This window comes from Agarivorans sp. 1_MG-2023 (assembly GCF_030548385.1).
GTDB lineage: Bacteria > Pseudomonadota > Gammaproteobacteria > Enterobacterales > Celerinatantimonadaceae > Agarivorans.
Map to the genome: position 1 here is coordinate 1 of NZ_JAUOSJ010000003.1, position 438,956 is coordinate 438,956.

General features: G+C 44.2%; 401 protein-coding genes, 6 tRNA genes and 2 rRNA genes. 239 read left to right on the forward strand and 170 right to left on the reverse strand.

The annotated features are described in order from the left end of the window. The first annotated feature begins 20 nt into the window (after positions 1 to 20). Both Q4592_RS04355 and rrf read left to right on the forward strand, forming a co-directional pair. Positions 21 to 2,908: ribosomal RNA gene (locus tag Q4592_RS04355) — 23S ribosomal RNA — on the forward strand. Between the two features lie 118 nt (positions 2,909 to 3,026). Further along, positions 3,027 to 3,142, forward strand: a 5S ribosomal RNA gene (gene rrf / locus Q4592_RS04360). A gap of 90 nt (positions 3,143 to 3,232) precedes the next feature. On the opposite strand, the gene Q4592_RS04365 is transcribed toward rrf, so the two are convergent. From Q4592_RS04365 to Q4592_RS04375, 3 genes are all read right to left on the reverse strand, one after another. Next, entirely contained in the window at positions 3,233 to 4,963 is a 1,731-nt protein-coding gene (locus Q4592_RS04365; RefSeq protein ID WP_303510262.1) for a GGDEF domain-containing protein, read from the reverse strand. A gap of 113 nt (positions 4,964 to 5,076) precedes the next feature. Then, positions 5,077 to 6,048 carry an aldo/keto reductase gene (locus Q4592_RS04370; RefSeq protein WP_303510264.1) on the reverse strand — a complete coding sequence of 324 codons (972 nt, stop codon included), beginning with the start codon at positions 6,046 to 6,048 and terminating at the stop codon, positions 5,077 to 5,079. Positions 6,049 to 6,078: 30 nt separating this feature from the next. Further along, on the reverse strand, positions 6,079 to 7,056 hold the full coding sequence (locus tag Q4592_RS04375) for an aldo/keto reductase (RefSeq protein ID WP_303510266.1): 978 nt from the start codon (positions 7,054 to 7,056) through the stop codon (positions 6,079 to 6,081). A gap of 104 nt (positions 7,057 to 7,160) precedes the next feature. On the opposite strand from Q4592_RS04375, the gene Q4592_RS04380 reads away from it, so the two are divergent. Further along, on the forward strand, positions 7,161 to 8,039 hold the full coding sequence (locus tag Q4592_RS04380; protein WP_303510269.1) for a LysR family transcriptional regulator: 879 nt from the start codon (positions 7,161 to 7,163) through the stop codon (positions 8,037 to 8,039). Positions 8,040 to 8,102: 63 nt separating this feature from the next. On the opposite strand, the gene Q4592_RS04385 is transcribed toward Q4592_RS04380, so the two are convergent. Then, positions 8,103 to 8,861, reverse strand: coding sequence for a hypothetical protein (locus Q4592_RS04385; RefSeq protein ID WP_303510271.1), 759 nt, complete (start codon positions 8,859 to 8,861; stop codon positions 8,103 to 8,105). Between the two features lie 253 nt (positions 8,862 to 9,114). On the opposite strand from Q4592_RS04385, the gene Q4592_RS04390 reads away from it, so the two are divergent. Further along, on the forward strand, positions 9,115 to 9,681 hold the full coding sequence (locus tag Q4592_RS04390) for a DUF1415 domain-containing protein (protein ID WP_303510273.1): 567 nt from the start codon (positions 9,115 to 9,117) through the stop codon (positions 9,679 to 9,681). Between the two features lie 84 nt (positions 9,682 to 9,765). Beyond that, positions 9,766 to 10,608 carry an HDOD domain-containing protein gene (locus tag Q4592_RS04395; RefSeq protein WP_303510274.1) on the forward strand — a complete coding sequence of 281 codons (843 nt, stop codon included), beginning with the start codon at positions 9,766 to 9,768 and terminating at the stop codon, positions 10,606 to 10,608. Positions 10,609 to 10,667: 59 nt separating this feature from the next. Here Q4592_RS04395 and Q4592_RS04400 read toward each other — a convergent pair whose 3' ends face one another. Continuing rightward, entirely contained in the window at positions 10,668 to 12,821 is a 2,154-nt protein-coding gene (locus Q4592_RS04400) for a TonB-dependent hemoglobin/transferrin/lactoferrin family receptor (RefSeq protein ID WP_303510275.1), read from the reverse strand. A 338-nt stretch (positions 12,822 to 13,159) separates the two neighbouring features. Here Q4592_RS04400 and Q4592_RS04405 point away from each other — a divergent pair, with 338 nt between their 5' ends. After that, positions 13,160 to 13,636, forward strand: coding sequence for a hypothetical protein (locus tag Q4592_RS04405; RefSeq protein WP_303510276.1), 477 nt, complete (start codon positions 13,160 to 13,162; stop codon positions 13,634 to 13,636). Between the two features lie 74 nt (positions 13,637 to 13,710). Here the strand turns inward: Q4592_RS04405 and Q4592_RS04410 are convergent, their stop codons facing one another. The 5 genes from Q4592_RS04410 to Q4592_RS04430 form a co-directional block, all read right to left on the reverse strand. Beyond that, positions 13,711 to 14,733, reverse strand: a complete 1,023-nt coding sequence (locus Q4592_RS04410) for an SMP-30/gluconolactonase/LRE family protein (RefSeq protein WP_303510277.1) — start codon at positions 14,731 to 14,733, stop codon at positions 13,711 to 13,713. Between the two features lie 268 nt (positions 14,734 to 15,001). Continuing rightward, positions 15,002 to 15,742: a PEP-CTERM sorting domain-containing protein gene (locus Q4592_RS04415; protein WP_303510278.1), complete on the reverse strand. Its 741-nt coding sequence runs from the start codon at positions 15,740 to 15,742 to the stop codon at positions 15,002 to 15,004. Positions 15,743 to 16,025: 283 nt separating this feature from the next. Further along, positions 16,026 to 16,502: a PaaI family thioesterase gene (locus Q4592_RS04420; RefSeq protein WP_137671911.1), complete on the reverse strand. Its 477-nt coding sequence runs from the start codon at positions 16,500 to 16,502 to the stop codon at positions 16,026 to 16,028. A gap of 75 nt (positions 16,503 to 16,577) precedes the next feature. Next, complete coding sequence (locus Q4592_RS04425) at positions 16,578 to 17,738, reverse strand: glyceraldehyde-3-phosphate dehydrogenase (RefSeq protein ID WP_303510279.1); 1,161 nt, start codon at positions 17,736 to 17,738, stop codon at positions 16,578 to 16,580. 147 nt (positions 17,739 to 17,885) lie between these two features. Continuing rightward, positions 17,886 to 17,961 (reverse strand) — tRNA-Phe (locus tag Q4592_RS04430). Positions 17,962 to 18,391: 430 nt separating this feature from the next. Here Q4592_RS04430 and Q4592_RS04435 point away from each other — a divergent pair. Beyond that, positions 18,392 to 18,865, forward strand: coding sequence for an Lrp/AsnC family transcriptional regulator (locus tag Q4592_RS04435; RefSeq protein ID WP_303510280.1), 474 nt, complete (start codon positions 18,392 to 18,394; stop codon positions 18,863 to 18,865). Between the two features lie 34 nt (positions 18,866 to 18,899). On the opposite strand, the gene Q4592_RS04440 is transcribed toward Q4592_RS04435, so the two are convergent. Then, the gene (locus Q4592_RS04440) at positions 18,900 to 19,616 is read right to left on the reverse strand and encodes a DUF3581 family protein (protein ID WP_303510281.1); all 717 of its coding nucleotides are present in this window, start codon (positions 19,614 to 19,616) and stop codon (positions 18,900 to 18,902) included. A gap of 335 nt (positions 19,617 to 19,951) precedes the next feature. On the opposite strand from Q4592_RS04440, the gene Q4592_RS04445 reads away from it, so the two are divergent. Then, a complete protein-coding gene (locus tag Q4592_RS04445) occupies positions 19,952 to 20,446 on the forward strand; it encodes a hypothetical protein (protein WP_303510282.1) in 495 nt (164 codons plus the stop codon). On the opposite strand, the gene yvcK is transcribed toward Q4592_RS04445, so the two are convergent. Further along, positions 20,427 to 21,464 (reverse strand): gluconeogenesis factor YvcK family protein, encoded by a 1,038-nt coding sequence (gene yvcK / locus Q4592_RS04450; RefSeq protein ID WP_161985075.1) that lies wholly within the window; start codon positions 21,462 to 21,464, stop codon positions 20,427 to 20,429. The two genes, Q4592_RS04445 and yvcK, sit on opposite strands and share 20 nt — an antisense overlap. 185 nt (positions 21,465 to 21,649) lie before the next feature. Between yvcK and Q4592_RS04455 the strand changes: the two genes are divergently transcribed. The 3 genes from Q4592_RS04455 (at position 21,650) to Q4592_RS04465 (ending at position 23,247) form a co-directional block, all read left to right on the forward strand. After that, positions 21,650 to 22,471, forward strand: a complete 822-nt coding sequence (locus tag Q4592_RS04455; protein WP_303510285.1) for a UDP-2,3-diacylglucosamine diphosphatase — start codon at positions 21,650 to 21,652, stop codon at positions 22,469 to 22,471. 124 nt (positions 22,472 to 22,595) lie between these two features. Continuing rightward, a tRNA-Thr gene (locus Q4592_RS04460) sits at positions 22,596 to 22,671 on the forward strand. A gap of 135 nt (positions 22,672 to 22,806) precedes the next feature. Then, positions 22,807 to 23,247 carry a TerB family tellurite resistance protein gene (locus Q4592_RS04465; RefSeq protein ID WP_303510287.1) on the forward strand — a complete coding sequence of 147 codons (441 nt, stop codon included), beginning with the start codon at positions 22,807 to 22,809 and terminating at the stop codon, positions 23,245 to 23,247. 1 nt (position 23,248) lies between these two features. Here Q4592_RS04465 and Q4592_RS04470 read toward each other — a convergent pair whose 3' ends face one another. Continuing rightward, a complete protein-coding gene (locus Q4592_RS04470; protein WP_303510289.1) occupies positions 23,249 to 24,706 on the reverse strand; it encodes a methyl-accepting chemotaxis protein in 1,458 nt (485 codons plus the stop codon). Positions 24,707 to 24,976: 270 nt separating this feature from the next. Between Q4592_RS04470 and Q4592_RS04475 the strand changes: the two genes are divergently transcribed. After that, positions 24,977 to 25,052, forward strand: a tRNA-Trp gene (locus Q4592_RS04475). Positions 25,053 to 25,513: 461 nt separating this feature from the next. After that, positions 25,514 to 27,568, forward strand: coding sequence for a glycoside hydrolase family 16 protein (locus tag Q4592_RS04480; RefSeq protein ID WP_303510291.1), 2,055 nt, complete (start codon positions 25,514 to 25,516; stop codon positions 27,566 to 27,568). Positions 27,569 to 27,634: 66 nt separating this feature from the next. Here the strand turns inward: Q4592_RS04480 and Q4592_RS04485 are convergent, their stop codons facing one another. Then, a complete protein-coding gene (locus tag Q4592_RS04485) occupies positions 27,635 to 29,227 on the reverse strand; it encodes a glycoside hydrolase family 16 protein (protein ID WP_303510293.1) in 1,593 nt (530 codons plus the stop codon). A gap of 537 nt (positions 29,228 to 29,764) precedes the next feature. On the opposite strand from Q4592_RS04485, the gene Q4592_RS04490 reads away from it, so the two are divergent. Further along, on the forward strand, positions 29,765 to 30,778 hold the full coding sequence (locus tag Q4592_RS04490; protein WP_303510295.1) for a LacI family DNA-binding transcriptional regulator: 1,014 nt from the start codon (positions 29,765 to 29,767) through the stop codon (positions 30,776 to 30,778). 34 nt (positions 30,779 to 30,812) lie between these two features. Here the strand turns inward: Q4592_RS04490 and Q4592_RS04495 are convergent, their stop codons facing one another. The 8 genes from Q4592_RS04495 to Q4592_RS04530 form a co-directional block, all read right to left on the reverse strand. Further along, on the reverse strand, positions 30,813 to 33,347 hold the full coding sequence (locus Q4592_RS04495) for a glycoside hydrolase family 3 protein (protein WP_303510297.1): 2,535 nt from the start codon (positions 33,345 to 33,347) through the stop codon (positions 30,813 to 30,815). Positions 33,348 to 33,356: 9 nt separating this feature from the next. Continuing rightward, on the reverse strand, positions 33,357 to 33,785 hold the full coding sequence (locus Q4592_RS04500; protein ID WP_303510299.1) for a hypothetical protein: 429 nt from the start codon (positions 33,783 to 33,785) through the stop codon (positions 33,357 to 33,359). Positions 33,786 to 33,801: 16 nt separating this feature from the next. Beyond that, positions 33,802 to 37,230 carry a hypothetical protein gene (locus Q4592_RS04505; protein ID WP_303510301.1) on the reverse strand — a complete coding sequence of 1,143 codons (3,429 nt, stop codon included), beginning with the start codon at positions 37,228 to 37,230 and terminating at the stop codon, positions 33,802 to 33,804. 65 nt (positions 37,231 to 37,295) lie between these two features. Then, on the reverse strand, positions 37,296 to 38,279 hold the full coding sequence (locus Q4592_RS04510) for an ABC transporter ATP-binding protein (protein ID WP_303510303.1): 984 nt from the start codon (positions 38,277 to 38,279) through the stop codon (positions 37,296 to 37,298). Then, entirely contained in the window at positions 38,276 to 39,244 is a 969-nt protein-coding gene (locus Q4592_RS04515; protein WP_303510305.1) for an ABC transporter ATP-binding protein, read from the reverse strand. Before Q4592_RS04515 ends, Q4592_RS04510 begins: the two co-directional genes overlap by 4 nt. Continuing rightward, positions 39,241 to 40,179 carry an ABC transporter permease gene (locus tag Q4592_RS04520; RefSeq protein WP_303510307.1) on the reverse strand — a complete coding sequence of 313 codons (939 nt, stop codon included), beginning with the start codon at positions 40,177 to 40,179 and terminating at the stop codon, positions 39,241 to 39,243. The genes Q4592_RS04515 and Q4592_RS04520 overlap by 4 nt, the downstream gene beginning before the upstream one ends. Positions 40,180 to 40,187: 8 nt before the next feature. Then, positions 40,188 to 41,162 (reverse strand): ABC transporter permease, encoded by a 975-nt coding sequence (locus tag Q4592_RS04525; RefSeq protein ID WP_303510309.1) that lies wholly within the window; start codon positions 41,160 to 41,162, stop codon positions 40,188 to 40,190. A gap of 48 nt (positions 41,163 to 41,210) precedes the next feature. Beyond that, a complete protein-coding gene (locus tag Q4592_RS04530) occupies positions 41,211 to 42,848 on the reverse strand; it encodes an ABC transporter substrate-binding protein (RefSeq protein ID WP_303510312.1) in 1,638 nt (545 codons plus the stop codon). 555 nt (positions 42,849 to 43,403) lie between these two features. Here Q4592_RS04530 and Q4592_RS04535 point away from each other — a divergent pair. The 4 genes from Q4592_RS04535 to Q4592_RS04550 all read left to right on the forward strand — a co-directional run bounded on the left by Q4592_RS04535 (position 43,404) and on the right by Q4592_RS04550 (position 51,482). Continuing rightward, on the forward strand, positions 43,404 to 45,734 hold the full coding sequence (locus Q4592_RS04535) for a hypothetical protein (protein WP_303510314.1): 2,331 nt from the start codon (positions 43,404 to 43,406) through the stop codon (positions 45,732 to 45,734). Between the two features lie 126 nt (positions 45,735 to 45,860). Next, positions 45,861 to 47,753, forward strand: a complete 1,893-nt coding sequence (locus Q4592_RS04540) for a hypothetical protein (protein WP_303510317.1) — start codon at positions 45,861 to 45,863, stop codon at positions 47,751 to 47,753. 162 nt (positions 47,754 to 47,915) lie between these two features. After that, positions 47,916 to 49,247, forward strand: a complete 1,332-nt coding sequence (locus Q4592_RS04545) for a glycoside hydrolase family 16 protein (protein WP_303510319.1) — start codon at positions 47,916 to 47,918, stop codon at positions 49,245 to 49,247. Positions 49,248 to 49,382: 135 nt separating this feature from the next. Next, a complete protein-coding gene (locus Q4592_RS04550; RefSeq protein WP_368509296.1) occupies positions 49,383 to 51,482 on the forward strand; it encodes a carboxypeptidase regulatory-like domain-containing protein in 2,100 nt (699 codons plus the stop codon). A gap of 186 nt (positions 51,483 to 51,668) precedes the next feature. Here Q4592_RS04550 and Q4592_RS04555 read toward each other — a convergent pair whose 3' ends face one another. After that, complete coding sequence (locus Q4592_RS04555; RefSeq protein WP_303510324.1) at positions 51,669 to 52,958, reverse strand: GGDEF domain-containing protein; 1,290 nt, start codon at positions 52,956 to 52,958, stop codon at positions 51,669 to 51,671. 293 nt (positions 52,959 to 53,251) lie between these two features. Between Q4592_RS04555 and Q4592_RS04560 the strand changes: the two genes are divergently transcribed. From Q4592_RS04560 to Q4592_RS04590, 7 genes are all read left to right on the forward strand, one after another. Then, entirely contained in the window at positions 53,252 to 54,220 is a 969-nt protein-coding gene (locus Q4592_RS04560; protein WP_303510327.1) for a MalM family protein, read from the forward strand. A gap of 397 nt (positions 54,221 to 54,617) precedes the next feature. Next, positions 54,618 to 55,970 (forward strand): carbohydrate porin, encoded by a 1,353-nt coding sequence (locus Q4592_RS04565; RefSeq protein ID WP_303510330.1) that lies wholly within the window; start codon positions 54,618 to 54,620, stop codon positions 55,968 to 55,970. 337 nt (positions 55,971 to 56,307) lie between these two features. Beyond that, positions 56,308 to 58,329, forward strand: coding sequence for a methyl-accepting chemotaxis protein (locus Q4592_RS04570; protein ID WP_303510333.1), 2,022 nt, complete (start codon positions 56,308 to 56,310; stop codon positions 58,327 to 58,329). 118 nt (positions 58,330 to 58,447) lie between these two features. Next, on the forward strand, positions 58,448 to 58,960 hold the full coding sequence (locus Q4592_RS04575; protein WP_303510335.1) for a hypothetical protein: 513 nt from the start codon (positions 58,448 to 58,450) through the stop codon (positions 58,958 to 58,960). A gap of 152 nt (positions 58,961 to 59,112) precedes the next feature. Continuing rightward, a complete protein-coding gene (locus tag Q4592_RS04580) occupies positions 59,113 to 60,570 on the forward strand; it encodes an FAD-dependent oxidoreductase (RefSeq protein WP_368509293.1) in 1,458 nt (485 codons plus the stop codon). A gap of 59 nt (positions 60,571 to 60,629) precedes the next feature. Next, the gene (locus Q4592_RS04585) at positions 60,630 to 60,977 is read left to right on the forward strand and encodes a RidA family protein (protein ID WP_303510338.1); all 348 of its coding nucleotides are present in this window, start codon (positions 60,630 to 60,632) and stop codon (positions 60,975 to 60,977) included. Positions 60,978 to 61,054: 77 nt separating this feature from the next. After that, positions 61,055 to 61,540, forward strand: a complete 486-nt coding sequence (locus Q4592_RS04590; protein ID WP_303510341.1) for a GNAT family N-acetyltransferase — start codon at positions 61,055 to 61,057, stop codon at positions 61,538 to 61,540. A gap of 163 nt (positions 61,541 to 61,703) precedes the next feature. On the opposite strand, the gene Q4592_RS04595 is transcribed toward Q4592_RS04590, so the two are convergent. After that, entirely contained in the window at positions 61,704 to 61,871 is a 168-nt protein-coding gene (locus Q4592_RS04595; protein WP_303510343.1) for a hypothetical protein, read from the reverse strand. 295 nt (positions 61,872 to 62,166) lie between these two features. Here Q4592_RS04595 and Q4592_RS04600 point away from each other — a divergent pair, with 295 nt between their 5' ends. The 4 genes from Q4592_RS04600 (at position 62,167) to Q4592_RS04615 (ending at position 66,971) form a co-directional block, all read left to right on the forward strand. Then, positions 62,167 to 63,408 (forward strand): imelysin family protein, encoded by a 1,242-nt coding sequence (locus Q4592_RS04600; RefSeq protein ID WP_303510346.1) that lies wholly within the window; start codon positions 62,167 to 62,169, stop codon positions 63,406 to 63,408. A gap of 79 nt (positions 63,409 to 63,487) precedes the next feature. Next, the gene (locus tag Q4592_RS04605; RefSeq protein ID WP_303510349.1) at positions 63,488 to 64,885 is read left to right on the forward strand and encodes a di-heme oxidoredictase family protein; all 1,398 of its coding nucleotides are present in this window, start codon (positions 63,488 to 63,490) and stop codon (positions 64,883 to 64,885) included. 9 nt (positions 64,886 to 64,894) lie between these two features. Next, complete coding sequence (locus Q4592_RS04610) at positions 64,895 to 65,872, forward strand: imelysin family protein (protein ID WP_303510351.1); 978 nt, start codon at positions 64,895 to 64,897, stop codon at positions 65,870 to 65,872. Beyond that, entirely contained in the window at positions 65,862 to 66,971 is a 1,110-nt protein-coding gene (locus Q4592_RS04615) for a DUF1513 domain-containing protein (RefSeq protein ID WP_303510353.1), read from the forward strand. The genes Q4592_RS04610 and Q4592_RS04615 overlap by 11 nt, the downstream gene beginning before the upstream one ends. Before the next feature lie 34 nt (positions 66,972 to 67,005). On the opposite strand, the gene Q4592_RS04620 is transcribed toward Q4592_RS04615, so the two are convergent. After that, entirely contained in the window at positions 67,006 to 67,959 is a 954-nt protein-coding gene (locus Q4592_RS04620) for a LysR family transcriptional regulator (RefSeq protein WP_303510355.1), read from the reverse strand. A gap of 334 nt (positions 67,960 to 68,293) precedes the next feature. Here Q4592_RS04620 and Q4592_RS04625 point away from each other — a divergent pair, with 334 nt between their 5' ends. From Q4592_RS04625 to Q4592_RS04650, 6 genes are all read left to right on the forward strand, one after another. Beyond that, the gene (locus Q4592_RS04625) at positions 68,294 to 69,037 is read left to right on the forward strand and encodes a DUF4437 domain-containing protein (protein WP_303511289.1); all 744 of its coding nucleotides are present in this window, start codon (positions 68,294 to 68,296) and stop codon (positions 69,035 to 69,037) included. 227 nt (positions 69,038 to 69,264) lie between these two features. Beyond that, positions 69,265 to 70,653, forward strand: a complete 1,389-nt coding sequence (locus Q4592_RS04630; RefSeq protein ID WP_303510357.1) for a TolC family protein — start codon at positions 69,265 to 69,267, stop codon at positions 70,651 to 70,653. Beyond that, positions 70,650 to 71,837 (forward strand): efflux RND transporter periplasmic adaptor subunit, encoded by a 1,188-nt coding sequence (locus Q4592_RS04635; protein WP_303510359.1) that lies wholly within the window; start codon positions 70,650 to 70,652, stop codon positions 71,835 to 71,837. Before Q4592_RS04630 ends, Q4592_RS04635 begins: the two co-directional genes overlap by 4 nt. A 15-nt stretch (positions 71,838 to 71,852) precedes the next feature. Continuing rightward, on the forward strand, positions 71,853 to 75,008 hold the full coding sequence (locus Q4592_RS04640; protein ID WP_303510362.1) for an efflux RND transporter permease subunit: 3,156 nt from the start codon (positions 71,853 to 71,855) through the stop codon (positions 75,006 to 75,008). Between the two features lie 35 nt (positions 75,009 to 75,043). Next, positions 75,044 to 75,733 (forward strand): response regulator transcription factor, encoded by a 690-nt coding sequence (locus Q4592_RS04645; RefSeq protein WP_303510364.1) that lies wholly within the window; start codon positions 75,044 to 75,046, stop codon positions 75,731 to 75,733. Then, entirely contained in the window at positions 75,730 to 76,998 is a 1,269-nt protein-coding gene (locus tag Q4592_RS04650; protein ID WP_303510366.1) for a HAMP domain-containing sensor histidine kinase, read from the forward strand. Before Q4592_RS04645 ends, Q4592_RS04650 begins: the two co-directional genes overlap by 4 nt. A gap of 76 nt (positions 76,999 to 77,074) precedes the next feature. On the opposite strand, the gene Q4592_RS04655 is transcribed toward Q4592_RS04650, so the two are convergent. From Q4592_RS04655 to Q4592_RS04685, 7 genes are all read right to left on the reverse strand, one after another. Next, positions 77,075 to 79,123, reverse strand: a complete 2,049-nt coding sequence (locus Q4592_RS04655; RefSeq protein WP_303510367.1) for a methyl-accepting chemotaxis protein — start codon at positions 79,121 to 79,123, stop codon at positions 77,075 to 77,077. Positions 79,124 to 79,271: 148 nt separating this feature from the next. Beyond that, positions 79,272 to 80,180 carry a DMT family transporter gene (locus Q4592_RS04660; protein ID WP_303510368.1) on the reverse strand — a complete coding sequence of 303 codons (909 nt, stop codon included), beginning with the start codon at positions 80,178 to 80,180 and terminating at the stop codon, positions 79,272 to 79,274. 132 nt (positions 80,181 to 80,312) lie between these two features. Next, on the reverse strand, positions 80,313 to 80,948 hold the full coding sequence (gene ribA, locus Q4592_RS04665; RefSeq protein ID WP_303510369.1) for a GTP cyclohydrolase II: 636 nt from the start codon (positions 80,946 to 80,948) through the stop codon (positions 80,313 to 80,315). Positions 80,949 to 81,057: 109 nt separating this feature from the next. Continuing rightward, complete coding sequence (locus Q4592_RS04670) at positions 81,058 to 82,221, reverse strand: BamA/TamA family outer membrane protein (RefSeq protein WP_303510372.1); 1,164 nt, start codon at positions 82,219 to 82,221, stop codon at positions 81,058 to 81,060. Further along, positions 82,222 to 83,523 carry a DUF4056 domain-containing protein gene (locus tag Q4592_RS04675; protein WP_303510374.1) on the reverse strand — a complete coding sequence of 434 codons (1,302 nt, stop codon included), beginning with the start codon at positions 83,521 to 83,523 and terminating at the stop codon, positions 82,222 to 82,224. Further along, the gene (locus Q4592_RS04680; RefSeq protein ID WP_303510376.1) at positions 83,523 to 84,452 is read right to left on the reverse strand and encodes an alpha/beta fold hydrolase; all 930 of its coding nucleotides are present in this window, start codon (positions 84,450 to 84,452) and stop codon (positions 83,523 to 83,525) included. Before Q4592_RS04680 ends, Q4592_RS04675 begins: the two co-directional genes overlap by 1 nt. Beyond that, entirely contained in the window at positions 84,452 to 85,327 is an 876-nt protein-coding gene (locus tag Q4592_RS04685; RefSeq protein WP_303510378.1) for a virulence protein, read from the reverse strand. The genes Q4592_RS04680 and Q4592_RS04685 overlap by 1 nt, the downstream gene beginning before the upstream one ends. 292 nt (positions 85,328 to 85,619) lie before the next feature. Here Q4592_RS04685 and Q4592_RS04690 point away from each other — a divergent pair, with 292 nt between their 5' ends. After that, on the forward strand, positions 85,620 to 86,528 hold the full coding sequence (locus tag Q4592_RS04690) for a helix-turn-helix domain-containing protein (RefSeq protein ID WP_303510380.1): 909 nt from the start codon (positions 85,620 to 85,622) through the stop codon (positions 86,526 to 86,528). Between the two features lie 6 nt (positions 86,529 to 86,534). Here Q4592_RS04690 and Q4592_RS04695 read toward each other — a convergent pair whose 3' ends face one another. From Q4592_RS04695 to Q4592_RS04720, 6 genes are all read right to left on the reverse strand, one after another. Continuing rightward, positions 86,535 to 87,314, reverse strand: a complete 780-nt coding sequence (locus Q4592_RS04695; protein WP_137671889.1) for a heme ABC transporter ATP-binding protein — start codon at positions 87,312 to 87,314, stop codon at positions 86,535 to 86,537. An 8-nt stretch (positions 87,315 to 87,322) separates the two neighbouring features. Beyond that, entirely contained in the window at positions 87,323 to 88,333 is a 1,011-nt protein-coding gene (locus Q4592_RS04700) for an iron ABC transporter permease (RefSeq protein WP_303511291.1), read from the reverse strand. Positions 88,334 to 88,475: 142 nt separating this feature from the next. Next, positions 88,476 to 89,330, reverse strand: coding sequence for a hemin ABC transporter substrate-binding protein (locus Q4592_RS04705; RefSeq protein ID WP_303510386.1), 855 nt, complete (start codon positions 89,328 to 89,330; stop codon positions 88,476 to 88,478). Continuing rightward, on the reverse strand, positions 89,327 to 89,746 hold the full coding sequence (locus tag Q4592_RS04710; RefSeq protein WP_303510388.1) for a biopolymer transporter ExbD: 420 nt from the start codon (positions 89,744 to 89,746) through the stop codon (positions 89,327 to 89,329). The genes Q4592_RS04705 and Q4592_RS04710 overlap by 4 nt, the downstream gene beginning before the upstream one ends. Next, complete coding sequence (locus Q4592_RS04715) at positions 89,743 to 90,483, reverse strand: MotA/TolQ/ExbB proton channel family protein (RefSeq protein WP_137671885.1); 741 nt, start codon at positions 90,481 to 90,483, stop codon at positions 89,743 to 89,745. Before Q4592_RS04715 ends, Q4592_RS04710 begins: the two co-directional genes overlap by 4 nt. Positions 90,484 to 90,487: 4 nt before the next feature. Then, complete coding sequence (locus tag Q4592_RS04720) at positions 90,488 to 91,312, reverse strand: energy transducer TonB (protein WP_303510392.1); 825 nt, start codon at positions 91,310 to 91,312, stop codon at positions 90,488 to 90,490. Positions 91,313 to 91,495: 183 nt separating this feature from the next. Between Q4592_RS04720 and hutX the strand changes: the two genes are divergently transcribed. Then, a complete protein-coding gene (hutX, locus tag Q4592_RS04725; RefSeq protein WP_303510395.1) occupies positions 91,496 to 92,011 on the forward strand; it encodes a heme utilization cystosolic carrier protein HutX in 516 nt (171 codons plus the stop codon). After that, the gene (locus Q4592_RS04730) at positions 92,011 to 92,523 is read left to right on the forward strand and encodes a pyridoxamine 5'-phosphate oxidase family protein (RefSeq protein WP_137671883.1); all 513 of its coding nucleotides are present in this window, start codon (positions 92,011 to 92,013) and stop codon (positions 92,521 to 92,523) included. The genes hutX and Q4592_RS04730 overlap by 1 nt, the downstream gene beginning before the upstream one ends. A 363-nt stretch (positions 92,524 to 92,886) precedes the next feature. On the opposite strand, the gene Q4592_RS04735 is transcribed toward Q4592_RS04730, so the two are convergent. The 3 genes from Q4592_RS04735 to Q4592_RS04745 form a co-directional block, all read right to left on the reverse strand. Next, positions 92,887 to 93,297, reverse strand: coding sequence for a hypothetical protein (locus Q4592_RS04735; RefSeq protein WP_303510407.1), 411 nt, complete (start codon positions 93,295 to 93,297; stop codon positions 92,887 to 92,889). Positions 93,298 to 93,324: 27 nt separating this feature from the next. Further along, entirely contained in the window at positions 93,325 to 94,137 is an 813-nt protein-coding gene (locus tag Q4592_RS04740; RefSeq protein ID WP_303510412.1) for a hypothetical protein, read from the reverse strand. Positions 94,138 to 94,373: 236 nt separating this feature from the next. Beyond that, positions 94,374 to 94,775 (reverse strand): hypothetical protein, encoded by a 402-nt coding sequence (locus tag Q4592_RS04745; RefSeq protein ID WP_303510414.1) that lies wholly within the window; start codon positions 94,773 to 94,775, stop codon positions 94,374 to 94,376. Positions 94,776 to 94,968: 193 nt separating this feature from the next. On the opposite strand from Q4592_RS04745, the gene Q4592_RS04750 reads away from it, so the two are divergent. After that, positions 94,969 to 95,286 carry a heavy metal-binding domain-containing protein gene (locus tag Q4592_RS04750; protein ID WP_137671879.1) on the forward strand — a complete coding sequence of 106 codons (318 nt, stop codon included), beginning with the start codon at positions 94,969 to 94,971 and terminating at the stop codon, positions 95,284 to 95,286. A 38-nt stretch (positions 95,287 to 95,324) separates the two neighbouring features. Here the strand turns inward: Q4592_RS04750 and Q4592_RS04755 are convergent, their stop codons facing one another. Then, positions 95,325 to 98,429, reverse strand: coding sequence for an efflux RND transporter permease subunit (locus Q4592_RS04755; protein WP_303510419.1), 3,105 nt, complete (start codon positions 98,427 to 98,429; stop codon positions 95,325 to 95,327). Next, on the reverse strand, positions 98,426 to 99,550 hold the full coding sequence (locus tag Q4592_RS04760) for an efflux RND transporter periplasmic adaptor subunit (protein ID WP_303510422.1): 1,125 nt from the start codon (positions 99,548 to 99,550) through the stop codon (positions 98,426 to 98,428). Before Q4592_RS04760 ends, Q4592_RS04755 begins: the two co-directional genes overlap by 4 nt. A 236-nt stretch (positions 99,551 to 99,786) precedes the next feature. On the opposite strand from Q4592_RS04760, the gene Q4592_RS04765 reads away from it, so the two are divergent. Both Q4592_RS04765 and Q4592_RS04770 read left to right on the forward strand, forming a co-directional pair. Next, positions 99,787 to 100,437 carry a hypothetical protein gene (locus Q4592_RS04765; RefSeq protein WP_303510425.1) on the forward strand — a complete coding sequence of 217 codons (651 nt, stop codon included), beginning with the start codon at positions 99,787 to 99,789 and terminating at the stop codon, positions 100,435 to 100,437. 139 nt (positions 100,438 to 100,576) lie between these two features. Continuing rightward, positions 100,577 to 101,524, forward strand: a complete 948-nt coding sequence (locus tag Q4592_RS04770; RefSeq protein ID WP_303510427.1) for a LysR family transcriptional regulator — start codon at positions 100,577 to 100,579, stop codon at positions 101,522 to 101,524. Positions 101,525 to 101,594: 70 nt separating this feature from the next. Here Q4592_RS04770 and Q4592_RS04775 read toward each other — a convergent pair whose 3' ends face one another. The 4 genes from Q4592_RS04775 to Q4592_RS04790 all read right to left on the reverse strand — a co-directional run bounded on the left by Q4592_RS04775 (position 101,595) and on the right by Q4592_RS04790 (position 106,367). Further along, entirely contained in the window at positions 101,595 to 102,602 is a 1,008-nt protein-coding gene (locus tag Q4592_RS04775; protein WP_303510429.1) for a zinc-binding alcohol dehydrogenase family protein, read from the reverse strand. A gap of 271 nt (positions 102,603 to 102,873) precedes the next feature. Continuing rightward, positions 102,874 to 104,505: a methyl-accepting chemotaxis protein gene (locus Q4592_RS04780; protein WP_303510432.1), complete on the reverse strand. Its 1,632-nt coding sequence runs from the start codon at positions 104,503 to 104,505 to the stop codon at positions 102,874 to 102,876. A gap of 273 nt (positions 104,506 to 104,778) precedes the next feature. Further along, on the reverse strand, positions 104,779 to 105,144 hold the full coding sequence (locus tag Q4592_RS04785) for a hypothetical protein (protein ID WP_303510433.1): 366 nt from the start codon (positions 105,142 to 105,144) through the stop codon (positions 104,779 to 104,781). 188 nt (positions 105,145 to 105,332) lie between these two features. Beyond that, positions 105,333 to 106,367 carry a DUF2157 domain-containing protein gene (locus tag Q4592_RS04790; RefSeq protein ID WP_303510435.1) on the reverse strand — a complete coding sequence of 345 codons (1,035 nt, stop codon included), beginning with the start codon at positions 106,365 to 106,367 and terminating at the stop codon, positions 105,333 to 105,335. Positions 106,368 to 106,539: 172 nt separating this feature from the next. On the opposite strand from Q4592_RS04790, the gene Q4592_RS04795 reads away from it, so the two are divergent. Together Q4592_RS04795 and Q4592_RS04800 are read left to right on the forward strand one after the other, a co-directional pair. After that, complete coding sequence (locus Q4592_RS04795) at positions 106,540 to 107,307, forward strand: ABC transporter substrate-binding protein (RefSeq protein WP_303510437.1); 768 nt, start codon at positions 106,540 to 106,542, stop codon at positions 107,305 to 107,307. A gap of 165 nt (positions 107,308 to 107,472) precedes the next feature. Then, positions 107,473 to 108,204 (forward strand): hypothetical protein, encoded by a 732-nt coding sequence (locus Q4592_RS04800; RefSeq protein ID WP_303510439.1) that lies wholly within the window; start codon positions 107,473 to 107,475, stop codon positions 108,202 to 108,204. A 2-nt stretch (positions 108,205 to 108,206) separates the two neighbouring features. On the opposite strand, the gene Q4592_RS04805 is transcribed toward Q4592_RS04800, so the two are convergent. Further along, complete coding sequence (locus tag Q4592_RS04805; RefSeq protein ID WP_137671869.1) at positions 108,207 to 109,139, reverse strand: pyridoxal-phosphate dependent enzyme; 933 nt, start codon at positions 109,137 to 109,139, stop codon at positions 108,207 to 108,209. A 1,071-nt stretch (positions 109,140 to 110,210) separates the two neighbouring features. Between Q4592_RS04805 and Q4592_RS04810 the strand changes: the two genes are divergently transcribed. The 3 genes from Q4592_RS04810 to Q4592_RS04820 all read left to right on the forward strand — a co-directional run bounded on the left by Q4592_RS04810 (position 110,211) and on the right by Q4592_RS04820 (position 114,099). Then, positions 110,211 to 110,762 carry a hypothetical protein gene (locus Q4592_RS04810; protein WP_303510443.1) on the forward strand — a complete coding sequence of 184 codons (552 nt, stop codon included), beginning with the start codon at positions 110,211 to 110,213 and terminating at the stop codon, positions 110,760 to 110,762. Between the two features lie 5 nt (positions 110,763 to 110,767). Next, positions 110,768 to 111,238, forward strand: a complete 471-nt coding sequence (locus Q4592_RS04815; protein WP_303510447.1) for an isoprenylcysteine carboxylmethyltransferase family protein — start codon at positions 110,768 to 110,770, stop codon at positions 111,236 to 111,238. Between the two features lie 197 nt (positions 111,239 to 111,435). Next, complete coding sequence (locus Q4592_RS04820) at positions 111,436 to 114,099, forward strand: family 14 glycosylhydrolase (RefSeq protein WP_303510453.1); 2,664 nt, start codon at positions 111,436 to 111,438, stop codon at positions 114,097 to 114,099. 19 nt (positions 114,100 to 114,118) lie between these two features. Here the strand turns inward: Q4592_RS04820 and Q4592_RS04825 are convergent, their stop codons facing one another. Beyond that, entirely contained in the window at positions 114,119 to 114,613 is a 495-nt protein-coding gene (locus Q4592_RS04825) for a GNAT family N-acetyltransferase (protein ID WP_303510456.1), read from the reverse strand. Between the two features lie 238 nt (positions 114,614 to 114,851). Between Q4592_RS04825 and Q4592_RS04830 the strand changes: the two genes are divergently transcribed. Next, positions 114,852 to 116,153 carry an anaerobic C4-dicarboxylate transporter gene (locus Q4592_RS04830; RefSeq protein ID WP_303510462.1) on the forward strand — a complete coding sequence of 434 codons (1,302 nt, stop codon included), beginning with the start codon at positions 114,852 to 114,854 and terminating at the stop codon, positions 116,151 to 116,153. 90 nt (positions 116,154 to 116,243) lie between these two features. On the opposite strand, the gene Q4592_RS04835 is transcribed toward Q4592_RS04830, so the two are convergent. Beyond that, complete coding sequence (locus Q4592_RS04835; RefSeq protein WP_303510464.1) at positions 116,244 to 116,744, reverse strand: GNAT family N-acetyltransferase; 501 nt, start codon at positions 116,742 to 116,744, stop codon at positions 116,244 to 116,246. 40 nt (positions 116,745 to 116,784) lie between these two features. After that, entirely contained in the window at positions 116,785 to 117,294 is a 510-nt protein-coding gene (locus Q4592_RS04840; protein WP_303510469.1) for a GNAT family N-acetyltransferase, read from the reverse strand. Between the two features lie 319 nt (positions 117,295 to 117,613). Between Q4592_RS04840 and Q4592_RS04845 the strand changes: the two genes are divergently transcribed. Beyond that, entirely contained in the window at positions 117,614 to 119,503 is a 1,890-nt protein-coding gene (locus Q4592_RS04845) for a DUF294 nucleotidyltransferase-like domain-containing protein (RefSeq protein WP_303510472.1), read from the forward strand. Continuing rightward, positions 119,503 to 120,219 carry a 3'-5' exonuclease gene (locus Q4592_RS04850; RefSeq protein WP_303510474.1) on the forward strand — a complete coding sequence of 239 codons (717 nt, stop codon included), beginning with the start codon at positions 119,503 to 119,505 and terminating at the stop codon, positions 120,217 to 120,219. Before Q4592_RS04845 ends, Q4592_RS04850 begins: the two co-directional genes overlap by 1 nt. 80 nt (positions 120,220 to 120,299) lie before the next feature. On the opposite strand, the gene Q4592_RS04855 is transcribed toward Q4592_RS04850, so the two are convergent. Both Q4592_RS04855 and Q4592_RS04860 read right to left on the reverse strand, forming a co-directional pair. Then, complete coding sequence (locus tag Q4592_RS04855) at positions 120,300 to 121,877, reverse strand: BCCT family transporter (protein WP_303510476.1); 1,578 nt, start codon at positions 121,875 to 121,877, stop codon at positions 120,300 to 120,302. Between the two features lie 329 nt (positions 121,878 to 122,206). Then, on the reverse strand, positions 122,207 to 122,482 hold the full coding sequence (locus Q4592_RS04860; protein WP_137671860.1) for a DUF6471 domain-containing protein: 276 nt from the start codon (positions 122,480 to 122,482) through the stop codon (positions 122,207 to 122,209). A 113-nt stretch (positions 122,483 to 122,595) separates the two neighbouring features. On the opposite strand from Q4592_RS04860, the gene Q4592_RS04865 reads away from it, so the two are divergent. The 7 genes from Q4592_RS04865 (at position 122,596) to Q4592_RS04895 (ending at position 127,588) form a co-directional block, all read left to right on the forward strand. Continuing rightward, positions 122,596 to 122,985 (forward strand): DUF2170 family protein, encoded by a 390-nt coding sequence (locus Q4592_RS04865; protein WP_137671859.1) that lies wholly within the window; start codon positions 122,596 to 122,598, stop codon positions 122,983 to 122,985. Positions 122,986 to 122,996: 11 nt separating this feature from the next. Beyond that, positions 122,997 to 123,692: a PspA/IM30 family protein gene (locus tag Q4592_RS04870; RefSeq protein ID WP_137671858.1), complete on the forward strand. Its 696-nt coding sequence runs from the start codon at positions 122,997 to 122,999 to the stop codon at positions 123,690 to 123,692. Positions 123,693 to 123,779: 87 nt separating this feature from the next. Continuing rightward, positions 123,780 to 124,733: an ion channel gene (locus Q4592_RS04875; RefSeq protein ID WP_303510481.1), complete on the forward strand. Its 954-nt coding sequence runs from the start codon at positions 123,780 to 123,782 to the stop codon at positions 124,731 to 124,733. Positions 124,734 to 124,738: 5 nt separating this feature from the next. Beyond that, positions 124,739 to 125,386, forward strand: a complete 648-nt coding sequence (locus Q4592_RS04880) for a YjfK family protein (RefSeq protein WP_137671856.1) — start codon at positions 124,739 to 124,741, stop codon at positions 125,384 to 125,386. Positions 125,387 to 125,397: 11 nt separating this feature from the next. Further along, positions 125,398 to 125,811 carry a DUF350 domain-containing protein gene (locus Q4592_RS04885; protein WP_137671855.1) on the forward strand — a complete coding sequence of 138 codons (414 nt, stop codon included), beginning with the start codon at positions 125,398 to 125,400 and terminating at the stop codon, positions 125,809 to 125,811. 8 nt (positions 125,812 to 125,819) lie between these two features. After that, positions 125,820 to 126,419: a DUF1190 domain-containing protein gene (locus Q4592_RS04890; RefSeq protein WP_303510485.1), complete on the forward strand. Its 600-nt coding sequence runs from the start codon at positions 125,820 to 125,822 to the stop codon at positions 126,417 to 126,419. A gap of 2 nt (positions 126,420 to 126,421) precedes the next feature. Continuing rightward, entirely contained in the window at positions 126,422 to 127,588 is a 1,167-nt protein-coding gene (locus Q4592_RS04895; RefSeq protein WP_303510487.1) for a glutathionylspermidine synthase family protein, read from the forward strand. A 208-nt stretch (positions 127,589 to 127,796) separates the two neighbouring features. Here Q4592_RS04895 and Q4592_RS04900 read toward each other — a convergent pair whose 3' ends face one another. From Q4592_RS04900 to Q4592_RS04915, 4 genes are all read right to left on the reverse strand, one after another. Further along, a complete protein-coding gene (locus tag Q4592_RS04900) occupies positions 127,797 to 128,054 on the reverse strand; it encodes a hypothetical protein (RefSeq protein ID WP_303510491.1) in 258 nt (85 codons plus the stop codon). Positions 128,055 to 128,183: 129 nt separating this feature from the next. Further along, positions 128,184 to 128,654, reverse strand: a complete 471-nt coding sequence (locus tag Q4592_RS04905; protein ID WP_303510494.1) for a GNAT family N-acetyltransferase — start codon at positions 128,652 to 128,654, stop codon at positions 128,184 to 128,186. A gap of 34 nt (positions 128,655 to 128,688) precedes the next feature. Then, positions 128,689 to 129,330: a hypothetical protein gene (locus Q4592_RS04910; RefSeq protein ID WP_303510497.1), complete on the reverse strand. Its 642-nt coding sequence runs from the start codon at positions 129,328 to 129,330 to the stop codon at positions 128,689 to 128,691. A 30-nt stretch (positions 129,331 to 129,360) separates the two neighbouring features. Then, positions 129,361 to 130,098, reverse strand: a complete 738-nt coding sequence (locus Q4592_RS04915) for a hypothetical protein (RefSeq protein WP_303510500.1) — start codon at positions 130,096 to 130,098, stop codon at positions 129,361 to 129,363. A gap of 1,081 nt (positions 130,099 to 131,179) precedes the next feature. Here Q4592_RS04915 and Q4592_RS04920 point away from each other — a divergent pair. Next, entirely contained in the window at positions 131,180 to 131,944 is a 765-nt protein-coding gene (locus Q4592_RS04920) for an exodeoxyribonuclease III (protein WP_303510503.1), read from the forward strand. A gap of 188 nt (positions 131,945 to 132,132) precedes the next feature. Here Q4592_RS04920 and Q4592_RS04925 read toward each other — a convergent pair whose 3' ends face one another. From Q4592_RS04925 to Q4592_RS04935, 3 genes are all read right to left on the reverse strand, one after another. After that, the gene (locus tag Q4592_RS04925; protein WP_303510505.1) at positions 132,133 to 132,888 is read right to left on the reverse strand and encodes a hypothetical protein; all 756 of its coding nucleotides are present in this window, start codon (positions 132,886 to 132,888) and stop codon (positions 132,133 to 132,135) included. Between the two features lie 209 nt (positions 132,889 to 133,097). Then, complete coding sequence (locus tag Q4592_RS04930; RefSeq protein WP_303510507.1) at positions 133,098 to 133,667, reverse strand: hypothetical protein; 570 nt, start codon at positions 133,665 to 133,667, stop codon at positions 133,098 to 133,100. Between the two features lie 107 nt (positions 133,668 to 133,774). Beyond that, entirely contained in the window at positions 133,775 to 134,524 is a 750-nt protein-coding gene (locus tag Q4592_RS04935; protein WP_303510509.1) for a hypothetical protein, read from the reverse strand. Between the two features lie 220 nt (positions 134,525 to 134,744). Between Q4592_RS04935 and Q4592_RS04940 the strand changes: the two genes are divergently transcribed. Together Q4592_RS04940 and Q4592_RS04945 are read left to right on the forward strand one after the other, a co-directional pair. Next, the gene (locus tag Q4592_RS04940; RefSeq protein WP_303510511.1) at positions 134,745 to 135,740 is read left to right on the forward strand and encodes a lipase family protein; all 996 of its coding nucleotides are present in this window, start codon (positions 134,745 to 134,747) and stop codon (positions 135,738 to 135,740) included. 502 nt (positions 135,741 to 136,242) lie between these two features. Next, positions 136,243 to 136,899: a methyltransferase gene (locus Q4592_RS04945; RefSeq protein WP_303510514.1), complete on the forward strand. Its 657-nt coding sequence runs from the start codon at positions 136,243 to 136,245 to the stop codon at positions 136,897 to 136,899. Between the two features lie 65 nt (positions 136,900 to 136,964). Here Q4592_RS04945 and Q4592_RS04950 read toward each other — a convergent pair whose 3' ends face one another. After that, positions 136,965 to 138,155, reverse strand: a complete 1,191-nt coding sequence (locus Q4592_RS04950) for a class I SAM-dependent methyltransferase (RefSeq protein WP_303510517.1) — start codon at positions 138,153 to 138,155, stop codon at positions 136,965 to 136,967. A gap of 172 nt (positions 138,156 to 138,327) precedes the next feature. Next, positions 138,328 to 138,960 (reverse strand): glutathione S-transferase family protein, encoded by a 633-nt coding sequence (locus Q4592_RS04955; RefSeq protein WP_303510519.1) that lies wholly within the window; start codon positions 138,958 to 138,960, stop codon positions 138,328 to 138,330. Positions 138,961 to 139,158: 198 nt separating this feature from the next. Here Q4592_RS04955 and Q4592_RS04960 point away from each other — a divergent pair, with 198 nt between their 5' ends. The 5 genes from Q4592_RS04960 to edd all read left to right on the forward strand — a co-directional run bounded on the left by Q4592_RS04960 (position 139,159) and on the right by edd (position 146,204). Next, positions 139,159 to 140,187 carry a cation diffusion facilitator family transporter gene (locus tag Q4592_RS04960; RefSeq protein WP_303510521.1) on the forward strand — a complete coding sequence of 343 codons (1,029 nt, stop codon included), beginning with the start codon at positions 139,159 to 139,161 and terminating at the stop codon, positions 140,185 to 140,187. A gap of 194 nt (positions 140,188 to 140,381) precedes the next feature. Continuing rightward, entirely contained in the window at positions 140,382 to 141,377 is a 996-nt protein-coding gene (locus tag Q4592_RS04965) for a LacI family DNA-binding transcriptional regulator (protein ID WP_303510522.1), read from the forward strand. Positions 141,378 to 141,410: 33 nt separating this feature from the next. Next, a complete protein-coding gene (locus tag Q4592_RS04970; RefSeq protein WP_303510524.1) occupies positions 141,411 to 143,876 on the forward strand; it encodes an amylo-alpha-1,6-glucosidase in 2,466 nt (821 codons plus the stop codon). Continuing rightward, on the forward strand, positions 143,863 to 144,402 hold the full coding sequence (locus Q4592_RS04975) for a gluconokinase (protein ID WP_303510526.1): 540 nt from the start codon (positions 143,863 to 143,865) through the stop codon (positions 144,400 to 144,402). Before Q4592_RS04970 ends, Q4592_RS04975 begins: the two co-directional genes overlap by 14 nt. Further along, positions 144,399 to 146,204: a phosphogluconate dehydratase gene (edd, locus tag Q4592_RS04980; RefSeq protein ID WP_303510528.1), complete on the forward strand. Its 1,806-nt coding sequence runs from the start codon at positions 144,399 to 144,401 to the stop codon at positions 146,202 to 146,204. Before Q4592_RS04975 ends, edd begins: the two co-directional genes overlap by 4 nt. A gap of 72 nt (positions 146,205 to 146,276) precedes the next feature. On the opposite strand, the gene Q4592_RS04985 is transcribed toward edd, so the two are convergent. Further along, entirely contained in the window at positions 146,277 to 146,405 is a 129-nt protein-coding gene (locus Q4592_RS04985; protein WP_303510529.1) for a hypothetical protein, read from the reverse strand. 292 nt (positions 146,406 to 146,697) lie between these two features. Between Q4592_RS04985 and Q4592_RS04990 the strand changes: the two genes are divergently transcribed. Both Q4592_RS04990 and Q4592_RS04995 read left to right on the forward strand, forming a co-directional pair. Beyond that, complete coding sequence (locus Q4592_RS04990) at positions 146,698 to 147,051, forward strand: glycine zipper family protein (RefSeq protein ID WP_303510530.1); 354 nt, start codon at positions 146,698 to 146,700, stop codon at positions 147,049 to 147,051. A gap of 57 nt (positions 147,052 to 147,108) precedes the next feature. Next, on the forward strand, positions 147,109 to 148,194 hold the full coding sequence (locus Q4592_RS04995) for a BamA/TamA family outer membrane protein (RefSeq protein WP_303510533.1): 1,086 nt from the start codon (positions 147,109 to 147,111) through the stop codon (positions 148,192 to 148,194). Positions 148,195 to 148,272: 78 nt separating this feature from the next. On the opposite strand, the gene Q4592_RS05000 is transcribed toward Q4592_RS04995, so the two are convergent. From Q4592_RS05000 to Q4592_RS05010, 3 genes are all read right to left on the reverse strand, one after another. Beyond that, the gene (locus Q4592_RS05000; RefSeq protein WP_303510535.1) at positions 148,273 to 149,718 is read right to left on the reverse strand and encodes a peptidoglycan DD-metalloendopeptidase family protein; all 1,446 of its coding nucleotides are present in this window, start codon (positions 149,716 to 149,718) and stop codon (positions 148,273 to 148,275) included. 87 nt (positions 149,719 to 149,805) lie between these two features. Further along, complete coding sequence (locus tag Q4592_RS05005; RefSeq protein WP_303510538.1) at positions 149,806 to 150,255, reverse strand: Fur family transcriptional regulator; 450 nt, start codon at positions 150,253 to 150,255, stop codon at positions 149,806 to 149,808. Between the two features lie 179 nt (positions 150,256 to 150,434). After that, on the reverse strand, positions 150,435 to 151,802 hold the full coding sequence (locus Q4592_RS05010) for an L-serine ammonia-lyase (protein ID WP_303510542.1): 1,368 nt from the start codon (positions 151,800 to 151,802) through the stop codon (positions 150,435 to 150,437). A gap of 342 nt (positions 151,803 to 152,144) precedes the next feature. On the opposite strand from Q4592_RS05010, the gene Q4592_RS05015 reads away from it, so the two are divergent. Then, positions 152,145 to 152,220, forward strand: a tRNA-Phe gene (locus tag Q4592_RS05015). 64 nt (positions 152,221 to 152,284) lie between these two features. Here Q4592_RS05015 and Q4592_RS05020 read toward each other — a convergent pair. Continuing rightward, positions 152,285 to 152,854: a helix-turn-helix domain-containing protein gene (locus Q4592_RS05020; RefSeq protein ID WP_303510546.1), complete on the reverse strand. Its 570-nt coding sequence runs from the start codon at positions 152,852 to 152,854 to the stop codon at positions 152,285 to 152,287. A 117-nt stretch (positions 152,855 to 152,971) separates the two neighbouring features. Here Q4592_RS05020 and Q4592_RS05025 point away from each other — a divergent pair, with 117 nt between their 5' ends. From Q4592_RS05025 to bfr (Q4592_RS05040), 4 genes are all read left to right on the forward strand, one after another. After that, entirely contained in the window at positions 152,972 to 154,168 is a 1,197-nt protein-coding gene (locus Q4592_RS05025) for a benzoate/H(+) symporter BenE family transporter (protein WP_303510549.1), read from the forward strand. 54 nt (positions 154,169 to 154,222) lie between these two features. After that, a complete protein-coding gene (gene mtgA, locus Q4592_RS05030; protein WP_303510552.1) occupies positions 154,223 to 154,912 on the forward strand; it encodes a monofunctional biosynthetic peptidoglycan transglycosylase in 690 nt (229 codons plus the stop codon). 442 nt (positions 154,913 to 155,354) lie between these two features. Further along, entirely contained in the window at positions 155,355 to 155,834 is a 480-nt protein-coding gene (gene bfr, locus Q4592_RS05035) for a bacterioferritin (RefSeq protein WP_137671833.1), read from the forward strand. After that, positions 155,834 to 156,301, forward strand: a complete 468-nt coding sequence (gene bfr, locus Q4592_RS05040) for a bacterioferritin (RefSeq protein WP_137671832.1) — start codon at positions 155,834 to 155,836, stop codon at positions 156,299 to 156,301. The genes bfr (Q4592_RS05035) and bfr (Q4592_RS05040) overlap by 1 nt, the downstream gene beginning before the upstream one ends. 62 nt (positions 156,302 to 156,363) lie before the next feature. On the opposite strand, the gene Q4592_RS05045 is transcribed toward bfr (Q4592_RS05040), so the two are convergent. Together Q4592_RS05045 and Q4592_RS05050 are read right to left on the reverse strand one after the other, a co-directional pair. Continuing rightward, complete coding sequence (locus tag Q4592_RS05045) at positions 156,364 to 157,029, reverse strand: HAD family phosphatase (protein WP_303510558.1); 666 nt, start codon at positions 157,027 to 157,029, stop codon at positions 156,364 to 156,366. Positions 157,030 to 157,147: 118 nt separating this feature from the next. Then, positions 157,148 to 158,515 carry a pullulanase-associated domain-containing protein gene (locus Q4592_RS05050; RefSeq protein ID WP_303510560.1) on the reverse strand — a complete coding sequence of 456 codons (1,368 nt, stop codon included), beginning with the start codon at positions 158,513 to 158,515 and terminating at the stop codon, positions 157,148 to 157,150. A gap of 212 nt (positions 158,516 to 158,727) precedes the next feature. On the opposite strand from Q4592_RS05050, the gene Q4592_RS05055 reads away from it, so the two are divergent. Then, positions 158,728 to 159,771, forward strand: coding sequence for an NADP(H)-dependent aldo-keto reductase (locus Q4592_RS05055; RefSeq protein ID WP_303510563.1), 1,044 nt, complete (start codon positions 158,728 to 158,730; stop codon positions 159,769 to 159,771). Between the two features lie 13 nt (positions 159,772 to 159,784). Continuing rightward, positions 159,785 to 160,384, forward strand: a complete 600-nt coding sequence (locus Q4592_RS05060; RefSeq protein WP_303510566.1) for a uracil-DNA glycosylase family protein — start codon at positions 159,785 to 159,787, stop codon at positions 160,382 to 160,384. Here the strand turns inward: Q4592_RS05060 and Q4592_RS05065 are convergent. Beyond that, on the reverse strand, positions 160,377 to 161,216 hold the full coding sequence (locus Q4592_RS05065) for an AraC family transcriptional regulator (RefSeq protein WP_303510569.1): 840 nt from the start codon (positions 161,214 to 161,216) through the stop codon (positions 160,377 to 160,379). The two genes, Q4592_RS05060 and Q4592_RS05065, sit on opposite strands and share 8 nt — an antisense overlap. Before the next feature lie 114 nt (positions 161,217 to 161,330). Here Q4592_RS05065 and Q4592_RS05070 point away from each other — a divergent pair, with 114 nt between their 5' ends. Next, the gene (locus tag Q4592_RS05070; RefSeq protein ID WP_137671826.1) at positions 161,331 to 161,804 is read left to right on the forward strand and encodes a YHS domain-containing (seleno)protein; all 474 of its coding nucleotides are present in this window, start codon (positions 161,331 to 161,333) and stop codon (positions 161,802 to 161,804) included. A gap of 36 nt (positions 161,805 to 161,840) precedes the next feature. Here Q4592_RS05070 and Q4592_RS05075 read toward each other — a convergent pair whose 3' ends face one another. Then, positions 161,841 to 162,140 (reverse strand): 4a-hydroxytetrahydrobiopterin dehydratase, encoded by a 300-nt coding sequence (locus tag Q4592_RS05075; protein WP_303510575.1) that lies wholly within the window; start codon positions 162,138 to 162,140, stop codon positions 161,841 to 161,843. Between the two features lie 40 nt (positions 162,141 to 162,180). Beyond that, on the reverse strand, positions 162,181 to 163,098 hold the full coding sequence (locus Q4592_RS05080) for a hypothetical protein (RefSeq protein ID WP_303510578.1): 918 nt from the start codon (positions 163,096 to 163,098) through the stop codon (positions 162,181 to 162,183). A 295-nt stretch (positions 163,099 to 163,393) separates the two neighbouring features. Between Q4592_RS05080 and Q4592_RS05085 the strand changes: the two genes are divergently transcribed. Both Q4592_RS05085 and Q4592_RS05090 read left to right on the forward strand, forming a co-directional pair. Then, positions 163,394 to 165,592, forward strand: a complete 2,199-nt coding sequence (locus Q4592_RS05085) for a malate synthase G (protein WP_303510579.1) — start codon at positions 163,394 to 163,396, stop codon at positions 165,590 to 165,592. Between the two features lie 217 nt (positions 165,593 to 165,809). After that, entirely contained in the window at positions 165,810 to 166,538 is a 729-nt protein-coding gene (locus Q4592_RS05090; RefSeq protein WP_303510581.1) for a hypothetical protein, read from the forward strand. Positions 166,539 to 166,578: 40 nt separating this feature from the next. On the opposite strand, the gene Q4592_RS05095 is transcribed toward Q4592_RS05090, so the two are convergent. Both Q4592_RS05095 and Q4592_RS05100 read right to left on the reverse strand, forming a co-directional pair. Continuing rightward, the gene (locus Q4592_RS05095) at positions 166,579 to 167,700 is read right to left on the reverse strand and encodes a DUF481 domain-containing protein (protein ID WP_303510583.1); all 1,122 of its coding nucleotides are present in this window, start codon (positions 167,698 to 167,700) and stop codon (positions 166,579 to 166,581) included. Between the two features lie 153 nt (positions 167,701 to 167,853). Next, the gene (locus Q4592_RS05100; protein WP_303510586.1) at positions 167,854 to 168,324 is read right to left on the reverse strand and encodes a WbuC family cupin fold metalloprotein; all 471 of its coding nucleotides are present in this window, start codon (positions 168,322 to 168,324) and stop codon (positions 167,854 to 167,856) included. Between the two features lie 155 nt (positions 168,325 to 168,479). Between Q4592_RS05100 and Q4592_RS05105 the strand changes: the two genes are divergently transcribed. Next, the gene (locus tag Q4592_RS05105; RefSeq protein WP_303510589.1) at positions 168,480 to 168,887 is read left to right on the forward strand and encodes a GFA family protein; all 408 of its coding nucleotides are present in this window, start codon (positions 168,480 to 168,482) and stop codon (positions 168,885 to 168,887) included. 90 nt (positions 168,888 to 168,977) lie between these two features. Here Q4592_RS05105 and Q4592_RS05110 read toward each other — a convergent pair whose 3' ends face one another. After that, entirely contained in the window at positions 168,978 to 169,991 is a 1,014-nt protein-coding gene (locus tag Q4592_RS05110; RefSeq protein WP_303510592.1) for an AraC family transcriptional regulator, read from the reverse strand. 255 nt (positions 169,992 to 170,246) lie between these two features. Here Q4592_RS05110 and Q4592_RS05115 point away from each other — a divergent pair, with 255 nt between their 5' ends. Together Q4592_RS05115 and Q4592_RS05120 are read left to right on the forward strand one after the other, a co-directional pair. Then, entirely contained in the window at positions 170,247 to 171,119 is an 873-nt protein-coding gene (locus Q4592_RS05115; RefSeq protein ID WP_303510595.1) for an EamA family transporter, read from the forward strand. 74 nt (positions 171,120 to 171,193) lie between these two features. Then, on the forward strand, positions 171,194 to 171,409 hold the full coding sequence (locus Q4592_RS05120; RefSeq protein WP_235836139.1) for a hypothetical protein: 216 nt from the start codon (positions 171,194 to 171,196) through the stop codon (positions 171,407 to 171,409). Position 171,410: 1 nt separating this feature from the next. Here Q4592_RS05120 and Q4592_RS05125 read toward each other — a convergent pair whose 3' ends face one another. From Q4592_RS05125 to rsmC, 4 genes are all read right to left on the reverse strand, one after another. Next, the gene (locus Q4592_RS05125) at positions 171,411 to 171,689 is read right to left on the reverse strand and encodes a late competence development ComFB family protein (RefSeq protein ID WP_137671816.1); all 279 of its coding nucleotides are present in this window, start codon (positions 171,687 to 171,689) and stop codon (positions 171,411 to 171,413) included. Between the two features lie 77 nt (positions 171,690 to 171,766). Beyond that, positions 171,767 to 173,245, reverse strand: coding sequence for a glycogen synthase GlgA (gene glgA / locus Q4592_RS05130; protein ID WP_137671815.1), 1,479 nt, complete (start codon positions 173,243 to 173,245; stop codon positions 171,767 to 171,769). A 92-nt stretch (positions 173,246 to 173,337) separates the two neighbouring features. After that, positions 173,338 to 174,558 (reverse strand): glucose-1-phosphate adenylyltransferase, encoded by a 1,221-nt coding sequence (gene glgC / locus Q4592_RS05135; protein WP_137671814.1) that lies wholly within the window; start codon positions 174,556 to 174,558, stop codon positions 173,338 to 173,340. A gap of 140 nt (positions 174,559 to 174,698) precedes the next feature. Further along, positions 174,699 to 175,730: a 16S rRNA (guanine(1207)-N(2))-methyltransferase RsmC gene (gene rsmC / locus Q4592_RS05140; RefSeq protein WP_303510601.1), complete on the reverse strand. Its 1,032-nt coding sequence runs from the start codon at positions 175,728 to 175,730 to the stop codon at positions 174,699 to 174,701. Between the two features lie 317 nt (positions 175,731 to 176,047). Between rsmC and dapA the strand changes: the two genes are divergently transcribed. Next, entirely contained in the window at positions 176,048 to 176,920 is an 873-nt protein-coding gene (gene dapA / locus Q4592_RS05145) for a 4-hydroxy-tetrahydrodipicolinate synthase (protein ID WP_137671812.1), read from the forward strand. Positions 176,921 to 177,064: 144 nt separating this feature from the next. Continuing rightward, positions 177,065 to 177,838 (forward strand): diguanylate cyclase, encoded by a 774-nt coding sequence (locus Q4592_RS05150; protein WP_303510605.1) that lies wholly within the window; start codon positions 177,065 to 177,067, stop codon positions 177,836 to 177,838. A gap of 80 nt (positions 177,839 to 177,918) precedes the next feature. On the opposite strand, the gene Q4592_RS05155 is transcribed toward Q4592_RS05150, so the two are convergent. After that, complete coding sequence (locus tag Q4592_RS05155) at positions 177,919 to 179,418, reverse strand: hypothetical protein (RefSeq protein ID WP_303510608.1); 1,500 nt, start codon at positions 179,416 to 179,418, stop codon at positions 177,919 to 177,921. A gap of 265 nt (positions 179,419 to 179,683) precedes the next feature. Between Q4592_RS05155 and Q4592_RS05160 the strand changes: the two genes are divergently transcribed. Continuing rightward, the gene (locus Q4592_RS05160) at positions 179,684 to 180,442 is read left to right on the forward strand and encodes a transporter substrate-binding domain-containing protein (RefSeq protein WP_303510611.1); all 759 of its coding nucleotides are present in this window, start codon (positions 179,684 to 179,686) and stop codon (positions 180,440 to 180,442) included. Positions 180,443 to 180,446: 4 nt separating this feature from the next. Here the strand turns inward: Q4592_RS05160 and Q4592_RS05165 are convergent, their stop codons facing one another. The 4 genes from Q4592_RS05165 to thiB form a co-directional block, all read right to left on the reverse strand. Continuing rightward, the gene (locus tag Q4592_RS05165) at positions 180,447 to 180,785 is read right to left on the reverse strand and encodes a hypothetical protein (RefSeq protein WP_137671808.1); all 339 of its coding nucleotides are present in this window, start codon (positions 180,783 to 180,785) and stop codon (positions 180,447 to 180,449) included. A gap of 65 nt (positions 180,786 to 180,850) precedes the next feature. Next, positions 180,851 to 181,552, reverse strand: a complete 702-nt coding sequence (gene thiQ / locus Q4592_RS05170) for a thiamine ABC transporter ATP-binding protein (protein WP_303510616.1) — start codon at positions 181,550 to 181,552, stop codon at positions 180,851 to 180,853. After that, positions 181,536 to 183,107: an ABC transporter permease subunit gene (locus tag Q4592_RS05175; protein ID WP_303510618.1), complete on the reverse strand. Its 1,572-nt coding sequence runs from the start codon at positions 183,105 to 183,107 to the stop codon at positions 181,536 to 181,538. The genes thiQ and Q4592_RS05175 overlap by 17 nt, the downstream gene beginning before the upstream one ends. A 7-nt stretch (positions 183,108 to 183,114) precedes the next feature. Further along, complete coding sequence (gene thiB / locus Q4592_RS05180) at positions 183,115 to 184,098, reverse strand: thiamine ABC transporter substrate binding subunit (protein ID WP_303510621.1); 984 nt, start codon at positions 184,096 to 184,098, stop codon at positions 183,115 to 183,117. A 34-nt stretch (positions 184,099 to 184,132) separates the two neighbouring features. On the opposite strand from thiB, the gene Q4592_RS05185 reads away from it, so the two are divergent. Then, positions 184,133 to 184,972 carry a phosphotransferase gene (locus Q4592_RS05185; protein WP_303510623.1) on the forward strand — a complete coding sequence of 280 codons (840 nt, stop codon included), beginning with the start codon at positions 184,133 to 184,135 and terminating at the stop codon, positions 184,970 to 184,972. Positions 184,973 to 184,981: 9 nt separating this feature from the next. Here the strand turns inward: Q4592_RS05185 and Q4592_RS05190 are convergent, their stop codons facing one another. The 5 genes from Q4592_RS05190 to Q4592_RS05210 all read right to left on the reverse strand — a co-directional run bounded on the left by Q4592_RS05190 (position 184,982) and on the right by Q4592_RS05210 (position 190,084). Continuing rightward, complete coding sequence (locus Q4592_RS05190) at positions 184,982 to 185,824, reverse strand: 23S rRNA (adenine(2030)-N(6))-methyltransferase RlmJ (protein WP_303510625.1); 843 nt, start codon at positions 185,822 to 185,824, stop codon at positions 184,982 to 184,984. A gap of 210 nt (positions 185,825 to 186,034) precedes the next feature. Continuing rightward, positions 186,035 to 186,844, reverse strand: a complete 810-nt coding sequence (locus Q4592_RS05195) for a PhzF family phenazine biosynthesis protein (protein WP_303510628.1) — start codon at positions 186,842 to 186,844, stop codon at positions 186,035 to 186,037. A 48-nt stretch (positions 186,845 to 186,892) separates the two neighbouring features. Next, entirely contained in the window at positions 186,893 to 187,426 is a 534-nt protein-coding gene (locus tag Q4592_RS05200) for a hypothetical protein (protein WP_303510629.1), read from the reverse strand. A gap of 430 nt (positions 187,427 to 187,856) precedes the next feature. Next, entirely contained in the window at positions 187,857 to 188,492 is a 636-nt protein-coding gene (locus Q4592_RS05205) for a nucleotidyltransferase domain-containing protein (protein ID WP_303510632.1), read from the reverse strand. Between the two features lie 206 nt (positions 188,493 to 188,698). After that, positions 188,699 to 190,084 (reverse strand): PLP-dependent aminotransferase family protein, encoded by a 1,386-nt coding sequence (locus tag Q4592_RS05210; protein ID WP_303510635.1) that lies wholly within the window; start codon positions 190,082 to 190,084, stop codon positions 188,699 to 188,701. Positions 190,085 to 190,201: 117 nt separating this feature from the next. Between Q4592_RS05210 and Q4592_RS05215 the strand changes: the two genes are divergently transcribed. The 3 genes from Q4592_RS05215 to Q4592_RS05225 all read left to right on the forward strand — a co-directional run bounded on the left by Q4592_RS05215 (position 190,202) and on the right by Q4592_RS05225 (position 192,509). Beyond that, positions 190,202 to 190,795: a LysE family translocator gene (locus Q4592_RS05215; RefSeq protein WP_303510636.1), complete on the forward strand. Its 594-nt coding sequence runs from the start codon at positions 190,202 to 190,204 to the stop codon at positions 190,793 to 190,795. Between the two features lie 185 nt (positions 190,796 to 190,980). Then, positions 190,981 to 191,664: a hypothetical protein gene (locus tag Q4592_RS05220; RefSeq protein ID WP_303510639.1), complete on the forward strand. Its 684-nt coding sequence runs from the start codon at positions 190,981 to 190,983 to the stop codon at positions 191,662 to 191,664. Positions 191,665 to 191,711: 47 nt separating this feature from the next. Next, entirely contained in the window at positions 191,712 to 192,509 is a 798-nt protein-coding gene (locus tag Q4592_RS05225; protein ID WP_303510642.1) for a phosphotransferase, read from the forward strand. 3 nt (positions 192,510 to 192,512) lie between these two features. Here the strand turns inward: Q4592_RS05225 and Q4592_RS05230 are convergent, their stop codons facing one another. Next, on the reverse strand, positions 192,513 to 193,433 hold the full coding sequence (locus tag Q4592_RS05230; RefSeq protein WP_303510644.1) for a LysR family transcriptional regulator: 921 nt from the start codon (positions 193,431 to 193,433) through the stop codon (positions 192,513 to 192,515). A 220-nt stretch (positions 193,434 to 193,653) separates the two neighbouring features. Between Q4592_RS05230 and Q4592_RS05235 the strand changes: the two genes are divergently transcribed. Then, complete coding sequence (locus Q4592_RS05235; RefSeq protein ID WP_303510647.1) at positions 193,654 to 195,546, forward strand: DUF1800 family protein; 1,893 nt, start codon at positions 193,654 to 193,656, stop codon at positions 195,544 to 195,546. Between the two features lie 9 nt (positions 195,547 to 195,555). Next, positions 195,556 to 196,902 (forward strand): DUF1501 domain-containing protein, encoded by a 1,347-nt coding sequence (locus Q4592_RS05240; RefSeq protein ID WP_303510650.1) that lies wholly within the window; start codon positions 195,556 to 195,558, stop codon positions 196,900 to 196,902. Between the two features lie 62 nt (positions 196,903 to 196,964). Here the strand turns inward: Q4592_RS05240 and Q4592_RS05245 are convergent, their stop codons facing one another. Beyond that, entirely contained in the window at positions 196,965 to 198,185 is a 1,221-nt protein-coding gene (locus Q4592_RS05245) for a uracil-xanthine permease family protein (RefSeq protein ID WP_137671794.1), read from the reverse strand. A 172-nt stretch (positions 198,186 to 198,357) separates the two neighbouring features. Here Q4592_RS05245 and Q4592_RS05250 point away from each other — a divergent pair, with 172 nt between their 5' ends. Both Q4592_RS05250 and Q4592_RS05255 read left to right on the forward strand, forming a co-directional pair. Continuing rightward, entirely contained in the window at positions 198,358 to 198,702 is a 345-nt protein-coding gene (locus Q4592_RS05250) for a DUF2956 domain-containing protein (protein WP_303510656.1), read from the forward strand. Between the two features lie 6 nt (positions 198,703 to 198,708). Then, positions 198,709 to 199,254 carry a GNAT family N-acetyltransferase gene (locus Q4592_RS05255; protein ID WP_303510659.1) on the forward strand — a complete coding sequence of 182 codons (546 nt, stop codon included), beginning with the start codon at positions 198,709 to 198,711 and terminating at the stop codon, positions 199,252 to 199,254. A 1-nt stretch (position 199,255) separates the two neighbouring features. Here Q4592_RS05255 and Q4592_RS05260 read toward each other — a convergent pair whose 3' ends face one another. The 3 genes from Q4592_RS05260 to Q4592_RS05270 form a co-directional block, all read right to left on the reverse strand. After that, complete coding sequence (locus tag Q4592_RS05260) at positions 199,256 to 199,759, reverse strand: hypothetical protein (protein ID WP_303510661.1); 504 nt, start codon at positions 199,757 to 199,759, stop codon at positions 199,256 to 199,258. A 29-nt stretch (positions 199,760 to 199,788) separates the two neighbouring features. After that, on the reverse strand, positions 199,789 to 200,514 hold the full coding sequence (locus Q4592_RS05265; protein ID WP_303510663.1) for a glycerophosphodiester phosphodiesterase family protein: 726 nt from the start codon (positions 200,512 to 200,514) through the stop codon (positions 199,789 to 199,791). An 82-nt stretch (positions 200,515 to 200,596) separates the two neighbouring features. Continuing rightward, positions 200,597 to 201,430, reverse strand: a complete 834-nt coding sequence (locus Q4592_RS05270) for an ion transporter (protein WP_303510665.1) — start codon at positions 201,428 to 201,430, stop codon at positions 200,597 to 200,599. Between the two features lie 197 nt (positions 201,431 to 201,627). Here Q4592_RS05270 and Q4592_RS05275 point away from each other — a divergent pair, with 197 nt between their 5' ends. Next, positions 201,628 to 202,218 carry an FMN-dependent NADH-azoreductase gene (locus tag Q4592_RS05275; RefSeq protein WP_303510669.1) on the forward strand — a complete coding sequence of 197 codons (591 nt, stop codon included), beginning with the start codon at positions 201,628 to 201,630 and terminating at the stop codon, positions 202,216 to 202,218. Here Q4592_RS05275 and Q4592_RS05280 read toward each other — a convergent pair. Next, positions 202,201 to 203,088, reverse strand: coding sequence for a LysR family transcriptional regulator (locus tag Q4592_RS05280; RefSeq protein ID WP_303510672.1), 888 nt, complete (start codon positions 203,086 to 203,088; stop codon positions 202,201 to 202,203). The genes Q4592_RS05275 and Q4592_RS05280 overlap by 18 nt on opposite strands. Positions 203,089 to 203,209: 121 nt before the next feature. Between Q4592_RS05280 and Q4592_RS05285 the strand changes: the two genes are divergently transcribed. Then, positions 203,210 to 204,421, forward strand: coding sequence for an MFS transporter (locus Q4592_RS05285; protein WP_303510675.1), 1,212 nt, complete (start codon positions 203,210 to 203,212; stop codon positions 204,419 to 204,421). A gap of 255 nt (positions 204,422 to 204,676) precedes the next feature. Then, on the forward strand, positions 204,677 to 207,661 hold the full coding sequence (locus Q4592_RS05290; protein WP_303510682.1) for an ExeM/NucH family extracellular endonuclease: 2,985 nt from the start codon (positions 204,677 to 204,679) through the stop codon (positions 207,659 to 207,661). Between the two features lie 69 nt (positions 207,662 to 207,730). Here the strand turns inward: Q4592_RS05290 and Q4592_RS05295 are convergent, their stop codons facing one another. After that, positions 207,731 to 208,501, reverse strand: a complete 771-nt coding sequence (locus tag Q4592_RS05295; RefSeq protein WP_303510685.1) for a class I SAM-dependent methyltransferase — start codon at positions 208,499 to 208,501, stop codon at positions 207,731 to 207,733. Between the two features lie 184 nt (positions 208,502 to 208,685). Here Q4592_RS05295 and Q4592_RS05300 point away from each other — a divergent pair, with 184 nt between their 5' ends. The 6 genes from Q4592_RS05300 to Q4592_RS05325 all read left to right on the forward strand — a co-directional run bounded on the left by Q4592_RS05300 (position 208,686) and on the right by Q4592_RS05325 (position 214,274). Beyond that, positions 208,686 to 209,702 (forward strand): linear amide C-N hydrolase, encoded by a 1,017-nt coding sequence (locus tag Q4592_RS05300; RefSeq protein WP_303510688.1) that lies wholly within the window; start codon positions 208,686 to 208,688, stop codon positions 209,700 to 209,702. 66 nt (positions 209,703 to 209,768) lie between these two features. After that, positions 209,769 to 210,428 carry an isoprenylcysteine carboxylmethyltransferase family protein gene (locus tag Q4592_RS05305; RefSeq protein ID WP_303510691.1) on the forward strand — a complete coding sequence of 220 codons (660 nt, stop codon included), beginning with the start codon at positions 209,769 to 209,771 and terminating at the stop codon, positions 210,426 to 210,428. A 172-nt stretch (positions 210,429 to 210,600) separates the two neighbouring features. Beyond that, on the forward strand, positions 210,601 to 211,866 hold the full coding sequence (locus Q4592_RS05310; protein ID WP_303510694.1) for a DEAD/DEAH box helicase: 1,266 nt from the start codon (positions 210,601 to 210,603) through the stop codon (positions 211,864 to 211,866). 246 nt (positions 211,867 to 212,112) lie between these two features. Next, complete coding sequence (locus Q4592_RS05315) at positions 212,113 to 212,826, forward strand: hypothetical protein (RefSeq protein ID WP_303510699.1); 714 nt, start codon at positions 212,113 to 212,115, stop codon at positions 212,824 to 212,826. A 135-nt stretch (positions 212,827 to 212,961) separates the two neighbouring features. Further along, positions 212,962 to 213,339 (forward strand): GFA family protein, encoded by a 378-nt coding sequence (locus tag Q4592_RS05320; RefSeq protein ID WP_303510702.1) that lies wholly within the window; start codon positions 212,962 to 212,964, stop codon positions 213,337 to 213,339. 377 nt (positions 213,340 to 213,716) lie between these two features. Continuing rightward, on the forward strand, positions 213,717 to 214,274 hold the full coding sequence (locus Q4592_RS05325; protein ID WP_303510704.1) for a zf-TFIIB domain-containing protein: 558 nt from the start codon (positions 213,717 to 213,719) through the stop codon (positions 214,272 to 214,274). 96 nt (positions 214,275 to 214,370) lie between these two features. Here the strand turns inward: Q4592_RS05325 and Q4592_RS05330 are convergent, their stop codons facing one another. The 7 genes from Q4592_RS05330 to Q4592_RS05360 form a co-directional block, all read right to left on the reverse strand. Continuing rightward, a complete protein-coding gene (locus Q4592_RS05330) occupies positions 214,371 to 214,736 on the reverse strand; it encodes an MmcQ/YjbR family DNA-binding protein (RefSeq protein ID WP_303510707.1) in 366 nt (121 codons plus the stop codon). Positions 214,737 to 214,784: 48 nt separating this feature from the next. After that, a complete protein-coding gene (gene arsJ, locus Q4592_RS05335; RefSeq protein ID WP_303510710.1) occupies positions 214,785 to 216,005 on the reverse strand; it encodes an organoarsenical effux MFS transporter ArsJ in 1,221 nt (406 codons plus the stop codon). A gap of 6 nt (positions 216,006 to 216,011) precedes the next feature. Continuing rightward, the gene (locus Q4592_RS05340) at positions 216,012 to 217,022 is read right to left on the reverse strand and encodes an ArsJ-associated glyceraldehyde-3-phosphate dehydrogenase (protein ID WP_303510712.1); all 1,011 of its coding nucleotides are present in this window, start codon (positions 217,020 to 217,022) and stop codon (positions 216,012 to 216,014) included. Positions 217,023 to 217,033: 11 nt separating this feature from the next. Next, positions 217,034 to 217,528, reverse strand: a complete 495-nt coding sequence (locus Q4592_RS05345; RefSeq protein ID WP_303510714.1) for a protein-tyrosine phosphatase family protein — start codon at positions 217,526 to 217,528, stop codon at positions 217,034 to 217,036. 9 nt (positions 217,529 to 217,537) lie between these two features. Continuing rightward, positions 217,538 to 218,332: a metalloregulator ArsR/SmtB family transcription factor gene (locus tag Q4592_RS05350; protein ID WP_303510717.1), complete on the reverse strand. Its 795-nt coding sequence runs from the start codon at positions 218,330 to 218,332 to the stop codon at positions 217,538 to 217,540. 493 nt (positions 218,333 to 218,825) lie between these two features. Further along, the gene (locus Q4592_RS05355; RefSeq protein WP_303510720.1) at positions 218,826 to 219,857 is read right to left on the reverse strand and encodes an IS110 family transposase; all 1,032 of its coding nucleotides are present in this window, start codon (positions 219,855 to 219,857) and stop codon (positions 218,826 to 218,828) included. Positions 219,858 to 220,267: 410 nt separating this feature from the next. Further along, on the reverse strand, positions 220,268 to 220,498 hold the full coding sequence (locus tag Q4592_RS05360; protein ID WP_303510722.1) for a DUF2188 domain-containing protein: 231 nt from the start codon (positions 220,496 to 220,498) through the stop codon (positions 220,268 to 220,270). Positions 220,499 to 221,330: 832 nt separating this feature from the next. Here Q4592_RS05360 and Q4592_RS05365 point away from each other — a divergent pair. Further along, positions 221,331 to 221,876 carry a type III toxin-antitoxin system ToxN/AbiQ family toxin gene (locus Q4592_RS05365; protein WP_303510724.1) on the forward strand — a complete coding sequence of 182 codons (546 nt, stop codon included), beginning with the start codon at positions 221,331 to 221,333 and terminating at the stop codon, positions 221,874 to 221,876. Positions 221,877 to 222,137: 261 nt separating this feature from the next. On the opposite strand, the gene herA is transcribed toward Q4592_RS05365, so the two are convergent. Both herA and Q4592_RS05375 read right to left on the reverse strand, forming a co-directional pair. Then, positions 222,138 to 223,970, reverse strand: coding sequence for an anti-phage-associated helicase HerA (herA, locus tag Q4592_RS05370; protein ID WP_303510726.1), 1,833 nt, complete (start codon positions 223,968 to 223,970; stop codon positions 222,138 to 222,140). Next, the gene (locus Q4592_RS05375) at positions 223,967 to 225,232 is read right to left on the reverse strand and encodes an SIR2 family anti-phage-associated protein (protein ID WP_303510728.1); all 1,266 of its coding nucleotides are present in this window, start codon (positions 225,230 to 225,232) and stop codon (positions 223,967 to 223,969) included. The genes herA and Q4592_RS05375 overlap by 4 nt, the downstream gene beginning before the upstream one ends. Before the next feature lie 502 nt (positions 225,233 to 225,734). Between Q4592_RS05375 and Q4592_RS05380 the strand changes: the two genes are divergently transcribed. Beyond that, the gene (locus tag Q4592_RS05380; RefSeq protein WP_303510730.1) at positions 225,735 to 226,295 is read left to right on the forward strand and encodes a super-infection exclusion protein B; all 561 of its coding nucleotides are present in this window, start codon (positions 225,735 to 225,737) and stop codon (positions 226,293 to 226,295) included. 215 nt (positions 226,296 to 226,510) lie between these two features. On the opposite strand, the gene Q4592_RS05385 is transcribed toward Q4592_RS05380, so the two are convergent. Beyond that, on the reverse strand, positions 226,511 to 227,248 hold the full coding sequence (locus tag Q4592_RS05385) for a DNA/RNA non-specific endonuclease (protein ID WP_303510732.1): 738 nt from the start codon (positions 227,246 to 227,248) through the stop codon (positions 226,511 to 226,513). A 253-nt stretch (positions 227,249 to 227,501) separates the two neighbouring features. Between Q4592_RS05385 and Q4592_RS05390 the strand changes: the two genes are divergently transcribed. Together Q4592_RS05390 and Q4592_RS05395 are read left to right on the forward strand one after the other, a co-directional pair. Next, the gene (locus Q4592_RS05390; RefSeq protein WP_248715039.1) at positions 227,502 to 227,909 is read left to right on the forward strand and encodes a LexA family transcriptional regulator; all 408 of its coding nucleotides are present in this window, start codon (positions 227,502 to 227,504) and stop codon (positions 227,907 to 227,909) included. Beyond that, entirely contained in the window at positions 227,909 to 229,171 is a 1,263-nt protein-coding gene (locus tag Q4592_RS05395; RefSeq protein ID WP_303510743.1) for a Y-family DNA polymerase, read from the forward strand. Before Q4592_RS05390 ends, Q4592_RS05395 begins: the two co-directional genes overlap by 1 nt. Before the next feature lie 331 nt (positions 229,172 to 229,502). On the opposite strand, the gene Q4592_RS05400 is transcribed toward Q4592_RS05395, so the two are convergent. The 6 genes from Q4592_RS05400 to Q4592_RS05425 form a co-directional block, all read right to left on the reverse strand. Beyond that, complete coding sequence (locus Q4592_RS05400) at positions 229,503 to 230,972, reverse strand: hypothetical protein (RefSeq protein ID WP_303510746.1); 1,470 nt, start codon at positions 230,970 to 230,972, stop codon at positions 229,503 to 229,505. A 29-nt stretch (positions 230,973 to 231,001) separates the two neighbouring features. Then, entirely contained in the window at positions 231,002 to 231,469 is a 468-nt protein-coding gene (locus Q4592_RS05405; RefSeq protein WP_303510749.1) for a DUF4019 domain-containing protein, read from the reverse strand. 26 nt (positions 231,470 to 231,495) lie between these two features. Then, positions 231,496 to 232,479: a hypothetical protein gene (locus tag Q4592_RS05410; RefSeq protein ID WP_303510751.1), complete on the reverse strand. Its 984-nt coding sequence runs from the start codon at positions 232,477 to 232,479 to the stop codon at positions 231,496 to 231,498. Continuing rightward, on the reverse strand, positions 232,463 to 233,518 hold the full coding sequence (locus tag Q4592_RS05415; RefSeq protein ID WP_303510753.1) for a hypothetical protein: 1,056 nt from the start codon (positions 233,516 to 233,518) through the stop codon (positions 232,463 to 232,465). The genes Q4592_RS05410 and Q4592_RS05415 overlap by 17 nt, the downstream gene beginning before the upstream one ends. 479 nt (positions 233,519 to 233,997) lie before the next feature. Beyond that, entirely contained in the window at positions 233,998 to 235,620 is a 1,623-nt protein-coding gene (locus Q4592_RS05420) for a patatin-like phospholipase family protein (protein ID WP_303510755.1), read from the reverse strand. A 346-nt stretch (positions 235,621 to 235,966) separates the two neighbouring features. Beyond that, positions 235,967 to 236,746, reverse strand: coding sequence for a metallophosphoesterase (locus Q4592_RS05425; protein WP_303510758.1), 780 nt, complete (start codon positions 236,744 to 236,746; stop codon positions 235,967 to 235,969). Between the two features lie 504 nt (positions 236,747 to 237,250). Here Q4592_RS05425 and Q4592_RS05430 point away from each other — a divergent pair. From Q4592_RS05430 to Q4592_RS05440, 3 genes are all read left to right on the forward strand, one after another. Then, positions 237,251 to 238,207 carry a hypothetical protein gene (locus Q4592_RS05430; RefSeq protein WP_303510761.1) on the forward strand — a complete coding sequence of 319 codons (957 nt, stop codon included), beginning with the start codon at positions 237,251 to 237,253 and terminating at the stop codon, positions 238,205 to 238,207. A gap of 262 nt (positions 238,208 to 238,469) precedes the next feature. Then, positions 238,470 to 241,184, forward strand: coding sequence for an NB-ARC domain-containing protein (locus Q4592_RS05435; RefSeq protein WP_303510764.1), 2,715 nt, complete (start codon positions 238,470 to 238,472; stop codon positions 241,182 to 241,184). A gap of 290 nt (positions 241,185 to 241,474) precedes the next feature. Continuing rightward, a complete protein-coding gene (locus tag Q4592_RS05440; RefSeq protein WP_303510767.1) occupies positions 241,475 to 242,017 on the forward strand; it encodes a VOC family protein in 543 nt (180 codons plus the stop codon). A 284-nt stretch (positions 242,018 to 242,301) separates the two neighbouring features. On the opposite strand, the gene Q4592_RS05445 is transcribed toward Q4592_RS05440, so the two are convergent. After that, complete coding sequence (locus Q4592_RS05445; protein ID WP_303510770.1) at positions 242,302 to 242,472, reverse strand: hypothetical protein; 171 nt, start codon at positions 242,470 to 242,472, stop codon at positions 242,302 to 242,304. A 347-nt stretch (positions 242,473 to 242,819) separates the two neighbouring features. Then, complete coding sequence (locus Q4592_RS05450) at positions 242,820 to 243,836, reverse strand: linear amide C-N hydrolase (RefSeq protein WP_303510773.1); 1,017 nt, start codon at positions 243,834 to 243,836, stop codon at positions 242,820 to 242,822. Between the two features lie 172 nt (positions 243,837 to 244,008). Here Q4592_RS05450 and Q4592_RS05455 point away from each other — a divergent pair, with 172 nt between their 5' ends. Continuing rightward, on the forward strand, positions 244,009 to 244,884 hold the full coding sequence (locus Q4592_RS05455) for a LysR family transcriptional regulator (RefSeq protein ID WP_303510776.1): 876 nt from the start codon (positions 244,009 to 244,011) through the stop codon (positions 244,882 to 244,884). Positions 244,885 to 244,890: 6 nt separating this feature from the next. Here the strand turns inward: Q4592_RS05455 and Q4592_RS05460 are convergent, their stop codons facing one another. After that, positions 244,891 to 245,769, reverse strand: coding sequence for a LysR family transcriptional regulator (locus Q4592_RS05460; protein WP_303510779.1), 879 nt, complete (start codon positions 245,767 to 245,769; stop codon positions 244,891 to 244,893). Between the two features lie 146 nt (positions 245,770 to 245,915). Here Q4592_RS05460 and Q4592_RS05465 point away from each other — a divergent pair, with 146 nt between their 5' ends. From Q4592_RS05465 to Q4592_RS05475, 3 genes are all read left to right on the forward strand, one after another. Continuing rightward, positions 245,916 to 246,926 carry a linear amide C-N hydrolase gene (locus tag Q4592_RS05465; RefSeq protein WP_303510782.1) on the forward strand — a complete coding sequence of 337 codons (1,011 nt, stop codon included), beginning with the start codon at positions 245,916 to 245,918 and terminating at the stop codon, positions 246,924 to 246,926. Positions 246,927 to 247,253: 327 nt separating this feature from the next. Next, the gene (locus Q4592_RS05470) at positions 247,254 to 248,060 is read left to right on the forward strand and encodes an SDR family NAD(P)-dependent oxidoreductase (RefSeq protein WP_303510785.1); all 807 of its coding nucleotides are present in this window, start codon (positions 247,254 to 247,256) and stop codon (positions 248,058 to 248,060) included. 92 nt (positions 248,061 to 248,152) lie between these two features. Next, positions 248,153 to 248,392 (forward strand): YdcH family protein, encoded by a 240-nt coding sequence (locus Q4592_RS05475; RefSeq protein WP_303510788.1) that lies wholly within the window; start codon positions 248,153 to 248,155, stop codon positions 248,390 to 248,392. A 107-nt stretch (positions 248,393 to 248,499) separates the two neighbouring features. On the opposite strand, the gene Q4592_RS05480 is transcribed toward Q4592_RS05475, so the two are convergent. Then, on the reverse strand, positions 248,500 to 249,852 hold the full coding sequence (locus Q4592_RS05480) for a diguanylate cyclase (RefSeq protein WP_303510791.1): 1,353 nt from the start codon (positions 249,850 to 249,852) through the stop codon (positions 248,500 to 248,502). Positions 249,853 to 250,096: 244 nt separating this feature from the next. On the opposite strand from Q4592_RS05480, the gene Q4592_RS05485 reads away from it, so the two are divergent. Together Q4592_RS05485 and Q4592_RS05490 are read left to right on the forward strand one after the other, a co-directional pair. Next, the gene (locus Q4592_RS05485) at positions 250,097 to 250,867 is read left to right on the forward strand and encodes a ribonuclease H family protein (protein ID WP_303510793.1); all 771 of its coding nucleotides are present in this window, start codon (positions 250,097 to 250,099) and stop codon (positions 250,865 to 250,867) included. Positions 250,868 to 250,871: 4 nt separating this feature from the next. Then, complete coding sequence (locus Q4592_RS05490; protein ID WP_303510795.1) at positions 250,872 to 251,231, forward strand: hypothetical protein; 360 nt, start codon at positions 250,872 to 250,874, stop codon at positions 251,229 to 251,231. Between the two features lie 70 nt (positions 251,232 to 251,301). On the opposite strand, the gene Q4592_RS05495 is transcribed toward Q4592_RS05490, so the two are convergent. Then, the gene (locus Q4592_RS05495) at positions 251,302 to 252,717 is read right to left on the reverse strand and encodes a PepSY domain-containing protein (RefSeq protein ID WP_303510797.1); all 1,416 of its coding nucleotides are present in this window, start codon (positions 252,715 to 252,717) and stop codon (positions 251,302 to 251,304) included. A 110-nt stretch (positions 252,718 to 252,827) separates the two neighbouring features. After that, a complete protein-coding gene (locus tag Q4592_RS05500; RefSeq protein WP_303510800.1) occupies positions 252,828 to 253,145 on the reverse strand; it encodes a hypothetical protein in 318 nt (105 codons plus the stop codon). A gap of 525 nt (positions 253,146 to 253,670) precedes the next feature. On the opposite strand from Q4592_RS05500, the gene Q4592_RS05505 reads away from it, so the two are divergent. After that, on the forward strand, positions 253,671 to 256,352 hold the full coding sequence (locus Q4592_RS05505) for a nitrate reductase (protein ID WP_303510803.1): 2,682 nt from the start codon (positions 253,671 to 253,673) through the stop codon (positions 256,350 to 256,352). Between the two features lie 94 nt (positions 256,353 to 256,446). Beyond that, positions 256,447 to 257,691 (forward strand): EAL domain-containing protein, encoded by a 1,245-nt coding sequence (locus tag Q4592_RS05510; RefSeq protein WP_303510807.1) that lies wholly within the window; start codon positions 256,447 to 256,449, stop codon positions 257,689 to 257,691. A gap of 41 nt (positions 257,692 to 257,732) precedes the next feature. Here Q4592_RS05510 and glgC (Q4592_RS05515) read toward each other — a convergent pair whose 3' ends face one another. The 6 genes from glgC (Q4592_RS05515) to Q4592_RS05540 form a co-directional block, all read right to left on the reverse strand. Further along, positions 257,733 to 258,986 carry a glucose-1-phosphate adenylyltransferase gene (gene glgC, locus Q4592_RS05515; protein WP_303510809.1) on the reverse strand — a complete coding sequence of 418 codons (1,254 nt, stop codon included), beginning with the start codon at positions 258,984 to 258,986 and terminating at the stop codon, positions 257,733 to 257,735. Positions 258,987 to 259,322: 336 nt separating this feature from the next. Then, complete coding sequence (locus Q4592_RS05520; protein ID WP_303510815.1) at positions 259,323 to 260,045, reverse strand: transporter substrate-binding domain-containing protein; 723 nt, start codon at positions 260,043 to 260,045, stop codon at positions 259,323 to 259,325. 81 nt (positions 260,046 to 260,126) lie between these two features. Then, positions 260,127 to 260,669 carry an acyl-CoA thioesterase gene (locus Q4592_RS05525; RefSeq protein ID WP_303510818.1) on the reverse strand — a complete coding sequence of 181 codons (543 nt, stop codon included), beginning with the start codon at positions 260,667 to 260,669 and terminating at the stop codon, positions 260,127 to 260,129. 121 nt (positions 260,670 to 260,790) lie between these two features. Next, complete coding sequence (locus tag Q4592_RS05530) at positions 260,791 to 261,357, reverse strand: NapC/NirT family cytochrome c (RefSeq protein ID WP_137671762.1); 567 nt, start codon at positions 261,355 to 261,357, stop codon at positions 260,791 to 260,793. A 49-nt stretch (positions 261,358 to 261,406) separates the two neighbouring features. Continuing rightward, positions 261,407 to 262,873 carry a multiheme c-type cytochrome gene (locus tag Q4592_RS05535; protein ID WP_137671761.1) on the reverse strand — a complete coding sequence of 489 codons (1,467 nt, stop codon included), beginning with the start codon at positions 262,871 to 262,873 and terminating at the stop codon, positions 261,407 to 261,409. 127 nt (positions 262,874 to 263,000) lie between these two features. Then, entirely contained in the window at positions 263,001 to 263,528 is a 528-nt protein-coding gene (locus Q4592_RS05540; RefSeq protein ID WP_303510823.1) for an NUDIX domain-containing protein, read from the reverse strand. Positions 263,529 to 263,820: 292 nt separating this feature from the next. On the opposite strand from Q4592_RS05540, the gene Q4592_RS05545 reads away from it, so the two are divergent. Beyond that, positions 263,821 to 264,936, forward strand: coding sequence for a phosphoserine transaminase (locus tag Q4592_RS05545; RefSeq protein ID WP_303510826.1), 1,116 nt, complete (start codon positions 263,821 to 263,823; stop codon positions 264,934 to 264,936). An 81-nt stretch (positions 264,937 to 265,017) separates the two neighbouring features. Continuing rightward, complete coding sequence (locus Q4592_RS05550) at positions 265,018 to 266,196, forward strand: 3-phosphoglycerate dehydrogenase family protein (protein WP_137671758.1); 1,179 nt, start codon at positions 265,018 to 265,020, stop codon at positions 266,194 to 266,196. On the opposite strand, the gene Q4592_RS05555 is transcribed toward Q4592_RS05550, so the two are convergent. Together Q4592_RS05555 and Q4592_RS05560 are read right to left on the reverse strand one after the other, a co-directional pair. Continuing rightward, complete coding sequence (locus Q4592_RS05555; protein WP_303510836.1) at positions 266,193 to 266,858, reverse strand: trimeric intracellular cation channel family protein; 666 nt, start codon at positions 266,856 to 266,858, stop codon at positions 266,193 to 266,195. The two genes, Q4592_RS05550 and Q4592_RS05555, sit on opposite strands and share 4 nt — an antisense overlap. A 139-nt stretch (positions 266,859 to 266,997) precedes the next feature. Continuing rightward, positions 266,998 to 267,702 (reverse strand): autoinducer binding domain-containing protein, encoded by a 705-nt coding sequence (locus Q4592_RS05560; protein ID WP_303510839.1) that lies wholly within the window; start codon positions 267,700 to 267,702, stop codon positions 266,998 to 267,000. A 154-nt stretch (positions 267,703 to 267,856) separates the two neighbouring features. On the opposite strand from Q4592_RS05560, the gene Q4592_RS05565 reads away from it, so the two are divergent. Continuing rightward, entirely contained in the window at positions 267,857 to 268,303 is a 447-nt protein-coding gene (locus Q4592_RS05565) for a DUF4902 domain-containing protein (protein WP_137671755.1), read from the forward strand. Here the strand turns inward: Q4592_RS05565 and Q4592_RS05570 are convergent. Both Q4592_RS05570 and Q4592_RS05575 read right to left on the reverse strand, forming a co-directional pair. Then, positions 268,300 to 268,851: an acyl-homoserine-lactone synthase gene (locus Q4592_RS05570; protein WP_303510841.1), complete on the reverse strand. Its 552-nt coding sequence runs from the start codon at positions 268,849 to 268,851 to the stop codon at positions 268,300 to 268,302. The two genes, Q4592_RS05565 and Q4592_RS05570, sit on opposite strands and share 4 nt — an antisense overlap. Before the next feature lie 191 nt (positions 268,852 to 269,042). Further along, positions 269,043 to 269,504 carry a hypothetical protein gene (locus tag Q4592_RS05575; protein WP_303510842.1) on the reverse strand — a complete coding sequence of 154 codons (462 nt, stop codon included), beginning with the start codon at positions 269,502 to 269,504 and terminating at the stop codon, positions 269,043 to 269,045. Positions 269,505 to 269,644: 140 nt separating this feature from the next. Between Q4592_RS05575 and Q4592_RS05580 the strand changes: the two genes are divergently transcribed. After that, a complete protein-coding gene (locus Q4592_RS05580; protein ID WP_303510844.1) occupies positions 269,645 to 271,369 on the forward strand; it encodes a lysophospholipid acyltransferase family protein in 1,725 nt (574 codons plus the stop codon). Between the two features lie 47 nt (positions 271,370 to 271,416). Here the strand turns inward: Q4592_RS05580 and Q4592_RS05585 are convergent, their stop codons facing one another. Then, a complete protein-coding gene (locus tag Q4592_RS05585) occupies positions 271,417 to 272,724 on the reverse strand; it encodes a Na+/H+ antiporter NhaC family protein (protein ID WP_303510847.1) in 1,308 nt (435 codons plus the stop codon). Positions 272,725 to 272,841: 117 nt separating this feature from the next. Then, positions 272,842 to 274,002 (reverse strand): PLP-dependent aminotransferase family protein, encoded by a 1,161-nt coding sequence (locus tag Q4592_RS05590; RefSeq protein WP_303510850.1) that lies wholly within the window; start codon positions 274,000 to 274,002, stop codon positions 272,842 to 272,844. Between the two features lie 149 nt (positions 274,003 to 274,151). On the opposite strand from Q4592_RS05590, the gene Q4592_RS05595 reads away from it, so the two are divergent. The 3 genes from Q4592_RS05595 (at position 274,152) to Q4592_RS05605 (ending at position 278,070) form a co-directional block, all read left to right on the forward strand. Then, positions 274,152 to 275,045, forward strand: a complete 894-nt coding sequence (locus tag Q4592_RS05595; protein ID WP_303510853.1) for a GyrI-like domain-containing protein — start codon at positions 274,152 to 274,154, stop codon at positions 275,043 to 275,045. Between the two features lie 182 nt (positions 275,046 to 275,227). Beyond that, positions 275,228 to 277,144, forward strand: a complete 1,917-nt coding sequence (locus Q4592_RS05600; protein ID WP_303510856.1) for a methyl-accepting chemotaxis protein — start codon at positions 275,228 to 275,230, stop codon at positions 277,142 to 277,144. 89 nt (positions 277,145 to 277,233) lie between these two features. After that, complete coding sequence (locus Q4592_RS05605) at positions 277,234 to 278,070, forward strand: S1 RNA-binding domain-containing protein (RefSeq protein ID WP_303510858.1); 837 nt, start codon at positions 277,234 to 277,236, stop codon at positions 278,068 to 278,070. Positions 278,071 to 278,129: 59 nt separating this feature from the next. Here the strand turns inward: Q4592_RS05605 and Q4592_RS05610 are convergent, their stop codons facing one another. The 6 genes from Q4592_RS05610 to lhgO all read right to left on the reverse strand — a co-directional run bounded on the left by Q4592_RS05610 (position 278,130) and on the right by lhgO (position 284,473). After that, entirely contained in the window at positions 278,130 to 279,110 is a 981-nt protein-coding gene (locus tag Q4592_RS05610) for a DUF4382 domain-containing protein (protein WP_303510860.1), read from the reverse strand. A gap of 203 nt (positions 279,111 to 279,313) precedes the next feature. Further along, complete coding sequence (locus Q4592_RS05615; RefSeq protein WP_137671744.1) at positions 279,314 to 280,270, reverse strand: DUF523 and DUF1722 domain-containing protein; 957 nt, start codon at positions 280,268 to 280,270, stop codon at positions 279,314 to 279,316. 75 nt (positions 280,271 to 280,345) lie between these two features. Continuing rightward, positions 280,346 to 281,107, reverse strand: a complete 762-nt coding sequence (locus tag Q4592_RS05620) for a S1/P1 nuclease (RefSeq protein ID WP_303510870.1) — start codon at positions 281,105 to 281,107, stop codon at positions 280,346 to 280,348. 48 nt (positions 281,108 to 281,155) lie between these two features. Further along, complete coding sequence (locus Q4592_RS05625; RefSeq protein ID WP_303510873.1) at positions 281,156 to 281,629, reverse strand: peroxiredoxin; 474 nt, start codon at positions 281,627 to 281,629, stop codon at positions 281,156 to 281,158. Between the two features lie 102 nt (positions 281,630 to 281,731). Next, positions 281,732 to 282,745: a GTP-binding protein gene (locus Q4592_RS05630; RefSeq protein WP_303510875.1), complete on the reverse strand. Its 1,014-nt coding sequence runs from the start codon at positions 282,743 to 282,745 to the stop codon at positions 281,732 to 281,734. Positions 282,746 to 283,267: 522 nt separating this feature from the next. After that, on the reverse strand, positions 283,268 to 284,473 hold the full coding sequence (gene lhgO / locus Q4592_RS05635; RefSeq protein WP_303510879.1) for an L-2-hydroxyglutarate oxidase: 1,206 nt from the start codon (positions 284,471 to 284,473) through the stop codon (positions 283,268 to 283,270). A 152-nt stretch (positions 284,474 to 284,625) separates the two neighbouring features. On the opposite strand from lhgO, the gene Q4592_RS05640 reads away from it, so the two are divergent. The 5 genes from Q4592_RS05640 to Q4592_RS05660 all read left to right on the forward strand — a co-directional run bounded on the left by Q4592_RS05640 (position 284,626) and on the right by Q4592_RS05660 (position 290,631). After that, on the forward strand, positions 284,626 to 285,384 hold the full coding sequence (locus Q4592_RS05640; protein WP_303510881.1) for a sulfite exporter TauE/SafE family protein: 759 nt from the start codon (positions 284,626 to 284,628) through the stop codon (positions 285,382 to 285,384). Between the two features lie 16 nt (positions 285,385 to 285,400). After that, positions 285,401 to 285,940 carry a lipocalin family protein gene (locus tag Q4592_RS05645; protein ID WP_303510884.1) on the forward strand — a complete coding sequence of 180 codons (540 nt, stop codon included), beginning with the start codon at positions 285,401 to 285,403 and terminating at the stop codon, positions 285,938 to 285,940. Positions 285,941 to 285,966: 26 nt separating this feature from the next. Beyond that, positions 285,967 to 286,704 (forward strand): ferredoxin--NADP reductase, encoded by a 738-nt coding sequence (locus Q4592_RS05650; RefSeq protein ID WP_303510886.1) that lies wholly within the window; start codon positions 285,967 to 285,969, stop codon positions 286,702 to 286,704. 245 nt (positions 286,705 to 286,949) lie between these two features. Further along, the gene (gene xdp1, locus Q4592_RS05655) at positions 286,950 to 287,693 is read left to right on the forward strand and encodes an exosortase-dependent surface protein XDP1 (RefSeq protein ID WP_137671736.1); all 744 of its coding nucleotides are present in this window, start codon (positions 286,950 to 286,952) and stop codon (positions 287,691 to 287,693) included. Between the two features lie 145 nt (positions 287,694 to 287,838). Beyond that, positions 287,839 to 290,631, forward strand: coding sequence for a tetratricopeptide repeat protein (locus Q4592_RS05660; protein ID WP_303510890.1), 2,793 nt, complete (start codon positions 287,839 to 287,841; stop codon positions 290,629 to 290,631). A 54-nt stretch (positions 290,632 to 290,685) separates the two neighbouring features. Here the strand turns inward: Q4592_RS05660 and ettA are convergent, their stop codons facing one another. Further along, on the reverse strand, positions 290,686 to 292,350 hold the full coding sequence (gene ettA, locus Q4592_RS05665; RefSeq protein ID WP_303510892.1) for an energy-dependent translational throttle protein EttA: 1,665 nt from the start codon (positions 292,348 to 292,350) through the stop codon (positions 290,686 to 290,688). A gap of 16 nt (positions 292,351 to 292,366) precedes the next feature. On the opposite strand from ettA, the gene Q4592_RS05670 reads away from it, so the two are divergent. Continuing rightward, positions 292,367 to 292,633 carry a hypothetical protein gene (locus tag Q4592_RS05670; protein WP_303510895.1) on the forward strand — a complete coding sequence of 89 codons (267 nt, stop codon included), beginning with the start codon at positions 292,367 to 292,369 and terminating at the stop codon, positions 292,631 to 292,633. After that, a complete protein-coding gene (locus Q4592_RS05675; protein WP_303510896.1) occupies positions 292,633 to 293,544 on the forward strand; it encodes a L,D-transpeptidase family protein in 912 nt (303 codons plus the stop codon). Before Q4592_RS05670 ends, Q4592_RS05675 begins: the two co-directional genes overlap by 1 nt. Before the next feature lie 45 nt (positions 293,545 to 293,589). Here Q4592_RS05675 and Q4592_RS05680 read toward each other — a convergent pair whose 3' ends face one another. Both Q4592_RS05680 and Q4592_RS05685 read right to left on the reverse strand, forming a co-directional pair. Beyond that, positions 293,590 to 293,856, reverse strand: a complete 267-nt coding sequence (locus tag Q4592_RS05680; RefSeq protein WP_016402681.1) for an Lpp/OprI family alanine-zipper lipoprotein — start codon at positions 293,854 to 293,856, stop codon at positions 293,590 to 293,592. A 250-nt stretch (positions 293,857 to 294,106) separates the two neighbouring features. Continuing rightward, complete coding sequence (locus Q4592_RS05685) at positions 294,107 to 295,105, reverse strand: ChaN family lipoprotein (RefSeq protein WP_303510937.1); 999 nt, start codon at positions 295,103 to 295,105, stop codon at positions 294,107 to 294,109. 306 nt (positions 295,106 to 295,411) lie between these two features. Here Q4592_RS05685 and glyA point away from each other — a divergent pair, with 306 nt between their 5' ends. After that, positions 295,412 to 296,665 (forward strand): serine hydroxymethyltransferase, encoded by a 1,254-nt coding sequence (gene glyA / locus Q4592_RS05690; RefSeq protein ID WP_303510939.1) that lies wholly within the window; start codon positions 295,412 to 295,414, stop codon positions 296,663 to 296,665. Between the two features lie 351 nt (positions 296,666 to 297,016). Here glyA and Q4592_RS05695 read toward each other — a convergent pair whose 3' ends face one another. Beyond that, positions 297,017 to 297,346: a ribbon-helix-helix domain-containing protein gene (locus tag Q4592_RS05695; RefSeq protein WP_303510941.1), complete on the reverse strand. Its 330-nt coding sequence runs from the start codon at positions 297,344 to 297,346 to the stop codon at positions 297,017 to 297,019. A 72-nt stretch (positions 297,347 to 297,418) separates the two neighbouring features. After that, positions 297,419 to 297,979: a DJ-1/PfpI family protein gene (locus Q4592_RS05700; RefSeq protein ID WP_303510943.1), complete on the reverse strand. Its 561-nt coding sequence runs from the start codon at positions 297,977 to 297,979 to the stop codon at positions 297,419 to 297,421. Positions 297,980 to 298,333: 354 nt separating this feature from the next. Between Q4592_RS05700 and nrdR the strand changes: the two genes are divergently transcribed. The 14 genes from nrdR (at position 298,334) to Q4592_RS05770 (ending at position 311,871) form a co-directional block, all read left to right on the forward strand. Then, positions 298,334 to 298,783 (forward strand): transcriptional regulator NrdR, encoded by a 450-nt coding sequence (gene nrdR / locus Q4592_RS05705; RefSeq protein ID WP_137671727.1) that lies wholly within the window; start codon positions 298,334 to 298,336, stop codon positions 298,781 to 298,783. Further along, complete coding sequence (gene ribD, locus Q4592_RS05710; RefSeq protein ID WP_303510947.1) at positions 298,784 to 299,917, forward strand: bifunctional diaminohydroxyphosphoribosylaminopyrimidine deaminase/5-amino-6-(5-phosphoribosylamino)uracil reductase RibD; 1,134 nt, start codon at positions 298,784 to 298,786, stop codon at positions 299,915 to 299,917. Next, positions 299,917 to 300,573: a riboflavin synthase gene (locus tag Q4592_RS05715; protein ID WP_303510949.1), complete on the forward strand. Its 657-nt coding sequence runs from the start codon at positions 299,917 to 299,919 to the stop codon at positions 300,571 to 300,573. The genes ribD and Q4592_RS05715 overlap by 1 nt, the downstream gene beginning before the upstream one ends. Before the next feature lie 66 nt (positions 300,574 to 300,639). Then, positions 300,640 to 301,752 (forward strand): bifunctional 3,4-dihydroxy-2-butanone-4-phosphate synthase/GTP cyclohydrolase II, encoded by a 1,113-nt coding sequence (gene ribBA, locus Q4592_RS05720; protein WP_303510952.1) that lies wholly within the window; start codon positions 300,640 to 300,642, stop codon positions 301,750 to 301,752. 104 nt (positions 301,753 to 301,856) lie between these two features. Continuing rightward, positions 301,857 to 302,327, forward strand: a complete 471-nt coding sequence (gene ribE / locus Q4592_RS05725) for a 6,7-dimethyl-8-ribityllumazine synthase (RefSeq protein ID WP_137671724.1) — start codon at positions 301,857 to 301,859, stop codon at positions 302,325 to 302,327. Between the two features lie 15 nt (positions 302,328 to 302,342). Beyond that, positions 302,343 to 302,759, forward strand: a complete 417-nt coding sequence (gene nusB, locus Q4592_RS05730) for a transcription antitermination factor NusB (protein WP_137671723.1) — start codon at positions 302,343 to 302,345, stop codon at positions 302,757 to 302,759. 3 nt (positions 302,760 to 302,762) lie between these two features. Then, positions 302,763 to 303,740, forward strand: a complete 978-nt coding sequence (thiL, locus tag Q4592_RS05735; RefSeq protein ID WP_303510958.1) for a thiamine-phosphate kinase — start codon at positions 302,763 to 302,765, stop codon at positions 303,738 to 303,740. A gap of 24 nt (positions 303,741 to 303,764) precedes the next feature. Further along, on the forward strand, positions 303,765 to 304,244 hold the full coding sequence (locus Q4592_RS05740) for a phosphatidylglycerophosphatase A (protein WP_303510963.1): 480 nt from the start codon (positions 303,765 to 303,767) through the stop codon (positions 304,242 to 304,244). A 390-nt stretch (positions 304,245 to 304,634) separates the two neighbouring features. Further along, positions 304,635 to 306,230, forward strand: coding sequence for an ABC transporter substrate-binding protein (locus Q4592_RS05745; RefSeq protein ID WP_137671720.1), 1,596 nt, complete (start codon positions 304,635 to 304,637; stop codon positions 306,228 to 306,230). 58 nt (positions 306,231 to 306,288) lie between these two features. Continuing rightward, a complete protein-coding gene (locus Q4592_RS05750; RefSeq protein WP_137671719.1) occupies positions 306,289 to 307,299 on the forward strand; it encodes an ABC transporter permease subunit in 1,011 nt (336 codons plus the stop codon). A 14-nt stretch (positions 307,300 to 307,313) separates the two neighbouring features. Further along, positions 307,314 to 308,216: a dipeptide ABC transporter permease DppC gene (gene dppC, locus Q4592_RS05755; RefSeq protein ID WP_303510970.1), complete on the forward strand. Its 903-nt coding sequence runs from the start codon at positions 307,314 to 307,316 to the stop codon at positions 308,214 to 308,216. Between the two features lie 10 nt (positions 308,217 to 308,226). Continuing rightward, positions 308,227 to 309,207, forward strand: coding sequence for a dipeptide ABC transporter ATP-binding protein (gene dppD / locus Q4592_RS05760; protein ID WP_137671717.1), 981 nt, complete (start codon positions 308,227 to 308,229; stop codon positions 309,205 to 309,207). Next, entirely contained in the window at positions 309,204 to 310,238 is a 1,035-nt protein-coding gene (locus Q4592_RS05765) for a peptide ABC transporter ATP-binding protein (RefSeq protein ID WP_174235917.1), read from the forward strand. Before dppD ends, Q4592_RS05765 begins: the two co-directional genes overlap by 4 nt. 97 nt (positions 310,239 to 310,335) lie before the next feature. Next, a complete protein-coding gene (locus Q4592_RS05770; protein ID WP_303510977.1) occupies positions 310,336 to 311,871 on the forward strand; it encodes an ABC transporter substrate-binding protein in 1,536 nt (511 codons plus the stop codon). Here the strand turns inward: Q4592_RS05770 and dxs are convergent. Genes dxs through Q4592_RS05785 form a run of 3 tightly spaced genes read right to left on the reverse strand, consistent with a single transcriptional unit; the run spans position 311,868 to position 314,885 of the window. Further along, on the reverse strand, positions 311,868 to 313,745 hold the full coding sequence (dxs, locus tag Q4592_RS05775) for a 1-deoxy-D-xylulose-5-phosphate synthase (RefSeq protein WP_303510981.1): 1,878 nt from the start codon (positions 313,743 to 313,745) through the stop codon (positions 311,868 to 311,870). The two genes, Q4592_RS05770 and dxs, sit on opposite strands and share 4 nt — an antisense overlap. Before the next feature lie 34 nt (positions 313,746 to 313,779). Next, positions 313,780 to 314,667 (reverse strand): (2E,6E)-farnesyl diphosphate synthase, encoded by an 888-nt coding sequence (ispA, locus tag Q4592_RS05780; protein WP_303510988.1) that lies wholly within the window; start codon positions 314,665 to 314,667, stop codon positions 313,780 to 313,782. Continuing rightward, a complete protein-coding gene (locus Q4592_RS05785; protein WP_303511292.1) occupies positions 314,664 to 314,885 on the reverse strand; it encodes an exodeoxyribonuclease VII small subunit in 222 nt (73 codons plus the stop codon). Before Q4592_RS05785 ends, ispA begins: the two co-directional genes overlap by 4 nt. Positions 314,886 to 315,133: 248 nt before the next feature. On the opposite strand from Q4592_RS05785, the gene pomA reads away from it, so the two are divergent. The 4 genes from pomA to Q4592_RS05805 all read left to right on the forward strand — a co-directional run bounded on the left by pomA (position 315,134) and on the right by Q4592_RS05805 (position 319,180). Beyond that, the gene (gene pomA / locus Q4592_RS05790) at positions 315,134 to 315,898 is read left to right on the forward strand and encodes a flagellar motor protein PomA (RefSeq protein ID WP_137671712.1); all 765 of its coding nucleotides are present in this window, start codon (positions 315,134 to 315,136) and stop codon (positions 315,896 to 315,898) included. A gap of 11 nt (positions 315,899 to 315,909) precedes the next feature. Continuing rightward, on the forward strand, positions 315,910 to 316,827 hold the full coding sequence (locus Q4592_RS05795) for a flagellar motor protein MotB (protein WP_303510990.1): 918 nt from the start codon (positions 315,910 to 315,912) through the stop codon (positions 316,825 to 316,827). A 176-nt stretch (positions 316,828 to 317,003) separates the two neighbouring features. After that, positions 317,004 to 318,464 (forward strand): tRNA uracil 4-sulfurtransferase ThiI, encoded by a 1,461-nt coding sequence (gene thiI, locus Q4592_RS05800; RefSeq protein WP_303510991.1) that lies wholly within the window; start codon positions 317,004 to 317,006, stop codon positions 318,462 to 318,464. 212 nt (positions 318,465 to 318,676) lie between these two features. Next, positions 318,677 to 319,180 (forward strand): glycine cleavage system protein R, encoded by a 504-nt coding sequence (locus Q4592_RS05805; RefSeq protein ID WP_303510992.1) that lies wholly within the window; start codon positions 318,677 to 318,679, stop codon positions 319,178 to 319,180. Positions 319,181 to 319,239: 59 nt separating this feature from the next. Here the strand turns inward: Q4592_RS05805 and Q4592_RS05810 are convergent, their stop codons facing one another. Beyond that, positions 319,240 to 319,644: a CBS domain-containing protein gene (locus Q4592_RS05810; RefSeq protein WP_137671708.1), complete on the reverse strand. Its 405-nt coding sequence runs from the start codon at positions 319,642 to 319,644 to the stop codon at positions 319,240 to 319,242. 318 nt (positions 319,645 to 319,962) lie between these two features. Between Q4592_RS05810 and Q4592_RS05815 the strand changes: the two genes are divergently transcribed. Beyond that, on the forward strand, positions 319,963 to 322,659 hold the full coding sequence (locus Q4592_RS05815) for a bifunctional acetate--CoA ligase family protein/GNAT family N-acetyltransferase (RefSeq protein ID WP_303510997.1): 2,697 nt from the start codon (positions 319,963 to 319,965) through the stop codon (positions 322,657 to 322,659). A gap of 49 nt (positions 322,660 to 322,708) precedes the next feature. Here Q4592_RS05815 and Q4592_RS05820 read toward each other — a convergent pair whose 3' ends face one another. From Q4592_RS05820 to Q4592_RS05835, 4 genes are all read right to left on the reverse strand, one after another. Continuing rightward, complete coding sequence (locus Q4592_RS05820; protein ID WP_303511000.1) at positions 322,709 to 323,059, reverse strand: hypothetical protein; 351 nt, start codon at positions 323,057 to 323,059, stop codon at positions 322,709 to 322,711. Between the two features lie 90 nt (positions 323,060 to 323,149). Then, on the reverse strand, positions 323,150 to 323,962 hold the full coding sequence (locus Q4592_RS05825) for a M14 family metallocarboxypeptidase (protein ID WP_303511003.1): 813 nt from the start codon (positions 323,960 to 323,962) through the stop codon (positions 323,150 to 323,152). A 203-nt stretch (positions 323,963 to 324,165) separates the two neighbouring features. Further along, positions 324,166 to 324,858 (reverse strand): hypothetical protein, encoded by a 693-nt coding sequence (locus Q4592_RS05830; protein WP_303511005.1) that lies wholly within the window; start codon positions 324,856 to 324,858, stop codon positions 324,166 to 324,168. 94 nt (positions 324,859 to 324,952) lie between these two features. Further along, positions 324,953 to 325,855 carry a LysR family transcriptional regulator gene (locus Q4592_RS05835; RefSeq protein WP_137671704.1) on the reverse strand — a complete coding sequence of 301 codons (903 nt, stop codon included), beginning with the start codon at positions 325,853 to 325,855 and terminating at the stop codon, positions 324,953 to 324,955. A gap of 233 nt (positions 325,856 to 326,088) precedes the next feature. Here Q4592_RS05835 and Q4592_RS05840 point away from each other — a divergent pair, with 233 nt between their 5' ends. From Q4592_RS05840 to Q4592_RS05865, 6 genes are all read left to right on the forward strand, one after another. Further along, the gene (locus tag Q4592_RS05840) at positions 326,089 to 326,856 is read left to right on the forward strand and encodes a (Fe-S)-binding protein (protein ID WP_303511008.1); all 768 of its coding nucleotides are present in this window, start codon (positions 326,089 to 326,091) and stop codon (positions 326,854 to 326,856) included. Continuing rightward, on the forward strand, positions 326,853 to 328,295 hold the full coding sequence (locus Q4592_RS05845) for a LutB/LldF family L-lactate oxidation iron-sulfur protein (protein ID WP_303511011.1): 1,443 nt from the start codon (positions 326,853 to 326,855) through the stop codon (positions 328,293 to 328,295). Before Q4592_RS05840 ends, Q4592_RS05845 begins: the two co-directional genes overlap by 4 nt. Further along, the gene (locus tag Q4592_RS05850) at positions 328,292 to 328,960 is read left to right on the forward strand and encodes a lactate utilization protein C (RefSeq protein WP_303511014.1); all 669 of its coding nucleotides are present in this window, start codon (positions 328,292 to 328,294) and stop codon (positions 328,958 to 328,960) included. Before Q4592_RS05845 ends, Q4592_RS05850 begins: the two co-directional genes overlap by 4 nt. A 56-nt stretch (positions 328,961 to 329,016) precedes the next feature. After that, positions 329,017 to 331,848: an FAD-binding and (Fe-S)-binding domain-containing protein gene (locus Q4592_RS05855; RefSeq protein ID WP_303511017.1), complete on the forward strand. Its 2,832-nt coding sequence runs from the start codon at positions 329,017 to 329,019 to the stop codon at positions 331,846 to 331,848. Positions 331,849 to 331,948: 100 nt separating this feature from the next. Next, positions 331,949 to 332,794, forward strand: coding sequence for a DUF2726 domain-containing protein (locus tag Q4592_RS05860; RefSeq protein WP_303511019.1), 846 nt, complete (start codon positions 331,949 to 331,951; stop codon positions 332,792 to 332,794). Between the two features lie 189 nt (positions 332,795 to 332,983). Further along, a complete protein-coding gene (locus Q4592_RS05865) occupies positions 332,984 to 333,757 on the forward strand; it encodes a fumarylacetoacetate hydrolase family protein (RefSeq protein ID WP_303511021.1) in 774 nt (257 codons plus the stop codon). Positions 333,758 to 334,023: 266 nt separating this feature from the next. Here Q4592_RS05865 and Q4592_RS05870 read toward each other — a convergent pair whose 3' ends face one another. From Q4592_RS05870 to Q4592_RS05880, 3 genes are all read right to left on the reverse strand, one after another. Continuing rightward, positions 334,024 to 334,581: a phaC PHA synthase gene (locus tag Q4592_RS05870; RefSeq protein ID WP_303511023.1), complete on the reverse strand. Its 558-nt coding sequence runs from the start codon at positions 334,579 to 334,581 to the stop codon at positions 334,024 to 334,026. A gap of 149 nt (positions 334,582 to 334,730) precedes the next feature. Further along, a complete protein-coding gene (locus tag Q4592_RS05875; protein ID WP_303511026.1) occupies positions 334,731 to 335,975 on the reverse strand; it encodes a cytochrome-c peroxidase in 1,245 nt (414 codons plus the stop codon). A 154-nt stretch (positions 335,976 to 336,129) separates the two neighbouring features. Further along, entirely contained in the window at positions 336,130 to 337,086 is a 957-nt protein-coding gene (locus Q4592_RS05880) for an AraC family transcriptional regulator (RefSeq protein WP_303511028.1), read from the reverse strand. A 130-nt stretch (positions 337,087 to 337,216) separates the two neighbouring features. Here Q4592_RS05880 and Q4592_RS05885 point away from each other — a divergent pair, with 130 nt between their 5' ends. The 3 genes from Q4592_RS05885 (at position 337,217) to Q4592_RS05895 (ending at position 340,275) form a co-directional block, all read left to right on the forward strand. Continuing rightward, complete coding sequence (locus tag Q4592_RS05885) at positions 337,217 to 338,038, forward strand: SDR family oxidoreductase (RefSeq protein WP_303511032.1); 822 nt, start codon at positions 337,217 to 337,219, stop codon at positions 338,036 to 338,038. A gap of 159 nt (positions 338,039 to 338,197) precedes the next feature. Then, positions 338,198 to 338,779: a hypothetical protein gene (locus Q4592_RS05890; RefSeq protein ID WP_303511035.1), complete on the forward strand. Its 582-nt coding sequence runs from the start codon at positions 338,198 to 338,200 to the stop codon at positions 338,777 to 338,779. After that, the gene (locus Q4592_RS05895) at positions 338,776 to 340,275 is read left to right on the forward strand and encodes a methyl-accepting chemotaxis protein (RefSeq protein WP_303511038.1); all 1,500 of its coding nucleotides are present in this window, start codon (positions 338,776 to 338,778) and stop codon (positions 340,273 to 340,275) included. Before Q4592_RS05890 ends, Q4592_RS05895 begins: the two co-directional genes overlap by 4 nt. Positions 340,276 to 340,321: 46 nt before the next feature. Here Q4592_RS05895 and Q4592_RS05900 read toward each other — a convergent pair whose 3' ends face one another. Further along, positions 340,322 to 340,807 (reverse strand): hypothetical protein, encoded by a 486-nt coding sequence (locus tag Q4592_RS05900; protein ID WP_303511040.1) that lies wholly within the window; start codon positions 340,805 to 340,807, stop codon positions 340,322 to 340,324. A gap of 269 nt (positions 340,808 to 341,076) precedes the next feature. Here Q4592_RS05900 and Q4592_RS05905 point away from each other — a divergent pair, with 269 nt between their 5' ends. Continuing rightward, positions 341,077 to 341,484 (forward strand): GFA family protein, encoded by a 408-nt coding sequence (locus tag Q4592_RS05905; protein WP_303511043.1) that lies wholly within the window; start codon positions 341,077 to 341,079, stop codon positions 341,482 to 341,484. A gap of 19 nt (positions 341,485 to 341,503) precedes the next feature. On the opposite strand, the gene Q4592_RS05910 is transcribed toward Q4592_RS05905, so the two are convergent. Beyond that, positions 341,504 to 342,391: a LysR family transcriptional regulator gene (locus Q4592_RS05910; RefSeq protein ID WP_303511045.1), complete on the reverse strand. Its 888-nt coding sequence runs from the start codon at positions 342,389 to 342,391 to the stop codon at positions 341,504 to 341,506. A gap of 101 nt (positions 342,392 to 342,492) precedes the next feature. On the opposite strand from Q4592_RS05910, the gene Q4592_RS05915 reads away from it, so the two are divergent. From Q4592_RS05915 to Q4592_RS05930, 4 genes are all read left to right on the forward strand, one after another. After that, positions 342,493 to 343,863 (forward strand): MATE family efflux transporter, encoded by a 1,371-nt coding sequence (locus tag Q4592_RS05915; protein WP_303511048.1) that lies wholly within the window; start codon positions 342,493 to 342,495, stop codon positions 343,861 to 343,863. Positions 343,864 to 343,960: 97 nt separating this feature from the next. Continuing rightward, positions 343,961 to 344,206 carry a peptidase gene (locus Q4592_RS05920; protein WP_137671691.1) on the forward strand — a complete coding sequence of 82 codons (246 nt, stop codon included), beginning with the start codon at positions 343,961 to 343,963 and terminating at the stop codon, positions 344,204 to 344,206. A gap of 72 nt (positions 344,207 to 344,278) precedes the next feature. Further along, positions 344,279 to 344,596, forward strand: coding sequence for a hypothetical protein (locus Q4592_RS05925; protein WP_303511051.1), 318 nt, complete (start codon positions 344,279 to 344,281; stop codon positions 344,594 to 344,596). Between the two features lie 139 nt (positions 344,597 to 344,735). Continuing rightward, on the forward strand, positions 344,736 to 344,906 hold the full coding sequence (locus Q4592_RS05930) for a hypothetical protein (RefSeq protein WP_303511054.1): 171 nt from the start codon (positions 344,736 to 344,738) through the stop codon (positions 344,904 to 344,906). Here Q4592_RS05930 and Q4592_RS05935 read toward each other — a convergent pair. Continuing rightward, positions 344,903 to 345,784, reverse strand: coding sequence for a LysR family transcriptional regulator (locus Q4592_RS05935; RefSeq protein ID WP_303511057.1), 882 nt, complete (start codon positions 345,782 to 345,784; stop codon positions 344,903 to 344,905). The genes Q4592_RS05930 and Q4592_RS05935 overlap by 4 nt on opposite strands. 108 nt (positions 345,785 to 345,892) lie before the next feature. Between Q4592_RS05935 and Q4592_RS05940 the strand changes: the two genes are divergently transcribed. From Q4592_RS05940 to Q4592_RS05965, 6 genes are all read left to right on the forward strand, one after another. Continuing rightward, positions 345,893 to 346,267, forward strand: coding sequence for a nuclear transport factor 2 family protein (locus tag Q4592_RS05940; protein ID WP_303511060.1), 375 nt, complete (start codon positions 345,893 to 345,895; stop codon positions 346,265 to 346,267). Positions 346,268 to 346,279: 12 nt separating this feature from the next. Next, entirely contained in the window at positions 346,280 to 347,152 is an 873-nt protein-coding gene (locus tag Q4592_RS05945; RefSeq protein WP_303511063.1) for a VOC family protein, read from the forward strand. Between the two features lie 83 nt (positions 347,153 to 347,235). Next, complete coding sequence (locus Q4592_RS05950; protein ID WP_303511065.1) at positions 347,236 to 347,739, forward strand: TetR/AcrR family transcriptional regulator; 504 nt, start codon at positions 347,236 to 347,238, stop codon at positions 347,737 to 347,739. A gap of 2 nt (positions 347,740 to 347,741) precedes the next feature. Beyond that, a complete protein-coding gene (locus Q4592_RS05955) occupies positions 347,742 to 348,785 on the forward strand; it encodes an alcohol dehydrogenase family protein (protein ID WP_303511068.1) in 1,044 nt (347 codons plus the stop codon). 535 nt (positions 348,786 to 349,320) lie between these two features. Further along, the gene (locus tag Q4592_RS05960) at positions 349,321 to 350,808 is read left to right on the forward strand and encodes an L-fucose/L-arabinose isomerase family protein (protein WP_303511071.1); all 1,488 of its coding nucleotides are present in this window, start codon (positions 349,321 to 349,323) and stop codon (positions 350,806 to 350,808) included. A 160-nt stretch (positions 350,809 to 350,968) separates the two neighbouring features. After that, on the forward strand, positions 350,969 to 352,129 hold the full coding sequence (locus tag Q4592_RS05965; RefSeq protein ID WP_303511074.1) for a PQQ-dependent sugar dehydrogenase: 1,161 nt from the start codon (positions 350,969 to 350,971) through the stop codon (positions 352,127 to 352,129). Between the two features lie 19 nt (positions 352,130 to 352,148). Here the strand turns inward: Q4592_RS05965 and Q4592_RS05970 are convergent, their stop codons facing one another. Next, a complete protein-coding gene (locus Q4592_RS05970; protein ID WP_303511077.1) occupies positions 352,149 to 352,733 on the reverse strand; it encodes a TetR/AcrR family transcriptional regulator in 585 nt (194 codons plus the stop codon). 283 nt (positions 352,734 to 353,016) lie between these two features. Between Q4592_RS05970 and Q4592_RS05975 the strand changes: the two genes are divergently transcribed. The 11 genes from Q4592_RS05975 to Q4592_RS06025 all read left to right on the forward strand — a co-directional run bounded on the left by Q4592_RS05975 (position 353,017) and on the right by Q4592_RS06025 (position 364,338). Then, entirely contained in the window at positions 353,017 to 353,628 is a 612-nt protein-coding gene (locus tag Q4592_RS05975; RefSeq protein WP_303511080.1) for a glutathione S-transferase family protein, read from the forward strand. 35 nt (positions 353,629 to 353,663) lie between these two features. Then, the gene (locus Q4592_RS05980) at positions 353,664 to 354,131 is read left to right on the forward strand and encodes a nuclear transport factor 2 family protein (protein ID WP_303511294.1); all 468 of its coding nucleotides are present in this window, start codon (positions 353,664 to 353,666) and stop codon (positions 354,129 to 354,131) included. Positions 354,132 to 354,148: 17 nt separating this feature from the next. Further along, positions 354,149 to 355,096 carry a pyridoxamine 5'-phosphate oxidase family protein gene (locus Q4592_RS05985; protein ID WP_303511083.1) on the forward strand — a complete coding sequence of 316 codons (948 nt, stop codon included), beginning with the start codon at positions 354,149 to 354,151 and terminating at the stop codon, positions 355,094 to 355,096. 229 nt (positions 355,097 to 355,325) lie between these two features. Beyond that, positions 355,326 to 356,009, forward strand: coding sequence for a hypothetical protein (locus Q4592_RS05990; RefSeq protein ID WP_303511086.1), 684 nt, complete (start codon positions 355,326 to 355,328; stop codon positions 356,007 to 356,009). 230 nt (positions 356,010 to 356,239) lie between these two features. Then, the gene (locus Q4592_RS05995; RefSeq protein ID WP_303511090.1) at positions 356,240 to 356,578 is read left to right on the forward strand and encodes a hypothetical protein; all 339 of its coding nucleotides are present in this window, start codon (positions 356,240 to 356,242) and stop codon (positions 356,576 to 356,578) included. 463 nt (positions 356,579 to 357,041) lie between these two features. Further along, positions 357,042 to 358,037: a branched-chain amino acid aminotransferase gene (locus Q4592_RS06000; protein ID WP_303511093.1), complete on the forward strand. Its 996-nt coding sequence runs from the start codon at positions 357,042 to 357,044 to the stop codon at positions 358,035 to 358,037. A 188-nt stretch (positions 358,038 to 358,225) separates the two neighbouring features. Further along, positions 358,226 to 360,055, forward strand: a complete 1,830-nt coding sequence (locus Q4592_RS06005) for a VWA domain-containing protein (RefSeq protein ID WP_303511096.1) — start codon at positions 358,226 to 358,228, stop codon at positions 360,053 to 360,055. Continuing rightward, on the forward strand, positions 360,039 to 360,611 hold the full coding sequence (locus tag Q4592_RS06010) for an RNA polymerase sigma factor (protein WP_303511098.1): 573 nt from the start codon (positions 360,039 to 360,041) through the stop codon (positions 360,609 to 360,611). Before Q4592_RS06005 ends, Q4592_RS06010 begins: the two co-directional genes overlap by 17 nt. Then, the gene (locus tag Q4592_RS06015) at positions 360,604 to 361,416 is read left to right on the forward strand and encodes a hypothetical protein (protein ID WP_303511101.1); all 813 of its coding nucleotides are present in this window, start codon (positions 360,604 to 360,606) and stop codon (positions 361,414 to 361,416) included. Before Q4592_RS06010 ends, Q4592_RS06015 begins: the two co-directional genes overlap by 8 nt. A gap of 110 nt (positions 361,417 to 361,526) precedes the next feature. Further along, positions 361,527 to 361,994 (forward strand): DUF302 domain-containing protein, encoded by a 468-nt coding sequence (locus Q4592_RS06020; protein WP_303511104.1) that lies wholly within the window; start codon positions 361,527 to 361,529, stop codon positions 361,992 to 361,994. 307 nt (positions 361,995 to 362,301) lie between these two features. Continuing rightward, a complete protein-coding gene (locus Q4592_RS06025) occupies positions 362,302 to 364,338 on the forward strand; it encodes a methyl-accepting chemotaxis protein (RefSeq protein WP_303511109.1) in 2,037 nt (678 codons plus the stop codon). 43 nt (positions 364,339 to 364,381) lie between these two features. Here Q4592_RS06025 and Q4592_RS06030 read toward each other — a convergent pair whose 3' ends face one another. Continuing rightward, complete coding sequence (locus tag Q4592_RS06030; RefSeq protein WP_303511112.1) at positions 364,382 to 365,323, reverse strand: GlxA family transcriptional regulator; 942 nt, start codon at positions 365,321 to 365,323, stop codon at positions 364,382 to 364,384. Between the two features lie 216 nt (positions 365,324 to 365,539). Here Q4592_RS06030 and Q4592_RS06035 point away from each other — a divergent pair, with 216 nt between their 5' ends. The 4 genes from Q4592_RS06035 to Q4592_RS06050 are packed head-to-tail and all read left to right on the forward strand — an operon-like array spanning position 365,540 to position 369,304. Next, positions 365,540 to 365,887, forward strand: coding sequence for a hypothetical protein (locus Q4592_RS06035; RefSeq protein WP_303511115.1), 348 nt, complete (start codon positions 365,540 to 365,542; stop codon positions 365,885 to 365,887). A gap of 49 nt (positions 365,888 to 365,936) precedes the next feature. Continuing rightward, positions 365,937 to 368,006, forward strand: a complete 2,070-nt coding sequence (locus Q4592_RS06040) for a protein-disulfide reductase DsbD family protein (RefSeq protein WP_368509294.1) — start codon at positions 365,937 to 365,939, stop codon at positions 368,004 to 368,006. A 4-nt stretch (positions 368,007 to 368,010) separates the two neighbouring features. Then, complete coding sequence (locus Q4592_RS06045) at positions 368,011 to 368,817, forward strand: DsbA family protein (protein ID WP_303511117.1); 807 nt, start codon at positions 368,011 to 368,013, stop codon at positions 368,815 to 368,817. Continuing rightward, entirely contained in the window at positions 368,807 to 369,304 is a 498-nt protein-coding gene (locus Q4592_RS06050) for a protein disulfide oxidoreductase (RefSeq protein ID WP_303511120.1), read from the forward strand. Before Q4592_RS06045 ends, Q4592_RS06050 begins: the two co-directional genes overlap by 11 nt. A 46-nt stretch (positions 369,305 to 369,350) precedes the next feature. Here the strand turns inward: Q4592_RS06050 and Q4592_RS06055 are convergent, their stop codons facing one another. Further along, positions 369,351 to 370,133 (reverse strand): ABC transporter substrate-binding protein, encoded by a 783-nt coding sequence (locus Q4592_RS06055; protein WP_303511123.1) that lies wholly within the window; start codon positions 370,131 to 370,133, stop codon positions 369,351 to 369,353. Between the two features lie 137 nt (positions 370,134 to 370,270). Next, complete coding sequence (locus Q4592_RS06060) at positions 370,271 to 370,804, reverse strand: dihydrofolate reductase family protein (RefSeq protein ID WP_303511126.1); 534 nt, start codon at positions 370,802 to 370,804, stop codon at positions 370,271 to 370,273. A gap of 113 nt (positions 370,805 to 370,917) precedes the next feature. On the opposite strand from Q4592_RS06060, the gene Q4592_RS06065 reads away from it, so the two are divergent. Next, positions 370,918 to 371,514: a TetR/AcrR family transcriptional regulator gene (locus tag Q4592_RS06065; protein WP_303511129.1), complete on the forward strand. Its 597-nt coding sequence runs from the start codon at positions 370,918 to 370,920 to the stop codon at positions 371,512 to 371,514. 21 nt (positions 371,515 to 371,535) lie between these two features. Here the strand turns inward: Q4592_RS06065 and Q4592_RS06070 are convergent, their stop codons facing one another. Continuing rightward, positions 371,536 to 372,168 carry a glutathione S-transferase gene (locus tag Q4592_RS06070; protein WP_303511131.1) on the reverse strand — a complete coding sequence of 211 codons (633 nt, stop codon included), beginning with the start codon at positions 372,166 to 372,168 and terminating at the stop codon, positions 371,536 to 371,538. Positions 372,169 to 372,516: 348 nt separating this feature from the next. Between Q4592_RS06070 and Q4592_RS06075 the strand changes: the two genes are divergently transcribed. After that, positions 372,517 to 372,846, forward strand: a complete 330-nt coding sequence (locus tag Q4592_RS06075; RefSeq protein WP_303511133.1) for a hypothetical protein — start codon at positions 372,517 to 372,519, stop codon at positions 372,844 to 372,846. A 69-nt stretch (positions 372,847 to 372,915) separates the two neighbouring features. Here the strand turns inward: Q4592_RS06075 and Q4592_RS06080 are convergent, their stop codons facing one another. From Q4592_RS06080 to Q4592_RS06095, 4 genes are all read right to left on the reverse strand, one after another. Then, entirely contained in the window at positions 372,916 to 375,840 is a 2,925-nt protein-coding gene (locus Q4592_RS06080) for a glycoside hydrolase family 48 protein (RefSeq protein WP_303511134.1), read from the reverse strand. A gap of 484 nt (positions 375,841 to 376,324) precedes the next feature. Beyond that, the gene (locus Q4592_RS06085; protein ID WP_303511136.1) at positions 376,325 to 379,537 is read right to left on the reverse strand and encodes a glycoside hydrolase family 48 protein; all 3,213 of its coding nucleotides are present in this window, start codon (positions 379,535 to 379,537) and stop codon (positions 376,325 to 376,327) included. A gap of 870 nt (positions 379,538 to 380,407) precedes the next feature. Then, complete coding sequence (gene yjeH, locus Q4592_RS06090; protein WP_303511139.1) at positions 380,408 to 381,673, reverse strand: L-methionine/branched-chain amino acid transporter; 1,266 nt, start codon at positions 381,671 to 381,673, stop codon at positions 380,408 to 380,410. Positions 381,674 to 381,741: 68 nt separating this feature from the next. Continuing rightward, on the reverse strand, positions 381,742 to 382,617 hold the full coding sequence (locus Q4592_RS06095; protein WP_303511143.1) for a LysR family transcriptional regulator: 876 nt from the start codon (positions 382,615 to 382,617) through the stop codon (positions 381,742 to 381,744). A gap of 138 nt (positions 382,618 to 382,755) precedes the next feature. Here Q4592_RS06095 and Q4592_RS06100 point away from each other — a divergent pair, with 138 nt between their 5' ends. The 8 genes from Q4592_RS06100 to Q4592_RS06135 all read left to right on the forward strand — a co-directional run bounded on the left by Q4592_RS06100 (position 382,756) and on the right by Q4592_RS06135 (position 386,958). After that, positions 382,756 to 382,953, forward strand: a complete 198-nt coding sequence (locus Q4592_RS06100; protein ID WP_303511145.1) for a DoxX family membrane protein — start codon at positions 382,756 to 382,758, stop codon at positions 382,951 to 382,953. Then, positions 382,938 to 383,183 (forward strand): DoxX family protein, encoded by a 246-nt coding sequence (locus Q4592_RS06105; RefSeq protein WP_303511147.1) that lies wholly within the window; start codon positions 382,938 to 382,940, stop codon positions 383,181 to 383,183. Before Q4592_RS06100 ends, Q4592_RS06105 begins: the two co-directional genes overlap by 16 nt. Before the next feature lie 46 nt (positions 383,184 to 383,229). After that, positions 383,230 to 384,219 carry a glutathione S-transferase family protein gene (locus Q4592_RS06110; RefSeq protein WP_303511150.1) on the forward strand — a complete coding sequence of 330 codons (990 nt, stop codon included), beginning with the start codon at positions 383,230 to 383,232 and terminating at the stop codon, positions 384,217 to 384,219. Continuing rightward, positions 384,216 to 384,986, forward strand: coding sequence for a class III extradiol ring-cleavage dioxygenase (locus Q4592_RS06115; protein ID WP_303511153.1), 771 nt, complete (start codon positions 384,216 to 384,218; stop codon positions 384,984 to 384,986). The genes Q4592_RS06110 and Q4592_RS06115 overlap by 4 nt, the downstream gene beginning before the upstream one ends. Continuing rightward, positions 384,979 to 385,407: a heme-binding protein gene (locus Q4592_RS06120; protein WP_303511156.1), complete on the forward strand. Its 429-nt coding sequence runs from the start codon at positions 384,979 to 384,981 to the stop codon at positions 385,405 to 385,407. Before Q4592_RS06115 ends, Q4592_RS06120 begins: the two co-directional genes overlap by 8 nt. Before the next feature lie 203 nt (positions 385,408 to 385,610). Beyond that, positions 385,611 to 386,006, forward strand: a complete 396-nt coding sequence (locus Q4592_RS06125) for a DUF3465 domain-containing protein (RefSeq protein WP_303511159.1) — start codon at positions 385,611 to 385,613, stop codon at positions 386,004 to 386,006. A 2-nt stretch (positions 386,007 to 386,008) separates the two neighbouring features. Beyond that, complete coding sequence (locus Q4592_RS06130) at positions 386,009 to 386,506, forward strand: transglutaminase-like domain-containing protein (protein ID WP_368509295.1); 498 nt, start codon at positions 386,009 to 386,011, stop codon at positions 386,504 to 386,506. Between the two features lie 53 nt (positions 386,507 to 386,559). Beyond that, entirely contained in the window at positions 386,560 to 386,958 is a 399-nt protein-coding gene (locus tag Q4592_RS06135) for a GFA family protein (protein WP_303511164.1), read from the forward strand. A 218-nt stretch (positions 386,959 to 387,176) separates the two neighbouring features. On the opposite strand, the gene Q4592_RS06140 is transcribed toward Q4592_RS06135, so the two are convergent. Then, positions 387,177 to 389,165: a methyl-accepting chemotaxis protein gene (locus Q4592_RS06140; RefSeq protein ID WP_303511168.1), complete on the reverse strand. Its 1,989-nt coding sequence runs from the start codon at positions 389,163 to 389,165 to the stop codon at positions 387,177 to 387,179. Positions 389,166 to 389,709: 544 nt separating this feature from the next. Here Q4592_RS06140 and Q4592_RS06145 point away from each other — a divergent pair. The 11 genes from Q4592_RS06145 (at position 389,710) to pstB (ending at position 399,762) form a co-directional block, all read left to right on the forward strand. Further along, positions 389,710 to 390,174, forward strand: coding sequence for a hypothetical protein (locus Q4592_RS06145; protein ID WP_303511171.1), 465 nt, complete (start codon positions 389,710 to 389,712; stop codon positions 390,172 to 390,174). 246 nt (positions 390,175 to 390,420) lie between these two features. Continuing rightward, on the forward strand, positions 390,421 to 391,704 hold the full coding sequence (locus Q4592_RS06150) for an ABC transporter substrate-binding protein (protein WP_303511175.1): 1,284 nt from the start codon (positions 390,421 to 390,423) through the stop codon (positions 391,702 to 391,704). Positions 391,705 to 391,812: 108 nt separating this feature from the next. Next, positions 391,813 to 392,436, forward strand: a complete 624-nt coding sequence (locus Q4592_RS06155) for a metalloregulator ArsR/SmtB family transcription factor (protein ID WP_303511177.1) — start codon at positions 391,813 to 391,815, stop codon at positions 392,434 to 392,436. Then, positions 392,433 to 392,873, forward strand: coding sequence for a hypothetical protein (locus Q4592_RS06160; protein WP_303511180.1), 441 nt, complete (start codon positions 392,433 to 392,435; stop codon positions 392,871 to 392,873). The genes Q4592_RS06155 and Q4592_RS06160 overlap by 4 nt, the downstream gene beginning before the upstream one ends. A 21-nt stretch (positions 392,874 to 392,894) precedes the next feature. Continuing rightward, on the forward strand, positions 392,895 to 393,434 hold the full coding sequence (locus Q4592_RS06165; protein WP_303511183.1) for a DUF924 family protein: 540 nt from the start codon (positions 392,895 to 392,897) through the stop codon (positions 393,432 to 393,434). A gap of 109 nt (positions 393,435 to 393,543) precedes the next feature. Continuing rightward, positions 393,544 to 395,289 (forward strand): murein L,D-transpeptidase, encoded by a 1,746-nt coding sequence (locus Q4592_RS06170; protein WP_303511187.1) that lies wholly within the window; start codon positions 393,544 to 393,546, stop codon positions 395,287 to 395,289. 153 nt (positions 395,290 to 395,442) lie between these two features. Further along, positions 395,443 to 396,009, forward strand: coding sequence for a DUF882 domain-containing protein (locus Q4592_RS06175; RefSeq protein WP_303511190.1), 567 nt, complete (start codon positions 395,443 to 395,445; stop codon positions 396,007 to 396,009). A 323-nt stretch (positions 396,010 to 396,332) separates the two neighbouring features. Further along, positions 396,333 to 397,148, forward strand: coding sequence for a phosphate ABC transporter substrate-binding protein (locus Q4592_RS06180; RefSeq protein WP_137671635.1), 816 nt, complete (start codon positions 396,333 to 396,335; stop codon positions 397,146 to 397,148). 77 nt (positions 397,149 to 397,225) lie between these two features. Then, the gene (gene pstC, locus Q4592_RS06185; protein WP_303511198.1) at positions 397,226 to 398,161 is read left to right on the forward strand and encodes a phosphate ABC transporter permease subunit PstC; all 936 of its coding nucleotides are present in this window, start codon (positions 397,226 to 397,228) and stop codon (positions 398,159 to 398,161) included. After that, positions 398,161 to 399,003 carry a phosphate ABC transporter permease PstA gene (gene pstA / locus Q4592_RS06190; protein ID WP_303511201.1) on the forward strand — a complete coding sequence of 281 codons (843 nt, stop codon included), beginning with the start codon at positions 398,161 to 398,163 and terminating at the stop codon, positions 399,001 to 399,003. The genes pstC and pstA overlap by 1 nt, the downstream gene beginning before the upstream one ends. 9 nt (positions 399,004 to 399,012) lie before the next feature. Further along, positions 399,013 to 399,762 (forward strand): phosphate ABC transporter ATP-binding protein PstB, encoded by a 750-nt coding sequence (pstB, locus tag Q4592_RS06195; protein ID WP_137671632.1) that lies wholly within the window; start codon positions 399,013 to 399,015, stop codon positions 399,760 to 399,762. A 51-nt stretch (positions 399,763 to 399,813) separates the two neighbouring features. Here the strand turns inward: pstB and Q4592_RS06200 are convergent, their stop codons facing one another. Together Q4592_RS06200 and ygfZ are read right to left on the reverse strand one after the other, a co-directional pair. Continuing rightward, positions 399,814 to 400,026 (reverse strand): DUF1289 domain-containing protein, encoded by a 213-nt coding sequence (locus Q4592_RS06200; RefSeq protein WP_303511204.1) that lies wholly within the window; start codon positions 400,024 to 400,026, stop codon positions 399,814 to 399,816. A 29-nt stretch (positions 400,027 to 400,055) separates the two neighbouring features. Continuing rightward, positions 400,056 to 401,000 (reverse strand): tRNA-modifying protein YgfZ, encoded by a 945-nt coding sequence (ygfZ, locus tag Q4592_RS06205; RefSeq protein ID WP_303511206.1) that lies wholly within the window; start codon positions 400,998 to 401,000, stop codon positions 400,056 to 400,058. Positions 401,001 to 401,154: 154 nt separating this feature from the next. Here ygfZ and Q4592_RS06210 point away from each other — a divergent pair, with 154 nt between their 5' ends. Both Q4592_RS06210 and Q4592_RS06215 read left to right on the forward strand, forming a co-directional pair. Continuing rightward, positions 401,155 to 401,400 carry a succinate dehydrogenase assembly factor 2 gene (locus Q4592_RS06210; protein ID WP_137671629.1) on the forward strand — a complete coding sequence of 82 codons (246 nt, stop codon included), beginning with the start codon at positions 401,155 to 401,157 and terminating at the stop codon, positions 401,398 to 401,400. Next, positions 401,372 to 401,776, forward strand: coding sequence for a protein YgfX (locus Q4592_RS06215; RefSeq protein WP_303511210.1), 405 nt, complete (start codon positions 401,372 to 401,374; stop codon positions 401,774 to 401,776). The genes Q4592_RS06210 and Q4592_RS06215 overlap by 29 nt, the downstream gene beginning before the upstream one ends. A 68-nt stretch (positions 401,777 to 401,844) precedes the next feature. Here Q4592_RS06215 and nadB read toward each other — a convergent pair whose 3' ends face one another. After that, entirely contained in the window at positions 401,845 to 403,458 is a 1,614-nt protein-coding gene (nadB, locus tag Q4592_RS06220) for an L-aspartate oxidase (RefSeq protein WP_303511213.1), read from the reverse strand. 200 nt (positions 403,459 to 403,658) lie between these two features. Here nadB and rpoE point away from each other — a divergent pair, with 200 nt between their 5' ends. The 12 genes from rpoE to Q4592_RS06280 all read left to right on the forward strand — a co-directional run bounded on the left by rpoE (position 403,659) and on the right by Q4592_RS06280 (position 412,972). Continuing rightward, a complete protein-coding gene (rpoE, locus tag Q4592_RS06225; RefSeq protein WP_137671626.1) occupies positions 403,659 to 404,237 on the forward strand; it encodes an RNA polymerase sigma factor RpoE in 579 nt (192 codons plus the stop codon). A gap of 21 nt (positions 404,238 to 404,258) precedes the next feature. After that, positions 404,259 to 404,795 carry a sigma-E factor negative regulatory protein gene (locus tag Q4592_RS06230; protein WP_137671625.1) on the forward strand — a complete coding sequence of 179 codons (537 nt, stop codon included), beginning with the start codon at positions 404,259 to 404,261 and terminating at the stop codon, positions 404,793 to 404,795. An 11-nt stretch (positions 404,796 to 404,806) separates the two neighbouring features. Next, positions 404,807 to 405,847, forward strand: coding sequence for a MucB/RseB C-terminal domain-containing protein (locus Q4592_RS06235; RefSeq protein WP_303511218.1), 1,041 nt, complete (start codon positions 404,807 to 404,809; stop codon positions 405,845 to 405,847). Next, a complete protein-coding gene (locus Q4592_RS06240; protein ID WP_303511221.1) occupies positions 405,831 to 406,298 on the forward strand; it encodes a SoxR reducing system RseC family protein in 468 nt (155 codons plus the stop codon). The genes Q4592_RS06235 and Q4592_RS06240 overlap by 17 nt, the downstream gene beginning before the upstream one ends. 196 nt (positions 406,299 to 406,494) lie before the next feature. Then, a complete protein-coding gene (lepA, locus tag Q4592_RS06245; RefSeq protein ID WP_201798667.1) occupies positions 406,495 to 408,294 on the forward strand; it encodes a translation elongation factor 4 in 1,800 nt (599 codons plus the stop codon). A 1-nt stretch (position 408,295) separates the two neighbouring features. Next, the gene (lepB, locus tag Q4592_RS06250) at positions 408,296 to 409,210 is read left to right on the forward strand and encodes a signal peptidase I (RefSeq protein WP_137671622.1); all 915 of its coding nucleotides are present in this window, start codon (positions 408,296 to 408,298) and stop codon (positions 409,208 to 409,210) included. Between the two features lie 10 nt (positions 409,211 to 409,220). Beyond that, positions 409,221 to 409,895 (forward strand): ribonuclease III, encoded by a 675-nt coding sequence (gene rnc, locus Q4592_RS06255; RefSeq protein WP_303511297.1) that lies wholly within the window; start codon positions 409,221 to 409,223, stop codon positions 409,893 to 409,895. Beyond that, complete coding sequence (gene era, locus Q4592_RS06260; RefSeq protein ID WP_137671621.1) at positions 409,892 to 410,791, forward strand: GTPase Era; 900 nt, start codon at positions 409,892 to 409,894, stop codon at positions 410,789 to 410,791. The genes rnc and era overlap by 4 nt, the downstream gene beginning before the upstream one ends. Positions 410,792 to 410,793: 2 nt before the next feature. Continuing rightward, positions 410,794 to 411,501, forward strand: a complete 708-nt coding sequence (gene recO, locus Q4592_RS06265; protein WP_161985065.1) for a DNA repair protein RecO — start codon at positions 410,794 to 410,796, stop codon at positions 411,499 to 411,501. 25 nt (positions 411,502 to 411,526) lie between these two features. After that, a complete protein-coding gene (gene pdxJ, locus Q4592_RS06270) occupies positions 411,527 to 412,267 on the forward strand; it encodes a pyridoxine 5'-phosphate synthase (RefSeq protein WP_303511231.1) in 741 nt (246 codons plus the stop codon). A gap of 3 nt (positions 412,268 to 412,270) precedes the next feature. Next, on the forward strand, positions 412,271 to 412,648 hold the full coding sequence (gene acpS, locus Q4592_RS06275) for a holo-ACP synthase (RefSeq protein WP_137671618.1): 378 nt from the start codon (positions 412,271 to 412,273) through the stop codon (positions 412,646 to 412,648). Between the two features lie 12 nt (positions 412,649 to 412,660). After that, positions 412,661 to 412,972, forward strand: coding sequence for a hypothetical protein (locus Q4592_RS06280; RefSeq protein WP_137671617.1), 312 nt, complete (start codon positions 412,661 to 412,663; stop codon positions 412,970 to 412,972). Positions 412,973 to 413,023: 51 nt separating this feature from the next. Here the strand turns inward: Q4592_RS06280 and barA are convergent, their stop codons facing one another. Further along, positions 413,024 to 415,801, reverse strand: a complete 2,778-nt coding sequence (gene barA, locus Q4592_RS06285; protein ID WP_303511236.1) for a two-component sensor histidine kinase BarA — start codon at positions 415,799 to 415,801, stop codon at positions 413,024 to 413,026. A gap of 94 nt (positions 415,802 to 415,895) precedes the next feature. Between barA and rlmD the strand changes: the two genes are divergently transcribed. From rlmD to rpoS, 14 genes are all read left to right on the forward strand, one after another. After that, complete coding sequence (rlmD, locus tag Q4592_RS06290) at positions 415,896 to 417,203, forward strand: 23S rRNA (uracil(1939)-C(5))-methyltransferase RlmD (RefSeq protein ID WP_303511239.1); 1,308 nt, start codon at positions 415,896 to 415,898, stop codon at positions 417,201 to 417,203. Between the two features lie 53 nt (positions 417,204 to 417,256). After that, complete coding sequence (gene relA / locus Q4592_RS06295) at positions 417,257 to 419,482, forward strand: GTP diphosphokinase (RefSeq protein WP_303511242.1); 2,226 nt, start codon at positions 417,257 to 417,259, stop codon at positions 419,480 to 419,482. Between the two features lie 21 nt (positions 419,483 to 419,503). Next, a complete protein-coding gene (mazG, locus tag Q4592_RS06300; RefSeq protein WP_303511244.1) occupies positions 419,504 to 420,316 on the forward strand; it encodes a nucleoside triphosphate pyrophosphohydrolase in 813 nt (270 codons plus the stop codon). Between the two features lie 134 nt (positions 420,317 to 420,450). Continuing rightward, entirely contained in the window at positions 420,451 to 422,082 is a 1,632-nt protein-coding gene (locus tag Q4592_RS06305; RefSeq protein ID WP_137671612.1) for a CTP synthase, read from the forward strand. Between the two features lie 63 nt (positions 422,083 to 422,145). Then, entirely contained in the window at positions 422,146 to 423,444 is a 1,299-nt protein-coding gene (eno, locus tag Q4592_RS06310) for a phosphopyruvate hydratase (protein ID WP_137671611.1), read from the forward strand. 138 nt (positions 423,445 to 423,582) lie between these two features. After that, positions 423,583 to 423,867 carry a cell division protein FtsB gene (gene ftsB / locus Q4592_RS06315; RefSeq protein WP_137671610.1) on the forward strand — a complete coding sequence of 95 codons (285 nt, stop codon included), beginning with the start codon at positions 423,583 to 423,585 and terminating at the stop codon, positions 423,865 to 423,867. Positions 423,868 to 423,893: 26 nt separating this feature from the next. Further along, positions 423,894 to 424,601: a 2-C-methyl-D-erythritol 4-phosphate cytidylyltransferase gene (ispD, locus tag Q4592_RS06320; RefSeq protein WP_303511250.1), complete on the forward strand. Its 708-nt coding sequence runs from the start codon at positions 423,894 to 423,896 to the stop codon at positions 424,599 to 424,601. Between the two features lie 2 nt (positions 424,602 to 424,603). Beyond that, positions 424,604 to 425,077, forward strand: a complete 474-nt coding sequence (gene ispF, locus Q4592_RS06325) for a 2-C-methyl-D-erythritol 2,4-cyclodiphosphate synthase (protein WP_235836147.1) — start codon at positions 424,604 to 424,606, stop codon at positions 425,075 to 425,077. Beyond that, positions 425,078 to 426,133 (forward strand): tRNA pseudouridine(13) synthase TruD, encoded by a 1,056-nt coding sequence (gene truD, locus Q4592_RS06330; RefSeq protein ID WP_303511253.1) that lies wholly within the window; start codon positions 425,078 to 425,080, stop codon positions 426,131 to 426,133. Next, positions 426,114 to 426,869, forward strand: a complete 756-nt coding sequence (gene surE / locus Q4592_RS06335) for a 5'/3'-nucleotidase SurE (RefSeq protein WP_303511256.1) — start codon at positions 426,114 to 426,116, stop codon at positions 426,867 to 426,869. The genes truD and surE overlap by 20 nt, the downstream gene beginning before the upstream one ends. Beyond that, positions 426,869 to 427,510, forward strand: a complete 642-nt coding sequence (locus Q4592_RS06340; protein WP_201798666.1) for a protein-L-isoaspartate(D-aspartate) O-methyltransferase — start codon at positions 426,869 to 426,871, stop codon at positions 427,508 to 427,510. Before surE ends, Q4592_RS06340 begins: the two co-directional genes overlap by 1 nt. Beyond that, positions 427,507 to 428,085, forward strand: a complete 579-nt coding sequence (locus tag Q4592_RS06345; protein ID WP_303511260.1) for a YqaA family protein — start codon at positions 427,507 to 427,509, stop codon at positions 428,083 to 428,085. Before Q4592_RS06340 ends, Q4592_RS06345 begins: the two co-directional genes overlap by 4 nt. 100 nt (positions 428,086 to 428,185) lie before the next feature. Next, positions 428,186 to 428,893 carry a peptidoglycan DD-metalloendopeptidase family protein gene (locus Q4592_RS06350; protein ID WP_303511263.1) on the forward strand — a complete coding sequence of 236 codons (708 nt, stop codon included), beginning with the start codon at positions 428,186 to 428,188 and terminating at the stop codon, positions 428,891 to 428,893. Between the two features lie 55 nt (positions 428,894 to 428,948). Further along, positions 428,949 to 429,899, forward strand: coding sequence for an RNA polymerase sigma factor RpoS (gene rpoS, locus Q4592_RS06355; RefSeq protein ID WP_303511265.1), 951 nt, complete (start codon positions 428,949 to 428,951; stop codon positions 429,897 to 429,899). A gap of 60 nt (positions 429,900 to 429,959) precedes the next feature. Here rpoS and mutS read toward each other — a convergent pair whose 3' ends face one another. After that, positions 429,960 to 432,536, reverse strand: coding sequence for a DNA mismatch repair protein MutS (mutS, locus tag Q4592_RS06360; RefSeq protein ID WP_303511268.1), 2,577 nt, complete (start codon positions 432,534 to 432,536; stop codon positions 429,960 to 429,962). Between the two features lie 169 nt (positions 432,537 to 432,705). On the opposite strand from mutS, the gene recA reads away from it, so the two are divergent. The 7 genes from recA (at position 432,706) to Q4592_RS06395 (ending at position 438,956) form a co-directional block, all read left to right on the forward strand. Continuing rightward, entirely contained in the window at positions 432,706 to 433,749 is a 1,044-nt protein-coding gene (recA, locus tag Q4592_RS06365) for a recombinase RecA (protein WP_137671600.1), read from the forward strand. Between the two features lie 32 nt (positions 433,750 to 433,781). Further along, positions 433,782 to 434,231 (forward strand): regulatory protein RecX, encoded by a 450-nt coding sequence (locus Q4592_RS06370; RefSeq protein ID WP_303511271.1) that lies wholly within the window; start codon positions 433,782 to 433,784, stop codon positions 434,229 to 434,231. A 142-nt stretch (positions 434,232 to 434,373) separates the two neighbouring features. Next, positions 434,374 to 436,998, forward strand: coding sequence for an alanine--tRNA ligase (alaS, locus tag Q4592_RS06375; protein WP_303511274.1), 2,625 nt, complete (start codon positions 434,374 to 434,376; stop codon positions 436,996 to 436,998). Between the two features lie 38 nt (positions 436,999 to 437,036). Further along, positions 437,037 to 438,251, forward strand: a complete 1,215-nt coding sequence (locus Q4592_RS06380) for an aspartate kinase (protein WP_303511277.1) — start codon at positions 437,037 to 437,039, stop codon at positions 438,249 to 438,251. 106 nt (positions 438,252 to 438,357) lie between these two features. Then, positions 438,358 to 438,537, forward strand: a complete 180-nt coding sequence (gene csrA, locus Q4592_RS06385) for a carbon storage regulator CsrA (protein WP_137671596.1) — start codon at positions 438,358 to 438,360, stop codon at positions 438,535 to 438,537. A gap of 242 nt (positions 438,538 to 438,779) precedes the next feature. Continuing rightward, positions 438,780 to 438,872 (forward strand) — tRNA-Ser (locus Q4592_RS06390). A gap of 11 nt (positions 438,873 to 438,883) precedes the next feature. Next, positions 438,884 to 438,956 (forward strand) — tRNA-Arg (locus Q4592_RS06395).

Sequence of the window (438,956 nt, forward strand, 5' to 3'; positions counted from 1 at the left end):
ACAACATTTAGGTGTTGTATGGTTAAGTGACTAAGCGTATACGGTGGATGCCTTGGCAGTCAGAGGCGATGAAGGACGTGTTAATCTGCGATAAGCCATGTTAAGTCGATAAAAGACGTTATAGACATGGATTTCCGAATGGGGAAACCCACTGCATTTTATGCAGTATCGCAACGTGAATACATAGCGTTGCGAGGCGAACCCGGGGAACTGAAACATCTAAGTACCCGGAGGAAAAGAAATCAACCGAGATTCTGGTAGTAGCGGCGAGCGAACCCGGATTAGCCCTTAAGCTTTTATGTGATTAGTGGAATGTTCTGGAAAGGACAGCGATACAGGGTGATAGCCCCGTACATGAAAATCTACTTTAAGTGAAATCGAGTAGGACGGCACACGTGATATGTTGTCTGAATATGGGGGGACCATCCTCCAAGGCTAAATACTCCTGACTGACCGATAGTGAACCAGTACCGTGAGGGAAAGGCGAAAAGAACCCCTGTGAGGGGAGTGAAATAGAACCTGAAACCGTATACGTACAAGCAGTGGGAGCCCCCTTGTGGGGTGACTGCGTACCTTTTGTATAATGGGTCAACGACTTAATTTCAGTAGCAAGGTTAAGCGAATAGCGGAGCCGTAGGGAAACCGAGTGTTAACTGCGCGCATAGTTGCTGGGATTAGACCCGAAACCCGGTGATCTAGCCATGGGCAGGTTGAAGATTGGGTAACACCAATTGGAGGACCGAACCGACTAATGTTGAAAAATTAGCGGATGACTTGTGGCTGGGGGTGAAAGGCCAATCAAACCGGGAGATAGCTGGTTCTCCTCGAAAGCTATTTAGGTAGCGCCTCGGACGAATACTAGTGGGGGTAGAGCACTGTTAAGGCTAGGGGGTCATCCCGACTTACCAACCCTTTGCAAACTCCGAATACCACTAAGTAATATCCGGGAGACACACGGCGGGTGCTAACGTCCGTCGTGGAAAGGGAAACAACCCAGACCGTCAGCTAAGGTCCCAAAGTCATAGCTAAGTGGGAAACGATGTGGGAAGGCTTAGACAGCCAGGATGTTGGCTTAGAAGCAGCCATCATTTAAAGAAAGCGTAATAGCTCACTGGTCGAGTCGGCCTGCGCGGAAGATGTAACGGGGCTAAGCTATGCACCGAAGCTACGGATGCTAATTTATTAGCATGGTAGAGGAGCGTTCTGTAAGCCGTTGAAGGTGAATCGTAAGGTTTGCTGGAGGTATCAGAAGTGCGAATGTTGACATGAGTAACGATAAAGGGGGTGAAAAGCCCCCTCGCCGAAAGACCAAGGTTTCCTGTTCAATGTTAATCAGAGCAGGGTGAGTCGGCCCCTAAGGCGAGACTGAAAAGTGTAGTCGATGGGAAACAGGTTAATATTCCTGTACTTCGTATAATTGCGATGGGAGGACGGAGAAGGCTAGGCCAGCATGGTGATGGTTATCCATGTTTAAGGTTGTAGGCTGGACACTTAGGAAAATCCGGGTGTCTAAGGCTGAGAATTGATGACGAGTGTCTACGGACATGAAGTGGTTGATGCCCTGCTTCCAGGAAAAGTCTCTAAGCTTCAGATTATACGAAACCGTACCCCAAACCGACACAGGTGGTTGGGTAGAGAATACCAAGGCGCTTGAGAGAACTCGGGTGAAGGAACTAGGCAAAATGGTACCGTAACTTCGGGAGAAGGTACGCTCTTGATGGTGATGGGATTTACTCCCTAAGCTGCTGAGAGTCGCAGATACCAGTTGGCTGCAACTGTTTATTAAAAACACAGCACTGTGCTAAATCGAAAGATGACGTATACGGTGTGACGCCTGCCCGGTGCCGGAAGGTTAATTGATGTGGTTAGTCTTCGGACGAAGCTATTGATCGAAGCCCCGGTAAACGGCGGCCGTAACTATAACGGTCCTAAGGTAGCGAAATTCCTTGTCGGGTAAGTTCCGACCTGCACGAATGGCGTAATGATGGCCAAGCTGTCTCCACCCGAGACTCAGTGAAATTGAAATTGCCGTGAAGATGCGGTGTACCCGCGGCTAGACGGAAAGACCCCGTGAACCTTTACTACAGCTTGACACTGAACATTGACCCTACATGTGTAGGATAGGTGGGAGGCTTTGAAGCGTTGTCGCTAGATGATGTGGAGCCGACCTTGAAATACCACCCTTGTAGTGTTGATGTTCTAACGTTGGTCCCTTATCGGGATTGCGGACAGTGTCTGGTGGGTAGTTTGACTGGGGCGGTCTCCTCCCAAAGAGTAACGGAGGAGCACGAAGGTTGGCTAAGTACGGTCGGACATCGTACGGTTAGTGCAATGGCATAAGCCAGCTTAACTGCGAGACAGACACGTCGAGCAGGTACGAAAGTAGGTCATAGTGATCCGGTGGTTCTGTATGGAAGGGCCATCGCTCAACGGATAAAAGGTACTCCGGGGATAACAGGCTGATACCGCCCAAGAGTTCATATCGACGGCGGTGTTTGGCACCTCGATGTCGGCTCATCACATCCTGGGGCTGAAGTCGGTCCCAAGGGTATGGCTGTTCGCCATTTAAAGTGGTACGCGAGCTGGGTTTAGAACGTCGTGAGACAGTTCGGTCCCTATCTGCCGTGGGCGTTTGAGAATTGAAGGGAGCTGCTCCTAGTACGAGAGGACCGGAGTGGACGAACCGCTGGTGTTTGGGTTGTTATGCCAATAGCATTGCCCAGTAGCTACGTTCGGAACTGATAACCGCTGAAAGCATCTAAGCGGGAAGCAGGCCTTGAGATTAATTCTCACTGGGACTTTAAGTCCCCTGAAGGGCCGTTGGAGACTACAACGTTGATAGGCAAGGTGTGTAAGTGCTGTGAGGCATTGAGCTAACTTGTACTAATTACCCGTGAGGCTTAACCATACAACACCTAAGTGGTGTGTATGTTTGACGAAGATTATCTTATTTTAGAAACCAAGAGTGCTTGTTAGACTCGTGGGATGTTTCAGCTTTTTCGAATGTTAAAGACAACAAGTTTTTGCCTGGTGGCAATAGCGTTGTGGACCCACCTGAACCCATGCCGAACTCAGAAGTGAAACGCAACTGCGCCGATGATAGTGTGGGGTTTCCCCATGTGAAAGTAGGTCACCGCCAGGCGCCAATTACTAAGCCCGCTCAATGAGCGGGCTTTTTTATTGCCTGCGATTTATCACGTTTGGCAATTTACTCTGCGTTTTTACAAGAGCTTTATTCTACCCTTTCCCGCTTATCACTCTCTTGAACATACAAGGTAGACCAATGGTTTTTTTTGGCTTGCTTCTTAGCAAGGCTGGCGCGTTCACTTAACTCTTGGATACTGAGTTGAGTTGCGCTTGTCCAGCGGGTGACTCCTACAGCTAAACCGGTTAAGTGAAAGAAACGCTGCTGGCCTTCGCGGTCTTTAGCGACAATTCCGCCAGCATCTAAGTCTTTTTGGCGATAAAGTGGTTCTCGCCGAGAATCAAACTGATTGAGCAATTGCAGTACCGACGGTTGCCAGCCTTGTCGGGTAAAAATCACTATAAAGTCATCGCCACCGAGGTGCCCAATAAAATGTGCATGCCGGCATAAGTGTAACCTTAATAATTCTGCGACAAGTTTGATCATACGGTCGCCTCGTTCATAACCACAAATATCATTAAACGGTTTGAAGTTATTGAGATCAAAGTAGGCAAGATCAAAGCTTTGATTAGCGGCGATTAAGTTATTTAGACTACGTTGTAAGGGGACATTACCGGGTAAAGCTGTTAGTGGGTTTGCATAGCGTGCTAGTTGTAGTTTGTAGTCTGATAACTTGCGCATCACATCTACGGCTAAACCTATACCGTAATAGTGATTATCTTGGGTCACAATGAAAGAGGCATCTAAACCGCTAACAGTATGCTGACTAAGTTTACGACCGATCTCGCTCAAACTGGTATTAACATCAACAATAAGAGGCTTGGTATCCATAAGATCGGCCACGGTTTTTCGTTGATTGAGCGAGTGTCCGTAAGGCCCTGAATACCTAGACAGTAGCTCTTCACGCTTAAGTAAACCTAAGACTTGCTGATGCTTATTTACCACCGGCAGTGAGTGAATAGACTTGTCTTCTAGCATTGTTTTTAGCAGTTCTTTTGAGGACAGTTCTGGCACAACAGTGCTAGCTATAGTTGCTAAAGAAAGTGCTGTATAGGGTTCGCTGTTAATCGGGGTGGCAGGGGCTGTTTCGCGTTGCTTTGGCTTAGAGGTAGGGCGGGCAATATGAAAGCCTTGTAAGTAGGGGATATCTAGGTTTACTAACTGCTGGTATTGTTCGGCATTTTCAATGCACTCTACGATGACTTGGCTGCCAATTTGTTCGGCTAGGTTAACCATCGCTGTAATCGCTGTACCGACTTTGCCATTCTCAAGCAACTGTTCGCAAAAAAAGCAATCGAGCTTTAGATATTCGGGGCTGAGTTGTAACCAAGTCTTTATGCCTGCGTAACCTGCGCCAAAATCGTCTAACGCAAATGAAATCGTCAGTTTACGTAAATCTGATACGCATTCCAGAAGAGCTTCATCTACACAGATGGGAAGGTGCTCGGTGAGCTCAATGACTAACTGACCATTGGCTGGAATGAGTTGCTTAAAGTAGAGATCGCCTTTCTGCTGGTAAATATACAGTAAAGTATCGGGCGAAAAGTTTATGAATAAATGACCCCGTATATTCTGCTTATCGAAGCGTTGGCTAGCGAGTTGAGCGCAGAGAAGTTCCAGCTCATGTTGTTGACTCGATTGACGAGCAAACTCAAAAAGCGCTAGAGGCGAGTGAAAGTAGCTATTTGTTGGTCCGCGCGACAGGGCTTCATAACCTAAGGCTTGGTTGTTGTTATGATCCCAAATTGTTTGGAAAGCAGTATTAATGCTTTGTTGTCTAATTAGATCGTTAAACTCCAACTGTAACTGAGCTCGCATCCTGCCGCTTCCTATATTCATTGTTTAAATATGTTTAGCAGTTGTTATTTACAGAAATATGACCGATAGATGAATATTGATTTTTTCTTAAAATTTAGGTGTTTAGCTCTATTTTAGTTGAGTAGTTGCTTAATTTCCTGCATTTGAGCGGTACTTAGAGCTCCATGTTCCATCGCTTTTGCGTTGCTAACAACTTGTTCGACTGTTCTAAATCCAGGTATGGGGAGAGTGTTACTTGAAGAACCCCATATCCATGCGAGCGCGCCTTGAATAAGCGTTCTTCCATTGCTTGTGAGAATAGATTGTATGCCCTCAAGTTTGCTTAAAAGCGCGGGAGAAGCTTTGCCATTGTTGAAGTACTTAAGCCATTCCGGATTGATGTTACGAATATCCTTAGGATCTAAAATAGCTTGCCTATGATATTTTCCAGATAAAAGACCCATAGCTAAGGGACCACGGTTAATTGCCGCCAATTTATGCTCAAAACAGAAGTGAGTAAGCCTCGTGTTTTGGTCTAGTACGTTATTTTGGAACTGTATGGCGGCGCAGTGCTTACCTTGGCTAAACGCTTCAGCACGGTCTAGATGATCTGTGCTCCAGCCATAACGACGAATCTTCCCCGTTTCTACCAGTTTTTCTAGGCTGAGTAGCACCTCATCTACATGGCTTAAAGGCAAATCATTGAGGTGTAATTGATACACATCGATGTAGTCAGTATTGAGCCGTTTTAAGCTAGCTTCACAGTGCTTGATGATGTTTGATTGTTCATGAAAACTGCCAGTGATTGACTTGCTTGTGGTGTCAAAGTCAACGCCAAATTTTGTGGCTAACACTATCTTTTCGCGCTTACCTTCTAAGGCTTGGCCTAATACTTTCTCGCTATGTCCTGCACCGTAAACGGCAGCGGTATCAAAGAAGTTTATTCCCGCATCAATACCTGCATGAATAGCTTTTATTGATACTTTGTCGTCTACTTCGCCCCAGCCGCAGGGTTTGTTGTCGAGATCATAAAACGGCCCGCCAATTGCCCAGCATCCTAAGCCCATTGGGCTGACTTGCCATGGTCCTAACTGTCGCATTTCCATCGTCGCTTCCTTTTACTCAGTGAACTAATGTTATCGATTACCACGCACCCAAGGGCTAACGTGCTGTCGGTAAAAGTTGGCTAAACATGTGTGTAGCTCGTTACTTAGCGGTGCTTGCTGAGCGTATGTAACATTTTGTTTAATCTGTTGTGGTTTACTGGCTCCAGTTATAACACTGGTAATTTGAGGTTGGTCGAGCAACCAGCGAATGGCGCACTCGGCCATAGGGCGGTTGTCTGGCAACAGAGCCGTAAGCTGTTCTACCAAGCTGAGGGCTTTTTCAAGCGGTAGACCTGCAAAGGTTTCACCTACATGAAAGGCGGCACCATTTTGGTTGTAATTTCGGTGGTCGCTGTCGGCAAAAGTTCGTTGTGCGGTAACTGAGCCGCTCAACAAGCCGCTGGCATAAGGTAAACGCGCAATAACTCCGACATTTTTCTGCTCCGCTAGATTAAGCACTTCGCTTAGTGCATCTTGCCTAAAGATATTAATGATCAGTTGCAAGCTGGTAAGCTGAGGATCCTTCAAGCACAGCTTCGCTTCATCCATCGACTCGACACTGACCCCGTAATGTTGGATTAAGCCTTGTTGTTTAAAATCTTGTAGCCAAGTAAATACTTCACCATCTTGCATTACTGGGTAAGGAATACAATGTAGTTGAATCAAATCAATTGAATCGCCACCTAGCCGTTTTAAGCTTGATTCTATGCCCTGTTGTAATCCTTGCTTAGTATATTTGTCTGGAAATAAACTGGCATCGCGGCCTACCTTGGTCGCAATGCAAATATCGTTATGCTGTTGGTAGAACTTTCCAAGTACTTGCTCACTTAAGCCAGCACCATATACATCGGCGGTATCGTAAAAGCGCACACCACTTTGGTAGGCTTGATCTAAAATCGCCAACGAGTCTGCCTCGCTAATCGGGCCAAAATCGCCGCCTAACTGCCAACACCCTAATCCTAGCTCGGTGAGCGCTAAGCCGCTTTTGCCTAATAGTCGGTTTTGCATAGTGGTATTCCATTTGAATAAAAAGCATTGGGATAGTGTACGTATTTTATTTAGTTTGATAATTCACTATTATTGAAATTAATTGTTCAGAAAATTGGATTAATATGTTTAACGGCGTACTCGATTTTGTCACGGTAGTGGAAGAGGGAAGCTTTACCGCTGCGGCTGAAAAATTGGTCAGCTCTAAGGCTAGTATTAGTCAGCGAGTGAGTGATTTAGAAACACGCTTAGGTGTACAGCTCTTATACCGCTCTACCCGTAAACTACGTTTAACCGAAGCGGGCGAACGCTACTATCAAAGCTGCCAGCAAGGTTTAGAGTTGTTAGAGGATGGCGCGTTAGCTGCTCAGCAGTTACAGCATCACTTGCAAGGTAAAGTCGTGATTAATTCGTTAGGGGGAATATTTGCCGAGCAGTGGTTGGCGCCTGCTTTAATGGCGTTTCGCCAAGAACACCCGAATATTGATATAGAGCTGGACTTGTCTTCACAACGGGAAGATTTGCTGTCTTCTCCTTTTGATATCGTGTTTAGAATGGGGGCGCTGCCAAATTCCAATTTACAGGTGCGAATACTAAGCCAGATGAATACCTATGTGGTGGCCAGTCCAAGCTATTTTGAGCGTTATGGCAAGCCGAAGCACCCAGATGAACTAAAGCAGCATCAGTGCGTGTGTGGCACGGTTTCTCAGTGGCCCTTTGTGCAAAGGGAACAAAAACTAATGACTACGGTGAGCGGGCCTTTTTCATGTCCTAATGGTCATGTTCTTAAACAAGCGGCTTTACAAGGTTTAGGCCTTATTCGTACTCACGAGATGTATTTGCGTGAGGCCTTAGCTGAGGGGAGTTTAGAAGCGGTGCTGCAGGATTGGCAAGAGCTTAGCCAACCATTGTGGATGGTGTTTCCTCCTGCTCGTTTTCGTTCCAAACGAGTGAGTATGCTCGCCGACTGGTTAGTGGCTTACGCAGTTGCTCACCCTATTTAGTGAGCGTTAGCGGTCGAGAATACTCCCTGCTAGCTATGCTTATTTACCCTGTTTGTTATTAGCTTATTGGTTAAATATGTCTAAGTTATTGAGTTGGCATTTCCCCTCAGGTAGAAACGTTACTAGCCACTCGGTGTCTGCCCAGTTTGTCGTGCCGTCGCCATCTGAATCTGTACCTAGCTCGCAGCGATCAAGCTCAATGCCGTTGCGTGTTAAGCTCAGCATGATTGATTGCTGCGAAGGCGATAACAGAAGTTTTGAGGATAGTTTGCGTACTGGCACATTGTCGGCTTCAAGTGAGCCATCAACTAAGATGTTGTAGCTTTCCACCTGCTCCATATCTCGCGCATTAACAACGTATACCGGTACTTTTTCTGTGGTGTAGTCTTTTTCTGGAGCATTTTCTGCAGAAAATTGGTAAAGGTTTTTGCTGGTATCGCCAAAGGCAAACACTAGTTTTTTTGCAGCGTCTGAAGCAATGATAGTGTCGGAGGCTAGCACCATTTGGCTATTGCTATCGATTAAGCTCATATCTACCGTATAGCTGCTATTTGGATTAGCTATAACATTGATGGGTGACAGCGACGACCCGCCAAATAAGGGGCCATCGTAAATGGTTTTGTTCACCACGCCTTCTACTGCGCTATCGTATTGGGCTTTTATTTCTATTGAAGACAGATCTGAATCACTTTTTACGAAGTCGTAGCTGGAGATTTGAAATGAGTCTAATAGAACGACTTGTGAAGGTGAATCACTGCCTCCTCCACAGCTACTTAACATGGCAATTAACGCAGAAGAAACACAGAGTTTAGAAAACTGCATTATCTAATCCCTCTATAAAATTAATGTGAAATTAATCTACGCCTCATAAATGGCTAACGCAAATACAGTTTTGTAATACAATTATGATTTATGTAACTTGATTGAAATATTAAACTTCTACAGGGAGGCGATAGCCATTAGTGATGGGTTGAAAACTATTTAGTTGCCAGATTGGTTTACAGCTGCAGCCGTCACAGATTAAGATCGTGAATACCTTGATATTGCAAGACTCAATGATTCTACAGGAAACTAGATGACAGACTCACCCAGCACGGCTCAGTTAAGCGACGAGCACTATCAGCAGCATACAAAACAGTGGGTCACAAATTTTGTGGTTGAGTACAACATTTGCCCTTTTGCTAAGCGTGAAGTAGAGCGGGGAAGTATCCGGTATGCAGTAAATGGCAGCGATGATGTTGAAAACCTGCTGCAGCAATTGATTACAGAATGCCAACTGCTTGATGAGCAAGCAGACATTGAAACCACCATGTTTATTGTGCCAGCGCTGCAAGACTTTCATGACTATTTGGATATGCTCAACTGGGCAGAACAGCTCGTTAGCAAGCAGGGTTATGATGGGGTATATCAACTAGCGAGTTTTCATCCTGATTATTGCTTTGCAGGTGAACCAGCAAATGAGCCCAGTAATTATACTAACCGCTCGCCGTATGCCACTTTGCACCTGATTCGTGAGAAAACTATCAGTAGGTTAACTAAACTTCATCCAGACCCTGAAGGGATCCCTGATCGAAATATTCAAGTCACCGAGGATTTGGGGAGTGCAGCGCTTAAACAGTTGTTAGCGAGCTGCAAAAACTGATTTAGAATAAAAACTCTTGTATATCTTTTTGATATTACTGGGTAAATTATCTATTCTGTGCCGAATAATTTTACAGGAGGTGATATGTCCTTAACTATAACGGCGGCCGAAAAAGCAATTTTGGCGGATTTAACCATTCCACCGCGCCCTCAAGTGTTATTAACTATCACTCAAGAGACCAAAAAAGCTGAGCCAGATGTATCGGTAATTGCCGAAGCTATTGCCAGTGATGTAGGGATCTCTGGTGCAGTATTACAAATTGTTAACTCTGCGGCTTTTCGTCGCCTAAACGAGATTAAATCGATTCACCAAGCGGTGATGACCTTAGGGATTAATCGTGTATTTCCTATTGTTAAGGCAGTGGCCTTAAAGGGAGCTATGCCGGCATCTAAGGTGTTGGACGCATTTTGGTTAGAAGCCAATCTGTTAGCCAGTTGCGCAGCTGCTACAGCAGAAGAACTGGGGTTTGAATCAGCCAAAGATAACGCCTACATGTTAGGGTTGTTCCATCAAGCAGGCGTGCCCGCATTGCTTCAGTCTTTTCCTGAATACGAAAGAATGCTAGCGGAAGCCAATGACATGGGCTGGGGAAAACTGGCGGAACAAGAGCGAATTAGATATGGGACTACCCATGCCACCGTTGCTGCTCTAATTGCCCAGCAATGGAGCTTACCTAAGGTAATGATAGAGGCGATTTATTATCAGCATGATAGTGATGGTTTATTTGGTTCGCAAGAGCTGACTAAGTCGTCTTTATTGATGTTAGCGATTCTAAAAATTGCCCGTATTGTGGCTTACCGTAAGTTAGGTGTGAACAGTGAAGAAGAAGCCTGGCAAGAGAGTTATGACGGTTTATTGGCTTTTTTGAATATGGAAGACCAGCAGTTAGAAGATGTGTTGAATGCAGTGGCTGATACCCAAGCTTAAGCGCTAAAAGCTAAACAAAAAGGCTAGCCTAGTGGCTAGCCTTTTTTAGTTAGTATTGCCTAGAATTTGTAGGCTACATCTACTCCCCAGTTTCTGCCGGGTTGGGTGTAACGGTCTAAACCTTGATAGTCAGAGTCTTTGCCATCTAAATCGGTGTAACTCCAGTACTTTTGGTCGAGAGCGTTAAACAAACCTGCGCGCAGCACTAAGTCATTTACTGGCTGATAATAAGCCGTTAAATCAAGTAACGCGTAACCAGGTGCGTGGGCATTATCTTCTGCCGCCCAATCACCGTCTTTTTTGGCGGCTACCATGGTAAGGTTTAAGGTGCTTCCCCAAAGATCGTCACTGTGATCGTAACCTAATCCCCACACTGCAGTGAGCGGTGCGACTGAATCAAGCGAGCTGCCGTCTTCTTTGTTTTTACCTTGTGCGTAAGCCACGCTTAAGCGGCTATAGGTGCCTTTAGGCGCGCCAAAGGCATCGTCTAACCAATAGTGACCTTTAAACTCCACTCCGTAAATCTCAGCTTCGCCAATATTTTCGTTGATGGTGATACCAGCTGGGTAGCTTGGATCGCTGTAATCGGTTACCGATTGTATAAAATTAGTGTAGTCGTTGAAGAAACCCACCAGTTCCATGCTAGACGCATCGGTATTTGCCCGTAAACCTAACTCGTAACTTTGGCTCTCTTCTGGCTTAAGGTTGGGGTTAGATAGCGTGGCGTAACCATGACCGCTGTTATCAAATGCGTAATAAGGCTCTTGTAAGGTAGGGGCTCTAAAACCTTCACTGTATTGCGCAAAGGTACTGAACTGCTGGTTCCAATGGTAAACCGCGCCTAAACGTTTGGTAAGTGCATCACTGTTATGTTGCTCAAAGCCGCTGCTCGCATCTGGAGTTGCTTGGTAGTCGTCATAACGCAGACCTGCGGTTACCACTAAGCGCTCATCTAGCAAGTACATATGATCTTGAATAAATATTCCGCGCTTTTCGGAATCTGCTGCTGGCACCTCTGGGGCTCCTGGGTCAACCGTTCCTGTATCAAAGTAGTGGGTGCGGTAATCTAGCTCAAAGTCACTATTAATAGCACTTAAACCATAGCTTAGCTCATGGCTACCGTGAGCAAATTCGAGTAATTTATTAAATTGTGCATCAAACTGCAGACTGCTGTCTTCGCCATTACGCTCGCGGTTGCGACTGCCGTAAAAACCGGTGGTGTCGTAGTTATTGTGCTCAGACTTGCTTTGTTGATGACTTAGCTGCCAAAACACGTCATCAAAGGCGAGATTATTGGCTGTCCAGGTATGATTTAATCCTACGCGGCTGCGGCTATCTTCGTCTTCACTGTTAGCATTGGTATAGGTAAAGCCTGGTGCAATGGTGTAGCCTTCATTACTCAGTATTTGCCCTTTAGATTGGCGTTGGAACAACTCGGCAACTACACCAAATGTATGCGCTTCATTTAGCTGGTAATTGGCTTTTAATAGCAAGTTATGCGAGTCAAAGTCATAAGGATCGGCTTGACCACGATCTCGGCCATTGATGTCCGCACCAGAAGAGTGGGCTTGGGTTTCGCTGCCATCACGATACGTATAAATAGCTAAGCCTTCCCAGTTTTGGTAACGCTTGGCCAGCTCTAGGGTTGTTTTGTAAGCTTCGTTCGAGCTGTTATAGCCAGCCTTTATCGCTACGTGATTAGCATCGCCTTCGTCTAATACATCTTCAGGATTTTTAGTGCGTAGCAGTACCGCACCACCTAAGGCGTCACTACCATACAAACTAGAGGCCGGGCCTTTGTTAATTTCTACAGCACTTAAGGTATCAATCTCATAGGAGTTTGGTCCCTTGTTCATTACGTCGCCGCCTGGGTTGTAGGCTGTTGGTTGCTCAATACCGTCAACCATCAGTTTGATACGGCTACCATCAAGGCCCCGAATGTTAAACCCGCTAGTGCCGTATCTACCTTGGCCTGTTGTGGTAACGCCTGGCTCATAACGTACTACATCGTTTAAATCGTTAGCCATTTGCTTCTCTAGTTGCTCTGAGCTAACAGAACTTACGCTAGATGAAACATCTTTAAGATTTTGCTCAGTACGGGTTGCCGACACGACCACTTCATCAAACATGGTGCTGTTGGAATTAGCCATGGCGACTGGGCTTAAGCTGAGTATTATTGCGTTGGCAATGAGTGTGCGATTGAGTGTTTTCATAAAAACCAGGCTTTGTCCTTATCCTGTAAAGTGTAATTAAAGCGCACTATACATAATACGAATGAGAATTAAAATCATTTGCATTTAATTATAGTTTTATGAATAGGAACTTTGGCTATTTACAGAAAACCACATTGCAATAGTGGTTTAGCGGCCGATTGGGCAATAAATGGTTTTATTAAATGTGTTTAAAGGTGATGGGTTAACTCGTCAATCGCATTGATAGCAATTGTGCTACTTTAAATCTGAGTAGTATTGAGTTGTTAGTGACGTTAAGGAGTGTTTATTTGTTGCTTGGCGGCGCATTGGCGTTTAAACCCAAATAAGGAAGTAAAGTGGTGAACAATAAAAATAGTCTAAGCATACTAATGATTGGCTTAGTGGTTTTACTGCTGAGTGGCTGTAAATCAGTTGGAGTGGGCTCTGGCTTTGAAGAGCGCTTAGTGAGTGTGATAGAAATGCCAACTCGTAGCCTAAGTTTTACTGATGCAGTTGTGTGTTTAGACAGTGCTCAACAAGGAAAGCGTGGGGTACGTTTTTTACAAGGTGAGTATGCGCTGGAAGCAGAAGATGATGATTACTGGTATTTCCATGCCCCGTCAGTGATTGAAATGGGCGTATTGGAAGGCGGCAATGTAGTGGCGGGGAAACGCATGGCGGGAGGGCTAATGTTAGCTAAAAATCCGCAAGCTACGGTTGCTGCGGGCGCTTATCTGGACAGTGAGGCCGAGCGTAAAATTATGGTGTTGAAAATAGGCCGAGATTTTTTAGATTTAAAAGGTAATAAGTGGCTGCTAAGTAATTCTACTGAGTAAATAGCGGGACCGCTAATATCAGCATTCAACGGAGCAACATACTTTCGAGATTGCTCCGCTAATGCAGCCTCAGCTTATAACAGTGGCACAGACAATAAGGTATCGTGAGCGGTGATAAACAGTGTTTTTTCATCCGCTGAAAGGGTGCAATTGGCGGTTAACCTACCGGTGCGAATTTTTGCTAGTACCTCTCCTTTAGGGCTAAACAGCCACACGCCACCAGGGCCAGAAGCAAAAATATTACCACTTGAATGCACTACCATGCCATCTGGCAGGCCTTGCTCTCCTTCTACACCAATCAGCGCTTTAGCGTTATAGAACATACGCTTATTTTCAATGCTTCCATCAGCGTTAAGATCGTAGGCTAACCAGCGAGGGTGGGCATCATCAGACACCGCAACATATAAAGTCGTTTCGTCTAAGGACAATGCAATACCGTTTGGAAAATTCACGCTCTTATCCAATAGGCTTACTTCACCATCGCTGCTTAAGCGGTAAATACCTTGGTAGTCAATCTCCTTACGTTGATCATCCATACCGGCATTTAAGCCGTAAGGTGGATCGGTAAAATACAAACTACCGTCACTATGGTAAACCGCGTCATTAGGGCTATTTAGGCGCTTTTTTTGATAGTGGCTGGCCAAAGTAATAAATTCGCTTTTTGGTGATGTAAGAGGAGCATCCATTATCGCTACTCGGCGATCCCCCTGCTGCAGGAGGACGAGTTGGCCATCATCGTTAAGCAATAAACCATTAGCGCCCTGACCATAATCACCCTCATATAAACCGCTCGCACCAGACTGCGCCAAATAAACAGAAGTCCCCTGATTCGGCTGGTATTTTATTACCGTGTTGTTGGGGATATCAGAAAACAGTAAATAGTTTTGTTCGGCAATCCAAACAGGGCCTTCTGTCCAGCGATACCCTTTTCCTCGAATACTAATTTTGGCATCTTCGGCGAGGTAACTAAGTGCTTGTTGATTGATGATCTCTATCGAGCCGGTTGTTTCTAATGCATCTTCAAGTTGAGTATTTTGCTGAGTTGTAGCGCAAGCGCTGACGGTGAGAGTAGCGGCGAGAATAAACGCAGTTCGCATGTTTAGTCCTTTAATCACAGTGAATATCGTTGTTTTTCTACAGGTTATCCAATTATTTAAATTGGTTGTCCATTTTGTAGCCGAGAGTTAAATATATCAAGCTGTAATGTTATTTTACTTTTATTAATGAGGCGTTAATTGATTCTATTTGGTTGAACAATTTTTAAGAAGATAGCGTTAAACGTGCTGAAGATGGGAGGAGGCTTGGTTAAGCGGATGCTCTAAGCGAGTTAAGTAGTTGCTTAGAGCAGTGTCAGTTACCGTTAAGTTAAGCTTTTCTGTTTCGCTTTACTCGACTGAACACTAACAATACCAATCCTAAGCTGACTAGCCACCATGTGTTTGGTTCAGGCACTGTCACTGGCGACAATGAACGTCCAGTGATGGTTTGCAGCTGCAAGCTCGCGCTGTGATTGTCGGTTTCGAAATTACGGCCAAAAAATTGAATAGACGTAATTTTGTCGGCTTCGCTTTCTGCAAATAGGTTCACATAGCCGTATGGTTCGCGTTTGTTGCCGCTTACGCTGGTTGGACTACCGTAATGTTCGGGTTCTAATACTGCCGCATCTAAAATTTGGTTAGTAACAAAACTTAAGCTTTCAGATTGAGTAGTAATACTGAGTTGATTCCCGCTATCTCCTGCGCTCCACCAAAATCCAAAGTATCCCATGGCTTGGTTAAAATCTAAGGTCACTGAACTTTTATTGGGAATAAATAAGTACTTACCTTCACCATAAGCGCCACCATACACACCGAAGTTAACCACTTTTGCAGTACCTTTATCGACGGAGTAATCGCCAAAATCGGTTTGATGACCGTTGTTCAGGCCAATTTTAGCTAAGCTGTCAAAGGTTTCGGTTTGCAAGGTCCCGCCCACCTGCGAGCTCTGAATCCCTGGTGCTTCAATAGTATAAATAATACCTGCGTGGCTGGAGAAGCTAAGCACTGCGGCAATAACAACAAAGCCGATAGTTAACTGGTTTAGTTTGCGACTTTTTGCTGATTTCATGGTGTACCTCGGTAGCTTACTAATGGCCTAAATAGGTCTTGTTGAGTAAGTTATATCCAGTTTCGTGCCATGTTTTTTATCTCTAAATTATTCAGTGTGTTAGAAGGTGTACATGAGCTTTCTAAGCGGAGGCATTAGCAGCATTTGCACTTTGCAAAAGGGCGTTTTTAAAGGTCGTTTTTAAAGGGGGGAGCTGGGAGGTAGAATGAACCGCGTCTGATTATTAAGCTAGGCTCTAAATAGTTATGAATGCGACACTTAACCGATAAGTATCGCGATGAATTTATTGAACCGCTTTAAGTGACAAAGTGAGTGAGAAGGTCGCTACAATGTCGTCACCACTAATGCTTGGGCAAGTGGCATCGATAGTAACAGCTTGGTTTACACGTTCGCCACTGGCCATGGTTTTCTCAAGCATTTGATCAATCAGTAAACCGTCGGTGCAGGTAAAAATCACATCGGCTTCAGGGCGTTTTAAAAATTTCCCCTCTACTGCTTTAAAAGCCAAAGACACCTTTTTGCCATGTTGTTCAGCTTTTGCAATGGCTAAAAAGCCACCGGCTACATCTGCTCCCACAGCTAAGGTGCCAAAGTACATGCTGTTTAAGTGATTTTTAGTACGGCGCTTAAGTGGGATCTTTACCACTACTTTTTGTTCGTCCATGGCTAAAATCTTGGGGCGGCAGTACCAAATTAACGGAACCTTAAACATGCCAAACAAGCTGAGCATTAGGTTGGCCTTGCGAATACTGGGAAGCATAACTATTCCTTAGTTAAGAGGTCTTACCAGTAGAGCTTGTTGTTAACAAAAAGTCAACATTTGGTGCTTTTTAGTTTAAAAATCAGACCAACCTGCGCCAACTATAAAGTGAACGGTAGTGTCTTCTGGGCCGCGAGCGACATCAATACCCGTGCGTAAGTTAAAACGTCTTGCCATTAAGTAACGAAAGCCAATGCCTTTGGCATAGCGGTTGGGGGTATCTCCTAAGTGTTGATCAGCATTAAAGGCTTGGCCTAGACCGCCAAATACTACCCCAGACCAGCGCGCATCAAAGTCGTAGCGCAGCTCTCCCTGTAAGGTTGCCATGCGCTCTCCTTGATAGCGCATGGCTGGAATACCGCGCATTTCAATAAAGGGCAGGGCATAATACGGTGTATCACCATGGGCACTCGATGCCGAAAGCCTCGCTGAACCTTGAAATTTGCCACCTAAATAGCTAAAGCCAGAAAACTCGCCAGAGGCAATCGCGTAGTCTTTATCTCCACCAAAGTAATCGGCATGCTTGGCGTAACTCACGTTGCCATATAAGCCTTGGTTGGGGCTAAAAGAGTTGTCGCGTGTATCATAGTTAAGCAATAAGGCTAAGCCGCCATCTTTCATGCTTAACTGTGGTTTTAAGTAATCAGGTAAGTCACCGATAGAGAATTCACTATCACTGTCTAAATACGAGTATTTTGCACCCGCAAACCAAGGGCTATCACCTAAACGAAAACGGATTTGTTGAAGTAAATAAGTGCCTTTAAGGTTCACTCTAATCGGTATATCGCCAATAATCCCATCACTCGGTAAGCGAAAACTGTCGATATTGGCATCGACTCCAGCGATAGCGCCAATGTAACGAATAGTGTCTTGTTTCCAAATACCCATGTGAAAAGCGCCAGCGCCGCGTGTGCCGTTCTCTGTGGCTAAGCCAAGTAAACCTGAAACGCTGGGGGTTAGTTTGAGGGGGGCATTGGGATCTTCATCTTCAACGAGATTGTTTTGGCGCTCTTCATTCTCATGGAAAAATGCCAAAACCAAGCCGCCACCGTAACCCACTGCGGGGTCGGTAATAATGATAGGTACCGGTAAAAAGCCCACAGCATTGTCCATTAACCATTGGCTGGCATCCATTCTTCCGTCGGTGGGATCAACAAACTGCTCGAAAAAATCGGCGTGAGCGTTGCCCATTGAGAACAACAAGGGGACTGAGCTAAGTATTGCGGGTAGGCGCATATTTCATTCCTTGAAATAGTGAGCGTTTCACTGAAAACAGTTAGGTAGAGTGTAGCGAGATGAAAGCTAAAGCGATAGCGTAAATTAATGCTAGGGTTTGCAGGCCTGAAACGAAAAAAGCCTGCATAAATGCAGGCTTTTTAAAGGTGGTGCCCGGAGGCGGAATCGAACCACCGACACGAGGATTTTCAATCCTCTGCTCTACCGACTGAGCTATCCGGGCGACGGGCGCTATTAAACGAATTTTACCGGTTTAAGTCAACCGAAAATGGTAAAAAAAATGAAATAATCGGGCATCGGCTAAATGCCGTACAACAACTGCTAAAAGATTAAACAAAAAGGCGGCCTAGGCCGCCTTTGTTTAGTTTGGATACGTAAGTGATGGGTAATCACTGCTCTCTTAGCGGACATTGGGTAAATGCCTTTTAGAGTGGGCTTAACATGCTGAGTGAGCGTGTTAGTCACAAGCAAGCGGGTAAGCTTGCTGTTGTTCCCTTGTATTTTTCACTGTGATTAGTGTAATTAAATATAGGGGGCGAGTGTTTGCTAAGATTGTTGGTATACAACCTTATTGAGCAACAACTGTTGTTTATTTTCCGATAATGAGGTGAAATAAACCTCAAGTTTAATGGAAGTTAATGATGAGGTGTTAAATGCGCTTAGATCGCACCGACAAAAAGATTTTGGACCTGATGCAAAAAAACGGTCGGATTAGTAATCTTGAATTGGCGGAGCAAATAGGTTTATCACCTTCGCCTTGTTCAAGGCGAGTAAAAGCCCTTGAAGATGCTGGGCTTATAGCCAAGCATGTTACTCTGCTCAATGAAAAGAAACTTAATTTAAACCTTACTGCCTATATTCATATCTCTATGGATAGGCATACACCAGAGCGCTTCGAAAATTTTCAAAAGATCATCAGCGCTTACGAAGAAGTGATGGAGTGTGTATTGGTTACCGGCACTGATGCAGATTATCAGCTAAAAGTTGTGGTGCCGGATATGGATCATTACCAAGCCTTTTTACTGGGTAAACTGACTCGTATAGACGGAGTAACAGGGGTGCGTTCAAGCTTTGTATTACAGCAAGTCTTAAACAATACCGCATTGCCTTTATCGCACATAAAATAAAAGCGCCATAAGCGCTTTTATATTTTTGTTTAGCTTAGCCTTGTTGGCGTTTTAGAAAGGCTTGGCGGCAGCCATCATAGTTGGCGATGAGAATATCGCTCTCAGCTTTTTCATAAGGCAGTAAGCTGCCTAGTACCATGCGTTTTTGACCCGTGCCAATGGTTTCGCCCGCTTCACTAATCACAAACTTAAGTATAGCAACACCGCGTTTACCATTAGGGATAAACTCACCGCCAGCAAATTCAAGCTGAGGGGAACAAGTGGGTAAGCGTTCAAAATGTAAACTCATGTTCTCGTATATGACTAAAGGGCGTTTACGGTTGAGCATTAGACCTTGTTCTTCCAGTAGAGGCACCAGAATATGCGGGAAATTTTGGCCAGAAAAGCGCACGTAATCTTTAATTAAGTCACCAATAATGGCTTGGTCTTTTAAGTTGTCCCCGCTGCGGGTGAGCTGTAGGTATTCTTTATCGTTCTGGTCGACGAGCTGACAAGCATTTTGTTGTTGCTTGATGCTTAGTGGAACACCATCTGTCACCATCCCTGCAAAGGTAAACTGCATATCTTGGTTAAGACCTAGTTCACTTAGCATAACTGAAAACAATAAGTCGCCCGGCACACAAAAGCGTGACGAGTCTGCATCGTGAATGGCGTTGAAGTCGTTCGCGACTCCTTTGGCGAAGTCACAGGCTTGTTGTCGACTAAAAACAAACTGTTGATCTTCACGGCTAAAATATTGGCTTAAATTCATATTCGATTCACTTGCTTAACTCGGCGACCGGCGATTTTAGCAAAATTTACTCATAGGGTGGTCATATCAGTATAAAAGTTTTTTTTTATTTTTTTCATCGCTGAATATTCTGCACCAATTTTTAGCACTTTTAGTAAGCAGTTCTTTTCATTCATTTAATTAAATTTATCCACAAGGAGATAAAATTATAAATTGAGTCTTTTGTCAAAAAAAGGCTTTTCAAGACCCTCTTTCTGCCCTACCTTTACACAGTAACCACATTAAAAGGGTGGTGTTCGGGGGCGTTTTTACCTCGATGATAATTTCAAACTATCAGGGAAGAGAGCGAGCAAGGTATGGCAAAGAAGTCACGCTATTGGGGAACGCTAGTATTGGGTGCAGTTATTGTATTGGTCAGTGGGGCTACTACCTGGGTGGCACTATTTGATAAAAATGCGCCTGCTTTCCAATTAAGTTTCGTGTTTCATCGCCCTGATGGCAGCACTACGCTTAATGTTGATTGCGAGAACCTCCGTTATTCGCTACGCCAAACCTTTAACGACCAAATTGCTACCAGTGAATCAGTACAGCAGCTTTCTATGTTGGTCTGTTCTGACATTTATGCGCTATTAACTCAAGTTCCCAAGCAAATTGCTTCTCCTAATTGGGGTGAGCAGGGCAACGAAAAGCTGATTCAATGGACTCAAGGGCATGATGTGTGGATGTGGCGCTGGCAAGGTAAGTATGAGCCTGCTTTACGCCCAGTATTCACCGAGCTAGATGGTTTAATACAGCGAATGCCTGATTCGGCTTTTGCGGGAGGTACCAGCCTTAGCCCTCAGTTCCGCTAGCTTTAACTAAGGATAAGGTATTGTCTTTTAAGCCATTTAAATACGGTAATAACGCACAGGCTAGCTTAGCAGAATCGTGACGCACTATGTCACTGTCTTCATCAATTAAATCTGCGTAAATCACTTGATACTTCTGTTGAAGAGTACTCAAATCTTCAACGTCTACTACTTGGGCGCGTTCTAAATTGTAGCTAGCGATCATCTCATCGCTGGGAATGTGGTTGTTTACTACGATAGCGTCAAGTGAGCGGCCAAGGTAATGCTCTAAGTCAGAGATAAAGTGCTCTAAATTATAGCCATCGGTTTCGCCAAACTTAGTCATGATATTACTCACGTACACCAGCTTTGCTTTGCTGTTTACAATGGCTTGTTTTACTCCGGGTACTAATAAATTAGGGATAATGCTGGTAAATAAATCGCCCGGGCCTAATACAATTGCTTCAACCGTATTGATGCGCTCAATAACCGGAGGATATACGCGAACTTGTTCCGCGTGATGGGGCACTAAAAATACATTGGCGATTTTTTCGCGCTGGTCACCGCGGGGTAAATCGATAGCGCTTTCACCAAAAATACGCTCGCCGCTCGTTAGCTCTGCGACCAACGTGGATTTATCAATGGTAACGGGCAGAATTTCGCCTTCAACATCTAGCATTTGGGCTAAACCTTGAATGCCTTCAGAAAACGAACCACTGTATTGAGACAACATGGTTAACAACATATTGCCAGCACTGTGGCCTGATAAGCGTTTACCTTTGGTAAAGCGTTTTAAAAGGAGTTTACGGGCGAGCTCTCGGTAAGGAGAAAGTGCTAATACGCACTTAAGAATATCGCCTGGAGGCAGTATGCCTAGCTCATCGCGTAAGCGCCCTGTGCTGCCACCGCTATCGGTCATTGATACTATGGCGCTAATCGCCAGGTGATCTGCATCTCTTAGTGCCGACAGCAGTACAAAGTGGCCACTGCCGCCGCCAATAGTGGCAATGGACAAAGGGCGATGTGGAAAATTAGGTGTCACTATCTACTCCGAGATCTTGGGCGCAATCCAATTTGCTACTAGGTAGCCTAATTGAGTTTAGTACACTAAACAAAGGCGTTTAACTTGGCAATGATATTTCTGTCATAGTCTTGCAATCAAAGCGTCACTTTTTGGTCAAATATCCCTCTTAGATTAGCCTTAACAAGGATAGTTTGGCGAATCGTATGGCTACTAAACAGATCTATCAAAGCTTATGGCTTTCAGATATTCACCTTGGTTGTAAAGACTGCAAAGCAGAAATGCTGCTTCAACTGTTACAACAAACTAAAGCGAAACGTATCTTCTTAGTGGGAGATATTGTGGATGTTTGGGCGCTTAAGCGCAGAGTTTATTGGCCTGAATCTCACAATCAAGTGTTGCAGCACTTAATGAACTTAGCCAAAAGCGCGTGTGAAGTGGTGTATATCCCCGGTAATCATGATCAATTATTTAAGGCATACGACGGTATGGATCTCGCCGACGTGACGGTGAGCAAGCAGTATTTGTACACCAGCATCACGGGTAAGCAGATATTGATGGTGCACGGTGACCAATTTGATGAAGAAGTATGCTTCGGTCGCTTTTACGCTAAGTTAGGCGATCATCTCTACGATTTCTTATTGTTCCTTAATCGCTCTTCGAGCAAAATTCGTCACGCCATGGGGTATCCCTACTGGTCGTTAGCCGGTTACATCAAAAGCAAAATTGCTAAAGCCACTGAAGCTATCGCTCGTTACCGCGATGCCGTGGTGAATGAGGCCGTTAAGCAAGGCGTAGACGTGGTAATTTGCGGCCATATTCATCACCCTGAGTTAAGCCTTCAAAAGGGTGTGGTATACGCCAACGACGGCGATTGGATAGAAAACTGCACCCTGTTATGTGAAACCATGGATGGTCAGTTACAGTTACGCCGTTGGGACGACCGATTAAAAACTACTGTGGAGTTGGTGGCTGTTGCCTTAGCTGAGCCGCAAGCACAAACCTTAAGTGCTGAAAAAGTGGCTTAATTGATTATTTAATTGGCAGTTGAGCGCTTTGTGCAATTTTTTTTGCTTTGAGCGTTGACAAGCACCATGAAAATCCGTTTAATAGCGCTCGCTCGATACAGCGTATCAGCAGTACCAACAGTGTGCCGATTTAGCTCAGTTGGTAGAGCAACTGACTTGTAATCAGTAGGTCGCCAGTTCGACTCCGGCAATCGGCACCATCCATTTAAAGCCTCGTCTTATGACGAGGCTTTTTCGTTTCTGGCGCTTTAGTTTTGATCTTCACTTAGTCATTTGGCATTTGTTAAGCGGTGGTTTATGCTCGCAAGACTTGATGATGGTTAATAGGAAGCCCAATGCTAAAGGCGCTTAAAGAATTGCTGCAAGCCACAATTGATGGCTCTGCGGACGAAAATGCCCCCAATGTAGAGTTAGCTGCTACCATTTTGTTGGTGCAACTAAGCCAAAGTGATAATCAACAAAGCAATAGTGAATCTGCGGTGATTATGCGCAAGATAAAGCGCTTGTTTGAGTTAACAGACAAAGAAGCGGAGAACTTGTTTATTCAAGCGCAGACCCAAGCTACTCAGGCCATTTCGGTTTTCGACTTTACCCGCCACGTTAAAGAGCTCGATTACCAACAGCGCTATTTGTTTACCGAAGCACTGTGGAAAGTCGCATACGCCGATGGGGTGATTGATCCTCAAGAAGAAGCGCTCATCCGCCAAGTGTCAGATTTAATCTACTTAAGCCACAGTGACTATCTCAAAGCTAAAATGTCGGCTCAGCCCTCTTAATTTAGCGCTGGTGGCTGGCTACAGTTTGGTGTAGTTGGCTGGCCATATCCTGTAATTGGTTGGCGATGCCAGTGAGCTGTTCGGTATTGTCCAGCAGCGCAGAGCTGCTTTTGGAGTTGTGCTGACTAAAATCTGATACCTGCGAACTCACATTAATAATTTCTGCCACTGTTACCGCTTGCTGCTGCATCACTTGAGCCATTTGACCTACGCCTTCTGAAATATCTTTTACCAGGGTAATAATGTTATGCAGAATTTGGCCGCTTTGTTCCACTACTTGGTGACCTTGTTGCACATCAGCGGAACAGGTTTCTAATAAACTGCGGATTTGCTGAGTTGACTGGCTACTGCGCTGGCTTAGCTCTCTTACTTGGTCGGCTACCACCGAAAACCCACGCCCTTGCTCGCCAGCTCGGGCTGCTTCTATCGCAGCGTTTAACGCCAATAGGTTGGTTTGATTGGCAATGTCGCTAATAATGTCGGTTACGCTGTTTATTTGTTGATTACTACTGAGGATTTTTTGCATCGAATGCTCGGTTTGGCTAATCGCTTGAGCGCTTTCCTCAGCGTTCCCAGATGCTTGCTGAGAAAGCCCTAATAACTGCTCGGTCGCTTGATTAGCTTGCGCTAATACTTTTTCCATTTGAGACAGGTTTTGGTTTATCTGGCTAATAGATTGATGTTGATCAGCTGAACTTTGGGCGATTTGAGCGGCTTTATTGTTCATTTCCTGCACTGTACTCGACATATCCGTAGCCGAACTTACTAACTGGGTCGAGCTATCGCTGGCGTGTTCCACCACTTGTTGTAATTGGTGCTTAGAATGTTCAGAGGCTTGGGCGATATTCTGGTTGGTCAGCTGGGCTTGTTTGGCTTGTTGATAGGCCTGATCGCGCAAACGTAATGCATAGTTTTGGCCTATCCACAGTAATAACAGCGGTAATAGAAAGCCTGAGAATAACTCAATGGTCATCGCCTTTTCAGGCAATTGCATCTGCGGAAAGCTCGCCCCGTTAAAATGAGCAAGCAACATCGCCAAACCTAAACAGAATAATATGGCTGTCCATACATTGCCCCATAAGCGGTTCGTGGCAAGGTAGCTCAGTAGAGATAGGGTGGGTAGCCAATACAAGTGGGGAGAGTCAAGTAAACCACCCGATTGATAGATGATATTCATGGCATGCAATACCATCCCACTTAAGGCCAAATTTCCTACCAGTAAATAGTGCCAGCCTGCGCGCAATAAACCACTTGCCACAAGGGCGATAACAATCAACGCCAAAGAGCTAAACACCAGCGCTTGGTGCTCATATTTCTGCCATTTAAAGGCGCTGTAAATACCGACCAATAAACCAAAAAATAAGTAAAACAACAGAGTCTTAATCGCTTGCTGTTGATCCTCGGCAATAGCGCTGCGCGGTTTAAAGATATGTCCGTATATCTCAACTGGGTTTAGCATAATTGGGCTCTTAGTGTAGTGAGTGAGGTAAACAGGTCTGTCCACTTAGCGATACTGGAAGTGCATTAACAAAAACGCAACATGTATAGAGGTGAAGTGTGCGTGAGTTAAAAAATAAACAGCTAGCCTACTGTTTGAATTTTTTTGACTGAATTTTCAGCATTTTCACTGATTTCGAACAGAAAGTGTTGCTTCTTTGTCCACTTAAACAAAAGCACGAGATAAGCCCTTTACCTTTAAACTGGCTTATGTATAATTCGTTTCCGTTGCAGGGGCGTAGTTCCAATGGCAGAACGTCGGATTCCAAATCCGAATGTTGGGAGTTCGAATCTCTCCGCCCCTGCCAAATTTTAAAGGCCAGCTTATTAGCTGGCCTTTTTCATATCTGCTATTCGCTGCTTTTTCTGATCTGTTTGCTTATTGTGTTTAGGGGGCTCAGGTTGCTTAAGCATAAAGTCTAACTATTCCCTGCATACTCTCCATCGTACTGGTTGATTTATCTATGGCTTAGCTGCCGCTGTTATGCGGATAGGTGTTTACCTTATACCCCCTGTAAATCATGCTTATTTTAGCTGGGGTTCCTATACATTCTTTCATTTAGTAAGCGCTTTCAAAATAACTTGTGTTTTATTTGTATTATATGAACTTTTTTAAGTTTGTTATTAGTTATAGATCAAATCTTAATCCCTTGTTTTATGTGGTTTTGATCGCATAAGTGTGGATGTTTTATAGAGAAGGTTTTAAGTGAATTTCAACAATGCTATAAAGAAAGCGCTTTCAAAATAATCAAGACAAGGATGACATAAAATGGGAGTTAAGCATTGTTTTAAAACAGGCCTAGTACCGCTTTCGTTGTTATTGGTTGCTTGCGGCGCTACAGAGCAACCAAAACAAATAATAGGTTTAGATAAGCTCGACCCAACAGGCAGACCATCAGCGTATTGGCAGTTGGTATGGAATGATGAGTTTAATGCCAGTGTTATTGATAAACGTAAGTGGAATATAGAACAGCATTGCGGCGCAGGAGAAGACGCCGAGCAGCAATGTTATACCAAGCGTAAAGCTAACCTGCAGCTTATCGATGGTCGCTTAATTTTGTTTGCCAAAAGTGGCAGTTTTACCGGAACAAGCCAGCCAGATGGAGACAAGCGAATAACCAAAACGCTACCTTATACTTCTGCAAAGTTGCACAGTAAGGGTAAGGGTGACTGGCGGTATGGAAGAATAGAAGTAAGAGCGCGGCTTCCACAAGGGCAAGGTATATTCCCAGCAATTTCAATGCTTCCAAGCGATGCAAAATACGGTAAGTGGCCGGCATCTGGGGAGATAAATATTGTTGAAGCGGTAAACCTAAAAGCGACTAGTGATGCTGAGGGAGCAAAGCCAAAGCAAGCTGAAACTCGCGTATATGGGCATTTGCAGTATGGGCGAGCATTACCAGAGAATCTTCGCTCGGGTACAGCTTATGAGTTACCTCGCTCGTTAAACCCAGCCGACGGTTTTCATACTTATGCGATTGAATGGGAAGAGGGCGAAATACGTTGGTATGTTGATAATGTTCACTACGCTACTCAGCGTCAAAATCAATGGTATAGCCAGTATCGTGACAATGGCGGACTGGTAAACGCCGAAGGTGCTGCCCCGTTTGATCACGCTTTTCACCTGGTATTGGACTTAGCTGTTGGTGGGCCTTGGGCCGAAAACGCTAACGATACAGGGGTTGATAATAAAGTATTTCCACAGGCTCTAGCCATAGATTACGTGCGGGTTTACCAATGCACGGTAGAGCGCGCCAGTGGTAAAGGCTGCGCTACGGTTTCTAAAGACGCAAAGTTGGTTGATGGGTATACCGCTCCTGCAATAACCGTAGCTGATGGTCAGTTCGCCTTAGGGCCTCGCTTTGTGCTGTTTGATGGAGGTTTAGATGAATACCTCAATGCCAATAGTTACGACCCCAAAAACCGTATGCGTCATCAGTTAGTGAAGGATGAGCTGCGCGGACAGGTTATGCAAATTAGCAAAACCGGTAAAACGGGTAATGTCTTTTTAACTGCTCCAGCAACGAATATGAGTCATTGGCAGGAAAGCGGTGAGTTAGTGTTTGATCTAAAGCTCTTAAGTAAACAAAAGGGCGCAAAGTTATTGGTTAAAATGGATAGTGGTTGGCCTAATACCAGTGATATTGAAGTAAGCCTGCCAAACTTAAATGAGTGGTCTGAAGTACGTATTAAGGTGGCCGATTTGGTCGCGAACGGTAATAGCTTTGTTTCTGGTAAATACGTAGATCTCACCCAGGTGGTTAATCTATTAGTGATTGAGCCAAGCAATAAAATGACCTTGCAGCTAGACAAGCTGCGCTTTGAGTACCCCGCAGCTAATATGCCGGTGAAATTTAACCAGCGAGGAACCGCTTATTACTTTTCTGATTTTGGTGGCAATAGTACTCGGCTAACCAGCGACCCAGCAGGGCAACGTGGCCGAGTTGCGCTCACAATCAAATCAGAGATAGCTGCCAGTTGGGCCGGCACCAGCTTAGGAGACAAGGGAGGGTTTGATAAACCGATTACCTTGGGTCCCAAGAAACCTATCGTAAGTGTATGGGTATATTCTCCTGAAAAAGCCTCGCCTATAAGGCTGAAAATGACAGATACAACAAAACCTGACAGCTTTGCTGAGGTAGAGGTAATGACCAAAAGCGCCGAGCAATGGGAGCAGTTACTCTTTGATTTTAGTAAGGCTCAGCCTAGCTGGAACAGTAAAAGTTCTTATAACAAGCTAACCTTATTTTTCAACTTTGGTGAGCGTGGTGCGGAGGCTGGTGAGCAACACTATTATTGGGACCAATTAGAAGTAGCGAAATAGATTCTGGTTTAAAACGGAAATTAAAAAGGGTTAAGCTATTGCTTAACCCTTTTTAGTGCTTGTTACTTATTGGGCTTTTTCGAAACGAATATTGTCCAGTTTAAAAGTCATCTTATCGCTTGGTTCAAAGACTAGTAGGTTACTAATCGCTGCAATGTCAGCTTTCTTGCCTGCTGCATGGCTATTACCGCCAGCTAGTATGTCTTTAATGTTCAAACGTACTTCTTTCCATTCGCCGCTTGCTGGTAAGTCAACTTTTACGTCACTGGTATGAGGCCAGCCACTATCTATTTTAACTAGCAATTTTGCATTGGCGGCTTGCTCTTCGATTTTGAGGTCAAAGATCAGTTGGCCACTTTCAAGCCAGTGAGTTAGGTCTGTTAGTGGCGCACGGAAGTAGATATTGCCAGCGCCGCTACTTTTACTCACTTCAATAACTTTACCTCGGCTAGCTTCATCTACTTCTGAATATTTGACTGTGTCTACCGGGTTGTAGCTTTCAAAGGCCAGTGATGAGTTAAGGCTATCGGTATAGATATCCAGTAAGGGGCCATCAGCATAAGCATCATCTACCGCTAGTATCGCTGGTGGCGTAACACCAGCAACCATTACCGCATCGTCTGATTTAGCCGCACAACCTTTACCTTTCCAGCGATCTACCGAGCAACGGTAAACTTTAACTGAATCAACCGATAAGGTTTGTGGGAAAATGGATTCATCAATACCGCCTTCGTTGGCTTTTGCAGCCCAATTGCCACCTACGGCTAAGTTAAGTAGTAAGTGGAATTTTTGATTAAATGGAGCTTCAGATTCCGCGTTTACTAGTACGCCATCTTTTTCATATTGGCTGTACCAACCCTCATGGCGCTGGGTCGCATAGTGGTAATTATCGATATACCAGCGAATTTCGCCTTCTTCCCATTCTATTGCATAGGTATGGTAATCATCAGCTGGGTTAAGCCCGTCGGGGAGCTTTACACCTTGGCCTGTATGCGCGTTGTCGGGCCATTTTTTACCAAAGTGAAGGGTGCCATGAATACGCGATTCTGGCTGCCCAATAGATTCAATTTCGTCGGATTTAGTTTTAAGGTTTACCGCCTCCATGATGTCAATCTCGCCAGATGCCGCCCAGCCACCATACACCCAATCCGAAGGTAACATCCAAATTGCTGGCCAAGTACCCTGGCCATGCGGCAGTTTTGCTTTAATTTCAAAGCGCCCGTATTTCCAGTCCTTTTTGTTTAGAGTACGTAAACGAGCCGATGTGTAGGGCAGGGTTTTGTTTAATCCTTTTTTGCCGTCTGGATTGTCTGGGCCAGTGAAGTTACCTTTCTTCGCAACGATGTTAAGTTTGCCGTCTTCAACGAAAGCGTTCACTTTGCGGTCGGTGTAACACTGCTGCTCATTGTTACCACCTCCCCAACAGTTCTCTTCAAAGCCCCATTTGCGGCTATCAATTTCATCGCCTTCAAATTCATCACTCCAAATTAGCTTCCATTTGTCACTTGGGGTAATGGGCGCGCCGCTGAGTTGCATAGCTTCTTTGGTTTGAACTAAACCGCCGTCACTATCTGACGACGAAGTCGATCCACAAGCGGTCAATGATGAAACAAGTGCTAGTGCGGTAAATTTTCCAACAGAACTCGAGCTAATCTTCATTCTTTTTCTTCCTTGCTAAGCTAGATATATTTTGTAAGCGCTTTCTTTATAGCATTTGTGGTAACTGCTTTAAATATACGCGATTCTGTAAATGCTATTTGGTGGGTATATTTGCGGAATCCTTCACAGAATCCAGTTATATAAAGGGGTTTGTCTTAAATTTTAGTGTTGGTGAAATGATAGGGAAAACCGAAGATTTAGTGATTTCGCAGTGATTTTTATCGACGAATTTAGGAAGCGCTTTCTTTTTGTGGGGCTTGCTATATAGTGCGGTGAGATTTATTTGATGCAGGTAAAGTAAAGCTAGCACTAGATACCTACTGGTATTTGGCGTGATTTAGCGATTAGACACTTTAAACTGTGTGGTAATATTGGTGAATTGAACATCGCTTTTATTTTGTTAGCGTTTACTTTGTCGACTTCATCCCTGTTTTGTCGCTTATTAGTAGCAAGCAAGCCAGATATTTAGTAAAAGTAGATGCACAGGCAGAGCAGGCCAATGATAAAAGCAAGTAATAGAACTTTAAGGTTAAACAGTTGATTACAATTAAGGAAGTCTCGGAGCTCGCAAAAGTCTCTCAAGCTACAGTCTCAAGAGCGATTAACGGGCATTCTTCGGTAAAGGAAAAAAACCGCGTTAAAGTGTTTAATGCGATTGAGCAATTGGGCTATAAACCCAATACCTTTGCACAAGCCTTAGCGTCCAACCGTTCTAACAGCATCGGTATGTTAGTGGGGAGCTTAGATGGCCCGTACTTTGGTCCTCTGATGCACAATACTGAAAACTTGATTCGTGAAGAGCGCCTGCATTTAATTGTGACGAGTGGTCAGGAATCTAAAACCAAAGAAATGGACTCCATTGAGTTCTTAGCCTCAAAAAAAGTCGATGGTCTTATTATTCACTCCGATAAGCTCTCCGACAACGAACTGCTCAAAATTGCCGAAGATACTCCTGCCTCAATTATCTTGAACCGTAATATTCCTGAGCTGGAAGGGCGCTGTATTTGGATTGATAACGAGTTGGGCGGGTATTTAGCTACCAAGCACTTACTCGATTATGGGCATACAAAGGTTGCCTGTATTACCGGACAAATGAGCAAAATTGAAAGCCGCGACCGCCTGCAAGGTTACCGCAATGCTTTGGCTGAAGCGGGAATAGAATACGATGCAAACTTGGTGATTGAAGGGCGCTTTGACCATGAAGGTAATCACGAGACTGTGCAACGTTTAATGTCGAGAAATAAAGGCTTTACCGCTATTTTTTGTCAAAACGATAATATTGCCTTGGCGGTTTACAATGTATGTAGTGACGCCAAGTTAACCATTGGTGAAGATATTTCGATAGTCGGTTTTGATAATGATACCTATAGTCAGCATATTCGCCCAAGATTAACTACCGTAAGTTTTCCTATCGAACAGTTAAGCTACGAAGCGGCAAAAGGTGTTATTGCCCTCATCAATGATAAAACCCATGATGTTACTGCTAAATTAGCCCCTGAGTTAATTGTACGAAATTCAGTAAAGCAGCTATCGAGTGTGGAGCCAGAATAAATGACTTAGCCAAGCAGGCTAAGTCATTACCCGTTTATTTCAGTACTCCTGAGATTGCGCCTAAATCTACCTCCATTTGACCTTGCAAAGACACCGTAAGTACTAATTCGTCCGCTTTGCTACTTATGGAATCTTGTTTAAGTGGTACATTCAGGTTCTTCCATTGTCCCACAGGGGAGTATTGCCACGCCTTAAGCAGGCTTGCCTCTGCGTGGTCTGGCACTAGCTCAATAGTGGCATCTCTAGTAATGTGATGGACACAAAGCTCTAACTCAAAACTGGCCACATTCTTTAGGTTTAAGTCTTTAGCTTCGTCTAACAATATGCGCAGATGTAGCGATTGCCCTTGCTCCAACTTGATGCGGCGAGCATCTTGTTGATGCTGATAATTGATGGGGGTTATCACGACCTTATCAAGTGCAGTCGTGGAGTTATTAGAGACTTTCTGTTGAGCTAATTCATTTACTTGAGCGAATAACTCACATTCGATATCTTTATGCACGCCGAACAGGTTTACTCTTCCTTTGTTCGCGGGTTTAACTGGCTGCGCTTTGTCTAATACTAAGCTGTTGTTGCTAAGTGCCGGGTCAACGGGGTGAGAATGTTGGTAAGACAGACCATAACCGTACTCAAACAAGGGTTTGTTATCGGTTTGGTTGTCTTGTTCCAGCGTATGCACATTCAGCTTGCTGGCATGCGCCAGCGTGCGATGACAATTTTTTGCATACTTTTTATTTGGCCAGCTAAAGCTTAATTTGCCATTAAAGTCATAAGCGATTTGTTCGTTATTGTCTTTAAAGAGTACGTCGGTAATGCCCTCGGCCTCGGAGCCTGGCAGCCACGCGGCTATAAACGCATCAGAGTGATTAATTTCATTATTTACGTAGAGTGGGCGACCTGAGTAAAACAGGGTCACTACTTTGTAACCCATCTTTTTTAGGCGGATCACTGTATCGTGATCTTGTTGGTAACTGTGTTTTAGCGAGGCAAATTCTAACGACTGCCAGTGTTTTAAATCGCCGACCATTTCTGCATAAGGTGACTCACCGATAACCACGATAGCCACATCAATATCACCGTTTTTTTGTTGATGTTGTTCATCAAAATCAATCACCTGCTGCTGGCCTAGTTGATTTATCAAGGCGTCTTTTAAGGTAGCAGCGTTGGGGAAGTCTTGTTTACTGGTTTCATCACCTTGCCAAGTAATGCTCCAGCCTCCGGTTTGTTTTTGAATATCATCCACAGCGCTGCCGGCGATGAGTACTTTTTGCTTGCGTGACAGCGGCAGCAATTGCTGGTTGTTCTTAAGCAATACCAATGATTTTCTTACCGCCTCGCGTGCTACCGCTTGGTGACTTTGTTGGCCTAACAAGGTTTGCTTACCGGCGAGTGTTCGTTGGGCTGGGCTAGCTTTTTCCCATAAACCCGCACGCTGTTTTACTCTCAATATACGTTGTACCGCATCGTTTATTCGATGCTCGCTCACCCGCTGTTGTTTAACAGCAATAATCAGATTTTGATACACCGCTTGCCAGTCTTCCCGCTCTGGTATCATCAACATGTCGATACCGGCGTTGACTGCGTAATCTGCATTGTCGCAGGCACAGGCTGATATTTCGGCATGGCCACTCCAATCAGAAACTATCAGTCCGTCAAAGCCCATTTTTTGTTTCAGCACATCATTAAGCAAGTAACGGCTGCCATGGATTTTGTAGTTGTAGGGTGTGCTTGCGTTGGCTAAGTCATGGTCATAATTTGCCTCGTTGTGCCAACTGTTAAAGGAAGCCATAACGGTTTGCGCCCCTGCTTCTATGGCACTGTAATAACCTGGGCCATGTAGGTTGATTAACGCCAATTCCGAGTAATGATTTTCTCCACGGTCAACGCCGTCTTGAGTACCGCCATCACCGATCCAGTGTTTGGCAGTGGCTAAAACTTTGCCATCTCCCATCAATTGCTGAGCACTGCCTTGTAAGCCTTCAACGACTTTACTGGCGTATTGGTGCACAAGTTCTGGATCTTCGGAATAACCCTCATAGACTCTCCCCCAGTTGTAGTGGCGTGGAGTGGCTACGGTGGGAGCAAAGGTCCAGTCTAGGCCGGTTACCGCAATTTCGGTGGCGGTAATCTCCGCTATTCTCTTTATTAGTTCTGGGTCGTGGGCTGCGCCCAAACCAATGTTATGCGGGAAGATGGTTGCCTGAACCACATTGTTGTGGCCATGCACGGCATCGGTGGCCCACAAAAAGGGAATGCGAAATGGACGATCAGTAAAGGTTTTCTCACAAGCCTGCCAACAGTTTTCAGCAAGTTCTGACCAGGTTTTACTGGTGGCATAACGGTCTCCACTAGGCCAAGCCCCACCGCCGTTCAGTAACGACCCTAATTTGTACTTTTGAATTTCTTCTAAACTAACATTGCGAATATCAGGCTGGATCATTTGGCCGATTTTTTCTTCTAAGGTCATCTGTTGCAAGATGTCCTCGATGTCTTTTTCAATTTGTTGATCTAAAGGAATCGCCGACGTTAGTGTTGGCCAATCTGAGTAAAAAGGAAGTTGTTCAGTCATCAGCGTTCTCTATTGGGGTGACCACAGCTGAGCTTTTAGTGAGGTAAGCTCATCTTGAATGTCTTTTGAAATGGATATTTTGGGAGAGTTGTTATCACAGGTATCACGGTTCTCAACTATTAACACTTTGGCGTCGAGGCTGAGAGTATGGGTATGATAAACACCTTGTTTGATGTTATAGATTTTGCCCGCTTGCATATCTTGGGCAACGATCTTACCTAAGCGATTTTTAGAGGTCTCGGCGCAAAATAATATGCAGCGACCTGCTAACAATACAAATACTTCGTCGGTGTCTAAGTGGCACTGAAAGTTGTTAATGAGCGGGGTCTCCAGCTCATCAATGTAGTTGAGAATGGCTACACGCCAAGTCTGAAAATCAACGACGGGAGAGTATCCCGCCGATTGGTATTCAGACACCTCAATTAGGTGGCTGTTCAATTTAGGTCCCTTTCAGTTAGCTGAGCAGCATGTTGCTGGGCAGGCTTACAAAGACATGAGCGATTTGCTGTTTACGTTCAAACACCGATTGACTCAATTCTTCACTCAATACTAAATCCTCATTTGAGTATTGTTCGCCATTTGTAAGGCTCACTGTCAATTGAGCCTGTTCGGAGTCACTTTGTTGGTATACAAACGGCACCTGGCAGTAAGTAAAAGCAAGTTGCTTCGCTGCTAGCGCTAAGGTTTGTGTTTGGCTGTTTTGGTCAATGTATTGATAGTCATCTTCAGCGCTTAAAAACTCGTTGCTTTTTAACAGTGAAGGCTGGATTTTTATCTGACCATGTTCAACCCGTAAACCTAGCTCACCAAAGCGGGTTAGAATTTCTTCTTTCACTTGCCCGGTCATGCCTGGTTGCTGAGCCCCCGCTTGTTTTGGAGTGTGTGAATATGGGTCGGTTGGGAAAGCCCCATATACCTCGGGTGTCTTGTTAAAGCCAATGCCAGCACGTACTCGGTAGTAGTATTCTGCCAGTTGCTGAGTTGCTAAAGAGTGCGGGTCACTGTTATAAGACGCAAAGTAGTTCTCTTGTACCGCAAGCAGTAGCTTAGACACCATATGCCAGTAGATAGAACCTAAACCTTCGTAACCAAACATGGTACCTGAGCGACCAGTGAAGGCTTGGTGATTAAACACTTCTTCGTAGCTGGCTCGAATGTCTTGCCAAGTAGCTGCGTCGGCTTGAGGGTAATCACTGCTAAGTGAACTGATAGCCTCATTTAAGGCTCCCACATTGTCGAAGTGTGCGTTGAAATGATAATGACCCTGATTATCTTGTTCAATAATTCGACGGTCGGTTTGTTTTATCATTTGTTGCAAAACGGGGTTGGCTACAACCCGTTTTTCACTGATTCGGTTTTTAGCTTTAAAACCAACTAAGTCGCGATCTGGGTAAAGCATGAAAGTGTTTTGGTCTTCGCGGAACATCGCACTGTTGTATAGCTTATCGAGTAACTGTACCGCTTCATCGGGGTTTAAAACACCTGAAGATAACACCGCAACTTGGCCTTCAAGCATCGGGTATAGATAGTCTACTGCGACTTCATCTTGAGTGTAATTAATGATGTTGTAAGCATTGTATAACCCATCTTGGCGATAGTTACTGGCAATGCTTTTATCCATAATACGCAGGCTTGGCGATAATAATGCTTGGATTTGAGCAGTGCTGACGGTTTGTTTACCTGAAAAGCCATGCTGATAAACTTTGGAACGATAATCTGCTGCTACCTTAGCTAAGCTACGCAGGACTTGGCTGCGCTGAGCATCGCTAGCTGATGACGCGTTGAGCAACTGAACGGCCTGTTCTAAAGTTTCTGAGCTGGCACGTAACCATTCTGCTAACTCATTCGAAATAGCATAGCTTTTGTCGTCTACGAATAAGTCTTGTAGAAACGCCACGTAACGACGCATGTAATAAAGGGTAACCATGGATAAACCAGTACCTACAATAGCGTTGTTTGCATCGTTCCATTCTGGTCGTTGGGTATTTAGCCATATACCGCCGTCTAGCACCAAGTTACCTAGTTTTGCGAGTAGTGGTACCAGTAGCTTCTCGGCTAAATTGGCTAAATACACTTCTTGGTTTTTATCTAACAATAAGCGCGCATCGCTGCCCATTAAGCTTTCGCGGCTTTCGATGACTTTTTGTTTGTTCTCGTTAAACTCAACGGTATTTTTTGCATCAGCAAAGATGGTATCTGCTGGCGAAATCTCGTAGGGCACGTTGGCGTAACTAAAAATTTCAGTATCCAGCAGCGTTTTAAGCTCTGCCGGTTGGTACTTATCTGACTGCTCTAAAAACTTAAGCAAATAGATAATTTGGTGATCGCCCCAATATCCAATATTACTCCAAGGGTCGTCTGCTTCTAACAGTTCCCAATCAACTCCTGCTTTAGTAATGCGATAAGGGTTGTATCCATCAATGGTAGATGCATTCACAAACTTGGCAATAAAGCTTTTTATAAAGCTTGGGTAGCTAAGACCTAGGGCTTCCCAGTTTTGGAATATGTCACGCCAGTTACCTTGATAAGACAATAATCTATTACCGTGATTGTCTTTTAGTTTTATCTCAAAGTGGTTCCATGGGCGACTAGGGTCGCCGTGTCGTCGACCAAAGGTTAGCGGTAGGTATTCGTGGCATAAACGCAGTAGCTGTGGGTTACTTTGCTTGGCCGCTAACGACAATAATTCATCGTAGTTAATTTTTTCTGGCAAGCTGTTTAAAAAGCTAGCTTGGTCGATAGCTACTTGGGTATTGGCATTTTTTAAGGTGCTAATGAAATCAGCACTTTCTACCCAATACTGATCAACCACTACGCCACCACGCATGTTGTTAAATAATACGTTGGCATAGTGGTGCACACTGGTTTCGTCTTCAGCTGTTTTTTGGTAAGCGTCACTGCCCGCCATTAACTTAAGCAGTTCTTGATGATTTTGTTCAACTGAGTCAGCCAGTATTTGTGGCAATTGCTGGTTTGCGATGATTTCCTGCAGCTCCGCCAGGTCTGAATGCGATTGATCGATGTCGGCCACAATGCTCCAGTTATCTTGCTGTGCTGGCGCTAAGGAAAGCTTTTTATGAATAAAGTAGGCACCGCGCACGCCTCGGGTGAGTTGCTCGTCTTCTATGCTGCCACCGCGACGAAATGCTGCTAACTGTTGGCTAGAAAGTAATATAGATTGGCAATCTTTGACGATTGAAAACACGCTGGTGGCGAGTAAAGATTCGGCTGGCTCTGCGCAGTCACTTAACTTGGCGTACAAACTGTAGGTGGCAAGGCTAGCTTTGGCTTCACGCTCGTTCCATTTATAGGCATCGAGTAGGGCGCTGCTGCCTTGCATAATTGAAAATGGCGTATTAGAAGGTAATAAATTTTGGATGCCGTCAATTAACTCAATTTCACGTGTTTGGTGCGTGGTATTGGTAAGCGTGGCTGTTCGAACAAAACCAAACTTTTCGCTGGTGCTCCATTGGTATTTAAAGCTTAATCCAAGGTCAAAGTTTAACTCTTCAAAAATAATCTTATCGCCCGCAATATTTTTGTAAACATTGCGGCGCAGTTTATACAAACTATCATGCTGTTGGTTAAACGGTTCCCATTGCTGAATGCCATTTTCACCCTGGATTTTTAGAATAGTTTTACTGCCAGTGTTTTCGGCACTTTCGTGAATGTAATCTACCGACTTGTAAGGAAACAAGGCGTTTTCTGGGCGAATTCGACCGGCCGATAAACAGCCAGTGGAGGAGATGAATAACCAGTGATCGCTGGCCGAAACCACGCTGATAAAAAACGGGTTCATCTGGTCTACGTTTTTAATTTGGTAGTACTTGTCTCCGTCTATCGAAACAAACTTACCTGTTACGTCTTTAGTTAAAGTGTCCATATTCTCTACTTTGATTATCTTAAAACTGGTGTAAGCGCTTACTTAAGGCAGCGCGAAAAATCGCTTTAAAGGTTAAAACAGCGAACAAAGTGATCGTCAGCCAGTTGAGTTACCTCTGGGAATGCGTCGCTACATTTATCTAAGGCGTTGGGGCAACGAGCTGCAAATGGGCAACCAACTGACGACGGGTGCCACATTGGAATATCCCCTTTTTTAGCGCCTAGCTCTCGGCGGCCGCTTTTGCTGGCTTCGGGTACCGCTGACAGCAATAGTTTGGTGTAAGGGTGCTGCGGCGTTTGAGTGACTTTATCGCTGTTTCCCCACTCCACCATGTGGCCGACATACATCACTGCAGTTTTCTCTGCAAAGTAGCGGGCCGTAGCGATGTCGTGGGTGATGTACATGAATGAGATACCGCGTTTGTCTTTTAAATCGGCCATGAGGTTCAAGATCCCTAATCGCACCGATACGTCGAGCATTGAGATGGGCTCATCAGCCAGAATGACTTCGGGGTCTACGGCAAGGGCACGTGCGATGGCTACCCGTTGGCGCTGGCCACCACTCAGTTCATGTGGATACTTTTCGGCGGTTTCTACCACCGGCGATAAACCCACTAAATCTAGCAGCTCGTAGACTTTGTCACGCAGCTCTTGTTTGTTGGCGCGCTTATGAATAAGCAAAGGGCGCGCAATGTGGTGATAAATAGAATGCACCGGATTTAGCGAGCCAAAAGGGTCTTGGAAAATCATTTGTACTTGGCGAGCGTATTCTAAAGACCCATGTTGTTTAACAAACTCATCTAAGGGCAAACCTTTAAAATGAATATCGCCGCCATTTTTTTCGTAAATGCGGGTTAATACTCGCGCTCCGGTGCTTTTACCCGAACCAGACTCACCAACAATCGCTAGAGCTTCGCCCTTGTTCAGGTTGAAGGTCACGTCATTAACCGCACGCATTAAATTGTTGGGGTTAGACGATAAACCAATCGGAAAGTCTTTAATTAGGTTTTTTACAGCTAATACGGTTTTGCTGGTAGTGTTTACGTTCATTGTTGAACCTCCAAAACATGACATGCCGCCTGAACCCCAGAAGCTTGCGCTCGTAGGATGGGTTCGTTGCTGGTGCAGCGTTCAACACAGTCGTTACAGCGGGCTTGGAAATTACAACCGCTAGGTAATTTAAGCAGATTTACAGGGTCACCAGGGATCCCATATAAGCGCTCTTTAGGGCCATGAATAGTGGGGAAAGATGAGACTAAACCTTTGGTGTAGGGATGAGTAGGGTGGTTGAATACGGTTTTTGCCTCCCCTATTTCAATCAGGTTTCCGGCATACATCACACCTATTCGGTCGGCTATTTCACCCATCAAACTTAGGTCGTGGCTAATGAATAAAATTGAGAAGCCAAACTTTTCTTTTAAGTCGTAAAGCTCATTCAGGATCTCTCGCTCTACCACTACATCTAAAGCAGTGGTGGGTTCATCCATAATGATAAGCTTTGGTTCTAAGGCCAATGCAATGGCGATCACGACTCGTTGACGCATACCGCCGCTAAGTTGGTGAGGGAAGCTTTTTAAGCGGTCACCGTGAATACCCACAATAGACAGCAACTCTTTAGCTTTAGAGGTTGCCTGTTTAAGGCTAACTTTTTTGTGAGCCAAAATTACATCGGTAAGTTGCTCTCCAATGCTAATGACCGGGTTCAGCGAGTTCATGGCACTTTGGAACACCACCGAAGTGTCATTCCAGCGAAAAGCACGCAGTTGTTTGTCGTTCATTTTTAGCACATCTTCACCCTTATAAAGGATCTCTCCTTCGGGGATCAGTGCTGGTGCTTTGTGCAGGCGTGAAATAGCAAAAGCTAAAGTACTTTTGCCGCAACCGGATTCACCGGCCAAGCCTAGTGTTTCGCCTGGAGCAATGCTCAAGCTTACATTGTTTACTGCGCGGGCAATGCCGTTAGGAGACACGTAATCAACACTTAGATTGTTTATTTCGAGTAATGCTTGGCTCATGCTAAACCTCTACGTTGATCTGCTGCTTTTTGTAGTTTTTTCCACACTTTAAGGTGAGGGCCGGTTTTAAGTTTTGGATTGCTCACTTGGTCAATCGACATATTGATGAGTGCTAATGCACCGCCAGTAATGGCTAGGGCGAGTGCTGGAACTAGCATTTCCCACCACGCACCGGTGTATAGTGACGAAGAAACTTGTGCCCAATACAGCATCGAACCCCAACTCACTTCGGTTGCATCACCCAAACCAAGAATGCCTAAGCCTGCTTCAGACCCCATGGCGTAAATAACCGTTCCCAAGAAGCCACCAAATACAATTGATACCAAGTTAGGAAGAATTTCCACCAAGATGATGCGGATTTTTGATTCTCCCATCACTTCTGCTGAAATGATGAATTCTTTGTTTCTTATGGCCATGGTTTGCGCCCTAATGACTCGCGCCCCCCACGGCCAGGATGTGACCCCGAGTAATACTGTTATCACTAAGGAGCCCACTTGCCCCAAGAACGCTGCCAGTACAATTAGTAGTGGCAGTTGTGGGAATACCAAAAATACGTTGGTGACAAAGTTTAACCACTCGTCAATTTTGCCGCCGAAGTACCCCGAGCTAACACCTACCGCAACGGCAATGCTCATAGCAATAATTCCAGCAGTAATCGCGACGGTTAATGACTTACGAGCACCAAAGAGTACTTGGCTAAATACGTCACGACCGTTGCGGGTGGTTCCCATTATGTATTCAGCGCTAGGCGCTTGGTGAGGCCGCGATACGCGTTTTTGTGGATCATGAGTGGCAATAAGTGGCGCAAACAACGCGCCGATTAAAATAATTGTGGCTAATAATCCGCCAATAATCGCCGGAGGATTGCCATGAAAGAAGGCTAATGATTTGGTCAGAAACTGACGCCATTTAGCTGAGTGTTGAATGTTTTCCATAGTAAGGCCTACTTCGAAATACGGGGATCAAGCCAAACATATAAAAGGTCGGCAATGAAATTGGCGGTAAGCACCGCAGTAACTAGGATTAGCAGAATGGCTTGGATAAGTGGGTAATCTCGCGCCACAATGCCCTTAAGTAAAATATTGCCCAAGCCTTGGTAGTTAAAAACCACCTCGGTCATAATTGAACCAGCAAACGAGAAACCAATGGCCATGGCAATGGCGGTAGCTACGGGCAAAATGGCATTTCGTCCAGCGTAGCGATACATCACTCTAAAGCTAGACAAGCCTTTGGCCTCAGCCATGGTCACGTAATCCTCGCCAAGTACGTTAATCATGGCGTTACGCATGTTAAATACCCAGGTTGCAATGCCTACCATCACCATAGAGCCCATAGGTAAAATGGCATGTTTAAGAACGCTGCTAATAAACTCCCAGCTAAACGCAGGATCTAGGGTTGGGTCATAGGTATAAGCGAGAGGTAAAAGCTCCAGTTGCAAACCAAAGAAGTAGAACAGCAATAATGCGGTTACGATGTAAGGGAAGTTACTAATAAAGGCGAGTACAGGCGGAAATACCTGACCAAAAAAGCCTTCGCGACGGTAAGACGCATAGGTGCCAATAGATACCCCGATAATCAATGCCACTATCAGTGAGCCTAAGGCTAAAAACATCGTCCATGGCAAAGCCATTCCAATGACTTCGGTAACGCTCACTGGAAACATCAGTACCGAAGGGCCTAAATCTAAAGTGAACACACTTTTAATGTAAGCAATGTATTGTTCAAAAACCGAACCATCCATAAAGCCATACATTTCGCGCACTGCGTCCATTTGCGCGGGATCCATTCGGCCTTGAGCTGCTGCAAATAATGCGTCAACTGGATCGCCAGGCATTAACCGAGGTAACAAAAAGTTAAATGAGATGGCGATCAAGAAGGCTGTAAAGTAAAAGCCCAGTCGGCGTAATAAAAAACTCATAATATTTTCCAAAGCTTAGAGAGCCACAATGTGGCTCTCTGCGGTGTACTACTTAAGGTGAAGATTGTTAATTATTAATACGCGCTTGCCGCCGTCGTACCATACTGGTTGTACATATGGGTTTTCGGCATTTGGCCAACCAACAATTTTAGAGCTGTTGTATTGGAACCAAGTAGGGTTAGAGAACAGTGGAATAAACGGTAAGTTCTCAGCTGAAAATACTTGCAGTTGCTTGATGATATCGGCTTGCTCGGCGCTGTCGTTGGTTTGACCAAAGCTTTCAATTAGTGCATCAATTTCTGGTGTGTGAACACCATGACCACCATGCCAAGTTTTACCAACGCGAGAGCTAGAGTAGTAATCTTGATAAGCCAAAATAGGGTGGGTAGCCACTAACGACCAGTTAATCGCCATTTTGTAAGTGCTGTCTTTTAGAGAAGAGTCGTAAACTGCCCAATCTACGGTTTTAACATTGGCTTTAATGCCAACTTCTTCGTAATACTCGGTGACCATTTGAACCACTTGGATCCAATCGGTCCAACCGTTCACTACCTCAATATCAAACTCAATGCGCTTACCATCTTTGGTTTGGCGGAAGCCATCATTGTTTTTGTCTACGTACCCAGCAGCGTCAAGCATTTGATTCGCTTTCTCTGGATTGTAGGTGGTTAAGTCTTTGTACTTAGCGGTTACGTCGGCATCAATATAGGTGCTATATAACTCACCAATACCACCTGCATTAAAGTTAACTGTTGGGTAGCCGTAGGCGGCGATATCAACAATGGACTCTCTATCAAGGGCAATAGACAAGGCTTTACGTAATTCTAAATCACTAAATGGAGCTTCTTTGGTATTTACATACAAATGAATGGCATCATTTGCTGGATACCAGTAGTGATGATTTTCCGGGCTGGCGGCAACAAAAGTATTGTCGATATCGGCAATAAAGTTAGAGCCCCAGTCAATTTCCCCTTTCATTAAGGCCGGTTGAATCTGAGAGTTGTCGTTGTATGAGCGGTAGGTAATACAATCTAGATGAGGTAATCCGTCTAAGTAATAGTGAGGGTTGCGGCACAGTTCCATTTGTTGTGTTTTTACATATTTCACTTCGGTCATTGGACCGCTGCCAATTGGGTTAGGGTTAGTGAACGTTGTCAGGTTACTGGCTTTGCTCCACACTTTTTCTGGAATGATATGGTACTTTTCCAAATTCCAGATAAAGGTTGAATCTGCTTCGGTGAGTTTAAACACAACAGTGCTGTCGTCTGTTGCTTCAATGCTAATAAGGTTACCATCTGTCCAGATACCACGTTGGTCAAAGGCGCCATTTTCTTTCGTCATGGTAAAGCTGTAGGCAACATCTTTTGCAGTAAGTGGACTACCGTCAGACCACTTCAAGCCCTTACGAAGTTTCAGCTCAATTGATGTTAGGTCATCGGAGTAAGTCGCTGATTCAGCTAAACGCCACTCGGTTTTACCTGTCATATTGTTGAACACCATGAGCGGTTCAAACATCACTCCGTGTAACAAGTCTTTAGATGTATAGGGGTTGTAGTTCTCTACAAAACCAGTACCAATAATAGGTACTGTAAGAGTTCCCCCTTGTTTAATGTCGCTGGCTAAAACACTTGCTGATGACAACATTAAGCCGCAAATAATTGAAGATAAAACCGTTTTGCTCTGCATTAGATAATCCTTTTTTATCGGCACTCTAGTAATAGGCGCTGCAAATTTAGAAGGTTTACGATGGCCTATTGGCTATAAACCTCAAAAAGAAAGCGCTTTCTTTTCACTGACTCTATTTCAGAATTGAAATAGAGGCAATGGAACGGCGCGTAATTTTCTACATTGGTCACATTTGGTTGGGTTTTATGGTCTTTTTGGTTCTTTTTACGTAGTTCCACGAGGTTTTTTGTGTCTTTGTCATTCAATGCTTTTTATCTTGTTAGTCTATTTGTTGTGTTTTTTAGAGTTTGTTTTGAAAACGCTTACTTTTCGTGACGCGCTTCTATTTTTTGTATTGAGCCTAGCAGTAAATCTGTACAGCTCAGCGTGTTTATTGTTTATTCGTAGCTGTGATGGCGGTGTAGCATTACGGATATAACAATGCTTTGGTGAAAAAAAGATGACTGAAAAGTCTTTTTTTAACCTCTTAAAAGTAAGCGCTTTCTTTTTTGGGAGGCAAAAATAATCCGTTTTTTAGTTAAAACATGACGTTAATAACTATCAAGGACACATGGAATGACTGTGACAAACAACAAATTCAAATTGGCTAATGCAGTGCTAGCTGCTGCTTTGGCTCTCGCTTTAAGTGGTTGCGCTGATGAAGTGGCGAATGATGAAACTCCAGCAAATCCCGTAGAGCCAACTGATCCTGTTGAACCTACTGATCCCGTAGGCAATGACCTAATTGTATTTAATAACGCGGTAAACCCTTTTTGGCCTGCATGGGACTGTTGTGGTGGTACCACGCCAACTAACCCCATTGAACTTAGTGACTACGGCATGGTGACCGAGTTTGCTATTAATGCTCAGCCTGCGGTTTTAGGTTTTGTACGTGATAGTGAACGTGGTGCTCTAGATGTGAGTGCGATGGAAAGCGCTGGTACTTTGGAGTTCGACTTTAAAATGACAGCCAGTCCAGGCGATGTTAACTGGGCATTTAAATTAGAAAGTAATGGCGGCATTCAAAATGATGCTGGCGGTGAAGAAGTTGAAGTAATGATCACCGCCCCAGTGTTAGATACTTGGCAACACGTTAGTGTAAACCTAGCCGATTTAGCGACCCAAGGCTTAGACCTAAGTAACATTGATAACATCTTAATCTACCCAGCTTGGAGTGAAGGTGAGGGTGCAGTTTACCGCGTAGACAATGTAGAGTTTGTGGCAGACGGTAATACTACTGATCCGCTAGACCCAGCCGAGCCAACGAATCCAGATGCTGACAGCGGTACTAAGCTATCGCTTGATTTACCTATGACTGACTTTGGCGGTGCGATTACTGAGCTATCGGCTACCAACCCTGCATTAAGTGACATTACGGCATTTAGCACTAGCGCTACCGTAATTAAAACCACCAAAGCAGCAGCAGCTGAAGATTGGGCTGGTACCACGTTAGGCGATACCTCAACCCTGGCAATCACTCAAGACCGCAGCATTATTAGCGTTTGGGTGTACTCACCGGAATCGGGCGTGCCAGTGCTACTGAAAGTAGAAAATGCCGACGACGACACGCAAACTGCTGAGGTTCGCGTTTATACCACGGTGGCTGATGCGTGGGAAAAACTGAGTTTTGACTTTACCAATGTAGCCGAAGGTACTCAGCAACTTAACCCCGAGTTTACCTTTAATAAAAAGTCTATTTTCTTCGACTTTTTGGTGGATGCCAGTGAAGACAAAGTTTTTTATTGGGATGACGTGACCTTTGTTGAACAAGAATCCACTACTGACCCAGTAGACCCAGTAGACCCAGTAGACCCAGTAGACCCAGTAGACCCAGTAGACCCAGTAGACCCAGTAGACCCACCAGCAGGTGAGTCTGTGGTTATCTTTAATGATGTGGCTAACCCAAGCTGGCTAGCGTGGGATTGCTGCGGTGGAACTACTCCTCCTGTTGTTACCGATAGTGATGCCAATTATGGAGCCGCCACCGAGTTTGAGGTAGTGGGTGAGCAGGTCAATGGCTTTAGTAGTCGTGCCGACCACGGTGCTACCGACGGATCACCTATTGATGCGAGTGCTTGGTCAAATGGGGGATCTATATCCTTTGATCTGAAATTGACCGCCGAGGGTGGAGCTAGCGATTGGAAATTTAAAGTTGAATCAAACGGTGGTACTAGTTTTGCCGAACTTAGCCTTGCTGAGCTGCCAGAACTAGATACTTGGAAGCATTACAGTGTTGATTTAGCGGCCTTACAAACAGCAGGTGTAGATCTTAGTGCGATTGATGTAGTGATGATCTTCCCTGCATGGGGAACCGGCATTGGTTCTAAATACTTGGTCGATAATGTTCAAGTTTCTTCCACCGGTGGCACCGAAGCACCGATTGCTGGCGATGACACTATGGTTACCATCGATGAAGGCATTGATTTTGAGACCAAAACCTTAAGTTGGGAAGTTTTTGAGAATGACGACAACCCAGTGATGGAGTTTGTTGCTAATCCCGATACGTCGGGCGTAAACAGCTCTGCTACGGTGGCTAAAATCACCGCTCGTGCAGCTGGCGCACCTTGGGCTGGCGCAGTGACTAAATCTGTAGAAGGTTTTGAGCTTAACGCCAGCAACAGCACCGTGAAGATGATGGTTTATAAAGACAAAATCAGTGCGGTACGTCTTAAGTTAGCCGCGGCTAATCAATGGGGAGCCGAAATTATTGCTAGCAACACTAAGGTAGGCGAATGGGAAGAGCTGACCTTTGATTTCAGTCAGCACCCAGAGTTTGCCGCAGCTGCTGCCCAGGGAAACATGATTGAAGTGGTTGTATTCCCCGACTTTGATGACCCTATCGTAGAAGTTCGCCCTGCTGACGCAGTGATGTACTTCGACAACATCAGCTTTAGTGCTCAACCGTAACTTTTCGTTGAGGAGCCGCTTTGCAAAGTGGCTCCTTCTTAAACTGTCACCGAGAATGCGCTAAACGGATTCTCATTTTCAAGGAAAAATCAGGTTAATTGTTTCAATTTAACTGGTGGAAAAAAGATGAAAATATGTAGTTTAAAATCAATTTTGCTGGCCGCCATGTCGGTGTTAATGGTGGCGTGTGCCGATGAACCTCTTGGGGAATCGGGTGATCCTGGCACTGGACCGGGAACGGGCACCGAGCTTGCTCCTCAACCTAGCCCTGGCGATGCGTATCCAAGCGCGCTAAATGGCGATGTAATATTAGGTAATCCTGATTACTTAGCTATTTCTTATGGTGCTTGGCGTTCAACAGTGAGAGAAAGTGGTGCTAATGTCCCCACGGTTGATATGCATAAAGAAGACATGCAAATATTATCGGCCATGGGCATTAAAATGCTTCGCACCTACAACACTCAAGGCTTTATTGGTCTTGATGGTAAAAGTAATACCGAGAACTTATTGCAAGCCATATCAGAGCTGATGGCCGACGATGAGTCTTTTGAAATGTATGTGCAGTTAGGAGTATGGGTTGATGCCTTAAACTCTTGGACTGATCAACAAGTCATTCATGACCAAGAAAATCCAGAAAACGCCTTAGAAATGGCCAAAGCTAAAGCCCTTGCGCTAGCGTACCCAGAGATCATTAAGGTGATTGCTGTAGGTAATGAAGCAATGGTTAACTGGGCTGAATACCATGTAGTACCGGGCATTATTCTTGGCCACGTTAACGATTTACAGCAATGGAAATCTGAGAATCCATCGGTGGCCAATATTTGGATTACCAGTTCTGATAACCACGCTGTTTGGGCAGGGATCGACGACAGTGCCAATATTGGTGAGCAAGCTGATCTTATCGCACTTATTGAAGCGGTGGATTATGTGTCTTTGCATACCTATGCGCACCACGACACCCTATACGACCCTACTTTTTCAGCTGATTGGAAAGTACCTGCCAACGAACAAGACTTAAGCGTGCAAGAGCAAGTTGATTCAGCAATGGAAAAAGCTTACCAGCATACTTTGTCGCAAATTAAAGTGGCACAAGACTTCATCAATGGCATTGATTCAAGCAAGCAAATTCACATTGGTGAAACCGGTTGGTCTACGGTTTCAAATGAGAACTTTGGTGCGGGTGGCACACAAGCGGCTGATGAATATAAGCAAAAAGCCTTTTACGATGCGATGCGTACCTTTACCAATGAATTTGGTGCATCGCTGTTTTTCTTCCAAGCGTTTGATGAGCCGTGGAAAGGTGATGAAAGTAACCCTAATCATTCAGAGAAACACTTTGGTTTAATTGATATTGACGGCAACGTTAAGTATTTAGCCTGGGATAAAGTCGCGGCGTTAAATAGCGCGGGTTTAACCCGTGGTGATGTATCGTCGTTTACTGCGAGTTTTGGTGGCGATTTCGCTACTTTAATGGCCACCATTTTACCTCCTCCTTACGCTCCTGTTGTTACCCCTCCTGAAGAGGGTGAGTTTGTTGTGCTGAGCACTGCTCTGTATGAGGGAGCTGTTGCCTATGGTTGGGACAGCCCAGCTACCGCATGGGCGGGTGTTGATGACGCCACCGGCGTACTTACTATTGCTTCAGATCCTGCAACTGCCAAAGATTGGGGCTGGGGCGCTGGGGTAGGTATTCCAGGAGAAACTACAAACCTTTCAAGTTCTACGCAGGTTACGTTTGAAATTAAAGGCGATGCCGCTTATGGCTTCTACCTTGGGTTCCAAACCACTGCGTCGGGCGGCACTAACCATTGGGTACGTTTTAACGAAGGCCAAGGTTATACCCTAACTGACCAGTGGGTTGAGCATACTATTGATTTAAGTAGCTTCTCTAATTTTGCTGCTGCCGATCTAAGTGTGGTTAATTCACCGTTCACGATTGCGGATCTTTATGCTGAATCAGGTGGCAGTGCGCCAACCCTAAGCAATATAGAGATTCGTAACATCTCTTGGTTAGAGTAAAGCGCCTCTAACCATTAGCTAGCGTACCAGTCGTTAGCGCGTAAGCCAGAGGCGATGATTAAACCTGTTTTATCATCGCCTTTTTTATATCTCACCGTTTCGCCCAGTAGTGTTCAGCTACGCAGCGGATCGGGTCAGCTTAAATCAAGGATAGTGAGCAAGATGTTTACTCAAGCACATGCAATTAACGGCCTTACTGTAACTAAGAAAACAGCAATGATGGCTGGTTTGTTTTTTGCCCTTACGCAGTCAGCCTCAGCTGGCTGGGAAGTACAGTGGATAGATTCTTTTGAGGGAAGCCGAGTTGATTGGAGTAATTGGACTGCCCAAACGCAGGCCAATTATAACAACGAAGTGCAATGTTATACCGATGATGATTATTCCGCTGCGCGTAACTATGAGGTATCGGACGGTACCTTAAAAATCATCGCCCGCAAACAAACGCAAAATTGTGCCACCTTAGGTGGGCAACAAAAAACCTGGACATCTGGGCGTTTAAACTCAAAAGATAAGCAAGAGTTTCTTTATGGCCGTGTTGAATCAAGGATCCGTTTCCACAACCTAGAAGCGGGTACTTGGCCAGCATTTTGGATGCTAGAAAACCGCATTTCTGAGCAACCCCTTAAAGGTGATGGTGATAATGTAAATTGGCCCAATGTAGGCGCAGGTGAAATTGATGTATGGGAATGGTTCTCTAACGAGCCTAATACCTATATTACTAACTTTTTTAATGTGTCCAGTTGTGGTGAAGAGCACCGTTACAGTTATCCAAATGGTGGTTCTGATGTTCTTAATTGGCATAAATACGCCATGGAGTGGACTCAAGATAAGATTGATTTTTATGTAGATGAAATCTTAGTGGTTAGCCAAGATATTAGTGGCTGTAGCCAATACCAAGAGCCTATGTTTGTATTGCTTAATCTGGCCATGGGGGGCAACTTAGGCGGCTTTATTGACCCTAACTTGCAGCTGGCCACCATGGAAGTTGACTATATTGCCCATTGCCAATTGAGTGATAGTAGTGATGCTAGCTACTGTGATGAAAATGCACCGAGAGCAAATGATTCCGAACCCAATGATAGCTTAGCCAGTGTTGAACTTAGCTTAACTCAAGGCGGTGTTGATACGCGCTTGGTTAATCCCGCAGGTGGCCTGGTTACAGTAACCGCAAGCATAGAGCAAGGTGAAGAACCTTTAGACAACTACAGTTTATATTGGCAAGCCGATGAACTGCCTAGTCCGCAGATGCAAGGCACTACTTTGCAGTTTGAACCCGCCTCTATGCTTGATGGCAGCTACTCCCTGCAAGTGAGTTTAGAGCACAACTCCAACAACCAATTGATAACTCGCGATGGCTTAGATTTTACCGTACAAGCCACTACTGAGCCGTCGGATCCTCAATCAGACGGTGACTCGGGCGGCGGTAGCTTCGGTTTGATAAGCCTGTTTAGTTTGGTCAGCTTGCTGTTTATCCGTAGAAAACACCTCAAATAAGCGCTGATTAAAGCGCAATTCCACTTTGTTGGTTAAGTCCTAAGGGCTTAACCAAGCTTTTTTTCGCCTTGTTGTCCCCAACCGGGTAGGCACTTTTGTACCTGAAATTTGTTAAAATTAATAAGGATATTAGTGATGATTGAAATGCTTAAGACGTATATTTTGGCAGCGTGTTTCGCCCTAGTAGTAGGGTGTGGAGGCAGTAACAGCGACAATGCTTCAGACCCTGGCGCAGAGCCACAAGAGAGTTATCAAATTACCGTTACCGTGTTAGATGCCAATAGCCAGTTACCATTAGCTGATGCTCAGGTTAGCATTGCAGAGCAAGCTCAAGCGAGTGACCAGCAAGGATACTCTAGCTTTGAACTGGCTGTTGGCAGCTATTCCTTAAGCGTGAGCTTGGCGGGTTATCAAGCTCACCAGCAAGCCATTGAGATTGGCGAGCAAGATGTAAGCTTAACTCTTAGCTTAGAGGCGTTGCCTACTGTGAGTGGACCTTTATACGTTTTTCATTCCGATAACGATAGCTCTTACAGCATTGAACATTGGGGCGATAATTGGGGCTCTGGCAGTGTAATAAGCGATGTGACGGACCCAAATATAGGCAAAGCCCTTAATATTACGAGCGGTACCGTTTGGGGAAACAAGGCGGCTATTGCTTGGGGTAACGAACCCGAAAACGCGGTAGCGATTGATGCTTATACTCACCTCAAATTTAAAGTAAAAGCTAACTCATTTACCGCCGTAGAAGTGGTATTGCAGGGGCCGAGTAACCCAGAGTCGAAAATCGCTTACGCCTTAAGTACTGGCGCGCCATTAGATGATGGGTGGCTAGAAATGGAAGTTCCTCTACCTTATGGCTTTAGTCAGCTCACTTGGCTTGGATTGATTTTTGATAGCAGCATTAGTGACAGCTTGGGTCTAAGCGACGTTTATTTGTTAAGCCAAGAAATGATCACTAGCCAGCCAAGCGCTGCGGCCCCCCAACCACCTGCGTTAGCAGATAACGAAGCAGTGGTTATTTTTAGCGATAGTTTACCTCAAGATCATTATGTATCGGTATGGAATGCTAATTGGTGGAGTGCGCCATTTTACTCTCCTGGGGCAATAGATGATAACGATTACGCCCGTTATGAGATTGCTGGTTTAGGTGTTGAAGGCGGTGTAACTGGGATTGAATTTGGCATTGAAAATGGCAGTGTTGACGCCTCTTCTCACGTGAATATGAACTTAGATGTGTATCTAGAGACGGGCATTAGTCGTATGGAGATCCATCTAGTCTCTAATGATGGTTCAGCCTTATATACCGTAGCCTCGCCGCAAACCGAGCAATGGGTGTCTTATCAAATTCCTTTTGCCGCTATGCAAGACGCTGACGGGGACGGCGATGGGGTGCTCAATCCTGCAAGTTTAACAATGGCTGGAATTAAGTTGTGGGGAGAGCAGGGCAAAGCCGTATTCTTGGACAACCTCTATTTTTCAGGCCAATCAAATGTCTTTGAATTAGCAGTAACAGTATTGAACCCGTCTGCTCAAGCTATCTCTGGTGCGCTGGTTACGGTGGGAGAGCAAACTGCAACAACCAACACCAGTGGTGTAGCTTATCTCACGCTTGCAGAAGGCGAGCATAAGGTTAAAGCGGATGCCAGCGGCTTTGGCGCAGCACAACAGAACCAACAACTATTGGGCGGAGACGCCACTCTAGAGATAGTACTAACAGCAGAAAATCCGGCTCCAAGTGTTGCCGCAGATAATCCAAGTGTGAGTGATGAGGATGTATTGGTTTTGTACAGCGATAGCTTGTTGGTAGATAAGCCGATCTCTTATTGGTCTGATAACTGGTGGAATGCGCCAAGCTATAGCGAAATACAATTAGCGGGCAATAATGTTGCGCGTTTGCAGATAATTCCTGATGGGGTGGAAGGTGGAGTTACAGGTATTCAATTTGGTATTCAAGATGGAGTGCTTGATGCTTCAGCGATGACCGGTTTACGTTTTGATATGTATGCCACCCGTGGTGTTAGCCAAGCAGTATTTCAAGTGGTTTCGGCGACAGGACCAGTCATTCATACCATGTTGCCGGTGGTCACCGAGCAATGGGTCAGTGTTGAATTGGTATTTACTGACATGGTTCAACCAGGATCATTTGATGCCGCTAGTCTGTCGCAATTAGGTGTGCAGTTATGGGGAACCACTAGCGACAGTGTGTATTTAGACAACATTTACTTCTACTAAATACTGAGGCTGAATTGGATAAAAGGAAGCCTATGCTTCCTTTTTCACTGCTTGATATGGTGAGTCAAATGATAAGAGTGCTGAGCCAGATAAAAGAGTTTGGTGTTATTTCATTGGGCTCTTTCTACACATTCATTTAGCGCTACATTATCTTGAGCGGCTCAGAAAAACATTAACAAGGGAGGCTTAACTTAACTCAACTCGGTTTCGTCCAGCTGTTTTCGCTTTGTATAAGGCTTCGTCGGCCCGCTTAAACCAAGTATCTATGTTTGCAGAGTTCAACTGTGCCACACCAAAGGAGCTGGTAACCTGGCCTTGGTGTATGAGCTGACTATTCGCTATTTGGGCTCTTACATTCTCGGCTAATACACAGGCTCCTTGTAATTGGGTATTGGGGCAAACAATCACAAACTCTTCGCCACCCCAACGGGCAAATACGTCTTGATCTCTAATCATCTCAGATACTTTTTGGCTGATAGATATCAATACTTGGTCTCCAGTATCGTGGCCATGCTGGTCATTTATCAGTTTGAAGTGGTCAATATCAAACATGATTAAACTGGCTGCTTGAGAAGAATGAGAAAACTCGCTCATTAATTTAGATAGTGACCCACTTAAGCCAGCTCGATTAAGCAACTTGGTTAATGGATCATGCTTGGCCATCGTTTTGTATTTATCGCGCTCAATACTTAGAAAGCTATTGATTTTATTAAGCTCTTCAGCTTTGCTTTTAGATGTGATGTATTTGCTATGCATTTTACCGGCAAGGTAAATGGCGTGTACTACGATGCTTGCTATCCACAGTGAAAGCAGTAAAAAGTACAAGTCTTTAGCATTGATCCATTTACCACTAAAGCTAAAAGCATGTAGGGCTATCTCAAGGTCTTTGAGTGAGCGGCTGTCACCAGTGGCTATTTGTAAATATTCTACGTTGTCTAGTTTGGCTGCAGTGTCTATGTTGAAGGGTTTAGCAAATACCCACCACGAAGGCACATAAAACTGATTTAGCGCTAAGCGATATTGAGCGCGGCCAATCGTAGGGTTAATAGCTTGAATATTGGCGCGAGTATGACTGATTTTATCGACGCCGTTGGGTAAATTCTGCTCATGATTGAGCAAGTAAATCAGCACTGTATCGCGCTTTAAATCAACGGTGGTTAAGTCTATGTTTAAGGTGTCGAACTTAGAGAGGTCTGCATATTGGCTTTGTTTTGAGGCCAGTGGTATCAGCATGCTACAAAAAGGGAAGGTATTGGAACTGACTGTTTTGCAGCGCAGGCTTAGGCTGTCGTTTTGAGTAGAAATAGTGCCAATGGATGCTCCGCCGTTTATGTCATCGTTAAGCAGTGTTGCATCAACGTGCTGATTAACCGGGTAGGTGAGAGTGATATCCATACCAAATTGTTGCCATAACATAAGGCTTATGGTGAATATCACCAACAAAGGGTAGTAGATCTCTTGTCGACAAACCTTCATTACAGTGATGCCTCATGGTTTTGTGTGGAGCATATTGGCGTGAGTGTGACCTTGTAGGTAGCTCACAAAATGTGCTTTTGGTTCATATTTGCCTTGTATTTACCTGCAGAATTATTACATTGATAAAAAGAAAGCGCTTACTTTGCTGTGTCGAACGTGAACTCTGTCGGTATTTTTACTAAGAAATGCCAAGTTGCACACATTAAAAAGCAATAAGCAGCGAGGGTGTATTGGGCTTTGAAGTCCCATATAGCTTACGCTGGCGGGTATTGCTAGAAACAAAGGGAATAGTTATGAAAACCATTTTGGCCGCGAGTATGATGTTAGCGTTAGCTGCCTGTAGCAATCAAAACATGGTGGTGGACTATGGCACCGACGATACTCAAGAGATTCAAAAGGTGTCTCCAGAGGAGGGCTATGCAGCCTTAGCACGGGCACCGATCTGCTGTGACTCCTTAACGCAGTTCGATTACCAGTTAGTGACAGCACCAGGTAAGTTAGACTTCACTATTACCGCGAGTGACCCGGTATTTAGCTTTAGCTCTGGCCGCTCATTTGTTAAGGCCTTTGAGCTGCCAAACGCGGTGGGGGCCATAAATATTGATGTATCAGCGCCTATTGTAAATAGTGTGTTTGTGCCTTCTATCTTAGTGCTTGATGAAGAGCATCAACCTTTACAATTATTTGATAGCAATACCATTAAATATGACTCCAGCTCAATTGTTACGGTAGATCGCTACTATGGCAATATTCTGTTGCCAAGCCATTACGGCAACCAGCAAAAGGCCAAGTATCTATTGGTTTTTACCACTACCGAAGCAATGCAGCAGCAAACTAAGTTGACCCCACCAGACAGTAAGGCGGCTGAAACTGGCAGAGTTGATGTGAACATGAAAATTCATATGAACAAGCCAATACCGCATACGGCTATTGGCGCGGCTCGCCTCGCTTTTGATTATATTCCTGCAGGGCAGCAATCTGCTGAGGCCGTTGCAGCGGCGGCGGTGGTAGCTACCAGTACTCGTGCCGTAACCATTGAGCCTAGCCAATCGAGTGTTGATAGCATTTCCGCCAATTCTGCGACGATCAATACGCAGATCTCTACCATAGAGCCAGAAGTGGCGGCAATATTTGAGCAACTGATTCAGCAAGCAGTGGCCGATGGAAACTATGATAAAGCTTTAAAAATTGTTAAAGACGCTGAACAAGCAGGTTTGATCAATGCCAATGAGGTTTTTGTTAAGGCTGTAAAGGCACAGTAAAGCGCAGTTAATCCCAATCTCCACACTCTAGTTAACCGCTTTCGACAGTTAACTAGAGTGTGGAAATACTACAAAGCTCTCAACTTATCTCTTTTAATTACTCATCTAAATCACCCTAAGTCATTGTTTTAATTTTATTAATGTTCATTTAAATATAAATAGTAAGCGCTTTCTTTTTGTGTGGAAGGGGTCACATTATGTTTTTTACTAAGTATTTATACTAAAAATGAAAGTTTTTTAATGTGTTTTTACTGGTCTTTGCCTCAATGAGCCCTCTTAAGGCGGCTTTGTGAGCTTAGTGCATTGGAGATTTTCATTTTTTTGGCCATAAAAAGAAAGCGCTTACTTTTTTGATGGTTGTTTTATATGGAAAATACTGACTTTTAATGGAGTTAAAATGAAATTGTCTAAACTATCGCTTGCATGCTTAGCCGCAGTGTCTAGCTTGTCTCTCTCTGGTGGTGCCAATGCGTCTACCGAAGGTTTTGAGTTTCATGGTTACTTTCGTGCTGGGCTGCTAACAAGTGCTGAGAACGATTTTAAAAAAGCCAACTTTGCTGGCCAAAAAGAAACGCTTGGCCGTTTAGGTTTAGAAGCAGATAACGATGCTAGCCTTAACTTTGCGAATACCTGGGCCTTTGACGACGGACGCTCGGTAAAAGTAAATGTGGGTTTAGGGGATTATGGCCAAGAGAGTTCATTAAGCGCCAGTGCTGATGCCTTCCAAATGGGTTTTGGCCAGTTGTTTATTGAGTTTGATGGAATGTCTTCTAGCGGCGTATTCTGGGGTGGTAAACGCGAATACGGTAAAGATAACTATATCTTTATGACTGATTTTTTCTACTCAGATATGTCGGGTACAGGGGTAGGTATTACCGGCTATGAAGTGGGCGACGCTTTACTTGATTTTGCATATATTGCCAGTGACCGCGTTGATCCAGATATCGACCGTTGGGCAACCGATGATGCCGGTAACTTAGAAAACCTAAACAACATAATGCATGCCTTTCAGTTTGCCGTGACTTATGGGTCTTTAGAGCTGTCTGCAATGTATAAAACCATGCCGGACAACTGGGATTACGATGGTAAAGAGTGGGCCGAGACGGGTTACGATTTAACCGCGATTTATACGTTAAATAGTTTCTTTGGTATTCCAGGCAATGGCTTTTCTAAAATTATTGCACAAGCTGGTAAAGGTTTAGGTTCAGGCAACTTACTTGCGGGAACAATTACCTCATATAACGCCTACCACCCTGGTTCGCAGTTTCAAGGTGAGCATCCAGACTGGACGTGGAGCAACGCTTCAGGCGGCGGTGATGCTAATCGACTGTTGACCATGGTTGATGAAAAAGATACTTCTGCACGTTTGTTGTTATGGGGTGGCTATACCTTAGATAACGGTATTGGTTTCTTCCCATCTATCCAAGCTCAGTACAACGACCACCATGAAAATGACTTAGGTGATTACGATTACTGGATCTCGGCGATGGTTCGTCCAACCTTCCCTGTTAGTGACCATTTTTATGTGCAAGGTGAGTTAGGTTACGTACATAACAACTGGAGTGGCGCAACGTCTAATCAATCGAAAATTACTGTAGCACCAACCTTTATTCTCCCTACAGGTATGGGGCCTGCACCAGAAGTTCGCTTCTTAGCTACCTACTTACCTAAATCTTGGACTCACACTAATGAGTCCGGTGAATCTGATAGTGATTTCATTGTTGGTTTCCAAGCGGATGTTTGGTGGTAATCGCGTAAACATGGCCTACTGGTTTTTGTAGTAGGCCGCTAGCAATTCATAACGTTTCCTTTCGTTCTTTACCTTTTTCATGGGGTGTAGGCGGGGATACAACTTGGTGAGTTCTTTTTAGTCGCGGCAGAGAGCTGAACAAGCCGCGACTAAAAGACGTCACTGCTAAACACTGTAAGTTGCAAGGGTGTGTTTAGTGTTGTTCCTCGTCCCTTTTTTACTCAAATTATCCAAGAAGAGGTGAGCCTAGTGATTTGGATTGGTGTGTTCTTATTAGTGGTTATTGCTGGTGTCGCGATATTGGACATAGTGAATATAGTTAACTCTTGGTGATGTAATGATTAGAGTGTTCTCAAAGAAAAAATCGGCTAGTACCTCTGTAGTTAGGCGAATGTACATAGGTTTTGCAGTGATGGTATCACTGTTTATTGTCACGGTAGTGTTGATGTTAAATGGCACAAGCAGGGTTCATCAACAGTTGTTATTGGTCAATTCTGATGCCCTACCTTTGGTGACGTACTCCAACCTTACCAGTGTTAATTTATTGATTGCCGATAAAACTTTTAAAGACTTCCTCACGAGTGAAGACAGCGAGCGCCAGCAATTATTTGCCAATAAATTTGAGCAAAACCATCAAGATTTCATCGCAGCTTTAGATAAACTCAAACATGCTACGCAGCAAGGCTCAGCCTTGGCTCAACAGCTAAGCGCCTTGTTAGCGCTAGAACAGCGTTATTTTGCTGAGTCCAAGTTAGCAATGAACAACTACCGCAATCAGCTTGCTGCTCAACAAGAGCGTCGAATTACTGCTCGCCGATTCCAAAAACTACAAACCGAGTTGCGCCTTGGTATGAGCGAGTTTGTAAATAGCCAGCAAGATCTCGCGGTAAAGCTTATGGCTAAAAGTTACTTCGAGAAACTTAAACAAACCGAAACCACCACCTCGGATGCCTTAGCGAGCGACGACATAAAAACCATTGCTAAGGCAATGAAAGATAATAAACGTAGCGTGACTCAGTTAAATTTTTCCTACCAAGGTCTGGTGACTCAGTTACCTGAACTTAAGCAGCATTTCGACCAAGCGACGACGCAGTTTATTCAAGATGTCGGCAAAAAAGGCGGAGTGCTTGATCAGCACTATCGCTCGGTTCAGTCGCGCAACATGCTTTATCAAAACATTGCCGTTTTAGCCGAGGAAGTGGATATAGCGTTGGCGATTTTAGGTGAATTTAGACATGAAGCTGAAGTTCTCAAAGACAGCGCAATAGATAGTGCTGAACACATTTATCAAGACAGCTACCAACACGCCTTACTTATTGGTGGTGCGGTGAGTGCTTTCTTGCTGTTTTTGGCGTGGTTGTTAGCACAAAATGTGCGTAAGCCATTACAAAGAATGCTGACTACTTTGGAGGCGCTAACCGATGGGGATATGCGCCAACGGGTAGACGATAATAAGTTTATTGAATTTGAACAGCTCGGCTCACATATCAATACTCTGGCTAGCCACTTGCAGAGCATTTTGCAAAAGCTGGGTTTAACCTCCACCAATCTGGCGGAAGTGTCAGCACAAAATCAGTCAGCAATGTCAGACTCCACAACGCGACTAGGCGAGCAGCGCCAGCAAACTGCTAGCGTAGCAACGGCGATGACGGAAATGGAACATTCTGTTAAAGACGTAGAAACCAGTGCTAGAAGCTCCATGGCAAAAGTAGGGGATGTGGAAACAGCGGTGCACACCGGTAGTTTGGTGATGAGTAACAATACCACCACTATCAATTTGCTGTCTGGGCAACTGAACGAGTCGGTAGAAGCGGTATCTGCGGTTAAACAAATGAGTGTAGATATTGGCTCTATTTTGGACGTGATTCAGCAAATTGCCATGCAAACCAACTTACTTGCCTTAAACGCCGCTATTGAGGCTGCACGTGCGGGCGAGCAGGGCAGAGGGTTCTCTGTTGTGGCTGATGAAGTAAGGGTATTAGCCAAGCGCACTACCGATGCAACCAGCGAAATTGAAGACATGATTCAAAACTTACAAACTAAGTCAGAAGACGCCAACGAAGTCATACAGCGCTGCGTGGCCGAAATGAAAAACAGTGTAGAGCACTCCGCGCAAGCCAACAAAGCAATGACGGATATTCAAACCAGCATCGCCGAAATTAGCCAAATGAGTTACCAAATTGCACATGCTGCCGAAGAACAAACCACCACTGCAAATATGATTGCACGCAGCTTAGAAGATATTAACCATGTTGCAGATTCAAACTCTCACTCAATGAACTTAGTGGCGAAGGTTAGCAATAAATTGGATGAGCTTGCTCATCAACAAAACGAACTGGTATTGGGTTTTAAAGTGTAAGGCGGGTCGGTGCTGGCATAAGGATGTGCCAGTTTCTTCGGTAATACGCGTGAAACAGCTAGGTGTTCTCATATCAAACAGGCTGTTATCGCCATAACAAAGCAACAAGGAGGAGTTTTTGAAATCGTTAATTTACTTAAGCTTAGTGGTATTAGTTTGTTCTCCTAAGTTACAGGCTTACAACAGCTTTAGGGTGAAAAACCAACCCAATGAAGTGATAAGTAATCATGCTCAAATTAGTTATAAAGAGTTATTTACTAGCGCGGGCAGTCTTAAAACCAATATTCATGCTTTAGTAGGCTTGGTGGATCACTACGGTATTTTTAAACTTAGTTGTGCTACCGATGGCGGGGTAAAAGTTGATCACAACATTTTGACCATCGCGACTAAAACGATGTACCTAGACGGACGCTTAGTGTCACTTGAACAAAATAGTGAAGTATCCAGCCAACTGGTTAAAAGCTTAAAAAACACCGAAGTACTCAGTTTTGAGCAGCCAGTGACCAACTTTGCTGGAGAAGGGATCCCTGCTAAGCAAGTTATTTCACTTGAGGGGTTTGCTGCTTCTTACAATAGAGTAACTGACTTATGTAATGAGCAGAAAAAGGTTACTGCCTCACTACGTTTATAAGTTATGTCGTTTATTGGGTAGGGCTATTTGGTCTTTCTCCTACGTTTTCTTCTACTTAGTGCTAAACCAAATGTGCTAATTGTATTTCAATGTCACTGATCGGCAGTTAGAATAATCACGTTATAGTTTTTTTCACTTGCGGATGAAATTTAGTGATACAAGCTCACCCTGTGACGGCGAATAATTCAACTTCGCCTCAAGTCGCCGTAGTAGGTGGTGGAATCGCCGGTTCAGCAGCAGCGCTTAAGCTGGCTGAGTTGGGCGCCAATGTTAGTCTGTTTGAAGCAGGTCCCAGCTTAGTGAATGGGCCTCCGGCTTGCCATTTACATGCTGGCGGTAACCTTTACCGAGAAATTTCCGACGAGCAATGCCTTAAGCTGCTTGAGCAATCAATTAATACCTTGCGGGTGTTTCCGCATGCGGTCAATCTTCGCCCCACGGTGATTAGTGTGCCGAGCAACGACCCTGGTGAGCCAGAGGCGCTATTGCCACGTTTACGTAAGGTGCAAGCTCACTATGCGCAGCTTATTAAAAGCGATCCGCAAAACCAAAAGCTTGGCCCCGCTGAAGACTACTACCGTTTATACAATAAACAGCAGCTTGAAGAGCTAGCCACACGAGACACGCCGCAGCAGCCACAGTCAATGGATGAATGGATGATCCCAGTGGCTAAACATCTCGATTTATCGGCATTTAAGTTTCCTTTTGTACAAGTACAGGAATACGGTTTAAGTTTGTTGCGCGTAGCAGCCATGGTAAAACTGGCGACCGAGCAACTGCCCAATTGCCAGGTTTATACCCAATCAAAAGTAACGCACATCGAACAGCTCAAAGGAGATAAACCACGCTGGCGAGTGGATTACCAAAGCGAGCAGGGCAACCACAGTATAGAAGTAGATTACCTGATTAATGCTTGTGGTTACCGCAGTGGCAGCATCGATGATATGGCCAAACTTAGCCGCAGTCGCATGGTCGAATTTAAGGCCGCTTATTTAGCTAATTGGCCCAGCCAACAAGGCCGTTGGCCAGAGCTAATTGTGCACGGCGAGCGTGGCACACCTAACGGCATGGCACAGTTAACACCTTACCCAGATGGTTTATTTCAGCTACATGGTATGACCGACACCATCACTTTATTTAAAGGTGGTTTGGTAAAGTCTAGCGAGAGTAGTGCTCAGCCAGAGTTAAGCCCAATGCTTACTCGTAAGTTAACCCAAGGCTGGCAAACTGAAGAAGTAGAACAGCGCACCGCCGAGGCGGTAAAACATATGTCGCGTTACTTGCCGAGTTTTAGTGATGCAAGTGTGGCTGGGCGGCCACTATTTGGCGCACAACAAATACCGGGTAGTGATCCAAGCCTGCGTGCTGCTAGTGTATCTTTTGATAAAACCCACTATGCGCGTACCGAAATTGTTAAGTTTTCTTCAGCCCTAAGCGCCGCCGAGCAAATTATCGACAACATCCGTGATTTGGGATTACTTGGTGATAAACTTGCGCAGTCAGCCTTAAATGAATTAAACAGCACCCAAGGCTTGGCCTATAGCCAAGTTTTAGCGCTAGCCGAGCAATTGGCAGCACAACGCAATTACCCGCTGTCTTTAGCTCGCTAAAGCAGTGAATCAGATAAACAAAGGCTAGCACTGCTAGCCTTTTTAATAAGGAGCTAACCATGTCTATTCAACACTTCGAGAGTAAAGCCCGCATGAGCCGTGCGGTAGTGCACAACAACACCGTGTATTTGTGTGGCCAAGTGGCTAAAGACACCAGCCATGGCATTGCCGAACAAACGCGAACCACTATAGAAAAAGTAGAAGAGCTGTTAGCCACAGTGGGTTCCGACAAATCTAAATTGCTTAGCGTGACTATTTACGTGCGAACCATGGACGATTTTGCGGAAATGAACAAAGTATGGGATGCATGGGTCGCCGATGTTACACCGCCAGCACGCGCCTGTGTGCAAGCCCATATGGCCCGCGAAGAAATATTGGTAGAGATGTCGGTAACCGCAGCGGTATAGCCTTCATTCAGTGGTCCATTGGCTTAATGGGCTGAATGACTTGGTTTATTAATAATAGTTTTGTAAATTAAGGCTTGTTGTCACTCAAGCACAAGGAAGCGCTTATCTTTACTCTTAAACTTGATGATTTATCTGGTGCACAAATTATTGCGCTGCTGCAAGAGCACCTTAATGATATGCACGCTACCTCGCCACCAGAAAGTGTGCATGCCCTAGATTTATCCGGCTTAAAACACCCAAGTGTGCAGTTTTGGACAATATGGGACGGTGACAAACTGGCTGGTTGCGGGGCCACTAAACAGCTTGATGAACAGCATGCTGAGATTAAGTCTATGCGAACGTCTGCCGCTTATAAGAACCAGGGAGTGGCGTCTGCTGTGCTACTGCACCTTATTGAGCAAGCTAAAACCAGCGGCGTTAAGCGACTCAGTCTTGAAACCGGTTCTATGGACTTCTTTGTACCAGCCCATGGTTTGTACTTGAAACATGGCTTTGAGTTTTGTGGGCCCTTTGCTGATTACAGTGAAGATCCTAACAGCAAATTTATGTGTTTGAACTTATAGTTTTTAAGGCTGGCATAGTACTTATTTAACAGGGGCTTAGTCGGTTTATAACATTGCCTAGCAATGCTATAAACCCGTATCTTAAGGCGTTTACATATACTTATTGCATGTTGTTCTGCGCCGAGCTTAAGGCTCTAGCGTTATCAACAACACTAGGTGAGACCTAAGCAAATCGTTCTAACACTAGAGCAAATTTCTCTGGAATATGATTGCGCTCTTTCAAGTTATATACACTGTTTAACGAACAATTGGCTTTCATCGCAAAAACAGAAGGTGGTATGCCTTTTTTGCGTAATGCTTTCCAAAACTGCTTTCCATTAAGCGTGCTCATACTATCTCAATTACCCTCAAGTAAGTTGTTGAACTAATTAATAAGAACGGGCGTTAAGGCAAAAATGTTCACTGGCCTTAGTCTTTTTCGCTCGTTTATTGCTAGCAAATTAACTGTGCGCGGGTATTTAACGAGAATTATATGACAACTTAATTACATCATTATGGTGTTTTTGCGGCGTGTTATCTGGATCAGTGTTTAACTAATTTTCACAAATATGCATTTTTTTGTTTACTTTTATTTAATGGTAAACATAATGATAACGATTCTCATATGCATTTTGAAAAGGAAGACAATGCGCCTATTTAAACTTGTACTCGGTTCTTCAGTATTGCTAGCAAATATTGCTTACGCTGAGATAAAACAAAATGATGTTGTAGAGCACTATGCTGAATTAGCCCACGCGGTATACAGCGATTCACTCAGCAGTGCAGTAACACTGCAAACAGCTACTCAGCAGCTAATTAACGCCCCGTCAGAACAGTCTTTAAATGCTACTAAGCAAGCTTGGTTAGATGCTCGTCGTTTTTACCAACAAAGCGAAGTATTTCGTTTTGGTAACCCAGTCGTTGACGAATGGGAAGGGCAACTTAATGCATGGCCGCTAGACGAAGGCTTAATCGACTATGTAGCAACAGACTACCAATATGAGTTGGGCAACCCTGGCGCCACCGCCAACATTGTGGCAAACACTAGCTTGCAAGTGGGCGAAGACACCGTTGATTTAACAAATATTACTCCAGAGCTATTGGCCTCTCTAAACGAACTGGCTGGGTCTGAAGCAAACGTAGCCACTGGTTACCATGCGGTTGAGTTTTTACTTTGGGGCCAAGATTTACATGGCACTAAAGCAGGAGCGGGTGAGCGTGCTTACACCGATTACGCTAAAGGCGACACTTGTACCAATGGCCATTGTGAACGCCGTGCGGCTTACTTAGCGGCAGTGACTCAACTGCTAATTGATGACTTAAGCTGGATGAGCAAGCAGTGGCAAAAAGGCGGTGATTACCAAACTAAATTGATCGCTGAACCTAGCGAGCAAGCGCTACGCCGTATGATGTTTGGTATGGGCAGTTTGTCTTTGGGCGAGCTAGCGGGCGAGCGCATGAAAGTTGCACTAGAAGCCAACTCAACCGAAGATGAGCACGATTGCTTTAGCGACAATACTCACAACTCGCACTACTACAATAACCAAGGTATTAGTAATGTTTACTTTGGTCAGTTCAAACGTTTAGACGGCTCTACCTTAAGTGGCCCAAGTTTGAACGATTTGGTAAAACAAAAAGACTCGGCTGTTGCAGCCAGCAATACCAAAATGTTTAATCAGTCTATGGCAGAAACAGCCAAGTTAGTGGCTAGCGCCGAACAAAGCGGTGTTTACTTTGATCAATTGATCGCCACCAGCAATACTGATGGTCACGCCTTAATTAATGGCACCATCTTAGCGTTAGTGGAGCAAACACGCGCCATTGAAGCCAGTGCAAAAGTATTAGGCATTGAGAACCTGAATCCTGATACCGCAGACCACGAATTCTAAAAAATAGCATTCAATAACATTAGGGAGCATAAGCTCCCTTTCGTGGTTTTTGTTCCACCATTCTTGGGAGAGAGTGAGCGTGAAAAATATTTTATTAACAACTGGCTTAGTGTTGCTAGCAACCAGCTTTAGCAGCATTGCCAATCCTAAAAAGCCCGGTGGTGATACCACTACTACTCGCATCGACGAAAATGCCTTCTCCTTGCCCGCCGCCAACTTAGACTTTGAAGGTAGGCTTAACTTTAGTACTGGCAATAGCTTCTTTCGTAACCCTTGGGTAGTCGCGCCTGCCACTACTATTGCGCGTGATGGCTTAGGCCCGCTGTTTAATACTAATGGTTGCCAGAATTGTCACCTTAAAGACGGCCGCGGTCACCCAGCTCCGGTTGGCGCTACCAACGCGGTATCGATGTTAGTGCGCATTAGCATTCCCGCAGTAAGCGACGAGCAAAAAGCCACAGAGGCACAAAACGGAGTGGTGCCAGAGCCAACTTATGGCGGACAAATTCAAGACCAAGCCAACCCTGGGATTAAGCCAGAAGCACGAGTACGTTTTGCCTATACCGACAAACCGTTTAGCTTTGCCGATGGCAGCAGCATTACCTTACGTGACCCTGAGTTGATAGTGGATCAGCTGGGTTATGGTGAGATGCACCCCGATACCATGTTCTCGCCACGTATTGCCTCCCCAATGATCGGTTTGGGTTTGCTAGAAAGCATTAGTGAGCAAGACATACTGGCCAACGCCGATCCAGATGACAGTAACAACGATGGCATTCGAGGCCTTGCCAACCGAGTGTGGGATGCGCAGCAGCAACAATTCACCCTTGGTCGTTTTGGTTGGAAGGCCGGCCAACCGAACTTGATGCAGCAAAACGCCGCGGCATTTAATGGTGACATAGGCATTACGAGTTTGTTGTTCAGCAAAGATCATTGTACTGCTGCTCAAATCGATTGTTTGACGGCGACCTCGGGCGTAGATCCCGATGGCTCAGAGGTGAGCGACAAGCTACTGGGTTTTGTTGAGTTTTATACTCAGCATTTAGCCGTACCTAAACGCCGTATTGAAGATGCCGAGCAAGTGGCGTTGGGTGATACCTTATTTAGCCAAGTCAGTTGCGATAGTTGTCATAAACGCAGTTTTACTACCGCCAAGCGTGATAACTTACCTGCATTAAGCGAGCAGATTATCTACCCCTATACCGATATGTTGTTGCATGATATGGGACCAGAGTTAGCCGACGGCCGTGGCGAGTACCTTGCCAACGGGCAGCAGTGGCGCACCCCTCCTTTATGGGGGGTGGGGCTTACCGAAACGGTAAATGGCCACAGCCAATTACTGCATGACGGGCGTGCTCGCAATGTTACCGAAGCGATTGTTTGGCATGACGGAGAAGCTGAACCGGCCAAGCAAGCCTTTGCCAAGTTAGACAAAACCCAGCGCGAGGCGCTAGTGGCGTTTGTTAATTCACTCTAAGGATTGACCATGAATAAGCAGTTTTTACGCGGCCTTACCCTAGGCGTATTAGGGGTACTGGGGCTTAGTTGTGCCAGCGCGTATGCTAAAACATCACAAACAGAATGGCTGCAGCAGGAGCAAATAAGCATTGCTAAAGCCAGTGCTAACTTGCTTCAGCAAGCGCACAGCTATCAACAACAAGTTGAACGTTACTGCGCCGAGCCAAGCGTGCAAGGTTTGCTAAATACCCAGCAAATGTGGAAGCAAAATTATTTAGCGTACTTGCCGTTACAATCAAGCGCGTTAGGCCCGTTGGTCGACCTAAAGTTAAACTGGGCAATCAGTTACTGGCCAGACAAAAAAGATACTACAGGGCGCAAAGTAAAAGCGGCTTTGTCTAATGCGCCAGCGCCGCTAAGCGATACTCACAGTAATCTTAGAGTTCATGAGTATTTGTTGTTTGAAGCAATTAGCGACCACCAACGTTGCTCGTTATTACCGGGCACAATAAGCCGCTATGTTAGTGCGATAGAGCAGGTGCACGGTGGCCTGCAAAGTAGCGAATTAGCAGCCTTAGAAATAGCTCAACTGCGCAGCGATGTACTCAATAGTTACCGGCTACAAACTAGCGTGATGTTACGTAAGTATCGCGCTATGTACTCGGCCAAACACCAGCGTCTGCGCCCTTATCAAGGCGAAGCGTGGCGCGCCGACATTAGTGCTCAATTATTGGCCGAGCAATTAGTATTGCTGCATAACAGATACGAGCAAGACTTAGCGCTGTACTTAAGCAGTGTTGACGCAAAGTTGGCTAAACAAGTGAGTGGGCAATTTAACGACTTAGTCCCGTTAATGCCAAGCCAAGAACCCAGCGGTGACAATGCATCGCTAGAGGCGTGGCAATTGGCCGAGCCTAAGCTCGCCAAGTTAGATAGCTTGTTTGCTAATCAAATACCGCAGGCTTTAGAGATAGAGTTAGGGTTTAATAATAACGATGGCGACTAAACTTAGCCGCCGTAGCTTGTTGCAACAGATGTTGAGCTTAGCTGCGGGAGCCAGTTTATTTAGTCCTGCAGGCATTGCTTATGCTTTAACGCGTGAGGGCGCGCAGGCCGAAGAATACCTATTGTTAGGCTGCACCAAGCAACACGGTAAACACCAACTCAGCGCAATGGCTAGCAATGGCGATTTGCGTTATCAGCTAGATTTGCCTGCACGTGGTCATTATGTGGCGGTAGCGAATACTCCTCAGCCCGTTGCCGCGTGTATCGCGCGTCGTCCCGGCCACTACATCGCAATGTTTAACCCTCATACTGGCCAGCCAGTCCATGAACTTACGCCGCCAGCTAAGATGCATTTTTACGGCCATGCGGTGTTCTCTGAAGATGCAAACAAGCTTTACGTTACCGCAGGTTATACCGCTAATAGCCAAGGGGCTATATTGGTATATCTACAACAGGATAATACGTGGCAACTAAGCCAAACATGGCCACTCGCTGGTTTAGGCCCCCACCAATTATTACTCCTGCCGAGCAAACGTTTGGTGGTGGCTGTCGGCGGTATTCATACTCAAGGTAGAGACAAACTTAATCTTGATGATATGCAGCCTGCGTTAGTGTATTTAAACAGTGAATCGGGTGAGCAATTGCTTAGCCGTAGCCTAGATAACTCACAGTTAAGTATTCGTCATCTTAGTTATTCGCCGCAAACAGATACTGTGTGGTTGGCATGCCAAGGGCAAAACCCTAAACAAACAGTTCGCTCGCTAATCTACTCCCACAAAGGCGAACAAGCCTGCCAAGCCTTAGATCCTGATGCGGATTATTGGTCTTTGTTTGAACACTATATTGGCAGTGTGGTGTGCAGTAATGGCACGGTGTTAGCGAGCTCCCCGCGAGGTGCTAAACTAGCGGCCTGGTCTGAAGCTGACAGAGAGCTTCAACAACTAATACATGTTGATGATGTATGTGGTTTAGCGACACATGAAAAGGGCTGGTTGGCCTCAACCGGTCAAGGGCAGCTGCTTCATACATCGAACAAGTTAAAACGCCAACACACGACGCTGCAATGGGATAACCACCTTAGCGTAATGCCTATTCAATAAAGGCTTCTAGGTGTGAGGGCTAACAATGGGAGTGTTAATGGTGCTCTGGCCACTCATGTTCATCGAACAGATTGTGTTTGATAAGCTCTAGGCGTAAAGCATTAATCTTTTGCTTAAGTTCGTCTCGTATTAGCCTAATTGCTGGCGAAATCATCTGACGGCTGGGTAATACTAACCAAAGTTCAGTCACCGGTATGCGGTAGTCGCTCATAAAGCGTTGCAGGCGACCGGCCATTAAGTCTTCAGCGACATCAATAGCAGATTTTTTAGCAATGCCGACGCCGTCAATGCACCATCGACGCACCAAGTCACCGTCATTAGCCGCACGGTTACTGACCATTTTTACTTTGTATTCTTCATCGTCTTTAATCAGCAGCCAATTATCGTGTACTACTTTATACAGCTTGTATAGCAGGGCATTGTGCTCAGCTAAGTCTTTAGGCGATGAAGGGGTTCCATGCTTGGCTAAGTAGTCTGGAGAGGCACACAATAGGTGAGGGATATTACAAATCTTAAATCCGTAAAAATTAGTCTCTTTTGCTGCGCCGGTAATCATCGCCCGTAGTGCCACATCTACCCCGTCGCGATAGAAATCAACCTGGCTGTCACTAACATGCAAACGCAAGGTTAAATCGTGATGCTGTTCCATCACTTGATTGAGCAAGTTGCGCATAAGGTTTCGTCCCATCTCTGATGATAGGGCCATGCGTACTTCACCATTGATGGCTTGCTTCTCTTCATTAATTGCCATTTGACCTTGCTGTAACAGGTCTAGCGCTTGCTGGCACAAGGGAAGGTAGCGCTCACCTTCTGCAGACAACCTTATCTGTCTAGTGGTTCGCACAAATAGTTGAGTTCCTAGCGCGTTTTCAATGCGCTTTAAGGCAATGCTCGCCGCCGAAGAACTCATGTCTAGTTGGTTGGCCGCTTCAGTGATGGATTGAAGTTCAGCAATTTTTAATACTACCTGTAAATCAGCAACTTTCATGGGACCCCCTTTGGTGACAGGCAAAAGATTGGATTAGTGAGTTGACTCTACATTTCGATTATCCACGATTTCGCGAAAGTATATTTAAAATTGGCCCGTTTATCGAATTAATCTTCACTCGTAGAATGCGTAGCAAGACTTCGCAGTAAGCAAGTTTGGCGCTTTAGAGCGCTAACAGGACGTCAGTGAATCAAGCCTAAATATTCACTGAAATGTCATGCTGAATTGCGGCGTAAACAATTTTTTAACTTACTAATACTACGGAATGCTAACCATGAATAAACTAAAACTAACAGCCCTTGCTACCCTATTGAGTGCTACTGTTTTACCTGTAATGGCTGATGATCATACAGTGATTTCTACTGATAACATTAACTGGGGAATGCTTAATCCAGCACGAGGTGAGGCGAGCCCTAAAGCCGCCGATTTGTGGGGGGATCGTACTAAAGATATGGCCACTGGCATGTTAGTGAAGTTCCAAAAGGGCTTTTCTTCGCCTCCGCATATTCACAACATCACTTACCGCGGCGTTGTTATTGAAGGTCTTATGCATAACGACGACCCGAGTGCTGAAAAGATGTGGTTACCAAGTGGCTCATTTTGGATTCAGCCTGCTGGCGAAAGTCATATCACTGCGGCCAATGGCGAAGAGAATTTAATTTACCTTGAAATTGATAGCGGCCCCTACTTGGTTGAACCTGAAGATCACGCCTTTGATAACGGTGAGCGGCCGATCAACATGGCAGAAAACAATATTTTCTGGCTGAATGTGAATGACGCCACTTGGTTGGAATCAGGAAATGCTCAAATTAGTTACCTTTGGGGCGCACCAGAAACGGCTAATGGCAGCTTTGTTAAGTTACCTGCGGGCTTCTCGGGGAGCATTGAGAGTGACAAAGACTTAAAAGCCGTTGTAGTAAAAGGCAGTGCAAGCTACCAATGGAACAATCAACCTGCAACAACGGCGTTATCGCCAAGCAGCTTCTTTAGCTCAGAAGTAAAAGGTAAGCACCTTATTGAAGCCGACACTGAAGTTGTACTGTATGTTAAATCAACCGGTCGATTCACGGTTAAATAACCGGTAATTACATAGCTAGCGGCAAGTTTGCCGCTAGTTGTTCTTCAAGCCTACTGAATATCTTGCGCTTTCAACTGCTTTCAACTGCTTTCAACTGCTTTCAACTGTTTTGAACGTTCCTACAGCGAAGACTTAAATACTCACTTCCAGACATTTTTGTTGGCCCCTTAACCCTGCCTTAACCTCCACTTTGTTACCTTGCTAGCATCTTTGCAGGGGATAACAAAATGTTTAGATATTCCATTATTACTTTAATACTCACTGGCGTGCTGGGTTGCGCTTCAACCAGTGACCTTGATTATGCAGCTCAAGCCAATGCTAGCAGTAACATTGCCATAGAACAGCTTGTAGAGCAGGTGATTGCCGAGCGTGAAGTAAGGGCGAACCAACAAAACGGTGAAACGGGCAATTACCTTACCGACTTAGTGAGTATTCCAGCGCTGTCGCAGTACTTAGATATTGCGTTGGAAAACAATCCAAACCTGCAGCAAAGCATTGTCGCGCTTAAGATTGCTTATGCACAGCAGGGTGTTACCGGGGCGGATAGAATGCCTACGGTGGATGCCTCGTTTGGTGCTGAAAATACTCAAAACACCGATCCAAGTTACAACGCAGACGTCACGGTAACCTGGGAGGTAGACCTATGGCAGAAGCTTGCCGACAGCAATAATGCTGCGATAAAAGATATTGCCGCCACTCAAGCCAGCCTAGATGCAACGCGAGACCTGCTTGCTGCAAACATTATGCGCGCTTGGTTAGATATTAGTGTTGACCAGCAACTATTACAGATTGAACAGCGTCGCTTAAGCATATTAGAAAACAACGAAACCCTAGTGCTAGATCGCTACCAAGTTGGTCTTGGCAGTTTAGAGGAGCTTGATAGCGCCAAAGCTAACACTGCTTCTACGCGCGCCACTGTGGCTCAGTATCAAGAAAATCTCGCCCAAAGTAAGCGCAGTTTATTACTGCAAACTGGTCAGTGGGATGTGGTGGCAAGCTCGCCGGAGGTGTCGAGTACTTTTCCTTCAGTATTAAATCCTTTAGATAATTTGTCAGTACAAGATATGTCTGGCAGACCCGATTTACGCCAAGCCTTTTTTAATATTGAAGCCGACAGCTATCGCACTGATGCTGCCTATAAAGCGATGTTGCCGTCATTTAGTTTGTCGGCCAGTTTGAGCGATATTGCCGATTCGCCCAGCGACGCATTGTTCACTAACCCCGTGTGGGCGGTGTTAGGGCAGGTATCTGCACCTTTGTTTCAAAGTGGGAAGCTAAAATCACAAGCTGAAATAGCCGAGTTAAGCACCGAGCAAAGTTATTGGAACTACCAACAAACCTTACTGACCGCTGTGAACGAAGTTGAGAATGCCAGCGGCCAAGAATATGCCTTAGCTCAGCAACAAACACATCTTAATAGCTCTCTTACTAGCGCCAAACGCAGTATCGAAAGTTACCAGCAAAAGTATCGCGAAGGCTTGGTCGACATTCTCGATCTGCTGATTGTTCAGCAACAAGCTTACGATATTGAGGCGCAACTGGTTAGCACCACTCATCAACGATTAATTAACCGAATTGATTTAGGCCTAGCACTGGGCTTGGGAGTTTCCTCATGAAAAAAAATGCCATTACTTTAGCCATTACCTTAGCTGCGGCTGGCGCAATATTTGTGGTCGTGGGATACAACGGCAGCCAAATGGCACAAGCCAAGGGCATGCCGGGAAAACCCGCGCCGGCTCAAGAACATGTGGTTGAAGTTGGCGCACCGGCTAGCGTAATCAATCTACCAGCGGTGTCAGTACAAGCCACGGGCACGGGAAGTTATCAAGCTGAAGTGATTGCATACGGTGAAACCAAATCACGTTTTGAGCTTGAATTTACCAGTGAAGTGAGTGGTCGAGTTGTGTGGCTAGCCGACAATTTTGAAACTGGCGAGGTGATAAAACAAGGCGCAGTGGTAGCTCAATTAGATGATAGCGCATACCAACAGGCGCTTACTCAAGCTAAAGCCGATGTCGCTGATGCGCGTTTAGCCTTGCTGGAAGAGCAAAGACAAGGTGAGCAAGCTGAATCAGAGTGGCTGCGTTCGGGGCTGTCTGGCGAACCCGCTTCTCCCCTAGTGTTACGTAAACCACAACTGACCAGCGCTAAGGCTCAGCTGGTTAATGCTCAGCAAGCGTTGGCAAGCGCCGAGAAAGATCTCGATGATACCAAGATCAAAGCGCCTTTTGATGCTCTGGTAGTGGTTCGAAATATTCAGCCTGGCAGTTACCTAACTGCTGGCAGCAATGTGGCTACGTTTTATAGCGTGGACCGGATTGAGGTAGAAGTGCCCTTGTCAGAGTCCCAGTGGGAAAACTTACCCAGCAATCAAGATTTTAGCCAATGGAATGTTGAGTTAAGTGATAGCAGTAGCTCACAAACTTGGGCTGCCACAGTAGTGCGCGCTTACCAACATTTAGACCACAATACTCGGCAGCGGTCTTTGATTGTTGCGGTAGATAAACCTTTAGAGCAAAACACTCCCTTGTTTGCCGGTACTTTTGTGCAAGCAACATTAAGTGGTTCAAGCCTTGGCGGCTTATGGGAGTTGCCCGCATCGGCTATCTCCCAGCAAGGAGACATTTGGCTGGTGGATGAACAAAACTTGCTGCAAAAAGCCACCGCCAAACCTGTCTTTGAGCGTCAAAACAAAGTCTATGTTAAGCCCTTGACCGATAAGGCCGTCGCGCAGGTGGTGATGCGACCACTGAGTAATTTCAATGTGGGTATGAAAGTTACCCCTTCAGAAGATAGCTAAGGTAGGGCAGTTTAGATGAGTAGTCATTCTCAACAACAAGGCGTTATTGCGTGGTTTGCCCGTAACTCTGTAGCAGCCAATCTGTTAATGATTGGCGTTATTTTAGTGGGTTTGTTTTCCATTAACTCGCTTCGCAAAGAGGCATTTCCTAGTTTGGAACCTGACGTTGTTTCGGTGTCGGTAACCTATGACAGTGGTGACCCTGTTCAGGCAGAAGAGGGGATTGCAATTAAAATCGAGGAGGCCTTAGAAACGGTATCAGGAATTAAACGCATTACCTCTACCTCCAGCGCTTCGGGTAGCCATGTATCGATTGAGAAACAGACAAATTATGACCTAGATGTATTGCTCAATGATGTGAAAACCAAAGTTGATGCGATTAATAATCTCCCCACCGAAGCGGATAACCCGGTGATTGATAAGGCGCGCAGGCAAGATCATGCTATTTGGATCCAGCTCTATGGTGATGCCGACCGAGCAACCCTGCAAAACTTGGCGGAACAGCTTAAATCAGACTTGTTAAGCCAAAGCGCTATTAGCGATTTAGAGATTAAAGCCAAGCTTGACCCCATGGTATCGGTGGAAGTGAATGAAGCCATGTTACAGGCTTATGGCTTAACCCTTAGCGATGTATCAAATGCAATTAATGAAGAATCATCGAGTGCTATTTCTACTAGCTTACGCAACGGCGAAAAAACGGTTCGATTAAGTGTTTCTCAGCAAGCTTATGAATTAGCCGATTTTAAAGCGATCCCTATCTTAACCACCGCCAATGGCAGCCAGATTACCTTAGGTGATATTGCTACTTTGTCAGATACCTTTGAAGAAGATACTTTTAGCCTGTCTCGCTTCGACCAGCAAAATGCTATGGGTATTCAAGTGGTGATGGACGAACACAGCGACGTTGTAAACATTGTAGAGCAAGCGACTCAGGTGGTTGAACAATGGCGCAGTAGTAACTTATTGCCAGAGAATGTGGACATTGAATCGTGGTACGACAAAAGCACTCTCATTACAGAGCGCCTGTCGTTACTGGGCAAAAATGCATTAACTGGCATTGCAATGGTGTTTATTGTGCTGGCGCTATTTTTGAACTTTCGAGTGGCGTTTTGGGTGGCGGCCAGCTTACCGTTTGTATTTTTCGGTACTTTGTTTTTTATGACCGACACCTTTATGGGGTTGACCATCAATGAGATGACCACCTTTGGGTTTATTATGGCTTTAGGCATTGTAGTAGATGATGCAGTGGTTGTAGGAGAGAGTATTTATTCCACCCGCCGCGAACATGGCGACACCATCAACAATACTATTATCGGCACTAAGAAAGTGGCTGCGCCCACTATTTTTGGAGTGTTGACCACAGTGGTTGCGTTTTTGTCTATTGCCGCGGTGGATGGGAAAATGGGCCAAGTTTATGCCCAGTTTGCCATGGTGGTCAGCATTTGTTTGCTACTGTCGTTGGTTGAATCTAAATGGATTCTTCCTAGCCATTTGGCTCATGTTAAAACCCAAGATACACCAAAGAAAAACCTGTGGTCTACCTTGCAAGGGGGCGCCGCTAATGGTTTGGAGTGGTTTAACCAACATGTTTACAGAAAAGTAATTACCCAAGCGCTTAATTTCCGCTATGCGGTGGTACTTGGTTTTATTGCATTGTTTATATTGGTGATTGGTATGCCAATGACCGGCGCGGTGCGAGTGGCATTTTTCCCTGATATTACTGGCGATACAGTAAGCGCAGAAGTGCGAATGTATAACGATGCCAGTTTTGGTCAAACTCAAACAAATCTATTGGCCTTAGAAAAACACGCGGTAACCGTGGATGAGTTGCTTAGTGCCCAACATTTACACAGTGAAGCGCCAGACACATATATTTCTAGCATTCAGGTGATCGCTGATGCTGATAAGTCGGGCACAGTGACCGTGGAACTGGCTACTGACGTCCCCTACAACGCTAATGAGTTTGCCGATTTATGGTTGGAAAAAGCCGGACAATTAGAGGGCACAAAAAAACTCAAGGTATTGTCTGCAAAAGAGATGGTAGACAACTTTAAAGTTGAGTTAAAAGCCAGTGATGAAGCGGTTTTGTTGGCGGCGGGTAAGGACTTTAAACAAGCCTTAACAGGCATAGAAGGCGTGAGCGGAATTGACGATAACCTAGATCTAGGTGAGCCCCAGTATCGCTTTGAGTTAAGTGAGCAAGGTCGAGCATTGGGTATGGATACTGCCAGTTTATCGAAGCAGGTCCTGCAATCTTTTGGTGGCGATATTGTACAGCGTTTCCAACGGGGTAAAGATGAAGTGAAAGTGCGTGTTCGCTACCCTGAAGAACAGCGACAAACCTTGGCTGATATTAAGCAGTCTAGCGTTCGCACTGCCGATGGTGCAGTTGTACCATTAGTGAGCGTAGCAAATGTGTATTCCGATTATCAGCAGTCAGAGATTACGCGTATTGATAATTTACGCGCGGTATATATTACTGCCGTGGTAGATAAAGAGGTGATTTCATCTAATGAATTGGTGAACAGTTTAGAGCGTAGTTTGGCGCAGGACTTACAAGCAAACTACCCCACACTTAAAATTGATTTTACTGGTGAAGCAGAGCAACAAAAAGAATCTACCGACTCTATGCAACATACCTTTGTATTAGCGTTGGTCGCTATATTTGCGCTACTGGCGATACCTTTAAAGTCTTATGTTCAGCCACTGATTATTATGGTGGTGATCCCCTTTGGTATTGTGGGTGCTATTCTTGGGCATTGGTTGAATGACCTAACAATCAGTATCTTATCTTTGAATGGTATTCTAGCCTTGAGTGGCGTAGTGGTGAACGACAGTTTGCTATTGGTATCGCGCTTTAATGAGTTGCTTAGCCAAGGAAAATTGTCGGTACGCGAAGCCATTAGCCAAGCCTGTAGTGGGCGCTTACGCGCGGTATTGCTGACCTCTATTACTACTTTTGCTGGTTTAGCTCCACTGTTAAGCGAAACGTCGATGCAGGCTCAGTTCTTAATACCAGCCGCCGCTGCCTTGGGTTACGGTATCTTGTTTGCTACGGTAATAACCTTGATACTTACGCCTTCTATGTTGTTGATTCAACATGATGCTAATCAAGGCCTTGCTAAGCTTAAGGGGCTGGTGTTTAAGCAGGCTTTAGTGCCAGCCAATTAGTGGCTTAGGTAAAATGTTTTCGAGGAAGAGGGGCGATGAGTAAAATCAATTTGCAGTTTTTACTAGTGGAAGATGATCTAGATTTAGCCACGGCTGTTATTGATTATCTTGAACTCGAAGACATTTTATGTGACCACGCTTCAAATGGCTTGTTGGGATTGAATCTGATTCATCAACATCATTACGATGTGGTTATTTTGGATCTGAACCTTCCCAAGATGGATGGCTTAGAAGTGTGTGAAAAGCTTCGAAATCAAGGCCTTGATGTGCCTATTCTGATGTTAACCGCTCGAGATAGACTCGACGACAAGTTAAAAGGCTTTTCAACTGGGGCTGATGACTACTTAGTTAAACCTTTTGCCATGGAAGAGCTAATAGCACGGGCGCAAGTATTGTCTCGGCGTCGCAGCGGAGAGGCGCACAAGCTAGTGGTAGCCGATTTGGAGTTGGATGTAAAAGCGCAAACAGCCGTTCGCAATCAACAGCTGTTGAAGCTCTCCCCAACCGGTATTAAATTACTAACAGTACTGATGCGTGAAAGCCCTAATCTAGTCACTCGAGAGCGCTTGATACAAAGTGTATGGGGCGATGAACAACCAGACAGTAATAGCTTAAAAGTACATATGTTTAATCTACGGAAGGCGGTAGATAGCCAGGCTGAGATTAAACTCATCCATACAATATCTGGTCAGGGATTTGCGCTAAAACAGGAACAACCGCAGTGAAAATAAATACCAGCATACGGCTCTACGTTATTGGAGCGATGTTTGTCACTGGCTCGTTAGTTATTATTGCCATGTCGGGCGTGGCAGTAAGCTACTTTTTTTCTGGTATGGATGTGGCCATGACGGAGTTAATTCGCTCACAAGCTTTTGAGCATGAAGTGAGTGATAACCACCCCGTTAACATGCAAGAACTTAGCATTGCCACGCGTTGGCAAGATCTCCCAGAAGACATTCAAAGCAGAATTGACCCCAGCGAAATCGAGCTTGGTCAGTTAAGTAAATTTATCGACGGCGTACCATTAATTTCGCCACCTAAAGTAGGCTATTTTGTTCTCAAGCTAGAGCGAGAGGGGGAAACCCGCTTCGCCTCGATAGTGTTGACCGAAGCCAGGCCTAGGCATCATGGAGAGCGCAAGTTACCCAATTTTTTCTACATTATATTCTATGCGCTGGCGGCGATTGTAATATTTGCAGGGATACTGATTATTCTCGCTTATCGTGTGTCTACACCAATACGATCGTTACGAGATTGGGCTAAGGGGCTTAACCAAGAGCAACTCAAACAGCCATTGCCTAGCTTTACCTACAGTGAGCTAGATGCTTTAGCTCAGATTATTCAGTCTAGCTTGAGTTCAGTGCAAGACAGTTTAGATAGAGAGCAGCGCTTTTTGGGTTACGCTAGTCATGAATTACGCACCCCTATTGCGGTAACGCGCAGTAACGCTGAGCTATTAGGCAAGATGATCGAACGTGATATTGACCCCAGTAAGCAGCAAGAGGTGCTGCGAAGAATAGAGCGGGCGGCGTTAACCATGACTAATTTAACCGACACTTTGTTGTGGTTAAATCGCCAAGAAGATAAAGCGCTACCGCAAGATGAAGTGCTACTAGGTGAATTGATAGAGCAAATAAATGGGGAGTTGAGTTATTTGCTGGTGGGTAAAGAGGTGAGCGTACACTTAGCGATAGATGCTACGCCAATCTCCTTGCCAATGGGCTTATGTAGAATTGTCATTAGCAACCTTATTCGTAATGCATTTCAACATACTTATTCAGGAGAAGTTAAGATTGAACAGCAGCAAGAAAAGCTGGTGATCATCAACCACAACTTGTCTGATGATACGCATAATGATGATTTGGGTTTTGGGCTGGGCTTAGAGCTAACCGAGCGCTTGATGAAGCAATATGGTTGGTACTATTTAAATCACGCTACAACTAATGGGCGAAGAGTTGAAGTGCACTTTAGTTCTTCTTCATGCTGCTAGTTTAGGTGTTGGCTCGTTTATAAACAAAACCCGCTAATTAGCGGGTTTTGTTGCTTGTTGATGGGCAATAAATAGATTATGAGCTGTATTGCACTGCGTTGGTATGTGGGTCTACATAACTGTCTTTAGCCGCAGTCAATTCAAAGTTACTCTTACGGCCGTGCTCTTCAAATATTTCTTCTAAGGCGAGTTTCTGTTGGGCATTGGTTTGCTCAAATCGTATATGCAGTTGTAGTTTCTGCTGCCCTTTTGTGGTTTTCTTCTCGATAATTTGACCGGCAATATCAAACTGTTTATTGCGGCCTTTGTGCAGATACGACAGGTTTAACACCAAGGGCTGATTGCTTTGTATTGGCAAATTACTTGGCACAATAACGCTTACACCTCCTAGGCTGATGTCTTGGGTTAAGCCTTGCGCCCGTTCTCGGCCTTGAGTCATTGTAAAATGCAAGCCAGTAGGTACTCGGGGGTGGCTGCGTTTCTCGTCTTGCTGTTTAGTTTCAGCTTTTAAATTGGTATCTAACGAGAAGCGTTGCAGTAAATCGGTAACGTTGTTCGCCACTTTGGCTAGTTGACCAGCTACCAAGGCAGACGTTTCTGACTTGTTGTGGCTTTCTTCGATGATTTCCTGCAGATCACTTTGAGTCTGCTTAAGAATACCTAATTGCTGGTTTTGGTTCTCAACTTGTTCATCAATGTTTTGCTGAGCCTCGGCCACCAATTGAATCTTCTCTGTCACCTCAATAATGCCTTGCTCGGTTTGTTGAGAGGTTTCGCGGCTCTGTTCCACCTTGCTGGTCACTTCACCCATGCTATTAACCACTTGCTTAACACCCTCTGTAAGCTGGGTAATAAGCTTAGAAATTTCATTGGTAGAGCTGCCTGTTCGCGCGGCTAAATTGCGTACTTCGTCAGCCACAACCGCAAAGCCGCGGCCTTGTTCGCCAGCACGTGCTGCCTCAATGGCGGCATTTAAAGCCAGTAAGTTAGTTTGGTCTGCAATGCCTCGAATAGAATCTACAATACCGTACACTTCTTCAGCGGTGCCACTTAGCTCTTGAATAAAACTACTGGCTCGCGTGGTTTCTTCAGAAGTGGTGGTCATCATCGAGATGTTTTGTCCCACGAGTGCAGAGGCGTTAGTGGACAGCTGATTACACTGAGTGACCATGGTTAGGGTTTCGGCGGCAATTTCACTGAGGCGTGATGTTGATTCTTCAAGCGTTTGCGAATTTTCATACATGTTACTAAAGCGCTGTTGTTCGTTTCTATTCGCTTGGCTTATTTGGGTAGATAGCTCTGATACTTGGTTAGATGACAAATTAATATTGCTAGAGGCTTGTTGAATTTCACCTAGCGCTTCTTGCAGTGACTGGCGCATCAACTCAATGTGATGGGCTAACATTCCAAGCTCATTTTTGCTGATGATATTGTTGAGCTCAGGATCAGATTTTAAGTCACCGCGGCTAATTTTTCGACTAATAGCAACTAAGGAGTTTACCGGAACGGTGGTATCTCTAATCACTACCCACGCCACTATTGAACTTAATAACACCATGACTAGCGCCAGACCAATGCTGTTGTTCACTAGACTATTGAGTTTGTGTTCAGCGTAATCGGCGTAAATCAATACGGCTTTGTTCATTGCAGCCATGCTTTTATGGTTGGCTGCAAGAAAGGCTTCGGCATTTTGCGTTGAGGGGTTTTGTTGCAAGCTGGCGGCAGCACTAAGCTGCGTTTTCCATAAAGAATCAACTTGGCGTAGCTGGTCAACAAACGGCTGGTGGTTAGGCCGAGGCAGCTCTATTGCGTTTGTCATGCCTATATCGGAGAAGGTTCGGCCACCTTGTTGCAAGGCTTTAAGTGATTGTTGATAAAGGGCCACGGTTTTGTCTGCGGCCAATAAACCGGGTAACTGTTGGTCTTTTTGAGTGCTTCTAAACAACTCTTCAGCAGAGAATTTTTTGGTTAGCATTCGCTGGCGACCAGCAACATTCACTATTAAGGCGTCCGCGTGATTTTGTTTTAGTGAACTGGTTACTAGAATCACTTCACCTAACATGGCTGCAGCGAGTAGCACTGGCAATACAAATAATTTCTTGCGAATCGAGATCGAGCTAAGCATAGTTGCTATCCCTGCAAATTAATAACTTAGTCATTATAGTGCATCTTATTCATAATATTAATAATACTATCGGATAGCATGACCTTACTCACTGCGCTGCTTGGCAACCGCTCAGTTTAACGCCATGCAAAGGGTGCGGATTCGTCGGTTAGCTCGCTTTTGCTTGTTTGGCTCGTAATAGGTGCAAGGGATTGCCTTTAGTGAAGACCAACAAGTTACCCAGCAGCACAGTAGCCACACCCATTAGCGCAAGCGGTGTCCATTGGTAGCCTTCAAACAGGGTGGATAAACCCAAGGCAACCACTGGAAACAAAACCGTAGCATAGGCGGCTTTTTGTGGCCCTAGGCGGCCCACTAGCACTAAATAAAAGCTAAAACCAAGTACTGATCCTACAATGGCGAGATATAGCAAACTACCTAGGTACAAGGGCTCGGTGCTAAAAGCAAAATCTTCACCACTGAACAAACCCCATAACAGCAACAACATTGCACCGTAAGCCATGCCATAACCATTCACCGACAATACCGACAGGCCTTGTTTTTGTTGCTTAGCCGACAGCATATTGCCTAAGGAGAAACAGTAAGTGCCCGCTAGTGCCATTAATAAGCCCATGAGCTGTTGGCTGGCGGTATCACTTTGGCGCATATCTGGGTAGAACAGCAATACAATGCCGCTAATGCCTAGTACCCCGCCACTGATTAAACGTAAGCTGGGCTTTTGGCCATGAAATAGCCAGCTATTGGCCATGTTCATAATGGTCGCAATAGAGAAAATAATGGAGATGAGCCCACTAGGGATGTATTGAGCTGCGTGGTAAAACAACATGAAGTTACAGCTAAACAAGCATAAACCTAGCAGTAAACAGCTTAGGTGCTGTTTAAGGTTAAGTGTTTGTAAGCGGCGGCTTAATACTAGAAACACCATTAATACCAACGCGGCAATGGCAAAACGGTACATAATGGAGTTTGCGATGGGAACATCGCCAATTTGATAGGCAATGGCTAACCAAGTGGTGCCCCAAATAAACACTGTGGCGATGTAGATAAACGCAATCATGCCAACACTCCTTGTTCACTCGTTAAACGAGAATGACTAAAAGTGTAGTGTCTCAAGCTTAGGCTGAGAAGTATTACAAACGCTTGCTATGAATGGCGCTTTTTATAGATTCTTGCGGTTTACTTAGAAACGTTAAGAAGACAAGATGTCTTTGGTTAGCTTTAAGCGGTGTTTGCCACGGCTAGCTTTGGTTTCTAGGTAGTAGTGGTTGTCTACTTTACGGTAAACACCAGTGCTTTCTAGCTCGGTAACCTTAATGCCATTTTCTTCAAGCGCGGTTTGTTTACGCGGATTGTTACTCAACAACTTAAGCTGCGATACGCCCATTGCTTTAAGCATTTGTGCGGCTTCGCTAAAGTCACGTAAGTCGTCGTCAAAACCCAGTTGGTTATTGGCTGAGTAGGTGTCTATACCTTTGATTTGCAACTGGTAAGCGTCCAGCTTGTTGTATAAACCAATGCCGCGGCCTTCTTGGCGCATATATAAAATAATGCCGCCTTGTTCAGCCATTTTCTCAATGGCTTCATTGAGCTGTTCACCACAATCACACCGTGATGAACCAAATACATCACCGGTTAAACACTCTGAATGAATGCGTACTAAAGGTGTGGTTTGTTGGCTATCGGCATTTTTGAATACCAAGGCTACGTGTTCTTTGTCGCTATTAAGTGCGGTAAATGACAGCATTTCAGCAGGAATATCACTACGTCGGCCCACCTGAAAGGGGACTCGAGTGCGAATACTGCTAGGGTTTTCTGATTGCTTCATTTATGCGCTCCATTACAACTGCCTATGGCGAGGGCGAAGTGTATAAATTCATTATACCAAATGCAAAGCATTCCTAAGTGGAAAACTCCTCGCCCTAATTTAAGTTGATTTAAAATGCCTCGTCTACGTTGAAATAGAAGCCTCTTTCACCGTCGCCAAAGCCCATATCTAAGCGCAAGTTAACGCGGCTTTTTACTTCAAAGCGATACCCAAAACCTGCGTTTGGTAAGATTTCTTGGGAGCTGAATTGTTCAACCTCTGGCGCTACTGCGCCTGCACCTAGCCAAAATACCATGCCATGTCGGCCGGGCAGGTCCCAACGGTATTCGGCTTGGCTCATGAGCATTTGTTTGTCGCGATAGCGGCCAGTGGCATAGCCGCGCAGGGCTGAACCGCCACCCACAGTAGACAACATATGCCAGGGCACGTCACCGTTGGTGAAGCTGCTTTTAAATTGCCAAGCAAATACGCTATCCCTTGGGCCCATCTGTAGGTATTCGCTGTAGTTAAGGTTTAAGGTGCGAAAACTTTCACTGCTGCCAAAAGAAGGGTGGTAAAAGCCAGCATCTAGTTCTATCAAACGCCCGTTGTAAGGATTCCTCACCACGTCGCGCGTATCGTAGTTGCCTTTAAAGGTTAATCCCACCGCAGTGGAACTTTCATCAAGTATCGAGCTATCAACCAAGCTATCGTTGGTCTCAATGTTATTGGCCTTGGCGTAACTAAAATCAAAACCGCCACCAATAAATGACGAATCCGCCACCCGTTTTAACAAGGTGGGGCGCACTGAAAACTGACGATGATTGAAGTCGACCTTGTTATCACTTTGGTGATTTTCTTGATAACCCACACCATAAAACACGTCGGGAGCGTCGGCGATTTCTGCATCAACATAGAGCCGCCATTGGTCTTCTTTTAAGAAGCTGCGATTATCAATCACCACGCCGATAGAACCGTTTATTGAGGCAAAGCCGTTAATCACCAATGACGAGGTTTGGCTAACCTGATCATCTTTATCGACTTGATATAAACCAATTGCCGATATCCCCACACCCAAAGACATTTCTGGGTTGTAAAAGGGACCTGGCAACACGCTAAAGTCGATGGGTTTAGTGTCGTCATAACCGCCATCTGCGCCAAGTTTATCCAATATATTGTCTACCCAGCTAGGCTCGCTATTCTCTTGTTCGCTGGGTTCCAGCATGTCTGATGCGCTTACCACACCAGTAAAGCCGAATAAGACAATTAGCGTTAGATTACGCAATGGCTTCATTTAGTTGACGGTTCCTTGGTCGAAGTGAGCTTGTAGCTCTATTTCATCCTGTAGCTGATTAAAATGACTAATCGCTAAAAATTTACGGTTACTAAAGCCACTTTGCCAAAGGTGTTTAGGAATATGGCTAAAGCTGCCTTGGAATTTGGGTGCCACTGTTAGCCACTGCTGAGCAACCCCGGCTAGATCAATACCATAAACTGTGGCTGGCAGTGAAAGAGGTAAGGGGCTTAGGCGCTTAGCGTAAAGAGGCGCTAATAGTGGCCAGCTTTCATCCGCTTGGGCTAAGGCCTGTGGCACGATGTAAGGCGCTTGTTGCTTGCCCAATTGGTAGTGACGTTTTAACAGCATAAATTTACTGGGTAGGGCGATATTTGAGTCCCACCAATGTCCATCTATAGCATCAAAAAAGGCATTGGTTTGCGCTTTAGAAACCGGGTGTAACTGGGTAATAGAGGCCGATAGCCATTGTGTCATGTGCTGGTTGTATAGCTCGCGACTCATGACTAGGTTGTTCATTATCAAGGCCAAACCTATTTTTGCGCCAAGCATATTCGAATAAAGATCTTCGGGTGAGTAGGCAGACACCGTTTCAGACCACGGTTTCCAGCTGCGATAGCCATGCCATTGAGCAATTTCATGGGCCTCCGCCATTGAGTAAGCCATACGAGCCGCCAGCTGTGCCGCTAGCTCTAGGCGTTGCTGTGGACTTAGCTGGTCGATTGAAAAAGCCTGGAAACGTAACTCACGAGGGCCAATCTCAGGCGGCAGCTCAATACTAAAAGCTTGGCCAAGCTGCGGGTAAATGCGTTGGAACAGCGCCACGGTGTTGTCGGCGGTATCTCGCACGTGCGCTAAGTCAATAAAACCGCCGCGTAGGGTATAGATTTGGCCGTTGTTTTCACCGTGTCTGCGGCCGTTAGGCTCGCCACGTTGCAAGCTCCAAGTACCGGCCTCGTATGCGTGTGGGCCTATTTCATCCAGCGATAAAGTATTAGCGTAGCGAAACATAGGCACTTGTATACTGCCTACTTTCACTTTGTGGTTGTTGCCAAATGCGCAGCAGGGGCGCACGTCTTCAGGCATTCTCGCTAAGCTAAATTGCAGAGGCGTTTGCTGGCTAAGTACCACCATATCTGGCTGTTCAGTTAAGGCTGCAGCTACGGCATCATCACTAGGGTGGTTGCGGCTTTGCCAGTCACTAGACGAGCAAGCGCTAAGCGTACTCAACAGGAGCAAAGTAATCAGCGTTGTAAGGCGCTGCTGGGCTGCGATGGCAAGCCTATTAATAAAGTTTGGCATTATTGAATAAATAACTCGATAGCTTGGCTAACTGTGGCAGGGTGCTCATTGCTAATGTTATGAGGCGCTTCAGGAATCACCACCATGGGGGCATCCAAATAGCGGGATAATTGCTTGCCTTGCTCCAGCGGAAATACGCGGTCATTTTCACCCCAAACTAATAGGGTGGGTGGCATTAATTTGGGATCGACTTGCGGCGCGAGCTGATCGCGATAGCTGGGTAAGCTATCAATCAGTTGGCGCTTTTGCTCTTGCCAAAGGGCGAAATAGCGTTGATAGATTTGCTCATCAATGGCGTGTGGCAATGGAGGGAAACGGGTGAATACGCCTTCGAATAAGTGGCGCATTTGTTGGCGGTTTTCCGGCACAAAAATGTCTGCTGGTTGCTCGCGGTCAAAACGTTGGCTTAACTCTGCTAAGTTTTGGTCACTAATAAAAGTGCCAGGGCTGGCAAGTATCACCGCCTTCTCAATACCTTGTTGGTTTGCCATCATGTCGTAAGCCACTAAGCCGCCGTAGGAAATGCCTACCAAGCAGTAGTGTTCAACCCGCAGCTGGCTGAGCAGTTGATTTACTGCTGCGCGCTGGGTGGTGATGTTAGCGGTGCCTTGGCTGAATGAGTCACCAAACCATGCTAAATCGGGAGCAATAATGGTGTAGTGCTGGCTAAGCTCTAGCATCATGGGTAGCCAAGTGGTAGTAGCGGTGCCGCCAAAACCATGCAGCATCACTAAGGGTTTACCCTGACCACCTACCCAGTAACGCAGTTCTCCGCCTTCGGCTAGGTGCAGCTCACTTTGGGTGAACCCCGCCTTGTTAAGCTGTGAGTTATCAAGTTGTTCTTTCACTGACAAAGCCGAGCAGCCGCTCAAGCTCACTGCCAGCAATACAGTGAGTAACCAGGGTTTTAGCTGAGCTAAGTATGTCACTAGAAACGGTATCCTAAGCCCAGCATAAAGCTACTGCGCTTGCCAAAACCGACTTCGAGTAAGGCATCAACATGTTCTGTGAGTGACATTTGCCCACCAATCAGTGCATTCCAACGCTCTTCTAAGTGCTGGGTTACGGTAAACTTACCGCCAGAGGGCAGTGGCGGTGGCAGGTTAATGCCTATGTCATCTAAGTTACCGCTAAAGGTTTGCTCTACGTTTTGATACATTGCGCCACCCCAAACCTGGATGTCGCGGCCGCCTGTTTCCCAGCGGTATCCCACTCGTGGAGTCACTACAATAGTGCTAATCTCACCGTCAAGTATGTCTAAATCGGTATTGGTGTAGTTCACATCGAGTAAGGCAAACCAATTGTCTATACCACCAACCAAGGTGGTACCTGCGCCATAGGTAATACCACTAAACTCAAGATTAAAATCAAAGGCCGGGCCGATAGGATTTCCTGCCAGATTCACCTGTACGTTGGCAACACTGCTGCCTTTGGTTTGGCCTAATAGCCCATATACATTGAGGAATGGCAGTACCCAAACATCACCACGTAGGGTGAGCGTTTCCGATTCTTGAATAGCGTGGCTACCATCAACGCCCACTAAGTTATCAATAACATCACCTAAACCAGAAAACGCTACGCTATCTACTATTAGTGGCTGCGACATGCTCATGTAATTAATGCTAAAGCCATAAGGCTTTGGCAATTTATGACCTAAATCGATGGCTTCTTGCGCCCAAATAGGAAAGTAAGCATCGTATTGCTCGGCTTCAGGAGTGGGTTCTAACACGCTTTCCGCAACGCTTAGTAATGGGGATAGCAAGGCCGCAGCAATAAGGCTGCGCAACAAGTTGAGCATTTTCATTTACAAGTGAGTCTCAAATAACACGTTAATAAAACTAAGCAGCGATCGCCAAAGTCACCTTGCGAGCAAAGTGTTTACGTCCGTGTTGTTTGGAGGGTGGTGCGTTGATAGGTTCGCGCACAACAGATCCTGAAAGGCTTACAGGTTCTTTGCTTAAAAATAAGTCGGCAAATGGTATTTAAGTTCAAATCCGATTGCAAGTAATTACTCTAATTGTTGGTTTTGCATTCTTGGCGTTAAAGATTATGATGGATATCACATTAATATGCGGCGCTAACCATAAGGAGATGGGATGCCAAACCACAAGACCCACCATCAACTTATTCAACATAGTCACGTATTTGAACGTTTAAATAATGCTCGAGCGGTACTGCACAATAGCGTTAATTTAGGTGAGCAGCTGGGTTTTGCTCGTTGGTCGAACTGTGACGACCGTACCTCTTACCTAAAGCCTGAGCATCATACCTTGAGTGTTTACTTATCTGGCGGTTACCGCACTAAACGGGTGTTCGGTAAACAACAGCTAGCTGGTGGGGCACCTGGAAAACTGTGCTTAATGCCTGCAGGGCACGAGTCTCACTGGCAAGTTGACGGCGAGTTGGGCTTTGTTCATCTGTATTTTAGTGACCTTGATCTAAGCCGCAGTGTGGAGCAAGTGTGGAATAAAGGAGCCAGCCAAATACAGCTGCAAGATAAAACCTTTATCGACGACCCCGCAGTAAACAGCCTAATTCAGCAATGGGCCTTAAACCTTAATTGGCAAGATAGCGGCGATCGGCTTGCTTTGGACCAAGTGAGCCAATTGCTGCTTGGTCATATTGTTAAACATTACGTTGATAAAGCACTGCCAAGTTTGGTCATCAAAGGTGGATTAGCGCCTTTTCAATTACAGCGCTGTAAAGACTATATAGAAGCCCACCTAGCCGAAAACATAAGCCTTAATCACCTGGCGCAGTTAGTGGATCTCAGTGACTACCATTTTGCGCGAATGTTTAAACAAAGTAGCGGGCTTAGCCCACATCAATATTTAAGTACACGCCGAGTAGCAAGGGCTAAGCGCTTATTGTTAAATGAAGAGTTGAGTTTGGCTGAGATTGCCTATCAAGTGGGGTTTTCTTCGCAGGCGCATTTTAGCGCCCGCTTTAAGCAGCTTACCGGCCTTAGTCCAAAGGCATATCGACTATCCAGACTTGGTAAGTAGCTAGGTTTAAATAATGACCGGAAAGTCTTGTTCTGGATGGCGTAAAATCTGTGCTTGGTAATCAAATACTTGATGAATATTTGCTTGGGTGAGTACTTTTTCTGGCTCGCCATCGGCACACATTTCACCGTGTTTTAGCAACAAAATTCGTTGGCAGTAGCGCGACGCTAAGTTGAGATCGTGCACCACACTAATTACCGTTGCCCCTTGTTGACTCAATTTTGAAGCATGCTCCATAAGCACTTGCTGGTGGCTTAAATCTAAGGCACTGGTGGGCTCATCGAGCAGCAATATTTGTTGCTCCACTGGGGTAGTCGCCAGCTGCGCGGTGACTCGCGCATAGTGAACTCGCTGTTTCTCGCCTCCAGAAAGCTGCGGGTAGGGCGTATCGCGGTAATGCCAAATATCCATCAGTTCTAATTGCTGCTTAACCACCACTTGCTGCTGTTGATAGCTAAGCTTGCTGTTCAGTAAACCTAGCGCCACTACTTCACTCACGCTAAATGCAAAGCTGAGTTCAGAGCTTTGCGGTAGCACTGCCAAGTGGCGGCTTAGTTCGGGTTTATCCCAGGCTTCACGCTGTTGGCCAAGAATATTTATCTCGCCGCCGTGTTGTTTTCTATCACCACAAATCAATTTAAGTAGCGAGCTTTTACCAGCGCCGTTTGCGCCTAACAACGCCGTATGTTGGCCGGCATGAAAGTTCACCGACAAATCACTAAATAGCTGCTTTGAACCTAAAGATAACTGAATATTACTGAGTTGAATGCTGTTTGAATTGCTCATACTGTTTCCTAGGCTATCCGTTGGCGTTGCTGCAATAGCAAGAAGATGAAAAACGGTGCGCCAACTAGCGCGGTAACAATGCCTACTGGCAATTCGGCTGGGCTTATCACTAAGCGTGAAATCAGGTCAGCCAGCAATAGCAAGGCAGCGCCCAATAAGGCACTAAAAGGAATTAAACGTTGATGGTTCGGCCCCATTAACATGCGAACCAAATGCGGCACCACTAAGCCAACAAAGCCGATTAAACCCGAAACAGAAACGGCTATGCCCACCCCTAAAGCAGTGAAAAAGATCAATTGGCTTTTTAACTGCTGCACTTTAATGCCTAAATGGCCTGCTTCGGCTTCGCCCAGTAGTAACGCATTCAAAGCCTTGGCTTTGCGCATAAACACCACACACAAAATAACTAGCGTGACAGAAGCCAGCGCAATGTTGCTCCAGGTTGCGCCGGCTAACGATCCCATTTGCCATAGGCTTAAATCTCTTAGCATTTGGTCGTTAGCCAAATAGCTGAGTAGGCCAATACCGGCACCGCTTAAGGCGCCAATGGCAATACCTGCTAATAACATCATTACCACCGAGGTTCCGTTAGGCGTGGTGCCTAAACGGTAAACTAAAATGGTGGTCACAAAGCCGCCGATAAAGGCAAAGAGGGGGATGGCTAGGGCGCTAACAAATTCAGGTAATTGCCAATCTAGCAAACCAATTAACACAATGGCCACCGCCGCGCCTGCTGCGCTGCCACTTGATACACCAATAATGCCGGGGTCAGCTAAAGGGTTACGAAATAAGCCCTGCATTACCGCGCCACACATGGCTAATATTGCGCCAACAGCAATGCATAATAAGGTGCGCGGCAAACGAATACCGGTCACCACTAATTGGTAATGCGCAGGGGCGTCGCTAGCAAACTCAAAAGGTAATAGCGCCACTAAGGCATCGCTCACGGGAATGCTCATTGGCCCTTGGGTAACCGATAGTAAAGCTGTGGCGAGTAACAGCAATAAAGCCGCGGGCATTAGCCAACCGGAAAACACTGAGCCATTGGCTGATTGTGGAGAAAACAAAGACATTAACAAAACCTATTAAAGCACCAGTAGCGGTTAAGCTGCTGGTTAAAATCACTTTTAATTCAAGCTAGCGCTTAAACGAGAAATCTAATTATTGTAAGCGCTGAGTGAGTCGCACCGCTTCATCTATGCTTGCCAAGCCTAAGCCACCCACCAAAGCATGTCCATCAATAGCAAAAATCGCTTTATTTTTTCCGGCTGGTGTCGCGGCTAGAACGGGGAAGCTGCTTAACACACCATCTACGCCACCTAGCATCTCCAAGCTTCGTTGGCTAAATAACAATAGCTCTGGTTGCATCGATAAAATCGCCTCATCAGACAAAGGTTTATAGCTGTTGATATGTGGTTTGGCTAAGTTTACCGCACCGGCCAGTTCCATAATGCTATTGGCGGTGGTCTCGCTGCCTGCCGCAACTAGCTTTTTGGCGTCATGGCTTAAAAAGAATAAAGTATTAGCAGCTTTAGCTGTTTGAGCTTGCTGTTCTAGCTGGTTTAACTGGCTGTTTAACTGAGCTTGTAAGTCCTCACCTTGTTGTGGGTGTCCCATTAATTCCGCCAATTGTTTAATGCGCAGTTGTAGGCTCTCAATGGTAGATTGGCTATTGAGCTTATGCACCGCAATACCGGCTTGTTGCAGCTGAGCAATACTGCTATCTGGGCCCATTTCGTCACTACCAATAATGCTGTCTGGTGATAGTGCTAATAGCCCTTCGGCGCTTAATCGGCGGTGATAGCCCACTACCGGCAGCGCCATATCGCCTGGTAATTCACTGGTAGAATCTACTGCAATTAGCTGCTGCTGGGCGTTTAAGGCCACAATGATCTCAGTAATATTGGCACCAGCACTGACCACTCGCTGCAGCGGCTCTGCTTGCACGCTAGGGCTGATAAGCAAATTAAGGCCAACAAAGGCAGAAGCTAAAAACGAGGCGTGGCGCTTAATCATGATTCTTTATCCATTAAAATTTGAGTGGTCTCAATGTTCTGTTGCTGTAATAGCTCCAGCATTTTTAATAAGTGCTCTACTGGCACTTGGCGCTCGCTGGCCAAGCTAACAGTGGGTTTATCTTGGTCATTAGTTTGCAGCAGCAGGGCAGATTCAAACTCATTAAAGTGTTGATAGCGTTGCTCGCCCAACCCCCAAATAGGATTGCTTTGAAACAAACTTAACTGAATGCTTGCAGGCTCGGTGGCTAGGCTTGTTTGGCCTTGCTCGGTAGTCGGCAAATCCATATCCATTTGATACACCCGCGAGTTGGCAGTGAGTAGCAAAAACACCAATACAATAAAAATGATATCTAACAAGGCGGTTAAGTCGGGCACCATGCTAAAGCTGTTGTGCTGTTCTTCTACGCGGATCATGCAGGCGCTTGCTCTAGCTTAGGTTCAGCCGCTGTAGGGTGAAATGCTGATAAAGTACGTGCATCATCGGCTAGGGTATTCACCCCTTCAATCATCAGGTTTGCTTGGTTAATAATGGTTTCTAGCTCATGAATAATTCGCTCTTTCCACAAACTTAAGCCGTGGGCAAAGGCTAGCGCTGGCACGGTCACTAATAAACCGGCAGCGGTGGTATACATGGCGGTTCCCAAACCTTGCGACAAGGTAGCGGGGTTAACTGCTTGCTCGCTAGTCGCCAAGGCATCAAACATTTCGATTAAACCCAGCACGGTACCGAGCAGGCCAAGTAGTGGGCTAATTAAGGCCAAAATGTGTAAGGCTTTTAAGCCTCGTGCTAGCTTTTGTTGCTGTTGGCGTAACCATACGGCGGCTATTTCTTCGCGCAGGGCTTTGTTTTGATTTTTGTGCACTAGCAATAAGCAAATAGCCTTTCGGGCTAAGCTATTAGAGCTAGAGAAACATTGTTTGTTGTCTTTCTTGCAGCTGCCTTTCTCGCTAGTTAACAAGTGTGTTGCTTGTTTTAACCAGTCTCGTTTGTGGTTGCTTATGTGGGTATAAGCAAGACTTACGATTCGCTCAATAATAATGGCGCAGGCCAGCACCGAACAAAATACAATCGGCCAGCGTAAGTCGCCTAGCTGCTCGGCGGTAATAATATTGCTAACAGCGCTTAGCTGGTCGTTAGAGAGGTTTTGCATAGGGTTAACTCAACTTAAATCGAATAGGAATAAGGGCGCGAGAGGCCTGTGCTTGGCCGTCTACCATTAGCGCTTTAAAGCGCCACTTTTTTACCGCTTTAAGGGCGGCTTTATCTAAGCTTTTCACCCCAGAGCTGGCGTTAATTTCTCGTTTGGTTTGTTGGCCTTTAGGGTCAAGCCATACTTCAACCATTACTGTACCTTCTAAACCGCGCTTTTTAGCGAGGCGAGGATATACCGGTGCGGTAGGCGGTTTAGCAAAGCGCGGTTGGCTGTTTAAGCGAGGCTGCTGAGCCAAACCAGAATCCACTTCAACCTTACTGTTTACTTGGCTAGCGGCGGCAGGCGCAGGGTTTAGCTTTTCAGTAACAGGCTCGAGCTTATCATCTGGCTTTGCTGCGAGCTCAAGGGGTTTTGCCAACGTCTTTTCAACTTGTTCCTGTTGCGTCGGTTGGGTTGGAGAGGGCGCTGGTTTAGGGCTTGATTTGGCAATTTGGCTTTCACGTTTACTGTCCTTGGCAACAGGAGGCGCTATTGGTTGTTTTACAGGCGCAGGCTTAAGTGGTTGGGTGTTTACGGTTTCCACTGGCGCTACGGTAGGCTCTGGTTGTACTGCTGGCGCAGGTTCAATAGGAGCCGGTTCTGGCACTAGCTCTTTTGGCTCTGCGGCAGGTGCAGCAACAGCGGTACTAATAGCCACAATACTCAAACTTGGCGCAGCGTTTTGCCCGCCTGCACTTAAGCTTATTTCTCTAGGTTCGGGCTGCTTGTAGATAAAGTAGCCATGAATAGCCGCCGAAATAAGCACGGCCAAACTAAGCTTCCCCATTTTTTGCCCTTACACGGTTAATTCTTAAAAACTGCGCTTAGAATAATGGCAAATAAAAAATAAGTAAATACAAATGATAATGATTTGCATTTGATTTGAGGCTGAGTTAAGGTAATTTCATCTTTAGTTCTTCAGCTTTACGCTGGTGAAGACGCAAGTAGTAACGGTAGATAGGAGAGTTAAATGGCATTAACGCTAGCCGAAGTGGTAGAGCAACATAGCGAAATGAGTGTGGCTCAATTGGCAGAAAAAGCGCAATGCAGTGAAGCCGAAGTGGTAGAGCAACTTCCCCAAGAATGGGCGTGTTGGTTACCTAACGAACAGCTTCAATGGCTAATGTACGACTTACCCAGTTGGGGGCCATTAACCACCATTATTCAAGTGGCAGGCTCGGTATTTGAAATAAAGGATAATTTTCCAAGTGGTAAGCCTGGTCATGGTTATTACAATTTAATGGATAAACAAAGCCACCTACATGGCCACTTAAAGCTTGAAAATATTGCTAGCATTGCCTTAGTGAGCAAGCCTTTGCGCGGTGTAGAAAGCTACTGTTTCCAGTTTTTTGATGATAATGGCGCCACAATATTCAAGATTTACCTAGGCCGAGATCGCAAACGCGTTTTATTGCCGCAGCAGGTAGAGCGTTTTGAATTATTGAAACAGAAAATGGCACTAACGGAACTAGAGAACCAACAGTAATGATTGATAAAAAAGAACGCTTGGCATCACGCCTTGGCCCAGAAATCGCCGAATTTATTGCTAAGCAGCAGAGCATATTAATTGCGTCTATGGGTGAAGATGGTTTTCCACACAGCTCATACTCGCCGTTTATTAGCTACCAAGGCGCGTTTTACATATTGATTAGCGATATATCTAAACATGCTGATTACCTGCGCGCCCATAACAAAGCGGCAGTAATGCTTATTGCCGACGAAGCCGATACCAAGCAAATTTATGCGCGCAAACGCTTAAGTTACGACGTAATAGCTAAGCAAGTCGAAGACGAACCACGTGAGCAAGTATTGGATTTACTTGAGCAGCGCCATGGCGAAATAGTGGGCAACTTACGCCAACTCGCCGATTTTAAATTATTCGCATTAACGCCAGTAAAAGGGCGTTATGTAAAAGGATTTGGTCAAGCCTTTGATATTCAAGGTCTTGATGATGTCGATTTTGTGCACTTGAAGGAAGGGCATAAAAAGCGAGCTTAAGGGCTCGTGGGTTTACACCCGTTGGGACTTAGCTGTCCTTGTACGTAAGTACTCTCTCCACACTCAGCGCAAGCTGAAACCTTGGGTCTTATTTGACTGTAGCTGCACTAGTATTGGTGCAGCTTTTTTTATGCCTTTGAAACAAGAGTTTATCGATGAATTGCACTAATTAAGCAGACCGCTCACTCAGCTTTTGACTGGTGTGAGCTAAAAATCTCGCTTGGTAGAAGGTATGCTGAATGCGATCGAAAATGGCTATATTAGAGTTAACGCCCCAATTTGTGCGACGGAGTGGAATGGCGGCTTTTTTGCGTGTTTTTACAAACAAAGTGACAGCTCAAGGAGTTCCATAAAGTTACTTGGTTATACGCTCTCATTGAAGAACAACTCCGTTAACTCATTAAGCGCAACGCTCTGAAAGTCTTTTAGGTCTGAACGCTCAATGTTATCAAGAAAACTTTTAGATTCAGTAAAGTCCTCATCTGTCACAAAGAAATCTTTTTCATGTAATAAGTCTAGGGCAATCGCACTAGCTTCGAAGTTACCGCCAATAGCAATTCGTATCAGTGGTAGAAATAGCTCTCGACAATCCATTACCTCTAAGGCATATAGCATTGTACCGATAGATTTTGAGTTATCTGGATTAATAATTGCACTGATAAGCGGACCAACAGCGCGTTGGTCACCCAAATCTCTCAAGGCAAGAGCTGCTTTGTTTCTGATTTTTGGATCTTTAGACTTCAAATCATTAAGTGCGTTTTTAAATGTATTCATCGAACCCTTTTAGCGTATAACGCTTTGTTATGCCTGTTTAATACGCATATGCTTCATCGTCTTGGTTTCAAGGTGTTTGAACTGACCGTGTGCACCTTTTATCTCTCTAATAGAATTAGCCAAACTATTTTCAGTTAAATAGACATCTACATAAGGTAGAGCTGAACTAATTAGAATATCCGACAAGTCGGATGATTCTCCCTTGCGAGTTGGATGAGCGAATTTGTAGTGGTAGATGTAGCTCTTACTAACCTGTGAAGGGAATTTATTAACATTCAAAGCAGTGTTGCTAGTTTGGAGATCCTTACAGAATGTTGGTGCTGCTTTGGCAATGAACTCGAAGGCTGCAAGTTCAACACTGCTTCTGATTGCTTTTTTGTCCGATATTGTTTGACCGCAAAGATAACCAATTTTTTTGCTATTTTTGATTTCAGAGAAAGCGTATTTTTCATTAGCCTTATACCTCTTGCTCGATACCTTGCTAACATAGCTTTTAATTAAAGCTTTAAGACTGCGCGCAGAAAAACTCGATAGTGGAACCGACACGTCCTCTAGAGATGTGAGAGCATCAGAGTAATAGTTTTGAGCCTCTTTAGTTATGATTTCCTCCTCACTTGAAAGCAATAGTGAAGGCAAAGTAGAAAAAGTGGCAATAAAGTCGTCAAAGCAATCGTCTTGGGATATCTCCCATATACTCACAGGGGAGAAAACAAACAGGCCATCAGATAGCACCATATTAATTAGATTAGATCCAAATGACTCTCTTTCTTTAAACATCTGGATAATAAAGTTGGAATCTATTAAGTAGCACTTATAGTTTTGATTTTTTACTCTGATCACTAACGTATCTTATATCAGTCATAACAATTATATTTTGCGACCTTGCAAGTTAGCCTACCTGCCAAAGTAGGAGGTGGTCATGTATCGGCACACTAGCAAGTATCAAATAAGTGTTTAACAATCATACAGTAAGCAGACTCAAAATAAATCAGAGCTAGATCAAGCTCACTACTGGTATAAGTCACTCACTGAGATGCGTCGATTTATCGAGCTTCCTTGCCTTTGATAATTGCTCGTTATGCGAATGCCGCCTTCAGTATTTTCGCTTGTTGCTCAAATAACGCATAGTCAGATTTAGAGTAAGAACTGGCAACATTTATCCACTGAACTCCTGTTTCATCTATATGACGAAACTCAATTTGTAATGCATATTTTGAACAACGATACAGACCAAACACCAAACCTATAATTGTTAAGGAGATGACTAAAACTTTTAACCAAATTGGTGAACTCTCTAGGCTTGGAATGGCAAGCCAAACGGCTCCAGAGAAAATAAATAGCCAAAAGGTGATTTGCCCCAAATTATCGAGCAAGCCTAGTTTTTTAACTCTCACATTATTTATTTTTGATAAAGGATATGAGTCTATTTTAAAGCTAAACTCTTCTTGGCTCCGTTGAAAATCTGCTTCCTTGTACATAACTCCCTCTTTAGTTAACGCCTTACAAAAAATAGATTACCATTTTTACTTATTTAAATCAGTCGCCTAACGTTAAAAATAACCTAATAGTCAATAGTGATTGCGTCTGTCGAACACTGGCTGGAAGTAAGGCATTTTGTTTTTGGGTTATCATGCCAATGAGTAAACAACTAACTCCACTTAAGGTATCAAGATGATCTTTTCAACAACAGACAGCATAGCCGGTAAACCTACCCGTGAAGTATTGGGCGTAGTCACTGGCAGTGTGGTGCAGTCTAAACATATTGGTCGCGACATAATGGCGGGGTTTAAAAGCATTGTGGGCGGCGAAATTCGTGGCTATACCGAGATGCTGAGTGAAGCGAGAGACGTGGCGATTCAACGAATGGTTGAAAGCGCTAAAGAGAAAGGTGCTGATGCGGTGGTGGGTATTCGTTTTACCACCAGTGCGATTATGGATGGGTCTTCTGAAATTATGGTGTTTGGTACAGCGGTTAAGCTAGCAGTGTAAGCGCAGTTGGCCGAGCGTACTCGGCCAGACCGATTTTCTTACGAGTTAAACACCACGGTTTTAGGTGGCTGGGCTAACTGCTCTTTACGGGTGAATACCGCCAGCAATACTGGAATAATCACCAAGGTGACGCCAGTAGCAAACAGCTCGCCAAAGACTAAAGATACCGCAGCAGGCTTTAAGTATTGTGCCTGTTCTGAGCTTTCTAGTAGTAAAGGTAATAAGCCACATACAGTGGTGATAGTGGTAAGGAAAATAGCTCGTAAGCGGCTGGTGCCTGCTTCAATTAGCGCTTGTTTTAGTGGCATACCCCCTCGGTAAAACTGGTTGAAGCGTGTAATTAATACCAAGGAGTCGTTAACCACAATGCCGGTCATGGCCATCATGCCAAACATAGACAAAATGCTAAGTGGCAGGTTCATCATGCCGTGGCCAAATATAGCGCCTGCAAATCCAAAAGGGATGACCATCATTATTATTAATGGTTGCCAGTAGGATTTAAGTGGCACCGCTAGCAATATGTAGATGGCCAACAAGGTCATAATCATGGCAGATTTAAAGCCGGCTTGTACTTCCGCTAATGCTTCGAATTCTCCACTGGGCTTAATTTTTACACCGGGAAAACGCTGTTCTATTTCGCTAAAACTGGGCGCTATTTTAGCTAGCACTTCTTCGGGTGATTGCACACTGCGGTCTTGTCGCCAGCGTAAATTAACCACTTGTTCACGATTAAGTCGGTATAGGCTGTCGGGTTGTTGTTGATAATGAAAGCTAGCCACATCGGCCAGCATCACTGACTCGCCACTGTCTAAAAATATGTCGGTTTGCAGTAATTGTTGCGGGGTGGTTTTGTGTGCCTCGGCATAACGCACCACCACTTTGGTTTCTTGGCCGTGTTGCAGTAAACGATGAATTTCACGCTCGCCAAAAGCACCTCCGGCAAACAGGGCTAACTTGCGTTGGGTTAAACCAAGTTGCTGACCAAATTCGTTTAGCTGTAAACGAAGTTGTTGACTGCCACCTCGACCGTCGTCGGAGATGTCTTGTACTCCAGCAATCTTAATGAGTTCTTCACGCAAAGCCTTGCTGGCCATTATCGCCAATTCACGATCACTCGCGCTAATGGCTAGATAAACCCCGCCTTCGGGCTCTTCGTCAGCGACAAATTCGGTGGCGTAAGCGCCTTCAATCTCGCCGCTTAGTTCACGCCAAAGGTTAAGCAATTCGTTGTTGGGCAGTTGGGTAAGAGCTTGTTGGCTTAGCTGAATGGTCGCCTCAATGGTGCCATAGCCGTCAGACCAAATGAGCAAGTTTTGTATTGGCGCTTGGCTTAATTGATAGTCGTCTTGCAGCTCTTGATTAAGCTGTAAGCCGGTTTTTTCCAATTGGGACAGTGCCTTTTGCTGCAGCGGAAGGGGAGCTCCCTCTTCTAAACTAACCTTAGCACTAATATAGCGGCCTGGAATATCGGGAAACGCCGAGCTACGAATTACCCCAGTAGACCAAAAGCCATAGGCTAAAATCACTAACGACAAAAAGCCGATGAGGGTGGCGGTTTTATGGTTAATGGCACTACGCAGTGCGGGTGCATAAAGTTTAGCATTAAAGGTAGTTAAACTTGCCTGCGCGGCGTGTTGTAGCTTTGCAAACCAAGAGGTTTTAGCGTTTTTTCGGGTACTGCTTGGGTAGCGAATAGCCGCCAAATGAGCGGGCAAAATCAGCTTACTTTCGATAAGTGAAAACATTAGCGCAAAAATCACCACCGCAGAGAAGCTGGCGAGCAATTTAGCCAGTTCGTTATCTATCCATAACATTGGCGAAAATGCCGCCATGGTGGTGAGAGCGCCAAATACGGTGGCTACTGATACCGACTCTAATCCTCGCCACGCCGCTTTTAGTGGGTTGTTGAGCTTGTCTCGTTGCTGGTGAATGCTTTCGCCTACTACTACCGCGTCGTCCACTAAAATGCCTAAGACTAAAATAATGCCAAATAAGGTGATGTCGTTAATGCTGTAGTTCATCACTCCCATGGCGGCGAAGGTGCCGAGCAGCGCAACGGGTATGCCTACCGCTACCCAAAAGGCGACTTTTAGCTCTAAAAAAATGCCTAGCAATACCAGTACTATTAGCAAACCTTGCCAAGCATTGTGGCTTAGCCGACCTAGCTGGTCTTCAATATAGGGCGCCATATCGGCCATGGTAGATAGCGATATATCGCTGGGTAGTAAGGCTTGCTGCTCGGCCAATACCTCGCCAATTGCTTCACTAACCGCTAATAAATTATCTTGCTGGCTGGTGCTTACTAACAGCGCAATAGCCGTTTCTCCGTTGTTACGCACAATCGATCCGCTAGATTCATAGTCTCGATAAATGTTGGCTACGTCGGCTAAGTTTACGCTGCCCTGTGGCGTAGACAGTATTTCTAGCCGCTTGAGCTGACTGACGTTTTCGGCATACCCGTCACCACGTAAGGTAATGCGACCTGCTGCGCTTTTTAGCTCGCCGCTGCGGGTTTCAATAGACATTGCTTCAATGCGGTTCGACAGTGCTTCAATGCTTAAACCATAGTTTTTAAGTTGGCTTAATTTGGGCTCAATCACTAGCAAAGGTGTGCGGCTGCCCCAGTTGCTCACCTTGGCAATGTTAGGGTGTTTTTTTAGGGCTAATTCAACCTGGCGAGCAATAGGCTGTAATTGCTTATCTGGTCGGGGCCCGGAAATAATGATGAACGAGGCTAAGTTGGTAAATTCGTCACGAGTGATTTGCGGGCGTTCGGCTTGGACAGGAAAGTTAGCAATTGCGTTCACTCGATTACGTACATCTTCAACTAAGCGGTTTAGATCGGTTTCCGAGGTTTTACGAATACGTACTTGAGATACGCCCGCCGACGATTCGCTAACGATTTGTTTAATGCCGCTTAAATCGCTAACCGCTTGTTCTATTCGCTGGGTGACGCTTTGATCAATTTGCTGAGCGGTGCCGCCGGGGTAAACCACGGTAACCGCTAAACTCGAAGGGGCAATTTGCGGGAAGGATTCCACCCGTAAGTGTTTTAGTGATAACAGCCCACCCACCACAATTGCCAGCATCAACAAATTGGCGGCAACGGGGTTATGTAAAAACCAACGACTAAGCCATCTCATTGCGCTGTCTCCTGCTCAAATTGCGGGGTAACCCGTAAGCCTTGCAGCATGGATTGCAATGGAAATAATGCAATGTTCCGCGCTTGTTTGGGCTGCTGAGTAAACTGCAGCCAAACTTGGTTGCCGCTCTCATTCACAATGTTTACTTGCTCTAGCGCGAGTTCGTTATCGGCATTAATACTCCATACTTGGCCGTCTTTAGTAAGGGCGCTAATGGGCAGTTTCACTACGTTCTCTTGAGCCGATAAGGTGACTTCTATATTCACTTGTTGCTCGGGCAATAAACGTGGTGGGTGTTGATAGGGGTTCGCCACACTGAGTACCACTTGGCGTTGGCGAGTAACGGGATCTACCTGCGGTGCAATATAACGCACCGTGGCCGGCCAGCGCTGATTTTGCCGATCTACCACGGTTATTTGCGGCGCGCTTAAACTGGCTTGCAAGCGGCGCCAATGTAAATCTGACACCGGCAGCTTTATGTCTATGCTTTCGCTGGACGCGAGATCAAACAGTAACTCTCCTTGTTCAATATGCTGATTAGGGCTGACGTAAGAATGCATAATAATGGCGTTAAATGGCGCGTTTACTTGGCTATCACGTAAACGTTGTTGAGTACTTTTGTAGGCTAACTGGGCTCGCGCTAACTCGGCTTTCGCGGCGGCCAGTTGCGGCTCTTTGCGCGCAAAAGCTGAGCGGTTGCTTTTATTGAGCATATTTACGGCCACGGTTTGCTCGTGTTTTTGTTGCAGATAGTTAAGCTCGGCCTGCTTTATTTGGCTGTTAGCACTGCTTAACTCTGATTGTAAGTGAATCGGATCTAGCTTGAGCAGCTCTTGCTGGTTTGCCACTAAACTGCCAGGTTGAATACGCTTATCTAAACTCACTATTTGGCCGCTAGTTTGCGCTTTAAGTTGGCTAAACCAACGCGCTTGGCTAATCCCGGTAAACACCAAAGTGGGCGAATACTCCTCAGGCGTAACCTTAAGCGCACTTAGCTGCAAATATTGGGCGGGCTTTTCAACATCGGGCACCGCCGCTGGCTCCATCAATACAACGGTGGTTAACGACAGCAGCAATAAGGCTAGCGCTATTAAAATGGGTTTAGCAGCCGATGTTTTCATGAAGTGTCCTTGGCAATAACAGTAAATTTAAAAAGCGAGTGAGTTAACAGATGCTGTCATTATATTGCTGAGAGGCTGTTCAAAAATGTCGCAACTTAGCTGAGGTTTTGTCTTGGCTAAGCTGACAAGTACTGACATAAAGGAGTATGGTGCAGTACAAAGTGGTTTGAATGAGTTGATCAAGCTGCTTATCGCTTAAGACTATGTAAATACTATATAAAATTAAGGAATACACAGTGGATGTGACAAATGCGCTTGGTTGTGTGCTTACTTCAACACTGGGTGAGCTAGAAATAGTGAAGTTTCTTGGTAAGGGGAAGTCTGGCTATTCTTATCTTGCTCAAGGTGGTGAGCAGCAATACGTGGTAAAACTTATGCACAGTGAACCATGTGCCTATTACTCATTTGGTGATGCCAATAAGGTTGAGCTTGAAGTGGCCGCCTACCAAAAACTGGCGAGTGCGGGCATTGCCATTCCTAAGCTTCTTGATGTGAACCTTGAAGGCAATTACTTGGTTAAAGGCTACATTGATGGCGATCTTGTCACCGATTTAGTGATTAACGATGCTTTACCAACACGATGTGTAAAGCAGGTGTGCGATATGTTTAACGCCCTAAAGCCACAGGCATTAAACATCGACTATTTCCCCGATAACTTTGTAATGAGCGATGGCACGCTTTATTACGTAGATTACGAACACAACCCTTATGAAGAACAGTGGGATTTAGTTAACTGGGGTTTGTATTACTGGGCAAACCCAAAAGGGATGAAGGCATTTAAAGACACTAAAGATTCGAGCCATATTAATGTGAGTGCCGATTCAGGCCAGCCACTAAAAAAAGGGTTTACGACCAAGGTAACTACTTGGGTTGATGCTTATTGTTAGGGGCTTAAATAGAGTCTAAATGTTTAAAGAATAATGGCGATAGCGATAAGCCACTTAGGTTAAAAATGATGTTTGGGTTTAAGCTCTAACTCGCTATGCTTTGTTACACTTGAACCCTTAGCTTTACCAAGGAAAACTAATGTCGATCACTCACCAGCTTTCTTTATTTGTAGATGTGGTGCAGCAGGGCTCTTTTGCTAAGGCTGCTGCATTACATGATATGGATAACTCGTTGTTGTCGAAGCAGATTAAGCGGCTAGAAACTGAATTAGGGGTACAATTATTAAACCGTTCTACTCGCTCTTTTTCTCTTACTTCTGCGGGTGAAGAAATTCTTGAAAAAGCTCACTTGATGATAGACACCTTGAGCGATATTCAAAATATTGCGGATTCATACCAGTCCCAACCGAAAGGGATTTTGCGGATTGCTGGGCCAATATTTTTTGGTCAGCAGTACTTGCAGCCCGTAGTCTCGCGTTTTATGAAGCAGTATCCTGAGGTAAAAATAAGCCTATCTTTGGAAGACCGCCGTTCAGATATTATTGCCGATCACTTTGATGTGGCATTTCGAATCGGTAAGTTAAGTTCGTCTAACTTAATTGCCAAAAAAATCGCCAGCACTCATTTTGCTATTGTGGCTTCGCAAGGGTTTATTGAGCAATATGGTTGCCCAGAAACACCTGAGCAATTAGTGGAGTTACCCGCCGTAATTTATAGCAATGGCGAAAGAAGCTTAGATCAGTTTAGAGTGAGTGAAGTGCCTCATGGCGAGCAGTTTAAGTCTTACCGTATGCGCGGTAATTACAAAGTGAGTGATGTTCGAACCATGATCGATGCGGTGCGCGATGGTTTAGGTTATTCGGTGATAGATTTGTTTAATTTAGAAAGCCCCATTGCGCAGCTTAAGTTACAGCCTTTGCTCACGAACTATAAAATATCCACCATGGATACCGGTATTTATGTGGTCTATCCGCACCGTAAGCAAACCTTGCTGGTTCGCGAGTTTATTAGTGCGGTACAACAGTACATTGGTACGCCGCCATTTTGGGTAGACCACTTGCCAAATTACAAGTCACTTTACCAATAAAAGCTAAGTAACAAGCCGCTATTCCCAAGGGTATAGCGGCTTTGTTTTCAAGGCTAGCGCTACATAGGCCTTAAAAATCCTCTAGAACAATTTTTCCTTTGGCTTTTTGACTCTCTAATAGCTGATGGGCTCGGCGTAAATTCTCCGCGTTTATTTTGCCAAAATGCTCGCCCACTGTTGTTTTTATGCTGCCTTGGTCAATCATTGCCGATACCTGATTAAGCAAGTCGTGCTGGGCTTGCATATCGCTGGTGGAAAATAATGAACGGGTAAACATAAGCTCCCAGTGCACCGATATACTTTTGGTTTTAAATGGCACAATGTTGAGTGACTCTGGGTCGTCGATTAAACCAAATTGCCCTTGTGGTTTTAGCACTTTTTCAATTTCTAAGAGGTGCTGTTCGGTATTGTTTAGGCTAACAACGTAGTCCACTTCGTTTAAGTCGAACTGGCTAAACTCTTGGCTTAAAGGATTGCGATGGTTAATCACATGGTCGGCACCAAGATCTTCTAACCATGAAATGGTCTCGGGTCGCGAAGCGGTAGCGATGAGCTGCAATTGTGTAAGCTGTTTAATGAGTTGCACCATGATTGAGCCAACGCCACCGGCCGCACCAATCACTAGTATGCTTTTACTGCTGTCATCCTTCGCGACTTTTAAGCGATCAAATAACATCTCCCATGCGGTGATCGTGGTAAGTGGTAGGGCAGCTGCTTCTCCATAAGATAGCGAGTTTGGCATACGGCCAACAATGCGTTCGTCTACCAATTGTTGTTCGGCGTTACTGCCTTGGCGCATTAAATCGCCGGCGTACCATACTTTGTCGCCTGGCTTGAATAAGCTCACTTGCTCGCCCACCGCTTTAACAATTCCTGTAGCGTCCCAGCCCAATACTTTCCATTGGTTTGCTTCGGCAGGCATATTCAGGCGGATCTTGTAATCAGCAGGGTTTACTGAGATAGCTTTTACCTCAACCAGTAGGTCGTGACCTTGGGCAACTGGCACAGGTAATTCGATGTCTTGCAGAGAGTGAGTATCGTTGATGCTTAGGTTGTGTTGGTAGCCAATTGCTTTCATATTCAAGCCTCGTTGTGATTGGCGATGAGCAAGTGAGGCTATTATGCGCAGTAGCCTTAAGGGGAAAAAGAGCCAACAAGACCAATCATTATGGAGTGTAACGTCCACAATGGTTTTACACTGCAACGCTAGGTTTACCAATATTGAGATAAAGCGTGGTTTGCTACTTTAAAACACACACTCTGCGCCAGCTAAGTTCGTTCTAAAAAATGTGGGATCTTAGGGAATAAAAAAGGCCACCTAACGGCAGCCCTGATTAGTGAAGTAGCAATTAACTGGATATTTTGAAGCGATTAAGCTGCTGATTGAGTGACTCAGCTTGTTGCAGCGCTACTTTGGCATCGGCTAAAGATTCGGAGGAGTTCTCCAAGTTGATTTTAGTCTTGTCTGCGAGTTCATTCAGGTTGCGGTCTATGTCTTCGGTAACGTGAGTTTGTTGCTCTGTAGAGGTGGCAGTAGCAACTGATACATCGGCCACTTTAGAGGTTGATTCTAAGATCTGGTTTAGCGCCTCTAGCGTTTGATTGGCCAAATCTACAGTACCCTCGGCTACCGAGGTGCCTTTGTTAATCGCTTCTACTGCTTGCATTACGCCGTTTTGCAGGGCTTCAATCATCTTTTGAATATCTTCAGTAGATTGTTGGGTTTTACTGGCTAAGTTTCTCACTTCGTCAGCCACAACCGCAAAGCCGCGTCCTTGTTCGCCAGCACGAGCGGCTTCAATAGCGGCGTTAAGTGCTAACAAATTGGTTTGCTCGGCAATGCCTCTAATTACGTCTAATACTGACGCAATGCGGTCTGAATCTTGAGATAGGCTTTCCACGACATTGGAGGCTTCTTGTACGGTGTTTGAAAGTAGGGTGATGTGCTCAACCGATTGTTTAGTAATGGTTTGCCCTTGTTCGGTTTGGGCATTTACCGAGTTTACTTCTTCGGCAGCTTGGTTGGCATTGTTAGCTACTTCGCGAATGGCTGCGGCCATTTGTGTTACTGCTGCAGCAATCATCTCTACAGATTGGTTTTGCTCTTTACTTACTTCGGTGGTTTGCTCTGATTTTTGGCTAATGCCCTCTATTGATGAGCTTAGTTCTTTAGAGTATTGGTTTACGTTGCCAATCAGCCCTTCTAGCAGGTCTACAAATTGATTGAAGCTGCTGGCTAGTTCGCCAATTTCGTCTTTGCGTTGAATCTCTAAGCGCTGGCTTAAATCACCGTCGCCCTGCGAAATATCGTTTATTCGGTCGGTAATGCGAGTGATTGATTCGGTCAGAATTTTCGGTCCAAAGTAGGCCAGTAGGATGGATAAAACAACCGCAATAGAGGCCACAATGGTTAAGGCGCTGAGTTGTGAATCAACCGCCTCGTTTGATTCATCTTCAATTAACTCGGCTAAGGCTTCAGCCGCTTCGGTGGCGTGATCATATAGGCCTCGTAGGTCTTCAAAGCTATGCAGGCTTTGATCTTTACTCAGAGCAATAGCTTGTTTTTTATTATTGGCTTTGAGTAAGGTAAAGACTTGAGTGCTGTCTTTCATCCAACGGTTAAAGCGTTGTGTAAAGCTTTCTAAGCCTTGGGTAGAGTCGGGATAATCGCTTAATAGTTCGTTAAACTTTTGCATTCTATCTTTCGCTTGTTGGGCGTTTTCTTGGTAGTTTTCAAACAAGCTTTGGTAGTCTTTTTCATCGGCTTCTAACGCTTCTAGTTCAGCGACTCTTGCTTGGTAAAGATCTCGGTCAGCATTTAACACCGCCGCTAATGCCGGTAATATTTTCTCTTCAACTGTTAGCAAATTGTGTGAAGTGCTCTTACCTACGTTAAACCCGATCAGTGAAACGAGTATTAGCAGTAGGGCGTTAACGGCAAAAATTACCGAGTACCTAAACCTCAAGCTTGTAAAATTCATTTATACCTTCCGACAAAATAGACACTTAATAAAAACTGTTAAATCAAGGTTGTATCAACACAAGACGCTATAAAGTTTAGTTAAGATTTATTAAAATGAGATGTTAGGTAAGGTTTTTTCTAAAAAATAGTTTATTGTTCGATTTGTTATTAGTGGCTTTGAGGTGATTTGCAGCAGTTGGTGGCAAGTATACAAAGCTAAAAGCTGGTCTCGGGCTAACTGATGAATAGCTAGTCAGTTGCCCGAAATAAATGAAGGCTTACGAGGCGGTAGTTAATCGTAATACAGCTCATCGTCTAAGATGTCTTGCTCTACGATGTCTTCTTCAATCAACTGTTCTTCAATCAACTGTTCTTCAATGATGTCTTGTTCTATAACTTCTTCTTCAACAATGAGGTTTTCTGTTTCACAGGCATCATCCAAGTATTCGCCATCTATTGAGCCGCTAACGACACCGGCCCCTCCGCCAATAGCAGCACCAGTGGCGGCTCCCTCTTTTCCACCGACAATTCCGCCAATCACTGCTCCATCTATCGCGCCATCTACCCCTTGCACAATGGTTTGATCGGTTTCGTAGTCGCAGTAAGCAAAACTAACTGAAGAAAAAACGAAGCCGAAAAGCAAAATATACTTGTTCATAAGTGTTACCGCGTAGCTGAATGTGCCGCTAGATTAAACGCGGATAAGCCGCCAAAACAGTAACATACGGTATCTATGGAGTTGCTAAATTAAACGAATCGATGGCAAGGGAGATTACCCGAGCTAAGCGGCTCGGGTGTTATGAAAGGCTTGAAGGTTACGGGCTTCTGCCTTAGCCAAAACGGCGTTTAATGCAGCTTATTGGCCAGCAATTCTTGTAAAGCGTTAGGCAGATAACTACGTAGCTGACGACTTAAGCGTTGCTGATGTTTTTGCCACAGGATCCCTAAATAGATAATGGCTAGGCCAACCAATGTAAGAGAGATAGGGAATAGCCAGCTGTCTTGGAAAACATTGTCTGCCAAATGATAGAAGTAGGCAAAGCAGCCAAAAGCACCAAATACCACAAACACTCTGCGCGCTAAAATGACTCCGCATAACATCATTGTTAGGTTAATTGAGAAGTACGCCAGCTTCGCGAGCTCGCTGTCTGAATGTTGCAGGCTTAAGCCGCACCAAAAGGTAAGTACACCAAATAAGTAAATCCAAAATGCGAAGTCTTTAGAGTGACGACTGCGAATGTCTATCCAAAACGCCAGCAGTGTCATGGCTAAACCAAAGTAGAGTGATACAAGGGATCTAAACTCCCAATTGGGACGACTGCCAGTTAGCATGGCGCATATGTCCATACTCATGTACCACAGTGTTACGGCAACAGGCAGCAGCATAAACGGGTAGCGATAACGCCAGCTGAGAATTAAGCCAACCACTAAGGTAGCGAGCTCCATGTATATCCAGTGCCAATGAACATATCGGTGGTAGTCTTGATACTGATCAGAGCTTGGCCACCATCCCATGGCATGCTGAAAACCATAGGTTGCTAGCGGAGTTAAGCAAATGACAAAGGTTGCGCAAATGCCCGCAGGAATGGCATAACCTTGATGTTTAAAGCGTTGGCAGAGCATTAAGCCTAAAACTGCATACACAATGCTTATGCCTAATAAACCCCAGCCTCCAAAACCTTCCCAAGCTAAATTCATGAACAAGGTCATTGCGCCAATAGCGATCAATCCGCCAAAGTAATACAGCAAATGAGTAAGATTAAAGCTAGGTGTATCTGCTTCTTGCTGCTCCAAAAACTCAAGTAGCTGGGTGGCTTGTTGGGGGCTAATAATGCCTTGTTGTGCTGCTTGCTGTAATGATTGCAGAGAAACTCTAGCCATAGCCTGTTACATCCTTTTGCTATTCAGCCTTAAGCTTGCCACTGTTTATAAAAGAATTCTTAGAGTTTTGTCAAAACTGTTGATGGCTTTAAAAATAGTGTAATGATTTGACAGCTAAGTCCTTAGGCAACTTTACTTAAAGAGTTTGCTTAATCTAGAAAGGAGTGCTGCATTGTTTAACAAGTTAAAAGCTGGGGTCATCGCTTCACTGGTATATGCAGCTTGTATAATACCTGCTATGGCACTTGATTTTACTTTTTATGCCATTAACTCAAGCCCGGCTGGTTATACCCAAAATGAACAGCAGCAAGGCTACTACGTAGAAATACTGCATCGAGTGGCCAAGCGTTTAGACCTTGTAGACCCAAAGGTTGTTATTGCGCCGTACCCACGAATAGTGAATGCATTAATTCGCAATCAAGATGGCGTGGTGGTTACCTGTTTATTCCCCAATGAAAGCTTTACTGAAAATATTTACCAACCCCGAAAGGTGGCCAGTTTTCAAACTTCAATTGTCAGCCTGCCTGATGCGCCGATTAATTGGGACAATTTAGCAGGTAAAAAGATTGGTACCTTGCGTGGCGCGAGTAAAGTATATGGCGAAATCTTTCATCAAGCAGTCGAAGATGAACAACTAAAACTGGTAGCAATGTCTAGCTATTCTCAAGCCTTAAAGATGCTTGAAGCCAAGCGTATTGATGGTTTTGCTGGAAGTTTAGGGGTGATTTTAAGCTTGGCAGATCAGCAGCAGCTAGCCTTGGCTGCGCCAGCAAACATTACTAAACGCGATTCCATGATTACCATCTCGGTATCTCCCTCGGTAAAAAATGGTAATGAGGTGGTGGCGCAAGTAGATGAAATAATTCAACAAATGATAGCCAGTGGAGAGATTCAAGATATTGTAGAGCGTTATCTTCCTGATGAAATTCAACAGCGTTAATCGACGTCATGTTCAGGGCGAAGGCCTAGTTAGCTACTCCAGCGGCAAAGCTTAAGCTAAGCCATATTGGCCTTTTATCTATCCAGCTCTACTACACTTAGGTGACGTTTTGATGATTGCTGGCTAACGGAGCGGCTGATGATACGACGCTGTTTTTGGATGATAATGAGTGTTGGATGGCTGAGCATTGCCAGTGCTTTTGCGTCTGATTTATGGGTGGGCAAGGTGTGTCCTGTCACTTACCAACAAAATACGCTCGGTATTTTGGTGTTCTCTGAAGCTTGGTTCCACAGTGGTCGCCAACAAGCCTCATACATTGCTCGAGACAATGCTACTGGGGTTGGCCTCGAGATCCATCTATTTGCTAACCGCTTGGGGGAGGTAGAGCTGGAGAATCAGGCGCAATGTACTCAATATCGCATGTTGCAAATTCGCACCACCAATCGGCGTTTGCTTGATGATGAACGCCAAGCCCAAATAGACGCACCATTACATTTTGTTGAGCCATTTTACGATGCATCGCCGCTTGAGCATGGCGCTGGCATGCATAACACCCCCAGTGATACCAGTGATAAACCTTGGAATTTGCCGCCAAAACGGGCGTCCACTTTGGCTATCTACGATACGCCATTTGTCTCAGATGCCTTGGGTAAAGAAGGCGAAGACATTCAAGTGGAGTTTGAAACCTGCGTTGTGTGCCAACGAGATAGCGGATTTGACAGTATTCTCTCTTGCGGGCGTTGGGGTTATAGCCGCGAATATATGGACGAAAATACCGGCTGGGCCGAACCTGAGTTTCATGGCACAGAATGTTTAAATAGCCCAAGTCGCCATTACCAAGAAACAGTGAGTTTATCGGAAGAGTTTCCCTACAGTTATTGGTTAGATTGGCGTTAGTGTTAGCTATCTATATGCGGATACTTACGCCGATAACGCGCTAACATGCTTTGATTGCCTAGTAAGCCGCCTTGATGGATATACAAGGTAGGAATACTACTGTTTTGCTCACTCAAAAAGTTATCTAGGCATTGCCAACCAATAGGGTCATACAGTAACTCAAACTCAATCTGTGTTTGTTGTTTGAGCGTAAGCCAGGTTTGATAGTGTTCTTTATACAGCTTGCCAAAATGGTACTTTTTAGGTCGCGGTAAGATATGTGGGTGGGTATTGGTATTGCTGTTCAATTGGGTAAACTGCAAACGTAAGTAGTCTTCATCACCTACACAAGCACAGCTAAATACTTCGATGCAGGGATTCATTTGACTAAAGTACTCACTTAAAAATAAGGCTGTGGTACCGGTACCTGCTGGTAACATGACATTTAACGGACCAATGTTTTGCTCGTGCTGCCATTGTTCAATTTCTTCTGCCAGCATCACTACGCCTTCTCTGGCGTATTCGCAACGTCCGCCTTCGGGAACCAGTAATTGCTGAGGAGACAAACTGGGTCGAACAATGCGCTGCATAAAATCATCTAAGTTGGCTTGTTGCTGTCCTTGCAGGGCACTCACCTCAATAATTCTTGCGCCTAAGTCAATCGCTGCTTGATAGTTACCGCATGGGTTTTGTTGTAACCAACTAGGAATATGATCGACATAAAATTCACACTTCCAGTCATTTAGTTGTGCTAGCGCGGCTAAAGAGTATAAAGAGTTTGCCTGTGCGGAACCGCTGCCTACAAGGGTGCTAATACCTTCTTGTGGGTGTTTGAGAAAGTGATAAAACTTGCGGGCTTTGTTACCCGAAAATTGCGGGTGCAACAAATCGTCGCGCTTAACAAATACCGAGTGTTGGTTAAACGTAACGGCTTGCACAGGAGAAGGTTTAAACAAACAAGTACCTGAACTGTAACAACGTTAGTTTTTAGTTTACGTTGAGGATTTTAAACTGAAAAGTAAAAACTAAGTTTGCGCTTGTTTGAGGCGTAAAAATTAGCGTTTTGTCATTATTACATCAAAGTGTGAAGATTTGGTGACAAAAATACCCCTGTTAAATGATCCTCTTAAAATATTGGCGATCATATCGCGATCACCACTGCAGCCCAGCAATGGCGGGAAAAGTTAGATTTATGTGGATGATGACTAAAAGCTAACAAATAAAAATAGGAGCCTTTGTTGAATTTTCACTTGTCAATGAGAGTAACAACTGCCTATTTGAATCAGCGCGATATAATTCACTGAATTAGGTGGATTATTCCAAACAGCTTTTCCCACAAAAACAGTGCACAAAGCTGTGGATAAAATTCTCTATCCAGTGAACTCAGTGGCTTGCAGCGGATCCGATTTTAGCGTCAATATTGTCACCTAAAATTAGTAAAAAATTCTTTTTTGCTGCTTCTTCGTTAAGGTCCGTTGACATTTTTCTGTTAGTTAAAATAAATACAAAAATAGAACGATTGGAGCGCTCAAATTTTCTCTTATAACAAATGAAACAACATCATCAAAAAGCACGAATATGCTAAGTGTGGATTTAAGTTATTGATATTAATGGCGCTTATTTGTAGCCGAAAAACGGTCTTAAGTGCCCAAAGCCTGCTTAGTATCTAGCTGATTGAGCGCCGCAATGTGAATCGGCTACTGTAAACCGATGAGTTAGGCCAGCTAAACTACCAAGTTTTAACAAGTTTATTGTTCAATTTGTTGATTACGCTGTTTTCTATTTTCTAGATGAATTGGTTGCACAGACTCAGTAAATGTTAACAACTTGCGCTTTTGTGAATAAGTTTACGAGAATAGTGGGGGATTATCCCAAGGTATTGAAATTTGTTTGGCCTAAACAACCCCCTGTCTGTAAATCATTGGTTTATAGGATCCGGTTTGCTGATTACGCTTATTGGCATTTGTGAGCAACAAGACTGTGGTTAAGCAAAGGAGTCGGGTAAAGTAGCCCTTTACGGAGGTGCAATGAAACAAATACATCAACTACTGGCAGATGGCCAAACCAAACAACAAGTTTATGAATATGCTGAACAGCAGCAATGGAATTTACGTAAGGTTACTAAAATATTGGCCAGTGAGCCTGAACCTGGTTCATTAAAGCTTTACGCAAAACCTAAAGCGCTGTTGTTAGCAGTGCTGCAGTTTATGGTGTTAAGCAAGTTAGTTTTTGGTTTTATGGTTGCTGAGCAGGTCAGTGGTCAATTATTGTTGGCGCTGCTAATGCCAGCACTTGTGCCATTGCTGATTATTTTTATGATTTATAAAAACGCGCCAAATGGCTATTTATTGCTTATGGTGTTTGCGGGTTTTTCTGTCTACCAAAGCTTGCCCTACATCTTTCAGGTAGAAGGCATGATTAATGTGGTGTTAAGCGCAGTGTTTGCCGGCTTTACGTTCTACCTAAAAAAACGACTCTTTCCTTTTCAAAATTTGTTTCATACAGCAATTACTGGCCGAGGCCACTATATTTACCAACAAGCGCCTATAGTGGATACAAACGATGATGAAAAAGAGTAACCAGCTTGCTTAAGCGTTTACAATTGCTGATTCCACCGCCGGTATGGTTACTGTTGTCGGTGGGTTTAGCCTATTTGTTAGCTACCTTTAGCCAAGGCGGGTTTGTTCCTGTAATGCCGAGTTGGCTGGTCAACCTGCAGTGGCCGTTAGTGATACTGGCCAGTTTGATTGCTGTGATGAGTGTGTGGGGTTTTGCTAAAAAACACACTACCATTAATCCTCATCATCCTGAACGCAGTAAGCACCTGGTGATTAATGGTTTATACCGTTATAGCCGTAATCCCATGTATTTGAGTTTGTTGCTGTTGCTGATTGCGTGGTGTTTACACCTACAAGCTTGGTTAAGTTTACTAAGCTGTATTATGTTCATTGGCATCATCAATCAGCTGCAGATAAAACCTGAAGAAAAAGCGCTTAAACAGCATTTTTCCGAACAATACCTACAATATTGCCGCAAAGTTAGGCGCTGGTTGTAATAAAACTCGGCTAATTTAGGTTTTATTAGCAGTGAGTTATGCCAGATCAACTTGGTAATTTCCGCCCTTACGTTACACTACAGCAATCATATAATGTGATGTTGATCTCCTTTTGTTCAGCTGAAAAGCTTTGCAGCCTTGCTGTTATGCGGCGGACTAGGGATAACTAGCACAGATTTTTTAGAGTAAGCTAAAACATGGCTAATCCAATTTCAGCGCGCAAAGCTTGGGTGAAGGGATCTTTACCTCTCGCCGAATACGCCGCTTCTTGTACCGAAGCTCAACTACAGGGCTTATCTCCACAACTGCGTAACTTGCGTCAAAATGGCGTAGACGCGTTAGTTGTACCGGTTCATTGGCGCTATATTGCGCCATTTAGTGCAGAGCAATTAAGCCAAGCGAGCTGCTGGTCGTCACTGCAGCGTTTATCTGCACATTTGGTGTCTCATGGCTTTAAGCTGCAGTACCAACTGTTTTTCTCGTCTGATACTCAGCAAGGTGTAGAGCAACGCCTACCAGATTGGTTTTGGGGTTCTATGCTGGCCAAGTTGCCTGCAACGCACTCTGCCGATGCGATTAAGTATGTAAACCAATATGGCCGCGACAATACTCAAAGCCCGAGCCTATGGGCTGAAGCTGGTTTAATCGACATGTTTAGCCAATGGATGAGCAGCTTTGCTGAGCATATGGCTGAGTTTGCCCCTCGTTGCGACGCCATTTTGTTAGGCCTTGGCCCAAATGGTGATGCTTGCCTCCCTTGGGGAGAGCGCGATGGCCAACCGATTTACCAAAGTTTTAGCCCTACTGCGTTAGCGGCGTTAGCAACAGATATGAAGTTGCAATATGGCTCGCAAGACGCATGGCTAAGCCTTTGGGAATTAAACGGCGAAGCGCCTTGGCAAGAGCAGTTGGTAGACAATTTACAGCGCTGCTATCAGGCTAAAACTACCAACACCTGTTTTAAAGAATTTAATACTTGGTATGCCGAAAACTGGCAAGGCTATGTGGGTAAAATGCTGGCTCAAGCAAATACTCGCTTCACTAAAGCATGGGCGCATAGTCAGTTATGTTTGAATATTCCGTTCCCAGAGTTAACGGCGAGTGAGCACCCGTGGTTAGGTTGTTTAACCGGTCTTAATCCTCAGCCCTGGTTGGAGCGTACACAGTTACTTGATTACCAAATTGAGCAACTGGAATGTTGGCATAAAAAAGCTGATGGCCGCCTATTAGTGGTTGCTACTGGGGCAGAATCTAGCCATGCCACCCGAGTTAACCAAGCCTTAATCACGGCGATGCGAAAGCTAAAAATTCCGGCATTGGTGCAAAACTCTCAGCCGCAAGCGTTGTCTAGCCACCCCGGCTGGGATCAGCTGTATCATTCGGTGCTGCATGGCAGTGCTTTTGATGGTTGGATATTTAACGACATGTCGCAGCTTAATGAGCAAGCGATAGTGAAAGGGCGTTTATCGCAGCTTAATAAGTTTAAGTACCAAATTACTGAAACCAAGCAATTGGGTAAAAAGCAGTTTCGCGTAATGGGGCCGCTACACCTTAAAGTGGCTAACCAAAAGCAAATGCTTGATGAGGAAAACTGGAAGCTGTTTGAAGCACAGTTGCGCCAGTTGCGCAGTATTGGTGTTACCGCTATTTCTACCGACATTTGGTGGGGTTTGGTTGAAGGTGACAAACCGGGCAAGTTTGATTGGAGTTATTACGATCGCGTAGTGGCATTGCTAAAACGCTTAGGTTTACAGTGGGTGCCGATTTTGTCGTTCCACCAAGCTGGTGGCAACGTAAACGACGACTTCATGCAGGCTATTCCACTATGGCTTTGGGGCCGTTTGCTAGAAAGTAACGACCAGCTTAATTCGGTACAAGATCTGCAATACGTATCTGAAACCGGCGATGCTTCCATGGAGTATGTCTCGCTGTGGGCCGACGAGTTTGTGATGCCTTATTACCAGCGATTTATGGAAGCCTTCAAACAGCATTTCATTAACCAAGCCGGTTTAATGGATGAGATCAATGTCAGTTTGGGTCCTGCCGGTGAGTTGCGTTATCCAAGCTACAACTCTCATGACTGGGGTAATTACCCTAACCGCGGCACCTTGCAGTGTTACAGCCGTTTAGCTAAACAAGATTGGCTAAACTACCTTAAGCAGAAATACCATAGTATTGCCGCGCTTAATGGCAGTTTTGGTTTTACTTGGGAAAGCTTTGAAGAAGCCGAAATTCCAGATGCTGAGTGGCTATTTAGCCACAAGCGTTATATTCACAATGCTTGGGCTCGCGAGTTTTTAACTTGGTATCACAAAGCCTTGGTGGCTCACGGTAGACGGATATTTGAAAACGCCTTAAGTGTGTTTGACGATGACGCTTTTGGACAGGTACCGATTGGTATTAAGATCCCGGGTATTCACTGGGTGGTGAGCGACCCTGAGTTGCCGCGTGCAGCTGAAATAACCGCTGGCTTAATTGCGGTGCACCCCACCTTGAGCAGCACTAACCAACAAGAGTACTTAGGTTTACTTAAAGCCTTGTTACCAGAAGGTAAGCAGTCTCGTGCTGCGATTCACTTCACCTGTTTAGAGATGATAAACAAGGATTACGAAGGTTATTCACGCGCTGCTGATTTGGTGGATTGGATGGCCGATGCCGCCGACGAATGCCAAGTATCGCTAATGGGCGAGAATGCCTTAGCGGGTGAGCTTTACGGCGAACAAGGTTGGAAGCAAATGGCGCGCGCCTTAACCCGCGCACCGGGCTACGACGGTTTAACTCTGTTAAGGATGCAAAACTTCTTTGACGACGAGCCGACGCCAATGCGAGAGCTTAAAAAGCTGATTAACCGCATTTCCTAAGGTTTGGTTCGCTAACTGATTAAGCGCAGTAACTTAACTGCGCTTTTTTTATGGCTGATGGCTGCTGAACGTCGGCAGTCAATTTAGCAAAGCTTAAGTAGTGTTGGTGGTCGACATAGGGGCCAAAAGGCGCAATAGCATGGTAACCATGTTTGAGATAAAACTGCACCGCGTGAGTATTGGCTTGGCGAGTGGCTAAATTTATTTGTTGGTAGCCAAAGGCCAAGGCTGTTTGTTCTAACTCCTGCAATACCAGTTTGCCAGCTCCCCGCTGGTGAGAGTAGACCCGCTTTATCTCACAAACACCGGGTTGTAAGTAACGAAACCCGCCACAAGCAATGGCTACACCATTGCGTTTAGCTAACAAGAATACTGCTTTGTCATCGTAAAACTCGCCTTCATCAAAGCGCTCAAAAGCGGGGTTTCCAGTTAATTTAAGTAAAGAAGCTGACAGCGCATCGATTAATTCTCTACTTTGAAAACTGTTGGGATCTGCACGACAAATTTCTATCATTGTTTTATCAAAAATTTAATCATTACATACAATTAATTAATGCTAGTCTTACTAACGAATGTTGCAGCTTGGTTAAAACTAAATGATCTTTTCCTTACTTATTTAGTGGTTAATTGGGCTGCGATATTGTGTTTTGTTGGGTTTTTAATCTGTTAATGGTGGTTTGTTTGATTTAATCATCCATTTGTTTGCTTCTGTTTGCAGTAAAGTGCGTCGCAATTAAAGCTTGGGAGGATTTATGATAACAATTGAGTTGCTGGTGGTATTAGCGGCCATATTTTTAGGTGCACGTTTAGGCGGCATTGGTATTGGTTTTGCGGGTGGCTTAGGGGTATTGGTATTAACCCTAGGTTTAGGCATGACCCCGGGCACCATTCCTATTGAAGTGATCCTCATTATCATGTCGGTGATTGCGGCAATTGCAGCAATGCAGGTAGCCGGTGGTTTACAGTTTTTAGTGAATATTGCCGAACGGGTATTACGAAGTAATCCAAAACAAGTGACCTTTTTAGCGCCAATAGTGACCTATGTAATGACCTTGTTTGCCGGAACGGGACATACTGCATTCTCTACTTTACCTGTGATTGCCGAAGTGGCTAAAGAGCAGGGTATTCGCCCGTCTCGCCCTTTAAGTATTGCGGTAGTCGCCTCGCAAATTGCGATTACTGCTTCGCCTATTTCGGCGGCAGTAGTATTAATGAGCGGTATGCTTGAAGACAAAGGTGTAGGTTATATAAGCCTGCTAATGATTTGTATCCCTGCCACGTTTATGGCTTGTATGGTAGGCGCTTTTGTTGCCCAGTTTATGGGAAAAGAACTGAAAGATGATCCTATCTATCAAGAGCGCTTAGCCCATGGTTTGGTGAGCAAACGTGAGAAAACAGCCGAGCAATTACCGGCAAGTGCTAAGCGTTCGGTTATGATTTTCTTAGTGGCGATTGTTGCAGTTGTGTTTTACGCCACCGCGATTAGTGATGCTGTAGGCTTAATTGAAAACCCTACTTTGCCGCGTAACGAAGCAATTATGGTATTCATGCTAACTGCTGCGACTGCTATTGCGATGTTCTGTAAAGTAGATACTGGCGAAGTGGTTAACGCTGCTACTTTTAAATCGGGTATGAGTGCCTGTGTATGTGTGCTGGGTGTAGCTTGGTTGGGCGATACTTTTGTTTCTGGTCATTTAGAAGAGATTAAAGCCTTATCGGGTGGTTTGTTAGAAGAACACCCTTGGATGCTGGCGCTTATTTTGTTCTTTGCTAGCATGCTTTTGTATTCTCAAGCCGCTACCACAGCAGCCTTAATGCCGTCGGCCTTTATGTTAGGGGTAAGCCCAGAAGCGGCAATTGCCTCTTTTGCAGCAGTTAGCGCACTGTTTGTATTGCCAACTTATCCAACCCTATTGGCGGCGGTAGAAATGGATGATACTGGTTCTACTCGTATTGGTAAGTGGGTATTTAACCATCCTTTCTTTGTTCCTGGCGTGGCCACTATTACTAGCTCGGTTATCCTTGGCTTTATATTGGCTGGTATTATTTTATAAGCGCTTGGCTGTTTCCTAAGCAAGGCTTAGTAGAATGAACAATAACGCTCAATATGGTCTGACTATATTGGGCGTTTTGCTTTAAGGCGATTAGATGCTTATTCGTTGAATGGTGGTGTTTCTTGAACCCGAGCTACGTTTATTGGGGTCATAAAAGGTTTCTACTATCTCAAACCCTGCCTTTCTCATCATGCCGCCAGAGGCGAGGTTTTCTTCATGGCGCTCTATATATACTTTGCTACATTGTTGTAAACCCGCGAGGCGAACCGCCTCTCTAAGCAGTTGGCTACCGAGGCCTTTCCCGCTTTGGCTCGCCGCAATGACCACATCGTTTATATAAGCAATGTTTGATAAGTCATCATATTGGTTTAGTTTTTCAGGACACGCCTGTTTAAAAATCAGAATCGCAAAACCGACAATTGCCTTATCTTCCAATAGAACAGCCACAGCATCTCCATTAGCGATAAGCGTAAATTGTTGGTTAATGCTTTCTTCAGTGATGTAATTCCACGGGTTCGGCCCTTCGGTGAGCAATAGTTCTTTCATGGATTGAAAGTCGGTGTTCAGTAGCTCTCGAGAGCGAATGTTCAAATGGTGGTACTCCTTATAAAGCGCGGCTTATGCTGAAACATCATCGCCCAGAGGTGTCCCAAAAAATAGGCTGCATCATTGGCTGAGCAGCGAGGGTATCTCCGGTAACCTTAGCCATAGACCCTTTGTTGATTTCCCTTATTCTCCAAGCCTCTGGCATGGTGAGTAAATCAGGGTAAGGAGTGAGAAGGTTGGTGGTGATAAAACCTCTTGATGCGTAATAAGCAGGATACCCAAGTACCAGTACCGCATCTACAGAAAGTGTTTCTAAGTGGGCTATCCCTGACTCAATAAGCTCTTTGCCAATACCTTGATTATGGTATTCAGGCACTACACCAATAGGGGCTAACAAATAGCACTTTTTATCAGGATGCTCCTTAAATATAAACTGAGAGAATAAGATGTTACCCACAATCTTGTTGTCACGTTCAATATTGAATGAAATTGTTTCTGAAAGGCAAAGAAGTTCTTCCGCTAGTGTGGCGATTTGTTCCCCCTCAGATTCTCCAAATGCTCGTCGATGAAGGTTTATGATGGTTTCGTTTGTCATTTCGGTGTTCTCTATAGTCAGCAGCTTGGTTAATCTGCGCAGGTTAGGGGGATTATACGCGAACATTTAGCTTAATTAAGGATAGTGTTTTACAGCTTAAACTGCCTTGGTTATTTGTGAATCAATAGGGTATTTGTGAAGGATAAAGCCGGAAGGATGTAAGCCATGGAGTAGTGTGCGTGAAAATGGCTGAGTCACCTTTTTTTGTTGCTGTTAGCTAATAATTCCGTTTAGATATTATCGGGCTCACTGCAACTACTTAGCAGATACCATATACTATTAAGCAACTATTCAAACTACCTTCTTTATTGAGTGAATAATGGAAGTCGAGCTACTCGAAATTCGAAACTTTATCAGCCAATACCCGCCCTTTGATGAGTTGCCCGAAGAAGCCCTCATAGAAGTGTCTAAAAGTGTTGAAATCTCTTACTACCGCGCTGGCAGTATGATCATTGAGTTTGGTGACAAAATTCATGATTTGTTCATGATCCGTAGTGGGGTGGTGGAGATTTATCGTCGTAATGGCGAGCTGTATAACCGGCTTGATCAAGGCGGTGTTTTTGGCCAAATGGGGCTGTTAACTAGCAATAAGGTTCGTTTTCCTGCCAAGGCAATTAAAGACACGCTGCTGTATTGTATTCCAGAAAACATTTTTGAAGACTTTTGCGAGCGTTACGATGTATTTGCCGACTTTGTGGAAGTAGAAGGCACTATTCGTTTACAGCAAGCGGTAGAAGAAAATAGTGATGACGCGAACTCCTTAACCACCTCAAAGGTTAAAACCATTCTCAGTGGCGAGCCTGTGATGCTAGCGTCCACTACGACTATTCAAGACGTTGCCACCACAATGGCCGAAGAGAATGTTTCTGCGGCGCTGATTCATGATCCAACTCTTACCGATGAAGGCGGTGATAGTTTTGTTGGCATTATTACCCAGCGCGACTTATGTGCCAAAGTGATAGCGCAAGGTTTAGACGTTGAAACCCAAGTGGTAGAGGTGATGTCTACCGAGCTAATATCTTTGGATCACAACGCCTATATTTTTGAAGCAATGTTATTAATGCTTCGCTATAACGTGCACCACTTACCGATCTTAAAAAATAAGCAACCAATTGGTTTAATTGAAGTTAGCGATATTATTCGTTACGAATCTCAAAACAGTTTATTGATTGTAAGCAGCATTTTTCAGCAAAATAGCATCGAAGATTTGGTGTTATTGTCGCACCAGCTAAAAGACTGTTTTGTACGAATGATTAACGAAGATGCCAACTCCCATATGGTGGGGCGGGCGATGTCGGAAATTGGCCGAAGCTTTAAACAACGCTTGCTAGAGCTCGCAGAAGAAAAGCTAGGGCCACCACCCATTCCCTATTGTTTCTTAGCATTAGGCTCTATGGCGCGAGATGAACAGCTGATTGTTACCGACCAAGACAACGCGATTATTCTCGACAATGAGTATCAAGAAGCTGAGCACGGCCAATATTTTGAAGAGCTTGCCAAGTATGTATGTGACGGCCTAGCCGCTTGTGGTTATACCTATTGCACCGGCGACATTATGGCCACTAATCCAGAGTATCGAAAAACCCAAAGCCAATGGGAAGAGTGTTTTGCAGATTGGATTGATAACCCTAATCCTCAAGCCTTGCTGAACTGCTCTATCTTCTTTGATCTTAACGGGGTGTATGGCAGGCCTAAATGGGCTGAGCAGCTCAATGCGTTTATTTTAAGAAAAGCCAAAAAGAATAACCGTTTCTTAGCGTGTTTGGCCAGAAACGCCCTAAATCGAACTCCACCGCTCGGCTTCTTTAAAGACTTTGTGATGGAGAAAGATGGACGGCACAGAAACTCAATAAACTTAAAACGACGTGGTACTGCGCCTTTAGCCGATCTTATTCGAGTGCACGGATTGGCGATTGGCTCTCAATCTCAGAACTCGTTTGACCGCTTGGAAGATATTATTGAAGCGGGGATTTTGCCGCCTTCAAAGGGTAAAGACCTACAGCATGCTATGGAGTTTATTTCTTTGGTGCGTATTCGACATCAAGCCTTAGATATAGAGTCTGACCAAGAGCCTGATAACAATATTGAGCCAGAGAACATGTCTGATTTTGAAAGGCGGAATCTAAAAGATGCCTTTTTGGTATTAAGCAGTGCGCAAAACTTTTTGAAGTTTCGCTACACCGCCAACAGCATGCAGCAGGGTAAATAATGCCCAATATTAACAATCAAGAAATCTTAAACTGGCAGGCCTTTTTAAAGATTAAGGCCGCGGAAAGCAAAGATAAGCGCTTAATTCATTTTTATAATGCCAGTACTTACGATGCAGAAACCAAAGTTAAAGATATTGATTTTGTTGCTCTAGATTTTGAAACCACCGGTCTAGACGCCAAAAAGAATAGCATTATTAGTATTGGTTTAGTGCCATTTACCTTGCAGCGCATTGCTTGCCGAGAGGCTAAGCATTGGTTTGTAACGCCAGAAGATAAACTTCAAGAAGACTCGATTGTGATTCATGGCATTACCCACTCCGACTTAAAAGGTGCGCCTAGCTTGTTGCGTATTTTGGAGCAATTATTGGATGAGTTGGCCGGCAAAGTGGTGGTGGTGCATTACCGACGTATTGAGCGTGATTTTTTACACGCCACGCTGCGCGGATTAATTAACGAAGGGATTATTTTTCCCTTGGTGGACACCATGCAAATTGAAGCTGACATTCAAGCGGCTCGGCCTAAAAAGGTGATTGACTGGTTTAAGAAGTCGCAAGCGGTGTCTATTCGTTTAGGTAGCAGTAGAACACGTTATAATCTGCCTACTTATCCTCCGCACGACGCATTAACCGACGCTATTGCCACGGCTGAGTTACTGCAAGCGCAAATTCACCATCATTTCAGCCCAGATACGCCCATCAACAAATTGTGGTTATAAAATCTGCTCTACCAAAGCTAGGCAATAAAAAAGCCGAGTGACCTAAGTCATTCGGCTTTTTTGTTTTCAATGGTTAATGATTAACCAAGGCGTTTCTCGGTGCGTAAACCCATTAACAAGCTGATACACATCACCAATAAAATAATGGTGAATGGCAAGGCCGTTGAAATGGCGCCGGCTTGTAAGGCTTGAATAGCTTCTGTGCCACCTACCCAGACTAGAGCGGCAGCAATAGCGCCTTCAATAGTGGCCCAAAATACACGCTGAGGAACAGGCGCATCTACTTTACCACCAGAGGTAATGCTATCGATGACCAGTGAACCCGAGTCAGACGAGGTAACAAAGAATACCAATACCAGTACCACGGCAAGCAGAGATAAAATGCTGCCCATTGGTAATGCATCAAACATTTGGAACATAGCCAGTGGTACTTCGGTTAGGCCATCAGCGCCTAGGGTACCTACTTTATTAACGATTTGATCAATCGCAACACCACCAAATACAGACATCCATAAAGTGGTTACTACTGTTGGAACGATAAGCACTGCAGTAACAAATTCACGAATTGTACGACCACGTGAGATACGTGCGATGAACATACCAACAAATGGGGACCATGAAATCCACCATGCCCAATAGAACACTGTCCAGCCGTGCATCCACGCTGAATCTTCACGACCAATTGGGTTACTCAGTGGAATAATGTTTTCTAGGTATCCCATTACCGTAGTAGGTACGGTGCCCATAGATACTGCAAATGTTACCAGAGCAACAAATACCACCAAGGCAAGTGCTAACACCATGTTGATGTTACTAATGACTTTAACGCCGCCGTCAATCCCACGAACAACCGATACTACCGCTAATAAGGTCACCAAGAAGATGATACCAATTTGCATCAGCAAGCCGTTGTCTAGGCCAAATACGTGGTGGAAGCCACTGGCTGCTTGTTGAGCGCCAAGCCCTAGCGAGGTGGCTAAACCAAACAATGTGGCAAGCACTGCTAATATGTCAACTACGTGCCCAGGCCAGCCCCACGTGCGGTCGCCCAAGATTGGGTAAAATACTGAGCGCATAGAAAGCGGCAAGCCTTTGTTGTAAGCAAAAAAGGCTAACGACAGTGATACCACGCCATAAATGGCCCATGGGTGAAGTCCCCAGTGGAACATGGTGGCACCCAGTGCTAACTTTGCAGCTTCTGGCGTGTTGGCAGTCACATTAAGAGGGGTTTCGTACCAACCTGTAAAGTAGGCAACGGGTTCAGCAACTCCCCAAAACATTAGGCCAATGCCCATGCCTGCAGCAAATAGCATGGCTATCCACGACAGCATTGAGTAATCCGTTTTAGCTTCATCACCACCGAGGCGAATTTTACCAAACGGAGAGACAATCATAGCCAAACAAAAAATGACAAAAATATTAGCAGACCACATAAATAGGCCGTCAAATGCGCCAATAATTTTCCACTTAATTCCGTCTAATGCGGCTTTGGATACTTCTGGGTCAACCAGTAATATAGCGATTAAAAATACGCCGATTAAAGAGGCGCTAATCCCAAAAACAGGGTTATGTACATCAAACCCCCATTTCTGAACATTATCCTGTCCTACGGTGTAATCAGTATTATCAATACTGTATTTATCTTTATTGGTATTCATTAATCCTCGTTTAGCACAACTTCCATGCGATTTTGTAAACGTAGTTTACTGTATTGAACGGCAATTTTCCGCTTATTCTGAAGACAATAAGAGCCGATATTACTGTCTAGATCATAGACAAGAAATTCTTGAGGGTAGGTTTTAATCAGGTATTAGAGCATCCAGTTCGGCTATTTCGTTAGAGAAATGGCCTGTAAAGGCGCGATACTCATCGCTTGCCTAAGCCTGAACATTTAGCCTAAGTAGGCTTTGTGAAGGTTTAATGAAGTTTAATTGGAGTAATAGACTGCTAGGCTAATTGCTTAGGATAACCACAAAAGGCCTTAAGCTTATTTATCCTTATTGGCGATAATATCGCTAAGAGCATGTTCTGGCATATCTAATATCTCTACCAAAATAATAAATAGATCTGTGGGGAGGGTGCCTGCATACACCTTACTGCGCAGGTTACCTTCTTTCATTTCTATATCGCGTTTGGCCAGTTCGTCTGATAAATATTTATACTGAACCCCTTTTAATTGCATCGCCGAACGAATATATCGCTTAATACTGTCTTTATAAGGCTGCAAGGCTTGTCGATTTCTAATACTCTGTTCTGGGTTCATTGCTCTTCGGGCGCTTATAATTTTTGATAACTTGCAACGAATGTTAGTAAACGTTGACACAAGAGTCAAACTTGCTATATTTGTTAGCTATAACTAACACATAAGGAAACGTTATGTCGTGGAATTCAGCATCACTTGAATTACTTGCTAAGGCTCATCCTGATTGGACAGTAGATAATGACGGTGGCTGTTTGTGTATCACCAATGATGAAGGCATTGATGCCTTTGCTTACATTGGCGAGCAACAAATGCTTATTGAAGTTGTGCTATTTGGCTGCGATGTCGTTACAGACAGTGCCAAACTGAATGCCTTGATTTTACGCTCTCATCACTTATTACCGTTATCGGCCATTGGCATTAAGCATATTGGTGATCAAGATTACTACATCGCATTTGGCGCCTTATCAACTAAGAGCCTAGATGAAGTAGTAATAGAAGAGATAGAAACGCTTTATTCAAATGTTAGTGAATTTGTCGAATTGTACAGCGAGTTTACCCAGTAGGAGAGAACAGTATGAGCTTGAAACGAATTTGGAACGCACTTCGAGGCGCAACCAATGAAGGCTTGGAAGCAGTGGCAGACAGCCAATCTATGCGTATCTTAGATCAAGAAATGCGCGATGCTAAATCAGAGCTTGAAGCCTGTGATCGCAACCTAACCACTATTATGGCTAAACGTAAGTTAGCGCAAACTAAAGTTGAAAGCTTAACGTCAGACATTGACACTTACACCAATCATGCGGTTGCGGCGAGTGAGAAGAATGACGAAGCTTTAGCCTTAGAATGTGCAGAGCGAGTCGCTAACTTAGAAGTGCAATTAGCCACTGAGCAAGAGATTTACAACAGTTACCTAAATACCGAAACTTCGCTTAAAGCGAATATTGCGACCGCTAAAGCTAGCGTTAAGCGTTTAGGTATTCAAATTGACCAAGTAAAGGCCACTGAGTCTTTACAAAAAGCTCAAGTTGCCGGTTCTTCGCACCATGTAGGCGCTAACTCTAAAGTGAAAACGGCTTTAGATAGCCTAGAGCGAATTAAAGAAAAACAAGCGCTACGCAGCGCTGAATTGTCGGCAGCGGAAGAATTAGCAGCTGAAGATAGCGGTAGCAGTTTAGACGCAAAATTGAAGCAAGCGGGCATTGAGTCTGGCGGTCAATCTTCAGGTAGTGATAAGCTTAAGCAGATACTGGCCCAAAAACAGGCAAAATAAGTGCTGCTTTATAAAGTGCGCCGAATATTTTCGGCGCTTTTTTTTCGTGCTAATGGCACCGCAATAGCCCTCTCGGTGCTATTTTATGTGCTAATTTCCTACTTCAGTTTAATGCTGGTAGGCGAGCATGACCTCATCAACAGTGAAACCTTTCTTTATTGGATGGTCGTTACCGCTTCTACAGTAGGTTACGGCGATTTTGGCCCGTCAACTCCCTTAGGGCGACTTATTGTTAGCTTGTGGGTAATCCCCATTGGCATCAGTATTTTTGCCATTGTGGTGACTAAAGCCGGATTTATCATCAACGACATCTACACCAAAGGAGCGCGAGGCCATCGCATGCTGAAACTATCAAATCATACCGTTATTATTGGTTGGAATGGCAATAGAACACTGCGTTTAATTGAGTTGCTTAAGGCGTCTACCAATGGCTCTTCAGACTCAATTCTATTGTGTGTAGATAGCGAGATAGAAAACCCCTTACCCGGGCAAATAGAGTTTGCTCAGGTTGATTCATATTCTCATGCAGAAACAATGGCGCGGACTAATTTGGCGGAAGCCAGCCGAATTATTATCGATACCGACCAAGACGATGTCACGCTAACCTGTGCATTGTATTGCGCCAAACTTAACCCTAGTTGCCACAAAACCGCGTATCTGCAAGACCAAACCGTTGCCGATTTATTGCGCAGTCATTGCCCTAAAGTAGAAGTTATTCCATCGGTAACGGTTGAGATGCTGGCCCGTTCGGCAATGGATCCCGGCTCTGCGCAAGTTCATCAGCAGTTATTGGATACCACTCACGGTATGACCCAATATTCAGTGCAGTATTCAGGCTCTGCCTCAATTGAGTTTGCCGCTGTATTTCGTCACTTTAAAGAAGATTTACAAGCCACGATTATCGGTTTTAAAGCTGCCGGAGATAGCCAGCTACAGTTAAATCCCAGTTTAGATACTCAGCTACATCAGGCCGACTCGTTGTATTATATTGCCGAGCGGCGCTTAAGTGACGCTGAGTGTTTTAACTTCAACAATGGATAAACATCATGTTTAAGTCTTTGTTTAAAAGAAATAAACCCGAAACAGATAAGTATGCGGGAACACCCAATGTGATGGGGCTTAAGTTAGGCGGAAGTTTTGAGCTAGACGCTTTAGCGCTTAGGTTAGTGATGGCTGATATGGTAGTGAGCAAAGTAGCCGCTACCCAAATTATTCAGGCTGCCGGCATTGTTGATTTAGACGGTACCACCTTGTACCGTTTCTACACCGACGACGAAGGTTTCTTGCAGGTAGTGGCAAATGGTAGCGGCGAAGAAGACGTAGTTGATGTAAAAATGTTCCATTACTACGATACCTTAGACATTGCTAATCAAGCTGAGTGGGACCAGTTGCTAAACAGCAAAATAGGCGCCAGTAGTTACCAGCTAGAAGGGCATACCTACCACCGCGTATGGACATCTACCACTGAGTACCACAACCCGGTACACATGGAAGAGAAAACCTACCAAGACAACACGGATTTTTCTACTACCGACCAATTCACCATGCTGTTTGAGCGAGAGCTAGACAATGGTGAAATGGAATCGTTATTTTTGTCTGCCGAAGAAGTGGTGAATAACAATGCGCTAGAGCGCTGTTTAGTTATTAGCACTGGCATGACCGTATCATCAACCCAAATTACTATTCACGGATAAAGGACCAGAAAATGGAACAGTCTGAATTACTTATGGCCGTTGCAAACTTTGCAATTTACTTTGCCGCATCAATTGTTTTTTTAATGCTATTTAAAGTGATTTACGTGCGAGTGACGCCACATGATGAGTGGGAGTTAATTAAAGAAGGCAAAAATACCAGTGCGGCGATTGCCTTTGGTGGCGCAGTATTGGGCTTTGCATTGGCATTAGCTGGCGCAGCCAGTAACTCCATCTCATTTGTTGATTTCACTTTATGGGGCGCAATTGCCTTAATCGCGCAAATTGCCGCGTTTGTCATTGTTCGTTTTGTCTTTATCCCTGGCATTGTGTCGCGCATTGAAGCCAACGAAGTGAGCGCCGGTATTATGCTAGCCGCTACCAGTGTGTCGGTAGGTATGTTAAATGCAGCCTGCATGACTTACTAGGAGGCCTTATGAAACGTTCTAAGTTTATAAACTTAGCCGCAATGCGTAAGCTGCCCGCGGCTAGGCCTTCGTTTATTGTTAAACCTTTAGTGATTGCGGTATCTACCGCCATACTGAGCGCTTGTTCAGAGCCTCAAGATGACGCCATAGTGATCGAGTCGGTAGACGACTGTGTCACTAAAACCACACTCAACGAACAGCAGTGTGTAGCGGTTTATCAAAATGCTGAGGCCGAAGCGGCTCGCACCGCGCCTAAATACAATAGCCGTCAAGACTGTGAAGAAGCCTTTGGTTATGAAGGTTGTCGTGCCAGCAGCAGCGGCATTTTTACACCTATTATGTACGGCTACTTGTTTGGCCGAATGATGGATACCAACCGTCCTTCGTCGGTATATAAATACAATCAACGTGGTTCTTCGTACCGTGATTCTATTATCACGGCCGATGGTTCGGTGATTGGTAAAGCCGGGCAGCGCAACTACAAAGTTAGTCAGTCGGCTTACAAACCTAAAGCTACAGTAAGCCGCACAGTATCGCGTGGCGGCTTTGGCGCTAAGGCTTCTGCCAAGTCATCTTGGGGCGGCTCTAAATCTAGCTGGGGCGGTTAAACGTGCTACGAGTACCGATAAAAGAACGACTCAATTGGCAAGAGCAAGCCAAAGAATATGGCTTTAATTATCACACCATGTACGGCGACAAGTACTGGGATGAGTCGGCCTATTATCAGTTTAGTTTGGAACAAATTGAAAACGGCATCGAAGCACCCACCGAAGAAATCCACCAAATGTGTTTAGAAGTGGTGGATAAAGTGGTGCGTGACGAACAGCTAATGCGCCGTTTTTGTATTCCAGAAAAACACTGGGATTTTGTGCGTCAGTCATGGCTGAACGGTGAACCTTGTTTATATTCGCGTTTAGACTTTTGCTACGACGGCAAGGGCGACGCTAAGTTATATGAGAATAATGCCGACACGCCTACCTCGGTATACGAAAGTGGCTTTTGGCAGTGGTTATGGCTAAAAGACAATGTAGACCAAGGCGTGCTTAACCCCGCCAGTGATCAGTTTAATAGCTTGCAAGAAAAGCTGGTTAATCGCTTTAGTGATTTGCAGTACCTTACCCCCGGCAGAGAGTTACATTTTGCCTGCTGTAAAGATACCGACGAAGATCGCGGCACCGTACAATACATGGAAGATTGCGCCATTGCCGCCGGGCTAGACACCAAGTTTGTATTTGTTGAAGACATTGGTATCGACGCTGAACAACGCTTTACCAACTTAAACGACGAAGTCATTACCTGGATGTTTAAGCTTTATCCATGGGAGTTTATGTTTGATGAAGAGTTTGGCGAGAGCTTAGGCCAGCAAAATATTCGCTGGTTAGAGCCCGCTTGGAAAAGCATTATTTCTAACAAAGCCTTGCTGCCAATGCTGTGGAAGATGTTTCCTAATCATCCCAACTTATTGCCATCATTTTTTGAAGACCAACTTTCGCAAGCCAACTTTAGTGCTGGCATTGTAAAGAAACCAATATTCTCGCGAGAAGGTGCCAATATCTCGATATTGCGCGGCGAAGAAAAAATAGCCAATACCCACGGCCCTTACGGTGAAGAAGGCTACATATACCAAGCCCTGCATGAGCTACCACGCTATGGCGATAACTTTACCCTAATTGGCAGTTGGCTGGTGGACGACCAAGCAGCAGGGATATCGATTCGTGAAGACAGTAGCTTGGTAACCCAAGATATGAGCCGATATCTACCGCATATTATTTTGTGAACAAGTAAGGTTACTGCTGATGATAAGAACCGAGCTCTTGATTGTAATGTAATCTTGAGTTCGTTCTATCTACACACCGACCAGACATAGTATGGAAGCCTCCATATCTCCTGTTTTGCACAATAAAGTCTATAACGGCTGAGTCATTCGCAAAGATGATGACGTTATGGCCATCACTGCTTAATACGTTTGTGTATTCAGTGATGCGTCAATTAAACCCTAAGGCTTTTGATGAGTTTTCATTGTAAGGTCCTAGAAAGCACACTCTCGTCCAATCCCCAGCAGCAACTTTGGTAAAGTCTACTTCTTGGTCTCCGCTATCAACTTCGCGCAACAGTGCATAACTGTATTCGGGTATTTGGTTCAGGGTTACGCTAGCCCTTAAACTCCAGCCAATCGCAGCGCCTATTACACCACATGTTATAAACAATAAAGTGGCTAGGCAGAAAACGATAGCTTTCTTCATGGTGATAATTTGTACCTTTGAATATTAGTTCTTATGTATAAGCCAACGTTAAGCGATGAGCAATACTGGCCACTACTTCTACACTATTGCCCGTGGCTGTTTAAGCCGAGCCAGCGTTGGTTATTCGCCTTAATGGCTTTGTTCTATGGTTTTTTTAAGCTGTAGGTAAAGTCTCAACATGTCTTTGTGTTGAATACCATTTTCAAAAATTGGGGCGGAGTAATTCAACAAGAAATGATCTTTGATTATAGCGTCAACACGAAAGCCTAGACGTTGATAGTAAATCAGTTGATAGCCAAACGTGCCAGTACCAAGTTCAACCCTTTTTACACCTTTGTTAGGTAGCTGAGATAGCACAAACTCCAATAGCTTAGTGCCTATACCTTTCCCTTGATGAGATGGAGAAACCGCTACATTATAGATCTCAGCTAAAGCAAACCGTTGAGGTTTTACGACACATACACCAAAGACTTGCCCTTTATCTAAAGCAGCAAAACACCAAGAATCAGATAAGTACGACGAAATACTAGCCTCTGAAGGATCAGCTTCAAGCAATAAATCGAGAGGAATCTGACTACTTTCAACTTCGAGATTTATCATTTATCCTCCAAGCACATCACGCCATGGCTTCTCGTTAGTTATTTTCGCCCACAGTTGCTGCCCAAAATGTATGCAGATATTCATCACTAGCTGTAAATGAACTTCGAATTAATTTGGCAACTTTTGGCAATGTTGCTTTAGCTAATTCTTTCTTAATTTCTCCATTATCAACGTGGTATGGGCGTCTTAGTATCGAATACTCTTTAGCTGTGTTGTGTTCAAGGAACTGATCTGGTTGAAAGTGAGTGGCTTTATGCCTAGCTAGAAATGTATCCGAAGGCTCTTTATAGCCCATCCTGAAGATATCAAAAGCATCATGGTGTTTTGCGTGATAGCTCAGTGCTTTCCAACCATTTTTGATTTGATAACCCAACTCGAGTGTAGAAGATGCAAATGTTTCCTCGACATCAATTCTCCAAAACTCATAAGCCAATGAGCCATCAACCTCAGGGGAGGATAGTTCTTGAAGAGCCAATTTAGCCATATGGGCTTGTACCTCAAATCTCATTAATACGGTTTCTAATAGATCGATTTGATGTACGAAATTTACAACTCTACATAGGTCATTTACATCGCTGTATCTCTCAGGATGATTGAAATTCATAAACCAATGTCGTATTTGATTAGAAACAGTTGCTACTCTGTCTAGCGCTTCAATATTAATGTTTGAGTTCATTATTATCCATGATAGCTAACGCCGGGTTAATTATACGTATGATATAGCACCGATTTTCACTAGCCCTTCCTTGATTAACTCTTTGTTTAGTTTGTTGTAATGGTAGCAAGGGTGTGGGGAGCCTATAACAAAAACCTCCTCGCCATGTATATCCAATGAACAAAACTTATAGCTAGTTGATTTGATTGGAACAATCACAGTTTCTTTCAACTTAGGATAATAACCTCTCAAATACTTCCACGCAGAATGCCCTTGCTCGGCATTACCATAAGCGAAGATTATTTTAGGGTTAGAATTTTTGGCTACAAAGTCATCAAAGAAACCCATTGAAGCATTGAGTAAACCTTTAAAATTAGTGAATTTGTTGGTTTCATTTCTTAATATCTCGAACTGATTTTTGATATCACCTACACCATTGGATGCCAATAGAAGACCATTCGTTAGAATCATTTTTGATACTGAAAACGTCGAACTTTCAAAGCATTCATTAAGTAGATTAGGAAGCTTAGTTAGCTCTTTTTGCAAAGGCGACACTCCCCAATCACCAGATAGAAGGTGGCTGTATTTCGTGTTATCAGCTCTTTCTCTAACCCACTCAGCATTGGTTTTTATCGCATCAGTCATATTCCCATTGGTGCCTAACAAGATGAGATTGATATCTTCTTTTTTATTATTAAAGACTTCAAAAGCGTTATCAAAAGGACTACCTAATATGTGTGAAAGCCCATATTTTTCTAATGATTTCTCTATCGCTTCTAATTTGTTCATATTCTTAATTTCCCACTAAAACGAGGATACATATAACGCATCATTCAGGCGCACATTTTGTGTCGTGTTTTGTGCAAAAATTTGGAGCTTTCGACACCAGCACAAAAACCGTGTAATAAAATGGGTCGCTTGAGGTGACCTGTTTAGTACGCTTACTCAAAATACTGCACATACTTTTCATTCGCTAAAGTTAGTAGCTCCATTAAGAATTCAAAATTAGTATCAGAAAGCTGAACACCATTAGGATTTTTTCCATCATGATTTCTGGCTCATTGACACAATCGCAACCCGCAATTATTGAAAGGGCAATGATAATATGACAAATCATGAACTCTCTTTCATGGTTAATCTCATAAGTATGTTGTCTTAACTCAATGACTTCATAGGGAAACCAATTTTGATCATTATCAACAACTCCATGCTGTTCAAATATTAGTTTTTTAAGTTCAGCTTTATGCTTATCAAAATCCTGCCCATAATCAGCTTTAGCAGTATAATTAATTTCGTCATCCGTAATTGTTCGAATGAATTCAACTGCCGAACTAGTTAACTTCCCCAGCAGACTTCCCTGCGTACTAAGAGCTTATTAAGTGATAAAATGCTTTTTAAACAAGGCGCTTTCCTCTTGCCATGCATTTGATAAAATACACACTATCACTTTTCCTGTTCCTCATCAGCCATCTAGCTCATAAATTATCGCAAGAGTCAGCACGAAATAATGCACATGCCTGGGGAAAGAAGGAATCGTCATTTCTTGTCTATAAACAAAGTTTTTTACCCATACAAAGAGAGAGGTTTAGGAACTGAGTGTTTCAGGCATGTCTTTTGGGGCTGCCATGATGATAACGGATAAACTGTGTTGTGCTACTCTTTAAACGTGTTCCAGCTGATGTATTCCAGCATAGTTATTAGCCTTTATTAAGACCACTGCTACAGATTTAGCCGCTCCTTCAATTCCTCATAACTTTAAGGTTTTTTAGCCTGCTTCAAGCCTGCTACAATACTTGCCTTATTTGATTCAGTGCGCCGTTGTTTGGCGACAATTGAACCTCACTTTTTTTACTTTCTGAAGGAAGGGCGAATGCGTTTAGTATCATGGAATGTGAATGGCATTAGGGCGGTGATGAAGAAGGAATTCTTGGCATCGCTTGAGTCTATGCAAACCGATGTATTGTGTTTACAAGAAACCAAAGCTCAGGATGACCAAGTGCTAGAAGCGTTAGCAGCACTTGAGGGTTACCACATCTACAGTAATTCAGCGGTAAAAAAGGGCTACTCTGGCACAGCCATTCTTACTAAAGAAAAGCCTTTGAGTGTTGAGTACGATATGGGCATTGAAGAGCACGACCAAGAAGGTCGTGTGATTGCCGCAGAATACGAGCAGTTTATTTTAGTTACTGTATACACGCCTAACTCTGGCAGTGAGTTAAAACGTTTAGAGTATCGCCAACAGTGGGATGCAGACTTCTTGGTTTACTTGAAAGGTTTAGAAGCACGTAAGTCGGTATTTGTGTGCGGAGATTTAAACGTAGCCCATAAAGATATTGATTTGGCTCGACCAAAACCGAACTACAACAAAAGTGCTGGTTATACTCAGGCCGAGATAGATGGCATTGATAACTTAACGGCAGCAGGCTTTGTAGATACCTTCCGTTTGAAGAAACAAGATGAAGTTAAATACAGCTGGTGGAGTTACCGAGCGGGTGCGCGTGGGCGTAACATTGGCTGGAGAATTGATTACTTCTTGGTGAGTGAAGCTTTTGCCGACAAAGTGAGCGATGCAGACATTCTTAATGATGTAATGGGTTCAGATCACTGTCCAGTGCAGGTGGATGTAGCGCTTTAAGCTAAGCGAGATATTTACTAAAGGCTGCTCAAGCACATTGAGCAGCTTTTTTTGTGGCTGAATAAACGGTGTTCGCCAGTTTTTAGCTGGGTATTTGGCCCGCGATCAAGGTGAGCAAGCTCTGGTTGGTTTTACTGAGTCAATTATTTACTTAAAGCAGCCCAGGTTTTTGCATGCTCAGTTCTTGTTCATTTTGTATTATTCTCATTGTCATGTTTACTCAGTGATTTATTGCTGAGCGCGCTGTCTATTTGCTTAAAGTACTCATTGCCTGCTTTCATATCATCGTAGTTGGGTAGGCCGTGCCTGTCTCTCCAATCACAGCTGCGCTTTACTTGTGCTAACCATAATCGAGTTTGCTGATATTGGTCGTCTACATATGTTTGCTCTTGGGCTGACAGCGCCGAGCGCTGCGTAAAGTGCTGCTCTAAAGCACTGTTTACAGCCAAAGAGCGACGCAATTGGGTAAGCCAAGAAAAATTGCAGCGGTGAAGCGCGCTGGGGGCGGAGTCTCCTAGTAACGGCTCACCCTTTAACTCGCTTTCAACAATTATGCTGCTTAACGTGAGCGTTTCTAAATGGTGCATTTTTACCGATGCTTCTGCCAATAACTGATAGCGTAAAGCCCCTTTTTCTATAAACACGGGGTAGTAATTAAAGGCGTGACCGGCCATTAGCCAGCTAGCCTCTACTTGGCTAATGGCTGCTAGGGTAAACTGCCCATTGGTATCCGATTCAACCGCTTTTTCAGGATACTTGCGGTGATAAATGTTGCTCTTTGCTAAGGGGAAGAATTGCGCGCTTGCTCCAGTCTTTAGCACCACCACCTGTCCCTTTACCTCTGGAGTAAGGTAAACCGTTTGCACGGTAGGAGCACAGCCGGTTAATAAAGCCATGATTGCTAAGGTAGCAAACATAAAGATTTTAGGCCTGATTAGCGACACGAGTACTCTCCAAATATTGATAGTGTTGTCTAGTGTAAAGTATTTATTGGCTTAGGAATCTACTTGCACGATTTATGGTTAAGTTTACAAGTGGATGTGATAAAGCGTAATGGCTGAAGGTGGTTTGTTGTAGCACTCACGTTATTTTGAGTTTAAAAGCAGCAGGGGATTAGCCTGCTGTTGTCATACACTATCTGCTTAGCATAGTGCTATTTAGTTACTTTAGTCACGTTACAGTTTGTATCGCCAGTGCCTGTACCAGACGTGGTTACTCTAAAGCCGGTTTCTGCTGAAATACTACAGCCATAACCAGAGCTTCGGTAACTCCACGGGTAAGCAATTTGCTTGGTTGCTACTACACCGTAATTAGCACAGGTAAAATGTTTAAAGTCGTAACCATAATGGCTTGTGGTATCTACCCATGTGCAGCTGTTACCTGGGTATACTTGAACAACGCTTACCACTTCTTTTTTATAAACCTGTCGGTAGCAACCACTTCCGCTAGGTTTATAGTCACTATTGGATACCGTTAGACTGCAAGAGTTATACGCTAAGTTTTGAAATGCACGCGCTACTGTACTTCCATTACAGCTTAGTACGCGTTCGCGACCCATTGTCATATACGCCCAGTTGTTCCACGAGCATCCAGAAGCTGCAGATGCGGTAGTGCCATCTATTGCTATGCTTGCGGTCCATGTATCGGCGGCTTGTACGGATGTAGATAAGCTAGCAGCGGCTACTATGGTTAAGGCGCCGGCTATGTTTGAAAAACCTTTCATTCTTCCTCCAATTATCATTGTTATATCCCTGCAAATTAATCCAATCCGTGGGCTAATTTGATCCTGTGGTGTACTGGCGCAATCCATTGCACCTAAACCTCAATGGTCTAAAGGCTGTTTTCTACGAGATCGATATGCGTGAACAAAATGCTTATTTCACCAAATTCGTTTTCTGGTTGAACAATTAGCGAATGGGTCTTTGTATAGAGTTGCTTGGCTGATAATTCTTGATAAAAAGACGCGGTTATTTGATTAATGTCTGTCGCGTCTGAAGGGTAAACGGAAATGAGACATTGTCTCGATTTACATTCTATTTTGCTAAGGTCTGAATTTGACAAGACTTCGTTCTCAGCCCAAATATCTTGTAACGAGAGCTCTTGGGAAGAGGCCCACTGCAGGTCTACTTCTTCCAAATTAAATTGCTTGGCTAACTGGCTGTGCATTTGCCCTTGCGGCCTTGTGGCCATTTTCTCTAGCACCTGTTTGTCTCGAATTAACGATTCAACGATTTTGTTTAAGTTTGTTTGCGGCTTGGTAACTTTTGTGGTGATTGTTAAGTCACTCTGGGATTCATTAGGTAATTCTGAACGGGAGGGCTGAAGTGGCAGGGGATCGCTAGCAACCGAGTGCACAGCGGGGGAAGCAAAAATAGTATCTAAGGTTTGCACTAGTGATGAAGCGTTATTTTGTGATTCCAGTAAGTCTGCTTGGTGATTTAACTGCTGAGACAATTGATTAATTTGATCTTGTTTAAGGTCTACTAACTGGGAATAGTGGAAATGCTGAGCGGCTAAAAGTGCTGCCGCTAAAACTAATGAACAGCGTAAAAAGCCAAGCTTACTAACCCAGTGCATCATCACAAATCCATATGTAAAGTTAATGTTATAAAAAAGTAATCTTGTTAACGCTAACATCACTTAGTGATAAATAACACAAAAATATTATTGTTATTTAGAAACTGCTTATAGGCTTGAGTTGCATGCAAATCATTCGATGTTTCAATTGAGAATGCGCTTAGCGTTGAGGTACTGGATTAAGCAATAAGGTAAGCTGCTACTTTAGTTAAAAAGTGTTGAAGTGAAGACATTGATAAAGCCCATTCCTGACCCGAAAAACTACGATATAGTGCCGCCCGACATGGACTATCGCTACTTTAATGATGCGGCTTCGCACCCCTTTGAGGCCAGTAATACTGAATTTTCAAAGGTTAATGCTTGGTGGTTGGCCGATTGCTCGTTGTTGGCCTATACCCACCCAGGTTTTGCGCGAATGGCTTATCAATTGGCAGGCTTTAATCAGTTTAGTTTTTTCCAAGGTAAGGGCACAGAGTGCATGGTGGCGGGTAACCAACAGGCACTGATTATTAGTTTTCGCGGTACTGAATTGAAGTCGCTATCGGCATTATATGAACTGCGAACCGATTTAGATGCGCTACCTAGCCAATTTAGCGAAGGCGGCCGAGTACATAAGGGTTTTCAAAAAGCCTTAGACGAGATATGGGAAGGCGAGCAGGGTTTAGCTGCGTATATTCAACAGCAAATAACAGAGCATCCAGAGCGACCTATTTGGATAACAGGCCATAGTTTGGGCGGCGCTTTGGCGACCTTGTGTTTTGCCAAGATAAAACACGCCACTGGTTTGTATATTTACGGCGCGCCGCGAGTAGGAGACAGCAACTTTACCCACTTACTTAAGCAGCGACCGGTGTGGCGAGTAGAGCATGCGCGTGATCCTATTCCTATGTTGCCGCCTAATTTACCTGCTATTAAGTTTTGTTTTGAAGATACTGGCGAGCTGGTTTATATACATAGTGATCTACGCATTGATTACCAGCGGCCAGAGATGAGTTCGGAACAATATAAAGAACTGGTTGTGAATACTTTTCAGGCTCAAGAAGCGCGCCGTAAGAGCCTGAATATCGACCTAGCAGAAATAAACCAACACCTCTTGGATTCTTTTAAAGAATGGCGCGACAACCTCAAGCGTTTGCATGGTGATACCTCTATAAGCTTTACCGATCATATGCCGATTTATTACTGCGTTAAGTTATGGAATAGCTTGCAAGAAGTGTGATATAGGGAGGAGGGTACTTGATGAAGGCTATTTTTCAGCGCTGTATTTATTGACTTAAGTCAGCGTGTTCTAGGATTGTGTGTGCGAGTGTAATTATCTAAAGTAATTAAATGAGGAGTTTCCATGAGCAGCTTATTTGCTTTAGCTATGTTCTTTATCGGCTTAGGTGTATTTTCCGCAGAAATAGGCGTTTTAATGAGGGGGCTAGCTCAATACGAAGGTGTCAAAAAGTCGAAATCGTGAATGTTTTTCTTCAATAAATAAGCTAGTTCACTGAGCAAACTCATTACGCGCTACCAGTACCTTATTGTATGGAAGCGCGCTGATTCTTGAGGTGTTGACTGTTATTGTTCCAATATTCATAACAATAGGTTCTATCGCTAGCGTCTAATGAAGTTTCCCCATGTAATATAATCCTGTCTTATCAAGGTAAGCCATACCTGCTCACTCCACGAGGTATGGAATTTAGCTAACTTTTATCCCCTAGATATTCGAGAATACGATGAAACAAGATGATGCACCGATTGGCTTTTGGTTCGGACAGTTAAAACACTTAGTTTTTGCCAGCATACTGCTGGCGATGACGTGCTTGCTATGGGCCTATTTAGGCGCTCCTTATCCAGCGGTCTTTTGGGCCGCGGTAATAGTGCCAATTGCTCACCAAGTTTTTGTTTGGCTTTCATGGCGTATAGCACTTCGTGTTTCTGATGAGCGAAAGTCAGCTTTTTTTAAACCCTACATAGCAGGGTTCTTCTTGTTATTTTCTGGGCGTTTTATGTCTTTATTTGTGTTGGCTTATTTAGACCGCGGAAGCCTGAATTTATCTACTGGGCTTGCGGCTACACTTGCTGGTGCTTGTTTAGTGTTAGGAGTTTACGCTATGTATAGCGTTAGGCGATATTTTGGCATGCGCCGCGCAGCTGGCGCCGATCATTTCGAATCTCGATTTAGGCAAATGCCATTTGTTAAACAAGGCATATTTCGCTTCACTAGCAATGCCATGTATGTGTACGCCTTCTTATTATTCTGGGCCATCGCGTTAAGCTTTAACTCCGCAGCGGCTCTGGTAGTGGCGGCATTTAGTCACTTATATATTTGGGTGCATTATTTCTGCACCGAGAAGCCTGACATGGACTTTATTTACGGCAGTAATAATTAGTCTCTTAAACAACAAAACCGCAGGCTAAGCTGCGGTTTTAGTTTAAATGGCCTTAAGCAAATTGCTTACTTAACTCGGCACAAAAAGCCTTTTAGGTAGTGGCCTTCTGGGTAGGGGCCGCCAACGGGGTGATCTTCCGCTTGTTCTAGGGTTTTCAAAAACTGCATTTCACGTTTTGCATCAATTGCTGCATCGGCCACAATTTTTTGAAACAAGCTGGTAGGCATAAGGCCTGAGCACGAGTACGTGAGTAATATGCCACCCGGACGAAGCATTTGCATGGCCAGCATGTTGATGTCTTTGTAGCCACGGCTGGCGCGAGTTAGGCTGGCTTTACTGTCGACAAATTTAGGTGGGTCTAACACTATCATGTCGAACTGCTCGTCACAGTCGCGGTAAGCGCGTAGCTGCTTAAATACATCAGCATTTAACTGAGTAATCTTGTTTGCATTTAAACCATTTAGCTCAACATTTTGATTGGCAATCTCTAAGGCCGCATCAGACACGTCAATGTTTACTACTTTTTTCGCGCCGCCAGCTAAGGCATAGGTGCCAAAACCACCGGTGTAACAAAAGCAGTTGAGGATCTTTTTGCCCTTGGCCAGTTGGCCAACTAGTTTGCGGTTATTACGCTGATCAAGGTAGTAACCGGTTTTGTGGCCAGTTTCTACGTTAATTAACAAACGTAGGCCGTTTTCTTCTATTTCCATCGGTTGAGCTGGAAGCTCACCATGAATGAGACCTTGGGTTTGTTCTAGGCCTTCTTTTTTGCGCACAGCTACATCTGAACGTTCGTAAATAACATCGTCTGGGAAGCAGTGTTTTAGGGCCTCTACTAAGTTAGCGCGTTGAAACTCTGCGCCAGCACTTAATAGCTGCAAAACCAATACATTGGCATAGCGGTCAATAGTAATACCCGGTAAGCCATCGTTTTCGCCTGCGACTAAGCGATAAGCATTGGTATCGGCAAATTCTGGCAAAATGCTACGAGCAGCATTGGCATCTTGTAAGCGCTGAATAAAGTACTGCTTATCAATTTGTTGCTGTTGATCAAAGCTCCATACTCGTGCGCGAATTTGAGAATCAGGCGAGTAAGCGGCGGTGGCTAAGTATTTCCCCTCAGCACTATATACTTCAACCGTTTCACCGGAGAGCGGCTTGCCCGACACTTTATGAATGCCGTTAGAGAAAATCCACGGATGGCGACGCAACAATGCTTTGTCGCGTTTGGCTTTAAGGGTAATGATGCCGCTCATGTTTTGCTTCCTAATTGGTAATGCCGCGCATTATAAGCGTCTTGCTTGGCAAAACCCAAGTATAGTCTGGCTTTATTCAGCAAAAGCAGGTGTTTTTGGTGGCTTAAGCCGAAATCGAAAAAGCCAAGCTTTTCGGCTTGGCTTTATTGACTACTTACTAAGATGAAGCGGCTTACAAATTGCTCATGGCCTTGCCGTTCATTTCTTTTTCAAGGCCGGTATTTAAGGCCGAGCGCTGGCTGGTGCGTTTACGGTATGCCATTAACTTGGGTGGAAGTTGTTGTTGAAAGCTCATTGCCCAATTTAGGGTGTGACAGAGTAAAACATCTGCCACGGTAAACTGCTCGCCGCATAGGTAGCCTTCTTCTGGCACCCAAAGCTCGGCAATGGCGGCTGCTTTATCAAATTCCCAGGTGGCGGTTTCTTGCATTTCGGGCAGGCGATGCTCTTCTGGCAGAGCAAAGCGATGTTTGCCCATGCTCCAAAGTGCTTGCTCTAATTCGCAAATAGTAAAGCTTACCCAGCGATGATGTAGAGCGGATTGATCACTGCCCGGAGTGGGCAAAAATTGTGGGCCGTATTTCTCGGCCAGATATAGGCATATGGCGGCCGACTCGTTAAACACTAACTCGCCATCTTTAAGGGCGGGTACCTTTCCACATGGGTTTAGGCTTAAATATTCTTCGCTGCGGTGTTCGGCGTTTTGAAAATTAATGTAGTGGTAGTTCCACTCTAGGCCTAGCTCTTCCAGCATCCAAGATACACGCAATGAACGTGAGCGTGGAGAACCGTATAAAGTAATCATTGAGGCAATCCTTTTTAGCTACAACAAGGGCAAATTCAGCTATAGCATAGAAGCAAGTGGAGCCTATCGCTATAGTTTAGTGGCTTTAATTGATTAAAAAGCTATCAGTGGCTAAGTGCAGATAGTTAAGCGCTTCAAGCGTTTATCTTATCTCTGTTCTCTTGAATCTAAATGATATTTATTTTCAATCACTTGAGAATGAAAGATGTCGGTGGCCTAGGCTCGTTTTCTGGGTCTGAACTGGGTAGACTATGTGCTCATTTTTTAGTGGTAGACGGACTCATCATGCAACAGCAAGTGGTTAAAACTGTTCGCAAAGCAACATGGATTGGCTCTATTGCCAATGTGTTTTTGGCGATTCTTAAAATTGGTGTAGGCAAGCTTACTGGTAGCCAAGCGCTGGTCGCCGATGGAGTACACAGTTTTTCTGATTTAGTCACCGATGCCGCCATTTTAATAGGCTCTCGTTATTGGGCTGCCCCTGCCGATAAAGAACACCCCTATGGCCATGGCCGTTTTGAAACGCTCACTAATATTTTTATTGGTGCATTGTTAATATTGGTCGGCGTTGGCATTGCTTGGGATTCGATAAACTCCTTAACCGCCAATGAAACCAGTAACCCTGGGGCATTAGCCTTAGCGGCTGCATTGGTGTCGATAGTTGTAAAAGAAGTGTTATACCGCTGGACACTAATTCAAGCCAAACGTGTTAACAGCCGCGCTTTGCACGCCAACGCTTGGCACCACCGCAGTGATGCCCTAAGTTCGTTACCGGTTGCAGTAGCGGTATTGGCCAACTACTTCTTTCCGCATTTACATTATTTGGATCAAATTGCTGCTTTATTGGTTACTGCGATGATTCTAAAGGCCGCCTGGGAAATTATATGGCCAGCTATGCAAGAGATTACTGAAAAAGAAGCGGATGAAAAGTTAGAGCAGAAAATTCAGCATCATGCGGTTAGCAATGATGAGATAAAAGAAGTTCATGCGATTCGCAATCGCCGCGTGGGCAGTGCCATTTTGGTAGACTTTCACTTATTGGTTGACCCAGACATGAGTGTAGATAAAGCACATACCATTAGTGAAGAGTTTAAAGATCATTTGATGCAAGAGTTAGATGAAGTGGTGGATGTGATTATTCACATTGAGCCGTTCAATTGTGCCGAACGAGTCTTAAACCCCTGCTGTGACAGTTGTGATGATGAGCTCGCCAGCGAACAGACATAGTTAACTTAAGCTAGCAGCAAAAAAGAGCGCCAACCAGCGCTCTTTTTTATTGTCTTGATGAAATTATTCTAAGCACTTGCTATTTGTTTCATAAATATATGGAATCGGTTCCATTTTGCGCTTTTGATGCTTGAGGCTAGCCTGGCTGGTGCTCATGCTGGTGGTAACAGCAATGAGCAAAGCAGAGCGAGCAAATGGCGACCATTAAAGATGTGGCAAAACTAGCCGAGGTTGGCGTAGGCACGGTATCGCGTTCATTGTCGGGAAATGGTGGAGTATCGGCTAAAGCACAACAGCGAATTAGCCAAGCCATGCTCCAACTAAATTATCGGCCTAATAGCTTTGCTCGCGCCTTATCAACACAGCGTTCCAATATTATTGGCGTGTGGTTACCTTCTTTATCAGGTTCTTTTTACCAGCATATATTGCACGCCATTGAGTTAGAGCTGCGGCGTCACGATAAACACCTCATTTTGGCCAATGCCGAAGGTGCTGGCAGTAATGAAGCTTGCTTACAACACCTTGATTACTTAATTCGTCGCGACTGTGATGGGGTATTAATGGTATGTCCAGAAATGGCTGTATCCGACTTGCTCAGCGCACAAGCCAGTTACCCGCCGTTAGTCTTTATTAATCATTCGGTGGATTTACTGTCTGCAGAGTCTTTTAGTGTTGATCATTACTTAGGGGGCAAATTAGCTGCCGCCGCCTTACTTGAACAGGGCCACCAAAACATTGCCTGTATCACTGGGCGATTAAGCGCCCAAGATGCTCAGCAGCGCCAGCAGGGCTTTGTGAATGAGTTAGCCAGACAAGACCGGCCAATTAATCCCAAGTTGGTTATTGAAGGTAGCTTTGATTTTGAAGAGTGCCGAGCAGCCATTCATCAATTGTTAAGCAGTGGCCTCGCGTTTGACGCATTGTTTTGTGGTAACGACAAGGTGGCGTTAGTGGCGTTATCAATGCTGCAAAGTGCTGGCATCAAGGTGCCTCAACAAGTGGCGGTATTGGGTTACGACAATGTCGACTTTGCTGCTTATGCTTCTCCGCCCTTAAGCACCATTAGCATTCCTATAGAGCAAATGGCCAGTGCCGCCTGTCGGCGAGTACTCAACATGGCTTACGATTTGCAGTTAACAATTCCTAAAGTGGAATCACCTCGTTTTATTGCACGTGCTAGTACACCTTAGAGTCCTTTGATGATCACAAACAAGAGTTAAAACATGGCTAAGTTTATTGAAGACGGAACGCGTTATCAGCTTGACGACCCATGCATAGCGCCGAATAGCGCCGCCTATTTGTGGAACAAAAAAATGATGCTGCACATGAACTGTCGTGGTTATGCAGTGAGTCAATATATGGATCCTGAACCACGAAAGTACACCCATGTACCTAACTTAGCTGCGCAAAGCTTTATGCAGCCCGAGCAGCCTTATTTTAGTCATCACCCGGGGCGCTTTTTTTATTTAAGAGATAACCAAACGGGCGAGATGTTCTCGGCACCTTACGAGCCGATGCGGGTAAGTTTAGATGCTTATGCATTTGAACCTGGCTTGGCAGATATTCGCTGGAAAATTGAAAAACTGGATATCGAGCTCACTATCACGCTTAGTTTGGCAGCGAATGATGTACTAGAACTCTGGCAAATACGCGTGGTTAATCTAAGTAACCACGCTAGAGACATTTCGCTTATACCTTATTTCCCCGTGGGTTATGCCTCGTGGATGAATATGGGAGGGCAATACAACACTGAGCTAAATGCGATTGTATGTAGCAGCGTAACCCCTTACCAGAAAGTAGATGATTACTTCAAAAATCAACACCTAAAAGATCTGACGTTTTTGTCTGCTAGTCGAATTCCTGATTATTATGAAGTGTCGCAAGCTGCCTTTGAAGGCGAAGGAGGCTTACATAACCCTAGTAGCCTGCAACATGGCGGTAACCTTGCTAATGGTGAGGCCCATTATGAATTGCCTGCGGCTATTATGCAGTTTCAATATTTGTTAGCGCCTAAAGCTAGCGACAGTTTGCGTTTATGTTTTGGGCCCGCTAAAGATAAGGCTGAGATTCAACAACTTAATCAACGCTATTTGCAGAGTGATGAGCAGCAAATAAAAGCGGAATCTGAAGATTATTTCTCGCAGGCGGAAGGCTGCATTAAGGTGAACACACCCGATCAGCAGTTTAATCACTTTGTGAATAATTGGTTGCCTAGACAGGTGTTTTATCATGGCGATAGCAATCGCCTTACTACCGACCCACAAACACGTAACTACTTGCAAGACGCCATGGGCATGGTGTATCTCAACCCCCAAGCTTGTAAACAGGCCATAATCACCGCGCTTCAACAACAGCAATTTAGTGGTGAAATGCCCGATGGTATTTTGCTTAGTGAGCAAGCAGAGCTGAAATACATCAATCAGGTGCCGCATACCGACCACCCCGTTTGGCTGGCTATTGTATTAAATGCCTATCTTCAAGAAACCAATGATTACAGTCTGTTGGAGCAGCCTTTAGCGTGGGCAGACCAAGCAACGCAGAGCAGTGTATTTGACCATGTTTCTAAGGCGATGCAGTTTTTATGTGAGGCTAATGATGAGCGAGGTTTACCGTATATTGATCAGGGTGATTGGTGCGACCCAATGAATATGGTGGGTTACCAAGGTAAAGGGGTGTCGGGTTGGTTAGCTGAAGCCATTTCTTATGCCTTACAGTTGTGGGTGCCTGTTTGCCAGAAGCTTAAGCAAACTCAGTTAGCAAACCAATTTGAGCAACATGCCACACAACTTAATCAGCGTATTAATCAGTATTTTTGGGACGGGCAGTGGTATGGCCGAGGGATAACCGATAACGGCGTATTATTTGGCGTAAGTAAGGATGTTGAAGGGCGTATTTTTCTTAATGCTCAAAGCTGGGCCTTATTATGTGGAGCCGCTAATCAGCAGCAAAGCCAACAAATGTTGGCAGCGATTGACGAGCAGCTCGACACGCCTTATGGGGTAATGATGAGCGCGCCTGCTTTTACCCAAATGCGCGATGATGTTGGCCGAGTGACCCAAAAATGGCCCGGCAGCGCAGAGAATGGTTCGGTGTATAACCATGCGGCGGCGTTTTATGCCGCATCGCTGTATGCCAATGGTTTGGGTGAACGAGCTTTTAAGGTATTGCGAAAAATGATCCCCTCCAATGAGGATGACGATTTAAGTATTCGTGGTCAGCTTCCGGTGTATTTGCCAAATTATTATCGTGGCGCTTACTACCAATACCCGCGTACTGCTGGTCGCTCTAGTAACTTGTTTAATACGGGAACCAGTGCTTGGTTTTATCAATTACTGGTTGAACAATTATTTGGCATGCGCGGTTGCAGCGAAGGCTTGCTGGTAAGCCCCCAGTTACCCAAAGAATGGTTGCATGCCTCGGCTCATCGCGAGTTTCGCGGCGCGACATTTGATATTGAGTTTGTGCAACAAGCTCTGCCAGAAAACGCTATACAGAAGTGTATTTCAGTAAGTGCTAACGTTTCGCAAAGTACTACACTTACCCTCTCGAATAAAAGCACCAATACACTGCTAATCAGTGGATTCACGCCAGGTGAGCATTACTCGCTAACGGTAACACTAAGCGGTGTAGAGACAGAACTTTTGGCTCAAACAACACGCGCGAAAAAGGTTGAATATGACGAACATTAAGCCCCCCATTATTTATATTATTATGGGCGTATCCGGCTCTGGAAAGTCTAGTGTTGGTAAAGCACTGGCGGAATGTTTGGGTTTTCAGTTTGTAGATGCAGACGATTTACACCCCACCAGTAATATTGAAAAAATGCAAAGCGGCCAGCCACTTAATGATCAAGACCGCTGGCCTTGGTTAGAACAAGTGACCCTATCTGCTGCTTCGTTTAGCCAGCGTGGGCAAAGCGTTGTGATTGTATGCTCAGCCTTAAAAAAAGCCTATCGCGATAAATTGAGAGAAATGTCTGGCACAGTGGGCTTTATTCATTTAGTCGGCACGCAAGCCTTAATTGAAACCCGCTTGCGACAACGAGAGCAGCATTTTATGCCCAGTGATTTGTTAAGCAGTCAATTCCAAGACTTAGAGTTACCTACAGCTGCGGAGCACGATGTAGTGAGTGTTTCGATAACCGGGCGTTTTGATATGGTTATGCAGCGTTGTATTCATGCCGCGAGTCATCTCGCTGAGGCGAACAAACCATGAACTCGATTATTGAGCAAGTGACTCAAACCATTCGCCAGCGCAGCAAAACCTTACGTGATGATTATGTGCAACGAATGCAGCAGCAAGCCGCAAAAGGCAGCTCCAGAGCGCGTTTAAGTTGCGGTAATTTAGCACATGCTGTGGCTGCCTGTAGTGAGCAGCAAAAAGGGCGCTTGCTAGATTTTACACGGGTAAATATTGCGATTATTAGTGCTTATAACGACATGTTAAGCGCACATCAACCGTATGCGGTATACCCGCAAAAGATTCAGCATTACTTGGCGAGCTTGGGCCACAGTGCTCAAGTGGCGGGTGGCGTGCCGGCAATGTGTGATGGGGTTACCCAAGGTCAAGAAGGCATGGATTTGTCTTTATATTCGCGTGATCTAATTGCTCAAAGTACCGCTATTGGATTAAGTCACCAAGGCTTTGATGGGTGCTTGCTGTTAGGCGTATGTGACAAAATAGCGCCTGGCCAACTAATAGGCGCTTTGTCTTTTGGTCATTTACCTACGGCTTTTGTGCCGAGTGGACCAATGCCTAGCGGGATCTCAAACGAGCAAAAAGTGGCTATTCGTCAGCAATACGCAGCGGGCGAACTGGATAAATCGGCCTTACAAGAGACCGAAAATAAGGCTTACCACGCACCCGGCACTTGTACCTTTTATGGCACTGCGAATACTAACCAATTGGTATTTGAAGCCATGGGATTAATGCTACCGGGCAGCGCCTTTGTTGAAGTGAATTCACCTCTTCGAGAAAAACTCACCGAGCAGCTTGCTAAACACATGGTAAAAATTGCCATGGGCAGCCCCAATTATCAGCCTTTGTATCGAGTGCTTGATGAAAAGGCTTTGGTGAATGGTTTGGTTGCGCTAATGGCATCGGGCGGCAGCACTAATCACACCCTGCATATGATAGCGATAGCCCGTGCTGCAGGGCTGATATTAACCTGGGATGATTTTGCGCAACTGGCTAAAGCAGTGCCGCAGCTCTCGAGTATGTACCCTAATGGCCCAGCCGATATTAATGCCTTTGAGCATGCGGGCGGGGTACCTTGCTTATTGCGTTTGTTAGCGCAACGCGGTTTGTTGCATATGGATGCGAATACCATTTATGGCCAGCTTAGCGATTACTTACAATCTCCTTATTTGGAGAATGGCGAGCTATGCTGGCGTAGTGCAAGTGAAAGCCTAAATAGCAGCGTGATTGCCGCCGATAAGCATCAGTTTGCCGACAACGGTGGCTTACAATTACTCAGCGGTAACCTAGGCAGGGCAGTGATTAAAACCAGCGCGGTAGCCGTGAGCCAGCAAGTAATTACAGCGCCCGCTAAAATCTTTGATTGCCAGCATCAAGTGGTAGAGGCTTACCAAAAAGGTTTATTGAATCAAGATGTGGTGGTCGTGGTTCGTTATAACGGGCCTGCAGCCAATGGCATGCCAGAACTACACAAGTTGATGCCGATACTGGGTAACCTTCAGAAACAAGGTTTTAAAGTGGCCTTGGTAACAGATGGTCGCTTATCGGGTGCTTCAGGCAAAATACCCTCTGCTTTACATCTAAGTCCTGAAACTGCTAAAGGTGGCATATTAGCTAAGTTACGCGATGGAGATTTGATTCAGCTCGATGCAATAAGTGGCACGCTTAACTGCCAACTAGATGTGCAGCAGTTAAGTGCGAGAGAGATTGAGCAAGACAGCAAAACTCAACAGCACTTTGGTACCGGCAGAGAGCTATTTCAACCATTCCGCCGCTTAATTGGCAGTGCCGAAAATGGCGCTAGTGTATTGTTCGATTAGTTAATATTAGTAAGAAGGTGAAACGGCTTAGCCAACACCATTGTTTGGCTTGTGTCGGCACGCTGTGCGAGGTTAAGCGTTAGCTTGACTCTGCACAACTAACGGCGAGTTTAGCGAAATTCCATGACTCACTTTAATACCTACCGCAATGCTCAAGGCTATTGGGATCAATAACAATATAGTAAGAGTAATTCTGTTCATAAAGGCGACCTCTTGCTACCTACATTACATTAGACCGCATAAACGGCAATTTCATTCATAATTTAACGTCAACAAGTCCCGCTTAGCCCACTCAAGGCTGTTTTATTTGCTGATTTTGGGTTCTTCGTAATCCTTTTCTTATCGTTTCTTTGGTGCTTCAGCTATCTGTGCTCTGTTATTGAAGTAACAAAATATTCCTTCCTATAAGCTCAGCTTAAACCTGCTCATTTTCCATTTCTCTTACTTATCGCCACACTTGTGCGATAAAAATCAATTGCTTAAGAGAAGTCTCATGAGAAAGAGTAACAAACAGCGTAAACAGCCATCTTCACAGCGTGCATTTGTGGCGGCCGCTTTAGTGTTCGGTGTGTTTAATACTGCCTTAGTTAGCGCTAATCCCTGTGATGGTAATGTGATTACTGATGCGGTTGATGGCGCGATTATTGGTGGTGTAGCAGGGGCTATTGTAGGCAATGCTGGCAATGGTGCGGCCATAGGCGCAGGGGCTGGAGTGATTGCTGGCGCTTACGATGAAGAAGAGTGTGCCCGTTATGAGCGCGAGTTTGTTGAAGATGCAATGGTTGAAGATATCTACCAGCAGCATTTAGATGATGAGATTGACGCGGAGCTTATTTACGGTGAGTAAGCCAATGATTAGCCTTTTTAAGGCTGGCGTCCAATGCCTCTCTTTGAGTGTATCCGCATGTTAAAAAAATATGTTTGGAGCTTAGCCCTGCTCGCGGGAACGGTTAGCGCTAAATCAACCTGGGATCAATTTCGCGACCCTGTAGATGGTAAGCTAGATGTCTCTGAATGGGCCTTAGAGAATGCCCACGGATTTTTGCTGTTTCCTGCGCTAATTACCGATCCTGCTATTGGTAATGGCGGGCTATTAGGTGCCATTTTTTTCCACGAAACTGAAGAGCAAAAAGAGGAACGCCGACGAACGAATACTGCAACAACTATCTCGCCGAGCGTTTCTGGCATTGTGGGTGGCGGTACCAACAATGGTACCCAGTTCTTTGGAGCCTTCCACTCCGGTAACTGGCTCAACGATGGCATTCGTTATGAAGGGGGCATATTCCAAGGCTTAATCAACATTGATTTTTACGGCGCGGGAGATCCGGTAAAAATGACCGCCGATGGATTTCTTACTCAGCATGACCTAGATATTCGTATCGCCAACAGTAACTGGTTTGTGAATGGGGGCTACAAGCTGAGTGGTGGTGATTTAAACTTTGAAGGTGTGGGTAAAACTGAGTCTAGAGATGCGGCTTTTTCTTATGGCTTGCTGTATGAATCCTTAGACAACCAGTTTTCGCCAAACAACGGTATTAAGGCTCGTGTAAAAGTGTCTGAACACGGCAGCTATGCTGGGGGCGACCACGATTTTACTCGATTTAACTCGTACATTAATGCTTATCAAACGTTGTCGGATAAGTGGCGAGTCTCTGGCCGTGTGGTTGCTACCGCAGTTAGTGAGGGGGCGCCTGCTTGGGAGCTTCCTTTTATTGATATTCGCGGTATCCCGGCGATGCGCTATCAAGGTGAGCAGGTAGCGTCTGCTGAAGTAGAACTTGCCTACGCGCTAAATAAGCGCTGGGAATTGATTGGTTTTACGGGCGCAGGCTCAGCTTATAATCAAGGCCAAGATAGCGAGTTACAAACCATTTATGGTGGTGGGTTCAGACACTTAATCGCTCGCCAATTAGGTTTGAAATGGGGCATTGATATTGCGCAGCATAAAAACGACACCGCTGTGTATTTGCAGTTTGGCTCAGCATGGTAGCGTTTAAATGTATGGTAAATCTGAAATAAAAAACGGAGCACTACGCTCCGTTTTAAGTTTATTGTTCAGCTAGCTTATTTAGCCGGTTTTAATTAACTGATTCATGTCTTTCACCAGCTTATTAAAGGCTGTTAGCTCTTGTTTATCAATCGCCGATGCCAGCGGGATTTTAGCCGTCATCGCGTTTACCGCACGGCCATTTATGTGGAATTCATAATGTAGGTGAGGGCCAGTAGAACGTCCGGTGTTACCTGACTCTGCTATGACTTGACCACGTGTGACTCGCTGACCTTTTCGTACTTTAAATTTGTTTAAGTGCAGGTAGCGCGAGCGATATTTACCGCCGTGTTGAATCACTAAGTATTTACCGGCATAAGGATGGTTTTCTATTCGAGTCACCACACCATCGCCTGCTGCGAGTACCGGGGTGCCAATGGCTACTGGGAAATCAGTACCGTTGTGCGGGGATATTCGCCCTGTTACCGGGTGCTTGCGACGAGGGTTAAACCCGGAGCTAACTCGTTGGGCACGTTTTAATGGTACCCGCATAAAGGCTCGTGCAAGGCTTTCGCCATCTTTATCGTAGTAGTTGCCGTTACTAAATAGGTAAGCGCTATATTCATTGCCACGATTAAACATGCGCACCGCGCTAATTTCGCTCTGACCGGTTAACTCATCATCAATGTATTGGCGGTTTCTTACCACTTGGAATACATCACCCGCTCGAAAATCACGTGAAAAACGAATTTTGTCTTTGAACATGGTGGCCACTTGTTCAACTTCACTTGGACTTAATCCGGCTTTACGGGCAGATACGTAAAAGCTGCCTTCAATGGTGCCGCTAATGGCTTGTTTTTGCCATTGGCCTTCAATGCTAACGGTTTCGTATTCAAAGGTCGTGGGATCGACACGCTTAAAGACAATTTGTTGAGCTGGGTTAAAAGCAAGTTGCAGAGCTTGTAGCTCCTGTTTGTCATGATCGATAGTAAAGGTAAGTTCATGCCCTGGGCTTAGAGTATCAAGTGCCAACACCGAGATGTCAGCTTCTAATACTTGATACATTGTGGTTTGCGTTATCTCGAAACGGGTGAAAATCTTACCTAAAGTATCACCATCTTTGATGGTGTACTGGTAACTGCGTACGCCGCCAACTAGTGGCTCGCTGTTTGACGCGGTAGTGGACTCTGGTGATTGAACAGCTGAGTCTGCTTGTGGCTTGCTAGTGTTTACTGCTGGCTGTTTAAACTGCGCTGAACTGGGCTCTGGGCGAGGTTTTTGTTTCACTAAATCAATAGCTTCACGTGAGCTACTGCTTAAGTCGAAAACTAAACCATCGTTTTGCTTAGTGAAGCTGTTTTGTGGCAGCTCGATCAGTTGGCGAGAACCCGCACTTGATGAGGTGGTTTTTGACGAGGGCCAAAAGCTTGCGATAGTAATAACGGCACCGCAGGCCAAAATAAGTTGCCAATGTTTGTTGGGCAGCCTGCTCGGGCGGCCAAACAGTTGGGCTTTACTGTTAAACATAGTGTCTTTTACCTATTAAACGCTGTCTTAACGCAGCTGTTGTTATAGTGTTTTCAGTGGCGATGTTCGCCATTATCAGTGCTATATTCATGCGCTCTGCCTAGGTTGGCAGCTGGCGCATAAGCCTTGAAATTCGTAACTTTGAGGATGCAGGCTAAACCCTTGTTGCCCTGCAAAATGATCTAACTCTAGCTTTAGCTCACTGGATAAATTCATTTGAGTCACACTTTTACAATCGGTACATATAAGTAAGGGGTGCGGTGCAAAGCTCTCTTGCTGCTGGCTTACTAAGTAACGACTTGTAGATTCAATATGCTGAATGAAGTGATGCTGAATTAAAAATTCTAGAGCTCGATAAACCGTTGGCGGTTTGGTTTTAGGCTGCTGCTGTTGCAGCTCTGCGAGTACGTCGTAGGCGCTAAGTGGTGCATTTTGTTTATGTAAAATGGCTAACACGGCGGCACGATTAGGAGTGAGCTTGAGTTTCTGCTGATGACAGTAATCACTTACGCGTTGTATATAATTAGCAGTAATCATGAAATACCGAGTAAAAACAAGGGTTAGCAAGGGGAGCTGTGAACACCCTCAAAATTTGAGCGTTACATTATAACATTGGTCGTGGTTTGGCAAGCTACAAGCCCTATTGAAAGGGCTGTTTGTGATTGTTAGCTCAGTATTTAAGTCTTTGTAAAGGCTGGATTAAAAACCGTCGTTGTTTAGCTACATGTCATCGCCACTTTAATCGCTAAACCGCCTTGTGAAGTTTCGCGGTATTTGGCGTTCATGTCTTTACCGGTGGCATACATGGTTTCGATGACTCTATCGAGGGATACGCGAGACTCATTGGTTCGCCTCAACGCCATGCGGCTTGAGTTAATCGCTTTTACTGCGGCAATCGCGTTACGCTCAATACACGGCACTTGTACTTGGCCAGCAACTGGATCGCAGGTTAGGCCCAAATTGTGTTCCATACCAATTTCCGCCGCTTCACAGACTTGCATAGGGCTACCGCCAAGTAGCTCTGCTAAACCCGCAGCAGCCATGGAGCAGGCAACACCCACTTCGCCTTGGCAACCAACTTCTGCACCCGATACCGACGCATTGGTTTTATACAAAATGCCAATCGCACCTGAACACATCAAAAAACGTTGAACGGTTTCTTCATTTAAGGGTTCAATGAACTTGTTATAGTAAGCCAAAACCGCGGGGATTATACCCGCTGCGCCATTGGTGGGGGCGGTTACCACTCGGCCGCCAGCGGCGTTTTCTTCACTAACCGCTAAAGCAAACAAATTCACCCAATCGATAATGTCCATAGGGTCTTTGCTCATTGAACCGCGCCCTTTTAGTTGGCGTAGCAAAGAAGCTGCTCGCCGTGGCACGCGTAACGGACCTGCCAGTATGCCTTCGGTTTTGCAACCTCGGTCGATGGCTTGTGACATGGTTTGCCAAAGTGTGCTGGTTTGTTGGTTGATGATGGTTTGAGAGTTAAATGCTCGTTCATTGGCACGAACTAAGCCACTTATCGACATTCCGTTTTTGCGGCATTGCTCCAACAAGGAAGCTGCTGAATTATAAGGAAAAGGCACGCTAATTGTTTGCGTGTTTGTTTGGCCAAAGTGTTGTTCTTCTACTACAAAGCCACCGCCAGTAGAGTAGTAGGTTATCGATTTGATGTTCAGGTTGCCTTGCCAAGCATGAATCACCATGCCGTTTTCGTGTAACGGCAAACAAGTGGAATGAAAAGTTAATGCCTTAGCAGGAAACGCCACTTGGTGTTGGTTGTTGGCTACCTTAAGTATTGCGGTTTGTTCTAAGTGTTGTACAAAGCCTGCAATAGCATCGATATCTACATTGTGGGGTAGGTTTCCTGCTAATCCCATAATAATGGCTGTGTCAGTGTGGTGGCCTTTGCCTGTTAACGACAAGGATCCATATACATCAACGGTAATGCTATCTACTTGTTTAAGTATCTGGGCTTGGGTTAACTGTTGAATAAAGTTATGAGCGGCAATCATCGGCCCAACGGTGTGTGAGCTAGATGGGCCTATACCCACCTTAAACACATCAAAAATACTAAGCATCAATTCTCTCGAATAAAAAAGGCAGAAGCACGTGACTTCTGCCCTAAAAATTAGCTGATAAATCTATAGGATTAGGCGGTTTTAAGCCTTAAAGGGTAAAACGGCTGGTGGCTACAATTTATGGCTAGTGAATAGCGGCGCCTAGGGTAATGAGAAAGCGTGATTCGGTAAACTGATTTTTGAGGGTTTTACGCTAAACAGACTTAGAATGTGTAAATATTTAATAAAGGTGGCTTAGATTGGTGGATTTTTAGAAGCTTTGCTCGCTTTGTGGTCACTCAACACTAATTTTGGAAAAAGCGGTTGACTTGTTTAGGCTAAAAACGTTTAATAGCCGCCGTTGCCCGGATAGCTCAGTCGGTAGAGCAGAGGATTGAAAATCCTCGTGTCGGTGGTTCGATTCCGCCTCCGGGCACCACCTTTTAAAAGCCTGCTTTTTAGCAGGCTTTTTTCATTTCCGTCCCCTAGAAAATAATGACACCTTAGTTACCTGTATTTGGATAATGAATGATGTCGTGAAATACCGCTGTTTGCGGGTGCAAATTTCTATAACCATGTTCTTGATCCGCTGCAAAGCGAAGCGCTTGGCCTTTTTGCAAGCTTAGCCATTGCCTGTTAACCAGTACTTCCATTTCTCCGCTTATTACAATGATATGCTCGCTCACACCCGGTTCGTGAGGCTCGGATACGCGTTGATAACCCGTTAATAGGGTGAGCTCGTACATCTCAAAGCCGTATTTTTCTTCATAGGGAAATAGAGTCGCTACTAGCATGTTGTCGCTGGCAGGTTGTTGACGAAGCTGGTCAGCTGTTCTTATTTGTAGCGAACTTTGTTCACTGATACTGGGCTCTAAAAAGGTAGACAGTGAAGTAGAAAAGCCTCCCGCTATTTTCCACAAGGTGGCAATAGTAGGGCTAGATTCCCCACGCTCTATTTGGCCTAGCATGGCTTTACTCACGCCAGTTTGTTTGGCTGCGGTGTCTAAGCTCCACTTTTTTTGTTGACGTTGTGTTTTTAAGGCTTGAGCGAGGTATTGGTTGAGCGCGTGCAATTAGCCACCTAATGAATTCAAAAAATAATTTGTACGTTATAACGCACAAGTGCTAGGCTTGTCCACACTGTGCGCTATAGCGCACACAAGGTTAACTAGCAAAAGGAGTGCTTAACAATGCGTGACTGGTTTGTTGCTTCCCGTGTTTCAGCGGGTTTTATTGTGGTGTTGGTTGGCTATACCAGCTCGGCGGTGATTGTGTTTCAAGCTGCTGCTGCGGCAGGAGCCAGTGAGCAGCAAATAAGCTCTTGGTTATGGGCCTTGGGAGTGGGCATGGGGCTGAGCAGCATTGGCTTATCTTGGTATAGCAAAAAGCCAATTCTTACTGCCTGGTCGACGCCGGGAGCGGCCTTGCTGGTAACTAGTTTACAAGGTTTGTCGATTAACGAAGCGATTGGCGCATTTTTGTTTAGTTCTTTGCTGATCACTCTGAGCGGATTGAGCGGCTTTATCGATAAGTTGATTCGCTGGATCCCCCAGTCTTTAGCTTCGGCCATGCTAGCCGGGGTATTACTGCAGTTTAGTTTGCAATTGTTTAGTGCTTTAGAGAGCCAGTTAATCTTGGTAGTGGCTATGATTGCGTGTTATCTCATTGGTCGCCATATTGCTCCGCGTTATGTCATGTTGCTAACTTTGTTGGTGGGATGCGGCGTAGCTTATCAACTAGGTTTGTTAGATTTATCGTCAGTGAGTTTTCAGCTTGCTAAGCCCGAATGGGTAAACCCATATTTTTCTTGGCAGGCGCTGATTGGCGTTGGTTTACCTTTGTTTGTTGTGACCATGGCTTCACAAAATATGCCGGGAATAGCCGCTTTGCACGGTAATGGCTATCGCCCTGCCATTTCACCTATCATCACTTGGACTGGCGTTACTGGCTTGGTTCTAGCGCCCTTTGGAGGTTTCGCGTTTAACCTTTCAGCCATTACTGCGTCTATTTGCATGGGTAAGGAGGCCGATAGTGATCCAAGTAAGCGTTACCTAGCGTCTATTTGGGCTGGTATTTTCTATATCGCTATTGGCTTGTTAGGAGCAACGGTGGTGAGTTTATTTGCGGCATTTCCTCAAGAGCTCGTAGCAGCAGTAGCTGGTTTAGCGCTATTAAGCACTATTGCCAATAGTTTGGCTGGTGCACTGGCTGATGTAGAGGGTAGGGAAGCGGCGATATGCACCTTTTTATTAACTGCTTCTTCGGTGAGTTTCTTTGGTATTGGCAGCGCATTTTGGGGGTTAAGCTTAGGCATGTTGGTGCATTATTTCACGCAAGCTGTTAGTAAGAAAAAGCAGTTAATGAAGACTGAAACAGGTGGAACCTAAGACCATTTAGGTATACTAAGGTGATGAGTTGACTCAAGACTATATGTAAACAATATGCTGATAAAAATAGCGGCTAAGATTGGCTACGGTTTGCTTATATTCATGGTGACTGCTGAACTAATGGTATTGAGCTTACGCTGGATCGATCCCCCGATGTGGTCTTGGCGATTGCATAGAAGCGTATACCCACCCAGCAGTTATCCGGAGGATGTTGCTCATCAATGGCGAAATCTGAATGCGATTTCGCCGAGTATGGTGTTAGCTGTGGTGGCGGCAGAGGATCAGCGTTTCCCCCAGCATTGGGGTGTGGATTATTCTGCTATCATGACGGCGTTTAAGAATAATCAGCAAGGTGGCAAGTTGCGTGGCGCGAGTACCATAACCCAACAAACCGCTAAGAACCTTTGGTTGTGGCCTGCTCAGAGCTATTGGCGAAAAGCTTTTGAAGCTGGCTTTAGTCTGCTGCTTGAGTTGAATTTACCCAAACAACGAATACTTGAAATTTATCTCAATGTGGCCGAGTTTGGACCTGGTATCTACGGAGTAGAAGCTGCCAGCAAGCATTATTTTAAGCAGCCTGCTGCCAGTTTAAGCCATTATCAATCTGCTAGTTTGGCAGCCTTATTACCTAGCCCCTATCGTTACAGTTTGTGGCCAAAAACGCCATACATGCAAAAGCGAGTTATCTGGATTCAACAGCAAATGCGCCAACTCGGTGGCGCATACCTCAGTTTTATAAAGTAACGTTATAAGGCTGCCTGGTACAAACCTATAGCGAACTGCGACGACAACTTAAGCGCCAGCAAAATTAAGAAAATCGATAAAGAAATGAGAGTAGCTTTAGACAGCGTTTTTAGGAATCCGATGAACATAATGACCTCACTTGTGTTTAGCCATCCTTGGAAATAATTCACTAATAATTATACTCAAGCGCCAGTGAATACTGAACTTATCAACTTGTCTTAGATCAATTTTCTTTGCTGTTTTTTTGTACGATTAATAACACTGTGATCGTTAACTCATAAGGGGTTAAATGCGACACGATTACTTATTGTGATTTAAATCTAAATGATAACGCTTGTTATTACTTTTATCGTAAGTTAATGAAATGTAAATATAATATGCGAAATTATTTGGATAGGTGTATACTTTTTCGATAGCTTAAATGGCAGTATGGAGTGAAGAAATGAAAGCCGATCCGAGCATAATAGCCTTACTAAATAAGGTGTTAACTACCGAACTCACATCAATTAATCAGTACTTTTTACACGCCAGAATGTACCGCAATTGGGGCTTAGAAGCGCTCAATGAGAAGAACTATAAAAAGTCGATTAAAGATATGAAACAAGCCGACAAAATTATGGAACGCATATTGTTCCTAGAAGGCTTACCTCATGCTCATATGTTGGGTACATTGCGGATTGGTGAATCAACGGAAGAGATGTTGCAATGCGATATGGACTTTCAGCTTGAGCAGCTTCCGGTACTAAAAGATGCTATTGCCAGTTGTGAAGCTGCCAAAGATTTTGTAAGTCGTGATTTATTAGAAGAAATTCTAGATTACGAAGAAGACCATGTTGATTGGATTGAAACTCAGCAATATCAAATTGATAAGATGGGCATTGAAAATTACTTAGCTGCTCAAATTACTGAAGGAGACGACTAATGAAGGGTAATAGTGAAGTAATTGACGCGTTAAATCGCCTGTTAATGAATGAACTAACAGCAATGGATCAATACTTTATCCACTCTCGTATGTACGAAGATTGGGGACTAAATAAACTTTATGAGCGAATCGACCATGAGTTTGATGATGAGAAAGGTCATGCTTCGTTGTTGATCCAGAGAATTTTGTTTTTGGAAGGTACTCCTGATTTAAGTCAGCGTGAGCCTTTACGCATTGGTAAAGACGTACCAAGTATGCTGGAGAACGACCTTAAAGTTGAATATGAGGTTGATGCCTTGCTGAAAGAAACGATGGCCTTGTGCGAAACCAAACAAGACTATGTAACGCGTAACATGTTGCAAACCTTAATTGACGATACTGAAATGGACCATGCTTACTGGCTGGAACAACAGCTTGGTTTAATTAACAAGATTGGATTACAAAATTATATGCAAAGCCAGCTGTAAAATTACTGGTTTTATTTAGAAGCCGAAAGCAGATGCTTTCGGCTTTTTTGTATGTTTCACTACTATGTTTTCTGTAGCTTCCAACTCAACATTGACCACGGTTTCTCCATAGCAAGTTGTTTTAGTTTAGGGCAGGGGTTTACCACATAGGCCTTGTCTACATGTTCCAATAACGCTCGGTCGTTAATAGAATCAGAATAAAAGTAGCTACGCTGGTAAGCTTGTTGCTTGCTTTGCTGCCATTCGAGTAAACGAATTACCTTACCTTCTCTAAAGCTGGCTACACCTTCAATATGTTCACTATAGCTGCCATTTTTGAGCTTTAAATCTACCCCTAGAAAGTCTTTTACGCCTAGCTGCTTGGCGACTTTTTTGACAATAAAGCTTACCGTTGCAGAGATAATAAGCACCTGATGTTGCTGGTAAAGGAGATCATGGATTAGCTTTTGACCTTCAGGGTAAATAATCTGTCGAATGTGTTGCTGTACAAAGTCTTCGACTAACCGATCTATTTGACTACAGCTAAGTGATTGAATAGGACTGAGGCTAAAACGGATGTACTCTTCAAGTGCCAGCTCTCCCTGGGCGTACTGCTCCATCATGGCGGCATCCTGCGCTAAGAAACCAGCTTGAGTGACAATACCTTGTTCTACTAGGTACTGATGCCACAACACTCCACTATCACCCGCTATAAGGGTATCGTCTAAATCAAATATATGTAGGTCCACTCAAACGTCTTCCATTTTCAAGGCTGCTAATTGCCATGCTAGATAAATTGTTGGGGGAGATTCAATGATATTGGGTGAAGCAGATAAAGAAAAGGCCAGCTAAGCTGGCCTTGATTGATTATGCAGAGTCCTTCTTGAGATTCTCTGGCAAGCTGTCGGGTAACGGTGACCAACTGCGTTGCTGAGCTTCTCCATGCAATACCTTACGAAGTTTTTCGTTCGCGGCTGCTGCGTAGATTTTCTCTGTTTTAATTTCTTCTTCTTTACGTTTTAACGCATCTTCCATATCTAACTGAAGATCTTTATGGCGTTTGCTTGTGGCAAAGAATACTAAACCTATAAGTGCTACCAATACCGCAACCACAGCTCCAAATAACCACCAAGCAATGCCTGATTGTTCTGGTTGACCTGCATCTTCGGTACGTTGCACCAACTCAACAATATGAGCACTTAGCTTATTGTTTTGGTCACGTAACTCGTCACGCTGAGTCTGCATTTGGTTGAATTGGTCTTGTAACTGTTTCTGTTGCTCTGAACTACCAGTATTCTCAGAAATTGTTTTTTGAAGACCTAATATTTGCTCGTTTACACCAGCCAGTTGATTCTCTAGCTGTTGGTTACGCTCAAGTAGTTGAGCTTCAGCATTACTGCTACCAGCTTGCTCTACTTGGCTGTACAAACTTTGGTTAGATGCAGTTAAAGTACGGTTCTCATTACTGATCTTATCGTTAAGCTGTAACAACGCTTGGTAATCAATTAGTTTGCTATTTAAGTCATTCTGCAAACGTTGGTTGATTTTTTGAGTATCGTTAAGTGCCGATTGCAACTTATTAATACTACGATTCTTTTTCGTTAAATCGTCTTTTAATACCGCTAACGTACGCTTCATCTCAGGGCTTGGACCAGAACTCTTAGCTACTGATTTTGCTTTCGGTTTCGGTTTTGGCGCTACTTTAGCTTTAGCGGTAGTGGTTGTTGCTTTTACTTTAGGTACCGGTGGCGGCAATACAGTTTTAGCTTTAGGTGGGGTAGTGGTCTTTTTTGCTGTCGCTGTTTTAGCACTATTAGCGAATTGTCTAGGAAGACCCGTGTAGATTTTTGGATCTTTTTCTACAATCCAAATATCCATACCGTGTTTACTTTTAATCCACTTCCACTCTTCAACTTTCATATGGTGAAGTTCACCGTTAGTTAAAGTGTAAGAAAACTGCTTCGCATCAGGGCGAACAGGAATAGTAAATGCCACACCGAAGTCGTCAAACTTGCTTGGCATTAGTGGATCCGCAGGGGTTGTACCTTTACGCAAGCGAAAATCGGTTCTGGCACCTACTTCTTTGCCATTAACCATTTCTTCGCCAGCCCAGATGTGAAGACCCCAACCATCATAGTTGTTAGTGATACTTTTATAATGCACTGTGACGTTGGCCGCAGTGGCAACTGTACTCACACACCAGAAAAGTAATATAAATATTGATGCTCTTTGCACAATTACTCCATTAACTTGTTAAGTCGCATAACGCCATAGTAACTAAAAAAACAGTAAAGAAGTAGCAACTAGATCACCAATATGGTGTTAAATTTTAAAGAAAAATTGACCTAGCTCCAATTGCAGTAGATTTTTGTACAAAAAAAAGACAGTTTTTGCTGTTGATAAAAATTGCAAGAAAGCAATGGGTAAGATCTTTAGAGGAACAAACTATGAAATATCGTCAACTCGGCGACTCAAATTTAAATGTGAGTGAAATATGCCTAGGAACCATGACTTGGGGTGAGCAAAACTCCCAAGCTGATGCCTTTGCTCAGTTGGATTACGCCTTAGCAAATGGTGTCAACTTTATCGATACTGCTGAGATGTATCCGGTTCCTCCGCAGCAAAGCACTCAAGGTGCTACGGAAACCATGATTGGCAACTACTTCGCTCAACGGGATTGCCGAGATGAGGTTATTTTGGCATCTAAAGTAGCTGCACCCTCTCAGAGTGACCGTGGCGGCTACATTCGCAACGATATGAGCTTAACTTGGAATGGTATTCACCAAGCAGTAGAAGATTCATTGAATCGACTACAGACTGATTACTTAGATCTATATCAGGTGCATTGGCCAGATCGAGCGACTAACTTTTTTGGTCAACTGAATTATCAACACCAAGAAGACGCCGCTCAAACACCTATCATCGAAACCTTAGAGGCTTTGGCTGATCTCGTTAAGACCGGTAAGGTAAGATATTTGGGGATCTCAAACGAAACGCCTTGGGGGGCAATGCGATATGTTCAGCTAGCTGAGAAGCATAACTTGCCTAAGATCGTGTCGATCCAGAACCCTTATAATTTGCTAAATCGTAGTTTCGAAATCAACTTGGCTGAAGTCTCTCACCGTGAAAACTTGCCCTTGTTGGCTTATTCGCCATTAGCATTTGGTGCACTAAGCGGTAAATATTTAAATAATCAATGGCCAGAGGGGGCGCGTTTAACTATTTATAAACGTTTTGCCCGTTACGGAAGCGATATCGCCGAAGGGGCAATTCAGCGTTATGTAGATGTGGCACGAGAGTTTGATTTAAGCCCTGTTCAACTCGCACTGGCATTTGTTAATCAGCGTAGCTTTGTTGGTTCTAATATTATTGGTGCTACTTCTTTAGCGCAGTTAAAAGAAAACTTATCGAGTACTCAAGTGGTGATCTCTGATGAACTCGAGCGGCGTCTTCAGGAAATTGGCGACGAGTTTCGTATTCCTTGTCCTTAAATAGGTGAGTGAGATGATCAGCGCTGATCGAAAAAATAACTTGGTACCTTTACTTGAACAAGTAAGGGCGTGCACCTTGTGTAAAGCTCAGCTTGATCCTCGACCTGTTATTCAAGCGAGTCCTGAAGCTCGTTTGTTGATCATTGGTCAGGCACCGGGCAGTAAGGTTCATAAAAGTGGCATACCTTGGGATGATGTGAGTGGTGATCGACTACGCCAGTGGCTTAACCTAGATAAAGAGATATTCTACAACCCCCAAAAGGTGGCTATTGTGCCGGCTGCATTTTGTTATCCAGGGAAAGGAAAACAAGGTGATTTACCGCCACCTAAACTGTGTTTTGACACGTGGCATAAACGGGTATTGGCAGAGCTGCCTAATATAGAACTTACCTTATTAATTGGCCAATATGCGCAAGCCTTGTATTTGAACACGCCCAATAAAACGTCGTTAACCGAAAATGTCGCTAATTTTGCATATTACAGTGAGCAGGCCTTATGGCCTTTGCCCCATCCTTCACCACGCAACCGCTATTGGATTGCGAACAACCCTTGGTTTGAGCAGTCTTTAGTTCCGCAGTTACAAAATGCACTAGCAAAGCTGGCGCTTAGCTAGCAGCATGCTTGAGATTTTGGCCGTCTAACCATTGTTTAGGTGACATTTGGGTTTTACTGCGAAAAGCTCGGTTAAATCCCGATAGGCTTTGGTAGCCAACAGACGATGCTACCCACGCTATGCTTTTACCTTGTTTTAGTAGTTGTTGGGCGTGGTGAATCTTCCAATCTACCAGGTAATCCCCCGGTGAGCTGCCAATTACTTTAGTAAAGGTTTCAATGAAGCTAGTGCGAGACATGGCTGCTGCGTGGGCTAGAGTCTCTAAGGGGTACGTTTTACTTGGGTCTTCATGTAATAAAGCCAATGCTAGGCTGAGCTTAGGATGTATTAACCCGGCTAATAGGCCAGTATCAAGGTTTTGCTTATTAACGCTGTAGCGCAGCAATAAGCTAATTAGCACCTCTACTAAGCGGTCCATAATCACCAATGAGCCATCGGCAGGCTGAAAGGCTTCACTAAATAGTAAATCGATAGTTTTTGAAAACTGTGGGTGCTCAGCTAGCGGCAATACTATTTGCTTTGGGAGGGCGTTGGCTAAAGGGCTACTGTTAGCATTCCCATATCTTATGGTTGCGCACACTAGTTCTGCGGGTTGTTCTGAATCAACCACTAAACGATGTGCAAGCGGTTTAGGAAAAAAAACCAAACTGGGCTGAGTCACTTCGATTTTTTTATTGGCTTGCAGAATGCTTAATTTACCTTGGTTCAACACATGAATATGACCCACTAAGTCATCACCGGTTTCCACATCAGATAAGCCACATAATTGACCTGAATAAAAAACACCAGCAGTAACAGAGAACTGCCTTAGCAAGCCAGATAATTGGTCCATCAATAACACTCCGTACTTTTCGCACCAACAAGCGGACGATTGTATCCCAACAGACCGGACTAAGCGGTTAAATTTTCACTATCGCAGTTAGCGGTTAATTTATGGAGAAATAAAATGAACAGTTTGAAAGCCCTAATCAGAAATACCACCTTAGTAACAGCATTGGCATTTAGTGGCGTGAGCGCAGCTGCAGATATTGGAATGAGCGTAGATAGCAACGACTTAGCGATACAAGGTTACGACCCCGTTGCATACTTTGTTAGTGGCCAACCAACTCAAGGTTCTGGTGATTTTACTGCGAGTCATAACAACGCTATTTACCATTTTGCTAGTGCTAGCAATCGTGATGCATTTAAAGAAGACCCCGCTAAGTTCGCGCCTCAGTATGGTGGTTACTGTGCCTTTGGTGTAGCCATGGAGAAAAAGTTTGAAACTGACCCTACGGCCTGGAAAATTGTTGATGGAAAGCTTTATCTAAACTTAGATAAAAAAGTGCAACAACGTTGGTTAGAAAACACTAACGAGCTGATTGTGGATGCTAATCAACATTGGCCAGAGATTAAGCCGATTGATGCTGCCAAACTATAATCTTTTTGAGCCATTGAAGCCCAACACTTCGATGGCTCAATAATATTTTTGGTAAAGCTCTTCGATCAATGTGGCCAATTTAAAATCTCGCTCGCTTACTCCGCCTAACTCATGAGTGGTGAGTGCGATATTGACGCGGTTATAGCAATTACTCCAATCCGGATGATGGTTTTGTTGTTCTGCGTAGTCAGCGACATGGCCCATAAACTCAAATGCTTGTACAAAATCTTTAAAACGGTAGCTGTTTTCAATGCTATTGTTGCTAAATTGCCAGTCAGGTAAATGTTTTAATGCCATTTGAATAGCCGATGGACTTAAGGCTTGTTCATCACTCATCGTATCTTCCTAAATCAATCATACTTCTATTTAGCCTAGGTTAGCTGGGGCGAACTGCCAGTTTCACCAGCATTGGCAAAAGATAAATGGGCAATTGAATTGCGCCCATATATATCATGTATTCTAAGCCTAAAAAGCTGCCAGTAATGCTGTAGGTTAGCAATACATTGCGGTTGGTTGCGGTAATGGCGCTGATAATCGCCAGGTTTTTACCTTGTCGGTAATACAGCAAAAAACTACTGATAAACAATACCAGGCACACCCCGCTGGCAATGAGCAAATATTCCAGTGCTTTACTGGGAGTTTCATCGAATATTTCTCTAAAAGCTCCCATTAAACCTAAAGGAAAGAAAAACACTAACACGATGGTAAACGGGCGAATTTGCTTTAAAGCTTGTTCAATCAAGCTTTGTTTTAGTAGCTTGTGGACTAACAAACTGATCATGATGGGTAAAACAATAAAGATAGCTAAACGCAGACTATAGGTTTGCATATCAAGCTGTAACTGCTCATTGCCGTTAAAGCGACTAAATAGCCAGCCGTTGAGTAGCAATACCAAAGGCATCAGCAAGGTTGAGGCAATGGTCATGGCCATACAGCGCTGCGCATCTAACCCTAAGGAACGCACAATAGCCGGGCTGGCAAATAAGGAACCGGTTGCGCAAGTGGCGGCAATGGCGAGGTAGAGTTTGCTATCAATATTAAGTAACCACGCTAACGTCATGATCAAAATAGTAACGCCAAACGTATGCCAAACAGCGTACAACCAAACAGAGGCTTGAGCTAAGTCGGTTACCAGAGTTTTAATGTTGAGGCTAACTATGGTGAGCAGCATCAGAAAAAACAATACCGCGGGTAATAAGGGTAATAAAGCATTTGAAAAGTTAGGTAGGGCAAAACCTACTAATACGCAGCTAGCCAGTAACTGTGTTGAGAATCGAGAAATAAATGCCAGCAAATCCTTGCCTCTTGAATGGGTAAACTAAGCCCTGTTTACTCTGGTTTACATTATTAAAGTGTAATTGGTAACTCATTTCAAACAAGTGTTTGAAAAATACTATCAAAGAGTTGTATGATTGCAAATGCTACGTTTGGCCAATTGTTTATCTAGGGCCTTATATGGGATGCTAATCTGACAATTATTGTAGGTCGAGCTTCGAACCTGCTGCAAGAAACTAAGGGTAACATGAATTAAAGCGCGAGGTTGAATCCATCGTGCAACACATAATAACTATAAAATAAGGGACAATTGGATGACTAAACCGACCACTGCGGCATCAAGCTACCACAAGCTGGAACACTTCCAAGTATCTAACTTGCTGTACCAGTTTATTAACCAGGACGTACTGCCAGAAACCGGTGTTGACCAAGCCTCGTTTTGGTCAAGTTTAGAAAGCTATCTGCAACACTTCATACCTAAAAACAAGTCTTTGCTGGTTAAGCGTGAACAGCTACAAGCCCAAATAGACCAATGGCACCAACAGCATCCATCCCCGTTTGATGCCAACCTTTATCAACAGTTTTTAATCGATATAGCCTATTTAGTTGATGCTCCTGAAAATGTGACCCTAAGCACCTCAAAAGTCGACCGAGAATTAGCCTTGTTAGCTGGCCCACAATTAGTGGTGCCAGTTATGAATGCGCGTTATGCCCTTAATGCAGCCAATGCCCGTTGGGGGAGTTTATACGACGCACTGTACGGCACAGACGCTATTGACCAAAGCGGACAGTTGGCACCTGGTAGCAGTTATAACCCACAACGCGGCGCCGCCGTTATTGCTTATGGTCGCGCTTTGCTCGACCAACATTGTCCGCTTGCTCATGGCAGCCATGCCGACGCCACGCGCTACAGTGTATTATCTGGCGGCTTGTTAGTGAGCCTAAAAGATGGCTCTAACACTACCTTAGCTGAAGCGTCTCATTTAGCGGGTTTTCAGGGAGATGCTGAGCAGCCAAGTGTTATTTTGTTGCAACATCATGGCCTTCATATTGAGATTCAATTTGATGCAGAGCATCAAATTGGTGAGCAAGATAGCGCCAATGTTAAAGATATCGTTTTAGAATCCGCGCTAACCACTATTATGGACTGTGAAGATTCTATCGCGGCGGTTGATGCTGAAGATAAAGTCGAAGTATATAAAAACTGGCTAGGATTAATGCGTGGCAGTTTACGTGAATCCCTGAGTAAAAATGGCCAAACCATCACTCGAGAGCTAGAGCCAAATCGCCACTATGTTAACAGCCAAGGCCACGGTTTTAGCTTAAGTGGCCGCTCACTTATGTTTGTGCGCAATGTTGGCCACTTAATGAATAGTGATTTACTGCTCGACGCCGATGGTAATGAAGTGCCAGAAGGGCTGCTTGATGCCGTATTTACTAGCTTAATTGGTAAACATGATTTGCTTGGTAATAGCCCTTATCGCAACTCGCGCGAAGGCTCTATTTATATTGTAAAACCTAAAATGCATGGCCCTGAAGAAGTCGCATTTAGTAATCAGGTATTTGGCGCGGTTGAGGAGTTTTTAGGTTTAGCGACTAATACCATCAAACTTGGCATTATGGATGAAGAGCGCCGCACCAGCGTAAACTTACAGGCATGTATTGCCGAGGCAAACCAACGGGTGGTATTTATTAATACCGGTTTCCTAGATAGAACCGGTGATGAAATTCATACCAGCATGCACGCAGCAGCGATGGTGCCAAAAGGTGAGATTAAAGAAAGCGCCTGGATTAAAGCTTACGAGTTAAACAACGTAGAAGCAGGTTTAGCATGCGGTTTACAAGGTAAAGCGCAAATAGGTAAAGGTATGTGGGCGATGCCTGAAATGATGGCCGCAATGATGCAAGCTAAGCAAGCTCACCCACAAAGTGGTGCTAGCACCGCCTGGGTACCGTCGCCTACTGCAGCAACTTTACATGCGATTCACTATCATCAGGTGGATGTGTTTTCTGTTCAGCAGCAACTTGCCCAGCATCTAGAACAACACAGTACTCAGCGCCTAGCTGATTTACTGACTCCGCCATTGGCCGAGCAAACAGATTGGTCTGAACAACAGCTTATTGCAGAACTAGATAACAATATCCAAGGTATTTTGGGTTATGTGGTTCGCTGGGTTGAGCAAGGTGTAGGGTGCTCAAAAGTGCCAGACATTAACGGTGTGGGCCTAATGGAAGACCGAGCCACCTTGCGTATCTCTAGCCAGCATGTGGCTAACTGGTTAAAGCATGGGGTGGTGAGTGAAAGTTTAGTTAAGCAGCGTTTTGAAGTTATTGCTAACTTGGTTGACCAGCAAAATGCAGGTGATCCGCTGTATTTAAATATGGCTGGTAAGGCGGAGAGTAGTTTTGCTTATCAAGCAGCTTTAGATTTGGTGTTTAAAGGGTGTGAGCAACCTAGCGGTTATACCGAACCTTTGTTACATGCCTGGCGACGCAAGTTTAAAGCTAGCTAAATTAGAACTTGGCAATAAAAAGCACCTAAGGGTGCTTTTTTTATATTTAATCGGTTTACTCTGCATTTAATCTATTGATTCTTATCAATATAAGATAAATAGAATACTAGACTCAAAAACAAATAATGGTATCGTAGCGGCGCTATTTAACCAGTAATAGCTCACATCAACGATTAGGCATGGATATGCCGTAATGTAGAAAGAGTAAAGGATTAACATGTTGTTTATAAGGCTATTATTTGTATTAGTCGCGGCCTCGCTTAGCGCTTGTTCAAGTATTAAAACAGATCAGCTTGAAGCCAGTGAGTCGTTATCGCTGGCCGATAAAACCCTGGTATATACTCGTTATGAGTCACTTCCTGATTTTGCCGCTCAAACTGCCGCTGGTGTTCAGTTTGGTTTGTTAGGTTTAGCCACGGCTATATCTAACGGTAACGCGATGATTGTAGATAACAAAGTAGAAGACCCCGCGCTAGATATTGCTCGAGAGTTAGCCAGTGGTTTAAGCAATAGTTATAAGGTTAAGGTGGTTGATGATACATCAAAAAGCCTAACCAGCCCGGAGATTCCACACATCATTCAATTATACAGTGACTATGACTATATTTTGGATGTTCGAACTCTAGGCTGGGGATCAATCTATTACACTAGCGATTGGGATAACTACCGAGTGAGCTATCAAGTGCATGCCCGTTTAATTGATAGAGACAAAGGCAGTGTTATTGCCGAAGAAGCTTGCGGAAATTTGCCTGAATATGCAGATACTGAGTTGGCTCCATCTTATATCGATCTTCAAAATGGTGATGGGTTGAAACAGGAGCTGGCACGTTCGGTTGAGTTTTGTGTCGCGCATATTCGTAATATGGCTAAGCTAAATGATGATACCAATGCAAGTAGCATAAAAGCTAAACAACTGCAGAGCGAAGCTGATTCTACAACCTTGTAATACCTCTACAGCCTCTTAACTCTAAGAGGCTTTTTTGTGACTAAAAATCGAGGCCTATGCCAATCACGACCCGATAGTCATTTTTTTCTGGCGTAATGTCATCTGCATCCGGCGTGGGGGAGGCGGTGTAATCCCAGATGAAATCGATATCTAAATCTAAATCGTCGGTAATATCTATCGCAAAATTGAGGAGGTTATGGTGTTGATAACCACCTGTTTTGGTTTGTGATAAGGTCATTTGATAATCATGATTGAGCTCAATATCTTTCGTTATATCGATTTCAAAGTTGGAACCAAAAGATAAACCTAAACTGCTTTCTTTATTAGAGGTGCCAGCGGTCACTTCTTCAAAACGGGTTTGTTGCCATGACGGACCCGCCGATAACTCCCACTTTTTGTCATCATCCTCAACGGCAATGTAACCCACTTGAGAAGCGAGTTGGCTTTGTAACTTAATGTTTTTAAGGGGAGCGTGATAAAAGTCGGCTAATACCGGGCGAAAGAACCAATCTTGGTGCTTGTATAAATCGTGAGATAACGTAACGCGGTGATTGCGTGCCGTAGTTTCATCGTTGGATTCCGACACAACGCCTAGGTAAGTAATAATGGTACGACTTAGGGCGGTTTTGCGTTCGCTGTTTAATTTTCCGTTAATCTCGAGGGTATTGGTATTGCCGCTGGCAATGTTTGCACTCAGTGTGGCTTTGTTTTCCCATCGGTCAGCTTCGCTTTCTGCCACTTGATAGACCGAGATAACGTCGTAACGTGAGGCAAAGTGGGTATCTTTACCTACTATGGTGACTTTTTCTTCATCTACCATTAAGCGGCCTCGAACCACGCCTAATCCTCGTAGATTTACTTGAAACCATTTAGCTGTGCGCAGTCGCTGAATATCTTCAATGTCGATGGATAAGTCATCTAGCTCGTCACTGTCGAATAAGGCTTTTTTCTGATAAAGCTCTTCGAGTTCACCTTGAATCACTTCACCAGAGTCTAACTGGATCCAGTCTTTGTCCTCATCTAAGTCCAAAGCACTAAAATAGTCCTGTTGAAACTGCTCGCTCACTGAGGGAATATCTTCAGGTGGGGCTGCCGGCTCATCTTCTGCTCTTAAATAAGAGCTAAATATAAGACTACAGGCAAGTAAAACAAGCAGACGCATCAATTTTGCAAGTGCTCCATTAAGCAAAATGAGAATAGTGCTTTGATATTAGCGGCTTTTTACTCATTACGAAATAAACTCTTTAAGGACAGCGTGTTTTGTTTAAAAACGTTAAGTGATAGTGGCCCTTAACGTTTTTAACAGCGCTTAGCTCTATTTTACTTCGGCGTGACGCATCCATTCGCGATACTGATCTGCCCCTTCTTCACCTTCTGCCGGAGACCAAGGCGCAAAGTCGTCGCTTGGTGTTGGTACGTAAGCACCTTCTTTTATCTCCAAGCCAACGGTTCCTGGTTGCATGCAGGCGTAACCATGCCAAGTATTGGGTGGAATTTCGATAGCACGGTTAGTGTCGGGCGAAAGGCTATGGCGCTGGGTTAGCTCGCCTTCATCATTAAAAATAAGTAAATCTAATTGCCCTTGTAATACCAAAAAAAGCTCCCATTTATGTGCTTCACTGTGGCGGTGAGGGCGCATATAGGTATTTGGCTCAGTAGCAATAAACAAGCGCTGTACGTTGGCATCGAGAGTCTCGTGGAGGTTGTGGTGGCTGCGCTGGCGCGGCGCGGCTTTGGCATTATCACTAAAGTTTGCAAAGTCCTTAGTACTGATGATTTTCAACATCGAAAATAGTCCTATTTATTATGGTGTCTGTGCGGTATTCAGCACGAGCAAATAATTGGCAATATGGTGGCACAATTACCTTCACTCAACAAATGCTTGTTTTGGGTGTAGGGTGTATAGATGTGCAGCGTTAGCATTAGCGAAGAGGAATTAACATGGATGGATACACTGGACAGTGTTTATGTGGTCAAATCTGTTACCGAGTAGATCACTTAGAGCCTAGAATGGGGCATTGCCATTGCAGTATGTGCAGAAAATTTCATGGTGCTGCTTTTGCCACTTATGGCGAAGCGAAAGCTGAAAATTTTCATTGGTTAAGTGGTCAAAGTAAATTGCAGCAATACCAAGCCGAAAACGGTACGGTGAGACAGTTTTGTGGACATTGCGGTTCAAGCTTAACCTTTGCGCCAGCGAATGATAGTGGCGAGTTTATTGAATTTAGCTTAGCAAGCTTAGACAGCGAGGTTACGCTAAAACCCGACGCGCATATTTTTGTGGAATACAAAGCCTGTTGGCACGACATTACCGATCACTTGCCTCAGTTTAAAGAGGGCAGAGAGTAAACGCCGTTAGCTTTTTTACAGGTGTTGGTTGCGCCTAATGCCACGGAGGCGTTTGTTTTGAGTAGAGAAAACGCTCAGTGGCTTACTTCCTTAGCCTTTATTATTTAGCTTTTGTAGGTATTGGTTCGGGGTAATACCTCGCAGCCGTTTAAAGGCTCGCGAGAAGCTTTGCTCATTGCTGTAAGCCAAAAGCTCTGCAATGGCACTAATGGAGTAACCTTTAAACATATATTGAATGGCTTCATTACTCAGCACATAGCTGGTCATAGAGGAAAAATTCCAGCCGTGAACCAATAAACGACGCTGTAATTGTTGTCGTGACATACCCAAGCAATCGGCTAAAAAATCCACTGTAGGTCGACCGTAATATCGAGAAAAATTCACCAATGAATAAAGAGATTTGGCAATATCATGGGGTTGAGGGATATTGATTAAGTCGTCTAGCTGAGCATCGTTAAGTCGCAAAGGAGATTGTTTTTTCCATTGATTATTATCACTGGGTTCTACTACTGAGGCGTTAATCCACACCTCGGTTTGCGCGCTGGAGACATTCACCTTACAACCAAAAAACGCCTCTAGCTTGGCTTGGTTGCTACTCGGGCCAGTAAGGTTGATTTGCAAGGGGACATAGTTATCTCCGTGGTAATAAGTCAGCATGTTTACCATCATCAATGCGATACGAATACTGTCGTGCAGCCGTCCCTGTTTGTTCAAGTATGGGTTGTTGTAACACCACTTAATAATGTGACCCGATTGTAAACCGTGGAAGGTGGAACCCGATTGTAAGCAAGAGGTGCCGTAATTCACTCGGCGAAAGGTAATGGCCAGATCTGGAGTGAAGTAGACCCAATTACTAAAGTACTGAATGTTTTCAAAGCGTAAATAATCAGCCAGTTTGAGCATAAATAAAGGGTCGTTAGTGAGTTGCTCAGCTCTTTCTAACCAGCGGTTCAAAATGGTGACAGGAACGATTGATAGAGGCTCTTCTAAAAGCTTATTAGGAATGCCTAAATCTTGGCTAGTAATAGCGAACTCGGCTTGCAAGCCATCAATAATAGGCTTGATAAAATTCAGTCGTATAAACGAAATGTTAATGTCTTTCATCAAGCCCTGCTCTTTTTATCGTTAATGTAAGTACACTTTAAATCAATATTTTATAGATATGTACTCAAAGTGTACTTTATACGGGCATTTTCAACTCTCGGCAAGCCTTGTGCGCAGAGATAGTTAAATGTAAAAATCGAGAGGATGAGTCTAGTCATATTTTTTGCTCTAATGGCTATGAAGGCAGTGCTTTGACCACGGGTTTTACTCAGGGTAGGCTGGTTACAAGTAAGTTGGTTCACCATCAAGGACTGTATGAAACCGCTAGACATCGTGTTTGCTCTGCTTGTTGCCAGTATTTGGGGCGTAAATTTCTCGGTGATAAAGCTTGGCTTGTTAGATCTTCCGCCGGTGCTGTTTTCCGCATTACGTTTTGCCATTGTTGCTATTCCGGCTGTTTTGCTAGTGCCTTTTCCCAAAACAGCTTGGCGTAATGTTCTAGCGGTGGGCTTTTTCCTCGGCGTCATTAAATTTAGTTTGTTGTTTGTCGCGATGAAAGTGGGAGCGTCAGCCGGGCTTTCTTCACTGCTGCTGCAAGCTCAAGTCATGTTTACTATTGTGCTTAGCGCTATTTGGTTCAAAGAGAAGGTGACTAAATATCAGCTTATCGGGATCCTCATTGCTTGTACGGGGTTCTTGCTGTTTTTTACGGCTAGCTCAGAAAACTTAAGTTTAACTGCCTTGTTATTACTGCTGCTGGCGGGGTTATCTTGGGCAGTGTCTAACCTATTTATGAAGCAAGCGGGCGGAGTAAATGTATTGCACTTTATGGTGTGGGTGAGTTTAATTCCACCTCTGCCTTTGTTGCTGTTTTCTTACCATTTTGAAAATGACCAGCCGCTACAATTACTGCTGAATGCAAGCGGGACTACTTGGCTGGCATTAGCCTATGTAGGCTTTATCTCTACTTTGTTGGCTTTCGCATGGTGGGGGCGTTTACTGGCCAAGTACAGCGCAGCCACGGTTACTCCTTTTGCTTTGTTAGTGCCCGTGGTGGGAATGTTTACCGCAAGTTTGGCTTTTGAAGAACGTTTAACAGGGAGCGAATGGGCGGGAACTAGCTTGGTATTATTAGGATTAATATGCTGTGTATTTGGCGCAAAATTACGCGCTCGTTTAGCGCGATGAGTTGTTGCGCTAAATAGCAATTGAAAGCGAGGGCGCTAGGCTCTAAAGTGGCGCTATTGTTACCAAGAGATTTTATGATGTCTGGATTTAAAGAGCTGAATAAACGCAGTGCTAACTCTTATCAGCAGCAACGCCAATTGATTAAGCAAGTATTGGCAGGGAAACCAAAACAGTGTGAAAGCTGTAAGCAAGCCTTGTTTGTGGTTTTGCCTGGGCAAGAAAAAGCCCCTGGTGTTTATTGCACCAAGGGCTGTACCGCTATTGAATTAGAAATATCTTTACCTAAGTAAGCTAGTTGCGAGGTCCTTGGCGGCGGTCTTGCTCTAGAAACTGTAAACACTCTTCAATAGCGACTTTAGTTTTCTCTACTAGTTGCTCACGTTCGGCGTCGCTAATAGCACTGAGCACGTCTACATCGTGTCTTATGTAACGTGGCGGCAAGCGGTTAAGCACCAAGCAGCATAAATCCTGTAGAGTATCTAAATCACAGCGCTTGTGAATTCCTAAAGCATGCAGTTGTTCACCCACTAGGAACTCAGTAAAGTTATGAATTTCCTCTGATAAGCGCATGTAATATCCCTCAAATAAATGTATACATTCAGGTTATATAAGAATAGCCAGAGTCGCCACTCTCTGGGCCATTATTGTTATTGTTGTTGAACCGGATTCACATTTAAGGCGTCATTGTATAAAGCTTCGTATTGCCAAACCGATTGTTGCCAGTGAAATCTAGATTGCATGGCGCGACGACGCATGGCTTGAAATTCCTCTGGGTGCTCTAGATACAGCAACAGCGCTCGGCGCAAAATATTCAGTAAATCGCTGGGTTCAGGATCATAAAAAATATGGCCAGTGGCTTGGCTAGGATCTTCATCATAATCTGAAACCGTATCTCGTAACCCACCCACGCCGCGCACAATAGGTAAAGTGGCATAAGCTAGGCTGTACATCTGGTTTAAGCCGCAAGGCTCAAACAATGATGGCATTAAGAAAAAGTCTGCCCCTGCTTCTACTAAGTGAGCAAGCTCGTTGCTGTAGGCGTGAATAAAGCGCAGTTTGTCTGGCCATTGCTGTTGTAAGGCTTCTAGTTCGGTAACAATACCGCTGTCGCCAGTACCTACAATCACAACTTGTACGTTGTGACGCAAAAACTGTTGCAGTGCCGGTAGTAAAAGATAAAACCCTTTCTGCTCGGTTAAGCGACATACCATGCCAAAAATTGGCACATCAATTTGCGCCAGTTGAGTCTCTAATTGCAGAGCTTGCCGACAAACGGTTTTTCCGCTTAAGTCACTACTTGAGTAGTTGGCAGGAATTAGCTTGTCGGTTTCGGGATCCCAATCTGCATATTCACAGCCATTTAAGATCCCCACTAAATCAGAGCGTCGCTGTTCAAAGTAGTCACACAAGCCGTGAGAACCTAAACGGGTGAGCAACTCCTGGGCGTAATTAGGGCTTACCGCGTTAATTTTGTCGGCAAATCGAATCCCTGCTTTCAGCAGGTTGATGCAGTTATAGCCATCTAGAATTTGATCTACTAAGCCATCAGCTAAACCTTCGAGTAACTGGAATTGATGTTTCTCAAAAATGCCTTGGAAGGCCGCATTGTGAATAGTAAGAACTGATTTACTGTTGCAAAAAAATGGATGATGGGCGTATTTTTGCTTGAGTAAGTAAGGCACTAAAGCGGTGTGCCAATCGTTACAGTGGAATACGTCAGGTCTGAAGTCTAAAGCTTCAGCGACTTGAAATACAACGCGAGAAAAAAAGGTGAAGCGTTCGCCATTATCATCATAAGCAAACTCGCCTTCACTGTAGAGTTGGTCGCGCTCGAAATAGTCATTATGCTGAATCAGGTAAACGGGCACATCTTCCAGCATTAGGCGGTAAACCGCATAATCTATATCGGCACAGCCTTCTGCTGTAGGTAAGCGTAAATCGAGAATCTTCTCGGCTTCGTCGTGGCGTTTTATGGTTTTATAAAACGGCATAATAATTCTTACGTCTTGTCCGTGTTCCTTTAGGGCAAGCGGTAAGGCTTTAGCTACGTCGGCTAAGCCGCCAGTTTTTGCTAGGCTTTCAACTTCTGAGGCTAAAAACAATATCCTGACAGGATGGGCTGTCACAGAGAACTCCTTAACGATTAAGGCACCAAAGGGTGCCTTATATGGTTCAATATTAGAGTAATTGCTTATGTGTTATCAAGGCAATTTAATGCCTAGAAACCAACCTTGGCGTTTTTCGGTATCACTACAATTCCTTCTGGAGATACCGTAAAGCGCTTGCGATCTTCTTCCAAGTTTTCACCAATGATGGTGCCTGGAGCAATTTCAGCGTTTTTATCAATGATGGTGCGGCGAATCTGACAGCCTTCACCAATTCTACAGTTGCCAATTAATACCGACTCACTGACGACTGAGCCTGGGCGTACGTGACTTCTGAAACCCAATACACTGCGATTCACTTCTGAGCCTAAAATAAAGCTCCCTGCAGAAATCAATGATTGGCTCACACTCACTTTTTTGTCGCCAACATCTTTAAAGGTGGCTGGCGGAAGTGGTGGGTAATGGGTGTGTAATGGAAACTTAGGGTTGTATAACGAGAACGCTGGTTCTTCGTCTAACAAATCCATATGAGCGGCCCAGTAAGCATCTAGCGTACCTACATCGCGCCAATAGCCACTGGCAGTTTCTCCTGGAATATTGTTTTGAGTGAAGTCATAAGCGAACACTTTACCTTTGGGATAAAGCTTAGGAATAATGTCGTTACCAAAATCGTGGCTAGAATCATCTTCTTTGGCATCGTCGTGCAGCGCGTCCAGCAGGACTTTTCGTTCAAATACGTAGTTACCCATAGAGGCGAGTACGTGGTCTGGATCACCGGGAATAGTTTTTGGGTTTACCTTAGGCTTTTCTTCAAAGCCTATCATTCGGCCTTCGGTATCAACTTCGATAATACCAAACTGATCGGCTTGGTCTTTAGGCACTTTAATCGCAGCAACGGTGAGGTCAGCTTCGTTATGTTTATGGTTATCAACCATCTGGCGCACATCCATTTTGTAGATGTGGTCACTACCAAAAATACAAACATGGTCAGGTTCGTTAATCTCAATGAACCGAGCGTTTTGATAAATCGCATCAGCCGTACCGTCGTACCAGCGTTTACCTACGCGCATTTGTGCCGGTACTGCATCAATAAAGCGGTCGGTAATGCCGGATAAATGCCAAGCTTGGCGAAGGTGAATGTTGAGTGATTGCGACTTAAATTGGGTAAGTACATAAATCTTAAGAAAATCTGAGTTCACAAAGTTGTTTAAGGCAAAGTCGATTAGCCTATAACTGCCTCCAAATGGAACCGCGGGCTTAGTACGGCTGTCGGTAAGTGGATAAAGGCGTGTGCCTTCACCACCGGCGAGAATCATCGTTAATATACCTGCCATGGGACTTTGTACCTCTAATAATTATGTCAGTTTCGTGAAATCGTTTTCAAAGTGGCTTGGCTTAGTTTCCAGATATTTACCTTAATGTAAATAGCAGAAACTAGGGTTTTATTAAATCCACAATAAAAATAATGTTCTTACTAAACACAACAACGCAAAATTTTAAATTTTTTGTTGTCGAGTATGCTTTCGTAGCGCGCGAAGTGTTGCTTTATTAGTGCTTCGTACTGCAGGAAGCTATTGGCAACCAACCATAATTCGCCTTGGGCATTTAAGTGCTGTTTGGCTTGGGCAAGAAACGTTTCAGTGGTTTCGTACTGAGTATCTATTCCAGCATGAAATGGTGGATTACTCACGATGAAATCAAAGCGTTGGTTTACTTCGCTTAATCCATCAGAAGCAATTACTGTTCCATTCAACTGGTTTTGTTTTAGCGTGGCTTTAGTGCTAGTCACGGCGTATGCACTTACATCGAGCAGAGTAATGTCTACTTTGTGTAATAAGGCTTGGCTTGCACCAATAATGCCCGCGCCACACCCAAAGTCGAGCACGCTACCGTGCAAGGCAGGCAAATTATCTAATAGCAGTTGACTTCCGTCGTCTAGTTTACCGTGGTTAAACACTCCTGGCAGTGACATCACTTGCAAGCGAGTATTTGGCAGAGCGACTTCAAATTGGCTTAACCATTGTTCTGGCTGAAAGGCGGGAGCCGCTTTAGTGAGAGAGCCAAAATATAAACCACAGCGTCGAGCACTGTCGATTTTGTTCATTTTAATGCCAAACTCCGCGAGCAGTTTTTCGCAGCTTTTAACTCCACCACGGTTTTCTCCCACCACAAATATGTCGGCATCATCACTGAGTTGCGGCAATATGCTGGCAAACAAGTAGGCGGCTTCTTGCTTTGCTTTAGGCATAAAAAACAGCAGCGCATTGCTGTTTTTGGCTAATTGAGGTTCAACTGAAAACTGACAAGAGAGTTTGTCATCATCCGTTTTCTTAAAGTGCGTAAAGTGACCGTAATGACTACAGCAAATTTGCAACGACGCGACTTGCTCAAGCAGGTTAAGCGGGTAGTTGTCGGCGAGTTGGCCAGCTACCACTAAATGCCGATCGGCAAACAGTTGGTCGTGGCGGGCGAGTACTTGGCTGGTAGCGTGTAGCGAGGTGTTCATAATAGGGCTTTATCGCGGTCATAATTGGCTGCAATAATAGAAAGTTTTCGTTGAAAAGGCTATCTCATCGCCGCTTCTAAGTATTTATTTTTAAGGTTACTTGACTTTTAGTGCGTGCTAAGGAAACTAGCTAGCAAGAATTTCGTTTGTTAAGGACACATCTGTGATGTCGATTTCTTTAAAGTTAAAGAAATATAAACGGCCCGAATTAAAACGCGGGTGGTTAACGGCTGGGTGCAACTAAATCGAAATAGTATTTTTGAACCCGGCCACTGTGACCGGGTTTTTTTATTTTAGAAGTAAGTGATGGAGCGGGCATGTTTAAAGGATCGATAGTAGCGTTGGTTACTCCCTTTATTGAAGGTGAGGTTGATTATGCGGCGATTCGCGAGTTAGTTGAATGGCACATTGGCCAAGGGACTCATGGCATTGTGCCAGTGGGGACTACTGGCGAAAGCCCAACCCTAACTCACGATGAGCATATTGCTGTAGTGAAAACGGTAGTAGAGCAAGCTAAAGGGCGTGTGCCTGTTATCGCGGGTGCTGGCTCAAACAACCCTATTGAAGCTATCGAGTACACTAAGGCTGCCCAACAAGTGGGTGCCGATGCAACTTTGCATGTAGCGGGTTATTACAACCGCCCTAATCAAGATGGTTTATTTCAACACTTTAAGATGCTGCACGACGCCACCGATATTCCGATTGTGCTTTACAACATTCCACCACGCGCGGTGGTAGATTTAAGCCCAGTAACCATTGCTAAACTGGCGCAATTACCGCGTATTGTTGGTGTGAAGGACGCTACTGGCGATTTGTCACGCCCACTATTTGAACGCCAATTGATTGAGCAAGATTTCTGCTGGTTAAGTGGGGAAGACGCCACCGCGGTTTCTTACAATATTAGCGGCGGCCAAGGTTGTATTTCAGTAACGGCGAACGTAGCCCCTAAACTGTGTGCGCAAATGCAACAAGCCACTTTAGACGGTGACTACGCTAAAGCTAGCGAGATTCAAGATAAGTTGATTCCTCTGCACCAAGCAATGTTTGCTGAGCCAAGCCCAGCTGGCGCTAAATATGCGATGTCTTTACTGAACAAGTGTCGAGCAGAATGTCGCTTGCCAGTTACCGAATTGTCGGACTCTACCAAAACGCGTATTCGCAATGTTATGCAGAGTTTAGAGCTAATCTAATATTATTGTTTTTGTTTATAAGGCCGAGCTTGCTCGGCCTTTTTATTAACTTAGCTTTTTCCCGCATGCTGCTTGGCTGACTTAAGCTAAGCCTATGATTTAACTTTGCTATAGTTAAGTTTACGCAAACTAAAGGGACGTGTTGTGGCAGAGCTAGATCTAGTCAGTTTTTTCCATGGAATTGTTGAGGCCGATAGCGGCTATTGGTTATTACAGCCAGAAAATGGCAAAGTCTCGGTGCGCTACCCTTGGCAAGACCAACAGTCGGAACACCTTGATTTAGAGCAGTGGTTAGAGCGTATTGATTCCCGCTGTCGAGCTGCCTTTCAGCAAGCCATGCACGCAAGTTTAGCTAATAAGCAAGCGTTTTTTTGCCACTACTGCCACAGCGAAGATGAATGGTTGCGGATCCATGGTATGCCGGTTGAAATCCAACAACAGCAATACTTGTTGGCCAGTGTGCTTCCACTCACCATGCCGGTGATTAACGACGAAACTAACCTTCGCGATCCAGAAAGCGGTTTGCTGTCGGCGCCATTGTTTAGAGAGTTGTTGATTCAAGCAATGCGCTTAAGTAAGCGAAATCACGAACCCTTTGCGATTCTCACCTTACATTACGGCAGCCATGACTCGTCCTTGGTCTGCGCAATCGTCGCCCAAGTACTTCAGCAACAGTTACGTCGTTCAGACAGTATTGCTCAGTTTAGTGAGGGTGAGTTAATTGCTTTGTTATACGGAGCGAGTCGCACGGCGGCTGATAACGTTGCTAAAAAGCTTACGGGCGAATTACAACGGCAGTTAGAGGGCGTGGCCTTAGATAGCCTTAAAATTGGTTGGGCTTATTACCCAGAGCACGGTGATAACGTAGACACCTTGTTAGCGCACCGTTTAGACGCGGTTCAGCAATTATCGCCTTAATCACATTTGCTTGGCTGTTGTTAAACAAAGAACGCTAAACAGTGTTTAGCGTTTTTTGTGATAAACCTAATTAATAAGGCTTACTTCGCGTTCTGAACAATAGTGGCGCTGTCTTTCAACATTTCTAAGTACAAGTCTTCATACTCAGTTGGGTTTAAAATGAGACCATTCGCATCGCTATACTGAGTCACCGTTCCGGTTTCTGCAATACTGCGACTGTCGATGAAGTTAGCCATAAAATAATTTTGCTGATCTGCAGAAAGCTCGCTGTCGATTAAGGCGATTTCAATACTGTCGATTTGGCTTGTGGCTAGCTCTAGGGCACTACTTTGCATTAAGGCTTGTTGAGCTTTAGGCGCTGCATAAATTGATTGATAAAAGGTGCGGCTATTGTTGTGTGAACGCAATCTTACTTGGCTGCGTTGTAAGGCAAAGTCGCTGCTGTTAAAGCTGTTAGCATTATCGATACAATGATTAGCGTGGCTAAGCTCAACCGAGCAGTTCTCTATCAAATCTAAGTTATCAATGCTGTTTAACTCTGCAAGTTCTAGGTCTAAGGCCGCGTTATCAGCGTTAATAGCCATTACGCTATTAAACTGCCAATTACTGTCGTTGGTGGTACCTGAAAACAAGCCTACCCAATGGCTTACTTGGTCATAATTAGGGGCAATGGTGAACTGGTCTACATCTTTGTATAAGGTTTGCCACTGGTAACTATTGTTATTGTGAATGGCTAGTACAGAGCTACCATCGTCTACGGCTAAGTTGCTAGCCACTTGCCAATACATTGGCTCTAGGTCAGCGTTACTTAGGCTAGCGGCTACGATGTCGTTATTTTCATCGGTATCGTAAACGTAGCTAGGTTCTAGAAAACCGAAGTAGGCTAAATCGGTATGTTGGCCGTTTTGGCTTGAATAAAAGGCGGTTACTAGGGTGTCTTTTACTGCTGGTAGGGGAGAGCGTACAGGGATGTGAGCGGATAGATCATGGCCGCTAACCAAATCAGCGGAGTAACTGGTTTGATAGTAGCTAACGCCACTTTCTTGCAGTACCGATAATGCTGCGGTATCACTAAAATCGGTGACCGAACGGTAGTCTTTACCCGCATAACAATTGCTACCAGTTTGTGATGAGCGAACATTTAGTACTTTGTTACCTAAATACTGTTTCTGCACGCTATACATATATACATCGGGCTCGCCGCTTAAGTTACGATCTACTTCTTCTAGAGAAACATAGCCTTCATCGGGTACCCATCCGCTATCAAAATTCACGATACCGTTGCTTGGTACATCGGCAGCTTGAATGGTGTGTTCTTCAATAATTGAACCGTCAGCATTGTGGAATAAAACGTTATAACCAGTATTCGCTATCGACGCGGTAATCACTCGGCTGTTGTCGGTCTCAGAGGTTCCGTAGATGACACAGCCCGATTTAACATCGCTTTCTTTTAGTGTTTGTAACTGAATGATCTGCCAGTTGTAACGTGGAGTTGAAGGACCAGGTGATGAGCTATCGCTACCCCCACATCCGCTTAACAAAAAAGTGGCGACTAAACTGGGTAATATGGCTTTTTTCACTACTGCTTCCTCAAACTACGAGTCAAAATATTGTTGTTGTCGCTTTATTAGCAATATTCGCACCGTTTCTTGCTCATTCATTTCCTTTGAATATGTATTTTATTTTTATTTTATATTTTGCTTGCTGTTAATTTGGTGTTTGGCTTTGCTTTGTTACAAGATTGTTAGCTAAAACTGTGCCTTGGCAAGCATTTGTTGTGTTAATTGGTTTTTCGGGTTTGATGTTTATTTTATATTACCTCTGTGTAGAGCAAAGGAACCTGAAATGCTGCGATGGGCTAGAAAAGGATGGTGTTTGTGTTTACTAATGTGGCCAATAGGTCTTTTTGCCGCGCCCATTGAAATAAAAGTTGGCGGTTATGACTTCCCTCCCTATGTCAGTCACAACGTTTCAACTAACCGCTACAGCGGGGTGAGTTTAGATATACTTCGCGCGCTTAATCATCTTCAAGACAAGTTTACCTTTCGATTTGTGTCGACTTCTCGGCATAACCGCCATGCCGCTTTTACTCGTAAACGTTTTGACCTGATTTTGTTTGAAAACCTAGAGTGGGGCTGGCAGAGCCTCAATGTTCAGCAAAGCCTTCCATTAGTCTTAGACAAAAATCTGTTGCTCACTCATCAGCAAAACGTTAGTGGGCAAGACCAGTTGTTTGCACCAGGACACAATTATACTGTGGTGCTGTTTGACGCGGCCTATCAAAGCCAGCATTTATCTGATGAAGGGTTTGCGGTAAACAGCTGCTCCCATGTCATGAACTGTATTAAGTTAGTGGTAAAGCGGCGGGCTGATTTCACCATGGTAAACGAGAGTTTTTATTTACCCCTTACTCGGCAAAAACCGAGTTTACTTCAATCACTAAAAAGCATTGCGCATTTTAGTCCGGTGCATAGCTTACATGCTCTACAACGGGCAGATTCTTCGTTAAGTGTTGAGCAGTTAAATTTCTTCTTTAAGCAGTTGAGTTTATCTGGAGAGTTGCAAGCCATATTGAGTCAGTATGACTTAGCAATTGCAGAATAAGCTTTTAGGCTCTTGCTAATAGCTGTGGGCCGCGAGTGCCTTTTTCTTCCATATACTGAAAATACAAACGAATATGGGTCGCTGATTGATCTACGCTGCGTCCCATTGCTTCGCGAATAGCTTTGCGATTGGCTTGTTTAGCATCATCACTATCACGTAATTGAGTGGCGCTTAAACCTGGCTGAACGTCGTTATTGCCAAATACTGCCGTACCGGGGTTGGTCATTTGGCGTTGCGCGGTATATTCAGTGATGGTTTGCCGTGGTGCGCTGTTTTCTATGCGTTGGCGAGCGGCATAAGTTGATTCGAGTGATGCAGCTTGAAGGTTGTTATTCACCTGCATAAATCTTCTCTCCTTAAGTTAAAAAACACAGCCTTACGTGTTTATCGGCCAGCATTATTTAATCTTTAACTACAGGCTAAGTATCGTGCAATGTGGGCATTGCTTGGTGAGGTTAATAGCTCTGCTGGGCTGGCAAATTGACGAGTGGTTCCGGCTTCAATAAATGCCACTCGCTCGGCCACACGCTGGGCATCTTGCCATTGATGAGTGACCATTATTACCGCCAGTTGCCACTCTTCGGCCAATTGCTTAACCAGCTCTAAGCACTCTAAACGTAACATGGGATCTAATGCGCTAAAGGGTTCGTCTAGCAACAAAATAGGCTGCTGACGCACCAAACAACGGGCCAACGCAGCACGCTGCTGTTGACCGCCAGAGACTTGGTCGGGGCGTTTATTTAGTAAGCCAGCAATGCCTAAGTTGTTGGCAATTTGGCTAAGCTGCTCTCGCTGTTGCGCGTTAAGTTTCAAGGACGGTGAAAGCCCCAGCGCAATGTTTTGCTCAATGCTTAAGTGGTGAAACAAATTGTGCTGTTGAAACAAGCTGGTAACGGGGCGTTGCTTAATCGGTAAGCCTAATAAATCTTCACCTAACCACGACAAGCTGCCACCGCTGGCAGGAACAAAGCCAGCAATAAGCTCTAACAGGGTGCTTTTACCGCAGCCACTGGCGCCTAACAATGCCACCACTTCACCGGGGTTCACCTCCAGTTGGTAATGAAACTGCTGTTGCTGGCGAACACAGCATAGCTTAGAGATGCTTAACATGGTGGCGTCCTAGGGTAAGTTCGAGCAAATAAAATATTACCGTGCAGAGCAGCAGCATAATTAATCCGGTAGCGCTGGCTAAAGCATATTGGTAGGTGCTTAGTTGTTGGTACAGCAGCAACGGCAAGGTTACCACGTCTACACTGCCAATCAGCGCTATTACGCCCATGTCACCTAAAGACAAGACCATACATAAACTTATGGCTAGTGCTAATGGCCGACGAATAAGCGGCCAATAAATTAAATGCAATTGGCTGAATGCCGGTAAATCTAAACTTTGGTTTAGCTTAGCGTATTGTTTAATGGCATCACTTAAGGCGGGTTTTAAGCTGCGAATAAAAAACGGCAGGCTCATTAGTGCGTTAATTAGTGCCACCAAAGGTGCTGTGTAGGCATTGATGTCGGCTCGGCTGATCAGCAAGAAAAACAAGCCGGTGGTGATGACCATCGCGGGCGCTAACAACATAATAGAGGCCAATAGCTCTTGGCCTCTGCCGGCTAACATGCGCCGTTGTTTGACAATATTGCTACTGTATTGCCATAAAATAGCCCCGCCCAATATCACTACCCACAAGGTGCTTTGTAAGGCAATGAGCAATGACCAGCCAATGCCGTTAAACCATTTATCCCAAGGTAGTTGCTGCCAATTAAGTTGGCTAAGTGGGCTTAATATGCCAAGTAAAATGGAGCCTATAAACAGGTAGTAACCCATTACCATTACTTGATGAAGTCGTCGCTGAGTTTTACTGAGTTGGTGTTGAACAAGAATGTTCTGTTGAATGCGCTTTGCTTCTTGTTGTTCGCGGCCCAGTAACAACCAACCTAGGCTAACTGCAATCAGCAGTTGTAACACCGCACATTGCAGTGCAAATAGTGGGTCGAAGTCGTAGCGTAGGGCTTGATAAATGGCCACTTCAAGGGTGGTGCTTTTAGGCCCGCCACCCAGCGCTAATACAATGGTAAAACTGCCAAAACACAACAAAAATACTAAGCCAAAGAGTCCGGCTAAACGTGAGCGCAACATGGGCCATTCTATTATCTGCCAACTACGCCATTGGCTAAAACCAAGTTGCTTGGCTTGGCGCCAGTAGCTGGCGGGAATATCGTTATATTGCAAGTAACAATATCGTGCAATAAGTGGCATATTTAAAAAACAGTGGGCAATTAAAATACCGGGTAAACCGTATATCTTCCATGAAAAGGGGCTTATTTGCTGCCAAAAACCGTTAATACCAAAGCTACCTACGCAGCCCAGCACCACCAAGATTACTGGGCTTACAAAACATAAATTGGCCAAACGCAGCTGCCAAATTATCGATTTAGGCTGTAAGTAAAACCAAGCTCTCGCAATGGCCACGCCACCTATACACGCAAGGCTTGCCGATAATAACGCCTGCCAAATACTAAAGCGCAATACGCGCCACAGGTAAGGGTCGTTAAACGCCGACCAGCTTAGCTCTTGAGCTTGTTCAGCCAAGCCCCAAAACGCTGCCGCTACCACTAGCGCTATAAATACGCTGGCGCAGTAACCGACTATTGAGGCAGGCTTAATCATTGAGTCGTTACTGGCTTACCGCGTTACGCCACTCTTTAGTCCATTGCTGGCGCTGTTGGCTAACGGTGTGTTGCTCAATACTTAATGGCTTAGGTTGCACTAGCGTAGAAAATGCTTCTGGTAGTTCGGCATCAGGATTAACCGGTAGCATCCAGTTTGTTGTGGCAATAATTTTCTGCGCCGGAGCGCTCACTAAAAAGCTGAGGAATTGCTGAGCAAGTTCTACTTGTTGGCTGGTGGCACTAATCGCGGCCACCTCTACTTGGCTCATGTGGCCTTCGCTAAATTCAGCAGCTTGGTAACGGTTTTCTTGCTCGGCCACCATGTGGTAAGCCGGAGATGTTGTGTAGCTTAGTACCAAATCAGCCTCGCCTTTTAGGAACATGCCGTAGGCTTCGCTCCAGCCTTTAGTTACGGTGACTGTTTTATCTTTTAGTTTGCTCCAAGCTTGGCTTGAATCATCACCATAAAGGGCTTTAACCCACAACATTAAACCTTGGCCGGGCGTGCTGGTGCGTGGATCTTGATACAAAATGCTGCCGTTAAATTCCTCTACAAGCTGCTTCATAGAGCTTGGCGGGTTTTTGAGTTTTTCGGTGTTATAAATAAATGCAAAGTAGCCATAATCAAAGGGTACAAAATTTTTGTCTTGCCAGGCAATGACGAGCTTTGGAAGGGGAAGCTGATGGGCTTGAACCGCGTTAATCGCTTCAGTCTCTGGAATGAGGTTAGTATCTAAGCCCAAAATTACGTCGGCTTTGTTGCGTTTACCTTCTAATTTTAGGCGATTCAAAATGGCTACGCCGTCGTCTAAACCTACCCAATTTATGGTGCAGTTACATTGTTGCTCAAAGCTTTTAGTTAAGGCTGGGCCCGGGCCCCAATCGGATACAAAACTCTGGTAGGTGTACACCGTTAACTCGCTGTTCGCTTGGCTGTTAAAGCCCACAACACTCATCGCACAGCATGCTAGCCATAGCAAATTTTTCATCTTACACTCCTTGATAATAGATTTATGACCGTTGATGGAATCACTCGCTTTGCCTACTTCCGCACTAGAAAAAAAACTACTTAGCTACCTTGAGCGGCACCTAGGATGCATCTTAAAGGTAGACCGTTTAGCGGGAGGGCATCAGCATTCTTGGTTGCTAGAAACCAATACAGAACGTTTGGTATTACGCTTAAATCAACAACAGCCCTGTTATGGCTTGGATTATCAACGCGAAAGAGAAGTATTACAACAGCTTAACCACTTGCCTTGGGTAATTAATATGCATCCATTGAGCTTAAACGGTGAGTTTTTGCTGTATCAGTTTCAAGAGGGTGAAGTAGTAAGCCTTACACAATGGCAACAACCCACGCTTTGGCCGCAATTATTAAAGGTATTGCAGCAACTTCCCTCAGCCGGTAAGGGCTTACCGCATTTTGATATGCTCAAGTACCTACAACGTTATGTAAATGACATTCGTGCCTGCGAGGCTGCAAGCTTTCGACGCCAAGCCTTGCAGTGGATTAAGCAGCAAAATTGGCCGCAGCAACAGGCGTTTAATCATCACGACTTACATCTTGATAATCTACTGCTGAGTAGCGAGCAAAAGTTGTTGGTGTTGGATTGGGAGTATGCCGCAACGTCTATGCAAGGCTGGGATGCCGCCAGTGTTGCGCAAAGGTGCCCGATAACGGCTGAGCAGCGCGCAGATTTAATCGCAATATCGGGCTTAAACAGTGGGCAATTTGAGCTACTAGTTGTTGCGGTAGCCTTATTAGATTTAGCTTGGTATTGGCAATATCAGCCACACTGGCAGGGTTTACAATTGCGCACTCAGCAATGGCTGAATGCGCAAGGTTTAGCTAACTCAATTTAGCGGCTTAGCTTATTCTTCAGCTAAGATTTCGGCGCGCCAGTTACCTTCACCGTTTTCACCTAACGTTTCTGCTAAGTAAGGCAGCACTTCCTGCATCTCTTTCATTAGTGTCCACGGCGGGTTAATCACAATCATACCGCTGGCAGTCATACCAAATTCGTCACTGTCGTGTTGAATACCTAACTCGAACAGTTGAATGTTACTAATGCCGCTGCGGATCAGAGCTTTTTCAAGTTTGTCGATACGGAAGCGTTCAACAACCGGGTACCACAATGCATAAGTGCCAGACGCAAAGCGCTTATGCGATTCAACCAGCGTTTTTACTACTGTTTGGTACTCGTCTTTTACTTCGTAAGAAGGATCAATTAACACCAAACCGCGGCGTTCTTTTGGTGGCAGCAAGGCTACACAACTTTGGTGGCCATTCTCTTGGCGAATTTTGCAACGGCGGTCGCGTTGAAACAAACTGGCAAGCGGAGCTTGTTCGCTTGGGTGTAATTCGTGCAAGAACAAACGGTCGTCGCGGCGTAGCATCATTTTGGCTATCCACGGTGAACCAGGGTAATGCTGGCGGGTTTTCTCAGGATGAATTTGATTCACCAGCTTGAGATAGTTCTTTAATATAGGAGGTAAATCATCGGCGTCCCACAGCTTACCAATACCGTTTTCGTACTCACTTTTCTTTTTCGCTTCTGGGCTATTTAGGCTGTAAGCACCTGCTCCAGCATGGGTATCGATATAGCAAAGCGGCTTATCTTTTTGGGTTAGGTAAGAAATGATCCGTTGTTGTACTAGGTGTTTAAGTACATCGGCGAAATTACCCGCATGGTAGGAGTGGCGATAGCTTAGCAAAGTGTTATCTCGATATTGGTAGAAAAGGGCGCACAGCAGTGGCTGACGATATTGCGCTAGTCTAGGTAGAGACTAGCGCAGATGCAAGTTTAACCGCATAAAGCAGCGGCTTAGATGATCTGCTAACGAGATCGCAAAGCGTTTTTGACAACTAGGCAATGGCAGCGAAGCGAAAACGGCAAGCGTTGCGAATCACTCTTAAGTGCTTTGTTATACGACGGGTACCTGCAGAGTTCCTTTAATTACTGTCACTGCTGAGCCTATTAACTTCGTACGCCCATTAGATAAAAGTTCGGTAGTAACATAACCACCTCGTTCAGATGCCTGATAGCCTTGTAGTTTTAACTTACCCAGCTTTCCTGACCAATAAACAGTTAAAGCACAATGCGCTGAACCTGTAACCGGGTCTTCATTTACACCTACCCAAGGTGCAAAGTACCTTGAAACAAAATCTAACTCGTTACTATTTGAACTTGTAGTAACCAGAACTCCACGCCCCTTGGTTTGTTTCATTGCCTGAAAGTTTGGCTGGAGGTTTAGTAATGTTTCCTCACTATCAACTTCAATGAAAACCTTCGAATCAAAGCTACCAAAGGAAACTATTTCACATACCTCTACGCCTAAATTATCCAAGAGCACCTGACAGGGAGTAATGTCGAATTGAAGGGTTGGTGACGGAAAATCCAGTTCAATTGTCGATTCGTTAACCAGTGCAGTTAAGGTACCAGACAAGGTTTCAAAATTAACGGTATCGTGCGTACTTAGTTGCCCCCTTTCTTTAAGGACATGAGCAACAGCAAGAGTTCCGTGACCACATAGCATTACCTCCGATTTCGGAGTAAACCACTTCAGCGTCATATCATAAAGCGATAAAAAAGCCGTTTCGGACACAGCCATTTCTTCAGCAATTGATAGCATTAAGCTGTCACTTAAGCCATTGTTTGTTATACAGACTCCAGCTGGATTACCTTTGAATGCTTCACTTGTAAATGAATCAACCTGATAGATATCTAAGTCCATTTAGTACTCCTAATTCAATAAAGTCGTATAACGCCGCATTATGTAGAATTAGTTGATGATTATCGACTCCATCATTTTTTCCCCTCGCGCCAACCAATCTGGAGCTTTTTCTACCGTTGCATTAAAAGACATTAATAAGAAACGCTCATCTACTGACGTTGCATAAATTATATTATGAATCTGTGTGTCTAAAGCTGGAGTCACTAGCTCAAATACAATAAATGGATGCCCATTTTGTTTGATTACTTCATCGCGCATCCACTCAGCTGATGGATAAAGGTTATGAAACATCTTCGACATCCCTTTGTGCGCTTTGATAAGCTCCTTTTTTGACATTTTGTTATTCGTGTGATTAAAAGCTAAAGTTACTTGTGTCGTTTCATCAGTTAACACATCTGTCGGTCTACGCGAACTAGGATACTTTATTTCTACTAATTCTTGAGGCATTGGAGTAAAGTCCTCTGGAGTAGAAATTGTCACCTTACCATCTAGCATTTTTATTGGCACAAGATCATTTGCTTGAACCATGACACTACAAATAACCCCGATTAAAACCATTGAAGTTTTTACTATATATTTCACTAAAGTCTCCTTTTTACATAACGCTAAGTAGGCCGCACGTGCGGCCTATCCCATTCAATGAGCGCGCGGCCTATTACAAAAAATATGACATTCATCAATTAATGATTTGATATTAACCCATTGTCTACCTTAGTTTTTTACTCGGCATCAATCAATCGTCGAGCCTTTCATTCATTGATTGCTTTGACAAATGACGCAAACGAAACCAGAAATACTGTGCACACACGGTTAAAAAGTGCGCAAGCCTTGGAAGCTAAACTAATTCAAAATTTTCTCGTTACCTACTCGCAAAGTCTAGATTCAAAACCATTAGTTTTGGTATGGAAAGAGTCGAGTTTTACTGCGTTTGCCGTAAGAAGACGTAACTCGTTTTGTGGCAGCTCCGTTTTACGATGACCCGCTATGAAAATCGAAGATGAACATTTACTTGTTACATCTTTGAATGTGCATACTCTATGTTCGTTGTATACAGAGTTAGCTTTTTTAAAGCATCATAATCTTGAGGGGCTTGGTAAACTTTTTCAAAGAGTGCGAACGCAACCTGATCGTTCTCTTGTAACCAAGATAGGCTGCTCTTTGCTCCAAAGAACCACTTATCTCTCAAAATGAAATATGTTTCTAGCAAGGTGTACTGAAGGTATGCTCTTCTATGATTTCCCTCTACGTCATTATTACTAATCCGCTTCAGATTTTTTATTCTTAACTCAATAATGTTGCGTTTTTGTTTATTCGTTAATGGGATTGGGCCAGCTTCGATCCTATCTTCAATTTTCTGTAGTAGCAGTTCCCCATACCCAAATTTATCAACAGCACAAAATGCCTTGCCCATTTGAACAAAATCATCTGTATTTTTCATGGATTTAGTAGGATATATCCATGCATCAAGGAATATACCGTCAAAGTTCCTGAAGTCTTCCGTGACAGACGGCGCATCAAGAAAGCAGGCCATATCTACATCGCTTTCGTTTGTTGCATCACCTCTCGCTCTCGACCCATATACAATTACTGTATGCGGATCGTACCTATCAACAACCTCTTTTATCGCTTTTTCGGTAACTTCATCCATATAAAATGCCACATTTAAGATCAAACAATGAATATTACCATTTCTCCGCATATTACTCTTAAGTAATAATAACGTCAGATACAATATTTAGCATTAGCAAGCGTAGGCCAATTGAGATGCTCAGTATTGATTTGTTAAATTTCTCGTTGACACGAAAGGGGCATAAACGTCTTAAGAGTCTGCAAAAACAGTTCACCTTGGATAGCCTAAATAATCTGCTGGCTGGGTTGCGGCGCTGTTTTTAGCAACTTAGCTAAAATGGCTAAACCTTGGTCGAGTTGTTGATTCGATTCGGCTTGTCCTAGCGAGATCCTTACCGCATTAGGGCTGGCTTGATTGTCTACCACAAAGTGTTCGGCGGAAGCCACTTCAACCCCTTGCTGTTGCGCTGCTTCTACAAACTGTGCGCAACGCCAACTGGCAGGTAAACGCAGCCAGCAATGCAAGCCACCTTCTTGGTAGGTGTAATCTAAACCCGCCATGTAGTGATGCAGCAATTGGGCACGTTGGCCTACTAATCTGCGCTGTTCAAGCAGGGCTTTATCGGCTAATCCGGCTTGAATCCATTGAATGGCTACGTCAACCAGTAGTGGGCTAATGTTCCATGTGCTGCCTCTAATTGCGCTGTTTATGGCAACTTGAAGGTGCTGCGGGGCGTGTAAGTAGGCAAAACGTAAACCTTTAAAAGCACCTTTGGAAAAGCTGTTTAGGTAAATCACTTGCTCTGGTGCTAGTTCTACAAAAGCTTTAGGGCGTTGGTCGGGCAGTAAACCACATACATCGTCTTCAATAATAATTACTTGGTGTTGTTGGCAAATATCAATAATTTGCTGGCGGCGTTGCTGCGACATAATGGCTGTGGTGGGGTTTTGCAGCGTAGGGGTGAGATACAAGGCTTTAGGGTGGTATTTTTCAATGTGATTAAGCAGGCTGTTGGGGCAAATGCCGTCATCATCTAAGGTTACACCTTTTAGCTCTATTTTTAGCTGTTTAGCTAAGGTAATTAAGCCGGGGTAACACAAGGCCTCACACAGTAGCCGCTCGCCTACTAACTCCATGGCGATTAAACATAGATTTAAACCGTGTTGAGCGCCGTAGCTAAAAAACAGTTGCTCAGGCTTAAAGTGGCCGCCTTGCTGGTTTAGCCATTGGCAAACTGCTTCTCGTTGGCTGGGCAAGTTTTGGCTGTGGTCATTATCTAACAGTGTATCGAGCTGATCGCCCGCGAGGCTGTAGCTTTGCAGCAAGGGTGTTAAGTGTTGAGCGCGTGATTGAGTAAACGCAGTATTTTGCCATAACTCAATATGTTGGCTATTGCCCTTTAAGCTTCCCCATTGTTGTTGATAATTGGTGGGACTTTTTACGTAACTGCCGCTACCAGTTTTTGATTCAATTAAACCCTGTTGCTCTGCCTGAGCATAGGCTCGGCTAATAGTGCCTACGGTGACCGCTAAGTGCTCGGCGAGATGCCGCTGTGGCGGAAGTTTATCGCCAGCCTGTAGGTGTTGCTGCTCAACCAGTGTTCTGATTTGCTCCACAATTTGAGCGGCTTTGTTGCCTTCGCTTTCTAATACTTGCCAAATTGTCATCATGACAATAAACCTTTTGATCTCTTCTACACAGTATATTAGCGTGAATATTGTGAGTTGTAGACGGTTTTTTGCGTTTTTTGCTATTTTGTATCGATACAATTGTTTGGAGGAGTAGATATGGATATTGCGTTGTTTTCATCAATGATTTTGTTTGGGGTGGTAATGGCTGGTACTCCTGGGCCTAACAACATGCTACTAACTTTTTCTGGTGCCAACTTTGGTTATAAGCGTTCGGTGCCTCAGATGGCGGGGATCCCAACAGGAATTGCCACCATGATATTGTTGATGGGATTAGGCTTAAGTTGGGTTTTTCAGCAATACCCCAGCGTGCATTTAGCTTTAAAAATCTTGGGCAGCGCCTATTTGCTTTATCTTGCCTTACGTATTTTGCGTCAAAGCAAACTGGCTAAACAAGAAATGGCGAAACCGCTGAGCTTTTTCGAATCATTGGGCTTTCAGTATTTAAATCCTAAAGCGTGGATGATGACATCTTCTGCAGTCGCCAGTTTTGCAATTCCGGGCGAGGCTTATTGGGAATCAATTTGGGCCTTAGTATTAACTTTCTTTTTAGTGAATCCGGTTACGGGCTCAATATGGGTAAGTTTTGGTAAGTTCATCTCTCGCTGGTTAAGCGCGCCTATTGCTAGGCAGCGATTTAACTTCACCATGTCTTTTCTTACAGCCGGCTGCGTAGTGCTGTTGTGGGTGTAGCTCTCACACTAACCATTTAGCTCAGCCTTAGTGTCTATTGGCGTAAATTCACTAAGGCTAAGTTTCCCACTTAAGTCCTGTCTTATTGATCTTCCTTAATAATAATTATGTAAATAGTTGATAGAGTTTTTACTTTAGCTGGCCTATGGCTAAGCAAAACAATTATTTACTACAAGGATTGTGTAATGAGAAAGATACTGGGATTGTTACTATTTGTTGTTATAGGGTCGGCAAATGCTGGGGTGTTGCACTATGACGAAGCGTTAGATGGTCATTTTAATAGGCAGCAGTTAAGCACTTTACAGCTAGGGCAAGGGGTAAATGTAGTTACGGGGACATTTGCTACTTCAGCGATAACTAAGTTGGATGCTGAATACGATGCTTACTTGGAGTCGATTGGCTATGGGCGTTTACGTCCCGAAGGCTTTGATTATTCCTCATTGGCTTATGACGATGGCGATATCTTCGATGTACTATTCGAGCTTGAAAGTGATTACAAAATCAGCAGCATAAACTTTAGTATTTTGTCCCAAGAAGCCCTAGTGCAAGGAGGCCATAGTTACCTTGTTACTCAATACTCCTTCGCTGATTTTAACAGTGAAATATATGGGCCTAGGGATCGTACGCACTCAGGTCTAGATTTAGGCGTATCTGACCAACGTTTGTTTCGCTTTCAAGCAACAGGCAGGTCGGCTGATATTTTTCCCGGCTGGGCTGAGTACGTTGGCCAAGAACGAGTGAGTTACCAGTTATCATTAAACGTAGTTAAGGTTACAGAGCCGGTGAGTGCTGCACTGTTTGGTTTATGTATGTTGGGGATTGCGTCAAAGCGTAAAAAATTCACCGTTACTTCTTCAATAAAAGCCTAGGGTTTGGTGAACGGTTTTAGTGAAAGTTTAATGTGATTAGAGGCAGATTGATCAACTTAAATACATTGAGCCGAATTGCCACTGGGAATACGGCCGAAGTATTTGCCTTTGAAGATAGCAAGGTGCTGAAAGTGTATTTTTCGGGGTATCCGGAAGATGAAGCCGAGAATGAGGCGGCGAAAGCACTGTTTGCTTATCAGCAAGGCCTGCCTACGCCAAAGGTGATTGATGTACTGGAGGTGGAATCTCGCCAAGCGCTGATATTTGAAAGGTGTTTAGGACCAAGCTTAGATAGCTACTTGCTCAAGCACCCTAATGACATTGTGCCTATGGGAGAGCTATTTGCTGGTTTGCATGCAGATGTTCATCGCTGTCAGGCTCAGCCTTTGGACACCACAGCACAGCGTTTGGCTTTAAAGATTCAGCGGTCTAATATCGCAGAGCCTCTTAAGCTAAAGGCGATTAACCAGCTTAACCTGCAAGTCTTGGATAGCCGCTTATGTCATGGCGATTTTCATCCTGCCAATGTACTGCTGTCGAGCAATGGCCCGGTGATTATTGATTGGGTAGACGCAACTCAGGGGCAGCCAATTAGCGACGTAGCGCGAACTGTGTTGTTGATTTCCACTAGCCAAATAGCCGGTAGCCACGCTGAGCAGCAAGCCTACCAATTGAAGAAACAACAATTTTTAGCGGCTTACCAGCAGCATTATCATCAATTGTGTTCCACCAATAACCATCAACTCAGCACTTGGACGCCAATAGTGGCTGCAGGAAGGCTGTCTGAAAAGTTACCTGATGCCAGTGCAACGCAAACTTTAGAGATTGCCCAACAACTTGTTTAGGCTTCATTGCGGTGAGTTAGCCGATGAAAAACAGCTTTTCACTACTTTTTCTAACCACAAATATTTTGCGCTACGATGCTGGTTGTTACTGAAGTTCAGCGAAATATCTAAGTTTAAGCGCTGCTCAGGATCTTCAAAGTGAATAAAGGCATAGTCATCTTTAGCTAGGCCTTCCATAGTGGTGTGCGGCGCTACACATACTGCATTGGTTTGTGAGGTATATTTCAAAATATTACTTAATTGCTGGCTTCGGAATTTGGGCTGCAGTTTTACGCCCTCGGTAAACAACTGCTGGATTTGCATAAACTGGTTGTTGTATCCGGGTAAAATCATCCCTGCTAATGGATAATCAAGTAACTGGTTGAGCTTAATGGTGCTACCTGCTAGTTGGTGGCTGGCATTACATATTCCGCCAACAATGGCTTTGGCAACCGGGATCTGGCGCAGCTCTTTTGAGACTTCAATGGGGTAAAAGCTAATTCCCGCATCTAACTCTTGGTTGATCAGTTGGCTTTCTGTGGCCGGGCTGTAGCTATATAACTCAAATTCAATGTTAGGCGCATCTTGCATGATCGCCAGAGCAATTTTAAGCCCATGGCTTTCAGACAAATAGCTATTTATCGCTAAACGAAAGCGTCCGGTGAGTGTCGCAGGGTTAAACTCATCGCCTTGTAAAGTAGCCTCTAACAAACCCAATATCTTAGGGAGCTGCTGTTCTAGTTCAACGGCTTTATCGGTGAGTTTTAAGCCTCGCGCTTGGCGCACAAATAAGGGGTCGTCAAAACTACCGCGTATTTTTGCTAGTGCTCGGCTAACTGCTGCTTGGCTTACACCTAAGCGTTCAGCGGCTTTACGGGTGTTTTTTTCTTGTAGTAATACCAACAAGGTCTTCAAAAGGTTTAAATCGAAGTCGGCGAGATTCATGGCTTTCCTTAACGAAGAGTGTGCGCCTCAATACCTAAATGTACCGCATTTTGTTAGCGTGTTGTTAACTTGTCCTCTGAGCACATTTATTAAGAGGCAAATCTGCTAGTGTAAAGCTTGGCTAACAGGGGCAAGGAAACCATATGTTAGCAAGTTGTTGATTTGTATGAGTCAAATCAAGAGAATCTACTTTTTTGTCAATTAGAACATGGACGTATTAATGCGAAATCTAGTTACTATCGCTTTATTTCTGTCGCTGTTTGCTTGTGGTGGAGGTGGGGGAGATGAGTCAAACCCAAGCCAGCCGCAAAATCCCAGTGTTGAAGTAGAGCTAAGCCAAACCGCACGTAAAGGCCAACCAGTTACTTTGCGCGCTAAAGCTTCTGGCGTAGGTACCATTAACAAAATTGAATGGCGCCAAGTTGCTGGGCCTATCATTAGTTTTGAGCAAACCGACAGATTAGAGTTGCCTATTACACCTGCCAGCAACGCCGAGTTAGCGGCCGATAGTTACACTTTTGAAGTTGCTATTACTAACGACCAACAACAGGTGACTCGCCAGCAATTAAGCTTTGAAGTTAAACGGGCGATGAGCTCGGCACAAGCGGCGCGTTTGCTGCATCAAGCCACGCTTGGGCCAAAAGGTAGCGAAATAACTCACGCTACAGGAGTCAGTGAGGAAGAATGGTTAAGCGAGCAAATGCAGCTGCCAATCACCGAGCATTTACCCTTAGTTCAAAACTATCCCGATAGAGACGAACCAAACCAAATCAATCGCATTGACGCATGGTGGAAAGCATCGCTGAATGCCCCGGACCAATTGCGCCAGCGAGTGGCATTTGCCTTGAGTGAAATTTTGGTGGTGTCTGACAGCAACAATGCCTTGCGCGGCGAGCCTGAAGGCATGGCGCAGTACCAAGACATATTGTTAAAACATGCTTTTGGTAATTACCGAGAACTACTAGAAGAAGTAACGCTATCGCCAGTAATGGGGACGTATTTAAGCCATTTAGGGAATGAGAAAGCCGATGAAGCTTTAAACATTCGCCCAGATGAAAACTACGCCCGTGAAGTGATGCAGTTGTTCACCATTGGTTTAGCTGAGCTGAACCAAGATGGTAGCCCTAAACTTGACGGTGAAGGCAACACCATTGCCACTTACGGCCAAGATCAAATTGAAGGTTTTGCCCGAGTATTTACTGGCTGGACCTTTGGCGCGAGTGCCCGCTGGAAGCGACCAAGCCGTAACTTCACCATTCCCATGGAAGCCTATTCTGATTACCACTCAGAAAAAGAAAAGGTCTTGTTAAATGGAGAAGTATTAGCTGGTGGTCAATCCGCTGAGGATGATCTTAGCGCGGCATTAGACAATTTGTTTAACCACGCTAATGTTGGTCCATTTATTGGTAAGCAATTAATCCAACGCTTGGTCACTTCTAACCCAACGCCACAATACGTAGAGCGTATTGCCAATGTTTTTGACGACAACGGCAGTGGTGTACGAGGCGATTTAGGAGCCGTTGTTAGCGCGATACTACTGGATGAAGAAGCAAGGCAAACTTCTGGAGTATTAAACTATTACGGCAAAGTGCGCGAGCCTTTGTTGCGTACTGTACAGTTTTGGCGTGAGCTAGATGCCAACAGCCCTGCCAATTTGTACTTTACCTGGTCGTTAAACGACAGTCATGGTCAAACACCTCTTGGTTCTCCTTCGGTATTTAACTTCTTTAGGCCTGATTATCAGCCTGCTGACTTGTTGGAATTAGGAATAGTGGCACCAGAGTTACAAATTGCTAACGATGCCGCGTTAATTGGCCAGTTTAATAACCAATACAGCAACTTCTTATGGAATATTAAAGAGGTGATTACTGAGCCAAGTGATAAACGCATTTTGCTTAGTATGCAAAATCATGCAGATATACTGGAACTACAAGGTTTAGAAGCCTTACTCGACTATTACGATACCCTGTTTTATAGCGGAGCCATGAGTACGGCACAGCGACAAACCTTGCGTGAAGTACAAGATATTTATGCTGATTGGGGTTTATACCACCAAGTGGCGCTTTTGTTATTTACCGTGTCGGTTTCACCCGACTACGTCATTCAGCTATAGGAGCCTGAGATGAATTATAAAAACAGGCGAGAGTTTCTGTCGCTGTGCCTAAAAGGCGGCGTATCAATGGCTGCGCTTACCAGCATGCAGCTAAAAGCAATGACTAGCCTGGCAACGCCAGCCGCTAGCGCAGGCGACTTTAAAGCGTTGGTGTGTATTTTTCTCAAAGGAGGCAATGACTCCTTTAATATGCTGATCCCTCAAAGTGGTGACCCGCTCGATGCCTATTTAAATAGTCGTCAAAACTTAGCGGTAAGTGACGCTATTGCGATTAACCCGACTACCGCGGTAGACGGTGGAATAGGCCTTAACCCCGCACTTTCGCCAATAGCGCCGCTATTTAATGCGCAAAACTTGGCGGTGGTTTCTGGGGTGGGTAGCTTAGTGGCCCCGATCACTTTGGATCAATACAAAGCAAAAAGTGCGGCTATTCCTAATAACTTGTTCTCGCATAATGACCAGCAATCAACGTGGATGCAGGGGCGCGAGAAAGAGAGTATTAACTACGGTTGGGGCGGACGTATTTTAGAGCTACTTAATCAAAATAATAATTTTGGTTCTAACATCTCGTTGTCGGGTAATAACCTGTGGCAAACCGGCCCTAACGCGATTCCTTTTGCTATGAATAAATCAGGTATTACACGCGTTAATGCCTACAACAGTAGCTCTCAGCGTACCCAAGCGCTGCGCCAGCAACTTGAGCAAATGTTTAGCCAAGCCAGTCATCCTTTAGCCAAAAGCTACAGTGACAAATTGGATACCTCAATTGGCAATACCGAGCAGCTCAATACTGCGTTAGAAAGTGCCACAGAATTTACTGATGTATTCAGCGATAGCAACCTGTCTAAGCAACTATTAGCGGTAGCGAAGACCTTGTCGGTGCAATCGCAGTTTGGCGTAGGCCGACAAGTATTCTTTGTTGGCATGGGCGGCTTTGATACTCACGACGACCAAAATGTGAATCACCCGAACTTATTAATGCAGCTTTCACAAGCCATGGCTGAGTTTGATGGCGCTATGAGCACCTTAGGTTTATCAAACCAAGTGACAACCTTTACCATGTCGGACTTTGGCCGAACCTTGAGTTCAAATGGTGATGGTACTGACCATGGCTGGGCCGGTAACCAATTGGTGATGGGCGGCGCAGTCAACGGTGGCGAAATCTACGGTTCGGTTATCGAGCAGGCTTTAGACAGTGCTTACGATGTAGGTGGTGGCAGAATGATCCCACAAGTGGCCAACGAGCAATATTTTGCCAGTTTGGCTCGCTGGTTTGGTTTGAGTGATAGTGAAGTATTGGACTTGTTCCCAAGCTTAAGTAACTTTAATCAAACTCATCTCTCGATGTTTAGCTAATACCTTACATTAGTAATAAAAAAGGCCAGCAAGTTGCTGGCCTTTTTAGTACTGAATAAAGTCTATTTGGCTTTAGCCGCTTTATCTTCGTGAGGCAATACCAAGTTAAGAATAATGGCTACAATGCCACACAGGCCAACACCTTTAAGAGTGAATTCACCTAGGCCAACGGCCATGCCACCAATACCAAATACCAAGGTAACTGACACAATCACAAGATTGCGTGGAATAGACAAATCCACTTGCTTGTTAATCAGGGTATTTAAGCCAATTGCTGCAATCGCACCAAATAGCAGACACATAATGCCGCCCATTACTGGCACCGGAATAGACAATAACAAGGCACCTGTTTTGCCGATAAATGCTAAACCAATGGCAAATACTGCTGCCCAAGTCATGATGATAGGGTTGTAGGTTTTAAGCAGGCTTACCGCACCGGTTACTTCGCCGTAACTTACTACTGGTGGCGCGCCAAAGCTGGCGGCTGTCATGGTGGCTAAACCGTCGCCTAATAATGAGCGGTGAATCCCCGGGTTTTCCACAAAGTTTTTGCCTGTCACATTAGAAATAGCCAGTATGTCGCCAAAGTGTTCAATGGTGACAATTAAGCCGATAGGCGCGATAAACAAAATGGCCTGCCAGTTGAATTCAGGCGTAACAAATTCTGGTATCGCAAACCATGCGGCGCTAGCTACTGCACTAAAGTCAACTAAACCAAAGAACAAACTCAGTACGTAGCCAACTGCTACACCACTGATAATAGGCATTAATTTGAGCATGCCTTTAGCAAAGATAGATACCACAATGGTGGTAAACAACGATGCTAAAGAAATCAGCAAGGCGATGTCTTGCTCTACTAATACTGCCGAGCCATCGCCAGTTTTACCTAAGGCCATATTTACAGCAACCGGGGCTAAGCCTAAACCAATGACCATTATCACTGGGCCAACCACTACCGGCGGTAAAAAGCGCTCAATAACCTTAACACCGCGTACTTTTACAATGGCACTAATAATAATGAACATAAGGCCTGCAGCCATCAGGCCGCTTAAGGTCGCAGGTAAACCAAACTGCTGAATACCTAAAATAATTGGTCCGATAAAGGCGAATGAGCTGCCCAGAAAAATAGGAATTTGGCGACGCGTACAAAACTGAAAGATTAGCGTACCGATACCTGCACCCAATAAGGCGAGGTTAGGGCTAATGCCTGTTAGTAGTGGTACCAAGGTAGTAGCACCAAATGCAACCAGTAGCATTTGCGCACCAAGTAGTGGGGTGTTCATCCGTTTTGTCTCCCTGAACAAAAAAATTCATCTAGTGTAAGCCGAAGGGCGTGATAAAAAAATGATCAAGGTGCTTAGTCTAGAAAAAAGTCTTTGTTTTATTATAGTTGCGCGATCTTTTAGACTTATGTAGCGGTTTGGTTCAAAGTAATCGAAAACCTTAGGAGGTAATGTGGCTAAAGCAAACAAGAATAAAGTCTCTGATGAAGTGGTAGCAACGGCAGACGCCTTAACCAAGGCGAACCAACGTCCTGGCCAAACTAAAGAGCAAAACAAATTAATCTCGGCGGGTATTCAAAAAGGCATTGAGCAGTATAAAAAGCAACACAAAGCCAAAATGCGCGAAGCCGACAAACAGCGTAAAAAGCAATCTAGTAAAAACGCGGAGCAAGGCGCTGGTGCTGATCAGTTAGCCGTAGCTAAAGATAATACTAAGCCATCCTTGTTGCCTTGGGTGTTACTGGGCTTGTCATGGTTAGGTTTTGCTGCCTATGTTTATAGTTATTCGCCAAGCTAGGAGAACATGATGCGTGGCCAGCAAATACTGATTAGACCTTATCTACCAGAAGATGCCATTGCTCATGCCGAGGCCGTGCGTGAAACCGCTGCTGGCGGGTACCGCTGGTTAGATTGGATGGAAGAAGATTACCCTGAAGAAGAGAGTCGATCTTGGCTAGCACTAAGCCAAGCGGCGATAGCTAAAAACATTGCTTTTGATATGGGGATTTTTGCCAATCAAGGTGGACAGTTTTTAGGTGCTATTGCTATTAACCGTATAGAGTGGAATTACCGCGCAGCTAATTTGGGCTATTGGGTAAGAGACAGTGCCAGTGGCAAAGGTATTGCTACCGAAGCGGTGCGTTTAATGGCCGATTACGCCTTTAATGGCTTGCAGCTTAATCGCTTAGAGTTAGTGATTGCCGAGCAAAACTTTGCCAGTCGTCGGGTGGCTGAAAAAGCCGGGGCACATTACGAAAGCTTAGCCAGGTCACGAGTTATTGATTTTGGCCAACCCTGCCACGCAGCGATTTATTCATTGATCGCCGATGACTTGGCCGCGCCGCAATAAGCTAAGTGTCGATACTTTTTAAGGTGCTGCTACTGCGGCTGCGTTGGTTAATAAACTTCAGCATCGATTTGCCCAATAGCCAAGGTAAGTCTTGGTTTACCGCTTGGTAACCTAAGTGACTAGCAACATGGTTGGTAAATTGGCTCCAACCTACATTGGCTAAGCGCCAGGCAACGCTTTTTTGCTGCGAAGCATCAATAAACAAATGCACAATGGCGCGAAACCGAGGGGACTCTAAACTGTCGAGCCAAGTCAGCCGCAAACTCTCGCGTGAGCTTAAATCCAAATGCTGGATAAAGTTTTGAGTTAAACGGCTATTTACCGCAGAGGTAATAGATTGCAGGGTAGGGAAGCACTCATTGAGTTCTGCTTGGCTAATGCCACACTGCCTAGCAATGTTGCCCATTTCTATTTGTTGCCAATCGCCTTCTAGCAAAAATGCCAATACCTGATCAAGGATCCGTTCCTTAAGTTGTTGCTGTGGCGACAAGCTGACTGGGGACATGATTCGCTTCCTGCGAAAGAGCCCAAGTGTTAGCTTGTGCTCATGGGCTCGTTAAATCGCTCAGGAAAGTCACTGATAACCATATCTAGCCATGGTAACAATGCGGTGATTTCGGTGGGCTCATTTACAGTGTATGTAGACAAACGATAACCCGCCAGTTTGATTTGTTTGGCCTGGGCAACGCTCAAGGCCTTATAGTCGCAATGGCAGGCTAGCGCATTAATGTCTTGAAGTTGTTGCTGCCAATTCTCGGGGATTTCTTCATAGAGCTGGGCTAAGTCAAATTGGCTAGCGTGGCGGTGCATAAACAGTAACAATTGGTGATCGAAGCTAGAAATAAGCAAACGGTCGAGTGGGAAATCACAATGGGCTATTTCGGCGACTACAGCCTCAACCAATTGTTGGCGCGGTTGGTTGTGATACTTCATCTCTAAGTTGAGCTTTAAGCCCAGCTTTTTGGCATGGATGAGGTACTGACGTAAGCTGGGTAAGGCTTGGCCGGCAAACGAAGGAGCAAACCAAGCGCCAGCGTCTAGCGAATGTAATTGCGCTAAGGTGTATTCGGTGGCTTTGCCGCTACCATTTGTGCAACGTTCTAAATGCTCGTCGTGAAATACAATGGGCTGGTGGTCTTTGGTTAAAAAGGTATCAAACTCGACCCATTCTAGGCCTAACTCTACGGCGCGGTCTAAGCCCGCTAGGGTGTTTTCCGGGGAGCTGCCTGCTACGCCACGGTGTCCTGCAATAACTGCCATGCTAATTCCTCTTTGGTTCTCAGGCGCATGCCATCAATCATTTTAGTGTAGCTGGGTAATGTAAGCAGGCAGTTATACATTTTTATGACACATTTAACAAATCGGCTCCACAATGTTTACAGTAATCAGCGTCGTGGTCGTGACCAGCGCGTTCACAGTGCACACAACGGTGTTCACTTTGCTCACGGCGCATCTCATTAACTAGCTCTGCACCTACAATGCCGGTAGGCACGGTAATAATCGAAAAACCGGTAATCATGACCAAGGCTGCCAGTGCTTGGCCTAGAGGTGTAGCTGGAGAAATATCGCCATAACCTACCGTGGTAATGGTGACAATGGCCCAATAAATACTGCGAGGAATGCTAGTGAAGCCATTTTCTGGTCCTTCAATGGCATACATTAAGGCACCATAAATAGTGGTGGTTAAACAAATACAAAATAAGAATACTAAAATCTTACGACGAGCCAGCATCAGTGCTCGCAGTAGCACGTTGGCTTCACTCATATAACGCACTAGTTTTAATACGCGAAGTATCCGTAGGATCCGCAATAAGCGGAATAGCAGCATTACCTGTGCCGCTGGGTAGAGCAGGGCTAAATAAGTGGGCAAAATTGCCAGTAAATCGACCACACCATAAAAACTCTTGGCATATTCTTTAGGTTGCGGCGAGCAGTATAAACGGGCGATATACTCGAGGGTGAAAAACACCGTAAATACTACTTCAATGGCGATAAACCAGGTGTGGTAGAGCTGTTCAAACTCACTCACTGAATCGAGAATTACCACGATGACACTGCTGATAATGGCGCTTACTAACAGTAAATCAAAGCGTTTTCCGGCTGGGGTATTGTAGCCAAAAATTATATCGTAAAGCCGTTTTTGCATAGGGCTTTGGGTAGTGGGTTCACTAGACACAGAGTTCATCCTTGAAGGTTTTAATAGGCTAAGTATATCGATAAATGTCTGAATTTGAAGTGAGTCGCTAAACACCCGCTAAATATCAATCCTGTCTATTTAGTCGAATGCTTGTGGCTAATATTTGTGTTTTTTGTTCCATTTTTATATTGATACAGTAGCTCATCTAAAATTATGGCATCAAGTGAGACACAACTATGACATCAGTATTAACGCTTAAATCAAGTATTTTGGGAGAGCACTCAAGCTCATCGGCACTGATTGACCAACTGAGTAATCGTTACATTGCGCAACATGCAAAGGTGGTGAGTCGAGATTTAGCCGCAGAGCCTCTGCCGGTGTTGAGTGCTGAAGTCATCTTGGCACTGCAAGGCGGGGATGAGCTAAGCGAACAACAGCGGAAAGTATTCGCTTTATCAAACCGTTTAGTGGATGAGCTTAAAGCCGCCAATGTGGTGGTTATTGCTGCGCCAATGTATAACTTTTCGATTCCTACACAGTTAAAAAATTGGCTAGATTTAGTGGTGCGTGCAGGGCTTACTTTTAAATATAGCGAACAAGGCCCGGTTGGTTTGATAAAGGATACGAAAGCGATTGTGGTCACCACTCGAGGCGGGATTCATAAACACGCAGCTACCGACACTCAAATTCCTCATTTAATGGTGGTTCTTGGGTTTTTAGGCATCACTGATGTTGAAGTGGTTTATGCCGAAGCCTTGAGCATGGGTGATGAAACCGCCAAGCAGCAAATGGATGCCGCACAAGAGCAACTAGCTGCCCTCGTTTAGAGTGCAATTCTCCAACACAAAATCCTTAAACCTCTGATTGGCGCGCGACATATACGCATCGCGTCGCCAAGCTAGCCCTAGCTCTAGGTGAAACGGTGGATCAAAGCTTAGCGAATGCAGAGAGTCACCCGGTTGAACTACCATGCTAAGTAGGGTAGTTATGCCAAAATCTCTGGCAACAATCGACTTAATGAGCGGGATCAGGTTGGTTTGAAAAGAGACTTGTGGCACCTGTTGCTGTTCACGACTGATCTGTTCAATCACCTTATGGTGAAAGTACCCCTCGCGAAACAGCACCAATTCATGGTTTAGAAATTCGCGATGGCTAATGCTGCTTTGTGCGCTAAGTGGATTATCTTGGCTGCAACAAGCCAGTAGTTCACCTTTGTAAATAGGTTCGCAGTGCAGTTCTGGCGGCACATCTTGGGTGACAACAATGCCTAAATCGAGTTCACCACTAAGCAATTTTTTCCTAACCAGCTCGGTACCTGCATCAATCACAGAAAGGTTGAGTTGTGGGTAGAGACTTTTAAAACCCATGAGCAAGGGCGGAAAGAAATAAGAGCCCATCATGCTAGGGATCCCAATGGTTACGGTACCGCTGTCCAGCCCCTTTAGAGACTGCATCGCTTGCTCGGCGTCTTCGGCTTGTTTAAGCAGTTGAATGGCGTGTTGGTATAGTACTTTTCCTTCGGTACTTAAGCTGACATTTCGCTCGTTACGTTGTAGCAGTTGTATTGATAGTTGTTGCTCGAGTTTTTTGATTGTGGCGCTAATCGCTGGCTGAGCAACGCCCAACTGTTTAGCCGCTGCAGTAAAGCTACCCAGTTGCACCACACTGACAAACTGGCGTAATTGTCTTAATTCCACAATCGCTACTCATAAGTAAAAGTTATAGCTTCGATAATACTAATATATTTTATTTATTCAAAGCGGAGGCATAGCATTAGTACATCAGAGCGTGAAGAACGTGCTATTTAAGAGTGTGCTAATGAAGTATCAGCAAAACAGTAAAGGTTTTTGGCAAGTTACCGCTGCGGTGTCTACGGCCTCTTTAGTTACCTTCTTCAATCTTTACCTTGTTCAGCCTCTATTGCCTATTTTTGCTCAGAACTACGCTATCTCACCTTTAGCCGCTAGCGCCATGTTGTCGGCCGCTATGTTGGGTATGGCCTTGGGGTTGTTATTCTTGGCCTCACTGTCTGATGCAGTAGGCCGACGCAAAATTCTATTGGTATCGATTGCTGTCGTGCCGTGTTTAAGCCTGTTTATTGGCTTGGCTCATCCCCAGTCTTTTTATGCCATTATTGCGCTACGTTTTTTACAGGGCGTATGCTTAGCTGGTGTTCCTGCGGTAGCAATTGCTTACTTAGCCGAACAGTTAGACTCACGCGCGTTGATTAAAGCGGTGGGTATTTTTATTGCGGCTAACTCATTAGGCGGCATTGGCGGGCGCTTGTTGGGCGGCTGGAGTGCCGACCTACTCGGTTCATGGCAAATGGCCTTTATCGTGGTGGCGCTACTGAGTTTATTAATGGCGGTGTTGGTATTTGTATTGCTGCCTCAAGAGTCGGCCCATACTCGCCAAACTTGGCGCTTATGTAGCAGCCTGGCGAACTATAAACGTCACCTAAAGAATCCCCAGTTAGTATGTGCTTACTTAGTGGGGGGGGTTGCCTTTGGCGTATTCATTAATCAGTTTTCTTACCTGACTTTTATTTTGGCCGACGCGCCGTATTCGCTACCTGCAAGCTTAACTTCTTTATTATTTTTAAGTTATTTAGGCGGTACATTTACCGCATCTTCAGCTGGGCGAATTGCTCAGCGTTACGGCAGCAAGTTATGTATTTTGCTGGGCTTGTTAGTGATGGCCGTTGCTAGTGCATTGAGTTTATTTGAGCCACTTTGGATGATCTTGCTGGCAATGGTGGTGTCTTCTATGGGCTTTTTCTTTAGCCATGCACAGGCCAGCGCTTGGGTGAATCAACACGCCACTAAAGCCAAGGCCAGCGCGTCGGCTTTATATACGATTAGCTATTATGTGGGGGCCGCTGGTGGTGGTGTGTTAATGCAACCATTTTATAGCGCTTGGGGCTGGCAGGGTATTGTTGCGTTTAATGTTAGTGCGTTGCTTGGTGTAACATTATTAGCTTATTTCTTCTTAGAAAAACCGACAGACCAGCTTCATCCAGTTAATCCATAAGTCATGTTTATGGCTGGTAATTTGGCTAAAATACGCCGCCTAATCACACTGCTACCTGCTCAACAATAAGGCTATTTAACTCCTCACTAAATGGCTTTTTCTTGCTTATCTCTTTGTATTTATTGTTTTTTGTCAACAAATTGTCACATTTTGTTCGCAGTTATTGTGTTTTTCTGTCATCAATTCTCGTCAGGCTAGACCAGTTAATGGCGCCACTTCGTTGTGGCATTTTTTGTTTTCTCAGGGACGAGTATTATGAACCCCAATAAAATAATGTTAGTAGGGCTATGTGCGCTAAGTGCTAGCTCACAAGCCGATGTATTGATTAGTGAATACGTTGAAGGAAGTAGTTTTAACAAAGCGATTGAAATTGCCAACTACGGCGACCAAGCGGTGGATTTAGCCAGCGCTAATTACCAGCTTCGTTTGTTCTCAAATGGTGCCACTAGTGCTACCAATACCCAAGATTTAAGCGGTGTTTTAGCACCTGGCGACACCTTGGTATACGTGAATAGCAATGCAGTTATTGGTAACAATGACAATGCCTTAATTCCTGTAGGCGTAGGCATTGAATCAAGCGTGGTTAACTTTAATGGCGACGATGCGCTTGGTTTGTATGCCAATGATGTATTAGTAGATCGTGTTGGCCAAATTGGTGTGCGTGAAACTTGGGGGGATGGTGGTGCGTCTACTAAAGACCAAACCTTACGCCGTTTAGCCGAAAGCACGCCCGATAACGACAACAACCAAGAGTTTGTGATCTCCTCACGTTGGTTTAACTACGCTAAAGATACCGTAGATGGTTTAGGCTGTATTGGCCAACAAGCTTGTGACGACACCGGTGGCCCAATTGACCCGCCTGTAACGGATATCGGCCAATGTGGTGACCCCAGTACGGCTATTCACAGCATTCGTACTGGCAACATATTAGGTCAAGAGATTGTTGTAGAAGCGGTGGTGGTGGGTGATTTTCAAGGGAATGGAACGGATAACCAATTGTCTGGTTTTTTTGTTCAACACGCCGATGCTAACTGGGATGCTGACGCTCAAACCTCAGAAGGTATTTTTGTATACCACTTTAATGATCCCGTTACCGTGGGTCAACGCGTTAGAGTACAAGCTACCGTGGCTGAGTATAGCGGTGGCAATCAGCTTAAAGATGTGGCGGCTTTATTGGTGTGTGGCAATGAGGATTTGCCTAGTGCAACAACACTAACGCTACCCCTAGTAGACCAAGATTTATATCATTTAGAAGGCATGCGTGTCAGCCTGCCGCAAACCTTACACGTTACCCCTGCTTACACCTTTAACCGTTATGGTGAGTCGGTGTTGTCGTTAGGTAAACGCTTTAAATCAACACAAGTATACCCAGCCAATACGCCTGAAGCGGCAGCCTTGGCTGACGCTAACATGCTTAACCGCTTGGTATTAGATGATGGTTTAAGCTCGCAAAATCCAGATGAGATCAGCTACTTTCCTAACTTCTCTGCTTTGAACAGCTTACGAGCAGGCTCACAGATGACGGGCGTAGAAGGGGTGATTAATTACAGTTTTGGTCAGTTCCGTGTGCAGCCAACAGCGCTTCCGACTGTGATTGATGCTAACCCAAGAACGGCGGCTCCAGAACTTGATGAACTCGGTAACCTTAGTGTTGCCAGCTTTAACGTGCTTAACTTCTTCACCGATTTGGACATTGATAATGCGACGGATTTTCGTGGTGCAGATACCGCAGAAGAGTTCGAGCGTCAGCGCGCTAAAATAGTGTCGGCCATGGTTGCCATGAATGCCAACGTTGTGGGTTTGATGGAAATTCAAAACAATGGCTTTGCAGCAGACAGTGCGATTCAAAACCTGATTGATGCAGTGAATGCGCAACTGCCAGAAGCTCAGCATTATGTTGCGGTAAAGCCCCTAGTTGATCGTATCGGTAACGATATGATTGCCGTGGGCATTATTTACCAACCAGAAGCGGTGCAAGCCAATGGCGATGCAGAGCTAATTCGCGCTTACCCGTTTGATGCCGATACCGCTAAACACCGCGTTCCATTGGTACAACAATTTAGCATGGTAGACGGCGGCGAAAGCTTTTACGTTGCGGTAAACCACTTCAAATCTAAAGGCAGCAATTGTAACGCTTTAGGTGACCCAGACATGGGCGATGGCCAAGGCAACTGTAACGGCCAACGTACCCTAGCTGCACAAACTTTGAGCCAGTTCTTTAGCGAAAAACAAAATGTACTGTTGTTAGGTGACTTTAACGCCTACGCCAAAGAAGACCCAATGTTAGCCTTTGAGGCTGCGGGCTTTAACAACCTAGTGCCAATGTTTGAAGCTAACAGCTATTCATACTATTACGATGAAGAAGCTGGCAGCTTAGACCATGCATTAGCCGATGCCGCCTTAACGGCGCGGGTATTAGATGCCACCGATTGGCACATTAATGCCGACGAACCTACAGGCCTAGATTACAACACTGAATACAAATCTGACGCGCAACTGGCTAATTTTTACGCCCCAAATGCTTACCGCGCATCAGACCATGATCCTGTGGTGATTAGCCTAGATATGCGTAGCGCAGGCGCCATTAGTGTTGCGGCTCAAGCCAACTTGGTTGAAGGAACCGCAAGTTCATTAGTATTTGAGCGCCTAGAGGGTGATTTTGGTGAGGTAGTGGTGAAATACCAAGTAGTTACAGGCAGTGCCGATGCTAGCGATTTAGCGCTAGAAAGTGGTGAGCTGGTTTGGGGCGCAAACGACATGAGCAGCCAAACACTTAGCCTTGCTGCCTTTGTCGATGAATTGGCAGAGGGCCAAGAAACGGCCTACCTAACGCTAAGTATTGAACAGGGCACCGCTAAATTGGCCGTGCCACAAGTAGAGCTGCTGATTGACGACGCTACCGCGTTAACAGTGTCTATGGCGCAAGCGCAAATAGAAGTAGACGAAGCCGCTGGCAGCATTAATATTCCAGTAGTGCTTAATGGTGAAGCCACTAGCAAAACCAGTGCTTGGGTATTAGTCCTGCCGTCTTCAGCTAGCTGGCGTGATTACCGCGCTCCGTTTATTCAACGCCTTACTTGGAATGAAGGTGAAAGTGGTGCTAAAAACGTAAGTGCTCGCATCGTTGATGATCGCCGCCGCGAAGCTGACGAGCGCTTTAAGGTACTGTTATTCGGTGCTTACCCAACGGCACTTGGCAATATTACTAGTACCTGGGTAACCATTAAAGATAACGATTAAACGCTAGATGTAGCCAATAAAAAGGCGAGCTAATTAGCTCGCCTTTTGTTTGAATTGCTTTAACAAGGCCTAGCGTTTGCTGGCAACAATGCTATAAACCAAGGGTGATTCATAATGCTCGTGTTCATAAATAAACTCACCGCTTTGGCGTTCTTTTAAACCCTCAAAACAGTTATAAGGGCTGTAATCGTATTCCTTGAGTTGCTCAATCACCAAGCCCGCTTTTATCAAAGCATTTACCACATCAGACAAGGGGTGACCCCAGTTAAGCATTTGGCTTGTCTCACCATCATCGTTCTCGGTATAAGTGCCTTCTTCGTCTATGTCTGCCTCTTCACGATGAAAGTAGCCGTAGCCACTCATCAAGTCATGCACTGGGTGAAACTCGGCTAAACATAACTTGCCGCCAGCCTTTAAACTATCAGCAACCACTTGTGCCCAGCGATTAATATCAGGCAACCAACATAAGGCGCCATAAGAAACAAAAACCCAATCATGAATTGGCTGAGTGAGCTCTCCATAATGGTACACATCATCACAGATAAACTCGGCATCTAAGCCGGTCTTTGCCGCCAGCTCTTCGGCGCGTTTAATTGCTTCACTCGACAGATCTACAGCGGTGACTTGTGCGCCTAAACGCGCCCAAGAAAGACTGTCTAAGCCAAAGTGACATTGCAAGTGCAATAGCTTCTTGTCGCTTACGTCGCCCATTAAATCTAGTTCAATAGATTTAAGAGAGCTTTTGCCAGCAATAAAACTAGGTACATCGTAAAATTCAGAGTCTACATGCAGCGCGGTACGTTTATCCCAAGCTGCTTTGTTCAAGGCTAAATAATCCATCGCAGTTACTCGTTAGGTCAATAATTTGCTCAGTCTACTGCAGAGTAAGTAGAAGTAAATTGCTAATTAATAGCGCCTAAAAGCTATAAGTTTAACTATTAGGTGTTGATTTAAGCTATCAACTTTCTTCGGATAATCTACACCCATCAACTAAACACTGGCTTATCCAACCAAGGGTGAAATGATGAACAAAACACTTATTGTACTAACCATTGCGGCTTCAACCTTTGGCACCATGCAAACTGCCAACGCGTGTACTACTGCTGCTTATCACAATGGTGAAGCGCAGATCACCATGCGCACCATGGATTGGAACGGCTACGACAATGCCACCGTAGTTGGTGAAGGGCGTGGCATGTTAAACCGTTACAGTGAAACTGATGGAGTGAGTACAAAAGCTAAATACGCTGCAATTAAAATCGAATCATTTGGTGACGCTACTGTCGCCGAAGGCATTAATGAAAAGGGCTTAGAAGCCCGTATTTTGTATTTAGGTACCGATGCAGGTACTGAGTTTCAAGCAGATACAGTCGATGTACCCAACGTAGATGCTGGGCAAGTGCCTAACTTTGTATTAGATAACTTTGCTACTGTGACTGAAGCGCTAGAAGGCTTAAAAGCAGTAGATGTGATTCCTACTGGCATTACTGGTATTCCGGGCCATAAAGATGAAGCCTTATACCCGCCAGTGCATTACCAACTGGTTGATGCTTCTGGTAACGTAGCAGTGGTGGAGTACATTGGCGGCGAAATGAAAGTGTATACCGAGCATGGTGCTAGTTATATGAGCAACGATCCTGCCTTTGATTACCATTTAAACTTAGACAAAGAGCAAGTTGAGCCTAATGCGACTATTCGCGCCGCCGACCGTCGTTTACGTGCCAAGCGAGTAACCGAAGAGCTTTACCAGCGAGGCGTGACCAACAGCCACCAAGCGCTCATTTCTATGAAGGCTACTCAAGCCACCAGTTTATCGGGATATAACCAACAAGACCCGTACTTAGATAATGCTACCTTCCCTACTTTATGGACAGTATTTACCGACCGTGCCAACAAAACCTTGCTCTTAGATCGTGCTCATACCTTTACGGTAGAGAGTTACAGCTTTGAGATGTTTGATGGTGGCGAGTCTGCCAGAGTCGTGCTCGGTGAGAACCCAACGCCCAATGCCAATTTTACGCAAGCGCTCACTACTCACTAAGCAAAGTTTTGCTCATGCACAGTGGCTTAGGCCACTGTTTGCGTACATCTATTTAAGGTTTAGTTTATGAATAATGAAATAGAGACGGTAACTCCAATTGCAACGCCCAATACTCAAGTGAGGCACTTTATTAATGCTCACAAAATAGCCACACCCTTTGTAGTGTTGGCCTTAATGATTGCCTATGATTTTTGGGGGGTGCTGGCTTGGGTATATTTAGCGCTGCATGGTACCTATTGCGGCTTATGGATGATTAAAGAAGCCTGTTTTCGCGATAAGCGCTTCGAGCAAGCTATTCACCCAGTTGCGGGCAGTATATTTGTGTTTGGAGCCTTAGCCGCATACTGGATAGCGCCTTACATTATTATCTCTAAGCAACTTAGCGCACCGGCGTGGCTTATCGCGTTAGCGGTAGTCATTACAATGCTAGGCGTATTCTTTCATTTTGTTAGTGATGCGCATAAACATGCGATATTAAGTGTGAAAAAAGGGCTAATTACCAATGGCTTGTTTAGCCGCACACGTAATCCAAACTATTTGGGCGAAATGCTCATTTATGCTGGTTTTGCCATACTGGCTCAGCATTGGGCTCCAGTATTAGCGTTGGCCTATTGGTGGGCATTCTTTATTCGCAATATGCTGCAAAAAGACAAATCTATGTCTCGCTATCCAGAGTTTGCCAAATGGAAAAAACGCACAGGGCTATTGCTGCCTAGGTTGTATTAGCAATCTATAGGGCCATAACTATCACTATGCAAAGTGGCGAAGGCTACTTTGCTGGTTTGCATTTTCTCACTCTAATTGGCCACTATATCAAGCTGCCAATAAAAGAATAAATCCAAGTGAGCCGATAGCGGGTATCATAGCGGCGTATTTGTAATTATTGGAATGTGTATTTATGTCATTTGGCGCTTTGGGTTTGTGTGATGAACTATTAAAAGCGGTGGCCAAGCTCGGTTATAGCCAACCATCACCGATTCAAACCGCAGCCATTCCTGCGGCGCTTAAGCAACAAGATATTATGGCAATAGCGTCGACAGGCACCGGTAAAACGGCGGGTTTTACATTGCCAGTAGTACAGCTGTTGGCAGGCGGTGTTCAACCGCAGCCTAAGCATGTACGCGCCTTAATACTAACGCCGACGCGCGAGCTAGCAGCTCAAGTCGCTGAAAGTGTGAAAAACTACAGCCAATACATGAATCTTAGCGCCGCTGCCGTATTTGGCGGTGTGAGAATAGAGCCGCAAAAAGCCCAATTACAAGAAGGGGCCGACGTACTGGTTGCCACACCTGGGCGCTTAATCGACCTTTATAATCAACAAGCCGTGAGCTTTGACCAGTTAGAAATATTGGTGCTAGACGAAGCCGACCGAATGTTAGCTCTAGGCTTTAGCGATGAAATGAGCCACATTCAAACATTGCTACCTAGCAAACGCCAAACCTTACTATTCTCTGCCACCTTTTCTAAACCGATTAAGTCACTCGGCAAAGGCATGTTAAGTAATCCGCAGTTGATAGAAGTAGCTAATGAACAAAGCACCATTGATAACATTAAACAAACACTGCACCCGGTAGATAAAGCCCGTAAAAGTGAGTTGTTAATCCACCTGATTAGAAAGAATAAGTGGCGACAAATCTTGGTTTTTAGCCGCACCAAAGTGGGTGCCGATGTATTGGTTACTCAGCTAGAAAAAGCGCGGATAAGCGCTGCCTCTATTCACGCAAACCGGACTCAACATGCTCGAACCCAAGTATTGGAGGGGTTTAAAAGCGGCAGTATAAAAGTGCTGGTGGCTACCGATATCGCGTCTCGCGGTATTGATGTAAACCAACTGCCTTGTGTGGTGAATTTCGATCTCCCTTACGAGGCAGAAGACTACATACACCGCATTGGTCGCACCGGTCGTGCTGGCAACTCGGGATTGGCCATTTCACTGTTTAGTGAAGAAGAGGCGAAGCGTTTACACGCCATTGAAACCTTGATTGGCCGTAAGCTAGCAGGCGAAATTGTTAAAGGTTTTGCCCCTAAGCCTAAAGCCATCGCACATTCAGCAGATGACGAATATGGCAACTTTGAACCCGACCCAGAGCCGCAAGGCAAGGGCAAAGGGCGCGGTGGCCGAAGTGGTAAGTCATCGAATAAAAAGGGTAATAAGCGAAGGTAGAGCCTACTTTAGTTCATCCTCTAAATGAGCTATAGAGCATGCGAACTATAGCCTGACCAATTCTTTTTATTTTTTTAGCGGGGCTCTTATCTAGCTTTAGGATATAGCACTTTTACTGCTTTTTTATACCTGAATTGACATGAACTCTTTCATGTTGAGTTTATTGTTACTTCTTGGTTTAGGTCTCTGATGGTACGAGTTATAAGTGATAACCTTATAAACAAGTTTTAATTTTGGAGGTTCTTGATGAGGATTAATCATATTTGTCCGTATTGCATGCAAGAAGCATTTGATAACAGTGGTATGCAGACTCTCAGCTTTAGACTCACGCCTCACATGATCCATGATAGTGGAGTACATGAGATAACGTGCCCTAGGGGTCACGACTATTCAGTTGTATTAAGCGCTGCAAAGTATGAAATATTATTTGACGTGGGTATGAATGCCTTAGGAGATGGCTACACTCGAGAATCTGTTTCATCTTTTGCTAGTTCATTAGAGCGTTTCTACGAATTTTTCATTAAATTCCAGATAGACAATAACGGTATATCCCCAACGTTGGCTGAGCAAGCGTGGAAAATTGTTTCAAATCAATCTGAGAGGCAACTTGGTGCTTTTACTTATCTGTACATATGTTCACTAGATAAAATTCCACCTGAACTAAGTACTAAAGACCGGGGATTTCGAAATAAAGTAATACACAAAGGCTATATTCCAGATGTAGATGAAGCATTGGGTTTTGGAAAGATTGTTTACAATCATATAACGACTGTTATATCTGAGCTGGAAGTAAAGTACGGACATCGAAAGCTATATAAATTTTATTCAAATCAACTGCCTAGAGGAGCGGCTGATTGGGTGGTGGATGAATCAGCCAAGTCTATGAACCTCTCTCGAACGTCAGAGGGAACTTCCGTGATTGACTTTGATACTATGCTGAAAGGGTTTAATCGAAAGTGAATTTCTGGCATTCAGCTTATCGGGTGGCTATTGATTGTTAGTACTCTTAGTTAAAACTGATAATTAGTGTGTTTTTGATGGCCAAATGTTCCCATCAAAAGGTCATAATTTTAGGTACTTATTGGAGCTTTCGAGATGGATATTCAGTCAACCCACAAAGCTTCATGTCATTGTGGTTCAGTACAGTTTGAATTGTCTCTACCAAACGGCTTAGTTGATCCTCGGAGATGTGATTGTTCTATGTGTCGAAGGCGTGGAGCTATTGTTGCGTCAGTTCCTCTTGATGGTATAAAAATCACTAAGGGCTCCAACTTTCTGAGCCTATATCAATTCAATACGAAGACGGCTAAACATTACTTTTGTTCTAAATGTGGTATTTACACTCATCATCAAAGACGTTCAAACCCCAATCAATATGGCTTTAATATTGCCTGTTTAGACGGTGTAAATCCTTTAGAGTTAGATGACATTCCAACTTATGATGGTGTTAATCATCCAGCAGATCGAGCTTGAAACCTGTCTAATTACCGCTGACCTTAAAACCACTACTATCCACTAACTCTAGTGAGTTCTAGAGTTTAATTCGTGACTGAATCGCTGATTTCTATTCAATACCCAACTCCACGCGTTTCTTCTTGAACAGTCTCGATGCAACAATCCGATAAGACTCCGATAAGCCGTACTAAAGCTATTCGTCTAACTCACTGGAGCATTGATATAGCACTTCTCAATTTTCTTTCCACAAACACCTGCTTTCTTCTTGAGTTTATTGTCATTTATAGGCGTAGGTAGCTGATGATGTGAGGAAAAAATGATAATCTCATTTCCTCTTAATAAACAGTTATGTAGTTATCAAAATTCCGATTAGATATTAAGGTTTAAGGAAAGTTATGAATTGTACAAGTTGTAATAATGGAGCTTTGTTTCCTAGTTTTATTGATGGCCAGTTTCGAGCCCATACGTGTTCAAATTGTGGTGGAAACTGGGTTTTAATTGAAGATTATGTTTCTTGGAAAGAAAGGAACGAAGACTACAATTTTTCTGAAAACATCTCGATTGAAGAATCAGAAATTACAGATACCAAAAAAGCAATTCTGTGTCCGTCTTCAGGAACAATAATGCAAAAATTCAGAGTATCTTCGGAAAATGAACATAAAATTGATTACAGTTCTGTTGTTGGTGGGTTGTGGTTAGATAAAGGTGAATGGGAGTTATTAAAGAGTGAGGGATTAGCTGGTTGCTTAAATGCCGTAGTTACACAAAACTGGCAGCGCAATATTCGTAAAGACAGTGCAAAACAAAACTTCTCTGATATTTATGAAGCTAAATTTGGTAATGAAACATACGCTAAGCTGAAAGAAATGCGTTCTTGGTTAAAGTCTCAAGATCATAAAGCAGATTTGAGAGCGTATCTTTTAGCTGAAGATCCTTATTCAGCAGAAAAGTAGTTAAACAACAAAACAAGAGACTATGGCATCAATAGCTACTAAGGATTAGTTGTTGTCGATGTTTAAATCAAAGCCATAGTCATCAAATCTGGTCGTCTACTTTTTCTCAATACCCAACTCAGCGCGTTTCTTCTTAGTTAAGCCTGAGGCAACAATCCGATAAGACTCCGATAAGTAGTATTCAAGCTCTTCGTCTAACTCACTGGACGTATCGGTTTGTTGGATCCATTTCATGCCCCTGCTGGCAAAGTAGGGGGCAGGGCGGTGGCCTTCTGATTCTGATAGATAGTCGAAGTTAAGGTCAGACGTTTTAAAGGTAAACGCTGGCTTATCTCCTTTTAAAGTAAAGCCAATAGCGAACACTTTGCCGCCCACTTTCCATACATGCGCACCTCCCCATTGCACCACGTAGGTGGTGGCGACCAAAGCTCTACAAAACTGATTAAATTGCTGATGATCCATTGGTGCTCCTTGCGATGAGTGTTTGTATAGCTAAGTAAACGGGGCAGGTTATGTTGCTTGCTCATTATGGCTTTTTGGTAAGGCTAAACTAATCACGCTAGTTATTACCAGCATGCCAAAGCTCACCCATAAACAGGCAGCTAAACCGGCCATTTGAAACACTACGCCAGACAAAATTGTGCCAAGTAAACGGCCCATCGCATTAGCCATGTAGTAAAAACCTACATCCATAGATACGCCGTCTTCGCTGGCATAACTGACCACTAGGTAGGAGTGCAGTGATGAGTTAATCGCGAACACTAAACCAAAGATTAACAAACCAACAATAATCGTTATTTGTGGCTGCCAGCCTAGTTGAATGAGGTAAGCGAGTACACCTGTGACTGCACTGAGTATTAGCGCCCAACTAAGAGCCGAAGAGCGACCTGGCACTTTACCTGATTTACTGCCTGTAATTCGTGGCGAAAAACCTTGTACCACGCCATAGGCCACTACCCAGCAAGCCATAAAACTGCCTGTTTGTAGGTGAGACCAACCTAAGCTTGTGCTTAAAAATACCGGTAGGGCAATTACAAACCATACGTCGCGCGCAGCAAATAAAAACAAACGTGCTGCAGCTAGTATGTTTATTTGTGGGCTTTTAGAAAATATTTGCGAAAACTTAGGTTTGTTTTTAGCCTTGCCTAAGTCTTTTTCGAGCAGTTTTAGGCTTAATAGCAGCACTATAAATAACACCGCAGCCATGGCTAGCATTGAGAGCTGAAAGCCAATTGCACTAAGCAGGGCACCACCCAAGAAAAAACCAAAGCCTTTTAAGGCGTTTTTTGAGCCAGTAAGAATCGCTACCCACTTGTACAGGCTATGTTGTTGGTCGCCACTTACTAAACCTTTAATCGAGCTTTTGGCGCTCATTTTATTTAAGTCTTTAGCAATACCCGACAACGCTTGCGCTGCCATTACCAAGGGAATCGACAAATACTCAGAGGGCAAACCCAGCGCTAGCAAGGCCACAATTTGCATGGCCAAACCAATATTCATGGTGTGGTTTAGGCCAATGCGTGCGCCTAACCAGCCACCAATCAAGTTAGTCACTACCCCAAAAAACTCGTAAAACAAAAACAGCATGGCAATGGCAATGGCCGAGTAACCAAGCTGATAGAAATACAGCACCACCAACATACGCAATGCGCCGTCGGTAATGGTGAAATTCCAGTAGTTAAAGGTAACTAGCAAGTATTGTTTAAGCTGTTGGGGCAGTGCTTTTATCATGCTTGTTTAGCCTTTATCTGCTAAACCAACGGTGCGCACTAACTCGCTGGTGCGAGTGGCGTAGCCCATTTCGTTGTCGTACCAGGCGTACACTTTAAGCATACGTTTGCCAACCATCATGGTTGATTTAGCGTCTACAATGCTTGAGCGTTGGTCGCCTTTGTAATCAATAGACACTAGCGGCTTTTCTTCGTAACCAAGAATGCCTTTTAGTTCACCTTCGGCAGCTTGTTTAAATAAGCTGTTTACTTCTTCGGCGGTGGTATCGCGCTCAAGAGTAAATACCATATCGGTAAGCGACGCGTTGGCTAATGGTACACGCACCGCGTGGCCGTTTAATTTTCCGTCTAGCTCTGGGAAAATATCGCAAATTGCTTTAGCGCTGCCAGTAGTGGTAGGAATTAGCGACATGCCACAGGCGCGGGCACGGCGTAAATCTTTGTGCGGCGCGTCTAGTATGGTTTGGGTATTGGTAAGATCGTGAATGGTAGTCATGCAGCCTGACTCAATGCCTAAATGCTCTTGAATCACCTTAATCACCGGTGCTAAACAGTTAGTGGTACAAGAAGCAGCCGTAACAATTTGGTGCTGGCTGGCATCAAAAATCTCGTCGTTCACACCAACAACAATATTGGCTACGCCGTCTTCTTTAACAGGCGCTGATACCACAACGCGCTTAACACCTTGAGCAAGGTAGGGCGCTAATAATGCTTTTGAACGGTGAACGCCAGTAGACTCTAATACAACGTCACAACCCGACCAATCAACCTTGCTTAGGTCTTTTTCTTGGAAGCACTTAATGGTTTTGTTGTTAATCACAATGCCTTCGGCGTTGTGTTCAACTGCGTGGTTCCAGCGGCCTTGCACTGAATCAAACTCGAGTAAATGGCCTAGCGTTTCGGCATTGCCCGCAACATCGTTAATCATTACAAACTCAAGTTCTGGCCAGTCGTATGCGGCGCGTAGCGCTAAGCGACCAATGCGGCCAAAGCCGTTAATTCCTACTTTAATCGTCATTTTAGGTGGTCCTATTTGGCGAATTGCTGAATGTAGCTAAGTTGTGCAGGCACCGTGAAGGCGTTAGGGCGTTGCGCCTTAATTTTTGCAATGGCGTCGTCTAGTTCGAAACCCATGGCTAACATAATGCGCGCGGCTAACATGCCAGTGCGGCCGCTGCCGCCTTTACAATGAATGGTAAGGTTCATGCCATTGTTTAGCAGTTGTACAAAGCGCGGCAGCAAGGTTTGAAGCTGCTCTTCCCAGGCTGCATCGGGAACGGTGTCGTCGGCCAGTGGTAAATGAAACCACTGCATATCGTAAGTAACGGCATGCTTTGGTAAATCATCTAAGTTGTTATCTGCCAGCTCTTGCTTGGTCATCATCGTGATAAGTGCAGGGCTATTTTTATAGCAAAGTTGCTGTAGTGAAGTAGACAAATCTACACCTTTAGTACCCGGGCAAGGGGTTAACAATAATTGAGCGCTATCGCTAACATCAACGGCAAAAACAGGATGTGAAGACATAAACGTACCTTAATCTTGATTAACAAATGGGGTGGTTAAATTGGGATTAGCCAACTCTCTAATTCGAGTAATTGGCTGGTTGATATAACTGGGGTTTGCCACGCGAGTGGTAGACAACGTTTGTGCTACCCACTCTGGTAGCAGTGGATTTAAATGGTAAAAAACCTGTTGGCCTTGGCGAGTGGTAGACAGCAATTTGCAGTCTCTTAGCAGCGCCAAATGGCGTGAAATCTTAGGTTGGCTTTCTTCTAGAGCCACACATAGCTGATTAACGCTAAGGCGTTGTTCATCTTCAATCAGCATTAAAATTTGTAGCCGAGTATTGTCACTAAACTGCTTAAATACATCGATAGGGGCTATTTGTAAGGCAGCTGCTGGGTTGTGGTTAAAACGCACAAACTCGGCAAGGCGCAACTCTAACTCAGCAAAGACTTGCTCAAATAAGGCATCGCCATTTTCTGCGGCAGGATCAGGTAAATTCCAGTGCAAAATAGCCGCACCATTAGGCAGTAGGGCGCATTCTTGTTTGGCGCTATCACACAACGTGATAATGAAGTTAAACAGCGCTGGTTGGCCTTGTTGCTGCTGCAGTTGTTGTTCAAGCTGTTGAATGGTTTTACTGTTTAAGGCTTCGCTGCTCAAGCCTTGTTGCGATAGCTGTTTAAGGGTGCGAGGGTCAATCCCTTTGGGGTGTGTACCGGCGCTGTAAGCCATAAAATGCTCAGCGTAACGCTGATTCACAATAGCTTCTGCTAACTGAGAGCGAGCAGCATTTGCAGTACACAAAAACAATACAGACAACATGAATAAGACCAAATATATGAAAAAACATATATATGATATTTCGTATGTGTTGTCATGGCAAGACGTTTTGCTCACTTAATTGAATAGTTTGTAGGTTTTACTTACAGTGTAATTTTTTACAATCGGATGTAATTCTTATAGATCAAGAGTTTATCTATTTACGATGGCTTGTCGCCATAATGGTGGGATTTTATAACTAGTTTTATTACTTTGAAGTTGGTGTGCATACAAAGTGCGCAACCTAACTCATCTTTGCCCCAATTCGTATATGGGATCCACGTTTTTACAAAGTGACAATTTCAATAAAAGTTAAGATGCGTACGTATATTCGGCTTCTTGTTGAAGGCGCTACCTTCTAGCCTTTGATGTTTGCGCACCTACCGTCCTCATCGAGTTAACAGCTTTAAAAGCATTACAGAATGGCCAGGTTTTCAGTAGGTTGGTCTTACCTTTTATGCTTCATCATTTTGTAAAACTAGGAATTATTTTTGTTTCAAGCCGTCAGTAAAATGGATTTGTATTCTGTTTCATACCTAAGCATGGCCCATGCAGTCCGAACAACTTTGTTTGCCAGAGCAATACAGGCTTTCTTAAAACCAATCCTCTCTATTATTTGGTGTAACCAAGCATCTTTTTGTGTTTTTGGTTTTTCGGGCAGTCGGCCTACATAAGACATTGCACCAAGATAAAGAAGGGAACGCAGCTCTTTCACTCCACCGCACTTATCTATTCCAATCATAAAGACTTTACCTCCAGAGCTATGCTGTTTAGGTGTGAGACCAATGAAAGCTGAAGCTTGCCTACCATTTTTAAACTGCTTACCGTCACCAAGAGTTGTATAGAGCATCGCAGCCGTTGTTTCTCCAACACCTTCGATTTCCATTAATCGTTGGCATGGTTCAATTTGACGAGTTAAGGCGTTCTTTTCTTTTTCGAATGCAATTAACTTCGCTTTGAGCTGTTTGTATTGTTCCCACAGCATAGACATTACGGAAACAACATTTTCAGGCATTGATGTTTCCCCATCCAGCACCGTTTGAACTGAGGCTTTTAGGCCTTTTTCACCTTTGGGGTTTGCAATACCATAGCCTAAAATTGTCCCTCGAATATGCTGTCCTAGAGAGACCACACTGCGTGAAAGAAATCGGCGACTACTTTCTAAAGAATACATAGATTGTTGCTCTAGTGATTTTGGCCGACTGTATTTAATTCCAATTTGAATTGCCGCATTAGCGATGGCAAGAGCGTCATTATGGTCAGTTTTATGGCCCTCTAAATACCCTTTTACTTTCTTAGGGTTAATGATCCTTACTTCGTGGCCAAACTTTTCGGCTAATTGGCCCCAATAATGACAACCACAGCAACCTTCCATGGCGACAATGGATGGCTTGGCCTTTGCTAGAAACTCTTTCATCTTTTGTCGGCTTAAAGGCTTGTTTGAAAGCAGTTCGCCATGAGTACTAATATGGCAAGCTTGAAGAACATTTTTGGCTAGGTCGATAGCGATAACATTAATGGTCAGCATATTGGAATCCTCGTATTTTCTCGTTCTCCTAAGTCTAGATTGGCAAAGGAGGGAGTGGATCCCATACATCAATTTAGATTTAGATTTGTTTTTCTAAACACTTCTGAACTCTGTTAATCGAACAGATATTACTAATGCTTGTATAGTACTTTAACTTTCTAGGCTTTGTTGTGAGTACATATGTAGCCACACCAATAATCGCCGCTCCCTATCCAATCGTCACAGCTAAATCAATTAAAATAGTACTTCTATAACCATTTTTGTTTCTATAACTAATATAAATTCTCGCTACATTCATAGTGACAAGTGATTTCTGAAAATGGTACTGTTCGACTCGAGGAAAAAGACAAGGGCTGCAACCCTTGCCTCAAATTACTTAACATAAAGCAGTGAACTTAGTTCGCTGTTTTTTACTTTTTGTCTCTTGGTGGGAATGGATCGCCGCCATGACTATCAGCGCGTTGTATCTTCCCGTTTTGCCCATGAATAATAAATTCACTGTTTGATTTTCGGCTGATCTCTCGTCCAAGAGATTCTGCCTCTGCTTTTGTCGAAGTCACAACAGATGCTCTCTGTCCTCCCCCTTTTTTTACTTGCCACCCATTTGCATGTGGTGTTACGTGCGTTGTTTTACGAGTCATAATAATCCTCCAATTGTAGTTAAGCACTAGATGTAGTGCTTTTTTGAAACTACACCCACAAGATAGTGAGGTTCTTTGTAGATTTCAAGGCACAATAAATTGAACAATATGTGAATAACTCTTCAAATTAATAACCAGTTGGTGAGCCCTAACCATAAGCGGCTGAAAGCCAAACCACTACACGAAAATCAAGGTATAATTACAGTTATTTTTGTAGCGAATAAAAATATATTGTTCGGTAAATTCTTTCAAAACAATAGGAAATACCGCCACAATTGAGACCTAAAACGGCAGTAGGGTTTGAGTATAAAAAGCTTGAAATTGGACGGTGTTTATTTTTTCCCGGTGAAGAATAACAAAGTAATTAGCTACGTTCCGCTAGGCTCTATAACGATAGCTAATATTTTTTTGACTGCTTAGAAGGCGTTAAATCAAAATCTCTATTACTTAAGCCAATTCGGAAACCATTGCATAGTTGAATGCTATACCACGTTTCTGCCCCATTCCTGCTTAGAGTAATTACTTATTCGTATTCTGTTAATGCCAGTTTGCCTTACCATAAGTTATCCGTTGCATTGTAATCCTCCCTCTTCTAGTGGCAGTCTAAATGAGGGGGTTGGCGTTTATTGAGGGTAAAGTAGTTGACAGCTACGTCAAACAAGGTTCATAATAACCACATCAATTGAGCGGCTTGTTCGTGATTTTGATATCTCGGAGAGTCACTACCGTTAAGTGTGAAACTAAAATCTCGGAGAGTCACTACCGTTAAGTGTGAAACTAAAATCTAAACCTCGCTTCGGCGGGGTTTTTCGATATATGGACTGTTATAATAATGAAAATATACACAATAAGCGACTCCTACTTGGATCACTTGAGAAGCGTCGATTCTAAAGTACCTAGTAATGACTACAAGAACGATAAGCCATATATTGGTGTTCTTCTAGAAGTTAATAACTGCAAATATTTAGCGCCATTGACATCTCAGAAGCCATCTATTGATGCTATCCCTGCTAATAGACCAACAATCTTTAAACTGCATGCCGATGATGATGAAACTGATAAGCTTGGAGCGATTCAGGTTCTTTACATGATTCCTGTGGTTGAATCTGAGATTACGGAGCTAGATATTGACTCAATCACAGATGAGTTCTACAAAGGGCTTCTAAATAAGCAAGTTCAATTTATCCGTAAAAACTCAGAATCTATCCAGAAGAAAGCTAAGAAGCTCTACAACTTAGTTATTAATAATCGCGGTAACTTCGCCAAGAACTCATGTGACTTCTTAGCTCTTGAGAAAGCTAAGAGTGAATATACTAAACCTGAAAAAAAAGCAGTATCCGAAAATAAATTAGCTGAGTTAGCCAAAAAATTTAAGTAAATCGCGTATTTTAAGCCCTTTCTGGGCATTCTCCGCACATGTTTGAATGTTTGTGACTGGTAAGGACTTGGCCTGGTCAACTGAATTCGGACACCCTGGTTATATTTCCTAAATCATTTCTGCCCCAAAACGTTTTAGAGCAATATCACTGCTCAGCCGTTCTTAGCTTCAAATTGCCATACAAAAGCTAATTGATTTTTCACTTTTTTTAAAGCTAAATTTGTTTTTTGGGTTCGATAACTGCCCAATTAAGATACTTCATTATGACCATATTGAAGCAAATGCAGCATCTGAAGACTGAGGGCTAGGCTCCGCTTTATCAATCGTAAATCTAACAGGAATATTGAATGCCGAGCCGAAACCGATAGCGTCACCTCTAGGTAAACCAGATATTTCGCTGAGTGTATGTTCATTACCATTTTCTATCGCATGTCTTAATGCATTGATGTCTCGTTCATTAGTTAAGCGCAATGAGATCCAATTCGAACACATGGCTAGAACCGTCGACGATAGCTCTGATGGACGTTGAGTACTCACAAGTAAAGAGCAATTAAATTTACGCCCTTCTTTTGCAAGCCTTTCGTATGCCTTAAGCTGAGTTCCTTCTTCTGCGAAAGGATCTCTAAGGTAGTGATGTGCTTCCTCTAAAAGAAGCATGGTTGGAAAATTTTTATCTTGGCCTCTTTTAAATAACACATCAGAGTACATCTCTAAAAGTGAACCTAAAATCATTGGGGTATGATCGTCAGCTATATTTTTTAAATTAATGATATGAACATCCCAATCTTGTGGTTCCCCAGATTGTTTACCAAAAATATAATCAACCTCACTTTCAACTTCTTCATTCCACATAGTCATCGGGTTATTAATTGCTTGCCCTCCAGATAAGTTAACTACATTTCTGAAGCGTGGATCATCTACGAGTTGTTGAATTATTTTGACTAATGGCAATACGTTCCCATAACTGAAAGCATCTCTCTTACTGTTTCCATTAGGTGCGAATGCTTGGCAACCGAACTCTGCGACAAGATTAGCCAATGCTTTAAAAGGAGGCCAGATTGGGAAGTATCCCAGTGAATTGTTTCTCAATTTTTTTAACCATTGACCTAAATTTTCTTGTCCATCTTGTCGACAATCATCAACAAATTCGAACCAACTTGTAGGTGTAGTCGAAGGTGGTATTGTTTCAGAAGTCGATATATTTCCATTCACATCTGAATAAACCATATGAAGTGACTTCAAAGCGTTACGTAATGCTGGCAATTGTGTTTTGTCGCTTGGTCTTAATAACTTGATTAATCCGGCGTAGCCAAATGCTTGATAAGGTATTTGATGGTATGTAGGGTATTTACCATTAAAAATAATAGGGGGCGTTACAGGCTCGAATACTATTGGTTTAATTGAGGAAGGGGGCGGGCTACCCAAAATGGTTTCTTTAACGCGTTTTTGACCAATAAATGCATCAGCATATTCACCATTTATATCAAAAATTACGATCCTAGAGTTTGTAAATTTTTCACGTATTCTTTGTGATAATAAGGCATTGAAATTTGATTTCCCATAACCTGTACTTCCAAGAACAGCCAAATGTCTTGAAAGTAGAGAATTGAGGCCGGCGTTGATCCTCGTCGTTTTAGTTCTAGAGTCTCTTCCTAGTTCAATTGTTGAGTCTTTTTCATTTTCATTTACACCATAAATGGTTTCTAAATAGTCGCTCGATAGAGGAATTGCTTTTGCTCCTAATGTTGGTAATTTCCAACTCTCGGAAATAAACTTTTGAGTTTCATCATCTTGAAATACAAAGCCAACAGAATATGCAATGAGTTGCCTTAGAGGGGTGTCTGTTACATTCATAGTACCGACATTGGAAGAGTGAGCTTTGTCTGGATCAACAAATGCCATGTCAGTGACTCTTGCAATAACGAGGCTAGTACCAGCATCTAATCCAATTAAATCTCCAGGCTGAGAGACTGAACTGATTCCTCGTCTATGAGAGGCTAGCTGTCCTTTATGTCCTTCAAGCAAGTTAACCCGAATTTTCGTTCCTTCTAAAGCAACAACATATCCAATAGAATCGACAGTTTCTATGCTCATATCTGATTTTCACTTTGAACTAAATCATTAATAGCGGCTACAAGATCTTGTGTGGAAGTATCTCTAGGGAATAACACGGGCTTTGGGAGGTATTTAACGAATGAATTGAAGTAAGCCTTGTCATATCCGCCAACAATTGTAATTTGGTTTAATGACAGAGATCTAAGTTTTTTGATGCATTTTTGTGCTTCGTTCAAATTAGCTGTATCTGACAATATTGTATCGAGTTCAGGATAGAAAATAACAATATGTAGTGAAGGATTGAGCAGAGCCCCAAGAATTATTCGATTGATGTGATAGTCACCAAAGCCATATCCATTTACAAAAATGGCTGTTTGAGGTTTTGATAAAAACTCACTAAACCGACGAAACATCTCTCCGTATACAAAACCGATTGTATGGTGATACTTGTTGGCACCAGGATAAATTAAGAATTGCTTATCATATATTGCTTCACCCTCTAGCAATGGATCAATATAACGACTTTTCGCTAAAGCTGAAGGGATTTCCTTGATATCACTTTCTTGTTCCTGAATCCAAGAAAGAGAGCCATGTAGTTTATGCAAATAGGCATGATAATGCCCAAATCTGGCTTCACCTTTTGCATTGACGTTTCTAAAGCTCAAGTCAAAATTTTGAGGCTGGAAAGTTCTTGTGTGTAGCCCTGAGAAGCCATTAACAAGTTGAATGCCTATTTCTTCAGCAGCCCACTCTAATGAGAGATCATAGTTGGTGGTAAATAGCATTGGTGCAGCCTGACCTGGCTGGCGATTTGAAATTAATTTTTCAAGCAACTCTCGGTGATATTTGAATTGTTCTTGAGATCCTAAGTTTTCATTTCCAAAATTATTTTGCTCTACCAGCAGCGCAGCCTTAGTTACAGATTGATATAAGCATAGAAGAGTTTTTTGAAGCCGCGTAACTGGGTGAGTCTCTAGATCTGAGTCATCATTTAAGGGCGAGGTGTTTTTGAAAACCGATAAATATTGAGTTACTTGATCTAAAAGTTGCTCCACATTTACATCGTTGTTCATGATGTTTTCTTGAGTAATGAGTTTAAAGTCGAGTAATTCAATAATTATGTTTGGATCAGTGGTGATTGCATCAAGCCACACATCTTTCATTGTCATACCACCACACCCTACAGATGCACCAGCACCAAGAAGGACACCTATGTTTTCTAACTGGCATAAAGAGCCTAAGTGACTTTTAAAGTCATCCTCAGAAATCTTAGTAGCACCTTGGTAGATAAACTCACTCATTCTATTTTTCTTACATCAAAATATGCGTATAGAGAGTGTGCTATTTTTTTGTGGGAGATACAATTGGTAAGACCTGAGAATCCTGGACACCTTCTAGGTCCTTATAATACGGTTCATCCGTAACTCATAAATGTCCAGAGGTGGGTTGGGACGTACTGACTCGTTTGTGCCTCAAAGTAAGGTACACTTTCGGGTTGACTAAAAAACCATCAATGACTTGCCCGCATTTATACTAATCGTTTCTTGGACAAAAAAGATGTGGAAATTGATAATCTCGAGCATTCTCATTTTGCGTGGCCTTGATGGTTTCGATTGTTCCATTTGTCGTAGTATTCAATGGGAAACAACTTATGCCTTACATAGGCCAATCCGAAATATACTTACATAAGTGACCTCCCTAACTGGCTCCTGTGGTGATATCTTTGTCGCTTTCTGGATAGGTGGCTGATGCATCATTGAAAAGGTGATAATCTGGATCTTAATATACTGTTAAGTAGAAATTATGATCGAAGCATTCAGCGGGCTTTTAGGCTCGATAAAACAAACAAGCCCAGTAATTTTTACAGGCTTGGCAATTGCCAGCGGAGTTATCTTATTCGGTAGTGGTGAACTTATCACGACAATTGGTCTCACCGAATTTAGAGAAGCCAACAAACCCTACATTGGTGGCTGTTTCGTTCTATCTTTATCTATTGTTTTTTCACAGGCCGTTGCCGGCATATTTGGTTTAATGAAATATGCATTTCAAAAATGGAAAAATGAAAAAGATAGAAAGTTATTAATCAAAGCTAAACAGAAAGAGTTAGCAAAGCTAACACCTGATGAAAAGGCATACCTTGCACCATATGTTTTGGGCCAGAAAACTACACAGTACTTCCTCAAGGAAGACGGTATTAAGGGGAGCTTAGAGACAAAGGGTATATTGTATAGGGCTAGCAATATGGGTGATATGGTCGATGGGTGGGCATATAACATTCAACCATGGGCCAAAGAATATTTGGAAACCAATCAGCAACTACTTGAAGGCTTTACTCCTAATTTACATAGGAACAGCCGATGGTGATACATTTACATAAGCAAAGGCAGCATCGCCCTTTGGGCTGGAAGCGCTAACGCGCTTCGTCTCATTAGCCGTTAATTTGATTCTTCCATATTTGTACTAATCCGAAATTCCTTCGAATAAGTGAATGCTCTAACAAGTTTTTGTCCAAAGACGAGCTAGAGCGTCTTATCCAGAGGTTGGTTGAGCAAGCTACCCCCTAAATATTTGGATTACATTCAGCACCCTAGTCGTGCAAAAATTTCATTACTGTCAGCTAAGCCTCCGGGAATGGCATATGGCACGATAGCCCTTAATTCAGAGATTGTTTTCTTTGTCGTGCAGTAGTCTGTATTCCTGGTTGTTTGTTGGCTCATGAGAAACGCGGCAGAGTTGCCTTTATCATCATATATAATCTTGTAGTAATCAGATGGTATTGCATGGGCTTCATCGGCTTTTGGTAAGCCTTCCATTTCGTTACGGTAGAGCGGGCCTGTAATAACATATAGATTTTCACGAAACCCAACAGCATCTCTAACCGCTTCTTCTAGGTTTTTCCATGGACCCTGGTTTAAACCTTTAGCTTGAGGCGTAATATTGGATAAATAGTTAAGGGTAGGCCAGTAGCGACTTCCCACAAAACTTGCTAGTGGAGCTTGGTGTCCACGGTCAATATCGAGCTTACTTGACGCTCCACTATAGTCATCTTTTTCCAGTCGCTCATTTTCATCGAGTAAAGGATTGTTTTTCCACGTTCTGTTGGTTGTTGTGCCAAAGTTTAGTACATCAACTTCATAAGCCACCCAATCGGCAAACTGCGTTTTCTTACTTTGGGAGAGTGTGTATAGCCGTTCAAAGATGACTATATTTCCCTCAATATCAAGACTTGGGCAGCCAATTGGGCAGTTTGGTGTGCGAAATTCAGAAGCGTTCACGTACCCCGAGACTAATAGCGGAATTGCTATCCATGCTTTCATTATAAATCCTTTAGATAGGGTGTAGTCCAAATCTAACATAACTATCAATATGGTTGTAAGTTGATAATTACTCACTTGAGCGTAATTGCATGCCTGACAGGTAGGCTTTGTAAAAACACGAACAGACATCCGCGAATCATTTGAAGTCTATGCGGGGACTGGCTCAAGTGACTCCTTATTACAGCAATTACTAGTTTCTCTTTTTGTATAACGTATCTATAATGACTGTATGTATATACAGTTGTTGGTTTGAATGAAAGTAATCCCTATTTCCGCGAGTGCTGGTCTCACCGGTTTTGAGTCCCCCGCGACAGAATATTCACAACTCCCACTGAGTTTAGATGACCTGCTTATTGAGCATCCATCTGCCACATTTATCGGTCTAGCGTCCGGAGACTCAATGTTGGGTAGCGGTATACACGATGGAGATGTATTGATTGTTGACCGTCACGTCCATGTTGAGAGTGGCGATGTAATTGTCGCGAATATCAATGGTGAGTTTGTGTGTAAGATTATCGATAAATCAAGACGAATGCTGCTATCAGCCAACGAACACTATAGTCCTGTGGCAGTTAGTAGCTGTGATAGGTTCACTGTAGAGGGCGTCGTTATCCGCTCTATACGCTGTCATCGTCCCTCTCGTTTATTGAAACTGCTTTAATGTTTGCGCTTGTTGATGCCAATAGCTTTTATTGTTCAGCAGAAGCGGTGTTTCGCCCTGATTGGCGCAACAAACCAATCATAGTATTGAGCAACAACGATGGTTGTGTGGTCGCTGTAAATCGTTTGGCCAAAGCTATTGGTATTGAGCGCTTTAAGCCGTTTTTCCAGATTAAATCATTGTGTGAAAAGCATCGTGTCATTGTGTGCTCGTCAAACTATGAATTGTATGCAGACTTATCGATGCATATGATGCAAATCATTGGCGCATTTGCTCCAAAGCAACATGTATACAGTATTGATGAAACCTTTATAGATGTATCAAATTCCCGTGAGGCACTTCCCCCGTTTGATATTCTCGGAAAGCAAATACGACGAGCTGTCTGGAAAGAAGTGCGTTTACCCGTTTGTGTGGGATTTGGAAAAACGCTGACGCTGTGTAAGGTCGCTAATCATGCCGCTAAACGTCTACCAGGATTCGATGGAGTGTGTGTGATTGAGAGCAATGAACAAAGAGACCGGATTTTATCTAAAATGTGTGTGTCCGATGTTTGGGGGGTTGGACGAAAGCTAAGTGTACGCCTCAAAGACATGGGAATAACAACTGCGCTCAAACTTGCAAAGATGCCACCGAAACTTGCCAAGCAGTATTTCAGTGTGGAAATGGAGAGAACAATTCTCGAACTTAACGGGGTATCCACAAAATCATGGGATGAAGTGCGAGCGAACAAGCAGCAGATTTTTTCAACGAGAAGTACTGGCCAACGAATACTGGAGCTACACTCGTTGATGCAAGCATTCTCTCTACATGTAAGTAGTGCATGTTTAAAAGCAAGAGAGCAAGGTAGCGTAGCTGGTGCGATTCTAATCTTTGCACATAATTCGCCGTTTGATGATGGTATCAGTCGTGGTTTTAAACAGGTATTACGGCCCGCTTGTGCAACTAACGATAGCATTGTGATGAGTCAGCTGGTGTCACAAGCAATTCCCCAACTATTTATTCCAGGTATCAAATACTACAAAGTCGGCGTAGGCCTTATGGACTTAACTGACGAACAACATCAGCAACTGGATATGTTTACGGCAAAGCCGGGCCGACCAGAATTGATGAAGGCGGTTGACGCACTAAATAAACGCTACGGCAGTGACACATTGTTTTTAGGCTCTCAAGGTATCTGCCCCAAGTGGCATATGCGAAGGGATATGCTTACACCTCAATACACGACGGATTGGCATCACATTCCGCGTATTTGCTGCAAATGATTAGCTGCTAGGCTGCCTGTTGCATTCTTGCCTTATTATGAGCTTCATCGACGTATCAGAGCTAGGAAAAAACCTCTAAGCAGGAGGCCATATTCACAATGCCACTACATGGTTTATATGGCGACGCTAGTAAGTAGGCCGTAGGAATAGTGAAGAGACAGTATTTAATGTCTCTTCATGACTTAAGATAGCTAAGGTCAGCTTACAACTATTGGACCGTTACAAGCTTAGTGCATGCGACTTTGGTAAAACAGCGACCATTCGTGATAACTCATTTATACAGCGTCGTTGCCTAAATAATATTGTTCTTTCTTGCCCTTCGACTCTCTATTTAGGGAGTAATCGATTTGACATAATTTATAACAGAGTCTAAAAGTGGATGATTTATAGATTTCTGCTTTGATGATGGCATTAAAAATATATGTGACAAACTTGGAACTGATACAAGTTCACGTTCACATGATTTAGGAATATTTTGAGGATTAGCCAGTTCTTCCCAGTCTCTATCAAATAACTGCTTGTCCTTTTCTCCTCGAACAATCAGTACTTTTTTTGTGAAGTTATTCAAACTCCGTTTGGGATCTATTTCAAGTACAGCCGGCAGCCACGCGAGACCTTTTCCAAATTCTTTTTCAACGGTATTTGGATACTCTCTAATACGCTCAAAAGACGACTTATCTTTGTTTAATTGAGCTTCTATATCTTCTGTTGAGTACCCCAGTTTGGATAGTGCCTCTCTTTTTTGGTCTACTACTACCTCATCTAAGGTTCTCCCTGGGACGTTAACCAAAACAACACCGTCAATTAGACCAAGTGTGACTTTAGAGTCTAGAATCAAAGAGCCTCCTAGAGAGTGCCCTATAAGAACAATCGGACCTTGTACCTGTTGCTTTAGAAATACCACTATTGAGTGAATTGCGTTTTGAATGTTAGAACGAGCTACCTGTCCATTTTCAATTTGTCGACTTAACAGAGGTAATAAACTCTCAAGACGGAGAGTCAACATCCCTTCTTGGGCTAAATGCTCACAAAGCTTTTTATAACCGAGGTCACTTTGCCCGTTCACCCCATCAACATTGTAGTCCCCGGAGCCTCCTACTAACAAAACCGAAGCTATCGGGCGTTTGCATATTTTAGGTGGGGTTAACACGCCCAATATTGAACAATTCGTACCTGTAAGTAAAATAGATACATGGGACTCAGTTTGATTTAGGTTGGAACCTGACTGGACTACTGGGGTAAAAACATCTTCTCTCCAAGAAGGGGGAGGAGAGCTTTCAGGTTTTGCTATTAGATTATTACTTGGGCTAGTATAGCCAATTGGCGAATCGTTTGAATCAAGTTCAATAATATCTCCACTTGACATAATTAACTTATGTCCATTTCGAGTAAGTGACATGGATGTCTCTTTTAGTGAATTTATGTCAAGGACAGAAATTTTTTCTTTTCTTTTGAAGGAAATGGCGGCTAAATATAATGAGAAAACTGAAGAACTAATGATGAAATCCGATGAAGTTTCCCCTTTATACGATCCTCCAGAAGGGAGCAGTAGTGAGTACTTACAATCATCTACAGAAATTTTTGTTACTCCATCAGAAGTGAAGAATTCACCCTTGGTTAATCGGAAGTTGTTATCCATCTGGATTTTTCCAAATACTCTACTTTCTCCATTAGAGGTAAAATACTGACTCCAAACCTCATACGAGTATAATTTATTGCTAAGCTCCTTCACTAAGGAAACCCACGATGAAGAGTGTTTTTTATCATTAATGTAAACTGTAAGGGATAAGTATTTTAACATCGCTTCTCCGTACTACTTATATGGGGTGGTTATTGATCTTTAATGTGCAATTTCCCAATCGATTGCTTGGTTATATAATACCCAGCCATTATCCACTTATCGTTAGAGCCTGAGTTTCTTTCAAGGGTTAATGTTTCTTTATATCCGCTTTTATCATTTTTGAAACTTGTGAAAAAGTTAACTGAAATTAACTCTTGGTAAGAGTTGTCGCTAGAAACTATGTTGTGACTTAAGTATTTTCTTTTTAGCTTTTCACCTAGTATTCCCCGAGATTTATGTATTGAGTAGCTGAACTTATCTTCACTGATTGTTGTGGTTATTCTATCTGATGAATTTATATATATGTCATAAAAGTCATTGTTACTTGTAACACCTTGATCTATTTTATTTAATATCTCTGATGCGGTTGAAATTTTTTCATTTTCTGTGAGTTCTTCAGCATGTGAAAAGAAAAAAATTTGCATTATTAAAAATATTGATAGTAGTGTAATTTTCATTTTTTATTCCATTTATTGGTGGTTTTTTAAGAAATTCCAATCATAGCTATTCTCTTTAATACTTTTTCCATAGCTTCTTTCTTGTTAGCATCTAGTTTAAGTTTAGATTTATCAATGAAATAATCCATATACGTGGTTGCTATGGAATTGATAGCTTTTTGAGCTTCTTCATACTCTAGTTCAACGTTTTCTCGGAATTTTTTGTCATTTAGGGCCAAGGCTATATCAGACGAGTAATTTAAGTCAAAAAAGAGCGAGTTAATATGGCATGATGAACATGAACCGCCGCCGCCGCCGCCATGTCCTAAAACTCCAACGCTAACAGCAACAGCCACATTTGCTATAGCTACAATGTCCACCATAACCAATGCAGCTGGATCTGCTGCTATATACAATTCATCTGCAAAACTACCTCGGATAAAATCTTCGCTCAGATTCTGAGACAAGAGCGCGCCAAGTTCAAGATCAATAGCCTCGTCAATAAGTCTCTTAACTATATGTGAATTCCTTTTAAGAAGATTTCCTATTTCAGTTTTATAATCTCTAGTCTGTAGTTTGTTCAACAAACCATTTTTGATAAGTTTTTCTATTAATAAATCATATCGAGAACCCTTAACTAATTCTCTGGTGTTTTCTGAATAATAAATCCCCAATAATGTTATTTGATTTTCTGAGAATATTTTGTTGATATCTATGTTGTATTTTTTAAAGAATCCTTGCGGGTTGTTTATAAATGAAATTCTTTTTTCTTTGTTGTTCTCTAAAGTAATCCAAATATCATTTAATTCTTCAATATTTTTTGTGTCTATGTCTAAAATGTCTAGATTTTCAAATGAATAGGGGTTTCCATTGGTTTTCCTTTTTGTATATTCTTCCCTAGAGTAGTTTCCTCCTAGTATACTGCTGGGTTTACCGTAGACTAGTTCAAGACCTAACTCTGATGAAGCTTCAACATCACTGCAACTTATCACGGCAACAGGTATTACTAATGATTTAATTACTTTTTTCATTGAGTATTCCGGATGATTTCGTTTTTTGATTTATAACAAATGAATTTATTATCATGTTTTTGAAGTTTGCATTTTTAATTTTTTCTAGAAACCTCCCTTTGCTTTTTTCTTCTCTACTGAATAAAAGGCAAACTTCGCATAGGTGATTACTGTTACTTAATTTTTTAATGAATTCTTTGTTGTCGCCATATACCATTTTCGATAATTCATAAGGTCCTATCGAACTTATGGCCATTTTTAGTAAGTCGGTGCTTTGACTTCTATATATATCTTTAATTTTTTCGGTGTCTAAGTTTCCTATAATCATCTCTGGCTGGTATTCAAAAGTTAATCCACAACATGAGGAAACAAGCCTATGAGGGGTCACAACAATATTTTTGTACAGCTGATCGCATTTTTGCTTTATGTTGTCTTTGTTTTCCAGGCTGCCTCTATCTAACGGACTATCAGTGAAAGCCATCCAAGAATTTGATTTGGCTTCAAAGTTTGGATTAAATTCAATATCTATGTATTTAGGGTTACGCCTAAATGCTTTGGTGAAGTTTGAACCTTTAACGTCTTTTTCTATCGTAACAACGACAAAAATATTTTCTTCCACTAGAGCCATAGAAGCATTCAAAACAGTATCAATGCTTATCCATTCTGAATGTTCTACTCCAGTGCTAATGTTGATTTCACTTATGCCTGCATGTTTCAGCTTTGATGCGACCTGTTTTGCCTTCGCTTCATTTTTCCCCCAATAAGCATTTGTAACGCATCGTGTAGATAAACCTAAGTCCGACGCAAGAGCTATACACTCAAAGAGATCATCCTTTAACAGAAAACATTCGCCGCCGCTAAAAACAACAAGTTGTAACGAGGGAAAAGAAGCTTTTGTTGAGCGGATCGTTTCCAGTATGACTTCCTTTGGAATCCTATCTTTCAACTCCGGAGATGAGCAGAAACAGCATTCCTTGCATCGAGCTGTGCATTTATACGTAGGCAGTAGAGTCAAAATGTTAGGTTTAGTGATGTCATCCAATAACGAATTAAGTTCCATTTTCATCAACCAAAATAATCATGTGGTTAAAATCTAAATGATTCAAAGATCAAAAGCAAATGAAAATCATTATCATTAGGTGTTGTTGGTGGAAAGGATATCCGCTCAACAGCTTGCTGTTGTGTTTTTAGCGATATGGTTAATTAATTTCATTAAATTAGTTGGTAGAAGCTATTTGTTATCGGTAAGAATTGCGGCGGACTTTCATTCCAATTGGTAAGGCCTGATAATCCTAAACACTTCCTAGGCTCTCAAAATACGATTTGCCGGTAACTTGAAATTGTCCAAAGACGTGTTTGCGCGAATATCACTCACACGTGTATGCCCCGTCTTGAGTTTTGTCGATTGGGTAGGTAATGACGTTGATTTACGCACCAAAAAACCACCTTGACGGCCATTCATCTACTGATATTCTGATTGCGCTTATTCCAGAGGAAAGTTATTAAAAAGCAAGGAGATAGATGCCTCATTTTTCTTTGTTAAACCTCATCTAGGGCTTTCTTTGCCACCCAATAAGAAAGGTTAGTCAAAAGATTTGTCTGCACCTTAGTGAGCTCTACCACTCCCCTAATGTTTTCAAAGAATGTGCCGTAGTGAGGGAAATCTTCTAGCCCTTTCTGATTGCCAATCAAGCGCTTCTTCTTCGATATCAACTTAGCAAGGTCTTTGTCTTTTAGTTTTCGCTCCCAAGCAGAGCTTCGGCAGTTATATACCCAGGTGATTTCGACCTCATGGCCGGCTTTTAATCCATAGTGCTCATTGTTCGTGGTTACTAGCTTGGTTTTTGCAAACAAGGCAGTTTTGGCAATATATTCTTCACTACTGGATTCCTTTTTCACCAGTTGACTGAACTGCTCTATAAGCTTTATCAGCTCTTCCTCACCATTGTTAAATACCACATTAGTGGAAAAGTCTTCTTTTTTAAATAGGTTATCGATTGGCACGAACAAGGCTCGCACCGATTTGTTAAACCCACTATCCAAAGGTTTTTCCATATTTGGAGAGAACGGCTTTTTGGTATTCACAAAAACCACAATCTTGGTCATTTTGCGCGCCAGCAATGGTATGATACCAAGGTTCTCTAGATGGCCACCATCGGAGTGCGGATATTCCTCAGATACTGAATTATCCTCTTCTTCTGGATTCAATGGCATGTGATTAAACTCAGGGAAACCAAGTGCTCCTAATCCTAAATTGCTTGTTATTTCTTGAGGTGCTGCACCAGTACTGGCAATGATGTCAGTTAGAGAAAAGGCTTTTTCATTTGTAATATCGAAGCTAAGTACGGGAGCCTGCTTCACCAGGAGCTGTTCGCGTCCATCCAAGTCTCGCTTGCTGTAGGGACCCATACAGTCGTAACCGCAGCTCGTAATATAGCCACCTCCAAAATAGTCATTGCTACTCCAGAAGTCTTTATCTACATGACCAACCCTCACTCCTGAATAATAGGGAGTGTATTCCACGTGGTATTTTTTGTCTGAAGCTAAGCCATCTTCGTTAAGAAGAGTAGCCCCAAGGATTAGATAGGGCGCCCCTTTGCGTACATGATAAAAATCCAACTTAGTACTAGAAGGAAAGCCTTGGCGAGTTAAGACTTCGCTCTCTTGATCGAAAGTAAAATAACGACTCGGGTCATGTAGCCCATAGGGTTTTAAAAACACCTCACCAAGCGAGTAAGCAAAGCTCTCATCTCCTTTTAACTTTAGTCCACCAGCGATAAGGTTGCTAACGAGCGGAGAGTCTGAAATGGCACTTTGCAATGATTTAGGATGTACAAACTTGCTGTTGGAAAAGGTGATATTTTCAGGATCTCTAATCTCACCAAAGTACAGCTCAGTTTCTTTGGTATAGGTAAATGGCGTCGCTGCCCACCCCCCCCCAGATACTGCCGAGATATATTTGACCCTCGGCAATAAACCTAATTCATCTAATGCCTTAAGTTGTCCCAAGGTACATGCCGCTGAGCGAGTACCTCCACCGGAAAAAGCGACACCCAAATCTCTACGGGCATAGTGTTGCTGAAAGCTTTCCAATTCAGCCTCTGGAAAATGATTCTCATCGATCCACTCACGAGACCAATAGTCTACATAGAACTTACTCATCGTTATGCACTCCCCTGTGTTTCGACCTAACCATGGACATGAATAAAGTTAGTTGAGTCCAGTGACATAGGCAATTAAGTGGGTCAAAAAACAGGGTGCATTAGGATACGGAGTCCGGTTTCCTAACCTGTAGTTGATAAGGAAATTTAACCAGGAACGTTTTGGGTGGCCATACGGCTTCAGTACTAGAAGTAATCCGAAGAGTCAGAATGTTCCAAAGGTCATAACACAGAAGTGTGTCTTCCGTGCAGTTCGAAAAGCAATATAGTGAGAAACAGTTAAGTGTCTAGAAAGCTAAGGCCTTACCTCTTTACGAATTAGTGCTGCAAAGCGTAAGGTTTGCTTGTTAGGCATTAGCTGAGGTAACTAGATACAATCTTTTGTCGACATTGAGCACTTGGTTTTTACCAAGCTCGATAAACGGTTTGCGCCAATGGCGATGGCCGAAAACAACGATTCCTATGTCTTTTGACAATAAGTGGTTTGTGATTTTGGGGTCGCCTTCCTGACAATTTGCAGTATCTTCAGGGCCTTGATGTAGAAGTATGAGATCGTTCTTAACACTTGTAACCTTTGCTAAAGCATTCATAAATTCCGGCTGTGATTTTCTTTGATTTCTGTTACTGCTTCCGATAATGCCTGAAACACCGCCGATGCGAATTCCCAAACAATTTTTACTATTACCGTCCAGTACTATCGCATTCGATGCAAGGTGCGACTCCGCTACGATATCGTGGTTTCCAAGCACCCCAACCACAATTGGAAACTCTTTAGCAAATGCATTCCAAACACCTGCAACGTCGCCAGTGCCGCCAACTTTGTGGAGTTGCGGATGATCATAAAAATCGCCCGCTAACGCGACAAAGCTAATGGAAGGTATTTCACCCATATCTGATAACAAACTTAACTCTTCCGCTACTAGCTCTCCAACAAGTCGATTTGTTTTTTGATTTTGTTCACGGCCTTGGAGGTCAGAAGTTAAAACAAAAGACGAAATTCCTTGTGGTAACTCATCAACTATCGCTTTATAGAAGGGAAGTACAACATTACGAACTTCTCCTCCTCGCCCTGACGACCTATATTTTATTTCATAAAATGGGGCTTCCGATATGGCTAAAAACTTCATGCTCTCTCTCATTGATGTCTAACAGGCTGTTGAGAAAATAGGAATACCGACTCCCTATTTGATTTAAGTATATTTTGTGAGTTATCTATAGTCGAATTTAGCTCGAATTACTCGTAATGGTAAGGTCTGAGAATCCCAGATACTTTTAGACTCTCAAAATACGGGTCACCCGTAACTCAGTTTTGCCCCAAAACGTGTTTAGATTAAGGTTAGTTACATTTTTGCCATAAAAAGTGTCGGGTGTTCTCAGGCCTTACCAAATTCAGGGAGTTACTTGGTTACATTTAGGAGATATACAGCGCTTTACCCCACAGAGCAAACATGTAGGGTTGAAATAAAAAGAAGCTAGAAGTTTAAAACAACACGAATGAGTATGGCCACAGGCAGCTTTGAGAGCATCCGTCGAGGATGTTAATTGATATAAACTCACACATTATCGAGCTGTAATATAATAAGTTATTAGTAGTATCAATCATACGGCAATAAATAATTGGAGACTACTTAATGAAAGCTAGAGCAAAAAAAATAATTGGCTACGGAATTGGTATTATTGGCTTAGTTTCGTCTCTAATTGGTATCTGGTCCTATGCTTATAAGCCAACACCAGATAACGAATTGAAAGTTGTTCCCGATAGCTTTGCGAGTATCGACATCAGTAACCAGTCAGATATAGTCAACTTAAAAAATCCACTAAGAGCTAATGTTTTCACTGTAACAGGAATCAAATTGACACTTCCGCCAGGACAAATGGTAATAGCAAACAAAATATCACTTGTTAACGGAGCTGAGATTTCCGGCGATTCAATTTTTTTAATTGCTACGCAAATCGAAGGGGGGCGCATAACAAGTAATAGAGTACGAGAAGGGATGCATGGTGGAGACTTGGTTGTTGCAGTAGCTATGATTAATGGTACTGCGATTGAAGCGAACGGTGCTTCAGGGCGCAATGGTATTGACGGTGAAGACGGTACAAATGGAGCTTACGGGGCTAATGGTCGTAACGGTAAATGTACAGGCTTTGGTGGATGGAGGGCTGCCCATGCTGGTCAAGCGGGTGGAAATGGAAGAAATGGTGAAGATGGCAAGAATGGTGAAAGAGGCGGGGATGCCGGTAATATTTTAATTCTCACTTCATATGAACCGACAATTCGGCCTATTTCTCTGGGAGGTAAAGGCGGAAATGGAGGCCGCCCCGGTGCGGCAGGACGAGGAGGGCCCGGTGGGAGTGGCGGTTCTGGATGTACAGACTTAGGGGGCTCCCAAGATGGCAAGGCAGATGGCGCAGATGGTATTGATGGTGCATCTGGCAAGGCTGGTTTAGATGGCGCATCTGGACAAACTAAGACACCCAATATAAAAATGGTCAACTTTTCTGATGTCCAAAAAGCAGTCGAAGATGTCGACGCTGAAATAAATACAACCCTGACTTTGATTAGGTCTGTCCGCCCAAAAAGTCACTAACTAGGCAAAAAGGACTCTACTTGAAATCAGATGAAGCGAGCGCAGTTTATATTGTGATCGCTTTTTTTTGGTAACTCGTTTCTGCCCCTTTGAGTGTTGGAGCAAATACTCGCAACATTCCCACAAATTCTTCATTGACTTAGATTATCTAATACTTCGAGTGTAAAACACTACACTTATCCCTTGGTAACGATTCACTGCTTGAAAAACTAACGAGTGAGCATATCATAGTTAAAAATCAGTTAGTTGGGTCAATATATATATGCAAGAAGATGATATAACCAGAATCAAGACATCTATGCTTGTCTTTGCACTTGAAAAAGCGTTAGGTAATTTTGTTCTCGACAAGGAGCACTTAGGTGATCAGCTCTCGGCTGGAACTGTTGATAGTATTATTGAGCGTTCAGAGAAAAAAGGTTCGTTAGTTGAAAAAGACCAGGTAGCTTTGATCTTACAGGCAAGTTACCTGGGTGAAGTGTTTGACTTTGCTTTGAGTGTCGCCAAGGGAACCATATGTGAGGAGTATCTAGTATCGCTCAAGACCTTAGCAAACCAACTAAATATTTTTGATATTCGGAATGCAGTTTGTCACCCTAATAATCCTTTCCCTGACTGCTATTGGTATCGTGCAGCGACGATAGTTAGCGATCCCCTTATCGAGAAGCTAGGTCTGCAAAATGTGACCGAAGCATTAGCGTCTGCGGTGGCGGGGCAATTAAATGAACCACCTCAAAACTGGTTCTCAGATGTAAAGTGGGCAATTCCGAATAACCTCCCTAAAACGTTCCCTCATGAAATAACGGGATTACTAGGTAGAGACAAAGAGTTTAAGGAGCTTAACAGGCTTTTGCTGCTACCGCGTGAAAACCTCATTACAATCGTCGCCCCAGGAGGTATAGGCAAAACCGCTCTCGCACTTCAATTATTAAAAGATCTTAGTTTAACTCCTTCATTCTCCAAGCATGTTGATCTCATTATATTTTGTTCGTTAAAGAATGAGGAGTTAACGGCGGATGGACTCAGAAGAATTGATGCTGTAAGAGATATAGATTCAATAAAAAATCATATACTCAGTGAGTTAGCTGAGTTATATCCTGAACGCTCACTCTCTTCGTTTGAAGACGTATGTACTGAGCTTCAGGATGAAAAAATTCTTCTTTGTATTGATAACTTAGAAACGTTACTTATCGAGTCCCAAAGCGAATTTCAACAGTTTAACCAAGAGTTACCTGTTAGATGGAAAGTACTCGTAACTAGTCGTGTTTCATTGGGAGCTGGTACATCAGTTCCATTGGAAGCTCTCAAAGAAAAACACTCCGTCGCTCTAGCACGAAACTATTTTAGAAAGCGCGGAGTTATGAACATTCAACAAAAAACTTTACAACACATAGCTAAAGCAGCAAACCATAATCCGTTAGCTATTCGATTAACAGTAGATCTATATTTGAAAGGCAATGATATACCCGAGTCTATTCAAAAATCTCAAAAAGATATTGCATCTTTCTCATATAAGAACCTAATCGATGCACTAGATGAAACTGCTGTATCTATCTTGGAAGCGATTTTTGCCCAGCAAGTTTCTAATAGGCATGAATTATCGGAGCTTCTTGAACTAAGTTATGAATCAGTCGTTGAAGCTGTTAATGAACTAACTAAAACAACTCTGATCACTCGGGAACCAACTTCAGAAGATTTTGATAGCTACAAATTAGCTGATTCTATTCGAGAGTTATTGATTTCTAACCCCCGTAACATAGACATACGGAAAAAAGTATCTGAGGAAATTAGAAAACGTAAGATTGTAATTCGAGAGCTAAGTAACAGACAGAGACAGCTAGAAATTGATGAGTTTTCAGATGATTATATCGCTCCTAAAACTGCTGATATTCTTACGATATTGGTGAATGATACCAATAAAGAGCTTAAGAATGGTGTTAACAGTACTAATCTAAGAATGTTAAAAGACAGGTACACCGACCTCTCTAACCAATTCAGTACAAACGAGGCATTTTGCTTTAACTATTCTCGAATCCTTCACCAACTCGGAGATGTGGATAGGGCTAAATCATGCATACATTCAAAATCTGCAAGATGTCGTATGCAATTAGCTTGGGTTTATTTTAGTGACAGCGACTACGAGACTGCGGCAAAACTATACCGTGAGTTGTTTACTGAAGGCTACGGAGACAATAATCAGTCTAATCCTAAATTTGCCTACCGTATAAATCGCAATTGTTTAGCATCCTTACTCTACAGCCAACAATCAGATGAAGTAATTGAAATCACAAAAGATTGGGAATCTCATAAACATTATAGAGACCTTTTTGGATCCATGAGAGCTTCTGCATTTAAGCGTTCAGTTGAGCACAAAGTTAATCAAGATGCGGAAAGTACTGAAACGGCACTTCATGAAGCAATACAGACACTTAAGAAATTGTTTAACCTTGAGCACTACTCATATACGAGTAGTGTAGAAGCGTATAGAATTTTCAAAGAAATTAGATATATAGTTGCAAGACCAAATTCGTACAGCAAAGGCTTCATTAGGGGCTCGTTGCAGTTTATTGCCGACCATTTCTTTGACGTATGTGAACGAGCAAAAGTGCCAGAGAAAGAACAAGTGAAAGTGATTCAAGACTTAGACTTAGTCACTATTGATAGTAATCCTATCCATTCAATGTCGTGGTTTAAACGGAAAGAAGGAACTCAAGATAGTTCAACTATACAATCATATGAAAAACAAGGATATACGATTGTTAAAGTGACCAATATTCCCGACAATGTAGAAGGCGTCTCTCCCTATATTTTTGCTAAGGATAATAGCGGGATAACATACTACCTTAATGCTAAATGTCTAGTCGGAGGCTCTTGGTTGGAATGGGCTAGCTACGAACTAGGTGACAAACTTGCGATTAAGTATGGTAGGAGTAAGAACAATGGAAAAACCTACCCAGCAACTGAGATTATAGAAATATAACTTCAGGTAAACTTAATACCAATTTTTGCCTTGATGACATGGATCGAAGCATTTTATATTTATCAATTAATCTTCCTAATTCAACAGAAACGTTCTAGAGCATTAGATCTAACGCGTTTCTGTCCAATAGCGTGTTAGCGACCGTGGCCTAACTCATTCCTGCCCTCCATTGATAAAGTTGTGGGAGCCTACTAATCTAGCTTATTGATCTTATAAAGGCTTAGGCGATGAATCTTAGGCCGAGCATGTATGATCTAGTGAGTAAAAACAGTTAAAGGCTTAGTTGAACCATGAAAAAAGCACCAACACTTGCAAATATTGCCTTGAGTCATTTTGAGATTTACGTAAACAATCTCTCACTGATGCAAGATTTTTTTACTCAATGCCTTGGCTTGGTGGTTACTGACAAAGGTGAAGGGCAAGACGGCATGGTGTTTTTAAGTAATAGCCCTCAAGAGCACCATCAACTGGTTTTAAACCCTCGAAAGTCACAGTCCCAAATCAATAGTCCCATGGATCATATTGCTTTTCGGGTTGCTTCGATGACCCATTTAAGGCTGTTTCATGAGGTGCTGAAAGACTATTCGGCAAGGTTTCAAACGGTTTCTCACGGTACTACGTGGTCGATTTATTTTCAGGACCCTGAAAACAACAGGTTTGAGTTATTCACTGATACGCCATGGCACGTAAATCAACCCTGTAGATTTGACGTTGATTTTGCTTTATCAGACGAAGAACTTTTTCTCTATACCAAGAAAAAAATAGAGCGTTTACCTGGCTTTACCGAAGCGAGTAGCTGGAAGGCCTTACATAGTAAACATCTGAGTAAGTGAGCATATGCAAAGCAGATACATTATTTGCTGGGTTTACTCATTGGCTGTTGTAGCTAAGGGTTAACCCATACATTCTCATACCGCTAGAGCGAGTTCGAAGCAGCTTCGCACAAGTGAATGTTTACACTTGCTTTGTTTATATTTTGTTTTTTGGCCTTAGGTTTATCTTCTGTTTAATGGTCTATTTCTATTTTCATATCTAAATTCCTACACCTCTAAATTCAGTTGCTTAGACACAAAAAAAGGCGCCCTTTCGGTTGCCTTGTTCGTTGCTAAAAACAAACTTACTGTGGAACTGTAACTAGGTGCTCACCCATGAAATCTGGCGCTTCCATTGAACGTGCAACGTAAGCGTTACCGTCCATTTCGAAAGTTGCGTATGAACATGCGTTGGCTACTTGAATTGTACCAAACGTTGCGGCTGCCATGGTTAGTGCTAATAGTGTCTTTTTCATAATAATACCCTTAGATAGTCAATAACCAACGCGTGTATTTCTGTTGGTTCGCTTTAGATGGTTCCATTATGAATTTAAATTTATTACCAACAAGCTCACATAATGCACCCTTTTGTTGTTTATGAAATAAGTCACTTTTAGCGGCTGATTGAATGTCGCGATTGAATATAGAAATTGAATGTAGCGGTTAGCGATAGAATTGAGGTAGTGATTGAACCCTGGGAACAGAGAACAAACAGAACACCAAGCTAAGAATGCCAGTGGAGTCATGGGATGTGCTTTGTTTTCGAAAACAAAAAAGCGACCCTAAGGTCGCTTTCGAATCAAACTAAGTTAGCTAGAAAAGCTTACTCAGATAAAGATACTGTTATCTCAGTGTATTGAGCAGGCTCAGAGTAGATGTCAGTCTGAGAATACTTAACTTTGCTGAAGTCAATCGAGTCAACGTCAACTTTACGGATTGTTGGGTTATCGATTGTGCGGTAGTAGTAGTCGTTGTTCTCTAGGTCAACAACGTTGCCGTAACCAACCATTTGTGGGTCAGGGCTAACGAATTCCCAGTACATAGAGCCAGTTACGATTTCCATGTCATTCAGGATAGAGAATGCACGAGCTAGACCGTCTTCGCGTGAATCGCCAGCTTTAGGGTTACGCCTGAACTCACTGTTAAGTACAGCGATACGAGAGAAGCGACCAGTAGGGCTTGAATCAAGCTTGTCGAAAGTTTCAAGGTCTACAGCAAGGCGAGTGCCTGCATCTTTGATAGCTTTGTTAGCAGCTTCTAGTTGAACAGGGTAGCTTGGGTCATTTGTCATAACACCTAGCTCGTTCTCGTAGAAAGTTGGTTTGCCATCGCCAGTTGTGTATTCAACCACTACAGCACGGTCAGTATCACGAAGTGCAAAGTGCATCGGGATATCCATGTCGTGCGCTACAGCGATTGTAGTGTGTGAAACTAGAGTACCTTCAAGAAGTTTAACAGCTTCATCAACTGTCTTAGCGTTAGCAAGTACGTGGCTTACCACTTCAAGGTAGTTCACATCGCCTTCGCCTTCTGGAAGAAGCGTAGATTCACCAAGAGCAAGTGCTTCAACGTTCAAGCCGTGTTCGTTAAGACCAGAAGAAATCCACTCTGTATCACCGTGTTGCATACCAACGAAACCGTAGTCACCAGACTTGCCGTTGATTACGTGGTTTTGTGGGAACACTGTGAAGCGTTCTTGCATGAAGTCAGGAGCTTCCATTGAACGAGAAACGAATGCTTTACCGTCTACTTCGAATGTTGCGTAAGAACACGCGTTGGCTACTTGAATTGTACCAAACGTTGCGGCTGCCATGGTTAGAGCTAATAGTGTCTTTTTCATAATGATACCCTTAGATAGTCAACAACCAACGCGTTTTACTACCGTTGGTTCGTTTTAGATGGTGCTATTATGTATGCATTTTTTTAATGACTAAACTTGCATAGTGCACCTTTTGGTTGTCTATGGCATGATGTGATGAGTATTCGGTGATGCTGTTTATAAGGTAGCCATAATGAATTTTTCGCTCGCACAATTAGAGGCTTTTGCTGCTACCTATGAATGCGGCAGCTTTAAAGTGGCTGCTGAACGAATAAACAAGCGACGCCAAGTGATCACTAAACTGGTTTGTGCCATGGAAGAAAGCTGTGATGTCGAGCTGTTCGAACGTAAAACACGCCACTTACAACCCACCGATGCCGCCCATAAGCTATTCCCTTTTGTAAATAGAGCACTAGTGGATAGTGGCAAGATACGCAGTACCATTCGGCGCTTTGAGTTAAAACCTGCTAAGAAACTGAGTTTGGGTATTGATAGCATGCTAATTTGCCCAGAATTGATTGACTGTTTCCAAGGCTTATTAGATGAGTTCCCTGAACTGGAACTTGATATTCATACTGGCAGTACGACTGAAGTATTTGATTGGTTAGCTGAAAAGAAAGTGGAGTTAGCATTACGCTTTTATCCTTTCTTTGATGAAGCCGAAGTCATTAAAGTGATGGCGTTTAACTTTGAGATGGTCAATGTTGCTTCTGCGAAATTGATTAATGACGGTGCGGTGCTATCAGAAGATGAACTGGCGCATATGACACAAATCGTCCCTAAATTTGTTTACCACTATCATCACCAAAAGCAGCATGTTTTCAGTGATAAAACCATCCAATCTAATAATTTGCAGCAGACTATCTCTATGATTGAAGCTGGCATGGGCTGGACAGTTGTGCCCAAGTTTATGGTGCAAAAGCAGCTAGAGGATGGCAGCTTTTCTAGCTTGATGATTGAAGGCTCTTCACCGATATTTTGGGCTGCAGAGTTGATTTATCTTAGTGAGGACGACTTGAGTTTTGCTGGCGATTCATTCATCCAGCAAGTGCAAGAAATTCAAATGTAGCACCGCTTAGAACGGTTCAATCTGTTGAATTTGCTGTATAAAAATATCGCCCGCTAAGCTTAGATTGTCGTCGTTTGAATAAATAATTTCGGCAGTCCACACCACAGGAACAGAGCCTTCGATGGAGAATTCAACTAAAGATTGATTCGCTAATTGTGTATGAATATTAAATTCAGGCACTACCGCCCAGCCCATTCCTGCCTCAACCATGGCTAAGGTGTTTTGCAAATTGTTAGAGGTGATCACTTTATCACTGATCACGTGCCCGTCTGCCAGACCATATTCATAAACAAACTTAGGCACAATCTGTATTAGTCTTGATAAGTCGGACTTATTCATCACCGAACCAGAAGACAGCACATTTGGGCTAGCAACGGATAGGGTTTTGAAATTGAACGCGCTCACTACCGTTAACTCATCTTCACTATTAAATGGCGATGCACGTAGCCCCATGTCAGCGGTTCCGTCTTTTACCCATTGAGCAACTTGGTCGGTATTGCCAGTTAATAAGGCTAAATCTAGCGTGGGGATCTCGTCCAACACTGCTTTATAGCTTTTAGTCACCACGTCACTAATCAGTAAACTGTCGATGGCTAGCGTTAAGCTCGAGGGTAAATCTTCATCAAAACTACTCAACATGGTGGAGATTTGGTCGGAATCGAGCAACACCCTTTTAGATAACTTATAAAGCTTTTTGGCCTCGTCGGTAACCTCTAAGCGCCGAACGTGTCTCTCGAACAACAATACATCACAGCTTTCTTCTAGGGTGGCAACAAGCTTGGCAATGGCTTGGCTGCGCTTACCCGCTTTAATTGCAGCGGATTTAAAGCTGCCTGTTTCGTAGGTAAGTACAAAGGCCTGTAATTGCGCTAAGGAGAAGTCCATCGAAGAGTCCCTCGGTTTTTCTTCAAAGTATAAACCACTTTTAGTTGTTTAATGGCGTTTTATAGATTGTTTTTTAGAGTTCATTATGTACTTAACAAAGCAACACTGAATTCTAAAATCCAAATTATTTAGTCCAGGAGTCATCCATGAAAAAATCAATTATCGCTTTAGCACTTGCTGCAACGTCAGTTGTCGGTTTATCAACTACTGCAGAAGCATGTTCATACTCAACCATCACTGACTCTACTGGCAGCCTTTTCGTTAGTCGTACTAACGAACTGCCAATGGAAACAGAAGAAAACTTAATCATTGTTCCACGAGGCCATGAATTCCGTGATTCAACATCACAGTACGGTTTCGTTGGTATGCGTCACGGTGACACTGAAATGATTTCATCTGGCCTAAACGAACACGGTGTAAGCATTGAAGCACTAGGTTACTGGGGTGCTGAATACACTGAAGATGAGAAAGCTGCAAAATCAACGTCTCTATCTATCATGTCAACGCTGCTTGGCAACGCGAAAACCACTGAAGAAGCGATTGATCTCGCTAAAAATACCCCAATCGTATACGAAGGCATGAAGCAGTTTGACGGCGTAACCGTTGCATTCCACTACGCTATTACTGATGGTAAGCATTCTGTTGTCATCGAGCACGTTGCGGGTGAAGCTGTTGTTTACGAAAACACTTTAGGTGTAATGACTAACGACCCAAGCTACCCAGAGCAAGAAGCAATGGCGAAAGAAGCTATCGCAAAAGTGAATGGCCGTGTTGATGACGATATGGCTGTATTCCCAGGGTTTAGCACCAGCTCAGAAGATCGTTTCTCACGTATCGCGGCACTTAATGCCGCATATAAAGCCAACAAACCTGCCAATGATGCTCGTGACTTAGGTCTTAACCGCGCATTCTCACTACTAAACAATATGGAGCTAGTTTCTGGTTCTATGTACTGGGAATTCATCTCACCTAAGCCACAATTAATTGCTTACGGTAACGTGGTTGATATCGAAGATAAAGCGTACTACTTCCGCACCTACGATAACCCTACGATTCGTAAAATCGATTTAGACAGTATTAACTTCTATACCGTGTCTTATTCAGCCAAACCAATTTATGGCATTGAAGCAAGCTATGTGGAGGTGGCTGTTAACTAAACGCTGCTAATCTTGCATCATCTTTGATAAGCCAGCGTCTGCTGGCTTTTTTCATCATGTACACTTTGTCATATCCAACATATTGCTTTGTTTTTCTGTGTAGGTTTAACCATGGCTTCTGTTCCACATGTCGCCTCAAACTCGGGGCAAGGCTTAAGCCAACATTATCAGCGTTTTACCAAAAGGCTTGAGCGGTGGAGAAAGACATTATTAAGTATTTCTATAAACTGTTTAATGTAATCGCCTGATTATCAATTTCTCATACTGCTGCTAATCTTTAGCGCATTGAAGCAATATTGCTCCCAGCCTTATTTTAGGAATGTATCCATGCAAAAAACGATATTGATTACTGGCTCTACCGACGGCATTGGTTTTGAAACTGCAAAAATGTTATTGGCTCAGGGGCATCAAGTTTTATTACATGGGCGCAATGCCACTAAATTGCAGCAAGTGGAGCAAAATTTGGCCGCTTCGGTAGAGGGTGCCAAGGTACAAGGTTACGTTGCCGATTTGTCTAACTTACCGGCTGTTAAGCAACTGGCTGAAGCGATTAGTCATGATCACCCCAAGTTGGATGTGTTAATTAATAATGCGGGTGTATTTAATGTTCCCAATGCCATTACCAAAGAGGGTTTAGATCTGCGTTTTGTGGTGAATACTTTTGCGCCATATTTGCTCACAACATTGTTGTTGCCCTTAATGAATGCGAGTGGGCGAGTGGTTAACTTATCGTCGGCGGCACAAGCCACGGTAAACCTTAATGCTTTAGCGGGTGAGGGTAAGTTGTCTGATGGTGAAGCTTATGCGCAAAGTAAGCTGGCGCTCACTATGTGGTCTCGCTTGATGGGACTGGCGCAAAAATCGCGGGGCCCAATGGTGGTATCGGTTAACCCTAAATCACTATTAGGCAGCAAAATGGTGAAAGATGCTTACGGTATCGCGGGTGGCAGTTTAAGCATTGGTGCAGATATTCTTTGCCGCGCCGCTTTAAGCGAAGAGTTTAACCATGCTCATGGCCAGTATTTTGATAATGACCTAGGCCAGTTCGCCTCACCTCATGCAGATGCCTTAAACGAGCAAAAATCTGAGGCCGTATTGGCGGCCATTGAAGCGCAAATTGCCAAGCTGGTGTAAGGCTTAACAACTTATATCTTCGCTAGTTGTTCGATTCTTACGCTTTAAGCTAAGCTTTTAGTTTCTGTGGCTTTAATTTGAAAGGAGTTTTTATGTTAGGTGAAGATCATTCCTTAGTGAACGAGTTCCCTGAGTTTTTAGATACCATTACTGCTTTGGTAAAAAGTGACGCTGGTTTTGCTAAAGATACTAAGCATTACAATACTTTAGATAAAGAAATTAGAGTGCTTGAGCTGCAAGGTGGGCCGATTGATGATGAAGCGATGCATAAGCTAAAACATGACCGGTCAGTATTAAAAGATGCGCTCTACCAACGCTTGAAAAGTGCCTGAGTAGCTAACATTGGGTCGATGGTATCTTTAATAACTTGATAGATGGTTATGCCTAAAATACTGTCGGTCCTTGGCCTATTTGCTGTGATAAACATTCCCACCTAGGTTTATTCTTTCAACCCTCTTTTTTGTTGATACATGCTTTTGTCAGCGTCTGATAGCAGTTGTTTTACATTGGTTTCTTGGCCTTGATACAAGGTAAAGCCAACGCTTAAAGACGGTGAAATACGCTGTTCGTACCAAAGCAAGTCACTGGCTTCTACTGCTTGTTGAATTTTGCTGATGATCTTCTTCGCGCTGGAGTCATTGGTTATGCCACGTAGTACAACTACAAACTCATCTCCGCCAAATCGTGCAACGGTATCCGAGCCGCGAACGTTTGCAATAAGTTGTGCAGATACATGCTTTAACAGTTCGTCACCCGCTTCGTGGCCAATACTGTCGTTTACTCGCTTAAACCCATTTAGATCTATGTTGAGTAGGGCAAAGTTGTTGCGCACCATGCTTTTTGTAGTGAGCTCGTCCAGTAAGTTGAGCACGTAACGCCGATTCGGCAGTTGGGTGAGTTCGTCTACCAAAGAGGCTTTATGAACTTGTTTATAATGCAAAAAGTGCAACACCAGCATTAAGTAAACCAGCAGTGTGGCAATGCCGCCAATAGCGTTGGATAAATCTTTGGTTTCTTGAATGTGTTTAAGCTCATCAATATTGAATTTGGCGGCCATTAACCAACTGCCCGAGGGTAAGCGAATGATGTGCTCTACATCTGCTTGTGAGAAGGTTGACTCTTCACCATAAAAAACCTCGCCTGCTGCGCCGTCGATGGTGTGTTTTCTCAGTGAAATACTGGCGCCGTCAAAGGTGTCTAAGCCGGTATCACTGATCATTTTTTGGTAATCCATCACTACACTCACGCCTCCCCAGTATTGTTTGTTTACTGGGTAATCCGAAAAAATAGGATAGCGCGCAATTAAGCCAATTCCTCCCTGTACTAAGGGCAGGGGACCTGCGATATAAACCTGCTTCATTTGTTTGGCTTTTAATACGCTTTTTAGTTGTTCTGGCTTGGTTCTAAAATCAAGCCCAATGGCGCCTTCGTTGCCTTCAAGTGGGTAAACCATAGAGATAATATTGTTAGGAGCAATGCCTACATTTCTTACAAAGTTGGCTTTGCTGAGTAACTTTTGGGCAATGGTTTTCCAGTGATTGGTGGCTAGGTTAGGGTCTATGGTAACTACAGTGGCAAGGCTGTCGGCTAAATAGGTATCTTGAAAGATGTTGGCTTCAAACTTTGAACGAACAAGCGCTAAGTTTTTGCTGAGCACCGCCTCTACTTTTTCAGCTTCATGAGCCACAAAATATTGAGTGGCGAATTGGGTGCCCGCAATGGCTGCGCTAAAAAATAAAATAGACGATAAAATAAAGACTAAATTAGCTTTCTTTTGTAAGCCTACAAACACTGCATGTTGCTCTATGGGTTGCTTAAGATGTTTATACTTTAGCCTAAGGAAACTGCTTGTTTCTAAACGAGCTTAAGTAAATATTGAGTTTGTGATGTTTAACTCTAAGCAGATCACTTTGTTGCTCAAATTAGCAGCATAGTGAGCTAAATAGCGCAATGCAGAGCGGTGTATTGTCACTTAATCATTTCCTGCGCTGCGTTTGCTCGGTATATTAGCCAGCAAATAATCAAAAGAGTTCGTCATGGCTAAAAAGTATTACGTAGTGTGGCAGGGTCGCGAAACCGGCATATTTACCGATTGGCCTACCTGTAAACGACAAATCGATAAGTTTGCAGGCGCGAGATATAAATCCTTTCCTACACAAGCTGAAGCAGAAGCGGCGTTTGGCGGCAAAGCCAGTACTAGTGGTAGCTCTGGAGCTGCTGCGCCAGCAAGAAAACGTAGAGCCGGGCAAACTGTTAAAACTTATACCGCTGCCGAGATAGATAAACTGGCGGCAGAAGTGAAAATATTTACTGATGGCGGCTGTGAGCCTAACCCGGGTAAAGCGGGATCGGGCATTGCTTTGTATCGAAACAATAAAGTGGCTGAGCTGTGGTACGGTTTATACAACCCTATGGGTACCAATAATACTGCTGAGCTAAATGCCTTAAACCAAGCGTTAATTATGGCCAAACAAGAATTGGCCAATGGTAACCGAGTGGCTATTTTATGTGATTCTAAATATTCGATTCAGTGCGTCACCCAATGGGCGGCAGGCTGGAAGAAGAAGGGGTGGATAAAAGCTTCTGGTGAAATTAAGAACTTAGCACTTATTCAAGAAATGTTTGAACGCCACCAAGAGCTAAAAGACAAGATTCAGGTGTTACATGTTAATGGTCACGTGGGGGTTGAAGGGAATGAGTTGGCCGACCGTATGTCAATTCATGCTATCGCCGAGAAAGACCCGCAGTTTTGTGCTTACCCTCAGCCAATTGATTTAAAAGCTATTTTAGCTTTGCGCGCGGGGTGATGTAATGGAAAACACGCAAGCAAAATCGCTCAGCGAGCAACGTTTAGTCAGTCTTTCTGATGTGGCTAACTTGGCGCATTTTCGTATTCAGCAAGATTTTAAAGATATTGACCCGGTGATTGGCATAAGCCGTAACATGCGAAAAAGTGGCGTGCCAGCAGATATTATGACCATTGATTGCTTAAAATCAGGCAAGCGAATTATTGTGGTCTTGCATGACCAAGATCCCGAGCAAGTGTCTTATCAGTTCTCGTATAAAGACCAAGACCCTGCTGGTGAGTTTTTAAGTTTGGCTAACGCAGATTTGTCTGAAGCGGTTTTTTATGAATGGATAAAAACTTACTTCACTCCTGCTAATGAGTGAGTGATACATGAGAGCTTAAAGGCCAGAGCGAACAACGGTTCACTCTGGCTTTTTTATGTCTTTAATTTACCTAATCTGTTAACCGTTTCAGCACTGGTACACGAGAAAGTAAGATAAAATCTAACAGTAGTACGCTAAGCAAACTGAGGCCTGCTAGAGGGAACATGAGCGATACAGCAATCATTACTAGGCTGGCAGATTTCCACAATGGCAGGTTTTGTGGCAGCGGTGGCGCAGCAAGATTCAGTGCTCCTTTGGGCCTACGTAACCACCACATCACCACCCCCGATACCGCAATAAAAATAAAGGCTACACATAGTAAAGTGTTGGCAATAACATTTGCTAGTCCCATATCACCTTGGTGAAGCGCAATGCCTGCAGCCATAAATTTAGCCATTAGGCTGTAGTCTGGCCAGGCGGCTTCAGCCAGAACTTCACCGCTGTATTGGTCTATATGGGTGGTTCTATCTTGGGTGGCGTCGCTAATATCACCACTCATGGTATTGGCCGAAACGGTAAAAACACCTGTCTCAGAGCTAGGAAAGTTAACTCTGAATCGGCTAAACCCATTGGCTAAAGCAAAGTTTACCACCTGATCGATATTCAATGATTTAGCTGCATGTAGCGTATTGAGCTGCGCCTTCGAGTTGGGCATTGGGGTTTGCTCTAAGTTCCAAGCTACCTCTTTGCTTTGGCTGTGGTTCATGCTGCTGTGGTCTACTTCAGATAGCGGTACATTGTCCCACTTTTCTGCAGGAAAACTGTTCCACGGTTGTACGAATTTGCCGCCCCAAATACCGGCCCAAGATAAGCCAGACACCAAAAATAGCAGCAAAAATAAACCTGTAATAACACCGATGTTGGCATGTAAATCACGCCACAATAGCCTTTTCCCGCTATTGAAACGAATTATTAGAAAGCCCGCTTTACTGGCTTTGTCTCTTGGCCACCAAAGATATAAACCGGTGATTAGCAATACAATGCTTAGGCTGGCAGCTATTTCAATTAGCCTGTCTCCTGTATCACCAATGAGTAAAGTGCCATGAATATCGTTAGCTAGGCTGTACCAGCTTTCATCTCGATTTATTTCGCCTAATACCTCTGCGGTATAGGGATTAACGGTGATAAATAAAGCCGCATCACTTTGGTTGGAAATGGCAAAACGGCTGGCTTTATCTGCGGCCGGTGGAGTGAGGTATTGTTTTACTTCTGCATTGGGATATTGCGCTGTTACTGCAGCCAATTGTACCGAAGGGGCCAGCGGTGTTGTTTGAGGTTCTATATTTATAATTTGCGAGTATTCAGCTTGTTCAATGGCATCGTCGTAAAGCATGACTAACCCAGTTAGCGATAGCATAATTAGAAATGGCACCACAAATAGGCCGGCGTAAAAATGCCAGCGCCAGGCCACAAAATAAAATAACTTTGGGTTTTTAGTTGTTGTTTTTAGCGGTGTTTCAGTCTGTATAGCAGGTTTGCTTAACATGACATTTATCCTTTACATAGCAGCTAAATAGCCTGCTTACACCTTCGATTTGTTATAAACAAAGGCGCAAATACACACTATTCAGATTACTTATTAGTGACTAAATTGGTTTAGAAAAAAGTATCAGTAAAGAATGTTGTGGGAGGTGAGCGTGGGCTTTGCACTAGGTAACGTGTATTACTGGTTTCCAGCCAATAGCTTGGGGTAATGGCCACTAAAGCAAGCAGTTGATACAGCGAATGGGTAAACGTCGAATGACCAACAGTGCTGAACTGACTTAAAGAACAATGATTGCCTTTTGAGGAATGCGGTGAGTTGTCGCTGGCACCTTCTACTTGAACCAGTTTAAAGCCACCTAAAGTACAAATAGACTGCCAAACGCCAGCACTAGAGCTGTGGGCGTTAATCACTGGCATAAGGGTAATCAACAGCCAACTGCATAACCAGGCTGATAGTACCCAATGTTTAATATTTGTGCGTTTTATGTTGGCTCATCCCTGAGATGTAGCAAATTCAGTACTTGCTGAAATACCACTGTTAACTTAGTTGGTGATCTTATTTAACATTTGTTTATTTGCAAGCAGATGTCGCAATAAAATTGTCAAAAAGGTGAATAGAAGTCACTAAGGGGCAAGCAGCAAGAGTATGGCTGTGGTGTGCAAGAAAGCCGAGCAACGTAAATGTAGGCCTATATTGCAGAGCTTTAGTTGGTAAAGCAGGTTTGCTAACACATTCAAGAAGGCTCAAATTCGGGATGTTTCGCACCAATCGAGTGCAGGGTTTATCTCAGACTGTTTTTTTGAGGGGGTTTTAGCACCAATATCTGCTTTTTCTACTCCTTAAGTAATAGGTTTTTTAGCGCTTTTTGTTGGTTCATCTCTTGCTATGTATTCCTTATAAAACGCGGGCGAAGAGCATCGACTCGCGAATGAATACGGTGAGGAGTATACAGCGTGTCTCAACAGCAATCTCAACAATGGATTAAAACCACCTGCCCATATTGTGGTACCGGGTGTGGCGTAGAAGCGAAAGTAGCGAGTAACGGAACGGTTGAAGTGAGAGGCGACCAAGCCCACCCTGCAAACAGTGGTTTGCTTTGTTCAAAAGGCTCGGCTTTAGGCGAAACAGTGATTAAAGAAGGGCGCTTGCAAAGCGCTTACATTAAAGGTCATAAAGAGTCCCTAGATAAGGCGCTAAGTTATGTGGCCTCTCGCCTAAGCCAAACTCTTGCCGAACATGGTCCTGAATCTGTGGCCTTTTATGTATCCGGTCAATTGTTAACCGAAGACTACTATGTTGCCAATAAGCTAATTAAAGGCTTTATCGGTAGCTCAAATATCGATTCTAACTCGCGTTTATGTATGTCTTCAGCGGTGGCTGGCCACAAACGTGCTTTTGGTGAAGACATTGTTCCTGGAAGTTATGAAGACTTAGAACATGCTGAACTAGTGACCTTAGTGGGGTCTAACCTTGCTTGGTGTCATCCCATCGTTTATCAGCGTTTAAAGCGCGCTAAGCAAGCAAATCCCAACTTAAAGGTGGTGGTGATCGATCCGCGTCGTACCGACAGTTGTGACATTGCCGATTTACATCTTCCCTTAAATGGCGGCACCGATGTCGCTTTGTTTAATGGTTTGCTCGCATATTTGAGTGAGCACGGAAAACTGGACGCCGAATACATTGGCCAGTTTACCGAGGGTTTTGAAAGCGCAGTGGCGAGTGCCGTAGAAGATGCAGGTGATTTACCCGCGCTAGCCAAAACGTGCGGTGTTGAGCCCGAAGCTCTGCTGCGTTTTTTCCAGTTGTTTGCCGACAACCAACGCTGTGTAACGGTATTTAGCCAAGGGGTGAATCAAAGTAGCCAAGGCGTAGATAAAGTTAACGCGATTATTAACAACCACTTAGCAACCGGAAAAATAGGCAAGTTGGGTGCTAGTGCATTCTCTATTACGGGCCAGCCTAATGCCATGGGAGGGCGCGAAGTTGGAGCGCTATCTAATTTATTAGCAGGGCATTTAGATTATGTGCCAGAGCATTTGGCGGCGTTATCGCAGTTTTGGAAAACCGATACTCTTAGCCAAAAGCCAGGTCATAAAGCGATAGACCTCTTTGAAAAAGTGGGCAGTGGTGAGATTAAAGCAATATGGATTATGGGGACTAACCCAGCAGTAAGCTTGCCTGAATCGACAAAGGTGAGAGAAGCCTTACTCAATTGTCCCTTAGTTGTCGTGTCAGATTGTATTGCTGAAACAGATACCACCCGTTACGCCGATGTTCTTTTACCTGCAGCAGGTTGGGGGGAGCGTGATGGCACGGTAACCAATTCTGAGCGAATGATTTCTCGCCAGCGTGCGTTTGTTAAAGCTGAGGGTGATACTAAGCCCGATTGGTATTTGCTGAGCCAAGTGGCTAAAAAAATGGGCTTTGCTCAAGCCTTTGATTTCCAAAGTTCTGCTGACATTTTTAGTGAGCATGCAGCCTTATCGGGGGTATTAGCCGATGACAGTAAACGAAAATTCAATATCAGTGGTTTGAGTGGTAAAGATCAACAGGCCTTTGATGAAATAGAGCCACAACGTTGGCCTATTACCGCTGACAAAAAAGCCGCTAATCTTAGTTTATTTAGCGACGGCCGCTTCTCGACCGCTTCTGGCAAAGCGCAACTTATTGCGGTAACTAACCAAACTACTCAGCAGCCATTGAGCCAAGCGTTCCCGCTGGTACTCAATACCGGTCGTGTGCGCGACCAATGGCATACCATGACACGCACAGGTTTGGCGCCGCAGTTAAGCAGTCACGCTTCAGAACCGTTGTTAGAGGTTCACCCACAAGATGCTGCTAACCAAGGTTTATGTGATGGTGACGTAGTGAGCCTAACCAGCCAAGTAGGGGCGCTTAAAGTACGTTTAAGTATTAGTGAAGGGCAAAAACCTAGGCACTTATTCATGCCTATTCATTGGAACGCACAATACTCCAGTGATGGCTTAGTTAGCCAAGTGGTTGATAGCTCAGTTGACCCCATTTCTGGTCAGCCCGAGTCGAAACATACGCCCGTAAAATTAAGCTCGTGGGACTATGTCAGTGAAGCGGTATTACTAACGGCAACTCCATTAACAAAGCAGCAATGCCAAGATTTACCCGTAGACTATTGGGTAAAACAAGGCTTGGGCGATGGGTATTTATACCGTATTGCCGATACTAGCCAAGCGGTGGAGTTAGCCAGTAAATTGAAGCAGTTTTTGCTCATCAATAGCAAGCTGCAAAGCCTCGACTTTGCTGATACCGAGCAACAACGTTACCGTTCAGCCTTAGTGATTGAAGGTGAGCTGTTCTCAAGTTTTAGTGTTACTGCCAAAGGCCAGCTAAATGCCAGTTCTTGGTTAGAATCATTACTACAACAACCTATGTCGGACAATATTCGCCGAGGCGTATTAGCGGGCACTAGCCCAGCTCCTGATTTGGGTAAAATAGTTTGTTCTTGTCATCAAGTGCGTGAGCAAACTATTGCCAATGTGATTACCGAACATGCTTGCGAGAGCGCCGACCAGGTGGGTAGCCATTGCAAGGCGGGTACTAATTGTGGATCATGTGTCCCAGAAATCAAACGTATGATAAAAACAGTTACCGTGGAGTAGCGACTAAGCTATTCATAAATAAGCGCAAATTGTCGCTACGGTTTGCGCTTATTTTTTGCGATAGCTTTTTCTCAACACTTCAAGGATGAGGGTATTGGACAATATTAGTCACAAGGTTGTGAGTATCAAATCGGCGATAAAAGCCGAAGACCGTCCGCTGTTAAATCCGCACCATTACTATCCGCATTTTCAGCCGATTGTGTTTTTGCCTACCGGTAAAATTGCCGGCTACGAAGCGCTAGCCAGAACACATAATAAAAATGGCAAGGTAGTGAGTGCCGGTGAGATTTTTATTAACAGCCAGTATTCCTTGAGTAATCGCCGAGATCTTGACCGCTCCATTCGAAAAAATGCCTTAGAGCAATTTGCTAACTCGGTGCAGGATGGTTTCCTCACCATTAACATTGTGCCCGACTGGGTTGATATGCTGAGTAGCAAACTGTGCACCCCCACCATTTCAATGATAGATGAAATAGGTATTGACCCTGCTCGCGTAGTGATAGAAATTACTGAAGCTAGCGGTAACGTGGATAATTTAAAGCGAGTAGTGAAGGCTTATCATCAAGCGGGCTTGAAAGTGGCCATTGATGACTTTGGTGCCGGTGCGTCACAGTTAGATCGTATTATTGCTTTAGAACCAGACATTATTAAATTAGACATGCGTTTGTTTAAAAATGCCACTCGAGGAGGCTTGCCTGCCGACGTGGTATTGTCGGTTTCTGATTTGGCGCAGCGCGCTGGATGTGAGCTAATTTGTGAAGGCGTAGAAACTGAGCAAGAGTTTCACTTTGGCGTAGAGTGTGGCGCTAAATACATGCAAGGTTGGTTGTTCCACAAAGCTGATCTTAATTTTCTAGCCCCGGATCTTAGCCAAGACAAAGTAAAAGACTTACTCGGGAGTTATTTAGACCGAAAGAGTCTGAAAACGCTGGAAACCGTTAGGCACAATGCCGAAGTAAAAACCAGTGTGCTAGCCTTGAAACACTCCCTGCAACAATTGCAATCTACGGTAAGCTTAGCTGCACAATTGATGCAAGCAGGCATCCTTAGATACTTTCTTTGTAAAACCGACGGCACCCAAATTTCGCCTAACTTCGATGTCAATCAGCAAGGCATTACTGAAGATGAGCAATTTGTGGGTTTTAATTGGAGCTTCAGGCCTTACTTTCATGCTTTGGTGGCGTTGGATGCGGTAAAACCTCAGCAGTTAATATTGTCGAAGATTTACCGAGACTCAAGCAGCCATATAATGTGTAAAACCTTTAGCACTTACTTAAGTAATGACGTGGTGCTGTTGGTGGACTGTAAGGTCGAAGACGACACTTTATTTGTTGAATAAACAGCACTAGCAAACCGAATGGTTTGCTAGTGCTGAATAATCTATTTTAGCATTTCACAAGCAACGAGTATTACCCCGCCCTTAGATACGGTGAAACGGCGGCGGTCTTCTTCTTCGTTGTAACCAATCACAGTGCCGTCTGGCACTTCGCAGTCTTCAGCAATAATTGCTTTGCGAATTTTGCAGTTTTTACCAATGCTACAACCATTGAGTGCGATCACTTGGTCAAGTTCGGTATGTTCTTCCACTCGCACGTCTAGCGAGAGCAATGAACGATTTACCTTAGCTCCAGAAACAATGGTACCCGCCGATAATAGCGAATCTGTAGCGTAGCCACGACGGTCGTCTTCGTTAAATACAAACTTTGCACCCGGACGCTGTTTTTGATCGGTGATGATTGGCCAGTCGCGGTCGTATAAATCAAGCTCTGGATCAGGGTCGACTAAATCCATATTTGCAGCAAAGTATTCGTCGATATCACCTACATCACGCCAGTAAGCGGTGCGGCCTGGGTGGCCTTTATCTGCAAATACATAACCATAAACTTTACGGTTCTTAATCATGTTTGGAATAACGTTGTGACCAAAATCATGAGAGTAGCCAGGGGTTAGCAAGCCCTGACGCAGTTCATCGTCTAATACGTCCATGTTGAAGATATAAACGCCCATAGACACTAGCGCCAGTTCAGGATTGTGAGGGTCTGATTTGGGATTTTCAGGCTTTTCCTCAAAATCAACAATTTGTCCTTCGCTATCTAAACCCATTACGCCAAATGAAGAAGCTTGAGAAAGTGGCTTGCGAATACAGGCTACCGTTACATCTGCGCCGTTTTCAGCATGAAAGTTAATCATGCGTGAGTAGTCCATTTTGTAGATATGGTCGCCACCTAGAATCAATACTCGGTCATAGTGCTCATGGTCAATAATGTCGAGGTTTTGATATACCGCATCGGCGGTGCCGCGATACCAGTTTTCGCCGGTACGCTGCTGAGCAGGAATAATGGATACGCGCTCATTAAGTGCAGGATTGAGAATTTGCCAACCAGATTGAAGATGCATGATCAAGTCGTGAGCCATATATTGAGTGAGTACTCCAATATTTCGTACTCCCGAGTTGATGCAGTTAGATAAGGTGAAATCAATAATGCGGTACTTGCCGCCAAAAGATACAGCTGGCTTGGCAACTTTGTTGGTGAGTTCTTTTAAACGAGTGCCTTTACCTCCAGCAAGAACCAAAGCAACAGAACGTCGAACTAAGCGGTTACTAGAAGTATGGGAATAGCGGTTTTCGGACATATCGAAAATTTCCTCATGGGCGTGATTGAATTACTATGATAGCGTTTTCATGCTGAATGTAACTGTCATTTATGACAGTTTTGACCCTTTTCTTTTATTAGTTAACTAAATTAAAGATGATATTTCTATAAAGTGATCTGATACATGTCTTTAAGCCTTAATAACACAGACGGTGTTGCTAGTTTAAGCTTGTGTGATTAATAAACTGTTAATTTTTTGTTATGCGCAATAAGGCTGAAAATTAGCAAGTAAACTGTAAAAAATAAGCGCTTTTTTTTAATTGTAATACCAAAGCGATATTTTCACTGGTTTAGCCAGTTTAGCTATTGCTATCGCTCACTCGGAGTCTTTAACTCGCTGATCATTGAGTCGCTTTAAACCAAGATTAAACTGGTCGCGTAACGCAGCTTGATGAAAACCTAATAAGCGAGGCGAGGGTTCAAAAATAGTATGAAAGCTAACCTTTTTAACGGGTTTTTTTTGCTTTAATCGTTGCTTGTTTAAGTAAGAGAATATGCGTTTATCCATAATGATTACATCAACTTGACCGCGATATAAACGTTCTAGTTGAGCATGTTGATTAGCTACTTCTGTATAGGACTTAGCGTGGGAAACAGCGTTAGCATATTGCTCACCTAAGTACTTTTTCGCATTTTGAAAAGCCAGTAGTTTGTACTTAGTGAGCTGACTAATCTGTTGTAAATCTACATCTTGCTTACTCAGGCTAATTGCTACGTTGTGATAAAAGATGACGGGGTCGGAGAGAAAACTATGTTGAACAGTATTGGGGGCATTAACAATGGCATCAACCGCTTGTTGTTTAAGCATCTTTTCGGCGCGAATATTTGAGGTGAAAATAACCTGATCGACCTGATGTCCGACTAACTCAAAAGCCTGCTTGATGATGTCTAGCTGAATGCCTGATTGGCTATTTTTAATGATGTAAGGTGGGATCGACTTGCTAGTGGCGAGAGTAATCGTTTTAGCTTGTAAAGTGCCACTCAGTAGGCCGCTGCTGAGAATGAACGCTAAGGTGAGAATGATATTGAGTGGCAACATAGCAAATCCAAAAAACGATCCCTTCTCAAGTATGGCAGAAAGGATGGTTTTTTCATTTGACTCTGTGTGTCGCAGAACCTCTTAGGCTAAAGCGGGTGACTCTTGTTTTTTAGTCGAGAGCAGCTGCTTCCAGTGAATCACGCGCAAAGGCAGCTCTGGAGATGCCTCGGTATAGTCAACCAAGCCGAGTAATTCACTCATTGGCACTGGCTTTTTACCTTTTAAAAATACTCCGCGCACCAGTATGCTGGCATATAAGGTTTTATTGGCAATAAAGCGATGTTCAAAATACCAATATTTCTCATCCCAACCTAATAATTTGCTATGAAGTTCAATTTTGCTCATGGGTTTAATTGGGCGAATATAGGTGACCGATTGCGCGTTGACCACGCCTAGCCAACGTTTTTGTAGGGCGACTGATCCCAATTTGGTTTTGAGCATCATGTCGATGCGACCTAAGTCCCCAAAACTAAAGTAGCGAGAGTTAGTGAGGTGCATATTTGCATCACAGTCTAAGGGCAATGCACGTAGCGAAATAACAAAGTCGTCGGTAGGATCTTGATGGGTTTTGCTGCCAAGCCAATGGCGGATAAACATGCTTAACAAGCGAAAATAGTGATTCATTGGATACTTAGTTTACTTTTTACAAATTTTTAACACACGAGGTCGGATGAGTAAAGGGGAGAAAGAAAAGTCTTCCAAGCTGATGCTCGGAAGACTTAAGTATAATGAGCTAGTTATAGCGTTATTCTATAACGATACGCTTATGGGTTAAGCCTTGATGGCAGTCTACGCAGGTTTCTCCACGTGCCGCAATTTGCTGGTGGTTTAAGCGAGCACGTTGTGGCTGAGTAGATAGATCAAAATTATCCCCTTGGTGGCAATGTCTGCAGTTGGCTGAGTCATTAGCTTGAAAATCTCGCCATACTGTCTCAGCAAGTGCCGGTCTATGCTCCTCAAAGTTTTCCTTGGTAATGGTGCCTACCATCATGTGGTAAATGTCGGCGGTGGCGGCAATTTTAACTTTGAGCATCTCAAAATAAGGGTGGGGTACATGGCAATCTGCACAAGTAGCGGCGATATTGCTGCCGTCTCCATAATGACTTGATGCTTTGTACTCCTGCACTATCGTATCCATTTTTAAATGGCAGCTAAAACAAAACTCATTAGTGCTAGATAATACCAAGCTGCCTTGCACTGAAGCCAAGCCCAGCACCAACACAAATACACCAATGGGTATGCCTATAATGAGTGGTTTTTTGAGCCAAGCCCAAAGCCGTTGCCACCGAGTTGCCTGCTGTTTATTTGTCATATCAGCATCCTCTTTAATAAGGCGGGAGCATTGCTGCTCCCCCTAGTGGCTATTTGCTTTCACTCAAGTAGCGAGCTTTAAAGGATGCTTGCGCTTCTTTACGCGCTTTTTTCACCTCTTCGGGCTCATTGCCGCTAAACCAAGCGTGCTCTGGTCGGTCGAGAATTTCTGCCAGTATTGCACGGGCTTTTTCTGCACCTTCGGTGTTGCCTGCGTGCTCTGCTTTTTCTACTGTTTCTAGGAACTGAGGAACCAGTTCAATATAGAAACGCTCTGCGACTTCAAACATACCGTGCCATTGAACGTAGTCGGGTGCTTGCATCGCTGCGCCGTGGCGAGCGCGGCGACCTTCGTGGTGCCATAGGTAGAACCACGTCCACTCTATCTCTTCATCAAAGGCTGTTTCGGTAAGCATTTTTTCGCTCTTCAGTATGTCCATCAACTCTTTACCGGGGCGAGCGAATTTGTCGTTATATAAGTTAACTAATGAGTCGAACTGCTGGTAGAAATTATCAACCATCGACTTGGTATGGCAAGATTCACATACATTCATCATGTCGCCACGACGAGCTTCCCAAGATTTAACTTCCTTGCCTTGAGCTTTCGCTTTGGCGTCAATCTTCTCAGAAATGGCTGGGCGTAGTGTCCAAGATATTCTATCTCCTACATCGTGAGTTACTGGAAGCTCACGGGTTGCCGACATATGACAAGTGGCACAGGTTGGCGCTGCGTCGTAGTCTTCACCCACTATCCATTTGGCTGAATCTAAGTTCATTCGATTTACATTGGCGTAGAAGTTAATACCGTGTTTCGATTCTTCATAGATTTCTTTTTGTGGATGATCTGGGCCTAAGTGACATTTACCACAGGCTTCTGGTCGGCGAGCTTGCTCCATGGAAAATTCGTGGCGTTGGTGACATGCCGTACAAGCCCCTAAAGAGCCATCTGGGTTAATTCGACCAATCCCTGTATTTGGCCAAGTAGTAGGGTCTAAGTCGCCGTTTTCTAATACTTTTACTTCTGAACCATGACACTGCCAGCAGCCATTTACTGCAGCAGGTGATTGGCCGTTAAAGGTGAGTGCGCCTTCTACCACTTCTGCGAGGAAGTTATCTAAAGAGCCGATAATTTGAGCTGCCTTAGCGTGATGACTTTTGGCAAATTCATCCACTTCTTGATTGTGGCAAGTAGAGCAATCTTTAGGTGAGACAATAACAGCAATAGTTTGGCCTTCGTGGGTAATGGCGTCTTTATCTTCAGGGCTCGCTTGGTGGCATTCATAACAGCCAACATTAGCACCATAGTGTTTAGACCGCCCCCACTGGGCGTAAATGGAAGGATTTTTCTCTTTATGGCAAGCGGCACATTCGGCGCTTTCCGTACTGAGTTGTTTAAATGGTTTAAGCACTAAGGCTTTAGGTTCTGCGCTAGTGGCAAATGACATTACCAAGCACAAGGCTGCTGCCAAAGTAAGAATGGCAGTGATAAAACTAGAACTACGGGGATGGTTGTCCATATTTGTACCCTCTGTGGCTTCCTGCTAGAAGTTCTTGTTGTTTGCTTTTTAAGCAAATTAACCTTAGTAGATATATGGATAAAGGAGGGCGATCTAAATCAATTTAATGTGAATTATTTGTAAACTGTTACGGACGATTTTTAACTAAATCATTAAGTCCTTGATTAACAGAACTAAAAGCAATGTTGTTAAAAGGCAGCTTTTTAAGAGGGTGCCATTGCAAACTGGCCACATCGTCTTTGGCGTGTAGATTAGGTTTGTGGCTTAACTGGCAAATAAAGAAAGCATCGCAGGTATGATACAGCACCTCGTTATAGCGATATTGATTGGCATAAGAGCCAAAGTACTGCAGTTGTTGGCTTGTAATGAGTAAATCTAGCTCTTCTTCTAGCTCTCTTTGTAGACCTTGCTCTAGGCTTTCATGGTATTCAACAAAACCGCCCGGTAAATCCCAACATCCCTTTTTAGGATTAATCGCCCGTTCTACCAGTAATAGCTCTTGCTCAACAATGATCAATGCTCCCGCGGTGGAAGCCATATTATGAAAATAGCTAAATTGACACTGCTGACAAGCCCACTGTTTAGCATCTCGCTGTTTTAAGCTAGTTTGGCCACACTGAGGGCAAAAACGAGGAGTAGGCAGGTGAATACTCACTTTCTAAGACAATTTGATTGATAGTAGCGAGCTTTATTAGCGATGAAAAGCCCTGTCTATTTGATAAGTTTTATCTGGTGAATTTTACGTTTAAAACAGTGAGAAGGTTTATGAGATGAAGGTTTTCACCGTTTAACTTTCTGATTTTCGCTTGGTTTTCCATTGATTGTATTGAAGTTTTTGACGGACAGGAAAACTGGTGCTAGGTCATTTTCTAGCCGTGAACTCTGGCATATACTGCCTTTAGCTTATTTTCATTATTGCCACTGGCATTCACCTACAAGGATAGTCAATGAAACCGCAGTTAAAACCCAATTGCCCAAATTTTTCATCTGGGCCTTGTGCTAAACGACCCGGCTACCAGCTCGATCAATTAAACATCGATGCTTTGGGGCGTTCACACCGCAGTAAGATTGGTAAGGCTCAATTGGCTCAAGCCATTGAGTTAACTCATCAATTATTAGACCTTCCAGAAGGTTACCGTGTAGGCATCGTACCCGGTTCTGATACTGGCGCAATGGAAATGGTGATGTGGTCACTGTTGGGCGAGAAAGCGGTAGATTTGTTTTCCTGGGAATCGTTTGGCAAAGGTTGGTTTACCGACGTGACCAAGCAACTTAAATTGGATCAGGTTAATCACTACAGCAGTGATTATGGTCAGTTACCAGATATGAGCCAAGCGAATCCTGACAATGATTGCATTTTTACATGGAATGGCACCACCTCGGGTGTGGCTGTGCCTAATGGCGATTGGATCAGTTCGCAGCGTAGTGGCTTAACCATTTGTGATGCTACTTCAGCGGTATTTGCTATGCCATTGCCATGGGAAAAGTTAGATGTAGTCACTTATAGCTGGCAAAAAGCCTTAGGCGGAGAGGGGGCTCACGGAGTGATTATTCTCAGCCCTAGGGCGGTTGAGCGTTTAGAAAGTTATCAACCTACTTGGCCAATGCCAAAAGTATTTCGATTAACCCAGGGAGGGAAACTCATTGAAGGTATATTCAAAGGCGAAACGATTAACACGCCGTCGATGTTATGTGTGGCGGACTATGTCGATGCCCTCCAGTGGGTGGAATCGCTCGGCGGAGTCAGTGCCAGCATCAAAAAATCCCAACAAAACCTCGAAGTCATAAAGCAGTTTGTAGCCGAAAATGACTGGATTAGCTTTTTAGCTCAACAACCCGAAATCTTATCTAATACCAGTGTATGTCTAACCTTGGAGGCGAGTAGCGACCAAGTGAAAAGCATTATTGCTTTACTCGACCAAGAGCAGGTGGCGTTTGATATAGGGGCATATCGCGATGCGCCAGCGGGCTTGCGTATTTGGTGTGGCGCTACGGTAGAGCAAGAAGATTTAAGTCGCTTTATGCCATGGCTAGCGTGGGCTTATCGGCAGGTGTGCTTATAAGCGTAATGTAAAACATTAATACATTTTCGTGCTGCAGTTTGTCACGGAAAACACAAGATTTGTTGTTTAGGGAGAAACTGTATGCCGAATATTCGGACCATTAATAATATTCACCAACAAGGGTTGGCGTGTTTTACTGAGCGCTACCAAGTGGCCGAGGGCCAAGCTGCGCCAGACGCTATTATGCTGCGCAGCGCTAATTTACATGACTATGACTTTCCAACAGAAGTTAAAGCCTTAGCGCGCTGTGGCGCGGGCGTTAACAATATTCCTATTCAGCGTTGCTCCGAACAGGGCATCGTTGTTTTTAATACCCCTGGTGCTAATGCTAACGCTGTTAAAGAGTTGGTGTTGGGTGGCATGTTATTAAGTGCTAGAAATATTGCATCGGGCCTTAGTTTTATCAATAGCCTTGATAGCGAATTAGATGCCAGTGCCTTGCAACTGACTGTTGAAGGTGAAAAGAAGCGTTTTGTGGGCTCTGAGCTAACCGGGAAAACCCTCGGTGTCATTGGCCTAGGGGCTATTGGCGCTGAAGTTGCGCATGCTGCTTTAGCTTTAGGGATGAAGGTCGTTGGCTTTGATCCGGCACTTAGTGTTCAAGCTGCTTGGCGTTTGTCATCAGATGTTGAGTGTGCTGATGAATTAAAAGATTTATTAGCGCTGAGCGATTACGTCACTATTCATGTACCTGCAAACAAAAATACAACAGGGCTAATTAATAGTGATAACTTAGCGTCGCTAAAGCGTGGCGCAGTGTTACTTAATTTTGCTCGCGGTAGCATTGTGGATGAAGACGCCTTATTAACCGCTTTGTCGCAACAGCAGTTAGCGCAGTATGTAACGGACTTCCCAAGCCTTGCTTTGTTGAATCATCCGCAAGTACTTATGCTGCCGCACTTAGGTGCTAGTACCAACGAAGCAGAACAAAACTGCGCGGTGATGGCGGCTAGGCAGCTTATTGATTTCCTAGAGAATGGCAACATTCACAACTCTGTAAACTTTCCTAATATCAAGCTCAGCCGCACTGAGGGCTTCCGTATCGCTTTTGCTAACGATAATGTACCCAAAGTACTCAGCAATGTATTAGCTTTGCTCTCAGACATGGATATTAACGTTATCGATATGTTGAACAAAAGCCGCAACGATATTGCTTATACCTTGATGGATATTGCCACGCCTGCCACCCAAAGCTTGTTAGACGCCATTGCCGGCGTAGAGCATGTATTCCATGTGAATGCGATTGGAGAGCACGCTTAAGGCTTGTGCTGTTGTTTACGAATTTCTCGGTTTTGCAGCTTCGATAGTGTAAAACTGGGAAACCTTAAGTCCAGTTCAATAGCTAGAATGCGCAACAAAAAGGCTGCTCCACTCGATAGCAATATATTGGTTAACTCTGGTACTTCAAAATACCCCAGCACAACATAACTAACACTGCCTAACAGGCAGGCTGTTACATAAATTTCCGGTTCAAATATCACTAGCTTGGTCTGTAGCATTAAGTCTCGAATGGCCGAGCCTAGGGTTGAGCTAATCACTCCCATCAATATCGCTACCAAAGGCGCAACCTCATAACTTAAGGCTTTACTGGTGCCCAACACCGCGAACAAAGCAATGCCTGCACCGTCCATCCACAGCAAGATGCGGTCAATTTTGATTACCCAATGAGCAAAGAAGTAAGTCATTACCGAGGCAACAATGCAAACGGTTAAGTAGCTTGGATCGGCTATCCAAAAAATGTGGTCTGTACGCAGCAGTAAGTCACGAATCGTGCCGCCACCAATGCCGGTGACGATACCAACAAATACAAAGGCTAATATATCTAGCTCGCGCTTGGCAGCGGCTAAAGCCCCCGTTAAAGCAAATACAAAAACCGCAATTAAGCCAAATTGATACAGTGTGGAGTGAAAATCTAAAGTCATTATGAAATCGTAAGCCAGTTAAAAACCGCTAAAGTATAGTGAGCTAATGCCAACTAGGCTTTGATTTTTAACAATTGAAGCTTAGCTGTTTTGAGCATATTAGATTAGAGCTGATGACTCTCTAGGTTTAGCCATTCTCTTAAATCATGCCCATTAAGGCGGCTTTTACTGTTGCAGCGGTTTTATTTACTACATCGAGCTTTCGCATAGCCTGACTAATATGAAAATTAACAGTGCGAGCCGTGATATTAAGAATGGTGGCAATTTCTTCGGCGGTTTTACCGTCGGCAGTCCATTTCAGCATTTCCAACTCGCGCATGCTTAAATCAGGCATGTCTATTTTCTCAGTGGTAATTCGTGAAGAAAGACCATGGTGGGCAACCTGAGTTAACCATAATAACTGATAGCGGTAACGTTCTAGTTCTGCGGGGGTAAGCATGTCTGCGGAGCGAGCTAATGTGAGCATTCCAACGGTTCCGTTGGCTTGGCGAGAGGACTGAGCCCAACCATACTCCAATCCAAAAGCGCGAGCATCTTCCATTAATTCAGGCGCTTGAGAAAACACTTGGTCGCTCCATACAATCGGCAACTGTGAGCTCATGCCATGATGAACCGTAGGATCTACCGTTAAATAATTTTTGGCCTGGTAGGTCTGCTGCCAGACGGTGGGGTAGTTATTGAGCATTTCTGTACGAGGGGCAGATAGGGGATAAGGAACTCGCAAGCCGTACGCACAAAAATCAAAACCTAAAGCATTGGTAATTTTTGATAACTCTTTAAAAAAGGCATCGCTAGAACCTTGAGTCTCTAACAAGCAGAATTGTTCTTCTAACCAAGCTTCCATGAGCGGGCTATCATCTCCTAGTTATGCATATATTGAGCATAATCATTTTGTTGTAGAGTAACCAGTATAGCGCAACTGTTAATGTTGACAATTGAAGCCTTGCCGTCAGAATGCTTTGATGAGGGAGAGTTCAAACAAATAAACAAAAAATATTATGAAAACACAGGCAAGTGTACAGAATGTAATCGATTCTGAAAGATATCAGGTTGTTCCTTCTGACGACGGATTAGTCAGAATTACGATTGAACAACTCAGCGTACTAAATTTTAGCCATATCATCTCTGGCTTAGATAACATTAGCGCTGATGATTTTAATAGTGAACATGCAAAGTTTACCGGCTATACCGAATGGTTATTCGAAAGCGTTAGCGCTATTACCATCGGTTGGGACTGGCATTGGGTGTGGAAGAATGGCGCAATGAAATGCTGCTTAAAAGATCTTCCGCGCAGTAATTTACAGCTTCAAGAAAGCGGCTTTGACGTTAGCCCAAGGCGTAATGATCAATTATTAAAGCAGGCGATTGAACAGTTTTCATGGCAGGCAACAACTGCAGCAGCGATCAGAAATCGCTACCGCGAGTCACCTATGAACAACTATTAAGTGATATCGATGTAGCAGGCAAATAGCGCGTAACCGTTTATTATTTTTGGTGGTCCTGCTCGGTGATAGCGAAATCCTGCATTGCGCAGCATTCGCTCAATACCTAAAGGCGAAACCGAAATTAAGCGTTTTGCTCCGTGTTTCTTAGCGCATTCAATTGATGCGGTGAGTAACGCTAAAGCGTCGCTCGACATGAGTTGAGTGGGTGCTTGGCTGTGATTGTCAAAATCGACAGCCGCAAAACGAGACAGCTCCCAAGTGTCATTATCTTTGGGGCATGCAAGGCCATTAAGCAATTCTGGAAACACTTCCTCAAGCAAGTAAGGTTGAGTGGTGGGTAATAATCTTGCACAGCCACTAATATGCTGTTGGTCGTTTTGAGCGATGACATATACCGTGTCTTCACGGTCAAATTGATCTTGTTCTATGCCTTCTGGGGTATCAAGTTCCCAGCCGAGCATTTCTACAAATACTTGATGACGGTAGTGATTTAGGTGTTGGAATGTTGAGGGTGTAAGTTGTTCTGCAACGCCGTTAACAAAGTCCATTAGCATCTCTCCCTTGGTGATGATGCTATGAGTACAATCCAGCTTGCTCACATTTTAAACTGTCAAACCTAACAGCTAGCTAAGCGCTTTAAATTCAGCTATGGCTTTGTTTTTGTTGAATTTATCAATTGAAGCGACCTCGTTTTATTTCTCATTCCGTTAAAAAATTAAACTTATTGGAATTCAATTAGCTAGCGTAGCACCTCACCATTTTGGTGAAGTGCAGTTCTACATTCTTCGATTAAAATATTAGGGAATTGACGGTAATCAGGGTAGGGAGTGAGATAAATATTGGGCGGTAAAAAAAGCCATGTTTTTTGACTTAATTCACCTTTGTTAGCGTTCAAATGATCAAACCTACACCAGTTATTTTTGCCTGCAATGATGTGTGTTGATGCTTCTTTAACCAAATTAGCATCAAAGTGAATCTGGTTTTCGCTCAATAACTTAGTGTGTAAATGGTTTCGCCAATCTTCATTTGGCGCCGTTAATTTTGCGTAAATGGTGAGTATTTTTCGCCAATTATTATTATTGTTTTGCAAAATCTCTAGGCTTAGTTGAGATGGCGCTAATTGTTGATAGTTAAGCGGCAGCTGAGGGGGCTGACAATTCAAATATAAAACGGCCTTGGGGCGTTCACTGCCTATCATCACGTAAATTCCTTTTTAGTGTTTAGCTTTTAGCATATTTGTCTCTAGCTTTACGCTGATTCCCTGTCATACAACTGCCATAAAATTGTTGCTTCTTTGTCACGTTCTACTTCTAGCCTAACGGCGAATAGAGGGAGAGAGCAATGATTTCAGCGCAGCAGGTACTTAATCAACATTACCCCAGTTTGTCACAGCATCCGCGACGTTATTCACTTGCCAAGTGGTTTTTTTCAAAAGTGTTATTTGAAGATGAGTTTCAATCATTTGGGGAAAAACATCCACACCTCAAAGGGGTTGCTTTTATCGACCAGGTGTTTACCGAGCTCAATATAAGCTATCGAGTAAGCCAAAATGAGCGTGAGCGGATCCCAAGTGAAGGGCGCGTAGTGATAGTGGCTAATCACCCTATTGGTTCCATTGATGGCCTCGCATTGCTGCACCTAGTTAGCCAAGTGCGTAAAGATGTAAAAATTGTTGCTAATGAAATCCTTTCCGCAATTAAACCCTTAGATGACTTATTACTGCCAGTAGATAATATGCGTCGCAATAGCCAACGTAAGCAGCTTAATGCGATTAAAGACTTATTAGATGAAGAAGGCGCGGTAATTATTTTCCCGGCTGGTGAAGTGTCTCGTTTAAAGGGTGTTAAGGTTCAAGACGGCAAATGGACCAAAGGTTTTGTCAGCATCGCTAAAAAAACCAATACGCCTTTACTGCCCATTTGTGTAAAGGCCAAAAATAGTCACCTGTTTTATTTGAGTTCTTTTATCTACCGTCCTTTGTCGACTCTGTTGTTGGTGAAAGAACTATTTTTTCACCGCAACAAAGTGTTCTCAATGGTGGTTGGCGAGCAAATACCGGTTAAAAGCTTTGGCTTAAGTGGTCTCGATCGCTCCACTCAGGCGCAGTTAATCAAAAAGCATTTGTATCGCATTGGTAATAACAAAAAAGGCCTGTTTCAAACTGAAGCCGCTATTGCTCATCCTGAGCAACGCTTAGCGTTAAAAAAAGCCATAAAGCAGCTAGAGAAGATTGGCGAAACGCCAGACGGGAAACAAATTTGTATTTGTTATGGAAATTCCCAACCGTTGATTTTGTCAGAACTAGGGCGCTTGCGTGAGTTAGCTTTTAGAGCGGTTGGCGAAGGAACTGGGCGACGCACCGACACCGACAAATACGACGCTAACTATTTACATCTGATTTTGTGGGATGCTGAACAACTCGAGATAGCTGGTGCTTATCGCTTTGCAGATACCAAGCGTTTAATTGAAGAACAAGGCATTAATGCTCTTTATAGCCATTCCTTGTTTGAATATGATGTAGACGCTAGTCACTTTCTTGAATCAGGAATAGAGCTAGGCCGCAGCTTTGTTCAACCTAAGTATTGGGGAAAGCGCAGCTTAGACTATTTGTGGCTAGGTATTGGTGCGTTTCTCGCACGGAATCCGCAGTACCGTTATCTATTTGGCCCGGTAAGCATTAGTGCCGCGATGCCAGAAGCAGGACGAGATTTACTGATTCATTTTTATCAGACCTACTTCCCCGCAACTAACAATTACGCTAGGTCTCGCCAGCCTTACCAATTGGCTAAGCAAATCAAAAACAGTATTAACATGTCGTTTAGTGGTGACGACTACAAAGCAGATTTTGCCCAGCTTAAAAGCGCGTTAGCCAGCATGGGCACAGCCGTACCTACCTTGTATAAACAATATACGGAACTATGCCAACGTGGCGGCGTTCAGTTTATTGATTTTAACGTAGACCCCGATTTCAATCAGTGTATTGATGGCTTGGTATTGGTAGATTTACACCAACTTAAAGAAAAGAAAAAAGCCCGTTATATTGATGCCCACTTAGAAGACGCCTAGAAAGAAGGCGGCATTAAGCCGCCTTTATGAATCAACTATAGTGAGCGTTATTTACGGCGAAGCATCACCAAAACAGCTACCGCGGCCAAGATCATTGGGTACCAAGCCGCACTTACCACCACTATTGGGCTTAACGAGAATAACGAACCTATTAACAGTGCTTGCGCGCCATAGGGAATTAAGCCTTGAATGACACAAGCAAAAATATCCATTAGGCTGGCGCTTCGCGCCGCTTCAATCTCGTTTTCTTTGGCTAATTGTTTAGTCAAATCGCCGGCCACTAATATGGCTACAGTGTTGTTAGCTACTGCTAAGTTGGTGAGCGCAGTAATCAAAGCAATGCCGTTTTGTGCGGCAAAAGAACGCGACTTGGCTTTGTTTACTCGTTTCCCAACCCATTGTTGAATGAAGCGTAAGCCACCCTGTTCGCGCATTAGCGCACTTAAACCGCCAATGAACAATGACAGTAAAAAGATTTCCTGCATGCCACTAAAGCCCGCATAAATGTCTTTACCAAAGGTTAATAGTGGGTAATCACCCGACAGCATGGCTGTACCGCCAGCTAGCACAATACCACTGAACAAGACCACAAATACGTTCACCCCAAAAACTGCCATTAGCAAGATCACGAGATAAGGCAAAGCACTTAAAGGGTTGTTTATTGGCAGGCTTTCTAATTTTGCACTGTCATTTAACACAAACAATAGAACGATGGTTAGCAAGGCTGCAGGTAAAGCTATCCCTAGGTTTTGCCTAAATTTATCCTTCATCGCACAACCTTGGGTGCGAGTAGCAGCAATAGTGGTGTCAGAGATAATCGATAAATTGTCACCAAACATAGCGCCGCCTAATACGGCACCGGCCATGTAAACTGGGTCAATTCCAGCGGTTTGGGCAATGCCTAAGGCGATAGGGGCAACTGCTGCTATGGTGCCCATAGAGGTGCCCATGGCAGTGGCAATAAGCCCAGCTACAACGAATATACCTGGTAGTAAAAACCAACTAGGTACGCCATTTAAAGCAAGGTTTACCACTGCTTCTGCGCCACCACTGGCTTTTGCTACCGCACTGAATGCGCCCGCTAATAAGTAAATCAAACACATGGTGATAATATTGTGGTTAGACATGCCCCCCACAAACTGTTCTATGGCTTGGTTGATATTGTGCTTGCTAAGTATTATCGCCAATACAATGGCTGGAATAATCGCAATAGGCGCGGGCAGTTGATAAAAAGCAAACTCAACCCCTTGCCAATGCAAATAGCTGCCTACACCAATAAATAGGCATAAGAACAACATAATTGGCAGTAAGGCGCGCGCTGAAGTAGGGGCTTCTTGGGAATTTGAAGGTAACATTAGAACAACACTCTGAAATAGTAAGAGTGTTTAGTGTAATGAATTACAGAGCTCTGTCAATCTAGATGGCTAAACGTCTTTACCTCTTTTTGAAAGAACTAAAGACGTTTAGTTTGTTTAGCCGCTAGTTTGGCTTTGTTGCATTACCGTGGCTAAACGAATGACCGCTTGTTCTAAGTCCTTACTGTCTAAAGCAGTAAAGTTCAAACGAATGGCTTGGTCGTTTACTGTTGAGCGAGCCGGCCAAAACTCATCACCAGGGACTATAGCCACCTTAGCTTTTAGAGCCGCCGTTGCAATGTGATGGGCTTGGTGTTGCTTTAAACGACACCAAACAAACATGCCTCCTTGCGGTACTGCAAAATCTACATAGTCGCTTAAGTGTTTTTGTAAGGTGCTTACTAGCGCATCGCGGCGGCTGCAGTAATGGGATTTAAGTTGTTCAAGGTGCAGGCCAAAGTCTGGGTGACTAATGGTTGATAGCAACATTTTTTGCATGGGCAGTGCCGAGTGAAGGTCACTGGCCTGTTTTACTTTTATGAGTGGAGCCAGCAGAGGTTTAGATGCCATAGCGTAACCAACACGCATACCTGGGGTCGCTATTTTTGAAAATGAGCCTAAGTAAAAAGCATCGCCTTTACACAATTCGGTCACTGTAGCTAAGGGTTCTCCTTCGTAACGCAGTTCACGATAGGGCGCGTCTTCCACAAACGCGACCTTGTATTTTGCCAGTAAATCCGCCACAGCTTGTCGTTTACCTAGGCTCCAACAACGACTGCTGGGATTCTGAAAATCAGGCACTGCGTAAAAGAATTTAACGTTGTTGGCTGCAAGTACTTGTTCGAGGTGGGCTAAATTCGGCCCATCTTTTTCGCTATCAACAGTTAATGTTTCTGCTTCCGCTAAGTCAAAAATCTGCAGCGCTCCCAAATAGCTTGGCGTTTCACACAATACTTGGTCGCCGGGGTTTAGATAACAGCGAGCAATTAAATCTAAGGCTTGTTGAGAACCGCTGGTAATTATGACCTCTTCGGCGAAGGGTTTACTGGCGAGAATAAACTCACGCAATTCTGTTAATCCTTCGGTAGCGCCATATTGGTAGATGCTTGGCTGGTCGGCTAATTCCGCCGCAGCTTGAGCCAGTATAGATTGTGGAAATCGATGAGCATCGGGCAGGCCACCTGCCAACGACAACATACCGGGTTGTTGGATGACTTTTAATATATTGCGAATGTAAGACTCTTTAGTGTGATTTACTCGATTGCTTGGCTCTATCATATGTGCTCAGTTGCATTAGGCATGCTGTGTATTTGAGTTGACACAATAGCGAGATTGCAAAATGCAGGTCTTAGTATTTATGTGCAAATACTTGTCCATTTGTGCTAATTTTTGAGAATTGCCAAGATACACAAGTGCTAGGAAGAAGGGTGTCGCTGAATACAGAGCTAAATAGACAAAGTCGAATAAATGATGTGTTGTATCATATCCATCAAACTATTTCTGAGCCGCAAAGTGCGACTGAATTGGCGAAAATTGCTGCTTATTCAAGGTTCCATTTTCACCGTTGTTTTAAGCAACTCACAGGCGAAAATGTTAACGACTATATTCGCCGTACTCGCTTAGAGCGTTGCGCTAATCTATTGATCTTTTCTCCTGGGCTTACTGTGCAGGATGCGGCACTTCAATGTGGCTTCCAATCTCCGGCCTCTTTTTCTAAAGCATTTAAAAAGCACTTTGGCCGTTCGCCTAAGCAATGGCGAGATGGTGGTTACGACGATTACAGTCGTAAAAATTACCAGCAAAGCTGGGGCGAAGAGTTGCAACAGCGAATGCAACATGCCAAGCACCTATCATTGCCTATGGTCACTATTCAGCGCTTAGCACCACAAACTGTGGCTTATGTTAGGCATCAAGGTTACGGCCGCAGTATTCGTCAAGCTTATGAAAAGCTGCAGATGTGGGCTGATAACCAAGGCCTTGAATGGCACCAGAATAGACTCTTAGGTTTGTACCATTCTAATCCCGATATTGTACCTGCCCCATTGTGTCATTATGTTGCGTGTTTAGCGGTAGACGTGCCTGTTTTGCGAAGAGGGCCTGTGAGTTGTTTAACCATACCAGGTGGAATGCATGCCACTTTAAATCTGTCTGGACAATACGGTGAACTGCTACCGATGTTGCATAAGTTTTATGTTGAGTGGCTGCCAGATAGTGGTTATAGGCTAGGTGATATTCCGGCGTTTGTGCGCTACCAACGTTGTCAATTTATTGATAAGGATGAATTATTTGATTTACAACTTTGTGTTCCTATCTCTTTGTAGTTAAAAGGTTTTGCTTTTTGTTGTTATCGTTTTTGTTGTTTACCATTCTTTTTTAACATAATTGTTATTGTCATATTTATGTCACATCACGGTCATAAAATCTTCGCCCAATTTGGAGCCTAATAAGGCTCCTCTCAGGGAAGAATGCAGATTTCATTTAATGAACTGCTATTGGAGTTTTTATGCGCGTATCTCGATTCTCTCGGTTGTCGGCCTTTGCGTTATTGGCTGTTAGTGCAGCGCTCATTGTTGCGTTGTACTTTTCATTAGTTGAATTGTCTGTCTCAAATCAGCAATTACAAAACTATCAATCTCTTAAGTCTCAATTTAACAGCCAACTAGTGGCTAAGGTAAATAACTACCTCAACACCGGGAATGCCTTGCAACTAAGCGAAGCTGAAAACTTACTCGAGGATCTAGTTGAGCGGTCAAAACAGCAGCAACTTAGTGGTTTATCGGTAATGCTTGAGGAGTTACTCGCAGCTCTTCAGAAGCGTTATCTTGCCTTAGGGAAATTGAGCGGAAATGAACAGGGTCTATTGATTAATGCCGAGCGAGAAATGTTGGGCTGGGCCGATAGCACAGTGGATTACGGCCTAAAAGCGACGGGAAGCGAAGCTACTGCTTATATTCAGAATGGCAGTGAATTAATGAATGCCTTAGTGAGCCTAGCCATGCAGCGCAATCGCTATTTCTCTCATCCTAGCGATGTGAGCAAATTGGCTTACGATGATGCGTTTAGTCAAGTGAGTGAATACGCAGAGGCGATTAACCGCCTACCTTTGCTGGGTGTGATGAGCGAAGTTGAAGTGGATGAATTTGCTTTAGGTGACCCTGAAGAGGCCAGTGATTTAGCTGAAGAGTTAAGAGGCGAACTACTGAGTTTGAGCCAGCGTTATCCAAGAGAATTGCAATCAACCAACGCGCTGATCGAGCAACGGCTGGTTTTACGCAGCGCCTTAAGTGCCGACATAGAACAATTAACGCAGCAAATTTCTCAGGCCGAACAAGGCGTTATTGAACAAAGAAACATGGTGATGGCAAGCGTAGAGATAACCCTGTATAGCGTGGCTGGACTCATTTTATTACTGGCCTTTGTTATGCAGCTAGTCATGCAAACAGCGGTGCTTAAACCACTTCGCGAGCTGCGCAATGGTTTTGCCTTGTTGGTTGAAAACGGCAGTATTCAACGCTTACAAGTACGCCGAAAGAATACCGAAATTGGCGAAATTGCCACTTTTTTCAATCAACTTTTAGCTAAACAAGGCGATCTTGAAGAGCTTAAAAATCAACAATTGTCGGTTGTTTCTAGCTCCTTAGATTCTGTGTCGGAACAAGTTCGCCAAGTTTATTTAACCTCAGAGCAAACGGATCTGCAGGTAGCTGAATCACAACAATTGATGGAACAGTTACGCGCGCTAACAGAGCAGTTAAACCAAGTATCAAGTGATGTTGAAGACAACGCCAACGCTACCAAAAACGCCATGAACGAATCGCAGCAAGACGTTGAACAAGTTATTAGCGCCAGTAAACGTACAACTGCCTCGGTGGTAGAAGGGCGTGAATCACTGGCTACTCTGGTTACCGCCGTTACAGACGTAAGTGCCATTTTAGATGTGATTCGCGGCATTGCCGAGCAAACCAATTTGTTGGCACTGAATGCTGCGATTGAATCGGCGCGAGCGGGCGAGCATGGCCGCGGCTTTGCAGTAGTCGCCGATGAAGTACGTACCTTATCGATGCGTACTCAAAGCTCTTTAGAAGAAATTACCGGTATCTTAAATCAACTTAAACAGTCATCTAATAGCTTAGAAAACAATATTGGTGGCATAGAAGAAGCCAGTGAGCATCAACAGTTGATTTCCTCCAAGCTGATGGAAACCACGCATCAAGTACGTGAACAGGCCCAAACTTCAGCCAATGTTGCTCACCAAGCCAGCGAATACATTCGAGAGCAAAGTGAGCATGTCGGCAGTTTTACCTCGAAGATGAATACCGTAAAAACGCAGGTAGAATCGGCCTACAAGCTCGCCACTAAAATTGAATCAGATGTAAGCCTGCAAGTCACCACCATTGTGAACACCCTTAAACCCGCGTAAACAATAAAGCTAAGGGCTTATTGCCCTTGGCATGTTATACTGCAACATTGGCTCAGTTGGGGCCTATTGCATGCGAAAAGAGAGTGAAAATGCTAGAAATTGGACGCCTTAATCAATTAGCCGTGATTGAAATGGCTGACTTAGGTGCCTACCTAGACGGTGGCGAATTTGGTGACATACTGTTGCCCACTAGAGAGCTTAGTCCTGAGCTGGGTATAGGTGATGAGCTAGAAGTATTTGTTTATCGAGATGGTGAACGAAATTTGTTAGCGACCTTGAAAAAGCCACTGGTTCAGGTGGGTGAGTGCGCCAACCTACAAGTTAAAGAAATTAACGATGTAGGCATTTTCCTTGATTGGGGCTTAGATAAAGATTTGTTCCTGCCGTTTAGTGAACAACAGCAGCCAATGGAAGTGGATCGCCATTATGTTGTATACGTTTATTTAGACAATGAACAACGCATCGCTGCCAGTAATAAGTTGGATCGCTTCATTGATAAATCTGACCACAAATATACGCGCGGCGAAAAAGTTAACTTATTAGTCGCTGGGCGTACCGAGCTAGGTTACAAAGTTGTAGTGAACAACCTGCATTGGGGCGTGTTGTATTATGACCAAGTCTTTAAACGTATTCGAGCTGGCTACGCGTGTACCGGTTATATTCAAAAAGTACGTGAAGACCAAAAGCTTGATCTCAGTTTAGAGCCGATTGGTATTCAAAAAGCGATTGATATTGGCGATAGCATTATTGCCAAATTACATGAAGAGCAGGGCTATTTAGCGCTTAGCGATAAAAGCTCACCTCAAGCAATCTCTGCGATTTTTGGCGTGAGTAAAGGCACCTTTAAAAAGGCTATTGGCAAGTTATATAAAGACGGCTTAATTACCATTAGTAAAACCGGTATTGTGCTTAACGAGAAAGACTAATTTCGGCAGAGATTGAGTTTAATAGCCCGCTTATGCGGGCTTTTTTGTAAGGCTAAACCCTAAAAAGCTTCTTCAAAGTTATGCTCAGTCACTTCACCAGCAATCACCGTTAGTTCAACGTCTTGGTCTTGTGGGTCTGCAATGGCAATAGCATCATAAAGTTCTGGGTCATCATCTACTGCGCTACAGCTAAAGGCCAGCGTATAGTCGCCAGCGGGAAGGTGAGCAAAGCTATAGCTATATAAGCTGGTTTCACTGTCTTGCTGAACCATTTTTGATGAATAAGGCGCAACGACATCTGCGGGTACCTCGGTATCAACTTCTGGGTCATACTCATCACCCAACACAGAAAACCCATCAATCGGTTGATTATATAAATAAACAACGTTGCCAGTATCGGCTTGGCAATCTCCCGTTGAAAGCAGGTTTGGGTCAATGTTGCCAGAAATCTCGCCGACAGTGGTATTGTCAACAATAGTGACACCATGTGGTTTGAGGTTATAGCTTTGTCCATTGGCGGTGCTGACTAAAGATTTTCTTAAGTTGAAGTCAATGGTATAGGCTTGAGTGCCTTCGGTCGTCACTGTAAAACCGCCAAGACGCAGTTTGTTGCTAGGTGTCTTAAGTGGCAAAGTGGCGTTGGAGTCTTCCACTACGTTACAAAACTCAGTACTCCCATTTTGATTTTGAGGACATTGAAAAGTATTGATGATTAATTCTCTATAATCACCCACTGGCAGCTCTGTATCACTTAGTACAAGTAGACTTTCCCCGTTTTGGTAGTCGAGCAAATTAATCGTGATAGGGTCGCCATTGTCATCAACGATTGGCAGTTCTATATCGTCTTCCCCTGTGCGCTGTAGGGTGATTGATGTATAACTCACATTTACTTCTGCAGCGCTATCCACCGGTGCATCTGCTATTGAAAACGACACCTTTGCAGTGCTTGGTGGAGTAATATCTGAGCCACCATCGCCTCCGCAGGCAATTAAACTAAGCGTTAACGACGCAATAAGCGATACCTTGAAAGTATTTTTCATCGGGAATTCTCTATCTAGCGTTTAAACCTGAATATGCGTGGTCTAGTTAGTTTTTGTTATCTCGCCTTTAAGTATAGTTTTGTTGGCGATTCTCGCTATTTTAACACAGTAAATACTAACTAATTTTGTATGTTAAAGAGCTGCTAGTGGGGATAAAAAAAAGCCCAAACGATGTAGTTTGGGCGAACAATTGCAGTTAAGAATTACAGACTATAACGAAGCTTTAACTCGCTAGGGTGAGGGGCTAAATAGGCTTGTTTTGCCACATAGTGTTTTGGGTGCTCACGCAAATAGTGTTGAATAAGGCTAATTGGCACCAGTAGTGGCATTAAACCTTCACGATATTGATGAATCCGCTCAGACAGTTCTTCACGCTGTTGTGAACTTAGGTCGCGCTTGAAGTAACCTTGCAAATGTTGCAATACATTACAGTGATTTTTGCGGCTGCAGTTATGTTTGAGTATGCCCATAAAGCCTTCAATGTAAGCAGCAAAACCATGCTGGTTTTTATTGCTTAAACTGGCCACCAAGGGGCCTAGTTCACGGTATTTGGCAGGGTGATGTGCCATTAACAAGTACTTAAACTTAGCGTGAAAGGCTTGTACTTTAGCGACCGTTAAACCCTCATGCTCCATGGTTTTCCACTCATGGAAGGCAAATACTCGGTTTACGAAGTTTTCGCGTAGCACTGGGTCGTTTAAGCGGCCATCTTCTTCTATTGGAAGCAGTGGATAAGCCTCCATTAATTTGGCAGTGAACAAACCTACGCCCTCTTTGCTGGCGTTGTTTTTTGCAGGAGAATATACACTTACCCGCTCCATGCCGCAGCTAGGTGACTTAGCTGCCACCACATAACCACTTAAATGACCAAGCTGAGGTAGGCGGCGGTCGGCGTAGTTGTTCATCTTTTCGCTAACATCAAAGCTGCCATCGCTAGCTTGAAGGCTAATCACGTCTTCATGTTGAACTAAGCGAATAGTTTTACGAGGAGTGCCCATACCAATGGCCATTTCTGGACAGGTAGGTTCAAAATCAAAGTAGTTGGCTAACTCGGTTCTGCAAAAGCGAGATTGTTTGTGGCCGCCGTCGTAACGTACTTCTTGGCCAAGTAAGCAGCTGCTAATTCCTACTGAAATTTTGTCGCTTGAGAATCGGTTCATAATGGCATCCCCTGAGAGTATTACTAAGTATTACGTGGCTCAGTGTTTTGCGATCACTATGAGTGAAATTATTTTTTAGTTTGGTGTAGCAAGTAGCTGGTTAAGCTTGCTGGCGAGTCTAGTTCCGGCGCGCATTAGTTGTTTCTCGAGGCTTGAGCGGTGTTGCTCGGCATATTCATCAGCCAGCTTGATGCTGGAGAACTGGTAAGCTGCGGGCACTAAGGCACGAGTTTCTTGTAGCCAGTCTTCATAACTACCTTGAGTGTTTGTTCGCGGATAGTTTCGTGCTAAATATTGCGCATATTGCTCTACTGAACCGTGTTTGGTATCAAGCAGTTGGGTATCCCATACTCGGTGTAAATTAGAGGTTTTCCCGTACCATTTTACTCTTGTACTGTTCCCTCCACGATCTTTGGCGTAGGCCACGTGCAAGGGCTGGTGTAAATCGCCAACAAAATGAATGTAAAACTTTAAGGCTTGTTGGCGCTCTTCATTGTTTAAAGTTTGATCTAGCAAAGTGTTTTCAAAGTACTTAAGTTGACTTAATACATCGCCCTTACTGCTGCGTTTAGCTTGCTGAAGGCTTTGTTCTTCAGGAATGTTTATGTAATGCCAAGGTCCACTATGCTTCCATAAAGCGGTTCTGCGTGCTTGGTCTGCCCAGGTTGAAGCGTTAACCAATGACTGCCCATCAAGTAGCAGCTCAATCTGATGGTTTGCGTGTGGGGTTAGTTGTTGCTGAGCGATATAGGCAATGAGCTGATGTCCAAGCACTCCAAAGGCATGGCTAGGTAAGCTAATAAGGGTAATAATGAAGAGTAAGGTTAAGCGGTTCACATAACATCCTTGAAAATAAGAAGGCGCTAAGGCGCCTTCTCAACAAGTTTATAATAAGCTTAGAATAGTCTCAGCACTGCTTACTTCAAAGCTCTTAGCCTGCTCAACATTAACAGTGCTAACAGTTAAATCATCGATGATGATGGCGTAACGCTGTGAACGAACGCCACCAAATCCTGCTGTGTCCATTTCCAAGCCAAGGGCTTTAGTGAAGCTGGCATCGCCATCGCCCAACATCATAATTTGCTCTGCGTTTTGAGCTTCGCCCCAAGCATTCATTACAAAGGCATCGTTTACCGATACGCAGGCAATAATATCTACACCCTTAGCTTTAATGTTGTCGGCTAACACTACAAAGCCGGGAAGGTGAGACTCTGAACAAGTGGGAGTAAAAGCACCGGGCACCGCAAATAACACTACTTTTTTCCCTGCGAATAGCTGGTGAGTTGAATAGTTTTGCATACCTTCTTGGTTTAGCTCGGCAAGATTTGCTTCTGGAATGGTTTGACCTACTTCAATCATGTTGCTCTCCATGTGTTGTTGGATACATCGTATTTTTCGTAATAACTTTTAAGCGCGGCTTTAGCCTAGAGCGAATAAGCGCTGCTCGCAAGTTACTGCCTATTATGGTTCGCAGCAGGCTAACAACTGCTCGCTAAGGTGAGTTTGATCAAGGGCTTGCGAGGCAATCAGCTCGATGCGATTTTCTTCACTGGGCGCTAAGGTTTGTAACTTACCTTGGCCGTTAACTTGATTAATTAGTAATGTGGCTTGTGGCGTTTGTAACACCGCTTTACAGCGTAATAAATCTAAAGATTCGAGCCAAGTGAGCAGTGCAGTTTGCTGAAAACGAGTGTTAGCAGGAAACTGCCAACCCAGCGAATAAACACCATCTTGATGATGCTGCTTAACGGCAAAGGGCTGCGGTTCTCCAACAACTTCTGGGTTATCTTCAACCCTTGGTGTGGCGATTGAATTTGCAGTGAGCGACCAAGGCTTTAATTGGGGAGGTAGCTTAGCTAATGGGCTCAATAACACACTCATATCTAATTGACCATGTTGGCTATATACAAGGGCTTTATCTTGCAGGCCTTGGCGATGTAGGTAATTGGTTAAAGCAAGCTTGTCTTGCGCTTGATACAAGTCGTTTTTACTTGCCACAATAGCGTCGGCAATGCTTAACTGCGCCGGAAAATTTTCGTGTTCAGTGTAACGTTTATCGGCTAATACGCGCGCATCAACCAAGGCTAAGCTTGTCCCTAATTGAATGGTACCTTGGTTAGCCAGCTGTTCTAAACGTTGCTTAATATTGATCGGGTGCCCTAAACCGGTGGGTTCTATGATTAAGCGTTGCGGCTTAGCCAGTTTGAGTAGTTGGTTTAAGGCGACTAGAAAAGGTACACCGGCAGCGCAGCATAAACACCCTCCGGGAACTTCTTTTATAAACACATCTTGTTGCGGTTGTTGGGCTTCTAGTAAGGCTGCATCTAAACCTATTTCGCCAAACTCATTGCTCAGCACAGCCCAGCGCTCATGCTTGGGTTTGTTCGCCAATAAGTGCTGAATTAAGGTGGTTTTTCCTGAGCCCAAGAAGCCACTGACTAAATGGCAAGGAACGGCATCAGCAATAATTTTCACGCCAGTTTACCTACATTAAGTATCTAAATATTCGTTAATTTACAGTAACACAGTTAATGCGAAGATTAGCCTTGGCTGGAGTAAGGGTAATGGTTTATTTGAGCTTAGTGGGTCACGTTTAATCGGTAAAATGTAGATTGAACAAAGTCTTCTGCCTGGTCGGATTTTTTCTAAACATACACAGCCGCTTTGAAATACATATACTGACCACCTTCGTCGTGGTCACTGCCTAACATGTCGACTTCTTGGTATAAATCAGCTTTACCTGGGAGGGTCATGGTGACGATTAGCTTGGTGTTTTACACTTGGATGCGGTAGCTCATGGCTGTTGCCTTTAAGGGGGCGTGGGCAAAGTAAATTGAGTCCATTTCATGATGCGGTAATACAAGCGAATAAGCTCATCTTTATTAGGGCGGAACTGACAATAATTACGCGACCTACTTGTCAGTTTTCGCCGGTATGTCTTATAGTAAAAATTGTATCAAGCTTCGCTACTATTAATAAAATACTTCCCCTTCTGCGCTACCTGCTAGCCTCTTCAGCTTGTTGTACTTTTTCACATATGTAATTGGCAATAGGAAAGGCCGAGGTGGCAGCGGGTGAAGGCGCGTTGCAAACATGGAGGCTGCGTGGGCTATTAGCAAACAAAAAGTCATGCACTAAACTGCCATCTTTAAGCACTGCTTGCGCGCGAATTCCCGCAGGGTAGGGCCGTAAATCATGAATGTTTAAACTGGGACAGTACTTCCTTACTCGTTGTAAATAGCCTGATTTAAACAAAGAGTCCTTTGTTTCCTTAAAGCCACTGCCTAAATGCTGTTTAGCCACTTTCCAAAAACCGGGGAAGCTCAGCATTTGCTTGGTATCGGCTAAGTTAAAAGAGGCTTTGTTATAACCCTCTCGTGACCAGCCTTGCACTGCGTTTGGCCCAACCGTTACCGTTCCATCAATCATTTTAGTCAGGTGCACCCCCAAAAATGGCAATTCGGGATCAGGAATGGGGTAAATGAGGTGTTTGATTAGCTGGTTGTGGCGGGGCTGCAGTTGATAGTACTCGCCTCGGTAGGGAATGATTTGGAAGTTGATATCAATGTTTAGCATTTTACATAAACGGTCAGCCATAAGGCCACCGCAGCTAACGAGATACTTGCCGCTAAACTGGCCATGTTGTGTATTCACAGTGATTTGAGAGCCACTCTCTGTTAGCCCGTTCACCTGATGTGAAAGTTTAATTTCACCACCTTGCTGGGTAAACAATTCAGCTATTTTTTGGCAAATTTGAGGGTAACTCACAATACCAGTATCGTTAACCTTAAGCGCACCTAAGCCTGAAATATTTGGTTCCAGTTCAGTTAGTTGCTGGGCTGATAACTGGCTTATTGCTATTTCGTTTTCTATGCAACGAGCGGCTAAATCGTGCATACGGCTTAATTCGAGAGGGGTCGTCGCAACCAGTAATTTCCCGCACTGAAGGTAAGGAATGTCGTGTTGTTGGCAAAACGCGACGGTTTGCTTCAAACCTTGTTTACAAAATTGCGCTTTTAAACTGCCCGGCGGGTAGTATACCCCAGCGTGAATGACGCCGCTATTATGCCCGGTTTGATGAAAAGCTAACGAAGGCTCTTTTTCTAGAACCACTATTTTGGCTGAAGGGTGATTTTGCTTTAGCTGCCAAGCTGTGGCTAAACCCACAATTCCGCCGCCAATTACGATGTAGTCGTAACTCAATGGATAATCCTTTTGACTCATTACTCAAGGTGTTGAGCCTAGTTATTTTGGCACAAAATCCGAAGCTTAGACTAAAGATATCAATCTGCTGCTGAATTCCAGTTAATGCAATGATAAGGTCAAACTTATCAATGCCCTATAGAGAACTGTAAATGGACTTTACTATTTATCATGGTGTGTTACTGCTGGTGGTAGGGCTAATCGCTGGTGTGATTAACACCTTAGCAGGCGGCGGCTCCAATTTAACCTTGCCAGCATTAATGGTAATGGGGATGCCAGCAGAAGTGGCTAATGCCACTAATAGAGTGGGCATTTTTTTACAATGTTTAACCGGTGTTTTGGGTTTCAAGAAGCACGACAAGCTTGATACTGAAGATGTCGTTCCCATTTTGTGGCCCACCTTAGTGGGAGGACTAGTGGGAGCGGTTGCTGCTTCCTATTCACCAGCTTGGATTATCAAATACCTGTTACTGGGGGCAATGTTGGCAATGGCGGCATTAATGCTGTTTAAACCCAGTGCCGTTGCGCCAGAACCGGGCACCCTTGCTCGCAAAATGGACGATACGCCTTCAGCTAAGTGGAGCTTGGGTTTAGCAGGGTTTTATGGCGGCTTTGTTCAGGCCGGCGTAGGGTTTATTTTGATCGCAGCATTGGCCGGCAGTTTGCGCTACGATTTAGTAAGAGCAAATGCGCTTAAATTAGTGTGTACCTTATCTTTTACCAGTATTGCTCTGGTGGTGTTTATTGCCAGAGGGCAAGTGTTGTGGTTGCCGGGTTTAGTGTTAGCGGTGGGTTACATTATTGGTGCCCATTACGCTGTAAAGTTTGCTATAAAAGCGGCGACTAATACGCTTAAATGGTTTCTGTTTGTTATGACTTTGATTGGCTGTATTGCCGCCTTAAGGTTTTAGTTGAAAGGATGTACTAATGAAAAAGACAGTTATTTTTGTTGCCGTATTGTTGATAAGTGCATGTAGCGGCAAACCAGAAGGCATAGAGCCGGTGAGTAATTTTCAGTTACAAAAGTACTTGGGAACTTGGTATGAAGTTGCCCGTTTAGATCACTCATTCGAGCGTGGCATGAGCCATGTGACCGCAACTTATAGCTTACGTGATGACGGCAAAGTAACGGTATTAAATAAAGGCTTTTCTGAGCAGGAACAACAGTGGTTTGAAGCCGAAGGTATTGCTCAGTTTGTTGACTCACCAGACATTGGGCATCTCAAAGTGTCCTTTTTTAGACCATTTTATGGTGCTTATGTCGTGTTTGCCTTGGATGAGCAAGACTACCAATACGCGTTGGTTGCTGGCCCTAACCGAAAATATTTATGGTTGCTTGCTCGAACGCCTGACTTAGCTCACCAAGTGAAAAGAGACTTGGTTCACGAGGCTAAAGACTTAGGCTACGATGTAGATGCGTTGATTTATGTAGATCATCACTCTGAAGTGATTACTTCTCAAGAATAAGAATTTGTCTTAGTAAAGGAACAAGTATGTGGACTGAGGGTAAAGTAATTGAACGTATTGATTGGAATGATGAGCTATTCAGTTTACGAATTAAGGCCGATATTACGCCATTTGTCGCTGGGCAATTCATTAAGTTATCAGAGTTAAGAGAGGGCAAGCGAGTAGCTCGTGCCTATTCATTAGTTAATCCTCCTGATACCGATTACCTAGAAGTGCTTGCGATTAAGGTAGAGCAAGGCTTGCTGTCACCTAATCTTCATCAATTGAGTGTTGGGGATACCATCGATGTCTCTAGCAGTGCCGCAGGGTTTATGGTGTTGGATGAAGTGCCCGAGGGGAAGCATTTGTGGTTAATTGGCACCGGAACTGGAATAGGACCGTATTTCTCAATGTTAGAAACGGCGCAAGCTTGGCAACGTTTTGAGAGAATTGCGTTGGTCTACGGCGTGAGAAAAGTCAAAGATATCGCTTATAAAGATCTTATTGATAAATACCAAGCAGAACACCCCACACAGTTCCAGTTTCAAGCCATGGTTACTCGTGAAGACTGCGAAGGTGCGCTTAAAAGCAGAATCCCTGAAGCCTTAGCGAATGGGTCGTTGGAGCAAGGGCTTGGCCTTACATTAAGCGCAGAGCATTCCCAAGTGATCATGTGTGGTAACCCCGAAATGATCACCGATGCGCAAGTAATCTTAGAGCAAAAAGGTTTGAAGAAAAATTTACGACGTAAACCTGGGCAAGTAACGGTGGAGCGATACTGGTAGTGCGTTTTATGAGCATTGATGTTAATCTGCTCGCATCAAATTTTTAGCTCCTGAACATCAACCTAGTTTTTAGTGGTTACAAAAGCAACGCTTGTTGTCAGTTTTCTTTACAATGTTACAGTTTTACTGAATTTTTTAACTGTAACGTATTGGAAGTAAAGACTTAATTTTATTGGCTTGTTTATTGCTTTGTATTGGTCAGGACGGTTTTTAAATAATATACAGAATGCTATTTTGGGGGCGCTGTGTTTAAACAAATTTTATTAGTAGCAACGTGTGCTGTGTCTATGTCAGCTTTCTCTGCGGAGCAAGTTTGGGATTTTGATGATGGTTCACTATCCGGCACTGGAAACGGTAACTCTCTGGATATGTCTGGATTAAGTGTTACTGGTTGGTCGGATACCGCCAACCCTAATGACGGACGTATTAAAAATACCAAACTTAGATATTCGAACTCATATGGCTTGATGTCTGATAACAGAGATGAGCCGAACAATACTCCGCAACATTCTATCGACAGCTACGGCAACGATTTTGATATGGTTTTGCTAACTTTTGATGAAGCGGTAAATCTAGCGGGCTTCACTTTAGGTTGGGCCAGTGAAGATCACGGAACTAATAGGCAAGCTAGTCACGCAGATGTTTCAGTATTGGCTTATTCGGGCAGTGATGTTGCTACTGTGAATAATCAAAGATGGGCTGATTTAGCTGGTTTAGGTTGGACAACAGAAGCCGAAGTAAGTAATGCCGACGATTACGCTTATCAAGCTATTGATTCAGATGCTGTGTCTAAATATTGGTTGATTGGTGCATACAACCCTATATTCGGTAACTTGAACTGGTCTGCTAACAACGATGGATTCAAGCTTGCTGGTGTAAATACCGAAACACCTCAGTTTGCTGCTACTGTTCCAGAACCAGGTACAGTACTGTTATTTGCAGCGGGCCTATTTGGTATTGCACTACGTACCAGAAAGCGCCAAGCTTAAATACAAAATTCCTTTTCCTGTTTAGCGAAAAATACGAAATACTCTGTATTTCGTATTTTTTTGTCTTTTTTTTGCCTCTGGTTCATTAGATACTGTTTGTCGGTTAATTGATTGACCCTCGCTGTAACAAGGAACCTGTTTGCCAATGAAAAAGTCTTTTCTCCCTTTCTTACTTTTGTGTGTTGCCGGCTTTAGCTCTGCTAATGAGCAAGCAAATGAATACGAGTTGGCCGTTAAAGCCTTTCATAGTGGGGAAGAAAACGAAGCTTTTATTCATTTAAAAAATGCCTTAACGGCTAACCCTGAACATCTTTCTTCAAAGCTGTTACTCGCAAAGGTGTATTTCAACGCTAATAATTTAGGTTCAGCTGAAAAACAACTGGAGGAAGCACTCAACCTTGGTGCTGATATTAATTTAGTATTGCCAATGCTTGGTAATGTTCTATTGCTGCAAGGAAAGACCTCCGAAGTATTGGCTTTTGAAGAACGAGCGAGCGAGTTTTCGCGACAAACTCAGTTTGAGTGGAAGCTGTTGCGTGGACGGATCTACTTATTAAACTCCCAAGCTGATTTAGCGCGTAAGGAGTTTGAGCAAGCGACGAAGTTAATCCCTAATAAACCTAGTGCAATGAATACCTTGGCTACTTTATATCTGCAGCAGAAAGAGTATGTTCTGGCTGAGCAGTGGGTTAAACGTTCTTTAAGCATTGCTGAAAACAATGAGCGAACGTGGCTATTAAAGGGAAACTTAGAAGCAAATCAAGGCCAGATGAGCGCCGCGCTAGAAAGTTATCAGAAAGCCTATAGTTTAGATCCTGAAGACCCTAAAGTTTTACGTAGTTTGGTGATGACCCACCTTAAAGCTAATCAGCTAGAAGAGGCTAAGCGCTACTTAAAGAAAGTCCAAGAACAGACTCCTAACGATCCTACCGCTATTTTAATTAGTGCTACCTTGTTAAGTGATGAAGATAATGCTGAGCTGGCTGAGCAAGCGCTTACTGAATTATCTCAAAAGGTATCAGCTGCAGAAGGCGAAGAACTGACTGATGCAAATACGCTGTTGTTTATTCAAGGTGCCTCAGAATTTATTTTAAAGAATGATGAAAAAGCCCAGCAGTACCTGAGCCAGTATTTACGGCAGAAACCCAGTGATTTAGGCGCAACAAGAATGCTTGCTAAGGTGTATTTGCGTTCGGGCGAGCCTTATAAACTGCAGCTACTCCTTCAAGAAAACTTTGATTATATTATTCGCGACCTCGGATTGTCGGTACAGTTGGTATATCTCTATATAGACGCAGGGCGGTTACGTGCCGCGCAACAGGCTTTTGAGCAAATTCGCGCTTATCATAGCGATTCAAATTATGTGGTTATATTAGAAGCTGAGCTAGCACGAGCGAGTGGTGAAGCAGGGCGAGCTTTAAGTTTGTTGCAAACTTTATCTTATAGCGAAGTAGACGCCCCGATAAAGTGGCTGCAGTTGAAAGGTGAGTTGGCTCTACAAGTTAATAATTATGCCCAGGCTAAACTTGCAGTAGAAGAGCTGATTGGCCGAAATATTAAAACCAGCCCTACGCAAAATTTAATCGCTGCTTACTACATTAAAACTCAGCAGTTTGATCTGGCACTGCGTTATCTTGATGATGTTTTAGCGAGCAGCCCACGTAATTTGGGTGCACGTTTTAATAAAGCTTTGGTGCTAAAAAGCCAAGGTAAGCCCGAACAGGCTTTAGTATTGCTCAAGCAAATTCTTACAACGCAAAATGACCATGTGGCGAGCTATTTGCTGGCCGCTCGTATCTACTTGCAGCAGCAAGACTACCCACAAGCTATTGAGCAATTAGATAAAGTACTGCTTTATCAGCAAGACAATAGAGTGGCTAGGGAGTTGAAGCTAGATACATATATGCAAACTCAACAGTGGTCTTTGGCATTAGCCGAGGTTGAAAAATTAAATCGTGAATACATTTTAAATGAGCAATATTTAAGCTCTTATGCTGAAGTATTAATTCGTTTGGAGCGTTATGACGATGCCGCTTATCCTATTGGATTACTGGACAGTATTTGGAAAGAGCAGCCGGAAAACTTAGTTACTTTGGCTCAAATGCAGATTCAAGCAAAGCAACTGTCTGCTGCTAAAGCGAGCTTACTTAAATCTCACGAACTTGACCCTAAAATAATGACAACGTTAGTCTTGTTAGCCAAAGTTGAATTGGCGCAGCAACAGATTGAAAACGCCGAGAAAACGGTTGTTAAATTACAGCAGTTGTTTAGTGATAGCAGCGAGTTATATGCACTAAAGGGCGATATCTTGCTGCGTAAAAGTCTACCGCTTGACGCTCAAAAACAATATAGCCAAGCGGTGGCCTTAAACCATTTCAATCGCGAAGCAGTGGTGCGTTTGTATCAATTGTCTAAGCAAGGCGTAGCAGTGAAGGCATTTCATCAGCAACTAGAAGCCTTGTTGGAAGATAGCACCAAAACAGCTTGGCATCGCCGTTTATTGGCAGACAGCTATTTGCAAGACAAGCAATTGAGTCAGGCGCAGACACACTATGAAGCCTTACGAACTATTCCCGAGTTAGAAAACGAGCCGGGCATCTTAAATAATTTGGCTTATATCTACTCCAAAACTGATTTAGACAAGGCTTACAGTACTATTGCTATTGCGGTAGAGCAGGGCTCTAAGAATGCGGCAATTTTGGACACCATTGGGTGGATTGAAATACAGCGAGGAAAGTTTGACCAAGGTTTAGTGTTTTTACGCGAAGCCTACACAATGAATTCTTCGGATGCTGCGATTCGTTACCATCTTGCTTTTGCGTTGGATAAGTTAGGGCGAAAAGCAGAGGCTAAGCGAGAAGTACAAGAAGCCTTAGAATTAGATCAACAGTTTTCTGAGTACGAAGATGCTAAAGCCTTATTAGACAGTTTAAGTTAAAGGTTTCGCTCCCAATAAAAAAGCCACCTATAGGTGGCTTTTTAGTTTTACAAACTAGCTTATTCGTTTGTATTTAATACGATGAGGCTGTGCAGCTTCTTCGCCAATGGTTTCTTTGAGCCAAGCTTCATACTCGGTAAAGTTACCCGCATGGAAGTTTACTTGGCCTTCATCGCGGTAATCAAGGATATGAGTTGCGATGCGGTCTAAGAACCAGCGGTCATGCGAAATAACCATGGCACATCCAGCAAACTCTAATAAGGCGTTTTCAAGTGCGCGCAGTGTTTCTACGTCTAGGTCATTGGTTGGTTCATCTAGTAGCAATACATTACCACCGGTTTGAAGCAGCTTAGCTAGGTGCAAACGACCACGCTCACCCCCAGATAACTCACCCACACGTTTTTGTTGATCGCCACCTCTAAAGTTAAAGCGACCCACATATGCACGACTTGGTACTTCAACGTTACCAATTTTTAGAATGTCAGACCCACCAGACACTTCTTGCCAAACTGTGGCTTTGTCATCCATTGCATCACGGAACTGGTCTACACTGGCGATCTGAACCGAGTCACCCACTTCTACAGTACCTGAGTCTGCTTGCTCAGCGCCGGTTATCATCTTAAATAAGGTTGATTTACCCGCGCCGTTAGGCCCAATAATGCCTACTATCGCCCCCTTAGGGATGCTGAATGATAGGTCATTAATAAGAACTCGGCCGTCGTAAGATTTGCTTAGCTTAGTGACATCAATCACCTTGTCACCTAAACGCTGAGCGGCTGGAATGAACAGTTCGTTAGTTTCATTACGGCTTTGGAAGCTTTGAGTATTAAGCTCTTCAAAGCGTGCCATACGAGATTTACTTTTGCTTTGACGACCTTTCGCGTTAGAGCGAACCCATTCCAATTCTTTCTGAATGGATTTCATGCGAGCTTTCTCTTGCGACGCTTCTTGGCTTAAACGATCTTCTTTTTGTTCTAACCAAGACGAGTAGTTACCTTCCCATGGGATACCTTCGCCGCGGTCTAGCTCTAAAATCCAACCTGCTACGTTATCTAAGAAGTAGCGATCGTGAGTTACTGCTACAACGGTGCCTTCATAGTCATGTAGGAAACGTTCTAACCAAGCAACAGATTCAGCATCCAAGTGGTTGGTAGGTTCGTCTAGTAACAACATGTCTGGCTTTTCAAGCAATAAACGACATAGCGCTACGCGGCGGCGTTCACCACCTGACAGCTTCTCAATTTTTTGATCCCACTCCGGCAGGCGCAAGGCATCGGCTGCTCGCTCTAACTGATTCTCTAAACTGTGAGAATCGTGAGTGGCTAAAATAGCTTCCAATTCGCCTTGTTCTTTAGCAAGTGCATCAAAATCAGCGTCTGGTTCAGCATATTCTGCATAAACTTGATCTAAGCGAGTTTGGGCATTCTTAACCACCGCTACCGCTTCTTCTACCACTTCACGAACAGTCTTATCTAAGTCCATTTGTGGTTCTTGCGCTAAGTAACCGATTTTGGTGCCTGGGTTAGCGCGTGCTTCCCCTTCAATTTCGGTATCAATGCCAGCCATAATACGCAATAACGTAGACTTACCTGAGCCGTTAAGACCTAACACACCAATTTTGGCGCCAGGGAAAAAGCTTAAAGAGATGTTCTTTAGAATGTGCTTTTTAGGGGGGACGATTTTACCGACGCGGTTCATCGTATAAATAAATTGGGCCATTTGCCGTTCCTATAGAATGTCAAAACTAATGTTTGGTGCAGCTAAAGCATACACCCAAATCAGATTGTTTTTATCTTCCGCTATGATACTGGCTTCCTTGCTGGATGCTAGCTTTGCCAATCACTTTATTCAGCCTGTTGTTGATGTTGTCACTGTTTTATATGAAAAGCGGCTAAATCTGCTGTTGGCCACTGTTGATAACCGAGTGGGTGATGGCTTCGAGTCGAATTTGCCAATAATTAATGCTATGTTGCTGTTATCACTATTTGAAGTAACTGACTGATGAAAAGATTGTTGTTAGCTTGCATGGCCCTTAGCTTGGCGTTTACGGCCTCTGCCTTAACTTATGACCTACCTAATGACGGTAGCCGTTTATTAGGGGGGAACCAGTGGCACCGGATCCAAAAAGGTGAAACTATCGCACTAATTGCTGAGCGTTATGGCGTAGGCTTTTTGGCTGTAATGGCAGCCAATAAGGGGGTCGACCCATTTTTACCTGAAGTGGATAGCCAGTTGCTTATTCCCACTCAAATACTGCTACCAGATGTTGAACATACAGGCGTAGTGGTTAATTTGGCTGAATTACGTTTGTACTACTTTCGACCAAACAGCCATCAAGTAGATGTATTGCCAATTGGCATTGGTCGAATTGGTCGTGAAACACCTGAAATGAGTACTTATATTAGCCAGAAACGAGAAAAACCAACTTGGACACCAACTCAGAATATTCGAAACGAATACGCTGCAAAAGGCATCATTCTACCGCAAGTGGTTCAAGCTGGACCTGAAAACCCATTGGGCGAATATGCGCTGCGATTGGCGTATGGTAATGGTGAGTATTTGATTCATGGGACTAACAAAGAATTTGGGGTTGGCTTACGAGTAAGCTCTGGTTGTATTCGCTTATTCCCGAGCGACATTGAGTATTTATTTTCTCAAGTTAATGTGAAAACCCCCGTACGTATTATTGATCAATCGATTAAACATTCCTTAGAGCCAAGTGGTGAGTACTTGTTAGAAGTGCATCAGCCGCTAAACCGTTCACAAGAAGATGTAAGCCAAGCAACTTCATTAAAGCTAAGTAGGGATGATATTAAGTTTATTACTCAAGCGGGAGTTGATTCTTCGGTTGTCAATCAAGCGCTGAAAAACCAGCAAGGCATTGCTTTAACGGTGGGTGAAAATCAGGGATAAAAAAAGGAGATGCCATAGCATCTCCTTTTTTACATCGGTTTAAACTTACTTAGTGTAAGAAGAAGCGATGTTGTCGATACGCTCGTTAGCGCGCATAGCTTCAGCTTTCGCTTGGTCAGCACTCATTTGAGCTGACTTGATGTCACCACTCAAAGAGCTTTGCTCTGCACGAAGAGCTGCAACTTCGTTAGATAGTGCATCAACTTTGTCGCTTAGAGATTGTACGTTGTTTTCTAAAGCGGTAGTGTTTGAAGAACAACCCGCTAGTAAAATGGTAGAAGCAATAGCGCCTGCAACTAAAAACTTATTCATGGTAAGTCCGTCCTTTATGTTCAAGTCTAACGAATGATATCAATCGTCAATTCGTATTAAGCAAAGCCATTCACTGCGTTGAGTGAGCCGCTGATATGATTATGGCTCAATATTATTAAGCTGCAAGCCCTAGATAGTAAAAGTAAAAGAAAAATATGGTGATAACAGGGATTTAAGTTGTTTTGTTAACATTTTTGCAACAAAAGATGTCGCCTAGTAGGGACATTTCAGGATTATTGCTAGCCTGCTGTTAGTTAATGCTTTTACATTGTTTATTAGAGCGCTGCTTAATATGTTGGTATTCCGCCTTGCGGTTGTCTGCATTTTGGTAACGTTTGGGTAGATTTAACACCACGATAAGGTAGTCCCCCTTAGCTTGTTGCTCTTCTATAGAGAGTGCTAAAAAATCTTGTTGACTGACTGCAACCACTGAGCTTATTTTTGAATTTGGTAAACGTTGTTGCACCCGTGAGTAGGTGCCTTGCTTTTGTTCGATATGAAAATTACCCACTATATGCATGACTTGTTGGTTTGCTTCATTGTTTAAGTGAGCGGCAATAGACTCAGCCATGGTCTCGTCCCAGGCTAACATGGCTAGAAAATGATTTTGGCTTTGTTGGCTGTCGCCATGATGAGCATTTCCAAATAAGCGCTGCTGGTAAGCGGGGTCATCTACGGTAAATTCTTGGCTCAACAATAGGCGCTGCTCCGAGTCTAGTGTGTGTAAATAGGCCAAACCCTCGCTACCTATACAAGTCACATGCGCTTTAGGGGCGTTGGCGGCAATAACGTTTAAGTGCTTAGCCTTTGAAAATTCAACTAAGGGCCGATAATCGGAACGGTAATTTGGCCAAGCGTTAGTTTGCTTAATCAACCATTCTTCACCGATATCATCGTTTAAATACTCGTTTACTAAAGCTTGTTGGCTACGGTCAAATTGTTCCATAGATAAGCTTAATTGATCGTGTTGTGCATGCAGAGATTGGAATAAGCGTAACTGCGCTAAATGGATCCCTGGGTGACTATGGTACTCACCAAATAACACCACATTTGAATCTGCAAGCAAACTGGCTAGTGTTTCAGTATCGGTGAGAACTTGCTGAGCATGCGGGTCAAAAAGGATGTAATCATAATAAGTCTCTAACGGCGCAGCGGTGCTAGCTTGTTGAAGACCAGTGTTTGGTTGGCCAGCACTGCAGGCCGCTAGGCTGACCAAGATAAACAGAAAACTTGAAAGACGAAATAACATAGGGGTCAATACTCTAAATGTAGATGATAATCATTATCATCTTAGCCTTTATTAAACCTAAAAGTAATGCTTAAATTAACGTGAATTTATTTCATAAAGATCAAAGCAGGTGGTGAACGAATTGCAAACAAAGTACGTAACATTCACTATCTCACTTCGATAAGCCATAACGGGTTTATGTTAAGTTTATGCGATTACGCTAAACCCGCAGCTTAAAATTTTGCTGTGATCTGAAAAGGACTCAGGTTAGAATGCGCCTTCGAAAAATCACCCACCAACATGTAACAAAAGAGTCAGGAGATACTGATGTTAAAGCGTGATATGAATATCGCCGATTACGATGCCGAGTTATGGCAAGCCATTACTAAAGAAGAAGTTCGCCAAGAAGAGCACATTGAGCTGATTGCTTCTGAGAACTACGCCAGCCCACGGGTAATGGAAGCGCAAGGTTCTTACCTTACTAATAAGTACGCCGAAGGTTACCCTGGCAAGCGTTACTATGGTGGTTGTGAGTATGTAGACCAAGCTGAAGTACTTGCTATTGAGCGTGCTAAACAGCTATTTGGTGCAGACTACGCAAACGTGCAACCTCATGCAGGTTCACAAGCTAACTCAGCTGTTTTTATGGCATTACTAAATGCTGGTGACACCGTGCTAGGCATGAGCCTTGCCCATGGTGGTCACTTAACTCACGGTGCCAGCGTAAGCTTCTCAGGTAAAATCTACAACGCTGTTCAGTACGGAATTAACCCGGAAACTGGCGAGCTCGATTACGCTGAAGTTGAAAAGCTAGCTAAAGAACACAAACCAAAAATGATTATTGCTGGTTTCTCAGCATACTCAGGTGTGGTTGACTGGCAGCGTTTCCGCGATATCGCTGACGAAGTAGGTGCTTACCTATTTGTTGATATGGCACACATTGCTGGTTTAGTGGCTGCAGGTTTATACCCAAACCCAGTTCCTATTGCAGACGTAGTGACTACCACTACGCATAAAACCCTAGCTGGCCCACGTGGCGGTTTGATTTTGGCTCGTGCTAATGAAGTTATCGAGAAGAAATTAAACTCTGCAGTATTCCCTGGCGGCCAAGGCGGTCCTTTAATGCATGTTATTGCAGCTAAAGCAGTAGCCTTTAAAGAAGCTATGGAGCCTGAGTTTAAGCAATACCAACAAGCTGTATTGGATAACGCAAAAGCGATGGTGGCGGTGCTACAAGAGCGTGGTTACAAAATCGTATCTAACGGTACTGAAAACCACTTGTTCTTAGTTGACCTTATCGATAAAGACATTACTGGTAAAGACGCTGACGCAGCACTAGGCCGCGCCAACATCACTGTTAACAAGAACTCGGTTCCAAACGATCCTCGTTCACCATTTGTGACCAGTGGTTTGCGTATCGGTACGCCTGCGATTACCCGTCGTGGTTTAGATGTAGCTGCTGCTAAAGATTTAGCGGGCTGGATCTGTGATGTACTAGATAATTTACAAGATGATGCTGTTATCGAACGTGTTAAAGGCCAAGTGTTAGAACTTTGCCAGCGTTTCCCGGTCTATGCTTAAGTAAGCAATCTATAGTCAGGGATTGACGAGATAAATGAAAGGAGGCTTATGGCCTCCTTTTTTGTATCTTTTTTTTAGTCGAACTTAGGATTTTTACGGGCTAAATGTGAATAGGAACACAAACCAAGGAGGGATAGTTTAGATCTACGCTTAACAAACATGCAGTTGGTATTGTTTTTGCTGAGTTTTTAGATCTAATTGATAAGTCAAATTACCAGCATTGTTGGTAGTTTCAAAAGAGAGAGAATAACAATGGACATGAATCCAGTGACCAGCGCAAAAAGAATGGTTTTTCTACAGTTTGTAATTTGGGGAAGCTTTATGCTGTTAATCATTGCTCAATAGCGATGACTACACAGTGTTATGGGCAAAGGATTTGCCTGCTGTTTGCTCAATAGAGTCTTGATGCAGCACTAAGCGCTTGCCCTGATTTAAATGGGTAGTACAGGCGACCCTTAGTAATGAAGTGAAATTGCCCACTTTGCCTTCTCGCTGCAAAACTTCATGGTAAATCTGAGTTAGAAAACCTGCTAGGCTCAGTTCCGCTTCATCGGCTATTTGCTCTAATAGCTGCCAGAAAATCGCTTCTAAACGAACACTAGTGACCACACCGTCTAAACGCACCGAACGCGACTTTAATTCAAACAATTCGGCTTCAGTACCTGAATAGATCTCACACATAACAAATCTCACCATGATTAGAGCGAAGTCTAATCATGGTACAAAACGTCAAAACTTGCTCTTTCACTTAGGTTATTTTAACAAGGCGTTAAATTGAGCTAGCCATTGAGGGTGGGCGGGCCATGCGGGAGCGGTGACCAAGTTTCCGTCTGTTATTGCTTGGTCTACGGCAATATCAGCATAGTCGCCGCCGGCTGCGGTTACTTCTGGCGCACAAGCAGGGTAGGCAGAAATGTGTCTGCCAGAGGCAATACCTGCCGCCGTTAACAACTGGGCACCATGGCATACCGCCGCTATGGGTTGCTGCTTATTGGCAAAATTTTTGATGATCTCTAGCACTTGAGGGTTTAAGCGCAGGTATTCAGGCGCACGGCCGCCAGGCAACAATAGTGCGTCAAAATCATCGGCAACTATTTCATCAAAGCTGCCGTTAAGGGTGAAATTGTGCCCTGGCTTTTCGCTGTAAGTTTGGTGACCTTCAAAATCGTGAATTGCAGTTTTTATCTGCTCACCTGATTGCTTTTCTGGGCAAACGGCAACAACATTATGCCCTACCATTTGTAGTGCTTGAAACGGCACCATCAATTCATAATCTTCAACAAAATCGCCCGCAATAATAAGTACTTTAGCCATTACTTTCACCTTAACAATTTGTTTACATTTCATTGGCAGGATAAGGGCTAGCAGAGAGAAAAGGGTAGTAATTGGTTACTACACTTCACTTGGCTACCAACGACATGAATAAAAGTCTATTTTATTCAACAGTTTATACTTGGTTATTTTGGATTATAATTTTTAGATATTTAAAGCAAACTGAGCCCTAGGCTTCACTTTTCATTTATTAATAAGACAGTGCTAATGAAATGTTACTAGCTGCAGAGCACACGTCTATTAATCCTTAAGTTTTCAGCGCTTAAGTTTTTGCTGGTCTGTACCTTGGCCTGTTAAGCAGATAAAATCGTTACATATCTGACTAAAGGAACACCCATGCACTGTCCATTTTGCTCCGCCCATGAAACTAAGGTTATTGACTCACGTCTAGTGGCTGATGGCCATCAGGTGAGAAGACGCCGAGAGTGTTCAGAGTGCCATGAGCGCTTTACTTCATTTGAGTTAGCTGAATTGGTCATGCCTCGCGTCATTAAAGGTAATGGGATAAGAGAACCTTTTAACGAAGAGAAAATGCGAGCAGGCATGATGCGAGCGCTAGAGAAGCGTCCAGTGAGTGTTGACCAAGTTGAGCAGTCAGTAAATAAAATTAAGTCTCAACTTCGCGCCACCGGCGAGCGTGAAGTAGAAACCAAGTTCATTGGTAAGATTGTGATGGAGCAGCTGATTAGCCTCGATAAAGTGGCTTATGTGCGCTTTGCTTCGGTATACCACTCCTTTGAAGACATTAAAGAGTTTAGTGACGAAATTGCAAAGTTGGAAAAATAAGTGAGCTTTAGCCCTCAAGATTGCCAATACATGGCAAGAGCGCTACGCCTTGCTGAGTTAGGAACTTACACTACCGCGCCCAATCCAAATGTGGGTTGTGTACTGGTAAAAAACGGTCAGATTATTGGTGAAGGTTATCATCAAAAGGCTGGCGAGGGGCATGCAGAGGTTAATGCCGTTGCAAAGGCTAAAGAAGCTGGCTATAGCGTAGTGGGTGCACTTGCCTATGTCACCCTAGAGCCTTGCAGCCACGTAGGCCGAACGCCCGCTTGCGCAAGCATGTTGATTGAAGAGCAAGTCGCCGAAGTGATTATTGCGATGGTTGACCCTAATCCGCAAGTCGCTGGCCGAGGCATTGGTATGTTAGAACAGGCGGGCATTAAAGTTCGCTCTGGCTTAATGGAATCAGCGGCGAGGGCGCTAAACCCTGGCTTTTTATGCCGAGTGGAACGTAAGCGCCCATTTGTACGTTTAAAGCTGGCAGGCTCGATTGATGCCAAAACCGCTTTATCGAATGGCGAAAGTAAGTGGATTACTTCTTCTTATTCACGGAGCGATGTTCAACGTGAACGCGCTCGCAGCCATGCTATTTTGTCTACCGCTACCACTGTGCTTAGAGATAACGCGAGTTTAAATGTTCGCCATCATGAGTTAGGTAGTTTAACCCACCAACTAGAGCAACAGAACTTACGCCAGCCATTGCGTATAGTGGTGGATCGTCAGCAACGTTTATCTGCGGCTTCTCAATCTTTAAACATATTCAAACATCCCAAGTCACTGTGGCTAGCGGGAACCCAATTTCAGCCGCAAGTAGCCGCTGATAAGCAATTTATATTAAGTGATTCAGACCAGAGCTTGAGTGAGTTGATGCAACAGCTGGCGGAAGCTGAAATCAACGATGTGTGGGTGGAAGCAGGAGCAAATTTTGCGGCCGCACTGATTAAAGCAAAGCTGGTCGACCAGCTAATTTGTTATCAAGCGGGTAAGTTGATGGGCGCCGATGCGCAAAGCTTAATAGGCCTAGAGGGTTTTACCGAGATGAATCAGTTAAATTCTTGGCAATGCCTTGAAACCCGCCGCGTAGGCCCCGACATTAAAACTATCTGGATCCCACAAGCAAAGGGTGCACAATAATGTTTACTGGAATTATCGAAGCCCTTGGCATTATCAAGAGCATTGAAAAGCGCAGCGGAGACGTGCGTTTACATATCGCCTGTTCCAGTTTAGACATGGCTGATGTGCATCTGGGCGACAGTATCGCCGTAAATGGTATTTGCTTAACAGTCGTTGAATTTGGTAGTGATTACTTTTGCGCCGATGTTTCCACCGAGACTCTTAGTTTAACTTCTTTGGCTAAATGTAAGCAGGGCGATAAGCTGAACCTAGAAAAAGCCATGCTAGCCACCAATCGTTTTGGCGGCCATATTGTTAGCGGCCACGTAGATGGCTTAGCGGAAGTGGTGAGTATTAGCCCTAGTGCTAGGGCAGTAAACATTTGGTTAAAAGTTCCTAACGAGCTGGCTCGCTACATTGCCCATAAAGGCTCAATAACCGTAGATGGGATTAGTCTTACGGTAAATGAAGTACAACAACAGCAGCTGCGTTTAACCATTATTCCGCACACCGCAGAACAAACAACTATCTCGCAATGGGCGCCAGGGCAAAAAATTAACCTAGAGGTTGATGTGATTGCCCGTTATGTTGAGCGCCTAATCGGCTATGCTGAAGAGAGTAAAAAAGAATCAAACATCAATACTGCATTTTTGGCGCAACATGGCTTTTTAAAGTAGCCAGTAGCAATAATGAAGTGCACTAATAACTATAAATAACACCCCTTAGGTAAGAAAGGTTTTGCTATGTCACTAAGCAGTATCGAAGAAATTATTGAAGATTTACGCCATGGCAAGATGGTAGTACTCATGGACGATGAAGATCGCGAGAATGAAGGCGATTTAATCATGGCTGCTGATATGGTGACGCCTGAAGCCATTAACTTTATGGCCACCTATGGGCGTGGTTTGATTTGTTTACCAATGACCAGAGAGCGCTGCCAGCAACTTAAGTTGCCGTTAATGGTTGACGTAAATACCGAGCAATTTGCCACTAATTTCACGGTGTCTATTGAAGCCGCTCAAGGGGTCACCACAGGTATTTCTGCTGCTGACCGCTCACGCACCGTTCAAGCGGCTGTTGCTCGCGATGCCAAACCTAGTGATATTGTTATGCCTGGGCATATTTTCCCGTTAATGGCACAAGAAGGCGGAGTATTAACGCGTGCTGGTCACACTGAGGCCGGAACTGATTTAGCCCGTTTAGCTGGGCGTGAGCCTGCCGCAGTGATTGTTGAAATTCTCAACCAAGATGGCACCATGGCGCGTCGCCCAGATCTAGAAGTGTTCTGTAAAGAACACGACTTAAAAATGGGCACGATTGCAGACCTTATTGAATACCGCAATAACAATGAAACCACCATTGAGCGAGTGGCAGAATGTAAAATGCCAAGCCGTCATGGTGATTTCAAGCTGATTACTTACCGCGATACTATCGACGAGAAAGTACACTTTGTGATGCAAGCTGGCGAGGTTAAAGAAGACCAAGCCACTTTGGTTCGTGTGCACTTGCACAATACCTTTAGTGACCTACTAGGCAGTGACCGAGCTGGGAAAATGAGCTGGCCGCTGGATAAAGCATTAGAAAAGATCGCGAATGAAAATGGTGTTTTGGTGTTGTTAAGTACCGACGACGATGCTGAAAACTTGATTGAACAAGTCAAGGCCTTCGCGTTGCAGGACCGTGGCGAAACACCTCCACAAAAACGTCAGCAAAGTGCCTCTCGCACCGTGGGTGTTGGCTCTCAAATATTGGCTGATTTAGGTGTGAGTAAAATGCGTTTGTTAAGCTCTCCGAAACGCTACCACGCGCTTTCCGGCTTTGGTCTTGAAGTTGTTGAGTACATTGACCAAGAATAATTTCCGATGCGCTTTGGCGTAAAATTAAATTGAGGGTCTATCACTTTAGTTGTGCTAGAATGGCGCGATTTTTTTGATGGACTCAAAGAATAGGCAGAACAACCATGAAAGTAATTGAAGCAAATTTAGCGACTCCAAACGCTAAAGTAGCCATTGTTATCGCCCGTTTTAATAGCTTTATTAATGAAAGCTTATTATCTGGTGCCGTAGACACGCTAACCCGTCAAGGCGGTGTAAGCGATGACAACATCACTGTTGTTCGTGTGCCTGGAGCGGTAGAGATTCCGCTAGCAGCTAAGCGTATTGCAGCGTCTAAAAAATACGATGCTATTATTGCTTTAGGTACGGTAATTCGTGGTGGAACTTACCACTTTGAATTGGTAGCTAATGAATGCCACAAAGGTTTAGCGCAAGTGATGATGGAGTACGATATTCCAGTAACATTTGGTGTGCTAACCACTGAGTCTATTGAGCAAGCGATTGAACGCGCTGGCACTAAAATGGGTAATAAAGGTACCGAAGCCGCCCTAAGCGCTTTGGAAATGATTAACTTAGTTAATCAGATAGAAGTTTAATTTGAGGAATTCTCTGTGAAACCAGCTGCACGTCGTAAAGCTAGGCAATTTGCTACCCAAGCAATTTATCAATGGCAAGTGACCAAGGACAGCGTTGCTAACATCGAACATCAGTTCTTAACCGAACAAGACATGAGTAAGGCTGATGTTCCTTATTTTTCTACTTTAATTTCTGGTGTTGTGGCTAACCATGAAAAACTAGATAAAGCGATGAGCTCTTCGCTGTCGCGTAAGTTAGAAGAATTAGATATCGTTGAGCATGCGATTTTATTAATCGGTGTTTATGAGTTATTGATGGTGACTGACGTTCCGCCAAAAGTTGTCATTAATGAAGCCATTGAACTGGCTAAATCATTTGCTGCTGAAGATAGCCACAAGTTTGTGAATGGTGTACTAGATAAAGTTCTACGCCTACAGCAGTTTAAGTCTTAATTAATGTCGTCTCAGCCGTCACTGGGTGAATTCGATATTATCGACAAATACTTCCAGAAAAGCGCGCCTCGCCAAGATGTAATTCTTGGCGTAGGTGACGATGCTGCGGTAGTTGCCTTACCCGATAATAGTCACATTGCCATTTCAACCGATACCCTGGTTGAAGGCGTGCATTTTTTTGCCGATATTCCCCCACGCGCCTTAGGGCACAAAGCATTGGCTGTTAACCTTAGCGATATGGCCGCTATGGGTGCAGAACCGCGCTGGGTGACTTTGGCTATTACCTTACCCGAAATAAATGAAGCGTGGTTGGCCCAATTTAGCAAAGGCTTTTACGACCTAGCCGAGTACTTTAATGTGAGCCTGATTGGTGGTGATACTACTAAAGGTCCGCTTAGCATTACTGTTACGGTGCATGGAGTGGTGCCGCATGGCAAAGCCCTGCGTCGAGATGGTGCTAAACCAGGTGATTGGATCTACGTGACCGGTAACCTAGGTGATTCGGGTTTGGCCTTAGCGCATTTACAACATCAGCTGAGCTTAAGCCCGCAGCAATTAGAGTTGAGTTTAAAGCAGCACTATTTCCCTCAACCGCGGGTATTAGCCGGCTATGGCTTGCGTGATATTGCCTCTGCCACAATCGATATTTCTGATGGTTTATACAACGATTTAGGCCACATCTTAAGAAAAAGCAGTTGTTCAGCGACTTTAAAACTTGAACAATTACCTTTATCTGAAACCATGAACGAAGCCGTAAGTATTGACCAAAGCATTGCTTTTGCCTTAAACGGTGGAGAAGACTACGAGTTGTGTTTTACCGTGCCGGAATCTAATAAAGGCTCGGTGGATACTTCGCTATCCTTTAGCGGCATACAATATACTTGTATTGGTCAGTTAGCGCCGGGTAAGGGCGAAATAAAACTACAATATAAAGATAAGCCTTATCAGCTAGATCAAGCTGGTTGGGACCATTTCGTATAAGCAAGCTATTCACGAGAACCAACAATGGATAAGGCTTTAGCCCGTTTAAATTTGCGTAACCCCTTACATTTGTGTGCGGTTGGTTTTGGTAGCGGCTTAGCCCCTAAAGCGCCAGGCACTTTTGGTACTGTGGCAGCTATTCCCGTCTATTTACTGCTCGCACCATTATCGTCATGGTTGTATATCACGTTGGTTGTGTTGAGCTTTATATTTGGCGTGTGGTGTTGTCAAAAAGCCAGTGACGCTATGGGGGTTCATGATCACGGCGGCATAGTGTGGGATGAGTTCGTTGGTTATTGGATTACTATGTTTATGGTGCCCTTGTCACCGCTGAATGTATTGCTTGGTTTTGTGCTATTTCGCTTTTTTGATGTATTAAAGCCCTGGCCGATTAAAGTTTTAGATAAAAAAGTTCACGGCGGCTTTGGTATAATGATAGACGACGTATTAGCTGGTGTTTTTGCCGCCATCTGTTTGCAAGTTGTGCTGTTTGTTCTCGCTTAATTAATCAAATTCTCTAGTTCCTCAATTCTACTGCCCCTCAATCTAGTTGAATCTGCTTATGTAAATCACGCATAAGCTTATTCTTTTCTGCATAAATATGACAATATATCGACTTCCTAATCACTTTAACTGGCTCGGCTTTGATTTGGTTTATAAAATGCTGTTTATGCTATTTACAGTGGCAGATAAAAATACTAGTTTATTACGGGCAAAAAGCGGATCAGGCTTGTTTAGGTCTTACTCAGTTCACAAATGTTGGTGTAATACCGACAATTTGCAGAACAGGGTCTAGATTTATCAAGAACAATAATTATTAGTCTATTCGCAAACACACCGGAAATGCGGCCATAACGGCGGCATACATGACAAGATGTCACACGGAGAATCATAATGAAAAAAGGATTAGCTAAGCTGTCTATCGCACTTGTAGCAAGTGCAATAGCGATGAGCGCGCAAGCTAAAACACAAACGTTTGTCTTCTGTTCAGAAGGCAGCCCAGAAGGTTTTAACCCAAGTTTATACACCGCAGGCACCACATTTGATGCGTCTTCTAAGACCATCTTCAACCGTTTGGTTGAGTTTGAAGTAGGTACAACCAATGTTGTTCCTGGCCTAGCTGAATCTTGGGACGTGTCTGAAGACGGCCTTGAGTATACTTTTCACTTACGCAAAGGCGTAAAATTCCATACTCAAAAGAAAGGCTTCAAACCTTCTCGCGACTTTAATGCTGATGACGTATTGTTCACCTTTGAACGTCAAGATGATCCAGAACATCCTTACCACAAAGTGTCTGGTGGCTCTTACGAGTACTACAGCGGCATGGGCATGAACGAGCTTGTGAAAGATATCGTTAAAGTTGACGATTACACCGTGAAGTTTGTATTAAGTAAGCCAGAAGCGCCATTCATCGCTAACATGGCAATGGACTTTGCATCGGTATTTTCAGCTGAGCAAGCCGACGCGATGCTAGCCGCAGGTACGCCAGAGAAATTAGACTTAGACCCAGTGGGCACAGGTCCTTTCCAAAAAGTACAATACCAAAAAGATTCAATCATTCGTTACGTTGGTAATGCTAACTACTGGCAAGGCGCTCCAGCCATTGACCGTTTAGTATTTTCAATTACACCGGATGCTTCAGTACGCTACGCCAAACTTAAAGCGGGCGAGTGTCATGTAATGCCTTATCCAAACCCTGCTGACGTTGAGCAAATGCAAAAAGATGCCGACATCAACTTGCTTAGCCAAGAAGGTTTGAACGTTGGTTACTTGGCGTTTAACACTCAAAAAGCACCGTTTGATAACGTTAAAGTGCGTCAAGCATTGAGCCTTGCTGTTAACAAGCAAGCCATTATTGATGCGGTTTTCCAGGGCAGCGGCAAAATTGCTAAAAACCCAATTCCACCAACAATGTGGTCTTACAACGAGAAAACTGTTGATTACGCTTACGATCCTGTAAAAGCCAAAGCTTTATTAGCTGAAGCGGGCATTACTGATCTTAAGACCAATATCTGGGCTATGCCGGTTCAGCGTCCTTACAACCCTAACGCTCGTCGTATGGCTGAAGTAATTCAAGCTGATTGGGCCAAAGTAGGTGTAACCGCTGAGATTGTTAGCTACGAATGGGGTGAGTACCTTAAGCGTTCTAAGCAAGGCGAGCACGACACAGTATTATTAGGTTGGACTGGTGACAATGGTGACCCAGATAACTTCCTAAGCGTATTACTAGGTTGTGATGCTGTTGGTGGTGGTAACCGCGCTATGTGGTGTCATCAACCATTTAATGACGTGATCATGAAAGCTAAGCAGATTTCTGCTCAAGCCGAACGTGCTCCGCTATACGAAGAAGCACAGTTGATTTTCAAAGAGCAGGCTCCTTGGATCACTATCGCTCACTCAGTTGCTTACAAGCCTATTCGCAAAGAAGTTCAAGGCTTTAAGGTTGACCCTCTAGGCGGTCACCACTTCTACGGCGTGTCGCTAAAATAAACATGCTTAAGGGGCTGGCAACAGCCCCTTTCCTTCCTTCTGACACAGAGCTGTAGTTATGTTCCAGTTTATTATAAAAAAATTGATGTTGGTGATACCCACCTTCATCGGCATTACTCTTTTAACCTTCACCTTAATCCGCTTGATCCCTGGCGATCCTATTGAGGTAATGGCAGGAGAAAGAGGGGTGTCACCTGAGCGCCACGCAGCTTTGCGTGCCGAATTAGGCTTAGACCAACCGTTATTGGTCCAATATTTTGATTACGTTAAAAACATTGCGAGTGGTGATCTTGGCCGTTCATTAATTACCAAGACACCGGTAACCGAAGAATTCTTAACGCTGTTTCCCGCTACTGTGGAACTGGCGTCTTGTGCTGCTTTATTTGCCATTTTAGTGGGGCTGCCCTGTGGCATTATAGCGGCGGTGAAACGAGGGTCGGTATTCGACCACTCGGTCATGACCTTTTCCTTAACCGGCTATTCGATGCCCATATTCTGGTGGGCACTACTGTTAATGCTAGTCTTTTCAGTGAACCTAGGGATAACTCCCGTCTCCGGTAGGCTTGATGTGACTTATTGGATTGATGAAGTCACCGGTTTTATGTTGATTGACACTTTGCTGTCTGGCGAAGAGGGCGCATTTGCTTCTGCTTTGCACCACTTAGTGCTACCAAGCATTGTGCTGGGTACTATTCCAATGGCGGTTATTGCTCGTATGACCCGCTCATCTATGTTGGAAGTATTAGGCGAAGATTATATCCGTACTGCGCGCTCAAAAGGCATGGCGCCAATGCGAGTGATTGTGGTGCATGCGTTGCGTAATGCGCTTATTCCAGTGATTACCGTTATTGGTTTGCAGGTGGGTATTTTACTCTCTGGAGCGATTTTAACCGAGACCATTTTTGCATGGCCTGGCATTGGCAAGTGGCTTATTGAGTCTATTGGTCGCCGCGATTACCCGGTAGTACAAGGCGGTATCTTAATCGTTGCCACCATCATTATTGTAGTTAATTTGCTAGTAGACATTATGTACGGCGTGGTTAATCCACGGATCCGTCATAGCAAATAACGGAGCATAATTTAATGTCAGAACAAACAACTAGTCCTGCCACGACAGGGCCGCAAGTTCAAACACCTTTACAGGAGTTTTGGGGCTACTTTAGCCAAAACACTGGGGCGGTGATTGGCTTGGTTTTTATCATTTGTATTCTAACCGTAGCGATATTTGCCAGCGTTATCGCGCCGCATTCACCGATTGAGCAATATCGTGATGCCTTGTTGCTACCGCCAGCTTGGTTAGATGGTGGCAACAGTGCTTACTTGCTGGGCACCGATGACGTAGGCCGGGACATCTTGTCGCGCCTTATCCATGGTGCGCAGTTATCACTATTTATTGGTGTGTTAGTAGTGACTCTTTCACTAGGCCTAGGAGTAATACTGGGTTTAACCGCTGGATTTTTCCGTGGTGCAGTAGAAACTGTGATTATGCGTGCCGTAGATATCATGCTAGCAATGCCAAGTTTGTTGTTGGCTATCGCTATTGTGGCAATCTTAGGTCCAAGTATCTTCAACGCCGCCATGGCGATTGCTATTGTATCCTTGCCACACTACGTGCGTTTAACGCGTGCCTCAACTATTGCTGAACTAAACAAAGACTACGTAATATCTTCTCGCGTAGCGGGTGCTAGTTCGTTGCGTTTAATGTTCATTACTATTTTACCTAACTGTACTGCACCACTTATTGTGCAAGCGACCTTAGGTTTTTCTAACGCTATTTTAGATATGGCTGCTTTAGGCTTCTTAGGTTTAGGTGCTCAACCACCGACACCTGAATGGGGAAGCATGTTGGCGGATGCCTTACAGTTTGTGCAACGCGCCTGGTGGGTCGTAACCTTCCCTGGCCTTGTTATTCTGTTAACGGTACTAGCCTTTAACTTAATGGGTGACGGCTTACGCGACGCACTCGACCCTAAATTGAAGCAGTAGGAGATTAGTTGTGTCTTTATTAGAAGTTAATAACCTCACTGTTGAATTTGGTGATGGCGATAATCCGTTTCGCGCGGTAGACCAAGTAGGTTACAGCGTAGAGAAAGGTGAAATTGTTGGCATTGTAGGCGAGTCTGGCTCAGGCAAGAGTGTAAGCTCGCTGTCTATTATGGGCTTGATTGAATACCCTGGTAAGGTAAAAGCCGATACGCTTAAGTTTGAAGGTCAAGATTTATTGGCCATGTCAGAAAATAAGCGCCGTGCGATTACCGGTGCCGAAATCGCGATGATTTTCCAAGAACCAATGTCGAGCCTTAACCCTTGTTATACGGTTGAGTATCAAATTAGCGAAGCGCTCAAAATTCACCAAAGCGGTGATAAAAAATGGCGCCGTCAGCGAGTGATTGAATTGCTCGACCAAGTGGGCATTCCTGACCCTGAATCACGTTTGAAAACTTACCCGCACCAGTTGTCTGGTGGTATGAGTCAACGCGTGATGATTGCGATGGCGATTGCTTGTGATCCTAAACTATTGATTGCTGATGAGCCTACTACCGCATTAGACGTGACTATTCAGGCGCAAATTGTAGATTTGTTATTAGATCTGCAAAAGCAAAAGAACATGGGCTTGGTGTTAATTACTCACGATTTGGCATTAGTGGCAGAAGCGGCGCATCGAGTGATTGTGATGTATGCCGGCCAAGTAGTTGAGACGGGCCCGGCGGAACAGATTTTTTCTAAACCTAAACATCCCTATACTCAAGCGCTATTACGTTCGTTGCCTGAGTCATCACTGGGCAAAGACCGCCTAGATGCACTGCCAGGTGTAGTGCCGGGCGCATTTGACCGCCCGATAGGTTGTTTGCTTAATCCACGTTGCCCTTATGCCACAGAACGTTGTCAGAAAGAACAACCCACTATGCAGGGAGAGGGCGTTCGTCAAGTGCGTTGTTTTACGCCACTTGATGAAGCAGGGAGACCAAGCGCATGAGTGACACTATTATGAAAGCGGCTGCGTTAGATTCAGAGCAACCCGCGAATCAAGAGCAAGAGTCGGTATTGTCGGTAAACGGGGTGAAAAAACATTACCACGTTAAAGCGGGCATGTTTAAGCCAGACGCTACAGTAAAAGCCCTTGACGGGGTAAGCTTTAGTCTTGCAAAAGGGAAAACCTTAGCGGTAGTAGGGGAGTCCGGTTGTGGTAAATCAACATTGGCTCGCGTGCTCACCATGATTGAAACACCTACCGCTGGTGAGTTGTGTTTTGATGGCAAAGATATCTTAAGTTTGGGTAAAGATGCCGCTAAAGCATTGCGCCAAAAAATTCAGATTATCTTCCAAAACCCTTATGGTTCACTTAACCCTCGCAAGAAGGTGGGGACCATTTTAGAAGAGCCTTTGGTCATCAATAGCGACATGAGCAAAGCTGAGCGCAAGCAAAAAGCCCTAGCGATGTTGGCCAAAGTAGGTTTACGCCCAGAGCATTATGACCGTTATCCGCATATGTTTTCTGGCGGTCAGCGCCAACGTATCGCCATTGCTCGCGGTTTGATGTTAGACCCTAAGGTTGTGGTTGCCGATGAGCCAGTGTCGGCGCTAGACGTGTCTGTGCAAGCTCAGGTGCTAAATTTGATGATGGATCTGCAAGAAGAAATGGGCTTAAGCTACATTTTCATCTCGCATGATTTGTCGGTGGTGGAGCATATTGCTGATGAAGTGATGGTAATGTATTTGGGTAAAGCGGTTGAATACGCCTCTTGTGAAGAGTTGTTTGCTAACCCTAAACACCCATACACTCAAGCTTTGTTGTCTAGTACACCGCGTTTAGACCCAGCCCATCGTCGCGAAAAGATTAAACTTGAGGGTGAATTGCCTTCGCCACTTAATCCGCCGCAAGGTTGTGCGTTTCATGCTCGTTGTCGTTACGCTAACGACCGCTGCCATAAAGAACAGCCAGCCTTAGTTCGCGAAACAAATGCACAAGTGGCATGTTTTGCGCGAGAAGAGGGGCGAATCGCCTAAGTATCTCGAAACCAAACAAAAAGCGGGCTTGTCCCGCTTTTTTTATTGCCTCATCCCGTGTAAGTTAGCTGGACAAACTTACCAAGGACTCTTCACGTTGGCATTGTTAGATAAAACCAAAGCTAAAATACACAAAATAGCGCTGTTATTGGTGTTAATTGTAGGCTGGGTAAATGTTTCACCCGCCAAAACCTTGGTTTGGGGAACGGCTTTTCATGCTGAGCCTAACGTAATTGTTGAGGAAGTGGATGCTAACAGTAATTTTATCAACCACTTGTTGTTCGACCCTTTGTTTTTACTTGATCAACAAGGAAGAGTCGCCCCACGCTTGGTGACCAAGTGGAAGATAATATCGCCTACTCAAATTCAGTTTGAGTTACGTAATGATGTTGTTTTTCATTCGGGAAATCCGCTGACGGCTGAAGACGTAGAGTGGACCTTTAATCGCATTCAGCAACAGCCTCACTTACAAAGTTTGTTTGCACCGATTAAAAGCTTAAAAGCTTTAAATAGTTCGCAGTTTGAAGTGCTCACTTACCGACCATTCTCAGAGTTGATTCAGCGTTTAAGTTATATATTCCCAGCAGACAAACAGTTTTATCTAGCAAATCAGGAATTAGAAAACACCGAGATAGTCTCTTTAGTATCGGGAACTGGACCTTTTAAGTTGGCCCGTTACATACCGGGTATTGTGACCGAGTTTTCCATTAACTCTAAATATTGGCGTAATAAGCGCAGTAATATTACGCAAATTAAAGTGGTGCCAATTGTGCAGTCTGAAATGCGCATGGCGAGCTTATTTTCTCGCGATGTGGATGTGGTGGACCATGTACCCGATAACTATGTAGAGCTGTTAAATAAAGACCCGCAACTATCCGTTATTCAGACCGAGGGTCTAAAGTGGTTGGCCATTGAATTAAATCAACGCCATCCCGCGCTGGCTAATCGGCGGGTACGCCAAGCGTTAAACTTGGCGATTGATAATGTTAGATTGGCTGAAGTGTTGGGGCCTTACGCTTTAGCGTCTACCCAGCTAAGCATCCCTGGTCTTCCTGGTTACAATAAAGAATTGTTGCCGCGCTATAACCTACTACTGGCGCATCAATTGCTGCAGCAAGCGGGTTTTGAAGATGGCTTCACGCTTACTATTGCAGTCCCCAAACAGCTATTTGGCGAGCAGTCTAAAGTGGTACCGCAACTGGTGTCGATGTTGGATCGGGTCAACATCACCCTCGTGCCAGAATGGTTAGATGAACAAGAGTATCAAGCCAATATTGAAAACTGCGCAAGTGATGTGATGTTAACGCGCCGCCAAAGTGATGCTGGTGACGTATTAAGTATTGCTCGCTCTATGTTCATTGAGGATACCGGCACAAGCCCGCAAATGGCAGGTTGTTTGTCTTACCGAAATGAAAAGGTGACTCAGCTTATATTGGCTGGCGAGCAAGAGCTTGATGAAGAAAAGCGCGACAAGATTATTCAATATCTTGAGCAGCAGTTATACCAAGAAGCGGTGTTTGTGCCTTTATATTGGCAACGAAAGATATGGGCACTGAACCAGCGGATTAATATTGAAAATATGAATCGGGCTAGTCCATTCCCATTGTTTGAACGTTTACAGGTGTTAGATTAACGCGAAGGCTTATTGTTAAAGTCTTCAATTTTTTGTTGAATGCCTACACTGTCTAAACCTAGCAGTTGGTATATTTCATCTTGGCTACCTTGCTCAACAAAATTGTCGGGTAAGCCAATGTTGAGTACTTTTACTTGGTTAAGTTGTTCAGCAAATAAAAACTCGTTTACTGCCGAACCGGCGCCACCCAAAATGGCATTTTCTTCCACCGTTACAATTAGCTCATGGCTCTCGACTAACTGGCGAATACAGTCTTTGTCTAGCGGCTTAACAAAGCGCATGTCTACCAGTGTTGCATCGAGGTGTTCGGCTACAGGAGCGGCTTTACATAACAAGCTACCAAAGTTGAGAATGGCAATTTTTTTACCTTCGCGTAATACTCTGGCTTTACCAATCTCTATGGCGCTCATTGCATCGTTGATTGGCGTATTGTCTGCGCCGCCACGAGGGTAGCGAACCGCAGCAGGCCCCTGATGTAAATGGCCTGTGTAGAGCATTTGCCTACATTCATCTTCGTTGGCGGGTGCCATAATTACTAAGTTAGGCACTGCTCTTAAGTAGCTTAAATCAAAAGCACCTTGGTGAGTTGGGCCGTCTGCGCCAACAATGCCAGCGCGGTCGATAGCAAATAACACCGGCAAGTTTTGAATGGCTACGTCATGAATCAACTGGTCGTAGGCACGCTGTAAAAAGGTACTGTAGATAGCCACAACTGGTTGGTAACCCGCAATGGCTAATCCAGCGGCAAAGGTCACTGCGTGCTGCTCAGCGATGGCTACGTCGAAGTATTGCTCAGGGTACTCTTTAGAAAAGCGCACCATGCCCGAACCTTCGCGCATCGCTGGGGTAATTCCCATTAGCTTTTTATCTTTGGCTGCCATGTCGCACAACCAATCACCAAATACCTTAGAGAACGTAGGCGCGGCACCTTGGCTTTTAGGTAAGTTACTTTGGCTAGGGTCAAATTTAGGCACGCCGTGGTAACCAATAGGATCTTGTTCGGCGGGTAAATAGCCTTTCCCTTTTTTGGTCATTACATGCAAAATTTGCGGACCTTTTAAGTCACGCATATTGCTTAATGTTCGCACCAAGCCTTTTACATCATGGCCATCAATAGGGCCAATGTAGTTAAAGCCAAATTCTTCAAATAAAGTGCCCGGTACTACCATGCCTTTAAGGTGTTCTTCAGCGCGGCGAGCCAGCTCTTTAATCGGCGGCATACCGCTGAGTACTTTTTTCCCGCCTTCACGGAGCGAAGAGTACAACGAGCCAGAAAGAATGTTCGCTAGCGAGTTATTGAGTGCGCCAACGTTTTCCGAAATCGACATCTCGTTGTCATTTAAAATCACTAACATGTCGTTGTGGATTGCGCCCGCGTGGTTTAGCGCTTCAAAAGCCATACCGGCGGTCATGGCGCCATCGCCAATAACAGCCACCACTTTACGGCCTTGCTGTTCTTTTTCAGCGGCTATCGCCATGCCTAAGGCTGCACCGATTGAGGTGCTAGAGTGGCCTACGCTTAATACGTCGTACTCACTTTCACCACGCCATGGGAAAGGGTGTAAACCTTTAAACTGACGAATGGTCGACATTTTTTCACGGCGACCAGTAAGAATTTTGTGCGGGTAAGCCTGATGACCAACATCCCAAACCAATTTATCAAAGGGGGTGTTGTATACGTAATGCAAGGCAACAGTGAGTTCAACTGCGCCTAAGCCTGAGGCTAAATGGCCACTCGACTGGCTAACACTGTTAAGTAGATACTGGCGAAGTTCGTCACATAGTTCGGGAAGCTGCTGTTGCTCTAGTTGGCGCAGCTGCGGAGGCAGGTCTGCAAGAGCAAGAGTTGGGTAATCTTTAATATTCAGTGTCATATAAAATGCTTATCATTATTTTTATTGTTGACGACTAGTTGTTTCGATGCACGACATAATCAGCCAATGAGGCTAGCAACTCACCATTGTAAGGCAAACTCTCTAAAGCTAACAGCGCTTCTTTACCTAGCAATTCAGCCTTTTCTATGGCACCGTCCAAGCCTAGCAAACTTGGGTATGTGCTTTTGTTTAGCGCCTCATCAGAGCCTTGAGGTTTACCTAAAGTATCGGTATCACTAATTATATCTAAAATGTCATCTCTAACTTGAAAAGCTAAGCCTAACGCATCGGCATAACGAGCTAAAGCTTGTTGTTCATTTGGCTGGGTAATATTGGCGCAAATTGCGCCCAGCATCACCGCCGCTTTAATAATAGCGCCGGTTTTATGTTGGTGAACGGTTTCTAACTGCTGCAAGCTTATTGTTTGATTGGTTGCTGCAATATCTAAGGCTTGTCCGCCACACATACCATTGTATCCGGCTGCTTGGCTTAACACTTTTAGCATAGCGACTTTTTGCGCATCACTGGCTGGAGCATCAGCAATTAAACTAAACGCCAAACTTTGCAGAGCATCACCGGCTAAAATTGCTGTGGCTTCGTCAAAGGCGATATGGCAAGTTGCTTGGCCGCGGCGAAGATCATCGTCGTCCATGGCAGGTAAATCATCATGAATAAGCGAATAAGCGTGAACGCATTCAACGGCTGCTGCTGCAGTATTAAGTAGCGCTGTTGAAGCTCCGTTTAATTGACCCACGATGTAAACAAGCAGCGGGCGAACTCTTTTTCCGCCTAGCAATAAACCATGGCGCATAGCGGCCAATAAACGCGGGTCGTTTACTGTTTGCTGCTCTAGTATTTGGTCTAAGTGCGCATTAATTTGTGATTGATAGTCAGCGATGGTGCTGGCTAAAGTAGTATTCACTCAGAAGACTCCTGAGACAGCGGTTCTAAAGTATCACCGTTTGGACCTTGGCGAAGTATCTCAACCTGTTGCTGAGCTTGCTGCAGTTTTGCTTGTCCAGCGTTAGCAAGGCCAATGCCGCGCTCAAATTGTTTGAGTGAATCTTCGAGGCTTAACTCACCTTGTTCTAATTGTTGAACAATGTCCTCAAGTTCATTTAAAGTCTCTTCAAACTTCATCTTTTCTGGTTTTTTTGCAACCACAGCCAAGGCCTCTCTCATACTTATGCTGGCGCAAAGTTACCCTAGGCGTATAGGTAGGTCAAACATGCGACTCAAGTATTTTTATTTTGGTCGATAAATATAGAAGAGCTTGGTGTGTCAAGATATTGATATGAGAACACAAAATTACCTTCGATTCTGTTTTGGGAGTAGACTAGTATTAGTTTAATTAGAATCTCTAGGCTACAGGTTAAAAGGAAAAAGCAGTGGATTTAGCAACGCTGATTGGGATTATCGGCGCCTTCGCGTTTGTTGTAATGGCGATGGTGATGGGGGGCGGGATTGAGATTTTCATCGATATCCCTTCGGTACTGATTGTTTTTTGTGGTTCGTTATTTGTTGTATTGATGAAATACAACCTCGGCCAGTTTTTGGGTGCAATTAAAATTGCGGCCAAAGCTTTTATGTTTAAGGCCGACAAACCCGATGATTTAATTGAGCGCTCAGTTGAAATGGCTGACGCTGCCCGTAAAGGGGGCTTTTTAGCTTTGGAAGAAGCTGAGATCACCAATCCCTTTATGCAAAAAGGCATTGATATGCTAGTTGATGGTCACGACGCTGACGTAGTGCGTGCCACCATGGAGAAAGATATTTCTCTCACTTCTGAACGCCACGAGTTTGGCGCAGGCATATTCAAAGCTCTAGGCGATGTGGCGCCGGCAATGGGTATGATTGGTACGCTAATTGGTTTGGTAGCGATGTTGTCTAACATGGATGACCCTAAGTCTATTGGTCCTGCCATGGCGGTAGCCTTGTTAACGACCTTGTACGGTGCCATTTTAGCTAATATGGTGGCGATTCCCATTAGTGAGAAGCTATTGCTGCGTGCCGGTGAAGAAAAACTAAATCGTAGTCTTATTTTAGATGCGGTATTAGGGATCCAAGATGGGCAAAATCCGCGTGTGATCGAAGGCGTGTTGAAAAATTATCTGCCGGAAGGTAAGCGCTCTCTTGGTACAACCGACGAATAGGTGACGCAGTAATGGAAGAACCTTGCAAATGTCCCCCCGAAGGTTTGCCCGCATGGATGGGCACCTTTGCCGATCTTATGTCTTTATTGATGTGTTTCTTCGTATTGCTATTGGCATTCTCGGAGATGGACGTATTAAAGTTTAAACAAATCGCTGGTTCGATGAAGTATGCCTTTGGTGTACAAAACCTGTTGGAAGTAAAAGATATTCCTAAAGGAACCTCGGTGATTGCCCAGGAGTTTCGCCCTGGTCGCCCAGAACCCACACCAATTGAAACCATCATGCAGCAGACCATTGACATGACTCAGGCCAAGCTGGAGTTTCATGATGGTGAAGAAGCCGATGCGGGCGGGCAGCAAAAAGCTGCAGGCCAACAGACCGGCGGCCGAGCCTCTGCTACTCAAGCTCAATCTTCACAAAGCCAGTCAGAGACTCAAGCCCAGCAAAATGAAACCGCTAAGCGGATTGCTCAACAATTGCGAGACCAAATTGAAGATGGCGCGATTGAAGTGGAGTCATTAGGTCAGCAAATTATTATTCGCGTGCGCGAGAAAGGCGCATTTCCTTCTGGTTCGGCATTTTTACAGCCTAAGTTTAGGCCGGTAATTCGCCGCGTGGGCGAAGTGATTAAAGATATTCCGGGCATTGTTACGGTGTCTGGGCATACCGATAATCAACAAGCAGAATCGGAGCTGTATCGTTCAAACTGGGATCTTTCTAGCCAACGCGCGGTATCGGTTGCACATGAGCTGATTAAGGTACAAGGGTTTGCCGAAGAACGGTTGATAGTAAGTGGCGTGGCAGATACTCAACCGCTGCTTAAAAACAATACTTTGGAAAATCGTCGCCGCAACCGCCGTGTAGAGATAGGCATTATGCAAGGTAAAGCCTCTCAATCTGGTGAGATCGCGGTCTCCGACGCACAATAGTTATTTACCTCGCCGCTAATACCGGCGAGTTTCTTTTTTTGTCCTCTCTTTTTGCTTCGCTTTGCGTTTTATTCACCAAAGTATTGCATTTGTTCTTAGCCTAAAATAAACAAGATTGGCTCACTGCCATAACTCGCGGTATAATTCGCGCCCAAATTTATCAAGGCCCCAGAGTTATGAAGTTCATCGTTAAACTATTTCCAGAAATTGCTATGAAGAGTAAGCCGGTTCGCAAGCGCTTCAGCAAAATCCTGCAAAGCAATATTCGTAATGTAATTAGTCCTATCGATGAAACGATTCGCGTACGCTTAGACTGGGATCGGATGGTGGTCACTTCGCGTAACGAAAGCGAAGAAAACCGAGCAGCGGTTATCGAAGCCTTGTCGTCTACACCGGGCATTGTGCATTTTCTCGAAGTGTCTCAGCATACTTTTACTGATCTACACAGTATTTATGAACTGACTCATGAGGTATGGAAAGACCGCTTAAAAGGTAAAACCTTTTGTGTTCGAGTAAAACGTAGCGGTAAGCATGACTTCTCATCAATTGAGGTTGAGCGTTATGTTGGTGGTGGCCTTAACCAACATTGTGAAAGTAATGGGGTACGCTTAAAGAATCCAGATGAAACGGTAAAACTAGAGATATCTGACGAAGATGTTTATCTGGTTAAGGCCAAACACGAAGGCCTAGGCGGTTTCCCGATAGCCACACAAGAAAGTGTACTGTCACTCATCTCTGGCGGCTTTGACTCTGGCGTATCGAGTTACCAGCTCATTAAACGTGGCGCCAAGGTGCATTATTGTTTCTTTAACCTTGGTGGGCGTGCTCACGAGCTAGGTGTTAAACAAGTTGCTCATCATCTTTGGAAGCGTTTTGGCTCATCTCATCGGGTGAAATTTGTCGCCGTAGATTTTGACCCAGTGGTAAACGAAATTCTTGAGAAAGTAGACAACGGCCAAATGGGTGTTGTGCTTAAACGAATGATGGTACGGGCTGCTTCTGAGGTAGCTAAAAAACTGGATATTCCAGCCTTGGTGACCGGCGAAGCGGTTGGTCAAGTGTCTAGTCAAACCTTAGTAAATTTAAGCATGATTGACCGGGTATCTGAAACCTTGATTTTGCGCCCACTTATTGCCACCGACAAGCAAGACATAATTGATGTTGCTAAGCGCATTGGTACCAATGATTTTGCGGAAACTATGCCAGAGTACTGCGGTGTTATTTCGAACAAACCTACGGTGAAGGCGGTTGAATCTAAATTGCTTATTGAAGAAGAAAAGTTTGATTTCTCTATACTCGAAAAAGTGGTTGAAGATAGCCGCATTACCGATATTCGCGACATTGCTAAAGAAACCGACGAGCAAGTCACCGAAGTTGATAGCGAAGAGGTTGCGCAAGATAAAGAAGCAGTAATATTGGATATTCGCTCTATGGAAGAACTAGAGCTAAAACCCTTTGCAATGGATGGTGTTGAAGTGAAACATATTCCCTTCTTTAAATTAGCCACCCAGTTTGGCGATTTGGATCAAAGCAAGCACTACATGTTGTACTGTGAACGCGGTGTAATGAGCAAACTACAAGCCTTGTACTTACAAGACGCTGGCTTTAAAAATGTTGGTGTTTATAGCAACAAATAGTTCATTTAGCCCTGCTTTAATTAAGCCGACTTTCGTCGGCTTTTTTGTCTGCTAAATAGTTAAAAGTCATTAAAAAATATGAATTTTTGCTACCAGTTAGCATTTTAAACAGCTTTTACTGATAATTGCCTCAAACTAGGAGTTTTATCACACCGTTCACTCTCAGGTGGTATAAACTTAGAGTAGGTTTTAGCACAAAAAGGGGTAGAAGTATGAGCGCTCTATTTTTAGTTACCGCAGTGGGCGAAGATAAACCCGGTACGCTAAATCGCTTAGCCGATATAACGCATTCTCAGCAGGGAAAGTGGCTAAGCAGTCGCGTAGTTAACCTCGATGGGCAATTTGCCTGTATCTTCAAAGTTCAAGTTCCACAAAAAAATAGCCAAACCTTACAAGATGCGCTTCTTAATGTAGACGGTGTTCAGCTTGATATTCACGATTGTAAACCTGCGCATCTATCGCAATCAGAATCTCTGCGCTTAGTGATTGATGCTGAAGATAGACCTGGACTGATTAACGATATTACACGTTTGTTGGTGGGGCATGGGGTGAACGTTAATAAGCTTGAGTGTCATCGTGTTAGTGTGCCGGAGGCAGGAGGTAATGTATTTACTGCCGAGCTTGACCTCATGGTGCCAGACAGTGAAAACACGGCGAGCATTATTGCTGAGATTGAAAGTTTACAAGCGCAAATGGTGGTGAACCAAGCTCACTAAATGTGCGTTAAGCGGGTAAGTTGTAAAGGGCGGCAGTAAGCGGCCCTTTTTGTTATTTGCTACTTGAGATTAAACTCTTTCACCGCGTTAAGAATACTGCGAATACTGTATTGGCCAATAAACTTACCATTTTGTACTACAGGCATTCTGCGGCGTTTTTCCTTAATCAGTTTTTCTGCTACTGCCAGTATGTCCATGTCAGTGCCAATAACATCCACTTCTTCGGTCATAAAATCGGCAACACTTCCTCCAATCTCTCCGTGGTAAGTACCTTTTAAAATCGCCTGTAAACAGTCTATTTCAGAAATGACTCCAACCACTTCACGTTGCTGGTTTATTACTGTGGCACCCGATACTTTTGCCGCAAGCATGATGTCGATAGCCTCAAACAACGAGGTAGTAGGTTGTACCGTTACCGGGTTTTTAGTCATGTAATCGATCGCGCGGATAGAGGTTAACGCCATGCTTTCTTCCTTAAAATTGCAGGGTTTCTTTAAGATATGAATAAAAAAATCGCTTTTTGTCCAGTTGTTTGTATAAAAAACTAGTGCGAGTTAAAAAAACCAAGGTGACTTTAAAATAATTGTAGATGCTATGTTACGTAATAACCTGATTATTTAGCTTAAAGGCATTTTCGTTCAAAGGACTTACCCAGATAACACTCGGTAGACTGCGACCTTGGTAGTAGAGTGTAAATACTGTGAACAATGAATACCTTAGTCTTTTAAGATAAGCGTTACACTTAAGCCTAATTAGCTAAAAGCAAAAGCGAGACTGCTGGAATGAGCCAACGCAAATTGCATGACTTGTTTTCTCCAAAATCTATTGCGGTGATTGGTGCATCAAACCGTGCTTTACGCCCCGGCAACGTGGTGATGAAGAACTTGATGAGTGCTGGATTTAATGGCCCAGTAATGCCGGTAACCCCTAAGTATAAGGCCGTGTTGGGTGTGCTTGCTTATCCAAGCATTGAGAAGTTACCACAGCGGCCCGATTTAGCAGTGGTATGTGTGAACGCCACACGCCTGCCAGAGGTAATAGAAAAGCTGGGTCAGTTTGGCTGTAAGGCGGCCATTATTACTGCCGGTGGTTTAGACATAAATGTTGATGAACCACAGCAAACGGTTACCGAGCAAATACTCGCATTGGCCCAACGCTACGGTATGCGTATTTTGGGACCGAACAGTTTAGGCATTATGCTGCCCCAGCTCGGGCTTAATGCGTCTTTTGCTCATGCCAATAGCCAAGTCGGGAAAATTGCTTTTGTGTCACAATCTGCTGCGGTGTGTACCACAGTACTTGATTGGGCTAATGATAAAGGCATAGGCTTTTCCTCGTTTATTTCCCTAGGCGATGCATTAGACATCGACTTTGGTGAGCTACTCGACTATTTGTCTCGAGATGCCAAAACCCAAGTAATTATGCTGTATATCGACTCGGTAAAAGATACTCAACGCTTTATGTCTGCGGCGCGGGCTGCCTCGCGCAATAAAGCTATTTTGGTGATTAAATCCGGGCGCAGTAGTGTGGGGGCCAAGGCGGCTTCGTTGCATACTGGTGGCCTAGTAGGCAACGATGCCGTTTACGATGCCGCTTTTAAGCGTGCTGGTATGTTGCGGGTTAAAGATTTACATGAGTTATTTGCCGCGGTAGAAACGCTGACCTACGCCAATCCTTTGCAAGGTGAGCGACTAGCCATTTTGAGTAATGGCGGTGGTCCAGCAGTATTGGCGGTTGATGCCTTGATGGAGCGCGGCGGTAAGCTAGCTGAGTTTTCTGAAGAGACCTTAGCGAAGTTGTCTGAAGTTTTACCTAGCGCATGGTCGGGGCAAAACCCCTTAGATATTGTTGGTGATGCCGATCCTTCTCGTTATGCCCAAGCCTTAGATATTGTCGCGAGTAGCGGTGAAGCCGATGCTTTATTGCTAATGCATGCGCCGTCGGCATTGGCAGGAGCCGAGTCTACCGCTGAGGCGTTAATCAAGGTGATTAAGCAAGATAGCAAAGCACGGCGGTTAAATATTCTTACCAATTGGATGGGGGAAGCTACGGCGTACCCTGGGCGGATGGCGTTTACCAAAGCGGGCATTCCGACTTATCGAACCCCAGAGGGGGCGGTGGGGGCGTTTATGCACATGGTAGAATTTAGGCGTAATCAGAAATTGCTCTCAGAAACTCCAAGTACTGCTGTGGAAACCGCCGTTGACCAAAGCGCAAAGCAGATTTTGCAAAGTGCTTTAGAGCAGCAAAAATTTGTATTAGAAACCCATGAAGCTAAACCCTTGCTGCAAGCTTTTGGTTTGCAAACTATCGATACATGGTTGGTGCATGATGTGGCAGAAGCTATCGCGTGTGCCGAAGATATTGGTTATCCGGTGGCGCTGAAAATTCAATCCCCAGATATTTTGCATAAATCCGATGTACACGGTGTCAGTCTAAATATTAACAACCAACAAGAGCTTAAGATTGCCGCAGAATCAATGCTGGATAGGGTTCAACAGGCTTACCCTCAAGCCAGAGTTGAGGGGATGGTCTTGCAGCGCATGGCCTTAACCGCTGGAGCACAAGAGTTGCGAGTGGCAGTGATTAATGACCCGGTGTTTGGCCCTGCGATATTTTTAGGCGAGGGTGGCTCGGAGTGGGATGAAACCCAAGATGCCGCGGTAGCTTTACCGCCACTGAATATGAGTTTGTCCCGTTACTTGGTTATTTCTGCCCTTAAGGCGCAAAAGATTAGAGACCGGCGTTTGCCTAATGGGCTAAAAATGGAAGCCTTATGCACCATGCTCACCCGCTTATCTGATTTAGTGATTGATTGCCCAGAGATTGCCCGTTTAGACCTTAACCCGGTACTCGCAGCAGGCGATAACATTACCTTGTTAGATGTAAACATGCGCTTGCAAGCGGCTGAGCAAGGTTTAGGGCAGCGCTTGGCGATTCGCCCCTATCCCAAAGAACTAGAAGAATATTGCCAGATTAAAAATGGTAGCAAAGTATTGCTGCGTCCTATTTTGCCAGAAGACGAACCCAAGCATTTAGCCTTTGATTCTTCCCTTACCGAAGAAGACCGTTACAAGCGCTACTTTGGCGCGAGAGGGCAAATGACGCATGAAGAGATGGCGCTGCTTACGCAAATAGATTACGCCCGTGAGATGGCTTTTATTGCGGTAGACGAGAGCGCCGAAGATGACCGAGCTATCCTTGGCGTAGTAAGGGCGAGCATTGATCCTGATAACCTTGATGCAGAGTTTGCCATGGTGGTAAGAAGTGACTTACAAGGTCAGGGTTTAGGCAAGCAGCTACTGCAAAAGCTTATTGCTTATTATCAGGCAATGGGCACCCAAACCTTGAGTGGGATGACAATGATTCAAAACCGAGGCATGGCAGGTTTAGCCAAACATCTAGGGTTTAGAGTGAAGTTTGAACTGGAAGATGGGGTGATAGAAATGCAGTTAGATTTACAAACTGCTGAAGAGTAACACCAGCCTAAGAGTGAATCCTTAGGCTGTAAAATGTAAAACCGAAGGGCTAGAGACTAAAAGCAACAAACTGCTGCATTACAGCGCAGTTTGCATCTATCCGTTGGTCAAAGTCTTCCAGTGCAGGGGTTTCGCTACAAGCGCCCCATTTAGCCCCTAATCTTACCAAGCAAGATTCAAACGAAGTATCGTAGTGGTTGTGGATTAAGCCCTTATCTAAGGGGCAACCATCGATACTGTTGTCCGCAGCCACTTTAAAAAAGCCCGCTAAGCTGTCGCGTAAACCAAGGCTAAATGCACCAGCGGCTTGTTCAGGCTCAAAAGAATAGACATAGCAGTTATGCTGCAGCACGTCTTCGTGGCAAGTGAGTATGCCATCTGTACTAAGTGTTTTTAGCAAGTCTTGTTGAGCAATTAGATTTACAAACTGCTGAAGAGTAACACCAGCCTAAGAGTGAATCCTTAGGCTGTAAAATGTAAAGCCTAAGGGCTAGAGACTAAAAGCAACAAACTGCTGCATTACAGCGCAGTTTGCATCTATCCGTTGGTCAAAGTCTTCCAGTGCTGGGGTTTCGCTACAAGCGCCCCTTTTCGCCCCTAATCTTACTAAGCAAGATTCAAACGAAGTATCGTAGTGGTTGTGGATTAAGCCCTTATCTAAGGGGCAACCATCGATACTGTTGTCTGCAGCCACTTCAAAAAAGCCCGCTAAGCTGTCGCGTAAACCAAGGCTAAATGCACCAGCGGCTTGTTCAGGCTCAAAAGAATAGACATAGCAGTTATGCTGCAGCACGTCTTCGTGGCAAGTGAGTATGCCATCTGTGCTAAGTGCTTTTAGCAAGTCTTGTTGAGCAATCAGCAGTTTGCCTTCTACAGAGCTATCGGCACTTTCAAGTGCACGTCCGGCGGCAAACTCAAAACCTCGGTTAGGGTTTTCACCATATTGGTTGAAACGATGGCCAGCTTTAAACCCAGTAGGGTTTACCAGTGGTAGTAAACTAAGATTAATCTTATTGAACACCTCACTATCTAGCTGTGAGAGAAACTTTAACATGCCCCAAGGCCCAGCGGCTTCTTCACCGTGAAAACCAGCACTAATCAGTAGGTTTGGGCGTGAAGAGTGCGGGTTAGGAGATTGGTAAAGATCGAGTGGGTAAGCTTCTATTGCACCAAGTGTTTGCTGCTGCATTCCTAAACGCTGCATTTGCTCGGCGAGTAAAGAATAAAAGCTATCAATATCATTGCTGGCACTTTTGAACTGGCTCGATTGCCAATGAAACTGTTGAAATGAAGAACGGCTCACAAGCTAAGCTCCTGCATGTTATGTGATGAATAGGCTAACACTACCAGCACTTTTGCTTCAGCTCTAGTGTCATTCATTATTTTAGCCCCAGTAATGTTATTGGCTGGCTACAAGCTAAAGTGTTTTAGGAACATAGGCTTAAATGCGTTTTATATAGATGGTTTTATGAAGCAGGCTTAGCTGAATATTAAAAGAGCCGACTACTAATCGTCATCATCATCGGGGTGTGAATTCACCACTTCTAGTAGTTCTTGCTCCAATAGTTCGGCAATGGCTTGGTGTTTTTTATTCAGGTAAAAGTAGCTTGTGATTTCGATAAAGTGTTGGTCAAAACAGGGTTTGATTTGCTGTCTCTCTTGAGCGCTGTAAATAAATTCGACCGAGCGCTTGCTGGCAGCAAAGTAGTCGGCACGACCTCGCCGCAGCATTTCTACCATTAGTTTTGGCGAGGATACTTTCTCAAAGCCCACTTCAGAGAGTTGATAAAAAATGTTGAAGTAGGGGATGCCGTTTAAACCAACCGGCTTAAAGTTACTCAGCTGGTCAGGGTGGGCGACGCAGTTTTGATCTTGAGGCACCCAAATCCACAACTTTGAAGACTCAATAGGCACATCTATTTTCAGCATATTGTCGGATTTTCTGCTGGGAAAATCGTAAGGAAAAGCTTCACCGTCTAATAGGTTTAACTCTAACAAGCGACTGGCTCGCGCTTCAGGCAGGGGGATTAGTTCGAGCTCAATATCAATTTGTCTGGCGGCCTCAACTAAGTAATCTAAACCCGGTTCATCTTCACCTTCATCTAAATCAAAGTCGAGCACAGCTACCTTCATTAGCGCCGCAGCGATAACTGAAGTACTGAGTAGACTTAAACTTAAACAAGCCACAAGGTTTTTCAAGAGATTGCTCTTACCAGTTGAATACCCTCAGTATAGGTTTTTTTTTTATCTTAACTAACGAATACTACTCATTTTTAGTAAGTTGTGAAGCGCGCTAAAAATATTCGGCGATGGCTAAATAGCGCTGGCGAATATGCTCAATAAGTAATTTGATTTTTTTCGGTTGTTGGCGAGTGAAAGGGTAGACCGCGTAAATACCGAGTACTTTGGCGGCTTGGCCTACCAATATCTCCTGTAAGCGCCCTGCGGCTAAGTCCTCATGTACCAAGCAGCGAGGTACATAAATTACCCCGTGTCCTGCTATTGCTGCGGTTCTTAAGGCTCTGGCATTGTTGGTACTAAAGCCACTGTTTACTCGAACGGCTTGAGTTTGCTGCTTACTGTGAAACATCCACTCCTCAGCGCCACCTTCTTGGTAGCTGTAGCTTAAGCAGCGATGTTTGGTGAGCTCGTCGGGTGTCCACGGAATACCTCGCTTCGCCAAGTAGCGGGGGCTGGCAACCACTACCCAATGTGAGTCAATAATGTGGCGAGCAATTAGCGAGGAATCAGGCAAACTGCCGGTTCTAATCGCCAAATCAAAACCGCCTTCTAATAAGTCTACAAAGCGGTTATCCATCGACATATCCACGCTAATGTCTGGGTATTGCTCACAAAATGACGCCAAGGCCTCTGCCAGCAGTAATTCGCCAGAAATGGTGGGCACACTGATTTTAATTTTCCCACTCAGGCTTTCTCCGTATTCGCCTACTTCGGCAAAGGCTTCTTGTGCACTTAGCGCAATATCTTTGGCTTGTAGAAATAGCGCTTGGCCTGCTTCGGTGAGCGAGAGTTTACGGGTAGTGCGATATAGCAGTTGTACCGATAACTCTTGTTCTAAACGAGCCACTCGTTTGCTAATCACAGAGTTAGTAAGCTCTCGTTGTTCGGCTACGCGGCTAAAGGATCCTTGCTCAACCACATCGGCAAACAAAATTAAGTCATCTACATTTGGCATATTTTGGAAATAATTAATTTCTTTGTTTCTATATATGGATAAATATCGAGACTGTAAAGTAAATGTTAATTAAAAGTGTGTTTTAGCCTCGGCTTTGTGTGAACTCTCACATTTGGCCTTTGGCACTAAGGTCTTATTTTAGCCAGCGGAGCTTCAACTAAAATAAGCCAATAAACACTAAATCAGCATGACTAGTTTGCATGAGGTAGGGAATGAACCAAGCAGGATTAAGGATGTATCCGAGCAAGCCAAACAAAGTGTATTTTTATGCCACTTGTTTGTTAGACGTGCTTGACCCCAATGGCGGATTAGCCGCAATTGAACTGCTGGAACGTGAAGGCATAGAAGTAATTTGGGTGGAAAAACAAAGTTGCTGTGGTCAACCTGCTTATACGTCTGGTTATCAAGACCAAGCCAAAACGGTCGCCTTAAGCCAAATGGCGCTATTCCCCAACAACTACCCGGTAGTGGTAATGTCTGGCTCCTGCGCCGGCATGATGTTTAAACATTATGCTGACTTATTTGCCGTCAGTGAACATGCCGAAAAAGCACAGGCATTTAGCCAAAGAGTGTTTGAATTTAGTGAGTTTTTGGCACGAGTATGCCGAATAAAACTAAGGGACAAGGGAGAAGCCAGCTCAGTGGTATTGCATACATCTTGCAGTGGCCGACGAGAAATGGGCATACATACAAGCTCTGAGGCCTTATTGGCTCAGTTAGATAATGTTGAACTCAAACAAGCCGCTTACGATACCGAATGCTGTGGCTTTGGTGGTAGCTTTGCATTGCGGCATGCCGAGATTAGCCAAGCGATGGTGGAAGACAAAGCCTCTCATTTAAAGCAATCGGGAGCCGACTATTTAGTGAGTGCCGATTGGGGCTGCTTGGCTAACATTAATGGCCACTTAGCCTATCGTGGCGAGGCCAGCATGTTTAAAGGCCAACACTTAGCCAGCTTTTTGTTAAAGCGCACTAAACCCGCTAGTGAGGCTAAAGCATGAGTGTACAACATTACCAAGCAAGCCAATTTAAACGCCAAGCCAGCGACGCGCTCGCCGACCAACAACTACGCCAGAACTTTCGCGGCGCCATGGATTACTTACAAAAAAAGCGTAAAGACGCCTTTAGTGATGAAGACGAATTAGCGCAATTACGCTTACACGCCGAGAACATTCGCCAACGCTGCTTAAGCAAGCTACCGCAGTTACTAGAGCAGTTAGAACAAAATTGCCAAGCTAACGGTATTCAAGTGCATTGGGCCGAAGATGCCAACCAAGCCCAGCAGCTGATTGCTGAATTAATCCAGCAAGCAGGGGGTAAAAAAGTAGTAAAAGGTAAATCGATGGTGACCGAGGAAATCGAGCTAAATCACCATCTGGAAAGCCTAGGTATAGAGTGCGTAGAAAGTGATATGGGTGAGTATATTGTGCAGCTAGCAGAAGAAACGCCTTCGCACATTATTATGCCTGCTATCCATAAAAATAAGCAGCAAGTGGCGGATTTGTTCTTAGAGCATATCAAGGATTTTAATTATACCTTGTCGGTAGACAAGTTGATCCAAACCGGTCGAGAAGCCTTACGTAACAAGTTTAAGCAAGCCGATGTGGGCATTTCTGGGGTGAACTTTGCGGTTGCCGAAACAGGCACCCTTTGTTTGGTGGAGAATGAAGGCAATGGCCGCATGACCACCACCGTGCCACCCCTGCATATTGCGGTGACCGGTATAGAAAAAGTGGTGGAGTATTTAAGCGATGTACCGCCACTGTTTAGTATTTTAACTCGCTCGGCCACTGGCCAGCACATTACTACTTATTTCAATATGATTTCGGGGCCGCGCCGTTCGCCAGAGCGCGATGGCCCGCAGCAAGTTCACTTGGTGTTATTAGACAATGGCCGCTCGCAAGCTTATGCCGATGACGCTTTGCGTAAAACTTTGCAGTGTATTCGCTGCGGCGCGTGTATGAATCATTGTCCGGTATATACCCGGGTAGGCGGGCACGCATATGGCACCACCTATCCTGGCCCCATTGGTAAAATTATTTCCCCGCATTTACAAGGTTTAGAGCAAACCAGTGATTTAGTCACCGCCTCTAGTTTATGCGGTGCCTGTGAAGAAGTTTGTCCGGTGAACATTCCTATTCCCAGCTTGCTGCAGCGCTTGCGTCACGATGTAAAAATGCCTGCGGAGAGCGCTACTTCGTCACTAAAAGGCCAAGCCAGTGCTGCCAGTTTTAGCGAACACAATGCTTGGCGTTTTTGGGCGTGGTTAAGCACTCATCCAAAGATTTATCACCTCGCCACTCGCATGGTTCTAACCTTAGCCAGATTTATTCCTTTGCCTATGGGCGCGTGGACCCGTTGCCGTTCTAAACCAGAATTGGCATCACAGAGTTTTCATCAGCAAATGAAACAACGGGCAAATAAAGGAGCGAGCTTATGAGCAACGCAAGTGCATTGGCAAAAGCCAATATTATGCAGCGTTTAAGTGCGGTATCTGCGCTTAGCCCTAAACCGTCTACTGGCAGCCATCAAGCGTGGCAAAGCCCTAGCCATGAGGTTTGCTTAACACGATTTAAGCAGCAACTAACCAACGCCCATGCTGAAGTGATAAGCATCCCCAATACTGAACAATTAACTGGAAGCTTGATTGAGTTAGCGGCGTTGCACCAATGGCAAAGTGCCATGTTAGGCACTGGGGGAGATTGGCATCAGCTGTTTACTCAGGCTTTAACATCGCGACTAAAACTCAGTGTTTTTGAGCAAAATTTCGAGCAGCACAAGTCAGATTTATTCAACAATACGTCGGTAAGCTTAACTGGGTGTGACGCAGGAATTGCCGACACGGGAACCTTGGTGCTTAAACCTAGTGCCGAAGAGCCGCGCAGTTTGTCGCTATTAGCGCCGTGTCATGTGGCTGTTATCAAAGCCAGTCAAATCGTAGATAACTTTGCTTTGTTAATGGCTCAGCAGCAATGGCACCATGGGCTGCCCAGTAATGTGGTGCTTATATCTGGGCCATCTAAAACGGCTGATATTCAGCAAACCTTAGCGTATGGCGCGCACGGCCCTAGCGAATTAATTGTGATAGTGATTGAGGGCGAATAAGTCGCCGAAAGTATTTAATTGCCAATTATTGATAGTAAATGGAACAGGATTACACCATGAATCAAGCCAACAGCCCGGTGTTAGAGGGATCTTACCAACAACTGTTTGACCAGCTTGCCGCAGAGTTGTTACCCGAACAGCTGATGACCAGCCACGCACAAACGCTGGCTTACGGCACCGATGCCAGCTTTTACCGTTTGATTCCCAAGTTAGTGGTAAAGGTAAATAATTTAGCGCAGTTGCAGTTGGTTATGGCTAGCTGCGCCCAATTGGCGCTGCCTTATACTTTTCGCGCAGCCGGAACCAGTTTATCGGGGCAAGCCATTTCAGATTCGGTATTGATATTGTTAAGTGATGACTGGCGCCAGCATCAAATTCTGGAAGACGGCGATAAAATTAGCTTACAGCCCGGTGTTATTGGCGCAGATGCCAACCGCTACTTAGCGCCTTTTCAGCGAAAAATAGGCCCTGATCCAGCTTCAATTAACGCGTGTAAAATTGGCGGTATAGCGGCCAACAATGCTTCGGGAATGTGCTGCGGCACGGCGCAGAACTCTTATCACACCATGGCGTCTATTACGGTGGTGTTTTCCGACGGCACGGTATTAAATACCGGTGATCCGCACAGCGTTGCCGCCTTTAAACGTAGCCATCAAGGTTTGTTAGAAGGGCTGTCAGAACTCGCTCAAAGCACCCAGCAGAACACAGACTTAGCCGACAAAATTCGCCATAAATATCGGCTGAAAAATACCACCGGTTACAGCCTTAATGCGCTGGTGGATTTTAGTGACCCCTTCGATATTTTACAGCACCTGATGATTGGCTCTGAGGGCACTTTAGCCTTTATTGCAGAGCTGACTTATAACACCGTGGTAGAACATCCACATAAAGCATCAAGCTTGTTGGTATTTGCCGATAGTGACACAGCATGTAAAGCGGTGCAGGTATTAGCCGACCAGCCCGTAGCCGCGGTAGAACTAATGGATGGCCGCGCGCTGGCCTCTGTGGCAGACCAACCGGGCATGCCAGATTTTATTGCCAGCTTAGACATGCAGGCCTGCGCTTTACTAGTGGAAACGCGCAGTAGCCAAGCCGATGAACTGACCACGCTCTGTCAACAAGTGATGGATAGCGTGGTCAGTTTCCCCCGCATCGGTGAGGTTGCGTTTACCACTAAATCGTCAGAAACCGCCGCCCTATGGGCCATTCGTAAAGGCATGTTCCCCGCAGTGGGCGCAGTACGGGAAACCGGCACAACGGTGATTATTGAAGACGTTGCCTTTCCGGTAGAGCGCCTAGCCAATGGCGTACATGAACTACAAACCTTGTTTACTGAGCATGGTTATCACGAAGCGATTATTTTTGGCCATGCCTTAGCGGGCAACCTGCATTTTGTATTCACCCAGGGCTTTGAAGACCCAGCAGAAGTAGCGCGTTATGGCCGCTTTATGGATGCGGTTAGCCAACTTGTAGCGGTTAAATACCAAGGTTCGTTAAAGGCCGAGCACGGTACTGGCCGCAATATGGCGCCGTTTATCGAGCTAGAGTGGGGCAGCGAGGGAGTAGCGCTTATGCAAAAAATTAAGCAGCTATTTGACCCCCAAGGTTTGCTTAATCCCGGGGTAATTCTTAACCAAAACAACCAAGCGCATTTAGAAAATTTAAAACCAATGCCAGCCGCTAACGAGCTGGTGGACAAGTGCATTGAGTGTGGTTTTTGCGAACCCGTGTGTCCATCGCGCAGTTTAAGCCTTAGTCCACGGCAGCGCATTGTATTATATCGAGAGCTTAGTGAACTGCGCCGCAGCGGCAGTAATGCTCCGCGTTTAACCCAACTAGAAAAAGACTTTAAATACCAAGGGGTAGATACCTGTGCCGCGGTAGGTTTATGCGCCGACCGTTGCCCTGTGGGGATCAATACCGGAGATCTAGTTCGCCAATTACGCGAGCAACATTACGCTAAATATAAAAATATCGCGCGCTGGACAGCCGATCATTTCTCAAGTGTGGCTAGCATCACGCGTTTAGGTTTAGGAACCGCTGAGTTAGGCCAAAAAGTGCTTGGTTCCAGCGCGATAAGCTCTATTAGTAAAGGCATTACAAAAGTCTCATTGGGTAAGGTGCCAACCTGGAACCCCGCTTATCCCACCCGCGCTAAATACCAACCGCCACAGCCACGTTTTCACAAAGATAAAGTGGTATACATTCCCTCTTGTGCGGTGCGCACTATGGCGCCACAAGCCGACGCCATAGATCCTCGGCCATTGGTAGAGGTAACTTGTAACGTGCTGGAAAAAGCTGGCTTTGAGGTGATTATTCCCGATAAGGGAGATGATTTGTGCTGTGGTATGCCTTATCACAGCAAAGGCATGTTCGATATTGCTACAGATAAATCCCAACAGCTGGAAGACATTATTTGGCAGCTTAGCGAGCATGGTCGTTGGCCTGTACTCATGGATACCAGCCCTTGTGCTAAGCGCAGCCAAGAGCAATTTGCTCAGCCTCTCGATATCTATGAACCAATTGGTTTTATTCATCAGCATGCCTTAGATAAACTAAACATCGCCAAGCTAGAACAACCAATAATGCTGCATTTAACCTGCAGCTCTCGTCGTATGGATATGCACGACCCCTTGCTAGACATCGCCGATCGCTGCGCCGAGCAAGCTATATTGCCAGAGCACATTTATTGCTGTGGCTGGGCAGGCGACAAAGGCTTTACCACTCCAGAGTTAAATCAAGCTGCGCTAGCGCCATTAAAAGCGCAAGTACCTGAAGGCTGTACTCGTGGTTACAGCAATAGCCGAACCTGCGAAATTGGTTTATCGCACCACAGCGGCGTTGCGTATCAGTCTATTTTGTATTTGGTAGATGAAGTGAGTTTGTAGGTAGGGCTGTAATTTATCTCACATAGTTTTTAGTTCGGATATGATAGCTTTGTTTTATGTAACTATGACGAAAAGCTACTTAGTAAGATATTGGGGACTTATGGAAGATTTTTATTCGCTTATCCAGAAACAACGGTGGGGGGAAATACTAAAACTTGCAAAAGATAAGCAATCAACTTTAAAAGGTAACCAACAAGAATGGGTTCGTATCTGTGAGATTCTTGAATTAGAGTTTTTGAAATATGCTGAAAACGAAAAGCTTGTGTTGGTATCAGAACTGAGTACAGAGTATCTAAAGTTGTTCTGGAGTGAATATATTATCCTAACGACTAAAGGAGCTTCAGACATAGAAACTTTGGGTATTAGAGCACTCCAAGGCCAAAAAAAGAGTATTCAGGAGATATTGGCTTTTGCAAAAATGTGCAGATGTTCGCCACTTGCAAAGCAACTCATAAAGAAAAGCTTAAATGAAAGTGATCCAATAAAACAGAATGCTTCTTCAGGTATAGACCGTAAATATAAGAGGTTAGATTGGCTTACACCTTTGTTTAAAAGTGAGCTAGAAACGACTTTCTATGAAGTTCTAAAAGATCTTTTTCCTAGCTACTTTATTTATCCCAACGTAGCGTTAAGTAATATATTTGAAATGGCACTTCTTTTTCCGTCGTTAGAGAACGATGAACGGGACTTTTATTATAAAGGGATTGTAGATTTTGTACTTTATGATCCGATAGATAAGCATCTACCCAAGTATTTCTTTGAAGTCGATAGTTTTTACCATGATACACCAGAAGCAAAAGGTAGAGACTCAAAGAAAAATGCAATATTTGCCGCCGCGGGGATAGAGTTGATTAGAATTCGCCCTGACTCTAATACTGATTCAAGTACACTTAAAAATGACTTCAAGAAAAAGGTGCTGTCTGAAATAAGGATTAATATTCAATAGCTTAGGTTTTTTATCGCTATGGGTAAGTGTTTTTACCAATTGCAGCCTCTTCATATAGGGGCGATTTACTTTGTTAGGCTCAACGAAAGTAAACAAGCAATAATGGCTCAAAAACGAGTCACACCTCTTTTTATCATACAAATACCCTTGTATCATGTTTTTACTCGTTTCCATCAATAAGATCCTGTAATGAACAAAGACACTAGCCTACAAGCCGCTAAGGTATTACTTAGCAATCGCAATACCGATCAAAAAGTTGCGCGTTTAGCGCCTGAGCTTCGTCCTCATACCATTGATGACGCGTTAGAGATACAAGCGGCAATGGCAGAATTACGCCAAGATAAGATTGGTGGCTGGAAGTGTTTATTGCCGCCAGCAGAAGACAAAGTGATTGTGGCGCCTATTTTCACTGCCGATGTGCAAAGCGGTGCTCAGTGTGAGCTAATGGCCGATACTGGTATTGCCAAAATTGAACCAGAAATCGCCTTTGTCTTAGCCAAAGACTTACCGGCTCAAGCAGATGATTACAACGAAGCGCAGATTAACGACGCGATTGGCGATTGCCACATGGCTTTAGAACTTATTCAGCGCCGCTTTGCCGACAGTGAAGAGGCTGCTTTTTTAGAAGTGCTAGCCGATGGCTTAGTTAACCGAGGTTTGTACTTGGGGCCTAAACTAGATAAAGCCAAAGCGTTTGCCGCCAGCAGCATTCAGTTAAGCCTTAGTCAAAACGACAACAAACAAAGCTTTGAGGGTAAACACCCAAATCAACACCCTGTCAGCCCTATTTACTGGCTAATTAACTTTATGAGCAAGCGAGGCGTAAGCTTTAAGGCAGGAGAAGCGCTTATTACAGGCTCTTACGCTGGCATTGTAGAGTTGGAGTTTGATGTTGATACCTTGATTGAATATCAAGATCTAGGTGCTTATCAAGTTAAGCTGGTAAAAGCCCAAGCCAGCTAGGGTTACCGAATGCTTTGGTAAGCAAGCTTTAATCTAGAAAAGAGCCTTAGGGGCTCTTTTTTTATGTTTACTGTTAGCCTTTGGGGTTATTGCTGGCCTTTAAAGTAATGGATATGGCTTGTTCTTTAATGAGGGCGCGAATAGATGGTAAAAGTTTTAGAGGGCTGTGAAAGCGCAGTTAGGGGAAAGTGGTAAGGTTATAGGGCAATAAAAAAGGGAAAAACCATGCTTGGTCTTTCCCTTATTAGCGATTAACTCAGTGCTATTTATTTAGCAAAGTTAATAATTGGGAAACACTTGAAGAAACCATTGTCTGCACAGTTAATTAAACCAATTTGAACGCCGTCAATAGTATTTGTTTTGTTGAATATGCCTAACTGGAAGTTAGATTTTTCAGAAATACTGGCAACACCTATATCTGCTTTGGTGTAGCCTTCAGAGTAGTTAACCGCACTCCAGTTTAAGCCATTCACATCGTTAGTTACGTTTACTGCCGCTAAGTTCACACCGGTAGTTGAGCCAGTGTTCCAGTTAAACAAACCTAAAGAAGCACCTTTCATTTCTTCGGTCACTTTAGCGCCACCAAAAAATAAACCAAAGTTAACACCAGTGGTGCGTTTGGTTTCAGACATACCTAGTACCGAAAAATCTACACCTTTTACTTCGTCTACCTGGCCGTGAAGAACCGATAAACGTACGCCGCCAACAGCGTCAGCATCAGGTGCATTGTAGCCATTCATTGTTGAGAACATAACTGGTGCGCTAGCCATTGCAGGGACAGAGACAAAAGCAGCTAAAGCTAAAGCAGGGATGAATTTTTTCAAAGGTAAATCTCCAAAAAACACATCGATATCTTTGCTCTCATATCAATGTGTTAGTCAATTAAATAGGGCGCGAAGTATACATTAGAGATAGGTAATTGAAATACCGCATTGCTTATATCTACTATACGTCCTGTGTAAACTATTTGTTCCTAGTTAAATGGATCGCTGTATTTCTCATCGGCCAGCATATCGTGGTCGCTTAGGGTGTTTAAAAACGCGATAAGAGCTTGTTTTTCATCTTCGCTAAAGTTGAATTTTACGGCTTGGCCATCTGAGCCTAAAAGTGGGGCTCTTAAGTTGGGGTGAAGCTGAATGCCGCTGCTGTAGTGCTCTATTACTTCTTCCAAGTTGGTAAAACGGCCATCGTGCATATAGGGCGGGCGAATGGCGATGTTACGTAGCGATGGCGCTTTAAACTTACCGTTATCGTTAGCTGTGCCGGTGGTTTCTGCAATACCTAAGTCGTCACTAGATTCTGCATCTATCCCGTTAACGGTTGATGTAGTCGTACCTACTGGGCCATTTGGTATAGGGCCAACAAAGGCTTCGCTTACATGGCACCCAGCGCAGTTGACGCTGTCACCATTTTCAAGCTCTCTTGGTAGAAGGAAAAGATCTTTGCCGAGGTTTTCTTGAGCGCTAAAACCGGGGAAATCCAAGCGTGGAGATTGTACTTCGGCTCTAGCGAGATCGTATTTGGCGGTGGTGCTTACCATGCTTCTTATAAACTGCGCCAAGGCTTTTGATATGCGCTCACTTGAGATGCTTTGGTCGCCAAAGGCATCGTTAAATAGTGTGGGGTAATAGGTTTGATTAGCCACTATTTCCTCTAGCTCGGCTAAAATAAGCCCCATTTCTACTGGGTCTTGAAAAGGCATTAAAACTTGTTCTTCTAAGGTGGCAGCACGTTCGTCCCAAAAGAAGCTGCCGCTAAAGTAAAAGCGCGCATTGACTATGCTCATCGAATGGCGGCGGGTTAGCTCACCGTTAAAGCCTTGGCTAAGTACCTTCGGATCGGCAAAACCGTGCTCGGCTAAGTGGCAAGAGGCGCAGGCCGTAGTGCCATTAGCACTCAGTTTTTTATCGTAAAACAATACTCGGCCAAGGGTAGCACCAGCATCGGTTATTGGGTTGTTTACCGGGGTGTTGTCGAATTCGATAGCGGCATGTTGAAACTGAGATTCTACGGGAAAATTGTTTTCGGTGTAGTGAGTCGGTAGCGCAATGTTAGCGTAATTAAAGTGTTCACTGGGTAAGTTGAGTTCATTTTCTGGCTCGATAATCGGTGGAGTAGTCTCTGAGTCATCGTTGTTGCTGCTGGATTCACTTCCACCACCACATGCGCCGAGTAGTAAAACTATGATTAGTTGTAACGCAATGTGCTTGTTCTTCACTGAAATGTACCTTAAAAATCCTTTTTTTTAACATAACAGTTGCTGTGTAAAGATACGTAAACCAGCGCAAACTCTATTAATAATGTGACGTGTTTCCGCAAATTAGTGGGCTGTATTCGCCAAGCGCTTTTTGCGAAACCAAAGCCTGCTTACGCTAAACAATTTTGCCGGGTGATATTCCCATCACTCGTTTAAAGGCGCGCGAAAAGGCGGCTTCAGAGTTGTAGCCCAGCTCTTCAGCTAACACCATTAAAGGGATGCGTTGCTGCTTTAAGCGTTGGTGAGCTAAGTTCATTCGCCATTCAGTCAGATAGTTTTTAACGCTGTTACCAATAAGCTGGGTAAAGCGAGCAGAAAAACCAGAGCGCGACATGCCACATTCTTGCGCTAATGAATCTACTGTCCAATTTCGTTCTGGCTGGTGGTGAATGGCGCGTAAGGCAATGCCTATGTGTTTGTCGCGTAGCGCGCCTAACCAACCTTCGCTGGCTTGGGGGGATTGCTCAATCCAATGGCGAATGAGCTGAATCACCAGTATGTCGGCCAGGTGAGTAATAATGGTTTCTCCACCTGGCCTTAGCTGCTCAGCTTCAGAGGAAATAAGCGCCAAACTACTACTTAACCAATCTTGGTGTCCCAGCTCGGTGTGTTGCAATACCAGCACTGGCGGTAGCTGCTGAATAAGCCGCTGGGCAGCCAGTAAATCAAAGCCTAGTACTCCGCAGGTTACCTCGGTGAGTTCGCCCGTTTGGTTAATCTTAAGTACTTCATAACGCTCACTTATCCGTTCCACGCCGGCATCAAACAGCGGCGTGGGAGTAAGTTGTGGATCGCTGCTTAGGCTATGGCCTTTGCCATGGGGCACCAATACTAAAGTCCCTTGCTTAAGTCGCTGAGGTGCTAGGCCCTCTATGCTCAACCAGCATTGGCCTTTAGTTACGATATGAATCATTAATTTACCCGGCAGAATAGGCATGTCGAGTGACCAGTCGCCACGCACCGTTGAGCGGCAATATAGGCTGCCATCTACGCGTAGTTGGTGCAGAGTCTCGCCCAAAGGATCGTTGGCTTGTGGAAATACCGGTGTGTTAACCCTGGTTGCTGCTTGCATAGAGATTATGACTATTTAGGACGAATGGTTAAAAATTGTAGATGTATAAGCATTAAGTATCCAGTTTTAACGCGAGATACTAAGCCCGTGGATGAGCCACTACTTACTTATTTTTACTAGGAGCACCCAAATGACTTCACACACAACCTTGATTGTTGGCGTAAACGGTAAAACCGGTCGTCGCGTAAATAGTTTATTAGCAGAGGCAGGGCGCCTTACCCGTGGGGTATCTCGCTCTACGTCTCCCTCTTTTGATTGGTTAAACCCTAGCACTTGGCAAGCCGCTATGCAGGGCTGTGATTCAGCGTATGTATGTTACCAACCCGATTTAGCAGTACCCGCTGCACAAGCGGCGATTGCTGAGTTTATTGAGCATGCAAAACAAGCCGGCATTCAACATATTGTTTTGCTCTCGGGACGCGGGGAAGATGGCGCGGTTGCTGCCGAGCGACAGTTAATTAAAAGCGGCTTAAGCTGGAATGTAGTGCGCGCAAGCTGGTTTTCGCAAAACTTTAGCGAAGGCTTTTTAATTGAGTCGGTAAACAGTGGCCAAGTGGCGCTACCACGCGCAGATGTACTAGAGCCTTTTGTTGATGTAGACGATATTGCTGAAGTGGCGGTAGCGTGTTTAACCCAACCTGCATTACACAATCAACTGTTTGAGGTAACCGGGCCCGAGCTATTGAGTCTACGAGAATGTGTGGCGATGATCGCTAATGCCAAACAACGCCCCATTGAGTTTGTTGAACTGAGCGTAGAACAATTTGTGGGCGCTTTAAAACAACAGCAATTCCCAGACGATATGTTGTGGTTAATGAATGAGTTATTTAGCGAAGTAATGGATGGCAGAAATAGCCACTTGTGTCATGGGGTCGAGCAAGCGCTTGGGCGACCCGCTAAATCATTCGCAGATTACGTAAGCGCAACAGCAGCACAAGATATGTGGTCATAATTAGTGCCAGCCAGTGGGGAGCAATGTGCTGTTTGGTATCGTTCCTTACTGACTTACTAAGGAGAATGTTTGGGCTTAGCGCGAAGAGCAGGCGCAAAGGCTAGGTATTCAAGGCGTTGATAACTGGGTTAATAAACATAGGGCAACTATGCTCAATACATGAAAAGCTTTCTCTTTAGATTACGCGCTGGCTTATTGCTTACTTGCCCTATAGCGATTGCCTTCGCATTTCCCTTTGTTATGCCGTTGATTCACTCTAGCGAGTTTTATGGTCATGGCAGTAATGCCGCGGCCTACAATATTCAACTGAACAATGGTGAGGCCTTAAGTGACTATCAAGGGCGCTTCACTTATTTGTTTTTGGGCTTTCAGGGCTGCAGCCAAGCTTGTCCTCGGCAACTTCTCAACTTAGCCGCACTGGCTAATTCAAATCAGCTCAAGCAGGCACAGTTTCTTTACGTAGACCTAGTAGCAGGTTCGGCGTCCAATGTCGTGGCCGAGCATGCTTTAAACAATGTGCTGTTTCGTCAGGTGGCTAATTTTCAGCAGGCCATAGAAGTGTCTCAGCAATTTCCTGGGTATGTTGCAAGCAACTTCGATGCTCAAATTGTCGATCATTCGGCTTATCTGTATTTGCTCGATCCTCGTGGTGAGGTAAGCCTAGTTTATACCCAAGTTAATCTTGAAATAGACAAAGTAATACAGGATTTCAAACAATTACAACAAGGTGAAATACTATGAACGCAAACCCTGCGCAATTAGCAGATAAGCAAGTGCTGTATATCTTATTGGCTCACCTTCCGGTAGTGGGACTATTAGTGCCGATTGGTTTTGCCAGCCATGGTTTTGCCTTAACGATGTCGATGCTGATATCGATTATTGCGTTACTTAATTATGCGTATTTGCGCGGCAGTCGAGTGTCTTCATGCATTAACGCGATGCTGTTAATGGTGTATTCCATGGTGATGATTCAAGCCCAGCTTGGCCGATTGGAGATGCATTTTCATATTTTTGCCGCCCTTGCATTTGTGCTTATTTATAAAGATTGGTTACCGGTAATTGCTGCCGCGGGCATAATCGCCGTGCACCATCTCGTTTTTACTTATATGCAGTTGAGTGGCGTAACAGTGGCAGATGTTCCATTGATGATTTATGCCACCGGCTGCTCTTGGGGAACTGCTATTGAGCATGCGGCCTTTGTGGTATTTGAAAGCGGGGTATTGGTGTTTTATGCGATTAATATGGCCAAAGATGCCAAGGTGTCCAATTCAATCATTGTGGCGGTAGATAAGCTAGCCGCCAACAAAGATTTAACGGCGACTATCGACAGCAACAAAGAGCACCCCACGGTTATCGCTTTTAATACCTTAATTAGCGAATTCAACGCCTTATTTAGCGACTTAAAACAATCGATTGTGGATATTAATGGTTTGGTGAGTGGGCTAAATCAACAAAGTGCTGAGACTAAAAACGTTGTATTACAGCAAATGGAGCAGAGTGATTCGGTAGCCAGTGCATCGGTAGAATTATCTCAAGCTGCACGAAATGTATCTGATAACGCAGAGCATGCCGCAGGCGCTGCTGAATCGGTAGAGACACAGATTAAGTCTGGTTCGCAGCAAGTGGGCGAGTCGGTGGAGGCTACTCAAACCCTGAATAAACTGCTGAGTGAATCTGAGGTATATACCAGACAGCTGAACGACAACGTTCAAGGGATTAATGCAGTGATTGAGGTGATTAAAGCCATCTCAGAGCAAACCAACTTATTGGCCTTAAACGCTGCCATTGAAGCCGCTCGAGCCGGAGAATTAGGCAGGGGCTTTGCCGTAGTGGCCGATGAGGTGCGGGCGCTGGCTGCACGCACACAAAAGTCTACTGGAGAGGTGAATCAAATAATCGACACGCTACAAACGAATGCTTCACAAGTGGTTGATTCAATGCAAAAAGGCTTAGTGTATTCTGACGAATCCAAAGCCAAGATAGAAACAGGTGGCAGTACTTTATCGTTAATTAATCGAAGCGTGAGTGACATGCGCGATGTGAACGCACAAATTGCTAGCAGTACTTCAGAGCAAACTGACGCATGTGATCAAATTGAACGAAGCATTAATGAGATTAGAGATAAGAATGAAACGCTGATGGGGCAAAGCCAGTTGTTAGCCGAAACGGCCAGCACAGTTGCTAATACTCTGGCATCGTTAGAGCAGCGTGTTGCTGTGTATCAAACTCAGCTGTAATTTATTGGTAAACGGCAAAGGTATAGGCCTTTGCCGTTTATTATCGCTACTTAGTTAACGGAATTAACTGCGCTTGCTGCTGTTCAGGAATACTGTTTAGCATGGCAATAGTAAGCGATTCTTTGCTCTCTTTTTCGCTTTCGGTTAGCTCGGCAATGGCATTTTCTGGCAACTTGTACATGGCACCTGTTGCTGGATCTACGATTAACATGCCGATTAAGCCGCCAAACAAAATGTTACCAAAATACCAACCGTCTACACTGCTTTTAAGCTCGATAATTTGTTCTTCATAACCTTCTTTATTAAATACTAGCTGGTAGGTTTCGCCTTTAAAAAAACCAGCAGAAGCATTTAAGGTAAGGGTTTCTGGTGTTTGTCCATTCTGAACTGTTACTCCGGCTCTGTTTTTAATAGAGAAACTGGCTTGGCTGGGAGTAGAATCAATAGCGACTAAATACTTACTGTCACTAACGATACTTGAGCAGCCTGACGCTAATAGAATAGAAAGGGCTATAACACTTTTCTTAAGCATGGATATTTTTCGTCCTTGATGTTTATAGGTAAAACTTAGCAACACTAATCAAGCCAAATAGAGAGCACTTAGCCGCTGCTACGTTTGGGTATATAGTAGTAAATTGGTACAACTATTTATCTTTTGGTTGGCCAATTTGATGTTAGGGTGAGGATTTTAGTGTTTTTATACTATAAATCTATGTAAGTTTACGCTGTATCGTGTAAATGTGAGCTAAGCCACTGTTAATGTCTGTGACATTAAGTTGATGTAAACAAAAGGGAAAAACTATGTATCAAGGAAGTTGTTTGTGTGGGGCTATTCAAGTTGAAATATCGGGAGGTATCAATTCAATTATTCATTGCCATTGTTCTTTATGTAGGAAAAACAGTGGCACTGCATTTGCTACCAATGGCTTTGTGGCGACCAAAGGATTCAAAGTGTTAAAAGGGGTTGAAGGTTTTGGTCACTATCAAACCTCTCCTGGGAAGGTGAGGCATTTTTGCAAAGTATGCGCATCACCTATTTATAGTTCTAACCAAGCGGATCCTAGTCGCTTAAGAATACGCTTAGGCATGCTTGATTCGGCGATAGTTGAGCGGCCAATATCACACAACTTTGTTAGCTCTAAAGCTAATTGGGAAGACTTAGATGCAGACCTCATTCGTAACGATGCGTACGAGGACTCGCGCTCTTAAATAAGATGAGAAGTAGTGACTAGTTAGCGCCATCGTCGAGCAGTTTAAGTAATTCGTTCACCAACCAAGTAGTGAGTTTACTGTCTGGGCTATCGCAGCGTTTTACTATGCCAATTTCAAACTTCATATTTGCTAATAGTGAATCACAATGCACCACTTGAATGGCATCCTTTATCCAATCATTTTGTGCAATATGCTTGGGTACAAAGGCCCAGCCTTGGTTTTTGGCCACCAACTCACTAATTAAGTAGTAGCTGTCGATATACCAATGGCTGGGGCTAATAGGAACAGAGCTACCTAGACCAGCACGGTTACACTGCACTAACTGCCGATACTGTTGTAGGTCCTGATAACGCAGTGACTCTAGTTCAACTAAAGGGTGCTGTTTACCCACAATTAGCGCTAATTCAAAATAGCCTAACGAGCCAAACATCACGTTGTCTGGCAAGGCTTTTTGACTCAGCATTAAGCCAATATCTAGCTGTCTATTTTCTATCGCCGCCGAGATGTCGTCTTGGGTACCGTTGGTTACGGTTAGCTGTAGGTAAGGAAACTGCTCGCCTAAACGCATAAACATCGAATGAATAGCTTCAATAGGAATCGCTTCATCAATGGCAATTTTTAAGGCGATTGGCTCTTTATTGGCGGCGGTTAAAGCGCGCGACTGTAACCGATGACATTGTTCTAATACCTGTTGAGCCTCAGGCAGCATTTGTTGACCAAGCGCGGTAAGAACCGGCAGCTTGGCGCTGCGATCGTAAAGCTCGAAACCTAAATCGGCTTCTAAATTAGCAATAGCGCTGCTAATTCGTGACTGTGCTTTACCTAGTTTGCGAGCAGCAGCCGAAAATGAACCTAATTGTGCTGCACTTACAAAGGCTTGTAGCTGGTCAATGCTCCAATTCATGCTTACTCACTTTAGTTATCTATCCGGTATTCGGATAGAAGCTAACTCTTATGTATCTTTAAATCAACTATAATGCTCGGTCTTAACCTTGAGTGAGTGGCATGCAGCAGTCTATTTCTATCCCTAACGAGCAATCGGTAAGTGCCAACTTTTGGCGCTTTGCTATTCCGTCTGTAGTGGCGATGTTAGTGAGTGGCTTGTATCAAGTTATCGACGGTATTTTTGTAGGGCATTATGTGGGCGCGCAAGGGCTTGCAGGCATTAATATGTCTATTCCCGTTATGGCGCTAGTTACCGGTGTGGGCCTAATGATTGGCATGGGCGGCGGCAGTATGTTGTCGATGCATCGAGGAGAGAACAACTACCGAGCCTGCCAGAATAGTTTAGCCTCAGCCTTGTTGCTGGTGGTGCTATTGGGGTTGCTGATAAGCATAGTGCTGCAGTTTGGTGACTCTCGCTTAATTGCTCTGCAAGGCGCAGAGGGCGAAGCGCAAAACATGGCGCAGCAATATTTGGGCATTATGTCGGCCGGGGCGTTAGTGTCTATCGCAGCCAGTGCCTTGCCATTGCTGGTTCGAAATGACGACAAACCCAATTTGGCCACCTTGTTTATTGTGCTGGGCGCATTACTGAACATTGGGTTGGATTACTTGTTTCTCGCGCATTTTTCTATGGGCTTACGCGGCGCAGCTATCGCAACCTTAATCGCCCAGTCGGTCACTAGCTTATGTTGCGTGCATTACTTTTTCTCAGCTCAGGCTAATACGCCATTAAAAGGCAGCCGTTTTGAATGGTCTAGTGCATCACGCATGTTACAGCTGGGGTCTTCTAGCTTAATGATGTTTGTGTATTTTGGTTTTGTGATGGCCTTGCACAATAAGTTGTTTATGAGCTATGCCTCGGCCACCCATGTAGCGGCTTTTGCCATAGTGGGTTACCTCGGCAGTGTGTATTACTTCTTTGCTGAAGGCGTCGCTAGTGGTTTGCAGCCGCCAGTAAGTTATTACTTAGGGGCAAAACAAATCAATAAAATTGCTCAAACCGTTACCTTAGCGTTTTCGGTGACTGTGGGCTCTGGTATAGCCATTGTGGTGCTTCTTAATCTCTTTCCAGAATGGTTTATTGCGGTCTTTTCTAGTGGCGATGAAGCCTTAATGCAAGCCAGTAAAGCCGGTGTGCGTTTGCACTTAGCGGGCATATTCTTAGATGGTTTTTTGTTTATCAGCGCAGTCTACTTTATGGCAGTGGGCGAGGCGAAAAAAGCGCTATTTGTATCGGCGGGAAACATGCTAGTACAGCTCCCATTTCTATGGCTATTACCACAATTGATGGGCGTAGCAGGCATTTGGATTTCGGTGCCTTTGTCTAATTTAGTGCTTAGCGCAGTGGTATTGCCGATGTTGTATTTTAATCTGCGCGATCTGCAGCAAAAGGCTGAGCCAGCGCCGAGTTTGGTCTGTTTAAACTCGTAGACCCCAAGCGCTTAGGTCAAAGCGCTTGGACAGTAAGCGCTATAAACACCCAACAAACACAGAATTAACGTTTTAATTTAAAAAGGAACAGCAGTAAATGACAGGGAAAAGTCTTGCCAAATATGAACAAGAATTGAAATGGTTGGCGCTTGCCTTAGGTATTGTAAGTACCGTGGCCGCTGTGCAAGATTGGTATCCACTCACTATTTTTGTCAGTTTGCCATTTTGTTTGATTTGGATTTATTGCGCGTGGTTGCATAGCGAACGTCAGCTTAAATACATTAACATCATTTTCTCTATTGTTTATGTCTACGGCATTGTGCGTTATTTTTTAGTGGGCTAACTCGCATCCTGCAGGCTACTGGTGTAGCGTAGGCACATCTTTTGAATTGTATGCGCTACCCGCTGAGTAAATATGGATATTAAACAGTACATTGATTATTTCGACGACATTTCAGACTTAGCGCGCGAGCAGCAATTTACTTTGCTGGAGCAAGCAGTTGAGAGCATTAATGCCCGCTTTTCGTTTCCAATTTTTATGGTAATTCGCTACTTGGTGCGTATTGGGTTTATCGCTGTATTAAGTGGTGGAACATTCCTTTTGTTTGGCTATTCAAGCTGGTTATTGCTTGTGTCTATTGTTGTGGCCTTGCTAGGTGCTAGGCTGCTTATAACTGAAATTACCGATTCACTTATCTCGAAAGCCCTTAAAAACATAGTCAGCAAGAATTAGTGTCTTAACGCTGCTATTCCTTACTTACTTCACCGTTACTAGTTAACACGAAATATTGATTATTCTGATTTATATCAATTGCTTAGCCTGCTTGTTCTAGTAGTCTTTTGAGACTTTTGTAGCCTCAAGGAATAGAGCAATGAGCAAGTGTGGGCAATGTCGCCAATTTACCCGAACTCCCGACAACCAAAAAGATCTGTGTGGCGCGTGGGAACAGCCTACCTTAGCCACGCGAACCGCCTGCGATTTCTTTATGCCAAAAAAAACACATCGTCATCCAAGGGCATCTGCGAGTGAATCCAGCACTTAATCTGGGGATGCTTGCGTTGTTTTAGACAGCTGTTGTTCAATACTGTTTAAGCATACTTTTACGCTTAGCGGCAGTTGATTGCTGTAGGGGTGCAGGGCATATACAGAGTTATTGTTAAGTTGGTACTCGGGGAATACTTCTACCAACTGCTTGCTTGCCATCGCCTCATGAAAATCGGGCACTAAGCCAATACCTGCACCGTCTTTAATTAGCGATAAGCAGCTATGAAAAGAGTTACTTATGCAGCGCGCTGTTGCTTTGAACTCAAAAGGTTTAGCGTGTTTAGCGCTAAATTGGTGAGAGATATGTTTGCCTTGCCACGCATTGGCAATATAGCTGGCATTCTGAATGGTTCGCCCATTCATATAGCGGTGATGCGCGCACAACACATCTCTAAACTGGCCTATGCGCCGTTGTTTTAGGCTACTTTCTTTGGATGGCCCTACACGAATGGCTAGGTCGATGCCTTTAGCAAATAGATCCAAATGCAGATCACTCGCCACTAACTCTGGCTCTAGTAAAGGATGCGCCTTTAATAGCGCTGCAATTGCCGGTGTTACTAAGCTTTCCATGAGTGCATTAGGTGCGGTTATGGTTATTTTTCCGCTAGGTTCTTCAAGGCTTTGCTGGGCATCTAACCAGGCGCTTTCGGCCACGTGATTAAGCTGTTTACAGTTTTGATAAAAAGCTTGGCCTGCTGCGGTTAAAGTTTGGCGGCGAGTTGTGCGTTTTAGCAAGCTAACGCCAAGGTCTAGTTCAAGTGCCTTTAGGTGTTGGCTAATCACCGACTTAGATAAATCTAAGCTCTCTGCAGCAGCGGTAATCGACCCTGCTTCTACAATGTGCGCAAATACCGACATTTGCCGTAAACGGTTCATTTTATTGTTCACTTAAATTAAACAGTGTTTGTGAATATAGCTGTTTTTCTGAGTGAGTTGTAGGGCTAATCTTGTTCGTGTATTTCACATAGAGAGCAAGGAATTATCATGTCAGACAATCACATTCTAAAAGCGTGTCAATTAGGCATTACCGCATGGCAAACAGCATTTAACCAACAAAACGCTGCGGGTTGTGCTGCGCAATACAATGAAAATAGCGTAATGACAGCGCGACCTTTTGGTGTATTTGAAGGTCGCGAAACGATTCAAGCCTTTTGGCAAAATCTAATTGAGCAAGGCTTTGCTCAAGTGGAGTATAGCGATGTTAAATGGGAAGCTTGTGGTGATAATGGCTACACTTTAAGCTCAAGCTGGACCATGAATAAAGCCTTTGGCGTTGTTCACCGCGAACATTGGGTGGTAGAAGCTGATGGTGCGGCGCGAATGATTAGTGACGAATTTGAAGTACAAGGCGAACGTTAAGCGAGCATAAGAATGTTAATCAGCAATCACCGTTTATTGATTAAAGACCCGCAAGCATCCTTGGATTTTTATCAAAACGTCTTAGGCATGACACTGGTACATCAAACTGAAACAGAGCAGTCTCAGCATTACTTTTTGAGTTTTGCTGAACCACAGCAAACCAGCCTAGAGCTAGTGAATATGCCTGATGCTGATTTTAGCGTGGCGGCACAACCTAATGCTGAAGAAGGCTATTGGAAGTTTTCGATTGCGGTGCCTTCGTTAGATGCGACACATGCGGGTTTACTTAAACGAGGTGTGGCGGCTGGTGATTGCTTTAACATTGCAGGCTTAGCCTACCTTTGTCACTTTAACGATCCCAATGGCTATAGTATTGAACTGGTGCAGCAGCGTTTGTTCGAACATTCGCCGCCATTGTCTGAGGAGCTGTTAGCCGCTACAACAATTCAGCCAGTGGCAAAAGGCGCGACATTTAACCTCTCTACCTTGCGAGTAAAAGACGCTAATCACAGCCTCGCTTTTTATCAATCTTTAGGCATGGAGTTAGTGTATCGCTATCGTTCTGACGCGCGAGCAATGACGTTATACTTTTTAGTGTTTAAAGGTGACGAGGCTTACCAACAACTCAAGCAGAGTCCCAATATTGCCGAAGCACTTTGGCAATATCCCGCTACAGTATTGGAGTTACAGCAGTTTGATGGTACCGATCTTAACTTAGAATTTGCATATCGAGTAGGCCCACAAACAGGCTTTTTAGGCTTAGATATATATCGAGGCTTAAGTCATTCAAGCATAGGGCAACAGCGCTTCCAGCTTGATGCCAAGCAAACTCCTGTTGAGACCTTAATCGACCCTGACGGATATTTGATTCGCTGCTTTGATTAAACGCTCAACACTTGGCAGTTGACCAAAGTAGAATGTTCATTCTACAATGCAGGTAGAATAAACGCTCTACCTTGATGAATGTGATGATTGAACAACAAATTGCTGCCAATTTAGAAAATGCTTTTAGTGAACTCGGTTTTACCGAGCCTAGCGTGGCTACTTTGCAAAAAGCCTCTGGGGTGAGCTTGCGAACCCTATACCGTTACTTTCCCTCTAAAGAATCGATGGTCATTGCTGCCTTGGAACATCGTCACGTGCGCTACCTTGAGTTGCTAGCGGCCGAGCCCACGAAGCAGGCAGTATTTGCTGCATTTGAACAGCTAGAGCTTTGGATGGTAAACGAAGCACCTACTGGTTGTATGTCGATGAGTGCGCTAGCCGCTTACCCTGAAAATCCCCAAATAAACGCTGCTGTTAAGCAACATAAACAGGCCTTATTAGCCCTCTTTGTGCGCTTCTGCGCTAGTGAACAACTAGGCTTACAGGTGTTTTTGCTGCATGAAGGTGTCAGCTCTGCGTGGCCAACGATTGGCGATGACTGCATTCAATCCGCTCAACTTACTTTGCAATTACTATTAGGCGAATAACCATGACAACGCTTCCTAACACCATGTGTGCGGTGCAAATGACCGGACACGGCGATACCGACAAATTAAGCTACCGTTGCGACGTGGCATTACCGGTAATTGGCCCAAGAGATGTGCTGATTAAAGTGGCTGCAGCCGGAGTAAACAATACCGACATTAATACCCGTATTGGCTGGTACTCTAAAAGTGACAATGCCGAAGATGCCAGTTGGTCTAGCCAAGCCCTGCAATTTCCACGGATCCAAGGCGCTGACGTATGTGGCTACATTGCGGCGGTAGGCGAGGAGGTAGATGCAAGCAGAGTAGGCGAACGGGTGCTAATAGAACCTTGCTTAACCGAAGTAAACGGTACTCACCCAGAGCAAGCGTGGTACTTTGGCTCGGAGTGTGACGGCGGCTTTGCCGAATACACCAAAGTAGCCGCTTGTCATGCCTACAAAATTAACAGCAAATATAGCAATGCCGAGCTAGCGTCGTTTCCATGTTCATACTCTACAGCAGAAAACCTGCTTACCCGCGCGAAGGTAAAACAAGGTGACAAAGTGCTGATTACTGGCGCGTCTGGTGGAGTAGGTTCGGCGGCCATTCAACTGGCTAAAGCCCGTGGTGCTTATGTACTTGCCCTAACGAGCCAAGACAAACAACAGATGATTGAAGAGCTTGGGGTTGACGAAGTGGTGTTACGGAGTGAAAAGCTCAAAGATGTAATGGCCGCGAACAGCGTTGATGTAGTGATTGATTTGGTGGCTGGTGGTTTGTTCCCGCAATTGCTTGATGTATTAAGGCCCAAAGGCCGTTATGCGGTATCTGGCGCTATTGGCGGTGCGATGGTCGAGCTTGATGTGCGTACCTTATACCTTAAAGACTTAAGCTTTTTTGGTTGTACGGTAATTGAACCAGAGGTATTTGCTAATTTGGTGGCGCATATTGAGAACGAAGACATTGCTCCTTTGGTTGCACATACTTATCCCTTGAAAGAAATAGTGCAGGCGCAAAGCACTTTCTTAGAGAAGAAATTCCTAGGTAAGATTGTGCTGACGATGTAGTGAGCTAAGGCGTTACACATTTTTGCTCGTCTAGTAAGCAAAGCGCTAAATCGAAAAGCCTTGAAGGAAAGTTGCTTCGGGGCTTTTTTGTTTTAGAGAGTGCTAATTTGCTTTATAGACTCAGGCGTAAGATGGGAAAAGGCTTACCCATGTCATCAAGTGGGGGACGGGATACAAGCTTAAAACCCATGCTTTGTGCCCTTGCAGAGTTGGCAATAAATAGCATTTCTATTTTTCCATCATTAGCGTCAGTTAATCCAATATTAGTATAGAACTGTCTGAGTGTGGCACTTATCGGGTTTGGGTATGTCAGACCTTTTCAGGTGATTATTCGCTGCAATTGGCGTTAACAAATTTGTTGCGGGTATGTCGTAAACCACTTTTCTTACTAACGCTTTTTGATATGGGTATTTCGTTATTTCACAAGCGAGGCCTTTGTTGATCCGCATCAATTCATTTACTGCTCTGTGCTAACGCACACTAAAGGTATTAAAAAAACCAAGGTCAAAAGACCCAAGCACCCGTGGAGCGAGTGATGATAAATATCCCACAAGTAAAATTAGGTATTGTTGCGGTAAGCCGTGACTGTTTCCCTCTTTCATTGTCTGAGCAGCGCCGCAAAGCGGTGGCTGCAGCCTGTATGGAAAAAGACATTGAAGTGGTCGAGTTACAAACCATTATCGAAAATGAAAATGATGTAGTGAAGGCGCTAGCCGAAGCTGAGCAAGCTGGCATTAACTCTTTGGCTATTTACTTAGGTAACTTTGGACCAGAAGGCCCATTAAGCATTATGGCGCAGCGTTTTGCAGGGCCAACGATGTTTGTGGCAGCAGCGGAAGAAGCGACCGCTGGCCTAAAAGATGCGCGTGGCGATGCTTATTGTGGGGTGCTTAACGCCTCTTACAGTGCGGGTTTACGCAACTTAGCTGTGCATATTCCAGAGTACCCAGTAGGCACGCCAACGGAAGTTGCCAGCATGATTGGTGATTTTGTGCCGGTAGCTCGCACCATTCTTGGTTTGCAAGGCTTGAAGATTTTCTCTTTTGGTCCGCGTCCGCAAGACTTTGTAGCCTGTAACGCACCGATTAAAGCGCTGTTCGATCTTGGCGTAGAAATCATGGAAAACAGCGAGCTCGACCTGTTAGATATTTACCAAGCGGCGGAAGACCATGCTGATATTCCAAAGATTGTTGCTGAGATGGAAACGGAATTGGGCGATAACAATCCATATCCAGATTTATTACCAAAACTGGCACAATACGAAGCAGCTCTATTAGATTTTCACGCGGCTAACATGGGCGCTTCTACCTTTGGTGTATTTGCTAACAAATGCTGGCCATCGTTTGAGAAGTTCTTTGGTTTTGTACCGTGTTACGTTAATGCGCGTTTGGCCCAACGCGGCATCCCAGTTGCCTGTGAAGTCGACATCTATGGCGCGCTGTCTGAGTACATGATTACCTGTGCAACCAACCACCCTGCAACCTTGTTAGACATTAATAATACTGTGCCGCAAGACATGGTAGACGCTAACCAACAAGTAATGGTTAACTATACCGCTAAAGATTTATTCATGGGCTTTCACTGTGGCAACACTGCGCCAAGCTGCATGAAGAACTCGCAGCTACGCTTCCAAAAAATTATGCATAGCTTAATGGAGCCGGGTAAAGAACCAGACATTACGCGCGGCACCTTAGAAGGGCAGATTAAGCCGGGCGAAGTAACTTTGTTCCGTTTGCAATCTACCGCCGATACTAAGCTACGCGCCTACGTTGCTCAAGGTGATATTCTTGATATCGACCCGCAATCATTTGGTGCTATTGCCGCCTTTGGTATTCCAGAAATGCAGCGCTTTTACCGCCATGTATTAGTAGAGAAACGCTACCCGCACCATGCTGGTATTGCTTTTGGTCACGTGGCTAAAACCCTTTACCAAGTGCTTAACTTGTTGGGTGTTACGGATATTGACTACAACCAGCCAGCCCAAGAGCGTTACCCAAATGAAATACCAAGTGTGTTTTTGTAAACCGATTTAATGCTTAGCCTTGTGTATGAAAGCCGACCTTGCGTCGGCTTTTTATTTACAAATCCTGCAAATACTTACCTTATGAACAATCTTCTGTTTAAAGTGAGCAATCTTGCATATAGTTGTTTTTGTGTGCAGATTAAGCGCCAGGAGACAAACCATGAATAAGCTAATTACTCGCCACCTAAACGGTGTAGTGCTGATATTGTTGGCGCTGGTAAGTGTTTACTCTCATCAAACAAGTGCTGAGCAAACATTACATAGCAGCCAAGATTATAGTTTGCAGGTAGACAAGCTGACTCAGCTTCCCGGCGTGCCTTGGGGTATGGATTGGCTAAACTCGACCACTTTAATTGTTACCTTACGCCGTGGAGAGTTGCTCAGTGTTGATCTAAACAAAGCCAAGCTTGGCCAACAAGCTTGGCAAAATATTGATGGTTTACCGGCTATTTGGGCGCAAGGGCAAGGTGGTTTACTGGATGTGGTCAAAGGCCCAGACGGCTATTTCTATTTTACCTATAGCAAGCCGCACAATGGCAGCGGTGTGACCACTTTAGCTAAAGCACAAATACAGCAAGATGAGTCTGGCCAAGTACGTATGAGTGGCTGGCAAGACTTGTTTGTGAGCAACTCTGCTAGCTCTACTAATCGCCACTATGGCAGCCGAATCGCCTTTGATACCCAGCAACATGTTTACTTCTCGATTGGTGATCGAGGCGTAAGGGATAACGGCCAAAATACCCTTAATCATGCGGCTACCATTGCTCGACTCAAGCTTGATGGCAGCATACCCAGCAACAACCCCTTTGTTGGCAATAGCCAAGTAGACGATGCTATTTACAGTTATGGCCACCGCAATCCTCAAGGTTTAGCATTTGATCACTTAGGGCAGCGTTTGTGGGCCATAGAGCATGGTCCGCGTGGTGGCGACGAGCTTAATTTGATACAAGCGGGTGCTAATTATGGCTGGCCAATTACCTCCCACGGGAAAGAATATTGGAGCCCGCTTAAAGTGGGGGATGCAGAGGAGCAGGAAGGAATAAATTCACCATTAAAAGTGTACGTTCCCTCTATTGCGCCGGGTTCACTTATTCACTATTCAGGTAATGCTTTTCCTGCTTGGCAAGGTGATTTGTTTAGTGGTGCCTTAAAGCTTCAGCATCTCAATCGCATCATTATTAATGAGCAAGGCATACCGGTGGGGGAGGAGCGTTTGTTTGAAGATCTTAATGAACGTATTCGCGCCTTAGCGGTAGATAAAAACGGCTATATCTATTTCAGTGCAGACAGCGGAAATTTGTATAAAGTTAGTCCTAAGTAAGTACTTAGCAAAGGCTAACTTAAGCGGCTTGGCGTTGGCTTGCTAATAAGGCTCTCGCCACCGATTTTGCATGTATAGCAGACTCAAAATCGTGAGTGGTGTGAGCGCCTACTATCGCCCCGTCGGCTAAAATAGCTAATTGCTTAGCAGTCGCTAAACGGTCGGTTAGCGCTAACTTACCCAATTGCTGCTCGATGAGTTTTATCACTAAAACTTTGTGCTCAGTACACGCTAGATGCACAGGATGATCGAAGTCATGATACTCAGCCGAAGCGTTAATAAACATACAGCCAAAAAATGTATCAGAGTTTATCCAGTGAGACAGCGCATCAAAAAAAGCCATAATGTTGGCTAACTCTGGCTCACATTGCTGAGTGGGAGCTAAACGTTCAATGTTGTTTTCCAGTAGCGTAAGCAGTTGCTGATCACGACGGTTCAAGCAAGCCACAATCAATGCTTCCTTAGAGGCAAAGTGGTTATAAAGGGTCTTTTTAGCCACACCCGATTCAGCCAAAATGGTATCAATGCCCGTGGCTTTAAAACCATGCTGATAAAACAAATTCTGTGCGGTGTCGATCAGTAGATCGCGTTTACTGCTAGCCATAATCATTCCTAAACCTTATCGCCTAAGTATACCGTTCTGTCTACCCATTGCGCAAACCTCTGCTTCGCAAAATATTCATATTCTAATTTAGCCCATCAAAACATTGGCTTGGCGGTAATTATCTTTTTTCAAATCTGAGTAGATGAAATATTTATATTGACATAGACAAGTCTGTCTCCTAACTTAGAAGGTAAGTAGACAGACTTGTATACTTTAGTGAGCGACCAAGCAAACTGAGTAGACAAATTTATAACGGACACAACATACGATTAAGGACACCACCATGTTAAAGCTCTATGACTTTGAACTCTCTGGCCATGCGCATCGTGCGCGTTTAATGCTGGCTTTACTCAAACTACCCTATGAAAAAGTTACCGTGAATTTGGCGCAGGGCGAGCACAAGCAAGATGATTACCGAGCGATTAATCCTTTTACTCAAGTACCAGTATTAGATGATGATGGTCTAGTGATCCGCGATTCCATTGCCATCATTACTCACTTAGCAAATCGCTATGCCCCAGAGTGGAATCCGCAAACCGTGAACGAACAGGCAGAGATTCAACAGTGGTTAGCCTTGGCGGCTCGTACCTTGGCAGAGGGCCCTGCTCGAGCTCGATTAATTACAGTATTTGGCGCCCAGTTTGACCAAGCCACAGTAATAGCAACAAGCCATCAAACTTTAGAGATTGTTAATCAGCTACTTAACGGTAAGCAATGGATGGTGGCGAATAAACCCACCATTGCCGATATAGCCTGTTATTCCTACATTGCCCATGCGCCAGAAGGCAAAGTAGCGCTAGATGCCTACCCCAACATCTTGGCGTGGTTAAGTAATGTAGAAGCCTTAGATGGCTTTGAAGGCATGCAAAAAACGCCATTACCGCCCGCTGTTTAAAAGACATTCTCAAACACCTAAGGACTTATATGACTATCGAGCAACGTTTGCCATTACCGCCGTTTAACGCAATTACTGCTGCGCAAAAAGTACGTATGGCCGAAGACGGTTGGAATGGGCGTAACCCAGAGAAAGTGTCGCTGGCTTATACCAAAAACAGCCAATGGCGCAATCGCGACCAGTTTGTAAATGGGCGAGAGCAAATTCAAGCCTTTCTGGCGGCTAAGTGGGAAAGAGAGCATGAATACCGCTTAATTAAAGAGTTGTGGGCCTACACCGACAATCGCATTGCTGTGCGTTTTGCTTATGAGTGGCGAGATGAAGCAGGGCAGTGGTATCGCGCCTATGGCAACGAGAACTGGCAGTTTGATAAAAATGGCTTAATGGAACTGCGTTTTGCCAGCATTAACGATTTAGCCATTAACGAAGATGAGCGCTTGTTCCACTGGCCACAAGGTCGCCGACCAGACGACCACCCAAGCTTGAGTGATTTGGGTTTATAAAAATAACGGAGACATTCATGGGTGTTTTTCATCAAGGTGAATTAGCGGTACAGGCGCGGGTTGGCGTAAAAGAACATATCGGGCCGATTGGCGAGAAGTTCATACGTAACTTTATGCCTGAACAGCATCGAGAGTTCTTCGGTCAGCAAGCTTTGTTATACGCTGGTTTACTGGATAATGAAGGACACCCCTGGGCGTCACCGATATTGGGCGAGCAGGGATTTATTAGTTCACCCAATGCCCAAACCTTGTCTATAGAAGCCAGAGCATTAATCGAGTATTCGGGGCTAACAAGCCTGAGTGCTGGCGACAGCTTGGCTTTACTGAGTTTAGAGCTAAATACCCGCAGGCGTAACCGAGCGAACGGGCTGATTAGCTATGCTAGCGACCAGATGCTGCGTTTTGAAATAGAGCAAAGCTTTGGCAATTGCCCTAAGTATATTCAAAAGCGCGAGCTTCAGCTTGATGTTTTTGTTGGAAAGCAAGCGCCAACAGCCGATGATTTCAAACAACTAAAATCAAACGACCCAGTATTAAAGCAACACCTAGAGCATTGTGATACTTTTTTTATCGCTTCGCGAGCAGTGACAAAAGGGCAAGCCGAAAGCGGAGGCGTTGATGTATCTCACCGAGGCGGAAAGCCAGGGTTTGTAGCCATGCTCAAGCAAACAAATAGCTCCAAGCAAGGACTTATCTTTCCAGACTTCTCCGGTAACAACTTCTTCAATACCTTGGGCAATATAGTTGCTGATTCTCGAGTTGGGCTGTATATCCCGGATTTTGAAACCGGCTGTGGGTTTTGGATAAAAGGCCATGCCGAAATACTGTGGGATGAAACAGAGGAGTTTACCTATGAAGGCGCACAGCGTTATGTGCAGGTAAATATAGAGCAATGCTTGCGCTTAGATATTGCCACCTTAGTGCAGAGTTCTGATGTGGAGTATTCACCCACGCTAGATTTTTGATGGAATAAAAATAAGCCCTTTTTTCAACTCTGTTTGTTTTCACATTTCTTGTCCACAAGGTCTGGCATTTATTTGTGTTGATGTTTTTGTTATTTTTCGAGCTAGGTAGCTGATGTAGCTTAGGAATGGTGATAATCTGGATTTTATTAAATGTATGATAAAAGGAAAGATTCCTTGTTTAAACAAGGAGTCTTTCCTTTTAATAACCTGTTAGCTTTTACGGAGACTTATGAGTAACTCGTGGCATAAAACTTCAGATGACCTTGAAGCAGATAATCACACTATTGAGTTTTGGAATAGACACTCTGAAGAGCTAAATAATGGTGAGTTTTGGGCTGACCGAATTAAAAAATATAAAGGTGAACCAGCAAAGAGGCTCAAACTGGCTTTAGAAAATCTGCCGTTACCTGCTTCGTTTCGAGAAGCCGCTATTGCAACTAGAGCACTAATCAGAGAAAAAAGAAAAGAAAAAGAATCCTATGATGAGCAACTCTACTTACTTTATTGGTTAGCAGCTGTTGATTCGTTTTCAATCCCGTACTCTGAAAAATTACAAGAGCCTGGATACAACGTGATTGAATCAATTCCAGGAGAGAAGTTAAAAACTTTACCTTTCTCTTATAAATCCCTCGGCTATACAGATTTAACTTTACTGAATAAAACTGATGTTAAGTGGCTAATTGAAGTTTGGGGCGAACCGGAATCACATAGTACTTTGCATAAGCTTCACCTTGATGTTTGGGAGGAGTACGAAGATAAATTAAAAATTAAGCGTGGCTCAGACCCTTTTAGTTTATCTTTAGAAACAACAGAAAAATCAGAGCCAAAAAACAAATCGAGCATATTGCTAAGCCAACTACTCCAAATGAGAGCAGTAAAAATAATAAGTTACTGTTTATTGTTGCGGGGATAATCATCGCGGCACTTATATTTTTAAATAAAAGCTAACAATTTACTCAAAAGGACGCTGTAGTTGACCCGATTCAGTAGACACTTGATTAAAACAAGATGAGGTGTTTATGCCAGCTTATAAAACAGGTAAAAGGCTCAGCAATACTCGGTGGATTTTAAGGCTACTCGGCCAGCGTACTCTGGAACTCGTCAAACTTTTCCCCTGTTGGGGTATTACCAAGGTATTAACATATGATTGAATTATCGGGTGAACACTGGTCTGGGAGTTTACTTTTGGATGCAACATCTAAAGCTCGTGGGCGAATTGATGGGTACTCGTGGTATCTTCAATTTAAAGGTAATTCACTAGTGGTCGAAATCGCCGATGACCCACAGATTTTACCAAAAGAGTTGCCATTGGTGGGCTTTGGTTGCGGTGGTTGGTTATATGAAAATGAGCAGGTTGCTTCAGCTACAAATGAAGAGGCGCTGATCGAGTATATAAACAAGGAATTGTTGCTTGTATTTTCGCTGTTTAAACAAAATAAACTTAACTATATTCCAGCGGTAAGTTGCCCCTGTAGTGAGTGATTAAACCGAAGAAACACCGAATACGCATCAAGTAAGCTTGCTCACATTGTTTGACTTAATAGGTAAAAACAAAGGCGCTTTCATCTATTTTCATTGGCTCAGTTTGTTGGTGTATATAGCCGCGTATAAATACTGAGTGCGTCTCTAGCTAAGAAGCTTGAGCTGCAACACAGCAACAACCACAATGCTGAAAATTGGCCTTTCCGGCTGTGAAAATAGTACTCCCACTGCATTTATTGCAGAATATTTTCAGATTGGACGAGTCTTAAGCTTGATCGCAGTGACATAACACCACATACTCTTTTACCATTCAGCGAACCCAGTTTATGGATAAATTGGCAGTGGTTGTTCTGGTATATCGGTTGTAAATAGTGCGAACTCATTTAATCCCACCAGCTTTCTACTCCATTTCAGTAAAAATATAAAAAGGGCGTGTAAGCCCAAGCATAATTAGGAACACAACATGGCAGCTTTTGGTACGGTTTTTATGCCACAAATGGCATTGGCAAAATACGAAGATCAACAATGGGGTGATAGTGATATTGTCTCGTCTGACAGTATTAGCCTACACCCTGGTGCACACGTACTTCATTACTCAAGTACTTGTTTTGAAGGACTTAAAGCCTTTCGCCATGAAGATGGCAGCGTGCATATCTTCCGTATGGATGCCAACATTAAACGTATGGCGCAATCTGCCGAGTTGTTAAGCTTGCCAGCTTTTAAACCTGAGCTATTAGAGCAAATGGTAAAAGACATTGTGGCTAAATTTGCCGATGAAGTGCCGGCTGCTCCGGGCTCTATGTACATTCGCCCAACCTTTATTGGCACCGAGCCTGCGATTGGTAAAGCGGCGGCTCCGACTAACTCTGCACTGCTATATGTATTGCTTTCTCCAGTGGGCGACTACTTTGCTGTGGGTGCTAAGCCTTTGCGTTTGTTGCTAGAAGAAAACGGCATGCGCTGTGCGCCGCATATGGGCATGGTTAAATCTGGTGGTAACTACGCCAGCGCACTAGGCCCAATTAGCCAAGCGCGCACCGAAGTAGACGCCGACCAAGTGTTGTTCTGCCCTGATGGCGATGTACAAGAAACCGGCGCGGCCAACTTTATTTTAATTGATGGCGATGAGCTCATTACTAAAGCACTAGATAGCAGCTTTTTACACGGCGTAACCCGTAACTCGATTCTTACGCTGGCTAGCGATTTAGGCTTGAAGGTAAGCGAACGCCAACTCACCGTAGATGAGCTGTTAGAGCGTGCGGCCAAACCGGGTTGTGAAGCAGCCTTATCTGGCACTGCTGCAGTACTTACTCCGGTAGGCACCTTAATCCATAAGGGTAAAGAGCATACTGTAGGCAACGGCGAAGCAGGTGAAACCACCTTAAAACTGCGCCAAGCATTGAATGACATTCAATGGGGTAAAGCCGAAGACCAACATGCTTGGTTAACCTCGATTTAATCGCTTTACCTAATGTTACTATCAGCCCGCATTATGCGGGCTGTTTTGTTTTACAAAGGCGCTATTTTTGCTGCCTTTAAAATTAATTTAAATTTTTTAGATTAATTTAGCCTCGCTTTTGTTTTAGCTGCGATTACTTCGTTGAGATTGACTTAAACCCTAATTCGTCACAACAAGGTATTCATACAATGCAAAACTTATCTTTCACCTATTCGCCCCTTGCTCGCTCTGTTGCCATTGGCATTGCTCTGGTGGCCTTAGCTGCCTGTGGCCAAACTGGCGATGCAGAGCATGCCCGTAATGACCAGCAGCCGCCTGCGACTTCTCCCACTATTCAAGAGCATCAGGCTCTAGTTAAACCCATGCACCCGATTGCGAAACTTGAGCAAAGCCAAAAAAGAATGCGAGTGGCTCAGCAATCACACATGGCGCTTGCTTCGCACTACGCGAACGATGCGGTTTACATGGAAATGCAGAACAGCGAGAACTACCAAAAATTCGATAACTTGGCGGTTATCTCGGTGGCCGAGCAACCGGTATCTACCTTTAGCGCCGATGTAGACAGCGCCAGTTACGCTAACATGCGTCGCTTTATTAATAATGGGCGACTACCGCCAAAAGATGCGGTGCGGGTAGAAGAGCTGATTAATTACTTCTCTTACGATTACTCTCAATCAGCAAACCAGGAGCTTAGTGAAGAGCAACCGATTGCCATTGACACTTTGCTAACCGCATCGCCATGGAATGAACACAACCAACTTATTCGCATTGGTGTTAGTGCTTACCAGCCCGATACCGACATTCGTCCAGCGGCTAATGTGGTGTTTTTGGTGGACGTATCGGGTTCGATGCAATCTCAGGAAAAATTGCCACTGCTTAAGCAATCAATGTTACTGATGCTTAATCAACTTAAAGCTCATGACAGTGTGGCCATTGTGACTTATGCCAGTGGCACTGGTGTGGCCTTGCCAGCGACTAAAGTGAGTGACAAGCATGCCATTGAAAACGCCATTAATAGTTTAAGTGCCGGTGGCTCAACCAACGGTTCAGCGGGGATTGAATTAGCCTATAGCCAAGCGCAACAAGGCTTTATTGAAGGTGGAATCAACCATGTGTATTTAATGTCTGACGGTGACTTAAACGTGGGCATTACCGATATCGACGAGCTTAAACATAGGATTAGCCAAAAGCGCAAAGCAGGGGTGCAGTTCTCAACCATTGGTTTTGGCACCGGCAACTACAACGACCATCTTATGGAGCAGTTGGCGGATAACGGTAATGGGGTAGCGGGTTATATTGATACCTTGCACGAAGCGCAAAAACTACTGGTTGATCAGCTAGGGAGTAGTTTGTATACCGTGGCTCACGACGTTAAGTTTCAAGTAGAATTTAATCCAACCATGGTGTCTGAATACCGTTTGTTGGGTTACGAGAACCGCCAGCTAGACCGTGCTGATTTTAATAACGACCAGAAAGATGCCGGAGATATGGGGGCGGGCCATAGCGTTACCGCAATTTACGAAATTACTCCAGTAGGTAAGCCGGGTTTAATTGACCCACTGGTATTTCAGCAACAAAAGCAAAACAAAATGGCGGTAAAACCCAAAAATGAAGCCTTAGCTGAAGTGAGGGTTCGTTACAAGAAAGCCCAGTCTGACGCGTCGGCTAAATACACTCAACGCTTATACAATAAAGATCTTGTTGAGTTTGATAGCGTGAGTAACGACGACCGCTTTGCTATTGCGGTAGCGGCCTTTGGTCAAAAACTTCGAGCTAGCGAACACCTTGATGATTTGGCTTATAACCAGATTATTGAGTGGGCGAATAGCGGAAAGGGCCAAGACCAGTTTGGTTATCGTGCAGAGTTTGTTAAATTAGCTAGATTAACCAACACATTAGCGCAGCAACATAATACGCTTCAGCCAGTTCAACTACCTGAGCCAGAGTATGCAGTGCAGCCATTACCGGTAACCTTACCTGCAAGGATTGACCAGCAAAACCATGAACGCAGTCAGTGATGAACAGTTAATGCTTGATTATGGACAGCGCGGTGACCTCACCGCGTTTGACCAACTCTATCAGCGTTACCGAAAAGCCTTGTTTGTGTTTATTCACCAAAAGCTGCCCGAAGCCGCCTGCAATGAAGTGTTTCAGGAAGTGTGGGAAGCCATCATCACGCAAGCTGAAAGCTACCAACTATCGGTTCAAGACAATGCCAGTGAGGTGCCTACGCGGCACTTTAGGGGCTTTTTATACACCATTGCTCGGCGACGTATTGCTGATTACTGGCGGGCCAAAGATCGCAAGACTGACGATGCAGAGCAAAATGTTGATGAGCTGGCATCTCCTTCTAGCCCTGAAACAGAACACCAACAAGGCGTAGATAAACAGATTATTTTGCGCTGTGTTTCGTTGTTACCGCAAAAGCAGCAAGAGGTCTTTAGTTTAAAACAATCTGGCTTGGCCTTAGCTGAGATGAGCCAAGTATTAGATGCTTCGTTTGATGCGATAAAAAGCCGACTTAGAGTCGCTTACCAACAACTTCGCGAATGCTGGGAGAAACACCATGGTTGATAAGCCGACAACAGATTCAGCCCCTAGCGACGATGAGATAGATGCCATCTATCAGCAGGCAACAGAGAATATTCAGCCCTCGGAGCTGCTTGATAAACGCATTCAAGCGATGGCAAAAAAACAGGCGGAAACACTAAAGCCAAAGGCTAAGTCTTATTCTTGGGCGAGTGCCCCTTGGTGGGCTAGCGCTGCGTCATTCGCCTGCGTGGGTGTATTAGGCTGGTGGCTGGTTAGTGAAACGAGTGTGCCACCTAGCGAAATACAGTATCAAAGCCATGTGAGTTTGCTACAAGCTCCGAAGCTTGAAGCGCGTAGCGAAAGTGATGAGGCTTTATCTGACAGTAAACGGAAACAACATGAGTTTATGGTGGCCGAAGCGCGTAAACGCGAAGAAAAGGCGCGCCAGCAGCAAGCCAAACCCAGCACCAAAACAGCCAAAAGACAGGCGGCGGAAGTGCCTGAGCAAGTGATGATAATTCGAGAACGCGCTTTATTTGATGCCGCCTCTACCCAAATGCCCGCTAGTGCAGTTACTGCTAAAGCCACTGAGCAACAGCGCTCCTGTATTGAAAACATCTTGCAGGGTGTTGAAGCAGAACAACTCAAACCGCTACTGGCTAGTGACCTGGCAAAACTAACTGATCTTGTTAAGCCGCAAGACTTACAAGAGATAAGGTGGCAAGGGCGCACTTGGCAGATATTCGAATACGATTTGGCTTGGTTAGTGACTCAGCAAAGCCCAGACGGAAATTTCAAAGAAGGCTATCGTATACCGGGTGGTTTAACGAGAGATTGTCAGCCCTAATTTAGCCTTAGCTGGCAAAAGTGAAAACTGAACTAGACTTGGCTAAGTAAGATTAAGAAGCTAAGCAAGCTAAATAGCTGGCTTGTGGTAGGTATTATCTTGGAGGTTTCATGAAAGGACTGATTCGACGTTTAATATTGGCTGTTAGTATTGCGGCTGCGGGAGTTGCAGGCGGGGCAAGTGCCAATAGCGAGGGCGTGATTAATGTTGCAAGCCAGCACACGGTTAGCCAAACCGCTGAACGGATGCTGCAGATACTCGAGAAAAAAGGCATGACGGTGTTTAATCATATTAAACACTCAGAAGGGGCTGCTAAGGTAGACATTGAGCTTAGAGATACTGAATTAGTGATTTTTGGTAATCCCAAAGTGGGCTCACCGTTAATGCAATGTCAGCAGTTAATGGCCTTAGATTTACCGCAAAAAGCCTTAGTTTGGCAAGATGACGCAGGCAAAGTGTGGATCTCTTATAACGATCCTCAATATTTGGCTAAGCGCCACAGCATGCAAGGTTGTGAAGCGGTGTTAAGCAAAGTTAGCGGAGCACTAGCGGGTATTTCTAAAGCCGCCGCTAATTAATTGTTGCTGTAAATCGGCAAGCGTAAGCAAAAAGATAGGCTTTGCTTACGCTATTTAAGCCTAAAAATCGCTTTAAAGTTCGAAAGCTCACAAAAAAATCAATGGTTGTTTTGTGAGCTTTACCTCCCAGTTAAATATTGTAATAGACCTTGGTTCATGCCTGCCTTAAGCACTTATTGATGTAAAACAAAGAAGCCTCCCATCACATTCATATGACATTTACATCATCAATTGAATTAAATAAATTAACCCTAGTGATATTTAGTTGACTAAACTGTCAGCTTATAAGCATCAAAGGGAGTTAGGTATGATTAATGGGTTCAAGAGCCGTAGCATTTCAATACAACTACAGTTGATTATTGGATTGATTATTCTGCTCGGGCTGAGCGTTATGGCGGCGCTGGTATACAACAAAGCGTCTAAAGCTTTGTTTGAACAGGCGATGGTTGATCATCAGTCTAAAGTTAACGCTGTCGCTTCAATGGTCGCTGGGCAATTCGATGGTTACCTTGAACGGGCTCACGATCTTGAGGCAACATTTCGTAATGGTTACATGAACGGCGTTACCGTTGCCAACCGTGAAGTGAGCTTTGATTCTACTAGCGTTAAAGACATTCACATTCGCGGTGCGTCACTAATAGGCGCAAACGGTTTTGTTGACCGTTTTACGCGAGATACCAATGCGGTAGCCACTCTGTTTAGCGCCTCTGGCAATGATTTTGTGCGAGTGTCTACCTCGTTGAAAGATAGCCAAGGCGAGCGAGCTGTTGGGACCAAACTAGGCGTTAATCATCCCGGTTATAAGGTGCTACTCGGCGGCCAACCTTATCATGCCAAAGTGAGTCTATTTGGTAAGGATTACCTCACTTATTACTACCCCATTAAAAATGATCAAGGAAAAGTGGCAGCCCTAAGCTTTATTGGGGTGCCGATTGACCAAGCCACTGAGGAGATTTTTAGTAATCTCTCTAAGATTAAGTGGGGCGATACGGGCTATACCATTGTGGTGGACAACGATGCTAGTCACCTACTGGGTAACTATTTATTGCACCCTTCGATTAAGCCTGGCGAGTCGATTATTGACCGCAGAGATTACGCAGGTAATCAGCCCTTTAAAGCAATTTTTAAAGAACCTTCTGGCAGCGTGTTTTATCCCTATGAGTATCAAGGTGTAGTTGGAGAGAAATACCTAGTATTTGCTGAAGTGGACGGGTGGAACTGGAAGCTACTGGGGGGCACTTTTGTTAGTGAAATTACTAAGGCGAGCAGCGATTTATTATGGCTGATTGTAGCGGTGTCTATTTCGGTCGCGGTGGTGGTGCTTATTGGTTTGGCTATGCTACTGCGAAGCATGACCAGACCCTTAGAGTTGTTAAGTGAAAACATGCAGCGCATGGGCAATGGCGAAATTAGTGTGAGCTTTCAAGGCGGCCGAGCAGAATCTAGCAATGAGGTAGAGCAGCTTAGTGCCGGTGCAAAAGAGATGGCCAACAAATTGAATGTGTTGGTGAGCAGTATTCGAGAAACCAGCAGTGATTTGCAGAGTAAATCTAACGGTGTTTATAAAGATGCTGAGCATAGCCTAGGCCAGTTAGACTCTCAGCAAGCACAAGTTGACCAAGTGGCTGCCGCGATTGAAGAAATGTCGTCTTCTGCGGCCTCTGTAGCTCAGCAAGTCGAGGAAATTGCGGTGAGTGTGAGAGAGGCAGATAACAATACTCAGGAGGGCGCACAATTGGTTGAGCGCATGGTGAATGAGATTGATTTGCTCAATCAACAACTGCATTCATCTGCTGAAGCCATTGAGCTAGTGGGACAAGAGAGTAACAATATTCAAGATGTGACTCGAATGATTAACGATATTGCCGACCAAACCAACTTGTTGGCCTTAAACGCCGCTATTGAAGCCGCCCGCGCTGGCGAACAAGGCCGTGGTTTTGCGGTGGTTGCTGATGAGGTGAGAACCTTAGCGCAACGTACTCAGGAATCGGTGAAAGAAGTCGAAGGCATTATTGGTAAACTACAGAACAGCACTAATAACGCGGTGAAAATGATGAGCGAAAGCCAAAAACGCGGAGAGTTTTTTACCGAACATGCCGCGCAAACTGGCGAAGCGCTTAATGGCATTACTGAGCAAGTGGCGAGTATTGCCAGTCAGTCGGTGACCATTGCCGCGACTACCGAGCAGCAATCGCAAGTATCACAAGAAATCGCCGCTAATGCTTCTCAAATTAGTAACTTAACCAGCGATAGCCGCACCACGGCGGCGCAAACGGCAAATAGCGCGACTCATCTACAAGATCTATCGCAAGAGTTGCATCATCAGGTAGCGCAATTTAGTTAACACGACGAATCCTATCGCCAGCGTGGCTGGCGATAGTATGTTGTTATCCGCTAAAGCGGCGACGAAACTCACGTGGGCTTAAGCCGATCACTTTAATAAAGACTTTTCGAAACGCACCGGGGTCTTCATAACCCACCTTTAGCGCAATAGCCTCAAGTTTAAGCTGACTATTTTCAATTAATTCGCAGGCCTTTTGCACTCTTAATTTTTGCAAATACTGAATAGGTTTCAAGCCGGTTGCTTTTACAAAGCGGCGTAACAAGGTGCGTTCAGTAAGAAAGCACTGTTGGCACAGTAGGGCAATGTTGATTGATTTGGGGTAATGGCTCTGCAAAAAATGCTGCACTTTAATGATGTCATTATCGCCATGCTCGAAACTAGGTTTAAAACTTTGATAATAACGCTGCTCGCGCAGTCCGGTATCAATCACCATGTTTTTACCCAGTTGGCGCATTATCCCTGGGTGGGTACATTGTGCAACCAACTCCAAGCCTAAATCTAACCAAGACATTACGCCCCCTGCGGTAATAACATCTCCATCGTTGATGAGTATGGCGTCACTTTGCAGCTTTACATCTGGGTAATGCTTAGCAAATTCATCGGCTAAGCCCCAATGAGTGGTTGCAGTACGTTGATTTAATACACCCGTTTTGGCAAGAATAAATGCGCCAGCACAAGCAGAACTTAACAGCACCCCGTGTTGATGTTGCTTGCTTAGCCAGTTGATAAAGTCTTGGCTTGGCGCTAAGTAATACTGATCTTTCAGGCTCGGTGGCACAACAATAATTTGCTGTGAGTTGTTCGCTTTTTGCGGAACCGTATCTGTACATTGCTCTGGTGTAAGCTGTTGGCAGGTAAAGCGGTGGTTATGCTGCATTGATTCCGTTATATCGTTGGCTAAACCAAGCATTTCTTGAAGGCCAAACACTGCTGATTGCAATGCCCCAGGATAATTAATAACAGTAATAGACGTTGATGTAGTCATGGTAAAAGCTTACTCACATTTAGCATGTTTTGAGGACGAAGGTCTTATAGAACAAATACCTAGCTTCGACCATTGGTAAACTACGAAGTTGCATTTCTCTGGGAATAAAATGCGGGTTTCCCGGTCTTATAGTTTGTTGCTGTATTACTTACGGCTTTACTTGAAAACCAATGTTGGTATAAGTACTCACTTGCTATTACCTTATTAGTCCAAACTATGTTGTTTAAACAAGAACAGTTTAAAGCCACCGTAAGCCTATTACTGCTCGCAGTAATGCTAAGCGTGTGCGTGGCTAAAAACATCGGGCTTAAGGTAACGTGTCCAAAAGCACATGTGGCCAGTGAAGAGCTTGCTGGTGGGCTTGTTGTTAACGAAGGTTGTCAACTTAGCGAACACGTTTTACAGCAGCAACAACAAAATGTAGAGCAAGTATTTGTAGTGGTGTTGTTTTTGGCCTTTGCAACTTTGGCTGCCCAAAGTGCTGGCTATACACTGCCTTTTGCTAAGCCCACTATTCCTCCTCCGCGACGGCTGTATTGTAGCCAGTGTCATTTTCGAGAATAAAACTGAACGCTTTCTCTCGCGTTTACTTTTTTCATTTTTGGAGATGATATTGAACATTTTATTACGACTAATGCTGCTGTTTAGCTTGGTGTTTTCTACCACGGTATTTGCTCAAAGTACTGCTTGGCTTAGCTCACCTCAGCATCCCCCTGCTCAAGTACGGCTTATGCTTACCGGCGAGTTAGACGCCGCAACCCAGCGTTTACCTGCGGTTTTACAAGTTAAGTTGGAAGACGATTGGAAAACCTATTGGCGGTCACCCGGTGAGGGGGGTGTTGCTCCTAGCATTGATTGGCAAGGTTCGAGCAATTTAGACTCAGCTGAATGGTTGTGGCCAGTTCCACAGCGTTTTTCATTGCTAGGTCTAGAAACCTACGGTTATCAGCATAGTGTTGATTTTCCGCTATTACTTACCGTGACTTCCTTAACCCAAGCCACTAAGTTGCAAGGGGTTCTTACCTTATCTACGTGCACCAATGTATGTGTGCTTACCGACTATCCCTTCAGCTTAGATTTTATTCCTGAACAGCTACGGGTAGACAGCGAAGCCATGTATTTATACAACAAGGCGAAGGTAGCGGTTCCACAGGTAGTGAGTGGCAATAACAGTGAGTTTATTTGGGATGCAAATCAGCAACGGCTGCAAGTAAATTTGGCCAAAGGCGTAGACTGGCAACAACCTACTGTGCTGGTGGATGGTGACCCTGATACCACCTTTAAACTGTTGCAGTTAGAACAAAGTGCCAATGGCCTGAGCGCCATATTCAATGGCGAAAACTGGCTTGGTGAGCCAGAACTATTGGGTAATACGCTCAAGGTAAGTGTATTTGATAAGCAGCACGCTTATGAATATCACGCAACAGTACAAGCTGGCGCAGTAATCCTTGAATCTGTTTCTTGGCTTAAGTTGTTGGCGTTTGCCTTATTGGGCGGCTTAATCTTGAACATTATGCCCTGTGTATTACCGGTACTTGGCATGAAACTGAGCTCGGTGATTGCTGCACCTCATCAACAACAGGCACACATTCGCCGTCAATTTGTGACGTCTGCAGTGGGTATTGTGGCGTCGTTTTGGCTGTTGGCGAGCTTTGTATTGTTACTTAAGTTTAGTGGCCAAGCCGTGGGGTGGGGCGTGCAGTTTCAGCAGCCTTGGTTTATTGCTTTCATGGTACTGGTGACAGGCTTGTTCGCTATAAACATGCTCGGTGCTTTTGAAATTAGTTTACCTTCTTCTTGGCAGACTCGCATAGCCACCAGCGGCGACAACAGCTACTTAGGGCACTTTTTACAGGGCATGTTTGCTACCTTGCTAGCCACGCCATGCAGTGCGCCATTTTTAGGCACTGCGGTAGCTTTTGCATTAGGCGCCGACACCGCGAGTTTATTGGTGATATTTACTGCCTTAGCATTAGGTATGGCCTTGCCTTGGTTATTGGTCGCTGCTTTTCCTCGTTTAGCTCAAGCGCTGCCAAAGCCCGGTAAGTGGATGGGCACAGTGAAGCTAATTTTTGCACTAATGCTGCTGCTCACCTGTTTATGGCTAGTTAGTCTATTGGCAAACTTTGTAGCAACACCAATATTGCTTGCTGTTGTGGCTTTGCTGTCGTTGGTATTTGTATTGATTTTAGCTAAACAGCATGGCGCAAAAGTACTGCTGATTAGTTTAAGTTCAATGGTCTTGTTAGGCGGTGGTGTGGCTTTACTTGGTGCCTTAACCAGTGAGCGGTGGGCTAAAGCCTTGCCTACCGATTTAGTCTGGCAGCCTTTACAACAAAGCAATATTGCTGAGCAGGTTAAGCAGGGAAACGTTGTGTTTGTAGACGTCACCGCCGACTGGTGCATTACCTGTAAAGCCAATAAAGTAGGGGTGATATTACAAAACCCTACTTATAGCTTATTAAAGCAGCCTTCGACCCGCTTAGTGAAAGGCGACTGGACCAAGCCTTCTAATCAGGTGAGTGCATTTTTGCAAAGCTATCAGCGCTTTGGCGTGCCATTTAACATCGTTTATGGCCCTGCGGCCCCTCAAGGTATCGCACTTCCCGTTATATTAAGCCACCAAGCTATAGAGCAAGCGTTCGCTCAAGCTGCTGGCTCTGCTATTCGAATTCAGGAGTAAATCTATGATGACTTCAATCACTATTGTTACCATTAAAGCAACGATGAATAAGGCGGCTTTTTTGCTGATCAGCCTAGTATTTTTAGCATTCAACAGTGCACAAGCGAATGCTGAAACATCGAGTTTTAGTGATGAACAACGTGCCGAGCTTAAGCTACTTATTCGCGATGCGATGGTAGAGGATCCAGAGATACTGCGTGATGCGATTATCGCCTTTCAGGCATATCAAGAGAAGCAACAGCAATTGGGTGTAAAAGGCGTCATTCAACAACAAGCAGACCATTTGTTTAATAACCCGAATGACCCTTGGATGGGCAGCGATAAGCCGAGTATTACCATTGCCTATTTTACCGATTTTAACTGCCCTTACTGTAAGCGAGTAGAACCTTCGCTGGCCAAATTAGTTGAAGAATATCCGCAACTGCGGGTGGTGATTAAAATGGTACCGGTATTGGGCCCAAGCTCTGAAGAAGCGGCAATGTTTGCTCAAACTCTTTGGTTAGAACAACCGCAACAATTTATGGCTTTACACAACAAGCTAATGGCTAGCCCAAGCCGTTTGACCAGTGAGTCTATCGCCAAAGTCGCTAAGCTAACGAGCAGTGAAAAGTCACTCGACGCCTCTAAACAAAATGCTCAGGTAAAACAGATTCTCGATGGCAATATTCGATTAATGGAGCAATTAGGCATTGGTGGTACGCCAAGTTTGGTTTTCTCCAACGATGTGATACCCGGTTTGGTGGCTTACGAGCAAATAAAGCAGGCAATTGACGCTGAGCTAAATACTAAGGAGCAAACACATGGCGAATAAGATATGGAGTGCCTTTAAACAACTTATATCGCTACTGTTTTTTGTTACGGTGATAAGTATTGGTGTAGACCTTTGGCGATCACAAGATCTGCCAGAAGGTCAGTTGCCTCAGCTAAGTGCTCAAGGTGTTAATGGCGAGTCGATTGATTTACATGCATTAAGCGAAAATGAACCGGTACTGGTATATTTTTGGGGCTCTTGGTGTGGCGTATGCAACTTTGTTAGCCCTGCGGTGAATACCATGGCTAAACATTTTAATGTGGTAACGGTGGCGTTACGCTCTGGTAATCAAAGCAAGGTGCAAGCCTATTTAAACCATCATGACTACCAATTTAACGTAGTTAATGACCCGCAAGGGCAGTTGGGGTCGCAATGGGGCGTTGGTGTAACACCCACTTTGATGGTGATAAAAGACGGCGAACTGAAACACTACACCGCTGGCTTTACCACGTTGCCAGGAATGTGGTGGCGCATGCTGGTGTCTTAGCGGTATTGAAACGAGATAAAAGCCACAACTAGCGTTGTGGCTTTTCTTATTCTGGTGTGTCTAAAACCGCGTTATCTACAATTTGTTGATAACGGCCAGAGCTTTTTAACTTAGCGAGGCCACGGTTAAATGCAGCTAATAGCAGTTGATTTCGCTCACTATTTTTCTTTGAGAAAATCACATGGGTATAGGTTTGTTGTACCGGCTTAGGATGGTAAGTAAACAGAGCGGCTTGTTCGGCGGTAAAGTGTTGTTGAATGAGTGTCTTCCCCACCATGATGTCGGAAGGAAATAGCTGAACTCTATCAAGCAGCATTTTCTTAAAGTTAAGCAAATCCGAAGAGACATATTCTACGTTAATCTCTCCATCTTTAGCCGCAGAGTCAAAGGCATTACCGTATGTGTAGAGTTCGGTCGCGCCAATTCTATATCTATGTAAATCGCTTATATTTTGCCATTCAAATGGCTCACTGCTGAGATGAAAAAATACCTTTGTGTGCCAGAATACCGGGTCACTAAACAGTACTTCCTGCTCTTTTTGCTCGGTTTTAGCCCAGGTTAAAGAGCCATCTACCTCTCCTTGCTTCACGTACATATAAGCACGTGCCCATGGTAAAAATTGGTATTCAACTTGGTAACCCTCTAAGGCAAAGGCTTGACGAACTATCTCAGAGTAAAAACCTTGGTGAGGAAGGTGTTTAGAGGTAAAAGGGGGCCACTCACTATTGGTAAGCGTGATCAGTTCTGCACTTTTAAGGGGCGTAGATAACACACTTAGGCCCACACAGCCTGCAAATATTAGTCGGCGAAAGTACTGAGAAATAAGCAAACCCAATCCTTAGTTTAGGGAGACTAGCGAAATCCATTTCATTGTTTATTAAAGCAGCAATTAGCGTTTAGTGATAGTGTGTTTATTATGTGACTTAACAATAGTTATATAAATCTGAACAACGTTGCTTAGCTAAATTACGGCTCTCGAACGTAGTGACTTTGAACTAGTTGGTCTAGCAATACGGTAGTTTTGTGGTGCTTGAAGCGTTTGATATTAGGTAGGTCACCAAACAGAGGAGCGCCTCCACCTAAAAGTATAGGAAAGCGTGTAAGAATAAGTTCGTCGATGAGGTCTTGAGCTAAAAACTGCTGAATGGTAAGCCCACCATCAATATACAAGTTATTGAAACCCTGTTGATTAAGCTGATTTACTAGAGATGTTAGCTCACCGTTTATTAACCGCGCATCGCCCGTAAACCCTTCTGGTAATTGTTTTAGGCTGTTACTTAATACCATTACTGGTTTGCTGTAAGGCCATTCACAATCAAAGCTGATTACCTTTTCAAAGGTGTTTCTGCCCATGACTAAAGCATCAATACTTTCAATAAATGCGTTGTAACCTAAATCCAGCCCTTCTGGATTTGGCACGCTTTCTAGCCACTCTAAACCATCATTTTTATCGGCGATAAAGCCGTCTAGGCTGACTGCGATGTATACGATATTCGACATTTTATTGCTCCCGATAATCAAAGAGATCTTTAAGTGAGTACATCTAACGCTTGAAATAGCGTGTATTATTCATATAATTCTACACTGTAGAATTAATATTAGGTTAACGAATAATGACTAAAGTGGTCAAGCAAAAACTGCGTGGCAGGCCTAAGCAAAATGCCAACTCACTGACAAAGCAGAAGATTTTGTTGCAGGCAACAGCGTTACAGCAAGAGTCTGGAAAAGTGCCTAGCATAAGGCAGCTAGCCGCGGCTTTACAGGTTGACCCAATGGCCATTTATTACTATTTCGATAATAAGAACGCCTTGTTAGAAGCGTTAACGCTGACCTTGATTGAAGGGATTTATCAGCCGCAAGCCTCTGAGTTAGATCAGCAAAGTAATCACTTCTGGAAGGGGGAGTTAACGCGTTTATGCGAAAGCTATTTACTGCTGTTACAACAAAATGCGGGTTTATTGACTACTTTGCTGTCGATGAAAACACATGGCCCTGCAGAGTTATTTAGCCAGCGTTTTAGTTTGATATTAAGGCCGCTGAACCTTAGCCAAGAACATATAGAGCAAGCATTGCATTTATTGGTGGATTACCTACATGGTTTTGCTTTAGCAGTAAGTTGCAACAAGACCGAAGACCCTCTAGCTATGCGAGTAGACGACAAGGTAATGGCATTTTTTGTTGAGGCGCTAGCAGCTAAATCGACAGGTTAAATTAATTGCTGAATAATCCCCCTAAGGGAAGCTCACTTCTTGTTGGCTGTCTAACCAGGTCGGGTATTTTTGCATGATTGAACGAAACAATGCTGAATCAATGAACTGCTTTAACCAAGCTTGTAGCTGTGGGTAGGGGGCTTGCTCAAACCACTGTAGATCTACTGAGGCAAACTGGCGAATAAAAGGCAGTAAGGCCATATCTGCGAGGCTTAATTGCTCGCCCATTAGGTAGCTAGTTAGGCTAAGTTGCTGCTCTATTTTTAGTAAAAACAGCTCGCCTTGCTGGCGGTAATCTTCGGGGCTGTGTTCGGGAAAACGCACCGCGTATTTGTATTTATCGAGTGCAGATTTAAATTGTCCGTCATTCTCTTCTACCCATTGCAGCATTTTGCTGTGATTGGGAGCAAGCCATGCTTGTGGATCGGCTTGTTCAAGTGCCCACAACATAATCTCAACGCTCTCTTCTATCACTTCACCGTTTTCAAGCTTTAATACGGGCACTGTGCCCTTGGGTGAAAGCGCGAGCATTTCATCTGGCTTGTTTTTCAGGAGTATTTCTCTGAGCAACACAGGTGTTTGGCTTACAGCAATGGCTAGGCGGGCGCGCATTGCATAAGGGCAACGGCGAAAAGAATAGAAAGTGGCAGGCATAAGAGATGTTTAGTTTAGGTTCTGTTGGGCTGACCATACCCAGTTGCTGTTTAGCTGGCAAGTGTTGCTTGGTCTGTTATTTCTTTATTAATTTTCGCAGTGGTTGATGAAAAGGTGTTTATTCAAGCGGTAAAAAATAGCGAGAATGGGTTAATTGTGAACTTGCGGTTTTATTTAAACGCAATTTTGTCTCATTCGTAGCTAAAGGCTGTTGATAAAGATTTGATTTAATATTATTTTTTCTACCGCTAGAAAAAATGGAGTGAGAAAGTTCTTTAGGAACCTTTCTTACATTTACGTTTGTAAGCTCGTTTACAGATGTCTCAATTGATTGAACTAGGAAAGTACATGAAATTTATTTTTGCGTTTGTTGCTCTTTTTACCCTCTCTTTTTCATCTAATGCTGCGTACACCGCTAACGTTACCTCAACGATTCAATGGGTAAAGATTTATAACAACAGCACTATTTACTTCAAGTTAAACGACCACCCTGACACGCCTTGTGATTATGATTACTTCATTGTTGATTCGTTAATGGATGATGCGATGACAGAACGATTTTATACAACTCTTTTATCAGCAAAAACAACCAATGCAACAGTACTAGTTGGTTATGGAACTGATGTTGAAGATTGCCGTAGTGGTCGTTCACTCGCTTACGCTTTAACTCATTACTAAGCTATATCGGCTAAAAGAAAAAGGAGGCGCTGAGCCTCCTTTTTTTATGGTTCTTTAAGTAGGAGCGACTTAGTTACAAACTGCTCCAGTTACTGTTGGGATTGGGGCGGGGGCGTTGGCCACGCCTTTATTGCCTTGCAAACCAAAGGTAACAGATTGCCCAGGTTGTATTTGGCCATTCCACGCCAGTGCTACCGCATTGTATGGGTTCGCACCGCTGATGGTGGCATTCCATCCGTTGCTCATGGCTGAGCCGTCACTATAGCTCCAGCTTACATCCCATGAGTTGATCACTGAGCTTGTATTGTTAGCAATGGTAATATTGGCAACAAAACCAGAGCCCCACTCGTTGTCGATGGTGTACGTACAGTTAGCTACTACGGGGGCTTCGCTTACGATGATAGTTTTGCTCGTGGTATCTACACCACCTTTACCATCATCAACACTCAGCATCGCGCTGTAGCTACCCACTGCTTGATAGCTGTGGCTTGCACTGACTCCAGTAGCAGAGTTGGTATCACCAAACGCCCAACTGTAGCTAAGGGTATCGCCATCTGCATCGCTTGAGCAGCTAGCATCAAAGGCCACAGGGTCACCAACATACGCTGAGGTTGGTGTTGCGGTGAAACATGCTTCTGGAGGAAGGTTACTATTCGGGTCTTCTACCGTTACCGTCACCGTTGCTGGATCTGAGGTAAGCTGCTCATCATCGGTAACTGTATAGGTAAAGCTATCCACTCCTACATAGCCAGTATTAGGCGTGTAAGTTACTTGCGGACCAGTACCACTTACCACGCCATTGCTGGCTTGGCTGTAGCTGTAACTAACAATGCTACCGTTGCTGTCGCTACCTTCTAAGGTAATGCTGGCTGGCGTGTCAATATTCGTGCTGGCACTTATATCTTTAGCCGTTGGTGGGCAGTTCACATCACAGCTTATCGGGAATAAATCCTCAAATAGAGCATTGGCTGTAGCTACGTCAACCTGTGCCCAGTATCGGTGATAGGTGTATGTTGGGTCGCGGTCTTCGCTAATCGCATTTTGTAATTCAACGTAACCTGGATCGGTATCGTTATAGAAAGGACGCATACTGCTAAAGGTGGTGTTCGCGTTTAAGTCTGCGCCTACTGCATTTACGCCGCTCCAGCCTGGAGGGAAGTATACCGGGTCGTTAATTCTGTCTCGGTAATCGCCGCGTGATTCAGGTGCTGATACCCCCTTGTCGGTGCGGTGGTTTGCCCAAAATCTGTCTAAAATATTCTGTGCAGCATCTTTAGCACCTTGGTGAACTTGCCCTTGGTGTTTTTCTTCAGCGGCCGCGTAATACATCAAGGCTTTGGCTAAGCTGTGAGCTACACCTACATCTTGGTTTTGCGACGTCACCGTTACGTGTAAGTTGGTATTGGCTTGCGGGTTTGCTGGGTCCCATTTTTCTGGTAAGCCGCTAAATTCGAGGCCAGCAGCCAACTTAACATCGTTATTGCTAAAGTCGAGTACTGCTAAGCCTGTAGCTGGAGTGCTATCTAGGATCCAGCCAATCCATTTATCCATAATCGCTTTAGCACGGGTTTCGCCAGTAATGTAGTAGTACTCGGCTACGCGTTCGGTGCCCCATGCTTGCCAGCCAAACCAAGTGCCTGAACCAGGATCTTCATACACAGGGTTTTCGTCGTACACCATACCGTAGAAGGTCGCGTCTTGGCGCTCTACCGGATAAGTAGAGTAAGTGCCATTCCAACTATTGGTTGCCCCGCCAGAAAATGCACCTTCTGCCGATTGAGTCCATTGGAAAAACTCGAGAGAGCGCTCTAAACCTACCGTCCAATCTTCTACCGAGTTAGGGGCCAGTGGTTTTAGCTCTGGGATTTGAGATAGCGCGTACGCGGCCATAGGGTTTTGGTAGGCGTAGTGAATATGGCTAGAGCCAATGCGCCAGCCCCAGTTTTGGCTAGTATCAATTGGGCCGCCCCAAGAGTAATACCACGACATTAAATAGTGGGCAGAATCATAGCCAGTGCCTGCGCTACCTTGTTCATCCTGTGAGCCAATTTTTTTGAAGTATTTATCAAACATGGCTAAACGCAGGTAGTCGCCCATTTTTGAGGTTTTAGCCATTAAGCCAGGTGCCACCACTTCTGGGTCTACACCTTGGTCTTTCATCCACTGCAGTGCCCAGTACATAACTTGTACCACACGTGCATCGGCATCGGGTGCATTGGTGTAACGCCACTGCGCAGCAGGTGCTTGCGGCTCTGACACAAACAAATCTAAAAAGCCGTACTGGCCACCCCACTTAAACTCTTCCCAAGACGGGTGGGGGACAGTTTCCCACACCGATTCTTGCTCGCCACGTTGAAAGGTATTGATGTAAGAAGGGGTAGAGACGCCGTCGCCTAAGTTGCCATATTTGTAGGTATTGTCCATATCCAGTAGCCAATGCATACCGTATACGTCCCAGGTTCCATAGGTGCTTGCTAGCCCAGCACTAATGGGGTCTTCACCCACTGCTGCGCCTGAATCAAGCGCCAGTGGATAACTGGACGGTAATGGCCCCTCTGGCACATAAGTGGCTTTACCTGATGCATAATTTGCTGCCGTTGGCTGCATGGCCGAAGTAGGAATAATTTGGGTTTCAATGATTTCCCAAGCGTCGATTAGTGGTTGCCAATCACCGGTAATTTTACCGTGCACTGCTTCTAACCACAGGATGTATGAGTAGGCTTCTGAGGTTGACTCGTGGCCATGATCTGGCGCTTCAATAATAAAGGTTTCGATAGAATGGTAGGGGCCGCCGTCAGCGCTTAAGTAGCCATTTTCGGGGTTATAGATCTCGTTGCGCATTTCGGTAAATCTATCTTGATACACCCCTGCATTTGCCACGCTACTTAAACCTGCTGTAGCAAGTGCAACGGCAATAGATAGGCGTAAAGAGCGATGTTTAAATTTGCTTTTAGCCAGCTTGGACTGCTTGCTAGATGTTTTAGATAAAAACATGTGAATCTCCGTTTCATGTGAAAATACTCATCGTGTAGATGAGTTGAGTATTATCAATAGCAGGCGAGTCGTGGCTGGGCAGCTCTGTGCTAAAAGCTGTAATCTTCGTTCGCTAGCTATTTACCATTTGCTATGCATGTATGTTTATTCAACTTATTTGTGAGCTCGGCTAGTGTTCGCTCTACGGCGAAGTCTTTGCGACAAATTGCGCCCTCACGGTATTGACTAATCACATAATTCCCCCATGCGAATAAAGGTATAATTCACCTTTTTTATTTTTATTTTGTATTTACACAATAAAAATTAGAACTGTGAGCAAAGCACAAACTAAAAGAACGGTAAGAAATTTAGCGGGGATATTTCAGGCAAATGCCTCAGAAAATGAGAACTTGCTTAGGCAGCTAAACGTGATTAGCGGAGATTAAATACAAAAAAGGAGGCGCGAGGCCTCCTTTACTTATGGATTATTAAACGAACGGTGGATCTAGTTACACACTGCACCGGTTACGGTTGCTACAGGAGCAGGGCCGTTAAATACAGCTTTATTACCTTGTAGGCCAAAGGTTACCGATTGACCTGGTTGGATTTTTGAATTCCAATTAAGTGAGCTGGCTGAGTATGGGTTGCTACCACTAAAGTTAGCATTCCAACCGTTGCTCATTTCTGAGCCATCAGCATAGTTCCAGCTTACATCCCAACCATCAATCACTTCGTTGCCGTTGTTGGTAATGGTTACTTTAGCTACAAAACCAGCGTTCCAATGGTTTTGAACTTCGTACTTACAGCTTGCACTTGATACTGGAGCATCAGCAATAGTAATGGTTTTACTCGCGGTATCTACACCACCTTGGCCGTCATCTACGGTTAATACCGCATTATAGCGACCCGCTTGGGTGTAACTATGTTGAGCAGAAGCACCTGTGCCCTTGCTGTTATCACCAAAGGCCCAGCTGTAGCTTAGTGTGTCGTTATCAGCATCGCTTGAACAGCTTGCGTTGAAGCTGATAGCGTCACCAATGTTGGCACTGCTTGGTGTAGCGCTAAAGCAAGCTTCTGGTGGTAAGTTACCAGCAGGCTCTTCAATGGTAATGGTCACGTTGGTGCTATCTACACCACCTTTACCGTCATTTACCGTTAACATCGCATCGTAAGTACCCGCCATTGTATAGCTATGCTTAATTGACGCACCACTGCCGTTGCTGTCGTCGCCAAAGGCCCAGCTGTAAGTTAAGGTATCGTCATTAGCATCACTTGAGCAGCTTGCTTCAAAGCTGATGATGTCGCCTACCATTGCGCTGCTTGGAGTAGCAGTAAAACAGGCTTCTGGAGGAACGTTGCTGTTAAGATCTTCAACACTAATCGTCACCGTAGCTGGTGCAGAGCTAAGTTGCTCATCATCGCTTACGGTATAGGTAAAGCTATCTACTCCTACAAAACCACTTTGTGGCGTGTAAGTCACTTGTTTACCGTTGCCACTTACTGTGCCATTCGCTGGCTGAGTATAGCTGTAAGCTTCAATAGTGCCGTTGCTGTCACTGCCTTCTAAGGTAATGCTAGCAGGCGTACCTACTGAGGTTTTAACCGTTATATCTTTAGCTGTTGGAGCGCAACCATCGGCACAATCAGCCTCAGGGAACAATTCAGAATACAAGGCGTTTGCTGTTGCAACATCTACCTGCGCCCAGTAACGGTGATAGGTATAAGTTGGATCACGACCTTCAGCCATGGCGTTTTGTAGCTCTTGATAACCAGGATCCGAACTATCATAGAATGGACGCATGCTTGAGAACGTTGTATCGGCGTTTAAGTCTGCGCCTACTGCATTCTTACCAGTCCAACCCGCAGGGAAGAATACTGGCTCGTTAATACGCTCAGGGTAGTCACTGCGTGTTTCAGGTGCTGAAACGCCTTTATCTGTGCGGTGATTAGCCCAGAAACGGTCCAAAATCATCTGAGCCGCATCTTTAGCGCCTTGGTGAACATCACCTTGGTGTTTTTCTTCTGCTGCAGCGTAGTACATCAGAGTTTTAGCCAAGTTATGGGCAACCCCAACGTCTTGTCCGTGATCAATAACTTCTACATGTAAGTCGTTGTTAGCTTTAGGATTAGCCGGATCCCATTTTTCTGGTATACCAGAGAAGGCCAGTGTAGCGGCAAGTTTTACATCGTTATCACTAAAGTCTAGAACTGGCAGACCTTTTTCTGGTGTGGCGTTTAATACCCAAGCTACCCATTTGTCTAGAATGTCTTTGGCGCGTTTCTCACCCGTAATGAAGTAGTACTCAGCGACTCGCTCAACACCCCATGTTTGCCAGCCAAACCAAGTACCTGAACCTGGATCTTCATACACTGGGTTTTCATCGTACGCCATACCGTAGAAAGTATTGTTAGCGCGATCGGCAGGGTATGTGTCGTACTTGCCATTCCAGCTGTTGGTTGCACCGCCAGAGAATGCACCCTCGGCTGATTGTGTCCACTGGAAGAACTCTAGAGAACGTTCTAAACCAGTGTCCCAATCTTGCACAGAGTTAGGCGCTTTTGGCTGTAGTTCAGCAATTTGAGATAGCGCATAAGCGGCCATTGGGTTTTGGTAAGCAAAATGAATGTGGCTTGAACCAATTCGCCAAGCCCAGTTGGCTGAGGTATCGATTGGGCCGCCCCAAGAGTAGTACCAAGACATTAAGTAGTGAGCAGAGTCATAACCCTGGCCAGCACTGCCTTGTTCGTCTTGAGAACCAATTTTTTTGAAGTACTTATCAAACATGGCTAAGCGCAGGTAATCACCCATTTTAGCTGCTTTGGCCATTAAGCCAGGCGCAACTACTTCAGGATCTTGGCCACGTTCTTTCATCCATTGCAGTGCCCAGTACATTACTTGTACAGCACGAGCATCGGCATCAGGAGCGTTGGTGTAACGCCATTGTTTTGCAGGTGCTTGAGACTCGGCAACAAATAAATCTAAGAAGCCGTATTCTCCGCCCCAGCTAAAGTCTTCCCACGATGGGTGAGGAACAGTTTCCCATACAGACTCTTGCTCACCACGTTGGAAGGTATTGATATATGAAGGTGTTGAGGTTCCGTCGCCTAAATTACCGTATTGATAAACATTATCCATGTCTAACAACCAGTGCATACCATATACATCCCAAGTACCGTAAGTAGAGGCTAAACCAGCACTAATAGGATCTTCACCAACCGCGGCACCATTAGTAAGTGGTAGCGGATAGCTTGACGGTAATGGCCCTTCTGGAACATAAGTCGCTTTACCGTTGGCATACTTATCTGCAGTAGGTTGCATTTCAGACGTTGGGATAATTTGTTCTTCGATAAGATCCCAGGCTTTAATTAGAGGCTCCCAGTCACCGGTAATTTTACCGTGAACAGCTTCTAACCACAGTATGTAAGAGTAGGCTTCTGATGTTGACTCGTGCCCATGATCTGGTGCTTCAATAATAAACGTTTCAACAGAGTGATAAGGGCCTCCATCAGCACTTAAATAGCCGTTTTCAGGGGCATAAATCTCATCACGAATCTCGGCAAATCGATCCTCATACACTGAGGCGTTAGCAATACCAGAAAAGCTAACACCAATCAGTGCGCTAAGAATTGCAGTGGTTAGTTTAGAGCGTTGTATTAATCCTGTAGCTTGATTTAAACCATGCTGATGGTTCAAACCCAAACGTTTAGCAAATTGCATTGTAAACTCCATTTTAAAAAAGAAGCCCTTTGCAAGGGCGTCGCTGTCACCTTTAGAACACATTGGTCACTGTTGCTGTGTGGGGCTTTATAGCCGCTTCACTTTGCAACAATTATGTATACAGCTCGGTAAAGCAGAGTTCATCGCCAATCCTTTGGTTAGCTTGGGCGTGTTACTTTTTTCACAGGGGAGTAAACACCTAACCAACTGATTGCACGATAAACCCGCGGCTAAAGGTTTAAATTAAATAACAAAAATATCTATAGTTGATTTTGTTACCAAATCTTTAGGTGTGATCTAAAACAGCGAATGATTAAAAATAGAACGGATTTAGCTTGTGGTTTCATGCGGTATTGCATAAATATGTGATTCTGATCGGATTGAGTGTTGGCGGGAATATTAATTATTTAGCAGATTTATACAATAATTACTGCTGTTATAAATATTAACTTATGACTTGAAAGTAGCTTCTATTAACGTTTATCGTAATAAAATTAACTATTTATGATCATTTCGATAGGTGTTTAAGTGTTCCTCTATGTGAACATTTCGCGCTAAAAAAGCGAATAAACCGTTAATGTAAGTGTAGCCATTAAATGTTATTTATGCATTTTAGTCAAATAAACTGTCTCCTTATTGAGACAGGTTAAACGTTTGTACCTAGCTAGGAATAGACTGGGCTGTAAACGATTTTAGTGAGTTATCTGTTTTTAAGGCGATAGTGCTGTCTTAAATTGGCGACAATGGTGAGGCTTATTTTGCTTAGGCGATGGGCCAAATGAACTTGGGTAGATTGAAGTAGATAAAGTAGCGCAGTATTGAATTGGCTTAGTTTCGGGCAGTGTTTACGGCGAAACCAATATATGAAGTTTATTTAGGTAAGGCTCGGTTATTTAACCAGGCTAGTTTTCGCAATTTAAAAGCGAAAAATGCCGCTGCGAATACAGCTAAACATAGCAAGCCGCTGCTGCCTATAACCAATAATATAAGGCCACAGAATAGTGCTGAAAAGCCAGCCGCGTAACGCATTGCTCCTTTTAGCAATTTTACACCCGCTAAGGCAGCGGCCAAATAAATCACTACGAATAAGCCATTGGCGTATTCCAATAAATAGGCGAAAGAGAAATTCCAATAATCTCGAGCAATCAATACTAAGGCAATTGACGCAGTTACAATACAGGTAGCGACAATTGGTGAGCCGTTGGCGCTGCATATTCTTAAAGGGTGTTGATTGCCTTTTTCCTCAGCCGTGCTGTAAAGCATATTAGCAAAGCTGATGACATAGAGGTTGACCGCACAAAAGCAGCCGAAAAATCCTACCGCAGCCACTAAACTTGCCGCCCATTTTCCACTAGATAAAGCGGCGATATGGGTAATAGAAAGCAGGTTTTGTTGCTCGCTGCCATAGGCATGCATAACGACTACCGCATAACTAACCAGCACATACACAAATGCCGCACTGCCTACGCCCAGCAATACCGACTTAGCAAAATCACGTTCGGGGTTGCTGAACTGCTTGGCCACATGGCAAATGGCTTCTATGCCAACAAAACACCAAAACATTAGTGCCATTGACTGGCCCAGCGAGTGTAAAGAAAAACCAGCGTGCGTAAATTGTTCGCGTGGGAAAGGCTGAGTGCTCATCACCTTAAAACAAATAAACAAAATAGTGCTAATTAAGGCAAGGCTTAGCAGAGACTGTACTTTAGCAGAGGTTTCTATACGGGCTAGGTTCATTAAAAAAACTAGTGCTAGCATGGCGAGCTCTAAGTAGATTAAGGGCAGGTCAAGCCCTCCAAACACTTGCCCAAAGTAGCTGGCGCCGGCAATAAATACTACTGGTGGACCAATGGGGGCTATTGATAAATACACCCAGCCAATAGCCTTGGCGGCGTCTTCGCCAAAAGCTTGTTTAACGTAATAGGCGGTGCCGCTTTCGTGTGGGTAGCGTTTGCCTAATGCAGCAAAGGTAAATACTACCGGCAACATGGCAATAATCATGATCAACCACGCTAATAAAGAGTACGCTCCCGATTGATCAGCGGCGAGGGCAGGGATAATGAGTACACTAGAGCCAAGCAGTGCCGAGACTAATAAGCTGGCTCCTTGAATTACCGATAAACGCCCTTGAGCCAAGATTAATCCTTAATCACTGTATCTTGCAGAATGCCAATCTAACAAAGTCCTTTGTTAATAACCATGCTTTAGACGTGTTGCTGTAAATGGTTAATAAAAGCACTCACTTTTTTGGTGAGGTATTGGCGATGTGGATAAATAGCATACACACCAATGTCGTCGTTGAGGTAGTCATCAAATAGGCTCACTAAGCTGCCGTTGGCGAGTTGCTGCTGCACGGCAAATGCTGGTGACAGACAGATACCTAAGCCTTGCTCTGCAGCCATCGCAGCGGCTAAGGCACTGTTTACATTGAGTTGCTGATTCACTTTTACACTGTGTATTGAACCTTGGCGGGTAAACTGCCATTTATTCCCACCTCGGCGGTTGCTATCTACGATGCAGGCAAGGGTAGATAGCTGCTCGAAGTGAGTCACTTGGTGCTTTGTTACAAATTCAGGGCTGGCGACGAGTACTTGTTTGTAGCTGGCAATCTTTCGCGCAATCAAATTTGAATCGTCTAATTGGCCAATACGTATGGCGAGGTCGAAGCCTTCTTCAACAATGTCTACATAGCGGTCATTTAGTACCAACTCTACTTTTAGCTGAGGGTGCTTTTGCATAAATCTAGGCAGTATTTTCATTAGGTTTAGCTCGCCAAAGGTTTGCGGCGCACTTAAACGTAACCGTCCTGACAACTGCTCATTTTGTTGCTGGCTGTATTGGCTCAAATCGTCCACTTGCTCAAGAATAACTCTAGCCCGTTGATAGATCTCTTTACCCGATTCGGTGACTGACAACGCTCGAGTGGTTCGGCTAATTAAGCGACTATTGAGCTGCGCTTCTAGCTGGCTAACTTGTCGACTGACTATCGCTTTGGTTTTACCTAAGTGCAGGGCGGCTTGAGTAAAACTGCCGTGTTCTACCACCGCAACAAAACTAGAAAATAACGCTAGGTGATTCATTCGTTCGCCTTAATTGTATACAAATAGTAAACAATGTGTCGATTGTAATGGATATTGTTTACAGGTTGAAGTGGGACGATACTTTCTTTACGCCAGCCACTGAGCTTGGCCTTAATCAACGTCACTAGGAGAATAACAATGGATAACAGACAAGCCTTATACGCTGGCACTTTGTTACGCATCAGTTTAGCGGTGATGTTTCTATCTCACGCATGGTTAAAGATTGCGGTGTTTACTCCTGCGGGTACTGCCCAGTTTTTTAGCTCATTAGGTTTACCGGGTGCGCTAGCTTATTTAACCATTGCTGCTGAGTTGCTGAGTTGCTGGGCGGTATAGCGCTATTGCTGGGTGTAAAAACTCGGCTGGTTACAGCGGGATTGCTGCCAGTGTTATTAGGTGCTTTATTTTTTGCTCATGCTGGCCATGGTTGGTCGTTTTCAAACCAAGGTGGTGGCTGGGAGTATCCGCTATTTCTCGTGATGGCTTCATTTGCGCAAATACTGCTAGGCGATGGTGCTTATGCCTTAAAACCTAAAGTCCTATATAACAACACCGCGAGTGCTTAGCCCGACTCACCGATTCAATCGTAAAGACCACAACTAAGGAACGAATATGTTAATGAATGGCGAGTGGCAAGCGGCCTGGGATCCTTATCAAAAAACCAGTGAAAATGGCGACTTTATTCGCCAAACATCGAGTTTTAGACATTGGGTTACCAAAGATGGAAGTGCAGGTAGAACCGGGCGGGCAGGCTTTAAAGCTGAGCCGAATCGCTATCACCTTTATGTGGCCTTAATATGCCCGTGGGCCAGCCGAGCCTTAATGGTGAGAAAGCTCAAAAAACTGGAATCGGTGATTAGTATTAGCATTGTTGACCCGCGCATTACTGAGCAAGGCTGGGGTTTTGCTGGCAAAGGGCTTACGGGGCTAAAGGGCGCGAGTGAAGACCATTTACACCATAAGCCGTTTATTCATCAGCTTTATACGCATGCGGATCCTAAGGTCTCTGGTAGAGCCACTGTGCCAGTGTTGTGGGACAAATTCACCGACACCATTGTAAATAATGAATCGGCAGACATTATCGAAATGCTAAACAGTGCATTTGACCAATGGGGTGATGCCAGTGTTAACCTGCGTCCCCAGCATTGGTTGGTAGATATTAATCAACTTAATCCATGGTTATACGAGCATATTAACAATGCAGTATATCAAGCGGGGTTTGCCCAAAGCCAAGCCGCTTATAAAGAGGCTGTGAGTAGGCTGTTTGCGGGCTTAGAAGCACTAGAACAACGCTTAAGTGATGGCCGCGATTACCTGTTAGGCGATGAGTTGAGCGAAGTTGATGTAAGGCTGTTTGTTACCTTGGTACGTTTTGACGCCGCTTATGTAGGTGCATTTAAATGTAATCTTAAGCAATTGCAGGATTACCCATTATTGAGTGATTACTTGCAGCGTATTTATGTGCTTCAAGGCGTGTCGGAAACGGTAAATATTGAGCACATCAAGCAAGGTTACTATTCAGTTAAAGCCTTAAATCCTAGCGGTATAGTGCCGATAGGGCCGAATCTAACCTTCTTGCCCGCTAATCAGGTGGCTTTATGAACACTTTAGCGCCGGTACTGTTTTTATCTCATGGTTCGCCAATGCGGGTGTTGGAGAGTAGCCCTGCGAATACCTTTTTAAAAAGCTTAGCGGGGCGAATAGCTACCCCAAAAGCGATTGTTGTGGTGTCTCCCCATTGGGAAACTACCGGTTTGCATTTTACTCAGCAAGCGCAGCTAGAAACGATTTACGACTTTTGGGGCTTTCCGAATGCGTTAAACCAAATTAAGTATTTGCCTGACAGCCCTGAATGGTTGCACCAAACACTTAAACGGAGTTTGCCCCACGTTGCGGGAACCAAGCGGGGCTTAGACCATGGCGCGTGGTCGCTACTGCATTTGATGTACCCCAAGCAAAATGTGCCAGTGGTTGGGCTAAGTTTGCCTCGCGACGCAAGCTTGGCGGAGCTATATGCCCTGGGTGAACAACTGGCTGGTTTACGGGCTCAAGGCATAATGTTGGTCACCTCTGGCATGGCTACGCATAACTTGGCAGCGTTGGCTTACCAAGGTGAGCCCAATAGCTGGGCACTGGCGTTTGTAGAGTGGCTTCAGCACGCAGTGGAGCAGTGCAACATTCAAGCCTTGCTTAATTATCGTCAGCTAGCGCCTGGCGCTCAGCAATCACATCCGCGAGATGAGCATCTAAGGCCGCTGTTTATTGCATTAGGCGCAGCAGGAGCAGAGCCTGCTAAGTTAATACATGATTCTTGGGAGCTAAAAAACGGCAATAACTCTAGCTGGCTTTGGGGGGAACTTAATGAATAATCGCGGTATTACTTTACGCCAAGCCCGTAGCCTAATCACAGAATCTTTAGCGTTAGCAAGGGGCAAGGCATTACCGCCTTTGTCGATTGTTGTTCTGGATAGTGGTGCACACCTAAAAGCCATGGTTAGTGAAGATGGCGTAGGAACTCAGCGCTATCAAATTGCCTTAGGCAAAGCTCACGCAGCATTAGGCATGGGATTTAATACTCGGCAGTTTTATCAATTGGTTAAATCAGAGGTACTGCCAGAAATGTTTGCGGCAACTATTAACGGGGCAACGGGCGGTGAGTTTATTCCTTTGCCAGGTGGCGTGCTTATTGTTGAGCAACAGCAAGTGATGGGGGCAATCGGTATTTCTGGCGCATCGTCTGATCTAGATGAATGGGTCGCGACTAACGCTATCGCAAGGTATACCTCTTAAACCGCTGTGTAATGCGAGGGCTATGTTAATCAAAGCGCTGTTAGAAGCCGTTTACTCCTAGAGACTTTAATTTGGCTTTTAGGTAATCTATTGATGGTTTAAATAATAGCTTCTATTAGCAATAGCCTTAACATGCTCGTTCAGTATTGCATTGGCTATTCATAGAAAGTGGCTTATTGCCTATTACAAAAAGGATGTGAAAAATGAAAGGGCTTATTCTGTTTTTATCACTGGCGCTTAGTTTGTGTTCGCCCGCTATTTGGGCTAATGATAGAGCGTTACAACAAGCCTATGATTACCAACAAAGCGACATCCAATTGCAAGGCTCTGGCGTTGTTGAGCGGATACTTCCCGATGATAATAAAGGCTCTAGGCATCAGAAGTTTATTTTGCGTTTAGCCAGCGGCCAAACCCTACTGGTGGCACACAATATTGATTTAGCGCCGCGTATCCCTTATTTAAAAGAGGGTGATACGGTGGCGTTTTATGGTGAATATGAGTGGAATCATCAGGGCGGCGTTATGCATTGGACCCATAAAGACCCAAGAAATAACCATGAGCATGGTTGGTTAAAGCATGGTGGTAAAACTTACCAGTAATTATGAACTTAAACGTTGATGTAGTCTGCAGTAGCTTTGCCTCTGCCGAAGCTCTTAGTGAATTTATGAGAAAGCATATTGGCTACACCTCAAAGCAGCAACGCGTATTATCTACATCTCATGGTTGCTGGTGGAAAACTCCGCAACAAACCTTTGAAGACGGATATGGCTTTTGTTATGACCTAGCAGCATTTGCATTACATGGCTTGGAGTTATCGAATATTGCTTGCGCAAGGTTATTGTTTGTTTCTTGGGGAGAGTGGGGGGGCGAATCCAATGCTGGCCATTTTGTATGTGTGTATCAGCAAAATGATGGGTATTTTTGTATTGATAATGGCAGGCTAAAAGGCCCTTTTACATTTAAGCAACTATTGTTAGCCACCTCGCGTAATCATAAGCTTAAATCATACCGTTGGTTCGAAAAGCATGATATTGCTTATCATACCCGCTATAGCGATATGACAGGCTTTAGCGATAGCACGTTGCTTAGCGGTATTTGAATATACACCGCAAGTGCTGATCTATAACAAGGGATAAGAAATAAGGGATTAAGATGAAAGGAAGCTGTTTATGTGGAGCGATAGAATACTCGGTTGCTCAGCTTGATTCTGCCATTGCACATTGTTCATGTTTAAGTTGCAGAAAAGCTCATGCGGCTGCCTTTACTAGTACAGCGGCGGTTCATCGTGATCATTTTTGTTGGCTAAAAGGCGAGGGCAAGCTTAGTGCTTATGAGTCTTCGCCGGGTAAGTTTCGTCACTTTTGCTCACAGTGTGGCTCTCAATTAGTGGCAGAAAGAGCGGGTAAACCCATGCTAATACTAAGAGTGGCAACACTTGACCAAGATCCTCTCACTAAACCAGAGTTTCATATTTGGAAAGATCATGAAGTACCATGGTTAGAATATGGCTCTCAGATTAATGCCTACTCAGAATGGCAAGAAGGCCGTTAAACGGATTCTGCTCACCCTTGGTTAGCGAGTGTTGGAGCTTCGTTTTGACCGCTATGTGCCTTTAAACGAAAGGTGTTTAAGGAAGTTAACACTCTATTAAGTGCACAGCTTTGTATCGCTGCTTGAGTAAGAGCAATGGTTTAAGGGGAAGGAATAAGTGGCCACATTAGTATTGGCCACTTTTTTTGCCGGTGGTTTACTGAGTTAGTGATGTAAAGCTAACTCAATTTAAAATGCGACAGTTCGCTAAGTTGCTGCTGCGATTGCTGTTGTAGTGACTCACTGACTTGCTGGGTTTGATTGGCATCGCGGTTGGCCAATTCACTAAGCTCAACAATTTTTTCCACATTATTCGCCACTTGTAAGGCCACGGTGTGTTTATCTTGGGCGTTGTTGGCAATTGCCTCACTGCGTTCTTGAACGGTACTTAACAGTTGGGCGACTTGTTCTAGCTGTTGCGAACTTTGCTCGGCCTCTTCAATACAGCTGCCTACCATGGTTTCGCCCTGTACCATCATGTCCATAGCTTGTTGTGCCCGACCTTGTAATTGCTCAATCATGCTAAGAATTTCTTGGGTCGCTTCGCGGCTTCGGGTGGCTAAGCCGCGCACTTCATCGGCCACCACGGCAAAGCCTCGACCTTGCTCTCCAGCACGAGCAGCTTCAATGGCTGCATTTAAGGCCAGTAAGTTAGTTTGCTCGGCAATGCCTTGGATAACATCTACGATGCGATTAATGTCGTCACTTTGTTGTTTAAGCTCGCTAACTTGCTGGCTGGCTTCCACCACGGTAGTTTGTAATTGGTTAGTGGTGGCTAAGGTCGATTGAGCCGCTTGATGGCTTTGACCGGTAAGTTGATTCACTTGGCCAATATCGTCTCGGCTTTGTTGCGCCTGTTCAGATACTTCATTAACGCCTACTTCCATTTGGCTTACCGCTACGGCCACCAATTGGCTTTGGTCTTGTTGTTCTTGAATTACTTTGTGAGAGTGTTGGCTGGTTGCTAAGCCGCTTTCTGCACTTGCTGCAAGCTGTTTAGCGTTGTTATTCATTTGGCTAACCACTTGGTTCATTTGATCACTTAAATGAACCAGTTGCGTGGCAATCTGACCAAATTCATCTTTAGACTGTTGGCCTTGGTAAGCGCTAAAGTCACCATCTACCATGCGTTTTATTTGGCTAAGGGTATGGCCTAAAGGAATTCGAATATGGCGGCTTACACTCCACGCGACTAATACGGTCACTAATACTGAAAACAGCAATACTGCCAATGTTTGGATTAGCGCCGAGCTGGCGCTTTGCTGAGCCGTTTGGTGAGCGGAGGTGATAATTTCACTGAGTTGGTTTGATAGATCGTCTAGCTGCAGCAATACCGTGTCGGTTTGTTGATTGAGCTGAACTAAGTGTTGATTTTGACGGGTAAGAATGAGTTGTTGGTTCTTTAAATGATCAAATAAACCATTACTAGCAAATGCTTGAGTAAGCAGTTCAAAGTAACTACTTAACTCTTCTGCGCTGCTAGGGTCGAGCTTGATGAGTTGTTGTTGCTTTTCTTGCAGTGACGAGTTGTAACTGTTTATTACGCTGAATAATGAATTAAACTGAGCTTCGTTTTGAGCGTAAAACAGTTTTTCTAATGAAGCAGAGAACGCGCCTATATCTGCTTGCATACCGGTCACTACCCACTCGGCATTTTCTTCCACCATTTCAATCATAAACTCCATATCGCCTGGAAAGTTCTTCCATTTGTTGGTGAAGTTTTGACGTTGGTTGGTTAGCGTTTGTTGGGCTTGGAGTGCTTCATTACCTAAGGTTAACTGAGCTAGGCTGGTGGTTTTAATGTCGCTCACATCTTGGTCTAGTGAACGTAAACCATCAAGAATTGCTGGGTAAGGCTTAGCCAGCTGAGACAGGGAACTCATTCGCTGACTGTAACTACTAAACAAGTTTGATACTTCTTGTTCTAGCTGCTGTGACTGTTCGGCATGTTGACTGCTACTGTGCAAGCCGACTTTACGTGCAGAGTTAAGTAATAGCCCAGAGAGCTGATTAACTTGTTCAGCCATTGGTGCTAATCGACTGACGGTGTTATCCAACTGGGTTTCCAGTTGTCGCATGTTTAGTTGGCCAATTAAGGCTACCACTAGTAGTAATGCTAACAGCACGCCAAAACCGAGCAGCGTTCTGGTTACAACTTGTAGTTTCATTCTGGGCTTCCCTGTTTATTGCTATCCTACAATCACATCATTAACCATAGTAAGCATTTAGTGTTTGGCTACTTGCTTTCTAATTGATTGATTTTATGGATAAACCTAACGATTCATTCGTTGGTTAATATAAATACCATAAGCTGATATTGGTTGACCAGATAAAAAATTGTAAATTAAGTGAAATCTAGTCGATAAGATTTAACACCAGCGGTGAGTTGAGTGAATCACCCTGTAATTAAGCTTTAGCGTGGTTTTTGTTTGGCGTAGATAATTGCTCGTATATAAGAATAAAATGGCGCTATTTTTAGACGATTTATTTGTTATGGCGATGTTAGTTATTCGGTAGTGCTAAAACCACAAAAAACTAAGTTGATTTATGTGTTAGTGCTCCATTAACGCTTAACTACTGTAGATTTCTTCATAGATCTCATTCGCTTATTCAACTTACTAAGTTGTTTAGCTTTTATTAAAGGGCTTAGTTATGATGTGCAGTATTGATAAGAAAGCTGTCATTAATACTCTTTCAGCTTTAAGGATGAAGATGAAAAAAATACTCACTGCTCTAATTGTTTCAAGCCTATCTGGCATGGCTTTGGCTAATTCCTGTGATAGCACTGGTTTTGACAGTGCCTCTCGCGGAAACGAGCGCTTACGGGGTGATATTAAAGCCTTGAGTGAGCAATACGTTGAAGCATGTTCTTGGGATTACGACATGCCGCGTGAAAAAGTATGCAGCCTGTTTACCGGTAAGCTTAAGCAGTTGAACACGATTAATGACGCGCCGCTAGCAAGGGTATTAAATCAGGCTGAAATAGCAACCGATGCATGGTATGCCGTGCATGAAAATTGTGCTGATAAGGGCCTTAAAGGTAATGCCGACAGCGCCTTCGAGGCTTATGAAGAAAGCTTTGATGCCTACAATAACCTGATTAAAGAAATCGATACTCGCTATAACCAAAGTTGTCGTCAGCAGATAGAAGAAAACATTAGTAAATACTGCAAATGATTGACTGATGAGATAGTCACTCTTCTTTTATATTCCCACTTTGCTAACAGCACAGTATTTAGGAAGAGGCTAGCATGCTTATTTAAGTCTTAAGTCAGCATGCCTTAGATTAATTGTTTAACAAGGTAATAAGGACGATTACTGAAATTGCCTATAAACTCAATTATCTGAGTACGATTCATTTTATTCGCACACTTAAGCGCCAAGCAGGCCTTCGCACTGGAGACTACCTACCTTATGTTTTACATGGTTAAATCTTTTTGTTTGGTAGCAAGCGTAATTGGCGGGCTGTTCATATCAACAACGAGTGAAGCTGGTGAAGAGCTGGGGGTGGAAACACTCGCTTTACCTCAGCCGCAATCGCTTACTCTGGTTTTAATGCCTAGCAGTGGCAAACAGCGTGAAGCCTATAAACGCTTGATTGAGCAATTTAGTGAGAACTACCCAGATGTGGCAGTGGGAACCCTTGTTTACGAAAGCGAATACTACAAAAAAAACATTGAAAGCATTTTGCAAAGTAACGACGGCGAAGGTGATTTGTTCTTTTGGTTTGGAGGGGAGCGCTTACGTAAACTCGCCGAAGAAGACTATCTGCTTGATATTAGCTCTTGGTGGCAAAAAGGTGAGTGGAGCGAAAAGTTTAGTGCATCTTCAGAGCAAGCATCTCAGCTTAATCAAGCCCACTTTGCCTTACCTATAAATTATTATCAGTGGGGATTTTATTATCGCCATTCGATGATTCGCCACTATCCAGATACCTTTACCTCATGGCCGCAACTGCTAAACACTTGCCAGCAGTTAGCCAAACAAGGTAAGCACTTGGTGAGCATTGGAACCAAAGATGCGTGGCCAGTAGCGGGGTGGTTTGATTATATTAATTTACGTCTGAATGGCTTAGCTTTTCATCAGCAATTGTTAGCCGGAAAGATTTCATTTACCGATCCTCGTGTTGAACAGGTTTTTAGCTTTTGGCAGCAAGCCATCTCCGCTCAATGTTTCATTCCTAGTAGCGATCAGCTGCGTTGGAAACAAGCGCTTCCGGCGATGTATCGTGGTAAAGCCGCGTCAGTACTAATGGGTAATTTCTTTGTGGCTGCGGTGCCAGAACGGGTAACAAATGATTTAGCGTTTGCGGCGTTTCCGCCACTCAAAGCAGGACAAGAGTATTATGAGGAAGCCCCAATTGATGTGATTGTGGCTCATAAGCAAGCTGAAAGAAATGTAGCGGCTTATCAATTTTTAGATTTCTTAGTCTCAAGCCAAGCTTTAGTTGCCCTTAACCAAGACCTAGGCAAAATTAATCCATTGCTCAACGCGCCAGTCAGCAGTGACAGGTTTATAAAAGAAGGTGACCAGTTGCTACGTAATGCCAAAGGTGTGTCGCAGTTTTTTGATCGTGATAGCCCAAGAGAGTTTGCTAGCCCAGCTATGGCGGTGATGGTTGATTTTTTGGAGCAGAGAATTGATGCTAAGCAAGCAATGCAACAAATAGAAGCTATTCGCAGCAAGGTGTTTGATTCAGCCGATTAAGTTTTATCTTTTAGTTTGGGTTTCTGCCTAAGGACTTAATATAGTTCTAACTTTACAAAGATGTTGGCAATGACAATAATGTGATTATTCAAGCCTTAGGAATTCCCCATGAAAACCACAGATAACATCTTATACCGTATTAAAAGCCAAGGTGGCCAAACGGTAAAGATGTTGGCCGAGCAACTGGCTATAACCAGTATGGGAGTAAGGCAGCACTTACAAAGTCTTGAAAAAGAGGGCTTGATTGAGCATTTTGATCAAAAAGTGAAAGTAGGCCGGCCCACTCGGTTCTGGCAACTTACCGATAAAGGCCATGGTCGTTTCCCCGATTGCCATAGTGATTTAAGTGTTCAGTTGTTGGGCGCGGTACAGCAAGTGTTTGGTGATGCAGGCATGGAACAGCTTATTAGCCATCGCGAGCAGCAAAGTTTTAGCAGTTACCAACAAGCGCTAGCAGAGCACACGGACATAGCCGATAAACTTGAGCGACTCAGTGCCAAACGAAGCCAAGAAGGTTACATGGCTAGCTGGCAAAAAGACCAGCAAGATTACTATTTTATTGAGGACCATTGCCCAATATGTGTAGCCGCTACCGAGTGCCAAGGTTTGTGTCGCTCAGAGTTAGAAATGCTACAAAAGCTGTTTGCAGAGTGCCAAGTGGAGCGCACTGAGCATATTGTTGCCGGTTCGCGCCGCTGCGCTTATAAACTCAGCCCGTTGGATAAAGCATGATAAAAGTTCAGATTTGCTTGTTGTTATTGAGCTCTTTGTTTAGTTCGTTTATCGCGGCCTGTGAGTTGGCGGCAATTCCTTTTAGTGAGCAGCGTATGGGTTGTGGTTGTAGTTACTACTTCCCCGCTAAACCGCCGATTAGGCCAAGCATTGTGTTGCAAACTGACCTAGATGGCACCAATCCAATTATGATGCGCAATGGAAAATTGGTGAACCTTTGGGGGGCGCGCCCTAGCGCCTTGTTAATTGAGCCTGGTTATCGTTCGCTACAAGGTTTTCGCTATCATGCGACTTCAATACAGCTTGAGAATATGATTAGACCAGGTTGTACTTGGGGTGAACCAGGCTGTGAAGTAGTCGGGTATCTAAGTCAAATTGCTACGGCAGAAAACTATCAGCAATGCCAATGGGCCTTACAAGGTGATTGTGGTTGTTAACTTGGACAAAAAGGCATCAAGATGAAGTATGAGGAAGTACTAGAGCTTTGGTTTGAGCAATTGAGTCCCCAACAATGGTTTAGTGTTGATGAAGGCTTAGACAAGCTTATTTCTGAGCGTTTTAGCGCCTTGCTGGAACAAGCGACACAATGTGAATTGTTTGGCTGGCGTGAGAGTGCAGAAGGCTGTTTAGCTGAAGTGATTGTACTTGATCAGTTTTCTAGAAACGTTTATCGCGGCTCGTCTAAAGCATTTGCCAGTGATTCCTTAGCGCTCGCCTTAGCACAACATGCGGTGAGTAATGGCCAAGATCAGCAGCTAGCAAGTTCACAGCGAAGTTTTTTATATATGCCTTACATGCATAGCGAATCTATGTTGGTTCATCAACAAGCTGAATGCCTGTTTAATCAAACAGGTTTAGAGCAAAGCTATCAATTTGAACTGAAACATAAAGTGATTATTGAGCAGTTTGGTCGTTACCCTCATCGCAATAAAATACTAGGTAGGGAGTCTAGTCAAGCCGAGTTAGATTTTTTAGCCGGGCCAAATTCTTCTTTCTAAACGATCTCATAGACTTAAAGCGCTGACATAAAAATGTCATGTTTTTTTGTGCTGCCAAACCCACTTAGACACTAAGCTTTAAAGGTATTAGTTGGTGTTGGAGTAGTGGGTGAGAAGGTTGCTGTTTAGCCTATTGGTGAGTTTATTTTCCGTTAATGTATACGCTAGCGTAAGTTTGCTGGGGCCGAGTGACGAGCCTCAAAACGTGTTTAAACAAGCCAATCAGCAGCCGAGCAACAGCACAGCAATGCCAAGTCATTCTATTGGTGTTAAAGGTGCGCAAACCAATGAAGTGGGCCTTGGAGAACGTTTGCTCAGTCGGCTTAATTGGCCTCCTTATGATCCTCAATCAAACTTGCTCGTTACCGATATCAGCGCTTACCAATTGCGCTACCCACAGCTTCAGCAGTCAATTCAGTACTTTCATCCGGAGCCTCTATGGTATGGCTACCCTCAGGCAAGAAATGCACGTGACCAATTACAATGGTTATTGCTGGAGCTAAGTCTAGCGGGTGGGCCTAAGCAGCTTAGTGATTGGTTAAGGCAAATTAATCATGTAGATAACGACAGCCCACAATGGGAAGCGTTGTATACCGATGCTTATCTTGGCGTGATGGCCTTTAGCCAGCAGTTGATGCGTTTAGATTACGCCCAAAGCATGGCATTAAATGACATCGCGACGACGCCATTACACATTTTAATTGATGAGCCGTGGTTAGCACGATTAAGCCGTAGCGATCTTTACCAACAGCTAACAGGATTAAGAGGTGAGCTTGATATAGAGCGTTTGCGCTATCGTCAACAGATTTTATATTGGGTCAATGCTCAGCAGCAGCGTCAGTCTGCAGATAACATTAAGCGCGGCCAGCTGATTCATGCTGGAGGCCGCGACTCTCGGGTTCCGTTAGTACGCCAACGTTTAGCTGAGTTTGATATTGCTAATCAGTTTAGTGATGATGTGGAACAAGCAGAGCTAATGGACCAAGCTACAGTGAACGCCTTACGGCGGTTTCAGGCGCAGCATGGGCTAAAAGCAGATGGTATTGTGGGCAACGATACTTTGTATTGGCTTAACTTTAAGCCGATACATCGCTCTAAAATGTTGGCTAGAAACTTACTCAGAAAACAACTGTTGCAACGCTTTATGCTAGTGTCTGACCAGCAGCGAATAATGGTAAATGTGCCTGCTTATCAAATGACGTATATGAACCAAGGTGCAGAGGTGTTTCAATCTAAAGTGGTGGTTGGTCGAGCTTCACGTGCCACACCGCTATTAGTGAGTGAAATTAGCAGTGTGGTAATTAACCCCTACTGGAACGTACCTAGAACCATTGTGCGTAGAGATATTATTCCTAAGCTTCGCCGTGACCCTAGTTATGTAGAGCAACAACGTTTTGAGTTGTTTGATTATCACGGTGCCGCAGTACCAAGTGAGCAGATTGATTGGACTTTGGTAAAAGATACTGGTGCTTTCCCTTATCGTATGCGTCAGCGTCCAGGGCCCGGTAATGCCTTAGGTGCTTACAAGTTCCACTTTGATAACCAATTTGCGGTATACCTGCATGATACCTCTTCACCTGAATTATTTTCGGAGCAGCAACGAGCGTTTAGTTCAGGATGTGTTCGAGTGGAAGCAGCTGAAATACTAGCGGCTACCTTGTTAAAACAAGCCGGTTATAGTGATCAGTATAAACAGCACTTGATTGCTAAAGGAGAGCCCAAATGGGTGCCTTTAAGGCAAAAGGTCCCTGTTTATCTCGTTTATTTTACTTCGTGGTTTGATGGCTCTGGCGGTTTGCATTATCGAAAAGATATTTATAACTTCGAAGCTAGCGAAAGCGCTCTGGCAAGCTAAAAAAGCTCAATTTAACAGAAGCTTAATCCAACTGTGTAAACATTGTTTGCTTGCATAAGGCAAATGTATCTCAGTGCTTTGTTTGATTTTTAGGTCTCTTATCGGTATTTTGCTCCAAATTGGTGGTTTTTTGATCTATTGGGGTGAGTGTAAATGTTAGACCGAAAGATAAAACGGCGGTCGTTGTTGTTGGGTTTGAGCGCTGGGTTAATCGGTCTTGGAATACCAAAAAGCTTCGCAAGTTCAAGTATTGCTCGAGAATTACCTGGCGAGCGCTTCCTAAGTATGACTAGCCTACATACCAATGAAAGTTGTGAGGTATGTTTTTGGAAAGATGGTCAGTTTCAAGAGAAAGAAGTAAAGCAGTTAGATAGCTTGTTGCGAGACTTTAGGCGCAATGAAGCCACTGATATGGATAAGGCACTATATATGCAAATGGCACTGCTTCAAGAGCGTCTTGGTGGCAATGTTAAGTTTGACATTATTTCTGGATATCGTTCGCCAGCAACTAACGAAATGCTACGCAGTAAAAGTGGCGGTGTGGCGAAGAAAAGTTTTCATATGACCGGGCAAGCCATCGACTTAAGGGTGCAGGGGCATGATCTAGCTAAGGTTCATCGCGCGGCACTAGAGTTGAAATTAGGTGGAGTGGGGTATTACCCGCGCAGTGGTTTTATCCACCTTGATACCGCAAGAGTACGCAACTGGCGTGGCTCTTAAGTTAAAAACACAGTTACATGTTAGAAGGCGTAAGTAATTATTACTTACGCCTTTTTTATTACCTGATGTATCGCAGCGTAGCTGGTGTACCGGCTTAATAATCTTAATCGTATGCCTTTTTGTTTAGTCACAAGCTTCTTATTGTTTAGCGTTTCTTGGTTAATACCATGTAAATTAGGTATATGAATAGATAAAAAATCTATAAATAACCTGAAACATTTCCCAAAAGTTCTTTTTGTAATGTTTTTGTCATATTGGATTGTTTCAATGCATCCCGACTTAGACAAACTGATTGTTAATTTTTAATTGCGAAGAGAAATCTTATGAAAACCAAGTTAATCACGGCATTAAGTGCTGCTTCTATGTTGTTTGCTGCAAGTTCATTTGCTAGTAACACTGTTACGGTCTCAGGTTCTACTTCAGTATCTGGCATCATGGAAGTACTTGCTGAGAGATATCAGGCTACTCAGCACGATGTGGTTGAAGTACAAAGTACTGGCTCGTCTGCGGGTATTCGCGCTGCTAAAGAAGGTACCAGCATGATTGGTATGTCTTCTCGTGATGTTAAAGATTCAGAGAAAAACCAAAGCACTCAAGAAGTGATTATGGCGATGGACGGTATCGCAGTAGCGGTTAACAATGCTAACTCAGTAAAAGATTTAAGCATTGAGCAAGTTAAAAAAATCTACATGGGTGAGATTAAAAACTGGAAAGAAGTAGGTGGCGCTGACCAACCTATCGTGGCAGTAACGCGTGAAGTAGGTTCAGGTACTCGTGGTGCATTTGAAGACATCATGGGTTTAACCCGCAAAATTAACGATATTACTGTTACTGCCATCTCTCCACGAGCTCAAGTGGCTAGTGGCAATGGTGCTATCAAAACCTTAGTGGCTAATAACCCATACGCTATTGGCTTTATCTCTCTAGGTTCAGTTGACGGTTCATTAGCTGCTGTATCTATTGAAGGTGCTGCTGCTACTAAAGACAACATCAAGTCTGGTGCTTACGGTATTGCCCGCCCATTCGTATTGTTGGTAAACAACCAGCCAGCTGCTGAAGCACAACAGTTCCTTGATTACATCATGGGTACTGCTGGCCAAGCCATTGTAGCTGAAGAAGGCTACATCGAAGTTAACTAAGTTTCCTATTCGAAACGAAGAAAAGAGGCATAGCAATATGCCTCTTTGTTGTACGTTGATTTTGGAATGAAAATAAAATGAATCAAACGATTGCTGCTCCAACTCAAGAATTTGAGTTTAAAAATCCGGCGCTGATAGATGCGCTTAACCAGTCTGCTCAAAAGGTCGACTGGGTTGGTCGTATTTTTAACTTACTATTTTTGGTGAGTGCATTAATTGGCGTGATATCAGTGGCCACTATTGGCTACTTTTTGGTGCTTGAAGGTTTACCAGCGATTCAATTTGCTGGCTTAACCAATTTCTTATTAGGTGTAGATTGGTATCCGCCTGCGCTATACGGCATTGGAGCAATGATTGTTGCTTCGGTTGTATCTGCTTTAGGTGCGGTAGTCATTGGTGTTCCGGTTGCCTTGTTAACCGCGATATTTTTAGCAGAAGTTGCACCTAAATGGTTAGCTAACATGATTCGACCAGCGGTTGAGTTGTTAGCGGGTATCCCTTCTGTAGTCTACGGCTTCTTTGGTTTAGTGATTATCGTACCGGCCATCGAATCAACCTTTAATGTGCCAGCCGGTAGTACGTTGCTAGCAGGTATAGTTGTGCTGGCGGTGATGATTTTACCCACCGTTATTACTATTGCTGAAACCTCGATTCGCGCCATCCCTAAAACCTATAAAGAAGGCTCTTATGCCTTAGGTGCGTCGCCAATGTTCACTATTTTTAAAGTGATGTTGCCGGCTGCGCGCTCGGGTATTTTAGCGGGTGTTGTGTTGGGGGTAGCACGTGCAGTAGGCGAAACCATGGCCATTATTATGGTCATGGGTAACTCAACAGCTATGCCTGGTTCGTTGCTGGATTCAGCGCGCTCATTAACGGCGAATATTGCTTTGGAGATGTCTTATGCAACAGGCATTCATGCAAGTTCGTTGTACTCAACCGGTATTGTGTTATTGGTGTTTGTGATGCTGCTAAATACTAGTTTGCTTGTATTAAACCGTAAGAGGGTGAAGTAATGCGCCGTCGTATTGAAGATAATGTTGCGCTAAGCCTTATTTGGGGCGGAGCTGGCATGACCATTTTATTTTTAGCGTGGATGCTTTGGCATATTCTTAGCAACGGCTTAAGCCATGTTAGCTGGGAATTTGTTAGCTCTGCGTACACTACTATTGGTGAAACTTCGGGGATTTTCTCGATGATTGTTTCTACCGTTTATATGGTGGTGTTATCCATTTCTATTGCTGCGCCCATTGGCATTATGACCGCGCTGTACTTAACTGAGTACGCCAAGCCAGGTAGCCAATTAGTTAAAATTATTCGTTTTTGTACTGAGTCACTGGCGGGTATTCCGTCAATTATTTACGGCCTATTTGGTATGACCTTTTTTGTGGTGACCTTAGGTTTAGGTTTTTCAATTTTATCTGGCGCGTTAACGCTGGCGATATTGATTTTGCCAGTGATTATTCGTACCACAGAAGAAGCGTTAATTGCCGTTCCACAATCTTACCGTGAGGCGTCTTATGGTTTAGGTAGCTCGCGAATTTACACCATCTGGCGAGTGATTTTGCCATCTGCGATGCCGGGTATTGTGACAGCCGTTATTTTAAGTACCGGTCGAATTATTGGCGAATCTGCCCCGGTGTTTTTAACCGCAGGTATGGTAACCAGAATCCCTGAATCAGTGCTGGATTCTGGCCGTACCTTAACGGTTCATTTGTACAAATTAACCCAAGAATTGTTCACCGTTAATGAATGGAATCAAGCCTACGCAACTGCCACCGTACTTATTATTTTGGTGCTTGCTATTAACCTACTGACTAAATTGATCGCGAGTCGATTCAACAAAGCTGCTTACTAAGAGATTGATATGAATAAGTTTGACGTTAAAGAACTTGATTTACATTACGGCGACACCCACGCATTAAAAGGCATTAACTTACCGATCCCTGAGAAGAAGGTTACAGCGTTAATTGGCCCTTCTGGTTGTGGGAAATCTACCTTATTACGAACCTTAAATCGTATGAACGATTTAATTGAGAACGTCACCATTAAGGGCGATGTAAAACTAGAAGGTAAAGACATTTACCAAGATCGCAATGTAGCAGCACTGCGTATGAAAGTAGGTATGGTTTTTCAAAAAGCTAACCCGTTTCCAATGAGCATATACGAGAACGTAGCTTATGGTTTAAAAGCCCAAGGGATCCGCAATAAAAAGGTCTTGGATGAAACCGTAGAAACGGCACTTCGTAGCGCGGCATTGTGGGATGAAGTGAGTGACCGCTTAAACAGCCCTGCATTTGGTTTGTCTGGTGGTCAGCAGCAGCGTTTGTGTATTGCACGTACTATTGCTATTCAACCCGATGTTATTTTGATGGATGAGCCAACCAGTGCGCTAGACCCTATCGCGACTCACAAAATTGAAGAGTTAATGGATGAACTGCGTAAAAAGTTCACCATTGTGATTGTTACGCACTCTATGGCGCAGGCTAAACGCATTTCAGATAAAACTGCATTCTTCTGGATGGGTGAATTAGTTGAGCATGGCGACACCGAGCAAGTATTTACAGCACCGGTAGACGAGCGAACCCGTGGTTATGTAAACGGCGACTTTGGTTAAGTTTATTGCTGAATAAAAAAAGCCGCTGGTTATGCAGCGGCTTTTTAGTATTTAGCGATTAATAGGCAAAGACTCTATATGCCATTTGGGGGCATCTTTTCGGCGTTGCTCACAACGCTTCAAAATGGCTTTTTTTGCTTCGTTATTTACCCCTGTCCACGCACAAATTTCATCTAGACGACGAAAGCAACCGACACAAACATCATCACCATCGAGGGTACACTGGCGAATACAGGGTGATTCAATTTGCTCTTGTAAGTCCATTTTCGTGTACCTCGACAGTTATAATCTGCTTACTCTACCAAGCTATAAGGAAGCTGGGCGATGGTATATAGGCTTTGCTCATCGCCTGCTAAGCGAAACTTAGCTTCTGCATCGGTATCATTATTAAGCACCGCTAATAACTCTATATAGCCTGGCTCAAGTTGTACCGCTTGTAACACTGTGCCTTTACCACGCCAATTATCACCCATTTGCTGCTCTAAGCGATCACCTGCTTTGGGTAATGTATTGCCATGGCCAGCAAGGCGTAACGAAGCGCGTTTATTGGCTCCACGATATTTGGCGCGGGCAATGGTTTCTTGACCGGTGTAGCAGCCTTTAGAAAAGCTTAGTGCATCGAGGTGCTGCAAATTAAGCGCTTGAGGAATGAATTGCTGCTGAGTTTGCTGCTCAATGGTAGGCAAGCCTGACACAATTTGCAGCGCACGCCACAACTCGTTAGCGTCTAGATCACTGCTAGGTGCATCTTGCCCCCAGTTAGCCGCTTCGGTAATCACCAAATAACGGCGCTTAGGGCCGTCGATATGCACGCAAATACCTTGTTCGATTAACCCGCCATGGCTAGCAATTTCTTCACCAAACTTCTCGGCGATGTAATGCGGCGCTTCGCTGCCCATTACTGCCGTGGTATGTAAGGTGGTTTCGGTTTCGATATTTACTTTTGAGAATACCGCATACTTTTTCAATTCTTTTAACTGAGATTCAGCCAAGGATTGAGGTTGCAGATAAAGGTAGTCTTGCTCTAGGCGCAGTAAACGCAGTACCGACCACATTTTGCCCGTTGGATCGCAGTGAGCAGCAAGGCTTTGTTGACCTGGAGATAAGCTATTTACGTCACAGCTCAATTGGCCTTGTAGGTAGCTATTAGCATCTTCGCCGCTCACTCTAACCAAGTGCCACTGGTCTAATGGTTGAACTAATAATGGAGGCAAAGTACATAAAGTTTGTTGAGACATAGTCGACTTCCGTTGAGAGCTAGGTCAAGCTTATTAAGGTGTAATTTGGTGGCTGAAATGGTATCTTCGTTAATACTTTTACAGCGCCGCTAATAAGCCTTTTAATGGGTTTCAGTATTGCTGACCAGTGTAACTCATGTCTACAAGGAACAACATGCAGGAAAATAAGTCACGTTTAAAATGGGCCTGTCGTAGGGGAATGTTAGAGCTTGATGTGTTGTTTATGCCTTTTGTTGATGAGGCTTATGACGAATTAAGCGACGAGCAAAAACAAACCTTTAAACGTTTATTGGCTTGTGACGACCCTGATTTGTTCGCTTGGTTTATGGGCCACAAAGAATGTGAAGACCAACAACTCGCAGACATGGTTGATGTTATTCTCAAGCGCGTCAAAGTGTGAGTTCTCGGCAGCGCGCTCGCGCTGCTACTTCTATTTAGTCTTCGCCAATGGCTTGCTGCAAGTTACTTTGCTGCTCGCTTTTCCTGAGTTGCTGCCACTCTTTGCTTCGTGCCTTTTGGCGACAAGCTGCTTTTTTTACCATTGGTGGCATTACCAACCTAGTGGGTACTTTAGTGCTGAGCAGATTGTGTATCAGCAAGGTGAACATCACGTTAAGCACTTGTGGTTGGCCAATTCTCGGGTAGCTTTTGGAGCGTGTTTGGTGGTTTCTAGCACTCAAGATAAGCCTGCTATCAAAGTGATTTTTGCCGACAGCTTACCTAATGATGTTTACCGCCAGCTGTGCTTTGTTATCAACTTCCCGCAAGCTTCGTAACTATCTCCAGCTTTAGTGAGTGACAGAGACAAAAAAGGCTTACTGTAGTAAGCCTTTTTTAATGCGCGTTAAGCGTCGTTATCATCTTCTTGGTAGAAGGTTTCTGGGTCTAAAATAGTGGGTTTAATTTTGTCTAGCTTATCTGGATAATCTAGATTGTAATGCAAGCCGCGACTTTCATGGCGGCGCATGGCACAACCCACAATTAACTCCGCAACTTGCAACAAATTACGTAGTTCTAGCAAATTATTACCCACTTTAAAGTTTGAGTAGTACTCAAAAATTTCTTGCTGCAGCAAGTGAATTCTTCGCATTGCTCGCTGTAAGCGTTTATTGGTACGAACGATGCCTACGTAGTCCCACATAAACAAGCGCAGTTCGTGCCAGTTGTGGTTAATAATAACTTCTTCATCTGAATCACTCACTTGGCTGTCGTCCCAAGGTTGGATTTGATGGCAAAGCTCTACATCATTTAAGTGTTGCTTAATGTGCTGGCTGGCGGCATGAGCAAACACAACACACTCCAGCAAAGAGTTACTGGCCATGCGGTTTGCGCCATGTAAACCGGTATAAGCCACTTCGCCAATCGCGTATAAGTTGGCTAAGTCAGTTTCGCCTTGTAGGTTGGTGACCACGCCACCACATGTATAGTGGGCAGCGGGCACTACCGGGATTGATTGTTTGCGAATATCAATGCCCAGCTCTAGGCAGCGTTTGAGAATAGTAGGGAAGTGAAGCTCAATAAATTCATCGTCACGATGGCTAATATCAAGGTATACACAATCGGCACCTAGGCGCTTCATTTCATAATCGATAGCGCGAGCAACAACATCACGTGGGGCGAGTTCTTCGCGTGAATCAAAGTCTGGCATAAAACGGCTGCCGTCAGGACGTTTTAATAAGGCTCCTTCACCGCGAAGCGCTTCGGTAAGTAAAAAATTACGTGCTTCAGGATGGAATAAACAGGTTGGGTGGAACTGATTAAATTCCATGTTACCTACACGGCAACCAGCACGCCAGGCCATAGCGATGCCATCGCCACTACTCACATCTGGGTTACTGGTGTACTGATAAACTTTGCTGGCACCGCCAGTCGCCATTGCCACAAATTTGGCTTTAACTACTTCTACGCGTTCTTTATTACGGTTCCAAACGTACGCGCCAACAACCCGTTTTTCTTTACTGGTGGTTTCGGTGATTAAGTCCACGGCATTAAAACGTTCTAGCAAAGTAATGTTAGGGTGACTAAGCACAGCTCTAACCAAGGTTTTTTGAACGGCCTTACCGGTGGCGTCAGCAGCGTGCAGAATACGGCGGCGGCTATGCCCGCCTTCACGCGTAAGGTGGTACTTGGATTCGCCGTTAGTGGCTGTTTCTTGGTCGAAGGGCACACCAAGGTTAATCAGCCAATCAATACACTGCTTGCTGTTTTCTGCGGTAAATTTAACCGCTTCTTCATCACATAAGCCGTCTCCGGCTATCAAGGTATCATTGACATGTTCTTCTACGCTGTCATTCTTATCAAACACTGCGGCGATACCGCCCTGAGCATAATAAGTGGAACCTTCTTTCAGTGGCCCTTTGCTCAGCACGTGGACTTTGGCATAATCAGCCAAGTTTAAGGCCATAGTTAAGCCTGCAGCGCCACTGCCTATTATTAGAACATCGCTAGTGTATTCCATAGATGCGCTCTTATACGTAGTTAAAAGAAAAATTGGAGTATAAGCTAGTTTAACTGAAACTTACTCAAGTTTGCAGTGTCTCACAGAGGCGCAAAATTTTATTTGGTTGGAAGAGAACTTTTTTGAAAACAAGCAGTCTGAAGAGATGTGCCGCCAAAAAAGCTACCGAAACTCAAGCATTAGGGAGACGGTAGTTACAGATGTCAGAACAGTGGACAGATCAAACGTTGGTCGAACGGACACAGCGTGGCGATAAAGCGGCATTTAATTTGTTGGTACAAAAATACCAACATAAGGTAACAAACCTTATATCACGTTATATCGTGAATCATGGTGATGTAGCCGATGTAACGCAAGATGCGTTTATTAAAGCTTACCGTGCTTTACCTAACTTTCGAGGCGAAAGTGCGTTTTATACTTGGTTGTACCGAATTGCGGTTAATACTGCGAAAAACCATATTGTGGCTCAAGGGCGTAGACCCCCTGCAAATGATGTGGATGCGGAGGAAGCAGAGTTTTACGATGGCGCTGAAGCTTTAAAAGAAGCTGACACTCCAGAAACTTTGTTGTTATCCGAAGAAATAAAAGAGGTAGTTTTTGCTACAATGGAAGGACTACCTGATGATTTGCGCACAGCAATTACTCTTCGAGAGATAGATGGCTTAAGCTACGAAGAGATTGCAAATGTAATGGATTGTCCTGTCGGAACCGTGAGATCACGGATATTTCGAGCAAGGGATGCAATTGAAAAGCGAATACAACCGCTTTTAAGTAGGTAACTTTGGGGATTAATGACCAATATGGCAAATAAAGAACAGTTATCCGCACTGGTTGATAACGAATTAACCGACGCAACACTGTTAGATCTGTTAGCCAATGAGCCAGAGCATACAGAGCAGTGGAGTAATTACCATTTGATTGGTGATGTACTTCGAGGCGACGCGCCAAAGCAAATCGATATAGATATTGCCAGTAAAGTTGCTTCAGCCCTAGAGCAAGAGCCTGCTATTGTAGCGCCTAAGCCTCAGGTTACAGAGACTAAAGAATCTTCTGTTAAGGTGGTTCGTTTCTTTAAATACGCTGGCCAATATGCAATTGCTGCCTCGGTAGCTGTAGCGGCGATTATCGGTGTTCAACAATATTCTTTCCAAGCGGGCGATGCCGAACAGCCTCTGCCGGTTTTTAATACCGTGCCAGTAGGTGGTGCAGTAGCGCCAGTTAGCTTGCAGTCTAACCCACAGCCTCGTGAATTAAGCGAAGCTGAAATTATCGAACAACGTAAACGTATCAGTGCCTATTTACAGGACCACCGTTTTCAGCAACGTATCGTAGAGTAAAAATATAGCCTATGCGCTTTAAGACTATCGGGATGCCAGTAATGTTGTTGCTGGCATCCTTTTCTGTTTCAGCAGAAACTATCAACACCTCATCCACCGCTGATGCTAGTTCTAGCATTGTTACTCAAACTAGCCCCGCTATTAGCTTGCTTCAAGATTATCAACACGCTTTTCGACAGCGACAATATGAAATTTCATACATTGTCGTACGCCAAGGCCACATAGAACCTGTGCGGCTGATTCATGGTGTAGTGAATGACGTTGAAGTAGCTCATCGAGTCTACCTCAATGGCCCCGCTAATGAAGCTGTGTATCGAGATGGAACCGTGGCATTTTTTGAACCTGGGCAAACTCCTTACAGCCTTTCAACTACTCGCTTGCCGGGAATGTTTGGTAATTTGGCAGCAGTAGACTTAGCGCATTTACAAGCCAATTACGATCTTGTTATTGCAGGTAAGAGCCGTGTGGCAGGGCGTCCTGCTCAAGTGATGCGTATTGTGCCTAAATCTTCAGACTTATACGGCTTATATTTTTGGATAGATTATGGTTCTCAGCTCCCCTTGCGTTTAGACATAGTTGACCAAAATGGTGAGCTAGTAGAGCAGCAAATGGCTGTAACCTTATCTGAGTTTGAACAGCCAAGTGAATGGATGGTAGAGCTCTCGAACTTAGATTTACCTAGTACGGTTGTGGGTAAAGAAGCGGTTAACAACGAAAAACATAAGATTAATTGGCGTTTAGGTTGGCAGCCCAAAGGGATGAATATTGCACAAAAAGAGCAGCATTCTTTGGCTGTGTTGTCTGAATCTGTTGACTACATCAAACTCAGCGATGGCTTATTTGATATCTCGGTCTATGCCAACGCAATTGGCCAAACGAATCCTTTACGTGAGCAACTGGTTCGTCAAGGTGCGACAAGTTTGCACACCGTGGTGAGAAAAGGCATTGAAATTACGGTTGTGGGAGAGATTCCTCCAGAAACTGCGTCAAAAATTGCTGACTCCGTAGTTATCGGCCCATACCTAGAGAAAGCTAATGAGCCAGCTCAATAACGGCTCACTGATCATTGAAACCGCTAAAGTCGTGGAGCTTGATGACGGCTATGCAACCGTAGAGTGTGTCAGTAAAAGTGCCTGTGGTAGTTGTGGAAGTGCAGAGCATTGCGGGAATAGCGCTATCGCTAAAGCTTTTCCAACGCGAACTCACCAACTTAAAGTAAAACTCACTGATTCAGTAGAATTAGGTGACCAGATTGAATTGGGTTTGGTGGCAAAAAATATGCTGCAAAGTGCTTTGCTCGTGTATTTACTGCCCTTGATTATGCTTATCGCTGGTGCCGGTATCGGAAAATGGTTAAACCAACAGATTATGGCGGGTGATTGGCTTATCGCTTTAAGCGCGTTTAGCGGTTTGTTGCTTGGCTTTTTATCGGTACGTTTGCTGGCTAGGTATTTTATCCATCATTCGCGTTATCGACCACGAATGCTGAGTCGGCAAAGTTAAGTTTTTTAAAGCGTCCAAAATTGGGCGCTTTTTTAGTTTTATTACTGGTAAAACATTTACTGAAATAAGTACGCATTTTTTTTGGATTTTGATGGATTGTGGTAGTATCCGCGTCAACGATACAATGCGCGATTGCTGCATTTTAAAGAAAGTTGAGCTTTGGTTTGCTCATTGATGATTTTACAAAGGTAATATCTTGATAAATAAGAATATTCGTAACTTTTCGATTATCGCTCATATCGACCATGGTAAATCGACCCTATCCGACCGCTTAATCCAACACTGTGGTGGCTTGAGTAATCGTGAGATGGAAGCGCAAGTTTTAGACTCTATGGATTTAGAGCGTGAACGCGGAATTACCATTAAAGCACAAAGTGTCACCTTGGATTACACCGCCAAAAACGGTGAAACTTACCAACTTAACTTTATTGATACCCCAGGGCATGTTGACTTCACCTATGAAGTATCACGTTCTTTGGCGGCTTGTGAAGGTGCTTTACTGGTAGTTGACGCAGCGCAAGGCGTAGAAGCGCAGACCTTAGCCAACTGTTATACGGCGATGGAAATGGAATTAGAAGTCATTCCTGTGCTTAACAAAATTGACTTGCCACAGGCTGATCCTGATCGCGTAGCTGAAGAAATTGAAGACATTGTGGGGATTGACGCCACCGACGCTACAGTTTGTTCGGCTAAAACGGGTTTAGGTATCGAAGACGTATTAGAAACCATTGTACGTGACGTACCGCCACCAGAAGGTGACGATGAAGCGCCGCTACAAGCACTAATTATTGACTCATGGTTTGATAACTACCAAGGCGTAGTGTCGTTAGTTCGTGTCACTAATGGCGAGCTAAAAGCCGGTGAACGAATGGTCGTGATGTCTACCGGACAAGCTCACGTAGTGAATGAAGTAGGTATTTTTACGCCTAAGCAAACCAATACTGGAGTGTTGAAAACGGGCGAAGTGGGCTACATTGTGGCAGGCATTAAAGACATTCTTGGCGCACCTGTGGGCGATACGCTTACCACGCTTAAGAATGGTTCTGAGCAAGCTTTACCTGGCTTTAAAAAAGTTAAACCTCAAGTATATGCCGGTTTGTTCCCAACCAGTTCAGATGATTACGAAAACTTTCGTGATGCCTTAGGCAAACTAAGCCTGAATGATGCTTCTTTATTTTATGAGCCAGAAAACTCTACCGCTTTAGGTTTTGGTTTCCGTTGTGGTTTCTTAGGCATGTTGCACATGGAGATTATTCAAGAGCGCTTAGAACGCGAATACGATCTTGATTTAATTACCACTGCACCTACTGTGGTTTACCAGGTTGAAATGAACAGTGGCGAAGAGCTGTTTGTTGATAGTCCAGCTAAATTGCCGCCAACCAATAACATTGCTGAAATTCGTGAACCCATCGCTGAAGTAAACATTTTGGTGCCACAAGAGTACTTGGGTAATGTGATTACCTTATGTGTTGAAAAACGCGGCATGCAAATCAACATGGCTTATCACGGTAAGCAAGTTGCACTAACTTACGAAATTCCAATGGCTGAAGTGGTATTAGACTTTTTCGATAAGCTGAAATCGACTAGCCGTGGTTATGCCTCGCTGGATTACAATTTTAAACATTTCCAAGCGGCGAATATGGTGCGTGTAGACATCATGATCAATGGTGACAGAGTGGATGCCTTAGCATTAATTACTCACAAAGATCACTCTGAGTCTCGCGGTCGCCAGGTCGTAGATAAAATGAAAGAATTGATTCCGCGTCAGATGTTCGATATTGCTATTCAGGCCTCAATAGGCATGCATATTATTGCACGCTCGACTGTTAAGCAGTTGCGTAAGAACGTTATCGCCAAATGTTATGGCGGCGACGTTAGCCGTAAGAAGAAACTATTAGCGAAACAAAAAGCGGGTAAGAAACGAATGAAGCAAGTAGGTAATGTGGAAGTACCTCAAGAAGCATTCTTAGCCGTACTACATATTGGAAAGGACTAACATGGCCACTATATTTCCGCTAATTCTGGTATTGGCTACATTTGTAACCGGAATTATTTGGGCTTTAGATAAGTTTCATTGGGAAAAGCAACGTGCCGCTAAGTTGCTAGATGCTCGAACTGCCGCTGGCGGTGAGTTACCTAGTGACGCCGAAGAGAAGATCACTGCGCCTCCTGGATGGATCGAAAACGGGCGTTCAGTATTCCCGGTTATTGCCATTGTTATGGTGTTGCGCTCGTTTATTTATGAGCCTTTTCAAATTCCATCTGGCTCGATGATGCCGACTTTATTAGTGGGTGATTTCATTTTGGTTGAGAAGTTTGCCTACGGGTTGAAAGATCCGGTAACTCGTTCAACCTTATTGGAAACCGGTAGCCCAGAGCGTGGCGATGTTGCGGTCTTTAAGTATCCTCAAGATACTCGTATTGATTACATCAAACGCATTGTAGGTTTACCTGGCGATCGAGTGATTTATCGAGGCAAACAGCTATTCATTCAGCCAAAGTGTGAATCCACACCTTGCCCTGAGTTGAAGCCTGTTCCACTAGACTTTGAAGTGTCTGGCCGCTTTAAGCAAGGCCCTATGTCACTAGAAAATTATCATGAGCAACTGGGCGAAGTGAGTCATGAAATATTGATTAATCCAGCGGCTCCAGATCGCGTGCAATACTTTTATCAGCAGCCAGGTACGGCTAAAGATGAGTGGATTGTTCCAGAAGGTCATTACTTGGCCTTTGGTGATAACCGCGATAACAGTACAGACAGCCGTTACTGGGGATTTGTTTCTGATGAGAACCTAGTAGGTAAAGCCGTAGCTATATGGATTAGCTTTGAATTTGAGCGCGCCGAAGATTCAATATTACCAGGATGGATACCCACCGGTGTTCGATTTAATCGCATTGGTGCGATCAAGTAAAAGGTAGATGATGATTAGCTCAAACCCAGAACGCTTGCAGCGTGCGATAGGGTACAAATTTAAAGATGACAGCCTGCTTAACTTAGCATTAACGCATCGCAGTGCCGGAGGTGTACACAATGAACGCCTTGAGTTTTTAGGCGATGCGGTATTGAGTTGGGTGATTGCTGACGAGCTTTACCACCGTTTTCCCGATGTATCTGAAGGTGACTTAAGCCCTATGCGCTCTACCTTAGTAAAGGGTAAAACCTTAGCTGAGCTAGCCCGTAATTTTGAGTTGGGTGAATACATTAAATTGGGGCCCGGTGAATTGAAAAGCGGCGGCTTTCGTCGTGAATCTATTTTAGCCGATGCGGTTGAAGCAATTATTGGTGCAGTATACTTAGATAGTGGCACTGATAGCGCCAAAACGATGCTACTGAATTGGTACCAAGATCGCTTAAACACTATTGAACCAGGTTTAAGTCAAAAAGATCCTAAAACCCGTTTACAAGAGATTTTGCAATCACGTAAGCAAGCTTTACCTGACTACCAAGTGGTAGACATAAAAGGTGAGGCGCACAATCAACAATTCACCGTAAGTTGTACTGTAGAAGGCTTAGATGAACCTGTTGTTGGCACTAGCACTAGTCGCCGTAAAGCTGAACAAGTTGCCGCTGAGTTGGTATTGGAGCGTTTAGTATGAATTATGATACTCGTTGTGGCTTTGTAGCCATTGTTGGTCGCCCAAATGTAGGTAAATCCACTTTACTTAACTCTATTCTCGGCCAAAAGGTAAGCATCACTTCTAAGAAACCACAAACCACTCGTCACCGTATTCTTGGTATTGATACCGATGATATCTACCAAACTATTTTTGTAGATACTCCCGGTTTACATATTGAAGAGCAGCGTGCCATTAACCGCTTAATGAACCGCGCTGCGACCAGCTCTCTGGGCGATGTGTCAATGGTGGTGTTTGTGGTTGAAGGCACCAAGTGGACAGCCGATGATGAATTGGTACTGGGCAAATTACGCCATTTAAAAGTGCCAGTAGTATTGGCAATTAACAAGGTGGATAACGTACAAGATAAAGAAGAGTTATTCCCGCATATGAAGTTGATGCAGGAAAAATTTGATTTCTCACACATTCTGCCGATATCAGCCAAGCAGGGGAAAAACATTGAGCAAATTCGAGAATGGGCGCAACAAACTCTGCCTGAGAATGTGCATTTTTTCCCTGAAGACTATATAACCGACCGTTCTTCGCGCTTTATGGCTGCAGAGATTGTACGTGAAAAACTAATGCGTTTTACCGGTCAAGAATTACCGTATTCAACCACCGTGGAAATTGAACAGTTTAAGATGCAAGAGAATGGCGTGTATCAAATCAATGCCCTGATTCTTGTTGAACGCCCTAGCCAAAAACGCATGATTATTGGCAGCAAAGGCGACAAACTGAAAACCATTGGTAAAGAAGCCCGCTTAGATATGGAGCGTTTGTTTGATAACAAAGTGTTCCTAGAAATGTGGGTGAAGGTTAAATCTGGTTGGGCTGACGATGAGCGCGCCTTGCGTAGCTTAGGTTACGGAGACGAATAAGCTTGCCTGAACAGGCACTTACCCCCGCGTTTGTTATTCATACGCGGCCTTATCGTGAAACGAGTTTGTTGGTTCAGCTATTCACGTTAGAATTTGGCAAAGTAAGTGCTGTAGCAAGAGGCGCGCGGGCTAAACGGTCTAAATCGCGCGGCATTTTGCAGCCTGGTGTTCCTTTGCTGGTTGAACTTGCTGGCAAAGGTAGCTTACTCAATTTTAAACAAGTAGAGGCCAGTAATTTAGCTTTGCCTTTGTTTGGCAACTACTTATACAGCGCCCTCTACCTGAATGAACTATTGTACTATTTGCTCGACGAAAACACCGCTTATCCCGGCTTGTATCAGCTTTACCAAGATAGCTTAATGGCATTGGCGAAGCAGCAGCCTTTGGAAGCCTGTTTACGTGAATTTGAATTGAACTTGATAGCTGATTTAGGTTTTGCCTTAACTGAGCCAGAACAGCTTGCCGATGGTGTTAACTATCAGTATCGTTTAGACCAAGGATTTGTTGTAACGTCTCTTCGCTTAAGTAATGTTATTTTTAGTTACCAAGAAGTGCTGATGTTGCTAAGTTTTGATCCGCTACAAGCGTCACACCTTGCTTGTGCCAAACGTTTTTGTCGGATCGCGATTGCGCAGTTACTCGGTGGAAGAGAACTAACCAGTCGTAAGTTATTTACCCCAATTAAAACTACCAATAAAGCTGTTCGATAACAGCATTGTTGAAGAAGGAAAGTACGTGAGTGACATTTTATTAGGCGTTAACGTCGACCATATAGCCACTTTACGCCAAGCGCGTGGCACCACTTATCCAGATCCTGTTTTGGCTGCTGGCATTGCTGAAATGGCCGGTGCCGATGGCATTACCATTCACTTGAGAGAAGACCGTCGCCATATAGTGGATCGTGATGTAGTGGTAATGAGCCAAACAGTGCAGACCCGCCTAAACCTTGAGATGGCTGTTACTGATGAAATGGTAGAGATTGCTTGTCAGCATAAACCTCATTTTGTATGCCTAGTGCCGGAAAAGCGTGAAGAGCTAACTACAGAAGGTGGCTTGGATGTTGTTGGGAATCTTGAGAAGATTACCGCCGCGGTGAGCAAGTTATCTGATGCGGGTATATTAGTGTCGCTGTTTATCGATGCAGATGATGAGCAAATTGATGCATCGTTAGCCTCAGGCGCACCGTTTATTGAGTTGCATACTGGCCATTATGCCGATGCAAAAGATGAAGCTGCACAGCAATCAGAATTAAAGAAAATTGCTGCAGCCGCCAGCTATGCCGCTGATAAAGGCCTGAAAGTGAATGCTGGCCATGGTTTACACTACCACAACGTATTGCCTATTGCGGCATTACCAGAAATTATTGAATTGAATATTGGCCATGCCATTATTGCTCGCGCGGTAATGGTTGGCATGACTGAGGCCGTAAGCGAAATGAAAGCCTTAATGGTACAAGCGCGCAAGAGCGAGCAATAAGTCGTGGCTGTGGTAGGTTTGGGCACCGACATTGTACAGGTAGCGCGCATAGCTAATAGTAAGCAAATGCAAGCCCTCGCAAAGCGTGTTTTAACCGAAAGCGAACAGCTAAGATTTGCTGAACATTCTTCAGCGGCTCGTTTTCTTGCTAAACGCTTTGCTGCTAAAGAAGCTGCTGCCAAAGCTCTGGGAACCGGCATCGCAAAAGGCGTTGGTTTTCAGCAAATTGAAATTAGTAACAACCAATTGGGTAAACCCGAGTTGCATTTTAGCGGAGCCGCTTTAGCGTTAGCTGAGCAACTAGGGGTAACCAGTCAGTTTATTAGTATTAGTGATGAGCGCGATTACGCGGTGGCTACCGTAGTACTAGAGCGCGAATAAAGGAGAAGTATCTTGGTTGAACGATATCGCGTTCAGTTAGACTTATTTGGTCTAATGAAGCTGTTGGCTTTAGTGGGTTTTGGTGTAGGTGTAATAGCTGGCTTGGCTTTGTTAATTTATACCATTATGAATGGTGGAAACATTATTCAGGCGATATTGCCGATGATTATTTCGCCGTTCAGTAATGCTTTAGTGACGGCTTTATTTGGCCTAGTAAGTTACCCCTTCTACAACTGGTATTGTAATCGCAATAGAGGGCAAGTGCTCACTGGGCGCTTCTTAAAAGAACAACAAGACCAAGCTAAAATAGAAGAAGAACAATAACAAAAGCCGCTGCAAAGCGGCTTTTTTCTTGGAGTGAATTCCATTAAGCGGTTAGCTGAGTTGTTGATTGATTTGCTTAGCAGCGAGTTTCACTTTTTCAATCTCATCACTTAGCTCAAGCAGTTCAGGCTCAACCCGAGCCACCTCTCCATGCTGACGTAAGCTATCTTCAATAGTGCCAGCTAAAGACTCTAGACGTTTACAGCCGCTGTAAGCACAGCCACCCCTAAAGCGATGGATCAACAATACAAATTCATCGGCGTTTAGCTGCTGAGCCAGAACTTGCTCAATACCACTTTCTATTTCAGCAAAGCTTTCTTGAAGCATCACAAACATATCTAGCGCAAGAGTCTGATTATTGTTGGCACGTTGCATGGCCAATTGCCAAGACAAGCTGGCGTTTTCAAACTCCAATATCTGCGGTTGCTCTAAGGTAGACACTAAGTTTTCACGACTAAGCAATTTGGCGTTGGGTTGCCAGCGATGAATAAGCTTCTCTAAAGAGGACTCGTCGATAGGTTTGGCAAGGTAGTCGTCTACACCTTGGCCGAGCAGCTGTTCCTTTTCACCGGCTAAGGCATGCGCCGTTACCGCAATAATTGGTGTTTGCTGGTTTTTACTATTTTCACGGATTTTTTGTGTGGCGCTAATACCGTCTAAAATCGGCATTTGAATATCCATCAAAATCAGGTTGTAAGAGTTTTCTTCGGCTTTAGTTATTGCCTCTAAGCCATTCGTACAGGTATCCACTTCGGTCACCAACTCTTCCAACATGGCTGAAATTAGCTTGAGGTTGGCGGCGTTGTCATCAACTGCGAGTACTCGCAGGACCAGTTTTGAGCGCGATACTTTGGCGATTGGCGTAACAACAGGAGAGTCGTCGATGCGGTCATCTACCAAGGCGTGTGCGAATTTACGATGATTAATGGGCTTGCTAATGCAGTGTTTCGCACCTGCTTGCAAAATCATTTGGTGAATATCGGGATCGCTTGAGTTAATCAGCGCAATCACTTCGTAAGACACTTTAAGTGCTTGGGTTATTTTTTGTTGAAGAGGCGCTAAATCTTTCCAATCGCTATGGCCGATGACCAAGGTGCCCTGAAAATCGACAAGGGCATTGCGCCACTGTTGCTCTGTGTTAACGGTTTGCAGTGGTAGCTGCCACTGCTCTGCCAAGCCAGACACAACCGCTTGGCTAATCTCGTGAGGTTCAAACAATAATACCGAGGTCTTACTTAAGGCGGTAAGTGGAAGCGGTGCGCCCAATACCATTTCGGCAAGTTCCATATGGAGCTCAAAACCAAAAATAGCGCCATGTTCAGGCTCAGAGCTTAGTTTGATGTCGCCCCCCATTTGTTGCACTAGCTTCTGGGTAATCACTAACCCTAATCCAGTACCACCATATTCACGGTTAATGCTGGTGTCTGCTTGTTTAAAGGCTTGGAACAGCTGAGACTGCTGCTCTTTAGAAATACCAATACCAGTATCTTGTACCGAGGCACCAAGTATTACTTGCTGACCTTGTTGTTTAACTAAGCCTACGTTTACAGTTATTTGTCCTTGGTGAGTAAACTTAATGGCATTGCCCAACAGGTTGGTAAAGACTTGTTGCAGGCGCAAGGGATCGCCTCGCAAGCCTTCGGGAACATTCGGTTCAATCAAAAGGTTTAATTCTAGGTTTTTATCTTGAGCGCTAGGTGCGAGTAGGGTGACTACATCGTTTACGGTATCGCGAAAATTAAAGTCGATACGTTCTAGCTTTAGTTTACCGGCTTCTAATTTCGAGAAATCTAGAATGTCATTAATGATAGCTAATAGGTTGTTAGCCGACTTTTCAATGGTGAGCAGGTAATCTGCTTGGTTATTGCTCAGTTGCGTTTTTAGTAGTTGGCGAGCAAAACCAATGACGCCATTTAGTGGCGTTCTAAGCTCATGGCTCATGTTTGCTAAGAATTCAGACTTAGCTTTTGCCCCTTGCTGGGCTTCTTTTTTGGCAATATCCAACTCAATGTTTTGAATTTCAATTTGCTCTAAGGTTTCCCGTAGATCACTGGTGGCTTGGTCAATGCTCTGATGCATTTCTTCGTGGTATTCGGCCAAGGATTTCGCCATGGAATTAATACCATGTTTCAGTAAACCCAGCTCACCTGTGTAACTGCCATCTACCCGCGCATCTAAGCGCCCTTGGCGAATTCTATCTACAATACTTACCATATTGGTGATGGGCTGAGTGACTTGTTTACTTAATTGGAAAGCAAACAACACACTAATTAGTACACCAAATAAAACAATAAATAGGGCAACGGTGGTATCTCTAAACTGCAGTAACAAGGCCCTGTCTTTGTTGTACTGCATTGAGATATAGCCCAATAATTCGGGCTTACCATTGCTAAATGCTGCGAAGCTACCCTCGGCTTCAGCCCAAATGGGGGCGCGTAAAATAATGCGATTGGGGTAAATTTCTACTTGAGTCGATTGCGGGAGCGGTAATTCTGGGTCGCTTTGCAACAAACGAATATTGCGGTGGTAGTTACTGGTGACAAATAGCTGATTGTGTTTATCGTAAACCGCAATGCTCTTGATAAGCGGAGACATTTTACGGTGAGTTACACTGATCAGTGATTTAACTTTTTCTCGGTTGTAACGGCTTAAACCTACTTCACTGGCAATAGCCAGCGGTTCAATAACGTTAACCCCTTGCTCAATCACAAAGTTGTCGAGTTGCTGATTACGGTTAAAAGTAAAGTAACTCGCTAACAAGATCCCCACGAACAGAGTGGGTATAATGGTGAGAATATATACGCGGGCACGTAAGCCATACTTGGTCATAAACGTTTCTTATGGGAAAATGACATGGTTCCAATCGCTTATGATGACATAAGCCCACCCCTTTTTGTATTCACAGGTTTAATAAGTCTCTTCTATGGCGCAATTTTTTAAAGCTAAACCCAAATCGAACAATGTTAAAGCTCTTAGAGGTGTAGAGGTTTTGCAGCTCGATCACCACTTAAAGGGCGTAGTTAAAGCCAATGGCCAAACATTTTTTGTCGACGATGTGCTGCCAGGAGAGCGCATAGATATGTTGCCGGCGAGTAAGTCTGGCCCTGCTAAGTTGTTAAAACGCTTGAGTTCTTCACCTCAGCGTCTAGAACCTGAATGTGAGTTTTATCAACGTTGCGGCGGCTGTAGTGCACAGCATTTAGGCGCAGCCGAGCAGCGTGAATACAAACAGCACGCGGTGGCTGCATTGATTTCACGCTTATCCGGTTTTACCGATTTACCGAAGATTGAAACGATTTATGGCAATGAATGGCAATATCGCCGGGTTGCTCGATTAAGCTCTTGGTTTGATAAAACCACAGGCTGGCAGTTGGGTTTTAGGCAAAAGGCCAGTAAGCAATTGGTGGCTATTTCAGCATGTAAAGTGCTAATACCCCAACTTTCGGAACTAATTCCTGCTTTACAGCTCTTAGTTAAGGCTTGGCCTAAAACGGTTGGCTTGGGGCATATTGAGTTAATAGATTGCCAACCTCAAACCGTTTGCAAAATTCGCTTAACCAAAGTGCCTAGTGAAAAATTAGAGCTGCAATTAAAGCAGTTTGCCGAGCAACATAATATTGGCTTGCAGCTGCACACTGAGGAACAGCGATGGCTAGTAGGCTCTGATACCAATTACACGTTAAACGAGCAACAGTTAAACTTGGCGTTTACGCCTGGTGACTTTATTCAAGTGAATGAAGCAATGAATCAACAGATTGTATCTACTGCTATAGATTGGTTACAGCTTAACAAAAGCGATGTGGTATTGGATTTGTATTCAGGTATTGGCAACTTTAGTTTGGCAATTGCCCAGCAAGCTCAGCAAGTGATTGCGGTAGAAGGCGTAGCGGCCATGAGCGAACGTGTGATGTTTAATGCAACACGCAATGATATTAGTAATGTTCAAGCCTTCAGTGGTGATTTAGAACAGGCTGAAACCGCAACAGTATGGGAAAATTCAGCAGTCACTAAAGTCCTATTAGATCCAGCTCGTGCAGGAGCAAAACTTGCTATTACTCAGGTTGCCAAGCTTAGCCCAAGCACCGTAGTATATGTGTCCTGTAACCCTGCAACACTGGCTAGAGATGCAGCAGTGCTTAAACAGGCTGGGTACCGGTTAGTTAAATTAGCGCTGGTAGACATGTTCGCCCACACTGAACACGTTGAAACAATGGCCTTGTTCGAACGCTAGGTATTAGCTAGTTTGTTAATAGAGAATAAATAAAACAAAGGAAACGTAGCTGTATGGTCTCGGTTCGAGAAACACACCTTAATCAAGAGCTCTTGTTTGATGAAAATCAATGGGTTGAAAGCTTAGATATAGCGGTTGAAGACCAACAGCGCTTATTTGTTGCCTGTAATTATTTTCGAGCCTTAGATGCAGATAAACAGCAAATCCATAGTTGTTTGAGTAAAGGCAAAGAGATGGTGGAGATCCTTGTTACTTTGAACATGGATCTGCCAACCTTAAAAGCGGCATTGCTGTTTCCTTTTGTGGATGTAGGTCTGCTTTCTAAAGATAAACTAAGCCCACAGTTTCCCGATGAGGTGATAAAGCTTCAATACGACGCGGCGCAAATGGATGCGATGAAAGTACTGCGCACCGGGCAAAACAAGAGTTTATCTTCAATCCAAATTGATAACGTTCGTCGCATGTTATTGGCGATGGTCGGTGATGTACGTGCCATTGTAATTAAGTTGGCCGAACGTATCTGTTTTTTACGTGAAGTTAAAAACGAAGAAGAAGATGTGCGAGTACTGGCAGCTAAAGAGAGCCAAGACATTTATGCGCCATTGGCTAACCGTTTAGGTATTGGTCAGCTTAAGTGGGAATTGGAAGATTTCACTTTTCGCTATTTGCATCCTATTACCTATAAACAAATTGCCAAGCAGCTCGATGAAAAACGTTTAGACAGAACCCAGTACATCGATGATTTTGTTGCCAAGCTACAACGAGAAATTGAAGGCGCAAATATTGATGCCCAGGTTTATGGGCGACCAAAACACATTTACAGCATTTGGCGGAAGATGCAGAAGAAGGATCTATCTTTCGATAAGCTGTTTGATGTTCGCGCCATTCGAATCGTCGCTGAAAAGCTGCAAGATTGTTATGCTATTCTTGGTATTGTACATACCTCATGGCACCATATTCCTAGCGAATTTGACGACTATGTTGCTAATCCTAAACCTAACGGTTATCAGTCGATCCATACGGTAGTGATTGGCCCTGAAGGCAAATCTATCGAAGTGCAAATTCGTACTAAACAAATGCACGAGGATTCCGAGCTGGGTGTGGCCGCCCACTGGAAATATAAAGAGGGCGGTGCTGGCTCTGCTGGGCGTAGTGATTTTGAAGATAAAATCGCCTGGCTACGCAAGCTACTGGCTTGGCAAGATGATATTGCTGAAAACGGTTCAATGTTAGAAGAGCTTCGCTCACAAGTATTCGATGATCGTGTGTATGTATTCACACCTAGTGGTGAGGTGATTGACTTACCATCGGGCTCTACGCCATTAGATTTCGCTTATTACGTGCATAGCCAAGTGGGTCACCGATGTATTGGCGCTAAAATAGGTGGACGCATTGTGCCGTTTACCTACCAGCTAAGCACTGGCGAGCAAGTTGAAATTATCACTCAAAAAGAATCTAGCCCAAGCCGTGATTGGCTAAACCCTAATTTAGGGTATGTGAAGTCGTCGCGGGCTCGAAATAAAATTGCCACTTGGTTTAAGAAACAAGACAAAGATAAAAATCAAGTTGTTGGTAAAGAGTTGTTAGAGGCTGAGCTTAACAAGCATGGCTTTAAGATGAGTGACGTAGAAAGCTGCGTAGAGCGCTTTAATGTTAAAACCTTAGATGACCTGCTGGCGGCTATTGGCGCAGGCGACGTGCGTTTAAACCAACTGATTCATCATCTGCAGGCGACTCTTCATAAGCCAACAGCAGAAGAACTTGACCGCCAAGCACTTGAGACTATTACCAAGAAAGCCGAACATCACGGGCAAAAGAAGAAACGTGCTAAAGATGCCATTGTTGTCGACGGTGTCGGTAACCTAATGACCCATATTGCGCGCTGTTGTCAGCCCATCCCTGGCGATCTCATTAAAGGGTTTATCACTCAAGGTCGTGGTATCTCAATTCACGGGGCCGATTGTGAGCAATTAGCTGAGCTGGTTAGTCGCACTCCGGAGCGGGTAATTGACGCGGTATGGGGGGGGAAAGATTCCGGTGGATATAACCTCACCATTCGTATTGTTGCTAATGATAGAGGGGGTTTATTACGAGATATCACCACGGTATTAGCTAATGACAAGGTGAACGTAATGGGCATGCAAAGTCATTCCGACGTGAAAAGCCAAACTGCCACTATTGATATGGAAGTAGAGATTTATAATCTCGAATCTCTGTCTCGAGTGCTATCTAAGATAAACCAGCTTAACCATATTATTGAAGCTCGTCGTTTACGTTAAGCCTGTTGGAAGCAAGAACAAATGAATCAGCGCCCTTACACCATGGATACGCTGCTTGGCATTATGGCTAAGTTGCGAGATCCTGAAGTTGGTTGCCCATGGGACCAACAACAGCATTGGCAAAGCATAGTGCCGTACACAATAGAAGAAACCTATGAGCTGGTTGATGCGATTAATCAGGCGATAGAAAGCAAAGATTTTTCAGACGTCAAACTGGAACTGGGTGATGTGCTTTTTCAAGTGGTTTTTTATGCCCAGTTTGGCCAGGAGCAAGGAGACTTTAACTTCGCTGAAGTGGTTGATGGTATATGTGAGAAGCTGATCCGCCGTCACCCCCATGTGTTTACTGAACAAGCCTTTGCCGATGAAGCAGCCATAAAAGCCAATTGGGAAGCTGAAAAAGCCAAAGAGCGCGCGAGTAAATCAGCTAGCAAGGCGAGTGTGCTAGACGATGTGCCAATGGCATTACCTGCATTAAGCCGTGCACAAAAGCTACAAAAGCGTTGTGCTAATGTAGGATTTGACTGGCCAAGCGTTGAGCCAGTCATTGATAAAGTGAAAGAGGAACTTGAAGAAGTTCAAGAGGCTATCGCCTCTAAACAACCCCAAGATGTAGCCGAGGAAATCGGTGATTTGTTGTTTTCTTGCGTAAATTTAGCTCGCGCCTGTGATTTTGATGCGGAAGACTTATTGCGCCAAGCCAACCAGAAGTTTTCTAATCGATTCAGGGGAGTAGAGGCTCTAGCGGCTGAAAGTGGCAAAAGTATTAAGCAGATGAGCCTTGAAGAGATGGATGCGCTTTGGGATAAAGTGAAAGAAAATTACAAAAATTGATTTACAACAAAACCACTAAATCTTAGTCTTGATACAGTGACATTGATTGTGGTGTTAAAGAGGCTTTGCTATACTATGCCCCCGTCCAAGTATCGCAGATACGCCCTTAACACATCCAACTTCTCAGGTTAGACATGACAACAAAGTACATTTTCGTCACTGGAGGCGTAGTATCCTCCTTGGGTAAAGGTATTGCCGCTGCATCATTGGCTGCTATCCTCGAAGCTCGTGGTCTTAAAGTGACCATTATGAAGCTTGACCCGTACATCAACGTTGACCCCGGCACGATGAGTCCGATCCAACACGGCGAAGTATTTGTGACCGAAGACGGCGCTGAAACTGACCTAGATTTAGGTCACTACGAGCGTTTCATTCGTAACAAAATGACTAAGCGTAACAACTTCACTACGGGTCGGGTTTATGAAGATGTACTACGTAAAGAACGTCGTGGCGATTACTTAGGCGCGACTATTCAGGTTATTCCTCACATCACCAATGCCATTAAAGAGCGCATTGTAGCGGGTGGCGAAGGCGTAGATGTTGCCATTGTAGAAATTGGTGGCACGGTGGGTGACATTGAGTCACAACCTTTCCTAGAGGCAATTCGTCAGTTAGGTACTGAAATTGGCCGCGAGCGCGCCATGTACATGCATTTAACCTTAGTGCCATATCTTGGTGCTGCTGGCGAAGTGAAAACTAAACCGACTCAGCACTCGGTGAAAGAGTTGCGTTCTATTGGTATTCAGCCAGATATTCTTATTTGTCGTAGCGACCGCGCTATTCCGGCTAATGAACGCGCTAAAATTGCTTTATTTACAAACGTGCCAGACCGCGCCGTTATCTCACTGAAAGACGTAGACAGTATTTACAAAATTCCTGCGTTACTTAAATCACAAGGCTTAGACGCGTTAGTGATTGAGCGTTTTGGCGTTGAATGCCCAGAAGCTGATCTAAGTGAATGGGAACAAGTGATTTATGAAGAAGCCAATCCAACCAATGAAGTTGTAATTGGTATGGTGGGTAAATATGTTGAGCTTCCTGACGCTTATAAGTCAGTCAATGAAGCACTTAAACATGCCGGCCTTAAAAATCGCTTAAGCATTAAAATTCAATATGTAGACTCTCAAGATCTTGAAGTAAAAGGCACCGATGTTCTGCAACATCTTGATGCTATTTTGGTTCCAGGTGGTTTTGGCGAGCGTGGCGTTGAAGGTAAAATTTTGGCTGCCCAATATGCCCGTGAAAACAAAGTGCCTTATTTAGGTATTTGTTTAGGCATGCAAGTAGCGTTGATTGAATACGCCCGTAACGTAGCTGGCTTGAAAGGCGCACATTCTAGTGAGTTTGACGCTAAGTCTAAATATCCGGTAGTAGGTTTAATCACCGAATGGATTGATGAAGACGGAAAAGTAGAAACTCGTGATGTAGATTCAGACTTAGGCGGTACTATGCGCCTTGGTTCACAACTATGTCACCTAACTAAAGGCTCTAAAGTAGCTGACTTGTACGGTAGTGTAGAGATTTACGAACGCCACCGTCACCGCTACGAAGTGAACAACACGATATTGCCTAAGATTACTGCTAAAGGCTTGCAAGTAACGGGTCTTTCGTCAGATAAAAAGTTAGTAGAAATAATAGAAAACCCAGCTCACCCTTGGTTTGTTGCCGCTCAGTTCCATCCTGAGTTCACCTCAACCCCTCGCGATGGACACCCATTGTTTGAAGGGTTTGTGAAGGCTGCTGGTGAATTTAATAAAGCTCGCTAGAATCAATTAGCGGGTAACGTTTTTTAGAGAGTTAGAAGTTCATTTATATAGAGGAAATTAGTAATGTCTAATATCGTAAAAGTACTTGGTCGCGAAATCATGGATTCACGCGGTAACCCAACTGTAGAAGCTGAAGTTCATCTTGCTGATGGTTCTATCGGTATGGCTGCTGCTCCTTCAGGTGCATCAACGGGTTCTCGTGAAGCCCTAGAATTACGTGACGGCGATAAAGCTCGTTACTTAGGTAAAGGCGTATTAAAAGCAGTTGAAGCTGTAAACGGCCCAATCGCTGAAGCGCTAGCCGGTAAAGATGCATTGGCTCAAGCTGCTCTTGACCAAATCATGATCGACCTAGATGGCACAGATAACAAAGCTAAGTTTGGCGCAAACGCTATCCTAGCTGTATCTCTAGCTGCTGCTAAAGCTGCTGCTATTTCTAAGAAAGTACCACTATACGCTCACATTGCTGACCTAAACGGTACTTCTGGTGTTTACTCAATGCCTCTTCCAATGATGAACATCATCAACGGTGGTGAGCACGCAGATAACTCTGTAGACATCCAAGAATTTATGATTCAACCTGTTGGCGCTGCTAACTTCCGTGAAGGCCTACGTATGGGCGCTGAAGTTTTCCATAGCCTAGCTAAAGTTCTTAAAGCTGGCGGTCACTCAACTGCTGTTGGTGATGAAGGTGGTTTCGCTCCAAACCTAGAGTCTAACGAAGCGGCTCTTGCTGCTATTAAAGTTGCTGTTGCAAACGCTGGCTACGAGCTAGGTAAAGACATCACTTTAGCGATGGATTGTGCTGCATCTGAGTTTTACGACAAAGAAGCAAACATCTACGACCTTAAAGGCGAAGGTAAAAAATTCACTTCAGAAGAGTTCAACGTATTCCTACAAGAACTTACTGAACAGTACCCAATCGTTTCTATCGAAGACGGTCTTGATGAGTCTGACTGGGATGGTTTCGCACACCAAACCAAACTAATGGGTGATAAAATCCAATTAGTTGGTGACGATTTGTTCGTAACTAACACTAAGATCCTTAAGCGCGGTATCGACAACGGCATTGCTAACTCTATCCTAATTAAATTCAACCAAATCGGTTCTTTAACTGAAACTTTGGCTGCAATTAAAATGGCGAAAGACGCTGGCTTCACTGTTGTTATTTCTCACCGTTCAGGCGAGACTGAAGACGCAACTATCGCTGACCTAGCTGTTGGTACTGCTGCTGGCCAAATCAAAACAGGTTCATTGAGCCGTTCTGATCGTGTTGCTAAGTACAACCAATTGCTACGTATCGAAGAAGCTTTAGGTTCGAAAGCACCTTACAACGGTCTTAAAGAAGTTAAAGGTCAGTAATTCTTTTTGAATTAAGCCTATAGCTATATAAAATCCTCGCTTTGGCGGGGATTTTTTTTGCCTTGGATTTAGATAAATCATACAACGCTTATGGAGTAACAATCGGCTTTATGGGATTATCTCTGTCAGGGAGGAACCATGCGTTCGTTTAAAATTTTACTGATACTGATTGTTTTGCTTTTACAGTACCAATTATGGTTTGGCAAAAACTCATTAAATGACTATTTTGCTTTGCGTGATGAAGTGGCAAAACATGCAGTTGCTAACCAAGACCTTGGTCAACGCAATGCAGTGTTGGTTGCAGAAATCGCCGATTTGCGTAGCGGCTTAGATGCCGTGGAAGAGCAGGCGCGTAACGAACTAGGAATGATTAAAGAGGGTGAAACCTTTTACCGAATTATTCCTTCCTCAGAACTTGAATAATGGTTGACTCCGAGTATCACTAATAAATGATTTCTTCTATTAAGCAATATACTGCATTGCTACCGGCGGCAGGTATTGGTAGTCGCATGCAAGCAAGTATCCCAAAACAGTATTTGTCTTTGGGTGAGAAAACAATTCTTGAAACAACCGCTGCTGCTTTTCTCAGTCACCCTGCTATCGCGAAGGTGATTGTAGTTCTCCATCCAAATGATCGTTGGTTTAAAGACTTATCAATTGCTAGTTCTCCACGCATTCAAACAGTTGAAGGTGGTGATGAACGAGCTGATTCTGTACTTGCAGGTCTACAAACCATTAATGATGATGAGTGGGTATTGGTACATGATGCAGCACGGCCTTGTATTACTCATCAAGACATTAGTTTACTTATCGCAAGTTGCGAGCAACATCAGCATGGCGGCATATTAGCCAGCCCGGTGCGCGATACCATGAAGCGAAGCGCTGATGGTAAAGTTGAACACACTGTGTCAAGAGAGCAACTTTGGCACGCTTTAACGCCACAAATGTTTTTGGTTCAATCGCTAAAACAAAACATCAGCAATGCTATGGCTGCTGGTGAAAAAATCACTGATGAAGCGTCTGCTATGGAATGGGCGGAACAGCCAGTGAGTATTATTGAAGGTCGTAGTGACAACATTAAAGTGACTTGCCCTGAAGATTTGGCCTTAGCCAAATGGTATTTAAGTCAGCAACAACAAAAAGAGGTAGTAGGGTGAGTATTCGCATTGGGCACGGTTTTGATGTACATAAATTTGGTGGTCAAGGGCCGCTGGTAGTTGCTGGCGTAGCAATTCCTTATGAGCAGGGATTTATTGCTCACTCTGATGGCGATGTTGCCTTACATGCTTTGTGTGATGCTTTGTTAGGAGCGCTAGCGTTAGGTGATATAGGACATCATTTTCCTGATAATGACCAAGCGTATGCGGGGATAGATTCCCGCATTTTGTTACGCCGAGTTGTCGAACAAATTACTCAGCGAGGTTATAAGTTAGCCAACCTCGATTTAACTATTGTTGCCCAAGCCCCAAAAATGGCACCGCACATTGAAGCAATGCGCCTCAATATTGCCGAAGATTTACATGCCAGCATTAGCCAAGTGAACGTGAAAGCCACTACCACTGAAAAACTTGGTTTTGAAGGGCGTAAAGAAGGGATATCGAGTCATGCGGTTGTATTATTGGAGAGTATTTAAATGAGTGATTATCTAACGCTTATTTCGCAGCTTAACTACCTGCACGGTAAACCGAGCTGTAGTGGTTTGCTCAAGCAACACGCCATAGATTTTAAAGTTGATGAAGTGCTGCCGTTCGAGTTCAGTGGTGACGGCGAGCATATGTTGGTGAAGATTGAAAAAACTGGCGAAAACACCTCTTGGGTAGCAAAAATGCTAGCAGAAGCCTGCCAGGTAAACCCCAATGTTATTAGCTATGCAGGCCTAAAAGATCGCCATGCGGTCACCACCCAATGGTTTAGTATTCAAATACCTGGCAAGGACAATGTTGCGTTACCTGAAGAGTTAGGCGAAGGGGTTAGAGTGCTTGCAACCGCAAGGCACAACCGCAAACTCAAGCGTGGTTCTTTGTCGGGTAACAATTTTGTGATACGCCTACGAGACGTATCGGATATTGAGCAAGCTTTAGAGCGAGCAAGCAAAGTTGCCGAATCTGGTGTACCTAACTATTTTGGCTCTCAACGATTTGGCCGTGGTGCCAGCAATATTGACAATGCCTTAAGCATGTTTGCTGGCAAACGAATTCGTAGCCGAGAAAAACGCAGCATGTATTTATCTGCCGCGCGCAGTTTGGTTTTCAATCATGCTATTAGCCAACGCATTGAGCAGCAGTTGTTCACTCAGGTACTCAACGGTGATGTGATGAAGTTTGCTACGAGCAATGCACACTTTGTAGCCGAACAAGCTGACCAAGATATCGTAGAGCGTTATCAGCAAGGCGAAATTGAGTTGTCTGCCCCAATGGTCGGAAAGGGTGAGTTAGCCAGCCAAGATAAAGCCTTAGAGTTCGAGAGCTCCGTGTTAGCGACCTATCCAGAAATAGTTTCAGGCCTAGCAGATGCTGGCTTAAAAATGGAACGTCGCGCATTAGCTCTTCGTCCAAAAGACTTTTCATTTAAAGCCGAGGGTAATGATTTAGTGCTGAGCTTCTTTTTAAGCGCCGGCAATTACGCCACGAGTATTTTGCGTGAAATTGTTAATTGTGAAGGCGAAGGCAATGACCATATTAGTGAGTAACGATGACGGCGTATACGCGCCGGGTATTGTATGTTTGGCTCAAGCGTTAAAGCAGATTTCACCAGTGTTAACCGTTGCACCCGATAGAAACTGCAGCGGCGCGAGTAATTCTTTAACCCTTGAAGACCCGCTGCGGATTGTTTATCTCGATGAAACTACCATCTCAGTAAAAGGCACGCCAACCGATTGTGTTCACTTAGCGATTAATGAGTTAGTCGATGTGTTACCAGAAATAGTTGTTGCTGGAATCAACGCAGGTGCTAATTTAGGTGATGATGTACTCTACTCGGGAACCGTCGCTGCTGCCATGGAGGGGCGTAATTTAGGGCTTCCTGCTATTGCAGTGTCTTTGGTGGGGCGAGAGGGCAAACACTATGACAGCGCCGCTAGCGTAACCTTAAAGTTGTTAGCGCAATTGCGCGAGCATGCGCTTCCAAGCAACCAAATTCTTAATGTGAACGTTCCTGATTTACCTTTGACAGAAATCAAAGGCTTTAAGGTCACGCGATTAGGCAGTCGTCATCGCGCAGAGGTCATGGTGAAACAACAAGATCCTAGGGGCCACGATATTTATTGGCTGGGCCCTCCGGGTGAAATGCAAGATGCCGGCGAAGGAACTGACTTTGCGGCAGTCGCCGAAGGCTACGTTTCTATCACACCACTAACGATAGATATGACAGCACACAGCTTTATTGGCAAACTAGATACTTGGATCAAGGATTGGGAGGCAAGGTAATGCAATTTGGCGAAAGCCCGAATAGTTTGAAATTGGTTAATCAACTGCGTCAACACGGTATTCAACATACCGCTGTGTTAAACGCCATCGCTAAATTGCCACGACAATATTTCATTGATGAAGCCTTAGCTCATCAAGCCTGGGATAACACTGCTCTGCCAATAGGTCAGGGGCAAACGCTATCTCAGCCTTACATTGTGGCAAAAATGACCGAAATACTGTTGCAAACTAACCCTAAGAAAGTACTAGAAATTGGTACCGGTTCAGGTTACCAAACAGCGGTATTAGCATCGCTGGTTGACCAAGTCTATTCTGTTGAACGTATTAAAACCCTCCAGTTTCAAGCTAAAAGACGCTTAAAATTGTTGGATTTACATAATGTTGCAACAAAACATGGTGATGGTTGGAAAGGCTGGTCAAGCAAAGGTCCGTTTGATGCCATCATCGTTACTGCTGCAGCTGCTGCTATACCAGAGGCGCTTGTTGCGCAGTTAAGTGTTGGCGGCCGAATGATTATTCCGGTGGGTGAGCAACAGCAACAACAAACACTTGTCCAAATCGAAAAACAAGCACAAGGTTTTACTCAACACAATTTAGAGCCTGTGCGTTTTGTTCCTTTAATTAATGGTGAATTAGCGTGAAAATTTTTAGTGCCTTATACGACAAAGTGATGACTTGGTCTGAGCATCGCCATGCCGTTCGATATTTGTCGGGCATGAGTTTTATCGAATCTATTTTTTGGCCGATCCCTGTTGACGTAATGTTAGCGCCCATGGCTTTATCACGTCCAAACAGAGCCTGGCGTTTTGCTATGCTGGCCACTATTTTCTCGGTACTCGGTGCCGCTTTAGGTTATGCGCTCGGCCAGTTTTTTTATGAGCCAGTGGTAGAGCCATTGATTCAGTCGGTAGGTTATCAACACAAAATGGATGTCGCATTTGAATGGTTTGAAAAGTGGGGCGTATTGGTTATTTTTGTCGCCAGCTTTACGCCTGTGCCTTATAAAGTGTTTACCTTGACTGCAGGCATTCTAAACATGGCATTTATTCCTTTCATTCTGATTTCTTTGGTCGGTAGAGGATTACGCTTTTACTTGGTTGCTGGTTTAATGAAGTGGGGCGGCGCCAAAATGGAAGCTCAATTACGTAAGTATGTTGAAATTCTTGGTTGGGCAGTTGTTGTGTTAGCAGTAGTGGCTTATTTGCTACTGCGTTAACTGAATGGTTTATCTGCGTTATGTTTGCCTCATATTAACCATTAGCTTACTGCAGGGATGTAGTCGAGAAGGTGGTCCTGCGCCAGTAACCGATGCTGGTGTGTATAACGCAGATACACGCGGCGTGTTAAACAGCTCGCAGTATAAAGTTAAAAAAGGCGAGACTTTATACTCTATTGCATGGCGAGCTGGGCTTGACCCCAAACAATTAGCAAAAAGAAATAATATTCCAGCTCCTTACACAATTTATGTCGGTCAAACTATTAATTTGAAAGCTAGCAGTGTTAAAACCAGCAAAGCTAAAACGAATAAGCATAAAACTGTGAAGCCGCAAGTTAAAGATGTTAAGAAATCGTCAAAAAAACTTGAATCAACGTCAACAAAGGCATACGCTAAAAACTCGCCTAAGGTTGTAGTAAGCAGCCAAACAGGCCCAGTTAAAGGCTGGGTTTGGCCAACAAAAGGTAGAATTATCAAAGGTTTCTCTAATAAAGAGAATGGTAATAAAGGCCTTGATATTCGCGGCAGCCAAGGGCAGAAAATTGTAGCTTCAGCACCGGGTCGAGTGGTGTACGCGGGCAGCGCGTTAAGAGGTTACGGAAAACTTATAATAATAAAGCATAATGACGATTACTTAAGTGCTTATGCACATAACAGTCGTTTACGTGTAAAAGAAAAACAGCAAGTAGTAGTAGGGCAACATATCGCCGATATGGGCGATACAGGAACAACCGATACGCGATTACATTTTGAAATCCGTTTCAAAGGAAAGTCAGTAGATCCAAAGAAATATCTACCGGCACTCTAGCCTAGATTGCACATAATAATAACAGCAATCAGGTCTTGTTCAGGGAGGTTATGCTATGACCCAAGTAAAAACTGCTGTAAAACTAAAAAGTGTTTCAACTGGCGATGCTAAAAGCGCAAAGGTTGACAAAAAAGCTAACAAAGACGACATCATGCAAGCCGATGTTTCCAAGAGTTTAGATGCTACTCAGCTCTATCTTGGCGAAATTGGTTTCTCACCTTTACTTACCGCAGAAGAAGAAGTTCTGTACGCCCGACGTGCCCTTAGAGGTGACGAAGCCGCGCGTAAAAGAATGATTGAAAGTAATCTGCGCTTAGTAGTTAAAATAGCACGACGATATAACAACCGCGGCTTGGCTCTGCTGGATTTAATCGAGGAAGGGAACCTTGGTTTGATTCGTGCAGTAGAAAAGTTCGATCCAGAACGTGGTTTTCGCTTTTCAACTTATGCTACTTGGTGGATCCGCCAAACTATTGAACGAGCGATTATGAATCAGACTCGTACAATTCGTTTGCCTATTCATGTGGTTAAAGAGTTGAATGTGTATCTTCGTACTGCACGGGAACTAGCTCATCGACTAGACCACGAACCTACTGCAGAGGAAATTGCCGAAACACTGGACCGCCCAGTAGAAGATGTGACTAAAATGCTTCGTTTAAACGAGCGCATTAGCTCGGTTGATACCCCGATTGGTGGTGATAACGATAAAGCATTATTAGACATTATCTCTGATGAAAATGATCACGGCCCAGAACACAAAACCCAAGATGATGATATGAAAAATAGCATTGTTGGTTGGTTAGGCGAGCTTAATAGCAAACAACGCGAAGTATTAGCACGCCGCTTTGGGTTGTTAGGTTACGAAGCCTCTACCTTGGAAGATGTGGGCAGAGAAATTGGCTTAACCCGCGAGCGAGTAAGGCAAATTCAAGTGGAAGCATTACGCCGCTTACGTGACATACTGTCGTTACAAAATCTATCTATAGACTCACTATTTAAAGTCTAGTGATGTCATCAAATAAAAAAGGAAGCTTAGGCTTCCTTTTTTGTTTTTCGTTTGGTGCTGTTAACTATTTGCTTGCTGCTTTAAATTAAACAATAAATCTAATGCCGCTCGTGGCGATAATTCATTTGGGTCCAAATTACGCAGTTGATCTAGTATCGGGTGTTCTTCAACACTGCCTAAGTCCATGCTTAATTGAGCTGCTAAGTCACTTTCTGGAATGCTTGGGGTATCTACCGGTGCAGGGTTAGCCGCTTCTAACTGTTTTAACTTACGTTTAGCTTGTGAAATTACAGCTTTAGGTATTCCAGCTAATGCGGCAACTTGTAAGCCGTAACTTTTACTGGCTGCCCCTTCCTGAACTTGGTGCATAAAGGCGATAGTATCTTGATGTTCCACGGCATCTAAATGAACATTAGCCACACCGTCTAGGATTACTGGCAATTGGGTTAACTCAAAATAGTGAGTAGCAAATAGTGTTTGCGATTCTATTTTACTTAGGGCTTGTGCTACCGCCCAAGCCAAAGACATACCATCATAGGTACTGGTTCCACGGCCAATTTCGTCCATCAATACCAAACTGTTGGTTGTGGCATTATGCAAAATATTGGCGGTTTCAGTCATTTCCACCATGAAGGTAGAGCGGCCACTGGCTAAATCATCTGACGCGCCAATACGAGTGAAAATCTTATCGATGGGGCCTAGCGTTGCGCTTTCTGCTGGCACAAAACTTCCCATGTAAGCCATCAAACATATCAGTGCGGTTTGGCGCATATAGGTAGATTTACCTCCCATATTTGGACCTGTTACAATCAGCAGTCTGCGCTTTTCTGCAAGCGTTACAGGGTTCGCAATAAACGGAGTATCGTTTACGTGTTCAACCACTGGGTGTCTGCCACCCTCAATACTAATTCCTGATTGTTCACTAAAGTGAGGGCGTACATAGTTTAGGCTTTCCGCTCGCTCGGCTAAACAACACAGTACATCAAGCTGAGCAATTGCTTGAGCGCTACGCTGCATATTGCTCAAACTTGGCATGAGCAAATCTAACAATTCCTCGTATAGCCGCTTTTCTAATGCCAAAGCTTTACCTTGGCTAGAGAGCACTTTTTCCTCGTGTTCTTTAAGTTCAGCAATAATGTAGCGTTCCATATTCTTTAGCGTCTGCCTGCGAATATAGTGCTCGGGTACTTGTTCGGAATAAAGGCGGCTTACCTCAATGTAAAAACCGTGTACTTTGTTATACCCAATCTTTAGGTTGGCAATTCCGGTTTGTTCGCGTTCCCGTTGTTCTATGTCTTTTAAGAACTGAGTCGCTCCCTCGCTTAGGTCTCGCCACTCGTCCAACTCTCGATGGTAACCTGGTGCAATCACTCCGCCATCCCTAATGAGCACAGGAGGGTTATCAATTATTGCTCGCTCTAACAAGGCTAAGGTATCGGGAAACTCGCCAATATTTTTAGCTATTGGCGCTAGCGCTTGTGTAGAACTTACATAAGATTGCAGTTCTGGTAGTAAACTAAAGGCGTTACGCAATCTCGCTAAATCACGCGGTCGGGCTGAACGAAGGGCTAAGCGGGCCAATATTCGCTCAATATCGCCAATCGACTTAAGCACAGTTTGCACTAGAGGATAAAGGTCGGTTTCCAGTATTTCAGCAATGCAATCTTGGCGCGCACTCACTTGTTGCTGGTTGCTTAAAGGCTGGTGTAACCAGCGATTTAGCAAGCGGCTTCCCATGGCAGTGGAGCTGCGGTCCAATATTGAACTTAGGGTGTTTTCGTAGCCGCCAGCAAGGTTACGGGTTAACTCTAGGTTTTTACGGCTTGCGGCATCAAGTTGAATAAACTGATTTTGGCTCTCAACGATAATTGCATTGATATGCGGTAGGGCAGTGCGTTGGGTATCTTGAACATACTGCATTAAACAACCCGCTGCTGAAAGGGCTAGCGGGTATTCACTTACCCCAAACCCATCTAAGTGCCGAGTACCGAACTGCTGATTTAATACTTTTTGTGCGGTAGCTAAATCGTATTCCCACTCCCCACGGCGGCGTAAACCTTTGTATGCTTGCAGCTCCGAGTAAAACTCGAAGTCATCAGGGTAGAGCAGTTCTGCAGGGTTTAAGCGTTGTAATTCGGCTTGTAGTTGTTGTTCACCGGTAAATTGATTAATCACGAATCTGCCACTGGCAATATCTAAATAAGCAAGACCAATTTGTTGTTGCTGGTTTATCACGCTGACTAACAAGTTATCTTGTTTCTCTTGCAGCAAGGCTTCGTCGCTCACCGTGCCTGGTGTGATAATTCTAACAACTTTTCTTTCCACCGGCCCTTTACTGGTAGCCGGGTCGCCAATCTGTTCGCAAATAGCGACTGATTCACCTAATTGAACCAGGCGCGATAAATAATTCTCTGCAGCGTGGTAGGGAATGCCTGCCATTGGTATAGGTGTACCAGCAGACTGACCACGTTTTGTTAAGGAAATATCCATTAACTCAGATGCGCGTTTGGCATCGTCGTAAAACAATTCGTAAAAATCGCCCATTCTATAGAACAATAAAATCTCGGGATGTTGAGCCTTTAACGTTAAGTATTGGCGCATCATAGGAGTGTGTTTTTCTAGATTTGTCTCAGTCATGGGGCTTATCGAACTACTCGGTTAATGGCTAAACGAAGCAGCAAGGATAAAAGCTGTCAGCCGAATAGGCAAAACTCTTTTATGAATTTTCTGGAATAAACTTGATACTGTATGAATACCCAGTATACTACTGGTCATTAAGATAGTTAAAAGCACCTACGAGGGCGATATGGATCAGAACAAACAAAAGGCATTAGCTGCGGCCCTAGGCCAAATTGAAAAACAATTTGGTAAAGGCTCAATCATGAAGCTTGGTGACAACCGTACCATGGATATCGAAACCATTTCTACAGGTTCTTTATCCGTTGATATTGCCTTAGGCGCTGGCGGTTTGCCAATGGGTCGTGTGATTGAAATCTATGGTCCTGAAAGTTCTGGTAAAACTACTCTTACCTTAGAAGCCATTGCTCAAGCTCAAAAAGTAGGCAAGGTATGTGCGTTTGTTGATGCTGAACATGCCCTAGACCCTATTTATGCCAAAAAGCTTGGTGTAGATGTAGACAACTTATTAGTATCTCAACCTGATACTGGTGAGCAAGCCCTAGAGATTACCGATATGCTAGCGCGCTCTGGTGCCGTTGACATGATTGTAATTGACTCGGTAGCAGCTTTAACCCCTAAAGCTGAAATTGAAGGTGACATGGGGGATAGCCACGTTGGCCTGCAGGCACGTTTAATGTCGCAAGCATTACGTAAGTTAACTGGTACGCTTAAGCAAACCAACTGTATGTGTATTTTCATTAACCAAATCCGTATGAAAATTGGTGTAATGTTTGGTAATCCAGAAACTACATCTGGCGGTAATGCACTGAAGTTTTACGCATCTGTACGTTTGGATATTCGTCGCATCGGCGCTGTGAAAAGTGGCGATGAGATCGTTGGTAACGAAACTCGCGTTAAAGTGGTTAAAAATAAAATCGCTGCACCATTTAAACAAGCCGAGTTCCAAATCATGTACGGTGAAGGTTTTAACCGTTACGGCGAGTTAGTTGATTTGGGCGTAAAAGAAAAATTGGTCGACAAAGCTGGTGCTTGGTTCTCTTACAAAGGGAACAAAATCGGTCAAGGTAAGGCGAATGCTTCAAATTACTTGAAGGAGCACCCAGAAGTTGCTCAAGAGATTGAAATGACGATTCGTAACAACCTGCTTAACAACACCGAAGTTGTTGAAGAAGATACAGCCACTGAAACTCCGGCTGATCAAGAAGCATAAATTGATTAGGAGCCGAAAGGCTCCTTTTTATTATGACCAATCGTAGCGCACTTCACACCACCATCGATCTGCTCTCAAGGCGTTCATATAGTCAGCAGCAATTGTTGCAGAAATTGCGACAAAAGGACTTCCAAGAAGCTGAAATCGCAGATGCGATTAACTATGCCATTGAAAATGCTTGGCTTAACGATCATAACTACGCAAGTTCTTTAACTCGCGCTAGATTAGCTCGAGGTTACGGGCGTAATTACATAAAACAATACCTGCAAAGCAAAGGCATCAATAGCGACTTAGCTAATCAGGTCCTGGCTGATCCTGAATGGGATTGGTATCAAAGCTTAACCTTATGTTTTGAGCGAAAGTTTAAACAAGGTCTCCCTTCTGACCGCGTACTTAAGCAAAAATGTACTGCATATTTATACCGCCGCGGTTTTGACTTTGAGTTAATCAATACGCTATTTAGCGAACTACAACAGCAATAAGCCCTCAACACTTTGCCTGCATGGGTCTGCGTGATATATTGTCGCGATTAATTACGGTTTCACCTATTTTAGCGCCTATCGACGAGTAACCCCGAGTTTTACCACGATGTCGAGTTGCTACAAACCCCCAGGAAATAGATTCATGAAGATGACTTCAGCTGAAGTAAGAAATGCATTTTTAAGCTTCTTTAACAGCAAAAATCACCAAATAGTTGCCAGTAGTTCGTTAGTTCCTCACGACGATCCCACCTTACTGTTTACCAATGCGGGTATGAATCAATTTAAAGATGTATTTCTAGGCATTGATAAGCGTAACTATTCACGAGCTACGACCTCGCAACGTTGTGTACGTGCCGGTGGTAAACATAACGATTTAGAAAATGTAGGCTATACCGCACGTCACCATACATTCTTTGAAATGCTAGGTAACTTTAGCTTTGGGGATTACTTCAAAGAAGAAGCTATTGGCTACGCTTGGGAATTCTTAACTGATGTGGTCAAGTTACCTAAAGAAAAGTTGTTGGTTACGGTTTACCAAACTGATGACGAAGCGTTTGATTTATGGGCCAACAAAATCGGTGTGCCTAAAGACCGTATTATTCGTATCGGTGATAAATCTCCAGAGAAGAAGTTTGAGTCAGATAACTTTTGGCAAATGGGTGACACTGGACCGTGCGGCCCATGTACCGAGATATTCTACGACCACGGCGAACACATTTGGGGCGGACCTCCAGGAACGCCTGAAGAAGATGGCGATCGTTTCATCGAAATCTGGAACGTTGTATTCATGCAGTTCAATCGTCAAGCAGACGGTAGCATGGAACCACTGCCTAACCCGTCAGTAGATACTGGTATGGGTCTAGAGCGTATTGCTGCCATTTTGCAGGGCGTGCACTCAAACTACGAAATCGATATTTTTCAGAATCTAATTGCTGCCGCGGCCAACATTATTGGTACCAGCGATTTGGAAAACAAATCACTGCGAGTAATCGCAGACCATATTCGCTCTTGTGGCTTCCTCATTGCTGATGGTGTTATGCCCGCCAACGAAGGTCGTGGTTATGTATTACGCCGGATCATCCGTCGCGCTGTTCGCCACGGCAATAAACTGGGTGCAACAGAAGGTTTCTTCTACAAACTATTACCAGCCCTAATCGCTGAAATGGGCGAGGCTTATCCTGAGCTTAGTACTCAACAACCAGTTATTGAGCGCGTTCTTAAGCTTGAAGAAGAGCAATTTGCAAAAACATTAGACCGCGGTTTAATCATTCTTGACGAAGCCTTAAATGAGCTCGAAGGTTCAGTAATTCCTGGCGACTTGGTATTTAAGCTTTATGATACTTACGGCTTCCCCGCTGACTTAACAGCAGATATCGCGCGCGAGCGTGAACTGAGTGTTGATGAAGCTGAGTTTGAAGCTGCAATGCGCGCGCAGCGAGAACGTGCCAAGCAGGCTAGCAATTTTGGCACTGACTACAACGATAACTTAATTATTGATAGCGAAACTGAGTTTTTGGGTTACCAACACTTAGAGGCTGAAGTTAAAATCGTTGAGATGTTTAAAGACGGTGAAGCTGAATCAACCGTTAGCAGTGGAGAGCAAGCGATTATTGTTCTCGATAAAACGCCTTTTTATGCAGAATCGGGTGGCCAAGCTGGTGACGCTGGCGAATTGATGTATGAAGGCGGCAGCTTTGTGGTGCAAGATACCATTAAAGTAGGCAAAGCTTTTGTGCATAAAGGTTATGTACAAGGCGGTGACTTATGTTTACAAAAAGTCGTTAAGGCTAAAGTAGATTCTCGCCGACGTTGGAACACGGCGTTAAACCACTCTGTCACGCACATATTACATGCAGCATTACGCCAAACCTTAGGCGAACATGTTACTCAGAAAGGTTCTTTGGTAGAGGCCCAGCGCTTACGCTTTGACTTCTCTCATTTTGAAGCCGTTTCGATGAAATCAATCCGCCAAATTGAGCATTTAGTTAACCAGCAAATTCGCCGTAATTTACCGGTAATAACTAAAGTTATGAATCTTGACCAGGCTAAAGAAGCTGGGGCTATGGCTTTGTTTGGCGAGAAGTACGATGACGATGTTCGTGTTGTTAGCATGGGCGATTTCTCTACAGAGCTTTGTGGCGGAACCCACGTTAACCATACCGGTGACATAGGCTTCTTCAAAATTACCAGCGAAGCTGGTATTGCATCGGGCGTTCGCCGTATTGAAGCGGTAACGGGACAGTTCGCAATAGACCTAATACACCGTATTGCTGAAGAAATGGAAAAAGCCGCCAACTTAGTGAAAGGTGACCAGTTCAGCATTGGCGAGAAAGTGATGCAGTTAGTTGACCGCAATAAGATGCTTGAAAAAGACGTTGCTCAACTAAAAGCTAAACTAGCAAGCGCCGCCAGTAATGATGCCGCAGATCAAATACAAACTATTAACGGTGTGAAAGTATTAATTGCCTTCTTAGATGGCGTTGAAGGTAAAGCCTTACGCAGTAGCGTAGATGAGCTAAAAGTGAAACTTGAGAGTGGCGTGATTTTATTAGCCACAGTAAACGATGGAAAAGTAAGCCTAGTTGCAGGTGTGACTAAAGATTTAACCTCTCGTGTTAAAGCTGGTGAAATGGTGAACATTGCAGCCCAATGTGTTGGGGGTAAAGGTGGTGGTCGCCCAGATATGGCGCAAGCAGGTGGCTCTAATCCAGATGGATTACAAACTGCACTTGAGAAAGTGAAAGAGTGGTTAAACGAGCAGCTGTAATCAACTAGGCATTAAGTGTTAAAGAAAAAGGAAAGCAAGTGGCACTAATTGTTCAAAAATATGGTGGTACCTCGGTAGGCACGCTTGAGCGTATTCAAGCGGTTGCTGACCGAGTTATTGGCAGTAAAGCAGCCGGCGATGATGTGGTAGTGGTTCTTTCAGCAATGTCTGGTGAAACCAACCGTTTATTGGGTCTTGCCAATGAAATTGACGAAAATGCCGCCGAACGCGAAAAAGATGTACTGGTATCGACGGGAGAGCAGGTCACTATTGCTTTACTTAGTATTGCCTTGCAGAAGAAAGGTTGCGATGCAGTATCGATGACAGGCGATCAAATTCGCATGCATACAGACAACGCCCACGGTAAAGCGCGTATCACTAGTATTGACGATCACAACATTCAAGCACATTTGCAGCAGAATAAAGTGGTGGTTATTGCTGGTTTTCAAGGACGCAGTCCAGAGAACCACATAACAACGCTTGGTCGAGGTGGTTCCGATACTACCGCTGTAGCAATTGCTGCGGCCTTAAAAGCCGATGAGTGCCAAATCTACACAGATGTAGATGGCGTTTATACCACTGACCCACGGGTTGAGCCTAAGGCGCGCCGCCTTGAAAGCATTACTTTTGAGGAAATGCTCGAAATGGCGAGCCTTGGTGCTAAGGTTTTGCAAATTCGCGCTGTTGAGTTTGCTGGCAAGTACAATGTGCCGCTACGTGTTTTATCTAGTTTTACTGAAGGTAACGGTACCTTAATCAGTTATGAGGGAAATAAAATGGAGTCACCCGTAATTTCAGGCATTGCGTTTAACCGCGATGAAGCAAGCTTAACAATTTTGGGTGTGCCAGATAAACCTTCTGTAGCAGCGTCTATTTTAGCCCCAATTGGTGATGCTAATATCGATGTGGATATGATCATCCAAAACTCTATGGGCGACAATACTGCCGACTTTACCTTTACCGTTCACCGTAACGATTACAAGCGAGCTAAAGAGCTGCTAGAGGACACCTCTAACAAGTTGGGCGCGCGTGAAGTTCAAGGTAAAGATTCACTGGCGAAAATTTCTATCGTTGGGGTAGGGATGATGAATCACCCTGGCGTAGCGAAAACAATGTTCGAAACCTTGGGTGATGAGGGGATAAATATGCAACTAATCTCGACTTCTGAAATCAAAGTATCGGTGGTAGTGGACGAAAAGTATTTAGAGTTGGCTGTGCGTGCATTGCATAGTGCATACAACCTAGAGCAATAATGATGACTCTTTGGCTTAAACAAGCTAGTCTATACGCTAATAGCAGAAAAATAATAGCTTTGATAAGTCGCTAAAGAACAAGAAAACGAATTTAAGGAGATAATGAATGCTAATTTTGACTCGCCGTGTAGGCGAAACGTTGATGATTGGGGATGAAGTAACAGTTACTGTATTGGGCGTGAAAGGAAACCAAGTACGTATCGGTGTAAACGCTCCTAAAGAAGTATCTGTGCACCGTGAAGAGATTTACATGCGCATTCAAGCCGAGAAAAACGCCAGCGCCTAAGCGCACGTTTTATCGCCATGATTTGACTATAGGAAGCCTCTGGCTTCCTTTTGTTTTTTAGGGCTTTGCTTAAGCTATTTTGATGTTGGGTAATCTATAGTGTTTGCAGTCTCCGCTTAGCTTTTAAGCTGTTAGCTAACAAAAAGGCAGCGAACTGTTCGAAAGCTGAACGAACAAGAGAAAAGTGGTAAAAAAGGTTTGACTATATTTTTGGAAGCAGTAATATCTGCATCCGAAATCGCGGTGAGGTGGCCGAGTGGCCGAAGGCGCTCCCCTGCTAAGGGAGTATAGGGTTTGTAGCCCTATCGAGGGTTCGAATCCCTCCCTCACCGCCATCGATTTCAACGCGCGTGTAGCTCAGCTGGATAGAGTACCTGGCTACGAACCAGGCGGTCGGAGGTTCGAATCCTTCCACGCGC

What these genes read in the sequence shown, in the direction of transcription:
- Q4592_RS04800 (WP_303510439.1), top strand. Translation starts at nt 107,473, where the DNA reads ATGAGTGTTGGATGGCTGAGCATTGCCAGTGCTTTTGCGTCTGATTTA.
- Q4592_RS04390 (WP_303510273.1), top strand. Translation starts at nt 9,115, where the DNA reads ATGACAGACTCACCCAGCACGGCTCAGTTAAGCGACGAGCACTATCAG.
- Q4592_RS05555 (WP_303510836.1), bottom strand. Translation starts at nt 266,858, where the DNA reads ATGACTTTAGATTTTCACTCCACACTGTATCAATTTGGCTTAATTGCG.
- Q4592_RS04720 (WP_303510392.1), bottom strand. Translation starts at nt 91,312, where the DNA reads ATGGGGAAGCTTAGTTTGGCCGTGCTTATTTCGGCGGCTATTCATGGC.
- Q4592_RS05310 (WP_303510694.1), top strand. Translation starts at nt 210,601, where the DNA reads ATGTCATTTGGCGCTTTGGGTTTGTGTGATGAACTATTAAAAGCGGTG.
- Q4592_RS05955 (WP_303511068.1), top strand. Translation starts at nt 347,742, where the DNA reads ATGACAACGCTTCCTAACACCATGTGTGCGGTGCAAATGACCGGACAC.
- Q4592_RS05975 (WP_303511080.1), top strand. Translation starts at nt 353,017, where the DNA reads ATGTTAAAGCTCTATGACTTTGAACTCTCTGGCCATGCGCATCGTGCG.
- Q4592_RS05385 (WP_303510732.1), bottom strand. Translation starts at nt 227,248, where the DNA reads ATGAAAGCATGGATAGCAATTCCGCTATTAGTCTCGGGGTACGTGAAC.
- Q4592_RS04910 (WP_303510497.1), bottom strand. Translation starts at nt 129,330, where the DNA reads ATGAACTCAAACATTAATATTGAAGCGCTAGACAGAGTAGCAACTGTT.
- lepB (WP_137671622.1), top strand. Translation starts at nt 408,296, where the DNA reads ATGGCCACTATATTTCCGCTAATTCTGGTATTGGCTACATTTGTAACC.
- Q4592_RS05905 (WP_303511043.1), top strand. Translation starts at nt 341,077, where the DNA reads ATGTATCAAGGAAGTTGTTTGTGTGGGGCTATTCAAGTTGAAATATCG.
- Q4592_RS04845 (WP_303510472.1), top strand. Translation starts at nt 117,614, where the DNA reads ATGGAAGTCGAGCTACTCGAAATTCGAAACTTTATCAGCCAATACCCG.
- Q4592_RS04780 (WP_303510432.1), bottom strand. Translation starts at nt 104,505, where the DNA reads ATGAATTTTACAAGCTTGAGGTTTAGGTACTCGGTAATTTTTGCCGTT.
- Q4592_RS04530 (WP_303510312.1), bottom strand. Translation starts at nt 42,848, where the DNA reads ATGCAGAGCAAAACGGTTTTATCTTCAATTATTTGCGGCTTAATGTTG.
- surE (WP_303511256.1), top strand. Translation starts at nt 426,114, where the DNA reads ATGACCATATTAGTGAGTAACGATGACGGCGTATACGCGCCGGGTATT.
- Q4592_RS05075 (WP_303510575.1), bottom strand. Translation starts at nt 162,140, where the DNA reads ATGAGTGATGAACAAGCCTTAAGTCCATCGGCTATTCAAATGGCATTA.
- Q4592_RS04545 (WP_303510319.1), top strand. Translation starts at nt 47,916, where the DNA reads ATGTTTACTCAAGCACATGCAATTAACGGCCTTACTGTAACTAAGAAA.
- Q4592_RS05470 (WP_303510785.1), top strand. Translation starts at nt 247,254, where the DNA reads ATGCAAAAAACGATATTGATTACTGGCTCTACCGACGGCATTGGTTTT.
- rpoE (WP_137671626.1), top strand. Translation starts at nt 403,659, where the DNA reads ATGTCAGAACAGTGGACAGATCAAACGTTGGTCGAACGGACACAGCGT.
- Q4592_RS04690 (WP_303510380.1), top strand. Translation starts at nt 85,620, where the DNA reads ATGCCAAACCACAAGACCCACCATCAACTTATTCAACATAGTCACGTA.
- pstA (WP_303511201.1), top strand. Translation starts at nt 398,161, where the DNA reads ATGCGCCGTCGTATTGAAGATAATGTTGCGCTAAGCCTTATTTGGGGC.
- Q4592_RS04775 (WP_303510429.1), bottom strand. Translation starts at nt 102,602, where the DNA reads ATGAAAGCAATTGGCTACCAACACAACCTAAGCATCAACGATACTCAC.
- alaS (WP_303511274.1), top strand. Translation starts at nt 434,374, where the DNA reads ATGAAGATGACTTCAGCTGAAGTAAGAAATGCATTTTTAAGCTTCTTT.
- Q4592_RS05840 (WP_303511008.1), top strand. Translation starts at nt 326,089, where the DNA reads ATGTATCCGAGCAAGCCAAACAAAGTGTATTTTTATGCCACTTGTTTG.
- ribE (WP_137671724.1), top strand. Translation starts at nt 301,857, where the DNA reads ATGAAAGTAATTGAAGCAAATTTAGCGACTCCAAACGCTAAAGTAGCC.
- Q4592_RS05000 (WP_303510535.1), bottom strand. Translation starts at nt 149,718, where the DNA reads ATGTTTAACAGTAAAGCCCAACTGTTTGGCCGCCCGAGCAGGCTGCCC.
- Q4592_RS06210 (WP_137671629.1), top strand. Translation starts at nt 401,155, where the DNA reads ATGCAGGAAAATAAGTCACGTTTAAAATGGGCCTGTCGTAGGGGAATG.
- Q4592_RS04985 (WP_303510529.1), bottom strand. Translation starts at nt 146,405, where the DNA reads ATGAACAGAATTACTCTTACTATATTGTTATTGATCCCAATAGCCTTG.
- bfr (WP_137671833.1), top strand. Translation starts at nt 155,355, where the DNA reads ATGAAAGCCGATCCGAGCATAATAGCCTTACTAAATAAGGTGTTAACT.
- ftsB (WP_137671610.1), top strand. Translation starts at nt 423,583, where the DNA reads ATGCGTTCGTTTAAAATTTTACTGATACTGATTGTTTTGCTTTTACAG.
- Q4592_RS04935 (WP_303510509.1), bottom strand. Translation starts at nt 134,524, where the DNA reads ATGATGCACTGGGTTAGTAAGCTTGGCTTTTTACGCTGTTCATTAGTT.
- Q4592_RS04705 (WP_303510386.1), bottom strand. Translation starts at nt 89,330, where the DNA reads ATGATTAAGCGCCACGCCTCGTTTTTAGCTTCTGCCTTTGTTGGCCTT.
- Q4592_RS04860 (WP_137671860.1), bottom strand. Translation starts at nt 122,482, where the DNA reads ATGAACCCAGAACAGAGTATTAGAAATCGACAAGCCTTGCAGCCTTAT.
- Q4592_RS06050 (WP_303511120.1), top strand. Translation starts at nt 368,807, where the DNA reads ATGGCGAATAAGATATGGAGTGCCTTTAAACAACTTATATCGCTACTG.
- Q4592_RS05125 (WP_137671816.1), bottom strand. Translation starts at nt 171,689, where the DNA reads ATGCGCTTATCAGAGGAAATTCATAACTTTACTGAGTTCCTAGTGGGT.
- Q4592_RS04735 (WP_303510407.1), bottom strand. Translation starts at nt 93,297, where the DNA reads ATGAATACATTTAAAAACGCACTTAATGATTTGAAGTCTAAAGATCCA.
- Q4592_RS04825 (WP_303510456.1), bottom strand. Translation starts at nt 114,613, where the DNA reads ATGATAGAAATTTGTCGTGCAGATCCCAACAGTTTTCAAAGTAGAGAA.
- Q4592_RS05415 (WP_303510753.1), bottom strand. Translation starts at nt 233,518, where the DNA reads ATGGAACTTAATTCGTTATTGGATGACATCACTAAACCTAACATTTTG.
- Q4592_RS04790 (WP_303510435.1), bottom strand. Translation starts at nt 106,367, where the DNA reads ATGGCTAGAGTTTCTCTGCAATCATTACAGCAAGCAGCACAACAAGGC.
- Q4592_RS04965 (WP_303510522.1), top strand. Translation starts at nt 140,382, where the DNA reads ATGGCGACCATTAAAGATGTGGCAAAACTAGCCGAGGTTGGCGTAGGC.
- Q4592_RS04370 (WP_303510264.1), bottom strand. Translation starts at nt 6,048, where the DNA reads ATGGAAATGCGACAGTTAGGACCATGGCAAGTCAGCCCAATGGGCTTA.
- Q4592_RS04630 (WP_303510357.1), top strand. Translation starts at nt 69,265, where the DNA reads ATGTTTAGATATTCCATTATTACTTTAATACTCACTGGCGTGCTGGGT.
- Q4592_RS06020 (WP_303511104.1), top strand. Translation starts at nt 361,527, where the DNA reads ATGAAAGGACTGATTCGACGTTTAATATTGGCTGTTAGTATTGCGGCT.
- Q4592_RS05890 (WP_303511035.1), top strand. Translation starts at nt 338,198, where the DNA reads ATGAAAAGCTTTCTCTTTAGATTACGCGCTGGCTTATTGCTTACTTGC.
- Q4592_RS06135 (WP_303511164.1), top strand. Translation starts at nt 386,560, where the DNA reads ATGAAAGGAAGCTGTTTATGTGGAGCGATAGAATACTCGGTTGCTCAG.
- Q4592_RS05990 (WP_303511086.1), top strand. Translation starts at nt 355,326, where the DNA reads ATGAGTAACTCGTGGCATAAAACTTCAGATGACCTTGAAGCAGATAAT.
- Q4592_RS04435 (WP_303510280.1), top strand. Translation starts at nt 18,392, where the DNA reads ATGCGCTTAGATCGCACCGACAAAAAGATTTTGGACCTGATGCAAAAA.
- Q4592_RS04770 (WP_303510427.1), top strand. Translation starts at nt 100,577, where the DNA reads ATGTCGATCACTCACCAGCTTTCTTTATTTGTAGATGTGGTGCAGCAG.
- Q4592_RS05935 (WP_303511057.1), bottom strand. Translation starts at nt 345,784, where the DNA reads ATGAACCGTTTACGGCAAATGTCGGTATTTGCGCACATTGTAGAAGCA.
- Q4592_RS05960 (WP_303511071.1), top strand. Translation starts at nt 349,321, where the DNA reads ATGATAAATATCCCACAAGTAAAATTAGGTATTGTTGCGGTAAGCCGT.
- Q4592_RS04485 (WP_303510293.1), bottom strand. Translation starts at nt 29,227, where the DNA reads ATGAAGATTAGCTCGAGTTCTGTTGGAAAATTTACCGCACTAGCACTT.
- Q4592_RS06080 (WP_303511134.1), bottom strand. Translation starts at nt 375,840, where the DNA reads ATGTTTTTATCTAAAACATCTAGCAAGCAGTCCAAGCTGGCTAAAAGC.
- Q4592_RS05965 (WP_303511074.1), top strand. Translation starts at nt 350,969, where the DNA reads ATGAATAAGCTAATTACTCGCCACCTAAACGGTGTAGTGCTGATATTG.
- Q4592_RS06155 (WP_303511177.1), top strand. Translation starts at nt 391,813, where the DNA reads ATGAAAACCACAGATAACATCTTATACCGTATTAAAAGCCAAGGTGGC.
- Q4592_RS06160 (WP_303511180.1), top strand. Translation starts at nt 392,433, where the DNA reads ATGATAAAAGTTCAGATTTGCTTGTTGTTATTGAGCTCTTTGTTTAGT.
- Q4592_RS05495 (WP_303510797.1), bottom strand. Translation starts at nt 252,717, where the DNA reads ATGTTAAGCAAACCTGCTATACAGACTGAAACACCGCTAAAAACAACA.
- Q4592_RS04745 (WP_303510414.1), bottom strand. Translation starts at nt 94,775, where the DNA reads ATGTACAAGGAAGCAGATTTTCAACGGAGCCAAGAAGAGTTTAGCTTT.
- Q4592_RS05240 (WP_303510650.1), top strand. Translation starts at nt 195,556, where the DNA reads ATGAATTATAAAAACAGGCGAGAGTTTCTGTCGCTGTGCCTAAAAGGC.
- Q4592_RS06115 (WP_303511153.1), top strand. Translation starts at nt 384,216, where the DNA reads ATGAACACTTTAGCGCCGGTACTGTTTTTATCTCATGGTTCGCCAATG.
- Q4592_RS04760 (WP_303510422.1), bottom strand. Translation starts at nt 99,550, where the DNA reads ATGAAAACATCGGCTGCTAAACCCATTTTAATAGCGCTAGCCTTATTG.
- Q4592_RS06240 (WP_303511221.1), top strand. Translation starts at nt 405,831, where the DNA reads ATGAGCCAGCTCAATAACGGCTCACTGATCATTGAAACCGCTAAAGTC.
- Q4592_RS05530 (WP_137671762.1), bottom strand. Translation starts at nt 261,357, where the DNA reads ATGACAAATAAACAGCAGGCAACTCGGTGGCAACGGCTTTGGGCTTGG.
- Q4592_RS05360 (WP_303510722.1), bottom strand. Translation starts at nt 220,498, where the DNA reads ATGACTCGTAAAACAACGCACGTAACACCACATGCAAATGGGTGGCAA.
- Q4592_RS05600 (WP_303510856.1), top strand. Translation starts at nt 275,228, where the DNA reads ATGCGCGTATCTCGATTCTCTCGGTTGTCGGCCTTTGCGTTATTGGCT.
- Q4592_RS05765 (WP_174235917.1), top strand. Translation starts at nt 309,204, where the DNA reads ATGAGTGACACTATTATGAAAGCGGCTGCGTTAGATTCAGAGCAACCC.
- Q4592_RS05165 (WP_137671808.1), bottom strand. Translation starts at nt 180,785, where the DNA reads ATGCAGGTGAATAACAACCTTCAAGCTGCATCACTCGAATCAACTTAT.
- Q4592_RS05740 (WP_303510963.1), top strand. Translation starts at nt 303,765, where the DNA reads ATGGATAAGGCTTTAGCCCGTTTAAATTTGCGTAACCCCTTACATTTG.
- Q4592_RS04560 (WP_303510327.1), top strand. Translation starts at nt 53,252, where the DNA reads ATGAAAACCATTTTGGCCGCGAGTATGATGTTAGCGTTAGCTGCCTGT.
- Q4592_RS05925 (WP_303511051.1), top strand. Translation starts at nt 344,279, where the DNA reads ATGGATATTAAACAGTACATTGATTATTTCGACGACATTTCAGACTTA.
- Q4592_RS05175 (WP_303510618.1), bottom strand. Translation starts at nt 183,107, where the DNA reads ATGATTAAGCCTGCCTCAATAGTCGGTTACTGCGCCAGCGTATTTATA.
- Q4592_RS04540 (WP_303510317.1), top strand. Translation starts at nt 45,861, where the DNA reads ATGAAAATATGTAGTTTAAAATCAATTTTGCTGGCCGCCATGTCGGTG.
- Q4592_RS05355 (WP_303510720.1), bottom strand. Translation starts at nt 219,857, where the DNA reads ATGCTGACCATTAATGTTATCGCTATCGACCTAGCCAAAAATGTTCTT.
- Q4592_RS05700 (WP_303510943.1), bottom strand. Translation starts at nt 297,979, where the DNA reads ATGGCTAAAGTACTTATTATTGCGGGCGATTTTGTTGAAGATTATGAA.
- Q4592_RS05260 (WP_303510661.1), bottom strand. Translation starts at nt 199,759, where the DNA reads ATGTCCCCAGTCAGCTTGTCGCCACAGCAACAACTTAAGGAACGGATC.
- Q4592_RS05405 (WP_303510749.1), bottom strand. Translation starts at nt 231,469, where the DNA reads ATGAAAATTACACTACTATCAATATTTTTAATAATGCAAATTTTTTTC.
- dxs (WP_303510981.1), bottom strand. Translation starts at nt 313,745, where the DNA reads ATGACACTGAATATTAAAGATTACCCAACTCTTGCTCTTGCAGACCTG.
- Q4592_RS04480 (WP_303510291.1), top strand. Translation starts at nt 25,514, where the DNA reads ATGGGAGTTAAGCATTGTTTTAAAACAGGCCTAGTACCGCTTTCGTTG.
- Q4592_RS06340 (WP_201798666.1), top strand. Translation starts at nt 426,869, where the DNA reads ATGCAATTTGGCGAAAGCCCGAATAGTTTGAAATTGGTTAATCAACTG.
- Q4592_RS06075 (WP_303511133.1), top strand. Translation starts at nt 372,517, where the DNA reads ATGAAATTTATTTTTGCGTTTGTTGCTCTTTTTACCCTCTCTTTTTCA.
- Q4592_RS05670 (WP_303510895.1), top strand. Translation starts at nt 292,367, where the DNA reads ATGTCAAAACTAATGTTTGGTGCAGCTAAAGCATACACCCAAATCAGA.
- Q4592_RS04385 (WP_303510271.1), bottom strand. Translation starts at nt 8,861, where the DNA reads ATGCAGTTTTCTAAACTCTGTGTTTCTTCTGCGTTAATTGCCATGTTA.
- Q4592_RS05425 (WP_303510758.1), bottom strand. Translation starts at nt 236,746, where the DNA reads ATGAAGTTTTTAGCCATATCGGAAGCCCCATTTTATGAAATAAAATAT.
- Q4592_RS05210 (WP_303510635.1), bottom strand. Translation starts at nt 190,084, where the DNA reads ATGATGACAATTTGGCAAGTATTAGAAAGCGAAGGCAACAAAGCCGCT.
- Q4592_RS04625 (WP_303511289.1), top strand. Translation starts at nt 68,294, where the DNA reads ATGGCTGATGATCATACAGTGATTTCTACTGATAACATTAACTGGGGA.
- glgC (WP_137671814.1), bottom strand. Translation starts at nt 174,558, where the DNA reads ATGGCAGGTATATTAACGATGATTCTCGCCGGTGGTGAAGGCACACGC.
- Q4592_RS04755 (WP_303510419.1), bottom strand. Translation starts at nt 98,429, where the DNA reads ATGAGATGGCTTAGTCGTTGGTTTTTACATAACCCCGTTGCCGCCAAT.
- Q4592_RS05230 (WP_303510644.1), bottom strand. Translation starts at nt 193,433, where the DNA reads ATGAATCTCGCCGACTTCGATTTAAACCTTTTGAAGACCTTGTTGGTA.
- Q4592_RS04445 (WP_303510282.1), top strand. Translation starts at nt 19,952, where the DNA reads ATGGCAAAGAAGTCACGCTATTGGGGAACGCTAGTATTGGGTGCAGTT.
- thiQ (WP_303510616.1), bottom strand. Translation starts at nt 181,552, where the DNA reads ATGTTAAGCATCTCTAAGCTATGCTGTGTTCGCCAGCAACAGCAGTTT.
- Q4592_RS05380 (WP_303510730.1), top strand. Translation starts at nt 225,735, where the DNA reads ATGATCGAAGCATTCAGCGGGCTTTTAGGCTCGATAAAACAAACAAGC.
- Q4592_RS05645 (WP_303510884.1), top strand. Translation starts at nt 285,401, where the DNA reads ATGAAAAAGACAGTTATTTTTGTTGCCGTATTGTTGATAAGTGCATGT.
- Q4592_RS04600 (WP_303510346.1), top strand. Translation starts at nt 62,167, where the DNA reads ATGCGCCTATTTAAACTTGTACTCGGTTCTTCAGTATTGCTAGCAAAT.
- Q4592_RS04655 (WP_303510367.1), bottom strand. Translation starts at nt 79,123, where the DNA reads ATGCTTAGCTCGATCTCGATTCGCAAGAAATTATTTGTATTGCCAGTG.
- Q4592_RS04905 (WP_303510494.1), bottom strand. Translation starts at nt 128,654, where the DNA reads ATGATAAATCTCGAAGTTGAAAGTAGTCAGATTCCTCTCGATTTATTG.
- Q4592_RS04380 (WP_303510269.1), top strand. Translation starts at nt 7,161, where the DNA reads ATGTTTAACGGCGTACTCGATTTTGTCACGGTAGTGGAAGAGGGAAGC.
- Q4592_RS04420 (WP_137671911.1), bottom strand. Translation starts at nt 16,502, where the DNA reads ATGCTTCCCAGTATTCGCAAGGCCAACCTAATGCTCAGCTTGTTTGGC.
- Q4592_RS04710 (WP_303510388.1), bottom strand. Translation starts at nt 89,746, where the DNA reads ATGATCCGCGTAGAAGAACAGCACAACAGCTTTAGCATGGTGCCCGAC.
- Q4592_RS06060 (WP_303511126.1), bottom strand. Translation starts at nt 370,804, where the DNA reads ATGTCGAATATCGTATACATCGCAGTCAGCCTAGACGGCTTTATCGCC.
- Q4592_RS06045 (WP_303511117.1), top strand. Translation starts at nt 368,011, where the DNA reads ATGATGACTTCAATCACTATTGTTACCATTAAAGCAACGATGAATAAG.
- Q4592_RS05685 (WP_303510937.1), bottom strand. Translation starts at nt 295,105, where the DNA reads ATGTTATTTCGTCTTTCAAGTTTTCTGTTTATCTTGGTCAGCCTAGCG.
- Q4592_RS05995 (WP_303511090.1), top strand. Translation starts at nt 356,240, where the DNA reads ATGATTGAATTATCGGGTGAACACTGGTCTGGGAGTTTACTTTTGGAT.
- ettA (WP_303510892.1), bottom strand. Translation starts at nt 292,350, where the DNA reads ATGGCCCAATTTATTTATACGATGAACCGCGTCGGTAAAATCGTCCCC.
- thiI (WP_303510991.1), top strand. Translation starts at nt 317,004, where the DNA reads ATGAAGTTCATCGTTAAACTATTTCCAGAAATTGCTATGAAGAGTAAG.
- dapA (WP_137671812.1), top strand. Translation starts at nt 176,048, where the DNA reads ATGTTTAAAGGATCGATAGTAGCGTTGGTTACTCCCTTTATTGAAGGT.
- Q4592_RS04515 (WP_303510305.1), bottom strand. Translation starts at nt 39,244, where the DNA reads ATGAGCCAAGCATTACTCGAAATAAACAATCTAAGTGTTGATTACGTG.
- Q4592_RS05105 (WP_303510589.1), top strand. Translation starts at nt 168,480, where the DNA reads ATGGATGGATACACTGGACAGTGTTTATGTGGTCAAATCTGTTACCGA.
- Q4592_RS06025 (WP_303511109.1), top strand. Translation starts at nt 362,302, where the DNA reads ATGATTAATGGGTTCAAGAGCCGTAGCATTTCAATACAACTACAGTTG.
- Q4592_RS06130 (WP_368509295.1), top strand. Translation starts at nt 386,009, where the DNA reads ATGAACTTAAACGTTGATGTAGTCTGCAGTAGCTTTGCCTCTGCCGAA.
- Q4592_RS04470 (WP_303510289.1), bottom strand. Translation starts at nt 24,706, where the DNA reads ATGCTAAACCCAGTTGAGATATACGGACATATCTTTAAACCGCGCAGC.
- Q4592_RS05895 (WP_303511038.1), top strand. Translation starts at nt 338,776, where the DNA reads ATGAACGCAAACCCTGCGCAATTAGCAGATAAGCAAGTGCTGTATATC.
- recA (WP_137671600.1), top strand. Translation starts at nt 432,706, where the DNA reads ATGGATCAGAACAAACAAAAGGCATTAGCTGCGGCCCTAGGCCAAATT.
- Q4592_RS04645 (WP_303510364.1), top strand. Translation starts at nt 75,044, where the DNA reads ATGAGTAAAATCAATTTGCAGTTTTTACTAGTGGAAGATGATCTAGAT.
- Q4592_RS05350 (WP_303510717.1), bottom strand. Translation starts at nt 218,332, where the DNA reads ATGTTGTCTGTATTGTTTTTGTGTACTGCAAATGCTGCTCGCTCTCAG.
- Q4592_RS05205 (WP_303510632.1), bottom strand. Translation starts at nt 188,492, where the DNA reads ATGGATGAAGTTACCGAAAAAGCGATAAAAGAGGTTGTTGATAGGTAC.
- ygfZ (WP_303511206.1), bottom strand. Translation starts at nt 401,000, where the DNA reads ATGTCTCAACAAACTTTATGTACTTTGCCTCCATTATTAGTTCAACCA.
- Q4592_RS06175 (WP_303511190.1), top strand. Translation starts at nt 395,443, where the DNA reads ATGTTAGACCGAAAGATAAAACGGCGGTCGTTGTTGTTGGGTTTGAGC.
- Q4592_RS05235 (WP_303510647.1), top strand. Translation starts at nt 193,654, where the DNA reads ATGCGAAATCTAGTTACTATCGCTTTATTTCTGTCGCTGTTTGCTTGT.
- Q4592_RS05660 (WP_303510890.1), top strand. Translation starts at nt 287,839, where the DNA reads ATGAAAAAGTCTTTTCTCCCTTTCTTACTTTTGTGTGTTGCCGGCTTT.
- Q4592_RS06110 (WP_303511150.1), top strand. Translation starts at nt 383,230, where the DNA reads ATGTTAATGAATGGCGAGTGGCAAGCGGCCTGGGATCCTTATCAAAAA.
- Q4592_RS05920 (WP_137671691.1), top strand. Translation starts at nt 343,961, where the DNA reads ATGACAGGGAAAAGTCTTGCCAAATATGAACAAGAATTGAAATGGTTG.
- Q4592_RS05300 (WP_303510688.1), top strand. Translation starts at nt 208,686, where the DNA reads ATGAACAAAACACTTATTGTACTAACCATTGCGGCTTCAACCTTTGGC.
- Q4592_RS06125 (WP_303511159.1), top strand. Translation starts at nt 385,611, where the DNA reads ATGAAAGGGCTTATTCTGTTTTTATCACTGGCGCTTAGTTTGTGTTCG.
- ispD (WP_303511250.1), top strand. Translation starts at nt 423,894, where the DNA reads ATGATTTCTTCTATTAAGCAATATACTGCATTGCTACCGGCGGCAGGT.
- Q4592_RS05330 (WP_303510707.1), bottom strand. Translation starts at nt 214,736, where the DNA reads ATGGATCATCAGCAATTTAATCAGTTTTGTAGAGCTTTGGTCGCCACC.
- Q4592_RS04900 (WP_303510491.1), bottom strand. Translation starts at nt 128,054, where the DNA reads ATGAAGAAAGCTATCGTTTTCTGCCTAGCCACTTTATTGTTTATAACA.
- Q4592_RS05460 (WP_303510779.1), bottom strand. Translation starts at nt 245,769, where the DNA reads ATGGACTTCTCCTTAGCGCAATTACAGGCCTTTGTACTTACCTACGAA.
- Q4592_RS06085 (WP_303511136.1), bottom strand. Translation starts at nt 379,537, where the DNA reads ATGCAATTTGCTAAACGTTTGGGTTTGAACCATCAGCATGGTTTAAAT.
- Q4592_RS04810 (WP_303510443.1), top strand. Translation starts at nt 110,211, where the DNA reads ATGAAACAAATACATCAACTACTGGCAGATGGCCAAACCAAACAACAA.
- Q4592_RS05970 (WP_303511077.1), bottom strand. Translation starts at nt 352,733, where the DNA reads ATGGCTAGCAGTAAACGCGATCTACTGATCGACACCGCACAGAATTTG.
- Q4592_RS05065 (WP_303510569.1), bottom strand. Translation starts at nt 161,216, where the DNA reads ATGGACCAATTATCTGGCTTGCTAAGGCAGTTCTCTGTTACTGCTGGT.
- Q4592_RS05315 (WP_303510699.1), top strand. Translation starts at nt 212,113, where the DNA reads ATGAGGATTAATCATATTTGTCCGTATTGCATGCAAGAAGCATTTGAT.
- Q4592_RS05785 (WP_303511292.1), bottom strand. Translation starts at nt 314,885, where the DNA reads ATGAAGTTTGAAGAGACTTTAAATGAACTTGAGGACATTGTTCAACAA.
- Q4592_RS05110 (WP_303510592.1), bottom strand. Translation starts at nt 169,991, where the DNA reads ATGAAAGACATTAACATTTCGTTTATACGACTGAATTTTATCAAGCCT.
- Q4592_RS06230 (WP_137671625.1), top strand. Translation starts at nt 404,259, where the DNA reads ATGGCAAATAAAGAACAGTTATCCGCACTGGTTGATAACGAATTAACC.
- ribA (WP_303510369.1), bottom strand. Translation starts at nt 80,948, where the DNA reads ATGAAGCAATCAGAAAACCCTAGCAGTATTCGCACTCGAGTCCCCTTT.
- Q4592_RS05220 (WP_303510639.1), top strand. Translation starts at nt 190,981, where the DNA reads ATGAGAAAGATACTGGGATTGTTACTATTTGTTGTTATAGGGTCGGCA.
- rpoS (WP_303511265.1), top strand. Translation starts at nt 428,949, where the DNA reads ATGACCCAAGTAAAAACTGCTGTAAAACTAAAAAGTGTTTCAACTGGC.
- Q4592_RS04395 (WP_303510274.1), top strand. Translation starts at nt 9,766, where the DNA reads ATGTCCTTAACTATAACGGCGGCCGAAAAAGCAATTTTGGCGGATTTA.
- Q4592_RS05265 (WP_303510663.1), bottom strand. Translation starts at nt 200,514, where the DNA reads ATGGCAGTTATTGCAGGACACCGTGGCGTAGCAGGCAGCTCCCCGGAA.
- Q4592_RS04465 (WP_303510287.1), top strand. Translation starts at nt 22,807, where the DNA reads ATGCTAAAGGCGCTTAAAGAATTGCTGCAAGCCACAATTGATGGCTCT.
- rsmC (WP_303510601.1), bottom strand. Translation starts at nt 175,730, where the DNA reads ATGAACACCTCGCTACACGCTACCAGCCAAGTACTCGCCCGCCACGAC.
- Q4592_RS05520 (WP_303510815.1), bottom strand. Translation starts at nt 260,045, where the DNA reads ATGTTGCCACTCAATATCATTCTCACCTTAGCGTTCATTCTCAGCAGC.
- Q4592_RS04565 (WP_303510330.1), top strand. Translation starts at nt 54,618, where the DNA reads ATGAAATTGTCTAAACTATCGCTTGCATGCTTAGCCGCAGTGTCTAGC.
- Q4592_RS05640 (WP_303510881.1), top strand. Translation starts at nt 284,626, where the DNA reads ATGGACTTTACTATTTATCATGGTGTGTTACTGCTGGTGGTAGGGCTA.
- Q4592_RS05940 (WP_303511060.1), top strand. Translation starts at nt 345,893, where the DNA reads ATGTCAGACAATCACATTCTAAAAGCGTGTCAATTAGGCATTACCGCA.
- Q4592_RS05605 (WP_303510858.1), top strand. Translation starts at nt 277,234, where the DNA reads ATGCTAGAAATTGGACGCCTTAATCAATTAGCCGTGATTGAAATGGCT.
- Q4592_RS05410 (WP_303510751.1), bottom strand. Translation starts at nt 232,479, where the DNA reads ATGAAAAAAGTAATTAAATCATTAGTAATACCTGTTGCCGTGATAAGT.
- Q4592_RS05090 (WP_303510581.1), top strand. Translation starts at nt 165,810, where the DNA reads ATGTTGTTTATAAGGCTATTATTTGTATTAGTCGCGGCCTCGCTTAGC.
- Q4592_RS06215 (WP_303511210.1), top strand. Translation starts at nt 401,372, where the DNA reads ATGTTATTCTCAAGCGCGTCAAAGTGTGAGTTCTCGGCAGCGCGCTCG.
- Q4592_RS05650 (WP_303510886.1), top strand. Translation starts at nt 285,967, where the DNA reads ATGTGGACTGAGGGTAAAGTAATTGAACGTATTGATTGGAATGATGAG.
- Q4592_RS04890 (WP_303510485.1), top strand. Translation starts at nt 125,820, where the DNA reads ATGAAACGTTCTAAGTTTATAAACTTAGCCGCAATGCGTAAGCTGCCC.
- Q4592_RS05055 (WP_303510563.1), top strand. Translation starts at nt 158,728, where the DNA reads ATGAAATATCGTCAACTCGGCGACTCAAATTTAAATGTGAGTGAAATA.
- Q4592_RS06370 (WP_303511271.1), top strand. Translation starts at nt 433,782, where the DNA reads ATGACCAATCGTAGCGCACTTCACACCACCATCGATCTGCTCTCAAGG.
- csrA (WP_137671596.1), top strand. Translation starts at nt 438,358, where the DNA reads ATGCTAATTTTGACTCGCCGTGTAGGCGAAACGTTGATGATTGGGGAT.
- Q4592_RS05625 (WP_303510873.1), bottom strand. Translation starts at nt 281,629, where the DNA reads ATGATTGAAGTAGGTCAAACCATTCCAGAAGCAAATCTTGCCGAGCTA.
- Q4592_RS04495 (WP_303510297.1), bottom strand. Translation starts at nt 33,347, where the DNA reads ATGACTGAACAACTTCCTTTTTACTCAGATTGGCCAACACTAACGTCG.
- Q4592_RS05085 (WP_303510579.1), top strand. Translation starts at nt 163,394, where the DNA reads ATGACTAAACCGACCACTGCGGCATCAAGCTACCACAAGCTGGAACAC.
- Q4592_RS05100 (WP_303510586.1), bottom strand. Translation starts at nt 168,324, where the DNA reads ATGTTGAAAATCATCAGTACTAAGGACTTTGCAAACTTTAGTGATAAT.
- Q4592_RS04640 (WP_303510362.1), top strand. Translation starts at nt 71,853, where the DNA reads ATGAGTAGTCATTCTCAACAACAAGGCGTTATTGCGTGGTTTGCCCGT.
- Q4592_RS04675 (WP_303510374.1), bottom strand. Translation starts at nt 83,523, where the DNA reads ATGCCAAACTTTATTAATAGGCTTGCCATCGCAGCCCAGCAGCGCCTT.
- Q4592_RS06150 (WP_303511175.1), top strand. Translation starts at nt 390,421, where the DNA reads ATGGTTAAATCTTTTTGTTTGGTAGCAAGCGTAATTGGCGGGCTGTTC.
- Q4592_RS05400 (WP_303510746.1), bottom strand. Translation starts at nt 230,972, where the DNA reads ATGTTAAAATACTTATCCCTTACAGTTTACATTAATGATAAAAAACAC.
- Q4592_RS05160 (WP_303510611.1), top strand. Translation starts at nt 179,684, where the DNA reads ATGCTGCGATGGGCTAGAAAAGGATGGTGTTTGTGTTTACTAATGTGG.
- Q4592_RS05565 (WP_137671755.1), top strand. Translation starts at nt 267,857, where the DNA reads ATGAAAACACAGGCAAGTGTACAGAATGTAATCGATTCTGAAAGATAT.
- Q4592_RS04920 (WP_303510503.1), top strand. Translation starts at nt 131,180, where the DNA reads ATGCGTTTAGTATCATGGAATGTGAATGGCATTAGGGCGGTGATGAAG.
- Q4592_RS04730 (WP_137671883.1), top strand. Translation starts at nt 92,011, where the DNA reads ATGATTGATAAAAAAGAACGCTTGGCATCACGCCTTGGCCCAGAAATC.
- Q4592_RS05455 (WP_303510776.1), top strand. Translation starts at nt 244,009, where the DNA reads ATGAATTTTTCGCTCGCACAATTAGAGGCTTTTGCTGCTACCTATGAA.
- Q4592_RS05845 (WP_303511011.1), top strand. Translation starts at nt 326,853, where the DNA reads ATGAGTGTACAACATTACCAAGCAAGCCAATTTAAACGCCAAGCCAGC.
- Q4592_RS05695 (WP_303510941.1), bottom strand. Translation starts at nt 297,346, where the DNA reads ATGTGTGAGATCTATTCAGGTACTGAAGCCGAATTGTTTGAATTAAAG.
- Q4592_RS05985 (WP_303511083.1), top strand. Translation starts at nt 354,149, where the DNA reads ATGGGTGTTTTTCATCAAGGTGAATTAGCGGTACAGGCGCGGGTTGGC.
- Q4592_RS05475 (WP_303510788.1), top strand. Translation starts at nt 248,153, where the DNA reads ATGTTAGGTGAAGATCATTCCTTAGTGAACGAGTTCCCTGAGTTTTTA.
- Q4592_RS05430 (WP_303510761.1), top strand. Translation starts at nt 237,251, where the DNA reads ATGAAAGCTAGAGCAAAAAAAATAATTGGCTACGGAATTGGTATTATT.
- Q4592_RS05855 (WP_303511017.1), top strand. Translation starts at nt 329,017, where the DNA reads ATGAATCAAGCCAACAGCCCGGTGTTAGAGGGATCTTACCAACAACTG.
- era (WP_137671621.1), top strand. Translation starts at nt 409,892, where the DNA reads ATGAATTATGATACTCGTTGTGGCTTTGTAGCCATTGTTGGTCGCCCA.
- Q4592_RS05305 (WP_303510691.1), top strand. Translation starts at nt 209,769, where the DNA reads ATGAATAATGAAATAGAGACGGTAACTCCAATTGCAACGCCCAATACT.
- Q4592_RS05420 (WP_303510755.1), bottom strand. Translation starts at nt 235,620, where the DNA reads ATGAGTAAGTTCTATGTAGACTATTGGTCTCGTGAGTGGATCGATGAG.
- Q4592_RS04555 (WP_303510324.1), bottom strand. Translation starts at nt 52,958, where the DNA reads ATGAAGGTTTGTCGACAAGAGATCTACTACCCTTTGTTGGTGATATTC.
- Q4592_RS04440 (WP_303510281.1), bottom strand. Translation starts at nt 19,616, where the DNA reads ATGAATTTAAGCCAATATTTTAGCCGTGAAGATCAACAGTTTGTTTTT.
- truD (WP_303511253.1), top strand. Translation starts at nt 425,078, where the DNA reads ATGAGTGATTATCTAACGCTTATTTCGCAGCTTAACTACCTGCACGGT.
- pstC (WP_303511198.1), top strand. Translation starts at nt 397,226, where the DNA reads ATGAATCAAACGATTGCTGCTCCAACTCAAGAATTTGAGTTTAAAAAT.
- Q4592_RS05365 (WP_303510724.1), top strand. Translation starts at nt 221,331, where the DNA reads ATGAAAATATACACAATAAGCGACTCCTACTTGGATCACTTGAGAAGC.
- Q4592_RS05325 (WP_303510704.1), top strand. Translation starts at nt 213,717, where the DNA reads ATGAATTGTACAAGTTGTAATAATGGAGCTTTGTTTCCTAGTTTTATT.
- Q4592_RS05340 (WP_303510712.1), bottom strand. Translation starts at nt 217,022, where the DNA reads ATGACGATTAAAGTAGGAATTAACGGCTTTGGCCGCATTGGTCGCTTA.
- Q4592_RS06145 (WP_303511171.1), top strand. Translation starts at nt 389,710, where the DNA reads ATGAAAAAAATACTCACTGCTCTAATTGTTTCAAGCCTATCTGGCATG.
- Q4592_RS05550 (WP_137671758.1), top strand. Translation starts at nt 265,018, where the DNA reads ATGCCGAATATTCGGACCATTAATAATATTCACCAACAAGGGTTGGCG.
- Q4592_RS06165 (WP_303511183.1), top strand. Translation starts at nt 392,895, where the DNA reads ATGAAGTATGAGGAAGTACTAGAGCTTTGGTTTGAGCAATTGAGTCCC.
- Q4592_RS04670 (WP_303510372.1), bottom strand. Translation starts at nt 82,221, where the DNA reads ATGAAGCCATTGCGTAATCTAACGCTAATTGTCTTATTCGGCTTTACT.
- Q4592_RS05865 (WP_303511021.1), top strand. Translation starts at nt 332,984, where the DNA reads ATGAACAAAGACACTAGCCTACAAGCCGCTAAGGTATTACTTAGCAAT.
- Q4592_RS05195 (WP_303510628.1), bottom strand. Translation starts at nt 186,844, where the DNA reads ATGGACTTAGATATCTATCAGGTTGATTCATTTACAAGTGAAGCATTC.
- Q4592_RS04615 (WP_303510353.1), top strand. Translation starts at nt 65,862, where the DNA reads ATGGCGACTAAACTTAGCCGCCGTAGCTTGTTGCAACAGATGTTGAGC.
- Q4592_RS05945 (WP_303511063.1), top strand. Translation starts at nt 346,280, where the DNA reads ATGTTAATCAGCAATCACCGTTTATTGATTAAAGACCCGCAAGCATCC.
- Q4592_RS05440 (WP_303510767.1), top strand. Translation starts at nt 241,475, where the DNA reads ATGAAAAAAGCACCAACACTTGCAAATATTGCCTTGAGTCATTTTGAG.
- relA (WP_303511242.1), top strand. Translation starts at nt 417,257, where the DNA reads ATGGTCTCGGTTCGAGAAACACACCTTAATCAAGAGCTCTTGTTTGAT.
- Q4592_RS05450 (WP_303510773.1), bottom strand. Translation starts at nt 243,836, where the DNA reads ATGAAAAAGACACTATTAGCTCTAACCATGGCAGCCGCAACGTTTGGT.
- mazG (WP_303511244.1), top strand. Translation starts at nt 419,504, where the DNA reads ATGAATCAGCGCCCTTACACCATGGATACGCTGCTTGGCATTATGGCT.
- Q4592_RS04870 (WP_137671858.1), top strand. Translation starts at nt 122,997, where the DNA reads ATGAGCTTGAAACGAATTTGGAACGCACTTCGAGGCGCAACCAATGAA.
- Q4592_RS06070 (WP_303511131.1), bottom strand. Translation starts at nt 372,168, where the DNA reads ATGCCTGCCACTTTCTATTCTTTTCGCCGTTGCCCTTATGCAATGCGC.
- Q4592_RS05465 (WP_303510782.1), top strand. Translation starts at nt 245,916, where the DNA reads ATGAAAAAATCAATTATCGCTTTAGCACTTGCTGCAACGTCAGTTGTC.
- Q4592_RS05745 (WP_137671720.1), top strand. Translation starts at nt 304,635, where the DNA reads ATGAAAAAAGGATTAGCTAAGCTGTCTATCGCACTTGTAGCAAGTGCA.
- glgC (WP_303510809.1), bottom strand. Translation starts at nt 258,986, where the DNA reads ATGTCCGAAAACCGCTATTCCCATACTTCTAGTAACCGCTTAGTTCGA.
- Q4592_RS05795 (WP_303510990.1), top strand. Translation starts at nt 315,910, where the DNA reads ATGGAAGAACCTTGCAAATGTCCCCCCGAAGGTTTGCCCGCATGGATG.
- Q4592_RS05880 (WP_303511028.1), bottom strand. Translation starts at nt 337,086, where the DNA reads ATGCAAGCAGCAACCAGGGTTAACACACCGGTATTTCCACAAGCCAAC.
- Q4592_RS05010 (WP_303510542.1), bottom strand. Translation starts at nt 151,802, where the DNA reads ATGCTTAGTATTTTTGATGTGTTTAAGGTGGGTATAGGCCCATCTAGC.
- pstB (WP_137671632.1), top strand. Translation starts at nt 399,013, where the DNA reads ATGAATAAGTTTGACGTTAAAGAACTTGATTTACATTACGGCGACACC.
- Q4592_RS05950 (WP_303511065.1), top strand. Translation starts at nt 347,236, where the DNA reads ATGATTGAACAACAAATTGCTGCCAATTTAGAAAATGCTTTTAGTGAA.
- Q4592_RS04585 (WP_303510338.1), top strand. Translation starts at nt 60,630, where the DNA reads ATGTCTATTCAACACTTCGAGAGTAAAGCCCGCATGAGCCGTGCGGTA.
- Q4592_RS05570 (WP_303510841.1), bottom strand. Translation starts at nt 268,851, where the DNA reads ATGGACTTTGTTAACGGCGTTGCAGAACAACTTACACCCTCAACATTC.
- Q4592_RS04915 (WP_303510500.1), bottom strand. Translation starts at nt 130,098, where the DNA reads ATGAACAAATTAGAAGCGATAGAGAAATCATTAGAAAAATATGGGCTT.
- Q4592_RS06000 (WP_303511093.1), top strand. Translation starts at nt 357,042, where the DNA reads ATGGCAGCTTTTGGTACGGTTTTTATGCCACAAATGGCATTGGCAAAA.
- Q4592_RS05285 (WP_303510675.1), top strand. Translation starts at nt 203,210, where the DNA reads ATGAAGTATCAGCAAAACAGTAAAGGTTTTTGGCAAGTTACCGCTGCG.
- Q4592_RS05295 (WP_303510685.1), bottom strand. Translation starts at nt 208,501, where the DNA reads ATGGATTATTTAGCCTTGAACAAAGCAGCTTGGGATAAACGTACCGCG.
- Q4592_RS04960 (WP_303510521.1), top strand. Translation starts at nt 139,159, where the DNA reads ATGAAAGATGTCGGTGGCCTAGGCTCGTTTTCTGGGTCTGAACTGGGT.
- Q4592_RS04505 (WP_303510301.1), bottom strand. Translation starts at nt 37,230, where the DNA reads ATGGACACTTTAACTAAAGACGTAACAGGTAAGTTTGTTTCGATAGAC.
- Q4592_RS05345 (WP_303510714.1), bottom strand. Translation starts at nt 217,528, where the DNA reads ATGTCTTCACATCCTGTTTTTGCCGTTGATGTTAGCGATAGCGCTCAA.
- Q4592_RS04995 (WP_303510533.1), top strand. Translation starts at nt 147,109, where the DNA reads ATGTTAAAAAAATATGTTTGGAGCTTAGCCCTGCTCGCGGGAACGGTT.
- Q4592_RS04520 (WP_303510307.1), bottom strand. Translation starts at nt 40,179, where the DNA reads ATGGAAAACATTCAACACTCAGCTAAATGGCGTCAGTTTCTGACCAAA.
- Q4592_RS04930 (WP_303510507.1), bottom strand. Translation starts at nt 133,667, where the DNA reads ATGAAAGGTTTTTCAAACATAGCCGGCGCCTTAACCATAGTAGCCGCT.
- Q4592_RS05485 (WP_303510793.1), top strand. Translation starts at nt 250,097, where the DNA reads ATGGCTAAAAAGTATTACGTAGTGTGGCAGGGTCGCGAAACCGGCATA.
- Q4592_RS04595 (WP_303510343.1), bottom strand. Translation starts at nt 61,871, where the DNA reads ATGAGCACGCTTAATGGAAAGCAGTTTTGGAAAGCATTACGCAAAAAA.
- Q4592_RS05580 (WP_303510844.1), top strand. Translation starts at nt 269,645, where the DNA reads ATGATTTCAGCGCAGCAGGTACTTAATCAACATTACCCCAGTTTGTCA.
- Q4592_RS06305 (WP_137671612.1), top strand. Translation starts at nt 420,451, where the DNA reads ATGACAACAAAGTACATTTTCGTCACTGGAGGCGTAGTATCCTCCTTG.
- Q4592_RS05245 (WP_137671794.1), bottom strand. Translation starts at nt 198,185, where the DNA reads ATGAACACCCCACTACTTGGTGCGCAAATGCTACTGGTTGCATTTGGT.
- Q4592_RS05680 (WP_016402681.1), bottom strand. Translation starts at nt 293,856, where the DNA reads ATGAATAAGTTTTTAGTTGCAGGCGCTATTGCTTCTACCATTTTACTA.
- Q4592_RS06200 (WP_303511204.1), bottom strand. Translation starts at nt 400,026, where the DNA reads ATGGACTTACAAGAGCAAATTGAATCACCCTGTATTCGCCAGTGTACC.
- Q4592_RS04975 (WP_303510526.1), top strand. Translation starts at nt 143,863, where the DNA reads ATGACGAACATTAAGCCCCCCATTATTTATATTATTATGGGCGTATCC.
- Q4592_RS05815 (WP_303510997.1), top strand. Translation starts at nt 319,963, where the DNA reads ATGAGCCAACGCAAATTGCATGACTTGTTTTCTCCAAAATCTATTGCG.
- Q4592_RS04955 (WP_303510519.1), bottom strand. Translation starts at nt 138,960, where the DNA reads ATGATTACTTTATACGGTTCTCCACGCTCACGTTCATTGCGTGTATCT.
- Q4592_RS05675 (WP_303510896.1), top strand. Translation starts at nt 292,633, where the DNA reads ATGAAAAGATTGTTGTTAGCTTGCATGGCCCTTAGCTTGGCGTTTACG.
- Q4592_RS04415 (WP_303510278.1), bottom strand. Translation starts at nt 15,742, where the DNA reads ATGAAATCAGCAAAAAGTCGCAAACTAAACCAGTTAACTATCGGCTTT.
- Q4592_RS05490 (WP_303510795.1), top strand. Translation starts at nt 250,872, where the DNA reads ATGGAAAACACGCAAGCAAAATCGCTCAGCGAGCAACGTTTAGTCAGT.
- Q4592_RS05445 (WP_303510770.1), bottom strand. Translation starts at nt 242,472, where the DNA reads ATGAAAAAGACACTATTAGCACTAACCATGGCAGCCGCAACGTTTGGT.
- Q4592_RS04375 (WP_303510266.1), bottom strand. Translation starts at nt 7,056, where the DNA reads ATGCAAAACCGACTATTAGGCAAAAGCGGCTTAGCGCTCACCGAGCTA.
- Q4592_RS05585 (WP_303510847.1), bottom strand. Translation starts at nt 272,724, where the DNA reads ATGTTACCTTCAAATTCCCAAGAAGCCCCTACTTCAGCGCGCGCCTTA.
- Q4592_RS04785 (WP_303510433.1), bottom strand. Translation starts at nt 105,144, where the DNA reads ATGAACAAGTATATTTTGCTTTTCGGCTTCGTTTTTTCTTCAGTTAGT.
- Q4592_RS06140 (WP_303511168.1), bottom strand. Translation starts at nt 389,165, where the DNA reads ATGAAACTACAAGTTGTAACCAGAACGCTGCTCGGTTTTGGCGTGCTG.
- Q4592_RS04865 (WP_137671859.1), top strand. Translation starts at nt 122,596, where the DNA reads ATGTCGTGGAATTCAGCATCACTTGAATTACTTGCTAAGGCTCATCCT.
- eno (WP_137671611.1), top strand. Translation starts at nt 422,146, where the DNA reads ATGTCTAATATCGTAAAAGTACTTGGTCGCGAAATCATGGATTCACGC.
- Q4592_RS05545 (WP_303510826.1), top strand. Translation starts at nt 263,821, where the DNA reads ATGAAACCGCAGTTAAAACCCAATTGCCCAAATTTTTCATCTGGGCCT.
- arsJ (WP_303510710.1), bottom strand. Translation starts at nt 216,005, where the DNA reads ATGATAAAAGCACTGCCCCAACAGCTTAAACAATACTTGCTAGTTACC.
- thiL (WP_303510958.1), top strand. Translation starts at nt 302,763, where the DNA reads ATGTCGTCTCAGCCGTCACTGGGTGAATTCGATATTATCGACAAATAC.
- Q4592_RS06010 (WP_303511098.1), top strand. Translation starts at nt 360,039, where the DNA reads ATGAACGCAGTCAGTGATGAACAGTTAATGCTTGATTATGGACAGCGC.
- Q4592_RS06015 (WP_303511101.1), top strand. Translation starts at nt 360,604, where the DNA reads ATGGTTGATAAGCCGACAACAGATTCAGCCCCTAGCGACGATGAGATA.
- Q4592_RS04695 (WP_137671889.1), bottom strand. Translation starts at nt 87,314, where the DNA reads ATGAGCAATTCAAACAGCATTCAACTCAGTAATATTCAGTTATCTTTA.
- Q4592_RS04535 (WP_303510314.1), top strand. Translation starts at nt 43,404, where the DNA reads ATGACTGTGACAAACAACAAATTCAAATTGGCTAATGCAGTGCTAGCT.
- Q4592_RS04945 (WP_303510514.1), top strand. Translation starts at nt 136,243, where the DNA reads ATGAAACAAGATGATGCACCGATTGGCTTTTGGTTCGGACAGTTAAAA.
- Q4592_RS04885 (WP_137671855.1), top strand. Translation starts at nt 125,398, where the DNA reads ATGGAACAGTCTGAATTACTTATGGCCGTTGCAAACTTTGCAATTTAC.
- Q4592_RS05910 (WP_303511045.1), bottom strand. Translation starts at nt 342,391, where the DNA reads ATGAATTGGAGCATTGACCAGCTACAAGCCTTTGTAAGTGCAGCACAA.
- Q4592_RS05835 (WP_137671704.1), bottom strand. Translation starts at nt 325,855, where the DNA reads ATGCCAAATGTAGATGACTTAATTTTGTTTGCCGATGTGGTTGAGCAA.
- Q4592_RS04660 (WP_303510368.1), bottom strand. Translation starts at nt 80,180, where the DNA reads ATGATTGCGTTTATCTACATCGCCACAGTGTTTATTTGGGGCACCACT.
- Q4592_RS05900 (WP_303511040.1), bottom strand. Translation starts at nt 340,807, where the DNA reads ATGCTTAAGAAAAGTGTTATAGCCCTTTCTATTCTATTAGCGTCAGGC.
- Q4592_RS05290 (WP_303510682.1), top strand. Translation starts at nt 204,677, where the DNA reads ATGAACCCCAATAAAATAATGTTAGTAGGGCTATGTGCGCTAAGTGCT.
- Q4592_RS06095 (WP_303511143.1), bottom strand. Translation starts at nt 382,617, where the DNA reads ATGAATCACCTAGCGTTATTTTCTAGTTTTGTTGCGGTGGTAGAACAC.
- Q4592_RS04685 (WP_303510378.1), bottom strand. Translation starts at nt 85,327, where the DNA reads ATGAAAATGCTCAACTTGTTGCGCAGCCTTATTGCTGCGGCCTTGCTA.
- Q4592_RS05535 (WP_137671761.1), bottom strand. Translation starts at nt 262,873, where the DNA reads ATGGACAACCATCCCCGTAGTTCTAGTTTTATCACTGCCATTCTTACT.
- Q4592_RS04830 (WP_303510462.1), top strand. Translation starts at nt 114,852, where the DNA reads ATGATAACAATTGAGTTGCTGGTGGTATTAGCGGCCATATTTTTAGGT.
- Q4592_RS05810 (WP_137671708.1), bottom strand. Translation starts at nt 319,644, where the DNA reads ATGGCGTTAACCTCTATCCGCGCGATCGATTACATGACTAAAAACCCG.
- Q4592_RS05590 (WP_303510850.1), bottom strand. Translation starts at nt 274,002, where the DNA reads ATGATAGAGCCAAGCAATCGAGTAAATCACACTAAAGAGTCTTACATT.
- Q4592_RS04425 (WP_303510279.1), bottom strand. Translation starts at nt 17,738, where the DNA reads ATGCGCCTACCCGCAATACTTAGCTCAGTCCCCTTGTTGTTCTCAATG.
- Q4592_RS06035 (WP_303511115.1), top strand. Translation starts at nt 365,540, where the DNA reads ATGTTGTTTAAACAAGAACAGTTTAAAGCCACCGTAAGCCTATTACTG.
- Q4592_RS05805 (WP_303510992.1), top strand. Translation starts at nt 318,677, where the DNA reads ATGAGCGCTCTATTTTTAGTTACCGCAGTGGGCGAAGATAAACCCGGT.
- bfr (WP_137671832.1), top strand. Translation starts at nt 155,834, where the DNA reads ATGAAGGGTAATAGTGAAGTAATTGACGCGTTAAATCGCCTGTTAATG.
- Q4592_RS05860 (WP_303511019.1), top strand. Translation starts at nt 331,949, where the DNA reads ATGGAAGATTTTTATTCGCTTATCCAGAAACAACGGTGGGGGGAAATA.
- rnc (WP_303511297.1), top strand. Translation starts at nt 409,221, where the DNA reads ATGATTAGCTCAAACCCAGAACGCTTGCAGCGTGCGATAGGGTACAAA.
- Q4592_RS04750 (WP_137671879.1), top strand. Translation starts at nt 94,969, where the DNA reads ATGATCTTTTCAACAACAGACAGCATAGCCGGTAAACCTACCCGTGAA.
- Q4592_RS06030 (WP_303511112.1), bottom strand. Translation starts at nt 365,323, where the DNA reads ATGACTACATCAACGTCTATTACTGTTATTAATTATCCTGGGGCATTG.
- Q4592_RS05275 (WP_303510669.1), top strand. Translation starts at nt 201,628, where the DNA reads ATGACATCAGTATTAACGCTTAAATCAAGTATTTTGGGAGAGCACTCA.
- Q4592_RS04410 (WP_303510277.1), bottom strand. Translation starts at nt 14,733, where the DNA reads ATGCGAACTGCGTTTATTCTCGCCGCTACTCTCACCGTCAGCGCTTGC.
- Q4592_RS04820 (WP_303510453.1), top strand. Translation starts at nt 111,436, where the DNA reads ATGGCTAATCCAATTTCAGCGCGCAAAGCTTGGGTGAAGGGATCTTTA.
- dppC (WP_303510970.1), top strand. Translation starts at nt 307,314, where the DNA reads ATGTCAGAACAAACAACTAGTCCTGCCACGACAGGGCCGCAAGTTCAA.
- Q4592_RS05320 (WP_303510702.1), top strand. Translation starts at nt 212,962, where the DNA reads ATGGATATTCAGTCAACCCACAAAGCTTCATGTCATTGTGGTTCAGTA.
- Q4592_RS04880 (WP_137671856.1), top strand. Translation starts at nt 124,739, where the DNA reads ATGTTTAAGTCTTTGTTTAAAAGAAATAAACCCGAAACAGATAAGTAT.
- Q4592_RS05070 (WP_137671826.1), top strand. Translation starts at nt 161,331, where the DNA reads ATGAACAGTTTGAAAGCCCTAATCAGAAATACCACCTTAGTAACAGCA.
- ribBA (WP_303510952.1), top strand. Translation starts at nt 300,640, where the DNA reads ATGTCACTAAGCAGTATCGAAGAAATTATTGAAGATTTACGCCATGGC.
- Q4592_RS04990 (WP_303510530.1), top strand. Translation starts at nt 146,698, where the DNA reads ATGAGAAAGAGTAACAAACAGCGTAAACAGCCATCTTCACAGCGTGCA.
- Q4592_RS05215 (WP_303510636.1), top strand. Translation starts at nt 190,202, where the DNA reads ATGGATATTGCGTTGTTTTCATCAATGATTTTGTTTGGGGTGGTAATG.
- Q4592_RS05560 (WP_303510839.1), bottom strand. Translation starts at nt 267,702, where the DNA reads ATGGAAGCTTGGTTAGAAGAACAATTCTGCTTGTTAGAGACTCAAGGT.
- mutS (WP_303511268.1), bottom strand. Translation starts at nt 432,536, where the DNA reads ATGACTGAGACAAATCTAGAAAAACACACTCCTATGATGCGCCAATAC.
- Q4592_RS05390 (WP_248715039.1), top strand. Translation starts at nt 227,502, where the DNA reads ATGAAAGTAATCCCTATTTCCGCGAGTGCTGGTCTCACCGGTTTTGAG.
- Q4592_RS04950 (WP_303510517.1), bottom strand. Translation starts at nt 138,155, where the DNA reads ATGAGCGGCATCATTACCCTTAAAGCCAAACGCGACAAAGCATTGTTG.
- mtgA (WP_303510552.1), top strand. Translation starts at nt 154,223, where the DNA reads ATGCTGATAAAAATAGCGGCTAAGATTGGCTACGGTTTGCTTATATTC.
- Q4592_RS05395 (WP_303510743.1), top strand. Translation starts at nt 227,909, where the DNA reads ATGTTTGCGCTTGTTGATGCCAATAGCTTTTATTGTTCAGCAGAAGCG.
- Q4592_RS05025 (WP_303510549.1), top strand. Translation starts at nt 152,972, where the DNA reads ATGCGTGACTGGTTTGTTGCTTCCCGTGTTTCAGCGGGTTTTATTGTG.
- Q4592_RS05850 (WP_303511014.1), top strand. Translation starts at nt 328,292, where the DNA reads ATGAGCAACGCAAGTGCATTGGCAAAAGCCAATATTATGCAGCGTTTA.
- Q4592_RS04610 (WP_303510351.1), top strand. Translation starts at nt 64,895, where the DNA reads ATGAATAAGCAGTTTTTACGCGGCCTTACCCTAGGCGTATTAGGGGTA.
- Q4592_RS05185 (WP_303510623.1), top strand. Translation starts at nt 184,133, where the DNA reads ATGGAATCACTCGCTTTGCCTACTTCCGCACTAGAAAAAAAACTACTT.
- Q4592_RS04570 (WP_303510333.1), top strand. Translation starts at nt 56,308, where the DNA reads ATGATTAGAGTGTTCTCAAAGAAAAAATCGGCTAGTACCTCTGTAGTT.
- Q4592_RS04400 (WP_303510275.1), bottom strand. Translation starts at nt 12,821, where the DNA reads ATGAAAACACTCAATCGCACACTCATTGCCAACGCAATAATACTCAGC.
- Q4592_RS05715 (WP_303510949.1), top strand. Translation starts at nt 299,917, where the DNA reads ATGTTTACTGGAATTATCGAAGCCCTTGGCATTATCAAGAGCATTGAA.
- Q4592_RS05120 (WP_235836139.1), top strand. Translation starts at nt 171,194, where the DNA reads ATGATGTCTGGATTTAAAGAGCTGAATAAACGCAGTGCTAACTCTTAT.
- thiB (WP_303510621.1), bottom strand. Translation starts at nt 184,098, where the DNA reads ATGAAAAATTTGCTATGGCTAGCATGCTGTGCGATGAGTGTTGTGGGC.
- herA (WP_303510726.1), bottom strand. Translation starts at nt 223,970, where the DNA reads ATGAGCATAGAAACTGTCGATTCTATTGGATATGTTGTTGCTTTAGAA.
- Q4592_RS06120 (WP_303511156.1), top strand. Translation starts at nt 384,979, where the DNA reads ATGAATAATCGCGGTATTACTTTACGCCAAGCCCGTAGCCTAATCACA.
- Q4592_RS04715 (WP_137671885.1), bottom strand. Translation starts at nt 90,483, where the DNA reads ATGCAAAACCTCTCTAACGACCAGCTAAGCGCTGTTAGCAATATTATT.
- Q4592_RS05060 (WP_303510566.1), top strand. Translation starts at nt 159,785, where the DNA reads ATGATCAGCGCTGATCGAAAAAATAACTTGGTACCTTTACTTGAACAA.
- Q4592_RS05375 (WP_303510728.1), bottom strand. Translation starts at nt 225,232, where the DNA reads ATGAGTGAGTTTATCTACCAAGGTGCTACTAAGATTTCTGAGGATGAC.
- Q4592_RS04455 (WP_303510285.1), top strand. Translation starts at nt 21,650, where the DNA reads ATGGCTACTAAACAGATCTATCAAAGCTTATGGCTTTCAGATATTCAC.
- Q4592_RS04855 (WP_303510476.1), bottom strand. Translation starts at nt 121,877, where the DNA reads ATGAATACCAATAAAGATAAATACAGTATTGATAATACTGATTACACC.
- Q4592_RS05915 (WP_303511048.1), top strand. Translation starts at nt 342,493, where the DNA reads ATGCAGCAGTCTATTTCTATCCCTAACGAGCAATCGGTAAGTGCCAAC.
- Q4592_RS05115 (WP_303510595.1), top strand. Translation starts at nt 170,247, where the DNA reads ATGAAACCGCTAGACATCGTGTTTGCTCTGCTTGTTGCCAGTATTTGG.
- Q4592_RS05005 (WP_303510538.1), bottom strand. Translation starts at nt 150,255, where the DNA reads ATGATTACTGCTAATTATATACAACGCGTAAGTGATTACTGTCATCAG.
- Q4592_RS05750 (WP_137671719.1), top strand. Translation starts at nt 306,289, where the DNA reads ATGTTCCAGTTTATTATAAAAAAATTGATGTTGGTGATACCCACCTTC.
- nadB (WP_303511213.1), bottom strand. Translation starts at nt 403,458, where the DNA reads ATGGAATACACTAGCGATGTTCTAATAATAGGCAGTGGCGCTGCAGGC.
- rlmD (WP_303511239.1), top strand. Translation starts at nt 415,896, where the DNA reads ATGGCGCAATTTTTTAAAGCTAAACCCAAATCGAACAATGTTAAAGCT.
- edd (WP_303510528.1), top strand. Translation starts at nt 144,399, where the DNA reads ATGAACTCGATTATTGAGCAAGTGACTCAAACCATTCGCCAGCGCAGC.
- Q4592_RS06065 (WP_303511129.1), top strand. Translation starts at nt 370,918, where the DNA reads ATGACTAAAGTGGTCAAGCAAAAACTGCGTGGCAGGCCTAAGCAAAAT.
- Q4592_RS04635 (WP_303510359.1), top strand. Translation starts at nt 70,650, where the DNA reads ATGAAAAAAAATGCCATTACTTTAGCCATTACCTTAGCTGCGGCTGGC.
- Q4592_RS06005 (WP_303511096.1), top strand. Translation starts at nt 358,226, where the DNA reads ATGCAAAACTTATCTTTCACCTATTCGCCCCTTGCTCGCTCTGTTGCC.
- Q4592_RS05930 (WP_303511054.1), top strand. Translation starts at nt 344,736, where the DNA reads ATGAGCAAGTGTGGGCAATGTCGCCAATTTACCCGAACTCCCGACAAC.
- Q4592_RS05615 (WP_137671744.1), bottom strand. Translation starts at nt 280,270, where the DNA reads ATGAACCGATTCTCAAGCGACAAAATTTCAGTAGGAATTAGCAGCTGC.
- Q4592_RS05885 (WP_303511032.1), top strand. Translation starts at nt 337,217, where the DNA reads ATGACTTCACACACAACCTTGATTGTTGGCGTAAACGGTAAAACCGGT.
- hutX (WP_303510395.1), top strand. Translation starts at nt 91,496, where the DNA reads ATGGCATTAACGCTAGCCGAAGTGGTAGAGCAACATAGCGAAATGAGT.
- Q4592_RS04850 (WP_303510474.1), top strand. Translation starts at nt 119,503, where the DNA reads ATGCCCAATATTAACAATCAAGAAATCTTAAACTGGCAGGCCTTTTTA.
- glyA (WP_303510939.1), top strand. Translation starts at nt 295,412, where the DNA reads ATGTTAAAGCGTGATATGAATATCGCCGATTACGATGCCGAGTTATGG.
- barA (WP_303511236.1), bottom strand. Translation starts at nt 415,801, where the DNA reads ATGACCAAGTATGGCTTACGTGCCCGCGTATATATTCTCACCATTATA.
- Q4592_RS04970 (WP_303510524.1), top strand. Translation starts at nt 141,411, where the DNA reads ATGGCTAAGTTTATTGAAGACGGAACGCGTTATCAGCTTGACGACCCA.
- Q4592_RS04550 (WP_368509296.1), top strand. Translation starts at nt 49,383, where the DNA reads ATGATTGAAATGCTTAAGACGTATATTTTGGCAGCGTGTTTCGCCCTA.
- Q4592_RS04840 (WP_303510469.1), bottom strand. Translation starts at nt 117,294, where the DNA reads ATGACAAACGAAACCATCATAAACCTTCATCGACGAGCATTTGGAGAA.
- Q4592_RS06235 (WP_303511218.1), top strand. Translation starts at nt 404,807, where the DNA reads ATGCGCTTTAAGACTATCGGGATGCCAGTAATGTTGTTGCTGGCATCC.
- Q4592_RS05095 (WP_303510583.1), bottom strand. Translation starts at nt 167,700, where the DNA reads ATGCGTCTGCTTGTTTTACTTGCCTGTAGTCTTATATTTAGCTCTTAT.
- Q4592_RS06100 (WP_303511145.1), top strand. Translation starts at nt 382,756, where the DNA reads ATGGATAACAGACAAGCCTTATACGCTGGCACTTTGTTACGCATCAGT.
- Q4592_RS05525 (WP_303510818.1), bottom strand. Translation starts at nt 260,669, where the DNA reads ATGAATCACTATTTTCGCTTGTTAAGCATGTTTATCCGCCATTGGCTT.
- nrdR (WP_137671727.1), top strand. Translation starts at nt 298,334, where the DNA reads ATGCACTGTCCATTTTGCTCCGCCCATGAAACTAAGGTTATTGACTCA.
- Q4592_RS05255 (WP_303510659.1), top strand. Translation starts at nt 198,709, where the DNA reads ATGATGCGTGGCCAGCAAATACTGATTAGACCTTATCTACCAGAAGAT.
- Q4592_RS05610 (WP_303510860.1), bottom strand. Translation starts at nt 279,110, where the DNA reads ATGAAAAATACTTTCAAGGTATCGCTTATTGCGTCGTTAACGCTTAGT.
- Q4592_RS04365 (WP_303510262.1), bottom strand. Translation starts at nt 4,963, where the DNA reads ATGCGAGCTCAGTTACAGTTGGAGTTTAACGATCTAATTAGACAACAA.
- Q4592_RS04525 (WP_303510309.1), bottom strand. Translation starts at nt 41,162, where the DNA reads ATGAGTTTTTTATTACGCCGACTGGGCTTTTACTTTACAGCCTTCTTG.
- Q4592_RS04620 (WP_303510355.1), bottom strand. Translation starts at nt 67,959, where the DNA reads ATGAAAGTTGCTGATTTACAGGTAGTATTAAAAATTGCTGAACTTCAA.
- Q4592_RS04700 (WP_303511291.1), bottom strand. Translation starts at nt 88,333, where the DNA reads ATGCCCGCGGCTTTATTGCTGTTACTCGCCACAGCTTTACTATCGGTT.
- Q4592_RS04510 (WP_303510303.1), bottom strand. Translation starts at nt 38,279, where the DNA reads ATGAACGTAAACACTACCAGCAAAACCGTATTAGCTGTAAAAAACCTA.
- Q4592_RS05435 (WP_303510764.1), top strand. Translation starts at nt 238,470, where the DNA reads ATGCAAGAAGATGATATAACCAGAATCAAGACATCTATGCTTGTCTTT.
- Q4592_RS06180 (WP_137671635.1), top strand. Translation starts at nt 396,333, where the DNA reads ATGAAAACCAAGTTAATCACGGCATTAAGTGCTGCTTCTATGTTGTTT.